The 461,373-nt window shown below is 47.2% G+C and carries 377 protein-coding genes, 2 tRNA genes, 1 other RNA gene and 3 pseudogenes (2 of these 383 only partly in view); 163 read left to right on the top strand and 220 right to left on the bottom strand.

The window, feature by feature from the left end:
- Positions 1-985: the 3' portion of a DUF1593 domain-containing protein gene (locus G8759_RS17345; protein WP_167210107.1), read on the top strand. It extends 521 nt beyond the left edge of the window; only the last 985 of its 1,506 coding nucleotides appear in the window; the start codon falls outside the window, past its left edge; the stop codon is at positions 983-985.
- Positions 986-1,095: 110 nt separating this feature from the next.
- Here the strand turns inward: G8759_RS17345 and G8759_RS17340 are convergent, their stop codons facing one another.
- The 11 genes from G8759_RS17340 to G8759_RS17290 all read right to left on the bottom strand — a co-directional run bounded on the left by G8759_RS17340 (position 1,096) and on the right by G8759_RS17290 (position 21,305).
- Complete coding sequence (locus G8759_RS17340; RefSeq protein WP_167210105.1) at positions 1,096-2,292, bottom strand: glycoside hydrolase family 88 protein; 1,197 nt, start codon at positions 2,290-2,292, stop codon at positions 1,096-1,098.
- 54 nt (positions 2,293-2,346) lie between these two features.
- Positions 2,347-4,281, bottom strand: a complete 1,935-nt coding sequence (locus G8759_RS17335) for a glycoside hydrolase family 97 protein (protein ID WP_167210103.1) — start codon at positions 4,279-4,281, stop codon at positions 2,347-2,349.
- Positions 4,282-4,680: 399 nt separating this feature from the next.
- Complete coding sequence (locus G8759_RS17330) at positions 4,681-5,679, bottom strand: glycoside hydrolase family 43 protein (RefSeq protein WP_167210101.1); 999 nt, start codon at positions 5,677-5,679, stop codon at positions 4,681-4,683.
- Positions 5,680-5,790: 111 nt separating this feature from the next.
- Positions 5,791-7,077, bottom strand: a complete 1,287-nt coding sequence (locus G8759_RS17325; protein WP_167210099.1) for an Hsp70 family protein — start codon at positions 7,075-7,077, stop codon at positions 5,791-5,793.
- Positions 7,078-7,205: 128 nt separating this feature from the next.
- The gene (locus G8759_RS17320) at positions 7,206-8,852 is read right to left on the bottom strand and encodes a hypothetical protein (RefSeq protein ID WP_167210097.1); all 1,647 of its coding nucleotides are present in this window, start codon (positions 8,850-8,852) and stop codon (positions 7,206-7,208) included.
- Between the two features lie 152 nt (positions 8,853-9,004).
- Complete coding sequence (locus tag G8759_RS17315) at positions 9,005-13,276, bottom strand: alginate lyase family protein (protein ID WP_167210095.1); 4,272 nt, start codon at positions 13,274-13,276, stop codon at positions 9,005-9,007.
- A gap of 159 nt (positions 13,277-13,435) precedes the next feature.
- Positions 13,436-15,184 (bottom strand): RagB/SusD family nutrient uptake outer membrane protein, encoded by a 1,749-nt coding sequence (locus G8759_RS17310; RefSeq protein ID WP_167210093.1) that lies wholly within the window; start codon positions 15,182-15,184, stop codon positions 13,436-13,438.
- A gap of 56 nt (positions 15,185-15,240) precedes the next feature.
- Positions 15,241-18,834: a TonB-dependent receptor gene (locus G8759_RS17305; protein ID WP_167210091.1), complete on the bottom strand. Its 3,594-nt coding sequence runs from the start codon at positions 18,832-18,834 to the stop codon at positions 15,241-15,243.
- A gap of 221 nt (positions 18,835-19,055) precedes the next feature.
- Complete coding sequence (locus tag G8759_RS17300; protein ID WP_167210090.1) at positions 19,056-20,177, bottom strand: FecR family protein; 1,122 nt, start codon at positions 20,175-20,177, stop codon at positions 19,056-19,058.
- A 225-nt stretch (positions 20,178-20,402) separates the two neighbouring features.
- A complete protein-coding gene (locus tag G8759_RS17295) occupies positions 20,403-20,996 on the bottom strand; it encodes an RNA polymerase sigma factor (protein WP_167210088.1) in 594 nt (197 codons plus the stop codon).
- A gap of 132 nt (positions 20,997-21,128) precedes the next feature.
- Positions 21,129-21,305 (bottom strand): hypothetical protein, encoded by a 177-nt coding sequence (locus G8759_RS17290; RefSeq protein ID WP_167210086.1) that lies wholly within the window; start codon positions 21,303-21,305, stop codon positions 21,129-21,131.
- 138 nt (positions 21,306-21,443) lie between these two features.
- Between G8759_RS17290 and G8759_RS17285 the strand changes: the two genes are divergently transcribed.
- The gene (locus tag G8759_RS17285; RefSeq protein ID WP_167210084.1) at positions 21,444-22,478 is read left to right on the top strand and encodes a LacI family DNA-binding transcriptional regulator; all 1,035 of its coding nucleotides are present in this window, start codon (positions 21,444-21,446) and stop codon (positions 22,476-22,478) included.
- A 61-nt stretch (positions 22,479-22,539) separates the two neighbouring features.
- Positions 22,540-23,154 (top strand): trimeric intracellular cation channel family protein, encoded by a 615-nt coding sequence (locus tag G8759_RS17280; protein ID WP_167210082.1) that lies wholly within the window; start codon positions 22,540-22,542, stop codon positions 23,152-23,154.
- A gap of 32 nt (positions 23,155-23,186) precedes the next feature.
- Here G8759_RS17280 and G8759_RS17275 read toward each other — a convergent pair whose 3' ends face one another.
- Positions 23,187-23,651, bottom strand: a complete 465-nt coding sequence (locus tag G8759_RS17275; RefSeq protein ID WP_162383953.1) for an Lrp/AsnC family transcriptional regulator — start codon at positions 23,649-23,651, stop codon at positions 23,187-23,189.
- Positions 23,652-23,863: 212 nt separating this feature from the next.
- On the opposite strand from G8759_RS17275, the gene G8759_RS17270 reads away from it, so the two are divergent.
- Complete coding sequence (locus tag G8759_RS17270; RefSeq protein ID WP_167210080.1) at positions 23,864-24,826, top strand: NAD-dependent epimerase/dehydratase family protein; 963 nt, start codon at positions 23,864-23,866, stop codon at positions 24,824-24,826.
- A 5-nt stretch (positions 24,827-24,831) separates the two neighbouring features.
- Positions 24,832-26,043 (top strand): glycine C-acetyltransferase, encoded by a 1,212-nt coding sequence (gene kbl / locus G8759_RS17265; RefSeq protein ID WP_167210078.1) that lies wholly within the window; start codon positions 24,832-24,834, stop codon positions 26,041-26,043.
- Positions 26,044-26,525: 482 nt separating this feature from the next.
- Here the strand turns inward: kbl and G8759_RS17260 are convergent, their stop codons facing one another.
- The 3 genes from G8759_RS17260 to G8759_RS17250 form a co-directional block, all read right to left on the bottom strand.
- Positions 26,526-27,041 (bottom strand): hypothetical protein, encoded by a 516-nt coding sequence (locus tag G8759_RS17260; RefSeq protein WP_167210076.1) that lies wholly within the window; start codon positions 27,039-27,041, stop codon positions 26,526-26,528.
- A gap of 112 nt (positions 27,042-27,153) precedes the next feature.
- A complete protein-coding gene (locus G8759_RS17255; RefSeq protein ID WP_167210074.1) occupies positions 27,154-27,777 on the bottom strand; it encodes a hypothetical protein in 624 nt (207 codons plus the stop codon).
- A gap of 304 nt (positions 27,778-28,081) precedes the next feature.
- Positions 28,082-29,098, bottom strand: coding sequence for a LacI family DNA-binding transcriptional regulator (locus tag G8759_RS17250; protein WP_167210072.1), 1,017 nt, complete (start codon positions 29,096-29,098; stop codon positions 28,082-28,084).
- 247 nt (positions 29,099-29,345) lie between these two features.
- Here G8759_RS17250 and G8759_RS17245 point away from each other — a divergent pair, with 247 nt between their 5' ends.
- The 9 genes from G8759_RS17245 (at position 29,346) to G8759_RS17205 (ending at position 43,918) form a co-directional block, all read left to right on the top strand.
- Complete coding sequence (locus G8759_RS17245; protein WP_167210070.1) at positions 29,346-30,719, top strand: Gfo/Idh/MocA family protein; 1,374 nt, start codon at positions 29,346-29,348, stop codon at positions 30,717-30,719.
- A 153-nt stretch (positions 30,720-30,872) separates the two neighbouring features.
- A complete protein-coding gene (locus tag G8759_RS17240) occupies positions 30,873-33,806 on the top strand; it encodes a SusC/RagA family TonB-linked outer membrane protein (protein ID WP_167210068.1) in 2,934 nt (977 codons plus the stop codon).
- Between the two features lie 13 nt (positions 33,807-33,819).
- Positions 33,820-35,271: a RagB/SusD family nutrient uptake outer membrane protein gene (locus G8759_RS17235; protein WP_167210065.1), complete on the top strand. Its 1,452-nt coding sequence runs from the start codon at positions 33,820-33,822 to the stop codon at positions 35,269-35,271.
- A 62-nt stretch (positions 35,272-35,333) separates the two neighbouring features.
- Positions 35,334-36,641, top strand: coding sequence for a DUF3472 domain-containing protein (locus G8759_RS17230; protein ID WP_167210063.1), 1,308 nt, complete (start codon positions 35,334-35,336; stop codon positions 36,639-36,641).
- A 53-nt stretch (positions 36,642-36,694) separates the two neighbouring features.
- Positions 36,695-37,837, top strand: a complete 1,143-nt coding sequence (locus G8759_RS17225) for a GHMP family kinase ATP-binding protein (RefSeq protein WP_167210061.1) — start codon at positions 36,695-36,697, stop codon at positions 37,835-37,837.
- Between the two features lie 114 nt (positions 37,838-37,951).
- Positions 37,952-39,517, top strand: coding sequence for a sulfatase family protein (locus G8759_RS17220; RefSeq protein ID WP_167210059.1), 1,566 nt, complete (start codon positions 37,952-37,954; stop codon positions 39,515-39,517).
- 120 nt (positions 39,518-39,637) lie between these two features.
- On the top strand, positions 39,638-40,501 hold the full coding sequence (locus G8759_RS17215; RefSeq protein ID WP_167210057.1) for a sugar phosphate isomerase/epimerase family protein: 864 nt from the start codon (positions 39,638-39,640) through the stop codon (positions 40,499-40,501).
- Positions 40,502-40,587: 86 nt separating this feature from the next.
- Complete coding sequence (gene ggt, locus G8759_RS17210) at positions 40,588-42,333, top strand: gamma-glutamyltransferase (protein WP_167210056.1); 1,746 nt, start codon at positions 40,588-40,590, stop codon at positions 42,331-42,333.
- Between the two features lie 157 nt (positions 42,334-42,490).
- Entirely contained in the window at positions 42,491-43,918 is a 1,428-nt protein-coding gene (locus G8759_RS17205; protein WP_167210054.1) for a glycoside hydrolase family 30 protein, read from the top strand.
- A 139-nt stretch (positions 43,919-44,057) separates the two neighbouring features.
- On the opposite strand, the gene trmD is transcribed toward G8759_RS17205, so the two are convergent.
- From trmD to G8759_RS17165, 8 genes are all read right to left on the bottom strand, one after another.
- The gene (gene trmD, locus G8759_RS17200; protein ID WP_167210052.1) at positions 44,058-44,732 is read right to left on the bottom strand and encodes a tRNA (guanosine(37)-N1)-methyltransferase TrmD; all 675 of its coding nucleotides are present in this window, start codon (positions 44,730-44,732) and stop codon (positions 44,058-44,060) included.
- Complete coding sequence (rimM, locus tag G8759_RS17195; RefSeq protein ID WP_167210050.1) at positions 44,722-45,309, bottom strand: ribosome maturation factor RimM; 588 nt, start codon at positions 45,307-45,309, stop codon at positions 44,722-44,724. Before rimM ends, trmD begins: the two co-directional genes overlap by 11 nt.
- A gap of 160 nt (positions 45,310-45,469) precedes the next feature.
- Entirely contained in the window at positions 45,470-46,042 is a 573-nt protein-coding gene (locus G8759_RS17190) for a 30S ribosomal protein S16 (RefSeq protein ID WP_162383937.1), read from the bottom strand.
- A 166-nt stretch (positions 46,043-46,208) separates the two neighbouring features.
- An RNA gene (rnpB, locus tag G8759_RS17185) (RNase P RNA component class A) lies at positions 46,209-46,707 on the bottom strand.
- A gap of 173 nt (positions 46,708-46,880) precedes the next feature.
- Positions 46,881-48,533: a RagB/SusD family nutrient uptake outer membrane protein gene (locus G8759_RS17180; protein WP_167210048.1), complete on the bottom strand. Its 1,653-nt coding sequence runs from the start codon at positions 48,531-48,533 to the stop codon at positions 46,881-46,883.
- Between the two features lie 27 nt (positions 48,534-48,560).
- Positions 48,561-51,752, bottom strand: coding sequence for a SusC/RagA family TonB-linked outer membrane protein (locus tag G8759_RS17175; RefSeq protein ID WP_167210046.1), 3,192 nt, complete (start codon positions 51,750-51,752; stop codon positions 48,561-48,563).
- Positions 51,753-52,838: 1,086 nt separating this feature from the next.
- On the bottom strand, positions 52,839-53,243 hold the full coding sequence (locus G8759_RS17170) for a hypothetical protein (protein WP_167210044.1): 405 nt from the start codon (positions 53,241-53,243) through the stop codon (positions 52,839-52,841).
- 381 nt (positions 53,244-53,624) lie between these two features.
- Positions 53,625-55,856: a TonB-dependent receptor family protein gene (locus G8759_RS17165; protein ID WP_167210042.1), complete on the bottom strand. Its 2,232-nt coding sequence runs from the start codon at positions 55,854-55,856 to the stop codon at positions 53,625-53,627.
- A gap of 242 nt (positions 55,857-56,098) precedes the next feature.
- Between G8759_RS17165 and G8759_RS17160 the strand changes: the two genes are divergently transcribed.
- The gene (locus G8759_RS17160) at positions 56,099-56,962 is read left to right on the top strand and encodes a DUF4349 domain-containing protein (RefSeq protein ID WP_167210040.1); all 864 of its coding nucleotides are present in this window, start codon (positions 56,099-56,101) and stop codon (positions 56,960-56,962) included.
- A 17-nt stretch (positions 56,963-56,979) separates the two neighbouring features.
- Here G8759_RS17160 and G8759_RS17155 read toward each other — a convergent pair whose 3' ends face one another.
- The 6 genes from G8759_RS17155 to G8759_RS17130 form a co-directional block, all read right to left on the bottom strand.
- Entirely contained in the window at positions 56,980-58,326 is a 1,347-nt protein-coding gene (locus tag G8759_RS17155) for a Gfo/Idh/MocA family protein (RefSeq protein WP_167210038.1), read from the bottom strand.
- Positions 58,327-58,452: 126 nt separating this feature from the next.
- Positions 58,453-59,523 (bottom strand): ArsO family NAD(P)H-dependent flavin-containing monooxygenase, encoded by a 1,071-nt coding sequence (locus tag G8759_RS17150; RefSeq protein WP_167210036.1) that lies wholly within the window; start codon positions 59,521-59,523, stop codon positions 58,453-58,455.
- A gap of 86 nt (positions 59,524-59,609) precedes the next feature.
- Complete coding sequence (gene arsN2, locus G8759_RS17145) at positions 59,610-60,059, bottom strand: arsenic resistance N-acetyltransferase ArsN2 (RefSeq protein ID WP_167210034.1); 450 nt, start codon at positions 60,057-60,059, stop codon at positions 59,610-59,612.
- A 5-nt stretch (positions 60,060-60,064) separates the two neighbouring features.
- Positions 60,065-60,529 carry an arsenate reductase ArsC gene (locus G8759_RS17140; RefSeq protein ID WP_167210032.1) on the bottom strand — a complete coding sequence of 155 codons (465 nt, stop codon included), beginning with the start codon at positions 60,527-60,529 and terminating at the stop codon, positions 60,065-60,067.
- A gap of 17 nt (positions 60,530-60,546) precedes the next feature.
- Positions 60,547-61,470: an arsenite methyltransferase gene (locus G8759_RS17135; RefSeq protein WP_167210030.1), complete on the bottom strand. Its 924-nt coding sequence runs from the start codon at positions 61,468-61,470 to the stop codon at positions 60,547-60,549.
- Positions 61,471-61,525: 55 nt separating this feature from the next.
- Positions 61,526-61,858: an ArsR/SmtB family transcription factor gene (locus G8759_RS17130; protein ID WP_167210028.1), complete on the bottom strand. Its 333-nt coding sequence runs from the start codon at positions 61,856-61,858 to the stop codon at positions 61,526-61,528.
- A gap of 856 nt (positions 61,859-62,714) precedes the next feature.
- Here G8759_RS17130 and G8759_RS17125 point away from each other — a divergent pair.
- Positions 62,715-62,984: a hypothetical protein gene (locus G8759_RS17125; RefSeq protein WP_167210026.1), complete on the top strand. Its 270-nt coding sequence runs from the start codon at positions 62,715-62,717 to the stop codon at positions 62,982-62,984.
- 92 nt (positions 62,985-63,076) lie between these two features.
- Here G8759_RS17125 and G8759_RS17120 read toward each other — a convergent pair whose 3' ends face one another.
- The gene (locus G8759_RS17120; protein ID WP_167210024.1) at positions 63,077-63,976 is read right to left on the bottom strand and encodes a peptidoglycan-binding domain-containing protein; all 900 of its coding nucleotides are present in this window, start codon (positions 63,974-63,976) and stop codon (positions 63,077-63,079) included.
- Positions 63,977-64,478: 502 nt separating this feature from the next.
- Between G8759_RS17120 and G8759_RS17115 the strand changes: the two genes are divergently transcribed.
- From G8759_RS17115 to G8759_RS17105, 3 genes are all read left to right on the top strand, one after another.
- Positions 64,479-64,551: transfer RNA gene (locus G8759_RS17115), tRNA-Lys, on the top strand.
- A 761-nt stretch (positions 64,552-65,312) separates the two neighbouring features.
- Complete coding sequence (locus tag G8759_RS17110) at positions 65,313-66,380, top strand: T9SS type A sorting domain-containing protein (RefSeq protein ID WP_167210022.1); 1,068 nt, start codon at positions 65,313-65,315, stop codon at positions 66,378-66,380.
- Positions 66,381-66,424: 44 nt separating this feature from the next.
- Entirely contained in the window at positions 66,425-68,164 is a 1,740-nt protein-coding gene (locus G8759_RS17105; RefSeq protein WP_232074288.1) for an autotransporter outer membrane beta-barrel domain-containing protein, read from the top strand.
- Between the two features lie 290 nt (positions 68,165-68,454).
- Here the strand turns inward: G8759_RS17105 and G8759_RS17100 are convergent, their stop codons facing one another.
- Positions 68,455-68,829: a nuclear transport factor 2 family protein gene (locus G8759_RS17100; RefSeq protein WP_167210020.1), complete on the bottom strand. Its 375-nt coding sequence runs from the start codon at positions 68,827-68,829 to the stop codon at positions 68,455-68,457.
- A 444-nt stretch (positions 68,830-69,273) separates the two neighbouring features.
- On the opposite strand from G8759_RS17100, the gene G8759_RS17095 reads away from it, so the two are divergent.
- From G8759_RS17095 to G8759_RS17085, 3 genes are all read left to right on the top strand, one after another.
- The gene (locus G8759_RS17095; RefSeq protein WP_167210018.1) at positions 69,274-69,693 is read left to right on the top strand and encodes a DUF3592 domain-containing protein; all 420 of its coding nucleotides are present in this window, start codon (positions 69,274-69,276) and stop codon (positions 69,691-69,693) included.
- Positions 69,694-69,864: 171 nt separating this feature from the next.
- A complete protein-coding gene (locus G8759_RS17090) occupies positions 69,865-70,458 on the top strand; it encodes a hypothetical protein (protein ID WP_167210016.1) in 594 nt (197 codons plus the stop codon).
- A 768-nt stretch (positions 70,459-71,226) separates the two neighbouring features.
- Complete coding sequence (locus G8759_RS17085; RefSeq protein WP_167210014.1) at positions 71,227-74,031, top strand: M14 family metallopeptidase; 2,805 nt, start codon at positions 71,227-71,229, stop codon at positions 74,029-74,031.
- A gap of 303 nt (positions 74,032-74,334) precedes the next feature.
- Here G8759_RS17085 and G8759_RS17080 read toward each other — a convergent pair whose 3' ends face one another.
- Positions 74,335-76,971, bottom strand: a complete 2,637-nt coding sequence (locus G8759_RS17080; RefSeq protein WP_449448591.1) for an ABC transporter permease — start codon at positions 76,969-76,971, stop codon at positions 74,335-74,337.
- Between the two features lie 20 nt (positions 76,972-76,991).
- Positions 76,992-77,330, bottom strand: a complete 339-nt coding sequence (locus tag G8759_RS17075; RefSeq protein ID WP_167210010.1) for a PadR family transcriptional regulator — start codon at positions 77,328-77,330, stop codon at positions 76,992-76,994.
- Positions 77,331-77,872: 542 nt separating this feature from the next.
- Here G8759_RS17075 and G8759_RS17070 point away from each other — a divergent pair.
- Both G8759_RS17070 and G8759_RS17065 read left to right on the top strand, forming a co-directional pair.
- Positions 77,873-78,352 carry a helix-turn-helix domain-containing protein gene (locus G8759_RS17070; RefSeq protein ID WP_167207802.1) on the top strand — a complete coding sequence of 160 codons (480 nt, stop codon included), beginning with the start codon at positions 77,873-77,875 and terminating at the stop codon, positions 78,350-78,352.
- A 20-nt stretch (positions 78,353-78,372) separates the two neighbouring features.
- Positions 78,373-79,014, top strand: a complete 642-nt coding sequence (locus G8759_RS17065) for an IS630 family transposase (RefSeq protein ID WP_232073998.1) — start codon at positions 78,373-78,375, stop codon at positions 79,012-79,014.
- A 117-nt stretch (positions 79,015-79,131) separates the two neighbouring features.
- Here the strand turns inward: G8759_RS17065 and G8759_RS17060 are convergent, their stop codons facing one another.
- The 9 genes from G8759_RS17060 to G8759_RS17020 form a co-directional block, all read right to left on the bottom strand.
- The gene (locus tag G8759_RS17060) at positions 79,132-79,590 is read right to left on the bottom strand and encodes a RagB/SusD family nutrient uptake outer membrane protein (protein WP_167210008.1); all 459 of its coding nucleotides are present in this window, start codon (positions 79,588-79,590) and stop codon (positions 79,132-79,134) included.
- 111 nt (positions 79,591-79,701) lie between these two features.
- A complete protein-coding gene (locus tag G8759_RS17055; protein WP_197933144.1) occupies positions 79,702-80,127 on the bottom strand; it encodes an RNA polymerase sigma factor in 426 nt (141 codons plus the stop codon).
- A gap of 265 nt (positions 80,128-80,392) precedes the next feature.
- Positions 80,393-82,321, bottom strand: coding sequence for a CocE/NonD family hydrolase (locus G8759_RS17050; protein WP_167210006.1), 1,929 nt, complete (start codon positions 82,319-82,321; stop codon positions 80,393-80,395).
- A gap of 28 nt (positions 82,322-82,349) precedes the next feature.
- Positions 82,350-83,279: a ketopantoate reductase family protein gene (locus G8759_RS17045; RefSeq protein WP_167210004.1), complete on the bottom strand. Its 930-nt coding sequence runs from the start codon at positions 83,277-83,279 to the stop codon at positions 82,350-82,352.
- Positions 83,280-83,772: 493 nt separating this feature from the next.
- Complete coding sequence (locus G8759_RS17040; protein ID WP_232074287.1) at positions 83,773-86,433, bottom strand: ABC transporter permease; 2,661 nt, start codon at positions 86,431-86,433, stop codon at positions 83,773-83,775.
- Positions 86,430-86,768, bottom strand: a complete 339-nt coding sequence (locus G8759_RS17035) for a PadR family transcriptional regulator (RefSeq protein ID WP_167210002.1) — start codon at positions 86,766-86,768, stop codon at positions 86,430-86,432. Before G8759_RS17035 ends, G8759_RS17040 begins: the two co-directional genes overlap by 4 nt.
- A 234-nt stretch (positions 86,769-87,002) precedes the next feature.
- Positions 87,003-89,831, bottom strand: a complete 2,829-nt coding sequence (locus G8759_RS17030; RefSeq protein WP_167210000.1) for a PAS domain S-box protein — start codon at positions 89,829-89,831, stop codon at positions 87,003-87,005.
- Positions 89,832-90,155: 324 nt separating this feature from the next.
- On the bottom strand, positions 90,156-90,368 hold the full coding sequence (locus G8759_RS17025) for a hypothetical protein (RefSeq protein WP_167209998.1): 213 nt from the start codon (positions 90,366-90,368) through the stop codon (positions 90,156-90,158).
- A gap of 222 nt (positions 90,369-90,590) precedes the next feature.
- Complete coding sequence (locus tag G8759_RS17020; protein ID WP_167209996.1) at positions 90,591-91,067, bottom strand: cupin domain-containing protein; 477 nt, start codon at positions 91,065-91,067, stop codon at positions 90,591-90,593.
- Positions 91,068-91,335: 268 nt separating this feature from the next.
- Between G8759_RS17020 and G8759_RS17015 the strand changes: the two genes are divergently transcribed.
- Positions 91,336-91,668 (top strand): hypothetical protein, encoded by a 333-nt coding sequence (locus G8759_RS17015; protein ID WP_167209994.1) that lies wholly within the window; start codon positions 91,336-91,338, stop codon positions 91,666-91,668.
- Between the two features lie 1,038 nt (positions 91,669-92,706).
- Here G8759_RS17015 and G8759_RS17010 read toward each other — a convergent pair.
- Positions 92,707-92,907 carry a hypothetical protein gene (locus G8759_RS17010; RefSeq protein ID WP_167209992.1) on the bottom strand — a complete coding sequence of 67 codons (201 nt, stop codon included), beginning with the start codon at positions 92,905-92,907 and terminating at the stop codon, positions 92,707-92,709.
- Between the two features lie 222 nt (positions 92,908-93,129).
- On the opposite strand from G8759_RS17010, the gene G8759_RS17005 reads away from it, so the two are divergent.
- Positions 93,130-93,603: a hypothetical protein gene (locus G8759_RS17005; protein WP_167209990.1), complete on the top strand. Its 474-nt coding sequence runs from the start codon at positions 93,130-93,132 to the stop codon at positions 93,601-93,603.
- 37 nt (positions 93,604-93,640) lie between these two features.
- Positions 93,641-94,357: an outer membrane beta-barrel protein gene (locus tag G8759_RS17000; RefSeq protein WP_167209988.1), complete on the top strand. Its 717-nt coding sequence runs from the start codon at positions 93,641-93,643 to the stop codon at positions 94,355-94,357.
- 68 nt (positions 94,358-94,425) lie between these two features.
- On the opposite strand, the gene G8759_RS16995 is transcribed toward G8759_RS17000, so the two are convergent.
- The 22 genes from G8759_RS16995 to G8759_RS16890 form a co-directional block, all read right to left on the bottom strand.
- Positions 94,426-94,752: a hypothetical protein gene (locus G8759_RS16995; RefSeq protein WP_167209986.1), complete on the bottom strand. Its 327-nt coding sequence runs from the start codon at positions 94,750-94,752 to the stop codon at positions 94,426-94,428.
- Between the two features lie 177 nt (positions 94,753-94,929).
- Complete coding sequence (locus tag G8759_RS16990; RefSeq protein WP_167209984.1) at positions 94,930-95,244, bottom strand: hypothetical protein; 315 nt, start codon at positions 95,242-95,244, stop codon at positions 94,930-94,932.
- 94 nt (positions 95,245-95,338) lie between these two features.
- Complete coding sequence (locus tag G8759_RS16985; RefSeq protein WP_232074286.1) at positions 95,339-96,667, bottom strand: vanadium-dependent haloperoxidase; 1,329 nt, start codon at positions 96,665-96,667, stop codon at positions 95,339-95,341.
- Between the two features lie 412 nt (positions 96,668-97,079).
- Positions 97,080-98,306: a HupE/UreJ family protein gene (locus tag G8759_RS16980; RefSeq protein ID WP_232074285.1), complete on the bottom strand. Its 1,227-nt coding sequence runs from the start codon at positions 98,304-98,306 to the stop codon at positions 97,080-97,082.
- Positions 98,307-98,681: 375 nt separating this feature from the next.
- Positions 98,682-99,803, bottom strand: a complete 1,122-nt coding sequence (locus G8759_RS16975) for a DUF3500 domain-containing protein (RefSeq protein ID WP_167209980.1) — start codon at positions 99,801-99,803, stop codon at positions 98,682-98,684.
- A gap of 494 nt (positions 99,804-100,297) precedes the next feature.
- On the bottom strand, positions 100,298-101,749 hold the full coding sequence (locus G8759_RS16970) for a DUF3500 domain-containing protein (RefSeq protein ID WP_167209978.1): 1,452 nt from the start codon (positions 101,747-101,749) through the stop codon (positions 100,298-100,300).
- Between the two features lie 242 nt (positions 101,750-101,991).
- Complete coding sequence (locus G8759_RS16965) at positions 101,992-102,690, bottom strand: LytR/AlgR family response regulator transcription factor (protein ID WP_167209976.1); 699 nt, start codon at positions 102,688-102,690, stop codon at positions 101,992-101,994.
- Complete coding sequence (locus G8759_RS16960) at positions 102,687-103,895, bottom strand: sensor histidine kinase (protein ID WP_167209974.1); 1,209 nt, start codon at positions 103,893-103,895, stop codon at positions 102,687-102,689. The genes G8759_RS16965 and G8759_RS16960 overlap by 4 nt, the downstream gene beginning before the upstream one ends.
- A gap of 175 nt (positions 103,896-104,070) precedes the next feature.
- Positions 104,071-104,565 carry a cupin domain-containing protein gene (locus tag G8759_RS16955; RefSeq protein WP_167209972.1) on the bottom strand — a complete coding sequence of 165 codons (495 nt, stop codon included), beginning with the start codon at positions 104,563-104,565 and terminating at the stop codon, positions 104,071-104,073.
- A 38-nt stretch (positions 104,566-104,603) separates the two neighbouring features.
- On the bottom strand, positions 104,604-105,329 hold the full coding sequence (locus G8759_RS16950) for a carboxymuconolactone decarboxylase family protein (RefSeq protein WP_167209970.1): 726 nt from the start codon (positions 105,327-105,329) through the stop codon (positions 104,604-104,606).
- 35 nt (positions 105,330-105,364) lie between these two features.
- Entirely contained in the window at positions 105,365-105,763 is a 399-nt protein-coding gene (locus G8759_RS16945; RefSeq protein WP_167209968.1) for a putative quinol monooxygenase, read from the bottom strand.
- 63 nt (positions 105,764-105,826) lie between these two features.
- Positions 105,827-106,915, bottom strand: coding sequence for an alpha/beta hydrolase (locus G8759_RS16940; RefSeq protein WP_167209966.1), 1,089 nt, complete (start codon positions 106,913-106,915; stop codon positions 105,827-105,829).
- Positions 106,916-106,966: 51 nt separating this feature from the next.
- Positions 106,967-109,123, bottom strand: a complete 2,157-nt coding sequence (locus G8759_RS16935) for a xanthine dehydrogenase family protein molybdopterin-binding subunit (RefSeq protein ID WP_167209964.1) — start codon at positions 109,121-109,123, stop codon at positions 106,967-106,969.
- A gap of 20 nt (positions 109,124-109,143) precedes the next feature.
- Positions 109,144-109,770, bottom strand: a complete 627-nt coding sequence (locus G8759_RS16930) for a cytochrome c (RefSeq protein WP_167209961.1) — start codon at positions 109,768-109,770, stop codon at positions 109,144-109,146.
- A gap of 62 nt (positions 109,771-109,832) precedes the next feature.
- Positions 109,833-110,312, bottom strand: a complete 480-nt coding sequence (locus tag G8759_RS16925; protein ID WP_317166791.1) for a (2Fe-2S)-binding protein — start codon at positions 110,310-110,312, stop codon at positions 109,833-109,835.
- 331 nt (positions 110,313-110,643) lie between these two features.
- A complete protein-coding gene (locus G8759_RS16920) occupies positions 110,644-111,627 on the bottom strand; it encodes an aldo/keto reductase (protein WP_167209959.1) in 984 nt (327 codons plus the stop codon).
- Between the two features lie 36 nt (positions 111,628-111,663).
- A complete protein-coding gene (locus G8759_RS16915; RefSeq protein ID WP_232074284.1) occupies positions 111,664-112,296 on the bottom strand; it encodes a flavodoxin in 633 nt (210 codons plus the stop codon).
- A gap of 99 nt (positions 112,297-112,395) precedes the next feature.
- Positions 112,396-113,571 carry an aldo/keto reductase gene (locus tag G8759_RS16910; RefSeq protein ID WP_167209957.1) on the bottom strand — a complete coding sequence of 392 codons (1,176 nt, stop codon included), beginning with the start codon at positions 113,569-113,571 and terminating at the stop codon, positions 112,396-112,398.
- 62 nt (positions 113,572-113,633) lie between these two features.
- Positions 113,634-114,104 carry a nuclear transport factor 2 family protein gene (locus tag G8759_RS16905; protein ID WP_167209955.1) on the bottom strand — a complete coding sequence of 157 codons (471 nt, stop codon included), beginning with the start codon at positions 114,102-114,104 and terminating at the stop codon, positions 113,634-113,636.
- A gap of 96 nt (positions 114,105-114,200) precedes the next feature.
- Positions 114,201-114,677 (bottom strand): nuclear transport factor 2 family protein, encoded by a 477-nt coding sequence (locus G8759_RS16900; RefSeq protein WP_167209953.1) that lies wholly within the window; start codon positions 114,675-114,677, stop codon positions 114,201-114,203.
- Between the two features lie 48 nt (positions 114,678-114,725).
- A complete protein-coding gene (locus G8759_RS16895) occupies positions 114,726-115,187 on the bottom strand; it encodes a cupin domain-containing protein (protein WP_167209951.1) in 462 nt (153 codons plus the stop codon).
- Positions 115,188-115,199: 12 nt separating this feature from the next.
- Positions 115,200-116,051 (bottom strand): aldo/keto reductase, encoded by an 852-nt coding sequence (locus G8759_RS16890; RefSeq protein ID WP_167209949.1) that lies wholly within the window; start codon positions 116,049-116,051, stop codon positions 115,200-115,202.
- Between the two features lie 156 nt (positions 116,052-116,207).
- Between G8759_RS16890 and G8759_RS16885 the strand changes: the two genes are divergently transcribed.
- Complete coding sequence (locus tag G8759_RS16885; protein WP_167209947.1) at positions 116,208-117,110, top strand: helix-turn-helix domain-containing protein; 903 nt, start codon at positions 116,208-116,210, stop codon at positions 117,108-117,110.
- 168 nt (positions 117,111-117,278) lie between these two features.
- On the opposite strand, the gene G8759_RS16880 is transcribed toward G8759_RS16885, so the two are convergent.
- From G8759_RS16880 to G8759_RS16860, 5 genes are all read right to left on the bottom strand, one after another.
- Positions 117,279-118,538 carry a PQQ-dependent sugar dehydrogenase gene (locus tag G8759_RS16880; protein ID WP_167209944.1) on the bottom strand — a complete coding sequence of 420 codons (1,260 nt, stop codon included), beginning with the start codon at positions 118,536-118,538 and terminating at the stop codon, positions 117,279-117,281.
- 80 nt (positions 118,539-118,618) lie between these two features.
- Positions 118,619-120,220, bottom strand: a complete 1,602-nt coding sequence (locus G8759_RS16875; protein WP_197933143.1) for a carboxylesterase/lipase family protein — start codon at positions 120,218-120,220, stop codon at positions 118,619-118,621.
- A gap of 92 nt (positions 120,221-120,312) precedes the next feature.
- Positions 120,313-122,565 carry a xanthine dehydrogenase family protein molybdopterin-binding subunit gene (locus G8759_RS16870; RefSeq protein WP_167209940.1) on the bottom strand — a complete coding sequence of 751 codons (2,253 nt, stop codon included), beginning with the start codon at positions 122,563-122,565 and terminating at the stop codon, positions 120,313-120,315.
- A 33-nt stretch (positions 122,566-122,598) separates the two neighbouring features.
- Positions 122,599-123,054 (bottom strand): (2Fe-2S)-binding protein, encoded by a 456-nt coding sequence (locus tag G8759_RS16865; RefSeq protein WP_167209938.1) that lies wholly within the window; start codon positions 123,052-123,054, stop codon positions 122,599-122,601.
- A gap of 58 nt (positions 123,055-123,112) precedes the next feature.
- Positions 123,113-124,246 carry an XdhC family protein gene (locus G8759_RS16860; RefSeq protein WP_167209936.1) on the bottom strand — a complete coding sequence of 378 codons (1,134 nt, stop codon included), beginning with the start codon at positions 124,244-124,246 and terminating at the stop codon, positions 123,113-123,115.
- Positions 124,247-124,602: 356 nt separating this feature from the next.
- On the opposite strand from G8759_RS16860, the gene G8759_RS35920 reads away from it, so the two are divergent.
- Complete coding sequence (locus G8759_RS35920) at positions 124,603-124,776, top strand: hypothetical protein (RefSeq protein ID WP_232074283.1); 174 nt, start codon at positions 124,603-124,605, stop codon at positions 124,774-124,776.
- 127 nt (positions 124,777-124,903) lie between these two features.
- On the opposite strand, the gene G8759_RS16850 is transcribed toward G8759_RS35920, so the two are convergent.
- Positions 124,904-126,553 carry a 2,6-beta-D-fructofuranosidase gene (locus tag G8759_RS16850; protein ID WP_167209934.1) on the bottom strand — a complete coding sequence of 550 codons (1,650 nt, stop codon included), beginning with the start codon at positions 126,551-126,553 and terminating at the stop codon, positions 124,904-124,906.
- A gap of 139 nt (positions 126,554-126,692) precedes the next feature.
- Between G8759_RS16850 and G8759_RS16845 the strand changes: the two genes are divergently transcribed.
- From G8759_RS16845 to G8759_RS16795, 11 genes are all read left to right on the top strand, one after another.
- On the top strand, positions 126,693-127,985 hold the full coding sequence (locus G8759_RS16845) for a glucuronyl esterase domain-containing protein (RefSeq protein ID WP_167209932.1): 1,293 nt from the start codon (positions 126,693-126,695) through the stop codon (positions 127,983-127,985).
- Positions 127,986-128,425: 440 nt separating this feature from the next.
- The gene (mnmA, locus tag G8759_RS16840; RefSeq protein ID WP_167209930.1) at positions 128,426-129,583 is read left to right on the top strand and encodes a tRNA 2-thiouridine(34) synthase MnmA; all 1,158 of its coding nucleotides are present in this window, start codon (positions 128,426-128,428) and stop codon (positions 129,581-129,583) included.
- A gap of 165 nt (positions 129,584-129,748) precedes the next feature.
- Positions 129,749-130,435: a 3-keto-disaccharide hydrolase gene (locus G8759_RS16835; protein WP_167209928.1), complete on the top strand. Its 687-nt coding sequence runs from the start codon at positions 129,749-129,751 to the stop codon at positions 130,433-130,435.
- A gap of 54 nt (positions 130,436-130,489) precedes the next feature.
- Positions 130,490-130,741, top strand: a complete 252-nt coding sequence (locus tag G8759_RS16830) for a hypothetical protein (RefSeq protein WP_167209926.1) — start codon at positions 130,490-130,492, stop codon at positions 130,739-130,741.
- A gap of 42 nt (positions 130,742-130,783) precedes the next feature.
- On the top strand, positions 130,784-131,464 hold the full coding sequence (locus G8759_RS16825) for an HAD family hydrolase (RefSeq protein ID WP_167209924.1): 681 nt from the start codon (positions 130,784-130,786) through the stop codon (positions 131,462-131,464).
- Between the two features lie 53 nt (positions 131,465-131,517).
- Positions 131,518-132,585: an agmatine deiminase family protein gene (locus tag G8759_RS16820; RefSeq protein WP_167209922.1), complete on the top strand. Its 1,068-nt coding sequence runs from the start codon at positions 131,518-131,520 to the stop codon at positions 132,583-132,585.
- Between the two features lie 7 nt (positions 132,586-132,592).
- Entirely contained in the window at positions 132,593-132,931 is a 339-nt protein-coding gene (locus G8759_RS16815) for a n-acetylglutamate synthase (RefSeq protein WP_167209920.1), read from the top strand.
- 42 nt (positions 132,932-132,973) lie between these two features.
- Complete coding sequence (locus G8759_RS16810; RefSeq protein WP_232074282.1) at positions 132,974-133,645, top strand: hypothetical protein; 672 nt, start codon at positions 132,974-132,976, stop codon at positions 133,643-133,645.
- A gap of 137 nt (positions 133,646-133,782) precedes the next feature.
- Positions 133,783-136,146 carry a peptidylprolyl isomerase gene (locus tag G8759_RS16805; RefSeq protein ID WP_167209916.1) on the top strand — a complete coding sequence of 788 codons (2,364 nt, stop codon included), beginning with the start codon at positions 133,783-133,785 and terminating at the stop codon, positions 136,144-136,146.
- A 147-nt stretch (positions 136,147-136,293) separates the two neighbouring features.
- Positions 136,294-137,673, top strand: coding sequence for a peptidylprolyl isomerase (locus G8759_RS16800; protein ID WP_167209914.1), 1,380 nt, complete (start codon positions 136,294-136,296; stop codon positions 137,671-137,673).
- A gap of 104 nt (positions 137,674-137,777) precedes the next feature.
- Positions 137,778-138,740 carry an AAA family ATPase gene (locus G8759_RS16795; RefSeq protein WP_167209911.1) on the top strand — a complete coding sequence of 321 codons (963 nt, stop codon included), beginning with the start codon at positions 137,778-137,780 and terminating at the stop codon, positions 138,738-138,740.
- Positions 138,741-138,807: 67 nt separating this feature from the next.
- Here G8759_RS16795 and G8759_RS16790 read toward each other — a convergent pair whose 3' ends face one another.
- From G8759_RS16790 to G8759_RS16765, 6 genes are all read right to left on the bottom strand, one after another.
- The gene (locus G8759_RS16790; protein WP_167209909.1) at positions 138,808-138,984 is read right to left on the bottom strand and encodes a hypothetical protein; all 177 of its coding nucleotides are present in this window, start codon (positions 138,982-138,984) and stop codon (positions 138,808-138,810) included.
- 59 nt (positions 138,985-139,043) lie between these two features.
- Positions 139,044-140,033: an ABC transporter ATP-binding protein gene (locus tag G8759_RS16785; RefSeq protein ID WP_167209907.1), complete on the bottom strand. Its 990-nt coding sequence runs from the start codon at positions 140,031-140,033 to the stop codon at positions 139,044-139,046.
- 106 nt (positions 140,034-140,139) lie between these two features.
- Entirely contained in the window at positions 140,140-141,765 is a 1,626-nt protein-coding gene (locus G8759_RS16780) for an NADP-dependent glyceraldehyde-3-phosphate dehydrogenase (protein ID WP_167209905.1), read from the bottom strand.
- A 197-nt stretch (positions 141,766-141,962) separates the two neighbouring features.
- Positions 141,963-142,655, bottom strand: coding sequence for a LytR/AlgR family response regulator transcription factor (locus G8759_RS16775; protein WP_167209903.1), 693 nt, complete (start codon positions 142,653-142,655; stop codon positions 141,963-141,965).
- A 9-nt stretch (positions 142,656-142,664) separates the two neighbouring features.
- A complete protein-coding gene (locus G8759_RS16770; protein WP_167209901.1) occupies positions 142,665-145,505 on the bottom strand; it encodes a PAS domain S-box protein in 2,841 nt (946 codons plus the stop codon).
- The gene (locus G8759_RS16765) at positions 145,502-146,041 is read right to left on the bottom strand and encodes a heme NO-binding domain-containing protein (protein ID WP_167209899.1); all 540 of its coding nucleotides are present in this window, start codon (positions 146,039-146,041) and stop codon (positions 145,502-145,504) included. The genes G8759_RS16770 and G8759_RS16765 overlap by 4 nt, the downstream gene beginning before the upstream one ends.
- Positions 146,042-146,283: 242 nt before the next feature.
- Here G8759_RS16765 and G8759_RS16760 point away from each other — a divergent pair, with 242 nt between their 5' ends.
- The gene (locus tag G8759_RS16760; RefSeq protein WP_167209897.1) at positions 146,284-146,847 is read left to right on the top strand and encodes an RNA polymerase sigma factor; all 564 of its coding nucleotides are present in this window, start codon (positions 146,284-146,286) and stop codon (positions 146,845-146,847) included.
- A 63-nt stretch (positions 146,848-146,910) separates the two neighbouring features.
- Here G8759_RS16760 and G8759_RS16755 read toward each other — a convergent pair whose 3' ends face one another.
- From G8759_RS16755 to G8759_RS16710, 10 genes are all read right to left on the bottom strand, one after another.
- Positions 146,911-147,981, bottom strand: a complete 1,071-nt coding sequence (locus G8759_RS16755) for a dipeptidase (RefSeq protein ID WP_167209895.1) — start codon at positions 147,979-147,981, stop codon at positions 146,911-146,913.
- Positions 147,982-148,100: 119 nt separating this feature from the next.
- Positions 148,101-149,216, bottom strand: coding sequence for a D-TA family PLP-dependent enzyme (locus tag G8759_RS16750; protein WP_167209893.1), 1,116 nt, complete (start codon positions 149,214-149,216; stop codon positions 148,101-148,103).
- 3 nt (positions 149,217-149,219) lie between these two features.
- Positions 149,220-149,696: a RidA family protein gene (locus G8759_RS16745; RefSeq protein WP_162386925.1), complete on the bottom strand. Its 477-nt coding sequence runs from the start codon at positions 149,694-149,696 to the stop codon at positions 149,220-149,222.
- Between the two features lie 227 nt (positions 149,697-149,923).
- On the bottom strand, positions 149,924-151,207 hold the full coding sequence (locus G8759_RS16740) for an amidohydrolase/deacetylase family metallohydrolase (protein WP_167209891.1): 1,284 nt from the start codon (positions 151,205-151,207) through the stop codon (positions 149,924-149,926).
- A gap of 49 nt (positions 151,208-151,256) precedes the next feature.
- Complete coding sequence (locus G8759_RS16735; RefSeq protein ID WP_167209889.1) at positions 151,257-152,477, bottom strand: aminotransferase class V-fold PLP-dependent enzyme; 1,221 nt, start codon at positions 152,475-152,477, stop codon at positions 151,257-151,259.
- Between the two features lie 30 nt (positions 152,478-152,507).
- Complete coding sequence (locus G8759_RS16730) at positions 152,508-152,981, bottom strand: RidA family protein (RefSeq protein WP_167209887.1); 474 nt, start codon at positions 152,979-152,981, stop codon at positions 152,508-152,510.
- A 71-nt stretch (positions 152,982-153,052) separates the two neighbouring features.
- The gene (locus G8759_RS16725; RefSeq protein WP_167209885.1) at positions 153,053-154,699 is read right to left on the bottom strand and encodes an alpha-L-fucosidase; all 1,647 of its coding nucleotides are present in this window, start codon (positions 154,697-154,699) and stop codon (positions 153,053-153,055) included.
- 62 nt (positions 154,700-154,761) lie between these two features.
- On the bottom strand, positions 154,762-157,035 hold the full coding sequence (locus G8759_RS16720; RefSeq protein ID WP_167209883.1) for a family 20 glycosylhydrolase: 2,274 nt from the start codon (positions 157,033-157,035) through the stop codon (positions 154,762-154,764).
- 172 nt (positions 157,036-157,207) lie between these two features.
- Complete coding sequence (locus G8759_RS16715; protein WP_167209881.1) at positions 157,208-158,731, bottom strand: SusD/RagB family nutrient-binding outer membrane lipoprotein; 1,524 nt, start codon at positions 158,729-158,731, stop codon at positions 157,208-157,210.
- An 8-nt stretch (positions 158,732-158,739) separates the two neighbouring features.
- Positions 158,740-161,793: a SusC/RagA family TonB-linked outer membrane protein gene (locus tag G8759_RS16710; protein WP_232074281.1), complete on the bottom strand. Its 3,054-nt coding sequence runs from the start codon at positions 161,791-161,793 to the stop codon at positions 158,740-158,742.
- A gap of 394 nt (positions 161,794-162,187) precedes the next feature.
- Between G8759_RS16710 and G8759_RS16705 the strand changes: the two genes are divergently transcribed.
- A complete protein-coding gene (locus G8759_RS16705; protein WP_167209877.1) occupies positions 162,188-162,946 on the top strand; it encodes a DeoR/GlpR family DNA-binding transcription regulator in 759 nt (252 codons plus the stop codon).
- A gap of 168 nt (positions 162,947-163,114) precedes the next feature.
- On the top strand, positions 163,115-163,276 hold the full coding sequence (locus tag G8759_RS16700) for a lmo0937 family membrane protein (RefSeq protein WP_162386934.1): 162 nt from the start codon (positions 163,115-163,117) through the stop codon (positions 163,274-163,276).
- A gap of 121 nt (positions 163,277-163,397) precedes the next feature.
- Here the strand turns inward: G8759_RS16700 and G8759_RS16695 are convergent, their stop codons facing one another.
- On the bottom strand, positions 163,398-163,622 hold the full coding sequence (locus tag G8759_RS16695; protein WP_167209875.1) for a hypothetical protein: 225 nt from the start codon (positions 163,620-163,622) through the stop codon (positions 163,398-163,400).
- Positions 163,623-164,075: 453 nt separating this feature from the next.
- Between G8759_RS16695 and G8759_RS16690 the strand changes: the two genes are divergently transcribed.
- Complete coding sequence (locus G8759_RS16690; RefSeq protein ID WP_232074280.1) at positions 164,076-164,453, top strand: hypothetical protein; 378 nt, start codon at positions 164,076-164,078, stop codon at positions 164,451-164,453.
- Positions 164,454-164,769: 316 nt separating this feature from the next.
- Here G8759_RS16690 and G8759_RS16685 read toward each other — a convergent pair whose 3' ends face one another.
- The 4 genes from G8759_RS16685 to G8759_RS16670 all read right to left on the bottom strand — a co-directional run bounded on the left by G8759_RS16685 (position 164,770) and on the right by G8759_RS16670 (position 169,750).
- Positions 164,770-166,641, bottom strand: a complete 1,872-nt coding sequence (locus G8759_RS16685; RefSeq protein WP_167209874.1) for an alkaline phosphatase — start codon at positions 166,639-166,641, stop codon at positions 164,770-164,772.
- Between the two features lie 123 nt (positions 166,642-166,764).
- Positions 166,765-167,013 (bottom strand): hypothetical protein, encoded by a 249-nt coding sequence (locus tag G8759_RS16680; protein ID WP_167209871.1) that lies wholly within the window; start codon positions 167,011-167,013, stop codon positions 166,765-166,767.
- 75 nt (positions 167,014-167,088) lie between these two features.
- Positions 167,089-167,364: a hypothetical protein gene (locus G8759_RS16675; RefSeq protein ID WP_167209869.1), complete on the bottom strand. Its 276-nt coding sequence runs from the start codon at positions 167,362-167,364 to the stop codon at positions 167,089-167,091.
- Positions 167,365-168,412: 1,048 nt separating this feature from the next.
- Complete coding sequence (locus G8759_RS16670) at positions 168,413-169,750, bottom strand: DUF4249 domain-containing protein (RefSeq protein WP_167209867.1); 1,338 nt, start codon at positions 169,748-169,750, stop codon at positions 168,413-168,415.
- 414 nt (positions 169,751-170,164) lie between these two features.
- Between G8759_RS16670 and G8759_RS16665 the strand changes: the two genes are divergently transcribed.
- Together G8759_RS16665 and G8759_RS16660 are read left to right on the top strand one after the other, a co-directional pair.
- Positions 170,165-170,926: a DUF5958 family protein gene (locus tag G8759_RS16665; protein ID WP_167209865.1), complete on the top strand. Its 762-nt coding sequence runs from the start codon at positions 170,165-170,167 to the stop codon at positions 170,924-170,926.
- Between the two features lie 405 nt (positions 170,927-171,331).
- The gene (locus G8759_RS16660; protein WP_167209863.1) at positions 171,332-172,330 is read left to right on the top strand and encodes a carboxypeptidase-like regulatory domain-containing protein; all 999 of its coding nucleotides are present in this window, start codon (positions 171,332-171,334) and stop codon (positions 172,328-172,330) included.
- A 40-nt stretch (positions 172,331-172,370) separates the two neighbouring features.
- Here the strand turns inward: G8759_RS16660 and G8759_RS16655 are convergent, their stop codons facing one another.
- The 3 genes from G8759_RS16655 to G8759_RS16645 form a co-directional block, all read right to left on the bottom strand.
- Positions 172,371-174,416, bottom strand: coding sequence for a beta strand repeat-containing protein (locus G8759_RS16655; RefSeq protein ID WP_232074279.1), 2,046 nt, complete (start codon positions 174,414-174,416; stop codon positions 172,371-172,373).
- Between the two features lie 420 nt (positions 174,417-174,836).
- Complete coding sequence (locus tag G8759_RS36425) at positions 174,837-175,010, bottom strand: glutamate-cysteine ligase family protein (RefSeq protein ID WP_394353314.1); 174 nt, start codon at positions 175,008-175,010, stop codon at positions 174,837-174,839.
- 497 nt (positions 175,011-175,507) lie between these two features.
- Positions 175,508-176,113 carry a hypothetical protein gene (locus tag G8759_RS16645; RefSeq protein WP_167209861.1) on the bottom strand — a complete coding sequence of 202 codons (606 nt, stop codon included), beginning with the start codon at positions 176,111-176,113 and terminating at the stop codon, positions 175,508-175,510.
- An 803-nt stretch (positions 176,114-176,916) separates the two neighbouring features.
- Here G8759_RS16645 and G8759_RS16640 point away from each other — a divergent pair.
- The 4 genes from G8759_RS16640 to G8759_RS16625 all read left to right on the top strand — a co-directional run bounded on the left by G8759_RS16640 (position 176,917) and on the right by G8759_RS16625 (position 180,025).
- A complete protein-coding gene (locus tag G8759_RS16640) occupies positions 176,917-177,642 on the top strand; it encodes a DUF4386 family protein (RefSeq protein WP_167209858.1) in 726 nt (241 codons plus the stop codon).
- Positions 177,643-178,680: 1,038 nt separating this feature from the next.
- Positions 178,681-179,094: a response regulator gene (locus G8759_RS16635; protein ID WP_167209856.1), complete on the top strand. Its 414-nt coding sequence runs from the start codon at positions 178,681-178,683 to the stop codon at positions 179,092-179,094.
- Between the two features lie 352 nt (positions 179,095-179,446).
- Positions 179,447-179,725, top strand: a complete 279-nt coding sequence (locus G8759_RS16630; protein ID WP_167209854.1) for a hypothetical protein — start codon at positions 179,447-179,449, stop codon at positions 179,723-179,725.
- Positions 179,726-179,764: 39 nt separating this feature from the next.
- Entirely contained in the window at positions 179,765-180,025 is a 261-nt protein-coding gene (locus tag G8759_RS16625) for a hypothetical protein (RefSeq protein WP_167209852.1), read from the top strand.
- 881 nt (positions 180,026-180,906) lie between these two features.
- On the opposite strand, the gene G8759_RS16620 is transcribed toward G8759_RS16625, so the two are convergent.
- The 3 genes from G8759_RS16620 to G8759_RS16610 all read right to left on the bottom strand — a co-directional run bounded on the left by G8759_RS16620 (position 180,907) and on the right by G8759_RS16610 (position 185,267).
- Positions 180,907-183,528 carry a cation-translocating P-type ATPase gene (locus G8759_RS16620; protein WP_167209850.1) on the bottom strand — a complete coding sequence of 874 codons (2,622 nt, stop codon included), beginning with the start codon at positions 183,526-183,528 and terminating at the stop codon, positions 180,907-180,909.
- A gap of 306 nt (positions 183,529-183,834) precedes the next feature.
- Positions 183,835-183,918, bottom strand: a tRNA-Leu gene (locus G8759_RS16615).
- 110 nt (positions 183,919-184,028) lie between these two features.
- Positions 184,029-185,267, bottom strand: coding sequence for an ABC transporter permease (locus G8759_RS16610; protein ID WP_167209848.1), 1,239 nt, complete (start codon positions 185,265-185,267; stop codon positions 184,029-184,031).
- Positions 185,268-185,421: 154 nt separating this feature from the next.
- Between G8759_RS16610 and G8759_RS16605 the strand changes: the two genes are divergently transcribed.
- A complete protein-coding gene (locus tag G8759_RS16605; RefSeq protein ID WP_162385044.1) occupies positions 185,422-186,684 on the top strand; it encodes an asparagine synthetase B in 1,263 nt (420 codons plus the stop codon).
- A gap of 39 nt (positions 186,685-186,723) precedes the next feature.
- Here G8759_RS16605 and G8759_RS16600 read toward each other — a convergent pair whose 3' ends face one another.
- Entirely contained in the window at positions 186,724-187,782 is a 1,059-nt protein-coding gene (locus tag G8759_RS16600; RefSeq protein WP_167209846.1) for a DNA/RNA non-specific endonuclease, read from the bottom strand.
- Between the two features lie 123 nt (positions 187,783-187,905).
- Between G8759_RS16600 and G8759_RS16595 the strand changes: the two genes are divergently transcribed.
- Positions 187,906-189,129, top strand: coding sequence for a BaiN/RdsA family NAD(P)/FAD-dependent oxidoreductase (locus G8759_RS16595; protein ID WP_167219033.1), 1,224 nt, complete (start codon positions 187,906-187,908; stop codon positions 189,127-189,129).
- A 104-nt stretch (positions 189,130-189,233) separates the two neighbouring features.
- A complete protein-coding gene (locus tag G8759_RS16590; protein ID WP_232074278.1) occupies positions 189,234-189,668 on the top strand; it encodes a hypothetical protein in 435 nt (144 codons plus the stop codon).
- A 90-nt stretch (positions 189,669-189,758) separates the two neighbouring features.
- On the opposite strand, the gene G8759_RS16585 is transcribed toward G8759_RS16590, so the two are convergent.
- Positions 189,759-190,907 carry an acetamidase/formamidase family protein gene (locus G8759_RS16585; protein ID WP_167209844.1) on the bottom strand — a complete coding sequence of 383 codons (1,149 nt, stop codon included), beginning with the start codon at positions 190,905-190,907 and terminating at the stop codon, positions 189,759-189,761.
- A gap of 165 nt (positions 190,908-191,072) precedes the next feature.
- Here G8759_RS16585 and G8759_RS16580 point away from each other — a divergent pair, with 165 nt between their 5' ends.
- Complete coding sequence (locus G8759_RS16580; RefSeq protein WP_232074277.1) at positions 191,073-192,542, top strand: MFS transporter; 1,470 nt, start codon at positions 191,073-191,075, stop codon at positions 192,540-192,542.
- A gap of 43 nt (positions 192,543-192,585) precedes the next feature.
- On the opposite strand, the gene G8759_RS16575 is transcribed toward G8759_RS16580, so the two are convergent.
- Positions 192,586-192,996 carry a Dabb family protein gene (locus G8759_RS16575; RefSeq protein WP_167209841.1) on the bottom strand — a complete coding sequence of 137 codons (411 nt, stop codon included), beginning with the start codon at positions 192,994-192,996 and terminating at the stop codon, positions 192,586-192,588.
- A gap of 280 nt (positions 192,997-193,276) precedes the next feature.
- On the opposite strand from G8759_RS16575, the gene G8759_RS16570 reads away from it, so the two are divergent.
- Positions 193,277-194,107 (top strand): GntR family transcriptional regulator, encoded by an 831-nt coding sequence (locus tag G8759_RS16570; protein WP_232074276.1) that lies wholly within the window; start codon positions 193,277-193,279, stop codon positions 194,105-194,107.
- On the opposite strand, the gene G8759_RS16565 is transcribed toward G8759_RS16570, so the two are convergent.
- The 8 genes from G8759_RS16565 to G8759_RS16530 form a co-directional block, all read right to left on the bottom strand.
- Positions 194,097-194,804 (bottom strand): SGNH/GDSL hydrolase family protein, encoded by a 708-nt coding sequence (locus G8759_RS16565; RefSeq protein WP_167209839.1) that lies wholly within the window; start codon positions 194,802-194,804, stop codon positions 194,097-194,099. The genes G8759_RS16570 and G8759_RS16565 overlap by 11 nt on opposite strands.
- Positions 194,805-194,838: 34 nt before the next feature.
- The gene (locus G8759_RS16560) at positions 194,839-195,792 is read right to left on the bottom strand and encodes an alpha/beta hydrolase (RefSeq protein WP_167209837.1); all 954 of its coding nucleotides are present in this window, start codon (positions 195,790-195,792) and stop codon (positions 194,839-194,841) included.
- A gap of 7 nt (positions 195,793-195,799) precedes the next feature.
- Positions 195,800-198,553: a glycosyl hydrolase gene (locus G8759_RS16555; RefSeq protein WP_167209835.1), complete on the bottom strand. Its 2,754-nt coding sequence runs from the start codon at positions 198,551-198,553 to the stop codon at positions 195,800-195,802.
- Between the two features lie 29 nt (positions 198,554-198,582).
- Positions 198,583-201,132 (bottom strand): hypothetical protein, encoded by a 2,550-nt coding sequence (locus G8759_RS16550; RefSeq protein ID WP_167209833.1) that lies wholly within the window; start codon positions 201,130-201,132, stop codon positions 198,583-198,585.
- A 120-nt stretch (positions 201,133-201,252) separates the two neighbouring features.
- Complete coding sequence (locus tag G8759_RS16545) at positions 201,253-202,689, bottom strand: RagB/SusD family nutrient uptake outer membrane protein (RefSeq protein ID WP_167209831.1); 1,437 nt, start codon at positions 202,687-202,689, stop codon at positions 201,253-201,255.
- Between the two features lie 32 nt (positions 202,690-202,721).
- Positions 202,722-205,937, bottom strand: coding sequence for a SusC/RagA family TonB-linked outer membrane protein (locus G8759_RS16540; RefSeq protein ID WP_167209829.1), 3,216 nt, complete (start codon positions 205,935-205,937; stop codon positions 202,722-202,724).
- Positions 205,938-205,973: 36 nt separating this feature from the next.
- A complete protein-coding gene (locus G8759_RS16535; protein WP_167209827.1) occupies positions 205,974-207,470 on the bottom strand; it encodes an L-fucose/L-arabinose isomerase family protein in 1,497 nt (498 codons plus the stop codon).
- 98 nt (positions 207,471-207,568) lie between these two features.
- On the bottom strand, positions 207,569-208,831 hold the full coding sequence (locus G8759_RS16530; RefSeq protein WP_167209825.1) for an MFS transporter: 1,263 nt from the start codon (positions 208,829-208,831) through the stop codon (positions 207,569-207,571).
- A gap of 516 nt (positions 208,832-209,347) precedes the next feature.
- Between G8759_RS16530 and G8759_RS16525 the strand changes: the two genes are divergently transcribed.
- On the top strand, positions 209,348-209,503 hold the full coding sequence (locus G8759_RS16525; protein WP_167209822.1) for a hypothetical protein: 156 nt from the start codon (positions 209,348-209,350) through the stop codon (positions 209,501-209,503).
- 67 nt (positions 209,504-209,570) lie between these two features.
- Here the strand turns inward: G8759_RS16525 and G8759_RS16520 are convergent, their stop codons facing one another.
- From G8759_RS16520 to G8759_RS16490, 7 genes are all read right to left on the bottom strand, one after another.
- A complete protein-coding gene (locus G8759_RS16520; RefSeq protein ID WP_162385056.1) occupies positions 209,571-209,912 on the bottom strand; it encodes a hypothetical protein in 342 nt (113 codons plus the stop codon).
- Between the two features lie 113 nt (positions 209,913-210,025).
- Positions 210,026-211,033: a glycosyltransferase gene (locus G8759_RS16515; RefSeq protein ID WP_167209820.1), complete on the bottom strand. Its 1,008-nt coding sequence runs from the start codon at positions 211,031-211,033 to the stop codon at positions 210,026-210,028.
- A 73-nt stretch (positions 211,034-211,106) separates the two neighbouring features.
- Complete coding sequence (gene hemL, locus G8759_RS16510) at positions 211,107-212,396, bottom strand: glutamate-1-semialdehyde 2,1-aminomutase (protein WP_167209818.1); 1,290 nt, start codon at positions 212,394-212,396, stop codon at positions 211,107-211,109.
- Positions 212,397-212,467: 71 nt separating this feature from the next.
- On the bottom strand, positions 212,468-214,249 hold the full coding sequence (locus G8759_RS16505; RefSeq protein WP_167209816.1) for an ABC transporter substrate-binding protein: 1,782 nt from the start codon (positions 214,247-214,249) through the stop codon (positions 212,468-212,470).
- 131 nt (positions 214,250-214,380) lie between these two features.
- Positions 214,381-216,249 carry a membrane protein insertase YidC gene (yidC, locus tag G8759_RS16500; protein WP_167209814.1) on the bottom strand — a complete coding sequence of 623 codons (1,869 nt, stop codon included), beginning with the start codon at positions 216,247-216,249 and terminating at the stop codon, positions 214,381-214,383.
- 119 nt (positions 216,250-216,368) lie between these two features.
- Positions 216,369-218,045, bottom strand: coding sequence for a CTP synthase (locus G8759_RS16495; RefSeq protein ID WP_167209812.1), 1,677 nt, complete (start codon positions 218,043-218,045; stop codon positions 216,369-216,371).
- Positions 218,046-218,513: 468 nt separating this feature from the next.
- On the bottom strand, positions 218,514-219,461 hold the full coding sequence (locus G8759_RS16490) for a pyridoxal-phosphate dependent enzyme (RefSeq protein ID WP_167209810.1): 948 nt from the start codon (positions 219,459-219,461) through the stop codon (positions 218,514-218,516).
- Between the two features lie 171 nt (positions 219,462-219,632).
- On the opposite strand from G8759_RS16490, the gene G8759_RS16485 reads away from it, so the two are divergent.
- The 7 genes from G8759_RS16485 to G8759_RS16455 all read left to right on the top strand — a co-directional run bounded on the left by G8759_RS16485 (position 219,633) and on the right by G8759_RS16455 (position 227,078).
- Positions 219,633-220,559: a sugar phosphate isomerase/epimerase family protein gene (locus G8759_RS16485; RefSeq protein WP_167209808.1), complete on the top strand. Its 927-nt coding sequence runs from the start codon at positions 219,633-219,635 to the stop codon at positions 220,557-220,559.
- A gap of 71 nt (positions 220,560-220,630) precedes the next feature.
- Positions 220,631-221,770 carry an amidohydrolase gene (locus G8759_RS16480; RefSeq protein ID WP_167209806.1) on the top strand — a complete coding sequence of 380 codons (1,140 nt, stop codon included), beginning with the start codon at positions 220,631-220,633 and terminating at the stop codon, positions 221,768-221,770.
- A 54-nt stretch (positions 221,771-221,824) separates the two neighbouring features.
- Entirely contained in the window at positions 221,825-223,426 is a 1,602-nt protein-coding gene (locus tag G8759_RS16475; protein WP_167209804.1) for an aldehyde dehydrogenase (NADP(+)), read from the top strand.
- 143 nt (positions 223,427-223,569) lie between these two features.
- Positions 223,570-224,073, top strand: a complete 504-nt coding sequence (locus G8759_RS16470; RefSeq protein ID WP_167209802.1) for a hypothetical protein — start codon at positions 223,570-223,572, stop codon at positions 224,071-224,073.
- Positions 224,074-224,165: 92 nt separating this feature from the next.
- The gene (locus G8759_RS16465) at positions 224,166-224,864 is read left to right on the top strand and encodes a hypothetical protein (RefSeq protein WP_167209800.1); all 699 of its coding nucleotides are present in this window, start codon (positions 224,166-224,168) and stop codon (positions 224,862-224,864) included.
- Positions 224,851-226,485, top strand: a complete 1,635-nt coding sequence (locus G8759_RS16460) for a S8 family serine peptidase (protein ID WP_167209798.1) — start codon at positions 224,851-224,853, stop codon at positions 226,483-226,485. The genes G8759_RS16465 and G8759_RS16460 overlap by 14 nt, the downstream gene beginning before the upstream one ends.
- Before the next feature lie 80 nt (positions 226,486-226,565).
- Positions 226,566-227,078, top strand: coding sequence for an O-acetyl-ADP-ribose deacetylase (locus G8759_RS16455; RefSeq protein ID WP_167219027.1), 513 nt, complete (start codon positions 226,566-226,568; stop codon positions 227,076-227,078).
- Positions 227,079-227,117: 39 nt separating this feature from the next.
- Here G8759_RS16455 and G8759_RS16450 read toward each other — a convergent pair whose 3' ends face one another.
- The 3 genes from G8759_RS16450 to G8759_RS16440 all read right to left on the bottom strand — a co-directional run bounded on the left by G8759_RS16450 (position 227,118) and on the right by G8759_RS16440 (position 228,811).
- Positions 227,118-227,513, bottom strand: coding sequence for a hypothetical protein (locus tag G8759_RS16450; RefSeq protein WP_167209796.1), 396 nt, complete (start codon positions 227,511-227,513; stop codon positions 227,118-227,120).
- A 303-nt stretch (positions 227,514-227,816) separates the two neighbouring features.
- A complete protein-coding gene (locus tag G8759_RS16445; RefSeq protein WP_167209794.1) occupies positions 227,817-228,200 on the bottom strand; it encodes a hypothetical protein in 384 nt (127 codons plus the stop codon).
- A 71-nt stretch (positions 228,201-228,271) separates the two neighbouring features.
- Entirely contained in the window at positions 228,272-228,811 is a 540-nt protein-coding gene (locus G8759_RS16440; RefSeq protein ID WP_167209792.1) for an NUDIX hydrolase, read from the bottom strand.
- 66 nt (positions 228,812-228,877) lie between these two features.
- On the opposite strand from G8759_RS16440, the gene G8759_RS16435 reads away from it, so the two are divergent.
- Positions 228,878-229,780 carry a DUF2911 domain-containing protein gene (locus G8759_RS16435; RefSeq protein ID WP_167209790.1) on the top strand — a complete coding sequence of 301 codons (903 nt, stop codon included), beginning with the start codon at positions 228,878-228,880 and terminating at the stop codon, positions 229,778-229,780.
- A 49-nt stretch (positions 229,781-229,829) separates the two neighbouring features.
- Here G8759_RS16435 and G8759_RS16430 read toward each other — a convergent pair whose 3' ends face one another.
- Entirely contained in the window at positions 229,830-231,521 is a 1,692-nt protein-coding gene (locus G8759_RS16430; protein WP_167209788.1) for a sodium:solute symporter, read from the bottom strand.
- Positions 231,518-231,643, bottom strand: coding sequence for a hypothetical protein (locus G8759_RS36185; RefSeq protein WP_262889760.1), 126 nt, complete (start codon positions 231,641-231,643; stop codon positions 231,518-231,520). The genes G8759_RS16430 and G8759_RS36185 overlap by 4 nt, the downstream gene beginning before the upstream one ends.
- 111 nt (positions 231,644-231,754) lie before the next feature.
- On the opposite strand from G8759_RS36185, the gene G8759_RS16425 reads away from it, so the two are divergent.
- From G8759_RS16425 to G8759_RS16415, 3 genes are all read left to right on the top strand, one after another.
- Positions 231,755-232,543 carry a glucose 1-dehydrogenase gene (locus G8759_RS16425; protein ID WP_167209786.1) on the top strand — a complete coding sequence of 263 codons (789 nt, stop codon included), beginning with the start codon at positions 231,755-231,757 and terminating at the stop codon, positions 232,541-232,543.
- Positions 232,544-232,583: 40 nt separating this feature from the next.
- Positions 232,584-233,099, top strand: a complete 516-nt coding sequence (locus G8759_RS16420) for a DinB family protein (RefSeq protein ID WP_167209784.1) — start codon at positions 232,584-232,586, stop codon at positions 233,097-233,099.
- Between the two features lie 108 nt (positions 233,100-233,207).
- Positions 233,208-233,396 carry a hypothetical protein gene (locus tag G8759_RS16415; RefSeq protein ID WP_167209782.1) on the top strand — a complete coding sequence of 63 codons (189 nt, stop codon included), beginning with the start codon at positions 233,208-233,210 and terminating at the stop codon, positions 233,394-233,396.
- A gap of 67 nt (positions 233,397-233,463) precedes the next feature.
- On the opposite strand, the gene G8759_RS16410 is transcribed toward G8759_RS16415, so the two are convergent.
- From G8759_RS16410 to tilS, 3 genes are all read right to left on the bottom strand, one after another.
- Positions 233,464-234,192 (bottom strand): SDR family NAD(P)-dependent oxidoreductase, encoded by a 729-nt coding sequence (locus G8759_RS16410; RefSeq protein ID WP_167209780.1) that lies wholly within the window; start codon positions 234,190-234,192, stop codon positions 233,464-233,466.
- A gap of 129 nt (positions 234,193-234,321) precedes the next feature.
- Complete coding sequence (locus tag G8759_RS16405) at positions 234,322-236,607, bottom strand: carboxypeptidase regulatory-like domain-containing protein (protein ID WP_167209778.1); 2,286 nt, start codon at positions 236,605-236,607, stop codon at positions 234,322-234,324.
- A gap of 157 nt (positions 236,608-236,764) precedes the next feature.
- Positions 236,765-238,135, bottom strand: coding sequence for a tRNA lysidine(34) synthetase TilS (tilS, locus tag G8759_RS16400; RefSeq protein WP_167209776.1), 1,371 nt, complete (start codon positions 238,133-238,135; stop codon positions 236,765-236,767).
- Between the two features lie 32 nt (positions 238,136-238,167).
- Between tilS and G8759_RS16395 the strand changes: the two genes are divergently transcribed.
- The 10 genes from G8759_RS16395 (at position 238,168) to G8759_RS16350 (ending at position 247,806) form a co-directional block, all read left to right on the top strand.
- Positions 238,168-239,949 (top strand): OstA-like protein, encoded by a 1,782-nt coding sequence (locus G8759_RS16395; RefSeq protein ID WP_167209774.1) that lies wholly within the window; start codon positions 238,168-238,170, stop codon positions 239,947-239,949.
- A gap of 95 nt (positions 239,950-240,044) precedes the next feature.
- On the top strand, positions 240,045-240,701 hold the full coding sequence (locus G8759_RS16390; RefSeq protein WP_167209771.1) for a T9SS type A sorting domain-containing protein: 657 nt from the start codon (positions 240,045-240,047) through the stop codon (positions 240,699-240,701).
- A gap of 124 nt (positions 240,702-240,825) precedes the next feature.
- Positions 240,826-241,716 (top strand): outer membrane protein assembly factor BamD, encoded by an 891-nt coding sequence (locus G8759_RS16385; RefSeq protein ID WP_167209769.1) that lies wholly within the window; start codon positions 240,826-240,828, stop codon positions 241,714-241,716.
- 90 nt (positions 241,717-241,806) lie between these two features.
- Positions 241,807-242,121, top strand: coding sequence for a DNA-directed RNA polymerase subunit omega (locus G8759_RS16380; protein ID WP_162385084.1), 315 nt, complete (start codon positions 241,807-241,809; stop codon positions 242,119-242,121).
- Positions 242,122-242,231: 110 nt separating this feature from the next.
- Complete coding sequence (coaBC, locus tag G8759_RS16375) at positions 242,232-243,470, top strand: bifunctional phosphopantothenoylcysteine decarboxylase/phosphopantothenate--cysteine ligase CoaBC (RefSeq protein WP_167209767.1); 1,239 nt, start codon at positions 242,232-242,234, stop codon at positions 243,468-243,470.
- Entirely contained in the window at positions 243,467-244,381 is a 915-nt protein-coding gene (porD, locus tag G8759_RS16370) for a type IX secretion system protein PorD (protein WP_167209765.1), read from the top strand. The genes coaBC and porD overlap by 4 nt, the downstream gene beginning before the upstream one ends.
- A gap of 120 nt (positions 244,382-244,501) precedes the next feature.
- Positions 244,502-246,175 (top strand): DNA repair protein RecN, encoded by a 1,674-nt coding sequence (gene recN, locus G8759_RS16365; RefSeq protein ID WP_167209763.1) that lies wholly within the window; start codon positions 244,502-244,504, stop codon positions 246,173-246,175.
- A gap of 92 nt (positions 246,176-246,267) precedes the next feature.
- Positions 246,268-246,726 (top strand): viral A-type inclusion protein, encoded by a 459-nt coding sequence (locus tag G8759_RS16360; protein ID WP_167209761.1) that lies wholly within the window; start codon positions 246,268-246,270, stop codon positions 246,724-246,726.
- On the top strand, positions 246,665-247,360 hold the full coding sequence (locus G8759_RS16355) for an SCO family protein (RefSeq protein ID WP_167209759.1): 696 nt from the start codon (positions 246,665-246,667) through the stop codon (positions 247,358-247,360). Before G8759_RS16360 ends, G8759_RS16355 begins: the two co-directional genes overlap by 62 nt.
- Positions 247,357-247,806, top strand: coding sequence for a c-type cytochrome (locus G8759_RS16350; protein ID WP_167209757.1), 450 nt, complete (start codon positions 247,357-247,359; stop codon positions 247,804-247,806). The genes G8759_RS16355 and G8759_RS16350 overlap by 4 nt, the downstream gene beginning before the upstream one ends.
- A gap of 98 nt (positions 247,807-247,904) precedes the next feature.
- Here the strand turns inward: G8759_RS16350 and G8759_RS16345 are convergent, their stop codons facing one another.
- The 5 genes from G8759_RS16345 to G8759_RS16325 form a co-directional block, all read right to left on the bottom strand.
- Complete coding sequence (locus tag G8759_RS16345; protein WP_167209755.1) at positions 247,905-248,768, bottom strand: SDR family oxidoreductase; 864 nt, start codon at positions 248,766-248,768, stop codon at positions 247,905-247,907.
- 132 nt (positions 248,769-248,900) lie between these two features.
- Positions 248,901-249,479, bottom strand: a complete 579-nt coding sequence (locus tag G8759_RS16340) for a Crp/Fnr family transcriptional regulator (protein ID WP_167209753.1) — start codon at positions 249,477-249,479, stop codon at positions 248,901-248,903.
- A gap of 23 nt (positions 249,480-249,502) precedes the next feature.
- A complete protein-coding gene (gene lptC, locus G8759_RS16335; RefSeq protein WP_167209751.1) occupies positions 249,503-250,123 on the bottom strand; it encodes an LPS export ABC transporter periplasmic protein LptC in 621 nt (206 codons plus the stop codon).
- Positions 250,124-250,135: 12 nt separating this feature from the next.
- Complete coding sequence (locus G8759_RS16330; protein ID WP_232074275.1) at positions 250,136-251,452, bottom strand: hypothetical protein; 1,317 nt, start codon at positions 251,450-251,452, stop codon at positions 250,136-250,138.
- Positions 251,409-252,179, bottom strand: a complete 771-nt coding sequence (locus G8759_RS16325) for a type III pantothenate kinase (protein ID WP_167209749.1) — start codon at positions 252,177-252,179, stop codon at positions 251,409-251,411. The genes G8759_RS16330 and G8759_RS16325 overlap by 44 nt, the downstream gene beginning before the upstream one ends.
- A gap of 612 nt (positions 252,180-252,791) precedes the next feature.
- Between G8759_RS16325 and rho the strand changes: the two genes are divergently transcribed.
- From rho to G8759_RS16310, 3 genes are all read left to right on the top strand, one after another.
- Entirely contained in the window at positions 252,792-255,035 is a 2,244-nt protein-coding gene (gene rho, locus G8759_RS16320) for a transcription termination factor Rho (RefSeq protein WP_167209747.1), read from the top strand.
- 140 nt (positions 255,036-255,175) lie between these two features.
- Complete coding sequence (locus G8759_RS16315; protein ID WP_167209745.1) at positions 255,176-256,069, top strand: sterol desaturase family protein; 894 nt, start codon at positions 255,176-255,178, stop codon at positions 256,067-256,069.
- Between the two features lie 72 nt (positions 256,070-256,141).
- On the top strand, positions 256,142-256,843 hold the full coding sequence (locus tag G8759_RS16310; protein ID WP_167209743.1) for a hypothetical protein: 702 nt from the start codon (positions 256,142-256,144) through the stop codon (positions 256,841-256,843).
- 98 nt (positions 256,844-256,941) lie between these two features.
- On the opposite strand, the gene G8759_RS16305 is transcribed toward G8759_RS16310, so the two are convergent.
- Positions 256,942-257,253 (bottom strand): GNAT family N-acetyltransferase, encoded by a 312-nt coding sequence (locus G8759_RS16305; protein WP_167209741.1) that lies wholly within the window; start codon positions 257,251-257,253, stop codon positions 256,942-256,944.
- An 84-nt stretch (positions 257,254-257,337) separates the two neighbouring features.
- Here G8759_RS16305 and G8759_RS16300 point away from each other — a divergent pair, with 84 nt between their 5' ends.
- The 5 genes from G8759_RS16300 to G8759_RS16280 all read left to right on the top strand — a co-directional run bounded on the left by G8759_RS16300 (position 257,338) and on the right by G8759_RS16280 (position 261,136).
- Complete coding sequence (locus G8759_RS16300; protein ID WP_167209739.1) at positions 257,338-258,633, top strand: WD40/YVTN/BNR-like repeat-containing protein; 1,296 nt, start codon at positions 257,338-257,340, stop codon at positions 258,631-258,633.
- 44 nt (positions 258,634-258,677) lie between these two features.
- Positions 258,678-259,643: a helix-turn-helix transcriptional regulator gene (locus tag G8759_RS16295; protein WP_167209738.1), complete on the top strand. Its 966-nt coding sequence runs from the start codon at positions 258,678-258,680 to the stop codon at positions 259,641-259,643.
- Between the two features lie 209 nt (positions 259,644-259,852).
- The gene (locus G8759_RS16290; protein WP_167209736.1) at positions 259,853-260,305 is read left to right on the top strand and encodes a GyrI-like domain-containing protein; all 453 of its coding nucleotides are present in this window, start codon (positions 259,853-259,855) and stop codon (positions 260,303-260,305) included.
- A gap of 23 nt (positions 260,306-260,328) precedes the next feature.
- The gene (locus G8759_RS16285) at positions 260,329-260,721 is read left to right on the top strand and encodes a DUF3224 domain-containing protein (protein WP_167209734.1); all 393 of its coding nucleotides are present in this window, start codon (positions 260,329-260,331) and stop codon (positions 260,719-260,721) included.
- A 31-nt stretch (positions 260,722-260,752) separates the two neighbouring features.
- Positions 260,753-261,136 carry a VOC family protein gene (locus tag G8759_RS16280; protein WP_167209732.1) on the top strand — a complete coding sequence of 128 codons (384 nt, stop codon included), beginning with the start codon at positions 260,753-260,755 and terminating at the stop codon, positions 261,134-261,136.
- Between the two features lie 44 nt (positions 261,137-261,180).
- Here G8759_RS16280 and G8759_RS16275 read toward each other — a convergent pair whose 3' ends face one another.
- A complete protein-coding gene (locus tag G8759_RS16275; RefSeq protein WP_167209730.1) occupies positions 261,181-262,389 on the bottom strand; it encodes an acyl-CoA dehydrogenase family protein in 1,209 nt (402 codons plus the stop codon).
- A 225-nt stretch (positions 262,390-262,614) separates the two neighbouring features.
- Here G8759_RS16275 and G8759_RS16270 point away from each other — a divergent pair, with 225 nt between their 5' ends.
- The 4 genes from G8759_RS16270 (at position 262,615) to G8759_RS16255 (ending at position 269,847) form a co-directional block, all read left to right on the top strand.
- Positions 262,615-264,207 carry an NAD(P)/FAD-dependent oxidoreductase gene (locus G8759_RS16270; protein ID WP_167209728.1) on the top strand — a complete coding sequence of 531 codons (1,593 nt, stop codon included), beginning with the start codon at positions 262,615-262,617 and terminating at the stop codon, positions 264,205-264,207.
- Positions 264,208-264,281: 74 nt separating this feature from the next.
- Positions 264,282-264,911, top strand: a complete 630-nt coding sequence (locus tag G8759_RS16265) for an NUDIX hydrolase (RefSeq protein WP_167209725.1) — start codon at positions 264,282-264,284, stop codon at positions 264,909-264,911.
- Positions 264,912-265,458: 547 nt separating this feature from the next.
- Complete coding sequence (locus tag G8759_RS16260; RefSeq protein ID WP_167209723.1) at positions 265,459-266,610, top strand: efflux RND transporter periplasmic adaptor subunit; 1,152 nt, start codon at positions 265,459-265,461, stop codon at positions 266,608-266,610.
- 105 nt (positions 266,611-266,715) lie between these two features.
- Positions 266,716-269,847 (top strand): efflux RND transporter permease subunit, encoded by a 3,132-nt coding sequence (locus G8759_RS16255; protein WP_167209721.1) that lies wholly within the window; start codon positions 266,716-266,718, stop codon positions 269,845-269,847.
- Positions 269,848-269,929: 82 nt separating this feature from the next.
- Here the strand turns inward: G8759_RS16255 and G8759_RS16250 are convergent, their stop codons facing one another.
- The gene (locus G8759_RS16250) at positions 269,930-270,682 is read right to left on the bottom strand and encodes an SGNH/GDSL hydrolase family protein (RefSeq protein WP_167209719.1); all 753 of its coding nucleotides are present in this window, start codon (positions 270,680-270,682) and stop codon (positions 269,930-269,932) included.
- Between the two features lie 172 nt (positions 270,683-270,854).
- On the opposite strand from G8759_RS16250, the gene G8759_RS16245 reads away from it, so the two are divergent.
- Both G8759_RS16245 and G8759_RS16240 read left to right on the top strand, forming a co-directional pair.
- Positions 270,855-271,463: an RNA polymerase sigma factor gene (locus G8759_RS16245; protein ID WP_167209717.1), complete on the top strand. Its 609-nt coding sequence runs from the start codon at positions 270,855-270,857 to the stop codon at positions 271,461-271,463.
- Complete coding sequence (locus G8759_RS16240; protein ID WP_167209715.1) at positions 271,453-273,117, top strand: hypothetical protein; 1,665 nt, start codon at positions 271,453-271,455, stop codon at positions 273,115-273,117. The genes G8759_RS16245 and G8759_RS16240 overlap by 11 nt, the downstream gene beginning before the upstream one ends.
- A gap of 194 nt (positions 273,118-273,311) precedes the next feature.
- Here the strand turns inward: G8759_RS16240 and G8759_RS16235 are convergent, their stop codons facing one another.
- From G8759_RS16235 to G8759_RS16225, 3 genes are all read right to left on the bottom strand, one after another.
- Positions 273,312-274,628 (bottom strand): PQQ-dependent sugar dehydrogenase, encoded by a 1,317-nt coding sequence (locus G8759_RS16235; RefSeq protein WP_167209713.1) that lies wholly within the window; start codon positions 274,626-274,628, stop codon positions 273,312-273,314.
- Positions 274,629-274,716: 88 nt separating this feature from the next.
- On the bottom strand, positions 274,717-275,097 hold the full coding sequence (locus tag G8759_RS16230; protein ID WP_167209711.1) for a DUF3471 domain-containing protein: 381 nt from the start codon (positions 275,095-275,097) through the stop codon (positions 274,717-274,719).
- Positions 275,098-275,141: 44 nt separating this feature from the next.
- Positions 275,142-275,573: a GNAT family N-acetyltransferase gene (locus tag G8759_RS16225; RefSeq protein ID WP_167209709.1), complete on the bottom strand. Its 432-nt coding sequence runs from the start codon at positions 275,571-275,573 to the stop codon at positions 275,142-275,144.
- 267 nt (positions 275,574-275,840) lie between these two features.
- Here G8759_RS16225 and G8759_RS16220 point away from each other — a divergent pair, with 267 nt between their 5' ends.
- Together G8759_RS16220 and G8759_RS36420 are read left to right on the top strand one after the other, a co-directional pair.
- Positions 275,841-276,758 carry a TolB family protein gene (locus tag G8759_RS16220; protein ID WP_167209707.1) on the top strand — a complete coding sequence of 306 codons (918 nt, stop codon included), beginning with the start codon at positions 275,841-275,843 and terminating at the stop codon, positions 276,756-276,758.
- Between the two features lie 166 nt (positions 276,759-276,924).
- Positions 276,925-277,332: pseudogene (locus G8759_RS36420) on the top strand (DUF6855 family protein).
- 195 nt (positions 277,333-277,527) lie between these two features.
- Here G8759_RS36420 and G8759_RS16210 read toward each other — a convergent pair.
- The 3 genes from G8759_RS16210 to G8759_RS16200 all read right to left on the bottom strand — a co-directional run bounded on the left by G8759_RS16210 (position 277,528) and on the right by G8759_RS16200 (position 280,767).
- Entirely contained in the window at positions 277,528-278,862 is a 1,335-nt protein-coding gene (locus G8759_RS16210) for an ammonium transporter (RefSeq protein WP_162385116.1), read from the bottom strand.
- Between the two features lie 65 nt (positions 278,863-278,927).
- The gene (locus G8759_RS16205) at positions 278,928-280,085 is read right to left on the bottom strand and encodes a porin (RefSeq protein WP_167209704.1); all 1,158 of its coding nucleotides are present in this window, start codon (positions 280,083-280,085) and stop codon (positions 278,928-278,930) included.
- A 331-nt stretch (positions 280,086-280,416) separates the two neighbouring features.
- Positions 280,417-280,767, bottom strand: coding sequence for a 4Fe-4S dicluster domain-containing protein (locus G8759_RS16200; RefSeq protein WP_162385118.1), 351 nt, complete (start codon positions 280,765-280,767; stop codon positions 280,417-280,419).
- A 134-nt stretch (positions 280,768-280,901) separates the two neighbouring features.
- Between G8759_RS16200 and G8759_RS16195 the strand changes: the two genes are divergently transcribed.
- On the top strand, positions 280,902-281,939 hold the full coding sequence (locus tag G8759_RS16195) for an aldehyde dehydrogenase family protein (RefSeq protein ID WP_167209703.1): 1,038 nt from the start codon (positions 280,902-280,904) through the stop codon (positions 281,937-281,939).
- A 113-nt stretch (positions 281,940-282,052) separates the two neighbouring features.
- Here G8759_RS16195 and G8759_RS16190 read toward each other — a convergent pair whose 3' ends face one another.
- The 8 genes from G8759_RS16190 to G8759_RS16155 form a co-directional block, all read right to left on the bottom strand.
- On the bottom strand, positions 282,053-282,388 hold the full coding sequence (locus G8759_RS16190; protein WP_167209701.1) for an HNH endonuclease: 336 nt from the start codon (positions 282,386-282,388) through the stop codon (positions 282,053-282,055).
- A gap of 43 nt (positions 282,389-282,431) precedes the next feature.
- The gene (locus G8759_RS16185; protein ID WP_167209698.1) at positions 282,432-284,147 is read right to left on the bottom strand and encodes a hypothetical protein; all 1,716 of its coding nucleotides are present in this window, start codon (positions 284,145-284,147) and stop codon (positions 282,432-282,434) included.
- 304 nt (positions 284,148-284,451) lie between these two features.
- Positions 284,452-286,560 (bottom strand): ATP-dependent DNA helicase RecG, encoded by a 2,109-nt coding sequence (recG, locus tag G8759_RS16180; RefSeq protein WP_167209697.1) that lies wholly within the window; start codon positions 286,558-286,560, stop codon positions 284,452-284,454.
- Between the two features lie 171 nt (positions 286,561-286,731).
- A complete protein-coding gene (locus G8759_RS16175) occupies positions 286,732-288,156 on the bottom strand; it encodes a DUF5723 family protein (RefSeq protein ID WP_167209694.1) in 1,425 nt (474 codons plus the stop codon).
- Between the two features lie 179 nt (positions 288,157-288,335).
- Positions 288,336-288,938, bottom strand: coding sequence for a NifU family protein (locus tag G8759_RS16170; protein WP_167209692.1), 603 nt, complete (start codon positions 288,936-288,938; stop codon positions 288,336-288,338).
- A 152-nt stretch (positions 288,939-289,090) separates the two neighbouring features.
- On the bottom strand, positions 289,091-289,405 hold the full coding sequence (rpmA, locus tag G8759_RS16165) for a 50S ribosomal protein L27 (RefSeq protein ID WP_162385125.1): 315 nt from the start codon (positions 289,403-289,405) through the stop codon (positions 289,091-289,093).
- 94 nt (positions 289,406-289,499) lie between these two features.
- Positions 289,500-289,817 carry a 50S ribosomal protein L21 gene (gene rplU / locus G8759_RS16160; protein ID WP_162385126.1) on the bottom strand — a complete coding sequence of 106 codons (318 nt, stop codon included), beginning with the start codon at positions 289,815-289,817 and terminating at the stop codon, positions 289,500-289,502.
- A 202-nt stretch (positions 289,818-290,019) separates the two neighbouring features.
- A complete protein-coding gene (locus G8759_RS16155) occupies positions 290,020-290,469 on the bottom strand; it encodes a PaaI family thioesterase (RefSeq protein ID WP_162385127.1) in 450 nt (149 codons plus the stop codon).
- 130 nt (positions 290,470-290,599) lie between these two features.
- On the opposite strand from G8759_RS16155, the gene G8759_RS16150 reads away from it, so the two are divergent.
- From G8759_RS16150 to G8759_RS16120, 7 genes are all read left to right on the top strand, one after another.
- Positions 290,600-291,361 carry a phosphosulfolactate synthase gene (locus G8759_RS16150; protein WP_167209690.1) on the top strand — a complete coding sequence of 254 codons (762 nt, stop codon included), beginning with the start codon at positions 290,600-290,602 and terminating at the stop codon, positions 291,359-291,361.
- Positions 291,362-291,470: 109 nt separating this feature from the next.
- Positions 291,471-292,124 (top strand): DedA family protein, encoded by a 654-nt coding sequence (locus G8759_RS16145; RefSeq protein ID WP_162385129.1) that lies wholly within the window; start codon positions 291,471-291,473, stop codon positions 292,122-292,124.
- Between the two features lie 138 nt (positions 292,125-292,262).
- On the top strand, positions 292,263-293,012 hold the full coding sequence (locus tag G8759_RS16140; RefSeq protein WP_167209688.1) for a shikimate dehydrogenase family protein: 750 nt from the start codon (positions 292,263-292,265) through the stop codon (positions 293,010-293,012).
- A 66-nt stretch (positions 293,013-293,078) separates the two neighbouring features.
- Positions 293,079-293,363, top strand: coding sequence for a putative quinol monooxygenase (locus G8759_RS16135; protein ID WP_167209686.1), 285 nt, complete (start codon positions 293,079-293,081; stop codon positions 293,361-293,363).
- 55 nt (positions 293,364-293,418) lie between these two features.
- Complete coding sequence (gene nagA / locus G8759_RS16130) at positions 293,419-294,600, top strand: N-acetylglucosamine-6-phosphate deacetylase (protein ID WP_167209684.1); 1,182 nt, start codon at positions 293,419-293,421, stop codon at positions 294,598-294,600.
- Positions 294,601-294,974: 374 nt separating this feature from the next.
- The gene (locus tag G8759_RS16125) at positions 294,975-297,929 is read left to right on the top strand and encodes a TonB-dependent receptor (RefSeq protein ID WP_167209682.1); all 2,955 of its coding nucleotides are present in this window, start codon (positions 294,975-294,977) and stop codon (positions 297,927-297,929) included.
- Positions 297,930-297,943: 14 nt separating this feature from the next.
- Positions 297,944-298,453 carry a hypothetical protein gene (locus G8759_RS16120; RefSeq protein WP_167209680.1) on the top strand — a complete coding sequence of 170 codons (510 nt, stop codon included), beginning with the start codon at positions 297,944-297,946 and terminating at the stop codon, positions 298,451-298,453.
- A 361-nt stretch (positions 298,454-298,814) separates the two neighbouring features.
- On the opposite strand, the gene ribD is transcribed toward G8759_RS16120, so the two are convergent.
- The gene (gene ribD / locus G8759_RS16115; RefSeq protein ID WP_167209678.1) at positions 298,815-299,834 is read right to left on the bottom strand and encodes a bifunctional diaminohydroxyphosphoribosylaminopyrimidine deaminase/5-amino-6-(5-phosphoribosylamino)uracil reductase RibD; all 1,020 of its coding nucleotides are present in this window, start codon (positions 299,832-299,834) and stop codon (positions 298,815-298,817) included.
- Between the two features lie 116 nt (positions 299,835-299,950).
- Between ribD and prmC the strand changes: the two genes are divergently transcribed.
- Both prmC and G8759_RS16105 read left to right on the top strand, forming a co-directional pair.
- Positions 299,951-300,799 carry a peptide chain release factor N(5)-glutamine methyltransferase gene (gene prmC / locus G8759_RS16110; protein WP_167209676.1) on the top strand — a complete coding sequence of 283 codons (849 nt, stop codon included), beginning with the start codon at positions 299,951-299,953 and terminating at the stop codon, positions 300,797-300,799.
- A gap of 107 nt (positions 300,800-300,906) precedes the next feature.
- Positions 300,907-301,881: an AAA family ATPase gene (locus G8759_RS16105; protein WP_167209674.1), complete on the top strand. Its 975-nt coding sequence runs from the start codon at positions 300,907-300,909 to the stop codon at positions 301,879-301,881.
- 63 nt (positions 301,882-301,944) lie between these two features.
- Here G8759_RS16105 and G8759_RS16100 read toward each other — a convergent pair whose 3' ends face one another.
- Positions 301,945-304,827: a glycoside hydrolase family 9 protein gene (locus tag G8759_RS16100; protein WP_167209672.1), complete on the bottom strand. Its 2,883-nt coding sequence runs from the start codon at positions 304,825-304,827 to the stop codon at positions 301,945-301,947.
- 398 nt (positions 304,828-305,225) lie between these two features.
- Between G8759_RS16100 and G8759_RS16095 the strand changes: the two genes are divergently transcribed.
- From G8759_RS16095 to G8759_RS16085, 3 genes are all read left to right on the top strand, one after another.
- Positions 305,226-306,101 carry an alpha/beta hydrolase gene (locus G8759_RS16095; RefSeq protein ID WP_167219023.1) on the top strand — a complete coding sequence of 292 codons (876 nt, stop codon included), beginning with the start codon at positions 305,226-305,228 and terminating at the stop codon, positions 306,099-306,101.
- 220 nt (positions 306,102-306,321) lie between these two features.
- On the top strand, positions 306,322-307,209 hold the full coding sequence (locus G8759_RS16090; RefSeq protein ID WP_167209670.1) for a cation diffusion facilitator family transporter: 888 nt from the start codon (positions 306,322-306,324) through the stop codon (positions 307,207-307,209).
- A 177-nt stretch (positions 307,210-307,386) separates the two neighbouring features.
- Positions 307,387-309,492 carry a TonB-dependent receptor gene (locus tag G8759_RS16085; RefSeq protein WP_167209668.1) on the top strand — a complete coding sequence of 702 codons (2,106 nt, stop codon included), beginning with the start codon at positions 307,387-307,389 and terminating at the stop codon, positions 309,490-309,492.
- An 8-nt stretch (positions 309,493-309,500) separates the two neighbouring features.
- Here the strand turns inward: G8759_RS16085 and G8759_RS16080 are convergent, their stop codons facing one another.
- The 3 genes from G8759_RS16080 to G8759_RS16070 form a co-directional block, all read right to left on the bottom strand.
- Positions 309,501-312,446 carry a hypothetical protein gene (locus tag G8759_RS16080; RefSeq protein ID WP_167209666.1) on the bottom strand — a complete coding sequence of 982 codons (2,946 nt, stop codon included), beginning with the start codon at positions 312,444-312,446 and terminating at the stop codon, positions 309,501-309,503.
- 119 nt (positions 312,447-312,565) lie between these two features.
- Positions 312,566-313,231 (bottom strand): outer membrane beta-barrel protein, encoded by a 666-nt coding sequence (locus G8759_RS16075; protein WP_167209664.1) that lies wholly within the window; start codon positions 313,229-313,231, stop codon positions 312,566-312,568.
- 174 nt (positions 313,232-313,405) lie between these two features.
- On the bottom strand, positions 313,406-314,836 hold the full coding sequence (locus G8759_RS16070; protein ID WP_167209662.1) for an aldehyde dehydrogenase family protein: 1,431 nt from the start codon (positions 314,834-314,836) through the stop codon (positions 313,406-313,408).
- A gap of 132 nt (positions 314,837-314,968) precedes the next feature.
- Between G8759_RS16070 and G8759_RS16065 the strand changes: the two genes are divergently transcribed.
- The 6 genes from G8759_RS16065 to G8759_RS16040 all read left to right on the top strand — a co-directional run bounded on the left by G8759_RS16065 (position 314,969) and on the right by G8759_RS16040 (position 323,257).
- Positions 314,969-316,174 (top strand): helix-turn-helix domain-containing protein, encoded by a 1,206-nt coding sequence (locus G8759_RS16065; RefSeq protein ID WP_167209660.1) that lies wholly within the window; start codon positions 314,969-314,971, stop codon positions 316,172-316,174.
- Between the two features lie 351 nt (positions 316,175-316,525).
- Positions 316,526-317,287: a tRNA pseudouridine(38-40) synthase TruA gene (gene truA / locus G8759_RS16060; RefSeq protein ID WP_167209658.1), complete on the top strand. Its 762-nt coding sequence runs from the start codon at positions 316,526-316,528 to the stop codon at positions 317,285-317,287.
- Between the two features lie 149 nt (positions 317,288-317,436).
- Positions 317,437-318,003 (top strand): nucleotidyltransferase family protein, encoded by a 567-nt coding sequence (locus G8759_RS16055; RefSeq protein ID WP_232074310.1) that lies wholly within the window; start codon positions 317,437-317,439, stop codon positions 318,001-318,003.
- Between the two features lie 107 nt (positions 318,004-318,110).
- Positions 318,111-320,447: a glycoside hydrolase family 65 protein gene (locus tag G8759_RS16050; protein ID WP_167209653.1), complete on the top strand. Its 2,337-nt coding sequence runs from the start codon at positions 318,111-318,113 to the stop codon at positions 320,445-320,447.
- A gap of 169 nt (positions 320,448-320,616) precedes the next feature.
- Positions 320,617-322,584, top strand: coding sequence for a tetratricopeptide repeat-containing sensor histidine kinase (locus G8759_RS16045; RefSeq protein WP_167209651.1), 1,968 nt, complete (start codon positions 320,617-320,619; stop codon positions 322,582-322,584).
- Between the two features lie 37 nt (positions 322,585-322,621).
- The gene (locus G8759_RS16040; RefSeq protein ID WP_167209649.1) at positions 322,622-323,257 is read left to right on the top strand and encodes a response regulator; all 636 of its coding nucleotides are present in this window, start codon (positions 322,622-322,624) and stop codon (positions 323,255-323,257) included.
- Between the two features lie 31 nt (positions 323,258-323,288).
- On the opposite strand, the gene G8759_RS16035 is transcribed toward G8759_RS16040, so the two are convergent.
- Positions 323,289-323,672, bottom strand: coding sequence for a hypothetical protein (locus G8759_RS16035; protein ID WP_167209647.1), 384 nt, complete (start codon positions 323,670-323,672; stop codon positions 323,289-323,291).
- A gap of 324 nt (positions 323,673-323,996) precedes the next feature.
- On the opposite strand from G8759_RS16035, the pseudogene G8759_RS16030 reads away from it, so the two are divergent.
- Both G8759_RS16030 and G8759_RS16025 read left to right on the top strand, forming a co-directional pair.
- Positions 323,997-325,264: pseudogene (locus tag G8759_RS16030) on the top strand (spinster family MFS transporter).
- An 88-nt stretch (positions 325,265-325,352) separates the two neighbouring features.
- Entirely contained in the window at positions 325,353-326,657 is a 1,305-nt protein-coding gene (locus G8759_RS16025; RefSeq protein ID WP_167209645.1) for a serine hydrolase domain-containing protein, read from the top strand.
- 20 nt (positions 326,658-326,677) lie between these two features.
- Here the strand turns inward: G8759_RS16025 and G8759_RS16020 are convergent, their stop codons facing one another.
- The 3 genes from G8759_RS16020 to lgt all read right to left on the bottom strand — a co-directional run bounded on the left by G8759_RS16020 (position 326,678) and on the right by lgt (position 330,683).
- Positions 326,678-327,748 carry an acyltransferase family protein gene (locus tag G8759_RS16020; protein WP_167209643.1) on the bottom strand — a complete coding sequence of 357 codons (1,071 nt, stop codon included), beginning with the start codon at positions 327,746-327,748 and terminating at the stop codon, positions 326,678-326,680.
- Between the two features lie 154 nt (positions 327,749-327,902).
- Complete coding sequence (locus tag G8759_RS16015; protein ID WP_167209641.1) at positions 327,903-329,354, bottom strand: glycoside hydrolase family 140 protein; 1,452 nt, start codon at positions 329,352-329,354, stop codon at positions 327,903-327,905.
- Positions 329,355-329,660: 306 nt separating this feature from the next.
- Complete coding sequence (lgt, locus tag G8759_RS16010) at positions 329,661-330,683, bottom strand: prolipoprotein diacylglyceryl transferase (protein WP_167209640.1); 1,023 nt, start codon at positions 330,681-330,683, stop codon at positions 329,661-329,663.
- A 266-nt stretch (positions 330,684-330,949) separates the two neighbouring features.
- On the opposite strand from lgt, the gene G8759_RS16005 reads away from it, so the two are divergent.
- Entirely contained in the window at positions 330,950-331,597 is a 648-nt protein-coding gene (locus G8759_RS16005) for a class I SAM-dependent methyltransferase (RefSeq protein WP_167209638.1), read from the top strand.
- A 245-nt stretch (positions 331,598-331,842) separates the two neighbouring features.
- Here the strand turns inward: G8759_RS16005 and G8759_RS16000 are convergent, their stop codons facing one another.
- The 5 genes from G8759_RS16000 to G8759_RS15980 form a co-directional block, all read right to left on the bottom strand.
- Positions 331,843-333,951: a M56 family metallopeptidase gene (locus tag G8759_RS16000; RefSeq protein WP_167209636.1), complete on the bottom strand. Its 2,109-nt coding sequence runs from the start codon at positions 333,949-333,951 to the stop codon at positions 331,843-331,845.
- 11 nt (positions 333,952-333,962) lie between these two features.
- On the bottom strand, positions 333,963-334,358 hold the full coding sequence (locus G8759_RS15995) for a BlaI/MecI/CopY family transcriptional regulator (protein WP_167209634.1): 396 nt from the start codon (positions 334,356-334,358) through the stop codon (positions 333,963-333,965).
- Between the two features lie 308 nt (positions 334,359-334,666).
- Positions 334,667-335,407, bottom strand: a complete 741-nt coding sequence (locus G8759_RS15990; protein ID WP_167209632.1) for a hypothetical protein — start codon at positions 335,405-335,407, stop codon at positions 334,667-334,669.
- 33 nt (positions 335,408-335,440) lie between these two features.
- On the bottom strand, positions 335,441-336,535 hold the full coding sequence (locus G8759_RS15985; RefSeq protein WP_167209630.1) for an AMP-binding protein: 1,095 nt from the start codon (positions 336,533-336,535) through the stop codon (positions 335,441-335,443).
- A 66-nt stretch (positions 336,536-336,601) separates the two neighbouring features.
- On the bottom strand, positions 336,602-337,051 hold the full coding sequence (locus G8759_RS15980) for a QcrA and Rieske domain-containing protein (protein WP_162385168.1): 450 nt from the start codon (positions 337,049-337,051) through the stop codon (positions 336,602-336,604).
- A 113-nt stretch (positions 337,052-337,164) separates the two neighbouring features.
- On the opposite strand from G8759_RS15980, the gene G8759_RS15975 reads away from it, so the two are divergent.
- Both G8759_RS15975 and menB read left to right on the top strand, forming a co-directional pair.
- Complete coding sequence (locus tag G8759_RS15975; RefSeq protein WP_167209628.1) at positions 337,165-337,623, top strand: DUF2452 domain-containing protein; 459 nt, start codon at positions 337,165-337,167, stop codon at positions 337,621-337,623.
- An 80-nt stretch (positions 337,624-337,703) separates the two neighbouring features.
- Positions 337,704-338,528, top strand: coding sequence for a 1,4-dihydroxy-2-naphthoyl-CoA synthase (menB, locus tag G8759_RS15970; RefSeq protein WP_167209626.1), 825 nt, complete (start codon positions 337,704-337,706; stop codon positions 338,526-338,528).
- 181 nt (positions 338,529-338,709) lie between these two features.
- On the opposite strand, the gene G8759_RS15965 is transcribed toward menB, so the two are convergent.
- The gene (locus G8759_RS15965; RefSeq protein ID WP_167209624.1) at positions 338,710-339,519 is read right to left on the bottom strand and encodes a hypothetical protein; all 810 of its coding nucleotides are present in this window, start codon (positions 339,517-339,519) and stop codon (positions 338,710-338,712) included.
- Positions 339,520-339,826: 307 nt separating this feature from the next.
- On the opposite strand from G8759_RS15965, the gene bla reads away from it, so the two are divergent.
- A complete protein-coding gene (bla, locus tag G8759_RS15960) occupies positions 339,827-340,741 on the top strand; it encodes a class A beta-lactamase (RefSeq protein WP_167209622.1) in 915 nt (304 codons plus the stop codon).
- A 135-nt stretch (positions 340,742-340,876) separates the two neighbouring features.
- Complete coding sequence (locus tag G8759_RS15955) at positions 340,877-342,319, top strand: purple acid phosphatase family protein (RefSeq protein WP_167209620.1); 1,443 nt, start codon at positions 340,877-340,879, stop codon at positions 342,317-342,319.
- A gap of 45 nt (positions 342,320-342,364) precedes the next feature.
- On the opposite strand, the gene G8759_RS15950 is transcribed toward G8759_RS15955, so the two are convergent.
- From G8759_RS15950 to G8759_RS15915, 8 genes are all read right to left on the bottom strand, one after another.
- Complete coding sequence (locus G8759_RS15950; RefSeq protein WP_167209618.1) at positions 342,365-343,435, bottom strand: hypothetical protein; 1,071 nt, start codon at positions 343,433-343,435, stop codon at positions 342,365-342,367.
- Between the two features lie 6 nt (positions 343,436-343,441).
- The gene (locus tag G8759_RS15945) at positions 343,442-344,077 is read right to left on the bottom strand and encodes an ABC transporter ATP-binding protein (RefSeq protein ID WP_167209616.1); all 636 of its coding nucleotides are present in this window, start codon (positions 344,075-344,077) and stop codon (positions 343,442-343,444) included.
- Between the two features lie 98 nt (positions 344,078-344,175).
- A complete protein-coding gene (locus tag G8759_RS15940) occupies positions 344,176-345,492 on the bottom strand; it encodes an ABC transporter permease (RefSeq protein WP_167209614.1) in 1,317 nt (438 codons plus the stop codon).
- 90 nt (positions 345,493-345,582) lie between these two features.
- A complete protein-coding gene (locus tag G8759_RS15935; protein WP_167209612.1) occupies positions 345,583-346,494 on the bottom strand; it encodes an ABC transporter ATP-binding protein in 912 nt (303 codons plus the stop codon).
- A 169-nt stretch (positions 346,495-346,663) separates the two neighbouring features.
- Positions 346,664-347,101, bottom strand: coding sequence for a chromate transporter (locus G8759_RS15930; protein WP_167209610.1), 438 nt, complete (start codon positions 347,099-347,101; stop codon positions 346,664-346,666).
- A 129-nt stretch (positions 347,102-347,230) separates the two neighbouring features.
- Positions 347,231-347,650: an RDD family protein gene (locus G8759_RS15925; RefSeq protein ID WP_167209608.1), complete on the bottom strand. Its 420-nt coding sequence runs from the start codon at positions 347,648-347,650 to the stop codon at positions 347,231-347,233.
- A gap of 100 nt (positions 347,651-347,750) precedes the next feature.
- A complete protein-coding gene (locus G8759_RS15920; RefSeq protein ID WP_167209606.1) occupies positions 347,751-348,995 on the bottom strand; it encodes a dicarboxylate/amino acid:cation symporter in 1,245 nt (414 codons plus the stop codon).
- A gap of 205 nt (positions 348,996-349,200) precedes the next feature.
- On the bottom strand, positions 349,201-349,638 hold the full coding sequence (locus G8759_RS15915; protein ID WP_167209604.1) for an SRPBCC family protein: 438 nt from the start codon (positions 349,636-349,638) through the stop codon (positions 349,201-349,203).
- 141 nt (positions 349,639-349,779) lie between these two features.
- On the opposite strand from G8759_RS15915, the gene G8759_RS15910 reads away from it, so the two are divergent.
- Positions 349,780-353,787, top strand: a complete 4,008-nt coding sequence (locus G8759_RS15910) for a hybrid sensor histidine kinase/response regulator transcription factor (protein WP_167209602.1) — start codon at positions 349,780-349,782, stop codon at positions 353,785-353,787.
- 230 nt (positions 353,788-354,017) lie between these two features.
- Positions 354,018-354,416: a LytR/AlgR family response regulator transcription factor gene (locus G8759_RS15905; protein WP_162385183.1), complete on the top strand. Its 399-nt coding sequence runs from the start codon at positions 354,018-354,020 to the stop codon at positions 354,414-354,416.
- Between the two features lie 128 nt (positions 354,417-354,544).
- Here the strand turns inward: G8759_RS15905 and G8759_RS15900 are convergent, their stop codons facing one another.
- On the bottom strand, positions 354,545-356,041 hold the full coding sequence (locus tag G8759_RS15900; RefSeq protein ID WP_197933142.1) for a glycine--tRNA ligase: 1,497 nt from the start codon (positions 356,039-356,041) through the stop codon (positions 354,545-354,547).
- Positions 356,042-356,112: 71 nt separating this feature from the next.
- Here G8759_RS15900 and G8759_RS15895 point away from each other — a divergent pair, with 71 nt between their 5' ends.
- From G8759_RS15895 to G8759_RS15880, 4 genes are all read left to right on the top strand, one after another.
- A complete protein-coding gene (locus G8759_RS15895; RefSeq protein ID WP_167209600.1) occupies positions 356,113-356,595 on the top strand; it encodes a methylated-DNA--[protein]-cysteine S-methyltransferase in 483 nt (160 codons plus the stop codon).
- A 39-nt stretch (positions 356,596-356,634) separates the two neighbouring features.
- Positions 356,635-357,639 (top strand): MBL fold metallo-hydrolase, encoded by a 1,005-nt coding sequence (locus tag G8759_RS15890; protein WP_232074272.1) that lies wholly within the window; start codon positions 356,635-356,637, stop codon positions 357,637-357,639.
- Between the two features lie 138 nt (positions 357,640-357,777).
- Positions 357,778-358,266, top strand: coding sequence for a lipocalin family protein (locus tag G8759_RS15885; RefSeq protein ID WP_167209595.1), 489 nt, complete (start codon positions 357,778-357,780; stop codon positions 358,264-358,266).
- 89 nt (positions 358,267-358,355) lie between these two features.
- Entirely contained in the window at positions 358,356-359,570 is a 1,215-nt protein-coding gene (locus tag G8759_RS15880; RefSeq protein WP_167209594.1) for a pyridoxal phosphate-dependent aminotransferase, read from the top strand.
- 58 nt (positions 359,571-359,628) lie between these two features.
- On the opposite strand, the gene rpiB is transcribed toward G8759_RS15880, so the two are convergent.
- Positions 359,629-360,063: a ribose 5-phosphate isomerase B gene (gene rpiB, locus G8759_RS15875; RefSeq protein WP_162385188.1), complete on the bottom strand. Its 435-nt coding sequence runs from the start codon at positions 360,061-360,063 to the stop codon at positions 359,629-359,631.
- A gap of 265 nt (positions 360,064-360,328) precedes the next feature.
- Between rpiB and G8759_RS15870 the strand changes: the two genes are divergently transcribed.
- Entirely contained in the window at positions 360,329-361,129 is an 801-nt protein-coding gene (locus tag G8759_RS15870; RefSeq protein ID WP_162385189.1) for an LOG family protein, read from the top strand.
- A 58-nt stretch (positions 361,130-361,187) separates the two neighbouring features.
- Here G8759_RS15870 and G8759_RS15865 read toward each other — a convergent pair whose 3' ends face one another.
- Positions 361,188-362,177, bottom strand: coding sequence for a helix-hairpin-helix domain-containing protein (locus tag G8759_RS15865; RefSeq protein ID WP_167209592.1), 990 nt, complete (start codon positions 362,175-362,177; stop codon positions 361,188-361,190).
- Positions 362,178-362,260: 83 nt separating this feature from the next.
- On the bottom strand, positions 362,261-363,526 hold the full coding sequence (locus G8759_RS15860) for a PQQ-dependent sugar dehydrogenase (protein ID WP_167209590.1): 1,266 nt from the start codon (positions 363,524-363,526) through the stop codon (positions 362,261-362,263).
- Between the two features lie 243 nt (positions 363,527-363,769).
- On the opposite strand from G8759_RS15860, the gene G8759_RS15855 reads away from it, so the two are divergent.
- From G8759_RS15855 to G8759_RS15840, 4 genes are all read left to right on the top strand, one after another.
- On the top strand, positions 363,770-364,615 hold the full coding sequence (locus tag G8759_RS15855; RefSeq protein WP_167209588.1) for a serine O-acetyltransferase: 846 nt from the start codon (positions 363,770-363,772) through the stop codon (positions 364,613-364,615).
- Positions 364,616-364,740: 125 nt separating this feature from the next.
- Complete coding sequence (cysK, locus tag G8759_RS15850; protein WP_167209586.1) at positions 364,741-365,649, top strand: cysteine synthase A; 909 nt, start codon at positions 364,741-364,743, stop codon at positions 365,647-365,649.
- Positions 365,650-365,757: 108 nt separating this feature from the next.
- A complete protein-coding gene (locus G8759_RS15845; RefSeq protein WP_167209584.1) occupies positions 365,758-366,627 on the top strand; it encodes a YitT family protein in 870 nt (289 codons plus the stop codon).
- A 210-nt stretch (positions 366,628-366,837) separates the two neighbouring features.
- Positions 366,838-369,270, top strand: coding sequence for a TonB-dependent receptor (locus G8759_RS15840; RefSeq protein ID WP_167209582.1), 2,433 nt, complete (start codon positions 366,838-366,840; stop codon positions 369,268-369,270).
- Positions 369,271-369,399: 129 nt separating this feature from the next.
- Here G8759_RS15840 and G8759_RS15835 read toward each other — a convergent pair whose 3' ends face one another.
- From G8759_RS15835 to G8759_RS15820, 4 genes are all read right to left on the bottom strand, one after another.
- A complete protein-coding gene (locus G8759_RS15835) occupies positions 369,400-370,260 on the bottom strand; it encodes an SDR family oxidoreductase (protein ID WP_167209581.1) in 861 nt (286 codons plus the stop codon).
- 26 nt (positions 370,261-370,286) lie between these two features.
- Positions 370,287-370,880 carry a TetR/AcrR family transcriptional regulator gene (locus G8759_RS15830; RefSeq protein ID WP_167209579.1) on the bottom strand — a complete coding sequence of 198 codons (594 nt, stop codon included), beginning with the start codon at positions 370,878-370,880 and terminating at the stop codon, positions 370,287-370,289.
- A gap of 224 nt (positions 370,881-371,104) precedes the next feature.
- Positions 371,105-371,875, bottom strand: coding sequence for a class I SAM-dependent methyltransferase (locus tag G8759_RS15825; protein WP_167209577.1), 771 nt, complete (start codon positions 371,873-371,875; stop codon positions 371,105-371,107).
- 72 nt (positions 371,876-371,947) lie between these two features.
- On the bottom strand, positions 371,948-372,415 hold the full coding sequence (locus G8759_RS15820) for a redoxin domain-containing protein (RefSeq protein WP_167209575.1): 468 nt from the start codon (positions 372,413-372,415) through the stop codon (positions 371,948-371,950).
- 258 nt (positions 372,416-372,673) lie between these two features.
- Between G8759_RS15820 and G8759_RS15815 the strand changes: the two genes are divergently transcribed.
- Complete coding sequence (locus tag G8759_RS15815) at positions 372,674-373,594, top strand: ROK family protein (RefSeq protein WP_167209573.1); 921 nt, start codon at positions 372,674-372,676, stop codon at positions 373,592-373,594.
- A 67-nt stretch (positions 373,595-373,661) separates the two neighbouring features.
- Here the strand turns inward: G8759_RS15815 and G8759_RS15810 are convergent, their stop codons facing one another.
- From G8759_RS15810 to G8759_RS15795, 4 genes are all read right to left on the bottom strand, one after another.
- Entirely contained in the window at positions 373,662-376,328 is a 2,667-nt protein-coding gene (locus tag G8759_RS15810) for a TonB-dependent receptor domain-containing protein (protein WP_167209571.1), read from the bottom strand.
- 148 nt (positions 376,329-376,476) lie between these two features.
- On the bottom strand, positions 376,477-377,220 hold the full coding sequence (locus G8759_RS15805) for an SOS response-associated peptidase (RefSeq protein ID WP_167209569.1): 744 nt from the start codon (positions 377,218-377,220) through the stop codon (positions 376,477-376,479).
- A 99-nt stretch (positions 377,221-377,319) separates the two neighbouring features.
- A complete protein-coding gene (locus G8759_RS15800; protein WP_167209567.1) occupies positions 377,320-377,931 on the bottom strand; it encodes a hypothetical protein in 612 nt (203 codons plus the stop codon).
- A 12-nt stretch (positions 377,932-377,943) separates the two neighbouring features.
- A complete protein-coding gene (locus G8759_RS15795; RefSeq protein WP_167209565.1) occupies positions 377,944-378,435 on the bottom strand; it encodes an RNA polymerase sigma factor in 492 nt (163 codons plus the stop codon).
- Between the two features lie 112 nt (positions 378,436-378,547).
- Here G8759_RS15795 and G8759_RS15790 point away from each other — a divergent pair, with 112 nt between their 5' ends.
- From G8759_RS15790 to G8759_RS15765, 6 genes are all read left to right on the top strand, one after another.
- Positions 378,548-379,183, top strand: a complete 636-nt coding sequence (locus tag G8759_RS15790) for a pyridoxamine 5'-phosphate oxidase family protein (RefSeq protein ID WP_167209563.1) — start codon at positions 378,548-378,550, stop codon at positions 379,181-379,183.
- 250 nt (positions 379,184-379,433) lie between these two features.
- A complete protein-coding gene (locus G8759_RS15785; RefSeq protein ID WP_167209561.1) occupies positions 379,434-379,934 on the top strand; it encodes a DUF4385 domain-containing protein in 501 nt (166 codons plus the stop codon).
- A 163-nt stretch (positions 379,935-380,097) separates the two neighbouring features.
- The gene (locus tag G8759_RS15780; RefSeq protein WP_167209559.1) at positions 380,098-380,808 is read left to right on the top strand and encodes an RNA ligase family protein; all 711 of its coding nucleotides are present in this window, start codon (positions 380,098-380,100) and stop codon (positions 380,806-380,808) included.
- Positions 380,809-380,810: 2 nt separating this feature from the next.
- Positions 380,811-381,938, top strand: a complete 1,128-nt coding sequence (locus G8759_RS15775) for an AAA family ATPase (RefSeq protein ID WP_167209557.1) — start codon at positions 380,811-380,813, stop codon at positions 381,936-381,938.
- Between the two features lie 129 nt (positions 381,939-382,067).
- Positions 382,068-382,946, top strand: a complete 879-nt coding sequence (locus G8759_RS15770; RefSeq protein WP_167209555.1) for a bifunctional 5,10-methylenetetrahydrofolate dehydrogenase/5,10-methenyltetrahydrofolate cyclohydrolase — start codon at positions 382,068-382,070, stop codon at positions 382,944-382,946.
- A 156-nt stretch (positions 382,947-383,102) separates the two neighbouring features.
- A complete protein-coding gene (locus G8759_RS15765; RefSeq protein WP_167209553.1) occupies positions 383,103-386,054 on the top strand; it encodes a glycosyltransferase family 117 protein in 2,952 nt (983 codons plus the stop codon).
- A 184-nt stretch (positions 386,055-386,238) separates the two neighbouring features.
- On the opposite strand, the gene G8759_RS15760 is transcribed toward G8759_RS15765, so the two are convergent.
- On the bottom strand, positions 386,239-387,837 hold the full coding sequence (locus G8759_RS15760) for a Na+/H+ antiporter (RefSeq protein WP_167209551.1): 1,599 nt from the start codon (positions 387,835-387,837) through the stop codon (positions 386,239-386,241).
- A gap of 253 nt (positions 387,838-388,090) precedes the next feature.
- On the opposite strand from G8759_RS15760, the gene G8759_RS15750 reads away from it, so the two are divergent.
- The 6 genes from G8759_RS15750 (at position 388,091) to G8759_RS15725 (ending at position 397,623) form a co-directional block, all read left to right on the top strand.
- Positions 388,091-389,122, top strand: coding sequence for a lipid A deacylase LpxR family protein (locus G8759_RS15750; protein ID WP_167209549.1), 1,032 nt, complete (start codon positions 388,091-388,093; stop codon positions 389,120-389,122).
- A gap of 42 nt (positions 389,123-389,164) precedes the next feature.
- The gene (locus tag G8759_RS15745; RefSeq protein ID WP_167209547.1) at positions 389,165-390,484 is read left to right on the top strand and encodes an adenylate/guanylate cyclase domain-containing protein; all 1,320 of its coding nucleotides are present in this window, start codon (positions 389,165-389,167) and stop codon (positions 390,482-390,484) included.
- Positions 390,485-390,534: 50 nt separating this feature from the next.
- Entirely contained in the window at positions 390,535-392,607 is a 2,073-nt protein-coding gene (gene ppk1, locus G8759_RS15740) for a polyphosphate kinase 1 (RefSeq protein WP_167209545.1), read from the top strand.
- Between the two features lie 130 nt (positions 392,608-392,737).
- On the top strand, positions 392,738-394,744 hold the full coding sequence (locus G8759_RS15735) for an SUMF1/EgtB/PvdO family nonheme iron enzyme (protein ID WP_232074271.1): 2,007 nt from the start codon (positions 392,738-392,740) through the stop codon (positions 394,742-394,744).
- 432 nt (positions 394,745-395,176) lie between these two features.
- Entirely contained in the window at positions 395,177-396,913 is a 1,737-nt protein-coding gene (locus G8759_RS15730; RefSeq protein WP_167209543.1) for an LIC_10190 family membrane protein, read from the top strand.
- On the top strand, positions 396,910-397,623 hold the full coding sequence (locus G8759_RS15725; protein ID WP_167209541.1) for a glycosyltransferase family 2 protein: 714 nt from the start codon (positions 396,910-396,912) through the stop codon (positions 397,621-397,623). The genes G8759_RS15730 and G8759_RS15725 overlap by 4 nt, the downstream gene beginning before the upstream one ends.
- Before the next feature lie 102 nt (positions 397,624-397,725).
- Here G8759_RS15725 and G8759_RS15720 read toward each other — a convergent pair whose 3' ends face one another.
- Positions 397,726-399,006 carry a mandelate racemase/muconate lactonizing enzyme family protein gene (locus tag G8759_RS15720; RefSeq protein WP_232074270.1) on the bottom strand — a complete coding sequence of 427 codons (1,281 nt, stop codon included), beginning with the start codon at positions 399,004-399,006 and terminating at the stop codon, positions 397,726-397,728.
- 168 nt (positions 399,007-399,174) lie between these two features.
- Here G8759_RS15720 and G8759_RS15715 point away from each other — a divergent pair, with 168 nt between their 5' ends.
- A complete protein-coding gene (locus tag G8759_RS15715) occupies positions 399,175-399,366 on the top strand; it encodes a hypothetical protein (protein WP_167209539.1) in 192 nt (63 codons plus the stop codon).
- A gap of 12 nt (positions 399,367-399,378) precedes the next feature.
- Positions 399,379-400,869 carry a glycosyltransferase family protein gene (locus G8759_RS15710; RefSeq protein ID WP_167209537.1) on the top strand — a complete coding sequence of 497 codons (1,491 nt, stop codon included), beginning with the start codon at positions 399,379-399,381 and terminating at the stop codon, positions 400,867-400,869.
- A gap of 112 nt (positions 400,870-400,981) precedes the next feature.
- On the opposite strand, the gene G8759_RS15705 is transcribed toward G8759_RS15710, so the two are convergent.
- Both G8759_RS15705 and G8759_RS15700 read right to left on the bottom strand, forming a co-directional pair.
- Positions 400,982-401,812 carry an SDR family oxidoreductase gene (locus tag G8759_RS15705; RefSeq protein WP_167209535.1) on the bottom strand — a complete coding sequence of 277 codons (831 nt, stop codon included), beginning with the start codon at positions 401,810-401,812 and terminating at the stop codon, positions 400,982-400,984.
- 156 nt (positions 401,813-401,968) lie between these two features.
- A complete protein-coding gene (locus tag G8759_RS15700; protein WP_167209533.1) occupies positions 401,969-402,976 on the bottom strand; it encodes an AraC family transcriptional regulator in 1,008 nt (335 codons plus the stop codon).
- A gap of 96 nt (positions 402,977-403,072) precedes the next feature.
- Here G8759_RS15700 and G8759_RS15695 point away from each other — a divergent pair, with 96 nt between their 5' ends.
- The 4 genes from G8759_RS15695 (at position 403,073) to G8759_RS15680 (ending at position 409,899) form a co-directional block, all read left to right on the top strand.
- The gene (locus tag G8759_RS15695; RefSeq protein WP_232074269.1) at positions 403,073-405,529 is read left to right on the top strand and encodes a TonB-dependent receptor; all 2,457 of its coding nucleotides are present in this window, start codon (positions 403,073-403,075) and stop codon (positions 405,527-405,529) included.
- Positions 405,530-405,674: 145 nt separating this feature from the next.
- Entirely contained in the window at positions 405,675-407,153 is a 1,479-nt protein-coding gene (locus G8759_RS15690) for an ankyrin repeat domain-containing protein (RefSeq protein ID WP_167209531.1), read from the top strand.
- A gap of 4 nt (positions 407,154-407,157) precedes the next feature.
- Positions 407,158-407,661, top strand: a complete 504-nt coding sequence (locus tag G8759_RS15685) for a DUF2271 domain-containing protein (protein WP_167209529.1) — start codon at positions 407,158-407,160, stop codon at positions 407,659-407,661.
- A gap of 42 nt (positions 407,662-407,703) precedes the next feature.
- Positions 407,704-409,899, top strand: a complete 2,196-nt coding sequence (locus G8759_RS15680) for a PepSY domain-containing protein (protein ID WP_167209527.1) — start codon at positions 407,704-407,706, stop codon at positions 409,897-409,899.
- Positions 409,900-409,957: 58 nt separating this feature from the next.
- Here the strand turns inward: G8759_RS15680 and G8759_RS15675 are convergent, their stop codons facing one another.
- Both G8759_RS15675 and G8759_RS15670 read right to left on the bottom strand, forming a co-directional pair.
- Positions 409,958-410,944, bottom strand: a complete 987-nt coding sequence (locus G8759_RS15675; RefSeq protein WP_167209525.1) for an FAD:protein FMN transferase — start codon at positions 410,942-410,944, stop codon at positions 409,958-409,960.
- 203 nt (positions 410,945-411,147) lie between these two features.
- On the bottom strand, positions 411,148-411,654 hold the full coding sequence (locus G8759_RS15670) for a hypothetical protein (protein ID WP_167209523.1): 507 nt from the start codon (positions 411,652-411,654) through the stop codon (positions 411,148-411,150).
- A gap of 739 nt (positions 411,655-412,393) precedes the next feature.
- Between G8759_RS15670 and G8759_RS15665 the strand changes: the two genes are divergently transcribed.
- Complete coding sequence (locus G8759_RS15665; RefSeq protein ID WP_232074268.1) at positions 412,394-413,404, top strand: DUF3500 domain-containing protein; 1,011 nt, start codon at positions 412,394-412,396, stop codon at positions 413,402-413,404.
- 138 nt (positions 413,405-413,542) lie between these two features.
- Here the strand turns inward: G8759_RS15665 and G8759_RS15660 are convergent, their stop codons facing one another.
- Positions 413,543-413,962 carry a cupin domain-containing protein gene (locus tag G8759_RS15660; RefSeq protein WP_167209521.1) on the bottom strand — a complete coding sequence of 140 codons (420 nt, stop codon included), beginning with the start codon at positions 413,960-413,962 and terminating at the stop codon, positions 413,543-413,545.
- A 204-nt stretch (positions 413,963-414,166) separates the two neighbouring features.
- On the opposite strand from G8759_RS15660, the gene G8759_RS15655 reads away from it, so the two are divergent.
- On the top strand, positions 414,167-414,595 hold the full coding sequence (locus G8759_RS15655) for a hypothetical protein (protein ID WP_167209519.1): 429 nt from the start codon (positions 414,167-414,169) through the stop codon (positions 414,593-414,595).
- An 87-nt stretch (positions 414,596-414,682) separates the two neighbouring features.
- On the opposite strand, the gene G8759_RS15650 is transcribed toward G8759_RS15655, so the two are convergent.
- The 3 genes from G8759_RS15650 to G8759_RS15640 form a co-directional block, all read right to left on the bottom strand.
- Positions 414,683-416,341: a carboxylesterase/lipase family protein gene (locus G8759_RS15650; RefSeq protein WP_167209517.1), complete on the bottom strand. Its 1,659-nt coding sequence runs from the start codon at positions 416,339-416,341 to the stop codon at positions 414,683-414,685.
- A 174-nt stretch (positions 416,342-416,515) separates the two neighbouring features.
- The gene (locus G8759_RS15645) at positions 416,516-417,412 is read right to left on the bottom strand and encodes a helix-turn-helix domain-containing protein (protein ID WP_167209515.1); all 897 of its coding nucleotides are present in this window, start codon (positions 417,410-417,412) and stop codon (positions 416,516-416,518) included.
- A gap of 228 nt (positions 417,413-417,640) precedes the next feature.
- Positions 417,641-417,847, bottom strand: a complete 207-nt coding sequence (locus tag G8759_RS15640) for a hypothetical protein (protein WP_167209513.1) — start codon at positions 417,845-417,847, stop codon at positions 417,641-417,643.
- Positions 417,848-417,926: 79 nt separating this feature from the next.
- Here G8759_RS15640 and G8759_RS15635 point away from each other — a divergent pair, with 79 nt between their 5' ends.
- From G8759_RS15635 to G8759_RS15620, 4 genes are all read left to right on the top strand, one after another.
- A complete protein-coding gene (locus G8759_RS15635; protein ID WP_167209511.1) occupies positions 417,927-418,283 on the top strand; it encodes a DUF3244 domain-containing protein in 357 nt (118 codons plus the stop codon).
- A gap of 192 nt (positions 418,284-418,475) precedes the next feature.
- Positions 418,476-419,585, top strand: coding sequence for a sensor histidine kinase (locus G8759_RS15630; protein ID WP_167209509.1), 1,110 nt, complete (start codon positions 418,476-418,478; stop codon positions 419,583-419,585).
- On the top strand, positions 419,582-420,340 hold the full coding sequence (locus tag G8759_RS15625; RefSeq protein WP_167209506.1) for a LytR/AlgR family response regulator transcription factor: 759 nt from the start codon (positions 419,582-419,584) through the stop codon (positions 420,338-420,340). Before G8759_RS15630 ends, G8759_RS15625 begins: the two co-directional genes overlap by 4 nt.
- Positions 420,341-420,394: 54 nt before the next feature.
- The gene (locus tag G8759_RS15620) at positions 420,395-420,688 is read left to right on the top strand and encodes a Dabb family protein (protein WP_167209505.1); all 294 of its coding nucleotides are present in this window, start codon (positions 420,395-420,397) and stop codon (positions 420,686-420,688) included.
- A 249-nt stretch (positions 420,689-420,937) separates the two neighbouring features.
- On the opposite strand, the gene G8759_RS15615 is transcribed toward G8759_RS15620, so the two are convergent.
- From G8759_RS15615 to G8759_RS15605, 3 genes are all read right to left on the bottom strand, one after another.
- Entirely contained in the window at positions 420,938-421,351 is a 414-nt protein-coding gene (locus G8759_RS15615; protein WP_167209503.1) for a hypothetical protein, read from the bottom strand.
- Between the two features lie 57 nt (positions 421,352-421,408).
- The gene (locus G8759_RS15610; RefSeq protein WP_167209501.1) at positions 421,409-424,732 is read right to left on the bottom strand and encodes a glycosyl hydrolase; all 3,324 of its coding nucleotides are present in this window, start codon (positions 424,730-424,732) and stop codon (positions 421,409-421,411) included.
- A gap of 88 nt (positions 424,733-424,820) precedes the next feature.
- Positions 424,821-428,270 (bottom strand): ThuA domain-containing protein, encoded by a 3,450-nt coding sequence (locus G8759_RS15605; RefSeq protein WP_167209499.1) that lies wholly within the window; start codon positions 428,268-428,270, stop codon positions 424,821-424,823.
- A gap of 406 nt (positions 428,271-428,676) precedes the next feature.
- Between G8759_RS15605 and G8759_RS15600 the strand changes: the two genes are divergently transcribed.
- From G8759_RS15600 to G8759_RS15565, 8 genes are all read left to right on the top strand, one after another.
- Positions 428,677-429,402, top strand: coding sequence for an NUDIX hydrolase (locus tag G8759_RS15600; protein ID WP_167209497.1), 726 nt, complete (start codon positions 428,677-428,679; stop codon positions 429,400-429,402).
- A gap of 273 nt (positions 429,403-429,675) precedes the next feature.
- Positions 429,676-430,974: an MFS transporter gene (locus G8759_RS15595; RefSeq protein WP_167209495.1), complete on the top strand. Its 1,299-nt coding sequence runs from the start codon at positions 429,676-429,678 to the stop codon at positions 430,972-430,974.
- Between the two features lie 642 nt (positions 430,975-431,616).
- The gene (locus G8759_RS15590) at positions 431,617-431,823 is read left to right on the top strand and encodes a hypothetical protein (RefSeq protein ID WP_167209493.1); all 207 of its coding nucleotides are present in this window, start codon (positions 431,617-431,619) and stop codon (positions 431,821-431,823) included.
- A gap of 155 nt (positions 431,824-431,978) precedes the next feature.
- Positions 431,979-432,338, top strand: a complete 360-nt coding sequence (locus tag G8759_RS15585; protein ID WP_167209491.1) for a LytR/AlgR family response regulator transcription factor — start codon at positions 431,979-431,981, stop codon at positions 432,336-432,338.
- Between the two features lie 89 nt (positions 432,339-432,427).
- A complete protein-coding gene (locus tag G8759_RS15580) occupies positions 432,428-432,922 on the top strand; it encodes a hypothetical protein (RefSeq protein ID WP_167209489.1) in 495 nt (164 codons plus the stop codon).
- 112 nt (positions 432,923-433,034) lie between these two features.
- Positions 433,035-433,895, top strand: coding sequence for an outer membrane beta-barrel protein (locus tag G8759_RS15575; protein WP_167209487.1), 861 nt, complete (start codon positions 433,035-433,037; stop codon positions 433,893-433,895).
- Between the two features lie 816 nt (positions 433,896-434,711).
- On the top strand, positions 434,712-435,032 hold the full coding sequence (locus G8759_RS15570) for a hypothetical protein (RefSeq protein ID WP_167209485.1): 321 nt from the start codon (positions 434,712-434,714) through the stop codon (positions 435,030-435,032).
- A gap of 626 nt (positions 435,033-435,658) precedes the next feature.
- Positions 435,659-436,036, top strand: coding sequence for a hypothetical protein (locus tag G8759_RS15565; RefSeq protein ID WP_232074267.1), 378 nt, complete (start codon positions 435,659-435,661; stop codon positions 436,034-436,036).
- 271 nt (positions 436,037-436,307) lie between these two features.
- On the opposite strand, the gene G8759_RS15560 is transcribed toward G8759_RS15565, so the two are convergent.
- The 26 genes and pseudogenes from G8759_RS15560 to G8759_RS15435 form a co-directional block, all read right to left on the bottom strand.
- On the bottom strand, positions 436,308-438,023 hold the full coding sequence (locus G8759_RS15560; protein WP_167209483.1) for an ABC transporter ATP-binding protein: 1,716 nt from the start codon (positions 438,021-438,023) through the stop codon (positions 436,308-436,310).
- Between the two features lie 10 nt (positions 438,024-438,033).
- Positions 438,034-439,260 (bottom strand): nucleotidyltransferase domain-containing protein, encoded by a 1,227-nt coding sequence (locus G8759_RS15555; RefSeq protein ID WP_167209481.1) that lies wholly within the window; start codon positions 439,258-439,260, stop codon positions 438,034-438,036.
- Positions 439,261-439,345: 85 nt separating this feature from the next.
- The gene (locus G8759_RS15550; protein ID WP_167209479.1) at positions 439,346-439,612 is read right to left on the bottom strand and encodes a PqqD family protein; all 267 of its coding nucleotides are present in this window, start codon (positions 439,610-439,612) and stop codon (positions 439,346-439,348) included.
- A 93-nt stretch (positions 439,613-439,705) separates the two neighbouring features.
- Positions 439,706-440,278, bottom strand: coding sequence for a hypothetical protein (locus tag G8759_RS15545; protein WP_167209477.1), 573 nt, complete (start codon positions 440,276-440,278; stop codon positions 439,706-439,708).
- Positions 440,279-440,303: 25 nt separating this feature from the next.
- The gene (locus G8759_RS15540; RefSeq protein ID WP_167209475.1) at positions 440,304-442,124 is read right to left on the bottom strand and encodes an asparagine synthase-related protein; all 1,821 of its coding nucleotides are present in this window, start codon (positions 442,122-442,124) and stop codon (positions 440,304-440,306) included.
- A 15-nt stretch (positions 442,125-442,139) separates the two neighbouring features.
- The gene (locus tag G8759_RS15535) at positions 442,140-442,292 is read right to left on the bottom strand and encodes a hypothetical protein (protein ID WP_167209473.1); all 153 of its coding nucleotides are present in this window, start codon (positions 442,290-442,292) and stop codon (positions 442,140-442,142) included.
- 42 nt (positions 442,293-442,334) lie between these two features.
- Positions 442,335-442,748, bottom strand: a complete 414-nt coding sequence (locus tag G8759_RS15530) for a lasso peptide biosynthesis B2 protein (RefSeq protein ID WP_167209471.1) — start codon at positions 442,746-442,748, stop codon at positions 442,335-442,337.
- 3 nt (positions 442,749-442,751) lie between these two features.
- Complete coding sequence (locus G8759_RS15525; RefSeq protein WP_167209469.1) at positions 442,752-443,531, bottom strand: phosphoenolpyruvate carboxykinase (ATP); 780 nt, start codon at positions 443,529-443,531, stop codon at positions 442,752-442,754.
- A 371-nt stretch (positions 443,532-443,902) separates the two neighbouring features.
- Complete coding sequence (locus tag G8759_RS15520; protein ID WP_167209467.1) at positions 443,903-444,490, bottom strand: hypothetical protein; 588 nt, start codon at positions 444,488-444,490, stop codon at positions 443,903-443,905.
- A gap of 40 nt (positions 444,491-444,530) precedes the next feature.
- A complete protein-coding gene (locus G8759_RS15515; RefSeq protein ID WP_167209465.1) occupies positions 444,531-446,009 on the bottom strand; it encodes a capsule assembly Wzi family protein in 1,479 nt (492 codons plus the stop codon).
- A gap of 64 nt (positions 446,010-446,073) precedes the next feature.
- Positions 446,074-446,580 carry a transcription termination/antitermination protein NusG gene (nusG, locus tag G8759_RS15510; protein WP_167209463.1) on the bottom strand — a complete coding sequence of 169 codons (507 nt, stop codon included), beginning with the start codon at positions 446,578-446,580 and terminating at the stop codon, positions 446,074-446,076.
- 207 nt (positions 446,581-446,787) lie between these two features.
- The gene (wecB, locus tag G8759_RS15505; protein ID WP_197933141.1) at positions 446,788-447,984 is read right to left on the bottom strand and encodes a non-hydrolyzing UDP-N-acetylglucosamine 2-epimerase; all 1,197 of its coding nucleotides are present in this window, start codon (positions 447,982-447,984) and stop codon (positions 446,788-446,790) included.
- A gap of 19 nt (positions 447,985-448,003) precedes the next feature.
- Entirely contained in the window at positions 448,004-448,756 is a 753-nt protein-coding gene (locus G8759_RS15500) for a hypothetical protein (protein ID WP_167209461.1), read from the bottom strand.
- A 49-nt stretch (positions 448,757-448,805) separates the two neighbouring features.
- Complete coding sequence (locus tag G8759_RS15495; protein WP_167209459.1) at positions 448,806-449,885, bottom strand: DUF354 domain-containing protein; 1,080 nt, start codon at positions 449,883-449,885, stop codon at positions 448,806-448,808.
- Positions 449,882-451,051 carry a DegT/DnrJ/EryC1/StrS family aminotransferase gene (locus G8759_RS15490; RefSeq protein WP_167209456.1) on the bottom strand — a complete coding sequence of 390 codons (1,170 nt, stop codon included), beginning with the start codon at positions 451,049-451,051 and terminating at the stop codon, positions 449,882-449,884. The genes G8759_RS15495 and G8759_RS15490 overlap by 4 nt, the downstream gene beginning before the upstream one ends.
- Positions 451,048-452,064 (bottom strand): lipid II:glycine glycyltransferase FemX, encoded by a 1,017-nt coding sequence (locus G8759_RS15485; RefSeq protein WP_167209454.1) that lies wholly within the window; start codon positions 452,062-452,064, stop codon positions 451,048-451,050. Before G8759_RS15485 ends, G8759_RS15490 begins: the two co-directional genes overlap by 4 nt.
- A gap of 18 nt (positions 452,065-452,082) precedes the next feature.
- The gene (locus G8759_RS15480) at positions 452,083-453,234 is read right to left on the bottom strand and encodes an N-acetyl sugar amidotransferase (protein ID WP_167209452.1); all 1,152 of its coding nucleotides are present in this window, start codon (positions 453,232-453,234) and stop codon (positions 452,083-452,085) included.
- A pseudogene (locus G8759_RS15475) lies at positions 453,231-453,997 on the bottom strand (AglZ/HisF2 family acetamidino modification protein). The gene G8759_RS15480 and the pseudogene G8759_RS15475 overlap by 4 nt, the downstream one beginning before the upstream one ends.
- A 3-nt stretch (positions 453,998-454,000) precedes the next feature.
- Positions 454,001-454,627 (bottom strand): imidazole glycerol phosphate synthase subunit HisH, encoded by a 627-nt coding sequence (hisH, locus tag G8759_RS15470; RefSeq protein WP_167209450.1) that lies wholly within the window; start codon positions 454,625-454,627, stop codon positions 454,001-454,003.
- The gene (locus tag G8759_RS15465) at positions 454,624-455,562 is read right to left on the bottom strand and encodes a glycosyltransferase (RefSeq protein ID WP_167209448.1); all 939 of its coding nucleotides are present in this window, start codon (positions 455,560-455,562) and stop codon (positions 454,624-454,626) included. Before G8759_RS15465 ends, hisH begins: the two co-directional genes overlap by 4 nt.
- A gap of 7 nt (positions 455,563-455,569) precedes the next feature.
- A complete protein-coding gene (locus G8759_RS15460) occupies positions 455,570-456,889 on the bottom strand; it encodes an ArnT family glycosyltransferase (protein ID WP_167209446.1) in 1,320 nt (439 codons plus the stop codon).
- 116 nt (positions 456,890-457,005) lie between these two features.
- Entirely contained in the window at positions 457,006-457,677 is a 672-nt protein-coding gene (locus G8759_RS15455; protein ID WP_232074266.1) for a glycosyltransferase family 32 protein, read from the bottom strand.
- A 99-nt stretch (positions 457,678-457,776) separates the two neighbouring features.
- Positions 457,777-458,937, bottom strand: coding sequence for a non-hydrolyzing UDP-N-acetylglucosamine 2-epimerase (wecB, locus tag G8759_RS15450; protein WP_167209442.1), 1,161 nt, complete (start codon positions 458,935-458,937; stop codon positions 457,777-457,779).
- Between the two features lie 7 nt (positions 458,938-458,944).
- Complete coding sequence (locus G8759_RS15445) at positions 458,945-459,916, bottom strand: glycosyltransferase family 2 protein (RefSeq protein ID WP_167209440.1); 972 nt, start codon at positions 459,914-459,916, stop codon at positions 458,945-458,947.
- A gap of 6 nt (positions 459,917-459,922) precedes the next feature.
- A complete protein-coding gene (locus tag G8759_RS15440) occupies positions 459,923-460,801 on the bottom strand; it encodes an FkbM family methyltransferase (RefSeq protein WP_167209438.1) in 879 nt (292 codons plus the stop codon).
- Positions 460,798-461,373, bottom strand: the 3' portion of a protein-coding gene (locus G8759_RS15435; RefSeq protein ID WP_167209435.1) for a glycosyltransferase. 474 nt of this gene lie beyond the right edge of the window; only the last 576 of its 1,050 coding nucleotides appear in the window; its start codon lies beyond the right edge, outside the window; its stop codon occupies positions 460,798-460,800. The genes G8759_RS15440 and G8759_RS15435 overlap by 4 nt, the downstream gene beginning before the upstream one ends.

Raw genomic sequence — 461,373 nt, 5'->3', positions numbered from 1 at the left:
AAACACCGTTGCCCGAGCCCTGAAATCCATCGAAGATCAATACAGGAATACTCCCAGCTGGCCCACGATTGCCAAAAAGGTATCCGATAAAGCCATCATTTACGCGGTACTTGATCAGGATGCGACCTACCAGAAATATGTCGCTCCCAACTGGCCGCACATCAAAGTATTATACAACTCCGATCAGTTCTGGAGCTTTGCCTACTTATGGCCTAGGGTTGTTCCTTCTGAACTACAACCCTATCTGGGAGGCAAATGGTTTTTTGAGCACATCAAGTCAGGGCATGGCCCACTCCTGTCTTCGTATTACCTGTGGGGTGACGGCCAGAAGCTCCCCGGCGACCCGGAGCATACACATGGGGATATGGAAGAGGCTAAAAAATACAACCGGAGTCAGTATGATTTCATTTCGGAGGGTGATTCCCCGGCTTATTTCTACCTGATCGATGTGGGTCTACGGAGTATGGAAGCTATTTCCTACGGCGGATGGGGTGGGCGGATGGTGCAATCAAAAACGAATCCCTATCGCTGGGAAGATGGCAAACAGGTGACCGATTATGACCCGTACACAAAGAAAAACGAAACGGCCTATCCCCAAACCCGCTGGATTCCCGCGCTTCAGAACGATTTTGCCGCCCGTGCCGACTGGTGCGTTAAACCCTATAAAGAAGCCAACCACCCGCCTACGGTCAAGCTCAATCATGCCCGCAATTTAACCGTAAAACCCGGTCAGCTCATAACACTTAGCGGTTCAGGAACCGATCCAGACAACGACAAGGTCAACTACCGGTGGTGGCAGTACGAAGAAGCAGGCACCTACGCTGGCCAAATTTCGATTAAACACGCCGATCAGCCAAAAGCATCCATTACCATCCCAAAGGATGCTGAAGCCGGAAAAACGATTCACCTGATTCTGGAAGTCAGCGATCAGGGAACGCCCTCGCTGACCCGTTACCAACGTGTTATTGCTACGGTGGCCAATTAAGTTTTTCGTTTTTTAAAACTCTATACTACCCAAAGACGAGCGGCAAGTTTACATACGAACATGTCTCACCGCTCGTCTTTGGGTAGACATACTATCAATATTATTGGCGACTACAGCCGTTTACCTTCCTGTAATCGCTTCAGTCTCAACAAAGCTTCAATGTAGTAGTAATCAGCATAATTGATCGACACATCGACCTCGGAGTTGTTGGGTTTATGACCCGTTGAATGCAAAAGAAAGGCGTTGTTTACCTCATGACTCTGGTAAGAGGCCGACGACAGAGACGTTAGCATAGCCTCGGCTTCGGTTCGGTATTTGGTTTGGAGGGATTTATCCTTCGTTAAGGTGGAAAGTTCGAGAAGCGCCGACGAAACCACTGCCGCAGCCGAGGCATCCCTGGGCGCATTCGAAATATCAATAGCGTTGAAATCCCAGTACGGAATATGATCGGCGGGCAGGTTTTTGATGAACACATCGGCCGTTTTCTGAGCCGTTTCGAGAAACTCTTTTTTACCTGATTCACGATACGACATTGTAAACCCATAAATGGCCCAGGCCTGCCCCCGCGCCCACATTGACGCATCAGAATAGCCCTGATGCGTTACGCCTTTGATTTTCCGTCCGGTTTCCCGGTCATATACTACCACATGATAGGAGGTCCAGTCGGGCCGGAAATGGTTTTTCATAGTCGTCATGGCATGACTGACGGCGATGTCATACAGCTTTTTGCTGCCACCATTTTTCGACGCCCAGAACAACAGTTCGAGATTGATCATGTTGTCCATGATCGTGTTATGCTGCGGCCACTCCATATTAGGCACAGGTCGTGGCCACGACAAAATCGTGCCGACGTTTGGATTAAAGAGCGTAGCCAGCGAATCGGCCGCCCGGAGCAGCGTTTCCTTGTAGGCCTGATTTTGGGTCAGGCGGTAACCGTTGCCGTAGCTGCAATAGAACTGAAAACCCAGATCATGATCGAGAACGGGTTTGTCGAGCACCAAAGCCAGCGATTCGGTAAAGGCTTCTGCTTTTGCTTTGAGAGTCGGATCTTTGGTGTATTCGTAACTGTACCAAAGCGTACCCGGCCAGAAACCGCTCGTCCAGTCGGTTACCGAAACCGTATTCCAGTTTTTCTGTCCGGCTGGTATCCGACGGGGTTCTTTTGTATAATCGGTCTGTTGAGGCAGCGCTTTTTTTAACTGAGAAACACAGTAATCAAGCTGATTGCCGACATCCAGGCTTGATTTCTGGGCCAGAGCCTGACTTGAAATCAGCAGTATAACGCAATAAACTGGTATGTATCGCATGAATATCGATTGTCTTTGTTGAGATTCAGAGGATGGGTACCTACGCAATGGATTTTAGAGATCTGGTGTCAGCCAAACCGCCTGACCGCCTTTCGGGAGCAACGTCATATCCAGTGATTGCCCGGCTTTTACTTTTTTGACCGATACACGCACCTGAGTTTTGGTTTGAACAGTCGGGTCGTCCGAATAAATATGGGCGGTGTATGTCTTGCCTTTGGGTAGAAAATCGAGCGGCAATTTCAGGCTGCGACCATCGTTATTGCTGATCGTGCCCACAAACCAGTCGTTATTGCTTCGCCGGGCAATCGTTACGTATTCACCAATAGCATCGTGAATCACTTTCGTTTCATCCCAAACAGTCGGGACTTTCTCGAAGAACTCTATTTCGGGTTCACCACCGTATTGAGCGGGTTTGTCGTACCAGAAAACGGATTGCAGCGGGCTATATGAAATGACATTCATGGCTAACTGATGAGCATGAGTATTTTTCAGCCGTTTATCGTAATAGCAGACTGTATAATCGCCAGCTCCGGCCAGATATCGGGTGAAGGGCAAAACGGTATTGTGCGTAGCATCCGGAAACTCTTCATTACCACGAATACCTTCCTGCGTCATCACGTTCGGATAGGTTCGGCTGGTTCCGGTCGGGCGGTATTCATCGTGAATATTTACCATCAGGCCGTTTTCCATTGCCTTGCGTTTCGCTTCAGTAAGCCAGGTTGTCCAGCGGTGTGATCCGACCTGCACAAACCCAAACTTTACACCTTTTATGCCCCACTTTTTATAGAGTGGAAAGATCTCGTCCATCTGTTTGTACAACGCCTGCAGGTTGACGTACAGGATTACCCCAACTCCTTTTTGCCTCCCATACTCAATAATTTTCTGAAGGTCCATTTTGGCCACCACTTTTGTCGCATCAGAATTAAAGCTGAAAGCCGGGCCGTACCATTTCCAGTCGAACAGAATGTATTGAAGGTGGTGAGCCGCGGCAAAATCGATGCAGGCATTGGCCCCTTCATCGGTAAGTGTCACCTCGCGCATGACCTTTCCCGGCTTTATCCAGTCGGTGTTCCGGAGAATTGTCGGCGGATTCAGATTCAGCAGAATGTCATTATTTTCGAGGAGTTGACCGGGGTGTTCGGCTACCATGATGACACGCCAGGGTGTTCCTACATCCGACATCAAATCGGCACTTTCATACAGTGCAGTCACCAGCGTATTCGGTTTGTCAGGCAGCAACTTATACTTTGTCAGTGCATAATCGGTCAGGTCCGCTTCAGCCAGACTAACGTACAACTTATCGGGCAACTGGAGCGTCAATGGGCGCTCGGCCATATCCGGCCAGTCGCGTAGGGGTCGTAATGAATACGGACCCTGCGCCCAGCCCGTAAACCAGGCTTTTGTATCGGCAGGGAGCGTGAATTCTGTATTTTCGGCCATTACCCGATGGTATAGCCCTTGTGGGTGCTCCGGGAAAAAATATCGGATGGCGATGCCTTCGTTGTAGGCCCGGATAAAGATGCTCAGGCGATAGTTCGGGTTATCATCTTTCTGAAGCAGAATTTCGATCTGATTGTACTGGTCACGAATCAGGCTGCGTTCGCCATAAACAGGTTTCCAGGTCGTGTCGCGTTGCGTATTGATGACGTTTTTTATGGACAGGTTGTCGCACCAGCCAGCACCCGCCGATCCAACCGTGCTGGACACTTTCTGAGCCATAGCCTGCTCGAAAATATGGTTGTCGATCTGAATACCCAGCCCCGATTCGAGAATAACGGGCTTCTTCTGAAAATTGACCCGATACATCAGCTGCCGTCGGGCCGAGTTCGGTTTGCCGGGGCTGGTTTCCTTCTGCGCGAACACGACCTCCAGCTTACCATCCGGCGAATGAAGATGCGTTTCCGATGGAAGATTCACCGGTGTCTGGCCAAAAACGGATCGGGCCAGTAAAATCCCGGCAAGCAGGGAATAAGAAATCAAATTGGGCATTATAGGGTAGTCTTCTGCCTGCGTCAGATGCAAAACCAGGCTTAATTCATATGTGATTGAGTTGCTACCCACTAATCAGCTTCCATTCTTGGATTCGCTGATGGTTTGAGCAACTCATCTGACTGTAAATAGTCATTCAGCTTTTCTCAATACCCCTTTGAGAAACTTTATTATTTACAGATAAGTCATACGGCCAGATTTCGGACATCACCTTTATCAGGAAATGGTCAACATGAATCCATATTGAAGATGACAGCTGACGAATGGCCCATCGTCAGGACGTAAACCCATTGAAAGGGATGGAGTGATGACCTGGTGCTCGGCCAACTTAAACCACTGTGATTTTTGAAACCTTAGAGGTTTGTAAGTAAAATCATGAGAGTCAATTAATACTCGTTCTTAAGGAATATAGGGCTTACCGACAACCAACTTATCGCCCGAAAAGTCTACTTCAAATAAATGAGGAACCCGGACATTACGGCCGTTGCTGGATTTATGACTATGAAGTGACATCAACCACTTGCCATCCAGCGTAGAAAACAGCATACCGTGACCGTAATTAGGCGGGGTTATAGGCTCTTTCTCCTGCATCCAGGGTCCATCCAGCGTACCACTTTCCGAATAGGCAACACCTTGGGTATACACATCGTATATCCAGCTGGTCCAGATCATGCCCAGCCTTCCGGTTCCTGTTCGGAATAAATAAGGACCATCCGTTACTTTGTTTGGGCCAATCTTATCATTCGATTTTTCGCGGCTCCAGGGGCTATCGCTTGCCCGAAAAAGCAATTTTCCCTCGCCGATCGAACCGCTCAAATCGGGCTTCAGTTCTATTTTTTCAATGGTTCCATTCAGGTTTTGCAGCCATTCATAACAATAAACCATATAAGGCTTACCATCTTTATCCACCCAAAATGTGCCATCTAAGGTAGGTTTGTCAGCGGGCAGGTAGACCGGGTCTTTCATGGGGACATAGGGCCCCTCGGCTTTATCGCTCACTAAAACATGTGAGGCACGGCGTTCGATGACATTCCCGGCAACCGTATCAATTTTCACCTCCCGGTTGGTGAAGGTGGCAAAATAGTAGTATTTATCTTTGTAGTGGTGCAATTCTGCCGCCCAGATCATCGGGCTCTTTCCCATCCAGGATTCCGGGTCGGTCTTCGCTATAATGACAGGGCCTGTCCATTTTTTCAAGTCTTTGCTTTTCCACAACATGCCCCCGGTGCCGGTCATGTAGTACGTTGCGGTGTTTTTATCAGCCAGAATAAACGGGTCGCTCAGGCGAATAGAATCCAGGGGTACATCCTGCCTAAATATTGGCGTTCGGTTTTGCGAGAAAACCGGGATCAGATTAACGGTAATCAATGCGACTATGAATAACGCCTTTTTAACCATTGTCCTGCTGCGATAAACTAATTTTGCGAAAACGTCAATTCCAGGCACTCTTTTTATGGTATTTCTTCCCGCTAAGCTACTATTTTTCTGATGAATCAGTGGCGTTTTTCTCTACGGGGCAATCAACGTCTGTTTAGGGCTTTTACCAAATTTATGCTGGCTATCGTAAGCCAAACCAAGACCAACGCTGGAGAGCTTGTTTTCATCAGCGATTTCCGCCTTTGGAAAGAGTCGCTTGAATTCGGCCTGTATGGAGTGAACTTCAGTAGAGCCGCCAGTAAGAATAACCAGGTCAATGTCTTCGTTTCTGACGCCGGCCTCCCGGAGGCACTGGGTAGCTGAGGCCGCTATCTTCTCTACTTCATCCTGAATCGCTGCTTCAAAGAGGGCGCGTTTGATCGTTATGAAAAAATCGTCCTCGATAAAATCAAACGCGGCCCGGTGCTCATTCTGAGACGACAGCGCAATTTTTGCCCCCTCGGCAGCGGCCAGAAGTGTATGACCGGTTTCGTCTTCAAGAACCTTTAGTAGCCGTCTATACCGCTTTTTATCATGCGACTGATGCAGAAACTGCCGGGTTTGCATGATAACTTTGGGCGTATATAGAAAATTAACTTTACTCCATTCGGCCAGATCATGAAATGGTTTTAACGGAACTTCCAGCTGTTTATCACCGTATCGGCTGCGGTAACCCAGTTCGGGCATAATGGCCGCCAGACTTAACTCTTTATCAAAATCATTACCTCCAACCCGAATCCCCGTATTAGCCAGAATATCGGATGATCGATCCGGTTTGTGAATCGCCTTATTCGACAGCCTGATCACCGTAAAATCGGATGTACCTCCACCCAGATCAGCGACAATCGCCAGTTTTTCGCCGTTTAGCTTTGCTTCGTGCGCAAAGGCCGCGGCAATGGGTTCGAACTGAAAATCAATGTATTTAAACCCGATTCGCTCAGCAATCGCCTTCAGTTCGGCCTGTGCCTGAGCATCAGCCATCGGGTCATTGTCAACAAAATGAACAGGGCGTCCCATAACCACATGTTCGATTTCCTGACCGGCAACGGCATCCGCTTTCGCTTTAACATGCCTTAAAAAAGAGGTGATGATGGTGGCAAAATTCATGGAAGAGCCGTTAACAATGGTTCCATGTTTCATCAGGGAAGTACCCAGAACCCGCTTCAGACTTCGCATAAAACGTCCGGGTTTCCGATCGAAGAACAGATTAACGGCCGTTCTTCCGAAGAAGGGCTTGTTATCGATGCTCTGGAAGAAAATAGCGCTGGGAATGGTTACCGACCCTTGCTCAACCGGTACGAGGCTAATTTCGCCATTATTATCGATGGCTACACTCGTATTTGATGTGCCAAAATCTATTCCGCAGGAAATCGTTGTCATTCCGGTCTGTCTCAAGGTTTAGCGTGCCGTTCCTGTTGTGTGAGCAGGAACTTTAGCCTGCACGGCTTATCGCTAGATAAAAGGGGGGCAAATTTACATTAAAAAGTCGTTTCGCTTCCATCATTTTCTTATCTGGTAATATAAAAATGCTGTTCAACCGGGGCAGCCGATTGTACGTTAGTCCCTACGCTTGTTCCATATTGCCAGGCGACAACCGTTACTTTCAGGGGCATTTTACTGCGGGGAGGAATTTTGGTAAAGACCAGATGATTTCCCTCAATATAAGCCGGCCCTTCCTTCACATAGTACGATACAGGCATTTGAGCATCTGATACGGCATTCAGTGTCAATGATTTTACTCCTGCCTGTTGATCCGGTATCTGCAAAAAACGAATTGTCTGCGCTTTCCCTCCTTTATTCACCAATGGGAACCGGAGGTCGGCCTGTTGTACGATACTCTTGTACCTTTTATCCCCCTTGTTGGAAGCCAGTAGCCAGATGTCATTGGAACGTTTGGGATTATTGAACCCCATCCGATTAAAGCTGAGCTGAAAGGTGGTGTCGTTCAGCTTCTTCACGGGCCCACAAATGCGATCTATCGAAATCCTTGTACTGGCATGGTTCGTTAGTTGGCGCACCCGCGAACTATCGGTAAACGCACTTGTCAGATGGAATGTAATGCCATCTGCATCGGGCAAAAATTGGAGCTGATAATTGCCATGACTTTTCTTCGGCTCTAAAAACTGGCCGTTTTGCCGAAAACCCACGTACTGAGGCTTTTTGCTCCTTGCCTGTCGGTAGATTGCTTCGGTGGCTTCGGCCATCTCTTTATCGAAGCACCAGGATGCAGCCTGTTTATTGCCTTTGTAAGCCAGATAGGGCGCGGGGCTGGCCATCGGTAAACTGTCTTTTCGCCACCTGTCCATTAGCCAGCCGTGTTCGGGATTAATGGGGGTTAAAACCACACTATCTTTTACGCTGCTTTTATCAGGCAATCGGTAGGCAGCGGCTTTCTCGATATATAGTGCCAGAAAGTTTACCAGCTCATCGGAGTAGTCGAAATGTCCCCTACCCGCATCGGCCAGCAAGCTAAACGGCGTTTGCGGATGTTTGGCCACATAGGCAAAAGCCGGACTTAGTCGATCCTCCCACCACTCATATTCGCCCATCACCATCAGCCCAGGCACACCTACGATGCTTCGGTAGCCGCGCGACTGAATCGCAGAATCTGCCCCGTTCCAGTCAGGATTAGGTTGCCCACTGCCGGTAAGTTTGGTCAGGGGTGCATCACCATGTATGGAAATAGCTGCGAGCGTACGACCGGGATTCCAGGCCGCAAAATTCCACGGATAGCTGGCTAATGCTGAATGACCGATAGGAACAACTGGGGCAAACTTCAGTTCACGATACCCGGAAACCGTGGCCAGTTGGTCCATCATGTTCTGAAATTGCCCGCCGGCTCCGTTCGTAAAATCAAAAACGAAATTAAAGCCGGGCGTTACCCAAACCTCGGCAAAATCTAATTTGGTTAGTTTTCTGCGAAAATCAGGATGTTCTAAAATCCCCTCTTCCAGCATATTATGCTGACCGACCACTACCCCCCGAACGTACCTACAGTCTTCAGGTATCCACAAAAAAGCCTGTGGATGATCGTTAGTCTCTGCGGAAATAACTGAATTTACCGGGGTTGACCATTGCCACACCTGAGCTTGGGCAGGAATTATATAGCCGAGACAGGCCCACAAAAACCATATAGACGCTTTATCTATTCGCATGCGATTAGATTCCTAAAACTGACGATTCAATCTAAAAATTACCTTCTTGACCAGACTTTTCCGTATATGATGAGTCAAAAAGTGAGAGCAGCCCATCCCGAAGGCATAGGACTGCTCCTGATAACCAGTCATTCGGAGGGTCTTAGTAATCGTTATGGCTTGACTAATTTTACCACTGCGCTTTTTGTTGTCGTACTGACCCGAAGTAAATAAACACTTGTCTTTCGATTTAGCGTTATGACCTGACGCTGTATGTCGGTAGCCTGCTCAATGTGTTGTTCCAGTAACTGATTTCCAGCCAGATCGGTCAATAGTATGTTTACGGATTGACCCGAAGCGCCACGAATCTCGACCTCTGCCCGCTCCGTTGCAATCGGATTGCCCAATATGGTTACGATCAATGGCGTTTGGCTTTCCGTAGCGCCAATTCGGCTACCAACCGGACAAACAGCGCGAATGTTCCAGTCCAGGGTTACTTCCTGACCGCTCTGACGGGCTCGTAGCGTCAGTATGGGTGCATCGGCGGCCGTGCGCATTTCCTGATCGACAAACTGATTCGGATTCGTTGTCCAGCCCGTAATACCCGGCACCGCATAGTACTCGATCAGTGAGCCATCGCCACCGCTGGTTCTGAACGTAAACGCTCCGGTCTGACAACTATAATCGGGTGCCAGCAAAGTCAGTAGCCCACTAGCCGCATCCCTGACGGTAAGTTGAAAACTACTCGACACATGCAGCCCACCCGGATCGGTAGCCGTAACGATGACGGTCGCTACACCCGTTGAAGAAGTTATACCAATAATGACTCCATTCGACAAGGTTAGCCCTGATGGTAAACCGGTTGCCGACAAACTCAACACATCGCCATCTGGATCATTAAAGGTATTGACCGGCAGACTGTAACTAAAGGGTTGATTTACGAGTGCAGATTGGTTGGTGAGCGCGTTAATCAAACTCGGCGACTGATTGGCTGGCAGGTTCGGTCCAAGTGGACAAACGGCACGGATATTCCAGTCCAGAGTCACTTCTTCCGAACCACTTTGACGAGCGCGCAACGTGATGACGGGAGCATCGGCGGCCGTACGTAAGCCCTCATCAACAAATTGATTCGGGTTGGGCGTCCAGCCCGTTATGCCGGGTGCCGCGTAGTATTCGATGGGTGAGCCATTGCCTCCGCTCGTTCTGAATGTAAAGGCCCCGGTCTGGCAGTTGTAAGTCGGTGTTAATAAAGCTAAAGGCCCTCCCGTAGGTGATTGACTTACGATCAGTGCAATATCATTGCCTGTACCACCCTGATACGTAATCTGGAATTTAGCCGTTCCTGCATCGATTGTACTCCCTTCGGCCAAACCATTGAACGTGCCCGTTACGGGTGATCCACTGGTGTTGTCAACAATAACGTAACTTGTGCCTGCCGAAAGAGCAGCTCCGTTGCCTAAATCGATGATTGTCAAGGCAGCATTGTTGATCGTTACACCGTTCGCAACCAGCTTATCGAAGGCAGCCTGATTGCTATTGAACTCAAGGTTGTACGTAGCATCGGCGTTTACCAGAAGTGCTCCTGTGGTTGTAAACGTACCCACTGAATTTCCGGGTGAAATAAAAGCCCCTGCTCCCGAACCGGTTCCGACGCTGACAGAAGCGGTATTGGTCCCTGTTCCTGCCAGTGTTCCTCCGTTAACCCGGATTGGACTCACCAGGGAACCATTGATCACCAGCGACCCACTTGTTACGGTGGTAGCACCCTGGTATTCGTTCGACCCGTTCAGAATAAGCTTTCCATTATTGACCGTTAAGGCCGAGTAGAAGGGCGTTCCCGCAATTATTGTCGTTCCATTTTTTATGGAACCGGTGATGGTTTGCGTACCCGAACCTGTTTTTTCAAAGTTCACCCGGCCTTTATCGACGGCATCGGCCGTCGGGCCCGACCCAATTGTTCCTTCAAATGTACCGTCCTGATTATCAGCACCGATCACTAATGTTGAAGTTCCGTTGGTCAGGGCATTGCGGGCAATAATATAGGCAGCATCCGTACCATCGAGTGCTCCGATGGTTTGCTTGCTGGTGTATAAATTAGCGCCATTGAATACCAGAACTGCCGTAGCGTCGGTACCCATTGTCAGGCGCCGTGGAGGTAGCAGAACATTATCCGCGTCGGTCGTACTATTCGTGGTGTTGTGTAGCTCGATCGTACCCTGCGCCAGGTTAATTCCACCCTGCAAACCACTCCAGTCCATAGCCGCCTGAATCCGTAAGCCCGCATACGAGCCACTGCTACCATAGATGGGCGTGAGGATTTTCAATCCCTGCGTTCCGGCAATTTTCAGGGGTATCCTCGAGTTGTTGATGGCATTACCCAGAAAGAGCTTCCGGCTACCGCTGTTGATCATGTTGATTGTCGGCATACCCGAAAGTGCCTGAAACGTTAATGTACCGCCATTCTGTCCACTGGCCAGGTGCAGTTCCGAGGTTCCATTCGCAGCGTACGTCAATGTGCCGACGGTAATGTTCCCGTCCAGCGTGACGCCCCCGATGTTGGAAAAACTGGTAGCTCCGAATGTCGCATTGGCTTGAACGCCCCCCGGAACGATCGAATTGCTCCAGTTGGTCACCGTCGACCATTTCAGAAAACGAAGCCCGGTTCCATTGGTTATAGTCGACGTGGCTACAATAGCCGATCCGCCCGGTCGTTGCGACAACTGGATTTTATTAGCAGTAACCGCCACTACGTTATAAGCCGTATTCGCGATGAAACCGCCCGGAACGGTACCTGTCAGCCGTACCAGATCACCCACCACGAAGGTCTGCCCTGGCCAGGTCAAATCGGCACTGCCACTGGTTGATGAGATGGTGCTGGTTGTGATACCCGTTGTGTTGGTCCAGGTTCCGTCCGTAACACCCGGAATTGGATTTACGGTCAGCGTTTGATACACTATCGGGGCCAGATTATACTGACTATCACCCATCTGTTGTGCAATGATGGTTGTTGTTCCGGGCTTCGAGACATGGATCGTTCCATCGGCATTGACTGAAGCGATTCCCGGATTCGAACTGGAATACACGACGGTCAATCCGGAGCTGGCCGTTGCACCCGGACTGAAATCCGGAGCGCCGAATTCCTTGTTTGCCATAGCGGGGAACGCAATGGTCTGGTTATTGGGTTTGATTGGTTCATCGAGCGAAAATGCCAGGGTTCCATACCCCAGCTGGTCGTAGCCACCACTATTGGGACCAAAATTACCCCCTCCACCCTCAGGCCGTACGATCTGCGCAAAGCGAGCGGTGTAGGGTGCCGATAACCCTTTCCGGTTAACGTAATGATTATAAACCAGCTCCCAAACCGGACGGATATTCCCTCGTCCATCTTCTGATACAATCGGCTGCACAACCCCAATACAATTGCTGTAGGTAGTGTACGGAACCTCATACCCGAGGTTGTATTTGGCGATGTATTCAAAGCCTTTCAAGAGCCGGTTATCGTCATACCCATATAAATCTTCGCCCTGATTCCAGGCCATTTCGCAGAAAGAACCGGCCAGTGCCACACCAAGCACGGTATGACCCTGATCGCGACCGCTCTCCTGCCACTGGCCCAGATTACCATAAACATACGGAACTACGTTTTTGATGGAGCCCATACCGGCCCCATTTTTAAAATAATCAACTGCTTCGTTGTAGATGTCTCTCCTGTCGCAAAGTACACCGATACTGAGCATGGAGGCCATGTTGCATAAATCCCAGTTTGCCCAGTAATTGCTGATGCAGGCCCCATTGTGATTGACCAGAAAGTCGTGGTTCATTGCGTAAAATACAGTCAGCATCCAGTTCTGATACCGGGCGAAGTCGGCGGGAGCCCAGCCGCTGTAGGTTCGCATAATTTCGGCCGCATTCGCCAGTTGATACCCCTGTATACCCGCCAGCAGAAATTTATCCGATGTACCGCTGATGGTTGTTAAGGCAGCCGACCAGGCGTTCATGATCGCAATTGATTTCTCGGCATAGGCATTGTCACCCGTGATTTGCCAGCGTAAAGCCGTAGCGTAAGCCGACGCAGCATCCCGAAAAAGCGACGCGTAGTTCTCGGTGTTCGTGCCATCAAAACCACGATAAATGATTGTAGGTACCGGATTGGTAAAGGCCCGACCGAGCGACGAGTGTGAGTTAGCCACCAAAATGTCCCAGCTCGATTTCCAGGGCTGTGCATTGGCCGCAATTTTAACTTTCATCCGATCCAGGTCGGCCTGTTTATGAAGTAAGCCCGGATGCACAAATGGCTGAGCCAGAACTGACGCGGCCGATGTCCAGAAAAACAGCAGAAAATGCAGTAGTGTCTTTACAAATGAAGCGACTTTAGTGCTTTGGGGGCATGAGTGCCCCAAACCCATAGCCCATAAATAGAGTAGGTTGAGTTCTTTTTTTTGCATGTAACGTAAAGTTTAACGACTTAGGAATAGAAAGAATGAAAGGGAAGGTGAACAGGTGTGGTCCGAAAAAAGCAAAGGCGTAGCGGGCGGTGATCCGGAAGTCATATTTCCGGATCACCTCGCATACAGGAATCACTAAAAAAAATTATTGGGATAGAATTACCAGCCCGGATTTTGTTCGAGCTTGGGGTTCAGCTGGATCTGCTGGGAAGGAATAGGTAGCAGATAGTTTTTCTCACTGAAGGAGCGGCTGCCATCCACGATCAGGTTTCCTTCCGCATCTTTCGCCGTAGCGGCCTGTGAAGGCCAAAGTGTCTGAAATTCAGTACCCGTCCACTTAACGCCGACCAGTGGTTTGGTGAGAACTTCAACGGCATTGTGCCAACGCTTCAGATCATCGAGCCGGAAGCCTTCCTGATACAGTTCAATGGTCCGTTCCCGCCGAATTTCCGTCCGCATGTCCAACCCATTGGTCGTGACAAACTGGTTGCTCAATTTTGGCATTGCTTTGTTAACCCGATTCCGGACCAGATTTAACGACTTGTCCAGATCAGCATCGCTAATGGTTCCATTCCGTTCAAACACGGCCTCAGCGTAGTTCAGCAAAACTTCGGCATACCGAATTACCGGATAATCATAGGCTTCCTGATTATCAGGAACCTGACGCTCCGCTACCCATTTCTGGCTGTAGTATCCCGATGTTCCGTTGGCATAGGGCTTAAAGGGCGATCCATCGGCATTGGCTCTGTCGGCCGGGCCGCCCGTCCAGTCGATGCGCCAGTTGGCATTGGGCGACCAGTAATAACCACCCGCAATTTTCATGTTATACCGCATCCGGTTATCGCGATTCTCGAACTCGGATGTCATCGTGGCGTACCCTTTAAACAAGGGTGACTTTTCGATCGGCAAACCATCTTTACTTAGGTACAGGTTTACAAAATTCCGGGTCAGATTGATGGGTGTTGACCGGCTCACATTGTTGTTGATCATCCGTACCGTCTGGTCGTAGCGGTTGGCCAGAATGTACTCATTATTGGCTGATTTCTGAATGCTGGCCGGATTCGACTTCTGATTTTCCAGAATGAATAGGTATTTCTGAGCCGAATCACCCAGGGCAGCCGGGGCAAATAGCTGATATTGACCACCCGTAATCACCGCGCCACTCGCGCTAATAGCTATGTCCAGAAGAGCATTAGCCCGTGCACCCGAGCGAAATTTCTGCCAGGTGCCTTCATAGAGAGCAACCCGTCCCAGAAATGACTGGGCAACCTCTTTATTGATCCGCCCCAGTTCAGCAGCAGTCTGAGCAGTTTTTATGGGTAGATCGGCAATAGCTTCATTGAGGTCTTTGATGATAAAATCAACGACTTCATCACGAGTATTCCGGGGCGCCTGCAACTCGGGCGAATCTGGGGCCAGCAACTTATTGATGATCGGAACACCCCCGTAAACCTGCAACAGATCGAAATAAATATACGCCCGAAAGAACTTCGCTTCGGCAACGTATTTGCTGATCTCAGCCGGTGTTGGGTAGGTTGGTGCTTTACTCAACAGGTAGTTAATGTTCCGGATGCGTGTGTAACCGATACTATACGGACTATCCGTCGTTGGTACGGTATTTAGTCCCCGGCTGAAAATATTCTGAGAGGCCAGTATATCTGCTTTATAATCCGTATGGTAATTCTGGTTCGAGGTATTGGGCGGAGTATCGTAAACGACATCCGCAAAGGTGCGCATGTACGGATAGAAGGCATTGGCAGCCAGTAGAAAATCATTCGGCGATGTCCAGTAGGCGGCATCAGAAAGCTGGTCCAGCGGATCCAGATCAAGTGCTTTATTACAACTGGTTTGTGTGAGGGAAAGCGCCCCCGCCAGCAATAGCGTATATGAGAATCGAAACGGTTTCATGTCTTTTCTATGGTTAAGGTCTATCAGAAGTTTTAAAATCCAGGTAGACCTCCTGATTAAAAGGTGACGTTTACGCCGACTGTATGTAAACGATAGAAGGGATACCGATCAACGGCCGTAACCCGGTTAGGATCGGCAATTCGACCCGCAGCTCGGGGTGCTTCGGGGTCCCAGCCATCCTTGATCTTGCTGATTTCCCACAGATCGCTACCCGAGTAGTAGATACGGAACCGGTCAATTTTCAACTTTTGAGTCAGGGATTGTGGAAGTGTATAGCCTACGACCAGATTCTTTAACCGTACATACGCCCCATTTTGTACTGACCAGTCCGAAGCCTGGTAGTTGTAGGTATTGTAGGTTGTACCGTTCTGACCAGCCGACAGATTCGGGTAATAGGCATCCGTATTGGTTGGCGTCCAGGTTTTGCCTACCCAGAAATCGGTTTGCCCCTGGAATATGGAGCCGAACGGAACGCGCCAGTTTCCTTCCCGGAAAATTGTTCGCTGACCAACGCCCTGAAACACCGCTGAGAAATCGAAACCGTTCCAGTCTGCACCCAGATTCAACGCGAAGCTATAGCGTGGATCGTCGCGGCCCAGGTATTTCAAATCACCCGGTGTTGTCAGTTTCCCATCCCCATTCAGGTCTCTGAACATGTTATCACCCAATCGAACGCCTGGTAGTGTGGCCGTTGTTACAGGCATGCTGATGTTATTCCCGGCGGCCAAAGGGCGATAAGCCGCCAGTTGCTCCGCCGTTTGAATACGACCGGCATACTCCAGGCCAAAGTAGGAGTTGAGTGGGTAGCCTTCAACTGGGCCATTCAGACCTGGGTTGAGCACATTGGCACCACCATAGCTAATCAGTTTGTTCTGGTTATCGGTCAGCGAACCACCAATGCGGTAGTTTACATTTCCAATTTTATCCCGCCACTGAATCGACGTTTCCCAACCCCAGGCTTTCAGGTGACCAATGTTAGCAGCTGGAGCCGTTGCGCCAATAACGGCCGGATAGGTTTGGCCCAGCAGCATGTTGCGGTTATGCTTCACGAAGTAATCGAAACTCCCCGATAAACGCCGTTGCAGTACTGAATAATCGACGCCGAAGTTGGTGGTTTCTATCTTTTCCCAGGTACGGTTCAGGCTCACCAAACTAGCAGTTGGAGCCACATAGACGACCGGACTGGTGCCAATAATCGGGAATCCGCTATTGTTTGGCCCGGCGGTGGCACTCACGTTCAAGAGTTGAATGTAATCGTACAGGCCAATACCATTCTGGTTACCAACGGTGCCGTACGATCCCCGCAATTTCAGTTCATCCAGCCAGGTCAAGCCTTTCATAAAGTCTTCCTGTGAGATGCGCCACCCGCCCGATATACCATAAAATGCCTTCCAGCGGTTGGCCGCACTAAACTTGGAGGAACCGTCGTAACGAGCGTTGACCTCAACCAGATATTTTTGCTTGAATGCATAATTGAAGCGACCAAAATAAGACCCGATTGCGTAGTGGTTCTGGCTCTCGGTTACACTCTTGGTCGTGTTATCGCCAATACCCAGATTCAGCGAAGGCACATTATCGTTGGCAACGTAATTCGTTCGGGCCGTATAGGCATTGGCCTCGTCGCGTTCGTAGTTCGTACCCACCGTAACCCCTACATCGTGCGTACTGTTGACGGTTTTAAAATATTCCAGATACGCATTCAGGTTAGTATAGGCATCTTTAACCAGTCGACGCGAATAATAGGTGTTTGGCTGCGTGGGGTTACTGGCAGCCTGAATGGTGCCGAGGTAGTTATACCAGGGAATCGATTTCGCCTGCTCTTTGATATCGGTCGATGTCCAGTTATAGCCCGCCGTTCCCACTAAGCGCAGGTTCTTGCCTAGTTCGTAGGTCAACTTGAAATTAGTGAATACCCGTGTGTTATATTCTTTATTCTCACCACCCAATTCGGCCTGCCAGTTCGGGCTGTATTGCGTTCCCCAGGCATAGGGTTTGCCATCCACCGTCGAAACTGGAAAACCGGGCTGCTGATATTGCCCTAGTACACTACTCAGCAGCGTCGGCTGAACAATGTCATTTTTCTCCAGTGAGATATTCGATTCTAATTTCAACCGGCTCGTGAACTGGTAATCGTGGGTCAGGCGAATGTTGTAGCGGCTGTTCGAGTTCTGGCCCCATTGCAGAAGGCTTCCATCGCGCAAATAACCCAACGAAACCCGATAGCCCGATTTTTCGCCCCGGCCCGATACGCTCAGATTATGCTGCGTAGACGTGGCTTTACCCCATAATACATCTACCCAGTTGGTGTTGAAAAACGTTAAATCCTTCACATCGCCAAAGCCCGGATTCAACGGGTGTGATGCGGCACTGACCGGTTGTCCATTATTGGTTGTGAAGTCGATAAAACCAGATGCTGGCGGATTGACCTCCAGTTGCCCAAGCCGATACCAGAGAAATGAGGTCGGTGGAACACCATAAAAATCGTTCGTCGTGGCATCGAGCAAACCCTGTCCAAATTGATTCACATTGATCAGGTGCGGTTGCAGCCCAAGTGTTTTCTGGGAAACAGACCCATCGTACTGGATCTGCACCTTGCCCGATTTTGCCCGTTTTGTCGTAACCAATACGACACCACCGGCCGCCCGGGCACCGTAGATAGCTGCCGAAGCATCTTTCAGTACCGATATGTTTTCAATATCGTTGGGATTGATGGAGTTCAATGCACTCTGGTTAACCAGTGGAACTCCATCGACAATGATCAGCGGTTCGGCACCATTGCTCGATGAAGCGCCCCGAACCTGAAAGTTCCAGTTTGCCCGGCCGGGAGCCGATGAGGTGCGGGTAACGACAACACCCGGAATCTGCCCCTGGAGGGCCGACAAGGGGTTGTCGACAACTCCTCTATCCTGAAAAACTTTCGAATCGATAGTAGCCACGGAACCCGTTAAGGTAGCCCGTTTCTGTGTACCATAACCAACCACGACAACTTCGTCCAGGCCCCGTGATTCGGCCTTTAGCTGAATATTCAGCGCTGTCTGATTGCCCAGAACCACTTCCTGACGCTCATAACCCACAAACGAGAATACCAGGATTGCTTTTTCGGGTACGGTGAGTGAATATTTCCCGTTTGCGTCGGTTGTTGTGCCTCGCGTGGTGCCTTTTACCGCGATGGTTACCCCGGGTAAGGGAGCGTCTTTTTCGTCAGAAACGGTGCCCGTTACGGTTTGATCGGTCGGAGCAATCTGAGCTTCTTTCGCTGTCAGTGGCAGCGTCCGTTGACCGTTATTGTCTGCATTTCGCAGGATGATCTGAGAGCCGACAACTTCATAAGTCACATGAAGCGGTGTCAGCAATGTATTTAGCACGTCGGCAAGGGGCTGGCTCTGGACCGATAGGTTCACTTTTCGGTCTGAGCGGATAAGTTGTGGACTGTATATAAAGCGCACAGAAGCCAGCTTACCAATTTTTTTGATGGCTTGCTCGACCTGCTGATTTTCGATAGTGACTGAAATGGGTCGGTTTAGTACTTCCTGCCCCTTTCCGTCGAAGGCCAGCACCAGGCTGGAACACCAAGCCAGGATGAAGACCTGATAAAACGCAGTTCGCATGATTTTTCCGAAAATCACCCGTGGTTTTGTAGTGGTTATCATAGAATTAAGAAAAGATACTCATTAAAAGTTTGGCACAAAAAATCCCCTTACCCAGTTTTGAACTGGATCCTGAAAAATGCCGTAATCTGGATGATGAGAAATAAGTTAGTAGGTCCGCTTTGGCATCACCTGCCATGCGAATGAGGTAAGGCTACAATTGCTTCTGTTCGACGAACTGATCGGGTTTGTTCATACTGGTGTTTGGCTGGTTTATTGGGTATTTATCTCTGTTCGTTAACCTGGCGGCAACCTTTACTATAAATGACAATCTGCGCATCGATCACTTCATATCTTGATTCGGTGGCCCGGCAAATCAGATCCAGTTTCTCGAAAAGCGATTCTTGCCCAAATTCGGCAGTCAATTCGCAACCGACCAGCAAATCAGCATCGTAGTTAATCATAATTCCGTAGGCCGCTTCGAGACTTTTAAACACCTTTATTACGGGCGTATGATCGAAAACAACGGTTTGCGGCTGCGCTGTTGACGCCACAATGGGCACAGGTGCAGCTACTAAAGATCGCGTTAGTTGTTTCTCTTCCGGATTAAAGGTTACCTGCTGATTGGGCGTTAGAATAAACGCGGGTTGTACTTTATCGGACTCCCCGGGCTTTCCAGCGACTGGCGTCGTAAAAACAGACACCTTACCCGTCCGAACAATTACCTTAGCTTCTTTGTCGCCTTCGTAAGCCCGTACGGTGAAGCTAGTCCCCAGGACTTTCGTCGTTAGCTGATTCGTATAAACCAGAAAAGGCTGTTTAGGACGACGAACAACATCAAAAAAAGCTTCTCCAACCAAAAACACCTCCCGTTGACGGGCCGTAAAAGCGATAGGGAAGCTAATTCGGCTCCCGTTACGTAGCGTTACCCGACTTCCATCCGGCAATCTAACCAGCCGACTGGCTCCGGTCTCATTGGTAACTTCCCTTAACGATTCAGTCTGTTGTTCAGCATTTTGATGAAAAACGGCTAAAGGCGTACTAGCCGTTTGTCGGCTAACAAAAAACCAGCTTCCCAGGCCAATAACAAGTAAAGCAGCGGCTACCTGCAGCCAACCACCGAACCATCGCCGATCCGTTTGTTCGTCCTGATCGGGCGACTGCTGCCGGGTCGTCTGCAGTCGATTTAATTCAGTATCCAGTTCCTCATCAGTCAATTCATCGTGCGACTGGTGCATTTGAATCACGAACTGCCGGGCAGCCAGCACCAGATCGAGTTTATCGGGATTCGCCTGTAGCCAGTTGTTCCAGAATTCCCGTTCAGTGGGCGAATCGGTCAATGCCCACTCCCGAAACCGGGCATCCAGCACAAAGTCGTCAAACGTATAGTCGGTATAATCAGGCATGCTCTGGGTCTGACAGTTTCCTCCTTTTTATAATGAAATAGACCACTATACTAAAGCGATACCCTTTCCGAATGAAATTTTTTGTGAATTAGTTGGGAAATACCACTGATCAATGAATTTGACAAGAGCTGGATAGGTTTTTCCTGAAAAGAACTAGCCCTGATAAGCCCTTTGCTGTTAGCAAAGGGCTTATCAGGGCTAGAAATTAACTCGCTTGATTAAGGATCAGGAAAAAATACGGGCGGGCAGGTAATTGCGCAGTTGCGTCATGGCACGGTACAGAAAATTGGCGACTGTTTGTTTTTCAACATCCATTACCTGCGCGATATCGTCGTTTGAAAGTCCTTCGTAAAATTTCAGAAAAACGACCTCCTGCTGCCGTTTAGGCAATTGCCCAACAGCTTGCCGTAAGCTCTGTTCCGTTTCGGTCATCGCTTCCTCGGCAATCCATTCGGCTTCGGCGGTCATACCGTCGGTAATCACGGTTTCAGGCTCGATGCCTTCTTCAGTAGCTGCACGCCATCCCTGCTCACGACGTAGCTTACGGATCAGATTGTTTCGCAGCGCTTTGATTAGGTATATCGTCACATAAGGCGTTTCGACAACGGCTTTGCGTCGATTCCATAGTTCCATGAATAAATCCTGAAGGCAATCCTTGATTAGATCCCGATCTTTAGTGAAACGGGTGGCATAATTGAACAATACCCGATAGCGGGCACGGGCCAATTGGTCAAACGCTTTTTCATCACCGGCCTTGAAGCGAACCCAGAGTTGTGCCATCAGCACTTCATCAGCAGGAATCATCGTGGACGTAGCCATACCAGTAAGTTACAAAAAGAGTAAAACGTATTTGTGTTATCTCGACACATTTAAACTGACTCAGAAATATTTCAGGCACTATCTGTCTTTAACATCAGTAGTACCCCAGTAAACGTCCTCTGTAAAGTACAATTACACCAGCCAGCCTATATAATTTATTAATGGCTTTTCTGTATCCGCTTCAGAAGCGTTTACTGGGTATTTTACACTAATATACAGGGTTAATACAAAAACAAGAGAGGTTGTCCGTGCAATTAATTGCTTTTTTCGTGCAAGCGTTACCGCAAACGCTTGCGGTAACGCTTGCATAGAAGTATTGACTCTTAAAAACAGTAAATATTTTTATTTATAATTGACAATCGATTTTATCCAGCTTTAGGGAGTAGTTGATAGCATCTCTATTGCTTTCCTTTAAAAGTTATATTTCTACGAATTGATCCCAGTGTTGTGAAAAATACACCCGTAACAATAAAAGACATTGCCCGTTCGCTCAATATTTCAATTTCGACCGTTTCACGTGCCTTACGTGGAATGCCCGAAATTCATCCCGATACCCGAAGTGCCGTTGTACGCCTTGCCGAAGAACTGGATTACCAGCCGAATCAGCTAGCGAAGAATCTGGCCAAAAGCCGCACCCGAACCATCGGTGTCATCGTGCCGAACCTGAGTTATTATTATTTTTCAGCGATGCTAAATAGCATTGAAGAATCGGCCCTTCAGGCGGGCTATAGCGTGTTAGTGTGTCAGACAAACGAGTCCTATCTGCGGGAAATCACCAATATTCAGAACCTGATGCGGAGTCAGGTAGAAGGTTTTATTATTTCACTCTCGCGGGATACCGACAATTATGAGCATGTCGAACGCCTGGCCCGTAAGAACATTCCGCTGGTGTTATTTGACCGTTATGCCGAAAGCATCGATGTTTCTAAAGTCATTGTTGATAATAAGGCAGCTGCCTTTAAAGCTACCGAACATTTAATTGAAAATGGCTGTCAGCGAATCGGCTTTCTGGCCGGTCCTTCACAACTACTGCTCAGCAACCAACGTGTAGCCGGTTACCGGGAAGCCCTGGCCAAACATGGCCTCAGCGTTGGCGATCAGTATGTGGTTCATTGCGATTATACACAGGAAAACACCATCATGCAAACGCTGACGCTGATGAGTCTCCCCCAACCTCCAGACGGTGTGGTTATGATCAGCGACCGGGTTGCTTATCCGGCTATGTATGCCATGAATCAAAAAGGGTTGCGTATTCCTCAGGATGTAGCGGTGGTGAGTTTCAACAATGAGCCGGTCTCTGCATTTTTTTCACCAGCCCTGAGCAGTGTCAGTCAGCCCATACAGGATATGGGCGCTGAAACGGTACGGCTATTACTGAAACAACTGGACGCTACCGAAGAAACTGTCGTGCCCAGAGAAACGAAAGTGATGGAAACCCAGTTGATTGTCCGGGCATCGTCACTTCGGGCAGCGGTTCGATAAGGACCGCTTGTGTACCTTTGGGAAATCTCCCAATAACAAGTTTAAATTGATTGCTTTTTCAATGACCATCTGGTACCTGACCGATTTAGTAGGCACAAGCGTATTTGCGATCTCCGGTGCCCTGTCGGCTTTGAGCAAAAAAATGTACCACGACCTTTTCGGTATATTTTTCATTGGATTTCTAACGGCCATTGGGGGTGGCACGCTGCGAGACATCATCATGGGAGCTCACCCCATTGCCTGGATACGCGACCCAAACTACCTGATTGTCATTATCATAAGCGTTATCATTGCGGTATTATGCCGGCGGTGGTGGTTGGGAACGCTTCGACGACCCCTCTTAATTTTCGATACCATCGGCATTGGCATCTATACCATTCTGGGTATGCAAAAAGCCCTGAATGCGGGCGTAAATAACTGGGCAGCCATGCTGCTGGGTGTAATATCTGCCCTTTTCGGGGGAGTGATCCGGGACACACTGGTCAATGACTTACCGCTGATTTTTGATCGGCAGCTCTACGCAACGGCCTGTCTGGCGGGCGCAGTCCTGTACCAGATTGGCTGGTCACTAAACCTCGACCCCAACCTGAACTTTATCGTTTCGGCGGGCGTCATCACGCTGGTTCGTCTGACTGCCATCCGCAAAGGCTGGGCCCTGCCACGCATTAACAATTGATGGTACTTTCCAGTTTTGGGGAAACAGCGTCACTACGGAATGTAATAACCCAGATTATGCTTGATTTCCTTTAGAACAAACGTACTGTTGAGTACGCCAATGTTCTCAATCTGAGAAAGTTTGTATTTCACAAAATCATGGTATTCATTGAGGCTACCGACATGAATTTTAAGCAGAAAATCCACCTGTCCGGCCATGTGATAGCATTCCTGTACTTCCTCCAGCTTCTGTATTTCTTCTTCAAACTTATCAATAAACGCTTTGTCGTGGTAGCGCATTGATACCTGGCAAAACGTTGTAATGGGTTGACCGAGCAGACTCTTGTTCAACACCGCAACGTATTGCTTGATGAAGCCAAGTTCTTCCAGACGTTTGATTCGTTCATAAACCGGCGACAGCGTCAGCCCTGATTGAGCGGCCAGTTCCTTCGTCGTTAACTTCGCATCCTGCTGAAGCAATCGTAACAGCTTCTTATCGATTTCGTCGATCAATTCCATGCCGAAAATTTTTCTCCAAGCCTTTCCGGCTCAAATCGTATTTAGAAATTTTATCTTCAAATAAGGTTTGATAGAACAATATTCACTGTTTGATAATCTATTGATCTATTTATTATCTGCAAACTTAACTTTGTGCCAGAAATAATCAATACTGAAATCATTGATTAATTGAACTTCATTTCATCTGTTTCCAAAGTTTCTATTGACAGACAATGAAACGAGAAACCATTTTAGTTATCGGTGCAAACGGGCAGATTGGAACAGCCCTGCTCCCGCAATTACAAAACCGATTCGGTGTCAACAATGTCATTGCCGCCGACCTGCGAAAACCACAATCTGACCAGGGGATTTTTGAATTGCTGGATGCCACTAAACCCGATGCGCTAACCGAGGTTGTTCGTCGGCATCGGGTTACGCAGATCTACCATCTGGCCGCTGTACTGTCGGCAAAGGGTGAAAGCGACCCGCTCTGGGCCTGGAATCTGAATATGCAAACCGTGTTGAATGTATTGGAAGTTGCTCGGCTGCATAAAATCAGAAAACTGTTCATACCCAGCTCGATTGCCGCTTTTGGCGAACACGCACCCAAGTATGAAACGCCCCAAACGGCCTTTCTGGACCCGGCAACTGTTTACGGAATTAGTAAAGTTGCCGCTGAAAACTGGTCACTTTATTACCATAAACGGTATGGACTGGATGTTCGATCCATCCGCTATCCGGGTGTGATCAGCTACCAGTCTATGCCCGGTGGAGGCACTACAGATTATGCGGTAGCGATTTTTCATGAGGCTGTTCAGGGGCATGATTTTGAGTGCTTTCTGGCAGAAGACACCTTGCTGCCAATGATTTACATGGATGATGCCCTGCGCGCTACACTTGAATTGATGGACGCTCCGGAATCGAAGATCAGTGTCCGGACATCCTACAATCTGGCGGGTATGAGTTTTACGCCCGCTGAACTAACAGCAGCTATTCAGGGATATTTTCCGAATTTTGTAACGCAATACAAACCGGATTTCCGGCAGGCCATTGCTGAATCCTGGCCAAAAACCATCGATGATTCAGTGGCCCGGCATGATTGGGGTTGGAAACCCGCCTTCGATCTGGCCCGAATGACGCAGGAAATGATTGCTAACCTGACAACGGTTTACCGGCCGCTTGTCACAGTCCAATAAACACCATGTACGGAACGATCAAAGAACAACTTCAGCAAGAACTAAACGCGATTAAAGAAGCCGGTCTCTATAAGTCCGAACGTATCATTGTATCGCCCCAATCGGCCGTTATTGCCATTCACGACGGTCGGGAGGTATTGAACTTCTGTGCCAATAATTACCTGGGCCTATCCTCGCACCCGGATGTAGTAGCGGCTGCTCATAACACGCTGGACAGTCACGGATTCGGTATGTCGTCGGTGCGGTTCATCTGCGGAACGCAGGATATTCATAAAGAACTGGAACGCCGAACCGCTGATTTTGTTGGGGCTGAAGACTGCATTCTGTATGCTGCTGCCTTCGATGCAAACGGTGGCGTTTTCGAGCCGTTGCTGGGCGAGGAAGACGCGATCATTTCGGATGAACTCAACCACGCGTCCATCATTGACGGCATTCGGTTGTGTAAAGCGAAGCGATTCCGCTACAAACACAACGACATGGCCGACCTGGAAACCCAGTTGAAGGCCGCTTCATCATCACGCCGGACGCTGATCGTTACGGATGGGGTTTTCTCCATGGACGGCACCATCGCGCAACTGGATAAAATCTGCGATCTGGCCGATCAATATGGTGCGATGGTCATGGTTGACGAATGCCATGCCAGCGGTTTTATGGGCAAAACTGGCCGTGGTACACCGGAGTACCGGAATGTGCTGGGCCGTATCGACATTATTACCGGCACCTACGGCAAAGCACTTGGTGGCGCATCGGGTGGGTTCACGGCGGCTCGCAAAGAGATTGTTGAGTTGCTGCGCCAGCGGTCGCGTCCGTACCTGTTTTCGAATACGTTGGCCCCGTCCATTGTTGGCGCATCGCTCAAAGTGCTGGATATACTGGAAGGTTCTACCGCACTTCGTGACAAGTTAGAAAACAACACCCGTTATTTCCGGGAAGCCATGACCGCTGCTGGATTTGACATTCTGCCCGGCGAACATCCCATTGTCCCAATCATGCTCTACGATGCTCCACTGGCGCAGGAGTTTGCCGCCCGACTCCTTCAGGAAGGCATTTACGTCATTGGCTTCTTCTATCCGGTTGTACCAAACGGGAAAGCCCGGATTCGGGTACAGATTTCGGCGGGTCACGAGCCAGCGCATCTGCAACAGGCCGTGGCAGCGTTTACCAAAGTAGGTCAGGAACTGGGCGTTATTCCAGCCGAGCAACCAGAACTAGGTTAATGAAACGCTAGTGAAAGCCCCGATTGCATTAACCGTTATGCTGTCTGTAAACTCTTCACTGTTAGCAGCGTGAGTTTTTCAATTTTGAATCGCTAATATTCGGTAATATACATAGCCGCCTTAAGGGTAGAGATATGGAAATAAATTGAAAAGTTGGCGTATTTTGAAAAAAACATAAAAAGAAGCAAGCCATAACCGACTTGCTTCTTTTTTATGATAGACCGTTTTTTATTAATTTTTTTATTGGCATTTTTCGATTCTAATCACGTTAAGTTTAGGTTCAAGGGGCAAATTTTCAGAGTTTGTGATGCCGATTCGAAGCCTAACAAGTGCGATTCACTTCTCTTACAGTAAATCATCCAATGAGTCGTTATTTAGAGTTGACCTCACCCAATTTCAGTAACAGGCTTGCTGATAGCTGCAATAGACTTGGGGTTTGAAGAGAAACCTAAAGCCTTACAATAGCGCCGTAGTCTCCTCTTTCATAAGTCTTTACTTCTCAGTACAATATTCCATGGTATAAAATTAATTGATGAATATTGATCAGGATTTTTGAAATTCACTCTAGTTTTTTTGATTATCTTTTCTATATTTTCAATCTCAGCTATTGTTAATGGAGAATCATTCGGCAGAAAAAAAACAGGCTCTTCTATTTTTCCCTGATTATTAATTTCAAAGCTTACTAATATATTTTTTCCTGATTTGAACAGTGACTTCTGTTTACTACTTAAAGCTGTCCTTAAATTATCCATTATATCCGTATAAACCTTTTCAGCATCTATACCAGATGTTGAAACCTTTTCAATATTATAATTAGGAGTTGTTCTTGTTAACTTGTTTTTCTGATTTTTAACAATAATGTCCGTTCCACTGATCGACACCGAATATGATTCTATCGAGCCTTTAAGTACACGTTTATCAAAATTACCCTGGCCAGACACACGTAAGGCTGTGGACCAAAGAATTAGTAACAGAATGAAAGTCATTCTCTTTTTCATAAACTAGTTTGTTTTAATGTGTACACATTGACCCTAGAATAGCATTCATTAATGCATCAGGTTTCATGCCAGGCACACTAGGTGTATTATATTCAGGGTAAGGTTGTTTAAATTATTCCAAGAAAAAATTGTATTTATCCATGTTAATAACGGATGGGTATTTAGTAAAACTATCTGTTAACTCTTTAATCCATTGAACATAACTATCATACCAATTATTAGAGAAAGTAACTCCAGTAAAGCTTCCACCGCTCCCACTTATAACACTGAGTAGGTCTTTGTAGAGTTTGGCCTCAAATTCAATATTAGATTTACCAGTATTAGCATATTGAGATGTCTTATTTTCATAAAAGGAATTCTGATATCCGTGAAAAAGCTCCTCTCTTAAGAAATCAGGCTGGTCAATATTGGCTGCCGATTGAAATGTTAGATTATTGTTAAAGGGATTATAATTAGCAGGATATGAGACACTTGGATCAATTCTAAAATTAAACATTTGACCTTTTGCTACCATTATTTTGTAAATAGCAGTGTTGAGACAAGGTCCAACAAAATCATTGAGTGCTTCTTCCAATTGACGTTCCTGAGTTGGAGTAAGGGTACTGGTACTTTTAATAGCCGTCAGTAAATTATACCTTGGTAGAATGGATTGATCTGCTATATATATACCATAATAACTCCCTCCTGGACCTGCATCACCTGAATAACTACAAACATTCCTATTTTCAGTATACATAAAACTCCAGTAGCAAGCATCAAATGAGCAAGATACAGACCACCAATCTATCTGAACTTCTCTACAATCTACATCATCACTTACACGTAAACTTCCCTTTTTCTTAGAGTGGCTTAGCTCATGCTAAGTCACAAATTGCAATTAAGTATCCAAAAAAAAATAATTTATATATAATAATACAGGATTCGGGCAAGTTTCCAGACGAAACAGCTAACATAATTTCGTCGGTCAGCCAATTGAGTTGGTTTGAGGGTTTTGAAGGCTGTCTTGACGATTTACAAGGGAAATTGAAACCACGGCACAACTACCCCTTTCGAATGATCAACTCCGGTTCCAGCATAACCCGCTGAAAGCCATTGTCAGGATCGTCTGTTTTAGGATCAGTGATGGACAGCAGAATTTCAGCCGCTTTCAATCCGATCTGATAGGGGTGCTGCTCAACGGAGGCCAATGGCGGATGCTCCAGATAGGTATTGAGAGGTAGGTTGGCAAAACTGACGAACGAAATATCTTCATTGATGCGCAGCCCCTGCCTACGGCAAATCTGCATCGCATCCAGGGCTACATAATCGTTAAAGGCCAGCACCGCATCGGGCCGATTCGCCGACAGCAGCAATTGGGTCATTTTTTCCGTAATATCTTCCGTGGTCAGATCGACCCGTTTGATCAGCGCATTTTCGACTGGCAACTGCTCTTCAACCAACGCCTTGATGTAGCCTCGATACCGGTCTTCACTGGCCACCAGGGGGTGAGGCCCATTCAGTAGCGCAATCCGGCGAAACCCACGATTCGCTAACCATTTAGTGGCGTCATAAGCCCCTTTCTCAATATCACAGCCTACCTGATGAGCCTCAATTTTTGGTGGAATCCGGTCGAATAAAACCACGGGAATACCCCGGTCGATCAGATCCTGAACGTGCTGAAATTGCTGTGACTCTTTCGCGACCGACAGCATGATTCCATCGACCCGGTTCGACGCCAGCACCGCCAGAATCTGTTTTTCCCGCTCGAACAGATCGTGCGATTGATAGAGTGCAACGGTATACTGGTGGCTAAACGCCAGTTCTTCAACACCATTGACTACTTCCGAGAAAAAATTCTCCCTGATTTCGGGCAGCACCATCGCAAATACACCCGTCTTTCCACTTCGCAGGTTACGGGCCGTCGTACTCGGAAAATACTTCAACTCGCCAGCCAAAGCACGAACAGCCTCGCGGGTTGGCTGGCTAATACGCGGATTATCCTGCAAAGCCCGCGAAACAGTAGACGGTGAGATACGTAACCGACGGGCAATTTCCTTGATTGTAATTGTTTCTTTCATCAGTTGGATTAATCGCTTCTACAAAATAGCTATTTATCCAGTGGAATCGGAAATTTCTTCTGTTTTTGACAAACGTTTGCACAAGGTAGGGCAATCGTTTGCGCACTGGTCCAGCCCATTCTTGTCGCCATCATGGAGACGATCCCTGTTTACTATGGCGTTTTGAAGGACTAATTTTCCTAAACCGTTCGGCACTACAGAAAGCCCTAAATGGCCTCTTGTCCTTTTCATTAAACCTTTGTCAACAATGACAACTACGCGTCGTTCTTTTCTGCGGACTGCTGCCCTGAGTAGCGCTGCCGTTCCCCTTATTCCATCATTATTTACATCAGCATCGGCCAATAATCAGCCACCTGCTTTATCAAAAGTACGACTGGGGTTCATCGGTGTTGGTGCTCGCGGGCGAAGCCATATCCAGCAGGCTTTATTCCGCGACGATGTGGAGATTACGGCTATTTGCGACACTGACCCGAAGTCTATTGCGAAAGCCAATGCCATGATCGAAAAAGCGGGTCGTAAAACACCACCCGCCTACACAACCGGCGACGACGCGTTCCTGCAGATGCTCAAACGCGACGACATCGATGGAGTGGTGATTGCTACACCCTGGGAATGGCATACGCCAATGGCTGTTGCAACCATGAAAGCGGGCAAATACGCCGGTCTGGAAGTATCGGCTACGGTTACCTTGAAAGAATCCTGGGATCTGGTTAATGCCTATGAAAAGACCGGCTCTCACTGTATGCTGCTCGAAAACGTGTGCTACCGACGCGACGTAATGGCCATTCTGAACATGGTTCGTCAGGGTATGTTCGGCGAAATGACCTACGCCCACTGTGGTTATGAACATGATCTGCGAAATATTAAATTCAACGATGGTCAGTCGATCGGGGGCGTTGGTGCTGAATTCGGCGCAAAAGGGTTCTCGGAAGCTCACTGGCGCACCCAGCATTCCGTTGATCGGAATGGCGACCTCTATCCTACTCACGGTCTCGGACCAGTGGCTCACTGGCTCAATATTAACCGGGGAAATCGGTTTACACACCTGACCTCAACGGCCACAAAATCAAGGGGGCTACACAAATACGTGGTCGATAAAGGGGGACCGGATCATCCGAACACAAAGGTGAATTTCAAGCTGGGCGATGTAGTTACGACGGTGGTCGAGTGTGCCAATGGAGAGAATATTGTCATCATTCACGATACGAACTCTCCCCGCCCCTATTCGCTGGGTTTCCGGGCCCAGGGCACGCAGGGGATCTGGATGGACGATGGCGATACGATTTATCTCGAAGGAGTTAGTCCTAAACCGCACCAGTGGGAGTCATTCAACACTTATCAGGAAAAATACGACCATCCTCTGTGGAAACAGCACGCCCAAACGGCTCAGAATTCCGGGCATGGCGGCATCGATTTCTTTGTGTTGCGTGGATTTATCGAATCCATTAAAAATCAGGTTGCTCCGCCCATCGATGTCTATGACGCTGCGGCCTGGAGTGCCATCAGCCCCCTGTCCGAACAAAGTATTGCGGGAGGCAGCAAACCCATGGAAATCCCAGATTTCACCCGGGGTAAGTGGAAAACCAACAAGCCTATTTTCGGCCTGAATGAGATCTATTAAGTCGGCATTAAGCTAATCGGATTCGTGTCGGGTTTGACTGAGCAATGGCGCCCCAGAGCCCGACATCATCTATCTCTCGCGGCATAAGACCGTGAACACTACCACATTAACCCCTCGTCCTCTTACCTATCTCATTTCTTTAAACATTCTACCATGAGCAATCTTTTCGTTAAAGCGTTGCTACTGACGCTATGCCTAAGCATCAGCGGATTTGCGCAGCAAGTGACGTTTACTGGCCTGGTTCGCGACGATACCGGTCAGCCATTACCGGGTGCGACCATCGTGGTTCGTGGCACAACCCAGGGCACAACCACCAATGCCCAGGGTACATTCTCAGTTCGCGCTACAGCAACCGATGTACTGGAAATCAGTTCGATTGGTTTTCAGGGAACAACCCTGACCGTTGGCAATCGCACCAATACCGAGATTTCGCTCAAAAAAGCCGACACCATGCTCGATGAAGTCGTCGTGCTGGGCTACACCTCCACCCGACAGAAAACACTGACGGGTGCAGCTCAGGCCGTATCCGCAAAGGAGTTGAAAGACGTGACGGCCAACAACGTCGGTCAGTTGTTACAGGGGAAAGCAGCCGGTGTATTCGTTGGCAATAGCTCCGGCGATCCACGGACTCCGCCCAAAATCCTGATTCGGGGTGTGGGCACACTCACGGCCAGTTCCAATCCGCTTTATGTAGTGGATGGCGTTATCGGAGGCATTCCAAACCCCAGCGATATTGAATCGATAACGGTGCTGAAAGATGCATCGGCAACCGCGCTTTACGGAGCACGGGCGTCAAACGGAGTTATCGTTGTTACGACACGCCGGGGGACTTCTGGTAAAACGCAGGTTACGGCTCGATTAAACAAAGGGGTCGGGTATCTGAGTCTGGGCAACTTTCGATTGCTCGACGGTCAACAGTTGTATTCTCTCCAGAAACAGGTATTTCAGCGCGACAGGCCAACAGCCAATATCAATGATTACCTGCCTGCACCGGAAAAGAACGCTAATACCAACTGGTTCGATAAAGCCTTCAGACCCGCCAGCAACACACTGGCCGAGCTAAGTGCAGCGGGAGGCAGCGACAAATCCCGTTTTTTCCTGAGCGGCAACTATTATCAGGAAGACGGTATTTTGAAAGAAACCGGACTGGATCGTTTTGGATTACGACTCAATTTCAGCCATAACGTGAGTGAAAAGTTTCGCGTTAGCCTGAACACCGCCGGAACCTACACGCGTGGATACGATAACAGCGGTGGCTCGCTCTATGGTGCTTACACGTACCTGCCCTACGACGACCCTTACCTGAATGGCCAGCCTTATAATCCGGTAACGGGGGCTAAAACATGGTATGGTCGTGATAACGCCAACTTCATCTACAATCAGCAATACGGCACCTTCAAAGAGAACACACTTTCGGGCGATCTGCTCCTGAAAGCGGAATACGACCTGCTTCCCTGGCTCACACTGACTACGACCAACCGGGCGCAGACTTCTATTTATGCCACAGAAACCAGTCAGGATTTGCGGGGTAACAGTGCTGCCGATGTGTTCGGGCGGCTGACCAATTACACCGACCGCAGCAACACCCTGCTCACGTCCAATCTGCTTCGTTTCCGGCACAGTTTCGGAGGTGGTCATAGCCTCGACGGTTTGGCTGGCTATGAGTACCAGACATACTACTATCAGTCGCTGGGTGCTACTGGCAAGGGAATTTTTTCGGGACTCAATATTCTGGACGCAACCTCGCAGGCCGAGAGCATCAACGGCACCAAAACAGATAATGCCTTTTCGTCCTATCTGTTTCAGGCAAATTACGGCTATAACGAGAAATACCTCGTAACGACTTCGTTCCGTCGCGATGGCTCCTCGAAATTCGGGAGCAACCACAAATACGGCAACTTTTACGCCGTTGGTCTGACCTGGGTGGCTTCCAACGAAGCATTTCTGCGGAGCAATCCTACATTGAATAACCTGAAATTCCGGCTGAGCTACGGCACCACCGGTAACGCCGACGGCATCAGTGATTATGCGTCACAGGGCTTATATAACCTCACGGGTCAGTATGCCGGAGTTCCATCTGCCTATCCAACCCGCATCGAAAATCCGAATCTATCCTGGGAAGTATCGAACAACACGAATTTAGGAATTGACGCTACGTTATGGAATCGTCTGTCCGTCTCAGTCGATCTGTATAACCGCCTGACAGACAACCTGCTCTTCAATCGTCCTTTACAGGCTACAAGCGGCTATGCGTCCATTACAGAGAACGTTGGAGCCGTATTGAACCGGGGCCTTGAGGTCGTTTTATCCGCCGATATCCTTCAGAACACAGCCCTGAAATGGCGGGCCGAACTCAACGCTGGCATGAACCGCAACCGGGTTACCGCCCTCTATGGCGATCGTACTTTTGTTGCGAACAACATGCGCCCTTTCGCCATCGACCAGCCACTGAACAGTTGGTACATGCGTCGGTGGGCGGGCGTCGATCCGCAGACTGGCTCGCCACTTTGGGAAAAGGTGAATGCTGACGGCACATCGACGACAACGGGTAATTACAACGAAGCGACAATTCAGTTTATCGGCAGCAATGCCAATCCGAAACTGTTCGGCGGTATCCGTCAGGTCCTGAGCTGGAAAGGTCTTGAGCTGAATGCGTTCTTCACTTACTCGACGGGAGCGACACTGTATAACGGCGACCGCAACCTGTTCGATAATGACGGCGCGTATGACCGCTATAACCTGATGGCTTTGCAGAAAGGCTGGAGCCGCTGGGAAAAACAAGGCGATATTGCCACACACCCGAAGTACATGATTGGCGGCAACAACAATGCCCAGCGTCCTTCGTCGCGTTTTCTCGAAAATGGCAATTATCTCCGCTTACGCAACGTCAGCCTGAGCTATGAGCTACCGACGGCTTTGGTGAAAAAGGCCAGTCTTACCGGCGTCAGACTGACGGCATCGGGCGATAACCTGTTCACGATCACGAATTTTTCGGGCATTGACCCCGACGTAACAGAAACGGGCGAAGTCGGTACGAAATACCCCTTCAGCAAAAAGTTTGTTTTTGGCGTTCAACTCAGCTTCTAATCTTTCTCTGAATATGACACCTATTTTTTCACGTTTTATACTGCTGGGAAGTGTGCTGTTGGCCTCCGCCTGTAGTATCGACAAAACAGCCTACAACGGTCTTTCCGAAGAAGTTATTCTGCAAAACGCTCAGGGGCTACGGGCCGCTACAGACGGCAATTACACCTTTCTGAAAGATTCCGACTACACTCGTAACCTGTTCATTATGAACGAGTATCCGGGCGACAACCTGACACTAAGCGGCACCACGACCGACCCACTCTTTTTGACCTATACATACCGCCATACGTCAGATCAGGGCAATTCACTCCAGATTTACAGGAAAGGATATCAGGTTATTGTGGGTTGCAACAAAGTAATTGGTGCCATTAAAGAAGGCACGTCGAAAGAGCTTGATCAGCTTTTAGGCGAGAACCTGTTCCTGCGGGCTATGGTCCATTTCGATCTGGTTCGGCTGTTTGGTCGCCCTTATAACCAGAGCCCGGAAACAAATCCTGGCATTATTATCAAAACCGATACCAAAGCCGACGACGATGCCAGTCGGGCAACGGTGAAAGATGTGTACACCTTTGTCATCAATGATCTGACCAAAGCGGCCAAACTTATGACGAGTGTGCGAACGAACAGTTACGCCAGTGCAGCTGCGGCCTACGCTTTACTGTCGCGGGTATCGCTGTACATGAATGATCATGCAAATGCTATCAGCTACGCAAACTTGGTGATTGCTGATGGTCGGTTTACGCTATCAACCCCAACGCAGGTACCGGATTTCTATTCAGTTGAGAATGAGCAGAACCGGGAAATTATCCTGGCGATCAAGCATACCCTGAAAGATGACCGGGGCTTTAGCGCGATTGGCTCCATGTATTATACGTCGCCGGGTGGTGTAGGCTGGGGTGAAGTATATGCGTCTCAGGCCTACCAGGATCTGGTCAATAAGTATCCGAATGATCAACGCCGGGTTTTTCTGGTTCGTAAGCTGACGGCACAGGGACAGCAGGAAAAACGGAACGGAATCGATAAAGTGTACATTACCAAATTTTCGAATCAGGGTGGCATTCCTACGCTGAGTTCGCCTGTCCTGCTTCGCCTGTCGGAAATGTACCTGAATCGTGCCGAAGCCTATGCCAAAACGGGTGAACTGGCAAAAGCCATCGAAGACGTAAACCTTATTCGCAAACGGGCCGGATTGAGTGGAACCGACCTCTACTCGGCTACGGATCTGAAAGGACTTCCGACCGTACTGGACGTGGTGTTGCAGGAGCGACGGCTGGAACTGGCGTTTGAAGGCCACCGCCCCTACGATTTGTACCGCAACAACCTGAGTCTGACTCGAAACTACCCCGGCTACCACAATACCCAGACCGGCCAGCAAACCGTTGCTCCCGACGACAAACAACTTGTCCATCTGATTCCGGAAGCAGAGATTACCCTGAACCGCAATCTGAAGCAAAATCCATTATAAGTTTGCCGCAACCAGCCATATGCTGGTTGCGGCAATTTACCTTATCTAAATCTGGACCATCCATGCAAACAGGTATCGTCACGTTTCTATATGCTTTCGCGGTGTCGGTAGCCTGCGCATCCAACGAACCGGATACAGCGGCAAAATCGTCGGCTTTGCCAAATCTGTCCGACACGACACTATCCATTCCACTTGCCGGAAATGGATTCATTACACATACTGTTTCGGGTGGATCTGAGGTAATAACAGCTCAGGGTCTGACCAATTGGCGTAATTCGGAAAGTAAGGCCAGCGTTTATTTCCGACTGGATAAAGCTGAAAAAATTGCCGTTTCCCTACGGGCGAAAGCGCCATCGGGAACGAGCACGATCAGGGTTTCGGTCAATGGCAAACCATTCTCGGTCAGTCTGACAGCGTCTGACTTCCAAACGATACCCGTCGGATCGATCGCGATTCCTGCTGCCGGATACGTCAAAGTCGATTTGCAGGGCGCCCATAAATCCGGCGATTCATTTGGTGAGATTTCTGACCTGATCATCACCGGACCTGCGGCCAATTCCACGATCGTTTTCGCTAATGATCCGGCAAATTATTATTGGTCACGACGAGGGCCTTCCGTTCATCTCAAATATGCCCCTCCGGCTGCTACTGATGTGGAGTGGTTTTATAACGAAATAACGGTTCCAACTGGCGAAGACAACATAGGCTCGTATTACATGGCCAATGGTTTTTCGGGTGGCTACTTTGGTATTCAGGTAAATAGCGCAACGGAACGACGCGTCCTTTTTTCGATTTGGGACCCTTCAGCAGGCAAGACTACACTCGTCCGGAAAGGGCCCAACGTCACCGACAATGGATTCGACGGTGAAGGAACTGGCGGGCAGAGCTATCTGAAATACAACTGGAAAGCCGGAACTACCTACAGGTTTTTGACTCATGGCGTACCGGATGGGTCAGGAAACACCCTGTTCTCATCCTGGTTCTTCGCTCCGGAAGTCGGGAACTGGCAGTTTATTGCGACCTGGAAAAAGCCCAATACAACCACCTACCTAACCGGCCTTTACTCCTTTCTGGAAAACTTCATCGATAAGGTTGGGTATACCGGGCGCAAAGCTTTTTATACGAATCAATGGATCAGGAGTACGACTGGCAACTGGATCGAACTGGCATCGGCTACGTTTACGGGGGATGCAACGGCCAAAAACAGGCAGCGACTGGACTACGCGGGTGGGGTCGAAAACGGCCAATTCTTCCTGCAGAATGGAGGTTTCTTCGCCAATCCTGTTCCATTGAACAAATCCCTCAGCCGTCTATCAACGGGTCTGCCCCCTGCGGTCGATTTAAACTCACTGCCCAACATACATCCCTAAACGCTTCATTTGCTTCGTTTTAGTTGATCAGAATACGCTTAGCTTTCCTGTGAATGAATAAACTATCCATTTATGCCTCAACGCCTGGTCGAATCTGCCTATATGGTGAACACCAGGATTATTTGGGACTGCCCGTCATTGCCAGCGCTATTTCGTGCCGAATTTACCTAACCGGCGAGCGCATCGACCAGCCAATTGTCCGACTACGTTTACCCGACATTGGCGGTCAGGAACAAATTAACCTAACCGATCTACCTCTGACTTATCGGCACGATCGAGATTATTTCCGTAGTGCTATTAACGTGTTGCATCGAGCCGGGTTTCAATTTAGTCAGGGAATAGACGGTGAAGTCAGTGGGCAGATTCCGATTAACGCGGGTACTTCAAGCTCGTCGGCCCTGCTGGTTACCTGGCTAAATGTGCTGAGCCAACTGGCCGATAACCCCCAGATGCTTCTTCCCAAACGACTTGCAGAGCTTGCCTATATGGCCGAAGTTCTTGAATTCGGCGAACCGGGAGGTATGATGGACCACTATTCTACGGCACTCGGCGGTATAATTTACCTGGAATCGAAACCGTTTATCCGACTAAAAACCTACCGTGCTGCTTTAGGAACGTTCGTTCTGGGCGATTCGGGAGAGCCGAAAGATACCATCGGCATTCTGGGACGGGTGAAACACGGTATGTTGCGGATTGTAAAGCAATTAACGGTTCTGAATCCAGCTTTTTCATTACATACGACCAATATCGATGAAGTAAAAAAGTACCGAAATTTTCTAACAAAAGACGATTATATACTTCTGAAAGGAACACTCTCGAATCGTGATATTCTTCAGGAAGCCCTGGCCCTGATTCAGTCGTCCGACCAGTCGGTCGCACCGCTCAATGATATTCGGCTTGGGCAGTTACTCACTGCCCACCATGCCAATCTTCGCGATGCGCAGCGAATTTCGACCCCCAAGATTGACCGGATGCTCGATGCTGCACTGACTGCGGGAGCGCTGGGCGGAAAGATTAACGGCTCGGGCGGGGGCGGGTGTATGTTCGCCTATGCGCCCGATAATGCCGAACACGTAGCTGAAGCGATCGAACGGGAGGGCGGACGAGCCTACATTGTCAATGTAGATGAAGGAACTACTCAACTACAGCAACCAGCACCAGTGAGAGCGTCCGGCAGTCGGTTATCAACGAAGTAACAATTTTTGCAGATGTGTATAGGTAATTAAATTATCTGGGTAGCTTTGCTATAAGTAATAGCTTACCCCGATCCTTTAATTACCTTTTATTATCTCTGATTAAGCTCTAATTCGATGAATAACATTGCTGTGTTGCTACGCACAATTACGTTAATTGCCTTGACTCTAGCCAGCGCGGCAGTAATCGCTCAGATTACCAAAGCGGATGAACACCAGACAGCCCAACGGCCAAATGTTGTCCTGATCTATGCCGACGACCTTGGTTATGGCGACCTAAGCTGTTATGGATCGACCAAAGTCAAAACACCAAACATAGACCGGCTGGCCAGTCAGGGATTGCGCTTTAAGAATGCCTATGCAACCTCGGCCACCTGTACTCCCTCGCGCTATTCGCTCATGACGGGTGAATACGCTTGGCGTCAAAAAGGTACGGGCATTGCACCGGGCAATGCCTCACTAATTATCAAACCGGGGCGTAGTACATTGCCCGGCGTCTTCAAAGCTGCTGGCTATCAAACTGCATCCGTGGGTAAATGGCATCTGGGCCTGGGTGGCCCCGAAGGACCGGACTGGAATGGTGACCTTAAACCCGGCCCCGTGGAACTGGGATTTACCCGCTCGTACATCATGGCCGCTACCGGCGATCGGGTGCCATGCGTGTACGTGGAAAATCACCGGGTAGTGAACCTTGATCCAAAAGACCCGATTCAAGTCGATTACAAACAAAAGATCGGCGATGAGCCAACGGGCCGCGAAAACCCCGACAAGCTAAAGATGAAACCCTCGCATGGCCATGATATGACCATCGTCAATGGCATTAGCCGCATTGGCTACATGACGGGTGGCAAATCGGCTCTCTGGAAAGATGAAGACATGGCCGATGTATTCACCAAACAGGCCGTTCAGTTTATTGAGTCCAGTCAAAAAAATCGAGCGTCGGCCCAGCCATTCTTTCTTTACTTCGCAACCCACGATATTCATGTTCCACGCGTTCCGCACCCTCGGTTCGTTGGTAAAAGCGGACTTGGAGCCCGCGGAGATGCTCTCCTCGAATTCGATTGGGAAGTGGGTGAAATCCTGAAAACGCTCGATCGCTTACAACTGACAAACAACACGCTGGTGCTGCTTTCGAGCGACAATGGTCCGGTTGTTGACGATGGCTATCAGGATCAGGCCGTACAAAAACTGAGTGGGCACCGGCCCGCCGGACCGTTGCGGGGCGGAAAATACAGCGCCTTTGAGGCCGGAACCAGAGTACCGTTGCTCGTGCGCTGGCCGGGCACGGTAAAACCCGGCCAATCAGACGCTCCCATTAGCCAGATTGATTTTCTGGCTGATTTTGCCGCTCTTTTAGGACAGCCATACAATCACACGGACGCGCCGGACACAGAAAATCAACTCAATGCACTACTTGGTCGCGATCCGGCTGGCCGTGCCGAGATTGTTGAACATGCCGGAACGTTGTCCATTGTTCAGGGAACATGGAAATACATCGACCCCAGCGACGGTCCAGCCTTTGAAAAATTCACCTCAACCGAACTGGGAAATAACCCAAAGCCGCAACTGTATAATCTGGCAAACGATCTGGGCGAAAAACGAAATGTTGCCAGTCAATATCCTGAACGGGTTCAGCAACTAAAACAACGACTACAGGAAATCCGACAGAAAGCCATGCAATAATCGTAGCTGATTCGTAGCTGGATTATGGCTTAGCGTTGTTTTTAGGATATACTGTGAAGGTAAAAAACAGTAGTAGTGCTGGCAATTAGGCTTTATCTACTATTCTTAAAACCTTACGTTATGTTCAAATCTGCTTATCCCCTGGGCGTATTGCTTGGGTTATCGCTTTCCGTAACCGGCGTTTCTGCCCAATCACGTAAACCGCTGTATACCTTTCCCTTAGGCGTCGAAGCCTATACCTACCGGGCCTATTTCCCCAAAGATGTTGTGGCCACACTGGACACGATCAAGGCTTTGGGCTTTACAGAAATGGAGGGTGGCACACCAAAGGGTGTAACAACCGAAGAGTACCGAAAAATGCTGGATAAGCGGGGCATAAAGATGGTTGCTACTGGAGCCGGGTACGAGCAAATTGTGAAAGAGCCTGAAAGCATCGTCAAAAGCGCTAAAATTCTAGGTGCTTCCTACGTCATGGTCGCCTGGATACCGCACGAAAAGAGCAACTTCACTATTGAGAACGCAAAGAAAGCCGTCGAGGATTTCAACCGGGTGGGTAAAATCCTGAAAGACAACGGCCTGACGTTTTGCTACCACAACCACGGCTACGAATTCGGGCCGTATCAGAATGGAACCCTTTTCGACTATATTGTTCAAAACACGAACCCGCAGTACGTATCCTTTGAACTGGATATTCTATGGGCCCAGCACGGTGGTGCCGACCCGGTCGCGCTATTGAACAAATATGGAAGTCGCTGGAAACTCATGCACCTCAAAGACCTTAAAAAGGGTATCAAAGGTGACCTCAGCGGTGGCACTCCGCCCGAAAATGACGTTGTTCTGGGCAAGGGTCAGGTAGATATGCCGGGCGTATTGAAGGCTGGCAAAAAAGTAGGTATCAAGCATTATTTTATTGAGGATGAAAGCAATCACGAAGATGTTCAGGTTCGCCAGAGCATTGCATATCTGAAAAATTTAAAAGAGTAGTGGATTTTTTTTAATTCCTCAGCATAACAACAACTTCCCGAAAGCATGACGCTTTCGGGAAGTTGATTTTTACCCCATTCAGACAAATGCAAATCCGCCTGGCTGGTCACCTGTCCATCTTACTATTTCTATTTGGCTACCCACTCATCGGGCAGCCTGTAATCGGCAAAGGTGATCGTATAACCGGATCAAACATTGCCACCCGAAGCCCGGTACTTGGAAAACATGGCATGGTTGCAACGAGTCATCCACTCGCCACACAGATCGGCCTGGATGTGCTTAAACAGGGCGGAACTGCAGTTGATGCGGCCATCGCGGCCAATGCGGCACTGGGTGTTATTGAACCCAATAATGGTGGTATCGGTGGCGACCTGTTCGCGATTGTCTGGTCGGCTAAAGACCGCAAATTGTATGGACTCAATGCCAGCGGCCGTTCGCCAAAAGGTTTATCCTATGAAGCCCTAAAGACGGTTCTGGGCCAACGGGCGCAGATTCCACTGTACGGTCCACTTTCCGTTTCGGTGCCCGGAGCCGTAGACGGCTGGTTTCAGTTGCATAAGCGCTTTGGCAAATTACCCGTTTCAAAGTTGCTTGCGCCCAGCATTCGCTACGCGCGCGAAGGCGTTCCGGTTCCGCAGGTGATTGCCTACTCCTGGCAGGTTGCCGCCCGGCGGTTGGCGGACAATCGGGCCGACATTACTGAATTCGATAACTTTCGCAAAACGTTTCTTATTGATGGAAAGGCTCCAATAGAAGGGCAGGTATTTCTGAATCCGGATCTGGCTAGTACGTACGAAAAAATTGCCAGCGGTGGCCGGGATGCATTCTATAAAGGGACCGTTGCCGAAACGATCGACCGGTATTCCCGAAAGGCGGGCTTATATCTACGGAAAGACGATCTGGCCAGTCACCAGAGTACCTGGGTCGATCCGGTTTCTGTCAACTATCGGGGCTTTACGGTTCACGAACTTCCGCCTAATGGCCAGGGAATAGCTGTATTGCAAATGCTTACTATTCTGGAAGGCTTTGACTTGAAAAGCCTCGGGCACAATAGCGCCGATTATCTGCATTTGCTGGTGGAAGCCAAGAAATTAGCCTTCGAAGATCGGGCTCGATACTATGCCGATCCGGATTTTGCCAAAGTCCCTGTCGATGCTTTACTGAGCAAAGACTATGCCGCCCGTCGTCGCAAGCTGATCGACCCCAGAAAAGCCGCCGAACGCATCGATGCAAGCGACCCTGCCCTCCGCGCTGGTGATACGGTATACCTGACCGTAGCCGACGACGATGGGAATATGGTATCGCTGATTCAGAGCAACATGCTCGAATTTGGTAGCGGTATGGTTCCTGATGGCCTCGGTTTTGTTTTTCATAACCGGGGAACCAGCTTTACTATGCAACCCGGCCACGCCAACGTTTATGCGCCCGGCAAACGACCTTTCAATACCATCATTCCGGGCTTTGTCACAAAAAATGGCGAACCCTACCTCAGCTTTGGTGTCATGGGTGGAGCCATGCAACCGCAGGGTCATTTGCAGATTTTGTGCAACATGATCGACTTTGGTATGAACGTACAGGAAGCGGGCGATGCGGCTCGATTTAGCCATTCGGGCAGTAGTGAACCCATTGGAACAGTTATGAAAGATGGCGGTCGGCTGGCATTAGAGAGTGGTATTTCCAACGAGGTACGTACCGAGCTGGAACGCCGTGGGCATCATCTGGCCGAAACTGACTTCTTTGGGGGTTATCAGGCTATTCTGTGGGATGCTAAAAACCAGATTTACTGGGGTGCCAGCGAAATGCGTAAAGATGGTCAGGCCGCAGGTTATTAATAAAGTGACACGATCGCTTCCTATTTATCTGTAAACCGGCAGAAATTCACTGCGTGACGTTTTAGCAATTGAAAATAGATTACCCACAAAATAGATTGGGCAATCGCTATGAGGCAGTTTCTTAGCTTAGTCCATTTCTTAAAGCAATCATCCGTTTATGGACATTCCATTTAAAAAGCAAACGGCGGCTCTCTGTCTGCTTACCATCATAGTCTTTAATCCTGGTTTTCAGCACAATGCATTAAGTCAGAGTTTACCCAAAAACGTCGAATTCTGGCTAACCAACCCCGACAGATCCGCGCTATTTGCGAAGCAGCCAGGCACACTCTCATTCCGCACAACCACCGATGCGAATCCAACCATCGATATCGACGCAACAAAAACGTTTCAATCGATCGAAGGCTTCGGCTACACGTTGACGGGCGGCAGCGCCATGCTCATCAACCGGATGGACGCGAAAGCGAAAGCAGCTTTATTGAAGGAGTTGTTCTCGACAGAAGGTAAAAACATTGGCGTAAGTTATCTGCGGCTAAGTATTGGTGCATCGGATTTAGATGACCGGGTTTTCTCGTACGACGACCTTCCGGATGGTCAGACCGATGTCAGGCTTGAAAAATTCTCGCTGACCCACGACCGTATTCACCTGATTCCGGTGTTGAAACAGATTCTGGCTATTAATCCTAACCTGAAAATTCTGGGCTCACCCTGGTCTCCGCCAACCTGGATGAAGACGAATAACAACTCGAAAGGTGGTAGTCTGAAGCTCGATTATTACGACACCTATGCTCAGTATTTCGTGAAATACATTCAGGGTATGAAAGCCGAAGGTATCCGGATTGATGCCATTACCATCCAGAATGAGCCGCTGCATCCGGGCAACAACCCGAGCCTGCTGATGCTACCCACCGAGCAGGCTACGTTTATCAAGAAGAGCTTAGGGCCTGCCTTCAAAAAAGCGGGCATCGAAACCAAAATTTTCCTCTACGATCACAACGCAGACCGGCCCGACTTCCCGATTTCGATCCTGAATGATCCGGAAGCAAAAAAGTACGTCGACGGATCAGCGTTTCACCTGTATGCCGGGCCCATTGAAGCACTCACGAAGGTTCATGATGCCCATCCGGATAAGAATCTGTACTTCACAGAACAGTGGATTGGTGCACCGGGTAATCTGAAGGGCGATCTGGCCTGGCACGTGAAGACACTGATTATTGGCGCAACCCGAAACTGGAGCCGGACGGTGCTGGAATGGAACCTGGCCGCAGACCCGAAGCAGCAACCCCACACCATTGGCGGGTGTACAGAGTGCCTGGGGGCAATTACGATAGCTGGCAATATCATTACCCGCAATCCGGCTTATTACAATGTAGCCGTCGCATCAAAATTCGTACGTCCGGGTTCGATCAGGATTCAGTCCAATACGTTAGAAACGCTCCCGAATGTGGCCTTTAAAACCCCGGATGGCCAAAAAGTGGTGATTGTATTGAATACGAAAGATGTAGTACAGCCCTTCAATATCCGCGAAAACGGCAAACAGGTCAGTACATCGCTGCCAGCGGGTTCCGTTGGAACGTACGTTTGGTGATCTGGAATGGCTGTTGTTGGCTTATTTCGACCCTATCAACTCACCTATTCCAGCCGCCCCGATGCTGATTTTAGAATATAAATAACCCCAAATCAACCATTCCAATTATTTTTCTATCGTTTAGTTTAGGTGGACCCTCCTACTCCAGCAAATCGGGTCGCCGTATTCGCGTCCGTTCCAACGCCTGTTCATACCGCCACTCGTCAATTTTGGCTTCGTGGCCCGATAACAGAATATCAGGTACGCGATGACCTTCAAACTCGGCCGGACGGGTGTAGACTGGAGGGGCCAGTAAATTGTCCTGAAAGGAGTCCGTTAAAGCCGATGTTTCATCATTGAGAACACCCGGCAATAACCGGATAATAGCGTCGGAAAGCACAGCCGCGGCCAGTTCGCCACCCGACAGCACATAATCGCCGATGCTGATTTCTTTCGTTATAAATAGCTCACGAACGCGCTCATCGACCCCTTTGTAATGTCCGCAGAGGATAATTAAATTCTGACGTAACGAAAGCGAATTAGCCGTTTGCTGATTCAGTCGTTCCCCATCAGGTGTCATGTAAATAAGTTCGTCGTAGGTACGTTCGGCCTGCAAAGACCGGATACAGCGGGCAATCGGCTCGATCTGCATCACCATACCGGCTCCTCCGCCAAAGGCATAATCGTCTACCCGCCGATGTTTATCGGCTGTAAAGTCACGCAGATCATGCACGGCAATCTCCACATAACCACCCTGTTGCGCCCGCTGCAGAATTGAATGCGCAAAAAAACTGTCCAGTAATCGGGGCAGACAGGTAATAATATCAATCCTCATCGGTATCGTCTTCGTTGCCATTCACTTCCGGCTTTTCTTTGCTGTCCTCTTCCATATAGATTGCCAGCAAACCATCTGGAAGCGACACATTCAGCTTCTGATTAGCCCGGTCTACCGTTTTCACAATATCGCTATTGATGGGAATCAGGACCTCCTTACCGAGATAATCCATGGCGATCAGATCCTGAGCATTCATGGCATACACACCACGAACTGTGCCCAAAGGTCCTTCCTGCGCATCGACAACCTGATAGCCGACAATCTCATGGAAATAGAATCGGGTTTCGTCAGTAATCGGTTCCAGCTCATCGAGCGGTAAATAAGCACCGCAATTAATCAGCCGTTCGGCCTGCTCGATGGTATCTACGTCCTCGAAGGCAATAATTGCCCGACTACCTTTCACGATAGCAATGGATTCGATGAAATACGGAATCAAGTCGCCTTTCACCTCCAACAGTACCGATTCCAGATCGGCATACTCACTGGCGTTATCAACGTCTAAATAAAGAACCAGTTCACCACTTACGCCATGCGTCTTGGTGATATGGCCTACCTGATAGCAATCGTCCTTAGTCATAGGGGAAGCAGCTGAGAAGCCGCATTTTCTGGCAAAAGTACGGCTTCTGGTCGGAACGCCGACTGGTTGCCTTACTCATAAAAAGAGCCTGCTCACAAACGAACAGGCTCTTTACTAATACATTTTCCGGCTTTCCGGTATAACCGGACCGGTCGAAAAACTATTCCGCAGCAGGAGCGTCTGCAACGGGAGTTTCTTCTGGTGCAGCAGCTTCGGTAGCTGGAGCCTCTTCAACGGCTGCTTCTACAGCAGGAGCTTCGGCAACAGGTTCTTCCACTTTGTTTTTCTTAGCGATCGCTTCAGCACGCGCTTCGTTTACCTTACGCTCAGCTTCCAGACGCGCGGCACGAGCCTGCTCTTTGGTTTGCGTTTTGGTATCGGCTGAACCTGCCTTACGATTCTCTTTATCATCTTTCCAGGTTGTGAATTTCTCATCAGCCTGTTCCTGCGTGATAGCGCCTTTGTTAACGCCTACCTGCAGGTGTTTGCGATACATGATGCCTTCATGCGACAATACCGAACGGGCGGTATCGGTCGGTTGAGCACCAACTAAGAGCCAATGTACGGCCCGCTCCGACTTCAATACAACCGTCGAAGGGTCTGTGTTGGGGTTATACGAACCGATTTTCTCAATGAACCGGCCATCACGGGGCGAAGTTGATTCAGCCACGACGATGTCGTATATCGCCATTCTTTTGCGTCCACGACGCGATAAACGGATTTTAACAGCCATTTGTGCTTGTTGGTTTTGATGGGAGACGCATCTCCCCTGTAAAACGTGGCCGCAAAGGTAAGGAAAGTTTTTGAAAAAATAATGCGAACTTCCTGTCTGTAAGTGAGAATATAGAAAATTCTAGTTCTCTTTCCTACCGACAGGAGGACCGCATAACAAAAAACCTGATTGACACGAGCCTATAAGCCGGGTTCTGTCCTCCGGGGTTAACCGAATGGCTTATCATTTATCTAGGATGGTCGTCACCGGCCACCTCATTCGACCTACCCGCGTCGGCATCTGGACTATTCCCGGCTGGGATTACTCCAGAACGGGGACGAGCAGCCCCACATCCGACGCTTATTTGGTCTTTCAGCCCCTAAGGTTTATCCTGCCCCGCCGGTCGCCCGCCGGGCGGTAGGCTCTTACCCCACCTTTTCACCCTTACCAGTTCTTCAATGAGCGAATGAGCGAATTTTTGCCTGAGTGAACCGGCTTGCGCCAGCTATTCACTCAATCACTCATTATCCCATTCGCTCATTGAAAAATCGGCGGTATATTTTCTGTGACACTGGCTGTCGAACGGCCGTTCCCAGCCGTCCTCCTTCCCGTTAGGAAGTAGGGTGCTCTGCGCTGCCCGGACTTTCCTCGCCTGATTGCTCAGACGCGATAAGCCAGCTCATATCGTTCAGGTATCACAAAGGTACACCCATCGTGTCGGTTTCTCAAGCTGTCGTTCGTTGTTTACGGTTATTCACCCGATACGCTCAAAACCAAAAACTCCCGGTTCGCAGCAGAATGCTACTGATACCGGGAGTTTTCATAGCGAATCAACGAAACATCGTTGACAGCAATCCGATTAATTGGTTTTGGGATTTTTTGTCGGTGCGCTTCCGCTGGTGGGTGGATTATACACAATTTCGTTATCCGGAACGTCCCAGTAATCCAGATAGCCGTAGGTGATGGTTGCGTTTGTACTAACAACCCCGGTGCGGCTAAGCGCAACAGCTCCTTTTCGGCCTGTTTCAAGTAATCCCCAACGACGGGCATCGTAGAATGAAAGGGCACGGAACAGTAAACCGATGCGTCGTTCGCGACGTAGTTCTTCTTTAGCCGCATCCAGCGTCAGGTTTTTTCCGGCAACGGTAGCCAGACCGGCTCCCTGTGCCTTGCGAACCTCATCGATCAGGGCAAGACCTTCTTCTATCTTACCTGTATTGATCAACGCTTCTGATCTCATCAGCTGGTTTTCTTCGTACGAACTTGCCAGATATAATTCATAACCGCCTGCATTCGTGTTCGAGTACGAAATAACGGAGGCCGATCCTTCTGAACCAGACGCTCCCCGGTTGATCAGGTTCCAGCGGGTAAAGAACGCATTACCCCGTGAAGTTTCCCCGATGTAGGCCGAGCTTCTTTGCTGGAAATTATTAGACAGGCGAAGGTCACCCGTTTTAAAATCCTGAATCAACCGTTCAGAGATTTTATAGGTGTTGTTAGCGCCCGTTGTTTTCCCGGAAACAGTACCAGCCGTTGGTGACAGAAAGTCACCGGCGGCATTGGAACGTCCCGTAAAGACAAAATCAGATGCCTGCACACCATTCGTAGTCAGCGTCAGAATTTCGGCCCATTGCGCAGCTGTCATGGCGTTAACCCGCGTATTTACCAGAATATTCCGGGCTTTCATGGTATTGATATTGCGCACCCACATGGCTGGCGTCAAGATTCCTCCTTTACCAACCCGGTTAAAGCTAGGAATTAAACCCGTCATCGTAGCTGTGTAATCGGCACTGGCCGTTAAGCCAGTCAGAATAGTAGCCGCTGCATCGAAGTTTTTATTGGCTTCGGCAATCATGGCTTCTTTGGCCACATAATTACCATTTGTACCATTCAGGGCTTCACCATTTGCCTTATCGTTAATAATCCCGGCATAATAGATGGAACCGATCCGGGAATACGCATACCCTTTCCACCAGTAGGCCCAGGCTTTCAGAATGCCTTTTTTCGTATCCGCTTCGCCCGAAAACGTAGTCGCATCAATGTTGGCTAACAATGTATTAGCCGCATTGTTCATGTTATACATATAGGCCCACTCGTAGTAGATCGAGTTCTGAAAACCTGTCGAGTTGACGTTGGCTGTTATCCGGATAAAATCGATCTGCTTGCTGGGCGAGTTCGGATTCAGCAAAATCGTACCGTCATCGAGTGTAATCTGGTTTGGCGCACCAATCTGGTTAATAAAGACGTTAGCAATGTCGGTCCCGATGACGTCGCCCATCAACTCATGATTGCCAATGGCTCCCGACCAGAAATAGCCTGGCACGCCATCGTAATATTTTACGTCTTTAAAACCGGTCACGTAAAACCCTTCGCCGAAGGAAATCAGACCAGTCTCGGTTTTTAAGGCCGGTGACGAAGGCTGGTTGGGGTTTTTAACATCCAGCTGTTCTTTACAAGCTGCCATAAACCCGGAGAAAGCCAGTGTTAAGGCAAGTATCTTTAACTTATTCATAAGATCAGTTTTTTGAGATGGGGTTCCTTAAAATCCGAAGTTCAGCGAAGCCTGATACGACTTAAAGTTTGGCATCGTGCTGTGGTCAGTTCCTCTGTCCCAGGCAGAGTTCGACGTTCCTGAGCTGATTTCCGGATCAAATCCCGTGTACTTGGTAAGCGTCCAGAGATTACGCCCTGACAGAACAAGCTGAAGACGTTTAACGGCCGGAATGTTAAATACTTTAGCCAAATCAACACCCACCGAAATGTTTCTCAGACGCAGGAATGACGCATCTTCATAGAAATAATCTTTGGTACCATTGGCTGTACGCTGTGCATAAACACCCCGATAGAATGCCGTCCAGGCACCGGTTTGCCCATCAATGGTAAAGGGGTTTGCGTAATCGGAATGAATACCATCGCGGTACATCCATTCTTTCGTCTGATTGTACAGGTGGCTACCGTTTACCCAATCAAGCTGAACACCAAATGTGAGGAAGTTTTTGAAGGTCAGATCATTGATAAACGACATGTTGAATTTCGGGTTTGGATCACCGAAACTGTATTTATCCGCCGTGAAATAAGGCTGTTTAGTTGCTTTATTGACAACAAATCCATTACTGGCAACCGTATAAGCTTCCTGTTCGGCCTGTGGAATAAAGAAGTTACCGTTGGGGTCTTTTGCATCGACAGCACCTATGGTTTTGTAGCCATACAACTGCCCGATTTTCTCACCTGCTTTCAGAACATAGTTGGTGCTACCCGCATTCGATGTAACAATAATCGGAGCATCTCCACGAACGGCAATTATTTTGGAGGATTGTTTACCGAAATTGATCGTCGTATTCCATTTCAGATTAGAGCTGTGGTAAACGGTAGAATTTAACGACATCTGAAGCCCATTCGAACCTAAGGTAAAGGCATTATCGGTCAGTTTTCCGAGCCCGACAGAAGGAGCCACGTCAACCTGGTAGATGGCATCTTTTGTTTTCCGATCCCAGTAGGTAGCTGAAAGCGCAATGGCATTTAACCAGCTGCTGCCCTTAAATAAGCTAAACACCATGTCGGTTCCAATTTCCAGCTCTTCCGACACCTCCACGCCCAATGCCGGGTTACTTTGCTGATTGGCGTAATAAAATGCCGTTGTGTTCCCTACCGTTGTTGGCGTAATGGTTACGTACCGGTCGAAAGGCTGAGGCTGGATACCCGCCTGGCCATAGGCTGCCCGCAGCTTCAATTCTGGCAGGAAGCTGTTTACAGAACTATTCTGCCAGAACTTCAGCGCCGATAAGCGCAGGTAAGCATCGCCCCGTGGGAAGGTAAACGGCTTGGAGCCCTGACCAAAGGCCGATGAATAATCGCTTCGAAAACCACCTGAAATCCCGGCAAACTCACCATATTCGAACCGCTGATTCAACAAATAACCATAGGTAATAAATGGCTCTGAATAATCGCGATAGACCCGCCACGATGTAGTGTTGGCGGCATTATAGGGCGAATAAGCAGCCGGTAAACCAATGGCCGCACTGGTATATTCTTTTACCTGACTATTACGCCAGTCGAACAATGCCTGTGTGGTTGATTTGATCGGTACATTCAGGTGAAAATCTTCTTTAAAATCAAAAGAAGCCGTAGCCGTAGCCAGGAAGTTCTGGAACACTTTACTGTTCACATACTTTGTGAGGTCACCCGTATTCGTGGTGTTGTAGTTCGAAATATAGTTGGTCGATCCCTGCGTTAACCAATATTTGTTATTGGCATTATTGGCCTGGTTCATGTATTCCAGATCACGGTTCTGAGTCTGGAAATTCAACCCGTACTTCAGGTCTAAATCAACGTACTTCGGAAACTTATAATTCAGGTTCAGATTCTGAATGATGTCAACCTTATTGTCATTGTTGCGGGTATAAGCCTGCCGATACGATGGGTTCGACGCGTTGATACCAATCGTCTGGTTCATGTTAAGCGGAATAGAACCATCTGTGGTTGTCAGATCAAAATCAGCCAGTGGATACGCATTCAACAAATTATACAGAATGGTGCGGTCAGCTGACTTTAAGGTGCTCTTCGTATAGGCTAACTGCGTGATCGAACGAAGGGTAAGCCCTTTGGCCAGTTGCACCCCAATGTTGGCCGATAAGTTGCTCCGATCCCAGTATCCGTTGTTGAGAATGTTACTTTCCTGATGGCTATTGGAAGCCGATAGACCAAAATCGGCTTTCTGACTTCCTCCCGAAATGGAAACGCTGTTATTAATCGTTTGCGCCGGTTTGAAGAAATAATCAAAGTGATCGTGGTATTGCAGATTCGCGTTGTAAGGCTTGCTGTTCGTAATGGTCGGATCAGTCGAATTATATTGTACGTTTTCGGAATAAATACCATTTACCGCATCATATACGATGGGTTTACCCGACGATCCGATAATGTTATTGCTGGCATCGGTAGCAAAAGCATGGAGTTTTGCTTTGCTTAAACCGCCCACGTTCAAATATGTATTCTCGGCAATGCTGGACGAGAAATCGATATTCAATACGCCGTTTTTACCTTTTTTGGTAAACAACTGAATAACGCCGTTTGCGCCCTGCGCACCATAGATGGTAGCAGCTGCTGCCCCCTGTACTACTTCAACCCGCTCGATTGAGTTCAAATCAATCGTTTGCAGGCTGGTTGCTCCCATCTGGATACCATCAATCAGAATCATGGGTTGAGTTCCCCGGTTGATGGTGTTGATTCCACGTAACAGAATATTCACGTCAGCGCCTGGTGTACCGCTCCGGCTGGTGATCTGAGCACCCGGAATTTTACCGATAAGAGCCTGATCGACAGACGCTGAAGGTGTTTGTGGTAAATCTTTTCCACTAACGGATTCAACCGATATGGCAATTTTACGTTTGTCGGTAGCAACCCCGACCCCTGTTACGACAATTTCGGCAAGTTGTTTGGTATCCGTTGCTAATTTAACATCAATGACTGAGTTCGCTCCTATCTCAACTTCTTTGGACGCCATGCCAATGAAGGAGAACACCAAAGCCCCTTTTGCAGGGGCAGCTATCGAGTAAGTACCATTGCCATCCGTGACAGCTCCAACCGTGGTGCCTTTAACAACCACCGACACACCGGGAAGCGTTGTTCCATCTTCAGCTGAAGAGACCTTTCCCGTAATTTTCCGTTCCTGCGCCCAACAAAAAGCCCAGGTTGAGCACACCAGCAGGAGGCTCAACAGTAAATTTCTTCTCATAAATTGATTAGAGTAGATTAGGTTATAATACTTGTAGTAAGTATCCTGCAAAAGTAGGTGAGCATTTTTTTAATCCAAAGGCAATTATAAAAAAAATTATAATTTCATATAAAAGTAGATCAGTATTGAGGTAAAATTAATAATTCAATTTTAGTCTATTTTTTAATATAATATCACATTTTATCAAAGTAATGCAAAATTATATACGGATTAAGATTAACTTTACAATGTATACATATATAATTATTTAGAATACATATTAAGTTCCACATAGAGTAAAAGTACAATTTCAAACATAATACAAATTAAGATAATTAGCCCATCAATTAAGTATTTTTACTTATATATCCAGCATTTTACAGACATAACCAAAGATTAAATTGTATTTTAATTATAGTTAAATATTAAATTCTATAAAGCTTTCTTTTCACACGTTTTATAGTTCCCCATTGGCCACAAATCCATATGAAATCAAGCAAGCAGATTCCCACTAATAAAAAAGAGAGTAACTGTAACTTATTCTCTGGATAAGCTCTGTTCGCTCTTTAAAAATCTTTGCGGGCCAGCAATCCTATACCCTCTGCGGTCGGATAGCCTAAGTGCAATTGAGTTGGTTGTTGAACCCATTGCTTTGGATACCTCTTTATCTGAGGAGTAAATCAGATTATAGGTATGAGATTGGCACTAATAGAGCTTAAAGTTTAGCTATCCATACAGTAGCTAGTCGCCATTTACCGGGATGAAAGGGTGCTTCAGGAGTTATTTTCGCCTGTTCGTGTAGCAATTGCAGAAGCTGTAAGAACAACTCAACTAGGCGTTTTCAGTCTGTACATGGCAAATTGTTCTGGACAACACCCAGAAAATCTAGCACGACCAGGCGGGAAGTTATGTTCACGCAATAGGGATCACCTACCTACACTACTTTAATTAAAGCATGAGCAGCATTGCTAATGAACGAAATTCATTAGTTGGCAAGAACTAAAATGATGGAGAATCGTACATATCGCTGGTTACAGCGAATATGTGCTACTTTCATGGTACTGATTGTCAGGCATAAAGCCTGTTCAATCAGTACTATGTGGCTTTTCAGGAGGCATTTAATGTACTTTGGCAAAGCACTTGCTGGATTCGGCGAGCCTGTTCCTGTAGGCGTAGTGTATGGGCCTGAAGACACTCGATGGTTGCCTGTTCGGATAGTTGATTCTGCTCCGACGATTTATCCATAACGCTTATCAACTGGCTGATTTCCTGAATCATCGCACAATTAACCCGTTCAAGTTCACAAAGTGGGTGTTGACCATAGAAGTTAACATTGGCATGTATCAATTTGTGGGCTACCTGTTTGTGCGCGGCAATTGTTTGACTCAATGTTTCATACCAGGTATGAAGATCGATGACAGCCTGGTGCCAGTTTTCAATTACAACCGGTAAGTCAGCAGAGCTTGAAGGGACATACTCATCGGTCTTATTACTTGATGTTATTCTAATCATTCCGTAAAATCCTGTAGGCAAAGCGCCTGTATTTTTGACCTGAATAGTTAAACAAAGTCACAAGTATGTAACTGAAACCAGCACATCTAGAAACCCGACGTCGCCCCTGATCTTTTGTAGTTGCTGTGCTGACAAACTAGCCATACTCAAGGCAATCTCCTGCCTCAAGTAAACAACTTGTAAGCTGGAATTCCATACGATCGAACAGACGACATTTACTATAGATTTTATACAATAATCAGGCCGTTTTTTAGGGGAATTCCCAAAAAACGGCCTGATTCCAGGAAAAATGGTGCTATTGTCTATTAAGAACAGTATAGGCTATTAATAAGTGAGGTAAGAATGCAAACTCGACATTTACGATTTTCCGAATGTGCATCATCAAAAAGTCAGCCCAACTGTTAGTACTGCACTACTTCCATCGGAAGGCCAGACACCCGGCCCTGGGTAAAATGTCGGACGTTTGGTAAAATATTGTCGGTTGAGCAGGTTATTGACACTCCCCCTCAGGGTTAATTGGCGACCAATGTGCCAGGTTCCATTGAGGTCCCATAGGCTATAGGCAGGAACGGGCCCAATGGCCCCATTAGCCGACGCTACGGTTGTGTTCAGTGGATCGGAGAATGTTTGGCTCACGTAACTGTATTGAAGTGTCAGGCTGGCGGTTCCAAATCGGGCCGTCAATCCATTTCGGGTTGTCCAGCGGGGAGCCGATTCAACCTGATTGCCCTTCACTGACCGATTTTCGCTACCAGTCGATACCTGACCATTGATATAGCGGGCATGGTTAAACGCGGTGGATGAAAATCCACTGATCAGGACTTTATCGGTACGAATCAACTGGGATTCAAACAAAGCCTCGATACCCGTACTGCGACTGTCGCCAATGTTTGTCCGAAAAATATAGCTCGTTCCGTCCGGATTTGTCAGTAGCAAAGTACCCAGCCGATTACGGTACAAAAGATCAAAAATTGTCAGATTTATATGTACGCCCTGCCAGCGACCCTCAATGCCTAGCTCGGCGTTATATCCATAAGCATCTTTCAGATTTTTATCGATCTGTTCATAGGTTGAGGCCGGAATAATATCCTTGAAAACAACAGGGCGGTAAGCCTGCGACCAGCCCCCGTAAAGTTTCACTTCATCCGTAAGTTTATAGTTCGCATTAACACCCAACAAGGCAAACTGGTGGCTAATGTTTGTTGGGAGATTAGCGGGGTCATAATACGTAATAGTTCCACGCATTTCAGTCGTTCCATTTTCAATCCGAAAGCCGGGCGAAATGGTCAGACGATCGGTCAGATTGAGGTTGTTTTCGGCAAAAAAAGCAATGTTTTTCGTTCGATAATGCAGGTCTCGCTTAAAGGGGGCACTCAAAGAGAGATCAAAATCACTACCCGTCGAGCCTACGCCAAGCTGCTGCCGATGCAGGTCTGTTCGCATTAACTGGATACCAGCGGCCAAAGCGCCCCCAGCAGAACCTAATTTGTATTGATGTAGTATCCGGGCTTCGGTTGTGTAACTATTGAAGTGGTCGACATCCACCTGCCGGGGCCGATATTGGCCGGTCATTCGATTAATGGTGTCGGGTATTGTTGCAAAGGCGTCAATCTGAACACTATTTCGAGCGCCTAATACGGCCGACGTTGTCCAGAGCAAACTGGTCCGATCTGAGATTTGCCAGGCCAGTTTCAGCGATGGAACATAAATGTCCGGATTGAAATAGTTTCGGCTCCGGGTCGACTGGCGCGGGTCCTGTGCAAACAGGACGTCGGTGAGCGGACCGGGAATCTGGTAGGTATACGTCGAGCGGCCCAGTTCTGCAGTTAGCTCCAGGCGCTTCGTTGCCTGAAAATGCAGTCGCCCGAACTGAGCTTCGGCATCCGATTTACTATTTTCCCGATATCCATTCGAATGCCGTCGGTAATAATAGGCATAGTATGTCCACTTGCCAACTCGACCACCAATGGCATTATAGGTGCTTAACAGGCCGTATGTCCCAACAGAATTGAGCGTCTGAAAACTGAATCGACGCAAAGTATCGGCCCCTTTGGTTACGTAATTAAGCATACCGCCAAATTGCGCACCGTATTGTAGCGAACCCATCCCACGTACAAATTCAATCCGATCAATACTTTCCATCGGGGGCGAGTAATGGCTTGCCGGATACCCATACATATCGGAATTGGTAATGATGCCATTCTGGCGAATATTATTTTCCCACGATCGGTGTGGGTCCAGACCGCGTGTGGCAATATTTATCTGGTTACCCGTGCCGTCCATATCGTAAATGAACACACCGGGAATTCGGGCAAACACCTGTCGCGGATTCTTTTCGGCGACATTGACGTCAATGTCAGACAGCCGAATTACCTCACTGCGTTTACCGCCCATCAGGTAGGTACCGTGCACGTCGGGTAATGATTCAACAACGGTCGAGCGTACACCTTTAACCGTAATTTGATTGAGCGTATGCGTTCGTATCGAGTCGCTATCTGTCTTTTGCTGACCAATAGCCACAGGCGCATACTGCCCGAGCACAAGGTAAAGCAGGAAACCGGTTACCGATCGTCTGGGGTGTTTTTTTGTATAGGGGAAGGAACGTTGTGGCATGTGCAGATAATTTACACAATCATGACTGTTTCGAGCAAAAAAACACCTAGCCAAGTTGCCATCTAAAATACAGTTTATCGAACACGGCTCATGCGCCTATAGCCAGAAGATTATTTTCATTTTTAAAATCCCGATTTCGACAGCAAAAGCACTAACAATGAGAGCCATAAGCTCTATTTTTTGTGCAACTTTAAAACTTGGATAGACGTGTGGAAATTGACCCCATTGTGCACCTAAGCGATATGAACAATTATTTTATTCTGATAGCCATTTTCGCGGTCACAGCCTGCCAGTCGAAGCAGCAGGAAGCCATCTCTGAAGCGTCAATGCCGCAACCTATGGCCACGATGAAAGCACCCGCTCCCGAGCAGGATGATTCCTCAACCGCTGAGGAGCTAACGCCTGAATTACCGGTACCAGCGGGTCAACCATCGGCAACGACTAACCGGAAAATTATTCGCAATGCACAGGTGCGCATTCGGGTCAGTGATTTCAACACTTCGGGAAAAGCCATTGAGAAGGCCGTTAATCAGTCTGGTGGTCAGATTGCCAATTCGAACGAAACCAAGTCTGATAACAGCATCGAAAATGCCCTGACCATTCGAATTCCAGCCGCTCGATTAGACGCATTTCTTTCGCAGGTACTAAAAGAATCCATTTTTACGGATACAAAAACGATAACAGCCCAGGATGTTACCCGTCGTTACGTAGACACCGAAGCGCGAATCCGGAGTAAAAAAGCGGTTGAAGAAACCTACCTGAAGCTTCTCAAACAGGCCCGGAGCGTTGAGGATGTATTAAAAGTAGAAGAACAGTTAGGCCAGATTCGCGAAGAGCGTGAAGTGCAGGAGGCCGAATTGCGTCAGCTCAAAGACGAAGTCGCACTGAGCACAGTCAATCTAACCTACTATCAGCAAACTGAAGTTGCCCTACGACCGGAAGAACCGATTTATGCCCAAATCTGGCACAATTTTACCGATGGCTTCCGGTTGATGGGCGATGTACTGGTTGGCCTGTTTTATTTTCTACCCATTGGCCTGGTTGGCTTCGGGGCTAGCTGGTTCATTCTGCGTTGGCGGAAGCAACGCAGGAAGGCGGTAAAATAAATAGCCCCAATCGGGCATCAAACGACGGGTAACTTCCAGCCGTTATGGTAATGTGCCGACAATAGGGCATTAGCCTGCGGGTCATTCTTAAATCCTTTTGCTGTAGCGTCCCAATACACCTTACGGCCAGTCTTGTATGCAATGTTACCCATATGGGCGTTAATGGCAGCAATGCTACCGGTTTCAATGCCGCATTTAAGAATCCCGGCGTTGTTGGTCTTAATGGCCTGCACAAAGTTTTTCGTATGCTCGTTCAGGTAATCACCATTTCGGGCCTGGTCTGGAATATCTTCCACCTTATACACCTTGACATTATTTTTTGTCTGCGTTTCAGGCAGCAGCGACCAGCCATCCCGATTTAGCACAAGCGTTGCATTGTTACCAATAAAGGCAATGCCCTCCGTTCGTCCATAATTACCCCCATCGATGCCCGTGGCATGCTCCCAGAGCATATTGAAGCCGTCATATTCATAAACAGCCTGCAAGGTATCGGGTGTTTCAGAAGCATCGTCGGGATAGGCTAGCTTGCCGCCCGATGCCATTACGGATTTAGGCGCTTTCGCATTCATGGCATACAGGGCAATATCAATTTCATGAACGCCCCAATCGGTCATCAATCCACCGGCATAATCCCAGAACCAGCGAAAATTGAAATGGAAGCGATTGGGGTTAAAAGGTCGCTTAGGGGCCGGTCCAAGCCACATATCATAGTCCACACCTGCCGGTGGGGCACTGTCGGGGCGGACAGGAACCGGATTCATCCAGCCCTGGTAAGCCCAAACTTTCACCAGGCGGATATTGCCTAATTTACCGGACCGAATGTAGTCAATTGCTTTTTCGTAATGGGAACCGCTCCGTTGCCATTGCCCAACCTGAACGATTTTATTGTATTTCCGGGCAGCCGCCAGCATCAGATTACACTCTTCGATGCTATTGGCTAAGGGTTTTTCAACGTAGACATGTTTGCCTGCCGAGACCGCATCAATCATGGCCATGCAATGCCAATGATCGGGCGTTCCAATAATAACGGCATCAATGTCTTTGTTCTCCAGCAGTTTCCGATAGTCCTTGAACAATTGTGGGCGATTCTGCTGCATTTTTTGGACATCGGCCGCCCGTTTATCCAGAACACTCTGGTCAACATCGGCTAAGGCGACACATTCCACGTCACTCATCAGCAGGTGTGAGCGAAGGTCTGACCAACCCATGCCATTACAGCCAATTAGCCCAAGCTGAAGTTTATCATTCGGGGAAGTTTTTTTGCGCTGACTGGCTATAGCTTCCAGTGTGGGTAGACTAATCAGCCCTGCTCCGGTAGCAGTTAGAGCCGAATTTCGCAAAAAATGTCTGCGCGTAATTTCCATGGATTGTCAGATTTAAACATGCCAGAAACGGTTGCCATACACAAAAGCATAGCGCGCCCTTTACCTAATCAATTGTGATGAATTTGTTAAGAACATGACCGTTCCGATTCCAGTCTTCTCTATGGTTCAAGGTCTATTTACTCGTTTTGAACCTGCCTGCAAATAGCCAATGATTTCCTGTGCGGTTTGGCGGGCAGATCGATTGACGCCAATCAAGGTTGCCGACGCGAAGCCAGTCCAACTTCCGTATCCGACCATCCACAAACCAGGTTGTTTCACCGATCGGGTGCCTTCTACCTCTACCCGACCGTCATGAGTGATCAGCCCAAGCCCGTCCAAAAATTGCAAAGCAGGGCGAAAACCAGTACACCAGATAATTGCATCGACCGACTCCTGGCTCCCATCCGGCCAGATAACGCCGTCCTGATTAAATGCCGAAAACGGTCGCACGGCGCGAAGAGCATCACGGTTACGGGCTTCTTTAACACTATCGACCATAACAATATCGGCGAGGCTACCCTTTGGTCTGGTATCTCCTGCATTGAACCGTTGCGTTGCCGCTATGAACAAGAACCGCCCATCCACCTCATCCGGCAAAAACGATGGTTCTTGTAAAGTGACCCAGGTTGTGTTGGCTACTTTCGATACTTCAGCAACAATCTGAGCGCCTGAATTTCCCCCACCAACTACTAACACCCGTTTTCCAGTAAATTCATCAGGTGATGTATACTTGGCAGAATGAAGCTGTCGACCCTTGTAATCGTTTATCCCGGTATAGGGTGGAATAAACGGATGCCCCCAGCTACCTGTAGCGCACACCAATGCACGACAACGATAATTTCCCCGGCTGGTTTGGAGGTTGACTATCGTTCCTTCCCATTTAACCAATTGAACCTGAACGGGTCGTTGAACTGTAAAGCCATATCGTTTCTCATAATTGGTCAGATACGCGACAACTTCCTGGCGAGTTGGATAAAGGGCATGAGTACGGGGCATGAGCCAACCGGGCAGCGAGCTGGCTTCGGCCGGAGAAAAAAGTTTCAACGATTGCCATCCATGCTGCCAGGCTCCGCCAGGCGATGGCTGATCATCCAGTAGAATAACATCCAGGGAACTACGATGTAAATGATAGGCAGTTGCCAGCCCTGACTGTCCGCCACCGATTATGATCACATCGTGTACAGTCGGCTCATTCATGATAACCCATTGATTGGCATATAACCCGTTGGCAGTGCGTCATCGTGCCTGTTGGTAAAATGGTAGATAGGCTATTTGAAACGCAATCATACCAAATCCGGGGTTAGCACCCGTTTCATAACAATTGCCGAAGACGGACATAAATCGCTGAATTGCTTTGTCTGCTGGATTGACACTGGTACATCCTGACGAATGACGACCTCAAAGCCGTATCGTTCAAAATAACGATCTGCCGTTGTTGTGATTAGATACACCTCACGTAGGCCAACGGCTCTGGCGTTTTCCAGTATGCACCCTACTAATTGCGTACCAACCTGTATGCCCTGAAACGCAGGATCGACGACTACCGATCGTAGCAGGCCCACTTCATTCAACCGTTCTAAACCAGCAACTCCAATTGGCATTCTGGCTGCTCTGGCAATCACGAAATCAGTCAGATCGGCTGGCAGATCGTCGGTTAATAAATGCCCTTTGTCTAACAAAGCAATGACAGCGAGTTTGTCGTCAGGCAGGGCTTTTTCGATGTGAAAGCTCATAGACATTAATGAGTTGAGGCTGGCTTATTGACAGCTATGTGGTTCGAAATAAATTCCTGACTGTAGTTTTTGATCATATCACGCACTTCACGGAATGCCGTTAGCTTAGCCTCTGCATCGGCATTTTGTCCTTTCATATGGCTTGGTTCAGGGAAACTCTGGTGAAACCGTTGTCCGACTGCCGGGAAAAATGGGCACTGTTCGCGGGCTTTATCACAAACAGTCAGTACGAAATCGAACGGTATATGCCTATAGTCATCTACAGGGTTTGACGTATAATGCGCTATGTCAATCCCATCTTCGGCTAAAACCTGTATGGCCAATGGGTTCACGCCTTTGGGTTTAATGCCAGCACTGTAAACTTCTACCGGTTCTGTCGGTTTCAACCTATCGGCAAAATAGTGCAGATACGCCTGGGCTATCTGCGATCGGGCAGAATTTCCCGAACATAATACCAAGATTCGTTTCATGGTAAATCCTGTTTATGTTAATTACAGCATTCGGGGCCGCAACACGATGCCCCTTCTGGATTACCTAATTCGACTAATTTAGATTCAATAGGTTCTGGCTTTTGCGCAAACACCGTAACACTATAAATGCCTCGGGCTGAATTGCCACTGTCTGGCTGACGATAGTCGGCAATTTCATTGTTTGAAAGATAGTTTTTCAATACCTCATCGGGCAGTGCGATTTCGCGCTCTTTTTGCACAATGACATTCGTGAATCCGGCTTGAGCGACAAGTTGTAAATACGCATCCTTTTGGCTAGCCCCGGATACGCATCCGACGTAAAGCGCTGCATCACGCTTTAAATTTTCTGGTAACTCCCCTTTCAGAACGATATCTGAGATACTAAAATGTCCACCCGGCTTAAGGATGCGAAATGTTTCAGAGAATGCTTTCTGCTTATCGGGAACAAGATTCATGACACAATTACTCACAACAACATCCGCCAGATTCTCGGGCAGGGGCATATCTTCAATGTCGCCATAAACAAATTCGACATTCGTAAAACCCAGGGTTTTGGCGTTTATACGCGCCCGGTCAATCATGGCCGGGGTCATATCCAGACCGATAACCCGACCGGTTGCCCCAGTTTCAGCACGAGCAACAAAACAATCATTGCCCGCGCCCGATCCTAAATCAACAACAACATCGCCCGGTTTGATCTGGGCAAATTGCGTCGGCAGACCACAACCTAACCCTAAATCGGCCTCAGCGACGTAGCCGTTCAACTCACCGTAGCCAACTGTCATATCGATTGAAACACTGCCACTGATTTCCGGGCCACAGCAGGATGTGGGGCCGGGTTGGTTGCTTCCGCAACATCCAATAGCTTCAGCTGGGGTGCTTTCGGCGATGGCTGCGTATTTCTGACGGACTACATCTTTGATTTGCTCTGCAGTTTCCATAATCTAATTTATTGTAATATTACGATTGATTTTCACAAAAAAAACTGCTGAACACTTAACAGCAGGATGCCGATTCGGGAATGAATGCATCCAGTATGATGCCAAACGTTTGCTGGGCCTCTTGCCACACAGTTGGGTTTATGCAATAGCAAACGCGGGGCGGGTTAATCTCACCCTGGATGATACCAATTCGTTTCAATTCCTTCAAATGCTGCGAAACGGTTGCTTGTGCTAATTCAAGTTCGTCTACCAAATCACCACATACGCAGGCTTTCCTGGCGATCAGCATTTGCAGGATAGCTACCCGTGCCGGATGCGCAAAGGCCTTTGCCAGATCGGCCATACGGTTTTGTTCAGCGGTAAAGATCTCCGTTTTTGTCAGTCCCATGCTGCAAAAGTAAGGCATCACTAATCAATTGCAATATTACGATGGATAAATTTTTAAAAAATTACGAATTGGCTCTTTTCGTTGCTATTGTTTTAGGTTTTTGCGTGATCTCGGGACACAGTTTTTTTCTAAATGTGGTAATACATTAGTTACAAGCTAACTCAATACTGAAAGTACCCGATGCATATAACCAATCGTTTATGCAAGCCACATGAATAGCCTGGATTATTTCATGTGACGAATTTAGCTTTCTCAGCGTCTTAATAATCGTACACTCAAGCCGAGTAGTTGTTAGAAAAAACCTCTATCTGGAAATTGGGTTTTACTTGATTTTTTCAAGACGCCCCCTGGGCAAAAGCAAAATGGGTGAGAACAACATGTGGGACAGCATATCGACGGGAAGTTACTCGATTGACTGCATACTTTGTGAGGAAACAATTGTAGTGCCACAAAAATGGGCAGTAAACATGTCCCCAATTTGTCATAAGTGTAGAGCAGCGTTGAAAAACTATGTATTCAGGAATCGACCAGGTACTAGCCTGAATCTACCAGTGTCATTACCAAACCCGTCATAACAACCGTCAATAATAATATTTACGAGCAGGCATGGCTAGCATTCTTTTGTTGGCACGGCTGGATTTTCTCTCAACTTGTTATTGGGTACCGGCATTCAATCGGCAAATTTTTCTAACTAAATCAAATAGAGATACTTGAGATGCATTCTGTTCCTATGCAGTTGTGGTTGATCGCTGGCTTTCGTATCTGATTTAAGAGCAATAAAACAATGTTAAATTAATAAAGTTCCCTAAATTTATCAGAAAAGTGCTATATTGCGCTAAAACCAACTATTGATTATATGAAATTGACATTGGTAGAAAAGATTTCAGAAGAGTTTCTGAACTTCGTAAAAGCTAGCAATATCGAAAAGAGTCCTGACTTTTCAATTGTTGAAGCCGTAGCACAAGATGAAGTACTTACTGTTGAACAACGAGACCCTCTCGTCAATGTTGGCAAACGTGCTCTGAATCGGAACTTCTTTCGAGTTAAGATTGAGGGGAGCGCCCTGGGATTTTTCACCTACGGGCAGTTGCATGAAAAGTTTTATGGTGCCTGCATTCAGTATTAATTAATCGGTCGCAATTGCACCGAGAATAAGGCTCTTCCGTAAATGGAAGAGCCTTATTTGCTTTCTAGACTTCAACTATACTAAAACGTTTTTTAAAGACCTCTGGCACCCGGACCCAACCCAAAACGAGGGACCGGATCGCGCTTAAGATCGATATGGGCCGCAAAGCCAGCATAAGAACTGGGGTTATGCAATGACAGGTCGGCAGGTTGGGCATTATATGCAGGTTCAAATTCAGAAATGTGCGTGTCCTTTCGACCGGAATCCCGATCAAAAACGTGCACTCCTTCGTGGATCAGAACAGCTGCACGCGAGTTATTTCCGATAAATGCCCCAAAATTAGAATTTACGTTGGTAAAAGCCGGACCAAACGTGATCGGGCCATTGACGGGTGCTTCTGCCGCCGTAAAAATTCCATTGACAGGGGCACCTGTACGAAAACGGGTAGCGCTGTCTTTATATAGTCCAAGCAACTGTGTATAACGCTCAATGATAGTTGCCAGATCCGTATCCTTTACGGGCCTGCTGGCACCAATCGTGGATGCACTCGCCGAGAGCCTGAAATGGGTTATAAGCGCATCCACTGTTAGCACGTCCATCGCAGTTCCGTTTTGACGGCTTGTCTGGAAAAAAGTCAGTGCCTGGAGAGCCGCCTTTACTTTTTTAATTGCGAGCTGTGTGTCGCCCTGCGCCAGGCCCTGTCCCAGTTGCCCGTTTTGCAATAGAATATCAATTATGCCAAGCGTCTGTCGGGCAGCAATGCCTTCATCACGATCCATATTAAAGCGTGTCTCAACGCCACGAAGTGCTTTAGCCGTTTGCTCCCCGAAGATGCCATCAATTTTAATGGTGGCAAGTCCCGTATTGACAAGTGCTGTTTGTAATAGAGCGACGGCAAATTTGTCAGGCTCAAACAGTCGCATGGATTTTTTATTGTCAGCAGCTTGCTGTAAACGAACATTTGCGCTCCAAAAAGGTGATTGTAGGGCCATTTTCTTTGTTGTTTATCGGTAGAATGCTTTGTTATTGGTCTCAGGGTTATGCTGGTTCGGTTATATCGAATCGGTACGAAATCCATAACCTAACCGATCATCGTCATAATGAAGGTATACAACGGAAACTCGCTACTAGAGAAGGATTTAGTAATCGGCTGTTATTGGCTGTGACCGGTCGTTCTGGGCTCGCCATTGTGTTTACAGCCAGTAGCTTTTAGCGACTAAATGGTTTTTACTGTCGACAAACTTGCCTGATTATGAGCGTATAGCAAACCTTGCCGCATAACAAGCAAACATAAACGGGTGTTGAATTAACTGAACTATCATTGGGTCGGCAATTACAAAGTGTATCAATCTAAGCCATGTTTTTGCCTTTGCCGGAAATTTCCAGAAAAACAGTAGAAGCAACTGCTTTAAAGACTTTTCATCCTTTTTGAGTTTTTTTCAGGAATGGCACCTATTTAACCGATTAGCAGTTAAATAATCCACAATCAATGACGACTCCGTAGCTCAGTTGGTAGAGCAATTGACTCTTAATCAATGGGTCGACAGTTCGAACCTGTCCGGGGTCACCTAGTAATTAGCCACTTACAGTATAAAAACTATGAGTGGCTTTTTATTTACATACCATTTTCCTACGAATGGTTTGTTTTCGTTATCAATCCTCTAAGATATAGAGCCAACCATTTCGCTCTCTTTATCTGCGATTTTGACGATTTCGACTTATTCAGTATTTGATCAGTATAAATCGCTATTCGTACCCGATCTGCTAAACGCCAACTCGTAACGACAATTTAGCACTAAGTAACCCCAGCGGTTTTAGGTTAAACTCCCTGACAACACCAATTTTGATATTGACTTTATCGACCAACCGATGAAGCCATCTATGTCCGAGCATTGATCAGGACAGTACAGCCCAGGAAAATAAGACCACCTATTATTGACCAATAAACTACAGAAGATTCTTCAGTTCAACCGCAAAACTGGCTTCGGTTGGATTATTACTGTCGCAGCTTAGTTGTTCAGAAAAACGAATTTTAAGTCTTATCCGGCACCTGGTGCAAAGGCTGGAAGGCAATAATGGTCATTGTTTACTTCACCTCTGTCAAAGGAATATAAATTAATAATGGCATTCTTGTCGTATGTGGACCTTACTGGTAAAGCCATCAGGTTGATATTTATCAATAAATAGTATAGTACTGCTATACGCTTAATAATAATATTTTGAAATAGCTAAAAAAAATACAAAACTTAGATTTAATAGAAATATTTCAGCAAACCATAAAAGCAAGCTTGGTCCTGGAATAATAATATAGACTCAACCAAAATCATTATGAAAACAATTCTACGCCATGCCGTATTACTCCTGCTGATTAATCAACTTATAAATGTAGCTTGGACTTACGCTCAAACTATATCATTGATTCCAGAAGTTGAACAGGGCCACAACTATACGGGTTTTATGGATGCCCGTCAATATGCTTCAACATATCAGCCCGTTATATTTAAAGGCTCATTATATAGCATGTATACTGATCCAGCCAATAGAGGCCGATTAGCTAAATTCAATGGTACAAGCGTCACCCTACTTCCAAATCCAGATGATGGTTATGGATTTACAGGAAATCAAATCGTTTTTAACGATGCAATCTATTGCCAATACAGAGATGCTAATTACGTTTTTCGACTAGCCAGATTTGATGGCAATAACTTTTCCTTATTACCCAATCCTGATAATGGATGGGGACATGATGGGTTTCTTGCTATACTAGATAATACTCTCTACAGTCGTTATCTGGATGCAAACTCTAATTGTCGATTAGCCAAAATAAGTACGACAAATAGTACAGCTACATTTGCCATTGTTGGAGTATCAGGTATTAGTTGTATGCCTCAATCAGATGGAAAAAATGCAATCACGTTCACTCCTCAATATACAGGATTGACTGGGCAATCTGTCACCTTCTCCGTAACGAACGAACTTCCACCTACTACAGCTCCTGGCCCCTATACGCTTAATTTATATTCTGACAATCCGGCTGTTACCTTAAAAGCAAGGCAGGAAGGGACAACAGAAGAAGCTAGTTATGTCTTTAACTGGAAGCTTGCCTGTGGTAGCTTACGTCAAGCTGCTACAGAAACGCTAACAGTTATTAATATTAAAGCCATACCTAATCCTGTTTCCGGTCAGACGGTAGATATTGAAGTCCAGGGGGCCGGTGGTCAACTAATCATCTACCAGGTAGTCAGTGAGCGAGGGTATCCGATTAGCCAACTGAGAGTTGAGAAAGCCGAAGCAAATGAACGACAAACACTCAGGCTAGGCAATACTCCAGGCACCTATATTGTAAAAGTAAGTACCTTGACTCAAGTTAAAGCGCTTACGGTTATTAAGCAGTAACACGCCATCTCCATACATTCTACCTTATTTATCGATACTGATTTATGCGTCTAATAATTTACGTCAGCTTACTCCTTGGTTTATCTTGTACACTTCTAGCTCAGACCAACTATGTTGCCAATACACCAAACTCCACTACCCCTGCCAATAATAATACGCTCGTTGGTCCACAAGCGGGCAACACTACGATGACGGGTATTGAAAATGCTTTTTTGGGCTTTCAGGCAGGACAAAATAACACGACCGGCGTCAGTAATACATTTGTAGGGGCCTATGCGGGTTCAGCCAATTTGACAGGCACGAACAACGCCTTTTTAGGCTACAAAGCAGGATTCAACAATACATATGGACGATACAATATCTTTATGGGCTCTGGTGCCGGCTTTAATAATACATCTGGTACATACAATACCTTTATGGGTTATTTAACAGGCTCCCAGAACACTACGGGTAATGATAATGTCTTTATTGGCTTTCAGACAGGCTCCCTGAACTATACAGGTAGTGATAATATCTTCATAGGTTATCAGGCAGGTTTCTATAATAACGGCAATGGAAATGCCTTCATTGGCTACAAGACAGGCCTCAATAATATAAGCGGTAGTCAGAATGCCTTTATTGGTTATCAGGCAGGACAGAATAATTCAACTGGTGGCAACAATTCCTTTATTGGTTTTAATGCAGGTTTCAACAATACGACAGGGGCTGATAATGCTTTTATAGGTACCTATGCAGGGCTTTCCAACACTACAGGTAACGACAATGCTTTTATTGGACATGCCACTGGCACCTATAACACGACTGGTACGGGTAATGCCTTTTTAGGCACTTACGCTGGTTACGCCAATACTACAGGGATAGGCAATGCCTATGTTGGTATCCGGTCAGGTCAGAATACTACAACAGGTAATGGCAACACGTTCCTGGGCGGAGCGGCTGGCTTTGGAAATACGACGGGAGAACAGAATACATATATTGGTCAAAATGCAGGTTTTACTGGTAATTCTACTGGATCGCAAAATGTCTTTATTGGCGTTAATGCGGGGGTAGATATTCCTTCAACCGTCGTCAATAACGCTGTTGCTATTGGCACTAATGCTATAGTTACTCAAAGTAATTCAGTAGTACTTGGTGGTACAGGTGTCAATTCTGTACATGTGGGAATTGGCAATAGATCACCTTCGGCAAAACTTCATATTACCACAGGCATAGCCAACACATCAGGTATTCGACTAGAGAATCTCACAAGAAGCTCGCCAGCCAGTGTATTAAATGCGCGAAAATTTCTAACAGTCGATCCGGATGGAAATGTAATTATGGGCAGTATTAGCGACAACGCTCAAGAGCCCATGGGGGCTTCGCTCTGGCAACTTAGGGGGACTTTTCTACAAAGCACACAGGGTGAAGCTGTTATTATTGGACAGCGTGTTAACAAGGCTCCATCTGGCTATAAACTTTACGTTGAGGAGGGTATTTTAACAGAGAAGGTAAAAGTAGCAATAAAAACTTCCTCTGACTGGTCAGATAAAGTTTTTGAAAAAGGCTATAAACTCAAGAGCCTTCATGAAGTGGAACAGTATATTCAAAAAACAGGCCATCTGCCGGGTATTCCTTCTGCACAAGAGGTAGTTAAGCAGGGTATCAATTTAGGCCAAATGGATGCTAAACTGTTAGAGAAGATTGAAGAAATTACTCTTTATCTACTTGATGTCAAAAAAGAAGTCGATTCACTTCGTGAAGAAAATAAACTACTTCGGCAAGAGCTAAAAAATTATAAAAGGTAAAAAAATTGTCAATTTATGTCTGTCTGATTTTACACCACTATTAAATGTTGTTATGGCAGCGACAATGATTAAGTAGATTTTATAATCATCGTCATTTACCTATGGGCAGTCCCGTCATGTATAGACAAGCCTATAAACTCAATAGTCTTTCAAGCCCACCAGATGCCGCAGCCAGAGTCTGGCTAGTACGAAATTAACCGCTACTGTTTCTCAATAGAAGACAACTTATTGCCTTTCAAATGCTGCGAGCAGGATTAGCACACGTTCTTGTAAACCGGTGCTAAAGCAGTTCAACGAGTAGGATCATCAATATAGAGGTATAATGCTTTAATGAGCCCATTCTCAATAAGGGCAATATCCATTCCGCTGGCAGCAGGTTTCGTATTGGGAGCACCAAGTGTCCAGGCGGCATGGCTAACGCCGTGGTTGGTTACTACTGGTTTTAACAGTGTAAAGACGAATTCAGGGGGCCATTGCTCCTGCAGTTTCTTGATGAGTGAATCAATCGCCTGATGGCCTGTAATGCCTGGGCCATTATCCGCATCATAAAAAACTATATCGGCGGCATAAATCCGTGCCATTTCCTCTAATCGCTGCTCCTGGTCGCGTTCACTCCAAACCTTTAGAAGACTATCTTCCAACACTTGCGCTGCACTAGTGCTCATATATATTAGCTTTTGTTCAAGACATAAACCTACCAGAGTAGTGGGAGAAAACAAAAATAGCCGCCAGATCTACCTATTTTCCTTCAACTCAAGGATGGTGCCTTTTAGCTCATAGCTGTCTATCAATCGTAGTTTACTGCGTCGGTAAAGGTATTTACCGCTGGGATAGTTTTTGTTGGCTGAGTCGAGAAAGCCTTTTTATAAACGACTGGATACTTGACATTTAACAGTAGCAATCAACGGATCAAAACCCGACCGTTCAATCAGTTCATGACTGGTTAAAACAGGTACAGCCAGTAAATTGCCATCTGCTGATTGATAAAACAGTAGTAAACGTTTCGCCATTGAGCTTCAGCCATAGTTGATGCGATGGTAGAAGTTTATAGTATAATTTCTTTATCCTACCAACAAAAAGCTATCTGGCAAATTTTAATAATCCTATAAATGGGCTACTTCATTACGTTCCTGATTGGCGTTTTGCTGCTTTTAGGTTCCTTGTATTTGTTTTCTACCTCCATTAATTTTATTAAATCAGGTACCCGTACGCTGGCTACGGTTGAAAAACTTGTCCAGGAAAGTGGCAAAAAAGGCAAATCCACCTACCGGCCTATTTTTCAATTTACGACAATTACCGGTCAGGAGATCCATTATTCATACAAGATAGCAAGCGCTCCACCCGATTGGGCAGTAGGCGAGAAAGCTACGCTCGTTTATAAACTGGATGACCCTGAAAATCCAATGGTACTTACTTATTTTGGCGCTTTTGGATGGGCTGTCATTTTACTGGCAATTGCCACCGTCCTGCTCATTATTGGAGGAGGCTACTATCTCTTCGGCTATTACGCAAGACAATTTTTATTGTAACTACCTGCATAGCTCACCAATTGACACCTCCTGCTCAACAGGAAGCACCACTTGCTAAACACTGGACAGCCTCCGTTCAGGATTGCTTTTATTCGTATCTCTAAATCAGTGAGGCCTATTATCCACATTAAGTAGCTTATTGTAAGTTCAACCAACTACTGCAATGAAAGTATGGAATCGGTAAGTATCCATCTCTTTGACGGAATCGACAAGAATTTCGCCAAACTCTACAACCTGGATGATGGTCGCAAGGTCAACTACATGACCACCTACAAAAATCTCATTCCCTTTGGCATGCCAGCAGGTGATGTGGTTCGCTGGATCAAACAGCAGATTGGCTCCAATAAGATCCATATTCTGCGCATCGTGGCTCATGGCGACAGCGGAGCCTTCTTTCTGGGAAAGGTTTATAATGTGGACAACATCTACGAATGGTGGACACTGCGCGGATGCTTTGATTCGGCAGCCCGCGTGGAATTGCACTCCTGTGCCATCGCCAGTGAAACCGCGTTGCATACCAATATGCTTCAGCCCGGAGCGACTATCAAGCGGGGACGCTATTCAGGTAATACAGAGGGGAATGGCGTCAAATTCATGCGGTATCTGGCCTCGGCGGTGAATGCCAAAGTAATTGCTCCGATCGACGATCATCTGGTAGGCAGCAACAAATGGTCACTGTATTCCGCTGCGATGTCGAATTCAGTAACCGTCTATCCAAATGGCACGATCGAAACCCAGGCCCTGAACCCGATGGTTGCCGATTAGTAGGCTGAGCTATAAAATTCACACCAGGAATTCCTGTTCTTTCTCAATACGGTTTTCCACAACTGGAACCTGTGAAGGGCTACAAAGTGGTAGCCTGTACAAACCGCTTTTCCCGACACGTTTACATCATATTGGTGCCCGTTTTGATGTAAACGTGTCGGGAAAAGGCACCAATGCATTACTCAAGCTTTTGTCAGGATTAGTGATGACCTTGCCCGGCTGTTGTTGCCTCATCAACTGGCGGGCGGGCCAGATGGAGGAACAGTTTTTAAAAGGCAGTAAAATGCGAAAAGAAAAAATTATTGTGAGAGATTGCTTCCGGCCGATGCGAATTTTGCTAACCTATCAGGATGAAGGGTAAGTTGTAAAAATAAGCAGGCCCAGGCAAAAAATAGAGTTACGATACTTCAGGTAATTAATGAGTACCTAGTTTGATAAGGGATTACTGATAAATTCGGCTAAGCCTACTTTGTGTTGCTTCTGTCCCGGCTTTGATCAGGATATATGCGTTCTGTTTTAGTAGACTGAGTACACTTAAAACAGGTACCAGTTTAGGTATAGCTATGTGTTTTAGGGTAATGGCTGCAATAGGGGCAGTATTTAAAAAAACTGATTCGAATATTGGGAGCGAGTGTCAAAATTTAAAATAGATCAGATTTATTATCCTGTTTTTAATGTAAAATATAATATTTTATATCGTTAAAATTCGATTTCATAAAATAAAGATATATTTGCGAACTACCCCTTGCTTCCAAATAGTTACTTCCAATGACCAGACAGCTACTGTTGTTCATTCTCGTTCTCCTGATTCACCGACTGGAAGGATACACCCAAACGGTACCATCACCCAAGGAGCATTTTGGTTTTGCGATTGGTGACGATTATCAGCTCTCAAATTATACGCAAACCGAAGCCTATTTTAAAAAGCTGGCAACCTCTGACCGGACGAAATTGGTCGACATTGGGTTAACGGCCGAAGGTCGGCATCAATACATGCTGATCGTAACGTCTCCCGAGAATCAGAAAAAGCTGGCTCACTACAAGGAAATTTCTCAGAAGCTGGCTCGGGCCGAAACACTGACCGATGAGCTGGCTCATGTCCTGGCCAGCGAAGGAAAGGCGGTTGTCTGGATCGATGGCGGACTCCATTCGACCGAAACCGTTGGAACCATGCAACTGATTGAAACGGCCTGGCAGTTGGTGAGTCGCCAGGATCCCGAAACGCTTCGTATTCTTGATCAGGTTATCGTTCTGCTTACCCATGCCAATCCCGATGGACATGAGCTTGTTGGCAACTGGTACATGCGCGAACCAGTGCCCCAAAAACGCACTCAGGATCACTTACCAAGGCTTTACCAGAAATACATCGGGCACGATAATAACCGTGATTTCTTCATGCTCAATATGAAGGAAACCCAGAATATGGGCCAGCAACTGTTTATTGAGTGGTTCCCGCAAATCATTTACAATCATCACCAGCGAGGACCAGCGGGCTCGGTACTGGCGGGACCTCCCCTACGCGATCCGTTCAATTTTGTGCTCGATCCGTCGATCGTAACGGGTATGGATGCCCTGGGTTCGGCCATGATTAATCGATTGAATACTGAAAACAAACCGGGCTATACGCGACTAACCGGAACGCCCTACTCAAACTGGTTTAATGGTGGGCTGCGTTCGATCAATCTTTTCCATAATATGATTGGGCTCTTAACCGAAATTATTGGCAATCCAACCCCCGAAACAATACCACTTGTTCCCGAACGGTTGCTACCCAATGGCAACACGCCCTTTCCGGTTACCCCTCAGAAGTGGCATTTTAAGCAATCGATCGATTATTCGGTATCGCTGAATTATGCCGTGCTGGATTATGCCGCACGCCAGCGCGATCTATTGCTCTACAACATTTACCGGATGGGGAAAAACTCCATTGAAAGGGGTAGCCAGGATTACTGGACCCTCTACCCGAAACGGGTCAATGCGATCACTCAGGCCTACCAGACTGATCAGAAAAAAACGGCCGCTGGTTCATTGTCAAACACGACTCCCGATCAATTTGGATTACTACCACGCGGTAGCGGGTTGCCCGTCAAATATTATGATACAATCATGAAAGCGCCAGCCTTGCGCGACCCGCGTGGATTTATTATTCCGGCCGATCAGGCTGATTTCGCAACGGCCGTTCGATTCATCAACGCGCTGGTCAGAAGCGGTATTCAGATTCAGCAGGCAACGGCAGACTTTACCGTTGCGGGCAAAAAATACCCGGCCCATTCGTATATCGTTAAAACGGATCAGGCCTTTCGTCCACACGTACTCGACATGTTTGAACCACAGGACTATCCCAACGATTTTCAGTATCCGGGTGGCCCTCCGGTACGGCCCTACGATGTAGCGGGCTGGACACCGGCTTATCTGATGAATGTGAGGTTCGACCGAATTCTGGTTGGTTTCGACGGCCCTTTTAAAAAGTTGCCCTATGGCGAATTGCAATCGGCCGAGGGGCGATTGTCGGGCAATGCCAGTGCTGGTTATGTGCTGACCGCGCAATCAAACCATTCATTCATAGCGGTCAATGATTTGCTGGCCGCCGGTATTGAGGTTTATCGTTTACCCAATGGCTCCGATAACCATGAGACGGCAGGATCGTTTTTTGTTCCAGCTTCGCCCAAAGCCAAGAGTTTATTGGCCAAAGTGGTTACTGATTTTGGGCTGGATGTATCGGGGCTGACCAAACGTCCGGCCAGTCAGATGATCAAAATGGCACCGATGCGCATTGCTTTGTGGGATACCTATGGTGGATCGATGCCTTCGGGTTGGGTACGCTGGCTGATGGAACAGTACCATTTCCCGATGAAGGTAATTTATCCGGGTGATATCGATGCCGGTGATCTTAAAAAGAAGTTCGATGCGATCATTTTTGTGACCCAGGCTATACCCCCAGCTGGCCGATCGACCGAAGGGACAGTCAGGAGAGAGCCGCAGGCCGAAGAAATACCCATTGAGTATCGATCCTGGCTGGGGCGTATTACGGCAGAGAAGTCTATTCCGCAATTGAAAGCCTTTCTGGAAGCTGGTGGTACGATCGTGACAATTGGCACCAGTACTAATCTGGCCTATCATCTGAAGCTGCCCATCAAAAATGCACTGGTTGAAATGACGACTGCGGGACAGGAAAAAACATTACCCGTCGAAAAATTCTATGTACCCGGTAGCGTATTACGGGTTACGTTAGATTCGACGCAACATGCTACCTGGGGTATGCCAATGCTAACTGATGTATATTTTGAACATAGCCCAGTATTTAAAGTAGCTCCTGAAGCAATTGCCAAAGGTATCGTCACACCATTGGCTTGGTTTGCAACGGATAAATCCCTGCGGAGTGGCTGGGCCTGGGGGCAGTCTTATTTGCAGGACGGGGTAGCTGCATTTATGGCCCCGATCGGTGCTGGCAAATTATATGCATTTGGCCCGGAAATAACGTTCCGGGGGCAGGCACACGGTACTTTCAAACTACTTTTCAATCAACTTTATACGCTGGGGTCGGCTACAGCTACTGGCCCATCAGGTGATTAATTGTGGGACAGGCACGCCAACAAGCAGATTAATACCCATTGGGCACTAATTCAGTAATCCCTAACATTACGGACTACGTTGGTCATTTCTCTTGCTTGGAAGTCTTTCGATCCTCCCAGAATGACGAAAGAATCTTGTCTTACTGTAGACAAAAGCCTTAACCCATTGGCTTTACGAGTGAACCTATTGTCTTAATTTACGTCAAAGAGTCGCTTCTGAAACGGCACTCTTATTTGCAAGATTACTTCATCAAAAGCAGCGCAGATCATAGGGTGCTTTTGATGAAGTAATCTTTGGAAGCATCTATTCACTTCGCAGGCTCTTGACCGGGTTCAGCATGGCTGCTTTAATAGCCTGATAACTGACCGTCAGCAATGTAACGGCCAGTGCCCCTAACCCGGCTACGACAAAAATCCACCACGACAGTTCGGTACGATATTGGTAATTCTGGAGCCAGTCCGACAGCACATAGTACGAAATGGGTGCCGCCAGACAGAAAGCCACCAGAATCAACAGCACAAATTCTTTCGACAGCAACCCCCAAACGTTGAACACCGATGCGCCGAGCACTTTCCGAATGCCGATTTCCTTGGTTCGTTGCTCAGCCATAAAGGACGCTAAGCCAAACAGTCCCAGGCAACTTATCAGAATGGCCAGCATGGCAAAACCACCCGCCAATCGACCGATACGTTCTTCGTTGCCGAATTTCCGGGCATACTGGTCGTCGACAAATTTGTAGTCGAAAGGTGCGTCGGGGCTGTAGCTTTTAAACACCTGCTCTATTTTTGCCAGCGCTTCATGGGCCGATAATTTCGGGGCTAAGCGTAGGTTAATTGTATTGACATTACGGTAATTAACTACAAAAAAAGACGGGTTGACGGGCGCAAACGGGTTTTCTTTCACCATGTCTTTGACGACACCAACCACTGTATATTCCTTACCACTTTGCCGAATAATTTTACCTATTGGACGTTGGAAGCCCATTAGTTTTATGGCCGCTTCATTTAAGATCATCGACGAACTATCTGTCGTAAAATCACGGGAGAAATCCCTGCCTTCTTTCACCTGCCAGCCGATCGTTTTGCCATAGTCATGCGTTACATAATTCGACATCACCAGTGGCTTACTGTCGGCCTTTTTGCCCTTCCACGAAATATCGGTTGTGCCTCCAGACTGCGTTGTTATCGTACCCGACGATTCTGACATACCTGCCACGGCTCCTGTATTAATCAAATCAGTACGCAGAGTCATGTAATGCCCGAACAGTTCAGGCACATTCATCCCGATTTCAATCAACCCATTGCGGCTATAACCCATCGGGCGATCTTTAGCGTGTTCAATCTGCCGAAATACGATAATGGTGCCGATGATGAGGGTAACTGAAACCGTAAATTGAAAACCGACCAGCACTCGCCGGGGAACCGTAGCCGAACGACTGGTTCGCATGAGGCCCTTCAATACTTTGATGGGCTGGAAGGAGGATAAGTACACTGCCGGATAACTACCCGCAATCAACCCCGTTAGCAGGCTGAAGCTTAGTCCAGCGATCCAGAACAGCGGATTTGTCCACAGAATGACCATCTTTTTCTCAGCCACCTGATTGAAATACGGCAACGTAAGCTGTAGGAACAGAAGGGATAGACTAAAAGCCAGCATCGCCATGAGCAGCGATTCGCTGAAAAACTGCGCAATCAGTTGACTCCGTAACGATCCTATCGCCTTGCGAATGCCAACTTCCTTGGCGCGTTTCTCGCTTCGGGCGGTGCTCAGATTCATGAAATTGATGCATGCCAGCAACAGTACAATAACACCAATACTGCCAAATAGCCAGACAAACGTAATGATTCCTCCCGTATTGACTCCGTCCTTAAAATCGGAATATAGGTGCCATTTCGTCATCGGGTGCAGGAAAAATTCGGGTTTGTAGCCCGGTGGATCATCCCGCTTCATTCGGATATCCTTGATCTTGTCCGATACTTGGCCGAAATCGGCCCCTGGTTTGAGCTGGGCATAAATCTGGTACGAATTGGAGTCCCATTGATCCCGATCGCGTTTGCCACCTTCATCGTTAGCCGCAAAGAATTTCCAGGGAACCAGAAACGTCACGTCGTTGAACGTATTATTGGCCGGAAAATCTTCGTAAACGCCCGTTACCTTCACCGATTGTTTATTATCCAGTTTGATCAGCTTATTGAGCGGGTTTTCGGTTCCAAACATGGCATTGGCAAGTGATTCAGACAGGAGAATCGAGTTGACATCATTGCTCCCAAACCGTGTACCGGACAGGATGTTCAGCGACAGCATATTGATAAAATCAGGCTCGACATAATTGCCTGTTTTCATTAGTTTTTTCTCGCCAGCAGCCAGAACAACATAGCGTGTTACTGACAAACCAACCGATTCGAAATCCGGGTATTTGCTCCGTAGCTCCTGTGCCAGTGGAATCGGCATCACGTCGTAGGACGATTTCTCAACGTCGAACTTTACAAACTGCCAGAGTTTGGCCAGTCGGTCGTAGTTTTTAAACTGCTTGTTGTACGAGAGTTCGTCATAGATCCAGAGGCCAATGAGCATAGACACGGTCATACCAGTGGCCAGTCCGAAAATGTTAATGAACGAATAAACCCGGTTCTTGGACAGGTTACGAAAGGCGATTTTGAGGTAGTTGCGGATCATAGCAGGATGGAGTGATGCGAGTTGAGGATACGGGGCCGGGTTGCCGGTGCGGTAGTGCGGTTTAGAAAAGAAGGGATTTAGGTAATGCAGGACGGCCCAGCCATACTCTCGTCGGGCTTGCCTGAGTCCTACCTGAGCGACACGCTTGTAAAAAATTTCCTGCAAGTCCCCCTGCACATCTTCCAGCAGATAAGACGAAACGAACCATTCCAGGAGTCGATCGGCCCAGCGGGGCGGGTCAGTCTGTTCTCTATTCATTGCCATCGGTTGATGTCGGATCTGGTTTAGCCACTAATGAGTTGAAGTTTGCCATCGGGAATAGCCTGCCAGAGTTGTTGACGCATGGCCTGAATCTCCAGCAGGGCTTTACTGCCCAGGGCCGTTAAAGCAAAGAACCGCTTTCGCCTTCCTCCCCGCTCGGCGGTGGCACCACCCAGCTGCGAGGATAGATAGCCTTTTTCTTCGAGTCGGTACAGGGTTGCATGAACCGCACTGATGGTGATGCTCCGACCTGTCTGCTGTTGAAGTTGCTCCCAGATAATGACCCCGTAGGCTTCTCCCCGACAAGCGGCCAGAACAAGTAAAACAACCTCTTCAAACTCTCCCAGAAAGGTTCTTTTCATGGAATTAGATGTTATTTGGTTTGTTATAATAAAGCAAAACAAATCTAATGCCAACTAACTGAATATGGTTATCAGGACCATTTGAGGCCCATTTGAACTAAAAACCCTACCGTTAACTCGTCCAGAAACGGACAAAACCTGTACCATTATGGACAGTACCATCCACTTCTGAATTCGTTTTTTACTTCTCAGGCTGTTGCTGTTCTGTCTGCGAAATCTGATCAATCTGCGCTTCCATGTGGGTAATACAACCGGATTCTTGTTTCGTGTAACGGCATGCTTTCAGGGCCGTGCTCCCACCCCTGGAGCTAAAAAATTATCTTGATCCTTCGCATCGTCTACGAAATTGATACAACGAAATAAGCCCGAACCTATGCAGATCCGGGCTTATTCAATCGTCGTTTCAGAAACCTAATTCATACTAGTACTCGGCCAATTTAAATCGATAAGGTTTTTGAAACCTTATAGGTTTGTCATTAACCCCATTCATGACTAGTACTCTTCCAATTTAATGGTTAGATAAAAATAGCTACCTTTCCGACATGGGCCAAATCGCTAAACCGTTTGTGCTGTCGGAAGCCGATCTCACAACGCTTGACCAACTCGTTCGTAAAGGGAAAGACGCTGCCCGTAAGTTGACCCGAGCCAGAGCCTTGCAGTTTTCCCATCAGGGGCAACACCCACTACAGATTAGCCAATCGTTGGGTATCAGTCTGGCCACGGTCTTCAACTTGCGTAAACGCTTTCAGCAAGAGGGTTTGCAAAGAGCCATTGGTGAGAAAGCCCGACCCGGCCAACCCCGCAAAGTGACCCCCCAAGTGGAGGCTCATATCACTCAAATCGCCTGTAGTGAGGCTCCTGATGGGCGTACTCGCTGGACAGCAAGTCTGATTAATGAACGCTTAGTCAAACTCGAGATCCACATTGATGACGAGTCGGTACGTTTAGCCCTAAAAAAAGTAAGCTCAAGCCATGGCTCAAAAAGCAATGCCGGGCCGCCGGGCGGTGCATCGGGCAAGTAGATGGTGAATACTTGGCCAAAATGGAGAACGTTTTGGCCGTTTATAACCAGCTAACTCCACCAGGCCGAGCGCGGTTATGCTTTGATGAACGACCGTGTCAATTATTGGATGAGGTGATAGCAGCCCGACCCATTCAGCCGGGAAAATCCGCTAAAGAGGATAATGAGTATGTCAGAAAAGGAACGTGTGTGGTATTATTAGCTTATGATACGGACACAGGTCAACGCTACACTCAAGTGCGCAAGCAGCGCACAAAGGCCGATTATGCAGAGTTCATGCATCAGATAGTGACAACTTACTATGCTGATGTTGAATACATTGATTTGGTGCAGGACAATTTGAATACCCATAAATATGGTTCCTTTTATGAGCATTTACCGCTAGCCCAAGCCCGATTATTGAGTCGCAAATTGGTGTTTCATTATACCCCTAAGCATGGCTCTTGGCTGAACGCAGCGGAGATCGAATTTTCGGCATTGGCCCGCCAGTGCTTGAATCGGCGCATTGGCAGTCTGGAGGAATTGGAGCGGCAGGTCAGCTTTTGGGTCAGTGAGCGCAATCAACGTGCCGTTAAGGTGCATTGGAGTTTTACCCCAGCTACGGCTGAGGATAAACTCAATCGGTGGTATGAGCAAGTCAATCCAGCTAATAAGGTAGATTGATGTAAGGATTAAATTGGATGAGTACTAGTATGTATAAACTAGAAATTGGAAGAGCGCTAGGTTCAAACTAAAATTACGACGCTAGTTGCCTAATCAGTAACCAGGGTTTTGTTTGAGCTATGTAGAGACATTCAACACGATCTGACCAATTGAAAAAAAAGCCGTATGATCATCTGCATCGGGATGTTTATCCCACCAGGTGCCTTTATTGAACACACCCCAGTGAATCAGGTCAGTGCGTCTGCGGCCTTCTACCAGAAATTCATGCCCCCATTCATTCAGCATCTCCTGATCCGTTAACTGACTTGCACCGAGTTTATATAAACTCGGCGAACCTGCCGGATAATTTCGAGTTCGTACTGTGTTGAGCAGTACCGAGGCAGCTTTGTTACCAGCTCGGCATTTGCATTTTGCAAGTCTGATTTCTGCATAGGCCGACGAAATTTTATTGAGGTCGCTACGCGGATAATACGGATATATTACAGGAAAAATCCCCGAGTTATGATCCGCATGGTTCATATCCGATTCCTTGTACCTTATTTTTACTGGTTTCGCACCCAGAAATATACCTACCATATCCCGTAAGTACAGTGCTTAAGAGCCTTTGTTGCATCTGGCGGTTTCTGCCTTCCTGCTGGAATGGGAATAAGGCAAATAGCTGTGTATTGACTGAGCAAATTCTTCCAGTCATTCAATTACATTAGGATATGTCCAAAGGTCTTCGAAATCAGCTTCCGCCAACGATTGATAAGGTCGTTCTTTTCGGACGAGTAAGTGTAGAATTCGGGTTTTAAGTGCCTTTAACAGATAATAGCGAACGTTGTCAGGGGTTGAAAGCCGTGTTCGCTTGACCCAGATTTCAGTAAAGACATCATGAACGCAGTCCAGAACAAATGCTTCAGAAGCGGCTACCAGACTCATTCCATAGCGATACATGGCTCGAACGTGCAATTGGTAAAGTTGCGTGTAGGCCTCCTCGTCTCCTGTCTGAAAGGCCTGCAAAAGTTGTTTTTCATCCACTTGTTGAGTTCCTCGTTTGCCTTCGCTTAAGTCATCGCTATGTCTGGCAATCTTATTCAGCGAACCTGTTGTTCCACAGAATGATCCGGTCAAATGAATGGCTACTTTAGACGTATTTTCGACTAAAACCTATCCGATAAGCTATCACAACACAGCGCATCTAAAAGGGCAACAAATGTAGTGGTATTCTAGCAGACAGAGAATAGTTATAGAATCCCTAAACCGACCTCAATCAATCTCACTTGAGAATAAAGCGTAAAATTTTCATAGCCGGTTTTTTGAGGGGTGCCACGGTTTCAAACCGTGGCACCCTTCTGAGCGAAACGCCTGTCATTATGTATGTATAACCAGATACCATTTATTTCAATATGGGCAATTCAATGACTGAGTTATCATATACACGGTGAATCGCTTTACTAAAATCGTCTTTCTTCGCCTTATAAATATTCTCGACGTACTTCTGCGGGTTTCGATCAATCAGCGGAAACCAGCTACTCTGAACCTGAATCATCAATCGATGCCCTTTTTTGAAGGTGTGCAGTATATCCTGTAGCTGGAAATTGACGTCGGTTATTTCACCTGCTTTAAAGGGTTCCGGCTTTTCAAACGAATGCCGAAATCGGCCACGCATAACCTCCGATCGAACCAGTTGCTGATAATTTCCAAGTGTTTTAGCTGGATTGGCCAGATAAGGGTGTCCCGGCTCATTGGGCGGATACACATCGATTAGCTTTACTATCCAATCGGCATCAGTGCCCGACGTGCTAACTTTTAACTTTGCATTAATTACACCACCCAGTGTCAGATCCTCAGTCAACACCTCCGTCTGATAAGTCAGGACGTCAGCGCGCTGGCTGGCGAACCGCTGGTCGGCCGACATATATGTGTTCAGAGGTGTAAAATCATCTAAAGTCGTTTTCTCTTCTGAAAATGGAACCGGGTTCATCGGGTCACTGACGAACTCTATATATTTATTCCCGCTACCGCCCTTCGCAGCCAGTTTATGTTCAGTAGTTAAGTAAATCGGCCTGGTTTGCATCGAAGCGGCAGGCCATTGGTCAAAGGTTCGCCATTCTTTTTTACCTGTGTCGAATAAATAGGCTTCGGGTAAGCCCGTTTTGCCATCACCAGGCCCCTTCAGAAAATGATTAAAGAATCTGGCTTCGATATTCCGCTGGTAAAAAGTGGCGATACTATCTCCAAAATAAATATCCCCGTGCAGGCTATGGCCTGTCTCATTCGACCAGTCGCGATGGCCGAATGGGCCCATCACCAGGGTATTATAGACGCCCGGATTATTTTTTTCGACGGTTTTGTAGATGTTAAGCGGACCGTATAAATCCTCGGCATCGAACCAGCCTCCTACGGACATCAGGGCCGGTTTAATGTTTTTGAGGTGCGGAATAATGCTGCGTTTCTGCCAGAATTCGTCGTAGTTTGGATGCTCAACGGTTTCCTTCCAGAAGAAATTAGTTTTGTAGTATTGATTGGCATTGGTTAACGGCCCCAACTCATAATGCCACCGAAAGCTGTCCTGAGTGCCAGCATCGATGAACTGATCGGCAAACCAGGCTTTAGTGGTCGGTTGTGGACGACGTACACCAAATAGTGGGTAGGCAAACAGTGCCATCTGGACAAAGGCTCCATTGTGATGAAAATCTTCAAAGAAAAGGTCAGAGACAGGCGCCTGCGGTGAAGAGGCTTTCAAGGCCGGGTGAGCCGCTACGGCTCCGGCAATCGTGTAAAAGCCAGGATAACTGATTCCCCATTGCCCAACCCGGCTATTGTTGTTCGGAATAGTCTTCAGGAGCCAGTCAATGGTATCGAAGGTATCCGAACTTTCATCAATGGCCGGAGCCAGTTGCCGAACAGGTGTCTTAATTTTTGGTGAATTTCCAGCCGAAACGAATGGTTTTCGATCGCTCGTAACCGGTGTCATATTCGTAAAATTTCCTTCTGATGCCCAGCGCCCACGCACATCCTGATAGACGAAAATATACTTCTCACGCATCAACTGTGCTGAAGGCCCTACCTGGTCAGGGTACACATCGGCCCCATAGGGAGCCACGCCGTAGCAGGTACGGAATAAGAGTATCGGATATTTTTGGGCTGGAGAAGCATCCTTGGGAATGTAAACGGCGGTATGCAGTCTCACCCCATCGCGCATTGGAATTTTATATTCCACCTTCCGGTACGAATTGCGAACGAACTGGCCTGATTGAGCAAAGAGAGCCGACTGGAAAAGGACACTCAGCAAGACCCCTACGATACAAACGATTTTAAGCATATTAGGTATAAGCGATCACGATCTCGAACTACCCTCTTTGTGCGCTGAGTCTGGCTTTAAGCCTCGTTAATTCTCCCAGGAGTCGGGTTTCGCCGACCGTTGTTTCCGGGGAAAGCTGTTCGGCGATGCGAACAATCTCAAAATTCAGAGTTTCAATCTCCGTTTCCCGTTTATTATTTATGTCGACCAATGTTGAGATGAACTGACCGTCAGAGAACTTACTGATAGTGATCAGTTTATCCTGGACGGCTTTAGCTGAAAGTTCTACACCGGCTGCTGCTGCAACCTGAACACATTCTTTAATGATCCGTTTTGCCAGAGCAAGTACGTCGGCCTCCCGGTGAAATACACCATTATCAATGTCCAGCAAGGGGCAAATGGAATTGAAAACGCTATTGATTATTGCCTTTTCCCAGATTACCGGCTGGATGTCAGGCTCAGCTTTAAAGGGAAATAAGGGACTATTTATTTTTCCGACAATCGCATTCAGATCTGCCTCAGTGCCATTAATCGGGCCAATGGGAGAAATGGTTACAGGCTTGTAGCGAATGCTGGTTTCTGATAGAAGCTGGCTGGTGGTAAAGAGCACACACCGGTAAAGATGGGGGAAACCTGCCTTTATAAATGGTCGTTCAACACCCAACCCGTTCTGCAACAGAACAAGGGGAGAACAGCCAATTTTATCGATCAGCTTCACCGCCAGGCCTGCATTCCCGAACGACTTGCTGGTGAGCAGGATAATGCCTGTCAACGTGGGATAATTGCTCAGGGAACCACATTCAATCGCTGCATTAAGCTGCGAACCATCACTGAGCTGGAGTGTCAGTATTTGCATAAATGCCGTTCCATCGTCCGCACGGCCATTGATAAGTACCACTTTTTTTTGGGCGTGATGAAGGCAAACGGCCAGTGCCTTACCGATTGCGCCCGAACCAACGATATAGATGATGTCACTCATATTGGTTGAAATAGATCAGATATGATAATCAATCCCGACGATTGGAAACCCAAATGCTTAATAATTGCGAACAAAAGGAAATCCTGGGATATAATAAGCAATAACTAGGGTCAAATCATGCAGCGATATAATTCCTCAACGAAAGGCTGTGGATATGTACTGTGAAACATGGGATGTCCCTCAACGAATGGGACAAAGATGGGCAAGGCGTTGGGAGGAAAACAGATGCAGTTTTTATAAATTCGGGCAGACCAGATTTAAGTTGATCTCATCATGAATCTGAAAGTCGAGCCCACCCCTACGCTTGTTACCGGCCCACACAGCTCCTTCCACACCAATACCACCAATCGTCTTAATGCCCGAACAAATGAGACTACGATAGATGCAGGTACTTGTCTATAAAAATCTGGGAATTGACCGACAGCTGAAGCTGTCGGTCAATTCCCAGTCAAGCAACGTATACCCAAAGCACAATTAACCAAAGCCTTCCAGTTTATTCGCTTTTGAGACTCCTGACTGGGTTCAATAAAGCGGCTTTGATGGCCTGGTAACTAATTGTCAGTAAGGTGATTGCCAAAGCTAGAATCAGCACGACTATAAATACGCCAACCCCAATCGTTATTTTATAGGTATAGCTTTCCAGCCATTGTTTCATGGCATACCAGGCAATCGGCGAAGCGATCAAACAGGAAAGAATTACTAACTGAACAAAGTCTTTGGAGAGTAACCCCCAAAGATTGGTTACGCTGGCTCCCAGTACTTTGCGGATCCCAATTTCTTTCGTGCGCTGCTCGGCCATGAACGAAGCCAGACCAAATAAACCCAAACAGGAAATGAAGATAGCCAGCAACGAAACAATGGCCGACAGGTTGCCAATAAGTTCTTCGTAATTGAATTTCTTTTCGTACTCCATATCGGCAAACTTATAATCGAACGGAAAGCCCGGATTGTATTTATCAAAAATGGGCGTTATTCGTTTAATCGCTTCCGAAGGGGCTACGTTTGGGTTTATTCGTACCGAAATTGTACCCACCCAATCTTTTTCAAAAATAACGGTCAATGGTGAGACAGCCCGATAGGGCGATTCCATCATAATATCGGGCAAAACACCAACGACTATTCGGTCACTACCATTCCATTTTACAAGTTCGCCTACGGGATGTTTCAATCCCATTCGTTTTACGGCCGCTTCATTCAGAAGTACCCCTACTGAATCGGTACTAAAGTCTCGGGAAAAATCTCGTCCTTCCTTAAGTTTAATGCCTATTGTTTTGGTGTAGTCATAACTTGTGGCAATCGTTTTGAACCCTACTGATTTATCGTTGGGCATTGAACCTTTCCATTCCCATCCATTATTGCTACTCCATATCTGAGTCGGTGGCGAATTGGTTTTACAAATAGATGATACCATTCCCGAAGCCAGCAATTCGGCCCGAAGTGGTTCGAAATGATCAATTAAATCGTTGGAGGAATTTACTGAAATGAGTCCTTTATTATTAAAGCCCACTGGCCGATTTTTGCCGTGCTGGATCTGCTGATAAATGATAATGGTACCAATCATCAGCACAATCGAAAAGGTAAATTGTACGACGACCAGAATTTTTCGGGGCAACGACGCATTTTTCCCGACATGGACACCCCCTTTAAGAATCTTGACGGGATTGAATGACGACAGGTAAAGCGCGGGATAACTCCCTGCCAACAGCCCCGTAAATAGAGTAAAAATCAACAGGATTCCCCAGAAAAGCGGATTCCCAATCTGAAGAACCAGTTGTTTTTCGGTAAGCGTATTGAAGTAGGGCAGAACAATAAATACCAGGCCTAAAGCCAATACCAAAGCCATCAGGGCAATCAAAAGTGATTCGCTCAAAAACTGACAAATAAGCTGCTCCCGGCCTGATCCAATAGCTTTTCGAACGCCCACTTCTTTGGCTCGTTTTTCGGAACGGGCCGTGCTGAGGTTCATAAAGTTGATACAGGCAATCACTAAAATAAATAAACCAAAAATGCCAAACAGACGCACGTATTTGATAAAGCCACCCGTATTTTTACCCTCAGAAAATTCCGAATATAGCCGCCATTTTGCCATGGGATAAATAAATACTTCGGGCTTCGTACTCTTTTGGGTAACCTCGTCATTTATAAGATGTTTTAATACGATGTCCTTGATTTTGGCATTCGTTTTTTCGGGGGTTATACCATCCCTGAGCTGGGCAAATACCTGGTATGAATTATCAGCCCAGTTGGCTTCTGCCCTTTTTATATAGTCGGTCCGTTGGGCAGCCTGCAAATGCCAGGGCACCAGATAATCAAACTGTAATCCAGCATTTTTGGGTTGTTTGGCTACGACGGCAGTTACTTTTAAATCGACCGTGTTATCCATTCGCACGGTTTTTCCGATGGGATCCTGATCACCAAAAAGAGCCTGGGCAGTTTCGTCTGTAAGTACAATCGAATACGGCTCTTTCAGTGGGTTTTTATCCCCATTTAATACCTGTAACGAAAACATATCGATAGCATCCTGACCAATGTAGTGTCCATCTTTCAGGAATTTCTGATTGCCCACTACCAACGAACGGTTGGATCCCCAATCGCACATGGCCGTTGCTTTAAAGTCGGGGTACTTGGCTTTTAATTCGGCGCCCAATGGAAATGGTATCGCATCCTGAGTCCCTCTACGACCATCGAAGGTTTGGTTCATTTTGACCTGGTAGAGGGTATCATAATTTTTGTGGTGCTTATTGGCCGATACTTCATCATTGATCCAGAGGCCAATCAGCATCGCCACCGCCATGCCAACGGCCAATCCGCCGATGTTAATGGCCGAATAGGACTTATTTTTGACCAGATTACGAAAAGCGATGGTTAAATACGAGCGGATCATATCAGGATGGAGAAAAGGTTTAGGAACGTCCGTGAATTTCGAGTAACGGGGTTTGAATTGGGGAGTTGGTTCCCCTCGCCAGAGCCGGGGATGCAGCAGCAGTAGTAAATCCACTATGTACAGGAGCCGGGCTTTGGCATAACCGTATCGCTGACCTCGCTTGTGGAACAGCTCATCCATATCCCCCTGAATCTCTTCCCGTAGATGAGGGGCCGTGATTCGTTCCAACAGGCTTTGCGCCCAGCGGGGGGCTTTGGGTTTCCGATTCATGCTACACCTCCTCCAAACGCTGCTTTCGGAATATCGGCCCATAGGTCGTTTCGGATTCTTCGTGCTTCCTGCAACACCTGCTCACCGGCAGCGGTTACCGTAAATAGTCGTTTACGCCGACCTCCCCGTTCGGCAGTAGACTCACCGAATCGAGAGTTTACGAGTCCTTTTTCTTCGAGTCGTTGCATGGTGCGATGAACGGCCCCTAAACTCATGGGACGCTCTAGTCGCTGCCCGAGTTCTTCAACGACTGCTACACTGTAAGCGTCATCGTAGAGAAGGGCGATGGTCAGGAGTACCAACTCCTCAAATTCTCCTAACTGTGTGCCTTTCATGCCTAAGCGGTAAAAGTTTTGGCTTGTGCTTAGCTGCCAGATGTATGATACTCTTTTGCATAGCAAATAAGTCGCCAACTTAGCAAAAAGCCATTTAGAGCGTGCAGTGAGGCTTTTTGCAGTGTGAGACAATCCGATCAATGTCCGTTAATGGACATTTCCTGTACGATTCAGGACAGCGTTATGAAGAGCTTTGATTTGGTTAGGAAAGTTGTCCAATTTCGATCAGCAGCGTTATTGAGTTAAGACGGGTAAATAGACGCTAAAGGTAGCTCCCTGACCGGGCAGACTCCTGGCCGTGATCATTCCGCCATGATTAGTAACCACTTTTTGGCAAATCGCAAGGCCTACACCTGTTCCAGCAAACTCATCCTTGCCATGTAGCCGCTGAAATACCTGAAAGATGCGGTCCAGGTATTTTTCATCAAACCCAATTCCATTATCAATCACGTCAATACATTGGTAAAAGGCAGCAGGTCTGGCTGGCTTTGGTAAGCCTTCCAGTTCCGTAGTCGGTACCCGGTGTGCCCGTACCAGAATCCGGGGAGGCTGCTGCGTTCCCGATCCATCGGTACGACTAAACTTGAGCGCATTACTCAGTAGGTTCTGAAACAATTGCTCCAGTTGCGTTGCATCGCCATGCACTATTGGTAACTCACTCACAACCAGTTCCGCGTTGGTTTCTCCGATGGCTATTGCCAGGTTATCCAATACAACAGCAATAACCTCGTTCAGAGCCACCGAATCGGTGGGGGCCGGACTGGTCGAAATCCGGGAAAAAGCCAGCAGGTCTTTGATGAGTCGAGACATCCGTCTGGCCGCTAACTGCATCCGCTCCAGATGAGTCCGTCCCTCCCCAAGGGATTCACCATACCGGTTGATTAACAGATCACCAAACTGTTGAACCTTACGCAATGGCTCCTGTAGGTCGTGAGAAGCAATGTAGGCAAACTGTTCCAGGTTCTGATTAGAACGGGTGAGGAGGAGATTTGCTTCTTCAAGTCGTTGATTAGCCAACATCACTTCTTCGCTGGCAGCCGTTAGTTCTTCGTTATTGGCCGCCAGTTCTTCATTGATGGCTTCCAATTCTTCAGTACGCTGTTGCACCTGCTGCTCGAGAGCAAGTTGTAAATGCCGCTGCGTGGTCACATCCTGTACTGTACCACTAATTCGATAGGCCACGCCCTCTTCATTGAAGTAGGCTTTGCCCTGAGCCCGAAGGATACGTTCCTGGCCTGTGTGTGCAGCTTCTACTGTATATTCGATATCATAGACACCCGTTGAGCCCGGCACAATCGCCCGCGCAATCGATTCCTGGATCAGGGGCAAGTCTATTTTCCGGATGGCCGCAACCGATTGTTCCTGGGTGATGGGTCCAGCAGCATCCAGACCGTACCAACTCCTAAGCCGGGGAGAATAATCGATCTGGCCCGTAAACAGATTGATTTCCCAGGTGCCTAACTGGGCCAGCTCGATAGCCCCCTGAAGGGCTGTTTCAGCTTCTTCCACTTTCTGGCGCGCTACTACCTGCCCCGTTACATCGGAGGCCGTGACGATAACACCGTATACATTCCCGGCAGTATTATGTAAGGCTTTGTAGATACAATCGTAGTACGCCCAATCCACTTTTTCTGAGTGCATTACCTGTATTTTCACTTCGGGTTGGTAATACGTTTCTCCCAAAGTAAACACCTGTTCAAGCGGCTGTGCGAGGGGCGTTTCCATCAATTCGGGTATAGCCTCCCGAAAGGTTTTTCCAATGATGGTTGCATCTCGTCCCAGCAAAGTCAGCATCTTTTCGTTAACCGTGCGGATGATCATCTCCGGCCCCACAAAAACTACCTTGGCCACTGGTGAATGGTGAAACACATTCCGGGAGAACAGCTCACTTTCTTCCAGTGTCCGTTGGGCCAGCATTTCCGGTCGCCTGTCCCGCATCACAGCGCCCACTGCCACGGGCTGTCCACTATAGGGATCATCAATGCGAATCGTGTTATTAAAAACAGGAAAGATTTCGCCCGTCTTCAGGTGGCGCACCAGCATCTCTCCGGACCAGCTTCCGGTATTCATCACGGAGGGAAGTACCTCTTTTTCAACTAAATCAAAATGTTCCGGTGCATGCAGTTGAGCAATCGGAGTTTGCTGAACCTGTTGAACATTCTCGAAGCCCAGCATGGCTATTCCTGCTTTATTGATATAAGAGTTTTTGCCATCCAGTTCCAGAATAGACATTAACTCAATACTATTATCGACCAGGGTAAGCAGTTTTCGTTCCATTTCCTGGGCAGCCAGTTCGGGTCGTAAGTCCCTCATGGTGAAGCCTCTTCCCAGGGGTTTTCCGGAATAAGGATCATCGATCCGGATACCACTTGCCTGACAGGGAATTGGCTCGCCAGTTTTAAAATGCTTTAGCTCCACTCGTCCTGTCCAGTGACCCTGACTAAGTAGGATTGGAAGGGCTACCTCCTGAATCAGACGGTAGTTTTCCGGAGAATAGAAATCTTCAACAAATTTCCCAGCTTGAAGGTAGTCTTTATCCAGTCCCACCAGTACTCGGCCTGCTTCATTGATATAGGTAAGCCGTCCCTCTAAATCGGCGATGGCCATAAAACTGAGGCCATTATCGACCAGTGCCAGCAATTCCTGCTGTTCATTGCGCAAAACTACTTCCCTGGTAATTTCCTCGATGATCGAAAACAGGCTCTGAGTTTCGTCATTGAGTAGGGTTGTGTGGAGCTTAAGCCAGATCGGTTGGCCATTTTTATGAATGCAGCGAACCTGGGCATCTAGTGAATCCTGCTCTCCTCTTACTACCTTATTGAGCTGGTTTTCAAGGAGGTTTAATTCATCGGGATGCATCACCAGCCCAAAAGGATTCGTAATCGATTCATCGGGCGAGTAACCCGTTAGTTGCTCAAAGGCGTAATTGACGTGGATCACCATACCAGTTAGCCGGGTAATTACCAGGCCTACCGATGCCCTTCTAAAGGCGGTAGCAAGGTGTCTTTCTACCGGCCGAAGCGTTTGCTTCCTGCCTCGTGATGAGGTAGTCTGTTTCTTCACTAGGTTCTACTTGTTGGTAACATCTTTTTAATGTGATAAAAAGCAAAACGAACCGCTGGTATAACCTGCCAGGTAGCTAAATAACCGAGTAAGTCGGTGTTGGTAAACGATGAACTCCATTTCGTTTCCGTATCGCCAAATCATTAGGTTGCTATCACTGGTGAGCGAAAACAATTGCCGGTAAAACCATCATTTCCTTATCTCCTTTCCAGGAAAAGAGATTATAGTAGTCCTGCGTAGCCCCATAGGTAAAGCATGCTCCCAGATTCTGCGGGCAAGTAAAATGAGTTCATCTCGTGACTGAAAGCCAGTATTACCCAGTTCTCAATCTTCGTTGGGCTGGAAGTGATGAACAGCCGTACCTGTTACAAGCCCTATTCCCTCTTTTACCTGCTCAGGCGTTTGCTTAACCCGGTATGAGTCGTCGGTCAAAAAAATCTGAGAGCCCGATCTATAGGGAATAATAGCGGTGATTGCGGCCACATTAATAACTACGGCAATATCCTGAATAGTAATAAACTCAATAAAGTGTGTCATAACTCTGATTAGGGTAGCAATAAAGGTAACAAAAAACGCCCACTCTCAAATTGAGTCAGGCGTTTGATAGTCTATATCGCTTCATTTGTAATGACACCATTAAGCTAATTCAGCCGGAAACACAGGCAATAAATACTCGATGAAAAAGCCAGACCTCGTTTGAAGCCTGGCTTTTTCACCACCTGAATGACCCAATTCCATCAATAATAGACCATGATCTGTTTACGCAAACCGTGCTCCATATCGCTCTGTTAAGCGCGATACCAATAAAGCAAGCACATCGGCCGGAGGTGGACCCTTAGGAGCCTCCAGGGTTGTGGGGGCATGCTCAATTGGTTGACTGAACTCCACAAAATAGTTTGCAAAATCGCCTGGCGTTATCAGAGTCAGCATACGTGCCTGTTCGGTCTGAAGAGTAAACAGGTGTTCAATGTTGCGGGGCGCAAACACCGCATGACCAACCTCACCATCGATTACCTGATCACCAATCTCGAACCGAATGGCGCCCTCGAGAATGTAAAATGTTTCATCTTCGCGGGTGTGCAGATGACGGGGCGGTTCAGCTCCTTTTGGCAACGTAATGTCAATGATTGAAAAACTACCGCCGGTCTGCTCTGGTGAGATAAGTACTCGAAAAAAGCCACCATTGTAGGCACGCAGGTCATTCGCCTGGGTAAAGGAAGGTTGTTCAGTTAGCATTTGTTTAGTAAAAAAAGATTCTTTGTGTTGGTAATTAGTTTACTGAAACAAAGTTGGGCAAGAAGCGCAGCGAACTCAACGGTGACCTAAGTGAACTAACGGTATAGGAACTCTAATTGCGTTTTTTGCCGGTTGAACTGATTTGAGGTCTGTTACCGGTTTATCTGTATTCCAGTCCCTCTCCTATTGATCTCCCTCTACGATTTCTCAACATTTAACGGCCTGATCCGTTAGCTAGTTGAGTAACCGTGATTAACTACCAGCCAGAATGAGCAAAGACTCGGAAAAATTGAAAGTAATCTTTTATGAAGCTGCCTCAGAGGGCAAACAAAGCGGTATTATCGCGGATGGGTATTTCGGCTTTGTGCCAACTTTTAAAGAAGGGGATGCGATCAATATTACTATTGCTCAACGCAAGTCGGGTCAGGCAGCCGTTCGTAATCCGATTGGCCATAAAACGCATCGCGTACTGGCCACCGATTGGGTTGTCATGATTGATGAGCTATCTAAAGAAGCACTGGCAACGCTTATCGTTTCAGTATCGAAGATCGACGTGACGCCATCGTCAACACCACTGGCAGATAACCCGACCCAGAATTAAGCTCCAGGTAAATCGCCATCTGACTGATGAATAGTGCTAAACAAAAACGCCCGGCTTCAACCTGAACCGGGCGTTCTGCATCTATCCACATCGCTGACAGCTAGGTGCTGTCAGGTTACTTAAACTTTAAACCGCTTATAGTACTACAAAAGGGCTGAAACGTACCAGTAAGTTAGCGATAGATTTTAAAATTAATTCAGACAGGCCCTCCCAGGTCCCTCCCTGTACAGTAGACTCCACAGATTTTTTTGAGCATTGGAAGGCCATACTGCCGATATCAATAAAAAAACGCCCAGTCTCAAGATGAACCGGGCGTTCGATGTTCTACATCATTTCTTTGTAACGACACCAGTAAAAGTAACTCAGCTAGCAACACAACTCATTAATTTTCAATGAAAAATCCTGACTTCGGGCTGAATCAATCCGGTAAGTCAGATGAAGAATTATAAGTGTAGTCCATTATACTGACCTTCATTTCCCAACGTGACGTTTACTTCCAATACCGAATTGTAACTGCTGGTCTGGTTTTATGCACTCACTATACCGGGAAATCAATTTCGCATCGGCAGACTAAGGGTTTAAAGCCTGCTTCACCTCTTCTGACTAACCTGTTTATGTTTAACAGGACAATAGATAGGAATACAGGGCTCCTGCTCTGGCCAATGGCTGAGCAGGACTTATTCGCTTTCTTTCCAACAGTTAGCAGTCAATCAATTCAGAATACTTCGAATAAGTTAAATCCATAGTTCCAGTTCCACTGATGGCCGAAGGAGGATTTTACTACTACTCTCAGTTTTTATTGATACTCTCCCAGCCGTATTATGAACCCGAATCATGATAATCGTCAGTATTACTGGGTCATTTATATTCTCCTGTTTATTTTTTTCTTGCTTTCAGTGCTGTTTGTAACGCTACGAATGGTTACCAGGTTCTGGTTGTACTGTCAATAATATAATCTTTAACGAATGGTTAGCTCACAAAAAAAGTACCGCAGAGCATACGGTACTTCCTAAATAAAAAAAACTATTCGCTCTATAGCTAACTATTCCTGAGTTGGTAAAGATCAAGCTGTAAACGCGTAACTTGCCTGCGACAATAAACCAGTTGATCGGTTGGCGCATGAGTTTCCCGCAAATAGTCCTGTAGTTGAAGCCATTCGTCCAGATGCCGCTCAGTAAGTGCCAATGGGGTTAAGTCAGGCTCCTTTTGGAGCAGGGTTCCAGCAGATTGATTATCCATGGTAGTAGATCATAATAAGTAAACAATGGAGGAGCAGATATCAGGCTAATGTTTGTCTTGTTTTATTCAATTTATTCCCCCAATGATCCTATAACTATCTTTTGAGAATTTGTTCTTATTTATAATTAAGGAAGCCATCGTTACTAATCAACTGGCCACTTCTGGTTCTGACCTTGATTTCAATATTTCTAAAATGAGTACCAACTAGTCTTCTACTATCGCATGAAGTACCTTTCACTTATCATTTGTTCTGTTATCCTGTTTGCCTGTGCGCCATCTAAAAAGAAGGTTTGCGAAAAGATTGACGACGGTATTCGTACTTACCTGGAAAAGGTTGCTTCGAAGCAAAACAAGGAACTAACGATCAATCAATTAACGACTATTGATTTTGAGATGGTCGGCGCAGGTCGACTGGATACACTTATCCAGCAAAACTATAGCCATAAAATATCCCGCTTTTTAACGCTTCAAAAGACTGCTACCAATCAGGCAAATAGTAAAGCTTACCTGGACTCAGTTAATTACTACGCCAAACTCGATTCGCTCACTTCGCTGCAAATCACCACCAGATGGCGTGACCCCAAAGTTTATTACTATTCCAAAACCATAGTAAACATGACGACTGGCGATCAGAAGCTAGTCGATACGATGCGGTATGCACTTGACAAATCCTTTAAGTTAATGCCTTTGCTCTGAAGAAAGCATGCTGTGATTGGACCCTAAATTAAGTCAGATGAAAAAGCTGGTGGTGCTGCTCCTTATAACAATTCAGACAACCAATCTTTCTGTTGGACAATCGACCGAATCGATCCTGGCCTTAAACTCGGGTTTGTTTTCGTTTCACGGAGTCTCGGCAGAAAAAAACTCTCAAATTAACCTGGCTTCCAATGGTTCAACGGGTTATACCAATAATCCTTTTGGCGCTAAAAATGGGCTTTCATACGGCTTATCCTATCAGATCCAGCATATCACCAGAGGCAATTTCATGACGGGTATTAGCATAGGCTACGAAAACCTGAGAAGTAAGTTGACAATTGACCGTGTTAATGGCTATGATAACACAGGCACATTTCAGGAAGTAGTCGCAGGACAAACCTACTTATCGAACAACCTCATTAATGCGTTCCCGTTTTTGGGTTATCGACTCAAACGCAATCAATTTTCAATTGACCTGATCGGTGGCCTTGATATTGGCTACCTGTTAAGTTCCAGAGAAAAGGGTGAAGCGACAGGAATCAATGGTAAAACATACAGTACTTCTCTGGATCGTACAGGCCTAAAAACAGATCTCAGACCCAGGGTCCAGGTGTCCGGATTTTACGGCAGAATAGGAGTCTATGCCGGTTATGCTTATGGACTAAGAAACTACCGTAGCGGTTGGGTAGGCGGTCGAAATGAATGCAACGCTGAGCTAATCAGATTTGGGATACTCTACAAATTGAAAGGGTGATATTTTCCGTCAATTAATGGTTTCTTATACGGTCTGAACCAGTTGATTGGTCGTAACCGGGCTTTGGGTTACCGGTGAATACCCAATATGCGGAGTAACCATCGTCTAAGGTTGTTCGTTGGCCCGCCGGATTCTTCGAACTGGATCGGAACAACAGATGATTCACCTGCCAGTTGCCTTTTGATGGATTCAATAACCGCATCGGCTGGCTTTTTGGATTGAATCAAACGAACCGCTTCGATGGGAATGATAATTTGCCTGTTGCCCGTTTTGGTTTTTACCCAAACCGAATAGTTTACATCGTCTTTGAGGGCATGTTCCAGATATTGGACAGCACCACCCATTCCCAGCAAGAGTTCGATTGGCTCTTTCTCAGCTTTGTAGCGTGCATTCATCGTCATCGTTTTTTTATACATTCCCGGTATAGCTTCTACCAGAAGTGCCTTGTTCTAATGACGCATGAGCAAATGAAAAGCTGCACGACTACCCCTATATCATCTGGGTTAGTTAATAATTTGGGATAAAATGCCTGGCTACTGTCAAATTTCAGCTCACAATGGTTTCCTTCCGGCCTACAGCAGCCTTATTACCCGTAGGTCACGATCTATTTTGAAATACCCGCGATCCAGAAAACCAATAATCGCGTTTAATTTGGCTTCAAATGGCGTATGCCCATAGGAAACCTTACCAACTCCTACAATATGGACATTAGTCTGGCCAGCCTTACCCCTTGCTTCTGTTAGCAGCACTTCGGGTTTGTAAGGGCAGGCAACATAGGTATCGCAAAGCGTTGCGTATTCGGCAAGAATGTTATTACAGTCCGTTTCGGACAAAAAATCGATACCGTGGCGGGGGAGCTGGTTCTGATACTCCTGTATTTGATTCATGGCTGCAATCTACCAATTTCGATTATAGCATGTTCACCAAAACGATCGAACTGATGGCAATTCGGCAAAGTTTTGGCTATAGGAGTCGAATTCCTTATGACCGCTTAAATTTTAGTTTTTGAGCCACGTTCTGGGCAATAAGCTTGCCTTGGACCCGACTTACATCACAGGATTTTCGGTAATGAATTCCACCGTAAACCCGTGAGTTACCAGCCTCAATAGCCGCTTCATCAAAGGAGTTATACGTACGGGGACTGAATCCCAGTGAATTGTAGGAATTATCGGTAAATTTATAATTGGACCCGAACAGAAGTGTGAGCGTCTGGGCTGCTGCCGATGAAATTAAGGCATGGCCCGAGGGGTATTCAGGATGAGGTGGTGTTACGATCAGTGCATTCCAGTTGGGTTTGTTCATCACTGTACGAATGTATGTAACGGGCCGCATTCCATTGTACTGATACTTTCCTTTAAAGATCGTAATACCAGCCAATGAGGTAGCTATCCCAATCTGAGCGAAAGCCTGGGCTGCAACATCTAATCCTGGCTTTTGGCTAGTCAGTACCTGATTGAGTATGGACATCCAATGGCCGCCACCAAAGCTTTTCCCATCGGGATCATCGGCCCAAAATAAGGCTATCGTTTTCTGTTCAGGGGTAAGATTCTGCGAAATATCGTACACTTCTTTGACCTGGGCATAGTACTCCGAAGCGGGTTCTTCCGAATAAGCAATCGGAGCTTCCAGCGGTGCCTCGCCAGTACTTCGAATCATTGGTCGGCATTTACCCCAATTGGGCAGAGCAGCTCCCACAAAGGCCGGAGGAGTAGACACCCACACCCCTTTGCCGACTGGTAGCGTGTAGGCAGTATTGTTATCGTGCCCATCTGTTTTTGACCAATCAAACACCGCAGTCGCTATTTTTTTACCAAATTCTGCCGAACGGGTCAGTTCATCGAGTGGCCTGTCTTTCTGATAAATGGCCGTGTTAGCTGCTTCCAGAGAATCGATGGAGGCTTTATTCGCGGGAGAGGTAGATGGGTAAAAATAGCGGGTCATGGCCGCTAAGGCGGCATTGGCACTGGCAGGCCAATAATAACTCATTGTGGTGTTAACCGTAGGTAAGGCCGGTAAACCATTTAGCTGCGGAGCAAGGGACTGATAAGCCGATAAACCCGGCACGACGGATTCGTAGAGAGCAACACCGATGTAGGCAAACCGCCTGACTGTAAATGGTGGAGGAGCCGGTGTTGTTCGGGTGACTTTAAGCTGCATGGTTACCCAGCTGGTGACCACATCGGAGGAATAAGAGGCTGCATCAGGCCCTTTGGACCGTTGAGGATCTGGATAGGTAGCAGCCAGTAAGAAGCATAGCAATAGCCCGATGATAGGCGAAAGCATTCGTCGACGGATTGTAGATTGATTCATGAGGAAGTTGCGTTTACTAATTCACTCAGAATAGACCGGCTTTAGAGTCGATGGCTTGACTAGTTGAATTCGAGAGCCCAGTTAATCAGGAAGATACACGAAGGTTGATGGCTATCAGACAAGCTTTGAGTTAACGGACGGGCAGTCCTAGCGAGCGGCCGTTTTTTCTAGATTAAACATACATTTAGGCGAGAAATCCAGAATGAATCGAGTTGAAAAAACCCAGCAACAACCAACCTTTCAAATTGAACCTATTTAACCTAAATAATAGTACTGACAAAAGACGCCATACTGACGGCTTTTTAATTAAAACCCTGCTTTTTGACTCGTTCAGAAAAGGGAAACCAAATCGCCGTATGTTAACAATCGGTCTCCTGAGGGTTTAATCTGAACTCCGTCAAGGGTGTTTCGATCATTCAGCATACCCGGCGGGCAATTTCTTTGATCGCCAGGTTAGGTAAAGAGCCAGCAAGGCTAATACAATAAGGCCGTAGGGTGCGTATCCGACGACTATTTCAATTCCCCGCGTCAGACCATTGCTCTGGCCTGTTACACGCTCGACAAGCCAGGCGAGTGCGGCAATACAAGCCAGGAAAGCCCCCATCAGCCGGATGATTGTGTATGCCATTGTCCGGCTCAACAGCATTAGCCAGGGAATAACCAGTACGATAATCAATAGCTGCATCAGCTCGATACCCAGATTGAAACCCAGAATGCTCAGCGACATTGGGCCAGCATCAAGTTGAAGGTTCACCAGCGTACTGGCAAAAGCCAGCCCGTGAATAAGCCCGAAACCAGCTGCGACCCAGGCTTCGCGGCCCGGAAAAATCGGCCGTACGGCGTGGATCGCCGACACTAGAATCGATACGGCAATCAGAATTTCGATCGGTTGCGATGGTAACCGGACCCATCCCAGCGAACCCAGCAGCAACGTTATAGAATGCCCCACGGTAAAGGCGGTAACAATCAACAGCAGCCGCTTCAGGCTGTATCGAATTCCCCCAAATCGTCCCCAACGCTGCCCAACCACCCGCAGGGGAGCGGGCAACAATAACACGAACAGAAACAGCAAATGGTCGGTGCCTTCAGCAATATGCTGGGTTCCCAGCTTTATCATCGCGACAAAGCCCGCCCACCTACTACCCGACGCAATGTTGACCGGCAAAGGCAGAATCCGGTTATTGACGATATCCAGACTGATCGTACCAACCTGCACCGGTTCAGCTTCAGCCAGTTGTCCACGTTCCCAGTCCTGTCGTACCGACACCAGAATTTTATGGGTCATAACCTGATGCAACACTACATCGTAGTAGAACATAAACTGCCGAACGTCTTCTCCAGCCGGGGGAATCATCTGCACCTGAGCCGTCAGTTCGCGGTACACGCCGTTAATTGGATTCCGTGATTCGTGAACGGTCAACTCGCCGACCGATACGTTCCAAAAACGTCCGCTGGGACTTTTTGGGCGGATATGCGTTTTCAGGTACGCCCGCAGTTGCGGTCCCAGCCGCGCCACCAGCCCCGCCGACGAATCGTTGACGGCATGCCCCCAGGCCGATTGCAGTTCAACCAGAGGAATTTGCAGTTCTGCATCGATACGATTGGCGTGGATGTTGAGCAGAACCACGGAGTTCGGCATGGGATGCGCGAAAGCCGTCTCAGGATGTTCTATCACCAATCCGAGTATAGTGAAAAACAACAGCCATCCGGAGAAACGGCTGTTGATCAGGCATAGCTGGTCCTTTAGAAAAGACGTTAGCATCATTTTATTTATCGTGGCTGCTCTATTATTTCGTACCGTCGTAGTCGGCCGGTCAAGCCATAGGAGTGTATATGCGGGTGCCCTGACTACCTGTATCTCCTTGATCTGAATACTTGATCCATATGTTCGGCCTATCAATACGAATGTAAACAATCTGTGCCGTTACATTCCTACTATCGGAGTAAACAATGAAGGGATCAGCCCGTTCCGGATTATAGGTAGCTTTTACGGTATTTGCCTCCGGGCCAGACGCTAATTACCGCCATAGTCACTGGTATGATCGCGCCAGACGGAATGGGAATGGGGTGTATTCCTGATGATGACTCCGCCCTGATACGAAAATTCGATCCACACACTCGGTCCGTCAATGCGCACATAATCACCCTGAGAACTCATAGCAGTAGTCCCTGAAAACGCTACATACGTATTTGCTAACTCCGAGGTGTATTTGGTTAGAATGGTGGCTGCCAGACTGGCATCCAGATCGTTCACGTAGAGCTTGATGGCATTTAGTACCAGCGCCTGCTTATCCGAACTTAAAGTGCCTACCTGTAAGCCCACCTTTGTCGTCGGAAACTTACCGTCCTGACCTGGTCCCAGTACCAGGTCATTATAGGAGCCTGATAGTTTGGCCGTTGTCTGCTCAGTGGTGCTCAGACCCGTCAGCAAGGCGGCAAAGGCTACCCGCTCCTGCTCAAATGCCTGATATGTACGGTTGGCTGCCGTCACAGCTGCCTGTGGCTCCGTGCCCCGAAAAGCGGGGGTGACGCCCGTGTTCGCTCCTCCGTTAAACGTGAAGGGCTGGGTATAGTGATGGCCGGTGAACAAAATTGCCCACAGGCTGCTGGTGCTGGGTGTACCTAAAAACGAAATGTAATAGTTACTGGCCCCGTAGTCAGCTCCTCCGCCGATGGTGTTGAGGTAATCATCGGCCACCAGGTTACCGATCAGTTCATCATAGCCTTCATTAGCTGCATTGAGTGACAGTACTGCCACCATCAGATTACGGAAGGCGGACAACTGCGTATCGCTGAGCGAACCTAATTTGATGCCTAATCGAGAGGACATCCCGGCCGGTAGGTTCGACCATTTCTGAGCGTTTGTTTTGGAATACGTCAGTTGGGTAGCAGCCAGTTGGGTACTGCTTAGGGTAGCTTTGAATGCCTCGGCCAGACAAACGATCTGAGCAACTCCCGTCGATCCACAGGTCGTCGTTGTGGCGGTGGCTGACAGCGTGGTCGTGATCGAGCTGGAGCTGCTTGTCGTTGATCCTGTTGAACTGGTCGCATCAACTTCCGTTGATTTACAGGATTCGAAGAGATTGCTGAAACCCAGTAGGAACAGCAGGAAAATAGTTACATTATTTCGTTTCATGATGTATGTTGAATAGATTCAACTCTGCGCCTGATTGCTTCTTTAATGAGTACTTATAACTAGTTATCGATGTTGCACAGCCGATGTGCTGCTGGGGTAAAGAGTCGAAATGTTGTGGCGAATGAGCTGTTTATGAACTGCCTGGCTCCTGGATAGGGGTCCTTTACAACGCACGAAATCTCTTATAGCACAAAGATCGACTGTAAAATACAGGCGTAGGGAAAAGAGTGGTTAACCCGTAAAGTTTGGGGGTAATCGTCCTGAATTTGTGGTGAATCCAAAAAATTCCGGGGTAAAATTAAGTCATTGACTTTTCCCGTAATCGATCGTCAATACTTCAGGTTTTCGCCCGGCACTGTGCCACGATTCAATTGATCGGTTTGGAGAAACGTGGCCCATCATCGGGCGAAAATCCTACCCTAGGTTACAAAAAAAACGCAGCAGCCTCCGAACCGGACGACCGCTGCACTCGAATTTCCAGTTACCAACCAGTCTTAGTTGCCGCCATAGTCACTGGTGTGATCGCGCCAGACGGAGTGAGAATGGGGCGTGTTTTTGATGATGACTCCGCCCTGATACGAAAATTCAATCCATACGCTCGGTCCATCGATACGCACATAATCATTTTGGGAACCCACAGCGGTAGTTCCCGAATACGCAATGTAGGTGTTGGCCAACTCCGACGTATATTTAGCTAGAATGGTGGCCGCTGTGGTTGCATCCAGATCGTTTACGTAAAGTTTGATGGCATTTAGTACCAGCGCCTGCTTATCCGAACTTAAAGTGCCTACCTGTAAGCCCACCTTTGTCGTCGGAAACTTACTATCCTGACCCGGCCCCAGCACTAAGTCGGAGAACGTACCCGACAACTTGGCTGTCGTTTGTTCAGCGGTACTCAAGCCCGTTAGCATAGCTGCAAAGGCCACCCGCTCCTGTTCAAAAGCTTGGTAGGTCCGGTTAGCTGCGGTCACGGCCGCCTGGGGCTCGACACCCCGGAAGGCAGGTGTCACCCCGGTGATGGCCCCGGCATTGAAGGTGTACGGCTGGGTGTAATGGTGACCCGTAAACAGAATCGACCATAAACCAGTCGTGCTGGGCGTACCCAGAATGGAGAGATAATAGTTGCCAGCCCCGTAGTCAGAACCTCCGCCGATGGTGTTGAGGTAATCATCAGCCACCAGGTTACCGATCAGTTCATCGTAGCCTTCATTCGTGACATTCTGAGCCAGAACTGCTACCAACAGGTTGCGAAAAGCGGCAAGTTGTGTTGCGTTGAGTGCCCCTAGATTGATACCGATTCGGGCAGAAAGACCTGCTGGCAGATTGGACCATTTTTGGGCGTTGGCCTTTGAGTAGGTTAGTTGAGTGGTGGCTAACTGGGTACTGCTTAGCGTAGCCTTGAAGGCTTCGGTCAGGCAGACGATCTGAGCTACACCCGTAGATGTACAGGTAGTCGATGTCGCCGTTGTTGATAGAGCAGTGGTGATGGTACTGGAGTTGGTCGTTGTCGTGGTACCAGAACTGGTTCCGCTCACTGTTAGAGCCAGACTGCAACTCTGCCCGCCAAAACTGAGTGCGAACGTAGCCGTACCACTTCCCGATGGCGTACCGCTGATCGCGTAGGACAGGTTACCGGCTCCGCTGGCCAGGGTTCCCGCCTGCAGAGTAGCATTCAGACCGGTTACGCCCGTTGATGCAACGGCGCTACCTGCGGAATAGGTGATTCCATTACCCCCTGTATAAGGAACCGTAGCCGTTCCGGTAAAAGTCGTGCCACTAACGGCAGAAGCCGAGAACGTGGCAGAACCGCAGCTCAAGGCACTGACAGTCGCTGAAGTAGGCGTAACGGAACTTGAGTTGTCAGGCGTATTACAGGACTCTATCGTAACTAAACTACTGCTAATCAGCAAGCTTAGGACGACAATATTCAAGAGATTCCTTTTCATAATATATATGTAGTCTATTCACTCAGGTAAACCGGGTTTAAATTATTTTACACGGTAGCCTGCCTGCATGTTTCACTAAAGTCTGGTCTTAGGGGTAAAGAGGCTGTTAATAGGGGTGAATGGGTATTTTTGTTATTGAACGGACTGAATTACTGGGGTATGTTGCTGGACTTTTGTGGAGAGCAGTACCAAGGTTACTGATGCTACACCTGTTAACTGTGGCACGGCTCTCCACAGAAGTCCTATTTCATAAACAGGCTAAAAAAATCTTTTTCATAGCTACTCCCGATGGGAATTTCCTCTTCACCTATCAAAATCATACGCCCACGAATCGACAGAACTTTGTCGACCGCGACGATGAAGGAGCGGTGAACGCGAATAAATTTAGTAGCAGGCAGCTTATCCAGCATGGCTTTCATCGTAAGCCGTAAGACCAGCGGGGGCGAATCAAGTAAATGAACCTTTAGGTAGTTATCCAGCCCCTCGATAAAAATAATCTCGGAAACAGTAACCTTTACCAGTCCGTAATCAGCCCGAAAGAATAGCTGTTTGGGTTCAGTTTCTTCCTGTAAATCCGTTTGTTGGAGAACCCGCCACCGCGCATGGGCTCGCTGCATCGCTTTGCTGAACCGGTCGAAAGTGTAGGGTTTCAACAGGTAATCCACGGCCTCCACATCATAGCTCTCCAGTGCATACTCGCTATAGGCCGTCGTAAAAACAACGAGTGTTTGCTGGGTGATGGATTTAAAAAAGGCTAATCCTGACTCCTTCGGCATATTGATGTCTAATAAGATCAAATCGACCGGATTCGTTTCCAGATACAGGCGTGCTTCACCGGTTCGGGTGAACGTTTTGACCAGATCTATATAATCAATTCGGCTGCAAAAAGCCTCAATGACATCCAGAGCAGGGCGTTCGTCGTCGAGAGCAATGGCTTTCATTCGGATAATGTCAGGCTTAGTTGGACGTGGAAATCGGTCGGCGTATTGTCAATGATTAACTCATGGGCATCCGGATACAGAAGCCGTAACCGCTCTCTGGTGTTTTGTAAGCCCACGCCTGTCGAATTTTCGAATGAGTTGACCTGAACCTTTTTATTGGCCACATTCAGGCTCAGACTGGTTTTCTCTATCCGTAAATAAATGTCTATTTTCGAATCTTCATCCGGGCTCACGCCGTATTTAAATGCATTTTCAATGTAGGAAAACAGCAGTAACGGGGCAATTTTCAATTGCTTCCCGTCGCCTTCCAACTGATAGTTAACCTGAACCGAATCGCGTAGCCGAGCTTTCTGGAGATCGATGTAATTGGCAATGTAGTTGATCTCTTTAGCCAGATCCACTTTATCCAGATGGGCATCGCGAATGATATAGCGCATGAACTCCGAGAGTTTAACAATGGTATCGGCCGTACGCTCATCCTGTCGGATAGCTAGTGCATAAATACTGTTGAGCGTATTGAATAGAAAATGAGGCTGAATCTGTGCTTTCAGCTGGCGAAGCTCTGCCTGTAGCTGATCGTTTTCAACCTGATGAAGTCGACTGGCTGTCTGAACAGAGATGGAGATGAGTGTACTAACACTCCCCAACAAAAAGAAGATAGCCAGTTTCACCGGAAGGAGCAGCGTAAACGGGTGGCCATGCCCATCATCGGGCGAACGGCCCGATGATGGATGTGGAGGGCCATCCGGTTGATGCGGCCCACGATGATGATCTAATGAGTTAAACGGGGGTATACGATCATCGGAGTGCGACCTGAACGGTGGACCGGAGCGCCTATCAAACATCATTTCCTCCACAAAGATCTGTCGAGCCCAGGCCTGTGGCGTATTTTCCGTTGGTGATTTAAAGAAAACCCACTGCTCAATACGATACGGGAAATAGACTGCCGCTACCAGGCAGCTAATTGCTATTAGCGCGTATTTTCGGTATTGTTTAGTCAGAAACCAACGGGGAACAAATACAGTATGGTTCAAATAAGAAAACAGAATAAACAGAATATAGGCGAGTCCATTCTGCACCAGATGCTCATGCGGCCGTAATGGATCCAGGCTTAGGCCGTTGTAGACGAAATAAAAAAGTGGCAGAATTACCAGAGCAATTCCGATCAATATGTGGGTGCTATAGGCTCTTAACCAGGTTATCATTCAATTCGTCAACTAGATAGCAAATGTATACGAATCGATGGGAGCCTGGGAATAATTGTGGCTAATGGGACAAAAACTGGGGTTAATATGGCTATGGAACAGCAAATTATGGAAAGACTTCACCGGCGGGGTAGAGTGGGACCAGAAGATCAGTAAGGAAGTTTTGCAAAAAGTATTACTTCTTTACGTTGTTATACTCAGCATCGGTGACTGGCTGCATCCAGGTCACTCGCCCTTTGGCGGTGTTGGGCGTGATGGCGACCTGCATAAATCCGACAGTTGGCGAAGCGCCATGCCAGTGCGGTATATTAGGAGGACATTTCACGGCATCACCTTTCCTAAGGATCTGGATAGGTTTTCCTCGCTCCTGGTAGTAGCCTATGCCGCCCATCGCCAACAGTACCTGTCCGCCCGCGTGGCTATGCCAATAGGAGCGGGCGCCCGGCTCAAAGGTCACATAGCCCACCGGAATGTTGAAAGCGCTGTCGGGCTCAATCAATTGCTGCACCCAGACGGTTCCGGTAAAATTAGTATTTGGAGCCTGCTGCCCTTTCGGGAAAATAGCCCCCGTATCCGTCACGCTTTCCGTTCGGGTTTGGGCCTTTGCATCAAAACTGGCTAAACTGATCAGTAGGGCAATAAGGGTCGATCCTATCGTGTTGTTTTTCATCGGGTTGGCTACTAAATACGTCCTGTTCTCTTTTTCCCTTACCGTCTTGACGTTACGACCTGCGTCAAAACAGCCCGGCCCGCTTCAGCCTCCGCTTTGCCGACGGCAGTCTCGATCAGGCCAAGTGCCTGTTTCAATTGTGGTTCGGTCAGACCCACGTGTAAACAGATGCCCAGGTGTGATTGCAGCATCGGCTCGACACCCCCAATGGTGGTCAGCACCGAGATGGTGGTTAGTTCCCGGTCGGCATAACGGAGTACATCCCGCTCGAACAGATCAGCAAACAGATGCTCTTTCAAAAAAACCTCGATCTCCGGACTAAAAGCAGCGTACCCTCGCTTTGGCCCTGATTCAGGCTGTCCGGTCAGTTGTTCAAGAACTTTTTTACCGCGATCATATTTAGGTTCACGACTGGTAATCGGTGTTGCTTCCTTGCCAATCTTATCGGCAATACCATTTTTCTTCCGTTCGTCCAGCACCGTCATCAGCGTCTGTAGTCCCCGGATACTTCTGGGAAATCCGCAATAGGCATACAAGTGCACCAGTACTTCCTTGATTTCATTGACAGTCAAGCCCGCATCCAGGCCGGTGTTCAGTGCCGATTGTAGTTTTTGAAGGTCTCCCTTTGCGGTGAGGGCTGAAATGGCGACAATGCTTTGCTGCACTGGTGGTAAAGTGGTTGATTGATTCATCAGATTTTGCGCGCTGAGCGGGTTTGAAGCGATGAACCAGCCGACGATCATACTACAGAAAGTGATATGCATGTGTTTGGTGGAGAGTAGTGTCAAGGTGATTCGCGTTACTTTATCTTCATTCCGGGAATTAAAGGAACCGTCTCGACTAGTTCGAGGGACTTGACCATTGACTGGGTGGCTGTTTTGTATTTCAGGAAATGCGGGGTTTTTACATGCGCCATGTACGCAGCCGTATCTGCATAGATTTCCAGAATAGTGATGTGGGTAGGGTTATCCTTCTCCGCAACAGCATACAGGGTCAATACGCCGGCTTCGAGACGCACCGACGCTTCTATTTCCTCCTTCAATGCAGTTTTATACGTGTTTAACTGTGCAGAATCAATGACGAGTTTTGCCAGCCTTACCAGTTGTTTTTTCTCCTGTGCCAATGCGTTATTGCCGACAATAAAGGGTAAAATAACCGTGAAGAGAATCAAGTTTACTGCGCTCTTATATATCTTCATGAGATTCGGTTTCGGTTAAAGGCGGTCTAAAAAATAGCGTTCGACTGTCGCTATGTTGAATGGTCAATCCAGCTTTTTATCTTTTAGAAAGTTGACCATCAGGTCTGCAATCTGGAGATTATTGAGGTCGGAAAACGGAAAGTGAGTATTGCCGAAAACGCCGATTTCAGGCAGGTGAACCACTTTTGCATTGCCGCCATGTTTGTTGACTGTCGCGGCCCATAGGTTTGCCATCTCAAGCCCCGCACGCCAATGATCGCTATTCCACACCTTCGTTGGTTCCCTGGCTATGTTATCGCCATAATAGACGATAATCGGAATCCGGGTGAGCTTTTTGAAATCCGATAAGGGTATCTCGACGCCTTTCAGTTCACCAAAAAGGCTTGCTGATTGGATAGGTTTGGGCAATTCGCCCGTTGGAAAAACGAAACTGCTGAAGGGTTCGTAAGCGACAACAGCCTTAACATTTTCATTTTTTATGGCGGTAAACCAGCCCGGACCTCCTCCCTGCGAATGAGTGATCAAAATTCCGGCTCCGATTCGATCAAATAATTGCGAGCAGGCACTGGATACAACATTCGCGTCAAAATTGCCCGTGTTGGGCGTCATTTGTCTAAAAAACTGTTCCAGGGAAGCAGAATCCCTCGGAAACTGACTATTCGCAAAATAATCCGGATAATTACCAATCCTGAATTGCGTAAACCAGAACTGTTCATCGGGCGTGGGGGTGATCGTTGCAGCAACCGTACTTTTTCCGGCTTCGCCACGCCTTGGCTGGTCCAGTAAATAAACCGCATAACCCCGTCGAAGGAAGATCGTCTGAAATCCCTCCCGTCCATCGGGGGTCGTTTCCCACGTTTTTTTGGATTCCGCAGCCCCATGCAGAAAAACCAGCGGAAACTTACGGGCTTTGGGCGGAATCTGATAAAATACATACCCATGATCGCCATGTAAGGTCTGCCCCTGGGGTTTTAACGCAGTAGACAGATCAAATTTTCCCGGTTCGGACAGCGTTGTTCCGCCAACCATGAAACTACCCTGTTCGTATATTTTCAATAAACCTGATTTCCGGTTTACAGGCTTAGTCGCACAAGCCGAAACCATCAGCATGACCCCGACTAACAGCAGAATCGCGGCTTTTTTTTGTTTCATGGAGCTGGGTCATTCAGCGAATCAATCAACATACAACGCATGGTCTTCCCTCTAAACCGTTGCCAGACTAAAGGGTAACTTACGGATACGCTTGCCGGTGAGGTCGAATATGGCATTGGCCAGGGCCGGGGCGAAGGCAGGCAAACCAGGTTCGCCGACACCACCCGCCGGTTCGTCGTTGTCCATGACATACACATCAATGGGGGGAATATCTGTGATGCGGGGAAGCTGATAGGAGTAAAAATTCCTGTCAACAGGCACGCCGTCTTTGAACGTCACCTGGTGCTGCGTAGCGGCACCCAGCGCCATAACAATTGACCCTTCCACCTGCGCTTTGATCGTATCGGGATTGACGTACCAGCCACAATCCATGACAGCCCATACATGGTCGATTTTGAGTTTACCATCCTGACCTTTTGATACTTTTACGACATGCCCTACGGTACTGGCAAAACATTCAGTAATGGCCATACCGTACCCCTCGCCCGGTTTGCGGGTCTTCCAGCCCGATACCTCGGCCAGTTTGTCGAGTTGTCGGTGCAGCCGCTCATCGGGCAGGTGCTCCCGACGGAAGGCCATCGGGTCTTTCCCGGCTTCATGCGCCAGTTCGTCCATAAAACTCTCGTAGGCAAAGCCATTGGTGGAGGCATACACCGACCGCCACCACATCGTCGGAATGGGCGTTTCGAAGGGAACATCCGCAATACTCAGGTTTTTAATACCCTCAGCATAGGGTTTCAGGAAACCTTCCGACGTGCTCCGGTTGGCTTTATCTTTCGGGCCTCCACGCCAGTGGTCATTGTTTTGCCCGGCCATGCGCAACTTGAAGGCGCTGATTTTTCCATTATCGACCACGCCCTCGCAACGATACGAAATACCGGGGCGATAGGGGCCTTGTGTCGCATCATCCTCTCGGGTCCAGACTACCTGTACGGGCGCTTTTATTTCCTTCGAGATCACGGCAGCCTCATGCGGGTAATCCATAAACGCCTTCCGGCCGAATCCGCCCCCCAGAAACGTCATGTGGACGATCACTTTTTCGCGATCCAGCCCCATTTCTTTGCTGATCGCATCCTGCACCCACTCCGGAGCCTGAATAGGTCCCCAGATCTCGAGTTTATCGTCCTGGTAATGGGCAACGCAATTCAATGGTTCCATGCAGGCGTGATACTGGTAGGGTGTCTCATAGACAACATCGAGCTTTTTCGTTGCCTGAGCTAGAATTGCGGACGCATCGCCCTGCTGCTTGAACGAGAGTCCCTCCTGTGTTTGAAGTGCTTCCTGCTGACGTTTGATTATCTCTTCGGTGTTCAGGTGCTCAAATCCGCTATCGTCCCAGTCTACTTTCAGGGCTTTCTTACCCTGCAAAGCGGCCCAGGTCGATGTAGCTACCACTGCAACGCCCTCCCGGTATGTATTGAAAACCAGCATTTTGGTCTTAAACACGTGTTTGACGCCGGGAATTTTCCGGGCGGCCGTGTCGTCGAAGCTCTTCACTTTACCCCGCAGACGGGGGTTGCGCTCCACGGCTGCATAGAGCATCCCCGGAATTTCTTTATCAAGCCCAAATGTAGCACTGCCATTGGTTTTCAGTTTGGTATCCTGCCGAAGCAGGGGCTTGCCAATGAGTTTATAGTCCGATCGTTTTTTCAGTACTACGTTCTTTGGCGTCTCCAGCTTCATGGCATCAGCTACCAGTTCTCCGTAGTGGAATCGCTTATTGGTTGGCTGGTGAATTACCAGCCCTGATTCGGCACGACAGTCCGATGCGGGTACACTCCATTTGGTTGCCGCTGCCTGGATCAGCATCTGGCGGGCGGTGGCGCCCAGCGTCAATAAGTTTTTGTACGAACCCCGAACCGTCGAGCTGCCCCCGGTGACCTGATTGCCGTATTTTTTGTTGTCACCTTTGGCAAAAACGATGTTCACCTTGTCCAGGTCAACTTCGAGTTCTTCAGCGACCATCTGGGGAATAGCCTGATAAACACCCTGCCCCATTTCGGCCCGGTGCGAGAAAATAGTCACCTTACCCGATGGTTCGATGTGGACCCAGGCATTCATTTCAATACCAAAATCGTCGGCTTCAGCCGCTTTTATGATTTCAGCTTCCTCCGCATTCGAGGGAATATAAACTCCCAGCGAAAGTGCCAGGCCGGTCAGGCTCGATGCTTTGAGGAAATTTCGTCTGGATACGGTTTGTGTGTCCATAGTATTGTTGCTGAAGGCGTTTAAGGTTTAGGAGCATAAGCCCCTGTTTTGAGCCAGGTCGTCCAGGCTTTTTTAAAATCAGCGTGGCTCAATGGAGGAAGCGTACGGCCTTCGCCGGGATTCCAGCCAGCCAGTACCAGCCCATCGTCGGCGTGTTCCAGCAGTTTTTCCATGTTCTTACCCCCATTTAGTTTGGGGTCAACTAACTGTTTAGCCAGTTGCTGGGGTGTTCGGCCCTGAAAAACCATCCGCATCGTTGCAGGAGGCAGGTGCCAGTCTGGATTACCTGGTGGAGTGTGCAATCCAGGCGTGTTGGTCGGCTGATGGCAGTTGGCACATTTCATAGCGTAGATGCCTTTGCCGTCGGTACCTCGCCGTGGGGCCATCGTGTGCAGATGATTGTCATCGCCCTGCAAGGGTATGTCACCCGCCGGATGGCAGTTCATACAGCGCGGGCTCATCAGTACTTTATAGACACTGGCAAAGGCTTTGACCGAGGTCACGCTATCTTTTTTAATGGGTGCAGCCACTGCTTTCGTACGCATCAGGGTTGTACTGACCTGGTCGTTGCTACGGGTGAACGTAGTGGCCATAATTGCCGTCACTGTCAGCAATATGGCCAGGATATAGACTGTTTTTAAAGACATAGACGAATAGCTTTCATTTCCAGATGCATTCAGAAGAGCTTATGACCGTACGACTGGTTGGCTTATTCGTTTTTACCAACCTTCTGTTCGGCTCCGGCGGCCAGGTGAATCGCCTTACGGATGCGGGGATACGTACCACACCGGCAAATATTACCCGCCATGGCAGCATCAATATCCTGATCGGTCGGATTAGGATTCTCCCTCAGCAAAACCGCTGCCGACATAATCTGCCCGGAATGACAATAACCGCACTGAGGCACGTCAATTTGCTGCCAGGCCTGTTGAATGGGGTGATCATTGTTTTGAGACAGCCCTTCAATAGTAACCACCTTTTGGCCAGCAGCCCGGCTTACTTTGGTGACACATGAGCGCACGGCATCGCCGTTCAGATGGACTGTGCAGGCACCACACTGGGCCACGCCACAGCCGTACTTAGTGCCTTTCAGACCGACCACGTCCCGGATGGCCCACAGCAGGGGCATCTGCGGATCGACATCAATCGATTGTTCTTTACCGTTGATTGTCAGCTTAATGATTGCCATAGTGTTATGAGTTGTAAAGCCATCCAGTTGGCCATTGTTATCGTAACAACAGCTTATACTTACGGTATGTTTTTCCGTACTGCCTGACAAAGGTCGTGTGGTTTAGTCTTTGGGCTTGTATATAGATTACGGTATTCTGTACCAAAATCACTGATCTGGCAGGTGTAGGCAGCTGTTTAATCAAGGATATTGTACAGTTGAAAGCCGACAGCTATCCTGGGTTAGTACTACTGATGTTGGTTTATCCGGGGCGATGGGGTTCCCAAGATTGAATCGCGTCCTGTATTCAGCCTTCTGCATCAGTCCCCAATCCAAAGCTGTTTAATTACATTTAATTGCCTACCCTTTTTTGCAGATTTGCCGGATAGCGATCGCCCTGTACCGGAATCCTGGAAAAGGCAGAGTCTATCTGGCTAATGTCATTCGCGGAAAGTGCAATAGTTGCTGCTCCACTATTTTCTTCCAGACGGTGCAGTTTGGTTGTACCGGGAATCGGCACGATCCAGGGTTTCTGGGCCAGCAACCAGGCCAGAGCAATCTGAGCCGGTGTGGCCTCTTTTTGCCTGGCAATGTCACCTAATAAATCAACTAATTTCTGATTGGCTTTTCGGTTTTCTTCGGAGAAGCGGGGGACCACATTGCGAAAATCGGTCTTGTCAAACTGTGTGTTTTCGTCAATTTTCCCGGTAAGAAACCCTTTTCCCAGCGGACTGAAGGGAACAAAACCAATACCTAGCTCTTCTAAAGTCGGTAGTATCTCCTTTTCCGGCTCCCGCCACCAGAGCGAATACTCGCTTTGCAAAGCAGTTACCGGCTGCACAGCATGGGCCTTCCGAATCGATTGTACACCTGCTTCGGAAAGTCCGAAGTGGTTAACCTTTCCTTCCTGGATCAATTCTTTAACCGTTCCTGCCACCTCCTCCATTGGCACATGGGGGTCAACCCGGTGCTGATAAAATAAATCGATATGGTCGGTTCGTAATCGCTTCAGCGCTTCTTCGGCCACCTGTCGGATGCGTTCGGGGCGGCTGTCCTGCCCTTTGGTAGAATCACCGTTCTGAAACCCGAATTTGGTGGCAATCACCACTTTGTCCCGAAATGGCTGTAAGGCATCACCCAACAGCTCTTCGTTGACAAATGGGCCATAGGCCTCCGCTGTATCGAAGAAGGTAACGCCTTTCTCGAAAGCGGCACGAATTAATTTTATGGCATTCTGCCTATCGGTTGCCGGTCCATAGCCATAGCTCAAGCCCATACAGCCTAAGCCGAGTGCGGACACTTGCAGATCGCTCTTTCCTAATGTTCTCGTTTCCATTGCTGTATCTAGCCTAGTTTTTATAAAAGCGAGACCTTATTTCAGTACATTTATCGTCCGCAACCATTTTACCACGTTCGCTTCAGCTTCTTTTGCCTTGCCTCCTTCGATAACCAGCAGTTGCCCATCCCGTTCCGAGCCGCCCCGCATCGTAAACCCTTCCACTACGTTGCTGTTGGGACATAGTTCCTTTACGGTCTGGAACGTACTGCCAATCCCATAGCCGCCATTGGTATTGAACGGAATGACCGTTTTACCTTTTAGATCATACTGATGCAAAAAGCTTTTCATGGGCGGGGGTAGTTGCATACCCCAGGTAGGAAAGCCAACGAACACGACGTCGTATTGCTGAATGGTGTCAATTTTTGTTTTTAACGGGGGTAGGAAACCTGTTTCGTTTTCCTTCACTACCTGTTCTACTGTAGCCCGGTAGTTTTCGGGATAAGGCTTTTCTAACTCAAGGGCTACTAATTTTCCGCCTACATTCCTGTGAATGATTTCCGCTATGGCTCTGGTGTTATTTGTTCGTGATAAATACACAATCAATACCTTGTTTGGCTCTATGGAAGCCACATCCGTAACCTGAACATTCTCTGTTTGAGAAGAACAAGCTGCGATTAACAGAAGAAATGCCAACAGGCCCTGCATTAACATTGTGGTCTTTCTCATTACGTTCCGATTTCAACTGACGAGGACCTCAAACGCGTGATTCGGTTTAAGGTTTTCAGGCCTGGATGAAGACAATCCTGATGAATAAAGCGGATATGTTTACCTCTTCAGGGGTGCTTCAACATTGGAAAAAGCCAGGACAAATGATGGCAAACGTTCTCCCTTAAACTCGACCTTGGCCAATTCTGTATCGAATTGCTTAAGTTCATCAGCCGTAAACTGTACATCAACTGCACCCATGTTCTCCAGCATGTGTCCCATCTGGGTTGTTCCAGGGATAGGCACGATCCAAGGTTTCTTCGCTAGTAGCCAGGCCAGCGATACCTGCGCGGGTGTGGCTTTTTTCTTTGTCGCCCAGCTTTTTACCAAATCCAGGAGTGCCAGGTTGTGTGGTAGATTCTCGGGGGAGAACCTGGACTCACCCCCGCGAATGTCGCCGGGAGCGAACCGTGTACTGGCGTCAATCGCTCCGGTCAGAAAACCCACACCCAGCGGGCTCCAGCAAACGAAGCCGATGCCGAGTTCCTGGCAGAGCGGAAGGATAACCTCTTCCGGGCCACGCCAGATGAGCGAATATTCGTTCTGAATAGCCGTAACCGGATGAATGGCATGGGCTCGTCTGACGGTTTGCGGGCCAGGTTCGGAAAGGCCGTAATGCAAGACTTTCCCCTGCTTAATAAGATCTTTGATTGCCCCTGCAACATCTTCGATCGGAACCGCCGGATCGACCCGATGTTGATACAATAAATCTATCCGGTCGGTGCGCAGGCGTTTCAGCATGCCTTCCACGACCTCCTTGATGTGTTCTGGACGGCTATTCAAACCAGGTAGCCGTTGACCCGTTTTTTGGTCGATGTTCCAGCCAAACTTGGTTTCAATTACCACTTTGTTTCGAATCCCTACCAACGCTTCACCGAGAATGCGTTCCACCTCAAAAGGACCATAGGCTTCGGCGGCATCAAATAAAGTAACACCCCGGTCGAAAGCAGTCCGAATGATGCTATGCATTTCGGACCGGGAGGGGATCGTCGTTTGATAGGTACGACTCATATTCTGCACCCCAAGGCCAATACTGGAAACTTCCAGTGTACCTAGTTTTCGACGTCCCGGTTTGGCATTTGGGGAAAGCGAAGCCTGCTGTCTCGATGAGGTGGAAGCCGTATGTGCTTTAGCATCTGGTCCTAACAAGGCACCGCTTACCAGCGCCAATCCGGTTTTCAAGACATTGCGACGGTTCAACTCGGTGTTGGCTTGTTGGTTAGTTGTCGATTTCATGGGTAATTGGGGCTAAATCGTTCCGATTTTATCGTCAGGATGGCAGAAAACCAGATACCTGGTTAATGCTTAATAACATGGGTGTCCCGGACACTGCTAAAGGTCAAGGCTAACATTTTCCAGACATTGACTTGTTTTTTATAGACCTCAGTCACTGTAAACTCAACCTTTGCCTCACTACCCCGAACCGTTGACTCCAGTGTGATGCGGCTCCAGATGATGGCGGTGTTGTCAAACAGCTCTACAGCTACATCGTGGACATCCGCTTTTCTATACCAAATGCTTCCTGTTTTAATAATCTCGAGTTCTTCGTCCTTTTTCCAGGTGCCACTCATATGGACAAATTTTGACTTATCGTCGAAAAGCTGAGCCAGTTTCTCCACATTCTTATCGGCCATCCACTGCCATTTTTGTTTGGAGAGGTCAATAATTTCCTGCTCGGCCTTTGTTGGGGTGGCTGTCGTTGATGTCTGGGCGAAGGATGCCTGTATGCCAATCAACAGAAAACACAGGCCAAGAATTGATACTTTCATAGTGCAAATGATATTAAGGATTAATTAACTATCTGTATATGAAAAATTTCTGTACTCTCGATGATTCCTGGCTGAGCGCGAATGACGGCTAAGCGACTAGTTTTTAACAGGCCTCATCAGTCTGGAGAACGAGAGTTGACCCAGTATCCATTTTCCGTTTTCTTTCACAAAGACCTCCGTCACCATAAATGGATTGGTCACCTCGTTTCCGCCCACTACGGCCACCAGATCAAGGTCACTTAACAGAATGGCCGTATTGCCAATCATATGTAAGGTCGTTGCATAGACACTCGCTTTTTTGTACCAGATATTTCCACTCTTAATGACCTCCAGCTCCCGACTTTTGCCCCAGCTGCCACCCATGTGGACAAACATCGATTTTTCATCAAATAAGGTAGCTAGCCTGTCCACATTCTTGTCAGACATCCACTGCCATTTATCCTTCGAGAGATTAATAATTTCCTGCTCGGTAGCAGAGGGATTGGGTGACGAAGGATTCGTCTGGGCTGTTTGGGCGTGTGAAAACTGCATAATGGCTATGCATAGGAATAAGCTTAAAAGGACTTTTTTCATGATGTTAAACGTTAAATGGTTTATCGGTTTCACACGGCTAGGAACGGGTTACTTTTTCGTACCATATTCTTCATCAGTCACTCGTTGCAACCAGATGGTTTTTCCTTTGGCCGGACTAGTGGCCAGGTATGTAACACCACTGGTCGGGGTTGCTCCGTGCCAATGCTCCACACCCGGCTGGCATTTAACGACCTCCCCTTTACGAATGGTTTTTCGTGGCTTACCCCGCTCCTGATAGTAGCCTTCCCCGTCGGTAAAAAGAAGAATTTGTCCGCCCGGATGGGAATGCCAGTCAAGTCGGGCACCAGGGGCGAAAACGGCCTGTGCAATGCTGAATGCGAAGGTGCTGTCCGGGCCGCTAACCTCACTTAGCCAGACATCACCCACATGGGTTTTGGTGGTCGCAAGTTCCCCTTTGGGGAAGAGTGGAGCGTTTTGTGCCAGAGCCTGAAAAGTAAGAGTAACTATGGCTACAAGCAGGATAAGTTTACTAATACGTCTACTATTCATGGTTATGGTATTTTATTGATTTAGTTTACGCTCTCCCAGCCATTTGACCATAGCCGGATCACGATGGTCAAAGAACAGACTGGCCTTTGTATCCAGGGTTTTAATGGCTTCCATGTCTGAAGAGCTTAAGTCAAAATCGAGGCTGTTAAAGTTTTCTTCCATGCGCTCTTTGTGAACAGACTTGGGAATAACCACAATCCCCCGTTGGGTCAGCCAGCGCAGGACAACCTGAGCAATCGACTTGTTATACTTCGCCCCAATGGAACGTAATAAATCATTCTGAAACAGATCGTTTTTCCCTTCCGCAAACGGCCCCCAGGATTCGATCTGAACGTTGTTGTCGAGCAAAAACTGCTGGGTCTGAATTTGCTGGTGAAACGGATGGGTTTCGATCTGATTGATGGCCGGAACGATTTCGTTGTGAACAATCAGGTCAATCAGCCGGTCAGGCTGGAAATTACTGACGCCGATGGCCCGAACTTTACCTACTTTGTATAGCTCCTGCATGGCTCGCCATTCCCCATACACATCCCCCATGGGTTGGTGAATCAGGTACAGATCCAGATAATCCAGTTGCAGCTTTTTCAAGGAATTCCCAAAGGCTTTTTTGGTCCCTTCGTAGCCATCGGTCTGTATCCAGAGCTTGGTTGTAATGAATAAGTCTTCCCGAGGCACTCCGCTTTTTTTGATGGCCTTCCCCACCGCTTCTTCATTGCCGTATGAAGCCGCCGTATCAATTAACCGATAACCGGTGGCCATGGCATCCAATACACTGCGTTCACATTCGGCTGGATCGGGCACCTGGAATACCCCGAAGCCGAGGATGGGCATTTCTACCCCATTGTTCAAAACCACTTGTTTCATAGGTATTTTACGTTGACAGGACAAAGGTCTTCTCATTTCTTCGCCCGAATGGTATACAGATTACGGATAGTACAACCATTATTACTGATTCGTGTTTACGCATCAGGAAGGCTGGCAGGAAAGCGGTAATTTTGACTTGGTTATAACGGTACTACTATGGATACCCTAAGACGATTTGAGACAATAAGCGACTACAATGCCTTCAATAATAATGAAACCCTGCACCCGCTGGTAAGTGTTGTCGATCTTTCCAAGGCAGATCCAAGACAAGGGTCCCGCATGTATTTTGGCTTCTACACTATATTCTTAAAAGACGTCAAATGCGGTGATTTGGTATATGGCCTGCATACCTATGATTACCAGGAGGGTACGCTGGTTTTTCTGGCACCGGGTCAGGTGGCAGGGATAAATAGCAACGGGGAGACGTATCAGCCCAAAGGCTATGCGCTGGTTTTTCACCCGGATTTAATTCATGGTACTTCGCTGGGGCGTCACATACAGGAATTTAGCTTCTTTGGTTACCAATCGAATGAAGCCCTGCACTTGTCCAAACGTGAACGAGGTATTGTGATGGATTGCTTTTCTAAAATTGACTATGAATTAGAACATGCCATCGATACGCACAGTAAGAAGCTGATTGTGAACAACATTGAACTTTTCCTGAACTATTGTGTCCGTTTTTATGACCGCCAGTTTATTACCCGGGATACTGTCCATAAAGGGATACTGGAACGGTTCGAGCATTTGCTGAATGAGTATTATCAGGCTGATAAACCACAACTTATTGGTTTGCCTTCCGTGGCTTACTGCGCCAGTGAATTGAATTTGTCGGCAAACTATTTTGGTGACCTGATCAAAAAAGAAACGGGTAAAACCGCGCAGGAATACATTCAGACAAAGGTGATCGAGGTGGCCAAAGAACGGATATTCGATCAAAGCAAATCCGTTAGTCAACTAGCCTATGAATTAGGTTTTAAATATCCCCAGCATTTCATGCGCTTATTTAAACAACGGGTTGGCCAATCGCCCAATGAATACCGGACGCTACATAACAATTAATAGCCTGCATTTTTCTACTTTATTCTTGTCTTGATGCCTAGGCAATCAGGCAAATATGTGGCAGACTACAATTATATTGAAGATTAACCAGAAGCGGTCCCCTGGAGCAGACACGTTTGCTCTACGGGGCCGCTTCTGGTTACGGTGTCGATGGATTACCGTTGCCGTTCATCGTTTATCGATTCGATACAGTCTTCCGCCGTCAGTAATGGCATATAAGGCTCCGTCTGGCCCCTGGGTTATATCCCGAAACCGTTGACCCTCACTCGCCAGCAGTCGTTCTTCACCAACCACCCGATTATTTTCGATCACCAGTCGGACAATGTGCATCCCACTCAATGCCCCAATAAACAGGTTATTTTGCCACTCCGGAATCCGATTACCGCTGTAGAAAGTCATGCCACTGGGTGAGACAACCGGGTCCCAATAGTAAACCGGCTGCTCCATGCCATCTCGTTGCTGAATGCCTTCCCCAAGGCGCTGGCCGCTATAATCGATCCCGTACGTAATGACAGGCCATCCATAATTCGCTCCAGGCCGGATGCGGTTGATTTCGTCTCCTCCTCGGGGCCCCAGTTCTCCTTCCCACAAATCACCCGTTACCGGATGGATGCTTAATCCGTGCTGATTTCGGTGGCCGATGGAATACAATTCGGGTCGAACGTCTGCCTGCCCAGCGAACGGATTACCCGGAGCGGGGCCGCCGTCAGTTGTGATCCGGATAAGTTTACCGATGGCGGAGTTTAAAGCTTGAGCCTGTACCCGGATGCCCGGATCGGAACGATCGCCACTACTTACCAGTAGGTTTCCAGTCCGGTCAAAAATAACCCGGCTGCCGTATTGATTAGTGCCTGCATATGCTGGCGTGGCCCGGTAGATAACCGTTACGCCCTCCAGACTTGTTTCATTCGCTGAAAGCCTACCCTTGGCAACGGCCAGAAGATTACCAGCAGTTGCCCGTTCCGAAAAGCTCCAGTAAATCATTCGATTGGTCGTAAAGGCTGGATCGATACACAAGCCTAGTAAACCACCCTGGCCACTGCTATTGACCGCCGGTATACCGCTTAGTGGAGCACTCACTTGCCCGCCAGTCGTTACAAGTCGCATCGTACCCGCTTTTTCGGTAATGAGAAATCGCCCATCCGGAAGGCAGGCAATGCCCCATGGACTCGTCAGGGCTGTAGTCAGCACGTTGCTTTCGAAGGGGGTGGTAGTACGGACACCCGTCACTCGGGTTTGTCCCGAAAAAGCGGGACTATAGGTTGAATTGGGTCGATTCGTTTCGACCGGTGACGTACTGGTTGTCGTTGTTCCGGAAGTTGGCGGAGTTGTTCCTGTAGAAGGCGTGGCTGGTGTATCGCTATCCGTTTTGCAGGAAGACACTGCAATTAAGATACCGGCGGCAATAAACAACAGTTGGTTTTTCATAGTCGTTGCGTTGAGTAGTAAGGTCGATAGGTAGAGAAAGCCGGATTAACTCTTCCAGCTCTCTCTAAGCTGTGTTTCTTCTAATTTGACTTCGTCGCCGTGGCGGCTTTCTCCATCACGTCCAGCCTTGCTTTTCGTTGATCGGTCGTACTAGCTGCCGATCCATCGGGTCGAAACTCAAAAACATCATTCTTTTTTAGATCATAAACGGGCCATTTGGCCAGTCCATTGCCATTGGGATCACCCGTTTTAGCGAAGTTGGCCCAGTACGTATTCATCATCTGAGCAACCGCTTTGCTTTTGGGGCTAACGGTGACGCCATTTCGGTCTCTCAGGTTGTCGAACGCATAAACAATTTCAGACGCGTGGGCTGCGCCATACCGCATTCGTTCCTGCATGGAAGGGTCGACGTAGGAGAAAAGATAAAGGTATGCCGGTGCACCTTTGGCGACAAAAGCCCTTGCGGTGAATCGGGCCGGCTCCGCCCAAACCTTGTCGGTGTTGACCAGTGTAAGCATCCGGGCGAATTCAGTGTTACCATCTGGGTCGTAGGCTGCGGTAAATTCATTCTTCAGGGGACCGAACATAGCGACCAATTCTTCCTTCGATCTGGCATTGACAAAGCCGGCCTGTACTTCGGCGCTATTCGACCCGATTAGTAAGGGTACCTTCGGCTGCCTTCCAGCCTTAAAAGCACTCTCGGCAGTTTCCACAACGAACTTGCCATCGAAAATCGGACCTGAATAGGTTTGCGGTCCACCCTGCCCCGCGGTTTCCTGACCGCCATCTACAATCTCGGCAGCACTGAGCGCACGGAGCTTAGCCAGCGCAGCCGCATCGGTGCCTTCGATGCCATACCGCTTAGCGAAGTTCACCCCGATCGTTTCAGCCGATACCGGATAATTCACATCCGCATTTTCTTTATTGATTGGGCGCCCTGTCAGCACGCCGTCACGAGCGCCACCCGATTCACTGATCGCCTTCTGAAAAAGGTCTTTTGCCGCCGGTATGGAGAGAAGAGAAAGTACCGAGACTCCGCCTGCGGACTCACCGAAAATAGTAACGTTTGCTGGATTTCCGCCAAAGGCGGCAATGTTCCTCTTCACCCACTGAAGGGCAGCAATCTGATCCATGTAAGCATAACTACCCTTGGGTTCTTCCGGATGCTCGCGACTTAGCGCAGGAAACGCGAAGAAGCCCAATCGGCCCAGTCGGTAGTTGATTGTGACCAGAATAACGCCTTGCCGGGCAAACTGAGACCCTGTAAAATCCGGCTGAGAACCGCTACCGAATACGAACGCACCTCCGTGAATCCACACCATAACCGGAAGCTTTGATTTCTCGGTAGCATTGGCGGGTTTCCACACATTAAGAAAAAGACAGTCTTCGGATGAGTTGGGCGACAGGGCTGCCGCACCAGCAGAAAATCCTCTTTGAGGAGCATCTGCTCCAAATTTGCTGGCATCGCGCTCGCCCTCCCAGTCAGGAACAGGCTGGGGTGGCCGCCAGCGATTGGCACCGACCGGGGCTGCTGCATACGGAATGCCTTTGAAGCTGGAAATATCCCCCTCGGTCACGCCACGTACGATTCCGGAGGCCGTACGGACCGTTGGCATTGATTGTTGCGCCTGCAAGGCGTGGGTAATCAGGAGGGCAACCCCTACCAATATTATTTTTCTCACGATGCTTTGGTCCAGGGTGATACTTGATTCATTGCGTCGACGCATCCAAGCGGCTATAGTGCCTTGGATGCGTCGACGTGCATTATTGCAGCTTAAATCCGCTTGTCCAGCGTGGGCTTAAAGGGCTGATTATATTGCCGTTTGCCGGTATTTTTATACAACGCATTGGCTACGGCTCCAAATACCGGCGGAAAGGGGGGCTCACCTAACCCGGTCGGGTCGAGGTCATTTTCAACAAAGTGAACCTCAATCAGTTTTGGCGCTTCGTTATGCCGGATGATGCGGTAATTGTTGAAGTTACTTTGCTCGGCAGCCCCATTTTTATGCGTAAGAGCACCATAAAAAGCATTGCCGATCCCGTCGACCACTGCTCCCTGCACCATATTGGTTGCCGCATCGGGGTTTATTACGATACCGCAGTCCATGGCACTGAATACTCGCTCCACGTAGGGCTGACCCTCTCGGGTCACCATATCGACTACGTGGGCCGCATAGGAGTTATGACAGAAATAAGCAGCTACACCACGATGGTACTTCTCATTACCGGGCTTATTCCAGCCCGACTTATCCCGTACCAATGTCAACACGCCCGCATACCGGTCGGCGTCGTACTCATTATTTTTGCCAACCGGATTTTCCTTGGCCCGTTTTAGAAGCTCCAGTCTAAACTCGATGGGGTCTTTACCCATAGCCTCAGCTACTTCATCCAGGAAGGATTGTTCGGCGGCTGCGTTAAAGTTGGAACGTGGGGCCCGGAACGCACCAATGGTAATATTGGAAGGTATCTCCCAGCCTTCAGCCAGGTAATTATCTACGGCACCAGCCGGAAAACGATTGGCATGAATCGCATGTTCGGGTATGCCACCCCCTTTCACATGAAAGGCAATCAGGTTTTTATTGGCGTCTAAAGCCGCACGATACGTTGCCGTGTACATCGGGCGATAAATCCCGTAGGTCATGTCATCTTCGCGGGTGTAGATGAGTTTGATCGGTGCTTTGGCTTTTTTGGAGATCAGAGCCGCTTCGGTGAGATAATGGCCATACGCCCGGCGACCAAAGCCTCCACCCATCCGAGTCATCTGAATCTCAATCTTGTCGGCGGGAAGATTTAAAATTTTCGACAGTGTCGGTTCGATCCAACCAGGTGCCTGCAACGGGCCTACCAGCACTGCCTTTTCTTCCGTCACATGGGCGAAGAAATTCATCGGTTCCATGCAGTTATGGGCCAGAAACGGAGCATTATAGGTGCGTTCGATTACCTGAGCCGCATTCTTGAAAGCCGTTTCGGGGTCGCCGTCTTTTCTCAATTGCTGAGCTGGTTTTTTGGCATACTCCTGCATTTTTTCCAGCTGGGCAGTGGTGCTTTCAAGCCCTCCCGGAACTACAACCTCTCGTTTGCCGCCCCTACCCATCATGGTATCTTTGGTATCCCCGATCGGCTCCCACTGGGCGAGTAACTTTTTGCGGGCATTCATAACTTCCCAGGTCGATTTGCCAACGATGACCAGCAAATCATTGAACGTCCGGGTATCGAAACCACCTTGCTCGAAACCGTCTTCATACAATTTCAGATTAAAAACCTCCTTAATGCCCGGCATTTTGAGGGTTTGCGACGCATCGAACGATTTCAGCTTCATACCGAAGGCTGGCGGATGCTGAATCATGGCAATGAGCATACCGTCAGCCCGATAATCCAGCCCAAATAGCGGTTTTCCGGTTACGACCTTGAAGCCCTCTACATTTTTCTTGGATTTTCTGACGATGCTAAAATCCTTCGGGGCTTTTAGTTTCATGCCTTTCGGCACCGCCAGGGTAGCGGCTTTACTGGCCATTTCACCATAGTTCGCCGACTTCCCGCTCGAATGATGCAATACGCCCGCTTTGGTCGTTACTTCTTCTATCGGCACATTCCAGGTTTGAGCGGCTGCCTGACACAACATCTGTCGGGCAGCGGCCCCGGCTTCCCGGAGCGGTTTCCAGTACATCCGGACTGAATTACTGCCGCCCGTAAACTGTGGCCCTAATTTCGTGCTGTCGTGCGGCCCCATCTCAACGACAACGTTTTTCCAGTCTACGTCTAATTCCTCGGCAACGATCATGGGCAACGAAGTCATCACGTTCTGGCCAAATTCGGGATTTGGGCACATGAGTTTAACTACATTGTCAGCTGTTATCTGAATGTAGCCGTTGAGCTGGGCCCATTGCTCGGGCACATTCAGGGTCTGCAGTTTATCAGCGGCTTTCGCGCTTGATAACCAGCTAATGCTGAGCATCATACCCCCACCTGACAGCAAGGAAGCCTTTAGGAAGGAGCGTCGGTTATATGTCGATTTAGTAGTAGTCATGGTCAAGGTTTTGTTAACGGGTTGACGGCTGTCTTACTTTTTGGCCGCTGATTTGATGGCTTCTTTAATGCGCAGGTACGTTCCACACCGGCAGATGTTCCCGCTCATGGCGGCATCGATATCAGCATCGCCGGGATTCGGATTGGACTTCAGCAGGGAAGCCGCACTCATGATTTGCCCCGCCTGGCAGTAGCCACACTGCGCCACATCGTGTTCCAGCCATGCCTTCTGAACGGGATGGTCGCCTTTGACCGACAAGCCTTCAATGGTGGTGATGGCCTCCTTGCCGACGGCCGAAACCGGCAGTTGGCAAGAGCGAACTGCCGTTCCACTCAAATGGACGGTGCAGGCTCCGCACTGAGCGATACCACAGCCGTATTTGGTGCCGGGCAAGTCCAGATGATCACGTAATACCCAAAGCATGGGCGTCGATGGGTCGACGTTTACCTGCCTGATTTTTCCGTTAATTTTTAGATTATATGTGGCCACAGTGATAGGGTTTAATCGTTATAGTAAGCGTTTGAATCACAAGATAATAGATCTCATATTAAACAAAAACAGCGTTCTGTTCAGTGGTTATCCGATCATGGATGGGGCCAGATCTGTCGGTCAGAAAACCTCCGCTCCGCTGACTGAAAAAGGCTTTGATTTCACTCAGAATGGAAAGCGCGATCTCATCGGGGGTTTCTGCGCCAAGATCCAGACCAATCGGAGAATGAACCCGTTTCAGGCTCGATGCGTCAAACGAGCATCCCGTTCGCTCCCACTGGTTCTTCATTTTTTCGTAACGTTTACGTGGACCCAGCATGCCAATATAGGGCACCTCAGTTTTCAAAAGCCTGGTCAACACAGCCAGGTCGTAGGTGTAGTTGTGCGACATCAGCACAGCGGCTGTCTGATCCGTGAAGGCAAGTTTGTCCGTCACGGCATCAGCATCGGCGTAGAGCAAACAGGTCGCTTCCGGAAAGCGTTTGGGAGCTAAGTGTGCAATACAGTCTTCGGTTACCGTGACCCGCCAGCCGATTTCGGTGGCCAGCCTTGTGAGTGGGATCGTATCGTAGCCTGCTCCGAAAATCACTAGCTCGATACCGGGATCCAGACGTTCGATAAAGACTTCAACAATACCACCGGGTATCGGAATAATGGAAGTCAGGGGTTTGCCGACCTGCATAACCAGTTCCATATCCTGCCGAAGCCAGTTTGGAACCGCATCCGTGGGGTGCTCTGTGAGCACAAATCGACTCCCCTCCCGTAAGCCCGTACCGGGTGTTCTCCGGCAAATTGTGGCAATGACACGACGGTCACGACGCTGACTGAATTCGCTTAACAAAGCTATGGGATTGGTTGGATCGGTGGGGTCAATAGGCTCCAAAAACACGTCGATGATGCCGTTACAGCCCAGTCCTACGCCCAGACTGTTGGCGTCGTCATCCATCGTATCGTAGCGCACGACCATTGGTTTACCATCGAGCATAACCTGTCGGGCTTTGCGCAGGGCGTCTCCTTCCAGACAACCGCCACTGATAGCCCCTTCCCAGCGGCCATCGTCACTGACCAGCATCCGGGCTCCTGGCCGTCGGTAAGCTGACCCTTCTACGTACACCACCGTTGCCAGCGCCACCTTACGCTGAAAATGGTCAATTTGCTCATAAACAGTCAGAATACGATTGATTTCTTTCATGTCTTGCGCACTCGATGGGATTATAGCCAGAAACTCGTCCGAATAGACTCAAGCAGTCCATCATCCACTTGTTTAATCAGGATGGCATCCTGACAAAGGTCTCGATTAAACGGCTAGTGGGTGGTATACAGATTACGGATGTTACTACCATTTTTACTGATTTAGTAGGGAGTAACTTTGGCTACCGTTCGGTAAAGTCTACCTTTAGGGAGAATAAATTAACTGCATTATTTGACGATACTATGTCGATTTAGCGGTTTAGCCATTAACGTTTTCGGTCAACTCAACCACTGTCTTTCACAGGTAGTAGCGCCACGAGTTTCCTAAGTAAATCAACCATATGTACCCTATTGACCATGGTAGTCGTCGAGAACAACCATCGGCTGGGATTACAAGGCTTTCTTTACCTGAACGAACTCGCGGGAACTGACTTTGCCGGATCGGGCAGGATGGGCATGATAGCTATTAAAGCGGGCATGAAATGGGTTCACAAAAACAATGCTCAGGTTGGGGAGATCCGAAGAATGTAATGATTTGGACCAGTCTTGTCTCAGAGAGCCGTACCATGGTTTTTAACCGTGGCACGGCTCTCTGAGACAAGACTGGTCGTAAACTTCATTGACATTACCTGACAGGAAGCTAGCTCAGCACAAGGCACTATTTCCAGATCGATTTGGCCGTATATAGCTTAAGGTCCTTGATCTCGATACGATTACCCCAAAACTGAAGGGCATCTTTAGCTGTCGAAACCGGTTTTCTTTCGATCGAGTACGAATAGGCCCCGTTATCGATGAATACCTCTATAGAGGTCCGGTCCACATAGATATCGGCCGTCAGTTCCATGCTGGTCATGTCTTCCGGCGAATAGAAAATACCATTGACCAGATTAGCATTCAGATCGTAGTCCAGCACCCGCTGGCCCAATAGAGAAAAGCCCGCACTGGTTGCATGCGACAGTTTTATGGTTGTCTTTACTCTGAACCGGTCAAACGGCTGAAACGATTTCAGCTTCTCGTTCGCTTCGGCAGCACTCAGTGACGTCCATTGCTGAACTGGTTCAAATAGTTGCTCGGTTTCCCGAACCGGTACACTACCCAATCGCAGGCCATTTTTGGTCGTACGAAGCTTTAGCTCGGTTGGCAGCAACATCATGTTGTTAAAGGGCATTCCGGGTTGCTGAACGCGGCCCCAGCCAATTTGAATGCGTCGGGGATCGTTTTCCGGCATATTGGCAAAGGTCTGGGCCGCATAGATAGTGCCGGACGTATAGGAGTGTTTGCCGGATTCGGGCGTGAAGGTTTTCCCATCGAATGAGCCGATCATATACGTGGTTGAAGCGCCATACATGACCCATTTTGTCTTACTTTTATCACCATCGATGGGCAATTCGAATAAGTCCGGGCATTCCCAAAAACCCGTCACATGGCTTTCATACGCCCATTCCCGGAGGTTTTTTGAGGTATAGACCGAATGGCCGTCCCGCTCGTTTAGCACCATCACCCAATGATTGCCGGGTTTATACCAGAACACGCGCGGGTCGCGGGTATCCTTGCTGTTCCATTTAGCTTTCGAATCGATCAGCGGGTTCCTTGCATATTTTGTCCAGGTACGGCCTTTATCCAAACTATAGGCCATACACTGAATTTGTTTTTCCGGATTATCAACGGTAAAAAAAGCGACCATTGCCGGTATCGTTCCCTGATTAAAGCCAGCCGTATTGGCATAATCGATCACGGTTGACCCTGAAAACATCGTTCCCAGGCTATCGGGTACCAGAGCGGTTGGCAATTCCTTCCAATGGATCATATCCGTACTGACGGCATGCCCCCAGGACATGTTCTCCCACTCCCGTTCGTACGGATTATGCTGGTAAAAAAGATGGTACTCTCCCTCGTAGAAGATCATGCCGTTCGGATCGTTGATCCAGCCCCGGCGGGTAGAAAAGTGGTATTGCGGACGATTCTTTTCTTGATAGAGCGAATCCTGACCGGCAATTTGATCGTCCTGATAAATTTTACTCAATCCCTCCGGCGTGCCCTTGTAGCCGATGGTAATGGTTTTACCCTGTAGAGCAGCCATGTCACAAAACACCCAATAGTCGGGTTTACTACCAGCCAGCCTTATTTTGAATGAGCGTTCCAGCTTATCACCTACCCTAAAGTGCATGGTTTCCCTGCTTTGCTTTTGCGAAACGGGCAGGTTCAGGTATCGCTTGGTGATCTTGATGGATCGCTCCTGCGCCTGAAGTGAACCACTACCACACAAGAGCAACAGGTATAGCATTATGTATTTAAAAGCTGGTTTCATCTGAGTAGAGTCAATACAGGCTGAAGTATGAATTGGGGCATTTATACTTTTAAGAGCAAGCCGTTCACTAATTCGTTCGGCACTTACGCAGCCGTCACTGCCCTGGTCCATTCGTAGTACAAACGTCTCCCTTGAACCGATGAAAAGATTCCTGCTCTCAGGCCTCTTGATGGCGCTTTCCCTTCAGGGAACCGCTCAGCAACAACCCGCCAATCGGCCAACGTTGGTGGCCGGAATTCCCGTTAATTATCAGGAAGACTCGGTGGGTTCTTACGTACTCCCTGATTTACTGAAGTGCGCTGACGGTCAACCAGTAACCAATGCCAGGACCTGGACACAAAAACGTCGCCCTGAACTGCTTAAACTCATTGAAGAAATTCAGTTTGGGAAAATGCCCCCTCGCCCAACGGAAATGAGCTTTAGGGTCTTTGATCAGGGAACACCTGCTTTTCAGGGAAAGGCGATTCGTAAACAGGTAACGGTGTATTTTACCCGCGATACATCCGACTATAAGATGAATCTAGTCATCTATCTGCCGAAGGCCATCAAACAACCCGCTCCTTTATTAATGAATATTTCTTTCTCGGCTTACAACCAGATCATTGACGATCCGGGGTTACTGGTTGGTTCGATCTGGAACCGGGAAGGCAAAAAAGTTAGATCCGACAAACCCAGCAACTTTGGCAAAATGAATGTTGATCAATTTTTAGAGGCTGGAATTGGCTTTGTTACGGTTTATTACGGGGATATCGAGCCGGATTTTAAGGAGGGAATTCGCTATGGTATTCGGGGAAAGTATATAAAATCTGGTCAAACCGAACCAGCTCCAACTGAATGGGGAGCCATTTCGGCCTGGGCCTGGGGACTTAGTCGGGCTATGGATTACTTCGAAACCGATAAGCAGATTGATTCGAAACGAATTGCTCTCCAGGGTGCTTCCCGTTTAGGTAAAGCGGTTCTTTGGGCAGGCATCCACGATACCCGATTCAAGCTGGTCATTGCCAGTATTTCGGGCGAAGGGGGAGCGGCCCTGAGTCGACGTAATTTTGGTGAAACGATCAAGCATATTACCGATTCCACCCGGTACCAGTATCAGTTTGCTACCAACTATCATACGTATGGAGACAAGGTAACTAGTTTACCGATCGATGGCCACACGTTAGTGGCTTTGATGGCTCCCCGGCCTTTACTTCTCCAGACGGGCAGCACTGATTACTGGTCAGATCCCAGGGGTGAGTTTTTGTCGGCGGTGGCAGCGGCCCCGGTCTATAAACTATTCGGAGAAAGCGGTCCGCAACCCACAGACACACCCTCAGCCAACGATACGTCTTTGCTGTTGAATCACCTTGGTTACTTTATGCACGAAGGTGGTCATACGGTTTTGCCCACCGATTGGCCTCATCTGATTGCCTACATGAAAAAATACCTTTGATTTCGTAAGAAGTTTTCGGGCGTTTATCCTATGATTGAGTGGGACAGCAGGTAATATAGATCGAACTCAACCCTACCCCTCTTATTGTGTCTCCGAGCTGTTAACACTACTATTCTGCGAATAGTATCGGTTTCTAGCCGCCATTAACACGGCCCTTTGGAAATCCGATGAGACAGCTAAGGTCGGACGGCATAAGGGAGTGGACATTTATCTTTCTTATTCGGTTTTTCCAAAAGCCCGTATTGGTTGATGTGGCCTTAAAATTGTCGGTACTGCCTGAATGGATTTTCTTCAAATAGTGTTAGACTGTATCTTTGCGGGCTTTTAATCTGTGTTCATACGAGTCAATTCCCTGACTAAAATACTGATTACCAGCAGCATCACTAAAGAAGATCGTACTAATTTACAAATCGCAGGACTTTGAATCCTGGCAGATCATTATGAGCAAACACGGACGCATTTTAGTCGCCATGAGTGGCGGCATTGACTCCTCACTGGCAGCGGTTATGCTGCATGAAGAAGGCTATGAAGTAATCGGCATGACCATGAAAACATGGGATTATGCCTCGTCGGGCGGCACAAAGAAAGAAACCGGCTGTTGCAGCCTCGACAGCATCAACGACGCCCGCAATATTGCCGTCAGTCTGGGATTCCCACACTATATTCTGGACATTCGCGAAGAATTTGGTGATTATGTGATCGACCACTTTACGGGCGAATACCTTGAAGGACGAACTCCTAACCCCTGCGTTTTGTGTAACACCCACATTAAGTGGGATGCGCTGCTTCGCCGGGCTGATCGGCTTGACTGTGAATCCATTGCTACTGGCCACTATGCCCACATTCGGGAAGAAAATGGCCGGCACATTATTTCAAAAGGTGTTGATACCCTTAAAGATCAATCCTATGTGCTCTGGGGTGTATCGCAGGAAAGTCTGAGCCGGACAAAGTTGCCGCTTGGCCACCTTCGGAAATCAGAAATCCGCGAAATGGCTAAAGAACGGGGCTTTATTGAACTTGTCACAAAGTCAGAATCCTATGAAATCTGTTTCGTACCCGATAATGACTACCGTGGTTTTCTGAAACGGCGAGTGCCTGGTCTGGAAACAGAGGTAGCTGGCGGCAATTTCGTGCTGGAAGGTACCGGCAAAGTGTTAGGCAAACATCAGGGTTATCCATTTTATACCATTGGCCAACGGAAAGGTCTGGGCATGGCATTTGGTCAACCCATGTTCGTAACTGAAATCAGGAAAGAAACGAACGAGGTGGTTTTAGGCGTAGATAAAGATTTGTATCGTGATGGAATGCTTGTCAGCAAACTGAATCTCCAGAAATACGATCATATTGCTGGTCCGCTCGAAACGGTCACCAAAGTACGGTACAAAGATGCGGGTACGCCAGCCACTATTTCGCAACTTTCCGACGATAAAATCGAAGTGCTTTTCCATGAAGGGGTCTCAGCAATTGCGCCCGGTCAGGCCGCTGTTTTTTACGAAGGCGACGATGTCATTGGTGGTGGCTGGATTATGAAAAGCTTCCGCCAGAGCGATGCTTCGCAGAGTCAGCATCAAACAGGCGATCAGGTAGCTTTAGTTTAAGCCTGAATCGATGCAGGGTGCAATGGAATTGATCGACTCTTCTCGATCTGATTATCACTCACGGGTAAAGACCCATCGTATGTCTAGAAATTAATTCTCTGCATACGATGGGCCTTTGTCGTTAAACGGCTTTCTTTGTAACTAGACTGCAACAACTTAACCTCCATGAAGAAGTGCTTGCTATTAACGGGCTGGCTGGTAGCCTTAACTATTCAGCTTTTTGCCCAAACACCTCCTACCGGCCACCCAAATACAAACGGAGCTGGCTGGAAACCACTCTTTGAGCGCGATCTTTCTGACGCTGGCTATCCTAAAGGTGTCTGGAGTTTTGAGGAAGGTGTATTGACCGCTACTGCTGATAAATCAATCTGGACGGCCAAGCCCTATAATGACTTTATACTTGATTTATTTTTTCAAACGGCCGATGGAACCAACAGTGGCGTTGTGGTGCATTGCAGCGACACCACCAACTGGATTCCGAACTCGGTCGAAATTCAGATTGCCGACGATCATGCCAAGAAATGGTCAGAATCGCCCACGAACTGGCAATGCGGGGCTTTCTTCGGCCATCAGGGCCCTACCAAAAGTGTAGTTAAAAAGCCCGGCGAATGGAATCGCTATACGGTGACTTGCCAGGGCAAAATGATTTACATCGTCCTCAATAATCAACTTGTAAATACGATTGATCTGACAAAATTCACCTCGACCAAGAAAAATCCTGATGGTTCTGATGTTCCGGCCTGGCTCAATAAACCCGCAGCAGACCTTCCTTTACATGGGTTCATTGGTTTACAGGGCAAACATGCAGGAGCCCCTATTTACTTCCGAAACTTAAAAATCAAGGAATTGTAGGTGTCTGCTCCGCTAAAGGTACTTTTTTGGTGCGGCAGTTGTTAATCAGGTACCATGCAACATGAACCCCAAACCCGGCACAGCCGCGCCCTTCCCGAACTCCGATTCTCGCTTAACCTCCTGTATGTTGGCCGGCTTTTGGTTGGCCTGAAGTCAGCCGATGAGGTCGAAGACCTGTTTGATAACCGCATCGAGACAGTAACTGATGAATTGGTAGCCACGGAATTACTTCACGAAGCCGCAGTTCTGGCGGGTGATATTTTGCCGGTAAACCCCTCAACACAAGCCATGGACGATGCAGCGTAAGCAACAATCTGCTTTCTTTGTACCTCCATCCATTTTTTTCCCATGCCCGACGTTCCGTTTGCCGCCCTCTTCGATATGGACGGCGTTATAGTTGATAATACTGACTTTCATATCAATGCCTGGCTCCAGTTTGCGCAACAAAAAGGCATCCCATTAACTCGAGATCAATACATTGACCATATCAACGGCCGCGTATCGGCTGATGCTATGGCCTATGTGTTCCAGCGTCCTATCCAGCCCGGCGAACTGATCGTTCTTACTGAAGAAAAAGAAGCCATTTATCGGGAGCTCTATCGGCCTCATCTCCAGCCAGCACCAGGCCTGATCTCGCTTTTAGAGGCTCTGAAAGCCCGGAATGTTCCGACAGCCATTGGCACGTCGGCACCGATGAGCAATGTGCACTTTACACTTGACGGCCTGTTGCTCCGGCCTTATTTCGACACCGTCGTCGATGCAAGTATGGTTAAACATGGCAAACCCGATCCTGAAATTTATCTGAAAGCAGCCGAACGTGTAGGCGTCGAACCCACACGATGTGTGGTTTTCGAAGATGCGTTTGCGGGTATTCAGGCAGGACTACGGGCGGGTATGGCTGTTATCGCCGTTGCGACTACACTGACCCGAGATGAACTAGCCAGTTCGGGAGCCTCGCTGATTGTGGATGATTTTATTGGGCTAACTGTAGACGCTATCCGCGAAGTGGTCAATAAAACGGTTCATTGACCCACCCGTATTTCGTACCTTTGCCGGATCAATTTGTTGTAGTACCAACGTTCATGTCTTTGACCTCTTCATCCGAAACGTCCCTGATTCCTGCCCGTGAGGGCTTTTTCTTTCCGGCCGAGTGGCATCCCCACGTAGCAACCTGGTTGAGCTGGCCACATACCGAAGCGTCGTGGACCAACGAGCGCCAGGAACTGATGTTTCCAGCTTATATCGATTTCATTAAGGCCATTTCTGACAGCGAACAGGTCTGCATCAATGCCCACAACGACATTGTGATTCAGGCGGCCAAACTTCGTCTGCTGGCGGCTGGCGTAAACATGGATCGGATTACCCTTCTACCCCACCCGACCAATGATTCGTGGTGCCGTGATCATGGCCCAGCGTTTCTGATCAATCCGACGAATAAACAGCGGATGATCGTGAATTGGGGCTATAATGCGTGGGGAGGCAAGTATCCACCCTATGACCGCGATGATCTGATTCCGGTAGAAATTGCCCATTATCGTGGTCTGGACTATGTAACTCCGGGCATCATTATGGAGGGCGGTTCGGTTGAGTTCAACGGGGCTGGAACCGTACTGACGAGTCGGGCCTGCCTGCTCAACCAAAATCGCAACAGCCAGCTGACGCAGGCTCAAATTGAGCAATATCTGTGTGATTTCTACGGCGTTCAGCAAGTACTTTGGGTAGAAGAGGGTATCGTTGGCGACGATACCGACGGCCATATTGATGATACGGTCCGTTTCGTGAACGAGGACACGGTACTGGCAGCCTATGAGTCGAATCAAAACGACGACAATTACCCATTTCTTCAGGAAATCCATCAGGAACTGAAGCAGATGCGGTTACTGAATGGAAAGCAATTGACCATTGTCGAACTGCCTATGCCCGATCCGGTCGTGAGCGACGGGCTGCGGCTACCGGCTTCCTATGCCAACTTTCTGATAACCAACAAATCAGTTATTGTTCCAACGTTCCGCTGCCATAAAGATCAGCCAGCATTAGACATTATCGGCCAGTGTTTTCCCGGCCGCCAGGTAATTGGCATCGACTCGACCGATATTGTCTGGGGGCTGGGCAGTTTTCATTGTCTGAGCCAACAGGAACCTAGTGTCTGACGAATCTATGTACGATAACAAAACGTTTCGATCCGTTGCCAACACCGATAACGGCGAAGTCAGTGGTGAAACCGTGTTCCATTACCACCAGCAGGGCCCGCTCGTTTGGGCAGATTATGGAGGTGGAGCCATTGTGAAAGGGTTCCTGATCGCTACTGTTCAGGAGGATCAGAGTCTGGATATGCGCTATCAGCACGTCAATACGCAGGGTGAACTGATGACAGGTCGGTGTCGATCAACGCCCGAAACGCTGCCCGATGGCCGCATCCGGCTGCATGAACGCTGGCAATGGACCAGTGGTGACGAATCGTCGGGCGAGTCTATCGTCGACGAAATTCCCTCCTGAGCAACTTAATTTATGCGAATCTGTTCACTCATTATCTCGTTCATGCTTTCACTTGTTATAAGTGGATGTTCCAGGCAAACCGCGCTTACCGCTGAGTTAACGCCACATTTGCTGAAAGCAGTAAATCTGGAAGAAACCGTTAGTCGTCGTGATGAATTGATGATGGCCTATTCCATGACGAGTTTTGACGCCAAAAACAAACCCGTATCGGTTGTCAATGGCGGTTGGGGTGTAGAACCGATGCAGCAAGGTCAACAGCTCGACCTGCGGGCAGCCGGTTCTGCCAAAGCCTTGCCCATTAGTCTGGAACTGCCTCACAACGGTCGTATAGTTGCGTCTTTGGTGCTGATTGAAGTGGACGATTACAACCGGGCAAAGCAAATGCTGGACCGGGTTCGCCAGGTGCATAACATCGTGTCAGGGCCAGCAGCACTGGTCATCACAGCCACGGAAGTTTTGACCCCACTGAAATACATAGCGGCTGGTCTGGTCGCGTCGGGCATCAGCCTGAAACTCGTTGATCAGCTTGACGACGACGATCTGCTCGGACAAAGCAGCGTTGAGATTCACGAAGCCGAGTTACGACAAAAAAAGCAACGGATTGTGCATGTACCCACCGTGTTTACCGGTCAAAACCTACGCGACGCCTTTGAGTATCATCTCGACTACGATATTGTCCTTAAAACCGTGAAAATCCAGCCCAATCGCCAATAAGCATTCGCCTGTAGCGTTGCTAAAGAAGAACGAATGTTTTTACCATTAACTTGGTTTTTAGTCTACTGAAGCCTGCGACCAGTACTACCGATAGTAGCAGATAGTAACCCCATATATCAATTTTCTATTCCGACGCTATGCGCCAATTCACAGGCGGTATCTTGCTGGCACTTGCCATAACGGCTTGCAAAACAACCGCACCAGTGGTTCAGCAAACGCCCCCACAGCCGATTATTCTGACGCTGGGGAACAAAGCCTTCACCACGGACGATTTCTTTCAGTCGTTTACAAAAAATCAGTTCTCGTCCGATTCTGCCCAACGAACCGACGTTAAGAATTACTTCGACCTGTACACCAATCTGAAACTTAAAGTACTGGCTGCTGAGACAGAAGGACGCGACACTACCGAAGCTTTTCGGGAGGAAATGAACACCTATCGAAAGCAACTGGCCCAGTCATATCTGACCGATAAAGTGCTGGTCGAATCCCTGTCGGCCGAAGCCTACCAGCGGATGCAGGAGGAAATTAATGCATCGCATATTCTGGTTTCGGTTGTAGAAGATGCCGCTCCGGCCGATACGCTTGCGGCCTACCAAAAGGCTTTGTCTATTCGCAAACAGGCGCTGGCCGGTACTGATTTCGCTTCACTGGCCCGCACTAATTCACAGGATAGCCAAACAGCGCCCAATGGTGGAAATCTGGGCTACCTTACAGCCTTTTCGCTGGTTTACCCATTAGAATCTGTTGCCTATACGACGCCCGTTGGCCAGGTTTCGATGCCCGTTCGGTCACGAGCAGGCTATCACCTGATCAAGGTCAACAACCGCCGGCCGAGCCGTGGGAAACTACGGGTCGCTCATATCCTGGTTCGTCTGAGCCCCAGTGCAGACGAAACGGGCCAGAAAGCCGCCCAGGATCGTATCGATGCGGCCTATACCCGCCTGCAAAAAGGAGAAGCCTTTGAAACCGTTTGTCAGGAAGTATCTGACGATGTTACCTCCCGAACGAACGGCGGATTGCTACCAATCTTTGGCGTCGATAAGCAAGTCCCCGCTTTTGAAGAAGCGGCTTTTGGCTTAACCAAACCGGGTGAACTTTCGAAACCTATCCGTACTAACTACGGCTGGCACATCATTAAGCTCGTTGAACGTAAAGGGCTGGAGCCTTATGCAGATCTGGCCCCTTCGCTACGTCAGCGCGTGATGACCGATACCCGCGCGGATGTATTGCGGCAGGCTACTGTACAACGGTTAAAGAAAGAGTACGCGATCCAGGAGGATAAAGTGGTGGTTGAAACCGCATTAGCCAAAGCCGATAGTAATCTTTTGCGCGGGCAATGGCGCTATACCGAACCACTTGATCCCGCCTTGCAGAATAAACCCCTTTTTACGATCTCCGGAAAGCCCGTTACAGCTAACCAGTTTTTCGCGTATGTGCGTCAGAAACAGCTCCCTCAGCGCAATCCGGCTTTAGCCAATACGAATCCCGTCACGCCTTCTGCGGGCTCACCTGCGGTTTCGATGCGCCGATTACTCGACCGGTTTGAAGGCGATCAGTTAATTGCTACTGAAGAAGCGAATCTGGACAAAAAATCGTCTGAATTTCGTTCGCTGCTCAATGAGATTCGGGATGGTGTCCTGCTCTCGCAGGTAATGGAGCAAAACGTTTGGGAACGCTCGATGACGGACTCAACCGGGCAACGACAGTATTTTGATCAAAACAAAGATAAATACCGTTTCCCAGAACGGGCTGTCGCAACGATCATTGTGGCTCAGAACGACGATTTGCTGAAACAAGCCCGCGAAATGCTGGCCGTAAAACCGCCCTATCAACTCAAACGGTCGGCGGCCGATCTGCTGTATGATCGTAACCAAACGGCTCTGACTGCCCCGCAGCGGGAAAATATGTATGACGTGTTGGTGACTCTTGCCCGTAATCCCGACTATGTCGTTGAAGTATCGGGGGCTCATGATGCGGCAGAACGCGATTCTGTTTCGGCGGGTCGGATTCGAGCTGTTGTCAGTTATTTACAGAAGAGCGGGATTTCGCTGAATCGCATCGCGGAGAAGGATTATCAGGGAGCTCCACCCCGCCGAACAACCGATGCGACAAAAGACACAGGGGTTCAGCGCCGAATTTCGTTTCAGTATTTTTCGAATGCCAAGACCGATATTGCGAAAGTTCTGAACAGCAACTATCAGCTTACCTCGGGCAATCCAGCCCTAACGGTTACCGAAGGCATTTTTGCGGAAGGGAACAATCAATTTCTGGACAGTATCGATCAATGGAAAGAAGGAACGACAACATTTAATCGGGATGGGAAATCTGTTTCGATAACGATCAGCCGCATTGAACAGGCGCGGGGTAAAACGTTTGCCGAGGCCAGGGGTGCGGTCATTAACGATTATCAGACGGTACTCGAACAACAATGGATTGCTCAGCTTCGGCAAAAGTATCCCGTGAAAGTTAATGAAGACGAAATCCGGAAATTAGCGAAGTAAACGATAAAAGAACAGTGGTTAAATTTCTATGAGTAGAAACGGAAAGTCCAGTGTCCAACATCCGAAATCTAACCACTTAAAGCAAGTTTCCCTCTTAAATTTCCTTAAAACTCAGAGCTATTTAGGTTCTGTGCGTATATTTAGATCATGAAAAAAGTAATCTGTAGTGCTTTCATCGTTTTGATGGGCTGGTTTCTGACCGCACCGGTCTTTGGCCAGGGTCAGGGTGTAAGCCTGAATAAGATCATTGCAAAGGTCGATAACTACTACGTTCTGCGGTCTGATCTTGAAGAATCTTACCAATCTTATGTTGGCCAGAATCAAACCCCTCCCCAGAAATGCCAGTTACTGGAAAGTCTGGTTATTAACAAAATGATGCTGGCGAAAGCGGAGATTGACTCCGTTGTTGTCGATGATAAGATCGTAGACAGTGAACTCGACCAGCGGATGCAATACATGGTCCAGCAGTTTGGTTCCGAGAAAAACATCATTGAAGCCTACGGTAAAAGCCTGGAGATGCTCAAGAGTGAGCTTCGCCAGCAGGTGAAAGACCAGAAGATTGTTCAGAAAATGCAGCAGAAGATCACGACCGACATGAAGGTAACCCCTCGTGATGTTCGTAAATTCTTTGATGCTATCCCGAGAGACAGTCTGCCTTATATGCCTGCTGACGTTGAAGTCGGGCAAATTGTCCGGTTTGCGAAACCGACCAAAGAGCAAAAAGAAGTGCTTCGCCAGAAATTGCTGGATCTCAAAAAGCGTGTTCAGGCGGGTGAAGACTTTGCCAAATTAGCCAAAGAAAATTCAGAAGATGTTGGTTCTGCCCAGAATGGTGGTGACCTCGGCTTTGCCAAGCGGGGAGCGATGGTAGCCCCGTTTGAAGGAGCGGCTCTGAAGCTAAAACCGAACGACATTTCGGATGTTGTTGAATCTGATTTTGGCCTTCACCTCATTCAGTTACTGGAAACCCGCGGTGCAGAATACCACGCCCGGCACATCCTGATCCGGCCCGATTATAATCGGCTGGATTTAACAGGCCCAACCCATTATCTGGATAGTTTACGGACACTTATCGTTGCCGATTCGATAAAATTTGATAAGGCCGCCCACGACTTTTCAGAAGATAAAAGCACAGCCGACGCTGGTGGCCTTATTCGCGATGCACAATCGGGAAGCAGTCGTCTGGCTATGGATGGCACAATGGAATATGCGATGTTCCAGATGCTCGATACGATGAAAGTGGGTAGTATTTCGGCTCCGCTGCCTTACCGTACTGAAGACGGTAAAAGTGCGGTACGGATCTTGTATTTCAAGAGTAAAGTAGCGCCCCACACGGCCGATTTCAAGATTGATTTTGAAAAACTCCAGAACATTGTGTTAACCAACAAAAAGAACCGCGCTATTGATGAGTGGTTCCGAAAGTCGGTTGCTGATGTTTATATCACCGTCGATCCTGAATTTCAAAGCTGTCGCATCTTTGGTACTACCCAAAACAGTGCGGCCGCCCTCGGTCAGGGCGGAAATTAGTGATGAGACGGTTTGCCGATGTGGATGACTGGTGACCTTCATCACACATCCTAATCGGCAAACCGTCTCATCATTTAGTATTCATCATTAACCCCTTTTCACCTGTGCCTTACTCATCGGATGTTGCGGCTGCAGAAGCCCTTACTACCTCTTACAAAAAACTAAAATCTGAAATTTCCAAGGTTGTTATTGGTCAGGATGATACCGTAAGACTGCTGTTGACGGCTATTTTCTGTCAGGGGCATTGCCTCTTGGTAGGTGTGCCGGGGTTGGCTAAAACGCTGCTTATTCAGACCATTGCCGGCGCCCTTGACCTGGAGTTTAATCGAATCCAGTTTACGCCTGACCTGATGCCATCGGATATTCTGGGCTCCGAAACACTCGATCAGGAACGAAATTTCAAATTCATTAAAGGGCCTGTTTTCGCTAATATCATTCTAGCCGATGAGATCAACCGGACACCTCCTAAAACGCAATCAGCTTTGCTGGAAGCGATGCAGGAATATGCAGTTACCATTGCTGGTCAGAAGTATAACTTAGGCCGTCCGTTCTTTGTGCTGGCCACGCAGAACCCTATCGAGCAGGAAGGAACCTATCCCCTACCTGAAGCTCAGCTCGACCGGTTCATGTTTAACATATACCTCGATTATCCGTCTTATCAATCGGAGCTGGACATTGTAAAAAGCACCACGAGCGATCAGCGTTACGAAGTACAGCAAGTTATTACAGGGGAAGAAATCCGGGAGTTCCAGCACCTGGTGCGCCGGGTACCCGTTGTCGATAACGTTGTTGAATACGCAGTTAAACTCGTTCACAAAACCCGCCCAAATACCGAATTAGCCGCTTCGGATGCGAATCAATATCTGGAATGGGGTGCTGGGCCACGGGCGTCGCAGGCGTTGATTCTGGCAGCCAAATGCAATGCACTGCTGACCGGCAAATATTCGCCCGATATCGAGGATGTACGTGCCGTTGCTTTACCGATTCTTCGTCATCGCGTAGTGCGTAACTTTAAAGCAGAAGCTGAGGGGATATCCGTTGAGCAGTTGATCAAACGTATGCTCTAAGCTAAGCAACAGGCCTACATAAGCAAAAAGCCGATCTATGTCTGATAGATCGGCTTTTTGCTTATAATTAATTCTCTTCTACATTTAATTTACCCAGGTAATCCTCTTTTTTTCCTGTCGAGTTGTCGTCTACGCCCGAAGCATCGACGTCGTTGTGGTTTTCGCTCACTAAAAAGTTTTTATCTGGCCTGGATGACGTGTCTATGTCTCTATCTTTTTTCTCTTCCTTCTGTGGCTGTTCCATAACGTTTTGTTCGTTTGTTTACACCTACAACGCAAAAAAACGATCTGGGTTAGTAAAAGTTAGCGTTGGAGTTTCCAGATAGATTCGCCAGCTATTTTGACTCCTATAAGCTGGCCAACCTGTAGGTCATCGCGGGTGGATAGCATACGCAGGCAAACATAACGCGACAGTTCTACGTCTATTTCGTAATGGCTACCCTTAAAAAATAAGGCTCGAATTGTCCCTTGCAGGCCCGTATCATCCAGTTGAATCTGCTCCGGACGCAGGCACAATAAGGCTTCGGGATTATCGACTCCGGACAAGCCTAGTGTGGGCAGGTGCTTTGCTTTCAAAATATTGACTGGCCCCGTCATTCGGGCGGCATATGCTGTTGCTGGTCGCCGGTAAACCTCTTTCGGCGATCCGAATTGAACCAAACGGCCATCGCGCAGAATTCCTAACGAATTGGCAGTTGATAGTGCATCGCTGGTATCGTGGGTAACCAAAAGACAGGCTGTGTTTTCATGCCGAACCAGGTCAACTAGCAGATCGCGAAAGATGAGTCGGTTGGGTAAATCAAGATGGCTGAACGGTTCATCAAGAAGCAATATGGCGGGCTTATCAGCAATCGCGCGGGCAATGGCCGTACGCTGTTTTTCGCCACCTGAAACCTGGCGCGGTAAACGATCCTGTACTTCCGTCAACCGGCAGAGCTTCAACAGTTCATCGACCCGAAATTCACGGTAACTTTTCTCAAAAAAGCGCAGTGCATAGGTAATATTTTCGCGAACCGAAACATTCGGCATGAGTTGATATTCCTGATGAACAAGCCGGATATCTGCATGACCAGGAACCAGTACCTCCGATGGCCCCGGCACCCGTTCACCATTGAGCCGGACTTCGCCCTCGTCGGCATCTGTCAGGCCAGCTAACATACTCAATAAGGTACTTTTTCCGGAACCGCTGGCCCCAACAAGTGCCATAACATTTCCCGGTTCAAGCTTCAGTGATACGCCATGAACAGCTGCTATCGGGCCAAATAATTTGGTGAGTTTATGTGCTTCGAGCAATCGTAGGTAAACGTTTTATAAGCTGGCAATAACCAAAAAACAAACGACCGGGCCAAATGACCCAGTCGTTTTTCAACCGAAAATGGCCTGTGGTTTCAAACAAATTCTAAAAGATAAAATTTGTTGACAGAAATTTCGACTTATGCTCACTAATAATATCATTCAGTATCTCTTTATTGGAAACCGTATCTTTGGTTGCGACCACCGTTCGGATAGAAAACGATCGTAAGGCATCCTCAACAGACAGCGTTCCTTCGGCCGAATCTTTGCGCCCTGTAAATGGAAATGTATCCGGCCCGCGCTGGCATTGAGCATTAATATTGACACGGCTTACCTGGTTAACAAGCGGGTCGATCAGCTCAGCAATCTGATCGGTGTCGGTTCCAAAAACACTCACCTGCTGGCCATAGTCGGCAGTAATGATGTAGTTGATGGGCTCCTCAATCGAATCGAACGGTATTACGGGAACAACGGGGCCAAACTGTTCTTCACGATACAGTTTCATTCCTTCCAGAACAGGGTAAACAACGGCGGGCTTGAACAGCGATCCGGCAACCTGTCCACCACCTTCATTTATGACTGAAGCCCCTCCGGCTTGCGCTTCACGAATACACTCAGCCAGATAATCAGGTTTGCTGGGTTCAGGCAAAGGCGTTATTTGAGCACCAACATCCCACGGCATTCCTGGTTTCAACTTACTCACTTCCGGTCCGAAGCGACGCAGAAACTCGTCGGCAACTGAACGGTGTACCCAGATGATTTTAATGGCTGTGCACCGCTGACCATTAAACGAAAGCGATCCAAGCAGACATTCTTTTACGGCCACATCCAGATCGGCATCGGGCAGAATAATTGCCGCATTTTTAGCATCCAGACTCATTACCGACCGGAGTCGGTTGAGCTTCGGATGGAACCGCTGTAGTTCATCGGCTACACGGCTAGAGCCAATCAGCGTCAGCACATTTATCTTACCCGACTTCATAACGGGCGGAATCACATTGGCTCCACGACCATAGAGCGAGTTAACTACACCTTTGGGAAAGCTCGTACGGAAAGCTTCCAGTAACGGATAGTGCAGCAGGGAACCGTGTTTAGGCGTCTTAAACAGAATGGTGTTCCCCATCAGAATGCTTGGAATGAGCGTTGTATACGTCTCATTAAGCGGGTAATTAAACGGCCCCATGGCCAACACGACACCAAGCGGAGACCGCCGGATTTGCCCAATAATTCCTTCTTCAATGCGAAATCGGGAGCTTGCGCGATCGATATTTTTGAGTGCATCGATGGTATCGTAGATGTATTTGACCGTCCGATCAAATTCCTTAGTCGAGTCGGCCAAATTCTTGCCAATCTCCCACATCATCAAATTAATCACCAGCTGCCGCTTTTCCAGCATTTTGCCGATGAAGGTTTCCATGCACCGAACACGTCCCTCGATGGACATGGTTGGCCACTCTCCCCTACCGTTGTCATAGGCATTGACAGCCGATTCTAAAGCTTCGAGCGCTTCCTTGTCGGTCGTGACCGGGAAACTACCAACAAGCACACGTTGTAGGGTACCCCCTTCGGCGGGTATACAGATGGGCGAGTAAACCTCCGAAACGGGACCACTCCAGTGGCGCATTTCTCCATTAATCAGGTATTCGCGCTGGTGAATCGGTTCAATACGGTAGTCGGCCGGAATGGCCGACTCATTCGACGGAAAAAGACTGGCTAGCTGAGAATCATTCATAAAAATAGATTGAAAGGAGAACGGCGGCAAACGTCGCTATTCGCGGAATGAATTCCAACCCGGTAGCCAATAAAATAAGCAGTGAATATATTTCTGAGTCGATAGTAGAGCTAAAAACGATCCTGATTTTGTGATCAATTCGGGTGTACAGAAAATTTCCCTAACTCCCAGATTACCCGTTTATTCTGGCAGTATGTTCATAACAGATTAAGTCGATTCATCAATTCTGATTTATTGGCACGACTGATCGGAATCACTTTATTGCTGATTACCAGTGTATTTTCTTCAATATCAACGATCTTATCCAGATGAACGATAAAGGAGCGGTGTACGCGAAGAAACTGGCTGCCTAGTTTTTCTTCCAGGTACTTCATTGTCGTATAAACAATATGCGTCTGTGTAGGAGTAAAAATTTTTACATAGTCACCTGTGTTTTCGATGTAAGAGATTGTATCAAACGGCAGTCGAATATATCGTCCCTCAGACTTAATGTATATCTCCTGTCGCCCAATGGCTGAATTTGGTTTAGTGCGACTATTGAGTTCCAATACTTTCTCAACGGCTATATTGAAACGGGGGAGCGTAATTGGTTTTTTAAGGTAGTCGGTCACCTGGTATTGAAAGGCGTCGAAAGCGTATTCGGTTTTACTGGTCGTTAAAACCACAAACGGGATCGACGGCAGCTTTTCCAGCATCTCAAAACCGGTTAAGCCTGGCAATTCAATATCCAGCCAAATCAAATCGACCATTTGTTCAGCCAGAAAATCCAATGCTGTGGTGGCGCTGTCAAAAGCACCCAAAACTTCTAATGAACCGTGTTGTTCACAAAGTCGTTGCAACGACTTGCGCGACATCAGTTCATCTTCAACAATAATACAGGTCAAAACCATAGTCTATAACTAAGATAGCTTTTGTGCTTCTTCTTTCAAAACAGGAATCATTTCATTAGTTTTTACAACAATATCGTTACAATATATTTGCAATATTGCATTTTCAGATCCTTGCTTTATTATCTTTTCCAATTGAACCATTTTTTCTTCAAGTATCGACAAACCGACCATGCCAAAGGTCGGTTTTAGTTTGTGGACTTTTCGTGATAATTGAGTACGGTTCTGCTCCAGGCACAATGTTGGTAGTTCATTGATTTCAGGGACTATATCTGTCAGAAAGGTGGAGAACATTTCGGCTGCGTAGGCGGTGTCTGTTCCGTATAAAAGCGTTAAACGCTCCCGATCGATTATATTTTCGGCATCGGCCTGAAGCTCGGCGGGCGCAAACCGCTGTAGTAAATCACGAAGCTGTGCAGGCTCAAAAGGTTTGGTCAGGAAATCATTCATACCTGCCTCCAGAGCTATATTTTTATGATCGAGCATGGCCGATGCGGTTAAAGCGATAATTGGTATATGCTGATTGGGATTATGCGTACTTCTGATGGCAACCGTTGCTTCATAACCATTCATAATGGGCATCTGAATATCCATCAGAATAATATCAAATCGCTGTTTTTTAGCTTCTTCAACGGCTTGTTTACCATCCAGTGCCAGCGTATAGGGCATATTCCATTTTGTAAGCAGGCTGCTTATGTATTTCTGATTCATGAGGTTATCCTCAACAACCAGAATATGGCATACCTTTAATTCATCACCCATCGAGACATCTCCGATTGCGGGCAGTCCGGGTTCAGCCAATGCATCGCCTTTGCGAAATGGGAGCATAAATGTAAACTGGCTTCCTTCTCCCTCCCGGCTTTTCACCGAAATAGTACCACCCTGAATTTCAACCAGTTCCTTCGTTATGGCAAGCCCCAGTCCGGTTCCTTTGTGCTTATGCCCCTGTGGATTTACCTGCTTGAATTTCTGGAACACTACCTCCAGCTTTTCCTCCGGAATACCTATACCAGTATCAGCGACCGTAAATTCGATCCAGTAAGTTGATTCATCCTGCTTTCTGATCCGTGCTGTAATCTGGATACTTCCTTCTTCGGTAAATTTTTCAGCGTTTCCAACCAGATTCATCAATATCTGGTTCAACATGACATCATCCCCAATAAAATTATCAGTGATTCGCGCATCGAGCATCACGTCAATATCGATCGGGCGGCCCTGAATTTTCATTTCGAACACTTTCTGAACAGCTCTGAGCAGGCCCCCCAGATCAAATGGTCGGGCATATACCTCAATGCGACCGGCTTCTATTTTGGTCATATCCAGCAAATCGGAGATTAGGCTATGCAAAAAATCAGCAGACGTTTTCAGAATATCAATGTACTCTCGCTGTTGACGGCTTGGCTGTGTATCAAATAACAGGTGTGACATCCCAATGATGGCATTGAGGGGTGTTCTGATCTCGTGGCTCATGTTGGCCAGAAACTGCTTTTCGGCCTGCCGGGCATCGTCGGCAATTTGCTTGGCCTTCGCCAGTTCCTCTTCAAGCTGCTTACGTTCGGTCAGATCATAGTGAATCCCCATCGAACCAACGATCGTGCCCTCCTCATCCAGAATGGGAACACCACTAACCAGCACCCAGATCCGACTACCATCCTGTTTCACAAGCTGTAATTCATAGGAACCTGCATTTCCCTGCTGCCGCTCGCGTTGCTGTTGGCTGATTACCGTAGTAAATTCAGGAGCAACTAGAAACTTATCGGCTTTTTTACCAATCAGTTCGTTCTCGGTATAGCCGATCATCTTACAGAACCGCTCGTAGGATCGAATAATCGTCTGCTCATTGTCGACCTCCAGCAACCCGAGTTCCATATTATTCATAATACCCCGGTACTTTTCTTCACTTCGGCGAATACGTTCACGCGCCAGGTATTTTTCGGTGACATCACTATATTTCCACAGGTGCCCCATAAATTCCTCACCGAAATAAATAGGCACATAATCCCGCTCCAGAATACGGCCATTCACCATCCTGATTTCCTCACCGGCCGTTGCCTGTCGATTCTGAACCAGTTGTTCGATCTGCCGAACAAACCCATCCGGATCTACCATCAAATATTTGAATTGCTCGGCCGATTGGGAGTAATCGAGCCCGATCAATTGTTGCGGACTTTCTTTAACCTCAAAAATGTCGCAAAACAACTGATTGACCAGAATGACACGTCGTTGTTCATCTTTAACGAGCACCCCCGATTGCAGGCTGGTTATCAGCGTCGAGAGCCGGGTTTGAGTGGTTTGTAATTCTATTTCTGCCTGTTTACGATCGGACACATCGCGTGCTACAGCCACGAGTTCGCTGATTTCGTCGTTGTTATTAATCGATCGAACTGTTTGGCCGATCCAGACAATATGCCCATCTTTGGCAACCACCGGAAACTCCGTATAGGTACTATCCAGCCGCTCAAGCAGCATCGTTTGATAAAACTCGACGAGTTGCTTTCGATAGCCAGGCGCTACAAAATCAGTAAAATGCTTACCGACAAACTCCTGTTCGGTATAGCCCAGCAGCTTTTCAACGACAGAGCTGACAAAGGTAAAAACACCATCGGGCCCAATCTTATAAATGATATCCTGAACGGACTCGATGAGCTGACGATAGCGCTGTTCACTCTCACGAAGTTCAGCCAGTTTATCCCGAATTTGTTGTTCAAGATTTTCATTTAAGTGCTTAAGCTGTTCATTAGCATCGTAAAGCTCAAGCGCTTTTTTTTCTAAAATAACTTCAGCCTGAGTTCGGGCAGCTTTCTCGCGTTCAAAACGCCTTTTAAATAAATCGGCATCACCTGTTTGTGTCATTCCTTCACAATATCAAAAAGTACATGACTACCGTCGTCTGTGAGATTCGTTTTCGTGATGGTTGCCTTTTCGCCAAAATAAGTTAAACAGCCGTCGATCAGTCCATACGCAAAATCCGACAGTTTTCGCTCAGACTCATAGTACATTCGCAAATGATTCTCGGTTGGTTGTTCGACCGTAAAATGAGGCAATTCAGCGTCTGGATATATTTTTTTTACTTCCACATGAATATAATGCTGAATGGAGTTAAGAAGGCTAAACGCCGAATCGGATCGATCGACGAAAGGCCGGTAACTTTTTGTGAAGGTTATAAACATGTACCGACCATAAGATTGGAGTAATTCAGGTACTGGAATGTGCGTGTGTTCGCTCAGTTTACTAACTAATGTGACCATTTCGAGGTGATCGTAAGTACCGATAGCCGTATAGGTTCCACCCGAAGGAAGGTCACTCTCTGTCAGCAATTGATCTACTAATTTATAGTCGAACTTCTCCTCAATCATCTCTAAAAACTCGGTAAATACAATTCCTTTCATTGAAATTATCAATTATATATATTGTAATATGAAATAAAATTTTGGTAACAAATATACTATTATTCGTATAAAAAGAATGGCTAATAGAAACTGTAAATCTCAATTTTTACCAAAAAACGGGTGAAACTTACAGTTCATCGAAATATGGTGCATAAAGACAGATAACAGGGACAACTTTACATCGTCAGCAGACAAAAAGTGACATAAATCTCTGTTTCTATTCTTCACACTTGTACAGTATCATGAACCTTAAACTGAATGATGAAGAGGTAATCCGGCAATACCTTACCTCAAGCCCTAATGATTGCTTTGAAACCCTCTACAATCGTTACGTCAATAAAGTCTACAATCGGTGTTATTCATTAACCAAAGACTCCGAGAAAGCACAGGATTTTACCCACGATATTTTCATCAAGATGTTTTCGCACCTTGATCGTTTTGAAGAACGGTCAACGTTTTCGACCTGGCTCTACTCGATCTCCTATAACTATTGTATGGATCAGCTCCGATTGGGCAATCGGTTAACCATGACAGCGCTGGAGGTGGAAGATGAAGAGTCTGATACTCATGCAATCAGTACTGACGAACCTGTTGATCTGGAATACAGTATGCAACAGCTCTCGCGGGCTATGAAATCACTCTCAGAGGAAGAAGCGATGATTTTGCGATTGAAATATCAGGACGATATGGATATACGGCAAATTGCCAACCTGCTTCAATTGAAGGATAGTGCCGTGAAAATGCGGCTGAAACGCTCACGGGATAAAGTCAGGCAATTATGTGGAGCAACCATATTTGCCGATTAATAAAGCGTAGAGACGCAGTACCGCATAGTGGATCGTTTACGTTCACTTGCGTCTCTACATAAATCAACGCCATGCTTTCCTCAGAAAACGTAGCCAGTTACCATGCATAACTTTTGCCACGTCTTCTTCCGTATAGCCACGCTGACGTAATAAATCAGGGATTTTCTGAAGATCGGCTATGGTTTCCAAATCGTAGGGGCATTGTTCTTTCCCGAATGCACCATCCAGATCAGAACCGATACCGATGTGATTGGCATTACCTGCAATCTGACAAATATGATCGAGATGGTCGATCATAACGGCTAATTTACAATTCATACCTTCGGGTGTCGATTGGCCCCGTACCCAGTTGGGCACCATCATCCAGGCATCCAGCGCCCCGCCAATGACCGCATCGCGCACGATGAGTTCCCGAATTTGTTCGTCGCTGAACTGACGATTATGGTTGACCAGAGCGCGGCAGTTGTTATGACTGGCCCAAATCGGCCCATTGAAATAATCCAGTGCCTCCCAGAAACTATCGTCGCACAAATGGGTCGCGTCCAGAATGATATTAAAGCGTTCCATCTCACTGAGCAGTGCCTGTCCGGCGGCCCCCATGAAACCCGATGCATCAGTACCCTGCGCATAGCGACCGGGACCATAGTGCGCTGGCCCGATGGCCCGCAACCCATACGCATAGGCCCGCTCAACGTAGGCTGGCGTAACGATCGAATCGGCACCCTCCAGACTCAGAATGTAACCAACTGGTTTCTGGTCATTCGGTGTACCGTCATTCCAAAGGGTCAGGTGATTTTCCAGGCTCGTCAGATCGCGGATTTGAACCATTTCGCCCGCTTCTTCCATCGTTTTATACCAGATCTGCTGGCCTTGCGTCTGTGCCCAGGCCTGCTCCGGTGATTGCCAGCCCGGCAAAGGATTGCCGGGTGCAACGAAGCGGGCAATCTGTGTTGCCACCACCAGACCAATATTGCCACGACGAAGGTCGGGGAGCGAAACCGTCGCCTTCGCCCGGTCAGGCTTATCGGTCATACCCTGTTCGCGTTCGCGCAATCGCCCGACTGGCTGGCGGAGGTCTCGATTCCACTCCATCGCGTTCATACTCAGGTCAAGGTGGGCATCAATTGTAAACATTATATGGAGGAAGAAATGGGTTGATCGTATTCGATTTGCCTATCCTGCGACTCCGTAATGCACTGGTATACAATCCAATGTAAAGGCCACAAAAACGACAAAGCGTATACTGAAAAATACTATACTGAAATCATTCGATCTCTGGCAATGGTCAGCCATTCGTTTGTAACGGTTCCGTTTTCGATGGCATAAGCTCGCTCGTAAAGCGCAACCGTTGGGCATATATGATTGGGTAATCCATACAACACGTCACCGATCTGATAAGCATGATCCGGGCCCGCTTCAACAACCAGGTGTTCTTCGCTCTGGCCAATTGCTTTCAATTCGGGTGCGTTCAGAAACGTGACGCGTTGCGTTAGATCGCCCTCTGCTGCAACTGATTTGTGGCCTATATCCAGGCAAACTTTAGTGGCGTCGGGCAATGAAATTACCCGTGCCACAACGAGCGCGGCCGTCAGAAACGGTTGTTCAGGTAAGCCGGTCTGGTAGCCTTTATCCCAGTAAATGAAGGTTCCGGGGCTACAGTCAACACCCGGTCTTTTGGCATGAATCGGGAAAGTCGGGCTTCCGCCAATTACAATAGTGGGTTGTGGAAAACCACGAGCTGTCAGCGCATCACTTAGTTGTTGTACGGGGGCAAAAGCGGCATCGCAATCGGCGGTACGAACGGCGAAATCCGGGTTACGAAGGTGGCCATCATACGCATGCAAGCCGACAGGCTGAACGCCTTCCAACTGGTCGAGTTCGGCATAGAGCGTAAGTACCTCGTCAGTTGGTGCGATACCTGTCCGGTTCATGCCCACGTTCAGGTCGATATAAACCGGCACGATCAACCCGGCCGATACGGCCAGTTCTGAAAGCAGACGACCCGTTATCAGATTATCGACCAGACAGGCAAACTGAATCGTTGGATAGTCTTTCATCAACACCAGCAGCCGATGCATTTTAGCACCATTGGGTTGATAGGCCAAGAGAATATCCGGAGCCCCGCACAACGCCAGCATTTCGGCTTCGGCAATCGTCGCACACTTGAACTTGCGGATACCCGCTTCCAGCATCAGTCGGGTGGCTTCGCGCGATTTGTGCGTCTTTACGTGTGGGCGCAGCCGGTTAATGTCGTCAATAGACTTGATCAGCAACGCAATATTCTGTTGCACCCGGTCGGGGTACAGCACCAATGCAGGCGTATCGAGATGCGAAACATCGTCAATCCAGTACCAAGGGGTTTGTTGCATTGATCAGGCCAGTTCAAATAATGCCTCAACTTCAACCGGAATATTGTCGGGAAGTGACCCCATACCCACGGCCGATCGAACGCCAATTCCATTTTCGGTTCCCCATACTTCGGCAAACAATTCGCTACAGCCATTGATGACGTACGGATGACGCTCAAATTCGGCTACACAGTTGACCATACCCAACACTTTAATGACGCGCTTCACCCGATCGAGACTACCTAAGTGGGTTTTAATTGTCGATAAGATGGCTAATCCTACCTGCCGGGCGGCTAATTTTCCCTGCTCAATATCCAGATCAGCACCAATACGGCCAATAATAAGGCTTTTATCGTCCCGAACCGGACCGTGGCCCGAGATATACAGGTATTTCCCGTCAATGAGATACGGTTTATAAACGCCCAACGGCTGAGGAGCGGGGGGCAACGAGAGACCGGTTTGCGCAAAGGCTATTTCAGGGGTCAATACGTCAGCTTGCATAATGAATCGAACGAATGTTAAACGAAATGATTGAGGAGAAAATCCCCCCTTCAGAGAGACAACGGTCAGGACCGGTTTGTATCGTCCAAATTTAAATTAAAATATTCCTTACTTACGCTATTCCACCCAGCGAACATGAAGCTTCAAAGAACCCTGCATTTTAAATTATTGATTTTAAATCAGTTAATCCGTTGGTTTCTCCAGGCGACTTTATTCAGGAATGGCACTTACGAGCGTGGCTTTTGCGTAACAACAACCGGACTGGCAATACCATCAAGATCATAAACAATTTTACCCTTTCGAATGGTCATTTCGCATTCCAGCTTTTGCTTACCTTCAATCTTGTGGCCCGTGTAGTCAAAGAAACCGAAATAACCCGTATCGCGCACCTCGAATTTTCCGCCACGAATGTTTAGAATGGCAACATCAGCGACCGAACCGACCGATAAATGACCTAACTCAGGGCGTCGGATGACCTGAGCAGGGTTCCAGGTACTCGCTTTGATGACAGCCGGCAAATCCATTCCCATAGCCATAAATTTCGACATCACATTCAGCATGTCTTTCATGGCATTGTTCATGCTTCCGTTATGAATATCCGTACTGATCGTGTTTGGATAAAAGCCACTTTTCAGGGCTGGAATAGCCTGTGAAAACGCGAAACTAAGGCCTCCATAACCTACATCGAAGCGGATTCCTTTCTTCTTTGCATCCCAGACGAATGGTTTGATTTTGTTGGTTGTCACATCCAGAATTGGCTCACGTGACTTTAATTGCCCAAAACAGTGCGTGTAAATGTCGCCCGGTCGAAGGTATTTCAGAAACAGGTCTTCAAGTGACAGTGTGGGCGTACTGCCCCCAAAATCAATCATAACCGGCAGATTAGCCAGTTTCCCGGCTTCGACAGTGCGTTCAGTTGGTGTCCAGTTATAGCCGTTATAGTGCGCCAACTTCACACCGACTATCCAGTCGGGATACTGCTTCGCCATAGCCGCTGTCTGGCTGGCATCCATATCCTCGATATTCTGTTCGAATTTGCCGCCCCGCATACCACTCCCAACGATATTGAGCATGGCCAGCACCCGCGTTTGCGAACGGTCGATCGTTTGTTTCTTGAACGTTTCGAAATCGCGCCAGCCAGCACTACCCGCATCGACAATGGTTGTCACTCCGTTGCGAAACGTGAACCCATCGGGGGGCAGCGCGTTGGGTCCATTGCTGTATGCCTGGTCCAGATTGGTCCCAAAAAAAACGTGGGTATGTATATCGATCAGTCCCGGCGTAACATACAATCCCCTGGCATCGACAACCTGATCAGCCCCTTTGGTGTCCAGGTTTTTACCAATCTGGCTGATTTTACCATCCAGTATGGCAATGTCCAGCACCTCATTAAGGTTGTTCTTAGGGTCAATAACATGCCCCCCCTTGATCACAATACTGGTCGTTTGGGCATAAGCCAGCCTGCCCAACGAGCTGATGATCACAAAAAGTAAAAACTGTATTTTCCTCACTACCAAATCATTGCGGATTGGAATATCTATTTTCTGATACGGATACTGGTTAAGCAGCTTTAGAAAGCTCTTCCTTTATCCGCCTGGCTACGATTTTTTCCTGACCGGGTTTCATCATCCAGACAGTTACCCCTATGTTGCTGGGTCCGCCACCGCCAACTTCGATCGATGGATCACCTTTCCGCAGGGCTTCCTGAAGATCTTTACCCGTGATATGCAGTTTACCGGGGTCCCAGGAAATCCGTAGCGTCGGGGTGTGGTTGCCGAGTGGGGGCACGTGTACCTCGACCTGAACACCATTGACCGTTTTGACCGTATTTTCAATGTGAGCGGTACTTTCTTCCCAGGCTTTCCAAACCTTGTCGTGGTCTTCGTTGATAAATTTTTCGAGGGCAATATACATCCCCAGAATCTCCTCTTTATTCACTTTCATTCCCCGGCCGATGTTAAAACCACGGGGTGGCATGTGGAGACGAGCCGCCGAAATGATATCTTTTTTACCCATCAGAATACCGGCACTTTGTGGCCCTCTCATGGCTTTGCCGCCCGATATTACCACAAAGCTGAAGCCCATATCGTTGAAGCGCCATAGGTTTTCAACGGGCGGCACATCAGCGGCAATGTCAATGGATGTTGGAATGTTATGCTTCCTGCCCAGCGCTACCCATTCTTCGTGCATGATCTTGCCTTTGTCGGCTTCGATGTGTAGAAAGTGCATCAGCGCCGTTTTTTCATTAATGGCCTTTTCAACGTCTTCCGCAGTTTCTACCACTACTATTTTGCAACCTGTATTTATCAGCGCGTGGTTATATACGATATCATGGGCTTTCTGGCAGATGACTTCGGTTTTCATACCGGTTCCTTCCAGATGGGGTAATTTCTCAACTTTTTTCTGGTCCATACCGGTCAGAATACCAGCCAGTCCAAGGGTCATTCCTGCGAAAGCACCTGACGTTACAACAGCCGCTTCAGCATGTACCATCTGCGCGATTTTGGCACCTACTTTATCCTGAATCTCATCGAGAAGGCAAAATTCTTTAGCTCCGCCGTTAATGGCATCCAGCACTTCGTCGTGCATAAGCGAGCCGGTCATATAGGTGAGGGTACCGGCCGCATTGATAAAGGTTCGCACCCCCAGTTCCTTAAACAGGTCGCGTTTGGGAGTGGCTGGTGTAGTTTCTGGCGACTGTAACGGAAAACCGCCGACAGCCAATCCGCTCACGAGCGGAACGCTCGACAAACGCTTGATGAGTTTTCGTCTGCTTAACATTTGAGTAGAAAAGTATGAGGAAGAATGATTTTAGATATAGGCAATGCAATCCATTTCAACCAGTGAATCGCCCGGAACACCGCCATAAACGGCTACCGTTGTACGCACAGGTGGCTTGCTGCCAAAACGACCTTTGTAGACTTCATTCATCCCTTTGTAATCGTTCAGATCATGCAGAAACACGCTCACTTTCAGCACTTTTTCCATGGAGGAACCTGCCTTGATCAACTCTTTTTCCAACTCTTTGAGAACTTCATCGGTGTGGACTTTAATATCTCCTTCTTTGTGATAGCCTTTACCAGCCACAAATACCAGATTACCAAGCTTGGTTGAACCCGAAAACAGCGGAACATCGTCCTGAGTCACCACGTTGAAGACTTCTTTAGTAGCCGTTAACTCCGCGGAGATCTGTTCGGTGGAGGCTTTGGTCGTTACACTTAGTCCGGCAACACCGGCAACGGAAGCGAAAAGACGTTTTAAAATGGATCTGCGTTGTGCTTTCATGAGCGGATCTGGAGCGTTTATATTATGATTTACTGTGGTTCTGCGGGTGGCAAATTGGCTACCACTGGCTTTCAATCCAGTCGCAACTTGCTAATTTTCTGCGTATTACCTTCAATCTTCAGACCATCCTGGTACAGGATGGACCGGTACTCGATTTCGTCGTACGTTTTGATGTTACTACTTACGATTTCAAGCGTCTTCTCACAGGGTTGCAGGATTGGATACACATCGGTTTCCGTCCATTTCTGATTAAATTCCTCATTCAGCGAGCTTTGAACAGGCCGATACTCGAATCCTATCCTGTATCTTTTTCCGTTTCCCAGCGTGCTTACTTCTGCTGTTAGTCTCAGATTACCATCCGGCGTTTTTTCTGCTTTAACCGTTTTAAAATGAGCGGGCTCAATAGCAGCCTCGATGTTCTTCAATTTTACGACGATGGGGTTCGGCCATTTGTGATTGTTATAAATTCGCTGGGCCCGAACGACCGAAATCCGGAGTCCTTCGGGCGTTTGCTCGAAGCGAGCCTTGCCATCATTTGTGGACTGGTATTCAACAACATTACCCGTTTGCCCCAACACGCTTATTTCCGTTGACGGGGTTGCTTTCAATGATTTGAGCAGGAATGTCCGGCGTTCACCACGAGGCCAGTCGGGCATATTAGTGAGGTAAGCATACACCGTATTTTCGTCCTTCTGTTTTGTCAACCAGATATCGCCTTCATTCCGGACAATCCAGGGCCGCACGTTATGGACAGCCTCCTGGTTGATAAAATGCCAGGCTCCAATTTCCATCAGCCGCCCCTGTTGGCCTTCGTTCAGATCCCCCCACTGCGTAGGCCCAATGTTGAGCAGGTACGATCCGCCCTTGGCCCTTGATTCGATCAGAATGTTGATCAGTTCGGTTCCGGATTTATAATGATCGTTGGTGGGTTTGTAGCTCCAGTCCGTTCCCATGGTCATGCAGCTTTCCCAGGCAGTCGTTAGTGTTTCACCGGGGAGGTATTGCTCAGGCGTTTCGAGTACTCCACGAGTGATCAGGCAGTTGGGCTGGTATTTCCAGACGACAGCTTTCACTTCTTCCCGCAATACGTCGCTATCGATAAAGAACAGATCAACTGGCCCATAGTTGGTCATTAGCTCCTGACACTGAGCCTCCACGAACTGTTTATATTTAGTCTGAAAGGGTCTGGCTTTTTCCCAGTGATCGTCGCGGGTGATGTCTTTCATGCCATTGCGATATGCAAATGAGAAATCTTCCGGTGAGTAATAAAACCCAACAGCCAGTCCCCACTTTCGGCAGGCATCGACATACTGGCGAACAATGTCTTTTTTGTAGGGCGTGTTCATCACCCCAAAATCAGTGGTTTTGGTATCCCACATACAGAACCCAGCATGGTGCTTCGTCGTGAACATGATGTATTTCATGCCCGCGTTTTTGGCCAGTATTACCAGCCGTTCCGGGTCCCAATCCTTTGGATTGAAGGTTTTGGGTAATTCGTTGATGTATCGGTCTATGTACTCGGGCGACGCCCCGACCAGCGAATGACTAATGACAATTCCCAGCTGCGTATCGACGTTCCAGTGAATGAACATACCGAAACCCGCATCTTTCAGCCATTCTTGCCGTTGTGGTTTATTATGATTCGCTCCGATCTGGGCAATTAAATTGCTTGCACTGAGCGTAAGAACGAGAAAGGCAATGAATCTTAAAATTCTCATAACTACTTGAACTATAACCAATTGATTATTTAGTTCTGTTTAACTAAACGATCATTAAACACTTACTCAACCCGGAATTCATCGAGCAGTAGCCAGGCCTTCCCTCCTGCGCCGTATTCTCCGGCAGGAATTACCCCTTTGTTTGTAGCGCGTATTCGCACATAACGCGCCTGAATCGGTGGAAACGTACCCAGTACCGGATTGATACCATTGATTGGAAATTGCGTGTGTCGATATACGTCACGAAATGTCTCTCCATCTTCCGATACCGAGAACTGAAGCGTATCGGGTGCCCACATCCGTTGCCAGTGGTAATTCAGGATGTGTGTGCTTATGCTGGATATGGACTGAACCCGTTGTAAATCAATATGTATAGCAGCGTCTTTACCCTGAAACCCAATCCATTCACCGGAGTTGTAACGACTCGTACCGGAAACCCCGTTGACCGCCACAAACGGGCTGGAAGGCCGATAACCGCCCATTGGTTCAGTTATAAACGTGATGGGTTTGCCGGTCGCTTTGTTGATCGTCAGCGTTTTTTGAAACGCCCGGCCTACCTGCCGATTACCCTGAAATACAGCCGCTTTTACATCGCTGGTCTGCTTAATTGAAAGTGGTTGGGTATAGGCTGGACTCGTCGGAACCGGAGCCGATCCATTGGTCGTGTATCGAATAATCGAGCCGGGCAATGTAGTCGAAAGAGTCAGCTGAACGGTGCCATTTGAGTCAACTGTCACGGTGTCGGTAAGCTCGTCGAAGCGATTGGTGTAGTGGACATTCAGGCGTTTCAGCATGGGTTCCTGTAGCCGTAGTCGCCGTAAAAAATCGGGGTAGTTCCTACGCTGCCGTTGGCTCCAGCCGATTTCAGCGACGGCAATAGCCCGCGGAAAAATCATGTATTCAGCCTGATCCGGACTCGTCAGATATTCACTCCAGGCTGTGCCCTGAACGCCTTTCAGGTAAACGGCTTCGTCGGCACGGAGATCGGCAGGAACAGGCTCATACCCGTAGACCTTGCTTAAGGGAGTATAGCCAGCAGCAGCCAGCGGTTCTTCCGGATAGAGCGATTGGTAGTAGTCGAAATACACATGACTTTCGGGCGTCATAATAGCATTGTGCTTTTGCCGAATAGCCTCAATACCACCCTCGATCCCACGCCAGCTCATAACTGTTGCTCCCGGAGATAGTCCCCCTTCCAGAATTTCGTCCCAGCCAATCACCTGCCTGCCTTTTTTAGTCAGATGCTGTTCGATCCGTCGAATAAAATAACTCTGTAGTTCGTCTTCGTCTTTCAGGTGTTCTTTCTGGATACGAGCCTGGCATTTTGAGCAGGTCTTCCAGCGGGTTTTGGGGCATTCGTCGCCACCAATGTGGATATACGTTGATGGAAACAGGCTAACAACTTCGTCAAGTACGTTTTCCAGAAATGTAAACGTACTATCATTCCCGGCGCAGAATACCTCATCGAATACCCCCCAGAACGTAGCAGCCTGATAAGGACCACCCGCCTGGCCATCGGGCTTGAGACAGCCTAGTTTTGGGTAGGCGCTTAACGCTGCCATCGCATGGCCCGGCATTTCAATTTCAGGAATGACCGTAACATGGCGTTGGGTCGCATACCGAACAATGTCTTTGACTTCGGCCTGGGTGTAATAACCACCATAACGCTTCCCATCGAAACGATGTGGCAATTCTTTTTTGTGGCCGATGAGCGTTTCGGTCCGGTAAGCGGCTTTCTGCTGCAATTCCGGGTATCGTTTGATCTCGATCCGCCAGCCCTGATCGTCAGTCAGGTGCCAGTGAAACGTATTGAATTTATACAACGCCAGCAGGTCGATGTATTTCTTAATAAACGCAATTGGAAACAGATGACGACTGACATCGAGGTGCATACCCCGATACGAAAATCGGGGGTAATCACTGATGTCGCAAGCGGCAAGTGTTGCAGATTTTGATTGAGAAAAAAGTTGGGTCAGGGATTGTAAACCGTAAAATAAGCCTGCTTCATCGTGGCCGGTCAAGCTAATTCCCTGGGGCCGGATTTGCAGCCTATAGCCTTCTGACTGTGTCACCTGAAGGCTATCGACCCGCAGGTCAAGGCTACGTTCTGACTTTTTAATAGCCAGCGATAAACCCGTACAGGACCGAATCTGCGCCTGAGTGATGGCTACTGTCTCTTTCGAAACGCCTGAACCAGGCGAAATCCCTACAGTTTTCGTCAGTATGAATTCACCTGATTTCCGACTATAGCTTACCGGCTCAGGGATCAGTCCACTCTGGGCGAGCAGATTCCCTGCATTGAGCAGAATGATTACTATCGTTAATGAAACGCGCATTTATACTTCGTTCATTTTACATTTGAGAAATTGGCTGGACTCAAGACGGTCCAGCCAATATTATACATGAGAAAAGGGATTATGATTTTGTGGGTCATCCATTTGCTCACTACTACACCAAATAATTGTCATTAACTATCTAGACTTACGACCAGAACGGTGCAAAAACAAACTACTGTTTATCCAGCCAGATTGGGGTAAGGAAATTGTTTTCTCCCTGCCGGGAAACGGCACTGTTGTAGTTCTCTTTGTTCAGGTTCTCTTCGGTAGCCGGATAAAGCATCCGACGAAAGATTTTCCCGCCCGTTATATTCCCGACATAATTGTTAGGAATCAATGCCGGATAACCCGTACGGCGCCAGTTCAGAAACACTTCCTGCGAGTTAGGAAAAATCGACACCCAGAACTGCGTATAGATCTGCTCCAGCTGTTTTGCCATCGTAGCACTGGTTATCAACACATTAGCCGCAGCATAGGTATCAATACTGGCCTGAGGAATTACCCCATCAGCCCCATACAACGCCCATTGCCGCATGGCAGCCTTTATGGCCTGATCGTACAATGTTGCCGCCGATTTCGCCGAATACCAACCCCGAACCGCAGCTTCTGCCAGGTAGAAGTTAACCTCTGCATTGCTCAGAATCAGCATGGGTGAATTCAACTTCAGAATCGTATTCTGGTTCGGTTCTGAGTAGGTAACAAAATCGGCGGGTTTGGTATTGGGTATGTTGGCAGGCATTCCTTTCTGAATGCTCACATCGGTGCTGGGCTTACCATTCACGTAAACAACCGACAAAACAGGGAGCCTTGGATCGTTTGTCTTTTTGAGGTAATTGATAAACGTGTCGTAGTATTTACCCCCTTCCGGATTGCTTACACCATCGGCTTTCAGGTAATCGCTGTTCAGCATCCAGTAGGCCAGCGGGTTCTGGTTAATGATCTGACCGGAGGAAAGATAGGTGATCCTGGCCATGTCGGCATCGTCGGTGATCAGGCTTCCCGCAATGGCTTTTTTCACCCATGTTTCAGCCAGCGCCATATCGGGTTTCGTCATGCGCATACCCATACGCAGCATGAGTGAATAGGCAAACTTTTTCCATTTCGTCGTGTCGCCACCGTAGACCAGATCAGCCGCACCAAAACTCGATTTCGTTGGGTCGAATAAGGCAATGGCTTTCTCCAGTTCGCTCAGCATATCGGCGTAAATATCCTTCTGCGCGTCGTAGGTTGGTTTGAATATACTTTTCGTGTAGCCCAAAGCAGCCTGCGAATACGGAATGTCACCGTATAAATCCGTAATCTTGGAAAAGCTGTAAACACGCCATATTTTAGCAATAGCCAGCTTGTTCACCTGCGCCGGATCTTTTTCCAGTCCCCGAATTACCTCCCCTATTTCATTGATTTCGTTCGGGTACGCATTAGTAAAAACCGTATAGGGCGCGGTTCCCTGATTGAAAATGTATTTTGACCCCCAACTGGCAACATCATTGTAGCTGGTTGTGTATTGCATGGTTCCCTGCAAGCCCGTAATGACGTTCCCAACGGCGTCGTACTGTGCTTTGGTGAATACAAAATCCGGGCTTACGGTACTGGATGCGTCGGGGTTAATGTTGAGCTCTTCCAGCCCTTTGTCGCAACTTTGCAGGGTGCAGAGTGCCACCAGGCAATAGGTGAATTTATAGAGTCGATTTTTCATTGGTGTCATTAGAATTTTACGATGAGGTTCACGCCATAGCTACGGGTGCGCGGTAATCCTAAGGATTCAAAGCCCTGGTTCGAGCTGTTGGTGAAACTCTGCTCCGGATCGAAGTTGTCAGTCTGTTTGTAGAGGGTCAACAGGTTGCGGGCCACGAACGAAACACTAGCCGATTGTAGCCGTACAAACTTTAGTGTGCTGACCGGGATGTTGTAGCTAAAAATCACCTGACGAAGCTTCACAAAGCTGCCATCATGTAGAAAGAGGTCCGTGTAGTTTTTATCGTTGTCGTAATAGGTACGCAGGTTTTCTTTGGCAACTTTGTTTGTATACACATCACCCTTGGCTGTCACACCCGTTACGGTCAGTCCGTTTTCGCGGCCGTCCAGCGTCCGTTTCAATTTACCCATCCGGTTGGCATACACCTCCATTACTGAGAATACCTTGTTGCCAAATTTGCCGTCGAGCAGAATATTCAGCGAGAAATTCTTGTAGCGAAACTCATTCGTCAGACCCATTGTCAGCGGGGGGACACCTTTTCCCAGCTCCTGAAGGGCCGATTTTTGAGCAAAACCCGTTGTCGGGTCGTACACGATGTTGCCATTCGCATCACGAACGCGGGTGGTTCCAACGATTGTGCCATAAGAACGCCCTTCGATGGAATTAATGTAAGCCCAGTTCCCAACCGAAGTGGCCATCTGCATCGAACTGATGCCATCGGCCAGTTTAATGACTTTGCTATCGTTATACGCCACGTTGTAGCTCAGGTTCCAGCCGAAATTCGACGTCCGGATCGGATTGACCGTAACCAGCGCTTCGATACCCCGGTTGTTCAGTTTTCCAACGTTCAGGTACACGGAGTTGTAGCCTGAAGTTGGCGACGTACTGGTTTGAACGATATCGTTCGTGGTAGCCCGATTATAGTAAGTCAGATCGAGGCCCAGCCGTTTATTTAAAAACTGCAAGTCGACGCCCACTTCAAACGTGGTCGAGGTCAATGGTTTCAGGTCTGAATTCGTGAGCCCTCCATTAACAACCGTATTAGTGGTTACATTCTGAAGTGGCTGCCCTGAACTCGGCACCATGGAATACGTCAGGTTGACCACATACGGATCGGGGGTAGCACCACCCACCTGCGCCCAGGAAGCCCGTACTTTAGCATAATCGATCAGTCGGGGCAATTGAATTGCCTGCGACAGCACAAAACTTCCACCAACGGATGGGTAGAAAATCGTGTTATTTTTCGGGCTCAGCGTCGAGAACCAGTCCTGCCGCCCGGTCATGGTCAGGAAAGCCACACCTTTATAGTCGAGGTCGACCGATCCAAAAACCGAGTTGGTGCGGGTATGCTGATTGAGCGGAACGGTACTGGTCGTTGCCAGGTTGGTTGAGCTGTAGAAATAGGGAATCGTAAAGGTCGAACCGAACAAATTCAACTGGTTATAATTGAAACTCCGCTGGTTCATACCGGCCAGTGCCGACAGGCCGAAATGCCCGAATGTTGTATTGTAATTAGCCGTGAGCATCGTGTTGGTTTCGCTCACGTCGGTTTTTAACTGATTATACTGCCCGTTCGGGATATAGCGGGTTCCGGTTGGCAGGACGTAGGTATAATTGTAGTTGTAAAAATCACGGCTAACGGTCCCTTTCACTGACAGATTTTTCAGGATTTTGTAGGTCAATCCTAACTGGCCGATGAAGCGATTTTTGGTATCGTCCTGCTTATATTTATTGACAACAAAATAACTGTTAGAGGCAATGTCGGCATCATTCCAGGCTATTTCATTACCACTAGCGTCATAACCTGGGCTTAACCACCGAATATCGGATGTATTCCCGATCATGTAGGGCGTCCAGTTTGGATTACCCAGTGCATCGCCAGCACCCGTTTTATTATGGCCTGTTTCAAGGGTGTATTGAGCCAACGCTTCAAGGGCTATTTTTTCGCCAAACGCACCATTTATATTCAGGTTGCCGGTTTTACGGTTATACGTATTGGTTGGTAGAATCCCTTTCGCATCCAGATCGGCAACCGAAAAACGGTAATTCACTTTCTCATTACCACCCGTAAATGCCAGCGTATTGGTAAACGTTTTACCGGTCTGGTAGAAATTTTTGATGTTATTTTTCTGTGCTGAATACGGATGGGTCAATCCGTCGGCCGCTACGAAATCCGACCCATCGATTTTAGCACCCCAGGACCGCCGTCCCCAGGCAATACCCTGTGCCTGTGTGGTCGGTTTAGCTGCACCATCGCCCTGGCCATACTCATACTGCCAGTCGGGAAAAACGGCGGCATTTTCCATCGTAAACGTCGAATTATACTCTACGCCGATACCCCGCTGCGCTTTCCCTTTTTTCGTCGTAATCAAAATGACCCCGTTTGCTGCTCTGGAGCCATATAAAGCAGCAGCCGTGCCGCCTTTCAATACGCTGATCGACTCAATATCATCGGGGTTAATCCCGGCGATTCCATCGCCCCGGTCCACGTTCCCCTGGCCACCGTTAGGTGTTGCGCTACCACCCGGTACGGTGTTATCGATGGGCATACCGTTAATCACATACAGCGGTTGGTTATCACCTGTCAGGGAGCCATTTCCCCGAATGATAATCCGGCTTGATCCACCTGGCCCCGTTGATAAACCGGTTGCATTGACGCCCGCAATTTTGCCTGAAAGCGCATTGGCAACATTGTTTTCCCGAGCCTGGGTAAACTCCGCACCTTTTACTTCCGTAACCGAATACCCAAGCGCTTTTTTGTCTTTGGCTATCCCGAGCGCCGTTACAACGACTTCACCGAGTTGTGTGGCGTCTTCCTTCAGGCTAACATTAATTGTCGAACGTCCTGCCGCACTAACCTCCTGTGCAACAAATCCAATGTACGAGAAAATGACCGTTGCCTGTGGGCTCGATAAATTGATGGAGTAGTTGCCATCGCTGTCGGTCACAGTGCCTTTGGTCGATCCTTTTTCAACTATTGTAACGCCCGGTAATGATGCGCCATCACCGGCATTCGTCACTTTACCGGAAATCGTCTGTGCTAAGGTTGGCGCACTTAGCATGAGAAGTACCGTTAAGAGCTTGCTCAAACGAGCAAGCCTGGGTAGTAACTTACATTTCATAGAGATGCCACATTAATGGTTGACTAGATAGGTTAATACTGACGGAAGCAACTGCCGCTTGCAAATTTTGCGATATTAATCTGCAATTTTTGCGCAATATAGAGATCCAAAGCTAGTAGATGCAAACAATATTTTATTTTTTTGCATCAAATCAACCAATTCTATGCAAATGATACGATTTACTTATGTTTTATAGATGAATTTTGAAATATTTACGAAGTTCATAGCAAAAACTGCGGTAATGTGTCAGGCTTTTTGTTAGGATATAGTACGGATGGGTAAGATTTAGCCCTATTTTTGCTTTTACGTCGAATAACTGATCTCCGATCACTCTATGTCAATTGCTTTTTTAAAGGACGAGCGTAAAGAATTGATTATAAAGCAGGTAAGTCTTCATACTCGCATGAGTCTGACTGATCTGGCCGCTACACTTAACGTTTCAGAAGATACCGTTCGGCGCGACATTAACGATTTGTCAGATGAAGGGAAGCTGATAAAAATTCGCGGAGGAGCCATGTCGAAGGCATACCACCACTCCTCGCAATTGCAGGAAACGTATGCACATCAAAGCAAAATAACGATTGCCGAGAAAGCCCTGACTCTGCTGCACGATGGCATGTTGATTCTGATGGGTGGCGGAACTACCATCCGGGAGTTTATCAAAATGATTCCAGCCGATTTAAAAGCGACGTTCATAACGGTCAATCCGCTGACGGCTGTTGAACTGCTCGATAAACCGAATCTGGAAATCATTATGATTGGTGGTCAAATCTCCCGCTACAGTCAGATGAGTGTTGGCGGTGAAGTCTATCAGCGATTGTCCGAATTGAAGGTAGACCTGTGTATTATGGGTACAAATGCCATCGACCCGAAAGAAGGTCTTACTGACTCGGACTGGGAAACAGTGCAGGCAAAAAAAGCCATGATCCGGGCTGCAGAGAAAGTGGCTGTACTGGCTATTTCCGAGAAAATGAATAGCGTAATGCGTATGAAAGTAGCTGACCTTGGCCAGATTGATTATCTGGTCACAGAGCTCTCTGCAGATTCAGCCCAACTTGCCCCCTACCGGGCCGGAAAAATCAACGTACTGTAAATCAGGCAAATGCAAATAAATTGCGAGAATAATTTAATCGCATGTTCGTTAACACATGACTATATGCACAGATAGTTGTACCATTCGCTCAGGTTTTTAGCCATTTGCCTAACGAGAAAGTTTTAGTTTCAATATCACATTGATACTCAACTTAAGCTTCTTTACGTCATGGGCAATTTACTGTACACCATCGCTGTCATTTTAATCATAATCTGGCTGCTGGGCTTTTTAGGGTTTAATAGCTTCGGCATGGGCGGCCTGATTCACGTGTTACTGGTTATCGCCATCATTGCCGTTGTGCTCCGACTGATTCAGGGTCGAAGCGTTTGATAGATCCCGAATAGAATCCTGTAAAAAAAGCCAGCTTCTGACAGAAGCTGGCTTTTTTTACAGGATTCTATTCAAACTTTTTGTTTAGGGATAAGTCATTCCTGAAATGGCTTGTCGTTTCTTAATCGGCTTTCTCAATCGCCAGCCGTACTAATCTTCCAGCCTCATTCCAGTATAAAGCAACATGCCCATCAGCCCGCTCTGCCAGAAGCTTGTACCCACGTTCATTGGCATATTGCCGGCAAGCCGACAGCATATCTAACCCATTTGCGAAAGGAACTACCGTTCGCTTATCTCCCATTGGTACATCTTTAGACCAACTCATTGAGATTACCTGATACTTCATAACGGTTTCTGATTAATTACTGTCTGCTCAACTAATGATTACAAGTCCAGTATTCTACTTGTGTCATCTATTTATGTGTTGACCTTATTAAATGTGAAAGGGTTGTAGTTAACTAATTTTTTTTCGTTCGGTCAACGATCCAGTAGATACACAGATCGATTGACCTCAGTCAGGCAAATTGGTTTAATCCATAAAACAGTTGACGTAGCCTTATCGACACTCTGTTCCTTATTTTCTACATCTCACCAGTTGCAGTTTATCCCTCGGTTTATTCCTGATCTACTTTTGTCCGCAAGTGAACAATAGTTGTCCAGTTGCGGACAGTACCAGGTGCAGAAGCAAAGTACAACTAATTGATAATCAGCAATTATCTCATATTGGCACAACCTTTGGCTTATCTATAGTGAACAGATAAACAACTCAATCCCACAAACACTAAACAACAATACAACCATGTTACTACCATTAATGAACAAATTGGTCGCTTCAATTCTGATGAGCACTGCCACCCTTGCAAACCCTACTACGCCAAAGACGCTCTCTTTCGATGCAAGTGCCTATGTGACGATCAACAACCAGATCCGCGTAGCGGTCGTCAAGACGGCTGAAGTACCCGTTGTTATCCTGCTTCGTAGTTCTGACCATCGGATTGTTTTCCGTCAGAGCATCGACAAGAAAGCCGAAAAATATGCGGTGAAGTTGAATGTTGATGAGCTTGTCGATGGCAAGTATGAGCTGGAAGTAGCCTCAAAAGAAGGCAGCATCCGGAAGCAATTGAATCTGTCTTCTCAGCCCGTGCAACAAGCCAGTCGGGTTGTGGCCATGCAATAAGCTAGTCACAAAAGTCCCACCAATACATTACCCGAAAGCCCGGCACAAGCCGGGCTTTGGTGTTTAGTCATCTATGGTCTGTCAGGATCAGTTTTGATTCTACAGTTCTGTACAGAACATTTGACGGGTTAGCATACACCATCGGTTTCCTGTACTTACTGTTGGGTGATTAAATTTGTACAGTTGATTAGATGGCTACCCGTTTGTTTGGACTATGTTTTTCGGGTATAGACGTTGAGGTCAGGTACTTCAACCTGACCTCTGGGATCTATCCTATTGCATCTGGTATGAACAACAGGTTTCTCAAAACGTTCAGTCAGTGGGTGACCTTGTTCGTTAGTTTTTGCGGCTGGGAATGATAGCGCGCTAGAATAGACATGATCTTATGGTGAATCTGAGTATTCTCATAAACGCCCCGGAAGTCGAGCGAATGAGGGCCGTAAGCAAACACAGGCACCATAATTCCCGAGTGATCATTGGTACTGAAATGACCATCCACATAGCCGCGCTTTAGGTCGCCATCGAGCAAACTCAATCCACCCGTTTCATGATCAGCGGTGATGATTATGAGTGTTTCGCCATTGGAGTCAGCAAAACGCATGGCTTCCCCAATGGTCCGATCGAAATCCAGCATTTCCTGAACGACATAACCCATTTCATTGGCATGACCACCGTAGTCGATCTGAGCGCCTTCAGCCATTATAAAAAAGCCATTCTTATTTTCTTTTAACTCCGTAAGCGTTTTTTGAAGGCTTTTGACCAGAAAATCCTGCCGACCTTGTTTTATCGGAACGACCGCCTGATCGTCGAGCAGCACGAAGGGCTGCTTGAGTCCTTCCAATTGGCTAAAGCTCGTTCCTATCTGATACCCACGCTGGCGAAGTGTATCCAATACTTTTTCTTCCTGAAAATACCGATAGCTACCCCCAATCAGAATTTGTACGGGCTCCCTCAAAAAATCGCCCGCAATTTCCCGTTCGAAGGCGCGGTCTGGCTGGTGCGCATAAAAAACCGCTGGAGTCGCGTCGGTAATCGGACCAGCAGAAACAAGGCCACTGACCATGTCCCATTTTTTTATGAGAGCCGGAATGGCAGGCCACTGCTTGCCCGTCGAATCGACTCCAATAGCCCGGTTGTTGGTTTTCTGGCCGGTTGCCATGGCCGTTCCTCCGGCGGCCGAATCGGTAATATACGTGTCGGCGGCACTCGTTTTAGAGAAACCAATATTGAGCAGCTTTGCCAGATTGAGTTCTCCCCGGTTAGCCGTGAGTCCGGCATAGATCTGGGCAAGCCCCATTCCATCACCAATCAGCAGAATAACGTTTTTGACACGACTACGGCTATCATTGTTGCGGTAACGAGGCTGATAAATCGGATATGGTGTTGGATTCTGATATTCGGCGGTTTGGCGTAAACTCAGAAAATGGCCAAGCGGAGCGATCTGATCGGTATTGATAAAGTCAACGCCCAGATTCATCAGCGTTTTCCAGGTGTTAATGTTATCGGGCGTAGCCCAGAATCGAATCTTCTTCCCCTGACGATGAACCTGTTGAATTAATTGCTGAATCCTGGTTCGTTCTTTTTTGACAATAAGTCCTTTTCCATTCCAGCGGCTGTATTGGGTAAAGCTCTGGCTAATTAATCCAATGTGGCCTGCCTGTTCATGCGTATAATCGACCTCAGGTCGACCATCGAAAAGAATCCAGTCAGGGTATTGCTTAAATTGATCAGGAGCAGGCACATTGCCACTGACAACGACCCGCACCGGGCCACCCGTACCAAAAACGTCCGGATAAGCACTTAGCGCCTGTACCAATAGAGGTAAGGACAGTCGAGCTGGTGTTTTCAGGTCGATCAACCATTGAAGGCCATACGTAGCTCCCGGATAAATTTGCCCGTTACCAGACCGGACTTTTTCTACAATTGGCCTGATATACAAAGCCTCCAATGTTCGGCTAGGGGTTATATCGGCCGAATCATGGGCCACGTAGAGTTGCCCGTCCCGCCGGTAGATATCCGCTTCAATCGACCCGAATTTCTGGTCGTAGGCCTGCCAGAACGGAATCGTCTGTTCATAGTCGTTATGAGAGTGGGCCTGGGCAGGTGTATAGCGACTAGCTGACTGGGCTCTGCCGTTGAAAACGACGAGACTCCAGAACAGCATCGCCAAAAAAAGCGGTCTTTTCATTGGTGATTAGCATACCGTCCTATTGATAAGGCAGTAACGTTCAGGACACTTTCGGTTTATTGAAGTATGGATAAACTTTTTCCGGCATGATTGGCGGCAAACAGTGCCGTAAGTGTTTTATAGCTAAGCCATTACATTAGCATCGGTCTCGCTCAGTTTCGCCTGTACTGCTCTGGCAAACGAAACTTTGTCCGATTTTCGGTATTGCTCCGGAGTCAAAGCACCTGAATCCGGCGTAAAATCGTCGGCTATGTGAAGGCAGGCTGCCCAAACTTCCGGATTCGTAAGAATTTTGTACTGGCGAATGGGTGTATCGGCCCCAAACCAAAGCCCGATAATATTACTGATAGTTACTTTCATTCGATGAGCCATCGGCACTTGTATTTATTGAAAAAGGTGAAGACGTGATTTGCAATTAGTCACACTTGACCAGCATTAATTGTACGCCTAGCCGTCGCTGGGCTGCATAAGTCCCGCGAATGGAGAAATTGCGGTCAAATATTCACGGGCAATCTTACGGATAGAATCCAAAGCAATTCCGTCAATGAACTGGCCCGCATGGTCATAAAGGGTAGCCTTGTCGGTCAGACCGTCATAAATGCCCTGTGGCATCAGTTCATGGTCTTCATAACCCCAAAACAAAAAATCCAGTGCGTCCACTAAGCTCTCAAACTCAAGGCTACGGACGGTTTGCAGTTGATTGAAAACAGCGATAAAGCGCATAGTAAATCATTATGTCGTTTACGCAACAAAGGTAGCTGGCTCCCAATAAGGCTACGTTAAGCCTATATTATAAAATGGAAATTTCGTCTGAACCGCCCGATTTAGATGCCGACAGATCAACTTGTAGCCTCACTTTATTCGGAAGTAAATATGTAGAACACCATCATTTTCATAACAATTTCATAACCAGTTCTGGGGTGACAGCCAGGAATTTGATTAGTCAAATCAGGGTAATTACTGCTGGCTATGATTTCCCATTGGATTAACGAGCTAATGTACCTGTTGGCGGGTAACAGCCGCTACGTTCATTACACCCGGCTCAGGAAGCTTGTCTTTATCGGCATTCTTTTCTTCTTTTTGGTCATCTCCATCCTGTTGTTCTTTTTCGTGTAGGCTCCCTGGAACATACAGCCAGACTTACAAAAATGTTGGTAATTGCGTATATGACTTGGATACATGGAGTCATGCTTATGTACCCGGATCATTTAAGTGTAAATCCATTCGCTCAACGTGGGTAGACATCCACAACGGATGTCGATGTCTGCTGTTCCACGACTAAATCGATAAACTTAACTGTCGCTGAAAAATGAAGCCATTATTTCCGGGCTTAATAGCATCTAAACGATGGCACTATACGCTATAGTCGGGTAAGCACGTTTTTGCTCCAATGACTTTCAATTAGTAGTTTACCAGAGAATTGGCATTATATTCACTACCTGTTATCTCAGTTTTCTGCTATGACAATTATTATTATCTGTGTCGGAATCGTAGATGCTTTAGTCGGCGCTTTTCTCTTTAGAAACATACTCAGTTCCGATAAATTAGATCATCCGGCCCGGTTTGGCAATTTATTAACTTCCTGTTTAATGCTAAGCAGCGGTATACTTCTACTTTCATTGATGTTTTGGGGCACCAGTTTTTAGGGAATCACCCGCACTCCTTTGGGTTGATCATACCAATCGATTTCCCTTTCGGATCATCCTACCAATTCATCGCGGTTTGTACCTTTCAACTATAGATCTACAAGTATTGCCCCTTAAAACAGGATTTAGTCTTTCCAGCCTTCTGGCTTAAACGGTGTTTGCCGATCACTTTGCAGGCACGGTGCCAGCGGAGGCCGGTCAGTGTTTGGCCATAAGCGAACCTTGGCTTTTTGCCGTTCGCCCAGATACGGTGGAGAAGGCTCTAAAGTAGGCTGACGTGCATTTAGTGCATAGAATAACCCATCGCTGACTGATCCGTAAGAGCCATTGCCTCGCAGCGTATCAACTGGCCCAGTCGCTCCATAAGATACACCCTTCGTATCTTTACGATCCAGCCAATAGTGAACCAGCGAAATGGCTGACGCGGAAAAGTAGCCCACTGCCCGAATTTGAGGATGATCTACCTGATACACGTTACCCCCTAAAGCCGAAGGTGGCGTATCGGCCAACCCGCCTGTATGCTGGGTCTGCTCCTGAAAAAGCTTATAATATCGGTAAGCATCAGCGGTCAGGGATGACTGGCGTACATCGACCAGGCCAGGGCCCGTATCATAAAAGGGAATCTGAGCCACACGTTGCTGGATGATAGGCCTGCCATTGGTGAACTGATCGTCAAACACCACAATATCATACCCATAAATCAACTGCCAACATGGCGTCTGGCAGCCATAATCATAAATCCAGTCCTCCTTTGGAACTTCAGGCGCTTCTTCCCCTGCCTTACCCGCCGGGGGAGTAAAACAATCTTCATACAGTTCTGTGCCTGTTACAAAGTAATCACGTGCTCTGTAAACAGTTGGTAGCACCTTGTATTTTGAGTAAACACCCTGCCGACAGCTATGGCACCAGTATTGGCGCTCCCAGAGTTTCCATTCCCAGCGGTAATAATTTCGCTCGCTGCCAGGATCCTGGCTGTCAATAAAGATGTCATGTGCTGCCGTATAGCCGTTTAGTTGCTGTACGGATAAGCTGGCAGGATTAAAGCGAGCAGTTATTCTGTCAATCGGTGCGACGGATGGCATTACCTGTTGGGTGGATACATAGCGGGTTCCGTTGGGGAGGGTAAAGCGAAGTTGATAGGCATGGCCCACCTGTCCTCTAAAATCGCCAGGCAGTTGATAGCTTCCGTCCAGAGTCTCATGACAGCTAATGAGCTGCGCAGAATCGACCATAATGTCCACAGATGCTTTCGTAACGGGCACTGTCATGAACTGTCCGGTTAGTCGATCCGCCTGTGCCTGGCTAAGCTTAATAATCTGGGGTTCCGCCAGGTCAGTCAGCGTACCCTCTACTAGAAGGATAGTCTTTGACGTAGACAAGGTCGTTTCCTCTGGATCAATACAAGCGATGGGTAAGATGAATACCAGCAAACTCATGAACACATAGGATGCAACTGAGCGCATAACTGGGATTTAGGTAAATGATAGACTGTTGATAAAATCAACTGAAGGCTCTATTCTACTATTTTAGATATCTTTTCAACGAGTGGATACCAATTACCAAGACACTACTCATCACAAAGCGATCCTATCAAATTGCCGTTATGGGTATGAACTTTGACTTGCCGACCCAGCCCGAATCTTATTCGGCCATTGGATTGACCCTTAGCCCTAACTATACGGATTCCGGTGATTTTAAAGCCTTTATGTCAGGATTTTCGCAAAACCCCGTGCCACGGTTATTCTAGAGCGTCAGGGTTAACCGTGGCACGTCGTTTGCAAAAGTCCTGCAAGTAGAGAAAGAGTAAGTTCACCCACGACAAGGCTTTCAATAGAAGACCTGTATTGACCTGGCGATTTCACCTAACCCTACCTGGCATGAGCTTTGAGGAAGAAATAACCCTCTACCAATTCGGGCAAGGGCTTCACTTGGAACTTGATCTGCTGGATCACTTTAGCCAACTCGATGAGTTCAAAAAAAGCCAACGAGTCGTGGAGCTTTTTGACATGGTACGCCAATTAAAGCCTGAAGATACCGAACTGGAGCAGGTCATGGCAGCTAACTCCTCACCGGCTCCCATTCCTCCCTATTTAGTCTTCAAGGGCCATCAGCTCCAGCGAAATTCATCCATAAGTATGGCACGCACTGAGCTTGCCCGATCGTATCAGATACTGTTACGTCTCTTTAAGAAAGCCTATCAGCGGCAATTGGAAGCCGAAAAGCCAACTCCAGCCAACTGGATGTTTTGGGACTTGTCAAACCCTGAAGTTGTGGCGAGTATAGTCACTTTACACCAACAGTTAGTCGAAGAGGTCTATGCCAGTGCTGGCTACCGAAGCGAATTTGCCAGCCTCGCCAAGCTGTATTATACCCGAAAAAGTACCTGGCTGACCAATCAGGAAGAACCCACTCCCGAGCCTCAGACCCACTTTTCGTTTCTGACCTATGAGGAGGTAGTAGACCGATCAATTCCTATGATTGGTGAACCGCAACTTCGTGGCATCTCGCTTCTTTGTAATTCGTTAAACAAAGCCCTGGCCAAACAGTATGGATTGACGGCTGAACAGGCAACACGCTTAATCTGGGATGTGGTGGAGAGGCACATGCGCGAGCAGTACAATACCGGGCTTATTGACTAAACCGTTCTGTTTTCATTCATTTTGGGTAGGATCGCAAGCATTGTAAATAAGAAACTAGCCAACGTATACTGTGTACGTTTGGTATTGACTTACTGACAAAGACCTGCCAAAGCATTTGTGCTCCGTAGCTGGCTATGTATGAGTTTGTTCAATTCTGGCGCGTCGCTGGCTGGTCCGCTTGAACGTTTAACCAAGTTAGCTAGGCTAACCATTCCAATACAATTTTGAGATGATCCAGGTTTGACGGTTAGTTTTGTTGCTTCCAGTATGGCTATTGGGTTGAAAATTTCATCCATACGAATCGTTCGTTCAACGTGCGTTTCACTCAATTGAACTTCGTCTCTTTTGCCTATTGAGCAGAGGGCTAATAGATTTAGTCACGTTTTTTAACAACTCTGCTTGGTGATGAAGTTTAAATTTCTCTTGGTGAGTATTTTTTTTGTGGCCTTCGGCTGCAAAGAGTCCGTATCGACGGATGCGGGACAATCAGAACAATGGGGACAGCAACCTGAGCTTCCAGTAGTCAATGGCGAAGCCAGATTCACCCTGGAGGCTCAGGATAATTTTGTCAATGTGATGGGGAATACTCTTCCCAGAATGCCTATTTTCCCCACATTACAACCGAAGGCTGGACGTGTTCGAGGGTATGTTGCCGATCTAAGTGGGAAACCGCTTCGGGGTGCTACAATTGGCGTTCGATCAACTGCGACCGGTGGCTATTATTCGGGTGTTTCCGCCCAGACAGACGCTAAGGGCTATTATGAGCTGACGGTTCCCTGGGGAGCGGCCGATTTTTATGCGGCTGGCTACACAATTGATTACGGCCAGGGCCGGGTGACGATGAGCCTGTATTCTATCGATGGTAAACTGGAAAGCTTTCCCTCCAAAGATGGGCTGGTTAAAAACTTCGTTCTGTTATCGTATGGAGTCCTGAATAAAGACATGGCAGGTCAGAAACCGAATGACCCAACCAATTATGCAGGTGGATCGTTTTATATTACATACAATGTGGCTGACCCATCCTCAGTTTATAATCCATCGACCTATATTCCTGACAATGCCGAAATTCAGGTAACTCTCGTCCCGGATGGGGTTGGTTTGTATCGTGAGAAAAAGACATTTGTCATTACCAAAAAAGCCAGCCAACTGAATTATAACTTTCTGGTGATGAATGTGCCGGTAGGCAGCTATACCCTTAAAGCCAACTTGAAAAACGGTCCTCAGCTTCGCCTGGAAGCAGTTGGTCGCTATGCAAGTGTATCCCCTTATTTTGGCTTAAAACCGAGTTCGGCAGTAGGATCGGCCCAACTTTTCTTTACACCAGACTCACAGTTGAGCAATTCTCTGACGCTACCAAATCGAGGCAATTGGGGTTCTCTTCAAATCAAAGTAGAACTTCCTTAATAATTGGAAAACGTTTGGAATGTTGTCATGAAAAATGAGTTTATTTTTTATTTAGTATCTGATTCAGAAGTTGCTCCAACTCGGCTTGCTTTTGCTTAACGACCTGCAACTCTTCAGCCTGTTGTTTGTTGGCCTTTTCCAGTTGAATACTGTATAATGTTAATTCCTCAATCTTGGCTAATAACTTAGCGTCGGTCTGATGCAGATCGTTGCCCTGCTCTACCATTTCGCTAGCGGATAAGATACCGGGTAAGTGTTTATACTGACTGATATAACACTCTACTTCCGATAAGGGAATAAGTTGGTAGGTTGGCGTGAAGACATAATCGCTCCAGTCGGTGGTATTCCTGACGGCAACCTTTACTTTCTCGGTAAGAATCCCTTTGCTCACAAACAGATTGTAGTCCAATGGGGTCTTGTTGACACCCTGGCCAATAATAATCGCTTCGCCCTGGGTTGATTGTAAGAACGAACCATTTCGTTGCCAGAGGGCCTCTTCAGCCTCCTGGCGAGCGCCGGATGCATAGGTGGCTAAGATCACATCCCCATTACTGTTGACAGTCAGAAATTTACTAGCATTAGTGCCGGCAGCATTGGCGGAAGTCAACGGGAGCCGAATGCCAGCCGTATTTGCAATACCACCTACGATGTGAAGCTTGTTAGCTGGTGCTGTCGTACCGATACCAACATTAGCCTGATCGCCTAATATAACACTGTTGCTTTGCGTAACTTTAGTGTTAGTACCAATAGCCGTCGCATTGGAAAGACCGATAGCTCCCGCATCAGCCCGGAATCCCAGGAACGTATTATTGATACCGCCATTGTTGCCACGGCCGGATTCGCCCCCAACACTAACATTATTGTCGCCATTGACACCCCTCCCATTGCCCGCATTAGTGCCTAGATACACATTATAGCCTCCTGATGTGTTATTACCTCCTGCGTTATCACCCACAAAGAAGTTGGCCGAACCGGTGGTGTTGGCAGCACCCGCATTGACACCCATCATCAGATTTGAACTGCCCGTGGTATTGCTTTGGCCAGCCTGCACGCCCACAAAGGTATTGCTTTGGCCCGTAGTAGTTGTTTTACCCGCCGAAGCGCCTACAAATGTGTTTATTCCTGCCGTTGCATTGACACCGGCCTGGACACCAATAAACGTGTTCTGACTTGCGGTCAAACTGCTGGCCCCGGCTGAGGAACCAATATAAACATTGTTCTGACCAGTCGAGTTGGAATAGCCCGCCGTGTTACCCACAAATGTATTGTCATTGCCATTGGTATTGTTGTAGCCAGCCATATTACCCGTAAACACATTGTTGATGCCTGCCTTATTACCAATTCCTGCATAAGCGCCCAGGAACGTGTTTGCCGTACCGGTTAAATTGCTGTAGCCGCTCAGGTTACCCACAAACAGATTCGACGAACCGGTTGTATTGTAATACCCTGACTGAGCGCCCACAAATGTATTGTCAACACCAGTGGTATTCTTAAAGCCAGCCTTGGAACCAATCATCACCTGGGAGGATACCGTATTATTTAAACCCGCCGAATCGCCGATCATGACGTTATGCTGACCGGACTGATTCTGGAAACCGGCCCGAACGCCAATCAGTACATTGCTATTAGCCGTTGTGGAATTGCCTCCCGCCAGCCAACCGACATAGACATTGTAAAGACCCGTAGTGTGATTAACACCAGCAGCAATACCTAAAAATGTGTTGTGCCAACCATAGGTGTTAAATCGCCCGGCCTGAAAGCCCACAAACGTATTATAGCCACCCAATTTATTGTACTGCCCGGCCTGATAGCCTAGAAAAACATTACCCGTTGCTTCAGTGCTGCTTTGCCCGGCCTGGTAGCCTAAATAGGCATTAGCTACTCCCTGAGTGGCAGCCTGGCCTGCTTTGTTACCAAGGATGAGATTACCAAATCCAGTCATGGTTGCATTCCCTGCGGCTGGGCCAAGAATCGTATTGTCATAACCTGGAATAGTCGAGTTAGGCGTAGTAACCACATAGTTCGACTGGGCCCATAGCTCGCAGGGAAAAACCAGGAACAGCGAAAAAATAAAGCTTATGCGCATATGTATGGCTGATTAGAATTAACCTTAGCCTGGTTCGTTGTGGCCAGAGTCAAAACTAGCAGCCGTTAGTCCGGGAGTCAATCGGATAAATGTATGATATGGGAAGATAAAAGACTCTGATCTACCCATTTAGAGTTTTTTTTATTAGAAGATGGCATACATTCTCTCCAATAATCGACACTATCCATAGAATACATTCAAATAATGGAGAAACTAGTCTAACGATGTTAACTAGAAAAACTATGCAACTATTTTTCCTGTGCCCAATTTTTGCTCTCACTTCTTCAGAAACTAATTGATCTTCACATGAAACTTGTGGACCTTTTGAGGCTGGACTTTCTATATATTCTTCAGGGGTATTCACCTAAAACCAATCAGTAGATCATAATCTACCAGCAAATGAAGTGTCTACGGTTTCAGCTACCTTACGCAGTCTGCCCACGTGTTAAAAACCTGGGGTATACCCGCTGTAGGCCAGTGCCCCCAGAGTTCCGTGCGAAAGCTGGCGTAACTAGTATCCGTACCCAGCCAAAAAGGGGAGTTACTGGCTAAAGCCAGCCAAAGAAGCGATCGATTCATCACCTCAAAGACCATCTCACGATCAGGAATGCCAATTTGAACATGACAGTCTAAAATGAGCTGTTCTCTGGTCAGTTGCTAGAAATCGGTTTATAGCGTTGTTTGGGTGTCAGTTGTTGATCCTGCCAGTATGAGAATGGCTGGGTACTTACTGCCACGATGCGGCTATTGGCGCTTCGGGCGGCCGCAATGACATGCCACCGCAAATGCTGCAGTTCAGTACGTACCTACTTGATCGTTGAGCAAATCGAGGTGCCAGTTTAAATCTGGGACAGGTAAAGTTCCTTAGTCACCTGATCGCCTAGGATTAACTGGGCTTTCCGAAGAATCGATTGAGCTCTTGAGCGGAGCTGACGAGTTTAGGGATCAAAAATCTGATATTTTGCTTCAACGCCCATGGTAAAGGCTTCACTGGACAGGGTCATAGCTATAGGTTTTAGGAATAAAAATTTCTTTATTATCGGCTGCTTACACACCAACTAGCCAGGCCGCGCCCCTTTTTAAATATACTTCTATTTGCGGAAAGTTGTAACAGCTTCCTGATAGATACGTACACCCGGTATCTCCCGTACGCCATGGGCAATATCGGCTTTGATAGCTGCTTCGTCCAGAGTCCAGTAGCCATTGGGTATCTGATTGTGATCGACAATCTCATAAGTCCACTTCATCTGTACACCCTTAGGCTTATCAATGATGGCGACTTCTGGCGTCAACCAATTGGTCTGCCCCGACTCCGAGTGAACTACCTGTTGAGCCGCCTGAGCCTGTTGGTGCTCCCGTATTCGTAACATCTCCCGGTTGTAGTGCTCGACGGCATCTTTCAGGGGTTGCATAGCCGCCAGTATGGGAGCGGTCATCTGCTTTTCGATTTCCATCCAGTCGTGTTTCTGCTTGTCAAGTTCACGGGTAATCTTAAGCCGTTCTGCGGTTACCAGCTTAATGAGATCATGACCTTGAGCGACGTGCTTGACAAGTGCTTCCTGTTGTTCGGCAGAACCGCAGACGGCAGGCTGCCGATGCAAAAAAGCGACGTAGTCGGCCAGGGTATTTTGAAGCAATTGCCGACCACCTTCATCAGTCAGCGAGAGTGCCGTATTGGGTTTGATTTGGATATCCATACCCCTACAAGCAATTTAGTGGAACAAATGTTAGCTACGTCATTACTACAGGTCGGTTTTATTTAAGGAAACTGTCAACCTGACACCAGGTAAGCTTTAATTCATTGAGGATAGTTGAACCTCTTTTGTGGGTTTTATAGACTCGGCGACTGCACATTCAATCAATTTAAGGATTGTCAATTCTCGCTTTGTATCCTTGATGCCAATGGCATGAGAAAACCCAGCTTTGAACGCTGATCTGGTGGAGGATTCAATAAGGCAAAAAGAGTTCAGTAAAAGCTAATAGTAGAAGGGTTGCTACAGTCGAAAACGAAAGAGTCGCTATTTTGGGCCGAGCAGCAGGGGTATGACTCAATCACTTAAATGGGTTTACTGATCTTGTCTGGGAAGTAGATAGAGGGGAAGAGGGGAATAAATCCATAGTAGAAACCAGCCTCTCAGTCACGGAACTCCGACTAGTCGATTGTTAGGGGTAGTTTGAGCGTGCGAGCTCAGCATCGTTATTAACTGCAAGCCATTGATTATTGATATAAGTGGCATGATTACCGGTCAATCCTATTGGAAAAGGCAAGGGTGTGATCGGTCAAACCAACTACAAGTGGATGTGACCTGATAACCGGCAGGAATGAGGGAAAAAACTTGGCTCCTGGCCAGACCAAAAGTAGCACTACGCTTCAGCATTCCTTTTTTCCGTCCCATGGCCTTCTATATTTTCATCATCCTTTCCTTGCCCCAACTTTGGCATCGGAAAAACGACTGATGAGTCATCAACAAGTTTGGAACCGTAAACAATATATAGAACCATGAACGCTTCATCGATGTACCAAAAACAAGTGGCTGTGCTAACGATCATGTCGGGCCTGTTGGCCATGGCCTGCTTAATCCTGCTGGGAATTGCACTTGCCGATAATCCCGACGCCTACGACGACCCGATGCAACTACTGAGAATGACCAACCTGAACGTACCGTTGGTTCGTTGGTCTATGCTCACCGATTTATTGGGCTATTATCTGCTGCTGTTGCCCTGCATTTATTTTCTCCGCCCCTACCTGCGCGAACAAACCCCCTGGGCTGATCTGATTACGTATTGCGGCTCAGCCTATGTTATGGTTGGTGCTATAGGAGCGGTGGTGATGGCCGAAGTCGTATGTCCGTTACTTAGGCAATACGCCACTGCTTCAACCACGCAGCAGGCGCACCTCCAGATTACCTTCCAAACCCTGAACAGGATCGTCTATAATGGGTTGTGGAATCTGCTGGAAACCCTGCTGGCGGGCGTGTGGTGGACCATGACGGGTGCTGTGTTGCGGACGTGGCATAAATATATCGGCTGGGTTACGATGATACTTGGCCTTTTCACCAGTTTCGACGCGCTAGGCAATCTTTTAGGCAGGCCTCTGCTTGCAGCCATCGGCCTGAATGTATATCTTATTCTGGCCCCCGTTTGGGCCATCTGGCTAGGGGTTCTGTTCTGGAAAAGGACCCGACTTATTCCTACATCCAGCCAATCGAAACTGGCTGTTGTCTGATAAAAGGATTGTCAAATGGGCAGTTAGGGTATATCTTCGTTGGTCCTAATCCTCTCTGCCTCTGATGAAACAGTGGTTTATGCTGAAACGCGACGTTTGGCTGGGCACTTACCGACTTTAATGAGGCTGGTAGCTTTCAGGAAGAAACGGAATTAGTCATGAGCTTTCAAAGCCCAAACGCTTCCACTCAATTTATCACTACCCAGACCATAACCATTCCGTCAACCGCTTTACTAAATCAGCGGCTACGAATATGGGTTGTGTTTGACCTGGGCTCCTTTCCTCCCACAGCGTGTTATTTACCCGGTGATCCGGTAATAGGGGCTGGGGGAAGTGGAAGACTATGGCCTTGAGATCGTCCCCCTCAGCTGCCAAACTATTCAACCGGGGTTATGGTCAGATGCGTCAATATAGCCATGTGCCATGTAACCACTTTGACTGATATTTTCCAACTTGGCCATTTGATCACGATTTTAGAGAACTATGAAGCGAATGCGATAAAACTTGTATATGGAACATCCACCCGTTTGCACAATCAACCCGGATCTCGACTAGAGGTAAGTAAATAGCGAAAACCCAATGACAGGCAGTGCAAGATCATGTTGAGTAATCAATCGATTAAAGGAAGTCTTGACTAATACTATTCGAAGGGCTTGTCGATTATAGAACAACAAAAATCGTTTTTTACTGTCGCAGATTAATCAAGATGAATTTGCCGTTCGCCTACTGGATGTCCAGAAAGGCTGAGCATATAAATTATTGTTCGTCTTCATCACCGTTAACAATTAAAACAGTTAGTGTTTTCAGGAGAGAGCATAGTATGAAATAGTGCGTTACGGAATAGGGCAATGGTATTGATCTAGCCATAAACCTATCATTCATTCTTTATCTCATGGGTTAGTACTTATTTAGCCCCATCATAATTGATAAAAAACTAATCGTTGCAAAAGCAGTTAGTAACTCATTGTCTAACTACTTAGTTTACAAAGTTGGCCCCAGAAGTAGGTTATGCATTTATAGAGTTCTACTCAACTATCCATGAAGTACACTATTCTAGTAGTCGATGATGACGACGATGATTTCCTCATGTTATCCAGCCTGATCAATCAGTGCCAACAAGATGTCTCCCTGCTCTATGTCCAGAATGGACTGGAAGCCACCCAAAAGCTGATCGAGGGTCTACAGCCTAACCTGATTCTGGTTGATGTGCAGATGCCCCTGATGGACGGCTATGAGTTAGTGCAGTGGCTCATGAACTCCGAAGCCTGGCGTCATATACCCGTCGTGATCTGGACAGGTGAAATCTCGGATAGGGAAGTGACCCGTTATTACCGGGCCGGGGCCAATGCGTTAATGTTAAAGCGCGACGCGTTACAGGATGTGGAAGCATTCTGTAAGTATTGGTTAAAGCTGGTTCAGCTACCTCAACTCGTTTGGCAGGAGCCAGGATGACCCCTCGCGTTGATCTCGCTCATCCTTTGGCTTGTGATTTCCAGTTAGTGGAGTAGTTCACCCAGCTCTGGCCAGTCACTTCTGCACAAAGAAGTCTTTTGATACTCTACACATTAGTGGTCGACGAGCTGGTAGCTATGACAACTACGGGCCGACATACGCTTGCAGGTCAATACCACTCTGGAACATCAGCAAGTGAAGACTTCTAAAGCCATTGTTCCATAAATTAGGGGCAGTGAGACGCCTGGCTCCAAGCTTGAGCCGGACCTTTGGTATTTAAATAATAGAGCGTGACGAACGTATATTCAGATTGGCACGTTCCTATAAGATTACCAGCAAAACAAATAACTACATGAATATCAAAGAGATCAATCAACTCGAAAAAGGCAATAAGGTCAAACACTCGCTTTACGGCACATGTACTGTTGATGGCGTGATCAGGGGATATGGCCCGTTGTTGCTTGCCGACACGATCGCTGGGCGTATTTTGCTTAGTAAGGATTCCAGAACACCCACTGGAACATCAGTAGTTGAGCCTTTGTTTCATTTATTAACCCGAATGACGCTGCCTACTTCGGTCAGTCAATCCGATAATCCCAATCCATTAACGGGAACATTACCCAGATTCTAATGCTGGATCAGGAAGCAGCCAAAGCTCATTTTGACTACCATGACACAAGCGCAATATGACTGGCTCGTTATTGACAGCAAAGTCAAACATAGCTGCCTACTCTTTACCGATGCATCAATTCCTTTGCATCAAATTGGCTTATTCATTCCCAGTCGTGCCTTTACCCTAAAGCAACTGAAAGTCTATCTGATGGGCTTCGGGCTGATCGAGGCAGATATTGTGCTGATACCAATCCATAAACACCCCAGAAATGCTCCCTTTGGCGGCTATGTGGTCATGATTCCACTGCCCAAGCTTTAATTAAACAACGGATTTGTTTTCCAATCGTATGTGGTTGCCGATTAAACCCGTGGGATAGTGACTGCCTAGTCGAGTATACCTTTAACAAACAAGTGTTAGGCGAAAAAGCGGAGGAGAAATGGGTTGTTTATTGGAGAATTACCAGGTGAAGTCCCTTGAATAGGGAGTAAATAGTATAGAAAATAGATCCAGATCAGAACCTATATGTATAAAATTAATGAAATTGGATCACCAAAGTTACCCTTTTGGCTATCAATTCTACCAATTAGCCAGTGCACCTATGGACGAAGATACGGGTATCAGGGTAAGGTAATAGGTAGCTTTTCAATCTGTTTGCGGCTGTTTGCCGTTGATTTATTATAAAGTGTAAATCGAAATACAGTCAGTAAAAAGTGGTGGAACAGAACTGCAATTCTGCAATGTAAGCACTGACAATTGCCTGGTTTTTACCGATCAACTGCACGAACTTCCCCGTCAAAAAAGTTTCTACCCGATCAGGATATTCATCGAAGCCAGAAGGATTGCAAGTAAAGTAAATTAAGCATTGGTCATTCGATGTATTTGGAATTATCAACTTTCTCACCTTTAAACAAGTCATCAGGATGGCTCAGGTATTCCCATTTTATTGCCTTCAAGAGTTAGTCTATTAAACGAATGACTTTGATTTGGATTATGAAGCCCTGAAGGGTACTGAATGGAATACTGATCCGACAGGGTGAAATTAGTGGGTTTCATCGAGATTATAGGGGGATTGGCCCAATCTGGCAACCGGTCAGACTGATTGAATGCAAACAGGTATTCTTAGGACAATGTAGTAACTAGTCGGTTGGGAGATGAACAGAGCGTACGCAACTGATTCCGCATTTGATGGAATACGAACATTAGTAAGGATATGCACTGGGTTTACCTGAGTCATCCAACTCGCCGATTGAAGTGGTAGTCTGACGTTTAATTAGTTTATGGAGTTCTACTGCCCAGAATGTAAGACTTGAAACGGCTAGCGTTATTCCTAATTCAGAGGCCGATAAAGGCTGGGTGCTGAAGAGGTTATTGAAAAAAGGCATGTAGATGATAAGTAATTGAAGGACTATCGATACTCCAATGGCCCCAAGCATGGGTTTGTTAGAAAATAGCCCAAGGCTAAAAACCGACGTTTGACGCGAACGGATCGCCAGAGCGTTACCCAATTGACTGAAACAGAGCACTGTAAAGGTCATCGTTTGCCAATGTCCAATACCCGCGTAGATCGACCAGGCTTCAATGCCGATGGTAGTAGCCCCAATCAGTAAACCGACCCAAAGGATGAACCAGGCTAGTCCATCGGCAAAAATGGTTTGTCTGGGATCGATGGGTGGTCGTTTCATACTATTCCTTTCAGAGGGTTCGTAGGCCAGGGCCAAACCGGGAAGACCGTCGGTTAGCAGATTGATCCACAGAATATGAATAGCTAGTAGCGGGATGGGTAAACCGAAAAAAGGCGCTAAAAAGATCGCCCAGATTTCGCCCGCATTGCCGGACATGATATACCTGATAAATTTCAGGATGTTATCAAAGATGCGTCGCCCGTGTTTCACCGCTTTGATAATGGTCGCGAAGTTGTCGTCCAACAGAATCATGTGCGCGGCTTCTTTGGCTACTTCCGTGCCCGTGATGCCCATCGCGATACCAATATCTGCGTTTTTAAGGGCAGGCGCGTCATTTACACCATCGCCGGTCATGGCCACAAACTGATGCCGGGCTTGTAACGCGCTAATGATCCGTAGCTTCTGTTCAGGATCGACCCGCGCATATACCCGCACCTTCTCCACAATGGCGTCGAATGCTGACTCATCCAACTTAGACAGTTCCGGCCCGGTCAGCACCAAATCATCAATTGACGAAATAATACCCAGTGTTTGGGCGATGGACTTGGCCGTTAGTTTATGATCGCCGGTGATCATCACAGGAATAATGCCGGCAGCTTTGCATTCCGCCACAGCTTGCCGTGCTTCGTCGCGGGGCGGGTCGATGAGTCCGGCAAACCCAATAAACAGCAAGCCTGATTCTATCGTCGCGGGCGTTATCGTCTGGGGTAGTTCGGGTAGCCATTTACCCGCATAGCCCAACATACGATAGCCTTGTTCAGCCATCGAGTCGACGCGCTGTCGTAAATCGGGAATGCTGGATTGCTGGCTGGCATCGAGTTGATCAAACAATACCCCAACCGCTCCTTTGGTTAAACAAAGGACACCGTTCGGGGTTTGATGTAACGTCGTCATGCACTTTCGTTGTGAGTCGAAAGGGAGTTCGGCAATGCGTGGAAATTGAGTTTCGAGTGTAACCCGCTCGTATTCCTGACTAGAAGCATACTGAACTAGCGCTACTTCCGTAGAGTCACCAAGCCAGTTATCATCTTTATCGGTTACGACATCATTGTTGAGGGCCATTGCAACTAGTAGTGCGTTGCTCGTTTCTAAAACAGGTAAGGCAAACATCGGCGATTCGTATATTTCCTGCACCCTCATTTTGTTGAGTGTCAGGGTACCCGTTTTGTCGGTGCAGACATAAGTGACCGATCCCAGCGTTTCCACCGCTGGTAGTTTACGAATCAGCGCATGGCTTTTTACCAATCGTTTTGCGCCCAGCGCCAGTGCAATGGTTACCACTGCCGGAAGTGCCTCAGGAATGGCGGCAACGGCCAGCGAAATGGAAACCAGCAACAAATTCAGAATTGGCTCGCCCCGCAACCAGCCAACACCAAAAAAAATAACACAGAGTACCAAAACCGCTACCGACAAGCCCTTGCCAAATACGGCCAGTCGTTTCTGAAGGGGCGTTATGGTTTCTTCTGTTTGAATCAGGGTGGCAATCCGACCTAGTTCGGTGTTCATGCCAGTAGCAACGACATAGGCGGATGCTCGCCCATTGGTTACAAATGTCCCTTTATAGCCCATGTTCAGACGGTCTCCGAGCGGATAATCCCCTTCGGGTAGCGTGTCCGCTGTTTTCTCAACATTAGTTGATTCCCCCGTCAATGACGATTCATCGACTTTAAGTGAGTGAGTTTCGATAAACCGAACATCGGCAGGTATAATATTCCCTGCTTCCAGCAACGTAACATCACCGGGCACCAGTTCGGACGTTTCCACCCTGGTGGTTCGATTATTCCGTAACACCTGTGCCTGGTGAGTGGCCATTTTTTTGAGGGCATCCATGGCCTTGTCAGCCCGATACTCCTGAATAAATCCGATAATGGCGTTGAGGATAATAATGGTAAGAATAACGTACGTGGATTTTAATTCGCCCACCAGGCCCGAAATTAGGGCAGCTGCGATGAGCACCAGAATCATCACATCCGTCAATTGATGCAGCAGAATCTGCCAGACCGTTTTCTTTTTGGCGTCCTCAATCTGATTTTTGCCGTATTCCGTCAACCGCTGTCTGGCCGTTTCGAGAGTAAGTCCCGTCGGTGAGGTCTTCAGTGAGCGGGCTACCTCGGAAACCGGTACTACGTAGTAATCCATAAACGAATCGGTCAGTAAATAGGAAATTGGTATTCAGTAAGTCCGTTTGAAATTATGGAAAGCCGAAGACAATGTTATCATCGCGGGCGGGCGTAGTATTCTGAGGAACAGAACCGATGGCGATTTACACTCGTATTGTTCTATCACAATACATAGACAAAAATAAAAGCCGTAAAGCCATTCCAGCACTTAGCCAGTACCTTCCTATTTGTCTCACGTGCCATTCAGGTTTTTTTGATTCCGTATACCAACTAAAACAGCAAACGCCTAACAAACTGACTTACAGTTAATTAGGCGTTCTGATAGTACCGGGAGCCGGACTCGAACCGGCATGTCCTTGCAGACAATGGTGTTTGAGACCATCGCGTCTACCGATTCCGCCATCCCGGCGACAGAATCGTCTCCGTTTCCAGAGATGCGTTTGTCAAACGTGGGTGCAAAAGTAAGGAGAAAGCTGTAACGGCAAAAGGGTGCTACGAATATTTTTCATTTATTAGCACTTATTCATACCGAAGCGCTTCAATAGGGTCGAGTTTCGATGCCCGTACGGCCGGATAAATACCGGCAAACAGGCCTACCGTTACACAGACTAGTATGCCAAGGGCCATCCATGCCCACGGAACCACGAAACTACCTTCGCCCCCGCTAATGAGCATGGCAATCAGATTGCCAATACCAAGTCCCAAAACAATACCACCCAGACCGCCAAGAATACAGATAACAATGGCTTCAATCAGGAATTGCTCACGAATGCGTTTCGGAGTAGCGCCGAGTGATTTCCGGATACCAATTTCCCGAGTACGTTCGGTAACAGATACGAGCATAATATTGAGCAGGGCAATAGAAGCTCCGAGTAAGGTTATGAACCCAATCCCGAATCCTCCCATGCGAAGATACCCGGTGATGTTTTCGGTTTCTTTAGCTAGATCATCGGCGCGCTCTACCTCAAACGAATCCTGTTGTCCTAACTGGTCTCGCCGAATTTGACGCATCACGCCACGGGCTTCGCCAACGGCTTCGTCCTGATCCGCAACCGTAGGTACAGAGGCTGTAATGTTAAACGTTTGTCGTTGGGTACCGGCCATCGCTCGGGCATTATCTAATGGAATAAGCACAATGCGGTCTTCATCTCCACCCGTAAGACCGCCTTTTTTGGCCAGCACGCCCACAACTTTATACTGGTTACCAGCTACCCGAATGACCTGATTGACTGGATCTAGTTTTTTCTCAAATAAGGTATTGGCTACTTCGCTTCCTAAAATGGCCACATTAAGCGCATAAGTAAGGTCGTTTTCTGTAAAATTTCGACCACTCTGTAGCGTGAATCCTTTTACCGGAATATATGCGCCATCTCCTCCTATTACCTGTACATTCGGATTTGTTTTTTTCGAGCCAAACTTAGCCTGAGCGGCCCCGGCTGCTACCGTTGAGAGGGCAATGGTTGCCCCATACGGGAATCGTTGTTTAAATTGAACAGCATCATGATAATCAATCGGTTCATCCTGTTTCTGGACTCTCCCACCCCGCCGAAATGCATCCTGACGAGCAACAATACTAAATGTGTTGGCACCCAGACCCGCAAAACTACTGGCTACGGAATTCTGTATTCCATCAATAGCCGTCAGAATACCAACCAGCGATGTAATTCCGATGGCGATAATGAGCGAGGTCAGTATGGTACGAAGCCGATTGCCCGCAATCGAACGCAGCCCTTCGCGAATATTTTCGATAAAATTCATTTGCCGATGAGGGAATGGACGAACAGGTGACTGAGCAATTGGCAGACTATAAGTTTAATGTCCCAATCGTTCATTCACAATTAATTTTCTGCACAAAATTTGCTTATCTTTCGTTATCACAAAACTACCATTAGCATTCTTAACGGGGAAACCAATGAAACGGCTGCTGTTACCGCTTATCCTAATTTTGATACTGACGGGTCATGTATGGGCCTCTAAGATCCTGATTCCAATGGATGACTCCCAGAAGAATCACCTTAAAGCGTATGGCATTGCGTATTGGGTGCTAAAAACGCACGATACCGAAATAGACTGGCTGCTCAACTACCGTGGTGGTTCGTTCCTGATGCCCCAAAGCCAGGCCTTTATCAACGAAATGGTGATTAGGGGCGTTAGCTATGAAGTTATTTCTGATGCTCAATCTGCCCAGATTCTGTCAGAAATTGCTGCGGCCGATGCCAATATGGACGCGGTAAAGTTGCAAAAACCGCCCAAAGTAGCGGTCTATTCCCCAAAAACGAAACAACCCTGGGATGATGCCGTAACGATGGTCATGACCTACGCCGAGATTCCCTATGACATTGTTTTTGATGAGGAAGTAATGAATGGCAAATTACCTGAATATGACTGGCTGCACCTGCACCACGAAGATTTTACGGGGCAATACGGCAAATTTTTCCACTTCAAGGATCAACCCTGGTACATTGCTCAAAAGCAGGAAGCCGAAAGCATCTCACGTAAGTTTGGTTTTACAAAAGTACCCCAGCTAAAGCGGGCCGTTACCCAGAAAATTCGCGATTTTGTGCTTGGTGGAGGCTACCTTTTCGCCATGTGTAACGCTACCGATACGTATGATATAGCGCTGGCGTCTCAAAATACAGACATTGTCGATGCATTCTACGACGGCGATCCAGCAGACCCCAATGCAAATAGCAAACTGGATTATAGTCAGACATTTGCCTTCCGGAACTTCCAGGTGTATACCAATCCATACCTGATCGAGTTCTCGAATATTGATAACCAGCCCGAAGAACGGGGTCTGAGCGAACACAATGATTATTTCACGCTGTTTCAGTTCTCAGCGAAGTACGACCCTATTCCAACGATGCTTACTCAGAACCATCTGAACGTCATTAAAGGGTTTATGGGACAAACAACGGCATTCAAGAAAAATTTGATCAAGCCTGAAGTGGTCATCATGGCCGAAAATCGCTCGGCGGGCGAGGCTCGATACATCCATAGCCCCTACGGTCGCGGGTTCTTTACCTTCTACGGCGGTCATGACCCGGAAGACTATCGGCACGAAATCGGGGAAGAGCCAACAGATCTCAATTTACATCCCAATTCGGCGGGTTATCGGCTGATTTTGAATAATATTCTCTTCCCGGCAGCGAAAAAGAAGAAGCAAAAAACCTAGCAATTAAGCAAAAAGGCGAGCCGTTGCTCGCCTTTTTGCTTAATTGCTAAACCATTCTTCCACCATTTCTGATCGGCCCTTACTTTCCAGTTTTCGCTCCAGGTCATCCGGGATTTTAGGAAAGAAATCAAGGCCCGTCAATTGCTCAATCTGGTCTACCGGAACTACAAACTGCTTTAATGAACTATTGGAGGACTCATTATCGAGCAAAAACCCAATCATGCGAATGTCTGGCTTGTTGCAGTATAAAATAACCTTGTAAAATTTCTGGGGAACGCTTACTTCATTCGCTTTTCCGATTGTCGGCAAACCGGGCTTGAGTACTGGACCGGTCACTACATAAAGCCCATTGTCGCGCCGGGCCCATATTCGGATCAGATTTTCAAGATCACTCCAGATGCCCCGGTTAAACTCGGGAGCCTGGGGTGTGATGTTGCTCATAAAGAATGTTTCGCGCATCATTCGCTGTGAAAACTTAAAATCAGCAGCTGGGGCCAAATGCCCCCGATCATAACCGGAACGCGTATAGTCGGATGGCAGAGCGGTTCCATTCCTGACTTCAGGATCAGGTCTGAACTGCTCATTTTTACGATCGGCATCACCGGTTGTTTCATAGTCCAGCAACGGATAGGCTACCCATTCCGGATCTTTGTATTCGTCGCGATAGCTTAACGTGTAACCCTCATGCCGGATCAGTTCAGCATCCGACGATTTAGAAACAGGCAGTAAAAAATCGACCTGCTTTTCGAAATCGAAGCGCACGGTTTTAGACGCCCGATTCGTTTCGGACGAGCTACTATTGTTGTTATCACTCGCTTCACTTTCAGTCGATGAAGGCGATTGGTCATCCGTGGCAACGTCCGGGTTAGGTTCCGGAGCTTTATAAGGATTAGACCCTTCTTTTTCCGAATGCGAGCGTCCCAGGCCAATAATTTCCCGGACATCATTCCAGAATGCAACAACGGGTTTTGTTTTACCACCATAGTGAAGAAACAAACCGATCAGGAAAAACACGAATAGAAGCCCAAGGGTATTGCCCCGTAGTCGAAATCCCTGTCGTGAATAGTTTTTAGTATTAAATCGAGGCTTGAAAAACATAACTGTAAAACTACTGAGTTTGACTATAACCCGGTTGTCAGTCGGCAAGAATTAGTCAGGTGCATATGGGTTAGTGGTTTCGTTTTGCCGGCGAACCACAAATTGCAAACTGCTGTTACAAAAATTATGTCGTTAGCCATTACCGTTATTGGCGGAGGTGCAGCCGGTTTCTTTGGGGCCATTACCGCCCTCGAAACGTTTCCGGGAGCCACCGTCACCATTCTGGAAAAGACCCGCACTGTTTTGAATAAAGTCCGCATTTCGGGTGGCGGACGTTGCAATGTTACGCATGCCTGCTTTGACAATCGGCAATTAGTGAAACACTATCCTCGTGGCGAAAAGGCCTTGCGATCACTGCTCAATCAATTCGATGCCGCCGACACCGTACGCTGGTTCGAGCGGAATGGTGTTCGCCTAAAAACCGAGGCTGACGGGCGTATGTTTCCTGAAACAAACACCTCCGAAACAATCATCGACTGCCTGCTCCATGTGGCGCAAAACCTGGGCATTCGGATTCGTACAAGTTGTGGGGTAAGCTCTTTACGGAAACACGAATCAGGCTGGCAAATCCAGTTACTCACCGGCGAAACCTTCTACGCCGACCGTGTACTTGTGGCAACAGGCGGCTATCCACAACGAACGGCTTATGACTGGTTCCCCCAACAAACTGAAGACTTAATAACACCTGTACCATCGCTGTTTACATTCAATGTACCAACTAGTTACCTTTTGCCATTGGCAGGCATAGCCGTACACGATGCGGGGGTTTATGTGATTGGCACGAAGCAGCAACAACGTGGCCCTCTATTATTGACTCACTGGGGATTCAGTGGCCCGGCCGTACTTCGGCTTTCAGCCTGGGCAGCCCGCGATTTGGCAGCAGTCGACTACCGGTTCACCCTGCGAATAAACTGGGTTCCAACGCTCACAGAAAACGATTTGCGGACTGCCTTACAGAATTTCAGACAGCAGAACGGCCGAAAACAGGTTAGCTCACAAAATCCGTTTGGATTACCATCACGGCTGTGGCTGGCTCTAGCCACCGAATCTGGAATCCAGGAAAGCCAGCGATGGGCCGACCTCCCCGCCAAATTATTTAACCGCCTGACCGAACGGCTAACCAATAGTCAGTTTCAGGTAGTTGGTAAAAGTACCTTTAAAGAGGAGTTCGTCACCTGTGGGGGCGTTCCACTCGGAAGTCTGAATCCACAAACGCTTGAAAGTAAGGCTCAATCAGGGCTGTTTTTCGCGGGCGAGGTCCTCGATGTAGATGGCATTACGGGCGGGTTCAATTTCCAGAATGCCTGGACAACCGGCTATATTGTGGGAAAACATATTGGTTTATAGGTATCCTTCGTTCAAAACTCCTTGGTTTGGTTTTATTCTTACCCGAATGATACCGTTGCCTGCAATTCTCAAACTGTTCATGCTGTCAGGTAGTTATAGCCGGTATGATAACAAGATCCACTCAACGGCTTCACTTTTTGCAAAGCACTGCCAAACAGTTTTGCCAAATCGTACCGAAATTTCTGCTTATAGGGCTTCTGGTTGGGTTTACTTCCTGTAGCACGACTAAAACCGCTGGTACCAGCCAGCGAATTCGGTTACAGGTGGGCGAAATCAAGGAAGTTTCGCTGGCCAACCGTGGCGACAGTTCTCTGCAGTTAATTGGTACGTCCGATAATCAGGAAGTAGTCGAAGTATCGCGGCCCGAGCTGGCTCCTGCCGTTGATACCCTCCAACGAAATCAGTCAAAGCCCACTATTTTTCAACTGAAAGGCGTCACCGTCGGCACCGCAAATGTTGTATTTTCTGAAAAGCAAGCCAGCGACACGGGTAATGGACAGGTGAAGAAAACATACGTGGTTCAGGTTGTGAGTAAATAAATTGAGGGTTGTAGAGGTGTACCACGGTTATTGGTAGCAAGATTAGAAACAGTGGCACACCTCTACAACCCTGAGCGAAAGTCAATTAAACTACTGCCAGTAGGCGAATTTCTTATTCGTAAAAATCGATTTGGGAATCATGGCATGGACGCCCAGCGTTTGATCGACCACCTGACTTACTTCGAAATCAACGGCGGTGCTGGCAATCGATAACGCTTCGTTGAACGTAAAGCCAAGTTCATCCCGAATAAATGCACAGGCTTCTGAAAGCGCATTTTTCATGGCTTTATTCAAATCTTTATCCAGCCCGACGGCAATGAAATGCGTTGGCGTTTCGGCGCGGGGCAGTTTCAGGGTTTTTCCTTTGTGAACAATAAATTTAACCGTTAGCGTGATTGCCGTCTCAATGGCAACGCCACTCACTTCGCCATTCCCCTGCGCTCCGTGGCCATCGCCCGTGGTAAACAAACCACCCGGAACTGATACAGGCAAATGTAATGTCGTTCCTTTAGTCAGGTGCTTGATATCCAGATTGCCGCCAAAAAATCCGGGCGGAATTGAGCTAACGCGGCCCGTTTCCGACGGTGGCGACAAGGCCATAACACCCATAAACGGCTTCAGTGGGATTTCAACGCCCTCTTTTAACAACGCAACTTTTCGTTTGGCATCATAGCGGTAAACGAACGTCTCACGGGTTTTAACCTCATCTGGAATGCCACCTCCGCCCGGCCAGACACTGTTAACGCCAAAACCAGCCGGAAAGGTCAGGTCAAGAATTCGAATTTCAAGGCTGTCGCCGGGCTGGGTTCCTTCGATATAGACCGGACCAGTCAGCATATGCCCCCGAATACCAGATGGTTCGGGTTTCACATTTTTCATGATCGCAATGACTTCCTGCGCGTGTGCATCGACAGGCAACTGATTTTTGGCATAAAATTCTTCCGGATTGGTGCGGCTAACACCCGACGGATTCACGGTCTGAATTTCAACCACATCCCCATCTTTCACTTTATAAACAGGCGGCACATCGGCCCCAAAATAGCCGTAAACCATATTTTCCGGCACCGATCGAACCACGTGATCGGGCTTGAGTAACATAGACTCAAGAGGTGGCATAGCTGGTTCCGCGTCATGACCAGCTATCAGGTTGGATACGTCTGTGGTGATGCCACCCAACGACAGGGCCGCCAAGCCGTTTCGGGTTGTTTTGTGTAGAAATTTACGTCTGGATGTTTTCATCGGGTTGTATTGTTGATTGAAGTCTATGATTAAGAGCCCCTCAAGATAAACGATCAACGGCGAAGTAGTAGCTTCGCCCTCGATTTATGGTCAATTTTAGTTGAGTCTGACCCAAACAACCAGTCTATTCCACCAGTTAAACCCTAAAAGGAACTTCGATTGCCCGTGACCTCTCCCTCTTCTGCCGTCGACTCATCGGCTCCAACCAAATGGATCATTCTGGGCACAGTTATGTTCGGAACGTTCATGTCGACGCTCGACAGTAGCATTGTTAATATTGCACTACCAACAATTCGCCGTGAATTAGCCGCTGGCGACAGCGTTGAATGGGTTGTTCTTTGTTACCTGCTAACCACAACCAGTACGTTGCTTATCATGGGCAAATTGTCGGACTGGGTTGGTCGACGACAGCTATACATCACCGGTTTCAGTGTTTTTGTATTAGGCTCGTTGTTCTGCGGACTTGCCTGGAGCCTCTGGTCGCTGGTTGCTTTTCGGGTGCTACAGGGGATAGGTGCCTCTATGATTTACGCTATTGGGCCAGCCATTATCAGCGATGCTTTCGCCCCGCGCGAGCGTGGTCAGGCTCTGGGGTTAATGGGCTCGGTTGTGGCTGCGGGTTCCAGTGCCGGACCCGTAATTGGCGGGTTATTACTTGGCAAATTTGGCTGGTCGAGTATTTTTTTCGTGAATGTTCCGATTGGTTTACTAGCCATCTGGCGTGCCTGGACAATACTCCCAAAAAGCCCAAAAGTTACCGGACAACGGTTTGATCTGGTTGGCGCTGGCCTTTTTCTAGTGGGTGTTACGACGCTACTGACCGGGCTGGATTTTGGCCCTGAGCCACACTATGGCTGGAATGATCCACTTGTCATCGCATTACTGTCAATCGGGGCAGTTCTGATCCTGTTTTTTCTGCTCTGGGAAATGCGGGTTAGCGAACCCATGTTACGGCTCGGTCTATTCCGAATCAAACCCTTTACGGCCGCCATACTGGCCGCCTTTTGTGGGTTTGTAGCATCTGGAGCCAACCTGTTTGTTATACCCTTCTTTTTGCAGCAATTGCTTGGACTAAATCCCGAACGGGCAGGGCTGGTACTGCTGGCCGGGCCTTTAACACTCAGCATTATTGCCCCGCTGGGTGGCTATTTATCGAGTAGAGTCAGCACCCGCTGGTTATCGAGTACGGGCTTGCTGATTACAGCCTGTGGCTATTTCGCCTTTTCGTTTCTGGACACGAGCTGGGACTGGACAGACGTGGTTTGGCGAAGTTCACTGGTTAGTTTAGGCTTTGGTCTGTTCCAATCGCCAAACAGCAGTAGCGCCCTCAATGCCGCACCGCTGACACAGCGGGGAATTGCCAGCAGTATGATTGCCTTTATGCGCAATCTAGGGTTTGTAGTCGGTATTGCACTGGCTGCGGCTGTTTGGTATAGCCTCCGGAATCGATACGGCGTAGCCCATTCTGTTTCACCGGAAAGCGCCGTTGCTCAACTCCTTGGGATGCATTACGTCTACCTCACCATGACAGGCCTGGTATTGATGGGTGCACTTATCTCCTTTACACGCGGAACTACGCCACTGCCATCCCCGTCAATCGATTCGGGCAATACGGTGCCGGGGGCAACTGCTTAGGAACCGGACGACCTCGAAACGAGGGATCGTCCGGTATGACTTTCTATCGCTTCGGGCCAATCGAATCGTAGATGACAACTTTTTCCCACAGCGATGAATAATTTTTCCGAAAATCATCGTGAATCGGGTGTTTTTGGTAACTCTCCTCATCGGCAGGGCTATCGAAAAAACAGAGCCAGGAATAGGCGTACTTCCGCTCAATAACATCGCGGGTTGTGCCGGCCGGAGTACCAATATGCACCAGTTTGATGGTAGGACATTTTGCCAGTTTATTCAACCCTTCCAGCAGTTTAGCCTTGTCGGCTGCGCTATCTGGCTTTTTCAGGTAGAAAAGCACATGGTGAACAAACAGTTCTTTGGGGGCCATTTCAGCCATACTCGTTGCGGGAATAGCAGCACTTAAGCCTGCCGCGACACTACTTTTAACGAATGTTCTGCGTGATTGCTCGTTCATAAACGCTTCCGGTTGGTCATCAAAACGGTATTTGTCCGCTTATAGAAGCAAAAATGAGCAACAGATTGTCAGCAAGCAACTGTGAGTGTTTTCTAATTCGTAAAAGTTGCCAATAACCAGTTTATTCCCAGAGTAAACAACAAGAATCTTCCCCGGCTTACCAGAAGCCATAAATGTTACCGGGTTTAATCATAAGAAGGAACATTGTATATTTACAAACTGACCAACGTGCGAATGCCCTCTTCTGTTTGATCAACAGAACAATACTCAACTCAAGCATTTGCAGTTCATTGACCGGTCTATTGAATTGATGGAAAAAAAACGGGCAACTGCTCTACTGGCAACCGATAAAGCGAAATTCATCGCGCTTAGCGAGATCATTATTGAAAAGATAAAAACTGGTGAGTTAAAGCCAGGCGATCAGATTCCGTCTGAAAATGAGCTCATTAAAACCTTTAAAATAAGCAATACAACGGCCCGAAAAACGCTGCTTGCCATCGAATCCAAAGGCTGGGCCCGACGAATAAAGGGCAAGGGAACGTATGTGCTCAATCGGACGGAAGACCATCATTTATTACGCACGCTCGGTTCCATCTATGCCACCCGGCGCGGTTTTCACGACAGCCTGATTGCCGAAGGGTTCACGCCAAAGAATATAGTGCTGGAGAAAACAGTGTTGCAGGATGGGATTTCATCGGAGATAAATGGGCGGCATTTTATCATTGATGGGCCTGTTCTAAAACTGCATCAACTTCGCTATGCCGATGAGTTGCTCATCAAAGATGAAGTCAAATACATTTCGCTGACTCTTTGCCCAAAGATCAATAAAATACCAACGGAGGTCTCTTATTTTAAAGTTTACGAAAACAATTATCACCTGAAAATCAACGAGGTTCAACAAACGTTAGGTGTGAAAATTCTGGAACCCAACACAACTAATTTTGAGTTGAGTAAACCAACACCCGTTTTTGTACTGGATAGTGCCGTTATCTGCACCGGCGACAAAGTTGTTGAAATCGAACAATCGTATTACCATGGCGATAAATACAAATTTGCCGTTATCGCAAGCCCTGAATACGATTATCGCCCTGCCAATCCGGTCACTTCGTAAACCACTTCATCAATTCTGTCGCAATAATTTCGTGCCCTTCCCGGTTCGGGTGATTGACGTGCGACATGTAGTTGATCAGGTCGCCACGAGCAGCAATTCGCTTAAATTGCGCATACGGATCGGCCAGGCCTGTGTGGTATTTTTCAGCTAGTTGTTTAATCTGTTGAACGTGCGGCTCCAGCGGGTTTGCCCGATCCAAAATGTTTAGTCGCCGGTCGGGAGAAGGTGTTAACAGGACGACTTTTATGTTTCGGGCGAGCGCAGTCTCAATCATTTGCACCCAGGCTTCTTTTACCTTACCGATCTCGGCAAATCGGTCATTCAGGGCGTAATCAATAAACAAAACATCGGGCTTATGAACAAGTACGTCCTGTTCAAATCGGGTTTGCCCTTTTATGGAATTCTCGCCACCAATGGCGGTAACAATCACATTGATAACGGCATACGGATATTGATCCTTCAGCTTTTTAAGCAACAGATTCGGATAGGATTCCAGCGTATGAACTTCGTGATCGTGCCAGAAACCTGCCGGTACCGAATGCCCATGGAACACCAGATTGATTGTCCGGTTCTTGGGCCAAACCGCGTTCAGTTCCTTTTTGACATCCGCTAAATACGTGGTCGAGTCGGCCTGTTGAGCCATCAAATGAACCGATAAACCTAGCAGAGAGATCAGTAGAAAAAGTTTTCTTAACATTGTCGTGACAAGTTTTAGAGCCGTAGCGGCTGTATCATTTCCGTTCAGTCAACAGGTATTTCTCAAACCAGTCGGCCAGTACGCCTAAATCCGACTCCCAGGTCTCATCCCAACCATGAGCACCACCCTGATGAATAATCAATTGAGCCGGAACGCCTGTTTTTTTTAGCTGGGCAACAAACCGTTCTGACTGCTCTAGAGGAATGATGGGGTCTATAGTCCCGTGCAGAATTAGGGTCGGTGGATCATCGTTAGAAATCTGATGATAAGGTGACAGTTTCTGCATTATAACCAATTTTTCGTCCCTCGATTTTCCTTCTACACCAAACTGTGGCCAGTATCGTCGCACCGTGTCGCATTCGACAAACAAGCGTCCTGGGTTTCCAAAATTAACCAAATCGGCGGGTGGGAAGAAACACGCAACGGCTTGCACTCGGCTGGAAACTCCATCGACCGGATCGACGGCCGCTGAAGCATCCTTCTGCATGGAATCAGGCAGCGAAGGCCGCCCTACGCCAGTACCGATAGACAGAGAAATATGGCCGCCAGAACTCATGCCTGACATACCCAGCCGATTTGGGTTAACGCCATATTCGGCAGCATGAAACCGAATAAAACGTACTGCCCGTTGTACATCCTGAATGACTTCGTTTACCTGAAATTTCGGGGCCGATCCGTGAATGACCAGAAATACCGTTTGACCCCGATCCGTAAAATAATGGAAGTGCTTACGGCGCTTTTCAATCATGCTGATGTCGGAATGCCAGCCTCCACTTAGTACGAAGATGACACCAATTCCATTCGGTTTGGCGGGTTTCAGAATATCCATTGTAAGCGCAGTACCGAACTTATGGCCATATATGACGTCCTGAATTCGGGTGGGTTCTTGGGTAATTATCTTACCCGACTGCCCCCATGAAACCTCTGAAGCAATCGTATTGATGAACCCAAACAAGGTCAACAGAAGGTACCAAACCTGCTTTTTCATTCCCTTTTTAACGAATGGTTTTTACGGTATGAATCATAACCGGCCCTAACAGACCTGACTTGATCAGGGGTAATTTATCCCAGGGAACCAGATTCTTGTTAGCTTTGGTGATGTTCGTTTTGGTGTATTTTTCACCATTTATAGCATCGCCCGTTAACCGGTTCGACCAGGTATTGGCGACATCGATACGCAGTGAGTTTGGACCAGCCTTAATTGCATCGGTAATATCGACGCGGTAGGGCGGTGTCCAGACGATGCCCAGGGGCTTATTGTTCAACCATACCTCTCCTACTTTCGTCAGGTCACCTAAGTCGAGATAGACCCGCTGCCTGGTCGTGGCCGCAACGGACTTATAATCAAATGTTTTCTGATAAGTAGCGATGCCTGAAAAGTAGCGAATGCCTTTTTGATCCGATTCCGTCCAGGAAATTAATTCGGGAAACGTAGCCGATTCGGGTGCGCCCCAGCCTTTGGGGAAGGTTAGTTTCCAGGGGCCATCCAGTACCATAGCAGGTTTCGCTGCGTTCAGATTGTCAAAATCAGCATTGGCAACATTAGGGCCAGAAGCTGCCGATGGTTTACTAAATACGATAAAATAGGCTCCAAAAGGTGGAAGGGAAACCGGCACGTTGATTCGGTCATTTTCCTGCTTATAATCAGCAACAGGCACAACCGATCCAGAAATAGGGTCCCAGATTTCGGGCATTTTCGCTTGTTGCCTGAACTGACAATCCGTTGATACCCATCGATTGGTGGTGTTGCGAATCAGGTAAAAATCCAGTTCATCGCGTCGATAGTGAATATAATCCAGTGGCGTATAGCGTTGATCGGCTTTCTGGCCAGCATAGCTAAAATCAGGTGGAATATGGAGTGCCGCTAAGGCTGGCATCGCCGATTTTCGTTCGACTAGTGTGGCTCCCTGTTCGCTCAGTTTTTTGAGTTTTGCCCGCGCTTCCGCAGGTATGCGCCCCTCATTTCCAATGCTCAGGACCTTGTAACGCCCAACACCCGGCAACACCCAGCTGCCTTTTTCGACGGTCAGATCCCGCAACAAAACTTCGGTATTGATCACCTCATAATCATAACCTGCCCCGACCGAAAACCGTGTATTCTTGGGTGGAATCAAATTCGGCACATTATCGCCGTAATAATGAAGCACATCAGCCACAAAATCAGCCTGTTGAAGAATGAATGAGATACGGCCCAGGTAATCATTGAATGGCTTTACTTTCGGCCACCAGGTGTTTCGATCATTGTAATGTGTGCCGGCAAAATAAGCAATTCCAGGATGACCCATCTCTTTTGGGTTGTGTGGAAATCCGTGAATGACCAGACGGTTCATGCCTTCGCAGAAAGCCCGGTCGGCCAGCGGTTTCAGATCCGATGGTCCCTCCTGCCAATCCCAGTAACTGGTAAATGATTCTTCTTCGACAATGCCGCGCTTGTAGATGTGCGACGCGGCCGCAATTTCTTTCACCAGATAAAGCATATCGACCAGGCTATCCTTGTCGTTTTCCATGAAAAAAGTCCGGTTGTACCAGTACTCTCCGCGGGGCACGTCCAGCGCCCCCAGTGCCTTCAGCGTTTCGACCGGAATGTGGTGCAAATGGCCCGGCCCGCCCGATTCTGAAATGATTTGCAAACCGTAGCTGTTGCAAATTTCCTTCGCTTTCCGGTAATGGTTTTTGATCATCAACTCCGACAGGGTTTTGTCGAAATCGAACTGGAAGTTTTTAGCAACTTCCTGCTGGTATTGCTCAGGATTATAAATAGCGGGCAAAAACTTGTAAAGGTCGTAGCCGTGCAGTTTTTTGAACGCTGCCGGTAAGGTTGGAGTCCACGTAAATTCTTTGGCCTCGTAGCTCGCCAGGTACAGATTTTTGAGCGCACTCTTCCGAAAATCGCCGATGAGTGGTTTTAATCGGTCGATGAAATACATGACGTGCATTCGCGTAGCCGTCGAATCAAAATGGTCGATGATCGGGCCAACGGAATTGGGAGTTGGCCGGATCAATTGTTCCCCCGAATTGGAACAGATATACCGATAAACATCCCACTCACCTGCTGGCGCTTTCCAGCTTAGTTCTTCTTTCTTAGGATCGAAAAAGGCCGAGATATTGATAATTTTTGTTGTGTCGAGTTGCGCGTGCTGCCCTGCCGGAAGGGCAATAACGGCGACTTCTTCGTGATAGGCGGGTTTGCCATCTGGTCCGTACGCAATTGGCCTTGGTTTACCCTGCTTGTCGGGCGGAATGGCTGGAAACGGTAACCGAACGGCCGACTGGCTCGAACTGCTGACCGTCGTTTTGGAGAAGTAAAGCGTTTTGGCTGCGTGCTGGGGCTTCACCCAGGTTCCACCCGCATTCCAGCTGCTGGCCAAATTCAGGCCTACCTCCAGTCCCAATTTACCCGCTTCCCGAATGGCCATGTGAATCGTTTTTACGGAAGCATCGCTCATAAAAGCCGGTCCTGCCGGGATGATCTGATTCGGATCGCTGGCGGGTGGTAATCCGATTTCAAAAATATCGACTCCACCTAATCCGGCCTTTTTGATGGATGTCAATTCTTCCTTCAATCGAAGCGTATCGACATAGCCATTCAACCACCACCAGTACACTTTTGGTCGGGAATGAATGGGTGGATTTTTGAATCCTTCCCGTAAACTTGTGTAGGTGACTATATCGACTTGAGGCCTTATGCTATGAAACGAAACCATAGCCACAAGTAGCCCAAATCCCAGCAGGTAGGAACTACGTTTCATAAGAAAGGAGGTTGGGTATTAAAAGTTTATCACCAGAACGCGACCAAATCGCCTGTTACATTTTCTACTACGTAATGCTTGCCGTACTTTTTGTCACCGGGCTTGAAAGCCGTCTGTCCTTTTTTCCACGGATAGCTCGTGTTTGTGTAAACATGCAGGCCCTCATCCGTAATGCCTTCATCCGGGTAAATACGGACGGTTGCATTTTTCAGACCCATCAGGCGAATACAGCGTTTCATATGCTTCACTCCCGATGTCATTTCCTGACACGACACGATTCCGTCAGCCTGATCAACAAACAGACGGCTTTCCCGATGCCAGGCTTTCGGCATGGAATAAACCGAATAGCCATTCGCCAGCTCCGTTTCGTAGCCCGTCAGAATGGGCGCTCCCTGCGGCAGCTTGAACCGATGGGTGATGGTTGTGTTTGGGCAGTACCCCGAAAAGAAAAAGCCATTACTACCTCTGGAAATGGTCAATACGGGGTTTTTAACCGATGGGTTTCGCTTATCGATCCGGTAATCCAGTCCAAATTGATTCAGCACGTATCGCATCAAAAGCGGACCGGTAAACAATTGCTCCGGGTCGTCGGGGGTCAGCAGTTTTCCACCCGTAAACTTGCTCGAATTGGTGCCACGCACGTAAGCCACCTTGCCACCCTTCCATTCCGGCTTTTCGCGTACCCAAACCACGTCGCGTTCGTTCGCAGCCTGCGTCATTTTTGCCAGTATTTTGGTGCCAGCATCACCCTTATTCTTTACCTGCGTAGCAACACCCCCACCCGAAAAAAGTGCATTGTGGACAATCTTGCTCGGATATTTTTTCGTCAGTTCGTCGATCGTTATAGTCGAATTTACCTGAAACTCGCCGTTGAGGGCAGTGGTATTCTGAAGGTTTAGGAGACTCAGAAAAGCAGGTCCGGCATGGTCGGCAGGGCCATAAATGAGTAATTTGCCGCCATTCTGCACAAAATCAATCAACGTTTTTTCGAGCGAAGAACCGGCTTCCGGCACAATGGAAACCAGAATCGACTCACTGAAATAAGCCGGTTTTGTCGCTAACACTTTCTGAAGCGAACCGGTCGATGTAATTGTGTTTAACGGAAAACCATTGTTAATGGCCTGCCGGATAAGCCAGTCGCCGTAATAAATTTCCGGTAGTCGGTCGGGCTGTTTGTAGGCCCAGCTATGGTATTCATCGAACGGATAAACCCAAACCAGTGGGCCCGGCGCGGTCGGCGAATCGTATCGCGCTTTCAAAATATGGGGCGTCACTTCATCGGGCACCTGAGCGGGCATCTCCCCATACGAATTATCGGCCGTCAGGAAATTCAGGTGCGTAGGCAGACGGATCTCGCCTTTCGCATTGATGCGCGCCACGGACATGGGCAGGTAAATATCGTGCGGCTCCTGGCCGTAACGATCCAGCCACGGGCTATTGACCCACCAGGGATCGTGCGTATAGTAGCGAAACAAATAGCGCTCGTCGGGCAACTCGGCCATTCGCGACATGTAGCCCACCATTTCCAGCCCAAAATCACCATCCAGGGCCGCCCAGGGCGAATTAGGTGGAGGAAGCATGTTGTAATGGCCGCCGTAAATCTGCTTTAGATCAACGCCATCGCGGGCTAAATCGGCCCCCGTCGATAAGTTGGTGCCTCGGGTTTGAATCTGAAACTCAGGACACTCTTTGCGAAACAGGTTCCAGAATCCCGCAATCAATTCTTTCGTATTCGCCAGTTTTTCCGGCGCAAACGCCTTCCCATTGAAGATAGCACCCGTCGATGACCAGCCTTCGACACCGAACCCAAAGCCATTGCTGAGCCAGATGAAGTCGTACCCCAGATCGGTCAGGAAATGTTGGCTCTGCCGGCCCAGAAACGTACCAAAAGGCGTATTGGCCGGAATTCCCTTTGGAAAGCCAGCATAGGCATCGGCATCGGCGTTCAGGGTCGAATAACAACTGACCATGGTCTTGTGCCCCATGGCGTTGCCACCCAGAATTTCAGGGTGTTTTTTGTACTTAAATTCTGACTTGGCAAACTCCGGCCCCGGATCAAATGTAGCGCCAATTCGAACAGGTTTGCCGGTAATTCGCTGACCCGTTTCTTTCAGCGTTTGAATTATGAACTTCAAATCCCCGTACGTAAACGCAGGCGGGTTTTCCATGTACACATAGGCCCGTTCGTGAAGCGACAATTCTTTCGGTCCCGAACCGACTTCGTGCTCGGTGTTGGGGTTACCGATATAGCGCGCCCATTCGAGCGGCTGATCCAGTTTGCCTTTGTAATCCAGAATCTCCGATCCATCCGATGTCCAGAGCATCACCGAAACCGTGTCGGTATGGCGCAACAAGGCCGACCATTGCGTAAAAAGCTCGGCAGCAACCTGCTGAATATAAGCCTTGTCGTTCTTCTTAAATGGTTTGAGCGACGCTTCCAGCGTGATGTTGTTGAATGACTTTCCGCGTAGCGTCGAGTTGTCCAGATTTGGCGTATCGGTTATGGACATTTCCGAATACGTAAAACCAAAAATGGCTACGGTGAGCAGGCAGAGTAAGAGTAAGGCTTGGGAACGCATGAGTTAAAGGTATGGGTTGAATTCTGTCATGCTGATGAAGGTCGCATCTTTATGTTAAGTTGCACCCTTCATCAGCATGACAAAAAAATAGACAAATGGAATTCCACCAATGTTGTGCGATCAATAGCCCGGATTCTGCTTCAGTTTGGGATTCAGGTCGATTTCGGCTTGCGGAATAGGAAATAAAACTTCAAAATCCTGAACCGAAAAGTTAAGTTTCTGACTGACATAATGGGCATTCAGGACTGTCTGCGCCCGCCCGGTCCGGACCAGATCGAACCACCGATGACCTTCATACAGGAATTCTACCCGCCGTTCGCGTTCAAGCGCCAGTCGTAAATCAGCCTGCGAAAGACCAGCCAGAACGGGTAGCTTGACACGCTGCCGAACCTGATTGATGTACGGGAGCGCATCCGTTGTTTTGCCCTGTTCATTCAGCACTTCAGCATACATCAGCAATACATCGGCATAGCGAAGTATCGTGAATGAAACACTCCCATCGCCCGGATCAACGGCTTTGAAATCCACAAATTTCAATCCATAACGACTGTATGATTTCTTGCCCCCGATCAACAGAACCGAATCGTTGACCGATATGGCCTTACGGGCGTCGCTGTTTTCATAGGCTTTGATCAAGTCCAGCGTTGGCACGATACGGCCCGACCCCTGTGCATTTCCCGGAAAGATAGCCATACTCGTAATGGCGGGTGTGAACAACGACGAATAGTTATTGCCCAGTGTTTGGCCCGACAGGTAATCAACTTCCAGAAGCGTTTCCGGCAGATTGACATTACCGTTGGTCGACAGTGACTTATAATCGGCAACCAGCGAATACTGCTTTGAATCGATCACTTCTTTCAGTTTGGTAGCTGCCAGATCGTAACTCAGTTGAGTCAGGTATACTTTGCCCAGCAGGGCTTTCACCGTCATTTGCGAAGCCCTGGTTTTGTCGGCATTCAGCGTGGCGGGCAAAAGCGTTTCGGCACTGGTCAAATCGGCCAGTATCAATTTGTAAACCTCTTCTTTGGGCTTCAGCGTTAAATCGGCGGCTGCTACCTGTGCCGGGCTGCTGAACGTTTGCGTCGTGATAGGCACATTGCCAAACAAACGAACCAGATAAAAATAGCTGAACGCCCGCAGAAACTGCGCTTCGCCTTTAATCCGATTCTTGGCAGTCTGATCGAAATTGACTGCATCGATCCGGTTCAGTAGGTTGGTCGACTGCGAAATTGTATACAGGCATGTATTCCAGATCGATCGAACAAAAGCATTGGTTGCCGTAACCCCATTCTGGTCCAGTTGCATCTCATCGGCGGATGGCGATGACCACTGAATTTCAGTGTTATCGGTCGACAATTCGCCAATATACTGAATCGCACTGCCTCTGTATAGCTCTCGTGAGGTACTGTAAACCCCAACCAGCGCCGTCTCAAAATCATTCTGATTCTGGTAGAAACTCTGATCACTAATCTGGTATGCTGGCTTCAGGTTCAGAAAATCCTGGCAAGATGATAAAGTGGCCGTCAGAAACAATATGGCCAGTATTCGCTTTTTCATGGCAGTAAAAGGAGTATTAATCAATGGAGTGATTAAAAAGTTACGCGCAGGCCAACGGTATATGTCCGTGGGTTCGGATACGAGAAAAAGTCGACGCCACTCTTGGCCAGGTTATCGCCCCCGGTGCTGCCTTCCGGATCATAACCCGGATAGTTCGTGAAGGTGTACAGGTTCGTCACATCGGCATAGACGGATAGGGCCTGGAGTTTCAATTTACTAATGACCGTGGATGGGAACGTGTAGGAAAGATTAACATCCCGAATGCGGGTGAACGAACCGTCGAACAGGTATTTGGTCGTTCCGGCGCTAAAGCCAAAGGCATAATCGTTCCGAATTGCCCGGCTGTACAAGCCAGCACCCGGATTTTCCGGTGACTTCCAGCGATCTGCCATCGACGCTAGCTGATTCTGAACCCCGGCTCCATTCAAAGACACCTCGCCACCCTGGAAATAAATCTGATTGCCATAAGTACCGTTCAGGCTAATGCTCAACGCGAAATTCTTGAAACTGAAGCGATTACCGAGACCCCAGGTAAATTTGGGCCAGGGATTACCGACAATCGTCCTATCCGACGTATTGATCGTACCGTTGCCATCCGCATCCTGGTATTTGTAATCGCCCGGCTGCACTCTGGGATTCTGGGTTGGGTTTTTGCTGATTTCCTCCGGTGTCTGGAAAACGCCCAGAATGTTGAGGAGACGGAAACTGGAAATCGGGTAGCCAACCTGCGCAACCTGATAATCGGAGGTGACGATCCGGGCCGCTTCGGAGTTGAGTGCCAGCACTTTATTGCGGTTCCAGCTGATGTTGAAATCGGTATTCCACTGAAATGGACCTTTGCCGATGTTCTGCGAATTAACCGTTAATTCGATCCCCTTATTTTCGACCTCGCCAATGTTCTGAACTGACGTGCTAAAGCCGGAAGCGGATGGTAAGGTTACGTTCAGCAGCAGGTTCTTCTTGTACGCCTGATAGGCATCGACCGTAAACGACAATCTGTTCTGAAACAGCGACAAATCCAGACCGACGTTCGATTGTACAGATTGCTCCCAGGTCAGTTCGTCATTCGCTAAACTGTTCGGCACTACGCCCGATACAATCTGCCCGTTCGATACGGTGCGTGCGACGCCCAGCAATCCCTGAGTGGCATAATTTGGGATCAGGTTATTACCCGAAACCCCAAAACTGGCCCTGAGTTTCAGATCACTGATAAAGCTGGCCGATTTCATAAATGGCTCATCTGACAAACGGTAAGCCGCTGAAATCGACGGGAACGTGCCCCAGCGATTTTTTGCGCCGAACCGTGAGCTGCCATCCTGTCGAATGGTAGCGGTCAGTAAGTACTTTCCGGCATAGGTGTAATTGACCCGGGCCAGCCACGACATGATCGCCCATTCGCTGATGTAATTCGTTCCCGTCGAGACGGTACCGGCGGCCAGATAAGGGACATAATCCGTCGAGAAACCGGTGGCTCCAGCCTGCAAAATTTCATCCGAATTTTTCTGGATGGTATAGCCTACCAAGGCATCGATGTCGTGTTTTCCTCCAAACTTATGCCGATAATTCAGGGTATTTTCGTTCAGCCAGTTCAGGCTTTTCACTTCGGTTGAACCCGCCGTAGCCGCTCCCGTCCGACTGGTTGCCAGCCCCACCTTCGACGATTTCCATAAACGTGTCACATTGTTGGAATAATTCACGCCAACCGATGTTTTCAGTATGAGTCCCGGTGCCAGTTCGAATTGCAGGTAATTATTGGTGAACACATTGGTGTTGTTACGTTTATCCGAAAATTCAGCGGCAATTACCACCGGATTTTCGACCGGAATACCCGTTGGGCTAGAAAACTCAGAATAGGGCGTTCCATCGGCATTATATACCGGAATGGTCGGATCGCTCGCCAGTGCAGCCGAAATCAATCCCCGGAATTGCAGGTGACCTTCAGCGCGCGCAAAATCGCCATACGAGTGTGCGCCGGAAAATGAAGCACCAATTTTCAGGCGTTGAGTAAGTTGGGCATCGATGTTGGTACGCAGGGTAAATTTGCTGAAGTCAGAGCCGATGATGATTCCTTTCTGGTTGAAATAGCCGCCTGACACGTAATAACTGACATCCTTACTGGTTCCACTGGCTGAGAGCTGGTAATTCTGAACCATCCCTTTTCGGAAAATGACGTCCTGCCAGTCCGTTCCATAGCCTTCGTCGGCAAACTGACCCGGATTCCGAAATTCAGGTTTGACCTGGGTTGCGGTGCTGCGCACATTGTTCGGATCAGATGCTTTCCCGCCTGCAAACACCCAGGCGTTGTCGCGTCCTTCGGCGACGAATTCAGCATATTGGCGGGGTGTTAACAGCTTCATCTTTCTGGCCAATTCCTGAACTCCGGTCGAATGTTCGAAGCTGATGGTAGGTTTGCCTAATTTGCCCCGTTTGGTGGTAATGATAATCACCCCGTTGGAACCACGTGAGCCATAAATAGCCGTTGCCGATGCATCCTTTAACACCTGAATCGACTCAATATCAGCAGGATTAATGATGCTGAGGGGGTTGATGCGGTTCGTTGAACTACTATTGGCAATGCCACTGGCCGTATAGGAGTTCGAACTGAACGTACTCAAATCGGAACCTCCTCCCCCCGTGCCAATGGCATATCCGTCCACCACATACAGGGGTGAATTCCCACCCGTAATGGAGCTGATCCCCCGAACAATCACGTTGACATTTCCCCCCGGCGCACCCGAAGTTTGCGTGATTTGCACACCGGCCACTTTTCCCTGCATCATCTGATCGACGCTTGTGGCTGAGGGTACCGGCACCAGGTCTTTACTGGTAAGGTTGACGATAGAGCCCGTAAGATCTTTTTTGCGCTGTGTTCCGTAGCCAACCACAACCACATCCTGCAATTGCTGCTGATCGGTTTTCAGTGCGACATTAATGGTTGAACGCGGTTGTCCATTGCCATTCGTAACGGCAATTTCCTGAGGAGCATAACCAATAAAGCTGATAACCAGCGTTGCATTGGCCGAAACATTGAGTTTAAAACTGCCATTCGTATCGGTCGTCGTTCCGTTTGTGGTCCCTTTTTCCGTGATGGTTGCGCCAACCAATGCTTCACCGTCTTCGTCGGCCGTGATTTTACCGCTTACCAACCCTTTGGTTGATTGAGCAGATACAACCTGTACGACGGCTAAAACACTCAACATGCTCCCAATCACCAGGAGCCGTAGCCGATGGAATAAAAAATGGTTCATAAGTTAGAGATTAAGGATTTAAGTAGTCAGGCAATCTTATCCGTCAATGATGACGGATTCGACTTTCAGGTAATCGGCAATCTTTTGAATCGTTTCGGCATGGTGGCCGACACCCAGGGCAAAATGGTGCGTTGGGCCTTCTTTGATCCATCGTTTGAGGAACGTGCGGACATCCGGTTTGAAAAAACCCCGCGTGTTGGTATTACCGGTCGGTGGTATTGGACCCGCGATGGATTCGCCTTCAGCAATGATGAATTTCATTTTGCCCTCATAGGTTGAGTTGATGCTCAGCATCGTAATGGGTCCTTCTTTGATCTTGAATTCGACACCGGCGCCGAAACCTGGCTTACCGTGGTATTTTTTCAGGCTCCGCAACACAGGCTGGCCTTCGGCAATGGCAATATTGTGGGGGCCATCATGACCAACCAATACAAAATCTTCCTTGAAATCGACGGGATGAAATTCGGCGAAGCTGCCCCCAATGCCCAGCCGCTCCATGATAAGCATCGCTATACAGGTTTTCAAATCCGATTCGCCACACATGGGAAAGCCAGCACCCTGGAGTAGTGAATTGCCGACGATCAGATTCGACATAACGACCCGTGTATCGCTACCTTCCGGCCCATCGTAGTAATAGGCTAACCCATCGAGCTTTTTAGCTTTAATGAATTTTTCCAATGCTACAGCCGCCTGCGCAGCTATGTGTAGATCAGAATCCCTTAGCTTTTCGGAAATTGGGTCAGAGACAGGATCAGGCGTATCAAAAAAAGCCAGAATTCGCTCTTTCACCGCATCTATTTCTGCGTCGGTGGCCTGATGGTACTGCGTAACAATTTCATGAGCCTCGCACTGAACAATGTGTGCGCCAAAATGAGCCGTCAGCATAGTTGAATCAGAGTGCATATCGAGCATGGCTTCAATTGGATGACCGATATGCCCGATTTTGGCCGTTTTCAAATCATGTAGAACTGCCGCGATTCGGCAATATTCCTCGAGTTCACGATCAACGGCGGGGTCGTCATACAAAGTCCCAATTATCATCTGCGGCACTTTTTTACCCATCCGAACGGCTACCCCGGCAAACTCAGGCAAGGCACAGATATCATCGTTATACAATTGCAGATACGTAGAAGCATGGCTGTAATCCATCGCTTTATCGGGCTGAAGGGCAACCAGTACAATCGGTGTTTCGATGCTTTTGATGATTACGCCAAACGTGCTCGACGTGGCATAGGTAAGCATATCACAGAAAATCAGATCCAGATTTGCCGCATTGAGTTTTGGAACAAGCTCATAGGCTTTCGTTACGTCGTCGACCAGTCCAAAATCGATGATTTCGACCGAGTTCATTGATTCTATTTTCTCAATAAAAACAGCCTGTTTTTTCAACAGATCGTCTAATAATCCGTCAAACTGGCTCCAATACTTAAAATAACCTACCCCAAACACACCAATTCGGGGACGTGTCTTTTTTCGTTTTACGATACCGGCTTCATGAACTGGCGCAACACTGTTCAGTATGTGATTCTCCATAACACTCAGTTTGTGTCTTTATTAAATTCAGTTAGTGCACTAAGTTAAAAATAAACAAGTTCCCCTCTAACGTTTGCCATTTGTTGAAAAAAATGTGTTTATCGAACAGATGCGGGAATATCCTCTAGTAATCCCTCCTGTTTATCACCCAAATAGAGGCTTTTGATACTGGGTATCAGCACAATCAATAAAATGAAAGCCAATGGATAAAGTAATCCCGATGCGATCCAAAGTGGACGATAGGAATATTTCTGAATTATGGCTCCCATGAGCGGATTAAGCAGCAAACCCGAAACAGCACCCGCCGTGCCTGACAACCCTACAACCGTTGAGGTAGCTTTCTGACCAAACATATCCGAGATGGACGTGATGTAATTCGTAATCCAGAAACCGTGCGCAAACATAAACACCGACATCAGGGCAACCGCCACTTCAACCGATGACACCCACTCAATAGCCGGTGCTGCGAGGGTAAGCAAGGCAGCAATACCCATGACGGTTTTTCGGGCTTTATTCACCGAAAAATTACGGGCGATGAGCTGCCCCGAAAACCAGCCACCCAGTACATTGGCAATGCCCAATGCCAGAAAGGGTATCCAGAACAATTTCCCAATCTCTTCAAAAGACACATTCCGCACCGAACTAAGATATTTCGGAATCCAGAACATCATAAAATAAAAGACGGGATCGAGCAGGAAACGAATAAGGATGAAAACCCAGGTTGGCCTTTTTTTCAACAACGTCAGAAACGGTACTTTATCCATTTGCGCCGGTACGCTTTCTGTGCCGGAAGCCATATTTTCTTTCTTCCAGGGGATTAATAACCAGGCTATTACCCAGGCTATTCCTATCAGGCCAGGAATAAGAAACCCACCCCGCCAGCCATAATGCTCCGATAACCAGATGGTTAGTGGAGGTGCAACCACCGCGCCTATGGCTGATCCACCAATAGCAATTCCATTGGCCAATGCGCGCTCTTTTTTATCAAACCACCGATAAACTGTCCAGGCCGCTCCCGGGAAACAACCTCCTTCGCCCACACCCAGAAAAAACCGAAAGGCTACCAGTTGAGAAAAACTGTTTATGACGGCATGCAGGCTGTTGGCAATTGACCAAATTCCTACTGAAAGCGCTAATCCCGTTTTGCCACCCACCCGGTCAATGAGCCAACCACCCAGCGTAAACATGATTGCATAGCTAATCAGGAAGCTGGTGTTGATCATGCCGTATTGAACATCTGTAATCTGAAACTCCTGTTGAATCTTGATGATAGCAATCGACAGTACCTGTCGATCCAGAAAACTTAGACCGGTTGCAATAAAAAGGAGGCAGACAATCAGCCAGCGGATGTTTTTTCGCATAATACTTAACGCACTAAGTTAATGCTCACAAAGATATAAGTTCAGAAATGTGAAAATCAATAGTTATGGTATTTTTTTTCAATCAAATAGAAATAATTCCTTGATCGTAGACAATATACAGCCAAGTTAAACGCACCAGCAATGGCTATTCCCATAGCAAAAGTGATTCGTTACCGATTATTAATAATCGTTATTAATAATCTGACAGTGAAAGGAGTGTCAACAACCCTAAAATGCTGAACAGTAGTCAAGCCCCCCTGATAGTAGAACCAGATTAAGTTGATTGTAAAATTGGTGGTATGCCAATTGCGCTGCGACTGGCGTTCCTGAAGAAAATCCAATCAGAATTCGGCTCTGCTCATTTGTCAACCATACAACTTTGGCAATTTGATAAGCCCCCGGAGTCTCTAAAGTGGGATAATGGCCAAAAAATCCGATAATCCTGTATATTCTGACTAAAAAAGCTGTACTTTTGCACTTCAAAATTCGAACCGACAAGTAAACTAAGATATAGTCATGGGAGTAACTGAATTAAAGCGTAAGGGCCGCCGGAACCGCGCTATCGCGAATAACAAGACGAATGCTATCAAACAACTGCTGCGCAAGCCGATCATCAAAAATGTTGACGTTGAAGCGATCAAGGCATCATTCGCTGAGAAGAAAGCAGCATAATCTGGCCAAATAAGGTATACCTGTTTATCAGATTAACTTGTTATCAAGTACATAAAAAAACCTCGCTTTAACTCGGCGAGGTTTTCCGTTTTGGTCGGGATCGCTCCCATTCGCGGTCTCGTTTTTTGAGTTCCCGGCGCACAAACCGGCGATAATCCAGCTGAGCTCGATAACGAACAGCCTGCCCAAACAACAATAGCCCTCCGTTCATCAGAATCAGGCTGTAGGCTCCCCACAAGAACCATTGCTGAAAGGTAGCGCCATTGTGTTTAGCGTCGGCCGCTATCGTGAACACGCACAGGCCAGCGCTAAAGAGCAACAAACCCAGTGGAGCTACAATTAGCCCCTTGGTACGTGTGCTCATTCGTTTAACCAATTTTTGACCGGGTGGTTTTGCAAGCTTGGTCATAGTGGATACAGGAGTCAATACGTTATAAATATAACGTAAAGCAATAACCTTTCGTTAAGCGTAGATTAACATTTGTAGCCTGCAAAGTAATAAGTATTTCGATAAATCGGTCTTTATGATGGGTACTCAATGGTCGCTCCGGTTTCTTTAAAGCCTTTAGGCTCCCAAAATCGTCTCCATCCTTCGCTGATGAACCCTATACCATAACCCGTTAGCTGTACAAATGCCGCTTCTACGCTTAAAAAGCCCACTTTTACGCTTTTCTCTTTCCGCGTGGCATCAATCAAAATAAGGAAAGCAATTAGAAGCAATACACCGACGGCCAGCCCAAACAGAATTGGGCTAATGATCGCCCAAACAGGAATCGAAAAAACAAATAAGGTAAACATCGCCGGAATGGCGTGAACGAGTTTCAGCTCTTTTGGGTAGTATCGCGAGATGTTGATGCGCGCGCGGCCAAAAAAACGCAGCTGTCGAAAAAACTGCCCAAAATTCGTACGGCGTTTGTGATAGATGAAAGCCTCCGGAATTAGTCCGGTCTTAAAGCCACGCTCAATAATTCGGATAGCAAACTCAATGTCCTCGCCCATTCGGCTTAGTTTATAACCACCGATCGTTTCCCAGACTTTTCTCGACAACCCCATGTTGAAACTTCGGGGATGAAAAGTGCCCCCCAGATTCTTCTTACTACCGCGAATGCCACCCGTTGTAAAAGGCGACGTCATGGAATAGCTTATCGCTTTCTGAATGGGGGTAAAATCGGGATGAGCCGCATCCGGACCACCATACGCATCGAGCCAGCCAGACTCAAGACGCTGGTTTACGACCGCAAAATAGTGAGAAGGAATCAGCGCATCCGAGTCAAAAATGACGAAATAATCACCCTTGGCGCGTTCAAAACCGTAATTTCTGGTAAAGCCCTGCCCCGTATTCTCTTTAAAAAAGTAGCGAATGTCGAGTTGATTGGCAAAGGCATTCACAACCCCATCCGCTTTATCTCTGGAGCCATCTTCAACAACGATAACCTCAAAATTTGTATAGGTCTGTTTCGTCAGACTAAACAACAGTTCACGCAGTTCGTCGGGACGATTGAAAACCGGAATAATGATGGAGAACCGCATGGGTAGAATGATGAATGCTGACAGCTAACCGATGATTGATTTTATTCATCGCTCAGCTGTCAGCTGTACACCGTTAATCGTTCAGTGCCTCATGTAAACTCTCTTCGTTTGCCTGAATGATCTGTGCGACCAAATCATCGGTAAGCGCAACGGATAGGAACAGACTTTCAAACTGCGAAGGAGCCAGATATACTCCCCGCTTCAGCATGGCATGGAAATACCGGCCGAACAGTGGTAAATCACACGTTTTTGCCTCCGTAAAATTCGATACAGCATGGTCAGTCATGAACAGGGTAAACATCGACCCAATGTGGTTGATCGTATAATTCAGGCCAGCTTTCTGCAATCCTGACCGAAACCCATCTACCAGTGCCGAACCAATTTCTTCCAGCCGGCTATACACCTCCGGATGATCGTTCAGGTGATGGAGCATGGCCAGTCCTGCCGACATGGCAATGGGGTTTCCTGAAAGCGTTCCTGCCTGGTAAACGGGCCCTACAGGAGACACTATATTCATAATTTCGGCACGGCCACCATAGGCTCCTACGGGCATACCTCCCCCAATGATTTTACCCATCGTTGTCAGATCAGGCGTTATGCCAAAGCGTTCCTGCGCACCGCCTTTAGCCAGCCGGAAGCCGGTCATTACTTCATCAAAAATCAACAATGCTCCGTGTTGATCGCACAGTGAGCGAACGCCTTCCAGAAAACCAGGTTCTGGCAATACGCAGCCCATGTTACCAACAACGGGCTCCAGAATAATAGCGGCAACCTGGTTATGATTATTGTCCAGTAATTTTTCTACAGCCGCCAAATCGTTAAATGGCGCAGTGAGTGTATCAGCCGCAGTGGCTTTCGTTACGCCGGGGCTATCGGGAATGCCCATTGTCATGGCTCCGCTTCCAGCAGCAATCAGGAACGAATCACCATGCCCGTGATAGCAGCCTTCAAATTTGATGATCTTGTCGCGCCCGGTAAAGCCACGCGCAACCCGGATTGCCGCCATGGTGGCTTCCGTACCCGAATTAACCATACGCACTTTCTCGACGGAGGGGACCATGCTGGTAATCAGCTCAGCCATTTCGACCTCTTTGCGCGTAGGTGCGCCAAACGAGAATGAATGCTGAATGGCATCCCGAACGGCTTTTTCCACGGGTTCAAACGCGTGGCCCAGAATCATTGGGCCCCATGAGTTGATCAGCTCGATGTACTGTCGTCCGTCTTCGTCGTAGAGATAAGGCCCTTTAGCCGATTTGATAAAGATGGGCGAGCCTCCGACTGCCCGAAATGCCCGAACGGGTGAGTTGACCCCGCCCGGTATCAGCGTTTTCGCCTTTTCAAATAATTCTTCGCTTGTTGTCATAAGTAAAAGAGTGAATGAGAGAATTGATGAAAGAGCGAAATCAAATTGATGGGAAATGCACGTTCATTTAGCTACTCTTTCACTTTTATAAAACGCCCATCGGCATATTTCACGATAGGAACGATCTGGTTTTCATTGGCTTGAGTGTAATCAAATCCAGACAGTAAATAGTCGTCGGTATCAGAACGCAGGGTGTTTCGATTGCGAAGCTGCGGTCCGTTTTTCGCCAGCTGACGACCAAAGAACAACATCATGTCATAACCCTCACTGGCAAACACAGATGGAATGGTGTTCCGTTTTGCCAGGTATTCCTCCTGAAATTCGGTAACCGGCTCACGTGCAGAGTCGATAAAATCAGGATAAAGCAGGTATAAATCCCGGCGGGTAAATGTGGAGGCAGAGGTTTTATAGAAATCAAAAGCCGAAGCCGTGGCAATCAGTGGTCCACTTACTTTACGGCGGCTTAAGGCATCGATAAGGCGGGCACCATCCTCTTCATTGTTACTGGCTAAAAATACATGACCCAATGAAACAGGGGTAACGGTGCTCAGGGAACGCGACGGCGTTGCTGTACCCGTAAGTTGCATGGCCTCGGCCATTGTCTGTGCTGAGCCGCTTAATTTCCGAAAATCAACAATTTGATAATTCTGCCGTTTCATTTCATTTTGGTAGGCAAGTGCCAGCAATGAATCCCGTCGTGAGGAACCGAAATAAATAGCGGCCCGACGCAAACCATTTAGCGTTCGTACCTGATCGGCAACCTTAAGTGCCTGCTGATTCAGTGAAGGCTGCGCCAAAAAAGACATAGGCTGATTAGCCACCAGCTCGCTGCTCGTTGCAATCGGGTTTAGCAACAATATATTATTCTGATTGGCATAAGCCGATACAATGCGGTTTGGCTCCACATAGAGAGGCCCAATGATCATGTCAGTTTGCGCAAACGCCGGGCTATTGACCAGTTCAAGCGCTTTGTTGGCATCGTTGTCCAGATCATAGGCGAACAGATTCACGGTAATGCCTTCATCCTGCAACCTGGCTTTTGCCATCCTGATCCCGTCATAGAGATCGTATACATATTGATTCGAACGCTGACGTTTATCGGGATTGAATTCATCGACCCGAAATGGGAACATGACCGCTACATTGTAGTACCCTTTCGAGCGGGTGTTTCGGGCGGGTGTTACTGCCGACGTTGAGTTGGTAGTCGTCGTTGCCACTGGTGTCGTACTAGTCGATCGGGAAACCACTGTTCCGGGAACACCAAAGCGGTTTGTCAATCGATCCGACAACTCCAGATCATCTTTATCCGTAGCCGTTCGCTGTATAAAATCAATTAATGTCAGGCCAACGACCCGATCGTCCGGAAACTCCTTATTCAACTGTTTCAGGCGATTCAGATCAGTAATCCGGGCAATAAACGCCTGTTCGAGTTTGGACACATCATTACGCAAAGCGGGGCTCTTAATTTCCTGGATGGCTTCCAATGCATCTTCAAACTGCCCTGTTTCCATACAAATTGCGGCAAACAGATAGTTGGCGTCGTCTAATTTATGCCAATTCGGATACCGGGTCATCAACTGCTTGATCATCAACCGGGCCTGGTTGAAATTCTTTTGCCGGAATGCCGCAACAGCATAGTAGTAATGTGCATAAGGCGCTAATGGATCCTCCCGCAGAATAATTGCATTCAGGTCCGTTTTAGCTCGCTCATAGTTGCCGGTCTGTACTAACTGAACAGCAGCTTTATAGCGTTTCAACGCATCGGGAGAAACCTGAGCCAAAGCTACCTGTTTGTTCAGAAGCCAAAGCAGACTAACTGCCGCCAATATAAGCCAACTTAACCTACCATTCATGTTGTTTATCAGGGTTAATGCACAAAAGCAACGCGTGGGCGTTGCTTTTGTTGGGTATTCAGTATACACTTTTCAATTAGCTCGTTAATGGGCAGCGTGCTCAATGCCAAAAACTGCGAATAGCGTAAACCTTATTTCTTCTGTTTTGCTTTCCGTTGTGCTTCTTCAGCCTGTTTGCGGGCCTCTTCGGCTGATGCAAGTTGCTTTTGCAGAAGGGCCTGGAAGCCGCCTGGTTTTTTGCCCTGCCCAGCTGCATTTTTCCGGCGGTTCTCGTCCAGCACTGCTTTAATTTTATCCTCATCCACAAACCGGCGAATGAGTTGTTGCTGTGTAATCGTAACTACGTTCGACACAAAATAATAGAACGTCAGACCGGCCGGATACGAGTTCAGCACAAACATAAACATCAACGGGAAGATATAACTCAACGCTTTCATGTTTACCGGGCCCGGCTGGGTTGGCGTCGTCTGGTTGTTGTAATAGGCGTAGGCGATCGACGAAGCTGTCATCAGCACGGTAAACAGACTGAGGTGGCCACCAATAAATGGAATTGTCGGGAAGGTAATGAACGCATCGTAAGTCGACAGGTCACTGGCCCAAAGAAAGGGTTTCTGGCGCAGCTCGATCAGGTTCGGGAAGAGCATGAACAGAGCGAATAAAATCGGCATCGTGGCCAGTACTGGAATACAGCCATTCAGTGGACTTACTCCCACTTCCTGATACAATTTCATCTGCTCCGACTGTTGCTTGGCCATATCGTCGCCAACGCGCTCCTTGATCTCGTTGATTTCCGGACCCAGAACCCGCATTTTTGCCATACTGACATACGACTTGTAAGTCAGTGGAGTCAACACCAGCTTCACAAACACGACCAGCGCAATAATCAGCAGGCCATAATTCGAGATAAATTTCTCCAGTAAGTTAAAGACCGGAACAAAGAAGTATTTGTTGATTGGCTTCAGAATCGAATAACCCAGATAGACGTTCTGATCGAACTCAGGAGCTACATTGCCTAACAGCTGAAAATCGTTAGGGCCATAGTAAAACTTGTACTGCCCTTTCCCAGCCTTCACATCGGCCATTGGCAGCATGACATTAGCCACTGCCGTTTTTACAACACTGCTATCGGCCGGGTCGACCAGGGCTTTGAAATCAGCTTTAGGCATCGGGCTGTTCTTGGCCACAAAACCCGCCAGAAAGTACTTGTGTTTGATAGTAAACCACTGAACGGGTTCTTCCACTGTAACTTCCTGATTACTTTCTCCCTCTGTCAGCTTCTCGAAATTTTCATCAGCGGTGAGGTAATCGATCGTAGCCGCACGACGGTTGTTCGACAAATCGTTTTCGTACTGACGCATCTTGTCCTCCCAAAAGAACCGGATATTATCGTTCGTAACCGTATTGGCCAGACCATTCAGTTTCAGATCATAATCCAGTACATACCCTTCAGCCGGCACGGTATAGACCTGCTCTACCGATTGCCCAGGTGCTACTTCAGCCCGAAAGACGATTTGTTGCGGTTGTCCGCTAACAGTACCACTTTGCGCTGTCGTCTGGAAATAAAGCTTATGAACATCTACTTTACCCCGATTTGTTGGTAGTTCCAGGAGCGTTTTGCTGCTCTCATCGTCGACCAGAACCAGCGGCTTCTGTTCGTACGTCTTGTAATTTTTAAGGATAACCTCTTTGACCCGTCCGCCCTGCGTAGTGAAGGTTACTTTAATGTCTTTATTTTCAACGACAATATCGCGGGTTTCGCCAGTGGCTACTGTGGCAAAGTCGCCAAATTGAGCCTTGGCAGCGGCCGAATCGAGGGTTTGTTCTGCCGGGCCACGTTCGGCTTTGTTGTTAGTAGTAGCGACGCCCGATCCAGTGGTTGGTTTTGTTGTCTGCGTTTTTTGGGCAGCCTGCTTCTCGGGCGCGGGTTTCGGTACCAGAAGCTGATAACCGACCAGCATCGCCAGAATCAGGACAATGCCAATAATTTGATTACGATCCATTTTCTAAGTTTTCAGTTTTCAGTCTTCAGTTTTTAGTTAAAAAGTCAGGAAAGCCAGACTGAAAACTGAAAACTAAAGACTGAAAACTATTTTCGGCAAAATTACGCCAATCTGCCGGGTTAATCAACCACCTCAGCGGTTTCTACAGGAGCGGGCGTCAGGCGTTTCTGCTGGTTGTATGTCAGGGCGGCCTTTACAAACTGGACAAACAGCGGATGTGGATTCATGACCGTGCTTTTTAGCTCCGGATGGAATTGTACGCCCACAAACCAGGGATGACTATTTAGTTCAACAATTTCGACCAATCCAGTATCAGGGTTGATGCCTGTTGGCCGAAGCCCCGCCTTCTCGAATCGATCCAGGTAGTCGTTGTTGAACTCATAGCGATGGCGGTGACGTTCGCTGATCTGCGTTTTTCCATAAATCTGGTGAGCCAGCGAATCGCGCTTCAGTTTGCAGGTATACGCACCCAAACGCATCGTCCCCCCTTTGTCGGTGATGGTTTTCTGCTCTTCCATCATGCTGATAACCGGGTGTTTCGTATGCGGTTCCATTTCGGTCGAATGCGCATCTTCGATACCCATTACATTACGGGCATACTCAATGACAGCCATCTGCATTCCCAGGCAAATACCAAGGAATGGAATATTATTCTCCCGAACAAACCGTACGGCGTTGATTTTACCGTCGATACCCCGCTCACCAAAACCAGGGGCAACCAGTACGCCGTCTAAATGGCGCAGTGTCTCAGCACAATGATGTTCATCGACCAGCGTCTCTGACTGAATCCACTCCAGTTGAACCTTACACTCATTCGACGCCCCGGCATGAATAAACGATTCGGCAATTGATTTGTAGGCATCATGCAATTCTACATATTTCCCAACCAGACCAATCTTAATGATATCCCCCGGATTTTTAAGCCGACCCAGAAAAGCCTTCCAGGCATCCAGATCAGCGTCTTTGTCGTTATATAGATCAAGCATATACAACGCACGCTGATCAAGCCGTTCCTTTTGCATCAGCAGCGGCACATCGTAGATCGTTTCGGCATCAATAGCTTCAATGACTGAGCTAACCTGCACATTACAGAATTGCGCAATTTTCCGGCGAATATCCTGGGGAAGTGGGTGTTCGGTACGGCAGGCAATGATGTCGGGCTGAACCCCGTTTTCGAGCAGCATCCGGACGGAGTGCTGAGTTGGCTTGGTTTTCAGTTCGCCTGCCGATTGCAGATAAGGCACCAGCGTCAGGTGAATAACGAGTGTATCTTTTTCGCCCAGTTCGAACTTCAACTGCCGGACAGCTTCCACAAACGGCAACGATTCGATGTCGCCCACACAACCCCCAATTTCAGTTATTACGATGTCGTACTCACCGGTTTCGCCCAATAATTTAATGTTGCGCTTGATTTCGTCGGTGATGTGCGGCACCACCTGAACCGTTTTCCCCAGGAAATCACCCCGCCGTTCACGGGTGATCACGTTGTTGTAGATCCGCCCGGTGGTGATGTTATTTGCCTGCGATGTTGGGCGGTTTAGAAACCGCTCGTAGTGCCCGAGGTCAAGGTCTGTTTCAGCCCCGTCATCGGTTACGTAGCATTCGCCGTGTTCGTATGGATTCAGCGTGCCGGGGTCGATATTGATGTAAGGATCGAATTTCTGGATCGTTACCGTAAGCCCCCGTGATTGAAGAAGTTTGGCCAGTGAAGAGGCAATGATGCCTTTGCCAAGTGATGAAGTTACCCCGCCCGTAACAAAAATATATTTCGCGGATTTTGGTCCCGTAGCCGCCATGATTGAAACCTGTTTAGGTCGTTACGGGATGTAAAGGTACGAGAAAAAAGGTGGAATGGCAGAAAAGAAATCAGGAAAAAGTTAACTACTTGTGGCAGGTCGGTAGCATAGGCACTGATTCTGCGTTGGTTAGCCTGAATTTTATTTACTGGCCCTAAACATAGCCACTCCACCGGACAGGGAGCCTTTCCAACAGCCAGGTAATTTGGCTATAGTACCTTAAAACAATAGACCATACCTCCGTTTTTTTCCGCTCTCTTACTTTTTATTTGCCACAGCGCCGAAAACCAGATCAACAGCTGGCCAAACCAAACCGGTACAGTTGTGTGTGGACTCGTCGTAAACTAGAAATGGTAACAACACTTTTCTGACTAGTTGGCCGAACAGAATTTACGTTGATTGACGCTATACTTTTCGCCAAATCAGAACGGCTGTCAATCAAAACCACTAATGACAGTTCCATACTTCTTAAAAAGGCAGCTTACCCAAATCGACATTTCCACCGGTTAAAATGATGCCAATTTTTTGACCAGCGAACTGATCCTTGTGTTTAAGCACGGCTGCAAGTGGTACCGCACACGACGGTTCAATTACAATTTTCATTCGTTCCCACACCAGGCGCATAGCCGCAATAATCTCGGCATCAGATACCGTCAGGATTTTGGTGACATGATCACGAATAATCTCCAGCGTTCGCTCACTAAGCGTCGTCATCAATCCATCAGCAATGGTGTTAATATAGGGCGCTTTTTCGACGCGGCCAGACTGGAACGATAGCACGGCATCGGCTGCTCCCTCAGGTTCACCGGCAATAACGCGGGTTGTCGGCGACATAAAATGAGTAGCCAGCGACGTACCACTGAGTAACCCTCCCCCGCCAACCGGAGCCAGAATGGTGTCAAATGTTTTTTCTAAGCCAAAATCCTCAAGTAGCTCTTTAGTCGCCGTGGCCTGTCCTGCTATTACGCGGTCGTCGTCGAAGGGGTGTACCAGTACGGCTCCGGTTCGCTCCATAACCTCACGAACCCCGGCTTCGCGGGCATCGAGCGTAGGTTCGCACTCGATAATTTCAGCACCATACCCCCTAACAGCCTCTTTTTTGACCTGTGGGGCCGTGCGTGGCATCACGATATAAGCCGGTAGGCCCACCTGCCGGGCGGCAAACGCAACTGCTTGAGCATGATTGCCGGATGAGTGCGTTGTAATGGCCGCACCTTCTTTATTTTCAGCTACCTGTAAGACGGCGTTCAACCCACCCCGCGCTTTAAAGGCACCTATTTTCTGAAAATTTTCACACTTAAAAAACAGCTCGGCTCCAGCCCGGTCGTTTATCGTATGGTTCGTTAAAACAGCAGTACGATGAATATAGGGCCGGATTCGGTCGTGAGCTTCACGAATGGTATCGAAAGAAATCATTGGTTAATACAGTAGTCGAATGTTGCAAATTACAAAGAAAACAACCCTTGTGAAGGTAGCTATGCGGATAAGTCTACTTTTCCTCTATTCTGTGCCGCCATCTCGCTTGGTTTTTTGGCGGGGATAGCTGTCTTTTGTTCACGAAAACTCATTTACCAAACCCGTTCCGTTATGAACACGAATCGTCGTTCGTTCTTAAAGCAGGCTGCCAGATCACTGGCGGCTTTGACTATTACGCCCGCTGCCTTTGCCGAAATCAACAGAAAAAAGATGTTTTTTGACATCTCGCTGGCCGAGTGGTCACTCCATAAAGCCCTGTTCGCTAAAAAGATCACGAACCTGGATTTTCCGGGAATTGCCCGCAAGGAGTTTGACATTAGCATTGTTGAGTATGTAAACCAGTTTTTTAAGGATAAAGCACAGGATAAAACTTACCTGAACGACCTGCTGACCCGCTGCAAAGACAATGGTATTTCCAATCACCTCATCATGATTGACGGTGAAGGAAACCTGGGAGCTACCGATGCGGCTGAACGGACCAAAGCGGTCGAAAATCATCACCGATGGGTGGAGTGTGCCAAGTATCTGGGCTGTAAAACCATTCGGGTCAATGCAGCGGGAAATGGCACTGCCGAGGAGGTTTCCAAAGCGGCTGTCGAAGGGCTTGGCAAACTGGGTGAGTTTGCCAAAACAATGAACATCAATGTCATTGTCGAAAATCACGGGGGTTATTCTTCGAATGGCAAATGGCTCTCGGGCGTGATGAAGCAGGTGAACATGAAAAATGTAGGAACACTGCCTGATTTTGGCAATTTCTGTCTCAAACGGGGCGAAAATCATACCTGCTCGGAAGAATACGATCGCTATCAGGGTACGCAGGAACTACTCCCATTCGCTAAAGGTGTTTCGGCAAAAACCTATACATTCGATGATAACGGCAACTGCGTAGAAACCGATTACAACCGGATCATGAAAATCGTAAAAGATAGCGGTTTTAAAGGCATCGCCGGTATTGAGTATGAAGGCGACAAAGTGGACGAATACGAAGGAATTCGTAAAACGAAAGCCCTTCTGGAGCGCGTTGGCGCAATGGTTTAGCCCTAGAATCTGTTCCTGTAGCTCTGGCATTTCTGTCGGAGCTACATTCATTTTCCGATCTTCCATTGCCTATGCCAGTTGATAACCCCGATATTTTTGTTGATTTCAGACGGGAGCTTCATCGTTTTCCCGAAATCTCCTGCCAGGAGTTTGGCACACAGGAACGAATTGCGGCTTTTGTCAGCCGGTTTACCCCTGTTAACCTAACGAAAGTAGGGAACACTGGCCTGCTTCTTCAATACGGAGAAGAACAGAATGGCCCGGTAACCCTGATCAGAGCCGATATTGACGCCTTGCCAATTCGGGAGGTTAACGATTTCAGTTATAAATCGCAGTATGAAGGTGTTTCGCATAAATGCGGTCACGACGGTCATACGGCCATTTTAGCCCGTCTGGCTTCTCATTTAGCGGATAAATCCATACAGAAAGGCCGGGTATATCTTCTCTTTCAACCTGCCGAAGAGAACGGGAAAGGGGCCGAAGCCGTATTGAATGATCCCAATTTCGCAGGTATTCGTCCTGACCGAGTTTATGCTTTGCACAATTTACCGGGTTACCAGCAAGGGGTAATTGTCTGTAAACCGGGCGATTTTACACCGGCCGTCAAAAGCCTGATCGTGACATTTAAGGGGAAAGTCTCTCATTCGGCCGAACCCGAAAAAGGGATAAATCCTGCCTATCTAATGGCATATTTTACGCTGACAAGCAAAGAGCTGGAAAACATTGACCCAAACTCTGATGACTTCGCTCTCTTAACGCCCATTTACGCGACACTTGGCGAAAAATCCTACGGCATCTCGGCTGGATACGGGGAAGTTCATTTAACGCTCAGAACCCGGAACAATGAGCGAATGGAGGCTTTAACCAATCAGTTATTAACTACTTTATCGAACCTTTGCGAAGGCACTGGCATTACTATTGAAACGGCCTATACGGAAGCGTTTTTTGCCAATCAAAACCATCCTGATGCCTTTGAGCAGGTAAAAAACAGCGCCCTTAAACTGGGCTACGCATTTATCGAAAAACAGGAGCCGTTCAAATGGGGTGAAGATTTTGGCCTGTTTACCCAGAAATATAAGGGAGCGATGTTTGGCATCGGTGCGGGCGAAAACACACCCGCTTTACACAATGACGATTATGATTTCAATGACAACCTGATTGAACCAGCCGCACGATTATTTTTAGCGATTATCGAAAGCCATCACTCGTGATTACGAACCAAGTCTAGCGCTTAGAAGCTACTTTTGACCAACTTACTCCGAACAATGTCAACATTTCAATATCATCCTACGGCTAATTTTATTGGCCATGAAGCCGTTGCCGGTGAAGGCGACTTATTCAAAGCCTTTGCTCCCTCCACTCACGAGCAGTTAGCCGATGAATTCACGAACGTTTCCAGCGAACAGGCCAATCATGCCGTTGAGAAAGCAGCCTCGGCATTTGCTGTTTATAGACAACTCCATCCAAACAAACGTGCCGATTTTCTGGAGGCAATAGCCACAGAACTAGAAGCACTGGGCGAAATACTGATTGAGCGTGCCGTCCTGGAAAGCGGTTTACCAACGGGTCGGTTAACGGGCGAGCGGGGTCGAACTACCGGTCAGCTCCGGATGTTTGCCAAACTCATTCGCGAAGGCTCCTGGGTGGATGCCCGCATTAACCCGGCCCTCCCCGACCGCCAGCCACTTCCCCGCCCCGATTTACGCCGAATGCTAATTCCGCTGGGGCCAGTTGTGGTCTTTGGAGCCAGCAATTTTCCTCTGGCGTTTTCGGTAGCAGGTGGCGATACAGCTTCAGCACTAGCTTCGGGTTGTCCGGTTATTTTCAAAGCCCATCCGTCGCACCCCGGAACCTCTTCGCTGGTTGGTCAGGCCATTACCACGGCTGCTGAGAAATCGGGAATGCCCGACGGTGTTTTTTCGCTCCTGCATGCCGATAATGAAGTTGCTCAACAGTTAGTAGCCCATCCGGCAGTTAAAGCGGTTGGCTTTACCGGCTCTCGGGGAGGAGGTCTGGCGTTGCAGCGAATAGCGCAGGAGCGGGCTGAACCAATACCCGTTTATGCGGAAATGAGTGCCGTCAATCCAGTTGTCGTTTTGCCCGGAGCTATTCAGGAAAATGCAGTGAAAGTCGCCGAAGGGCTGGCCGCATCGGTAACGCTTGGGGTTGGTCAGTTCTGCACGAATCCCGGCCTGGTATTCCTGCTCGATTCTCCCCAGTCAGCCGTTTTTCTGGATACAGTCGCCGAAAAAATACGGTCATCGGCACCCGCAACGATGTTGAATTCGGGTATCTGTCACAATTATCAGAAAGGGGTACAACACAACCGAATCATACCCGGAGTGCATGTTCTGGCTGAATCAGAAACGGCTTCAGAAGATAGCCGTACCGAAGGTCGACCTGCAGTGTTATCGACAACGGCACCGATTTTTCTGTGCAGCCCAACATTGAGCGACGAAATTTTTGGGCCTACTTCGCTTATTGTCACTTGCCAAACCGAAGCGGAACTGGCCGAATGCCTGCAAACGCTCGAAGGTCAGCTAACGGCAACACTTTATGCTACGGCCGATGAGCTTGCCCAATCGGCAGTCGACTGGATTTCTCTGTTACAGGCCAAAGCCGGACGGGTGCTTTTTGGTGGCTTTCCGACGGGGGTAGAAGTTAGCGAGGCCATGACCCACGGCGGCCCCTTCCCGGCAACGACCGATGGTGGTCGCAGCACATCGGTTGGAACAGCCGCGATTTTACGGTTCGTACGCCCGTTCACGTACCAAAGCTTTCCAGATGCGTTGTTACCACTGGCCTTACAGAACGCTAATCCACTCGGCATCTGGCGAAATATAGACGGCGAATTCACAAAGTCATAAATTAGCGGAAAGGGTGAAATAATGGATAATGAACGATGAATATCTGGATCTCAATTTTCAGGTAGTCCCACTGATTTGATTAACGGTTATAGGTTGTTCGTTATCCATAATTTCTTGTACATTGTCCCATTACGTTACTCACCATGACACTCCGAGACGTTTTTGAGGCCATTTCGGGCCAACCAACGTTCCTTTTTTTGCTTCTGATGGCGGTGCCCGCTATCACTTTTCTGGTCAATGTTTGGTCGGGCGAAACAGCGGAAGAAATCTGGAAATGGCGCTACGTCTATGCCGTACTGGTATATCTAGCCTGTATTCCGGGAATTTTCGCGCTAACGCTCAACATTTATTTATTTTTGTTTGAACGCCAAAGCATTTGGGAGATGCATCTGGCCATTCAGGCATTGCCGATTCTGACAATGGGGATTACCCTCCTACTCATTCGGCGTAAAATTCCTTTCAATTACATTCCGGCATTTGGCAAGCTCTCCAGTATCCTGACGCTCATTGCTGCCGTTATGGGCATTCTGTGGGTCATCGATCGCACCCGTATTTATGCCGTTACGTATGTTCCGTTTACCTATGTGGTACTTGGTTTCATCGCCCTGCTTCTTATCATCCGTTTTGCCTGGAGCCGCATCTTCTGAGTCGTGCTGACTTGCAACTGCTCTTTTTGCTGGCCTCTTGTCCACTTCGTATCTACGTATTACCTTCGAAGATCTATTTCTTTGTTGACTTTATGCACCTACGTAGTTACAGCAGCATTCTTGCGATTGCCTTTCTTTTTCTGATCAATGGTTGCCAGTCGTCTAAACTAGAACCTGTTTCGGCGGGTTACGATTACTTTCCGCTTGAAACGGGTCAGTTTACCATTTACGACATAACTGAACAAAACTATTCACTGAATGCAGCCCCTGTTCAGCGGACATACCAGCTCAAAGAAGTTGTTGGCGACTCCTATTTAGACGTAACGGGAAATAAGGCCTTTCGACTCATACGCTATCGTCGATCAACCGCCAATAAGCCCTGGCAGGCCGATTCGGTCTGGTCGGCCCGATTAGTCAATAATGAAGCCATCCGTACTGAAAATGGTCTGGATTTTGTTAAATTACTATTTCCAGTCAGCGACCAGTTGACATGGGATGGAAATCGCCTTAATTCGGCTGAAAATGATGATTATCAGTTACGCAATAGCAGGCAACCATATCGCGTTTCCGATAAACAGTATGATGAAACCGTAACGGTAATTGCTCAAAACGATTCAACGCTTGTATCGCAGGATAAACGGCTAGACGTTTATGCGCGACAGGTGGGCTTGATTTATAAAGAACGCACCCAACTACAATTCTGCTCATCGAGTCCTGGCTGTATAGGGAAATATCAGATTGACTATGGAATCCGACAAATTTACCGCATCCAACAGTATGGCAAAGAATAGAGCAAGCATGTTGCTGCTGCTGATTATCATAGTCCAGTTCAACAGCTTTGGCCAGACAACAAGGAAATACCTGGTTCTGTTGCGCGATAAGGCCAACTCGCCTTACAGCGTTAATAAGCCAGACCAGTTTCTGTCGCAACGGTCCATCCTTCGCAGGCAAAAACAGAATATTTCGATTCTGGAACGCGATCTGCCGGTCAATCCGACTTACATAACCCAACTTCAGCAAACTGGTGCTAAAATCTGGTTTCCCTCGCGCTGGCTCAATGCCGTTCTCGTCGAAGCAAACGATGCAACAATTGCCACTATTCAGAAATTATCGTTTGTGAAAGGGCTGGAATTTGGCCGTTCACTGACCAATGCCCGCGTTGGGGCCGAAACATCGGTGAGCACAACAAATCAATTCTCCAAATTTGGCGAAGTTCAGCCGTTGAATTATGGTAGTTCACAGGCCCAGATCGAGCAGCTTGGTGCCGACAAGATGCACCAGCAGGGCTATCATGGCGAAGGTATGCTGATTGGTGTATTGGACGCTGGTTTTCAGAATGCGAACCGATTGGCTTTTCTAAAACCTTTGTTCGATGAAAAGCGGGTGCTGGCGACCTACGATTTTGTCAGAAAAGAAACCAGCGTGTATGAAGACGATTCGCATGGTCTTTCCTGTCTGTCTGCCATTGCTGCTACTGCCGATGGCCAACTTTACGGAACGGCCTATAAAGCGTCCTTTATCTTATTACGCACCGAAGATGCTAATTCCGAAAGCCGCATTGAAGAGGCTAACTGGCTGTTCGGCGCAGAGTATGCCGATAGTGCCGGAGTCGATGTAATTAGTTCATCATTAGGATACAGTGAGTTCGACGATGTATCGACCAGCTATACCTATCAGAATATGGATGGCAAAACGGCACTCTCTACCCGTGCGGCTGAAATTGCCGCGGCAACAGGAATGGTTGTTGTGGTGGCAGCTGGTAATGAAGGGGGTAACTCCTGGCATTATCTGACAGCGCCTTCGGATGCGGTTTCGGTTCTGGCCATTGGCGCGGTCACTCAAACCGGGCAGCGGGCATCCTTTAGCTCGTTTGGTCCGTCTGCCGACGGTCGTGTAAAGCCGGATTTAGCCGCCCGAGGTCAGGGCACCATCGTCGGTTATCCCAGCGGGACTGTTGCATCGGGCAACGGCACTTCGTTTGCGACACCACTCATAGCTGGTTTAGCAGCCTCCTTCTGGCAGTCGCATCCACGCCTGACTGCGTCACAGGTAACCGCAAGCTTGCGTCGTTCTGGCAGCCAATACACAACTCCTGACGATATGCTGGGGTATGGTATTCCGAATTTCGAACGAGCCTCGACAATCGCTGAGGTATATGGTCAATTACTGGTTTACCCAAATCCGTTTAGTGAAGTTGAACCATTAGCTGTTCAATGGGGTGAAATTGAGGCCAATGTGCCGCTCAATGCTACGCTTATTGACCTGACAGGTCGTATCATCTGGCAAAATAGCTTTACCACAAGTGGTCTAGCCGCTTTTGTTCTGCCAAACTTAAACTTATCGGCTGGGTTATATTTCATGACCCTCGTTTCGGGCGATAAGAAACGAACAATGAAGGTCATAAAACAGTAGATCGTTTTGCGGTATATGGTTTTGCCATCGGAGCCGATACGATGACTGTACGTCCAAAACCGTATACCATAAATCAGACAATGGCAACAATCCGGATTATTCAGGGCGACATCACCAAACAGGCAGTTGATGCAATTGTGAACGCAGCCAACGAAAGTTTACTGGGAGGTGGAGGGGTTGATGGCGCCATTCATCGCGCGGCTGGCCCGGAGTTACTGGCCGAATGTCGCACTCTTCATGGCTGCAAAACGGGCGACGCCAAGATGACCAAAGGCTATCGATTGCTAGCCAGCTACGTTATTCATACGGTTGGGCCAGTCTGGCGGGGAGGCACACACGGCGAACCCGACCTACTGGCAAGCTGCTATCGTCGTTCACTCGAAATTGCGACAGAAAACGGCCTGGTTAGTATTGCTTTCCCTAATATCAGCACCGGAATCTTTGGCTACCCTAAAGATGACGCAGCCGATATAGCTATAACATCGGTTCGCCAGTTTCTGAAACAGCCAACGAATCTCCAGAACATTGTTTTTGTCTGCTTTGATGAAGACAATTTTTCACTATATAACAAGCGTCTGTCTGCTACCAACTAAAAGAAGCGTGGGCTGCTACCTGCCCACGCTTCTTTTAGTTTAGTCATTCCCGATAACAGAGGTACTATCGGTCTTGCGTTTACGTTGCCTAACAAGTCCTTCCGAATTAGCTGGCTCACCTACGCGCTGAATTTTATAATTACGCTCAGCCAGAGTCACCGAAGGCGTATGATCAACAGTAATTCCTCCCACTGGCTCTGCGTTTGGTAACCCCTTTTTATAATCAGCTAATCGAACGTCACCCGGTGCCGGTTGTTGAACTGCAACGCCCGTTTTTTCTTCCCAACGACGGGCTGTAGCTGCTTTATTCGGGTGCTTATAATTGTGGGTAGAATACGTCGGATCGTTGCGTAGCTTTCGATCATTTTGCGCGTGTGTTTGTCCGGCTAAAGCCAGCAAACCCAAACCCGTTAATAATATGAATTCAATTTTCATAGCTCTTTCTGTGGTTTTGTTGTACAGCAAAACTATTCCTTTTCCAATACTATCAAAACAATAAAAATCACTACTATATTTATAGTTTTTGATATTTATTGTCCTGATTCTTTAAATTTTGCTTTATTCCATACACTTTTCATGCATTTTTAACAAAAACCATTAATAATTTTCCATTTTGTCAATTATACTTATCCCGAGCCAATTGGTAATTTTTTCGTATAAATTCTACTTATAATTCAATAGAAATCCTCAAGACCAATATGTAAGGGTAGCCTTGAGGATATAACCTGATTTAAAAAGTTAAGCGACTTTGGCAGTCGATCGGCGTATTGCATTCCCTACTCTATGTGCGGTCGCTTGTGAATGCACCGAATGCTGGGTCTTATAATTCCAGTCCCCTGTGTTTCCTTCTGACTTGTAGTCGACGGTTATGCTTCCGCTGGCATAATTGGCGTGTATCTGTGGTTTATAGTCCGCCAGTATTCGGTCAGTACTCGAAGCTGCTGGCACATTTGCACCGATCGTAGCTTCTACCCGCTGAGCCTCTATCGCTTTATTGGCCTGCTTATAATTGCGCGTAGAATAAGTCAGATCGTTATATAGCTCAGCCCGGTTTTGCGAAAAAGCTGGCGATACCCAAAGCAGCCCAAAAACTCCCCAAAGTGTTATTCCTACAGTTTTCATAGCTATTCTCATTTTTAGTCATCGAAGTGCCATTTACAACCATAAGAACAAGCAGCAATGAGTATCCATTATTAATTATCGGTTAATTTTCTTACCATTCTAAGCACTGATTCTGAATCAGTTAACCCCTTCACTTCAGTTACCGTGAGCCATTGAACGGCATTGATCTCATCGGTTAGCACGAATGGTTCTGTAGGGTCGGCTTCGAGCAAAAATCGGATGTCATAATGAAGATGTTCCGGCACATCGCCACGAGCCGGAATAACGTGAACATCAACATCGAATACGTCGGGATTAACAAATTGTAATGTTTTTAGCCCGGTCTCTTCTTCTGCCTCTCGAAATGCAACACCTGCGATATCAGGATTTCCATCGGCATGGCCACCCGGCTGAAACCAGCGATCAAGCTTTTTATGATGAATCAAAACGGTTTTCTGACGATCAGGGCTAACAATCCAGGCTGATCCGGTTACGTGCCCGATAAGGAGTGAGCGCTCAAAACAGGCAGGATTTGCTTCAACAAATGCAATGGTCTCCTGAGTCATAGCTTGCTCGGCAGGGTCGGTAGGCTTATGCTGTCGTAGTAACGTAAGTAGGGGATAACGGTGCATTAGTTGGTTTTTGTGCGTAAAAAGCTGCAATTTGGACCCGATTTTTGAAATACTCTATAGACTATCATGCGCAAACTTTCAGTTACAGCCGCTACACTTTGCTTAGTAGCACAATTAGCCACCGCCCAGATTAAATTGCCATCACCCAGCCCAGGAGCTACGATAAGCCAAACCATTGGTACTACCGACATTACCATCAACTATTCGCGCCCAAGCCTGAAAGGTCGCTCACCCTTTACGGATGCCTACGTACCAACGGGTAAAGTCTGGAGAACAGGCGCTAACGGGGCAACTGCGTTCACAACGTCGACGGATGTAATGATTAATGGAAAAACCCTGCCCGCCGGAACCTATGCGATCATGTCCATTCCCGAAAAAAGTGACTGGACATTAATTTTTAACAGTAACAAAGCGGTTACCGAGCAAACTTACAAACCTGAGGAAGACGTATTACGTGTTCAGCTCAAACCAACGGCGAGTAGTGAGAAAATTGAAACCTTTACCATTGGTTTCAGCGATCTGACCGACAGCACTGCCAAACTGAATATCCTGTGGGCCGATGTGAAAGCAAGCGCCGAACTGAGAGTTGATGTCAATACCAATTCAGCCGCAAATGTCGATAAGGCAGTCGCCGAAAAACCCGATGATGCAGGTGTGTTGCAGGCTGCCGCCAGCTACAATCTTTCGAAAGGCCGTAACCTGGATCAGGCATTAAGTTGGATCGACAAGTCAATAACGCTGAAAGAAACGTACCGTAATCTGTACGTTAAGTCTCAAATTCTGGCCAAGATGGGCAAATACACCGATGCGCTGCCCCTGGCTCAGAAAGCCCTGTCGTTAGGACAGTCGTCAAATGATGCAGCCTTCTCATTCTTTAAAGATGGCATTGAGAAAAGCATTACAGAGTATACTGGCAAACTGCCTGCTATGCCAGCAGTAAAAGGTGTTAAAGGAAAGAAAAAGGCGTAAGTAACATAAACCAAAACGGCCCGTTCACCGGGCCGTTTTGGTTTATCGATCAGGATCGTTGGAATCGTTGGAATCGTTGCAATGTCCACGCAAAAATTACTACCAGCAGGCATCCGATTACATTTAGCCACAGGAACGCCGTAAGGTTCAGATACCAGCTAAGGGCAACAAATAACTCGGCAACTATGGCGGCCCAAAAAGTAGCCCGACCACCGACCGATTTTACGTAGAATGCCACAACGAATACGCCCAGAATAACGCCGTAAAACAAGGAACCCAGGATATTAACGGCTTCGATCATACTGCCGAGCCGGTTGGCAAACTGCGCCACGATAATACAAAATACGCCCCATCCAATTGTTGCCCAACGCGAAACGTTCAGATAGTGCGCATCATCACCTTCGCTCCTGATCAATCGTTTATACACATCGACAACGGTAGTCGATGCCAGAGAGCTATACGCTGCCGCAATTGATCCCATCGATGCACTAAAGATGACGGCAATGAGCAGACCTATTAGTCCATGCGGCAGATAATCCAGCACAAATCGTAAAAACACATAGTTGCCATCGTTCGTATCGGCCGCCGGATTATTCTTCTCGATCAGTTTAATAACGTCGGCTTTAACGGTTTTTAACGCCTGGTCGGTTTCGTGAAGGCTGGCAACCGCAGCATCCTGAGCATCCTCGTTTTTGGTTTGCACCGCAACCTGCATGTCGGCAACGATACGCTGACGCTGCGCAGTCAGGTTTTGATGCTTTATTTCCGCAATCTGATAATCGCGGGCATACGGGCTTTCTTTAAGCCGATCGGTTTCCTGCTTATTGAAGAATGTGGGCGATGGATTGTATTGATAAAAAACGAAAACCAGAACGCCCACCAACAGAATCAGAAATTGCATCGGCACTTTCAGCAGTCCGTTCATGAGCAAACCAAGACGGCTCTGACTAATCGTCTCACCGGTCAGGTAGCGTCCCACCTGCGATTGGTCGGTGCCAAAGTAGGACAATTGCAAAAAGAATCCGCCAATCAGCCCGGACCATAGATTGTAACGACTATCGGGATCAAACTTCAAATCGATTAAATTCATACGCCCGGCCTTACCCGCTACGTGCAGCGCATCGACGAAACCTACCCCATCGGGCAGTAGCTTAACGGTCAGATAACCAGCCAGCGCCATGGCAAAGGTGACTATAGCCATTTGCTGAAGGTGTGTATAAGAAATTGCTTTTGTCCCTCCAGAAACGGTGTAAATCAGGACAATACCGCCCATGATCAGATTTGTCCAGTAAATATTCCAGCCCAGAATGGTTGAGAGGATAATTGCTGGTGCGTAAATCGAAAGGCCGGTCGAAAGCCCCCGCTGGAGTAAAAATAAACCCGCCGTTAGCGTACGGACGCGGGTATCAAAGCGGTTCTCCAGAAATTCGTACGCGGTAAAAACTTTTAGTTTGTGAAAAATGGGAACGAACGTTATCGACAAAACGACCATTGCCAGCGGAAGGCCAAAATAAAACTGCACGAATCGCATGCCATCGCTGAACCCCTGTCCTGGTGCCGACAGAAAGGTAATGGCACTAGCCTGCGTAGCCATCACCGATAGTCCGACATGATACCAGGGCAGGGACTGACCGGCCAGCAAATAATCGTCCATGCTCTGGCTATTTCGGCTCCGAACTACCCCATACACAATGACCCCCAACAACGTCAGAATTAAAACACTCCAATCCAGCGTACTCATGAAAGCCAGCGCATTAAAACGTAAAACAATACGATTTCAACGGCCAGGCTGCCAATAACGATCGTGTAAAGCTGGGTCCAGGAACGAGCAAATGGAGGAAGACCAGACGGTTTTTCAGACATAAAAGGTGGGTTGATGAATGATAACGGCGAAATTAGTGTAAATCTGTCTTTCGCTTTTGAAATACCTGATGAATGGCATAGTTTGCAAACATATCTGACAACAAAGCCCACATGGAACCCCAAGCTGCTGTAACTATTGAAAAATCCCTCTTCGATCTCACAGGCAAAGTAGCCGTCATTACCGGAGCCAGCAAAGGCATCGGTGAGGATATTGCTCGGTTGTATGCCCGCTTCGGTGCCAAAGTCGTTGTGAGTAGCCGAAAACAGGCTGTTTTGGATGAGTTAGCCAACGATATAAAGGCACAGGGTGGCGAAGCTACTGGTATTGCGGCTCACGTTGGCGATATGGATCAACTCAAACAACTGGTTGACAATACGATAGCGACTTATGGTGGCATTGATATACTGGTCAATAATGCTGCGTCTAACCCAGTTTTTGGCCCCGCACTGGAATGCGATGGTTTAGCGTTCGATAAAATCATGCAAGCCAATGTAAAAGCTCCATTTGAATTAAGTAAACTATGTTATGCGAGTATGAAAGCGCGTGGGGGTGGCAGCATCATCATGATGAGTAGTATCGCCGGTCACACGCCCGATCCTGGATTAGGTATTTACAGTGTCAGCAAAGCCTCCCTAAATATGCTAACTAAGGTTCTGGCTAAGGAATGGGGGCCTGATGGTATTCGGGTTAATGCCATTTGCCCCGGTTTGATCAAAACTAAATTTAGCCAGGCTCTCTGGCAGAATGAGCAAATTCTGGACCACTTTACGAAGCGAATTCCCATAGCCCGCATGGGTACAACCGACGAGATCAGCCCACTGGCACTATTTCTGGCTTCTGATGCTTCTTCTTACAGCACCGGAAGCCTGTTTTATGCCGACGGCGGAACGGTGATCTAACGTGGCTCTACACAAGCCATAAACGACAAACTCATTACTTATGATACCCTCTCCAGATCCCCGCGAAGTCTGGCTGCGCGGCCCCCTGCCTGCTATTCCTTCCCTCCTGCAACCCGTAGCACATGCATTATTGCAAGCCCGTGAGGAAGTGGATGCCCTCATGCGCGACTTTCCAGACGCGCTGCTATGGGAACGTCCTGCCAATATTGCTTCGGTCGGTTTTCACTTACAGCACCTGACTGGCGTATTGGACCGACTCTTCACCTACGCACGCGGTGAATCGCTTTCATCTGCCCAACTGACTGCTCTTTCGCTGGAAGGGAAATCGGTCGGGCAGTCGCCTACTGTTTCTGAATTGGTTAACAGCTTCAATGAGCAGGTTGATGTAGCACTTGCTCAGTTGCGCAGGACCGATGAACAAACGTTAACGAAAATCCGTGGCGTTGGCCGGGCACAGATTCCATCAACAGTAATGGGGCTGTTTGTGCATGCAGCCGAACACACCATGCGGCATATTGGCCAGTTATCTGTAACGGCCCGAATTTTGTCCATTTAATAATCTTTTAAGTCCTACTTCATTGGCTTTTAATAATAACCATCGACCTTTCGGCCGAGAAGCTCGCTCCTATGGCAGGCTGGTCACATTAAACCTGATCTCAATACTATGAAAAAGTCAATTCTGGTAGCTGCCTGTGTAGTAGCTGCTCTCTGCGGAAATGTTGCCATTGCAACTACACCATCACAAGACAAACCCGTTAGCAAAACCACAACAACGGTGAAGAAAACGACGCCTGTCAAGGCAACGACCACATCCAAAACGGTGCACAAAAAACACGTCAAGAAGTCAGAATAATCGCTTCATGAATCAGAAAAGGGATGCCTCTGCATCCCTTTTCTGATTCATGCCAATTGGCATTAGCTTATAATATTGTCAATCGGCCACCGTCGGCAACGAGCGTCGTTCCGTTGATAAACCGTGCTTCATCAGAAGCCAGGTAACAGATGGCTGATGCAATGTCGGCGGGTTTTCCAATCACTCCTTCAATTTTCTCCTTCCCACTCTTTACATTCGGATTATCCCACAGCATGGGCGTATCGACCGCTCCGGGTGCAACACAATTAATACGCACTTTGGCAATGTCATATTCCAGCGAAACTCCGCGTGTGAAAGCTTCCATCCCTCCCTTACTAGCAGCATATGGAATTACATTGGCCGTTGTCTGGTGCGCATGAACCGAGCTAACATTAACGATGGCACCGCCGTTCATGTGGGGAATACAGTGCTTACAGAATAAAAAAACGGCCCGTAGATTAACCGCTAACACCTGATCCCAGTCTTCAACCGATAAATCGACAATGGGGGTGAAGGTCATCATGGCTGCATCATTGACAAGAATATCAACTTTACCCCAAGCCAAGACTGCCTGATTTACAGCAGCTTCAATAGCCTTTGCATCGGCCAGATCAACCTCGGCAAACTGTGCATCGCCACCTTTATTCCTGATAAAATTGACAACTTCCTGCCCCCGATCCCCATCACGTCCGACAATCAAGACCTTACCACCTTCTTCCCCCATTCGTTCGGCCGTGGCCCGGCCAATGCCCGATGTAGCACCGGTAACAATGCACACTTTATCCGTAAATCGCATAAATCAGGTTGTTTCCCTTTTTTAACTGTCGCCAGAACTTAACTGTTCCTTAAATCGATATTGATAGCAAAAAAGCGCAGGCCAATTGACCTGCGCTTTTTTGCTATTCCACTATTTATCCAACTTTGTTTATTGTACGGCCAGAATTTTGAATTCAGTTCGACGATTCTGCTGGTGTTCATCTTCAGAACAATTCACTCCGTCTACGCAGCCGTTTATTATTTCGCTTTCGCCATAACCCCGAGCCACTAACCGTTTTGGTTCAATTCCGCGCTGTACTAAATAGTCGAGTGCAGCACGTGCGCGGTTTTCCGAAAGCCTGACATTATAGGTATCCGGAGCGCGGGAGTCAGTATGTGAGCGCAATTCGATCTGCATTTGCGGATACTCTTTGAGTATCGCCAGCACGTGATCAAGCTCTTTGGCAGCGTCGGCCCGGATGAAGAATTTGTTCAGGTCATAGTAGATGTTCTTCAACTGATAAACATCACCTACGCCATAGAGACCCAGGGAGTCGGTTACTACCTTACTTTTTTTCTTAACCTTACTATACTGGGTTTTCTTGGTTGCATACCGATCTTTTTGAGCAGTGAGTGTGTAAGGTGCGCCCGGCTTCATGTTAAACTCATATCCACCATCAGGCCCCGTTGTCACGGTTTGTTCCGATTTATCTTTCTCATTCCGAAGGGTCACTTTTACGCCGGTAGCTGGTTTCTGGTTCACTTCAGTTTTTACAACACCTCTCACCAATGTATTTTCTGTGCGTTCGAGGTAAATCGACACGCTCAACACCGGTTTAGCCGATTGAGTCAATGTCGAGAATCGAACACTATTCAAGGCAAATCCTTCCTTTACAGCCCGGAATTCATATTCGGTGTTGGCTTCCACACATATTTCAGCACGCCCGTCAACATTTGTTATACGCAAATCCTGGTTGGCTCCGTTTCGCATAATTCGGACATCGGCACTCTCGATTGGTGTACCGCTTTTGGCATCGTACACCAAAATATTGAGCTGCTTACACGTCCGGCGAAATGAATAAATATCGTCGTCACTAACACCTTTCTTACGGTTGCTGCTAAAAAAGCCAGATGTACGGTATTTATCGGTTATGAATCCGAAGTCATCTTTTTCAGAGTTGATAGGTGCCCCTGCGTTCTGTACACCTTTGTAGGCTATGCCATCTTTAAGCTCAGCATAAAACACATCCAGCCCTCCAAGCCCTTCGTGACCATCCGATGAGAAATACAGATTTCCATTTTCGTCGGCAAATGGGAACATCTCGTTACCTTCCGTATTGATCTCTTTCCCTAAATTAACCGGTGTTCCCCACTGGCCTTTGGTATATTCAACTACATACAAGTCAGTCCCACCATATCCGCCGGGCATATCCGATACGAAGTACATTTTAGAGTCATCGGGCGCAAACGCAGGATGACCTACCGAGTATTCATTGCTGTTGAATGGCACTTCCTTGATCTCGACCCACTTCCCGCCCTTATTCACGGAAGAATACAATTTCAGTTTTTTTACACCATCAGAGCTTTTCCCTGCTTTCCCTTTACTGGTATTGTTTCGGGTGAAAACAATGGTGTTCTGATCTCGTGTAAATGTCATCGGTCCCTCATGGTATTTGGTATTGAGGGTTCGGCTGAATATTTCTGCTTTGGTCAGGGGTTGAGACGCATCGGCAGCTTCTTCTGCGGTCACTCCTTTAGCATCGGTTCCTCCACCTACAATGGCCGTACTCGGACCCCGTTTCAGCTCTGAACCCGGAACCCGTAACTGGTTTGTATCCGGGTGGAAATACATATCAAGAAACGGGGTCTGATTCCAGTTAAACACTCGTTTTACGACACCCGATTCGTCGCGGGCCGATACGAATACAATACCTCCTTTATAATACATTGGGCTGAAATCAGCCTGACGGGAGTTAATGGGCAGACTATAAAGTCGATACGAAGACGAATCCTGATAGAAGCGGCTTATATCCATGTAGGACACCGTATAGCGACGTCCACGCAAATCCTGACCCTGTTTTTCGCCGTATTGGCTATACATTTTCTGCGACTCCCGATACTTACCATTTTGCGCCAGCGACTGCGCATAGTATAGATAAATTTCACTGTCCAGATCGGTATACTGCTTTACTAATTCAGAGTAAACGCGTTCTGCATTGCGGGTGTCCTGTAGCTTACGATAGCTATAGCCGAGTTTGGTCAAAGCCTCGCGCGTTTCGGCAGGTTCCTTCTTTTTATCGGCTCGCAAAAATTCTTCATACGCCCGCACAGCGCTGACGTAACTAAGGTTATCAAACTGTTTGTTAGCCGCTCGTAACCGTGCATTTTGCGCCCGGACGGTAAGGCTTCCAAGAGCCATTCCAGCAATGAGCAAAATCAGTATAAATCGGTTCATGGGAGTCAATATGTTAAAATACTATGGGCTTACGGCAATCGTATCAAATAAAGTGCCAGTTTTTTAAATTTAATAGATCCATGCCCCTACTTATTACATAAATCGTTTTTTTTAACCTTAAAAGTACAATTTATTAGAGTCAAATTCGCGAACTGAGTCACTTATTTTGCCAAATAAATCGGGCTATTTGCTTTGTTTTAGCCGTTATCCGATAGCGATGATCAATCCGACGACCAGCTACCCATACAATTTGATCAGCTGACAGCAACACAATTGCCTGTTCTCGTTCAGACCTAGTTAGCTTGAGATCATTGAGCAGATCACTTACTAATTTATGGCCGTTCAGCCCTAACGGATGAAAACGGTCGCCCTGATGCCAGGTCCGAATGGTGAGCGGAAACGAAATCAGGTCGGCATCCAGGCAGGCTATTTTAGGATCAGTAGGCAATCGAAACGCAGTAGTTTTTTCAATTATATCTACTGTCAGCATAAATTGTCCGGCTATATATAAGGGAGAACCCGGCCATTCAGACAAGATAACTTTTTGTGCAAAAGCACTTGTCAGTTCCTCCACTAGTAAGCCAATACGCCCATCGGCCAGCCGGTCATGAACGATCCGGTGTGTCGGCGACGCAAACACCTGGCCAACAGGTCGGTTCAAGGATTCGATCATTTGCGAAACCTGATCCACCAAAAATCCGTAGGGTTTCAACCATTCTGCCAACCGAAACGCCAGCTCAGTTTGATCGATGAGTTTATTAGCTGGCAGGAATAGCTGATGGCCAATGGGTTCGGCAATCGTCGCCCATGACCGATCGAGTTCAGTACGGACAAGCGCTTCGGCAGCCCGAAGTCGCTCAATGGTTCGCGGCAATGTATGCCATAATCCGGGATTCAATTCAGCTAATACGGGTACAACATGATGCCGTATCCGATTTCTAGCGTATTTGTCATCATTATTTGATCGATCTTCCCGATACAAAATGCCATGTTCACGGGCGTAATCGGCCAGTTGTTCGCGCGTGGCAAACAGCAGAGGTCGAATAATAACATCAGTAGCAGAACGCTCCTGCCGGGCCGCAATGCCATGCAAACCAGCCAGGCCCGTGCCACGCGTCAGGTTCAGCAAAAGCGTTTCAAGCACGTCATTTTTATGGTGAGCAGTAACTGTACCGGCATACCCATGCTGCTCGTTCAGTTCAGCAAACCAGCTGTAACGCAGGTCGCGGGCAGCCATCTGAATCGAAATTCCGCGTTCGGCAGCGACCGCAACGGTGTCGAAGTAGATGAGGTGAAACGGAACCTCATACGCTTTAGCCTTGTTTTGCACAAAAACAGCATCGCCATCTGATTCGTCACCCCGCATGCCAAAGTTGACATGAGCAATGGCAAACGATTGGCCCGTCCGGTGAAATAATTCTGCCAGCACCATTGAATCCAGTCCGCCACTCACAGCCAACAACAAGCGATCGGTAGGACCGAACAATCGATTCTCGTTAATAAATCCTAAAAGTTCTCGCTCTAACATGCGGTTCTGGCACTAAGCCGTAGTTTTGCCCTATGTTTCGTCTAATTGTACGCCTATTTGCTGCTTTTCTTTTCTTCGCTTCACTGTTCGTGTCGGCTCCTGCTCTGGCGCAGGTCGGCGGCTCCCCGGTAGCTGATAAAGTCGAGCTATTACATGCAGATAGTCTGGTTGGGGTAAATACTCCTGGTCAGGTTGTTCGAAAGATTTACAATAACGTTCGCTTTCGTCAGAAAGGGGTGTTGATGTATTGTGACCTCGCCATTCAAAATGCAACAACCAATGTTATTGAAGCCTATGGTAATGTCCGGTTGATTCAGGGCGACACCATCAGCGTTCGGGGGGATACCATGTTCTATTACGGCAACACCCGCCAGGCAAATGTGCGTGGACGCGTTATCATGCGCGACCGAAAGATGACGCTGACTACCAGCCATCTCGACTACGATATGCTCTCGGGTATTGCACATTATCCTGCACCAGGCCGTATTGTTGACAAAGAGAACGTATTGACCAGTCGTGAAGGATACTATGATACGCGTAGTAAATTGTTCACGTTCCGCCAGAACGTTCGTTTAGTCAATCCCAAAGGTACGCTTACTGCCGATTCGCTGCTCTATAATTCGCTGACACGCATTGCTACATTTCAGGGTCCAACCCGTATCGTCAATAAAGATGGGGTTCTGACGGCGGTGGCCGGCCAATACAACACTACTACTGGCATTTCAAACTTCCAGCAACGAGCTACGGTCGAAACGCCTAAGTACCGAATCACAGGCGACTCGCTGTATTACGATAATATTTCGGAACTGGGTATTGCAAAAGGAAACGTCATAATGGTAGCCAAAGACCGTAAAGCCGTCATTCTTGGCGAGCATGTACGCTACAATGGGAAAGCAGGAATTTCGCGGGTAACGGGCCACCCCGTTGCCAAAAGCCTCGCCAGCGAAACGACAAACGATACGCTGTTTCTGCGGGCAGATACCTTATTTTCTTTCGACGATAAGGTGACAAATACTCGCCGTTTACTGGCCCACAAAAACGTTTTTATTTTTAAATCTGACCTTCAAAGCAAGTGCGATTCCCTGATTTATAATACGGCGGATTCGACCATTTATTTTTATAAAAATCCAATTGTCTGGAGCCAGAATAAATACCAGATGGAGGCTGATTCGATTCGGGCGCTGCTGAAAAATAATCATATCAATACGATGTTTCTGCGGGGCAAATCCTTTGTGATTTCGCTCGATACGCTCATGAATTTTAATCAGATAAAGGGTCGAACCATTACGGCTTATTTTGCCACTAAAATAACGCCGGTAACGACTGCATCCAAGCCCGTTGAACCCTCTCGTCTATCAGCGGCTGCAACGAATACCCCCTCCCGTAGCGTATTGACTAAAACATCATCACCTGCTTCCGAAACTGTTACTTATCAGGAGCAAACCGCCTTGGATCGGGTCATTGTGGAAGGGAATGGGCAGAGTATTTACTATGCTGTCGATGACAACAATAAGATGATTGGTCTTAACCATGTGGAGTGTAGTCGAATGAATATTGAATTCGCGGAAAACAAGGTTGGCCGCATTCGTTTTTATGGTCGTCCAGACGCTCAGCTTGTCCCTCCAAAAGAGATCACCGAAGAGAATAAAGAACTCGATGGTTTCAGCTGGCGGGAGGCCGAAAAACCAACCAAAGGTCAGGTGTTATGGCTCGAAATTCCACCGGCTTCGAAGCCAGGGACTAAAAAACCATTAAAAATTAGAAGCACAACTAAACCTTTAGCTAAAAAACTCGTTCCAAAGGGTATAAAATAACTCTTTTAACAATTTTTTAGATAGTACCCCGTTGACTTTGTCTTTTAACATGAATAGGTTTGCGGTGAGTACAAGTGTACATGAAGTAGTATCGTATGAAACAAATTATACTTATTGGTTTTCTGACCGCCTTTCTGACGGCCACAACTCCGCTCCGGGCGCAGATCGCCCCGCGCGATTCCGACTCCCGAAAGGGTAGCCGGTTGGAGTTGGGAAGGACCGTTGGAAGTCGGAAGCCGACCACACCAGCACTAACGGGCAAGCGATTTTCGCTGGCTCCCTCAACGACAGCGGTAAACCTTGATCGGGCTGCCGCGATTCGTAAAAATGCTCCGATTAATGAATATTATCGGTCCTTACTTGTAGCGCGCCCAGCCACGAAATCAACGACTCGTCCAGCATCCGCTGAGAGTGCTCCAGCCACCACTGCTGAAGCACGGATTGGGGCCGAACAGGAACTCCGGGCCGACGATCGGATGTATAGCAATGACCGCATCACGGTATCTAATATTTATCCTAATCCAGCCAGTGAATCGGCTCAGATAGATTACCAGATTACAGGACAGGTCAATGAAGCAAAATTGATTTTATTAAATGTGCTGGGCTCACCCGTCGCGGAGTATGAGATGCAACAGAATGACCGTAAGGTTCATGTGGCTACCCGTGAACTTGCCACCGGCTATTATTTCTACCAGTTATCAGTAGATGGCAAGAAAGTAGCAACGAAGAAATTACTTGTACGCCATCAGTAGACTGACCAATTGGGTTGTTAAAAATTCGTAAAGAGCAGTCAAAACAGGGCTATTTGCCGTACTATAGGGGCTACATCGTCGTTAAGTCGGTGTAGCCCGTTTTTTTTAGTATATTTGCGTCCTTATGCAACAACGTCATATCATTAAAGGTCTGCTGGGAATCTTGGTAGTGTTTTTTCTCGGGTCATGCAGTCCGTTCTCAAAATTGCAAAAGAGCGGTAGTGACGATGAAAAGTATAAAGCAGCCGTTCAGTATTATAAAAAAGAAGACTGGTATCGTGCCGGTCTACTCTTTGAAGAACTAATTCCGGTGCTAAAAGGTAGTACTGAGTCGGAAATGGCCCAGTTTTATCATTCCTACACTCAATTCCACCAGCAGCAATACCTGCTTAGTGCCACGCTATTCAAAAAATTCTACGAGACGTTTGCCCGTAGTGAGTATGCGCAGGAAGCTATGTATATGTATGCTTATTCGCTCTATAAAGATACGCCCCAGTTTAACCTCGATCAGTCAAATACACTGACAGCGACTTCGGCTCTTCAGGATTTCATTAATACCTATCCAGATAGCAAGTACCGCGACGAGTGTACAAAAATCATTCTTGAGCTGCGCGGGAAACTGGAGCGGAAAGCCTATGAAAAAGCCAAGCTGTATTACAAAACCAGTGGCTTTAACATTGCATCCTACAAGTCATCGGTTATTGCCATCAATAATTTCCAGCGGGAGTTTCCAGACTCTGAATTCAACGAAGAACTGGCATTTTTAAAAGTAGATGCCGAGTATAGTCTGGCCAATAATAGTCTTGAAACGAAGCAAAAGGAACGCTATCAGGAAGCAATTGGTTACTATCAGGCATTCCTTGACAAGTATCCGAACAGCAAGTTTATTAAACAGGCCGAACGCATGTACGAATCCAGTCAGAAAGAAATTGAACGATTGGAAAAATTAGAGCAGGAACGCGAAAAGCTTAAGAATCCGAATAACCGCCCGGCTAAAGTAACGGCAGCAAATTAATCCAGTTGCAGTCTACAGTGACTAGTTATCAGCACTCGTGCTGATAATTATATACCTGTTGGCTGTTAACTGCTAACTGTTAACTGAATTATGGCAACAAATCAATCTATTATTACCCGCGACAACGACAAAATTGCAGCACACACGGGCAATTTATACGAATCGGTATCGATTATCTCAAAACGTGCCCGTCAGATTGCCTCGAAAAACAAGGAGGAACTGAGCAATAAACTGTCGGAATTCGTATCAGCGGTAGATAACCTCGAAGAGGTATTTGAAAACCGCGAACAAATCGAAATTTCAAAATTCTACGAGCGGATGCCGAAACCAACCTCGACCGCTACGGATGAATTTCTGGAGAGCAAAGTCTACTGGCGTTATAACGACGAAGAAGCACAGCAATAATTGACAACTCCTGCTGATTTTCTCATAACCGCACGGTATGTTTGCCGTGCGGTTTTTTGGTTTATGATTTAGTAGCCATAAGAACTCCGCTAATTCAAGACTTCTAGCTTGTGAACGGAAAACGAATCCTTTTAGGGATAACGGGCAGTATATCAGCTTATAAATCAGCTCTACTCGTTCGTTTATTAGTCAAAGCTGGTGCCGATGTTCAGGTAGTAATGACCCAATCAGCTCAGGAATTTATTACTCCCCTTACTCTGGCAACCCTATCGAAGCGACCCGTACTGTCGACCTTTGTGAATGATGCTAGTGGGAGCTGGAACAATCATGTGGAGCTTGGTTTGTGGGCCGATGCGCTCGTGATCGCTCCAGCCTCAGCTCATACGCTGGCCCGTTGCGCGCATGGCCTCACCGACGATCTACTCTCGGCTGTCTATTTGTCGGCAAAGTGCCCGGTATTTTTCGCTCCTGCCATGGATTTAGACATGTACCGACATCCAACGACTGTCGAAAACATCCACCGGCTCGAATCGTTCGGAAATCATATCATCCATGCAGAACACGGAGAATTAGCCAGCGGTTTAATTGGCGAGGGTCGTCTGGCGGAGCCTGAAACCATAGTCGAATTCCTGAATACGTTCTGGTTTCAGAATCAGGGAGTACGGAGCGATCAGCAGGATAGGCAGGCTTTAGGCCCCCTGCAAAACAAGCAGGTCCTTGTAACAGCCGGGCCAACCCAGGAAGCAATCGATCCGGTTCGATTTATAAGCAATCATTCAACGGGCAAAATGGGTTATGCCATTGCCCGCGCTTTTGCCCAGGCGGGTGCTGATGTGACGCTGGTGAGTGGGCCAACGGTTCTGCCACTGCCCCACCCATCGATCCGGCGTATCGATGTCCGATCAGCTCAGGACATGTTTGAGGCTTCACAGCTAGCTTTTGCCAGTTCCGATATAGCCGTATGGAGTGCGGCCGTTGCCGATTATACACCTGTGCATGTGGCTGATCAGAAGATCAAGAAAAAAGAACAACAATTTTCGCTTGAACTGACCAAAACTACCGACATTGCAGCCACACTGGGTAGTCAGAAAAGGCCGGGCCAATTGCTGATGGGCTTTGCGCTGGAAACGAATGATGAACGTGAAAATGCCGTAAAAAAACTGCGGTCCAAACAATTGGACTGGATTGTGCTGAACTCCTTACGAGATCAGGGAGCAGGCTTCGGACACGATACCAATAAAATTACCGTTATTGACAAAGACGAACAAACCCACGAATTTGCGCTAAAAACCAAAGATGAAGTAGCGCAGGATCTGGTAAATCTGATCGCACAAAAGCTGTCGGCATGAAACAACTAATCATAGCACTAAGTCTGTTTTGCGGTGTGTTCTCAGCACAGGCGCAGGAACTAAACTGTCAGGTAACCATTAATTCCGACCAGTTATTTGCTCAGCAGAAAACCGACTTTTCCTACGTCAGTCAACTGAAAGGAATTATCACTGAATTCATGAACAACCGGCGCTGGAGTAATGACCAGTTTACGGTCTCTGAGCGCATTAACTGCTCCATCAATATCAACCTGATCAAGTCGTTGACACAGGGCGTATTTGAAGCAACAGCACAAATTGTGGTTACACGCCCGGTTTATGGGTCAAATTACGAGACAACAACGTTTAGCTACGTCGATCGGTCGTTTAATTTCGTCTACCTTCCTACAACACCTGTCTATTATCGGGAAAACCAGTTTTCTGATGATTTAACCTCATTACTGGCTTTTTACGCTAATGTTATTCTGGCCGTAGATTATGATACATTCAGCAAACGGGGTGGCAATCCATTCATTCAGCGGGCTTTCACGATTATGAACCTCGCACAACAAGGGTCACCCAACGGAGCCTGGCAAACGGGGGGCGACCGACGCAATCGGTATTGGCTGGTAGAGAATCTGCAAAATCAACAGCTACTTCCTTTTCGGGATGGACTATACACCTATCATCGACTTGGGCTCGATGTGTTTGCCGCCAATCCAGTTCAGGTTCGTAAACAAACGCTCGCCTTGCTAACGACCATTCGAACCATTGGGCTTCAGTTGCCTAATTCTGTTTTGATTAACTCATTCTTCGACGCCAAGTCTCAGGAAATACTAAACATTCTTTATGAAGGTACTCCTGCTGAACGCAAACAGGCTTTTGATTTATTATCGTATCTGGACCCAAGTAAAACCGAAGCTTATCGTAAATTAGTGGCAGCGGGTCAATAACTGGAAGACAGTCTTCAGTAAGCAGTAGATCACAAAAACACTGCTAAATGATACGGCAAACTGCTGTTTATTTTGAACCGCACCACAACCGGCATTGTTAGATAAGTAAGAGCTTAATCTATGCTATCGCATTTACTGATTAAAAATTACGCCCTAATCGATCAACTCGAACTTACCCCTGACCGTGAATTAAATATCATTACGGGCGAAACTGGTGCCGGGAAATCGATTATGCTGGGAGCTATTGGCTTACTGATGGGTAACCGGGCCGACACGCGAGTGCTTTATAACCCTGAACAAAAGTGCGTCATTGAAGGTGTATTTGGTGTTTCCGGGTATTTGATCGAACAAATCTTCGAAGATGAAGAATTGGATTATTCCGACTCCTGCATTGTCCGGCGGGAAATTGGTGTAAGTGGCAAATCAAGGGCTTTTGTTAACGATACACCCGTTAATCTGGAGACACTTCGCCGGGTGACGAGCCAGATGATGGACATTCATTCGCAGCATGATTCAGTCCTGCTTGGTTCCAATGAATACCAGTTAGAAATTGTTGACACCTACGCTCAGGACGACAATCTGCTCCGCCAGTATCGCATAGATTATCAAACGTATCGAACAAATAAAACGACTTACGACCAGCTTCTGTCAGAAGCGTCTGCTATGCGGAAGGAGTTTGATTACAATAATTTTTTGTATGAAGAATTAACGAAGGCCCAGTTGCAGCCCGATGAGCAGGAGTCATTGGAACAGGAGCTGAACATCCTCGAAAACGCGGAAGAAATTAAAGAGCGTCTTCAGTTAGCTTTCGAATATCTGGATAATACGGAGCAATCAGTCATTGACTTTTTAAAAGGTGTAGTCAGTAATTTAACCTACATCAGCAAATTGTCAGATCAGTATGAACAATTGCTGCAACGGGCTCAAAGCAGCCTTATTGAACTACGGGATCTGGCCGATGAAATTAGTACCGAACAGGATCATGTAGATATTGACGATGCCCGTGCTGAAGCCATCCGCGAACGGCTCAATCTGATCTACCAACTCCAGACCAAGCATCAGGCAAAAGATGTTGCCGCCCTCATCACCCTACGAAATGAACTTGCCCAAAAAGTAAGTAAAGTACTTAATTTAGACGATGCCCTTGCCGACGCGAAAGCTCAGTCAGACGCTGCCCGCGAACAGTTACAGCTTAGTGGCCAGGCTTTGTCAGCAGCCCGACAGTTTGTTTTGAGCCCAATTGAAACAGAAATTGGCGGCCTGCTCAAAGAACTCGGGATGCCAAACGCTTCATTAAAAATACAGTCAGATACCGGTAAACCAACGCCAACCGGTATTGATACCATTTCGTTTCTGTTTAGTGCCAATAAAGGCGTTAAACCCCAGCAGTTGAAGAACGTTGCTTCTGGCGGAGAATTTTCGCGATTGATGATGGCGATCAAATACATTCTGGCCAGCAAACGATCGTTGCCGACGATTATCTTCGATGAAATCGACAGTGGTGTTTCAGGTGAAATTGCGATCAAGATGGGTAATATGATGCGTGATATGGCTCATAATCACCAGATTATTGCGATTACACACCTGCATCAAATTGCCGGACAGGGCAACGCTCATTACTTCGTTTACAAAGATCATTCGGCCTCTAAAACCGTCAGCCGTATCAAAAAGCTTACCTTTGACGAACGAGTTAATGAAATTGCCCAGATGATTGGTGGTAATAACCCATCGGCAAGTGCTCTTAAAAACGCCCGCGAAATTTTAAAACAACGTGCTACTGCTGTAGCCAAATAATGGATGAGGTAAACGACAAGGTGTCAGGTTATTTAAACTGAACTACACTTTATCGTTTATCTCATCCCAATTTACCTTCCACCTATTGCTTTATGAGTAAACCTATTCTTACGATTTCCGGAATACTGGTTCTGAGCGGATTGTTCTGGGCATGTGGCAAATCTGGCGAAGAAGCCGTCAAAGAAGCCGAAAATGGCGTCTTTGCCATTCATGACGAAGTGATGCCATTGATCGACGATGTAATGAAATCGCGTAAACAGCTTAAGGCACGCATTGCCGCACTTGACAGTACACAGGCGGCAGGCTCTCCCTCAACTTCGCTACGCATCGACGAGGAGCGCGATCAGGCCCGGCAAATCGTCCAGAAACTGACGCTGGCTGATAGTCTAATGATGAACTGGATGAGCCAATACAACAACGATACACTTGCCAAATTGCCTTCAGAAGATGCACTTCGCTATCTGGAACAGCAAAAAGATCAAATAACCGATGTTAAATCTAAAATCAACAATAGCCTTAAAGAAGCGAGCCAGTTTTTACAGAAACCCTAAAAACGGGTTGGTGCTGTTATGCCTCCTTCTGGTTGGCGCTGGTTGTAATTCAGGCGATGATAAACTTCCCATTCTGGGCCAGCGGGAAGCTGTAACGAAAACAGTCGATGGTAAATCGGTAACTGATTCCGTCTATCACACAATTCCCGATTTCAAATTTGTCAGTCAATACGGCGATACGGTTACGGCCAAAAATTTAGCCGGCAAGATCTACGTGGCTGATTTTTTCTTTACATCCTGCCCTACGATCTGCCCTAAAATGAAGGTTCAGTTGAAGCGGGTTTACGAGCGATTCAAGACAAATCCAGATGTAGCTCTTTTATCGCACACCATCGATCCCGCTCATGATTCCGTACCTGTTTTGAAGGAGTTTGCTGATAACCTCGGTGTATCGGGTCGCCAGTGGCTCTTTGTTACGGGTGATAAGGAAAAAATTTACGATATCGGCCAGACGAGTTATATGGTCACAGCCCAGCAGGATTCATCGGCACCGGGCGGTGTCGTACATAGTGGCGCTTTTATTCTGGTCGATAAGGACAGGCACATTCGGGGTATCTATGATGGAACGACCGAAGCAGGTGTTGATAAGTTAATGAATGATATGGATCGGCTCCTGGCCGAGTATAAGCAATGAAGCGATTTCTTGGTCTTTCCGTTTTAGCCTTCTTACTTGTCGGCAGTCTGTCCTGCCAGAGTGATGAAGAGATTAAACGGGAGCGATACATTACCGAAGGCATTCTGATTTATAAGAATAACTGTGCAAACTGCCACCAAAACAAGGGCGAAGGTGTAGCATCGCTTTACCCACCCCTTGCCGGGTCCGATTATTTGATTAATAAAAGGGATGTATATTGTTTGATTCGGTACGGCCAGCAGGGCCCTATTGTGGTCAACGGGAAGGCCTATAACCGGCCCATGCCCCCACAACCTCAACTCAGTGACCTGGAAGTGGCCGAACTGATAACGTACATTTATAGTGAATGGGGTGGCGAAAAGAAACTGTTTGACGTTAAACAGATATCGCCAATTCTGGAACAGTGCAAAGACCGTCCAGTGCTCAATAACATAGCGCCAAACTAACTGATTTAGAATCAGGGAAGTTTGACGCTATGTTTACTGGCTATCTAAAAAAACATCGTCGTATCAGGCGTTGCCCTGTATTGACAATTGCTCATCACTTACAGCTTGAAACCATAGTTTTTAGCCCATTTGGCTTTAATATCGGCTCTTGCCTGGATAAACTCCCTGTCGGTTCCCTGCGCAACGGCATCCAGCGGAAAACGCAGCGGTCGAGTCCCTTTTTCCATCTCTACCAGTGCTAGTATGCCGTCGGCAATGGTTTGCGGATTCATTTTATACTCTGCCATTTTGCCGAATAATGCACTCCCCATCTGATTGAATGGCTCAGTGGCATTTTCACCATACGTTGCCACAATGTCCCCTAAATCGGCATTCAACCCGGCTTTGGTGCCATTTACCATCTCGGTTGGATACACACCACTTGGTATCGTTACGTTTTCAATGCCATACGGTTTTAGCTCTGACTGTATACCTTCGGCAATCGTTTCAACCGCAAACTTAGAAGCCATATACGGTACCATAAACGGAAGTGCAAATCCACTGGCTCCTGTTGTCAGGTTGATAATCAGTCCGTTTTTTGCGGCACGCATTGCAGGTAAAACCGCTTTGTATGTACGTAAAACACCATAAAAGTTTACGTCAAACATACTTTTGACCTGATCGATCGAATACCCTTCGGTAATGCCAAAACCGCTCACGCCCGCATTGTTGACCAATACATCAATGTGGCCATATTTGGCCAGAGTTTGTTGAATAGCCTGATTTACGGAATCGTCGCTGGTTACGTCCAGCTCAATAACATCTATATTGGGTAGAGTCGATAACTCTTTAGCAACCGCTTCATTTTTACCGGTTGTGCCACGCATGGCAGCGATTACGGTATGCCCGGCTTTTGATAGCGTAATTGCTGTCAATTTACCAAAACCAGTACTTGTGCCTGTTATTAAGATTGTCTTTTTCATTACTCTTTGTGTTAAAATTTCTGACACAAAGGTGCACTGAAACCCCAGCCTGTTTCATTGACTTTTTTATAATAATGGCTTGACAAATATCAAGTCTTCTATATCAATTGATTAATAATGAATAATTTATAATTATTTTCGGGCGGCTTTACTCCTGACCCGGCTCAGCATTTCGGGCGTGAGGCCAAGAAATGAAGCGATCATGTGCTGGGGAACACGATTATAAATGGTCGGATACGTCTTGATAAAGTTAACGTATTTTTCTTCGGCCGTGAAGCTGATATCGGCATGGATTCGATTTTGAGAAGCGACAAAGCTTCTCTCCAGAATCGTGTTCACTAGCTCATTAAAGGCAGGAATTTTATGGCAAAGCATCTCAAAATTCTCCTTCCTGATGAGGAGAATAACGGAATCTTCTAGCGCATCGATTGTTGATTTAGCCGGATTACCGGTAAGTAGCGCTTCGCGATCGCCAGTCCACCAACCTTCAATGGCAAAATTCAGGATATGCTCCTGGCCCTTCCTATCAATCCGATACGTTCGTACACAGCCTTTGCATACAAACGCATTGTTTTGCCATGTATCGCCTTCCTGTAGAAGAAATTGTTTTTTGCGCAGTTTTTTGAGCGTACTTACCGATTGAATCAGGTTAAACTCCTGGTCAGTAAGGGTTGTCTGGCGGCTTATGTATTCTTGAAAAACGTCGAACATAAGCTTGCGCGCTAACAGGTTGATTAAAGGCCTGGACCACCTTCAACATTAAAGACACCAGTCGGTTTTCGGATCGAGTATTGCGAAAAGTCCTGATTGGCATCTAAACCCAAACCATATAACTTTTCGCCGGAAAGCTGGCTGATAATTTCAACACGCTTATCCGTATATACTTTTTTGGTTATAGGATTCCAGTTTAATTCGGGGGTGAGGAGTTTCTCCTGCTTCTGTTTGTTAACAACGACAACATGCCCCATTACCGTATAGAGGTCTTTGGCCTTATCATATCGACCGGAGTCTGATTGTAAGGTAGTTACCTCTTCTCCCTTTGGTCCGTAGAAAACAATGTTTACTGGTTTGGGATACGTACGATTATCATTAACGTAACGGTACTGTTTCGCCGTTGTAAGTTTCACTTTCAGCATAGCTGCTTCGCTATACAGCAACCGAACATCATTGATCTCCTCGATCGGCCCATTATAGGGCTCTACTTTTTTAGCCTGTTTTGGTTCACCACAAGCCAACAATAGAAACGAGGAATAAAGAATGATGACTGATGAATATAAAGCAGTGCACAGTTGCCTACAGCCCTGATGTATTCGACTTCCTTCCTCACTCTTTATTCTACCTTCAGCATTATTCATTCTACATTAACTTTAGTCAATAACTGGCTTACGGAACCAGCGGTCGGTTAATGAGAATCCAAGCGCAATGCGCACATACTGCTCCCGAATCTGAGACGTCGACAAGACACCGCGCTGACCAACTACCAGTGACAGGGTTACGTGGTTGACATAATAAGCACCAACAGGAAGCGACAAGCCTAAACTACCATTGATATCGTTAATCTGAGTTCCTTTCACTTGGTATGGAAGCTTATTATACTGAAAACCAGCCCGATAAGTAATCAGATCTGCGTATTTATTGGAGGTCGGTTTCGGCGTATACTCCAGCCCGGTCGCAACGGTCATCCCATCAACCAGGTCACCCAGCTGATCGTTTATTGTTCGGTATTTCCCCCATTGCTGAAAACCAACATCAACCCCTACCAGCAAGCGGTTAGCCCGTTCGATGCTTACGCCAAAATTCATTTGTTGCGGTAGCGTTGTACGACCGGTAGAATTATTCTGGAGGGTATCCGCTGGACCCAGGTTCAGACCAGCGAGTGTAGTTTGCTGGTAAATTTCCGTTTCACTTCCCTTAACCCGCGTGCTGGGGTCATAGGTTGCACCCAGATTAAGTGTCCAGGTGTCATTTATTTTTGGTCGCCAGGCAGCGCCTAATTTCCACACGATATCGCTGTAGTTAGCACGGCTCAACCGGTTGACCCGCGTGTCCTGCGTTCCAACACCCAACTGGTTGATGATCACCCGTGAGTCCGACGAATTCGTGATATTTCCGAAGATAAAAGAGGCTTCTGCGCCTACAAAAACATTCTTCAACAGCCGATAACCCGTTGCAAAGGATGCTTTATTCAAACCACCACGACCACTATAGTTGTATTCAGCCACCGATTGGCCTAACTGGACAATATTGGCCTGGGTGATGTTATAATTTACGAATGTATATGGCCTCAGATTAAGCGACATACTCCAGCGCGAATTTGCCGGAAACGCCAGGGCCAGATACCCCAGATTGCCTCCAAAATCCCGTTGAACCTGTGTTTCATTACCGATACTCTGGCTAAGCGTCTTTGACTGACCAACCAGGCCTACTTCAAAAACAGTATACGGAGGGCGGCTTCCAAGCAGAGCTGGATTTTGTAGATTTAAATAAAAAGGACTGGCGTTACTGATGCCAATACCACCCATACCAATATTGGTAGCGTTACCAGTTGGGTAGAGTTCTCCAATGCCCAGTGCTGAATAGGGCGAACTACCTAATCCTTGTGCCAGCACGATCGGCGACGTCGCGGCAGTAGCCAGCAAACTAGTAAATAGTACCCGGCTTATCCGCGTGTAAATTCTCAACATTATAGCGTAAAATTCGATTCAATCCCACCAGCACCAATTCCGGCACTGCAAATATCGGCTGTTTCAGACGACTTTCAAAAACAGGAGCATCGCCACCGCAAACGAGTACGGCCAGATCCGGCCAATCGTGTCGATAAGCATCAATGATACCGTTCATTTCGAAAGCCATACCGTTGACTACTCCACTCTGCATGGCATGTCTGGTATTCTTAGCGGTTAAGTCGGGCCATTTTTCGGGCACATCAACCAAGGGTAACCGGGCCGTTTGCTCATGCATGGCCCGAAATCGCATTCGTAATCCCGGCGATATAAGTCCTCCCCGGAAAACGGCCGTATGGTCAACCAAGTCAGCGGTCAGGCAGGTACCGAGATCAAACACCAGACATGCCTGCCCCGGAAACAAGGCAATAGCTCCCACTGCGGCCGCTACACGATCTGTCCCAAGCGTATGTGGCGTATCATAATCCTTTTGTAAGGGTACAGGCGTTTGTCCATCCAATACCCCGATCGAACTGCTCAATCCTGTTAACAGCGAACGGATCTCATCGGCCGACCGGCTCGTCGATGATACCAACACTTGCTCAGGGTGAGGAAATTCAGGCTGGCGTTTACGTAAATCCGTCAGGAAGCTTTCGCTCGACTCATATCGACCTGTATCGGCCAGAAGGGTACCATCAAACCAACCCGTTTTCAGACTTGAATTTCCCCAATCGATTACCAGATTCATCAGCACATTTTAGTTGCAGACCTTTCGCACAACTACCGCACCCGAAAGGTAACGACAGTTTTGGGTGCAAACATTGTCAAATTTTATTGTTTTAAGGAAATTTAAGTAAATCTGATAATTTTGCCTCCAAAGGGACACCTGACGATCTATTTTTTCGGGCGGGTCTTGCCTCGAACCAACCAATATTTAAATATCCTGTTAACTTTAGGAAACATTATTAATATTAACAGCGTTATCTTGACAAAACCGGATTAATACGTTACCTTTGTCTGTATCAAGCCTGCTGGCAGGTAATATTCTTCCCTAGTAGCAACTCATAGCTGCGACGGATTTCCGATTTTCCAACCGTTTTGTTAGCCACCGTGTCTGGCCCCACCAGACTCTCGTGTTTGGATCAAGCAAACTACGTCCTGTTTACTATTTGACCCATTTTCATTGCGTACGTATTCTGAACTTCCCAGGTTAGTTTAGTTTGGCATCGAAGACCGAACTGGTCATCGTATTAGTCGCTAACAGCCGCACAAAAAACTTCCCTCCTGCATACGATCAACCCCATTTTTCACTATTCCCGCAAAAACGGTCATTTAAAGGTTTATAGATAACCTGCACCTTATGTTTAAGAAAGAAGAATTAGATAAGAAGCTTGTTTCAGAGCTTCAGCCCATTGCCGAGCAATTCGGCATCCGTAATATTGCTAAATTCACCAAAGAAAAACTCGTATACGAAATTATAAAACAACAGTCTGAACGCCCTGGACCAGAAGGCGTTGAGGAAGTTGCCCCGGTTGATGAAGCCCCTCGACGCGGTAGACGGACAAAACCTGCGGCTACCCCTGTTGAGGCTGCTCAACCAAGCCAGCCAATAGTTCCTGTAGTTGCCCCCCCCGCAGCTGAAAGCCCCAGTACACGTACCCGTCAGCGTGTTCGACGCGATGCTGATGCCGCCGACATTCCAGCGCCAACACCGGAAGATGGCCTTAAAGAAGTTGTTGAAACGGCAGTAATCGAAACAGCTCCAGGTACATTTCCGACTGATACTCAGCCTTTACCGCAAGCTCAGGAAATTTCGGAACCGACTGAGCCCAAAACACCAGCTGAGCCAAATGAGCGGACAGAAACGCCAGCTCAGCCTACGGTTCGCAACCGGAATGAAAACGGACGCGATCGCTATAATACCTCGTTCCGGCCAACGGAATCCGGTCAGCGAAATGATCGTGGGAATGGTGTAAACGCCCGGCCCGACCTTAATCGGCCACGTAATCCCCGTCCTGATGGATCGCAGCCAACGCAACGTGACACGAGCGGACGACCCCGTATGGATCAAAACCGGGATGGCAATACGCCCGACCGTGGTCCGCGCGATAACAACTCAAACCGTCGTGATTTTAATCAGCGGGATGGAGGAAATTCAGATCGTAATTTCCGGGATCAGCGGCCGCGCACCCAACGGGCAGTAGCCGATGAAACAGCTCTGAATTTCAGCAGCCAGCCCGAGGATGAATTTCTGACCCCAACAGTTATTTCGGATGACAATGCAGCCAACACCGCTGCTCAATCCATTGGTGAGCCAACGCCATCTGTCGACGAAACAGGCGAACAGCCCGCAGAGACTCCGGTTGAAACCCAACAGCCTGGCCAGCCACAAACGCAGCCACAACCTCCAGTTACGCAGGCAGCGCGGGAAGCTCAGGAATACCAGAACCGCATTCGCCGACAGTATAATCAGCACATCCGCGAATTTGATGGTATCATCGATAATGAAGGTGTTCTTGAAATCATGCAGGATGGCGGCTACGGTTTTCTTCGTTCAGCCGATTACAACTACCTGGCCAGTCCTGATGATATTTATGTGTCTCCTTCCCAGATCAAATTATTCGGGCTGAAAACTGGCGACACCGTACGTGGTGCCATCCGCCCACCTAAAGAGGGAGAAAAATATTTTGCCTTGCTTCGCGTTTCGACCGTAAACGGCAAAACAACCGAGGAAATCCGTGACCGGATACCCTTCGAGTATCTGACACCGCTCTTCCCCGAAGAGCAGCTTCACCTCAGCAATCGCCCGGAGAATTATTCTTCACGCGTTCTGGACTTGTTTGCTCCGATCGGCAAAGGCCAGCGTGGTATGATTGTCGCTCAGCCTAAAACGGGTAAAACGGTGTTGCTCAAAGAAATTGCCAATGCCATTACCAAGAACCACCCAGAGGTCTATCTGATTGTATTGTTGATCGATGAACGTCCTGAGGAAGTGACCGACATGGCCCGCAGTGTAAATGCCGAGGTGATTTCATCAACGTTTGATGAACAGGCCGACCGGCATGTAAAAGTATCGAGTATGGTACTTGAAAAAGCCAAGCGCATGGTCGAATGTGGTCATGATGTGGTGATTCTGCTTGATTCGATAACTCGTCTGGCACGGGCTTATAATACGGTTGTTCCTTCGTCAGGTAAAATTCTTTCAGGTGGTGTCGATGCCAACGCACTTCACCGTCCGAAGCGGTTCTTTGGAGCTGCGCGGAACGTGGAAAATGGCGGGTCACTGACAATCATCGCTACTGCCCTTATCGATACTGGCTCGAAAATGGACGAGGTAATTTTCGAAGAATTCAAAGGAACCGGCAATATGGAACTCCAGCTTGACCGCAAACTGGCCAACAAACGGGTTTATCCCGCTGTTGATGTGCTGGCTTCCGGTACACGTCGGGAGGACCTTCTGTTAGATAAAGAAACGCTGCAACGTGTCTGGATTTTACGGAAACACATGGCCGATATGAATCCAATGGAAACGATGGACTTCCTGCTTGATCGCATGCGGGGAACCCGGAATAATGAGGAGTTCCTGATTTCGATGAACCGATAAGGATAATTAACGTAAATACAGAAGCACAAAGCGCACGAAGAGTTATCTCTGTGTTCTTTGTGCTTCTGTATTTACGACAGGCATCGATTAGTTGATAACCGATTGGCTATTCATTAATTTGCATTAAAATCAGAAAAAACATGAAAGACCTGATCCAATATGCAATTCCGGGCTTTGTGCTTCTTTTGCTTGTCGAAGTGATTGTAACGGCTGTTCAGCAGAAGGATTATTACAATGCCAAAGACACGGCCAGTAGTCTGACTATGGGTATTGGCAATGTTGTAATTGGCTTTGTCGGAAAAGCAATTGTATTCGGGGCGTTGTCGCTGGTCTATCAATTTCGGCTATTCACCCTTGACATGACCCAGTGGTGGGCGTGGGTAATTCTATTTTTCGCCGATGATTTCAGCTATTACTGGTTCCACCGAATCAGCCATAGCAGCCGGTATTTCTGGGCATCGCATGTGGTCCATCATTCATCCCTGAAATACAATCTGGGTACAGCATTGCGCCAAACCTGGACGGGCAATATCAGCGGTGCGTTTATTTTCTGGATCTGGTTGCCCCTGGTTGGTTTTTCGCCCGTTGCCGTCATGACCATGCAGTCAATCAGCCTGTTGTATCAGTTCTGGATTCATACCGAACACATTAATCGGTTCCCGGCTCCAATCGAATATATTTTCAATACGCCTTCGCACCACCGGGTGCATCATGGTTCCGATCTGAATTATCTGGATAAAAACCATGCGGGCGTTCTGGTGATCTGGGACCGCCTATTCGGCACCTTCGAGCAGGAGCGTAATCGGCCGACCTATGGCCTCACGAAAAATATTGATTCGCATAACCCCGTCCGGATTGCCTTTCATGAATGGGTTGATATCGGCCGTGATCTGAGAAAAGCAGGCTCTATCAGAAATGCGCTCGGTTATCTATTTGGCCCTCCGGGCTGGAGTCACGATGGCTCTCGAAAAACCACGAAACAATTGCGTGCCGAGCAGCAACGATCCTATCAACTGGATAAAGAAACTGCCTAGGCGATTGCTTACCTTCTGAACGTAAAATCATTATTCTAACCAGAATGCCTTTTTTCAGGTTAGATCAGCGTTATGTTGACCACATTGCTGCTTGCCTGTTTTCTGCTAAAACCATTGCCGGATTCGATCCCATCGATCGATTCAACAACTCGTGTACGCCCAAAACTCAAGGCAGCCTTTAATCTCGATTTCCGAAATTCGTTTTTAAAGCGCCAACCGGTCAACGTATGGGGTATTAATGCCGGGATTACTTATGGTGTCAAACGGCATCAAATTACGTTAGGCTATTACTGGCTTAGTTATGCCACTTACCTCCGTCTGATTGACTGGCGACGTGATGCAGCCCGGCGTATCAATCTTGGTTATTACACCCAGACCGACATGTGGTTTGTGAATCTTCAATACTGGTGGAACATGACCAACAATCGAAAGTGGACCGTGAGCGTCCCCGTCGAAATTGGTGGTGGTGTGGCCTATGCGCTTCCGCTGGATCTACGGAAGGAAACGCAGATTGACCGGACCAAACGGGACTTTTTTGTACCCATTCAGATAGGTACGTATGCGCAATGGAAAGCAACCCGTTGGGTAGGGCTTAGTGGACAGATAGGTTATCGGTATTCACTCTTCCGGAGCGACATTAATCAGAATTTCAACGGTACGTATTACAGCATTGGCGTAACCGTGTTCCCCGCCTTTTTTACGGATGTCTGGAAAGCCGTAACCAAAAAAGCACGCATTTCCCCCATCCATCCACCCCATTACAACCAGAAGTGATTGGCCTTTATTGAATTGTTGCCTAAAACGACGACATAGCCGTGCTGTTTCAGTGACGACAGCAGCATGGCTATGGGCGAAAATCTGGTGGTTTTATCTTAAAAATCGCTTGGTTTGTAGGCCGTCGAAACGACGCGATTCCAGTCAGGATGCCGTTTGAGGTAAACCGTTACGAACGGGCAAAGTGGTACAATTTTCAGGTTATTCTGCTCTATGTAGGTTAACACGGCTTCAACTAAGTGGGAGCCAACGCCTTTGCCTTCCAGACTGGAGTCAACCTGGGTGTGAATGATCGCAAGGGTTTCGTCGTCAACTTTCTGGTAAGCTACAGTAGACAACTTTCCATCAATTTTCATTTCAAAACGGTGACGGTGGCGGTTGTCGCGGACAGGCGCGTCGGTAAGGTCCATATCAGGTTAATTTATTCACAAAACAGTTCTTTATCTATCTACTGGTTAATCGGCCCAATTGTTTAACAACCGACTTTACCAGGCATGGATCTTACCTCACACCATCATTCACTTTTTGAAAAACCGGGCGTTCATTCACTACCACAACTTTATCAGTTAGGGCTTGGCGTCTATCATTCCGATAAATGGCGGGAATTATCGTCCTACCTGCGCTGGGAGCTAAAACATAAGCTGGGATTGTTCCCGGCCAATCAGTATCTCCGGTTTACCGATCATACGCCACTGCTGCTGGATTCAGCGACCGACTGCCCTGAATCTTTTCTGGTTTCGCCATCCGTTACTGTCAACAGAGCGTCATTGGGATGGAGACTGCTTATTGAAACATCCCGAATGTTCCAATGGGGGTGTTTGTTCAGCGATGAGTCTGGGCTATATGTCAGTACTGACAGTGGCCAATCGGCAACGCTTCGCTACCGGTTCATCCATCCAATCCAGTCCGTGTTTGTGTCGAATACGGGTTATGTGTTTGTCTGTAGCAATGGAAAACTGTTTCGTAGTGCCAATCAGGGCAAGTCGTTTACAGAAGTGCTGGCATTAAGTAGCCCTGACAGCTATTTTCTGACAAATAATGGGATGACCGAATTACCCGACGGTCGTTTGCTGATTGGCGAATATGGCGTTGTACGTCACCGTCATTCCTGGCAGAACCTGGCCTATATCTATTATTCGACCGACCGGGGAGCAACCTGGCAAACCAGTGATTTTCTGATTCGTGATGGGGTCAACAAACACGTCCATCTTGTCAAATACAGCTTATATCTCAATAGTCTGTTTCTGACCGACGGGGATAACAAAAAGCAGGTTTGGCTGAACAGAACCCTTACCAAGCTCGATCAACCATCCAATAACCACCACGATGATGGCTGGCATCGGCTGAATCAGACGCACTATCAGCAGGGCGGTTATCTCTCCATGGCCGAGCTTAATGGTACAGTATTTCTCGGTTCCGACTATCTGGGCGGGACTAATTTCATTGTGTCAACCACGGACGGCGAACGGTTTCAGAAGCAGATCGTGCCTGATCCATACCGCAGAAGTCCGGTCATGAACATGCTGACCCGACGTACTAACACCGGCCAAACCGAACTGTGGGCCGTTCTGCACAATAGCATTACCAGCTCCACCCGTTCACTGCTGATGTTTTCGTCCAATGGAGGTCACACCTGGACAAGGGTTATCGACTACGACGGCACCCGGCATGAGATCAAACTGGTCAGTGCCTCTCCGAAGCTTATCGATCAGGTACATTTTGCGATAATCACCAAAGAGGGCAACCAGTTCAAACAAACAGTTTTTAGGGCATCAACCAGGCGATTATAACCGTATGCTTTGTTTTTTAGGCAGAATCTGTGTTTGTTCGCTTCATGAACCGCCTTGACCGTCTAACTGCCATTCTGATTCATCTGCAAACCAAACGGGTTGTCCGTGCACAGGAATTAGCCGACCGATTCGGTATTAGTTTGCGGACCGTATACCGCGATATTCGATCGCTGGAAGAAGCAGGTGTTCCAATCGGGGCCGAAGCGGGTGTGGGTTATTTTCTGACCGATTACCATTTGCCTCCTGTCATGTTCACCAATGCCGAAGCCAGTTCGCTGATTCTGGCAGCAAAGCTGATCGAGAAGTGGACCGACGAATCGGTGCGGACAGAATTTGAGTCTGCTTTGTTCAAGATAAAATCCGTCCTGAAACGTCCCGATCAGGAACATCTGGACGTTCTGGCTCCGAATGTGGATGTATCGAAACCCATGGTGCGCCCAGCCTATGCCGATGGTTTGCTGACAACCATTCAGCAAGCCATTGCTCGACACCATGTTCTTGACCTTCATTATCATTCACTCTACAAAGACACCGAAACCCGACGTGAGGTTGAACCTGTTGGCTTATATCATTACAGCCTGACATGGCATCTTATCGCTTTCTGTCGAAAACGCCAGGATTACCGCGATTTCCGGCTTGATCGTATCCGTTCATTGACCGATACCGGTCAGCGCTTCGCCCGCCATGAACGACTGTCGTTGCAGGAATATATTGAACGGGAACGTACGGGTTCCGACAGGCCACTTATCAACGTTAGCGTTGTTTTCCAAAAATCGGTTATCCGATTTCTGCAACAGGAAAAATATGCCTGGGGTTTTTCCTCAGAAGAAGACCTGGGCGACCGTGTTCGCATGGAGCTCAATACACCCTATCTGGAAGGTCTTGCTCGCTGGCTCCTCTCCTATTCAACCACAGTCAGTATCGAACAACCTGACTCCCTGCTGACTCTGATGCAGACACTCTCCGAAGAAGTTAGAGACTATTATGCCGCACAATCAGTATTGATGTAAGTCAGAATTTCCAAACGGAGAGCCGTGCTAAGGTTTGGGGAGCTTTTTTATTAACCGTGGCACAGCTCTCCGTTTGGAAATTCTGCCAGCTACTGGATTTTCATGCACGGCAATATCCTTTTCTGAGGACTTAAATCCTGCTGACATACTGCTGTCACAGGCGCATGTTTCCTTTGTGATGTTATTAAACCCAAGCATCACGAACACACATGCAAACCAAACAAGCTCCCCCAATGACTGTCCTGTATTATGCCGCTGACACTACCCTGAAAGACCTTGGTCAATTCTGGAATGTGACAGCGCAAGGCATTTACCGGGAAGCCAACCGGCTCGGAATTGACATTACAGGGCCGATCTACTGGGTCTATTATGGGATCGATAGCAACCCTGATACGGTATTCCGTCTGGAGGTTTCCTTACCGGTTAGTGAAGCAGTTGGACAACCAGAAGGTTTTGCCTTCAAAGATTGGGAGCCGTTTACCTGCCTGACCGATTTACACCTTGGCCCCTGGGAAAACCTTCACAATACCTATAGCCGATTGATACCAGCCGTATTTGAACAGGGAAAACAACCAACCCGGATTTTTCGTGAAATGTACCTGAATATGGATTTAAAACACCCTCAAAACAACGTAACGGAAGTACAGATTGGCATTGCATAAGCATCTGATAAACCGACTCAACCATGAAAGCAACCGCACAACGAATTTATAAATCCTGGAAAGAGGATGCGTACGATGAACTCGATGGCGCTCCGAAACTGACACAGTCACGTGTAAGGAATACATTTGTCGGTGATATTGAAGGCGAAAGCTGGGAAGAATACCTGATGATGTACCGCAGCGACGACTCCTGCTCGTTTATTGGTCTGGAACGCATTATCGGCAAACTTGGTGAACGGTCGGGAAGCTTTGTTGTACAGGGGATTGGTACGTATGAAAACGGAATGGCACATGCAAGCCTTACGATCATACCAGGCAGTGGCACGGGTGATCTGATCGGGATTCGCGGACAAGGCGAATACGTTGCCCCAAAAGGACAATACTCGACCGTTACGCTTGACTATGAATTTAATTAAGTGCCCTCTGCTCCACTAAACAACAAATACCATGAAATTGAATGCGGGAATAATCACGGACAAACTTCTCGAAACCAAGCAGTTTTATTGTGACATTCTAAATTTCGGCACCACGTTCGAGAATGAGTTTTATGTGCTTCTCCATACCCCAAATCGGCAAACCGAACTCAGTTTCCTGCTGCCCAATCATCCAACCCAGCATTCGCTGTTTCAGACAGCGTTCGACGGGAAAGGCGTTTATCTAACGATCGAGACGGAAAATGTCGTCGAAGAATATGCCAGAATCCGTTCATTAGGCGTTCCAATTGCCGTTGATCTTCGCGACGAACCCTGGGGTGATCGCCACTTCGCCATCGTTGACCCAAATGGTATCGGTATAGATATGGTCACCTATGCTCCACCAGCCGAAGCCTGAATAAAACCAACGCCTGGCTAATTGGCAGGCGTTGGTCATTTATGTTATTTAAAGGCTGGAATGCCCGTGATTTCGGCACCCAGAATCAGCAAATGAATATCGTGTGTACCCTCATAAGTACTGACTGATTCCAGATTCATCAAATGCCGCATAACCGGATACTCTCCCGAAATACCCATTGCCCCCAGCATCTGGCGGGCTTCACGAGCAACCTGTAAGGCTATTTCGATGTTGTTTCGTTTGGCCAGCGAAATCTGAGCAGTAGTGGCTTTGTCTTCGTTTTTCAACATGCCTAAACGCCAGCAAAGCAATTGCGCCTGCGTGATAGCCGTTAACATTTCGGCTAATTTCTTCTGTACTAACTGGAAACTGGCAATGGGCTTATTGAACTGAATTCGTTCAAGCGCATAACGCCGGGCTACTTCATAACACTCCATAGCAGCTCCCAACGCACCCCATGCAATCCCATATCGAGCCTGATCCAGACACTTTATGGCACTTTTTAAGCCAAATGCTTCTGGCAGCATATTCTCTTTCGGTACGCGCACATCCTGCAACACCAGCTCGCCCGTGCTACTTGCTCTAAGCGACCATTTATTCGTGATTTCATTCGTCGTAAACCCTTCCATGCCTCGCTCTACGATCAGCCCTCTGACCTTACCCTGATCATTTTTGGCCCAGACAATAGCAATGTCGGCAATCGGCGCATTGGTTATCCAAAGCTTCGATCCATTGAGAAGATAATAATCGCTCCGCTCGATGAAGTTCGATACCATACCCCCTGGATCAGATCCGTGGTTGGGCTCGGTCAGGCCAAAACAACCGAGTAGCTCGCCTTTGGCCAGTCCTGGCAGGTATTTCCGCTTTTGTTCCTCCGACCCAAATGTATAGATAGGATACATCACCAGCGAATTCTGAACCGACACGCAGGAGCGCATTCCAGAATCGCCCCGTTCAATCTCCTGAAGCATCAGGCCATACGAAATCTGGTCTAAGCCACCTCCTCCAAATTCCGTTGGAATCGTAGCACCGAATGCGCCAATCTTGCCAAACTTCTGAACAAGCTGCACCGGAAACTCAGCCCGCTGCGCATGTTCTTCCACAATAGGCGTAATCTCGCGTTTCACAAAGTCGCGCACAGCCGAACGAACAAGCTTGTGTTCGGCCATTAGTAGATCGTCAAGACAGTAGAAGTCAGGCGACTCAAACGAGTCTACCTTATTTCGGGGTGGGGTCATGGTTGCGGGTTGCATACTTCAACAACTCAAAAAAGTAGCGCTTGTTGGCAAGATTGCGTTTTTTTGCCAATTTGCTGACGATGAAGGTTAGAAAGAAAAGCAACTTCATTAGCTTAACTTCTAAATCCCACAGAGTAACAAGACGAACCCAAATCCGAGCCTTCCTGTTAAGCAAAAAGCAGCCTGTTTTCATGTATTTTTGTGAACCATCTGTCGGATAAAAACCGGCCCTGTAAATTCATGATTCACCAACTTTCAGTGACCCTGTCGCCCGAACATGCTTACGACGATGCGGCTTTTCGGGAGCATGTTTTCCAATTGCTCAGGCTATCAACGGATAGTCCGGCAGTCGTGCGCAAGCGTCGGCAGTCAATCGATGCACGGGGACGACAAATTAGGGTCCATATCGATACGGAGGTGTTCGTCAATGAAACACCTCCCCCACTTATCCAGTATAAAAAACCGCAAACCAACGTCAGCGATTCGACGTCGGCTCCGCAAGCCATTGTCGTAGGTGCCGGTCCAGCGGGTTTATTTGCGGCCCTTCGCTTGATTGAATTAGGTGTCAAACCCATCGTTCTGGAACGGGGAAGTGATGTTCGTAGCCGCCGACGTGACCTTGCAGCCATCAATAAAGATCATATAGTCAATCCGGAGTCGAATTACTGCTTCGGCGAAGGGGGAGCCGGAACTTACTCCGACGGTAAACTCTATACTCGTTCAACCAAACGGGGCGACGTACGACGGATTCTGGAGATTTTTGTCGCACATGGTGCTACTGATGAGATTCTGGTCGATGCCCATCCGCATATCGGCACCAATAAACTCCCTAATGTGGTAGCCGACCTTCGGCAAAGCATCCTGGACGCGGGTGGTGAAGTGCGGTTCAATACCAAAGTAACCGACCTGATTCTGGAAAACAACGAGCTGAAAGGCGTCGTGACGGCAACTGGTGACGAACTGACCGGGATCGGGGTTATTCTGGCAACGGGCCATTCGGCACGCGATATTTTTTACTTATTGCAAGCGAGAAAAATTCTGATCGAAGCGAAACCATTTGCCATGGGCGTACGCATTGAACATCAGCAGAGTCTGATTGATCAGTTCCAGTATCACCGGCCGAATCGTGGCGATTACTTACCCGCAGCGTCGTATAGTTTGGTGACGCAGACTCGATTTAATGGGGTAGAACGGGGTGTGTTTTCGTTTTGTATGTGTCCCGGAGGCTTTATTGTTCCGGCCGCAACGGCACCGGGCGAGTTGGTGGTCAATGGCATGTCGCCTTCGCGTCGGGATTCGAAATATGCCAATTCAGGCCTGGTCGTGGCGATTACAGACAATGACCTGAAGCCTTATGCCGACGAAGGACCACTCGCTGGGTTAGCTTTGCAACAGGATCTGGAACGCTGGGCTTGCCGTATGGGAGGAAAGAGCAAGGATCAGCCATCTCAAACAGCACCAGCTCAACTCGTAGCTGATTTTGTGGATGGGCGGGTTTCAAGTGAGTTGTTACCGACATCCTATCAACCGGGTTTAGCATCGGTAGATATGGCTGAGGTCCTACCCGATCATATTGTACAGCCATTACGGGAAGGGCTGCGCGATTTTGGCCGGAAGATGCGCGGCTACCTGAGCAACGACGGTCAGGTAATTGGGGTTGAAAGTCGCACTTCGTCGCCCGTTCGGATTCCACGTGATCGCGATACATGCGAGCATGTACAGGTCCGGCGGCTGTTTCCATGTGGCGAAGGAGCTGGCTATGCGGGTGGTATTGTTTCGGCTGCAATGGACGGCGAACGCTGTGCCGAGCAGCTTGTGAGTTTATATAAATGAGTTTTAGGTTTTCGGAAATCGATTTCAGTCAGACAACGAATACGTGATCCAGACGCCAAAAACTAGATACCAATATGATCGACACCTCGTTCCATAACTTTACTGAAGACCTTCGCAAGCGATTGATGAAACCGCTACCCGGCGAAGTAGCCCATCAGAAAATGGCATCGGCGGCCCGCTATCGCTTGGGAATTAAACCCAATGAACGGACGCGACGGAGTGCAGTGTTGATTTGTTTTTACCCGTATCAGGACTCGATCTATCTGCCGTTAATTCTTCGCCCGCAGTATGATGGAGTCCATGCGGGTCAGATGGCTTTTCCGGGCGGGCGAATGGAACGGTTCGACGAAAACTTAACCCGAACGGCTTTACGGGAGGCTCAGGAAGAAGTTGGTATCCGGGTGTCTGATGTGAAAGTGCTGGGTTTATTGACCGAGTTATTTATTCCCCCAAGTAATTTCTATGTTCAGCCAGTTGTCGGTATGCTTCCTTATCGCCCGGATTATTACCCCGATCCCCGCGAAGTGGAAGCTGTTGTAGAAGTTGATCTGGATACCTTACTGGACGAGACTATTGTTGGCGATAGCCAGATCGAGGTGAGAGGGGTTGTTGTCGATGCTCCATTTTACCAGATTAAGGGGCAGCGTGTCTGGGGCGCCACCGCTATGATGATCAGCGAATTGCTGATGATTATGGATTCGTGAGCAATCTTGATCGTACAGGTAGAGATTAGCCGATCCTTGTTCCAGGTTCAAATGCAGACATCGTTCGAGAAATATCGAAAATAACCATTAAAAAGGGTGATCTACGTGGAGCTTCGAGTCATATCAAGCCCAATCAGCCAGGCCATGTTACCTAATTCAAGCAGTTGACTATACGACTCAGTTTGTAAAACAGTTTAACTGAAACAAATTTTCGACTGAGAACATAAGCTACCTATTGGACAGAGTTTTATAAGTAAAACTGCTAAAATGCCCAATAAGCTCTAAAAAATGGCTAAACAATAGTATGCTCATAATCATGGTATACACTCTTTATAGTGCCTGAACACCCTTAGACTATCGTAAGCATTTCTACGGATAAAACACATAATTATTGACTCAGAAATAGATTCAAAATTCTTATAAAAATAGCTCATATACAGGCATCTGGCTGTTGATATAGTCGTCAACATTAATAGCTTTGTAGTTTGTAACAAATACGGCTTCTCTACCGTTAGAAATCAAGTTCCTTATTGCAAAATACTACTCCGTGAAAAGATGGATTGCTATCGGTCTCGTCGTTCTGGTACTCGGCGGGATAATTGTGTACAATAAAGTGTTACATCCGGCTCCTGGAGCCAATTCGGGCGGCCCCGGTGGCGGTGGCGACGCCAAAGGTGGAGCGGGTAAAGGCGGATCAGGTGGTAAAGGCGGAGGGGGCGGTGGCGGAATGGCCAGTGTCAATGGCTTCGTTGTCATTATGAAAAATCTGAAGGAAGATGTCGTTTCCAGCGGATCATTGCTCGCAGCCGAACAGGTTGATATCTATCCTGAAATTTCGGCCCGAATCACCCAGTTAAATATTCAGGAAGGCCAGCCAGTTAAAAAGGGAGATTTGTTAGTTAAACTCTTCGATGCTGATCTACGGGCCCAATTGCTGAAACTTCAGGCTCAGGCCGATAATGCCAAGCGTACGGAAGACCGAAACAAGCAGTTGCTCGAACGGGGCGGTATTAGCCAACAGGAATACGACATTGTGACAACAAACCTGCGGTCGTCTCTGGCTGATATTGAGCTGGTAAAAGCCAATCTGCAACGCACCGAAATCAGAGCCCCCTTTTCGGGTGTTATTGGCTTGCGTAATGTTAGTTCTGGTGCGGTCGTTTCACCAAACACACTGATTGCCAGGCTTCAACAAATCTCATCCCTTAAGCTTGATTTCTCGATTCCTGAAAAATACGGGCAGTCAGTACATGCGGGCAGCACTATTTCGTTTTCAGTAGATGGAAGTAGTCAACCAAGCCAGGGGGTTGTGTATGCTATTGAACCCGGCGTTGAAGAACAGACCCGTAACCTTCGCATTCGGGCAAAGGTCAACAATACATCAGCCCGTTTCCGGCCTGGTACGTTTGCCCGTGTAACACTGACGATTCAGAACGAACGGAGCTTAGTGGTTCCAACGCAGGCCGTCATTCCGCAGACGCGGACGAACCAGGTAATTGTCATTAAAAATGGGAAAGCCCAGTTTAAAGACGTTACAACTGGTATTCGTACCGCTGGAACGATCCAGATTCTGTCGGGAGTGCAGCTAGGTGATACGGTTGCCACGACAGGTTTGTTGTTCCTGAAACAGGATGCTCCCGTTAAAATTGGTCGAGTGGTATCGCTGTTGGGTAATGGCCCCAAAGTTGCCGCCAACTGAAATCAGATGCAGATTTATAGAGCTTTACTGGCATGGAGCATTAATCTCTCTACTCTCCCGGAAAACTCTATATCAGTAAAAACGCTATAACACAACTCAACAACAATGAGTCTCCCCGAATTAAGTCTGAGCCGACCGGTCTTTGCGATGGTGATGTCCATCGTCATTGTGTTGTTCGGGATTATTGGCTTCACCTTTCTTGGTGTACGCGAATACCCGGCAATTGACCCCCCGGTCATTTCGGTGCGAACAAGCTATACAGGCGCTAACCCCGAAATTATTGAGTCGCAGATTACCGAACCTATCGAAAAGTCCTTGAACAGTATCGAAGGTATCCGGACGATCTCATCCAACAGTGCCTTAGGGTCCAGTAATATTACCGTTGAATTCAACCTGGATGCCAATCTGGAACAGGCTGCCAACGACGTACGCGACAAAGTATCTCAGGCACAACGGCAATTACCCCAGGATATTGATGCTCCCCCGGTCGTAACGAAAGCGGATGCCAACTCCGAACCGATTATCTTTTTGAACGTTCAGAGTACAACACGTAGTCCGACACAACTATCGGACTATGCCGAGAATGTGCTTCAGGAGCGGCTACAGACCATTCCGGGCGTTAGTCAGGCTAATATTTTTGGGCTCAAACGCCAGGCCATGCGGCTCTGGATCGACCCAATCAAATTATCGGCCTACCGTTTGACTTCGCAGGATATTCAGAGTGCATTAACGGCGCAAAATGTTGAGTTGCCGGGTGGTAAGGTCTATGGTAATAACACCGAATTAACGGTAAAAGCGGTAGGACGGTTAACAACGGAAGATGACTTTAACAACCTGATTCTTCGGCAAACGAGCAACCAGATCATCCGCTTTAAAGATATTGGCTATGCAACGCTGGGAGCGGAGAACGAAGAAACGGTCTCAAAACAAAACGGAACGGTAGGTGTGATTCTGGCTTTGATTCCACAGCCGGGCGCCAATTACGTCAGCATTGCCGATGAGTTTTACAAACGATTCGATCAGCTAAAAAAAGACTTACCTCCCGATATCATCGTCTTTGTTGGTACGGATCGAAGTATCTTTATTCGACGGGCAATTGAAGAGGTTGGCGAAACGCTGCTCATCTCATTTGTTCTGGTCGTTCTGGTCATCTATCTCTTCTTCCGCGATTGGCTTATTGCGTTCCGGCCGTTAATCGATATTCCCGTATCGTTGATCGGTGCCTTTTTCATCATGTACGTGGCCGATTTCAGTATCAATGTCCTGACCCTCCTGGCCATTGTGTTGGCAACCGGTTTGGTGGTTGATGATGGTATTGTGGTTACGGAAAATATCTTTAAGAAAGTTGAAGAAGGTATGCCCACAGAACAAGCCGCGAAAGAAGGGTCCAACGAGATTTTCTTTGCGGTTGTATCGACTTCCATCACCCTGGCCATTGTATTCTTGCCGATCATCTTCCTGCAGGGGTTCGTGGGCCGACTGTTCCGTGAGTTTGGTATTGTAGTAGCTGGAGCTGTTTTGATCTCGGCTTTTGTCTCCCTGACATTAACGCCGGTTTTGAGTGTAAAACTGACCAGTAAAAATCACGGGCGATCCTGGTTTTATCGAAAAACAGAACCGTTTTTCGTATGGCTCGATGACGCCTATCGCGATTCGCTCAACTCCTTTATGAAGAAGCGTAGGTGGGCTTTTGTGATGATTGTTGTTTGTTTGGGCTCTATTTTTGGATTGGGTTCACTGCTAAAATCAGAGCTGGCCCCACTCGAAGATCGCGGCCGTACACGTATTTCAATTACTTCGCCTGAAGGCACTAGTTTCGAAGCCCAGTCGGTCATTACAGATCGGGTGTTAGACTTTGTACTGGATTCCATTCCAGAAAACAAACTAGCGTTTAGCGTCGTAGCACCAGGAAACTCAGGGTCGGGAGCGGTAAATTCATCGTTCGTGATGGTCAATATGGTTGATGCATCTGAGCGGAAGCGATCTCAGCAGGATATTGTCGATTACCTGACAAAAAACCTCAGAAAGTTCAGTGAGGCCCGCATGTTCCCTACCCAGGACCAAACCATTCAGGTAGGTCGGCAGGGAGGTGGCCTACCGGTACAGTTCGTGATTCAAAACCTGAACTTTGAAAAACTACGTGAGAAATTGCCGTCTTTTCTGGAAGAGGTTCAGAAAGATCCAACATTCCTCAATTCCGATGTCGATCTGAAATTCAACAAACCCGAATTGAACATTACGATCGAGCGCGAGAAAGCAACAAACCTGGGTGTTTCGGTACAGGATGTTGCCCAGACATTGCAGTTAGCGCTTAGTAACCGTCGGTTGGCTTATTTCCTGATGAATGGAAAACAGTATCAGGTTATTGGTCAGGTTGACCGCAGAGATCGCGACGAACCCGTCGATCTGGCTTCGTTTTACGTACGATCCAATCAAGGGCAGTTAATCCAGTTAGACAACCTGGTGAAGTTCCAGGAAGTCAGTAGCCCTCCGCAGGTCTATCACTATAACCGATTTAAGTCGGCAACGGTATCGGCCGGATTGGCTCCGGGCAAAACCATTGGCGACGGAGTTGCCGCCATGCAGGCCATTGCTGCCCGTACATTAGACCAAACGTTCCAGACGTCTCTTTCTGGACCTTCGCGCGATTATGCCGAAAGCTCCTCGAATACGCTGTTCGCTTTTGGGTTGGCGCTGATTCTGATTTACCTGGTACTGGCCGCTCAATTTGACTCGTTCATCGATCCGTTTATCATTATGATGACGGTGCCGCTGGCCCTTGCCGGTGCTGTTTTCTCCCTTTGGATGTTTAACCAAACCCTGAATATTTTCAGCCAGATTGGTGTCATCATGCTTGTGGGACTGGTTACCAAAAACGGGATTCTGATCGTGGAATTCGCCAATGAACAGCGTCTGACGGGTAAAAGTAAATTTGATTCTGCTATCGAATCGGCCGCGTTACGGCTTCGCCCGATTTTAATGACGACCCTTGTAGCTGCATTTGGTGCCTTACCGCTAGCGCTGGCCTTAGGTTCAGCGTCGAAGAGTCGGGTTCCGTTAGGGATCGTAATTGTAGGCGGTCTTATGTTCTCGCTCATTCTGACGCTGTATGTCGTGCCGGTTATTTATACATACATGTCACGCCGGAAAGATGTAGAAAAACCGTCGCAACCTCAACCTGAAGACCATCACAAAGGCGATACGACAAAGCCCGAAAAAGTAGAAATGGGCGTTTAAGTTTGATCCTCAATCAATAAACAAATCCCCGGCAGGCGAACCTGACCGGGGATTTTCTCATAGGTTGGTTAGTAAGATTATGTCAACTCCGCCGGATGGAGTGAATGGCGACAATGGTTGGTGCTGCCAGATAAAAATCAAACAAGGCACGGCCTACCAGTTCATGCCCAATCGCATTCAGATAGCCCGGCTTGTTCGTTTGAAAATACTCTTCGCGCGGTTGAACGACAGCATCGGAATCGAAAACACTGAACGATTGGCGAACCTCCGACCGCATAAACAAGGATTTACCCTGCTGGCGTAACCACTGATAAATCGGCTCACGATGAGGAAACGGACTAAGTACTATCACTTTATGCCGATGGGGTCTCAAAAGGGTTAACAATTTCGTCAATTCATGCCGAACCGTATGCAGGCGAGGAAGCTGGCCAATGGCAACCAGGCCTTTTACCAGCAGGAGTTTCCCCATTTTCGACAGTTGGTTCAATAGTCCCGAGGGCTCGGTTTTCCGTATTGGTTGCAACCAATCGGGCAGAATCACATCACCAGACATATCTGGCAAATTATCGGTGTTACGCACAAGTAAAGCCCCCAAACCAGCCGGATGATCCAGGCAGCCCTGACCTCCCTGTACGACAATCAGATCATATCGTTCGAGGGGTAGTTGTGAGAGTGTTGAATGAACACCGGATAACGTTGAATGTACATAAGCCTCCACCGAAACGGCTCTGCCCGTCTCGCTAATTTGCCGAATAAAATGGCCAACAAAACTAATTTGTCCGGCTGTCAGGCCGTAACCACCAACATGCCGGTCGCCAATTATCAATATCTTCATCGGATGAAGTGGCATCAAATATGCCTTTTCTTGACCATACGCTTGCCAATAAGTAAGTGTGGCAGTTTATTGTAAAAAATTTGATTTTTTTTTTGGGATCGTATGCAACGAACCCTGTACTTCCTGCGTATTAATACGTATGTGCGTATACTCACCCTAATCGGAACGAACGTTGTTTTTCAAAAAATCGTCCTCGTTTGCCGAACATGACCTAATCAGTGTCATTCAGGCTTGCCGTGCCAGCGATCCCCGGGCGCAGCGAACGCTATTTAAGCAGTTTTTTGGGTATGCCAAGAGTATATGTCTACGCTACACCTCTAGCCGCGAAGAGGCTGAAGATGTGCTGAATGAGGGATTTCTAAAGGTTTTTCAGCATTTAGACAGATTCGACGAAACACAGCCATTTAAGGCATGGCTTCGAACGATTCTGGTCAACACGGCTATTAGCCATTATCGGCGTAATCATCAACTGGAACAACACACCAATCTGGAATCAGGCGAACAGGTAGCTCTCGATGAGGATGTTGTTGATCAGATTGCCGCCGAAGAAATTCTTGCCCTGGTCCAGCAGCTAACACCTACCTACCGAACGGTGTTTATGATGCACGTTGTTGATGGTTATAGCCTCCACGAGATTGCAGGCATACTCTCGCACAACGAAGCCACAGTACGTTCTAATTATGCACGCGCTCGCCAGAAACTCCAGCAAATGATCCGGCAGGCATATCCTTTCCACGCTAAGACCAGCCCCTCGGCTCCAATACCATATCATGAAAACTGATCGATTTGCCGATATTATCCGGCGAAAGCTGGATAGCATCCGACCCGAATTCTCCGATCGGGACTGGGCGCGGATGCAGGCAACCCTTAAACAGGCTGGCCCATCGCCCAATGCGCCCACTCCGTCTGCTCATCCCTTTGCTAGTCAGGCAGCCCGATTTGCAGTTGCGGGCGCTATTGGAACAACTATTTTCTTAACCACCACTATCTGGCAACACTATGAATTAAAACATTTACATCAAACTCTTCAGCAAGTAACCCAAAAAGCGAATCGGTTAGAAACAGCCCCACCCGCTGCTGCCAATATAACGCGGCCAGCTACTGAACCGGGAGCAGTTACTGCTGAGTCGAATCAGAATAACCAGAAAAGCTCAACGTCAGTAAATGCTGCACCAGAACGAAACTCGGTTACGCTGAAACGCGACACCGTCTTCATAGACCGGTACGTCACAGTACCCGCTCCAACAACTCGGCTTCGGTCAGTTGAAAGTCCTCAAATCACAAAGCAACCCGAGCGGAATAGTACGGGGGATCAGGTAGCAAAAACTGACTTTTCATCATCAACAGGAGAGGTTGAAAGGACGACCCGAAATCGAACTACAAATCAGCCTGAAAACCGCATTGCAGAACCCATTTCAACTGGTTCCCAGCAACGTGTTGAGGTTTCACGACCGGAGAAACCGGCAGATAATGTAGCAATTGCAGACCGGCCTACAAAAGGTCGGGACCGAGTTTCTGGTAGCTACTCGAACGTAGAGCCGACGAATCAGGCCTCTACCCGAGAAGTTACGAACGGGAATGTTACAACGCCTTTATCTTCAAACAATCAGGCAGGACAAAATCAGCCTGTATCAACAGATATTCCTCCCGTTGCCAGTACAGGAGAAGCAACGCAACCTACGTTTGCTTATGAATCGCTGGCGGCTTTACCGTTGCAGACCAATACGGTTCGCTGGGATGCTCTGTTGGCGCAGCGTGCCCGGCAAATGCGGCCCGCCCGAGCAGCGGTAACGGTTGTCAGTGGTCAACCCACAACTGCTCCTGCCAGCCAGCGGGTCCAATCATTACCGCTTCGGTTGAGAGCCGGTATCGGTACAGATATCAACTCCGAGATGTGGAGTATGGGCATCTATACGGAGTTGCTGGCTTCCAAACACTGGAGTTTAGGCTTAGGATTAAGTCAGGCCACCTTTGCTACAGTTGCCTTTCGTAGTCCTCCAGAATTCGACAAGAATATTCCTCAGGATTTTCGCAAACAGTACGCGCGAGGCCTTGACCCACGGCTCGACATTTTTGGCATTGAGATGTATACGGTTCGTGTTCAGCTTCCAATTAGCCTGGGTTATCGCATTCCGCTCAGTCAATCATTTACATTGCTGCCCACAATTGGTACAGCTTTAAATCTGCAAAGTCAGCAATACATTAGTTTCTATCATCAATTACCCTATTGGAAGGGTTACGAAAAAATTCAGGACAAGAGCATCCGGCCAGTTGACTTGTTCAACAATATGACTTTTGGCGCTAGTCTTGAATGGCAGAATAAGTACTGGGCTATCCAGGCAGGTCCTGTCATTTCAACACCCCTTCAGTCGGACCCAAGTTGTCAGCAGGATGCAACGGTTGGACTAAGAGCAAGGCTATTTTATCAATTCTAAGCAGTTAAGGCCTTATTATTGGCCGGAACTACGCCACTTATATCAGGTTCAACAAAAGAATCAGCGGATAAAAACTCTACCAGAGAGTCTATCCGCTGATTCTTTTTTGAGTTACTATCTCAGGCCTTTGGCTGATAGGTGTGCCACAGTTCAAAAACGTGGCACACCTATTAGCCAAAGGCCTATATTTCTAACTATTTACTAGCCGCTACCCGCCAGATTCGTCCGGCAGCATCATCGGCTACCAGTAATGATCCGTCGGGCAATACCGTTACGCCCACCGGCCGACCATAGACATCTTTATCCGTTCCGTCTGCAATAAAGCCCGTCAGAAAATCTTCAGGTTTGCCGGGTTTCCCATCGGTAAAGGGTACGAATACAACCTTATATCCCGAAAAGGCAGAGCGATTCCAGGAGCCGTGCTGGCCAATAAAAGCACCGTTATGGTACTTGGCTGAAAATGCCTTCTGGTCGTAAAAAGCCAGACCAAGCGAAGCCGTATGTGCACCCAATGGCACATCAGGAACAGTGGCTTTTTTCACCAGATCGGGTCGTTCTCCTTTCCGGCGCGGATCTTCATTTTGGCCATAGTACGAATAAGGCCACCCGTAGAAAGCACCCTCCTTAACACTGGTCAGGTAATCAGGCACAAGGTCATCGCCTAGTTCGTCACGTTCATTAACAGCGGTATACAATATATTTTTCCCTGGCTCCCAGTCCATACCGACCGGATTACGCAAACCGCTGGCATATATCCGTTCGCCGGAACCATCGGGATTGATTTCCAGAATATTAGCACGACGAATCTCATTTTCAGGACCATGCTCACCTACGTTGCTCCCTGATCCGACTGAGACATATATTTTCTTTCCATCGGGACTTGCCAGCAGATTACGTGTCCAGTGATTGTTGTAGCCACCAGCGGGTAAGCTTAGTATCTTCTTGCCCGGTGCGGTCATTTTAGTCTGCCCTGCCTGATATGGATACTGCATTAATCCATCGGTATTGGCTACATAAAAACGGTTGCCTAAAACAAGCATACCAAACGGTTGATTAAGCCCGGCCAGAAAGGTCTCCCGAATCTCGGGCTTGCCATCTTTATTCGAATCGCGCAGGAGTGTAATCCGGTTGGCACTCGCTTCTGTTCGCTCAGATTTGTTCTGTCCAGTCACAACACCCTTTACCGCCTGCTTAACACCTTTTCGTTCGGTATTCGACTCAGCAACGAAAATATCGCCGTCAGGTGCTACGTAAATCCACCTTGGACTAGCCAGGTCACGGGCATACTCAGTTACCGTAAAGCCTGCTGGCGCCTGTGGTGTTTTGCCAGTTGGCCAGCCAACCACATTGCTAAAATGCAGTGCTGATTTTGTTGCGAATGGAGCAGGTAGATCAAGTGTTGTATCGGCGGTGGCTACTTCAGTGCCCGATTGATCGCTCTCTTTTTTTTGGCTACAAGCCGATAAGACGGCCATTGCGGCCGCTGTCAGAATAAGTCCAGTCGTTTTCATCGTTGAGTATTAGTGTGCATATTCCCAAAAAAGACATGATTGTCTCGATTGAAAACATGCTTACTAAACTCATAGGTGAATCTTTTGGTTACGGATTATCTTTTTTTGCTGATAGTTCTGTACCCTGTGTGGCCAAAGTAAGCCCTGTTACTGCTTTTGTTGTTCCATCCCGAACGAACGTAATAATCGACCCGTAAGAGCTTGTGGACTGGTAGGTATCAGGTTTGGCTTGTTTGATCAGCTTGTTTTTGCCATAACTATCGGCTTCCCCAAATAAATCGCCTTTATCGGCAGTAACGGTAAATTTTTGGATTGGACTCCCACTAGTAAGTGTGTACGAACCGGTGTAGACTTTGAGATTGACCGAATCGGCACCCATTTTAGCCGATGTAGCCGGGGCCTGTGCATAAGCCGAGCCAGCTTTGCTTAATACGATGGCTATGAACAGAATAGATACTATTAATTTCATGATTTTAAGGGGTTTAGTTAAAGGAATAAAAATAAACATAATCACTAAAGTGCCAGCGAAAACCGGGCATAAGGAATTGGTCCTTTGTAAAATACCTCACTGACGGCTTCCATATCGAACCGGCGATAAAAATCGGCGGCATCGAGTCGGGCGTCACACCAAAGTGAGGTCGCTCCTAACCCACGGGCTTCCGTAATAACATGGTTCAGTAACTTCGTACCGACGCCCTGGTGCTGATAATCGGGATCAGTCGCAAATTTGCGAAAACGGGCCGTTTGCTCATGTACAAATAATGAAATAACAGCAATCAGTTTATCTTCCCGAAATGCCCCAAAATGATATCCATCCGAATCATTCTCGACCTTTACGTAATCAATTGGTTTGTCGGGCCACAATACACGATGGCGGAGTTGATAGGTCTGTTCTGGCGTGATCGATTGAATCAAAACAGAACCAGAGTGACTGGTATTTGTCATTGTCAAGCGTGATAGTAAACGCAAGCTATCAAAGTTTCAGGAAAGCCAGCATAAAAGGCCAATTCTTCATAAAACCATAATCAGGCAAGCTTATTAATCAGGCCCGAACTACAAGTGAATAATAAATACCTATTAGGGCGGTTTCAGAGAAAAGGCAGTTGGACATTCCGAGTAATTCCTGAAGTACTTTAGATCAAAAGTTATGACAGAACTCAGTAATGGCTTATCTTATGCTGTAATCAAACTAGTCTTCACAACAACCAACTCATGCTGATCAGAAAGACCTTCTACGCAAAGATAATTGGGCCATCATGGTCTTTTTCCCGCTTTATCTTACTGCTTGTCTCCAGTCACCTAGCCCTTGGCCAAGGCCCTCCCAACGCCGACATATTTCTGGTTGACCTTGACCTGAAAAGTCAGCCCGCTCAAGTGGGCAGCCCCACAAATATAACCCAGCGTATAGGCTATGACAATCAGCCCTCTTTTTCGCCGGATGGTGCTGGTTTGCTCTATACCTCGATGCGGGATGATGGGCAAACTGATATTTACCGCTATGATGTTAAGCAAAAGTCAACCACTCAACTGACACGGACACCCGAAAGCGAATATTCACCGACCATCACGCCCGATAAAGCCTATTTTTCGGTTATTCGGGTTGAGAAAGATCAAACACAACGATTGTGGAAATTCCCTGTTTCGGGCAATGGAGAACCAGAACTGGTCTTGAAAAATGTTAAGCCCGTAGGTTACCATTGCTGGCTTTCCAACGACTGGCTGGCCTTATTTATCTTAGGTAAACCGAATTCACTTCAACTGGCTCAGACTTCTACCGGCGATACCGTCCGAATTGAAGGAAATATTGGACGGGCGCTTCAAAACGTACCCGGCAAAAATGCGGTTAGTTTTGTGCATAAACGAACTCCTACTGATTGGGAAATCAAGCAGCTCGATTTGCAGACGCGTCAATCATCATTAATCGTAAAAACGCTGGAGGGTAGTGAAGATTTCGTCTGGACACCTGATGGAACATTACTTATGTGTCGTGGCTCGGTCTTATACCAGTACAAGCCAAGTGTTACTCCAACCTGGACACAACTCGCTGATTTTAGCAACTTTGGAATCAAGCAGCTAAACCGGCTTGCTATCGATCCACAAGGCAAAAAATTAGCGTTGGTTGGTCAATGACCGTTGATAATGCAGGCCTGATTGGCTCTTCTGCAATGAATTATTCCTCTGAGCGAAATTCCTAAATAAAGGATTGCGACAAAGGTTGTTTTTACATAAAAGACAATAAGTAGTCGATTGATCAGCCCTGCTTAACAAAGTACATATCTAATTAAATCTCGTTAAGATGGCTACCGCAACAGGTACAAAGGAAGATCCGTGGAAACTAAAAACTCCTCCCGGCACATCAGATTACCAACTGTACAAAGATGTAAAAGATGGCAACGATGTTTTAGTGTGCACAGTCGGGAAAACAGTTTTGTACTATGATTAACGATGCATCGCTGATTTGCATAACATGCTTAAGCAACACGGCGACTTGATGGAGCTTGGCGCTGCCGACGAACAAAAAGACGCAAAGCAGGGAACCGTTGAGGCATGGGGACGGTCATCAGAAAACCCAGTCGGTGGCTGGTACGGCCTGAAAAAAGGTTTACGGGGCCGATTCGGCATGTATATTCCTCCCCTGCTGGAAGTTTTGGGGCTTGCAGAACTGGAACATAATTCTAAAAACAATCGAATGCGGGCAATTTAACGAGCCAATCACCTAGCATACGAGCCTTTCCAGAAGCAATCATTGCTTTCGTGGAAAGGCTCGTGTGTGTACAAGACTCATCTAAAAGCAGGAAACCGCCCCCAAGCGGGAGCGGCTCCATGAGTACAACAAAACCACAGTAAAGCTGCCGGACATAACGGCCAGACAGGGTGCCTGTGGCTATGTTGTCGTATCTTACGCTTCGATCAGGAATTCGTCGTGCTGGCTTACGTCCAGACCCGACTTCTCGTCCTCTTCAGAAACACGCAAGGGCAGAATCAGATCGGTAACTTTCAGCAGCAGGTATGACATACCGAAAGCAAATATTGATACCAGAACCAGAGCGATCAGGTGTTCGACAAACAGGCCTGTTTCGCCAAAGGCCAGCCCTTCAACCGTTACAGCCGAGTTAACACCTTTACTAGCGAAAATGCCAGTCATAAGCAGACCTACCATTCCACCAACGCCGTGGCAGGGAAATACGTCCAGCGTATCATCAAGCGTCGACTTAGACCGCAGATGGGCTACATAGTTCGAGATAATTGCCGCAACTGTACCGATAAAGATTGAGGTTGGAACCGTTACGAAACCAGCAGCTGGCGTAATAGCCACCAGACCTACAACAGCACCGATACAGAAACCCAGTGCCGATACTTTCTTGCCTTTAGCTGAATCAAACAGAACCCAGGCAAGACCAGCCGCAGCCGCAGCTGTATTCGTTGTTGCGAAAGCCGAAGCAGCCAATGGAGTCGCTCCTACCGCCGAACCAGCGTTAAAACCAAACCAGCCAAACCACAGCAGACCCGTACCCAACAGTACAAATGGAATGTTGGCAGGTGGGAAATAGCTAGCCTCAAGGTGTGACTTACGACGCTTCAGATACAAAGCACCGGCCAACGCTGCCCAACCAGCCGACATGTGAACAACCGTACCACCGGCAAAATCAAGTACACCTCTCTTAAAGAAGAAACCATCTGGATGCCAGGTCATGTGTGCTAATGGCGCATAGACGAACAGGCTAAACAGGATCATGAACAAAACGTATGACCGGAAATTGATCCGCTCAGCCATTGAACCTGTAACCAGAGCAGGCGTAATAACAGCAAACTTCAGTTGGAAGAAGGCAAACACGACCAGCGGAATGGATGCTGCCAGTGACCAGGGCTTTCCGTCCAGAACGCCTTTGAACATGAAGTGATCCATTGGATTGCCAATGAAACCACCAATCGATGAACCGAAAGCCAGGCTAAAGCCAACTACAACCCAGAGGATGCTGATAACACCCATCGCAATGAAGCTTTGCAGCATCGTCGAGATAACGTTTTTGTTATTGACCATCCCGCCATAGAAATACGCCAGACCAGGAGTCATTAACAAGACAAGAGCTGTAGCAACGAGCATCCAGGCCGTATCACCCGAGTTGATGCCTTCCGTCACGATTTGCGTCGGAACACTGTTAAAACCAGGCAGTACACCGAGAATAGCGAAGACTCCCAGCAGAATCAGAGGTACGTAATTGGGCTTTTGCATAATAATTGAGGGGTTTTTGTTGTACTGATTTATGAAATTTGGGTTAAGAAAACGGAGATACAAGCTTAGAATTTGAAGATGGCCGCCATACCGAGCGTCGTTTGCGACTTAGTCAGTGAACCGTCATTCTTTTCGAACTTATTGGCCGAGTAGCTATCAAGCCGGAGTTCAGGCTTGAGCAGAACATGACCATCTGCCGCTGTGATATTACCGGTTATGGTAATTGAGTTCACACTAGCGCCATTACCTGCTGCATCCGTCAAAGCGCGAGCACCATTTTTGTTGTCGAATGTTTCATACCGTAGGCCCAACCCGAATTTATCAGTAAATGCATAGTTTGTATAAACAGCTACACCGCCCCAGCTTTTCGACGTAGATGGACCACCTACTCCCTGATAATCACCTTTCTGGGAGCCAGTAGCAGCATTCAAACCGAGATAGAATTTAGATGTAATCTGATACGTAGTTGTCAGATCGAACAGTGAATAACTTGCGTCATCAGCCTTAACACCGTCTACATCCTTAGAAGCTTCGTTGGAGATAATCCCGTTCAGATAGACATTCCAGCCTGAAACTGGCGAGAAAAAGAACTGCCCGATCAGACCCTTCTTTTTGTTATTGTCAACGAGATTATCAACGTTATTGACAACGCCTAACATTAAATAAGCACGATCGCTGAACGCATATTGCGCTTTTAAGCCAATGTGATAGAAAGGTCCGTTATTGAAGAGGTTAGATAATGAGTAGTTGTAGTTAACTGGAGCATCAATAACTTCATAACCGATGTGAGTACCGAACTGACCGGCTGTAAACGATAGTTTAGGCGTAGCCTTGAAGACAATGTAAGCCTGCTTAATGGCCAGCGCAGTTGATCCTGGAGTTCCGAGAAGACCTACATTATTACCATAGTTTCCCAGATCAGCAAATGTGCCAAACGTCAGGTCCATAACAGCATCAACCTTATCGGCTGTATATGTCGCCTTCGCCTGAATTAAACCTATTCCGAACTGACCCGCCTTTTGATCAAAAGCCCGTGCATTACCAACACCTGAACCATTTAAACCCAGGTTCGACTGACTCTTTGGGTTATTGAAGTTACCCAAATAGTAGGTGTCCATGTAGCCTGAGAAAGTAAATTTTCCAGGAGTAGTACTCGTTGAATCTTGGGCGAAAGCGCCAAACCCGGCAAACAAAGAACTAAGAAGTAAAATTGTTTTTTTCATGCTTTTTCTTTGGTGGAGTAGTGGGTGAAATTGTAGTTTAACCGGGGACAAATTTTATCATATAATTTATTCCACACAAGAGATTTTGTTAAACAATAGAGCGATTTTTCATGTTTTACGCTATTTTGTTTAAATTGTTCTAATATTTACATGTAAAGTACCTAAAATTTGCATTTTTTTTGAAATTTTAATATATTCTGCTTTCATGACTTTTTGCCAAATATTCTTTTAGTGAATTTTTTTAAAATATTCCTATTCTCAGATTGGCTTACGCATAAAAAAGCCTGACTGGATAATCCAGTCAGGCTTTTTTATGCGTAATAGTGTTTTACTATGCCTCAGCGTGAAGCCACGCTTTCTTGGCTAGTAGTGTTTCTTCATCTTCTACATTTTCAGGATCGGGAACACAGCAGTCCACCGGGCAAACAGCCGCACATTGAGGCTCCTCATGAAAGCCCATGCACTCTGTGCATTTATCATTCACGATGTAGTAAAATTCATTAGAAACGGGTGCTTGAGGTGCTTTGCCGCTAACAACCGTACCGTCACCAAAATCAACTTCGGTCAGTTCGGTTCCACCACCCCAGGTCCATTCGACACCACCTTCATAGATGGCTGTATTGGGGCATTCGGGTTCGCAGGCACCACAGTTGATGCACTCGTCAGTGATCATGATTGCCATGAGCAGTACAGATTTATAGACGATAAACTTTTATCTTCCTGAATTGAACAACAAATATAACTATTTAAAGGTTAACGGCAAACTAAAATTTCATTACATTAGTTGATGGTGTATTCCATTTGTTTATTTACTTCATGCTTCAATCAGAACGCCTACAAACGTTCGTGGCTTTAGGCAACTTCTTACGCTCCGCCGAAGCCCTGCCCGAATTAGAGGAAATCGCTCAACGGGCTTATTATAAGAATAACTGGTTTACACCAGCCAATACCTTAAACGCCTTGAGAGCCATTGCCGATGAGTTCCTGACGGCCGATCAATTAAATGCATGGGTTCATACCTACCCACCTGAGCCAAATGCCGTTTCCCGTAGAGTTGGGGTCGTCATGGCAGGAAATATTCCGGCGGTTGGTTTTCATGATTTACTCTGCGTACTGTTGAGTGGTCATGATCTGCTCGCCAAGTTAAGTACGCAAGATTTTGTACTAATCCATTATTTAATACAAAAAATAAAAGAGATCAATCCTGATTTTGCGGGTCATATTGAAGAAGCTGAACGGCTCAATACGGCCGACGCCTACATTGCTACGGGCAGTAACAACACGGCTCGGTATTTCGAATATTACTTTGCTAAAAAGCCGAGCATTATTCGCAAAAATCGCACTTCTGTCGGTTTATTGATGGGCGAAGAAAGTGACGACGAATTCATGAAACTTGGCCATGATATTTCCGACTACTATGGGTTAGGCTGTCGCAATGTATCCACGATTCTGGTGCCGGACGGGTATGATTTTACGCCCCTTCTACGAACGCTTGAGCCTCAGGTTCAGGTGTATCTGAACAACCATAAATACCAGAACAATTACGACTACAACAAGTCTATTTACCTGATCAATGCCGTACCCCATCTCGACAATGGTTACTTGCTGTTGACTGAAAATGATAATCTTGTCTCGCCGATTTCCGTTCTATACTACCAGACTTACCGGACGCTTGATGATGCTACAAACTGGCTCAATGAACGCGCCGACCGAATTCAGGTTGTCGCATCAGCTCAGAACTGGTTTTCTGGTCATGTCGGGTTAGCGACCGTTGCTTTTGGTCAGACACAGCGGCCTGGCCTGAGCGATTATGCCGATGGTATCGATACAATGGCCTTTTTAGCGCAATTATAGGGCATATCGAAGGCTGCATAAAAGTACGAGCTTATCCGTTTGTAGTTGCCTTCAGTGCTAAAATTCGTTCTGGTTCAATCAGCTATTGATTGAACCAGAACAGAAAATTTCCACTAGATATCACTTTCCAGCGTATTGCCTTTCCGGGAGTTACAGTACTGACACATCGGCTGATAATTCGCCAATATGCTTTGCCCTCCTTTGGATCTGGGCAGAATGTGATCGATGGTCATGAGTGTAAAATTAGCTGTGAACAGGTCTACGTGGTGCCCGCCCCCCTGATCAACTGACGCGATCAGGTATACTCCTTCTACTCCGCAGCGAACACAGGAAGTCCCTTTTTTGGCAAATACCTGTAACCGTCGATGATTGAAATACTTCGTGTGCAACTGGTCGAAATCCAGTCGTTTAAGCACCCGATTGCCATTTAGTGTATGCGGTAAAGTCATCGTAAAACTGAAAACTTTTTAATTGTTTACTGTATCGTTTGCCTTAATAGCGCCAACTTTTCAAATCAGCGTTTTTCGGTGCCGATGTTTCGATACGCTTCAAAATCTTGTCGATATACATGGTGTTGTAACGAAGGCGACTGATGTAATTGGGTTGCGTAGGATCACCATTCCAGCAATGTTCTGCCCGATCACCATAAGCCACTTCGCTGCTTGCAGACGGATTCTGAACGCTTTTCAGGAAGTCTTCCATCAGATAGACGGCATTATTGAGGTAGTAGTTATCCATGTCACCGCAGTAAATATGAATTTTTCCAGTGACTTTGGGGCCAAGGATCTTCCAGTCGCGACGAAGGATATGCAATAGATCATAATGCTCACGCCAGTATTCGGCAACTGTCGGATCAATGTCGCCGGTAAGTTTATTCCAGATCCGTTTCGGATATCCATCCGATCCTACTGGCGAATAAACTGCTTCCCAAATATCAAACTGGTCGCCGGAGCGCGAATGCGTACCAAGGGCTAATTCGCGATGATTTGTTTCCTCTACTGTGCATTTTACCTGCCCCAGATAATTACGCTGACCCGGCCGTGGTGTACGTCGAAATGGTCCTTCGGCATAATAGGCATTCTTGTCTTTGTAAAGATTGAAAACAGTATAGGCATCAAAAGCAATCGGGTCAGGACAAGCCGCAAAACAGCCGTTAAACGCATCGGGATAGAAAACCTGCGCTGCCAAAGCCTCCCAGCCACCTGTTGAACCCCCGTATGTAAACCGCGCCCATCCCTGCCCGATACCCCTGAACTGTTTTTCAATTTCGGGCAACAGTTCATACATAATGGCATCACCATAAGGGCCGAGGTTCTCGGAATTTACGGCATAAGAGTCATCATAATAGGGGTTCGCGTGCTGGATCTCAACGATCAGCATTCTTGGAAAATCTTTGCTGGTCCACTTCTTATAAAAATCGTAGGCTTCCTGAGCTACAATTTTCTTATAGCCATACAAATGAAACCGGTCAATATAGTCGGTCGTATCCATATTGGCAGGAGGTGGTGTTTCGCTGAATCCCGAAAAATCATCGGGAAAATGCCCATGAAACAAACAGAGTGGATAATGAGCATCGGGATGTTCATCGAATCCGGCAGGCAGCAGGACGTGTGCACCGAGATACATCGGGCGGCCCCAGAATTCAGTTAGTCGCTTACTCTGAATTCTGATATGCTTGATAAATTTCGTGTCCTTGGGTTCCGCAATCGGCGGATTGACTTGATTGAGTGAGATTGTGACCGCTTGATTTGCTCCGGGCTTTATGCTGATTTTCTGTGGCTTACTAAACAGATTTCCAGGTGCGGTTCGCCAGTTCTGGCCTTCGCCCCTATCCATCGGCAATTTTACGGTATGCCCGTCTTTACGTTTAAACGTTTCGTATTTATGCAAAACAGCCTGAACATAATAGTCACCAGTCGCAATGTCTTTCAGGCTTCGTTTGGGATATCCGAACGCACCCGCATCGACAATAGTAGCCTGACCGGGTTTTAGTCCGTCGACATCCACACCAAAAATCTGGGCTGTTTCAACTGCGTCGCTCACCTGCGAGCGGGGTTCGGTTTTATCGGTTTTAGCCAGAATCAGCAGTACCCGACCATCGAGGGCCGTTTTGCTTTGAGTAGCCGGAAAGGAAACGGAAAAGGTTACCGGTTGGGCATGGGCTATAGTAGAAAGTAGCCCCATTAAAAGGAGTAGTCGATAGTTCATGAAGTAGCTCAGGTTGGTTTACAGTCGGAAGATACTCATTTGACTCATAAACACAATCGGTGCCAGATCAGAGAACCATTTACTTCCTGCCGTTACCTGCTATTCTTTATAAACCCATACCTGAAAAAACCAGTTTCGCCCGCCTTATATGCATCGCCTGATTTAAGAAGCGGAGTGCCCGTTGCCCGATAATGTAGAAAGTGTGACTGTCATTAGAAATGCAACTTCGCTAATACAGCAAATCGTAATCGTTCAGCCAGCAGGTCGGTAGAATCAAACGCTTTATCACACGATAATGGATTGATTAACTGATTCGCCCCCAGTTATTTTCTGTTTGCTTCAGGCCATCGACGTGGTTTCGGATAGGTGCATGCTGGGGTAATACGAGTTCTGGATCTTCGGTCAGAATGGCCTGTGCCGACTCGCGGGCAGCCGTCAGAATGGCTCCATCTTTAGCCAGATCGGCAATCATCAGGTCCATAACGCCACTCTGCTGCGTACCCGTCAGGTCGCCGGGGCCGCGCAGTTGCAAGTCAACGTCGGCAATTTCGAAACCATTATTGGTACGAATCATGGTTTCGAGCCGGGTACGGGTATCACTGCTGAGCTTATAGCCTGTCATCATGACACAATACGACTGATCAGCACCCCGCCCAACACGACCCCTTAGCTGGTGCAGTTGCGACAGACCGAATCGTTCGGCACTTTCAATCACCATGACACTGGCATTTGGCACATTAACGCCCACTTCAATGACTGTTGTGGCCACCAGTATCTGCGTTTCGTGCTTGATAAACCGCTGCATTTCGTCGTCCTTCTCGTAGGGCAACATTTTTCCGTGCAGCATACCAACCTCGTATTTCGGTCGTGGAAAAGCACGCTGCATGCTCTCGAAACCGTCCATAAGATCTTTGTAATCAAGCTTCTCCGACTCTTCGATGAGCGGATAGACCACATACACCTGTCGGCCAAGTTCGATCTGTTGCCGCATAAATCCAAATACTTCGGAGCGGTGTTTATCGAACTTATGAACGGTCTTGATTGGCTTACGGCCCTTGGGTAGTTCATCAATGACCGAAACATCCAGGTTTCCGTAAAGTGTCATGGCCAGCGTACGCGGAATGGGCGTGGCTGTCATAACCAGAATATGCGGGGGTACGGTTTCGTTCTTTCGCCAGAGTTTGGCCCGTTGAGCCACCCCAAACCGGTGTTGTTCATCAATAATACACAGGCCGAGGTTTTTATACTGAACAGCATCTTCGAGCAATGCATGGGTGCCGACCAGAATATGCATTTTGCCCGTCTGCAACTCTTCGTGCAGCACGACACGTCGTTTTTTATTGGTCGAACCAGTCAGAATACCAAGGTTCAGTCCCATCGCATCGGCAAACGGTTTAAGACCGTTATAGTGCTGGTCGGCCAGAATTTCGGTTGGGGCCATCAGGCAGGCCTGGGCCCCGTTGCCAATGGCCAGCAAACAGGCAATGAAGGCCACGATGGTTTTACCGCTGCCCACGTCGCCCTGCAATAGCCGGTTCATCTGCTTCCCGGTCAGAAAATCGCCGTAAATTTCTTTGATAACCCGTTGCTGGGCCCCGGTCAGTTCAAAGGGCAGCAGTTCGTTATAAAAGTGCTTCATCAGCGATGTATCCCGGAAAATCTGTCCCGGAAATTCTTCTTTCTGAATCAGTTTGTTCTTGATTAGCCGAAGCTGATTGTAGAACAATTCTTCAAATTTCAGCCGTCGCTGCGCCTGTTTCAGCCAGCCCTGATTCTGAGGCAGGTGAATATTCCACATCGCATCACGCTTACCAACGAGCCGGTATTGCTGAATCAACGCGTCTGGTAATGTCTCCCGAATATGCGGCCACGCCTGTTCGAGCAGCATCCGCATGACTTTGCCAATGACTTTACTATCAAGATGGCGTTTGCGGAGTTTCTCGGTGAGATTATACACGGGAAAGAATCCTAACTCCTGCTCCGAGGCCGTATTGGTATTTTCCAGTTCAGGATGAACAATGCTGAATTGCCCATTGAAGGACTGTGGCTTCCCGTAGGCAATGTATTCGCCATCACGTCGAAGGGTCTTCTCTATGTAGGTAATTCCCTGAAACCACACCAGACTCATTGAGCCGGTGCCATCCGTAAATGTCCCGACAAGCCGTTTTTTAGGTCCCTCCCCTTCCGTATACCAATCGCGAAGCCGGCCTTTAATCTGGGCAGATGGCATCGAGTCCATCAATTCGCTAATGGTATAATAGCGCGACCGATCGTCGTAACGGAATGGGTAATATTGAATCAGGTCACCATACGTAAACAGATTCAACTCTTTATTGAGAAGTTCCGTACGTTGCGGCCCTAATCCTTTCAGGTAGAGAAGTGGGGTATCGAAAAAAGTAGTTCGTTCGGTCATGTCAGACCTGGCAAAACCCAGTTTACAGACGGTATTTGACCAAAATTAAGCATTTCTGCTCGAAAAAGAATAGGCGGTGCCATTGAGAAATCCCGGTCTTGCAGGAAGCAGGTAAGATCGGTTTAGAAAGAGCAATTGAGCTGCCTGGCCTTTTCTCAATGGATCAACTCGTTACTCGTCATCTGATCGCCCAATACCAAAGGCGAAACCAGCATAAATATCTAAACCGCGCGGCCGGATTCCGCTGCTAACGTTGCCCAGCAGGCCGAGTAGATTATCCGTTCCCAACCAACCCGGCCCAACCCGAACCGAAGCACCCGCCGACAGGCCGTGGTTCAGGTAAACGATCGGCACCGATAAACTCAGCCAGCGTGCATCGTATCGCGGAGTAACCGCCAGGAGCGATGGTTGGTGGGTGGCCAGCGCATCAATAGATCGAAGATCCTGTAAATAGGTCAGGTTTATACCAAATCCGCTGGGCAGCTGGTAATCGCCCGTTATGTTCAGTGAGGTTGGGAGCCCTGTCCGAAAGCTGGTTTTATCGGGACTGCGCCCGGTATTGATTTTCTGCTGAATGACTCGGGCAATATCTTCGATACCGTTCAGATTGTTAAAATCACTTCCCCGAAACCGAACCGGATTCTGGCCGATGTCAGTGTAGTTATAATCTTCGCCGGTATAGGTCAAACCGCCAATATCGGTTACTGCCAGACCTAGTTGTAAAGCAGGGCTATCTACATCATATTGACTCACATACGTCAGGCCAACGTCAACACCAACCCCTTTACCGGGTGCCGACGTGCTAAACAATGTTCGGGGGTTCAGGCTTCGATCCTGTAGAAAACTGGTATAGGCAAGAGTAGCATCCAGTCGGTTGACCTCCAGCAGTGCACTATTCGCATTATTCGGGTCCTGAATAATGCGGTAATCCATTCCCCGGTTAACAAGGTGCTGGGCATTATAACCCAGCAGGAGTTTTGCCGTGGCTCCCAGCAGGAGTTTTTGTCCCTCACCCTCCCAGATTGTTCCGGCATAGGTTAGTCCCAGTTCAACAAATGTATTGGTGTTCGCACTGAATTTATTGTCCCGGTTAGGAATGCTGTAGAGTGCCTTATCGCTTAAACTGGCTCTAAAGGCTGACAGCAAATTTTCTGACGCTCCAACAACCTGCCCTATTGCCCGGAAGCGGGTTGTTACAGCAAAAGCGGCACGATCGCTTGTTTTTATCAGGAAGGCAGGGCCTCGTATTTCCCCTAAAATCGTTCCATTTTTAGGTGTACCATCCAGTATTTCCTGGGTATACGACGCATCGAATCGGACGGAACCATCTGGGTTTTTATATTGAGCAGGTACCGTTCCACTAATTAATCGCAGTAAGGAAAACGGTGCCTGATACCGAACATAATTGTTATTGACATGGGCAACGCCCGTTGCAACGTTCAGGTAGAACTTAGAAGGAGAATCAGCGGCTAAGGCTGGGTTGATATAAAGCCGATTGGTACCGCCGTAGCGACTGGTTGAAATGCCAAGAAGATTTTGTGCAAAACTGGCTGTTGTGGCCAGCAGAAATGATACTACAACAAACGAATACTTCATGCAGTTACGCTTTAAATTGAATGGCAGAGTGTCCTTCAAAGTAAACGTCAATTCGCTAGGTCGGTTTCCCCAATGGCCGTTTATTTTGATTTAGTGGTAAAGAAGCAGGTCGTTCGTAACCGCCGACACCGAATGATGTCAACAATTTCGAACGACCTGCTTCAATTGATTTTATACCTTTACACACCTTCGGCTTCAACGAGTTTCACCTCCGGAACCAGTCGGGTCAGGAGGTTTTCGATCCCTGCCTTGAGGGTTAGTGTCGATGAAGGGCAACCGCTACAGGAGCCCTGCAACAAGACTTTTACGGTGCCAGTTGGTTCATCGAATGAATAGAAGCTGATAGCGCCCCCATCCGACTCAACGGCTGGCTTAATATACTGATCCAGTACGGCTTTGATTTTCTGAACGGTTTCTGAATCCATATCCAGTTTTGCCGAGTTGGTGTCCATGGTCCGTTGTGAAAAAACGGGCTTCTGCTCACCAAAATACTCTTTCAGAAAAAACTTAACTTCAAATATCACTTCGTCCCAGTCCGTTTGATCGTCTTTGGTAACGGTTATGAAATTTCCCGAAATAAACACCCGTTGTACAAACTCAAACCCGAACAGGGCTACTGCCAGCGGTGACGCTTTACCATCAATTAATGCATCGGCAGGCGTGGCATAGTCGAAGGATAACCCGGTAGGAACGAGTTCGAAATTAACGACGAACTTCATGGAGTTCGGATTGGGACTTCCTTCGGTAAAGATGGATACAGGACGGCTTAGCGTAGGATTCATTATTAAAAAGTTTTCAGTGTATACGTTATGACTTTCGGTTGGTAGCGCTGACGGTATAGTAACAGTCATACCGTTTTTTTAGTTTTTGGGCATGAAAAAACCCGTTCAACGTACTGTTAAACGGGTTCATTTTCGTATCGTAAGTGTGTGCCTTACGCTTCTGCTGTTGCTGCGGGAGCTACAGCTACAGGAGCTGTTTCAACTGCCGAAGGACCAGCTGGAATGATGTCTACGTATGAACGGCTGTTACGGCCAGGACGGAATTTTACGACACCATCAACCAGTGCGAATAACGTATAGTCTTTACCCAGACCAACGTTTTTGCCAGGATGATGTTTCGTACCGCGCTGGCGGATAATGATGTTGCCGGCAATAGCCGACTGGCCACCGAACAACTTCACACCCAAGCGTTTGCTGTGCGAATCGCGGCCGTTTTTGGAACTACCTACACCTTTCTTGTGTGCCATTGTCTTTTAGGAATTAGGAGCGAGGTGTTAGGAGTAAGAATAAGATTTGCGTGCGCAATTTCTCTTTTCCAGCTCCTGACCACTAACTACTATTTTAGATTGTTATATCTTCGATTAGAACTTTGGTCAGATATTGACGGTGACCATTTTTCTTTTTGTAGCCTTTACGACGCTTCTTTTTGAAGACGATAACTTTTTCGCCTTTCAGGTGTTCGACGATTTTGGCCGATACTGTCGCTCCAGCGACAGTCGGGGCACCAATGGAGATGCTCCCCTCGTTGTCAACAAGGAGAATTTTCACCTTGTCGGAGGCAAGTGCAGCGTCCACATCGCCCTCTAACCGGTGGGTATAGATGGAGCGACCCTTCTGGATCTTGAATTGCTGCCCTGCGATCTCTACGATTGCGTACATGTTTGTGTATGAAATTGGAAATGAGGTGCAAAAGTAACGTATTCTTTATTGAAACGCAATACGTAGCCACTCATTCGTGCCAGTAAAAATACAGGATTTATAAAAAGTGTCAGGTATCCGCCAATGAAACAAAACGATGTTTGTTAACCATTCGCCCAGTAGACTTGAGGTATTACCATAATCATGAGCTTGCCGCTGCATTCTATATAGGCAGTTTCATCGACGTCTGAATAAGATTAGTAGCACATTTGGCAATAATTTTGCCATCCGCTGCCACAATTCGACCTTCACCGTGAATGATGTTTTTACCTTCACGAATAACCTCTGCAATGGCTGTAATGGACTCGCCCAACCGGGCTGCGTGAAGAAAATCGATGTTCAGGTTTACGGATGTATAAGCGTATTCGCGACCAAGGGTAAAGACGGTAGCGCCAACAAGATCGTCGAGAATGCCAGCAGCAGCCCCACCATGCAATACCCCAGCCGGATTCGTCAATTCTTCACGAATCGTATACTCAACAACTAACCGGCCATAGTCGGCAGCCCGGATTGTTCCTTTAAGCCAGCGACCGAAAGGAGAAATGCTGCCACTCATGTCGTTGCCAATCTGTGAGCGAAAGAAATCAAGGCGGGGGTTTGTCAAATTGTCCATATCCAACAAAAATAGTACGAAACTAAGCTATAGTCGCAACAGACGCTACTATTTATGGACTTTCTTGGGAGGTTATCAGGACTTATACTACTTTTGGGCGATTTTAAACATGCCTATTAGATCATTCGGAATGAATTATACGCTTACGCAGATTCCCGATCGTACCGCTAAGCCGCGCCAAAGCGGACTGACGATGGTAATGGATAAGGGATTAAGCCTGCGCGAAGTTGAGGACTTTTTGTCTACCTCCGCTGGCTACGCAGACATCATCAAACTGGGCTGGGCAACCTCTTTTGTGACCCCCAATCTTAAAGAAAAACTCGACATTTATCGGGAAGCGGGGGTGCCCGTCTATTTTGGCGGAACCCTCTTTGAAGCCTTCATTGTCCGGAATAAGTTCGACGACTACCGAAAGCTTCTGGATAAGTATAGCATGGAATACGCTGAGGTTTCAGACGGTTCTATTGAGATGCCCCAGGATGAAAAATGCGAGTATATTCGAACACTGGCTACGCAGGTTACGGTTTTGTCGGAGGTTGGTTCAAAAGATGAAGCCAAGATCATTCCACCCTATAAGTGGATTCAGTTGATGAAGGCAGAGTTAGAGGCTGGTGCCTGGAAAGTGATCGGTGAAGCCCGCGAAGGAGGCACCGTAGGTTTGTTTCGCTCAAGTGGTGAAGTGCGCCAGGGACTAGTCGAAGAAATTCTGACGCAGGTCCCCTTTGAAAGTATCCTGTGGGAAGCTCCGCAAAAAGAACAGCAGGTTTGGTTTGTTAAACTCCTCGGTGCCAACGTTAATCTTGGTAACATTGCTCCTCACGAAGTTATTCCTCTGGAAACGATTCGATTAGGGTTACGCGGAGATACGTTTACGCAATTTCTTGATAAATAGTTTTACAGTTTTCTGTGTATGGCTTTCCGTGAGCTGACGCATCCCAACTCATTGCATATCCTACTGAAAACTATAAATCGCACCGGCGATCCGGCAAAAACTCCGTTTTATGGATCTTATTAAATCTCTGCTTGATTTTCTGCTCCACCTCGATCGCTACCTTGATGCGTGGGCCAACGATTACGGCGTATTACTCTACGCCATTCTGTTTCTGATCGTTTTCACTGAAACAGGACTGATTGTGATGCCGCTCCTGCCCGGCGATTCATTGCTGTTTGCGGCCGGAGCATTGGCAGCCCGACCTACCAACGAACTGAGTGTCTGGGTCATTATTCCCTTATTGATTACGGCCGCGTTACTGGGCGACAACGTCAATTATTTTGTTGGTAAGTTTCTGGGGAATACGATCAAATCCAGAGAGAGGATTCTGTTTTTCAAGCGTGAATACATCACTGAAACGGAGAAGTTTTACACCAAATACGGTGGACGTACCGTCATCATAGCCCGGTTCATTCCAATTGTCCGGACGATTGCACCGTTCGTAGCTGGTGCTGGCAGTATGAACTACGGAACCTACCTCCGGTTTTGCATCATTGGAGCCGTTTTGTGGGTAACCAGTATTTCATTACTGGGCTATTTCTTTGGCAATTTTCCGATCGTTCAAAAGAATTTTGAGCTGGTTGTGTTCGGTATCGTCGGTTTATCTGTTGTGCCTATCATTTATGGCGCTCTAAAAAAACGATCCAGCACACCCACTGTCTAAATCGTGAATTAAACGGGTTATTGGCTTACTGCGTTATTTCCGTCTGAGGTTGACTGATAATAACGCAGTAAGCCAATAACCCGTTTTACTTTTACTGGACTACCGCTTCTGGTAAATAGTTTGATACCCCACTCATTTATGACTCGCTACGGTCTTATTGGTTTTCCGCTCACCCATTCATTTTCGCAACGCTACTTCACAGAAAAATTCGTCCGTGAAGACATTCCCGATTCCCGATATGATCTGTTTGAGATGTCCGACGTTTCGGTTGCACTTCCCGATCTGCTTCAAACACCGGGTCTACGGGGGTTAAACGTAACGATTCCTCATAAACAGGCCGTACTTCCGTACCTCGATCGATTGGATTCGTCGGCCGAAAAGGTTGGAGCCGTGAATGTGATTAAACTGGAAGCCGATGGCACCAAAACCGGCTTTAACTCCGATTATTACGGTTTCAAACAATCGCTTACCGATTGGCTCGCTTCGCTTGGTCGCACGGCGAACGGTTTGCAGGCACTTGTACTCGGAACGGGGGGAGCCTCAAAGGCTGTAATGGTTGCTCTGGCCGATCTGCATATTCCCTATAAATCGGTATCCCGAAAAAAAACAGCCGATAATCTCACATACGATGAACTTCCGGCCCTGATTGCCGCGTATCGACTCATTATAAACTGTTCGCCCGTTGGGACATACCCAAACATCAACGAAGCGCCTACCCTCCCCTACGACCAGCTTACAGAACAGCATCTGCTCTATGATCTGGTCTATAATCCGGCCGAAACCCAATTCATGAAACTCGGCCTCGAGCGTGGAGCTTCGGTTATGAATGGCTATCAGATGCTGGTTTTACAGGCCGAAAAAGCGTGGGAAATCTGGCAGGAACGGTAAGTTTGTGTGGTAGTATGTATCATACACTATGTCATAAAAAATTTATTCAATAACCTTCATCCTTGTATGCCTCTCGGTGTTTTTGCGATCATTACGGCCCGACCCGGTGCCGAAGCTGAATTACGTAATGGCTTATATAACCTTGTTGTAAAGGTTCGGGAAGAAGACGCCTGTCTGCTCTATGAATTGTTTGAAAGTGCCGAACATCCCGAAAAATTCATTATGCACGAACTCTGGACGGATGAAGCCGGACTTCAGGCTCACGACCAGATGCCGCACATGAAAGCCTTCGGCGAAAAAGCGACGAACTGGCTGGCCGGTCCGGTAGAGTTGATTAAAGTAGAAAAGTGAACGTAATTGTAAAATTCTGCCGGATATTTAAATCCGGCATTTTACTTTCGCGTTTATGCAGGCAATTACATTTCAGAACGCCACTGTTTTTACGGGCGAATCGTTTCTCTCAGGCGCATCTGTCCGCGTCGCGAATGGACATATTCAGGAAGTTTCGGAGTCTCCCAACGGCTCAACAGCTAATGACTCGACTGTCATTGATCTGGAGGGCGATTACCTGATTCCGGGCCTGATTGATTTGCAGCTTTACGGGGGTTCGAATTTATTTTTGAATGATGTGCCAACGCCCGAGACCGTTCGGCATATCTACGAAACCCACCGCCGAAACGGCACTACGACCCTGCTGCCAACGATCCATTCGACCTCGCTCGATGTGATGCAACAATCCATGGCAGCCGTGCAGGTTATTCGGACTGAAGAGCCATATGGCGTGCCTGGTATCCACCTCGAAGGACCGTATTTCAATCCAGTTAAGCGCGGGGCTCACAGTGCCGCTTTTGTCCGCACACCAGCGGAGGGTGAACTGGAGACCTTATTCAGCAAGAATGCCGATGTGATCCAGATACTGACACTGGCTCCTGAAATTCTGACACCTGAACAACTGGCCACTATTCATCGGTTAAAACACCCGAATACGCTTCTCTCGCTGGGACACAGTAATGCGACTTACCAACAGGCTACAAACGCCTTTGACAACGGATTTCCACTGGCCACTCACTTATATAATGCAATGAGGGGTTTTGAAAGCCGTGAGCCGGGTGTCGTTGGGGCTGTAGTTGACCACTCGGCGGTTCGGGCAAGCATCATTGCTGACGGCTACCACTGCGATCCGGTTGCCATCCGAATTGCGTATCGCCTAATGAACAATGGCGGTTCAGAACGCCTTTTCCTGATTTCAGACGCTTTATTTGCCAATCCACCCCGCCCCAATTTCTCATTAGGTGAATTTATTGTTCATTTTGAACCCGACCCAACCGGTCCCGGTCGATACGTAAACAATGAAGGTAAACTGGCAGGCTCGGCTCTTACCCTAATCGACTGTGTTCGAGTGGCTGTTGATCAGGCTGAAATTCCGTTAGTAAATGCGTTACGCATGGCATCGGTCATTCCGGCCGAAGTAATTGGTCTTGTTGATAAACTTGGTAAAATACAAAATGGCTATGTGGCTAATGTAGTCCGTGTGGACAGCACTCTTCACGTAAAAAATGTATGGTCGACAGGTCAGGCAATTGTTTAAAAATACCTATTCTTTACTAGTAAATAGTACTCAGTTAACTATCTTTTGCACTTTGCAAACAATAACATATTTTATTTTTAGTAATACTTTATATACAATAAATTAATTGGCATATTTGATATAAGGCAACACAAAATACATGCCTTTGTGCACAAAAGCAACATCTGATTCTTAACCAATTGATGGTCGAGCGGTGCGTGAACCCAGTCGGTGTCACTCAACTGCTTTCGTATTCTGCATTGTCTTTCTGCCCGTATTTGTAAACCGGAATTCTTCGGTTGTTAGCTACGCTTTTGTCCAGAAATACCCTTTTTCTTACCAAAAGACCTGAAAATGAATTCGCTCTACTTAACTCCAACAATCCATTATCAACCATGAAAAGAAAATTACTGAAGCATGATCTGATACCCGTATTCATCACCATGCTGTTATTGGCTGCGGTATGTCCTATGGACGCTTTAGCCCAGACTAAGAAAATAACGGGTAAAGTATCCACCAGCGTTAATTCCGAAGTAATACAGGGAGTCAATGTACTGGTGAAGGGCAATAGCCGGAAAGGTTCGATCACCGATGCACAGGGCCTGTTTACTCTGGAAGTCACACCGGCTGACATTCTTGTTTTCAGCTTCATCGGTTTTAAATCAAAAGAGATAAAAGTTGGCGATGAGACCACGTTTAATGTTGCCCTGGATGAGGATGCGACTCAATTGACTGAATTGATTGTAACAGGTTCTCGGAACACCGGGCGAACTATTCTGGAAACACCCGTTCCTGTCGATGTCATTTCGATTAAGGATATTATGGGCGAACTTCCTCAAATGGATCTGGCTCAAATGTTGGCCTTTGTAGCACCGAGTTTCAATGCGGTACGGTCGCAGGGTGGCGATCTGAATTCGCACGTCGATCCGGTTCAGTTACGGAATATGGCCCCCAATCAGATACTGGTTCTGATTAACGGAAAGCGACGCCATACATCGGCCCTGCTCATCACTGAAACGGCGGTTGGCAGCCCTTCTACTACAGTTGATTTGATGACCATTCCCGTTTCGGCTATTGATCGGGTGGAAATACTTCGCGATGGTGCTGCCGCCCAGTATGGTTCCGATGCAGTAGCCGGTGTCGTCAATATTATCCTTAAAAAGGGCACCAATAAATTAACGGGTAGCCTTACGGGTGGAGGCTATGCCAATACAGGTGGTCAGGCTGGTGATTTGACCAAGTCTGGTAAACCCGATGGTTTCAATTACCAGTTCGATGCGAACTATGGTTTCAAAATTAACGACAAAGGCTACTTTAACCTTTCAGGTCAGATTACCCAACGCCGACCCACACTTCGCCCCTTCGTAAATGACTGGGGATTTTTTGACAAAACGTATCTTAATAACCTCAGAACCGACAAGAACGGCAATCCCGTAATTACAAATCCTGAATTAATTAATGCGCAGGCGGTCGGCAATACGTCGCAAATTGCTGCACTGACCACAGAAACGGGTTTGATGAGTGCCCGCGGCTTGACGAAAGCTGATTTTGCGGTATACGCCGGTATGCCAGCAATTACGCTTGGAAGCACATTTTATAACGCCGGTTATGAGATAAATCCGAACACAACGATTTACAGTTTTGGCGGTGCCTCTTATAAATACCTGGAAGGCTTCTCGTGCTATTTCCGCCGTCCCGCTCAGACCGACCGGTTCAACTACCTGCTCTATCCAAATGGATTCAGGCCACAGATGACCTCCAATACGTCCGATATTTCGAACACGGTTGGTATTAAAAGCAAGATCGGCGAATTTCTGGTTGACTTCAGCAATACATTCGGAAAAAATACCATGAGGCTTGGCATGGTCAATACCTTCAATGCCTCCCTTGGCTCCAATTCGCCGGTCAACATGAATCTGGGAACCCATCAGTTCACTCAGAACTCGACCAACCTCGACTTATCCCGTTATTTTAAAGGTGTGATGAATGGCCTTAACATCGCCTTTGGTGCAGAAATGCGCGTCGAGAACTATAAAATCCTTAAAGGACAGGAAGAGAGTTATGCGTATGGTAATGCAGGCATACTAACGGTAGCAAAGGACGGACTCCTGGTTGGACCCGATGGCAAACCACTGGAAGATGCCAACAGTGCGCCTATTGTTGATTCCAACGGAAATCCATTGGCCGTAAATGCCGGACAACAGGTAACCGTTAAATCCCTGTCGTCTAACTGTCAGTGTTTTGCTGGCTTTGGCCCCAAAAATGAGCGCAATGAATTCAGGACAACTATGGCGGCCTATCTGGATGCTGAATTGGAACTCACCCGGAAATTTTTACTAGCTGGTGCTTTTCGGCTGGAAAATTACTCCGATTTTGGCGGGGTAACGATCGGAAAACTGGCCGCCCGATATTCACTGACAAAAACGCTTACCATCCGTGGGTCGATTGCAACGGGGTTCCGTGCACCATCGCTACAGGAGCTTAACTATACCCATACAGCTACTGCCTTCGTACCGGATGCCAATGGCATTCCGCAACCTCTGGATGTGACCACTTACCCCACCAACAGCACGGCGGCCCGGGTATTAGGTATCAAAGGCTTAAAACAGGAACAATCCCGAACCTATGGCTTTGGGCTTACCTATCAACCCGTTCAGGGATTTGAGGTAACCCTGGATGCTTACCAGATTGACGTAGACAACCGCATTTTCAGAACCAGTTATTTTAACGCTTCGGAAGTTGGTAATAATTATGGCGAAGTAATTGGCGAAGGTGAAGCTCAATTTTTTGTCAATGGAGCCGATGTACGTTCTAAAGGCATCGAGGCCGTTGGAAATTACACACTTAACCTACAAAAAGGCAAAAGTTTTACGTTCACGCTGGCTACCATTTTCAGTAAAAATACGGTCCTCAATCGGAAAACGCTTAACCTGAATGTAGCCAATCTTACCTCCGATCAGGTCGTAGGAAAATACCTCAGCCGTGATGTAGTAGGGCAATTTGAAACAGGCACACCAAGAACAAAGCTGATCGGTTCGGTTTCTTATCGGGTTAACAAATTCAATACCATGCTGAGAGGTACTTATTATGGATCGGTAACCGAAAGATCCGTCTCTGCTGACGGTGATGGCAATTTTTATGACCAGACATTTTCACCTCAGGCCATTTTTGACCTAAGCGTTGGCTATGATCTGAACCGGAATGTGAAGTTCTCAATTGGAGGCAGCAACATTCTTGATAAATATCCTCAAATACTCCGGTCAGAGAATCAGGGCTTTTACCTGTACTCTAACAATCAGCAAGGTTCCAACGGGGCCTATTATTATGGCCGTGTGATGTTCAACTTCTAATCGCTACCCCAGCTATGAACCGATTTTTCAATATAAGAAACCTTATCCCAGCACTGGGTCTTTTCCTCGCTATAGTTGCTTTCCTTAGTTCGTGTGAACAGCAGCAATATGAACCTAATTTAAGTGTAGCTCTCGGCGGTGGTACCGTAACGACCTATAAGTCATACACATTAGCATCGGCAACCGGAACGACTATTTATGGGCGCGTGGTGTTTTATAAGTACAGCACCTCAGTTACTTTGGTTGAGATGGGGCTTTATAACACCACCACAGGAACGGCCTATTCTTCCTCTATTTTCCAGGGTAAACTTGCTGAAAGCTCGGCAACAATTCTCAAACCGCTTGATGCCATCAGTGGGGCCACCGGGGAGTTTTCTACCAGCAAATACTATGTCATCAATGAAGCTGGTTTCTATGACAAACTAACTACCTACAATGCCAATGTGAAAGTATTGTCGGGCACGAAGTTGGTTGCCAGTGGTAATATCGGGGCAAATGCTACACCCGTTGCCCAATCGAACTAGCGCTTGTTAAAGTAGTCTATGTTAGATAAAATAGCCTTTCCATGTACAAACGCCCCGGCCTTGGCCAGGGCGTTTGTGTTTTCATCGTAGCCAAACGGTCGAACTTACCAGCTCGTTCGCATATTCGTTGTGAAAATTTTGTCATACCTGATCATGCCTTTCGCTCCGAGCTGTGCCATGGTTTGTTTGCGCATGATTAGTAACCACCGTTCGCGGCTGCGGTGTCACGGCTCGGAGCGAAAGGCATACCTGATTTCGTCATGCCTGTGCAAGCGGCTTTTGATGAAGCGGTTAACATGCAGGCAATGGCGGCTATTTTCCAACGCTAGCCACAAAATAGGCTAGATCGGCTGCCCGACGACTACGGACGATATATGCTTAACTCGTCGTCTCCGATTAGGTCTCGCTGAATCAGTTGCCCACGAACAGCTGGTGCCTTTATTCCTTCGCCCAACATGGTTCGGCTCCGAAATACCCGCATCTCATCCCAAAAACCGGCATCCATAAACGATTGCAGTAAGGTCGTACCACCCTCTACCAATACCGACTGAATCCGGCGTTGATGCAGATCCTGCAAAACGTCAATGAGCGAATGAGCGAATGAGTGAATAATCGCAGAATGCTTCGTTGGTACCTGACCTTCAACCTGATGATAGACAATCGTTGGCTGTGTACCATCGAGCAGATACAGATCAGGCGACAATGCCAGGTTCCGGTCCAGCACCAGGCGCGTTGGATTTTTGCCCGGCCACAAACGCGTATTTAGTCGCGGATTATCATTTCGGGCCGTATTGGTTCCAACCAGAATCGCATCTTCTTCCGATCGCCAGCGGTGAACTATCCGATGCGATAAATCACCACTGATTTTAACCGGTCTCCCGCCTGCTGCGGCAATAAAACCGTCTGTCGTTTCAGCCCATTTCAGAATGATATAAGGTCGTTCTCGCTCAAAAAAGGTAAAGAATCGGGCGTTCAATTCACGGCCAAGTTCATTGAGAATACCTGTTTCGACCTCAATGCCAGCCCTTCGTAATTTAGCGAATCCCTGTCCGCCTACTAATGGATTTGGGTCGTCATTGCAGCAGACAACACGTTTTATTCGTCTTTCGATGAGAAAATCGGCACAGGGAGGTTGTTTACCATAGTGCGAACAGGGCTCAAGTGTAACATAAGCTGTACTTTCGGGCAAAAGGTGCTCATCCTCTGGTTTTACGGAACGAATGGCATTCCGTTCGGCATGCGCTTCCCCGTATCGCTGATGCCAGCCCTCACCGATAATTCGACCGTTGTGTTCAATGACACAGCCAACCATTGGATTTGGGCTTACCTGCCCCCGGCCAAGGGTTGCTAATTCGAGGGCACGACGCATGAATTGGATCATAATTTGTAGCTTGTGGCTTACCATTCGTGATTCGACAGAAAAGATCAGAACAAGGAATCACGAACGATAAACCGCAAACTTCTTTAGTTTTACACAAATTTATTAGACTTGATCAAATGGCCACCGCCAAACCACTCTATCAACGTTTAAGCAAGAATATTACAGCTTACCCGCCCGAAGAAGCGCGGGAAATGGCTTTTATGCTGCTCGATCATTACTTCGGCCTGCGTAAGACCGATGTGTTAACCGATAAACCATTACCCCCAAACCGGACAGAACCGGATTGGTTTAAGATCCTGGAACGACTCAACCGACAGGAGCCAATCCAGCATGTGATTGGCACAACGATTTTCTGCGGCCTTGAGTTTGAGGTATCACCCGACGTGCTTATACCAAGACCCGAAACCGAAGACCTCGTTCGGTTGATCATGCACGATTTTTCTGATCGAAATGACGATGTACCCATTGTCGATATTGGTACAGGTAGTGGTTGTATTGCCATTACGCTGGCGCGTTTTTTACCGCAATCGGTCGTAACGGGCTGGGATGTTTCCGATAAAGCACTGACGCTGGCCCGGCATAATGCACAAAATTTAAATGCCGATGTTACGTTTGAGATTCAGGACATTTTGCGCGTAAAAACCGACTTTTCGGGGAAGTTTGATTGCGTTGTCAGCAACCCGCCCTACGTAACCCGCTCAGAAGCAGCCGATATGAACCGGAACGTTCTAGACTATGAACCCGACCTGGCTTTGTTTGTCGAGGATAATGATCCGCTGGTGTTTTACAAAGCGGTTGCTGATTTCTGCGTTCGCCATCTGACGAAAGACGGGGCTTGCTATGTTGAAATCAACGAACGATTTGGCGATGATACCCGGCAGGTATTTGCCGACCGGGGTTTCACAAATATTCAGGTTTACAAAGACATTCACGGCAAGGATCGAAGCATCCGGGCAACGTTTTAGTTTTAGTTGACGAGTTTTCAGTTTTCAGTTTTCGGTTGACTGACGCGATAAATATGAATGTGCCAGTCCACTGAAAACGGAAAACAGAAATCTGAAAACTTAATACAATGCAAGCAACTTCATTCACCTATCATACTAAAATCCGCGAGGTGTTCAGCGAGATGAGCCAGGTCGTGGTTGGGCAGGAACGGCTGCTCAACCGGCTGCTTATCGGGCTGTTTACGGGCGGGCACATTTTACTGGAAGGCGTTCCTGGGCTAGCCAAAACATTGACCATCAACACACTGGCCAAAGTTCTTGAACTGGATTTCCAACGGATTCAATTTACGCCCGATCTGCTTCCTGCCGACCTGATCGGAACGATGATTTTCAACCAGAAAACCGCCGAATTTGAAGTGAAGCAGGGACCAATTTTTGCTAACCTGATTCTGGCCGACGAAGTTAACCGGTCTCCGGCAAAGGTTCAGGCTGCTCTGCTGGAGGCCATGCAGGAAAAGCAGGTTACTATCGGCGAGGAAACGTTTATCCTCGATCGCCCTTTTCTGGTGCTGGCTACGCAAAATCCGGTCGAGCAGGAAGGTACGTATCCGCTTCCCGAAGCGCAGGTCGATCGCTTCATGATGAAAGTATTCGTCGATTATCTGAATAAAGACGAAGAACTGGAAGTGATGCGCCGAATGTCGAATATGAATTTCGACTATGAGGTTCAGCCTGTTCTGGGCAAAGAAGATCTGGCAGCCATCCGCAACGAAATTAACGGTATCACCATCTCCGAAACTCTTGAACGGTATATCATCGAACTGGTATTTGCGACCCGACGACCGATGGATTACAACCTTCGCGACGAAGCCCGCTACATCCAGTTTGGTGTGTCGCCCCGCGCCAGCATCCACCTGAACCTGGCGGCTAAAGCACTCGCTTATTTCGATCGACGCGAATACGTTCTACCCGAAGACATTAAGGAAGTAGCGCCGGATGTGTTCAATCACCGCATTATGCTCAACTATGAGGCCGAAGCCGATGGTGTTTCAACCTTACAGGTGATTGATTCAATACTGAGAAAAGTAGCAATCGGGCGTTAAGATCAGCCACAGACGATCACACTCTGTAGCAACTGTATACTTACTCATGTTGTGTTGAGTTGCTTAGTTCCCCAGTTGCATCTTTCCTCCGCTGGCGTAGGTAATCGTTCCACGTAAGGTCACACTCTTCGCCTGGACGGTTCCAGCGACTGAGATCGTGTTATTTTTCTGAATCACTACCTTATCGGTGGCCGTTGGTATGCGCCCACACGACCATGTAGCGGAATCGTTCCAGTTTCCCGATTTCACGCTGGTTACCACATCGGTATAACATATCGACTGTGATAACAACCGCAGATAAGCCGCCTGTGAATAAATGGCAGGCTCGTTGAGTTCCCAGGAATTTTCAGGATACGACGTATTCCAGGCTTTGTAGGACTTCTGAACAGGCTGATTCTGAGGAGGTGAGATCACGGGGCCACTATAGGCGGCATCGGGCGCGTAGGTTGGATTAGCACCGCCCATCAGATACCCAGGTGGTGGATTAAAATCGAAGGCCGTACCATCGCCAAACCAGCTATGATACATCGTAGGGGCCGAAAATTCCGCTCCAGCCACGCCCATATTGGTCAGGTAACAATAGGCCGTCGGATTTACGCCATGTAAATAATGAACGAAACCCATGCCAGCATCCTGATAATTGGTTTTATTTACACCATCCAGCTTGTAGGTATTCATCGCAAAAAACATGTTGCCCTGATGAGCCTTTGTTTCGTTACTACCCCACGTATAGTTCCGGTCATCCAGAAAAGCTCGATACGCGTCCGTTTGACTTAAATAAGCTGGCAGGTTTTCCGCATTGCCGGTTTTCATACTAGTCGAATAGGTCGTTAAGATTGCGTTTTTGACGCTGGTGGTAGCTCCCGAAACTCTGGCATAATACAACAAGGCATCCTGATAAGTGGCCTCGAATGGGTAGGCATACCCCCACTGAATGAGGTGAATCTGACTGTAATTCGCATCAAAGAAACTTCGGTATGTTGTATTACCCGTCAGCCCATATAGGAAAGCAGCAGCGGCAACCCGTCGCGCCAGTCGGTCGTGTGCATCATTGGTAGCGGCAACACTCTGAAAACCGGTGTTCGAAAAGGCAACATTCGGGTTCGTGTTTGCCCAATTGTAAGCATTGATAGCCGCCGTCTGGAGCGTATCGCCATATCGTTTTTTTGCCGGATCGCTCAGTGATTTAAACTGAATGGCGGCCAGAGCCAATACGGCGGCCCCCGTAGCCGTAGCATCCGTACTGGCTGCGCCGTATCGCCGAAAGTGTGTATCGGCACTGGGTGGTGATACGGCGCTAAAATCCGTTACCGACACTTTATGCAGCAAAGAGCCGTCGGATTGTTGCATTCGTAGCATCCAGTCAAGCTCCCATTTCGCTTCGTCCAGTAAATCAGGTACACCATTCCCCGATTCCGGAATCGCAAAATCGTCAGTCCAGACCACCGGGTTGTCTTCATAAGCAAGCAATAGATCAATCATCGTTCCGTACGTAAACGGGACATATTTGTTATAGTCGCCCGCGTCGAACCAGCCACCGCGCAGGTTTTTGGCCGTTGACACATTGGTATTCGTCACCAGCCGACAATCTGTATCCTGCTGGGCACCCAGAAATGCGGCTCCGTCGGTCCAGGGGGTTTCGGCATAGGGCGTTTGCTTTGCCAACCCACTTCGCTGATAAAAGAAAACCCGCGCAGCATTTTTCAGGACGCTTTTATACACATCATTATTTATCTCGAAGGTGTAAGACCGCTTATTTCGGATCGAATCGTACACAAAATAGCTTCCGGCCTGTTGCACCTGCGAAAAATCGAACCACCATACCTTATCGCCCGATTGAGCATGCGTCGTACCGCTATTCCAGGTAGTTGGCGCCCCCCGCATTACCACTGAATTATCGGCAGCCCGTCGGATTTGATAAAAGGTAGATGGCGTAAACGTTTCGGATGCATTATAACCGATTTGGGGGCTACTGATCACCGCTACTTTCCGGGCCAGAGGCAGGTAGCCAAACTGATCGACCTTCAGGTGATTGTCGAATTCGGGGAAGGTTGTCAGTTGGTAGCCTTTGACAAAATTCCAGATCGTCTGCGGTACGTTAAAAAGGGTACTCCACCCATGCGACGCATCTTTGGTCATCATCAACACTACTTTTTTCCCAGAGCTACAAAAGGTCAGCGAATCGACATTCGGATTCACGGCGCTCGTCGTGTATGTACTGCCATTTCCACAACCCAGATAGGCATAATTCGATAGCGGCCAGACGAACCCCGGAGTCTTTGGATAGGGAATAATGGGCGGATCGACTACGGGGTCACCTTTGCTATGAATATGCATCAGCGGCACTGGTTTATAGTTGGCAGCCGTAAAGTAGGTGGACAAAAAACTGTTTTTACCCCACAAACTGGCAGCAACCGGAGCAAATGCCGCGATTTTGTTCGGCAGTGCCATAGTCAGAAAATAGCACATAAATCCTCCTCCCGAATGGCCCGTCACATAAACCCGGTTTCGGTTGATCCGATACTTCTGGAATAAATAATCGATTAGATCGGAGGTAAACAAAACGTCGTCCGGTGCGTTCGGGTCAGCCGGATTAGGTCCATTAGCATCACCAGCGGCTCCAAAACCGGGGACATTATCAGCATATTTATTGAATTGCAGACTTCCACCAACCGTAACAGCATCGGGATAAACGACAATAAAATTCTGGGCATCGGCAACTGCATCGAAGCCCGCATAGGATTGAAAACTGGCCCCATTTCCACCATCGCCATGATAGGCCAGCACGACAGCCAGATTATCTTTGGGAAGGCCGGAGGGTAGATGAAACCGGAATGTTCGGGTACGCCCTCCTGACTGAAGACTCCCTGAGCCGTTTACGGGAGCCTGTGCCCATGTTGGCATCGAGACAACCAGTATCAATAGTATCAGGTAAATTACTTTCATCGACGAAACCATTACGATTAGTGGGTTTTTCCAAAAATAACTTAGATAAACATAAACTTTGGTAACAATTGAGTCGCCGGACGATTTGGTGCGTATAGGGTAGCTTCCTCAAATTGAACGGCATTTATCGTGGTATCTCCCGCTGAAAAGCATTCCTAGTAAAGCAGTACGGTTAATCAAGCAACGTCTTAGCTGTCAAATTCAATTGTCCTTTCATTTACACACTTATCGTATATATGCCAACCTGATTGCAACTCTTTATGGGAATAATCAAAAAATGATTTAACGTGCTTGGCAACAAAACACCTCTATGTACTTTTGAGCCTGGTGATTTTGTTAGTACGGCCTCGGCTTAGCCAGGATTACCCAAAACCCAACCTTAAAATTCCTTATTTATGATGCGGCTCAACCATTGGCTGCTTTTCTTCGGCCTGTTAGTACAGTCTTTCGGTGGCTTTTGTGCTAAAGTCGATACCCTTGAGGTGCAGAGTGCGAGCATGGGCCGAACGCTACGGGCCGCCGTCGTGCTGCCGGATCGGTATCGAAAAGCAAAGCAGCCTTTTCCAGTGCTCTATCTGCTGCATGGTGGTACGGGAAGTTTCCGCGACTGGCTAACCAAAACGCCCGACAAAACCCTGTTGCAACGCATGGCCGATCAATATAATCTGATTATTGTCACACCCGATGGCGATCCAACCAGCTACTACTTCGATAGCCCATTGGTCAAAACCAGTCAGTTCGAAACCTTTATGTCGAAAGAGCTTATTGATAAGATTGATAACGCGTATCGTACTGTCCGCGATCGGAAAGGACGCCTGATCGCTGGTTTATCAATGGGCGGACACGGCGCCATGTTTATCTCGTGTCGTCATCCGGAGCTATACGCAGCAGCCGGAAGTATGAGCGGAGTGATGAATATTAACACAGCGACCTGGAAAGTACCAGCCGATTTCGCCAAATCACGTGCCGAAAATTTCGCGAAGCTGTTAGGGCCACCCAAGGATGGTGACGCTCCCTATCCTGGCTATACGATGGTAATGCTGGCCGATCAGTTAAAAGCAAACAACTTACCGTTAATTTTCGACATTGGCGTTGATGATTTTCTGATTGAGACAAACCGCGATCTGCATCGTCGATTAGTCGAAAACAAAACCCCGCACGAGTACACCGAGCGGCCCGGCGCCCATACGTGGGATTATTGGGAGAATGCACTCCCCTACCAACTGCTGTTCTTCAGTAAAATCCTGAAAACGAATGCAGTATCCGTCCCCTGACTATTGTTGGTTTATGAGTAGAACCATCAATTGTCCGTTGCCCCAGCAAAGATTTACTGGCTGACTTTCATAAAATTATCAGCCGCAGGCCTGGTTGCGCAGGAGTATAGCCCGGCGTTTTTGTCAGACCGTGTAAGCATTTAATAGGCGAAGAAAAACAATCTTTCTATTGCTGCTCTTGTTGTATACACGTAGGTATTTATCAAACAAACCACATACTATGACTTCATCGACCCTGGAACCTCATAAGGCCAAACGGGGAGAGCAGACCACTTTAGTTGGCATTTTCGTCAATATAGGTCTGGTGCTGGTGAAAGGGATTACCGGTTGGCTCGGACATTCCTATGCGCTGATCGCCGATGCCATGGAATCAGCTACTGACATTTTAACCTCCATACTTGTCTGGGTAGGCTTGCGCACAGCTTCAAAAGCGCCCGACACAAATCATCCATATGGTCATGGAAAAGCAGAGCCGCTGGCAGCGATTATGGTTTCGATCGCGCTGGTAGGAGCAGCTATATTGATTGCCGTTCAAAGCATTCAGCATATACAGGTGCCGCACGAAATACCGGCTCCGTTTACGCTAGTGGTTTTAGCGGTCGTTGTTGTTGTTAAAGAAATACTGTTTCGGCGTATTGCCAAAGTAGGCGATGAGGTAGAAAGTAGCGCGGTGAAAGCTGACGCCTGGCACCACCGTAGCGATGCGATTACGTCATTGACGGCCTTTATTGGGATCAGTATAGCCTTGATTGGTGGACCCGGCTACGAAAGCGCCGATGACTGGGCTGCCCTGCTGGCATCCGGATTCATAATCGTTAATGCCTACCATATCTTCCGCCCTTCATTCGGCGAAATTATGGACGAGACACCCGCAGGTGACTGGCAACAGGAATTAAAGGTCATAGCCATGACAGTTGCGGAGGTAAAAGGGATTGACAAATTCAGGGTACGAAAAACTGGTTTTGAGTATTTTATCGATTTACACGTAACCGTACCGGGGAGTCTTACCGTGAGTCAGGGCCACGCCATAGCTCATGCTGTTAAGGCAGCTATCATGGAAGCCAAACCTGCTGTTTACGACGTACTGGTGCATATCGAACCTGACTAATGCGTCGACAGTCTGAGTACGGGATTGGATGGCTGATTTTAAAGCAACTTTCAGGCAAATTGGCAAGCCAAAGACCGCAATGGAATACCGTATACCAAAAACTCCATTTACATTTGCAGGCAGATCGCTTCTAGTGAGAAGCGATCTGCCCGATCCTCCTTCCTACTACTCAACCCTATGCGACATCGTTACTTTTCGGTTGCCATTTTTTGCGGCCTAAGTGTTCCTGCAATACTCTTTGCGCAAGCTCCTACCTCGAGTTCCCTAGACGACACACTTCAACTGAATGAGGTAGTTGTTCGGGGATACGCCACCAATCGCCGACTTCTGGAAACACCGGCATCCATCGGGCTATTGACGCGTCGGGATTTAAATCAGCGATTTGGAACCCCTACGCTCATTCCGGCCATGAACACCTTACCGGGCGTTCGGGCCGATGAGCGTTCACCGGGCAGCTACCGGCTGGCGATTCGGGGAAGTGCAATCAGGTCGCCATTTGGCGTACGAAATGTTAAAACCTACTGGAACGAATTACCACTTACCGACGCTGGCGGTAACACGCCCCTCAATGCCTTAGACGTTCGGGCATTGGGTCGAATTGAAGTCATCAAAGGGCCGTCGGGAAGTTTGTACGGGGCTGGAACTGGTGGCACCATACTGTTCAGTGGGCTGGCCGTTCCGGCTGGCAAAACGAACGTAGAATTATCGGCCCTCGGCGGAAGTTACGGTTTATATGGCAACGGCATTGCCGTACAAACAGGCAAGAACAACTCGGCAATTGCCCTCAATTACAACCACCTGCAATCGGATGGTTACCGCGATCAAAGTGCGATGGTTCGTGACAATCTGAGCCTGATCGGATCGTTTAGCGTTAGCCCAAAGCGAACCATATCGGTGCTGGGACTCTACTCTGATCTTTATTATCAAACACCCGGTGGCCTTAATCAGGCGCAATACGCGGCCAACCCTCGGGCCTCGCGTCCAGCAACACCGACCCTGCCCAGTAGTGCGGCCCAACATGCGAGTATTTATCAGAAAATAGGTTATCTGGGGCTTTCGCACGAATACCGGTGGAATGACCGGATTCAGAACACAACCGTGATTTACGGTTCCAATACCGACTTCGCTAACCCATTCATTACCAACTTCGAAAAGCGCACCGACCAGGGCATGGGCGGCCGAACGATTACGCAATTTCGGCTACCTAATGGCCCGTTACCAACCACGTTTACAATTGGAGGTGAACTTCTGCGCACCTTTACTGTCGACCGTAACTTCGGCAATCGGGGTGGTATAGCCGATACCATTCAAACCGATGAGGAGCTAACGGCTCGTCAGACAACCATTTTCGCGCAGGCCGAAACTGAACTGCCTGCCCACTTCCGATTAACGGCCGGGCTGAGCCGCAATGACGTTCGTTACGATTTCACCCGTTTCCCTGTCCGGTCGGCAGGGGCTTTACCCGCAACAACCTTAACGCGCAACTTCACACCCGTATGGTTGCCCCGTGTGGCTTTGCTCCGCACGTTTGGCCAAAACCTGGCAGCTTTTGTCAGCATCAGCACGGGCTACTCGGCACCATCGAGTCAGGAAGTTCGCCCTTCGGCGGGTGGCTTCAATGCAACGTTAAATGCTGAACTCGGCACGAATTACGAAGCAGGATTGCGCGGTTCAACCTTTAATAGCCGATTACGGTTCGATATAGCGGTTTACCAGTTCTATCTGCGTCAGACGATCGTCCGGAGATCGGATGCGACCGGAGCAGAATTCTTCGTTAATGCGGGCCGTACCGATCAGCGGGGACTTGAAGCACAGCTTTCCTACGATTTCATTCAGCCTTCTTCTACGTCGCTTTTCTCTCTTCTAAGAATCTGGCACAGTATGACCCTGACCAATTATCGATTCCGGGATTATCAGCAGGGTACAACCGATTTATCGAACAACAGGGTGCCGGGAGTTGCGCCCACGACCTTGGTAACGGGTCTGGATGCCGAGACTAAACTGGGAATTTATGCACACGCTACCTTCCAGTTTCTGGACCAGTTCCCACTGGTCGACGCCAACACGGTCATGTCTGATCCAACCAGACTGTTACAGGCAACCGTTGGTTTCCGGCGGATGCTGGGCCAGCACTGGACTCTGGATGTGTATGCCAGTGGCGATAATCTGCTAAATCAGACGTACTCATTAGGTTATGACCTGAATGCGATTGGCAATCGCTTCTACAACGCTGCGCCAGCCCGTAACGGCATTGGAGGTGTTCGGGTAAGTCTACGGTGGTAAATCAGCAACTAAAATCCGATATCAATGACTAAAGGCTGAATGATCCATTGTTGTGTAGTTGTGTTATATATCGTGCGAAAACCAGCTTCGAACGGAGTCCGCAAACGTAGCGCATTGAAGACAAATGATACATCGATACCGGTTGTGCGGTAGGCATGGCGAACTGTTTCGTAGCCCCGCAAACGACCATAAACATCGCGTACTTCTTCCTGACTCTGTCCTTCAGCAGCATCAAAAAATGCACCGGCTTTGATTCGCTGTACGAAGAGCCACCGCCCAAGCGACCAGTGGGTATCGGCTATTGGAAGACGATATTCGACACTTCCAGCAGTAATCTTGTCGTCACTAACGTACGATTGTCCGCGTGGGTAAAATACGAGTGCATTGAAGCGGTACGTTCCTTTCGACTGCTGCTGATAACCAGCCCGTAGCCGCAGGGAATGGTGTTTCCCAAATCCAGGTAGATACAAATTACCCAGAACACCCCACTGATCGCCAGTCAACCGGCCACCAAAGGGTGTTGTCCGCCAGTTGGCCGAAATGGATTGTCCCCAACGGGGGGCCACATCGCGTTTGCTTTGTCGTAACAGTCTCGAAAAGCTAATTCCATACGTCAGCGCATTGAGCGATCCTGCCGAACCCACATCGGTGATGTACCGAAACGGCAGATCATAGCCGGTTACCTGAAGGTAATTGTAATAGGCCGACAGATTCAGCCCCTGAATGTATTTAGAGTTCGTTAGTTGCAGGGGTAGCCGGAACCCTGCCGTAAGCTGGTTGTATTGCCACTGGTCTGACCGCAGGCTGTCGGCAGGTGCTACCCGATCAATATACAGCGCCGTGTTGCGGTTACCGTGCTGAAAGCTTAAATCGATAATCGGGTAAAGCCCCTGATAGCTGATGTTCGCATAAAAATTCCCGACCTGTTCCGATTGATTGTAGGTATACCCCACTCCTACCTGGGTGGTGCCCAGCAAGTCCTGCGAACTTAACCCTAGCGACAAAGCCTGTCCCGAACTACTGAGCGTTGGCCCCCAGCTGTAGACATTGATCGCATGGGCAAGCCGCCGAAAACGGGTGGGTTGGTACGATGTAGCTGTCGGTATTGAATCGGCCAGAATCCGTCGGGCCAGCGCGGCACCCGGTTCCAATCCGGCCAGTGAGCCAAAAAAACGAACCGGCTGCGTCTGGCCGGGTGCGGTCGGGTTTTCCGAAACGACTTTCCAGCTGGCCGGATTCAGTGACATACTCGCAATTCGGTAGCCAGTTGATGCGAAATCCTCAAAGGCAAGCCTTGTTCCAGATGGCGACACAGCAGCGTGATAGGCCGCTAACGGTCGGGAGGTAACCTGAAACACCTGTTTCGACTGAAACTTTACGGCATAAACGTTATCAATTCCGGAACGTGGGGAATTATAAAATACATAATCGCCCCACGGCTGCGGATTGCTTAGATTTTCGTTCACTCGCGGCAACAGATCGGTTTGTGCATTAGTCTGAGTGTCGATCGTCTGAATCGTTTTTTCGCCATTCTTGAGCGATACAGCAACTAAAGTTCGATTATCGGTCTGCCAACGTGGATGCAGATAAAATTCATTTTCAGGATTTGGCAGTGCTTTCACAACTTTACCGGTCTTTGCATCAAGCACAAGCAGACGGGTTTTGTAGTGTTCGTTGCTTTCAACAACCACTAGTTTTGAATTGTCGGGCGAGAGGGCTACCGCCATAAATCGGGTTCGGTGTGTCAATCGCGTAAGCTTACCAGTCGTCAGGTCGAGTAACCGAATGTTCGAGTAAATACGCTGTCCCCAGCGCGGGTCATAACCAAATTCGATCCAGCACGCTTTGGTTGCCGTTGCCGACAGCATAGCCGGATCGTTCGGAAAGCCTTGTACAAAAACCGTTTTCTCGACTCCACTTTTATCCAGAATGACTAACCGGGGTGTATCGCCCAGGCCGCTTTTTACACAGAGAATCGTAGAGTCAGTCAGAAATTGCGGATACTGGTAATTTGTAAAAACTGGCCGGGACGATTCCTGCTTTTCGGCCTTGACGGCAAACAGAGTGGCGGGTGTTATGGACAATCGGCCCTGTTGTTTCTGCCAGGTTTCGGTCAGATCATCCATAGTTTTCCGGTATAAATCTTCCGTCCGCAAACCCGTTTCATCCTTAATACTAGCTGAAAATGCAAACGGCCACGGAATCCGGTGGTAATTTCGATTCAGTACACGACTCCACGCATCGGGGCCATACGTACGTTTGAGGTACGTCGTCATAAAATAGCCCAATACGTAATGATTAGGCACATTATCCCGATAGGAACCCGTTGCTGCCTTTGGGTAATCAAAGCGTTTTCCGGCCAGCAAATTAGCGCGCATTCCCAGATCGAAATTCGGAATTCGCCCTCGGCCACTCGTACTAAACAGCGTTTCTGTACTGACAGCATCGCCCTCGGTAAACCAGTCGGGCACCGTCAGAAGTGGCAGAAAAAGCCCCGTATTCCCAAACAGGGTATAAAAGAAACGACCATACCCCTGTAATGCCTTGTCGTTCTGCACAACATGCCGGTATTCATGTACAGCCAGCAGATCCAGCCAGTTAAACGTACCCAGCAAGCCAGGGTCCTGGGGCGGCACCGCAAAAAACTCCGACCGGCGTGGAAACAAGGTCACAAAACCATTGCTGTTTGTCGTTTGATTTTGTAGGAGCAATGAAATCCGCCGGGGTTTCTTTTCGAGCGATGCACTGATTGGCTCATACAGACTTTCGAGCCGTTGGGCCGTCCGTTGGGCTGTAGAATCAAGTCCGGTCGGGTAAAGCACCCGGAAGTGGGGCGTTGTCAGGCGATACCAGTGCAGACTGGTTGGGTTCTGATCGAGAATAGGAAGGCTTTGGGCTGTAGCCGTGAGGGCCGCAAGCAGGAGTTGGGTCGTGAGAAAGTATCTTCGTAACATGCCGTATCAATGATACGGAGTTTTAACGAAAAAATGCCCGCGTTACGACGGGAAACTCATTCCTCTCTGTACTTCCAGCTCACCAACGAAAGCCGTTTGTTTTTTTAGCGATTAGCAGTTTAAAAATTTATGCCTGTCAGGAGCGAAATATTTTCGAATTGTAATTGAGGGCCAGATCCAAAAAAACGGGCCGAAAATAGGAGATCGTTTCCATAATGCTCATACCGCACCGTAATTGGAATGCTGATTTTCCCCAGTGTTACATTTGCCCCAATACCAGCAATAGCACTCACTGCTGATTTGGTTGACAAATCGTAATTGAACTCAAAATTAGGATCAACCTGACAAGGACCAGGATCGCATATCGGGTATGTATGAATACGATAATACCCTTTTGTGGCTTGATTATAGCCTACTCCTACCTCCAGAAAAGGGGCTATTTTAGTATTCAGGAAACGATAGCGGTACAATAGTGGTATTTTGATCGTGGATACACCCAGGCTGGGAATGTCCCTATAACTTCTATTTGCGTTTACCTTATCAATACTTGTGTAGGACAGTTGTAAGTGAAAAGATGACCGTTTATTTAGTCGGAGGTTTAGATCCAGACCCAGCAGTAGGCCATAATGGTCAGGAAAAGACTGAACGTTGCTAGTACTCAATTCAGGTCTGGAACGGTTTATACCGCCAAAAACGCCCATCCCCCAACGTACGTTTTTTGACTGAGCAACTAAGTCACTCATTGTCAATACGATGACAATAAAACACAAGTATATTTTTTTCATGTTGGGTATTTTGTAGGCCAATTTGCTGGAGCAATGATGATTAAAGAAATCACGGTAAATTGATGATCCAGTTAAAACCAACGGCCAAATATATCAACTAATATTATAAAATAAGATATATATCTTAAATCACTATTTACATAAATATATATTAATACAATTTATACTCTATACCTATAAATACTTCACAACCAGACTTATCAGTTTTTTCACCCTATCCGTATATGGCGGATATAGAAATTTCATCGTGCCAAAATCCCGTTGCATTACCCCTCTTTGATTCGAAAACTCCTGAAAACTGAAAAATCCATTTGATTTACCCAAACCGCTATTATTGACCCCACCAAAGGGGAGTTCAACATTACCAAACTGAAGCAGCGTATCGTTTATGACCGTATCCCCTGCCGACGTCCGATCCAGAATGTACTGCGTATTTTTCCGATTATGGCTGTGAATGTAAAGCGCCAGCGGCTTTTCTCGTTGGTTAATGATCTGGATGGCCTGGTCGAGCGTTGCATACGAAAGAACGGGCAGTATTGGGCCAAAAATCTCATCCTGCATTATCCGCATATCGTCCCTTACGTTCTCCAGTACCGTTGGTTCCATAAAATGCTGATCGGCGTTCATTTTGCCACCCACCGTTACGGTCGCCCCTTTTTCTACTGCATCGTCAAGCAAGCCACGGAGCCGTTGAAAATGCTTGCTGTTCACAATGCGTGCGTAACTGTCCGACTGTTCAACCGGCTTACCATCAGGGCTATACATACTCGTCAGGGCCTCTCGAAACGCCTGCATAAAAGGCTCCTTAATGGACTCGTGCACCAGTAAATAATCAGGGGCAATGCAGGTTTGCCCATTATTAAGGCACTTGCCCCACGCCAATTGCCCGGCTGCCTGTTTGATTGTGGCCGACTCATCGACAATAGCGGGCGATTTACCACCGAGTTCGAGCGTGACCGATGCCAGATGCTTCGCAGCAGCGGTCATCACGATGCGGCCAACGGCAGGACTTCCCGTAAAAAAAATATGGTTGAAGGGTAATTCCAGTAAGGCCTGGGCTATCGTTTCATTACCCTCAAAAACGGCTACCTCTTTTACCGGAAACAGGTCTGTGATCATTTGTCTAATCAATCCAGCCGTATGAGGAGTTAATTCAGAAGGCTTCAACATGACCACATTCCCGGCGGCAATAGCCGATATCAGCGGCCTGATAGACAACACAAACGGGTAGTTCCAGGGTGCCATTATCAGCACACTACCTTTGGGTTCATGGTGTAGCGAACTCTTCGTGCCAACCAGACTTAAGGGCGTCGGAAGCCGTTGTGGTTTCATCCAATGGGCCAGGTGCCGGATTGTATGCTTGATCTCAGCCTGAAGTGCTAATAACTCACCAATCAATACCTCAGCAGCAGGCTTACGAAAGTCCTCATACATTACCCGTTGAATATCGGCTTCATGATCCTTTACCCACGTCTGTATGCGCCGGATTCGTTCAATACGCTGGTCGACAGTCGTAAGCGCCATCTGGGGGGCGTATTGGCGTTGGGCATCAAAAACCGCCTTCAATTCGTTGCTAAGGTCGGTTTCAGAAAGTAGGGTGTTCATGTCTAATACCAGGCGAATATAATTGAGCCAAAAGAATACTTTAAAAGTACAAATAATTGACCAGAAAGGCTGATGTTGGCATTTATATCGTGAATCGTCTATCTTAGCTAAAACTTTAGCAAACCCGACCGGATGACGCTCGTCAGTGACAACATCCGCTACCTGCGTAAACTCAACGGACTAACGCAGGAGCAATTTTCCAGAAAAATCAACATAAAACGTTCGTTATTAGGTGCGTACGAAGAAGGACGTGCCAACCCGAACCAACAAAATATTCAGGCAATAGCCAAAGCCTTCAATACAACAGTTGAATTACTTACCCGACAGGATCTGCGTAAAATCCGTGAAACGCCGAGTCTTAGCATTCCTCTTGGACAGTCAAACAAACCAGCCGAAGCTCGCCCGAACCGAAGCGATAGCCCACATATTCGCTCCGACGGGCACCTCGATGCTGGCGATGACGATCCGTTCCAGCACCCTGACTTTCCCGATATTTTTTCTCAACCGGCCAGCAAAACGCCCGAACCACAACCGCTCTCAACGGTTCTGAATAAATACTACCGGCCATCGGAAGAACCTCGCCCAGTACCGACTCCGCCGGTCATTACTGCTCCCGTACGACCAACGCAGGAAAAGCCCATTCATGAACGGACACAACCGGTCACGTTTCAGACCGCCCAGGATACACCAGCCCCTTCGCCCATGGATCGGTTATTCGGTCAGCCGGATAACCAGCCGGTAACTCCTCCACCACCCCGACAACCGGAGCAACTGACATTCAATAATGTTTATGAAGGTTCAGGGCGGTACGGCGATTCGGCTTCGGTCCGCTCAGCAGGGGCTGCTCAGGTAATGGCCCCGACAATTTCGATTGTGATGCAATCGCAGTTCGGTGACTATAGCCAGCGGTATCAGCAAACCGAATTTCTGCACCGCTTGCCCGCCATGCACTTACCTACGCTACCCGACGGCCACTACCGTGCTTTTGAAGCTGGCGACGATTTTGTGTTTCCGGGGGCATTGCTGATTGGTCAGTTCGTTCGCAGCTGGTTTGAGATTGCCGATGGAAAAATGTATGTGCTCCTCATTCAGCATCAGCGACCTGAAGGATCAGGCATTGTTTGTCGACGCGTCTACAATCAGGTAAAAATTAAAGGCAGTCTGCTGCTTACTGCCGATAAAGCCGAGATACCCAACCGCGAAGTGGCCCTGAAAGAAGTGATGGAGGTTTGGGAAATACGGGCTTTTGTCAGCCAGCACATACCGCCACCGGCTCCCAGCACCGACCGGTTGAAACAATTGGTCGATGAATTGCGGTTTGAAGTTGATCGCTTATAGTCAACCAATTAGTAGGCCATTGCCTCAGTTGAGCAATATTTTAGCTGATTTGGCAAACGTAACCACCCCGGAAAGAGTTAAATGATAATGAGTTCAATGGGGCTCAGTAAGGTGCTATTCCTGTTGGCGGTAGCTTACGGTTGAAAGGTGTCTTTACTTTCGTTCTTTCCTCTTTTTATCGAGGGCTTTGGTTTGAGGCTTAACAGGCTTTAGACTAGAGCCCTTTTCCTTTAGGCGTTCAATGCCAGGAAAAGGTTCGTATTTTTGTAACCTTATATCTTTCACTCAAAGCCGTGCTATGGTTAGTACACCCACCTCCTACACGAGTCGTGTCTCGGCTAGAACTCTTATATGCGTTATTTTCTTGAATTAGCTTATCGAGGCACCAATTATCATGGCTGGCAACGGCAACCCAACGGCCGCAGTGTACAGGAAGTGCTCGAAAATGCTTTGACCATACTTTTCAGGTTCCCAATTGCCATTGTGGGCAGTGGCCGTACCGACACGGGCGTTCATGCCGGACAACAATTTGCCCATTTTGAAACCGACCAACCGCTCCCCAGAAATCTACTTCGATCAATAAACAGCCTTATTCCTAACGACATAGCCGTTTATGACTGCTTTCCGGTTCGGTCCGATGATCACGCCCGCTATACAGCTACATTTCGGTATTATCAATATCAACTTATTCGCCGGAAAGATCCGTTTCGGGATGGTTTAGCCTATGTTTTTACGCTACCGCTCGATGTCGAGCTTATGAACGAAGCGGCAATCCGACTGCTCCATCATACTGATTTTGAAAGCTTTAGTAAAGTAAAAACTGACGTTAAAACGTTCAATTGTCGAATTGACTTTGCCTACTGGGTTATAGACCAGGCGGGTAATCTAACGTTTCATATCAAGGCCGACCGTTTTCTGCGGGGCATGGTCCGGGCAATTGTTGGTACATTGCTGGATGTGGGTCAGGGGCGGCTTAGCGTCGATGAATTTGACCGCATTATTCTTGCCAGAGATCGCAAAAAGGCTGGGCGAGCCGCCCCCGCCGACGGGCTATCGCTGGTCGAAGTAGGGTATCCAGCGGAGGTGTTTGCCCAAAAAGGCATGGGTAGCTGATCGTGTTGATTGGCGCAATTTCTAACGGTTTATTCTCACTCCACGCTCCTGACTACTCATTACTTTTTCCTACATTCGTCTTTCATCAAAAACAAGTTCTTGCATTGAAAATTGGAACGATCATATTAGCGGCTGGTGCTTCAACACGCATGGGTGGCGAACCGAAGCAATTATTAACCTACAAAGGACAGTCGCTCATTCGTCGGATTACGGATACAGCACTGGCGCTCAAAACGGGTCCGGTTATTGTTGTGCTGGGCGCCAACCGTGAGCGAATCGCGCCAGAGTTGGCAAGCCTTCCCATTACCCTTGTAGACAATGAAGCCTGGCAAACAGGAATGGCCTCATCGCTCAAAATGGGGCTTGCGGCTCTTTATATAACCAATAAAGACATCGATGCGGTCCTGATTCTTCTCACCGATCAGCCGCTCGTATCGGTCGGGTTGCTACAATTTATGCTTGAAACCTACATCAGTGAAAATAAGGGCATTGTGGCCTGTCGTTACGATGATCAGTTGGGTGTCCCGGCCCTCTTCGATCGAAAATATATTGAGCAAATGCTGCAACTGGAAGGTGACAAAGGCGCAAAATGGGTGATCATTAAACACAAACAGGATTGTGCCGAAGTTCCCTTCGAAGCAGGAGCCATTGATCTGGATTCCAAACGCGATGTCGAATTGTTTGCTTTAGCGCAGGCGGGTGTAACTCCGTCGTGAAGATGATGGAAATCCCTATTTTTGCTTCCAGCGAATCGATCTATTTTTAATTAAACAGGTTTCACCGATCTGTCCAAACCCTTCAGGCGACTTTATACCCTATCTGAATGAAAAATTACATTACACAGGACCCCTGGTGCATTATTGAAGAGGGGTTTCACCGTGACTACAACGAGATTTCTGAAAGTGTAATGTCCCTGGGCAATGGCAGGCTTGGGCAGCGGGGCAATTTTGAAGAGAAATTTACCGGCAAAACATTGCAGGGCAATTACGTTGCCGGTGTCTATTATCCTGACAAAACACGCGTCGGCTGGTGGAAGAACGGTTACCCCGAATACTTCGCCAAAGTATTGAATGCAGCCAACTGGATTGGTATCGACATCGATATTGAGTATGAATCGCTCGACCTCAATCACTGCGAAGTTCGTAATTTCCGGCGGGAGCTCAACATGCAGGAAGGATATCTGGAACGCTCGTTTGTAGCGATTCTTAAAAGTGGCAAAGAACTTCAGGTTAATAGCAAGCGGTTCTGTTCGATTGTAGACGACGAAGCCGGGGTTATCCGCTACGCGATCAAACCACTCAATTTCGACGCCAAGATTACCATTACGCCCTATATCGACGGGGCGATTCGCAACCGAGATGCCAATTACGACGAAACATTCTGGGACGAAGTGCGGAAGGAAACTGGCTACGGAGAGGCTTACATTGAACTGCGCACTCGAAAAACCGGCTTTCACGTTGCCACCGGTATGGCTATTGAAATTGAGCAGGACGGTGTTAAAATCGATTATCAATCGCAGCCGATCAAGTACGAAAAGTACGTAGCCAATCGCATGACGCTCGACTGTCGGCAGGGTCAGGAAACGGTCATTTATAAATACGCGGTCAATCTGTCGTCACTCAATTACGATCCGGATACGATTCTTCTGGAAGCCCGTCAGAGCATGCAACGAATTACGCGGAAAGGATTCGACAAGATGCTGTTCGAGCAGATGCAAGCCTGGGCCGATAAATGGAAAATGAACGACATCATCATCGACGGTGATGTTGCCGCCCAGCAAGGCATTCGGTTTAACATTTTCCAGCTTAACCAGACCTATACCGGCGAAGATGAACGATTAAACATCGGACCCAAAGGATTTACGGGCGAAAAATATGGCGGCTCAACCTACTGGGACACTGAGGCATACTGTCTCCCGTTTTACCTCTCCACTGCCGACCAGAAAGTAGCCAAGAACCTGCTGGTTTATCGCTACAAGCAACTGGGGAAAGCCATCGAAAACGGGCAAAAGCTAGGTTTTCGGGCCGGAGCTGCCCTGTACCCGATGGTGACCATGAACGGCGAAGAATGCCATAACGAATGGGAGATTACGTTCGAGGAAATTCATCGCAACGGAGCCATCGCCTACGCTATATACGACTATGTTCGCTATACGGGCGACGAGCACTATCTTGTTGAGTATGGCCTGGAAGTACTGATTGCGATCAGTCGGTTCTGGAGCCAGCGCGTACACTGGTCGCAGGCCAAACAGCAGTACGTGATGCTCGGGGTAACGGGGCCGAATGAGTACGAGAACAACGTCAATAACAACTGGTATACCAACTACATTGCGGCCTGGACACTTCGGTACACCATCGAAGCCATCGAAAAAGTAAAGGTCCTTGATGCTGAAAAATATGGCGATCTGATCGATCGTATTCACTTCCGCGAAGAGAAGGAAATGGCTACCGTTCGGCAGATTATCGAAAAAATATACCTGCCGAAAGACGATGAACGGGGTGTTTTTCTGCAACAGGAAGGCTTTCTGGATAAAGACCTCATGCCGGTCACTGACATTCCAAAAGGGCAGCGTCCGATTAATCAGCACTGGTCATGGGATCGGATTTTACGGTCGTGTTTTATCAAGCAGGCTGATGTGCTACAGGGATTGTACTTCTTTGAAGATGAATTTGATACGGAAACACTCAGGCGAAATTTTGACTTCTATGAACCCATGACGGTTCATGAGTCATCACTATCGCCCTGTGTTCATAGCATTCAGGCTTCGAAGTTGGGCATGCGCGAGAAAGCCTATGAAATGTACCTCCGCACGGCCCGGCTCGATCTGGATGACTACAACAACGACACCGAAGACGGCTGTCACATTACGAGTATGGCCGGAACCTGGCTGGCAGTCGTGAAAGGCTTCGGTGGCCTGCGTGTAGAACAGGAACAAGGAGCCGATTCTCAGCTAGTTTTAAATCCCTATTGCCCTGATCAATGGCAATCGCTGGCGTTCAAGATCAGATTTCGGAGTGCGTTGCTGCAAATCACGACAACGCAGACGGACATAACGGTTAAGAACTTTTCGGCACAGCCGGTTACCCTCAAATTACATGATAAAGCCTTAACAATCAAGGGGCAAAATCAGCAGACAGTGAGCCTGAAAGGAAAGTCCTGAGAATAAGCACTAGCCTGTATAAAAAGAGAAACCCGCCAGATATTGACGGGTTTCTCTTTTTATAAGCGTCGAATTCAATCAAAAAAATACCGATAAAAACACCTGTTTATGAATACACAATCAAATAATTACATTTGTTGAAGCCTCTCTAATCAATGTCAACTAAATTATGCGGGCCCGTTTGATTTATCTGGTTACGGTTTTTTCTACCTGGCAGTTTTTCAGTACAAACGGCCATGCCCAGCCCTTGCCGAATCCAACCGATACCAGCTATGTGATGACTTTGCTGAAAAAAGGGGAAGCTATTGAAACAAAGCAGGCGACCACGGCGCTGGCTCATTATCGGAATGCATATGAGTTCTCAAATAAAATAAACTATACGAAAGGATATTTTGAGAGTGTTCGGCTCATGGCCTATCTGCTGAACAACCTCGGCCGGCACGACGAAGCGAGAAAAATTGCCCAAAATGCGCTACAGAAGGCCAAACAGGATACCTCAAAACGGAACCTTGGCCTGAGTTATTTTGCCTTAGCGAATACCGCTCTGTTTTCGGGACGGTTTGCCGAAGCCATTCCAAATTATCGACAGGCAGCGCATTACATGAGGCTGATCGGCAAATTAAAAAATGTGGCTGTTATCAATCAGAATTTGGGGTATATCTATGAACAACAGCGAATGTATCCGCAAGCGCTGGATCATTATAAACGAGCGCTGGCATTCGACAGTACAGATAAAGGGGACCCTCGTTCGATTGCTTCAGATTATTTCAGCATCGCCAATCTGCTTAGTAAACAGAATAAATTACGAGAGTCGCGCGCCAATTATTTAATGGCCAGGCAATGGATTGATCCTAAAAACGACCTTGATTTTATGATCAACCTCTACAATAACCTCGGCTACCAATATAGTGCCGAAGCGAACTATGATTCGGCTTTATACTATCAGCGTGAAGGGCTTCGAATGAGTCGGCAGCTCGGGAATCCCAGGCATGAGCTTCACTTACTGATGTCGCTGGCGCAAACGAACAATAGAATGAAGCAATTCGTGCGGGCTATACCGTTATTGGATGAATCATTCGCTATTGCAAAGAAGAATCAGGTTGGCTTGGCCGAGTTCGCTAATATTTATCGGGAATATGCCATATCAACCGAAGGGCTTCATGCCTACAAAGCCTGCGCAGAGTGGCTCGATAAGTATGTTGGGGCAAAGGATTCGCTCAACAATCAGGAAACGAAAGAGCTGCTGGCAAGCTATGAACTTCAGCTTAAGCAAGCGGAAGCCCGCCAGAAAATCGCCGAGAAACAGCAACATATCGATCGGCTGGAGCAGCAACACCAGCGTCAGAACTTATGGTTATTAATTGCGGGACTGATCATTTTGGCCGCAATTGGCAGTCTGTTCTTCGCCTATCTTTACGCGAAACAACGCCAACGAACAGCCAACAACGCACTGTTAGCCGCCCAGCGGGAGCACGAACTGGTAGCCATGCAATCGGAAATACAGGGCCAACAGAAAGAACGGCTCCGGATATCAAAAGAAATGCACGATGATCTGGGAGCATCCCTGACGGCCATTGGGTTACTGAGCGAAGTTGTTAAAACCCGAATGGGACCAAACACTACCCCCGAAATAGAGAAAATTTCGAGCATCTCATCCGATATGGTCACCTCCATGAATGAGATTATCTGGTCGCTGAACACCAAAAATGACAGCCTGAACGGACTGATCGCCTATACACGATCCTATACTAGTGAATTCATCGACAATACTTCGCTTAGTCTGAAAACGGATGTCGAAGAATCACCCCTTGAAATTCCGATGCGGGGTGCCGACCGTCGGAATGTATTCCTGACGGTAAAAGAAGCCCTGAACAACGCCGTTAAACATGCGCAGGCTACGCAGGTGAGACTCGTGATCCATCCGCAGTCTGACCAGCTCCTGATCGAAGTATGCGACAATGGGCACGGGTTTGTATCGAATGAAAAGACTAGTTTGCGGAACGGATTAGGCAATATGCAGAACCGCATGGCTGAATCGGGCGGCACCTGCGACATTTCGTCATCACCAGCGGGAACCTGTGTAAAAATCAGTTATCCCTATCCAACCGTTTCAATGAAGAAAATAATGCAGCTGTAGTATAGCGTTAAATGCATAAATCGATGAATATTGCCGGATGAAAACCCCCATTACGGTTGCCATTGTTGAAGATAAAGAGCCTATTCGCCAATCATTAGCCATTCTGATCGACGGAGCCGATGGATTTGTGTGCCAGGCGTCTTTTGAGACGGCCGAAGCAGCCCTCGATTACTTACCCAGCCATTGCGTTGATGTTGTCTTGATGGATATTGATCTTCCTGGCATGAATGGAATCGACTGTGTTCGTCATTTGAAGGCACATTGCGCCAGTACACAGTTTATGATGTGCACGATGTATGACGAGGATGAAACCGTTTTTGAGGCACTAAAAGCGGGCGCTAACTCGTATATTCTGAAGCGGAGCCCACCTCACAAACTGCTCGAAGCCATTACTGAACTCTACGAAGGCGGATCGCCTATGAGCAGCACCATAGCCCGTAAAATCGCCGTCTCGTTCCATGTTGGGCCAGCTGCTCCTAACGAACTGGATGTGTTGACGCCCCGCGAGCGTGAAATCCTGGACCGGCTGGCCAAAGGTCATAGCCACAAGGAAGTAGCAAATGAGCTATTTGTCAGCCCGACTACTGTACGAAAACACATTTTCAACATCTACGAAAAGCTCCAGGTACACTCTAAAGTTGAGGCTATCAACAAATATCTGGGCCGGAAATAAGGACGTAATAACTTCACCGATTATCTTCTGTTCAATCAATCGGTTCGTCGCCCGAAAATAAGGTAAATGATTTGAGTGGTAACGGCTCTCCCACGGGAGAAGCGTCTGGATCATCATCGAAATCCAGCCGAACCGATATCTGTTTCTCGCGACATAGCACTTCATAATACAGCGAGAATTCATCCATCGGGATATTTGTATTTCCATAGAACCCCCCGGTCGATCGCTTCTCCATTGTTCCGGTCGACGCATGCTTTGCTTCTGGCACAAAACTCAGGCTGTAAAACTCGAGCTTCCCCGTATTAGCCTTAAAATGCAGGTGAATAAACCGGTTTCTAAAGGGCGACTGGCTTTGACTATTTCCGTGCGCCAATAAAACAGAATAGGTATCAATTTCAGCGATAAAGGTTGCCATGGTGTTAACGCATTACAGGGTTTACTGGGGTAATATTATCATTCTTTGAGCAGGCTATCAAAATAGCATTAGCTTACGGCAATTAAGCTGGCAATTAATTCCCTTTCACTACTATTGATAAATCGATATATATCCCCGATTAACAAGGCTCTGAATCCATTTCTACCCTTCTCAAGACAGACAAAATCCGTGTCTGTATCGGGACCGTAGTAAAAGGTATGTGATTTGTCCTTCGAAGGATTGTGTAGGTCTATTGAACACATTAGTATTTCCGACGGCTTTAGTTCTTTTTTACCAGCAGGTTACCCTTCATTCAACGCCTATATGCAAACAGGAGAAACCACTAGCAATGAGGTAAGTAGCCTGTACAGGAATTATGTCCTGGCGATGCTGACATTGGTCTACGTCTTCAACTTTGTTGACCGGCAGTTACTTGTTATCCTCCAGGAGTCGATAAAAAAAGAGCTACATCTGTCGGATACCCAGTTAGGGATGCTCTCCGGGTTTACGTTTGCCCTATTTTATGTTACACTGGGTATTCCCATTGCTCGTCTTGCCGACAAAACAAATCGTAGAAATATAGTGGCCGCGTCGCTGGGTATCTGGAGCCTAATGACCGCCAGCTCGGGTCTGGTTCGAAATTACGTACAACTGTTGTTGGCCCGCATTGGCGTGGGGGTTGGGGAAGCAGGGGGAAGCCCTCCAGCCCATGCCATGATCTCCGATTACTTCCCGCGCTTTCGATTTACTCAACTGGCATTTATTTCGGGGTATTGACGGGTTTCTTACTGGGTGGTTACCTGAACCAACAGCTTGGCTGGCGAACAGCTTTTTTTGTAGTGGGTATACCGGGTGTTATTTTTTCATTGCTGTTTTATCTATCGGTGAAAGAGCCCCAACGTGGAGCAACCGATGCGAATGCATCGTCGGCCATGGAGTCGCCTTCGTTGCGCGAGGTGTTAAAGCGATTGTATGCGACCAAAACCTTCGTTTATCTGGCGATGGCCACGGGTCTGCATGTCTTTTGCATTTATGGTCTGCTTAACTGGGCGCCCTCTTTCCTGGCCAGGATTCACAAGATGACGAACTCAGAAATAGGTGCTTTACTCGGCCCTATCTTTGGCATCGGCGGAGCAGTCGGTTCATTTGCGGGTGGGTATCTGACGGATTATTTCGGAAAAAGAGATGAACGATGGTACCTGAAAATTCCGGCGTTTGCGATTATTATCTCTATTCCGTGTGCAGCGGGGGCCCTTTTTCTGGAGAATACAGTATACTCGGTGTTCTGCTTAGGATTAACCGCGTCGCTTCACAGTACCTATTTGGGGCCCTCAATTGCAGTGTCCCATAGTCTTGTTCCAGCATCGATGCGTTCCCTGACATCGGCTATTCTGTTTTTTGTACTCAATTTCATTGGGCTGGGTTTTGGGCCATTGGCGGTTGGCATGATCAGCGATGGGCTCGCTCCTTCTCTGGGCACCGAATCCCTGCGATGGGCCATGTCGATCATCATCGTTATTAGTTTTGGCTCGACCGCACTCTTTTTAGTTTCTGCCAAAAAATTGGCGGTCGATCGACGGTTGGCGAGTTGACTTTTCAATCGATTTTCAGCAACTCTTTCCCTTGACCTACAGGCCCTTTCGTATTTTATTACTTGTTTGTTTTTGACAATCCTCTACAATGAATCGTTACCTAACTGCTCTGTTTACTGTCGTTCCATTTATTGTTTACTCCACCACGGCCCAGGCGCAAGCCAAAATCCTTACAGAAGCGGCACCGGCAGCTGGCGGCTTTTCTGCTGCCCGCCTTGCCCGATTGGATTCTGGTATGAGTAGCTGGGTCAACCAGAAATGGGTGAATGGTTCGGTAGTCCTAATAGCCCGACATGGCAAAATTGTTTTTTACAAAGCGCGTGGATACAATGATCAAACGACGAATGCGCCACTTCTTAAAAACGGAATCTTTCGGGTAGCCTCACAAACAAAGGCACTCACAACGGTGGCCGTTATGATGCTGTGGGAAGAAGGAAAGTTTTCGCTGGATGATCCGGTTTCCAGGTTCATTCCCTCCTTCGCCAATCAAAAAGTGTTGGCTAACTTCCGGGCAAAAGACACCACCTATACGACCGTTCCGGCTAAACGACCTGTCACGATCCGTGATCTGCTGACGCATACATCGGGCCTGGGCTACCCAGCGATCGGGCCACCGGCAGAAAGTGCCATTTATGCAAAAAACGACATGACGGGTGGAGTTGGCATAAAAGGCCAGAAACTTTCCGATGCCATGACCCGCCTGGGTAGTCTGCCACTCTTTTTTCAACCCGGTGAACAATGGAAATATGGGTTAAATATGGATGTATTAGGTTATTTGATTGAGAAATGGTCAGGTAAGACACTCGAGGATTTTTTTCTGAAGCGGATCTGTCATCCACTTGGGATGAACGATACTTATTTTAATGTGCCCCCTGAAAAAGGCTCCCGGCTGGTCAATTTTTTCCAGGGCGATTCGACCGGAAATATCCAAAAGCAAAACTCGGTTTTTGGTGGCGCACTCGACATGAACTACCCACTCCAAAAACATGATTATTTTTCGGGCGGTGGCGGTTTGTCAACCACCATTTACGATTATGCAATTTTCCTGCAAATGTTGTTAAATGGTGGTGAATACAAGGGTGTACGGTTGTTGGCTCGCAATACGGTTCGCCTGATGACCATGAATCAAATTGGCGACCTGAGTCCAAATATTGGTGATCATGCCAGTGATAATAAATTCGGGTTTGGCTTTTTGGTTATTTCAGAAAATGGCAGCCGGTTTACTCCCAGCCAGGCAGGTACTTATTCCTGGGGTGGCGTCTTTTCAACCTCTTATTGGGTTGATCCTAAAGAAGATATGCTCGTCCTGATTTACCGGCAAATGTGGGGGCCGTATGTTACAAATACTGACAAAGCATTTAAACCGTTGGTGTATCAGGCGATCAACGATTGATGTCTTATCACAGGTTTCAGTTATCGGCGTCTGGCTAAATAACGTCGAATGGGCTCATCATAGAGCACCAGTACCAGATAGGCGAATCCAGCCAGAAAAATGACCCCGGTAACCACAATTAGTGACAGATGCAGCGTATCCGGTTTATGACTGGCCAAATAGCTGCCGAAGATCCACATAGCCCCGTAGTGGGTCATATAGAGCGGATAGGAAAGTTTGCCTGAGAACACACACAGTTTTTTAAGTCCAGGCGATAGGCTAGCCCCCGCTCCTGCCGCAATCAGGGCCGGGAAATAGAACAGCACAATGATCGGCTCGACTAACCAGTTCCATCGGGTAAACGGTATGAGAAATGCCAGTATAAGCAGTCCTGCCACACCCATGAAGCCAAGGTTATTCTTTAGGATCCAGTTGGCCCGGTAAATGAATAACCCGGCCAGAAACGAGTACGCTACCCGGGCACAGCCATCCCAGAAGTTAGACCCTGCCCAACCGCCCAACAGATTACCGGCCCGGTAACTAACGAAACAGAGTGCTACTGCTGCCAGCACGATTAATACGGACAGATAGCGACGGCTGATCCGGTATAGTACAAGGGCATAGATAATATTGGCAACGTATTCCCAGAATAATGACCACGCTGGCGCATTAAAACTGAACAGGTTGAAAGCCCGCTCTTTCATGATGGGCAGCGGAATGAGGAATATCGAGCAAACAAAGGTCAGTAACAGGTTTGGCCGACCAATCAAACCGGGCTGAGCCGCAAATGGATCGAACAGAAACGCCAGTAAACCTATTACCGATCCTAAGATGACAAGGGGGTGCAATCGGATCAATCGTAGTCTAAAAAATGCTGCGAATCCCAATCGACGAATTCGGTCGTCATACGCGTAGCCGATGACAAAGCCCGATAAGCAAAAGAAAAAATCGACGGCTAAAAAACCGTGGGCGATGAAATTCCCGCTGGGATCGGTATACACCCACTCCATGAAATGAAAGATTACAATGGCCAGAGCCGCCACTCCGCGCAATCCATCCAGAATAAAAAAGTGGGACTTTGTGCTTGTTGTAGCCGAATTTATTTCTACCATGCGTATACAGTTGCGTCTTTACTTAGGATCAGCGCAAATTTTGTCATATTTTCTGAGTCGGCACGGCGAAATCAATAAACCTGAATGGTAAGCGCCCGTTAAAAAGATCGTAGGTGACTGGTTGTAGTTTAGAGTTGTTAAAATCGAAAATGCATTAAGGTCCTGGATAGGGGTACTTTTGAGCAGTATCATCGATAATCAATACCCAATCCATGGCCGATGCATTAGATTGAGCAGGTGGTGTGAATGTTAGGGCTCCCGTCATTGGACCTTCCTTTCCCTTAAAAATATGGCCAGTTCGGGGATCAAACCACCAGGCTCGCTTTTTATCGCCTGACAAACGCGTTACATCAATCGTTACGGGTTTGCTCGTCGGCAGATACACCATTACGTAGGTACTTGCCGAATCGCGCGTGGCCATCACCAAATCCCGATAATCCGTTCCCTTAGCAGACTGAATCAGCGTCTGATCGGCCAGTCTGGTAAAATAAGGTCGCGAAAGCATCAACTGTTTCAGATACCGCAGTTGTCCGGCAGCTTCGGCATGGAGTGCTCGATTCCACCCAATCAGGGTATCGCCAACCGTGAGGGGCGCATAGCGCGTTGTATCCAGAAACTGCCAGACCTGATGATGACCATACGTGAAACCACACATACTAGCAAAAACACTGCGGTATAACCGGGAACGAATATCATAGGCGTTGAAATATCCTCGTTGGCGCGTCCACTTTCCATCCCAGGGATTAATGGGATGGTCTTCATAACAGGGCTCCATGTCGAGAGTGGGTTTGGGCGGGTTTAGCGCTAAATCCCGCCCAACCCAGTTCCAGGCATCTACATCGCGGGAGCCGTGACCGGATTGAAACGAGTTGAAATCCAGCCAATTCTCCTGATGAAAGTAGCCTGAAGAAGACTTCCCTCCTTTTGGGTGATAGCTCATCAAATGCCGTTTTTGGCCCTCTCCTTCTTTAATCCCTGCTACCATTGCGCGCCATATTGGGCGATCATCAAAGTGAAGATTATCTTTTTCATAGACCGTTGGACAATCGCCCCCGATTATCCAGATAAGATTAGCTTGATTCGCGTAGCGATTGCCAAGAAATTTACCATAAGAACGGGCTTTCTGCTCATTAAAAATAACGCCTTTCGAACTCCAGTGATGCGATACATGGTCTCCCCAAACCGGGTTTATGGCGACATACAAGCCCATGCGGGCCGCGGCCTGAATGACAAAATCGACATGATCCCAATAATCGTATTGAGCGGCCTCTTCCGGGTTATTTCCGGGAGTTAGGGCTAATTGGTCGGGATTGTTATCGACAAACGGGAAATCCCCATACCGATTCGGTTTGTGATTATCTGCTTCATTGGCAAAGGCCAGAGCAACCACCTGAATGACCGTAAAGCCCTGTTGACGTCGCGTGTCCAGGTAGGCTTCCGTATCGCGTCGATCCATTCGGTGAAACAACTCCCAGGCAGTGTCACCCATCCAGAAAAAAGGCTTTCCATCCTTATCCTGAAGATACCGGTGATTGGGATGGACCCGAATCTGTGCCATCGTATTTAACCAACATAAGCAGATAGACAACACAAACAACTGTTTCATAGCCGACTGAATTTATTTCCTCTTTTACGACTCAAGGCACGTATTTTACTAGTGCATCCTCCAATAAAAATGTGCAAAAGGTCCGGGCCTACGCTTCGGTGAAAATGCGAATAGGTGGGTTGCCCCGACGAAGAATTGCAATGTAGCAATTTAGTAATCTCACGGTTTCGCTACGATTGACTGATTAATTAACGGATCTATGACATGCTTCCAACAAAAAACCAAATCCAACTTTACCACATAAAAGTACAATCTTCTGACCCATTATTATTTATCACTATTCATATAATAAGCGTATAATTAACACTATATTATATAGTTTACTTTAGAATCAGGCTGTTTCAGATCTACTATATGATCTTGTAAATGTCTTATATTGCAAGCTTGTTTGTTAACAGTTGGTACGTCGCAGTCATTAGACCAACTTGACTGATGATCTTTGCTCGAATCGGGTAGTGATGATGTATGCTCACAACGGTAACAAAGGCTTGTTGATTGGATTACTAATGCCACTGGAACGAATAGAGTAGGTCTGATAAAATTTCTCAGCAACAGATATAAGCCAACTACAACAGCTGGTATACTCAAAATCTGACCCATATTCAGGCTCATACTGTCTTCAAAAGCAACCTGATTTTCTTTGAAGAATTCCCAGAGGAACCGAAAGCCAAATACCCAAACCAAAGATATACCTAACATCGTACCTGGTGCCGATTGGGTACGGTATGTTCTCCAGTACCAAATTAGCATAACAAACAGCACCAAATAGGATAACGACTCGTAGAGTTGGGCTGGGTGACGGGCCACCTGACTAAACTCTTGATTCTGCAAGAACACGAAAGCCCAGGGCACGTCGGTTGGCTTACCAACTATTTCTGAATTCATCAGATTGCCAAACCTGATGAAAGCTCCGGCAAGGGCAGCTATGATACACACACGGTCAGTGATCCATAAAAACGTTTGACCAGTCGTCTTGCTGGATGCCCGTTGGGTATAGAGCCACAAACCAATACTAATGCCTATTATGCCTCCATGACTGGCAAGACCAGCGAAAGGAGGAGTTATAATCTGTAACGGGTTGTGCAGAAACAGGGAAGGTTCGTAAAAAAGAAAATGACCTAGCCTTGCACCTAAGATGGTTGAAACGACCATCGTTATAAATAGTGGATCCGTATCAGACAGAGGTTTTTTCTCAGTCTTGAAGATGAACGTCATTAGTTGGAGTCCGATCAGAAATCCGGCTGCAAAGCATAAACCATACCACCGAAGAGGCCAGGAGCCGATACGAATGATCTCAGGATCAATGTTCCAAATGATATACTGAAGCATACTCTCGTGTTATATGAGTGGCATTACACAAAGTAATCCCAAGATATAGTTAATTCTGATTTCCCTGTGCCTTCCCAATCAGCGATCGAGCGTTTAAATACATAGAATCTCAAAATATGACCTGCCTACTTTGTTCGTGTAGTCAGAAGGGTATCGCATCAACTAGTATTGATTAGCCCCTACTATCTTTTACTTTAGAAAATAAATTATATGCGACAGCATTTGACGAACAAGTACTGCACCTAAGTGCCTTGTCAAGTTAATCAATGGGAAAAACAACCCGATTTATCTCTACTTTCGATTGGATTGCGCCGGTTTATGATTTACTGGCAAGTGTGGTATTTGGGAGAAAACTTCAACAGGCGCAGGTTGTCTTTTTAACTGATATTCCGCCAAAGGCATCGGTGCTTCTGGCAGGCGGTGGAACTGGCTGGTTGCTCGAACAGCTTTTGATGAAGAGAAATCCGAAACGGGTTCTTTACCTCGAAGCGTCGGTCCGAATGGTAGCCCTGGCCAGTCAGCGAATAATCCAGAAAGCAGTACTGGGTACGGTCGAATATCGGGTAGATACGATCATGCACCTGCCAAACGGCGACCAATTCGACATTGTTATAACGCCTTTCCTGCTCGATCTTTTCCCAGAAGAAACGCTACAATCCTCATTAATACCTCAACTTCGAAATTCGCTTAAACCCAACGGGATCTGGCTTGTTGCAGACTTCATAGGCACTGATGTCTGGTGGCAAAAAACGCTGCTATGGGCTATGATCCGTTTTTTTCGACTGACGGCTGGCATTGAAACAACGCAGCTGGCCGATTGGCAACGGCTTCTTGCGGAGGCCGGTCTATCACTTCAGAAACGGCAGCCTTGCGTAGGCGGCATGGTCTCAACCGAGGTTTGGCACTTAAAATAACGCGCTAGTCTTTCTTTTGCAAGGATTATACTTTTCATGACTCGTGCAACCGATTTTACATCAAAATAAATGGGCCAGCCGGGTAACGTTTAGTCGTTTCCCAGCTGGCACGTTAACCGTTATACTCGTTCGGATCAGGCAGCTACCCAAATTTCATTTCTCTTTGCCATCAACTGGCGTTTTTTCATACACAAAAACACCCGGTTTGTCGTAATGGCATTGTTTATTAGGACATATCATTGAATCTATTTAGCCATTTTGCTAATGCCCGTGCGACCGTTATGATTATAAATTATTTCGAAACCGGCTTCATTTACATACTTTGCTTTCAGCTTCTGGTGTACCGATTCGGGTTGTTTTACTCCGTTCACTTCCAGTTCATCATTCGACAGTCTGAATGACAGATCGCTCTTATCGGTGATAATTCCTTCCCTGATCAGGTCGTCGATGACACCACGGGTTGTTTTTTCAAAATAGATTCTCGCTTCTTCAGCTCTTACTCTTGCGTGTTCGGCCTGTTTTTTGGCAACCTGAGCCATTCCCCGTACTTCTTCTGCCCTGAGCTTTGCCATCAAAGCCAAGCTCCTGTTATCCTCAGCCATCCGTTTTATTTGTTCGGCATGTTCGCGTAACTCAACCAGGTTATGATCAGCGTTTTCGGCATGCAGTTTATCCTGCTGGACTTTGGCTTTTAAAAATGCCTCGTCCCTTAATTTAGCCGTCTGTGCACGTAATTGATCCAGTTCTAGTTGAAGTTCGGCCTTTTTATAGGCCAAATCGGCATCTTTCATGGAGTTCAACTTATCCATGGCTGCCCGAACCTGTTTATCTTCTGTTCGTAGTTCGGCCTGCATTTGCATTAACTCGGCTTTGTGTTTTGCCTCGATTGCCGATAAATGCGCTCTTTCAGCATAGGTCTTTGCTTTCTCAGCCTGTTTTCTGGCCAGCATTGCCTGCCCCCTTGCTTTTTCGGCTTGTTTACGATCACTTTCGGCCATCCGCTGGGCCTCCTTTACATCCTTGATAATCGTATCGAGTTCTGCTTTATAGGTAGCAATCTGTTCGTCCGGAATCTGTTTGCCATCGATTTGCAAGGAGGAGATAACGCCATTTTTCTCAATAAACTGATATTTCTTTCCACCCTTCGTGATGGTATAGGTTCCCGTTCCGACTTTGTCTTTTTCATTATACTCGATGCTCGTCGTTTTGGGCAAGGTGTCTGGTTGCACGGTCATATACGACGGTTTAACCAGTCGGTTACCGGGTAAGATCGTGGCATAATTCTCCCGGATTTTCTGGTGGTAGGACGAGGGGACGAAAGCAACTGTTACAAAAACGGCAATGGCGATACTTGACGTCACAAAAATCTTTTCCATGGCATTTAGTGGTTGGTTATTGTTGTAAACTATTCGTTTGATCCGTTCCAGCAGGTGATTACGTTTCCGGGAAAGCATCATTGCGTATGACTGTCGATTCAGATTGTACTCCTGAAAAGCGACCAATGCGTTAATGAACGAGGTTTTATTGCCACTAATGGCGATCGCCATATCGTCGCAGCAGTGTTCGCGCTCTTCCCGAATCAGCGCCGAAACCCACCATACTGCCGGATTGAAAAAGAAAACACTTTCGGCAAAACTCTGCATCAGGTTGACCAGATAGTCTTTCCGTTTGATGTGAGCTAATTCATGCAGCAGAATGGCTTCAAGCTCATGGACCGGCAATTGGGCCAGTAACCCAATGGGCAGTAAGATGACAGGTTTTAGTAACCCAACTACTGTTGGTACGTTAACCAACTCTGACTCCAGTAACAAAACAGCCTTTTTCACGCCTATTTTTTGAGCCAGTACACAGAGTTTATCGACCCAATGTTCTGTTGGTTTGTGCGTTTTATAATGCCTGATTCGTTGAATATGTCCCAGACTGGCCATGGCCTGCACAAAACGTGCGCTGAAGATGATAAACCAGATTGTTACAATCAACGCAGCGTTTTCAGCCACTGAATCCATTAGCCAGCTAACAGGTGTTCTACTGGCAACCCACTGAAAATCAACAGGCATGTAAGACGAAAAACGGCTGACATTTGCCGGGTTTGATAAATTGGTTAAAGCTGGGTGACTGGTTTCTAATTGACGGAATTGCAGATAGAACGTAAAGCCGCTACCGATAACAAATAGAGAAAATAGTAAGGCAAAAAGCTGATAACGTAAAGTAGAACTGGATTTTCTGGTCAATACAACCACAATTGCCGTTACAGCAGCCAACAGCAGCCCCTGCCACAACGAATGAACTAGCGTACGGCATATAGCCTGAGTCAGGTGTTGCCACCCGGAGAGTGAGGTTTGTAGAGGCTGCATGTAAGAATGAGTTATCGTTGATCCAGATTTTTCAGAAAATCCTTAATTGCCTGTAGCTCTTCGGGTGATGTTTTTTGATTACCCAACAATTGCATCACCAGATTGGAAGCCGAACCGTTATACATCGAATCGACATACCGTTTCAGTAAATAATCTTTCGTTTTCTTCTCTTCGTCCACCGGGCTGTAGACATGCTTCATACTGCTTTCATCCCGTTTCAGTATGCCCTTTTCGGCCATGATCTGCATCAGTTTCAGCGTTGAGGTATACTGTACGGCCCGTTTCTCCTCGTTCAATTTATCATTCACAAACCGAACCGTAGAAGGCCCAAATTGCCAGAGAACCTGAAGGATTTCGAGTTCAGATTTAGTTGGCTCAGCAGGAATATCTCCGTTTGTTTCTTTCATGAATCAAAGGTAGGAAATTTTTCGTACGAAAAAATATTTACCTTATTTTTTTCAACTAATTGCGGTTATGACTTTCGCGGAGGAGCGTGCCACTGCACGGCGGACCGTGGTTATCAACTCGTCATTAGTAAGCGTGGCACGCTCCTCCGCGAAAGTCATAACCGCATGAATAGGGCGACCAATAAAAAAAGCGTCTAGAGAGGTGGCATAGTATCCTACCGCTTTAGACGCTTTCGATTACCTGAAAAGCTGAGGCTTAACGCGCTAAACAGCTATAAATCAGACAACAAACCCTTTACCGAGTAACCTCACAGATTTCTAAACAGCTTCAATAACGCGGGCAATTCACTAACATCATACCACTCCTCTCCTCCCAAATTGAGCCACTGACCGTCACGTTTAGGGCGTTTAAGCTGAGCCTCATCATCTTCATAGTCGTGATTGTAAACCTCAGCCATAATGTGCTGTAAGGCAGACCAGGATTGCGTTTTAGTCGATTCTTTTCGATTCTGGCTTTGTACAACTTTCACTGTACGATCGGCAAAGGAAGCCGTCAGGCGAATTTCCAGCTCACCCTGCTGATTCGCAAAATCCAGGTAGGTAAGTTCAAACGGACGTTCGCGGCCAATGGCTTCATACGATGCCTGAATTAGTTCCTGCACCAGGTATTGCCAGCTATCGGCATTTTTTGGCCTTCCCTGCCTTGCACCCGCATTATCTGTTTCTAGGGTAATATCCCAGTAATCATCATCTTCTCCGAGGGTGTCTTCGTTCGAGGGCACCAGTTGAGTTTTGTTGACCAGATCCGTCATCGTTTGCCACCAGGCTTTCGGCAAGCGGCCCGACCAGGAAAAGTCATCGTCCCGCGTATACCCCTCAGCAATCAGTTCGTCATCGTCAATATCGTCGCGATCGGGATAGGTAATTGACAGATCAATCTGCAACGACTTATCCGCTGCCGCACGAACGGTCAACGTGTAAAAATAAGCGTAGGGCGCGGGCAACGACCGGGCCGTTTGGTAGCGAATTTGAATACTAGTGAAGGACATGCTTTTTTGTGTGCCGGACAACTGGCCCCAAAGTTAAGGGATTCGGGCGATTGTGGCGTTTCGGTCAATTTTACCAGTAGGTGTTTCCGCAAACTGACTAACGGCAATCTGTTCTTTCGGTACTGCATATGGACCCACCTGAAGTCGAACGGCTTCCTGAACGGCTCTGAACTGGTCACTGCTCAGCGATTTTTGTTCAAGAATAACAGCGATCCGCTGACCAAGCCGTTCGTCGGCCAGGCCAGCGACAATCAACCGGGGTATCGCTTCAGCCTGCCCAACACTGGATTGACCAAACAACGCCAGCGTATCCTGCACCACTCGCTCGACCTGTTCTGGCTGAACTTTTACGCCACCCGTGTTCATGATCGTATCTGCCCGGCCCAACAGCCTGAATTGGCTGGGTTCTACTTCACGTAGCAATTCAACAACGTCGTTCGTTTGAATTCGCTCAAAATTGGTGGCAGCCGCCGTAATGTGCAGGCAATCTCGCTCATCGGTTCCTAGTACGACTCCTTCCAGTGCGGTAAAAAGATCACTTTTCATAGGTCCGTTCAGCCGACGCAATGCAACATGTGAGACTGTTTCAGTCATGCCATAGGTCGCAAAAATAGGGGCATCGATTGCCTGTAATGCCCGTTCAAGAATAGGGCTGGTAGCTGCTCCTCCCACCAGAATAGCCTTCATGTCGTTCAGAATCGGCAATTTCCGTTGTGTAGCCTCAATGATCGTTTGCAGTTGTAACGGTACAAGTGCCGTGAAATCAAAATGAGTTTGATCAGGTTCAAAAGCTGCCAATGGGTTACCCGATGGCTCGAGTACCGTCATTATCATTCCCAACTCCAGTCCCCGAACAAGCATCATTACACCTGCTACATAACGAATGTTAAGACAAACCAATGCTTTATCGCCCAGTTGCAGACCAAGCGTCTGGCCTGTCAGGTGTGCACTGGCCCGCATCTGTGCCCGCGTGAGCGTAATTGGCTTAGGCGTACCCGTTGACCCGGACGTATGCAGAGTAAAACTCGTTTGACCACTTAACCACGCCCGGCAAAATTTCAGCGTTTCGGCTTCGTAGGCCGAACCGGGCGTTGGCCAGGAATCAGGAAGTAATGGATTTACTATCATTATCAATTGTCGAGACACAAGGCTTTGCACCTCGACATAATCCGTACTTAATTATCCAATTTTTGATTAGGTGTGAATGCGAAGGTTTCCATTGGCAAGATCGGCAACCTGGTACTGCTTTAAGGGTAGCGTAGCCGGCCCTATTACTACTTTACCCGTAGTATCAAACCGCGACAGGTGAAGCGGGCAATAGAACTGATTTTCAGCCGATTTATAGACTAACTCTGTTCCCTGATGGGTGCATTTAGACGATACAGCGAGGAATTTGCCGTCTTTTGTCTGGGCTACGATCACATTTTTAATAACGACATACCCCCCTTTTACTTTCAGATTTTCATTGACCTTATCATTCAGATTCAGGATCAGATCAACCAGTTGGTCAGGATCAGCCGCCGGTTCACCCGCATCGCCCTTCGAGCAGCCCGCGCTGCAACGCGTTAGCAGGATCACACCAACGCTGGTACCGACTAATCGAAAAAACTCATGTCGGTCCATTGTGGGTAAGGTGTTTTGCATGTTGGTTCGTTGTAATTTTGCGGATACTATCGCTTACGCGATGTAAATATGGTTTTTTTTTGTCATTCAACGACAGCGAACAAAGACGCTCGCCGGGCGGTTACCCAAACAATATGGAAGAAGCAAAAGTAATTGTCAATCCGATCTCTCCAGATAAAGTTGCTGAAGCACCCGGACTTCTGGAGTATGCACACACGGTTGGCGGAGCCATAATCCGCCCCGAAGACAAAGGTAAAATTACAGGCCGAGCCGTAGCGGCCATGCGCGAACAAACTGACATGCAGTTAAGTCAGCTTTACAAGCAGATGCAGCTACTGGCAGAACAGGCCACCGCCATCAGGCATCGCGTTGAAATATCGGAACGGATTTACGCAGCTCAAATGAGCTTCGAACCGGTTGTTGGGCATACCTATCACTTCTATCAACGTAAAAACGGAACCGATCTGTTGTCTATGGTTGGTCCAACCGAATGGGGACGCAAGTTTCCGTTCGAACGCTGCCTGGCCACTGTCCGCATGATGGCGGATCATACGTGGGATGTGCAGTATCATGAGGTCTCATTCGAGGAGTAATCGAGCAAAAGAGCGAAAGAGCGAGTTGAAAGGGCCGCTTTTTCGCTCTTTCACTCGTTTGCTCTTTCACTCGTTTATTTATGCAAAGTAACTACCCCTGGGAACCGATTAAAGAATATCAGGAAATCCTATTCAGCTATTACGATGGCATTGCCAAAATCAGTATCAACCGACCACACAAACGTAATGCGTTTACCCCACTGACCGTCAAAGAGATGTCGGAAGCCATGGAACTGGCTCGCCAGGACGAACGAGTTGGTGTCGTTATCCTGACCGGTGAAGGTGGCGAAGCATTCTGTAGTGGTGGTGATCAATCCATACGTGGTCATGGGGGCTATGTGGGTGAAGATCAGGTTCCCCGTTTGAACGTACTGGATTTACAAATGCAGATTCGTCGGATTCCGAAGCCGGTTGTGGCTATGGTTGCCGGGTATGCCATCGGTGGTGGTCATGTGCTGCACGTTATCTGCGACCTGAGTATTGCTGCCGACAACGCCCGTTTCGGCCAAACCGGCCCTAAAGTGGGTAGTTTCGACGGCGGGTTTGGTGCTTCTTATCTGGCTCGCGTTGTTGGTCAGAAAAAAGCCCGCGAAATCTGGTTTTTATGCGACCAGTACGATGCGCAGGAAGCACTGGACATGGGGCTGGTAAACAAAGTAGTGCCGCTCGATCAACTGGAAGAAACAACAATTGCCTGGTGCCGGAAAATGCTGGAGAAAAGCCCAATTGCTCTCCGAATGCTCAAAGCTTCGTTCAACGCTGAACTCGACGGACAGGCTGGTATTCAGCAATTGGCTGGCGACGCGACACTCTTATATTATCTGTCGGAGGAAGCCAAAGAAGGAAAAGACGCCTTCCTTGAAAAACGGAAACCTGATTTCAGCAAGTTTCCGAAGTTTCCGTAATCAAGTCCGAATGCATTTCCGCTTACTGCACTAGTGTCTTACTTTTTTACGGCAACGAAGCCCGCCAACAGGAACTCAATGTGGCTCCTGTTGGCGGGCTTCGTTCGTTTCGGACTGTTATACGCTCTACATGATCTGATATGACCGCTTAGAAACAGTTCAAATGCGGAGTTAACCAACTTTATTGGTAGACAAATTCCCGAATACTTGACGGCCAGTTGGGATCTATGTCCGAAACGACAAACTCCCGCACAGCGCGGCCTTGCGGATCGAAATCGTACTGATGGGTGAATACTGTAGTCTCCGGCGAGGACGAGTTCGTCGACGTTGACACCATCGTTTGTTTCAGGAGCAAATTCTGGCTTTGCTGCCCCCGAAATGTCAGTGGCGAAGGAATGCCAGGCTTGGTTAGATCATACTCATATTTATTCTTCTGAATCAGCCCAGAGCTATAGACGGTTTCCTTCGCGATAACATTTCCGTTTTTTATAGTGTAGGTATCCCGCTGATTATTTCCCGTATAGCTTATCAGATAACCCTCAGCATCATACACATATTCGTCGGGACCCTGGTTTCCTTTCAGGTATCCTTTTGCGTTCAGCAACAATGTATTCAATAAGTCTTTGCTTTCAGAGTTCTGGTATCGCTGGATAAGGTCAGGTGTATACTGGTACGAAAGTTCCTCCCACCAGCTCGCATTGTTCCGGGCACTCGTTCGTTGCCGAATCAGGCGATCATTGGTATCGTAGCTGTAATCATTCTTAATCCTCCAGGTAAGCAGCAATTTTTTCCCATCGAGCGTCACTGATTTTTCGCCATCAGTACTTATCAAATACTCCGTGATTTGTACGACCCTACCCATTTTCGCTGAAGCAGGAGTCTGTGTTGAGGTAGGCGTAGTAGTCTGTGGGCTGATATTGACCTGAGGAGTCGTGCAGGCCGACAGCAAAGCCAGTGGAAAGAGCAATGAGAAAGTAGTAATTGGTTTCATTCTGTGGAAGATTTTACTTGATGGGTTTGAAAATAATTAACAGAATGTCATATATCAAAACCTGCAATTAAAAACGACGATAAGCAATCAGACAAAAACCTCATAATCAATTATTTGACACCCAGGTAAATTATTTTAAGGCTTAGAAATACATAAACTTCTTCCAAATGCCTACTCCAACCGTCTTCCGCATCGTCGTGCGACAGGATGCTTACCTCTAGAGTTGCTTCGCAACTCTAAAAATCTACTATGGCCACATACACTGTACATTGGGAACATCTAATTTCGCGGAAAACAGCCATTCCTTATGATCAGGCATTTTCTGCTTCCAATTGTTCTACTCTTTTCTAATCCACTATTAGCCCAACAAAAGGTAACTCAGTCATCCAATCGAGGATCAGTGGCCAGTCTTCACAACCAGATTGAGCAAATCGCTGGTGCCGCTCAGGGCCGGGTTGGCGTTGCGGCAATGCTGCTTGAAACCGGCGAATCGGTAGCCCTTTTGGGAGACCAGCGGTTTCCGATGCAAAGTGTTTACAAAATGCCGATAGGCATGGCCGTGTTGCATCTGGTTGATCAGGGTAAGGTAACACTTGATCAGAAGGTACGTGTCGAGACGATTGAGTATGTCTCCAAACGGCAGCACAGCCCAATGCGCGACCAGTTTCCGAAAGGCACCGACATAAGTGTAGCTGAGTTGTTACGCTACTCGGTTTCTGAAAGCGACGGTTCAGCCAGTGACGTTCTCATGCGTCTGGCCGGTGGGCCAAAACCGATCATGGCTTATTTTAAAAGTCTGGGCATTAAAGACATCATTATCGCAAACACGGAGAAAGAAATCGGTGGAGACAATGCGGTGCAATATCGCAACTGGGCAAAACCAACAGAGGTGGTAGCGTTGTTACGTCTTTTTCAGCAAGGGCGCGGATTGTCTAATTCCAGCCGGGCTTTATTGTTACGCCTGATGACGGAAACAGAAACCGGTCTACATCGGCTGAAAGGCCAATTACCAGCCGGTACCGTGGTAGCCCATAAAACCGGAACTTCCTGGACAGTAGACGGCATAACCGCAGCAACCAACGATGTAGGTCTGATTACCCTCCCGACTGGCCAACACATAGCCCTCGCCGTATTTGTTTCGGATTCAAAAGCGGACGAAAAAACGCGTGAGGCAGTGATTGCTCAAATTGCTCTGGCAACCTGGAATTTCTGGAAAAAGTAACGGGCAATGGTCCCGACTATACTCCCTAAACAGGCTTTTGAAAATGGCCCAAACGTATTTGTTTACATAGTGGTAACAGAATTTCCAGACCATCCTGGTAGCTTTGTCATGGAACGTTCTCTCTTTAGACTCGCCATGAAACACTCATTACGAATAACTCAATTAGTCCCGATCTGTACGTTAGTTTGTTGGCTTTTCACTACGGCCAACGCGCAAACCGAAGGTACTTTAGTGCGTGGACCATACCTGCAAAAAGCAACGCCAACCAGTATAACATTCCGGTGGCGCTCTAACCCGGCATCGATCGGTGTTGTCCGATACGGTGCTTCGGCTGGAAAGCTAACCAAAACGACCAGCGAAACAGAGAGTCGCACAGATCACGAAATCACGCTCACCGGCTTAACCCCAAATACGAAATATTATTATTCGGTTGGCACCGCAACTGCCTCATTACAAGGCAGCGATCAGAATTATTTTTATACGTTCCCGACCGAAGGAACGGCCAAGAAAACGCGGATCTGGTCATTGGGTGATTTTGGCAATCACTCGGCGCGGCAATTCAATGTAAAAAATGCTTTTAAAAATTATGTACAGAGCATAGGCGATCCCTACATCGACCTTTGGCTCTGGCTGGGCGACAATGCCTATAACCGGGGGCAGGATTCAGAATATCAGGCCAATGTATTCAGTTCCGATACGGGTTATAGCAACGATCGGTTCATGAAGCAAACGCCTATTTTTGCAACGCCCGGCAACCATGATTACGCCGGTAATAACAACTTGCGGGTTAGCCTTGACATTCCTTATTATCAGGTAGTTTCGCATCCAACCAACGCCGAAGCTGGAGGAGTTCCGTCTAGCTCAGAGTCCTATTACTCCTTTAATTACGGTAACATCCACTTCGTTAGTCTGGACTCTGACCGTTATGACGACAGTACGTTCAAAGCCTCGAATCTGCGATTTGGCGAAGGCAGCCCACAACTTGCGTGGCTCAAACGGGACTTGACAGCCGCCCAAAACAATGCCAATATTACCTGGGTCATTGCCTATTGGCATCATCCGCCTTATACCAAAGGAACGCACGACTCAGACACGGAGAAACAGCTTCGGGATGTTCGCATGAATTTACTGCCCGTTCTGGAGCAGTTTAATGTTGATCTGGTAATGTGTGGCCATAGCCACGTCTATGAACGGTCTGGACTACTCAAGGGGCATTACGGCGATGAACTTACCTTTGATGCCAGTCAGCATAGTACGGCCAGCGCAAAAGCAGATTTAAGTTCGGGCTCAAATACAACAGATAAAAAATCGGTTTTCGTTAAAAACCGTAAAGCTACTACCAATGAAGGAACCATTTATGTGGTGAACGGAGACGGTGGCGCAGGTGGAGGTCACATAAAAACGGGCACTGCCCAGTGGCCTCACAATGCCATGGACATTTCGTACGATGGCACAGGCGGGTCGATGTATATCGAAGTTGATGGCGATAAACTGGTCGCAAAAATGATTGCCGGTGATGGTTCGATTCAGGATCAGTTCACTATCAGTAAAGAAGCAAGCCGTTCACGGCCTAAATAGCCTATCCAGGAGGAGGACCGCACGGACCACTCGTTCCGATCCTCCTTACATAACAGGCCTGGTAAACGATCGATACCAGATTCCGGCAGCGCATGCCCATCCGAGGACTAACCAGGCGCCTACGGGTAAGCCAAACATAATGATCAGTAAGCCACCAATAAATCCGGCAAATATGCCGGACAGCCAGCGTTCGGGCAAAATAGCATGCCCATAAGCGAGACTGTGCAATAGCAGTAACCACCCCCACCCTGCCAGCCAGAGCCACACGACATAATCGAGCCGGACCTCAGCCGGGCAGTTACGTACCAGGATTAATAATTCGGGTAGCCAGATCAGGCCGTAAGTGAGCACGTATCGCCCGAATCGCTGAAGCCAAGATAGCGGTAAATTATTCAGTATCAATAAGTAGCGACGTTCAAAGGCGCTCACCTGCCCTCCTACCTGCGAATGGGCCAGTACGGCCAGCAACAGGCCAATCAGCAATAAACGCTCATCATAGTCGTCGGTGGGATAAAGCCGACAAACACCGGCCAGCAACAAACCCGAAAAGGCTTTCGTCAGTAAAAGAGACAAGGGTTCGTGTTTCAGCCAATAGACTGGGAAAAAGAATTCATACCGTAGTTTCAGGGCCAGTCGAGGCAATCGAATAGCGCTGGGTGTCGGATGACGTAACCGGTAATCAGCCGCCAATGACCCGGCCAGAATCAATCCCAAAATAAAGAGAACAATGGCGCTGAATGAATCCCAACGCTGGTAAGAAACGGCAATTTGAAGCATCCAGCCCGCATATCCAATAATCGGCAACAGCAAACTGGTTTGAATGATTAGCCACATGACCCCTCGTCGGGGTGTGGGTACAAGCCAGAATGTTTGCAAAAAAAGGTGCTCAGGGGCAGTTAGCTGCTCACGGGTAAAGGCTATCGTTTTTAGCAGATACAATCCCCACAATACAAAAATCAGCGCCAGAAAAAACGGAGAACCCAGAGCAGCCGTAATCAGCGCTTTATGTTCAACACTGCTTAAAAACCCAAATGCAAGCAGCAGAATCACCAGAAAAGTACCGGCGTTTTTGGCGTAGAACTGGGCGACAAATATTCGGTTCAGGGTAGTCAGCATTGTCGATCAGGTAGCCGGAACAATAACACCATCGCCCACTTGCCAGACCTTCGAGATCGATAATCCCGTCAGGCTAACGTCCTGATGTGAGGTGAGCAGGAACGAAACGTTTTGACTGGTCGTGAGTTGCCGGATAAAATCAAATAAAGTAGCCGCCGTAGCTACATCGAGAGTCGTCAGTGGTTCGTCCAGTAAAACGAGGGCAGGTTTGCCCAGCAAGGCCAACAGTAACGACAGCTTTTTAAGCATCCCGCTCGAAAAAGTCTCAGTCGTCTGCTTCCAGAATTTGTTTACACCCAGCATTTCGGCCAGCATTTCCACTTGCCCGGCAGGCGACTGCTTTGCCTGTGCAACAAATCCAGCCAGATCACGAGCCGTCAGAAAGTCAGGATACAGTGGTTCGGCTTCGGCATAATTCACCCGCATCCGATACGCTACCGGATCACGACTGATTTCGTACTGGCTATTGAGCGTAATCGTTCCGGAAAAAGGCAATAATCCGGCTACCGTTCGAAAGAATGTGGTTTTGCCCGAACCATTTCCACCCCGGAAATAATGAATACCGGGTGACAGATCTAATTCAGGGACAGTCAGAACAATATGCCCGTTGTAGGCTTTGGTGAGGTTAGAAACGGAAAGCAAAGAAAGGCAGTTTATGGTTCTCGGTATATCGTTTACGGTTTATGGTCTTGAAACGAAGGTCAAAGCTGCTTTTCAAGGCCATAAACCGTAAACCGGTCTTATGCTTTATAAAACACCCACTTCGATAACTCTTTATAGGTCACTTTTTTACCGTACATCAGGATGCCGACCCGATAAATACGGGCAGCCAGCCACGTTGTACCCATAAAACCCAGGATCAATAAAATCATGGACAGAATTAACTCCCAGGCGGGCACTCCAAATGGAATCCGAACCATCATGACAACGGGCGAGGTAAACGGAATAATCGATGTCCAGAAAGCCAGCGCACCATCGGGGTCGCGAATCACAAACTGGGCTACAGCTATGGCCCCAATAATCGGCAGGGTAATGGGAAACATAAACTGCTGGGTTTCGGTCTCGTTGTCGACGGCGGCTCCGACTGCACCAAAAAGGGCACTATAGAGCAGATATCCACCCAGAAAATAGAACAAAAAGCAACCAACGATCAGGGGTATATTGAGGGTTTCAACCGCATGAAATACACTGGTTACGACACTTCCCTTCCCGGCATCAACGGCCGTAGCGGAGGGGGCCATTGCTCCCGATGACTGCATGGCCTGCCGCCCCCGATCGGCTTTGTCGCCCACCAAAGCTCCTCCTACCGTAAAGAGGCCAACGGTTAACAGAATCCAAAGCATAAACTGAGTCAACCCTACCAGGGCGACGCCCAGTATTTTCCCGAGCATTAGCTGAAACGGCTTCACCGATGAGATGATCACTTCGACGATACGGCTGGTTTTCTCTTCCATGACACCGCGCATCACCTGCGTTCCATAAATGAACACCGATATATAGATCATAAAGGCGCAGAAATAGCCAATGATCGTCATGGCGATTGCATTGCTGCTCCGTTCACCACCATCGCTCAAACTGATGGTCTGCGCATCTACGTTTACTTTGGCATCCTGAATCACTTTCTGGGTAATGCCAGCCTGACTCAGTTTGATGTTCTCTATCTCTTTGGATATTGCCCGCTCAATGTTGCTTTGCAATGCCATACTTACGCTTTTCTCTGCAAAAATCTTTACTGTTTTGGGCTCTTCGATCACGTCTTTAGGAATGAAAACCAGCGCGTCATACCCCTGTTTGACAAAGACTTTTTTAGCCGCCCCCAGCGATTGCTTCGGGTACGAATAAACTGTCTCGTCGTCATTTTTGAACTTACCAGCAAATCGGCCGCTCTCATCGACAACGGCAATTTTCTTTTGGTTGATCGAACTGACTGCCGCCCAGCCAATAATGGCATAGAAACCAAAAATCAGCAGTGGCCCCAGAATCGTCATCACCAGAAACGACCGCTTACGAACCCGTGTCAGGTATTCGCGTTTGATAATCAAGTAAATGATATTCATTTTGAGTGATTTAAAGAGTGACTTTTGAATGAGTGAGTGAACGAGTGAACGACATTCGATATGTTATCTGCCCTTCGCTTTTTCGATTTTTCACTCATTTGCTTCGCCTACAGCCTGAATAAAAATGTCGTTCATACTGGGAATATTCTCGCCGAATGATCGAACCGCTACGCGATCGAGCAGGTGGCGAATAAGGTCATTAACGGCCGCATCGGGCGGAATCCGAATGTCAGCGCGAAGAAAGTCACCTTCGACGGGCCAGGTGTGCAGAACGTCAAAAGCGGGAGGCAGATCGCCAAGCGTGCCCTGGTATTCGACGTGGTAGGTATGGGTTTTAAATTGCTCCTTGATCGCTCGCTTTGACCCATCCAGCACCTTATGCGACCGGTTGATTAAGGCAATATTATCGCAGAGTTCTTCAACGGACTCCATGCGGTGGGTGGAGAAAATAATCGTTTTGCCCTTATCCCGTAACTCCAGAATTTCGTCTTTAATCAGATTGGCATTGATCGGATCGAACCCGGAAAATGGTTCATCGAGAATGATCAGGTCGGGTTCGTGCATAACCGTTGCCACAAACTGAACCTTTTGCTGCATCCCTTTGGAGAGGTCCTGTATTTGTTTGTTCCACCAGGTTTTGATATCAAACTTGATGAACCAGATCTTCAGTTTCTCCATGGCTTCCTTCTCGCTGAGCCCTTTGAGCTGAGCCAGATAAAGCAATTGTTCGCCGACCTTCATTTTTTTGTAGAGGCCGCGTTCTTCGGGCAAATAACCAATCCGCCGAATATGATCAGGCTTCAGCCGTTCTCCTCCCAAAATAACTTCGCCGGAGTCGGGGGCTGTAATCTGATTGATAATCCGGATAAGTGATGTTTTGCCTGCACCATTTGGCCCAAGCAGGCCAAAAATACATCCTTGTGGAACGGTCAGACTCACGTCGTCTAAAGCCCGATGTTCGGCATATTGCTTAACAATGTGATGGGTTTCGAGAATATTCATTCAGTTCAGGTTAATCGTTGGTACTTTCTATGAGCTAAACTACGGATATAGAGTATGAAGGGGCAATCAATTTACGGATGAACTGTCTCTCTGGTATACGGGCGGTCATAAAAAAGGTCACGACTGGAAAGCCATGACCCAATAAGTCATTTAAAAGCGTGCGGCAGTATCAATTGTAGTAATCGCGAACCTGAAACAGCAACATCAGGAATAACAGGCCAAAGAGCAGTCCCACCAGATTAAATACGACCACGCTGCTCACAATACCGATTAACTGAGCATAGTAGCTGAATACCCACCCCGACCGTTTCCGATTGAACAGACCCGGTAAGGCCAGTATGCCAAGTACTAAACCCGCCAGCGAAAATATCATGGAAATCGTATAACCCAGGCCAGCACCAAACCCACCTGCATAGGAGACCGGCACTAAAAAGGTACCTAAACCCAGAAAAGCAAGGATGGCGGGTAACGCTAAAACCAATAACACCAGGGTGACAATAGGCCAGTACTTAACAAATCCTTCCCGAAAATTGATCGGGAATTGAAAAGGTGCCTTCGTTGTAAAATAGGGAGCTAGTTCGGCTTCGAGTATGGCAGATTGAGCCATAAGTATTTGAGATAAGGGGGTTATTAACAAACAAATCGCTTCTTTCGGCTAAACATACATCGTTTAGGTTTCTTTGTTACTTCGGCCAGATTCTTCAACTGACCGAAGTACTATAAATCACGCTTGACCTTAAGCCTTTACTACAATAGTTTTAGCCCATTTGTCACCAAACCGTTTGCCTTCATCACCAAATACCATCAGTGCGTCTACCAGATTAAAAAATGGGATCAACAGCGATACCTGCCTGGTGATGGCCGTGCCATAATCACCAACCAGACTGGCGCCTGTATCTTCTTTGATCACCTTAATACCCATTAGTTTTTTGCCAATACTCTGGCCTCCTAAAAAGCCTGCTGTAGCAGGTAACGCGTCTTTTGTGAGCAGGTAGCCAATGGCGATAACATACCCAATCATGGCTAAATTATAGGATACCGTAAAAAACAGCCAGACAGGTATATTCCCGATTATACCGTCAATAAATGCAGCGATGAAACGTTGTAGCGGAGTTGCTTTAACGTAAGTTGTGACGGGGGTGTAAGCAGATTGCACAGTTGTTTTAGGTTTAGAGTGAACTAACTATTTATCACCTCCAACCTACAAAAAGGTGGTATAACCTCAATGCAATATTGTATAAAGTGCAAACTGTTTATTAAGCGGTAATCTCTTCTGACTCAACAGGCTGCGTCCTGAACTCACCCTCCCATTTTGAGATAACACAGGTTGCTACGGCATTTCCGGCTACGCTGGTTGCACTACGTCCCATATCAAGTACCTGATCGATTCCCAGCAGTAGTGCCAGCCCTTCGATGGGAAGATTGAACAACGACATCGTACCGGCAATAACCACCAACGATGCCCTTGGTACTCCGGCAATACCTTTAGAGGTAATCATGAGCGTTAACATCATGGTAATTTGTTGTTCCAGGCTAAGGGGCACGTGATATGCCTGGGCGATGAAGGCCGTAGCAAACGTCATGTACAGCATCGATCCATCGAGATTGAACGAATAGCCCAATGGTAATACGAATGAGATAATCCGCTCAGAACAGCCAAATCGACGCAGGGCTTCAATGGTTTGCGGAAAGGAGGCTTCTGAACTGGCGGTGCTGAATGATAGAATGATAGCCGAACGAACTTCCTTCAGCAGTGCGATGTAGGGAATTCGGACGACCAGGCAAATCACAGCCAATACGACAAAAACGAAGAACGCCAGACCACCGAAAAAGCATAAAATCAGATAGACATAACCCGTCAGGATGCCCAGGCCCTGCTTGGCCACCACAGCCGCAATGGCCCCCAATACGCCAAATGGCGCAAAGGACATCACATAACTTGTGACTTTGAACATAATATGCGACAGGGCGTCGAGGGCTTTAATAATAATTTTCCCCTGTGCTCCTACAGACCCAACCGCAATCCCGAAGAAGATACTAAATACAACGATCTGGAGAATTTCATTGGTGGCCATCGCGTCAATAAAACTGGTCGGAACGATATGCTCGATAAAATTATCGAACGTCAGTTTCTTGACCTCAACACCCGTATCGGTTCCTTTTGCAGGCAAAGGTAAACTCATGACTTCGCCCGGCTTCATGATATTTACAACCAGTAAACCAACTACCAGCGATAAAATCGTAGCAAAATAGAAGTAGGCTAATGTTTTAAGACCAATACGCCCTACGGTACCAAAATCGCCAAGTTTAGCAATCCCAACCACCAGCGTAGCGAACACCAGCGGCCCAATAATCATTTTGATGAGCCGGAGGAAAATCTTTGACAGGATGTTCAGATCAGTTCCCGAAAATCCGGAATCGGTATCTGGGAAAAAATAACCGATCAGGATGCCGAGCACCATGCCCAGAAAAATACGAGTAGTCAGATTGGGAAGTTTCATGCAAACAGGTCAAGTAGCCGTATTGACAAAAGTAGCAGAATCCGGGCACTCGTAAAAGCGTGTAGCCGTAAAGTAACGCCCTTAACGTCCACATTCTAGGCTCTTTCAGTCCCGAAACTACCGGCTAGTAAACTTTTTTTTTGCAAAAGCCAATTTCATGCTGTAATATGCACTTTAACTGGCGAGTCAATTGACACCAAACAGCTTACTTAAATGTTCGTTTATAGATCGGTTTTCGATACGCAAACAGGAGCCATAGTAGCGGATAAATCAAAAGATCAGTCAACCGGTATGGCGTACGAAAAACGATATCATCAATGACAATAGTACCCCCGTCCGAATTGCGTAAAAGTCGATGATGGTGCTGCCAGTAAGCCAGAAAAAAAGGAAGACGCGTCCCCTGATCAACAAAATAGATTTCGTTATCAGTTGTCTGCTGGTCAACAATCAGGCTAATCCAGTCCTGCCTAAAAAGCAGGAAATTAAGCCGCAAATGAACGACGTCTCCTTTCAGACAACCATCAAACCGGATAACATCAACAGGCGGAAATGGTGGACTAAGTCGATCAAACAATGAACTGTTAAATCCCTGCCAAACTTTGGTCAGGGGCTGGTTAACACGGGTTTTTAGCAAGAGATGCATACGCTGAATCCGGTAAGGGAAAACCGAATGGGATCAAAAGTTTACTTTTTAAAAACACTACTCCTAAACCAAATAAGCATAGCTAGTTACGCTAAGTTTGTTTGTATACTCGTTTATTTATCAGGAATAACCCTGGAGTATATGCATAGGCGCGCACAGTGGCTATATACTTTACTTTTTCTTGTTGTTGCTGGCTATTCAGGATGGGCTGAAGTGCCCGGTACCGATTACCTGACTACACAGAATGGTTTGCCACAGGGGGTCATTAAATCGATGTTACAGGATCACCGTGGCTTTATCTGGCTGGCCACCCGCGATGGTCTGTGCCGATATGATGGTGTCCGGTTTAAAACGTATCATCACGACCCGCATAATGCGCAATCGCCGTCTTTCAGCAGTATTTTTGAAATTCGGGAAGATGTACAGGGAACGCTTTGGACACGTACTGAAAATAACAATGTCGATCATTTTAATCCTGTTACTGAGCAAACACAACGAGTTTCAGACTCGCCGGCTTTTCGTAAAATCGTAAACAGGAACCTACTCACCTCAATTTATCCCGATCGACGCGGCAATGTATGGGTAGCAACGCAAACTAATGGCTTTTTTCGACTCAGTTCCACAGGAGCCATTAGCCACCGAAACTGGTCAATAAAAAACGATACCGTTCAACATCGAATTGATGCCTTACTCGTTGATCGTCATGGTTATCTTTGGGTAGCCACCTCCGACGGTCTGTACCGATATGACCCGGCTGCACAACAATTCACAGTTTTCCGTACTGTAAACGGCTTACCCCGTAACGATGTTCGCGGGCTTCGCGAACGCACCAATGGCGAGCTAATCCTGAGTTTTCCGGGTCAAATTGCCGTGTTCAACCCAAACGGTGGCATTACCCGCCGAATAATTCCAATCGTCGATCAACCGCTTGAGCCACCCTTACTTACTGGCGACTACCGAGGGAATGATTATGTCAATCTTTTCCAGTACACAGACCAGGCTGGCTTGATTCCACTCCCAACCTACCCTCAACTGGTGCATAGCCACCCCCAGTCAATGCTGGTCGATCAGTCCAATGTACTCTGGATGGGCACAAATGGAAAAGGCGTTGTCAAATACGATCTTAATAAACGACCATTTCAGGGATGGCCCTACGCCATTAATTTTCAAATCGATTGGATTAACCAGCAGCTAGGCATACCCATTACAACCATTCCGCCAGATGTTAGGCGGCAGGACCCTATTTCGCTCAGGTATCAATTTGACCGACAAAAAAATCTGTGGATCGGGGGTTTAAAAGCTCCTTTATATCGCTACAGTGCAGCCCAGCATCAGTTTGATGCCATTCCGCCAACGGGCATTGCCCCGCGCTGGTTACCGGGTGGATTATTTCGTCTCTCGACATTAACCATTGGACCCGAAGGCGAATTATGGGGACTTCTGGGCTCCGATGCACGGGCAGCGGTACGTTATGATCAGGCTCAGCAATCATTTACAGCTTTTCCATTGCCATTGCCCGTGGGCCATCCCTATGAAATAATGGCGATGACAGTAGACGGTGGCCGTATCTATTTAGCAACCCAAAATCATGGATTACTTCGGGCCGATCTGGCCGATAAGCGACTGATACACTGGCGGGAGAACCCTAACGATCCTAATGCGTTACCAATTAATTCATTACTTAGCCTAGCCCAGGACCCTGCCCATTATAATTTTCTGTGGATCGGAACATATGGTAATGGGCTGTGTCGTTTGGATAAACATACCGGCAAAATTCGCAGCTTTACCGTTCGAAACGGTCTGCCCAATAACGTCGTTTATGGCATTCGTCCTGATGCTGACGGCCATCTCTGGCTTAGCACAAACCGGGGGCTTTGCCGGTTTGATACGCGCACGTTCGAAGTGCGAAACTATACGACCGATGATGGGTTGCCCAGCGACGAATTCAATCGTTTTCATGACATCACTTTATCCGATGGGCGCATCATTTTTGGGGGGAGTAATGGCTATACAGCATTCTATCCGCGTCGAGTCATCGACGATCATTTCAAGCCCGTTGTTGCTCTAACCGCATTGCGTATCAACAACCAGCCGGTCGGTGTAACGGACCCCGAATCACCTCTTTCGCAGGATATTAACGAAACGCGCGAAATCACGCTTAACCATCAGCAAAACTTTTTATCGTTCGATTTTGCGGCTTTACAATTCAACCATAGCGGCAAAAACCAGTATCGATACAAATTGATTGGGCTCGATAATGACTGGATTTATAATGGTAATCAGGCAACGGCTACTTACACAAATCTGCCACCTGCCACGTACACATTCATCGTTAATGCCTCAAACACATCAGGAGTCTGGAGCCCTAATACGCGTCAAATTCGAATAGTAATCAGGCCCGCGCCCTGGGCAACCTGGTGGGCTTATACCGGATACGCCCTATTATTGCTGGGGGCTATCGTCGCTTTCGTGCGGATTCGCATCAATCGGGTTCGTTTGCAAAGTCGCATGGAATTGCGGGAGCAGGAATCCGTACAGTTGAAAAATATTGACGAGATCAAATCCCGATTCTTTGCCAACATTACGCATGAGTTTCGTACGCCATTAACGCTTATTCTGACTCCGCTTGAACAATTATTGAGGGAGGTCAGCGATCCACAGCATAATAACCGCCTGGCCATGGTTCATCGGAATGCCAGTCAATTATTACGGCTCATTAACGAACTGCTTGATCTGGCTAAACTCGAAACGGGTACGCTGACGGTTACGCCAACCCAGGGTGACTTAGCCGAATTTCTGGAGCGTACCATTACCGCATTTGACCCGGAAGCACAGCGAAAAGGCATTAGGTTGCGGGTTCATTATCAGTTAGCGCAACGATTATACTGGTTCGACTCCGACAAGGTCGAAAAGATTCTGAATAACCTTCTGGCCAATGCATTAAAGTTTACCGATAAAAATGGCACCATTGACGTTGATTTTTTCACCTCTGGGGGACCCAATCTCCCGGCATCGGTCGACTCACCAATACCGGGTAGTATGCTCAGATTAATCGTCAAGGATACAGGAATTGGCATTCCGGACCATAAACTTCCCCTCATTTTCAATCGTTTTTATCAGGCTAATCAGACAGATAAGCCAGATTTGATTGGATCAGGTATTGGCCTGGCTTTAGTGAAAGAGTTGGTCGATATAATGCAGGGTACCATTCTGGTAGAGAGCCAGTCTGGAAAAGGATCTGTATTCACGGTCGAGATTCCCTGTCAGCCAGCACATTCCGCAGGAACGTTGACCGACTTATCCATCGACAATCCAGATCTTGTGCTGGAACCGAGCCTGACAGGGCTTTACGACACAAACACGACTTCCGACGATCTGCCCCATCTGTTATTGGTAGAAGATAATGACGAAATAGCTGAATTTGTGACTGATATTCTCCGTGCTGACTGGCATATTCAGCGCGCGAGCAACGGTCAGCAGGGCATTGATGCTGCCCTTGCCGACGGCCCCGATCTGGTCATTAGTGATGTATTGATGCCTGAACTGGATGGCTACGAACTATGTCGGCAATTAAAAAGCAATCCAATTACTAATCATATCCCAATTCTGCTGCTAACCGCTAAATCGTCCATCGAAAGTCGGGTAGAAGGCCTGGCAGCGGGAGCTGATGATTACCTGGCAAAACCATTTCAGATCGATGAACTCCGCTGGCGCGTTAAAAATCGCCTGGAACAACAACGTCGGTTCAGTCAGCACTTCCGAACGAGACTGTTGAGCGAAGGGCATGTTCCCACAGTCAGTTCCGTTCCAGAAGATGAGTTTATGAATAAAGTCTATGCAGTTCTTAACGCCCGGCTTGGCGATTCAACGTTTGGGGTAGAGCCCATGGCCGCAGCCGTCAACATGAGTCGCATGCACCTTAACCGAAAAGTGAAAGCCATGACTGGTCTTTCGCCTAATGAACTGATTCGGGCAGTTCGGTTAAACCGGGCTAGTGAAATGCTTCTAACGAACGTTTCCATTTCAGACGTGGCCTATGCTGTTGGCTTCGATACACCTGCTTACTTCTCAAAAGTATTTAAAGAGCAGCATGGCCTTACGCCTTCAGAATACGTCGAGCAGAATCGACAGAAGTCGCCACAAAGCTAAAGTCGTTTTAAGTCTACCGCTCAATAAAGAAAGGCCCGGATATGAATCCGGGCCTTTCTTTATTGAGCGGGCAGTAACTATTACTCTATAAAAACCAGTCACTTAGCCTATATGTTACAAATTTCATAGTGCTTGTTACGAATGAGCAAGACATTGGTATTCTTCCTTATTATCATTGCATCATCTTCTTTTCAAGCCTAAGGCTAGCACCGTTAAAACACGTAGTAATCATGACCTATGCATCATCTGTCGTATCTTCGGCACGTACTTCACCAGTCGAATGGCCACCGCTAAAATTGTATCTACGTGAGACAGGACGTCAATCTTTTCCCGTTTCTGATCTGGTCTACATGCAGGCGGTTGCCAATTACAGCTGGCTGAACTGGATGGATGGTCGCCGAATGTTGATGCCCCGCACACTGAAATATTATATGCCCAAATTACCAACCGAATGGTTTATCCGGTTACACCGCAACTGTGTGGTTAATCGTCGGTATGTTGAGCGGTTGGAGCGTACCGACACGGGCGGCCTGGTTCACCTGACAACGGGCGATGTATTGCCCGTATCACGTCGGCGGTGGAGTAGCGTTCGGCGTCAGTTAGTTAATAATATGCCACACTTGAATTAGTTAAGCGGTTTTTCGCTTCTTATTACACCCACATTTACCGAAAAAAAGCGAATGACTCAACCCATATTGGCTGAGTCCTTCGCTTTTTCTATTCGCAAACTGGATTCTCAATTTGCATTTCTAACGAATTACATATTCTCCAGTACTCGCTCCATTGAAACCTCCTGCCCTATACGAGCTTTCAGTTCACTGATCGGCACCCGGATTTGTTCGGTCGTATCCCGATAACGGATCGTAACCGTATTATCGTCGAGCGATTGATAATCGACAGCAACACAGAACGGCGTACCAATCAGGTCCTGACGCGTATAGCGCTTACCGATAGCATCGCGTTCTTCATAAACAACCCGAAACTCCGATCGTAAGCTCTTAACAATTTCCTGTGCTTTTTCAGGCAGACCATCTTTACGCACAAGTGGAAACACAGCCACTTTCACAGGTGCCAGGGCGGGGTGCAGTTTCAGATACGTACGCTCTTTTTGGTCCTCCCCTTCGCCGACGGTTTCTTTCGTGAATGCATTACAGAAAACGGCCAGGAATAGCCGATCGGCACCAACCGATGTTTCAACAACGTAGGGAATATAGTTTCCATATGGCTTTCCAGTGGTCGGATCAACATCGTTATCGAAGTACTGCTGCTTTTTACGGCTCAGTTCCTGATGTGCTTTCAGGTCAAAATCAGTTCGGGAGTGAATACCTTCCATTTCGCGGAAACCAAATGGGAACTGATATTCAATATCCACAGCCGCATTGGCATAATGAGCCAGTTTTTCGTGGTTGTGGAATTTGAGTTTTTCAGCCGGAAGTCCAACCGCCTGATGGAACTTCATTCGTGCATCGCGCCAGCGTTCATACCAGTCCATTTCGGTGCCAGGGCGAACGAAAAACTGCATTTCCATCTGCTCAAATTCGCGCATACGGAATGTAAACTGGCGGGCTACGATTTCATTCCGGAAAGCTTTCCCGATCTGCGCAATCCCGAACGGAATTTTCATCCGGCCTGTTTTCTGAACATTCAGGAAATTCACAAAAATACCCTGCGCGGTTTCGGGACGGAGATAAATCAAACTGGCGTCTTCAGCCAGCGAACCGACCTGCGTTGAGAACATCAGGTTGAACTGACGAACCTCAGTCCAGTTGTCAGTACCCGAAACAGGATCTTTAATACCTTCGGCAATAATCAGGCTGCGAAGGCCATCCATATCCTCTGCGCTTTGCAAACGACCAAGTTCGTTGCGTAAGGCCTGACCACGCTCTACATCACCAGCGTTTTCGTACGATTCTGCTTTGAGTTCAATAAGCTGATCAGCCCGATAGCGTTTTTTCGAATCGCGGTTATCGATCATCGGGTCATTGAACGAATCAACGTGGCCCGACGCTTTCCAGGTGAGCGGGTGCATGAAAATCGACGCGTCAATCCCGACAACGTTGTCGTGAAGTTGCGTCATGGCCTTCCACCACAGCGTTTTGAGATTATTTTTCAGTTCGACGCCGTTCTGACCGTAGTCATACACGGCCTGTAGGCCATCGTAGATTTCAGAGGACGGAAATACGAAGCCATATTCTTTGGCGTGGGCGATAATATCCTGTAATGAGGTCGCCGGAGAAACTTTCACTTCTGTCATAGTCAGTTACTGAGACCGCAAAGATAGGGTTTACGCTGAAAATCCCCGAAATTGGCTAACTTTCGATGTAGATGACAACAACCATTTTTGATTCCCCGCTTGGCCTTGTTCGTGTCACTGGCGATGAAGCTGGCGTTTCGGCCATTTCCTGTGTTGATGTTTCACCCGATGAAGCAGTATCGATCAATTTACCCCAGCCTCTTGAACGGGCAGTCACGCAGTTGACCGAATACTTCGCCGGAACGCGCCAAATATTTGATTTTTTAATGAACCCGGCGGGAACGGCTTTTCAGCAAACTGTCTGGAAAGCACTACTCGATGTTCCATTCGGCAACACGCTTTCCTATTTAGCGCTCACCCGACGTATTGGTGATGAGAAGGCCATCAGGGCTGTGGCGGCTGCGAACGGTAAAAATCCGCTTTGGATTGTTGTTCCGTGTCATCGCATTATTGGCTCTGATGGATCGCTGACCGGCTATGCAGGTGGACTCTGGCGAAAAAAATGGCTACTAGAGCATGAACGGGGCGGTTCAGGGCAATTGTCTTTGTTTTAATCAATGATCAAATTGAACCGGATTCTTACCTGCTTGTTGATGCTGACTCTTTCAGCCTGTGCACCCCGTTACAGAGGCCCTGTAACGGACCATTTCGACGGTAAAAAATTTTTTAATCCTGGCATGCCCGAACGGACATCGGGTGGACTCTTAAAATGGCTTCTGCATCGTGACAAGGGCCCGTGGCCAGATCAGCCTGATGCCTTTGTAGGCCCTCGTCCAGCTACCCGAATTGACGGTGATAGTCTGGTCGTTACATTCGTAAATCATTCTACATTCCTGCTCCAGACGAGTGGACTTAACATACTGACAGATCCGGTCTGGTCGAAACGAGTTGGTCCTACATCGTGGCTGGGTGTCAAGCGAAAACGACCTCCAGGATTACGTTTTGAGGACTTACCACCCATTGATGTTGTGTTGTTAAGCCACAATCATTACGACCATCTCGACCTACCGACCCTCAGGAAACTGGTAAAAACGCACAATCCACTTTTTATAACACCACTGGGCGTATCGTATCTACCCAAATCGGTAGACGGTCGCACAACGCGCGAAGTAGACTGGAATGACACCCTGCGTATAAACAGGAAACTGCTCTTAACCTGCACCCAGGCCCAACATTTCAGCAATCGGGGGATGGGCGATCGCGACGAAACACTCTGGTGCGGCTATCTGCTTCATATGGACTTTGGCACGATCTATTTCTGTGGCGACAGTGGCTATGGACCCCATTTCAGCCACATTGCTGAACAGGCCTCCCGCAGTGCAACGGGGTCGATCAAACTAGCACTGTTGCCTATTGGTTCCTATCGGCCCGAATGGTTTATGGCTCCAGTTCACGTATCGCCAGCCGGTGCCGTACAGGCGTTTATCGATACGAAAGCCCAACAGGCTATCGGCATTCATTTTGGCACTTTTCAACAGGGAGACGATGGCTTGTTCGAACCTGTCACAGATTTACGTAAAGCACTGCATGAGAAAAATATTCCGGAAAATCGATTTCTGGTACCTCAGGAAGGGCGGGCTATTACGTTTAAAAAATAGGAATCAAGCCGTAATGATGCGCGGTAAATTTCGAGATAATCGGATTGTTTCTACAATGCATTATGTCATTTTGTGTAATCTTGCCAGAAACATTTTCCAGCGTTCAGTACCGCTTTAACTGACTAAAATCTAGTCTTCGTGAAACAACAAGCCTTACTTATCCTTTTCGCGTTATTTTCCATTGGTTTTATTAGTGCCTGCTCTAAAGAAAGCGAGGTGCCAACCGCTTCGGGCCCAATTGTCGGTCAATGGGATATTAACCGGTATGTTATTTCCAATCTTCCTGCATCCTACTCCACGTTAAACGGAACAATTAACAGTAATCTTGGCACGGATACCTACACATTTCGGGTTGACTCGACCTATTCGGAGGATTATTCCTCTTCCAACGGTACGTCAAAAGGAAATGAAGAAGGGAAATGGTCGTTACGGGACTCGGTATTAACACTCCGCCCTACTATATCGACGGGACAGCCGCCAGCTTCCTATGCCCTGAAGTATTTATCGGCTACCGGTGAACTATCTACAGGTCCGTTTAAATCTTCGGGAAGTGTCCAAAATCCAGATACGCATCTGAACGAGACGGTTACCTATACACTCGAATTCTTTTACCGGAAGCGTTATTGATCGTTGACTTTTTCAAAATCTACCAAACGCCAGTAAGCACTTCCTGAGGTTTTATTGATTTTGGGCAACGAGCCTTGTAGTTTTGCAGGATGGATGAAATATTAAAAAGTGATCGACTTACGCATTTAAAGTACGACATTCGGGGGCCGGTTTATGAGAAATCGCTCGAGCTTGAAAGTCAGGGATATAAAATCATTAGCCTCAATATTGGCAATCCGGCGACATTCGGCTTCGATGCGCCCGACGAGATCGTTCACGACATCATCCTAAATATTCGTAATGCGCAGGGTTATTCTGACTCACGCGGGCTGTTTGCGGCCCGTAAGGCGGTTATGCACCATACCCAGAATATCGGCTTGCCCGGCATTACGATCAATGACATATACATCGGCAATGGTGTCAGTGAGCTGATCATGCTGTCGATGCAGGCTCTACTGAACGAAGGTGATGAGGTATTGATCCCAACGCCCGATTATCCACTCTGGACAGCATCAGTAGCCTTCTGTGGCGGCAAACCCATCCATTATGTTTGTGATGAAGCGGCTGACTGGAACCCCGATCTAATCGATCTGGAAAGTAAAATCACAGACAGAACACGGGCCATCGTTGTTATCAATCCCAACAACCCAACCGGTGCGGTCTACGCTAAATCCGTATTGGAAGGCATCGCCCGTATTGCCGAACGCCATAAACTTATCGTATTCTCCGACGAGATCTACGACCGGATTCTCTACGATGGAACCCTGCATTACCCGATTGCCAAGATGGTTAACGATACGCTCTGCATCACGATGGGTGGTTTATCGAAGAACTACCGGGCAGCTGGTTTCCGGGGTGGCTGGATGATCATGAGTGGCGCTAGGCATCGCGCCAAATCGTATATCGAGGGACTGACCTTATTGGCGAGTATGCGGCTGTGCGCCAATGTTCCGACCCAATACGCCATCCAAACCGCTCTTGGCGGCTATCAGAGTATCAAAGATTTAGTCATTCCAGCCGGTAGGCTCTACAAACAGATTATGCTGGCCTACAACCGCATGACCGCCATTCCGGGCGTGTCGTGCGTGAAACCCAGGGGTGCTTTGTATATTTTCCCAAGGCTTGATCTGAGCCAGTTCAACATCGCCGATGATGAAGAATTCGTCTACGATTTACTGACCGAGCAAAAAGTGCTGGTTGTAGCAGGAACTGGCTTCAATTACCTGGATAAGAACCACTTCCGTATCGTGTGTCTTCCTACAGTTGATGAACTAACCATAGCGTTGGATCGAATTGAAGCGTTTCTTGAAAGCCGCCGAAAATAGATTAATTTTCTTGATAGATGCCAGATCTTAAAAGATCTGGCATCTATCGTGTACCTTTCTAACAGGCAATTTTACCAACCCGTCGCTGGTGACGGCCACCTTCAAATTCGGTGTTCAAAAAAAGTTGTACGGACTGAAGGGCATCAGCCAGTGAAATAAATCGCTCAGGCAGGCACAATACATTAGCGTCATTGTGCTGACGGGTTAGTTCGGCAATAGCCGGTTGCCACACCAGAGCAGCCCGTATGTTCTGGTGCTTATTGGCCGTCATGGCTACCCCCTGGCCACTTCCACAAATCAGAATGCCACACTCGGCCTGACCTGTTTCGACTGCCGATGCGACAGGGTGTGCGAAATCGGCGTAATCAGCAGAATCTCCAGAATACGTTCCGAAATCAGTTACGGTATAGTTCCGATCTTCGAGCCATGTTTTAATAGCTTCCTTGTAGGTAAATCCGGCATGATCGGCGCCGAGTGCAATGCGTTCAGGCATAGTAAATTAGGGTAAGTAGACAAATAGGATATTGGGGCAAACAGGTGCATAGTCAATTATTTAATCACTTATTAAGCCCGATAGCCTATTTATCCGTATGCAAACGAAACGTTTTGGCAAAATTATTCGTTATTTGACTCCGCCCGAATAAAAAATTCGATTGGAATGGCTGCCGACTCGTTTTTTTGATACGTAAAGAGGGCGGATAACTAGTTTATTAACCAAGTGAGTACGTTTCGCGCCCACTGCCTTTTTTTATACATTGATGGAAGAAACAAAAGAAAATGTTCATCGTTCTGAGACACAGAGCACCGAACGCATTACCCAGGATTTACCAAAGCGCGACGAGTTACTCCTTACTCCCGACGAACAACGCATTAAAGAAGCATTTCAGGATCGGAACTGGAACGAAATCAAAGTTGCCGATTCATGGGTAATTTTTAAAGTGATGGCCGAATTTGTTGAAGGATTCGACAAACTCGCTAAAATTGGCCCATGTGTATCTATTTTTGGTTCGGCCCGAACCAAGCCTGATAATCCGTACTATAAAATGACGGAAGAAATTGCGGCAAAGCTGGTCCGTCACGGCTATGGTGTCATCACAGGCGGTGGCCCCGGCATTATGGAAGCGGGTAATAAAGGAGCTTTCGAGGAAGGCGGTAAGTCGGTTGGTCTCAACATTAAACTCCCGTTCGAACAACACAGCAATATCTACATCGATCCCGACAAGAGCATCAATTTTGATTTCTTCTTTGTGAGAAAAGTGATGTTCGTCAAATACGCACAGGGCTTCGTTGTGATGCCCGGCGGCATGGGCACACTCGACGAATTGTTCGAGGCTATGACGCTTATTCAGACTCGGAAAATTGCACGTTTCCCTATTGTTTTGGTTGGCCGGTCGTTCTGGAGTGGTTTGCTCGACTGGATCAATGATGTCATGCTGGGCCAGGAACATAATATCAATCCAGAAGACATGAAACTGGTCAGTCTTGTCGATACGCCTACTGAGGCAGTTAAGGCAATTGACGATTTCTACAGCAAATACCTGCTAAAGCCTAATTTTTGATTCGTGATTGAATTTTGATTGATTCATCGGGAGACGATTTCATTCAAAATTCAATCCGTCAAAACTCCAGATAGGGCCCTATTTTTTCAATTGTTTTCTCGTCCAGTACCCGAATGGGTTTGAGTGCTTCTGCGGACGTGTAGTCGCCGTGTTGTTCGCGATACCGGACAATAATTTCAGCCTGCCTGCGCGACAGAAACGGATGCCGATCCAGTTCTTCAGCGCTGGCCGTATTTATCGGAATCTTACGGGGTGCCGACTGAATCTTACCAAATTTCTGCAATTCTGCCAGTGCGACAGAATCGAGGCCATAAATGTCACGAAACTGATCGGCTGTAATAAACCCACCGAGTGCATCCCGAAATTTCACGATTCGACCAGCCAGTTTAGAGCCGATTCCCTTGAGTGCAACCAGTTGAGTGGTATCGGCGGTATTGATGTCAAAGGGTTGAAGGGTCGGTTTGGCAGGTCTTTCTGCAAAAGCATGTCGGTCACTAGGCTTGAATTTCTCGGTCGAATAGGACTTTTCGAATCCGGTGTGATTATCAGGAGCCAGCCTTCCCGGCGAATGATTGGCCAGCGTTATGTAGGGTTCGAGTTGCTCGTATAGATCGGGAGGGAAGTCATAAATCTGCAGCAAATCTTCTTTTTTACGAAACTGGCCACCTTTGCTCCTGTATTTTTCAATTCGTTCGGCCATCCAGCGGGGCACACCCAACTGCTGCCAATCTGCCACACTGATCGTATTGGGATCGAAAGCGAAAAGCTTAGGTTCACTAAACCGCTCGGCGGTGGTTTTGTCCTTGTCGGACCTGTCGCTAAAGGCCGGTTGCTTCGCTTCCTCCGTTTTCATCAATGCCACCAGGTTGTCGAGCTTGCGCTGATCGGCAGCTGATGTGTCGGTGGGTTTGCGGGTAGCAACGAATCGATATAGAAAAGGAAGTAAAAGGCACAGCAGCGTTAGAAAAATCAGGACTAGAAATCCCCTACTCTCTTTATGCGAAAATCCGAAATAATCCCGGATCAGTACCTGTAAACGATTGAACATGGCGGTGGGTACGAATGGTAGTCAAGTGCACCAATGTACGTAACCAAAACAAGACAATCAACCTACAAAATTACTGCACTAGCTTATTGCTGATGTTCGAGCAGTTTGAGAATTTTCCCGTCGCCCAGATCACACATGTATAATTCATGTTTCTGATCTTCACCAAAGGCCGATATGGAGCCAGCTCTGGAAATAATTTCCTGATTCGATCCTGCCTTATTCCCATCTTGTGTCAGTGCCCAGACACGTCCACTGGCATAATCGGCATAAATGTATTTTCCGCGTAATGACGGGTTTTGTGAGCCTCGATAAACGATTCCACCAGTGATCGATACATTTCCCTGACTATGGCTATATTGCCAAATGGGCTCAATCAGGTTTTTCGGTGATGGATTATTGTCCGAATTATAATCCGCTCGCCCTTCTTTGATTCGCCAGCCGTAATTTCCGCCTTTCTTGACAATATCGATCTCTTCAAGTTCATTCTGGCCAACATCACCCGCCCATAGTTGCCCCTGCTCATCGAAACTTATCCGCCAGGGGTTCCGTAAACCGTACGCAAAAATCTCCTCACGAATGCCCTCGTTGTTCTTGGCAAATGGATTGTCGGCCGGAATGCCGTAGTTTCCTTTTTCGGTGCCGTTTACATCGATTCGTAGTATTTTTCCAAGCCAGCTACTCCGATTCTGACCGTTGTTCTGTGGATCACCCCCGCTTCCGCCATCGCCCGTCGATACGTAAAGATAGCCATCAGGACCAAATAGCACTTTCCCTCCGTTATGGTTAGAATAAGGTTGTCTGAATTTGAAAAGGATAACTTCTGATTTCGGGTCAATCGTTAAGGCATCAACTGACGATGCCTTAAACCGGCTGACAACTGTTTCGCGGGGATTATCTTTCGTATAATTGACAAAGAAGAACCCGTTCTCGTTAAATTTTGGGTGAAAGGCCAGTCCCAGCAGACCCATTTCTCCGCCATAGGACACGTTTTTACGAATGTCAAGATAGGTCTGGGCGGTGGATGAATTTGCGTTATTGTCAAACACTTTAATCCGTCCTGCCTGCTCAACCACAAATACCCGATTAGTCCCATCGTTTGCGTAGGTGTACTCAACCGGCGAATCGAATGTCAATTTGGGGTAAGCATTGATTACCCGAACTGGAGAAACGGATTTTTCTGATTTGAAAACTGCCTGTGCAATGCCTGCTTCCTCTACATTGGCTACAGTTTTTATGTTGGTATTTATATCCGCCTTTTTGTCAGACTGACAAAGCGACCATATAAACCACGAAAAACCGGCCGTAGCAACCAGCGAAATAAGCAATGCGTATATAGCCTTACCAAACATGGCAGTTCTTGTCGACGTGTAAATGAACTACTAATAGAACAAAATCAGAGCCAAACTGGCCAGCCGAACTTTACGGTACGTTATTTGTTGTCATAGTAACAAATTACCTTCGTATATGAACGTAATTTGCCGTTAATAAGCTCCCCCAAGTGTTGTATCATTTCCTCATTACGGGGCAACTATTCTACTTTTTTTAGCTCTTTTATAGCGAACTGACTTGTCTCGACTTTTGCATTGACTCTTATGATTGTCGCTAACTCTTCATTCCTTGACCACCTGCAGGCTCAGCGGACTCAATACCGTTATAAACTTCCCTCCCGGCCAGATGCCGGACGGTTTATTGACCAGCTCATGCGGCTCTTATTTCCAGTAACGCAGGATTGCCAGTCGGCCTCTCAGCATGTTGAGGAAACCTATCAAAAAATTCATCAGCAATTTATTCACCTGCTTCAGCCGTTAGCATCTACCCTACCAGCTAGCCCAGAGATTATTACTGATCAGTTTTTTGAGCAATTACCGGCCATTTATGACAATCTGCTTCTGGATGCCCATGCCATTGTCGACAATGATCCGGCTGCTATTGGAATTGAAGAAGTTGTTGCGGTATATCCGGGTTTTTACGCTATTTCGGTCTATCGGATTGCCCATGAGCTACTTCGCCTGAACGTACCGCTCCTTCCCCGAATGCTGACCGAGTATGCGCATGGCCACACGGGCATCGATATTCATCCGGGTGCGCAAATTGGCCGGTCATTTTTCATCGATCACGGTACGGGGGTCGTTATCGGCGAAACCACCATTATTGGCACCAATGTCAAGGTTTATCAGGGTGTAACGCTGGGTGCAACGCACGTTGCCAAATCAATGGCTCAGAAAAAACGTCACCCGACTATTGAAAATAACGTTGTTATCTATGCCAACGCTACCATTCTGGGTGGTCGTACGGTTGTCGGCCACGATTCAGTAATTGGTGGTAACGTTTGGCTGACCAGCAGTGTAGAGCCTTATTCCTTAGTTTACAATCAACACCAGACCGACGTTCGGCTTAAATCACTTGAGGATGCCGAGCCAATTAATTTTGTCATCTGATTTAGTTATAGAATAAGTAAGCAATAAGGGTAAATAGGTAGTTGGAGCCAGTGATTACACGGTTACTTCAATCGCCCATTTACCCTTATTGACTATTTACCCATTCACCCTAATTACCTAAAGCCATGAAAGCCAATACAATTTTAGAAACCATCGGTCAAACACCCCATGTTCGCCTGAACCGACTTTTTCCTGGTTATGAAGTGTGGATGAAGCTCGAACGGGCCAATCCTGGTGCCAGCATAAAAGACCGGATTGCACTGGCTATGATTGAAGATGCCGAATCCAAAGGCATATTAACGACGGGAAGCACAATAGTTGAACCCACATCAGGTAATACCGGAATAGGTCTGGCGATGGTTGCAGCCGTCAAAGGGTATAAACTAATTCTGGTCATGCCCGAATCGATGAGCATTGAACGGCGAAAGATCATGGCCGCCTATGGGGCTGAATTTGATCTGACTCCCCGCGAACTGGGTATGAAAGGAGCCATTGCCAGAGCCCACGAACTGGTTGAGTCGACACCGAGTGCCTGGATGCCCCAACAATTCGAAAATCCTGCCAATATTGACATTCATAAACGCACAACCGCCCAGGAAATTCTGGCTGATTTCCCCGAAGGTTTCGACGTTCTCATCACAGGCGTTGGTACAGGTGGGCACCTTACGGCTGTATCGGAAGTGCTAAAGGAGAAATTCCCAAATCTGAAAGCCTATGCCGTTGAACCTGAAGCATCGCCCGTCATTAGTGGTGGCGCTCCGGGCCCACACCCCATTCAGGGCATTGGCGCCGGTTTTATTCCCCAGAATCTGCATGTCAATTCCATTGACGGAAGCATTCAGGTTAGCCGTGATGAAGCATTCGCCTGGGCTCAGCGGGCAGCCAAGGAAGAAGCCATTTTCGTTGGTATTTCATCAGGGGCATCGCTGGCAGCCGTATATAAAAAACTCCCTGACATTACTCCAGGAAGTCGAATTCTTACATTCTGTTACGATACAGGTGAACGATATTTGTCAATCGAGGGGTTGTATTAAGTAAGCAGCAATCTGTTGGCAACAGGAAAGAAGTCGCTATTCAGCCTGCTTACTCAACGTATGTTATTGAGTTATTCATTAACTATTTACCACCTTCAGCGTTACTCTATGACTCAACATTCTGCTACATTTCGAATAATAAAAGACACTATTTTCATTACAGCGGGGGTACTGGGTGCTGGTATGGGCATTAAAGGCTTTTTGCTTTCCAGCCATTTTATTGATGGGGGCGTTACAGGCATTTCTATGCTCCTGTCGTCTATATTTAACATTCCACTTCCAATCTGGCTTTTAGTTATAAATTTACCGTTTATCGGCTTAGGTTATCGCCAGTTTGGCCGACAGTTTGCATTTAAAAGCACACTTGGTATTGCCGGTCTATCGCTCAGTCTGGCTATCATTCCCTATCCTGATGTTACCCCCGATTTATTATTAACCTCGGTTTTTGGTGGCTTCTTTATCGGGGCCGGAATTGGTCTGGCTATGCGGGGTGGCGCCGTATTAGACGGAACAGAAATTGCAGCTCTCTTAATTAGCCGAAGCAGTCCAATTCTGAAAGTAAGTGACGTTATCTTGTTGCTGAACGTTGTCATTTTCAGCGCTGCGGCCTTCTTTCTGGGTGTCAGTCCGGCACTTTATTCCATGATCACGTATTTCGCGGCCTCAAAAACAGTAGACTTCATTATTCACGGTATTGAAGAATACACGGCTGTTTTGATTATTTCCAGACATCACGAGCAAATCCGGAATCAGATCATTGATCGGGGCTGGGGCGTCACTGTGCTCAAAGGTCAGGAAGGCTACGGAAAACACGGTAGTCACCACGATATCGAGTCGGTCCTGTACGTTGTGCTCACCCGACTGGAATTGAACAGGCTACGCAGTATGATTATCTCAACCGACCCCAGGGCGTTTATCATTCAACACACTGTCGATGATGTGGCGGGTGGAAAAGTAAAGAGCCTTCCGTTGCATTGACAGCTTATTTTCTTCCGTAGACTTTCGTTTTTCTGCCTTCCATACTGATTAACCTGGCCAGCAATCCTCCCCGCTGGCCAGGTTAACGTACCATAGCATTATCCGCTGATACTCGTTTTTGCCCGCTCGTGGAGAAATCCCGCGCCACGAACTGATTTCTGACTCTTTCCCTTAAAATCGGTTCTCTGGACAGCCTAAACGACATACAGTATGCAGTTCTTTCTACGTACGTACTTTTTATTCTTTATTAGTTTGGGCGGAGGTATTGCCCTTGCTCAGAATGGTCCTAATGTTCTCGGTAGCGTACACGACCCGGCAGGTGCCGTAGTTGAGTTTGCAACCGTAGCCTTGCATCGGGCTACTGACTCGACAGTAATTAAGACCGAGTTCAGCAACGCTTCCGGCGCTTATCAATTCGCGGCTGTTCCGGCAGGGCGTTATTTCGTATCGGCCTCACTGGTCGGATTCAGCCGCTCACAGACTGGTCCTTTTGCTATATCCACGTTTAACGAAACGTTACCCGTCATTCAACTGAAACCCAGTGGTACAACCCAGTTGAAAGAAGTTACCGTTCAGGCTCGCAAACCCCTTTTCGAACGCGAAAACGACCGGATTGTCGTCAATGTCGATGCCAGTCCACTCAGCGCGGGAGCCACTTCCCTTGAAATCCTCAGCCGCTCACCGGGTGTAACTGTCGATCAGAATGATAATCTTGCGCTTCGAGGGAAACAGGGCGTTTTGGTTCTGATTGATGGCAAGCGTGTGCCCATGACTGGAGCCGAGCTAGCTGATATGTTACGCTCGTTACCAGCCAATTCTGTCGAAAAGATTGAATTGATCACTAACCCACCCGCCAAATACGATGCAGCTGGCAGCGCCGGTATCATTGCGATTAAACTGAAGAAAGATGGCCGTCAGGGCACCAATGGTAGCGTGACGGCCAGCTATGGGTATGGCCGTTATGGTAAGCTAGCGAGTGGCCTTACCTTAAACCACCGGCACAAAAAACTAAACATCTTCGGGAGCTATAATTATAATGTTCGCAATGTTTTCACGCAACTGACGCTGCATCGGGACTTTTACCAGAATAATCTATTCACGGGCAGCAGCGATCAGGACAATGCGGGCAAGACACGTTATATCACGAACACCTATCGTGCTGGCTTAGATTATACTCTATCGAAACGAACCCTGCTGGGTGTGGTCGTGAATGGGATGGACATGGATGCCAAAGCCAGCATTCCGAATGTTACAAAAACATTTGGGGCCGAGGGACAACTGCAATCCAGCTATCAGTCAGCAAACAATCGCGGGCTGCGCATGCCGAATGTCGCCACAAACCTGAACCTTAAACACAGTTTTGACTCGACAGGAAAACGGGAGTTGACGGCTGACGTTGATTTCGCTCATTATGAAACACACCGATTACAAAATCTGGCTACCACTTACAGCGTACCGGTCATTGCTCCGACGGTATTAGCCGGTGATCTGAACGGCGGTTTGAATATTACGTCTTTTAAAGCCGACTACGTCCATTCGCTGCCCAATCAGACACGGCTGGAGGGAGGCATTAAAACCAGTTGGGTTAATTCGGACAATGATGTGCTATTTACAAACCTCATCGAAGGCCAGACTATAATCGATACGGGAAAAACCAATCATTTTCGCTACAACGAAAACATCACCGCAGCTTATATTACGATCAATAAGACAATCAAAAAGCTATCGATACAGGCTGGTTTGCGAGGGGAGCAGACCATTGCCAAAGGCGTTCAGGTTATTGGCAATAACGACTTCAAACGAAACTATTTTCAGTTATTTCCCAGCGTATTTCTCAAGCAGTCTTTGTCGAAAACGCATGATCTAAGCGTGTCATTAAGCCGTCGGATCGACCGCCCGACCTATAACCAGCTTAATCCATTTCGTGCCTACATCGATGCAACGACCTACTTCTCCGGGAATCCATCGCTGTTTCCGCAGTTGAGTTACAACGTTGAGCTAACGCATACTTTTAAGCAGAAATTTATCACATCCATTAGTTATAGCCGCACCGATCAGCCTATCATCAGCGTTGTTCAACCTGCTCCTGAAGGCAATCGGCAGGCGGTGTCTACCTTTCAGAACCTGACCCGCTCCGATTATTATGGTCTGACCATGACGATTCCGGTTCAACCGACAAGCTGGTGGTCGATGGATAATAACCTGGTGGCATACTATCAGCGATTTATCGGTGAGCTGGCCGGAACATCGCTGAACGCGGGTTTGCCAGCTTACACGATCAACAGTACAAACACCTTTACACTCGGGCACGGCTGGACCGCCGATCTGACCGGGAATTATCAGTCGCATCAGTTATACGGATTTCTGGATATTCAACCGCTGGGGCAGCTAAATATTGGCCTTCAGAAAAGCATGTGGAATAAGAAAGGAACCCTGAAACTGAACATGACAGACATTTTCTATACCAGCCCATTTCACGCTACCTCTGAGTATGCAAACTATAGGGAACAATTTAACCAGCGGCAGGATACACGGGTAGCCACGGCTTCACTCACCTATCGTTTCGGAAATGACACCCTGACTCCATCACGCCGACGGACAGGAGGTGCTGAAGACGAAAAGCGCCGGGCCGGTGGAGCATAAGACAATTGATTACGCAGCCTTTGAACATTACCTAACAACTACCTGAACGTGCTTCCCGGAAGTTCTAAACTTTCGGGAAGTTTACTTTAACAGTAGGTCGTTACCAGGAATGGTTTGTCATCAGACGAATTACCGCGTTGCAAATTGTTCCATTGTTGTCTCCGGCTTGCTCAGATCGGCCCAGGTTCGTTCGGAGCTAAATGCTTCAGGGTAGTTGTTGAGAGCCTCGGTAATATGCCAGCCATAATCAGCCTGAGCAGAAAAAAGCCGACCAACCTTCATCAGAACAGGTGGTGTTGTTACAATAGTCAGCTTTTCTTTGCGATAGGCATTGACAAAACGTTCAGCCGCTTCGTGTTGCGTAATCGCTTCTGGCCCTTGAATATCATACTCCTGATTCTGATCAGGCTTTACTATTTGTAAGGCTCGAACGACCTGTTTCCCATAGTCATGGGCCGCTATGTACCAGGGTTGAACCTGAGATTGACCCACAAGAAGCACGAAACGATTAATCCGTTGCGTACCGTTGATCGAATCCATGAAGCAGGATGGATAAAAAATACTGTATGGAATACCTGAGTCTTTAATGAGTCGAACTGCCTTCTGCTTTACCTCAAATACCCACCAGCGAAAACCGTTCATGCCCTGATAGCGCATGATAATTGACGAAAGATAAACTATTCGCCTGATACCCGCCTGTTTAGTGGCTTCGATCAAATTAACTAATCCCTCTGCTTCGGTATGAAAATCGGCTTCTTTTTCGCACTGTTTGATGGATAGATTTAGATAGACGATATCTATTCCACGTAGTGCATTGGCAAGGCTATCGATATTCCGCAAATCACCAGCAACAACAGTAACGCCAGGAAATCGCTGCTGTGTTGCAACGACATTGCGGGCTATGAGCCGCACCGAAAACCCAGCGTCAATCAATTCGTGCGTAACGGGTTGACCGAGCATCCCCGTTGCACCAATGATGGCAACATGCATAGCGAAGCCAGATAGAATACCAGTCTTTACCGAAGCCCGCGTACAAACCGGCGCATCGCATCACGATAGACCTGCTCAGACTTATCGAGTGGTTGTTGATCTTTCAGCAACATGGCTAACATAATCATGCCGTGCGAAACAGACCACCATTCAAAGTAGAGTCGCTGAATACTTTCTTTTGCTTTGGGGATGAAAGAAAAAATGATTTCGCTAACGATCGTACTGACATCCTGCATGGCATCCGACTGGCAAACGGGGAGCGTGCAGTAAGCTCCATCCAGATTATACATTACCTGATAAATTTCAGGCTGTTGCCGGGCAAACTCCCACTGAATGAGCGATATCTCATAAAGTCGCTTTTCCGGATCACGATATAGCTTTAAGATGCGTTCATATTCCTGATGCAGGAATCGAAACCCTTCGTTTCTGATTTCATTCAACAACACGTCCTTGCTGTCGAAGTATTCATAAACGATAGGAGCACTGTATTCAATTGCGTCAGCGATTTTACGAATCGAGACAGCTTGCCAGCCTTCCCGGCGGGCGATGGCTTTGGCAGTCCCTAATATCCCTGAGCGGATATTTTCGCGGGACCGTGGCTTACGTTCAATGACTTCCATAGATGATCAGCCTTTATTTAACGGTGGTAAGTTGGCTTAGTTAACGGTGGTAAATTGGGTGAAAACTACGGATTTATGATCGCATAATCTAAGATTAATGTAAAATTTCTAAAAAAAATCAAATATTCTCTTTGGTAACTTTAAAAAGACAGGATTTTACGGCCATTTACTGAAAACCGTCTCTTTACGATGATAACCTATGGCTACAACAAGCTGATAGTCAGCTATAGCCCTCGTTCGGCCACAAGCCACACGCCCGCATCACCGAGGGCGTAAGGATCGCCCTCAACCGTACCATAACAGGCAATAACGGTAAATCCGGCCTCAACAAATAGACGAATTAGTTCAGCCAATGTGTACACGAAATGGTGCGCTATCCGCGTCTGCATTTCGCCACCACGCACATACGTAAGGTGTGAATCGATACGGCTTTCGAGCGGATCATACTGATTCTCGACCAGAAACAGGATTGGCTGTTCTTCTGCTTCGCCAACGGGTTGCCAGTTCCGTTCCTGATAGTCTGGCAGGACTGATTCAGCGATCATTTCTGAATGCGCGAGGAATCGACCACCGGGCTTCAGTAAACCCGCTATTCGAGTCAGGAAAGCCAGCATGTCAGGTCGGGGGAAAAAGCTAAAACTATTCCCTAAACAATAGGCTGCATCAAATGGCTCACTGTGCGCCAGATCAGCAACTGGCATGGCCAGAAAATCGGCCTGTACTGCTTCAAGCGATAATTTTTCACGCTTAGCTGCCAGTTTGAGCTCCTTGATGTATTCTTCCGATATGTCTACACCCATGACGTGAGCACCCATCCGGGCCAACGGCAAGGCATGGCGTCCATAGCCACAAAAAATGTCAAGTACTCGATCATCCGGACCAAAATCCAGTGTTTCAACGAGCAATTCAAGATCTAGTTGAGTCTGTTCTTCGGTTTGAGCCGCTTTCCAGGCTTCCTGTGGTAGTCCGTGGAAAAAAGTATGATACCAGGCCATTTTTTGACGAATGACAGCTGAATGATCAATGGTAGTTCATCCTTGATCATTCAGTTGCCATCATTTATCTGATTAGTTGAGTGAGGAGAGTGTTTGTCGAACGGCCAGAAAATCAGGGACATCACCCGCACTTTCGAGGACTTCGGCATATTGAATAACTCCGTCCTTGTCGACGACAAACGCAGAACGCTTACTGACGCCCTTCAAATTCATGACGAAGGTTTCGTAGTACGTGTTATAAGCTTTGGAAACTTCCTTATTAAAATCCGACAACAGATTAAATGGAAACTTCTGATCTTCTTTAAACTTAGCCAGTGTGAATGGCGAATCGACCGAAATGGCTAAAATTTCGGCGTCCAGATTCGAATAAGTGGCAATGTTATCGCGCATTTCGCACAGTTCAGCGGTGCATACGCTGGTAAACGCCATCGGAAAAAAGAGTACGACTACATTCTTACCTTGAAAACCCGAGAGCGATACTTCTTTCCTTTCGCTGTTGAAAAGTGTGAAATCTGGTGCTTTTTGGCCGGGGATTGGCATAATAGATTTTTGATTTTGAATTTATGATTGTTGATTTGATGTCAAATCCATTTGGGGGGCGAAATTCCGAAAAAGCGAAGGGAAAACAAGCACTAAGCTGTGTTATTTGACCAGGGCTTTTTAGAGAACCATCGGATGGTAGTTCGTTTTAGGCCACCTTTACTCCGCTCCAATCTGTCAGAAAAGAGTATAAACGGTTACCCGAACACTATTGCTTACATATACGCTCGTACGTAAATCAGAAATCTTACTTTCTAAATGCAGAACTACTGGGGCATTGACCTGGGCGGCACCAAAATCGAAGGTGTTATTTTAAGCGCCCCTTCACCCGACGCCGTCATTATTCGCAAACGAATCGACACTGAAGCGCACAAAGGCTATGATCATATCATGGCTCAGATTGTTCGGCTCATCGATATCCTCAAAGCTGAAACAGGCTTAAAACCGGAACGCATTGGTTTCGGAACGCCCGGCACCTTCGACCCGGCCCGGAAAACAATGAAAAACTGCAACACAACTGTGCTGAATGGCCGTCCGATGAAACAGGACCTGACCCGAATTCTCGGCGTTCCGGTTGAGGTGGCCAATGATGCCAATTGCTTTGCACTGGCCGAAGCCACAATGGGTATCGTTCCGGAAATTGTTCCCAACTTCCAGTCGGTATTCGGCGTCATAATGGGCACAGGTGTTGGCGGAGGTGTAGTTGTTCAGGGCCGCGACGGTATACCATTCGTTCTGAACGGTCTACAAGGTATCGGGGGCGAATGGGGCCATAACATACTGGAGGAGAATGGTTATCCCTGTTATTGCGGTAAACGTGGCTGTAATGAACAGGTCATTTCGGGACCGGCACTGCAACGATATTACCAGCAGATCAGCGGGGAGGAACGTACCATGAAAGAAATCATAGAGCGTTACACAGACGGAAATGATCTGTTTGCCAGCCAGACGGTTAACCGATTACTGGAGTATTTTGGCCGTGCGGTTTCCGTGATTGTCAACATCCTGGATCCCGATGCCATTGTGCTGGGCGGTGGCGTCGGCAATGTCGACCTGCTATACACCGAAGGTGTGGAGCGGGCAAAAAAATATGTGTTCAATTCAGGCGAATTGAACACACGTTTTCTAAAACCCAAATTAGGGGATAGTGCTGGCGTTTTTGGAGCGGCACTCCTCTAAGCCAGAAGCAGAGAGCGTGGGACAGAGCGTGAAGTTTCTTTTCACCCTGCCTCACGCCCTCTGCCTTTTATCGTGGTCGTCCACCGCCCCGGTTACCGCCCTGAGCGGGCTGCTGTTGCGGTTGCTGGCCACCATCACCACCTTCACCCGATTTGATGTCGTCATTTTCGACAGATCGGCCTTTCTTGCGCTGTGGCTGATCGAAGCTCAGTTTACCAATTTTATAGCTGAAGTTCACGCGAATACCAGCGTTATACAGGCTCGTCAGGCTGTTCTGAGCGAAAATTGGCGACGATGATTCTGAGCGAACGGTAAATGGGTGATTAAAGAAGTTTTCACCGGCAATACCAAAGCTACCCCGTTTATCTTTCAGGTCTTTTTTCAGGCCAAGGCTATAGAAAGCAAATCCTCCCTGAGAGCCCTGCAACTGAACCTGTTTACCCCGAATAAATCCGAATCCCTGTAGTCCCCAACCATTTTTTAGGGTCAGGCCTGTGAAGAAGCGACCCGTTACAACCCAGCCCGAATTCGTTGCGTTGTAAATAAACGTTGAGCTGTTATTGGTCAGGTAGGAATAATATACATCGACCCCACCACCAATCTGCCATTTTGAGAACAGCGTAGCATTACCAAACACGTTGGCACCGTAAGCCGATTCCTTGCCAATGTTGAGGTAGGTCGTACGAATCACCTGCGACAATGCCGGATTGTTTACCTGCCCTACGCTCGATGTAACCGTATCCCGAACACTCGTTATTGAGTTATTGGTTTGCCGGGCAAACAAGGCCACATTCAGGTAAACGCTTTTGATATATGCGCTGCTGCTCAACTCAAAATTATCGGTCAATTCGGGCGAAAGCAGTGGATTTCCCTGTGTAATGTTCGTTGGGTTCGACGTATTGATGTTTGGGTTCAGGAATTGGATACCTGGCCGTTGCAATCGACGGTTATACGCTACTTTGACCGTTTTACCTCCTTTTAACGACTTCGATATGTTGATACTGGGCACCAGATTGTTATAGCTTGGAATACCCAGATCCTGCCCTGCGACTCCTCCCTGTTCTCCCGGCTGATTCTGGCTGTAATTCGCATTGATTGTCGTGTGTTCGTAACGGGTTCCGGCCTTAATCGTGTACTTGTTTTTGGTCGTCAGTGTATACGACACATAACCAGCCCCAATGCTCTGGTCATAATTCAGCGTATTTCCAGTTCGTGTTGGGTCTGGCAGGAGCGCCCCCGAACCTACACCATAGTTATAACTGAACGCACTTTCTACCTGACGGAAAATACCTTTACCACCAAACTCAATCAGCTGGTTTTTACCAATCGGAGTCTGGTAATCACCCTGAATTGTTGTTTCCTGATTGTAGCTGTTGTTCAGGTTCTGCTGGCGGGCAACAATCGTAGCAAAATCTGAATTGTTCAGGATATCGGCCGTAAAATCATTGTTCCGGTTATTGCGGCTAAACTGCGCGGAAACGCTTAACTCCTGCTGTGGTTTGGCGTAGGTACGAGTGTAATCGATATTCGCATCTACCGTACCCGACAAATCTTTCGTCAATACATTTCGATCGCTAACGCGCGGGAAATAATCGCTTGGCGAGGATGTACGCGTCAGAAAATTGTCCTGATTCTGGTAATTATTCCGGGCGCCATAGCGAAGACTCGCCGTGATCGAACTGTTTTTGCTTATGTCGTAATCCCAACCGAGCGTGTACTGACCGAAAATGCCATGATTGCGCGTATCGGCCGTTTGCTCGGTAGTGGTTGTGCCTTTGCTGCCGAACGTCCGTTGGGTGTTGGCAAATTTCCCAATCACGTTGTAATTCGCCCGCCCGAAACCGCTCAAACTGAATCCCATTTTTCCAGTCCGTAAATTTCCGTTCAGACCCAGGTTGCTACCCCGGTTACCAACACCCGTATCGAGGTTAAGGGTGAAGCCCTGTAATGTCGTTTTCTTGGTAATGATGTTAATGATTCCCGCTGACCCTTCAGCATCGTATTTGGCCGAAGGAGAGGTAATCACCTCCACGGTCTTGATCATGTCGGCCGGGATTTGCTTCAGAGCATCAGCGACGCTGCTGGCCACAATTGTTGAGGGTTTATTATTGATCAGGACCCGAACGTTACTACTACCGCGCAGGCTCACGTTACCGTCTAAATCAACCGATAAAAGCGGCACTTTGCGCATGACGTCCGTCGCATCTCCTCCTTTGGCAGTGATATCCTTATCGGCGTTGTAGACGAGCCGGTCTACTTTTTCTTCAACCAGCGAGGCTTGTCCAACCACTTCTACCTCCTTAAGGGTACGAACATCGGCCCCAAGTTTAACTGTCCCCAGATCAACATCACCTTTCCGATTGAGCTTAACGCTCGAAACCGTTTTGTTCCGATAACCGACAAACGAAATCAGCAGTTGAAATTCACCTTCCGGCAACTTGTTCAACGTAAATTTCCCTTTGTCGTCGGCAACGGTTCCATCGATTGGCTTCTTCGTTTTGGTATCTATTAGAGCAATACTCGCAAATTCAACCGGTTTATTGGTCGTTGAATCCACAACTACGCCCGTTAGTTTGGCATTACCACGGGGCGAGTCGTCGCTGGAAGTACCGGGTATAGCTGCGGGAGGCCGCTGTCCTCCCCCACCTGGAAGCGCTGGAAACTGCGCATGAGCCGCGTTTGTCGCGGCTATAACAGCAATACCCAGCAATAAAGTACGTAATTTCTTTTTCATAGTCAGGTTATACAAAACATACAGAATATTGAGTCCGGGAGAGTTCCCGGAAAAAGACAATTCGAGTCGCAAAAAAACGGCCAAAAAAGTGGTTTAGTCCCAAATACTACATAAGCGGATTGCTATGTATACAAACGGGATCGATTACTTAAGTAAATAATGCAGGCTGATTTTTCAGTTCAGGATACTCCATTGGAACCAGTACCTCAGGCACATCACTCGGCTCCTTGCGCGAGGTGATTCGTTTGCTGATACTATAACTATGCATTTTTTTTGCCGGATACGGTTTCGCCAGCAATGCCAGGGCTTCGTCTTCATTCAGATCTTCGTATAACCAGGCCTTCTCCTCGTCGGGTGTCAATACACACGGCATCCGTTTTTTTGTATTATGGATAGCCGCCAGCAACGGATTAGCTTCCGTAGTCAGCAAGGTATAGGTCGGGACCAACTCCCCTGTTTCGGGGTCCGGCCACTCGTCCCATAAGCCAGCAATCGAGGCTATTTTCTGATCACTTGTGCTGATGTAAAACGGAAACTTCTTACTACCCGACGTATACCATTCATAAAAGCCCGTAACCGGAATCAGGCACCGTTTGCCAGCCTGGGCCGCCCCTCGAAACGACGGTTTTTCGTAGATGGTTTCGGAGCGTGCATTGATGGTTTTCGTACGAATGTCGGAGGCATCGTCACTACTTTTCGTCCAGCGCGGAATGAGGCCCCAATGAATCATCTGAAAGTGCTTCGGATCCTGTTTGGTTATAATTGGCCAGGTTGGAAACTGGTACGCATTGGCATGGTAAATGGGCTGAAATTCAGCAGACTCTGGCAGGGATGCCCCATAGCGGGCTTCGAGTTCGGCGGCTTTGATAGCCAGTGATTTATGAAAACACATTGGTCAGATAAGGTCACCCGCAGGCTTCCTGTTGATGTACTAACTTAACCAGTAAATACCCCATCCGGTTATCTCGTTTACCAGGATTTCAGCGAACGGTCAGCGTAACTCGTCCAGTTCCTTAAGCTGCCCGCGTAACTCGTCAAGATAAGGGTCGGTAAACATCCCTGCCAGCGTTGCCAGCCCAATCGACAGAGCCGTCAGTCCGATAGGCAGCAGTATAATCAGCAGGGTATTCATCCAGCCTTCAGAAAATTTATGAGCAATGGCAGGCAGCATAACCATCGAACCAGACAGCATAGCCAACATCCATACTCGCTTCATAAGTTTCGTATGCTGCGTACGAAATTTGATCAGGTCCTGCAATGCCTGGTATAGATCGTGTGTCAGGAGACGGGTTTTGCGGAGATTGGCCCGATGCTGAAACGACAAATACAAACCGACTATCGCAATAACCAGGTAACAACAGGCGGGAATATAATGAACAGGCTCTGTGTAGTCGAAAGCATTTCCGGCAATTACGGCGGTAAAAAAAAGAATGATCCCAATCAGAATCGCAAAGGCCAGCCGAAGGTCATGAATCATTTTATCGATTGTACTCTTCGAGCGATTTTGCAATACGATTTGCAGAAGTTGCTTGCCAAGCCGCTCCGTTGAATCCAGTTTCTGTTCGTAGGCTTTCCAGGTGATTTTAAATTCATCCAAATCCATTTTCGTGTCCGTTTATTCGTTCGTTAATTCAACAATCTTTTTCAATTTCCCTTTTATACGATTCAGCTTAACGCCCACATTCGATTGAGAAATACCGGTAATTCTGGCGATTTCCTCATACGAATTGTCGTCTAAATACAGAAACACAATAGCCTTTTCGATAAGCGATAACTGGTCAACGGCGCGGTAAAACTGCTGCATTTGCGGATCAGCATCCGGAGAAGCAATATATTGATCCAGATTTAGCAGTTCCTGATCAATAGGTACGGGTGCGATCTGCCGGGATTGCCGACGAAACAGCGAAATGGCCGTATTGAGTGCAACCCTGTACATCCAGGTAGAGGCTTTAGACTCCCCCCGAAAGGCAGGAAACGCCCGCCAGAGTTGGAGCACGATCTCCTGGTATAGATCCTTCCGGTCCTCGTCATCCTTACCGTAGAGTCGGCATACGTTCTGTATGATTCCGGCGTGGGCATTGACCGTCTGTATAAAATCGCTTTCCATCGCGGCTTGGGCTTGTCTTTATGCAGTTAGTCGCTGGCTTGCTTAAAAACTTACACCGCAAACAAAAAAAGTCTACAGCCCGTTAACTCAACGACTGTGATAAGACTATTTTATGTCCGTTTCTGAGCAACCAGGTAATTCAAAAGCCGTTGAGGCAATATCCCCAACTTTGGCCAGCCTTGAGCATGAAAGCTGGCAGCAGCTCGATTCGGCTCCAGAAAGCGAGGATGGTCCTTTTAAAACCATGATTGTTGCCACCTGTACCGATCATAGAGCCGACGCTCGCATGGTTGTATTAAGGCAAGTCGATACTACCCGCAAATACATATGGTTTCATACCGACGCCCGTTCAGAAAAGGTGATGCAACTCGAAGCCTTTCCTACGGCTACGCTACTGTTCTGGGACGAAAAGCAGCAAATACAGCTACGTTTAATTGTTGAAACCCGGCTCCATACTGACGATTATGTTGCCGATGATCAATGGAAAGCGCTCTGGACAGGCAGCCGGAAAGCCTATCTTTCTGAACAAAAACCGGGTAGTGTTCAGCCAGCCCCATATCCCGGTTTCCCTGAACAGTTGGGCGAAACTTTACCAACGGATGCAGAGAGCGAAGCCGGGCGTAAAAACTTCGCCGTGATTGAGTGCCGGGTGTTATCGATGGAATATCTACACCTCAGCCGGAAAGGTCAGACACGGGCACAGTTTCAGTATGAGCCTGAATCTAAAATGGTGTGGCTCGCCCCTTGATGACCTTTTATTAGCGATTGCCAAACCAAGTAGGCACCCGGAATAAAAAGCAGTAAACAGGTCACTCCTTAACAATTACCAGATTGGCAAAACATCGGCTTGTAAAATCGTAAACTGATCGATACGACCCGAACTTTCTGAATAACCTCCATACCATCTTCCTGTTTTGGGTAAAGTTGCAAAAATCACCTGCGATCCTAATCATCTGGTTCCATTTCCAGTTTTACCCCTTAAAGCTACTGCTCGATCCATGCCAACCAACGACCGCGCCTTTCGGTATGACCTCGACTATCGACAGCTAAACCTGCGCGAACAGCCCGAACTGTATCGCGTCGGGAAAGGTGAGATGGGTGTTTTGCTGGTGCAACCCTATAAATCAGAAATTCTTCCCTTCTGGCGTTTTAAAACGCCAGACATTGCTCGTGAATCGTCGGAGAAGATTTTTCAGCTGTTTCAGGACTACAAGCAAAAAGGTGATTTTATCGGAATGGATATGGCCCGTAAATTTCTGCAAATGGGTTATACGCGGGCCAGGCGCTACGCCAATCATCGCACGGGTCAGAAATACGATGGACCTGTTCCCAACGACCAGAAGGGCCGCTCCGGATCGCACGGCCGGGAACAACTCCCGCGCGACGAAGACCCTGTCAAAGCTGAATCGGCCCGAATCTTTTACAGCAAGTACCTGGAAGCAAGGGAAGATCCGGATTACCAGAAACTAAAAAAGGCCTGGCAGGAAAAATACGGATGATTCACTATTCAGATTCCTTGCTTTATCTTTGCAGCGTTTAATTTTTCAGTACCCTTTAAGCCGTTCAATGTCATGTAATCGCGCACAGGTTTCACGAGGTGAATAGCCTTTACCGCCCGGTAAAGTGCCTGTGTTTCTATTGTCTTATCAAAACGCGATTATCATGATTTCCCGAAAATACGGTCGAACGTATCATTATCCGTTTTCGCCCGGCACCACGAGCGACGACCGGATCAATCATCAGTACCAAACAGATCTGTCCCAGATTTCAACCCTCATTCATACCGAGAAACTAGACGGAGAAAATAACTGTCTAAATCGGTATGGCGTGTTTGCGCGCTCACATGCCTCCCCAACCCAAACGCCCTGGACACGCCACCTTCGTGAGCGCTGGGCGATGCATAAACATGACCTTGGCGACCTCGAAGTCTTCGGTGAGAATCTCTACGCTGTCCATTCCATTGCTTACCCAAGACTTGAGTCGCATTTCTATGTTTTCGCTATTCGGGAAAACGACCAGTGGCTTTCGTGGGAAGAAACTCAGTTTTATGCCCAGTTGCTCGACTTCCCGACGGTGCCCGTACTAGCGCATTACGCGCAGCCATTCGATCCTGTTCAGGTCGAAGCTACGGTAAACTACTGGGCATCGCAGCCGGGTACGTTTGGGTCAGTTGATGCCCAATCGGGCCAGGATTGCACGATGGAGGGCGTAGTCAGTCGCAACATCGACGGTTTTGCCGAGTCGGCTCATAGCCACAATGTCTTCAAGTACGTCCGAAAAGGGCACGTCAAAACCGACGAACACTGGACCCGGAACTGGCAACGTGCCCGATTAATCAACGAGCAGTCGAACGGTCTGCCTAACCGCCAGTAGCTATGTGGACACTCACAACCGATAAACAATGGTCTGCCCTGGCTGCCCGTTTTCCGGAGATCAGCGATATGGCAGGTGTCAGGCAAGACCCTCGCCATCACGCCGAGGGCGATGTCGCCATTCATACGCAGATGGTACTGGCGAGCTTAATCGCTCAATCAGACTATCAGGCTCTGGCGGCTGATGATCAGGAGTTACTCTGGACAGCGGCACTCTTGCACGATGTCGAAAAACGATCGACAACGGTCGTGGAGCCAGATGGTAGTATCACGTCGCGGGGGCATGCCCGACGGGGGGAGCGAATAACTCGTAAGTTGCTCTATGTCGGCGAACGCATAGTGGCCTTACCTTTCCCGGAACGCGAGCAGGTTTGTAAGTTAGTTCGGTACCATGGTCTCCCTTTATGGATTTTTGAAAAACCCGATCCGCTGAAAACGTTGTTGCAGGTAAGCCTGGAAGTCGATACGCAGTGGCTAACGATGCTGGCACGGGCTGACGTTCAAGGCCGGATTTGTGCCGATCAGGCTGATTTATTGTACCGGATCGATCTATTCGAGGAGTTTTGCCGGGAAAATAAATGCTGGGGGCAACCGCGCCAGTTCGTGAGCGACACGGCTCGTTTTCACTATTTCAGTCACGATGAGGGTCAGCCCGACTATGAGCCGTTTACTGAATCGGGGTCAGCCGTTGTTTTGTTATCGGGTTTGCCTGGGTCTGGGAAAGATACGTTTATAGCCCGGAATCTGGCCGACTGGCCCGTTGTAAGTCTGGACAATTACCGGCGCAAGCTAAAAATCAGCCCGACCGACCAGCAGGGTACCAGCCGGGTGGTTCAGTTAGCCAAAGAGGATGCCAAGGCCATGTTGCGGAGCCAGACCTCCTTTGTCTGGAACGCCACGAACCTGACACGCCAGCTCCGGCAACAATTGATCGATTTATTCACGACTTATAAAGCCCGTGTTCGATTAGTCTACCTGGAAGCACCCTATCAACAATTAATCCGGCAGAACCGGAACCGCGAATACGCTGTGCCAGAGACTGTTCTGCATCGAATGATTGAACGGTTAGAGGTTCCGGCAATCTGGGAAGCCCATCAGGTAGACTATCTGCCTTCCGAACGAATGCGGTAATCTTCCGGATCTTTACCACATTGAACCTATTACTTTGTGTAGCTTTGTGCCTTCTTTATGAGCGTTGTGTTCTGTTGATTTCTCCTGGACAATGCAAATAACGAAGGCACAAAGAACACTAAGATATCTATGCAACTCCTTGACGGTAAATTCCTTTCAGCACAAATCAAGCAGGAAATCGCGGCTGAAGTCGCACAGATACGCGAGCAGGGCGGTAAAATTCCGCATCTGGTCGCTATTCTGGTAGGAAATAACGGGGCCTCAGAAACCTACGTGGCTTCTAAAATGAAAAACTGCGAAGAAGTAGGCATGAAGTCGACGCTTATTCGCTTCGATCCGTCGGTTTCAGAAGAAGACCTACTGGCCAAAGTACGTGAAGTGAATGACAATTCGGACATGGACGGTCTGATCGTTCAACTTCCCCTACCCGACCATATTAACCCCGACCGCGTGATGGAAACCATCAACCCGGCTAAAGACGTAGACGGTTTCCACCCGATCAACATCGGCCGCATGGCCAAAGGCTTGCCCGCATACATTTCGGCAACTCCACAGGGTGTGCTGGAAATGATCAAGCGATATGACATCAAAACAGCAGGCAAACACTGCGTGGTAGTGGGACGGAGCCAGATTGTGGGCTTACCAATGTCGATTCTGATGCAGCGCAATACGTATCCCGGCAATTGTACGGTTACAATCACTCACAGCCGCACACAGAACCTTGCCGAAATCTGCCGGTCGGCCGATATTTTGGTGGCGGCTCTCGGCAGATCTGAGTTTATAACCGCCGATATGGTTAAGGATGGCGCCGTTGTGATCGATGTTGGTCTGGAGCGTGTACCGGATGCCACCAAGAAAAGTGGATTTGCGCTAAAAGGCGATGTCAAGTTTGATGAAGTCGCCCCAAAAACAAGTTTCATTACACCCGTTCCTGGTGGTGTAGGGCTGATGACCATCTGTTCGCTGATGCAGAACACACTCAAGGCAGCACGGGGTGAAATTTATTAGTAAGTTTAAACCCATATTGGTTCGCCTGTTCTCACAAAAGACAGTTCACTATTTTTTACTTAACAAACTTTAACAACTCGAACTGACCCGGTTGGCCCGCTTTTTTGCGTATTTTTGGCGGCTACACACAAAAGCAGTCAGTTAATCTTTACCTATATGCAGTCTTTCAAACGCCTGAACACCCTCACGGGCTGGCTTGTTTTCGCTGTCGCACTCTTTACGTATGCGAGTACAGTGGAACGCACAGCCAGTTTCTGGGACTGTGGCGAGTTCATTGCGTGTTCGTTTAAACTTCAGGTACCTCACCCGCCGGGTGCGCCATTCTTTCTGTTGCTGGGACGAATTTTCTCCATGCTTTCGTTAGGTAACCTGACCAATGTCGCTTACTGGATCAACATGGCATCGGTACTGGCCAGCGCGTTCACGATCGCGTTCCTGTTCTGGACCATCACCATGCTCGCCCAAAAACTTCTGGACAAGCCAGAGAGTGAGTACTCAACCGCCGACACATTGCTGGTCATTGGTACAAGTGGTGTTGGTGCATTGGCATACACCTTCTCCGATACGTTCTGGTTCTCGGCTGTTGAAGCTGAAGTATATGGCATGTCATCATTCTTTACAGCCATTGTTGTATGGGCCGCTTTCAAGTGGGAGCGCATTGAAGATGAAGCTGCGGCTAACCGCTGGCTGGTTCTCATTGCTTATCTGACCGGCCTGTCGATTGGTGTTCACTTGCTGAATCTGGTAACCCTTCCAGCCCTTGCCCTGATTTATTATTTCAAAAAATACCCCAAACCAACCTTTTGGGGGGGTGCCGCTGCATTTACGGTTGGGTTAATTATTCTGGGTATTATCAACTCGGGTATCATTCCTGGCTTACCTGGAATGGCCTTTGCCGTTGAACGGTTGTTTGTCAACTCGTTCGGTCTGCCTTTCAACTCCGGCATGTTTTTCTTCGTCATTGTTTTCCTCGGAGCGGTGACGTATGGTATAATCTGGTCAGTAAAGCAGAAACGGGCCGTTCTTAATACGTCTTTATTAGCGCTGGCGTTTGTGCTGATCGGTTACGCATCTTATATGCAGGTACTTGTTCGGGCCGATTTCAATCCTCCGATTAACGAAAATGACCCCAGTGACGCCTTAAATTTCCTGTCGTACCTGCGCCGTGAACAATACGGGAGTCGTTCGCTGCTTTACGGGCCGGTCTTTACGGCCCGGCCTATCGACCAGAAACAGGGCGCTCCTATGTGGAAGAAAGAAGGCAATAAATACGTTATCTTCGACCATCAGCCAGAGTACGTCTATGCACCCGGCGATGAAATGCTGTTCCCACGGGTATACAGTAGCCAGCAAAATCACCCTCAGCTCTATCGTCAGATGCTTGGCTTAGCCGAAGGGCAAAAGCCAACCATGGGCGATAACCTGAAATACATGTTCGACTATCAGTTAGGGCACATGTGGTGGCGCTATCTGATGTGGAACTTCGCCGGTCGTGAGAGCGATGAAGAGGGTGCAGGATACCTCCTGCCCTGGTCTTCGGATCAGAATGCGCCCGATTTGCTGAAGACCAACAAAGCGCGCGACAATTTCTACATGCTGCCGTTCATGCTCGGTCTTTTCGGTATTGTGTTCCAGTATTTCCGTCGTCGTCGCGACTTCCTCATTGTTGGCTTGTTGTTTTTGTTTACGGGGATTGCGCTCCAGGTCTTCCTGAACTCGCCCCCATCGGAACCGCGCGAACGTGACTATATTTATGTGGGTTCGTTCTACTTCTTCGCGATCTGGATTGGACTGGGCGTGATGGCCATTGCCGAAGGATTACGAGCCTATCTCAAATCCGATACTGTTCGTAATGGTCTGGTTGTTGGTCTGGCGCTGCTCATGCCCATTATGATGGGAGCCAAAAGCTGGGATAACCACAATCGGAACCACCGTTATCAGTCGGTCGATTTCGCCAAAAACCTGCTGAATTCCTGTGCCCCCAATGCGATTTTGTTTACGGGTGGCGACAACGATACGTTCCCGCTCTGGTACGTGCAGGAGGTAGAAGGTTTCCGACGTGACGTTCGTGTCTGCAACCTGAGCCTGCTTGGTACTGAATGGTATATTCAGCAGATGAAACGGAAGACCTACGAATCGGATGCGCTGCCAATTTCCCTGGAGTTCGACAACTTCAATAAAGGCAAAAATGACATCGTACCGTTCTATGAAGTGCCGGGAGTGAAAAACGGGATCGACCTGAAACAGTATATCAACCTGATCAAAACCAACAGTCCGGCCATTCAGGTGCCCCTGACCAGTGGTGATATGACCAGCGTGCTTCCTTCGTCGGTGCTGTTTCTGCCTATCGACAAGGCGGCACTTGATCAGTCGAACTTTGTTCCGGCAATGTTACGGCCAATGGTGAAAGATACCTTGCAGTGGACAATTGGTAAGAAGGATCTCTACAAGCCGGACCTGATCATGCTCGATATGATTGCAACCAATAACTGGAAGCGTCCGATTTATTTTTCGAGTACACTGGCCAGCGATAACTACCTGAGTCTGAAGAATTATATGCAGCTGGAAGGGTACGCGTATCGGCTTATGCCCGTTGCCGTACCGGGTGCTACCGACGGCTATGTCAACTCCGACATCATGTACAACAACATGCTGAAGAAAACCTTCTGGCGTGAATTCGACAATCCGGATGTTTATTACGATGAAACCTACAAAGGACCGCCGGTAATTTCAGCCCGCATTGCCTTCTTCCGTCTGGCCGATCAGCTAATTCGCGAGGGCAAGAAAGACAAAGCCCGTGAAGTGCTGGATTATTCGCTGAAGGTGATTCCGGACAAGAGCATTCCGTATGACCAGATTTCGTCAAATTACGTACGGTTCCTGTTCACGGTCGGTGACTCGAAAAAGGCGCTCGAAATTGCGGATACAATGGCTTCCCGCGCCGATCAGAATCTGACATACGACAAAACCGGCAATCGGTTCGGCAATCCCGATGCTGACTTGTATGTCTTACAGACGATCGTAGAGGCTTGTAAGGAAGCTAAACAAACAGCCGCAGCCAATAAATACGAAGCTATCTTCCAGAAACACATTAATTCGTTCGGTTGATAGGTAGAATTTGCAATAAAAAGGCCCGATCGCACAGTGCGATCGGGCCTTTTTCTAATACAAAATGGTTGCTCGAAAGCCTGAGCTGGTTTACTGAATCACCGGAGTTGAATCGGTGGAAGTCCCGGTAAAAATCAGCTGTTCAGCCATCCAGTCATCGTATTATCCCGAATGCACAATATGCTTAATGAATGGGATGATTTAGTTTCTCTTCCTCCAGGTCGATACGTGCCTCTTCCTTACGAATTACCTCATCGTCAAACTCTTCTCGCCTGCGAAGCTGGTGTAACACTCTTCTTTTAGCAGAAACTATATCGGTCATCGCCCGGTTGTATTCGTCTATCTTCCCCCCATCGCTTTCCAATGAGTTCAAATGATGTTTCGTTGACTGAAAATCATTTTTCATTCGAGCCTTCAAATTACTAATCAGGTCATTACTACCAATTTCGTTCCCATACTTTTCCTCTAATTCGGCAAGCGCAGTCTGCAGCAATTTTAGCCGGATGGCCGATTCCTGTTCTTCTTCCGGCGCGCGGTTGTCGGGGTCCTTATAATTGATTTTCCGAATAACCCAGGGTAACGTTAATCCCTGAAAAACCAGCGTGACCAGAATTACAACAAACGTGATGAACAGGATCAGATTTCGATGAGGAAATGGCTCTCCATTGTCCAGGGTTAGTGGAATCGATAACGCCGATGCCAGCGATACAACGCCACGCATACCTGCCCAGCCAACAATTATGGGCCCACGCCATCCCGGATTTCGATCGGCAACGGTAATGTATCGTCCAATAAACCAGGTAAATAATGACGAAAACATGACAACGGCCATTCGGGTAACAATGACCACGGCTGTAATCATGATGGCGTATAGAATAGCGTCTTTTTTCGAATAATCGCCCAGCCCACCAATTATGACGGGCAGTTCTAAACCGATCAGGATAAACACTAACCCATTTAAGGCAAAAACCACAGTTGCCCACATACCCGTCCCTTGAATGCGGGCGCTATGGTTGAGAATTTGATGGCTATGGTACGACAGAAACAACCCTCCGCTCACAACGGCCATCACGCCCGAAACCTCAAACTCTTCGGCCGTTAGGTACATGAAATAAGGAGCCATAAAGGTCAATAGTATGCTTACCCGCGTTGTGGTAGGCATCCATCGATGAATGACATAAAAAATTCCTGCAATTGCCAACCCAACCAGTATGCCCATGAGTGTGACAAAAAAGAAGTCGACAGCCGCACTCTTCCAGGCAAAAGACCCGGACAGAACGGCAACCAGTGCAAATCGAAAGACAACTAAACTCGATGCGTCGTTTACCAGGCTCTCACCTTCCAGAATACTGACGGATCGTTTCGAAACTTTAACTCCTTTGAGAACAGAAGTAGCCGCCACTGCATCGGGTGGCGAAATAATACCTCCCAACAAGAATCCAAGCGCCAGTGTAAAACCCGGAATGAAGGCACTTGACATATACGCAACCGCAGAAGCCGTAACGATGACCAACCCAAAAGCCAGTACTACGATGATACGTCTCCACCGCCAGAACTCCTTCCAGGATGTATACCAGGCGGCTTCGTACAATAAAGGCGGCAAAAAAATCAGGAAAATCAGGTCATGATCAATGACAATACGTGGAATCCCTGGAATGAGGCTGACGACTAAACCACTCACGACCAAAAAAATTGGTGCGGAGATTCGTAACCGCTGACCCAACATCACAAACAGGGAAACGGCCAGCATGAGTGACAGGCAAAGCAGTAATGTTTGGTGCATATGGTTCAAAAAGCTATACGACAAAATTAGTACAACCGAATTCCTTTCAAATTGAATTGGCCAAATTGGCTCTTGTCTCATTCTGGCTCTTGCAATCCATCCATCCATTTTAGCCCTGAATCTGTGTATCGATGAAATACCAATACCTGATTACTGAGGATGCACCCATCATAACTTCACTCGGGCATTCGAAGTAGCTGTGTTCAGAAAACAGTTGATTTGTTGAATCAAATACAGCAAATTCGCAGGCTGTTTGAACACCTATATCCCCGACGTGGCATTTAGACTTACCCTGGCCACCAATGCCTTAAATCGCCTGACTTGTTTAATGCTGGGCTTTTTATTGACGTACCCGGCACTGGCGCAACGAAACACCCTTCAACTGATCCGGGTTAGTGAAGACAATGATGGTCTAAACACCCGACGGGAGATTAGTGACCGGCAATATACGAATGGCACTCGGATTGACGTATTTTATACCAAACAGACGAAGCGACGTTTTTTGAGCGCCCTTCTGATTCCGTTAGCGGGTCAGGTCAATAATATGTATAGCATCGGACTCACCCATCTGATGTACACACCAACCGATATCAAAAAAAAGACAATCATAAAGGGCGATCGACCGTACACCGCTACGCTATACGCTACCCACGCCCTCACCTCTTCTGACCCGGAAAACAAACAACGCCTGACAACCGAACTGGGTTTGGGTGTACTGGGAAAGGCTGCTTTGGGCGAAGAACTTCAGCTTTGGATTCACCGGCAGTTGGGTTTTGACAAACCGCAGGGCTGGCAACATCAGCTACCGACCGATGTTGTCATCAATTACCTGATCCAGTATGAGAAGCAGTTGGTGCAACCTTCAGCTAATTTGCAAGTTCTGGGCTTGCTAAGCACAAATCTTGGTACCCTAAGTAACAACTTAAACGCTGGCCTTATCGTCAGAGCTGGCCTGTTCAGCGATTATTTTTCGAACTACGAACGCAAAACCAGTAATCAGCGGTTAAACTCCTACCGCAAATTTCAGCTATTTTTTTTCGTACGACCGACTATTCGCTTTGTGATGAACGATTCGGTTTTACAGGGTGGAATTTTCACCCACAAGCAAGCCGATTATGTACTTAATAGCAACCTTCTGAATCATGCATTCATGCAAGTTGAGTATGGGGGCGTACTGATGCATAATCGATTGGGAATTTCATTCAGCGAAAAGTTGATTACACCCCAGTTTAAAGGCGCTCCATCACAACAGGTTGGGAACATAACTTTATTTGTAGGAATTTGACCCGCTATTAATTTAGGATACAACCATATACCCGTAAAGCTTATGTTCAAGCATCGATACCATCAGCCTACCCTCACTTATTTCCAACAGGAGTTTGAGCAGGAAAGCGTATTGCGTGAACGACAGCGAGCCAGTGTACTGGCTATTTTGTTTGCTTTTGGCTTTGTGCTCTACGGCGTTACTATTCCCTTTGCAAATGTACCCATTGGTGAAGTTACTGGTCATCATATTTCGATACAGCTGGCGACCTATATGGGCGGTATGCTCGTCTATGAGATCATGGTCTGGCAAACGTTGGGGATGCGACGACTTTGGCCAAGACCGGCCGCGGCTTACTTTGCTAAATTCGGGAATGCAACGATCGAAATCACTGTTCTGACTACAGCGATATACTTGGTCAGTAAGTCGTTAGATCACCCGATTCTGATGTTGCTCTCGCCTATTGCCTATCTCTATTTTATCTTTATTACCCTCTCAACACTCCGTCTTAGCTCGACCGTATCGCTTTGGACCGGTGGGCTAGCCGGACTTGAGTTCTATGCACTAAGCCTTTACTTACTGGAACCCGGTTCTGATCAAGTGACAGAGCTGAGCTTTTACCTGACAGAAACCTTTCCTTATGCGCTGAAAACAATCATAATGATATTGACGGGTGCCGGAGCAGCATACGTAGCCCGGCAGATCCGCAAAACGATCCAGCTTTCTATCGAGCGGATGGAAACGGGGGAGCAGATTCGGACACTGTTCGGCCAGCAGGTATCGCCCGAAGTGGTAGAGGCTATTCTGGCCCAAAAAGGCGGGCTGGAAGCCAGTCACCGGAAAGTGGCTGTCCTGTTTTTAGACATCCGCAACTTCACCAATTTTGCTGATACCCACACCCCCGACGAGGTTATTACCTACCAAAGTGCATTTTTTGATGTTGTCGCAACGGTTATCCGGCAAAACGGCGGCATTGTGAATCAGTTTCTGGGAGATGGTTGTATGGCTACATTCGGAGCTCCGTTGGCCGTTAACAATCCTGCCGAACGGGCAGTTGAAGCTGGCCTTGCCATTCTCGATGCCATTGTCGAAGCAAATCAGAATGGTATAATTCCTCAAACCTCGGTCGGAATCGGAATTCAAACGGGGGATGCGGTAGTCGGTAATATCGGGACCGAAAACCGCCAGCAGTACAACATTACGGGTACGGTTGTCATTCAGGCGTCACGCATCGAGCAACTGAACAAAGAATGCAACTCACAACTCCTGGTTAGTCAGGAAGTTATAGATGATCTACCCGCTTGCCCCGACAGTGCGCTCTGTGTTGGTGCTAAACACCTCAAAGGCATAAGTAAAGATATTATGCTCTGGCAATTAGCATAAAGTTAACACAAGGGGTGCCTGACAATCAATTTATCGCTCTAATTTCAGGCATGAAACATACCTTCCCCTATCAACCGCGTGAACTTAGCTGGCTTTCGTTCAATCAGCGTGTTCTAAGTGAAGCGGCCGATCCCACCCTTCCCCTTTACGAGCGCATAAATTTTCTGGCTATTTTCTCATCGAACCTCGATGAATTCTTTCGGGTAAAAGTTGCCGGTCTACAAAATTTATTACTGTTAAAAGCCCGCCAGGTCGAAACGGTCGTAGACGGTGACCCGGCCGAATTATTGCAGCAGATTGCCGGGATTGCTCTGGCTCAGCAACAGGAATGTGGGCGAATTTTTTCGAACCAGATAGTACCCGAACTGGAGGCAAACGGAATCACACTTTACCAGGGTCAGGCTTTATTGGGCGAACACCAGCGCGAAGTTCGACATTACTTCCAGAGTCAGGTTCTTGCCTATCTCAAACCTGTTTACCTGACCAATCCTTCGCATCCTTTTCTGCCCAGCCGACAATTGTATTTTGCCATTCGGTTGCAGGATCGTCAGGCTCCTCAGGCAGGCTACACCTATGCCTATGTCAATATTCCCTCCGACAACTTGTCTCGTTACACGGTGCTGTCGCCCGTGAATGGTCAACAGTTTATCATTACACTCGATGAAATTATTCGACAAAATTTATCCCTGGCATTTAAAGGATACGATGTCATATCGTGCTACAGCATAAAACTCAACCGCGATGAAGATGCCTTGATCGATGATGAGTTTTCAGGCGATCTGATCGAGAAAATCAGACACCAGCTCGAACAGCGCAAAATTGGCCATCCCGTTCGATTCCTTTACGATAGCACGATGGATGCCGACATGCTGGGTATTTTGCGTACTACCTTCGGCCTGCAAACAGCAGAACTGGTAGAAGGAGGTCGTTACCATAACCTCTATGATCTATTCAAATTTCCCAACCCACTGGCCCCGCGCCTGAAAAATCCGTCGGTAAAACCGATGCAGGTTGCTCAACTTGAACTTGCCGAAACCCTTGTGGATGAAATTCATCAGCAGGATTTACTGCTGCATTATCCGTATCAAACGTTTGATTACGTCCTGCGTTTTTTCAACGAAGCGGCCGTCGATCCAAACGTTATCAGTATTCGGGTAACCTTATACAGGCTGGCGAACTCGTCTCTACTGGCAAATTCACTCATCAGTGCGGCCCGAAATGGCAAACGAGTGACCGTGTTTGTAGAGGTAAAAGCCCGGTTCGATGAAGCCAATAACCTGAACTGGGCAAGCCGGATGCAGGAAGCCGGGGTTACCATTATTTACAGTCTACCAGGCCTTAAAGTCCATGCCAAAATTGCCCTGATCACGCGCCGGGGAGCCGATGGAAGAAAACACACCTATAGCTATCTCTCGACCGGTAATTTCAATGAAAATACCGCAACAGTATACACCGATCACGGCCTCTTTACAGCCCATCGCGGCATCGGGCGCGAACTCCGTCAAGTCTTTACGTATCTTAAAAGCCGCAAGCAGCCTAAATCATTCCGTCACCTGCTGGTCGCCCAATTTGGCATGAAAGAGAACTGGCTATCGTTGATCGACCGCGAAATTGAGCACCATCGCGCAGGTAGACCGGCTTATATCTGCCTCAAAATGAACGGACTGGAAGAGAAAAAGACAATCGATAAACTTTACGAGGCCAGCCAGGCGGGTGTTCGTATCGACTTGCTCGTGCGCGGTATCTGTTGCCTGATTCCCGGTAAAGCCGGATTGAGTGAGACGATCCAGGTATTCAGACTAGTCGATAAGTACCTGGAACATGGGCGGGTGCTGCTGTTTACTAACGGGGGCGAAGAAGAAATCTACCTCTCGTCGGCCGACTGGATGAACCGCAATCTTAATCGTCGGATCGAGGTTGGTTTTCCCATCTATGACCCGGCATTACGCAATGAATTGAAGGCATTACTCCAACTGCAACTAAGCGATACGCTTAAACTTCGGAGCGTAGACGCCGATATGGTGAATCAGCCTTTGGCAACTGTTAACGCTACGCCGTTGCGTGCTCAGGAAGCTATTCCAGATTATCTTCGCTCAAAAGAAGCAGGGGACTCACCAGTCTAGTTTTCACTACTCACTCAGGCTAAACTATTTTTCGGTAAACACCTGTTCTTTGTTCATCTGTGAGTAAATTTTCGTTACGTTGATCTCTTTCATTCCAATTTCCTTCCTAAAACCGAAACCTTTACGAACAGTGATCAGACTATTTTTCTTTTTCACGCTACTTTCTCAAATAGCCTTCAGTCAATCGACTAATTCAATAGGAATGCGCCTGGTTCCGATTCAGGCAGGCGTCTTTCATATGGGTTCTGAACGCGATGGAGAAGATGCGGATGAACAACCGGTGCACCGAGTCAGTATTACAATGCCATTTCTGATGGCAGTTACTGAAGTTACGAATGCGCAGTATGAAGCGTTCGATCCGGCTCATAAAACCTTGAGAGGTAAAATGGGATTCTCGAAAGCCGATGACGAAGCCGTTGTATTTGTCACTTATGACGAAGCCCTGGCATTCTGCAGGTGGCTCACCCAGAAAGAGGGTAAACCTTATCGACTTCCCACTGAAGCGGAGTGGGAATATACCTGCCGCGCCGGTACCACCTCGGATTTTTCGACCGGTAGTAAACTTGCGACTGCTTACCACAAGAGCCAGAAAACTGACCGCGATCCGGTAGTTGTTTCGTTGCAGGTAGGGCAGAGTCCGACCAATGCGTTTGGTTTGCACGACATGCACGGTAACGTTGAAGAATGGTGTGCTGACTGGTATGGTCCCTACCGGGCTGGGGAGCAAATCAATCCGACAGGACGAATCAGTGGGCTGTATCGTGTAACGCGTGGAGGTAGTCATGGAACACCCGTCCGTTATCTGCGTTCGTCGAACCGACTGGGTATGCTCCCCAGCGACAAAAGCTGGCTGGTCGGTTTCCGGGTTGTGCAGGCCGAAGCCGTTACCTCTACTCCCCTTCCGGCAGAACCAGCAACAGCGGTTATGCAACAGGTGGCTCAGAAGCCGTTCGTCTGGAAAACTGTTTCCTCGACAAAGCCCATATTTATGGAGCCTATTCGCTACGTCAATAAACCCGTTTGTACAGCCGGTATTCCCTTTTTCTCCCATAACCACTGTCCGGCCATTACCTGGTGCCCGAATGGGGATATGCTAGCAGCCTGGTTTTCTACGAACGAAGAATCAGGCCGGGAGATGACCATTCTTGGGAGTCGGTTACGATCTGGTAAACAGGTTTGGGATGAGCCATCCGAGTTTTTTAAAGTCCCTGACCGCAATATGACCGGCACATCGCTTCTACACGATGGGAAGGGCACAATCTTTCACCTTAACGGAGTTGAAACTGACGGAGACTGGAAAAATCTGGCCATCACCTTCCGGGAAAGCCACGATAATGGGGCTTCCTGGTCAGCTCCCCGACTGGCCGATCCCGAACACACAAAACGAAATCAGGTTATTGCCGGACTACTTCAGACGCGGGAGGGCTGGCTTATCCAGGCGGGTGATGCCGACCCAGGGCCCACCGGTGGAACCGCCATTCACGTTAGTAAAGACCGTGGCCAAACCTGGATCAACCCCTATACCGACCCACAAAAGCCGGAGTATCAGAATGGAGCAACGGGCGGTTTGATTGCGGGTATTCATGCGGGTGTCGTCCAGTTGAAAGACGGTAGCCTATTAGCTCTTGGCCGCAAAGACGATCTGCCCGGTCCCGATTCGAGTGGCCCACGGATGCCGATGAGTGTATCGCACGATATGGGTAAAACATGGACGTACCAGGCTTCTGAATTTCCTCCGGTCTGGAGTGGTCAGCGGCTGGTTCTGTTTCGGCTCAATGAAGGGCCATTGCTGCTAATTTCCTTTACACATCATCCCGATGAAGCGAATGAAGGCAAGAACGGACTGCTTTTTACGGGTGAATCAGGCAAAACAATGAAAGGGTACGGCATGTATGCTGCCTTATCATACGATGAGGGTAAAACCTGGCCGGTGAAGAAACTGCTAACCGATGGAAACTACCGATTCCTGAATGGCGGAGCCTGGACAGGTGCTTTTGATATGGACGCCACCCACGCCGAACCTAAAGGCTACCTGGCGATTACGCAAACACCCGACAACCTGATTCATCTGGTCAGCAGTAGCCAGCACTATCGATTCAATCTGGCCTGGCTGAAACAGTTACCAGTGTATCCTTAAACGACCCGAAGCACATTCTACCATTCTCATAAGTAAGGCTTACCCGTTTCTGAAGCTGTCCTGATTCTTACGGAACATGACTGTTCATTCTATGCGCTGGTTCCGAAAAACCTGTGCTCATGAGCCTACAACGCACCATTGTCCTGCGGATCAGTATCTTTTGTCCCTAAATTGACAGGATCTGTCTCAAATCGAGAAGTTGATTTAGCAGTAAGTCCAATAATTTTATCCCCGAAAGAGAGCATCCTACATACTGATTAGCAACGCGTTGACTAATCAGTATGTAGGATGTCTTTTACGAAAAAGAAGTGCAAAGAATAACTGGTTGAGGTTTGGTTCTAACTCTTCGTCAATCCGCAACCAATACTCCAGTCAGAGTATTGCCACAGCTAGATCGCCACTAATTTATCGCATTACGCTATCCAACATAACATGCTAATACTCTTACTTCTATGGGCTCTACTTTACATACTATTGTTGGTGCTGGGCGAGGTCATTGTGCTTGTCCTGCAACGCCATTGGCCAGGAACGGTTTCCCCAACTGAAACGGTCCTGGTGGGTCTGATTGGTGTAATCAGTGTGTTGCAGTTCGTCTCAATTTTCTTCCCGACTAATTTCTGGTTTGTTGCAGGTCTAGCGTTGCTGGTTATTTTTATAAACTGGCAATTGGCGAATCGTCCGATACGTGGGGCTATGACCAATTTTCACAAACTTGTCCGACAGCCTGTATGTTGGATACTCGTCATAGTTGTACTATTCTATGCCATCGAACGTCCTGCCAATCCCGATAGTGGTACCTATCACCTGCCCACTATCCGGTATGTTGAGCGGTATGCGGCTATTCCAGGACTTGGCAATCTATTCAGTCGTCTGGCTTTTAATTCCAGCTTTTTTGTGATTGGAGCTGCTTTCGGCTTTACAGATCTGGCTAATCAAACGCTGTTCCCGCTCAACGGTTTCCTGCTTCTCCTCTTTGGGGGTTACAGTATCGGGCAACTTCAGCGGCTCAATCTGAGTCCCGTTTTGCGGAATCTTCAACTCAGCATAGTGTGTCTGACCTTATTTTTTTTGATCCGCCAGGTCAATGCACCTGGCACAGACGTATGGGCCACATTGTTAACACTTTTCGTATTTTTAGTATGGCTTGATGACACCAGAAACAGTAATCGATTCCGGGCGTTTTTGCTGGTAGCATTAGTATTCACATGCCTGACCGTGAAACTAGCTACGCTGCCAATCCTGCTACTCCTGCCGTTTGTGGCCTATGAGCACCGGCACTGGCTTAGGTGGAAACATGGAATCTGGGTAATGATACTAGCTTGTTTGCTTATTGGCCCCTGGCTGGCCCGGAACGTTATTCTGTCAGGCTATCTAATCTTCCCATTTACTGAACTTGATCTAGTTTCGGTCGATTGGAAATTGGCTAAAAACGCGGTTCGTTTTGAACAAGATTTCGTTACGTTTTGGGCACGCTTTCACCTTCCCGAAACCAAATTCGATCCAGAAAAACTCACCTGGCCGTTTGCCCGATGGGTATCTTGGTGGTGGACCCACTGGTGGTTCTGGTACAACTGGCCCAACCGGCCTACGTTCATTATGGCCGTAGTGTCGCCCCTGTTGATGGCCTCCCAATACATTTATGGCCACGAGCGTCTGCGGAGGTTGTTGCCAGCTTATATAGTAGCTCTGGCCGGATTTTTATTTTGGTTTTTGAAAGCTCCCGAATTCCGGTTTGGTTATGCCTTTATCTGGATAGCCGCTTTATTACCCATTCATAACCTACACCTACTCCAGCGACCGTTGCCTACACGAATTGCTACGGGATTAGTCGGACTAACGCTGATCGGTTTATTCGTTTTCGCTGCGGTTAGAAGGGGGAATCACAATCTCAATTCACTGGTCGATCTTCTACTCATACCTGCAAAGTTAAGCCACATTAATTCTGAAGCACAAACCACATACTACGACTTTCACAGAACCCGTAGTGGCCTGGCGGTAGTTGTTCCACGCGCGCCATGCGAGGCATGTTTAGACATTGAACAACCCTGCACACCATTCTTTTCAGATGATTTGCAACTGAGGGGAAAGACCATTGCGGAGGGCTTTAGATTAACTCACCCAACCATTGACACATTGGCACATAACTCTATCCAACTACCACCAAAATGATCCTGAGCATTGTTATTCCCGCCTATAACGAAGAACGTACCATTACAGAACTATTGCACAAGGTGGCCGCGTCTCCACTTCCGTTGTCCATCCAGAAAGAGATCATTGTAGTCGATGACTGTTCGACGGATCACACGGGTCTGCTTGTCAGGGCATTCCAGCAGGGCTACCCGGATGTAAGTACACACTATGTTTGTCAACCAACGAATCAGGGGAAAGGGGCGGCTCTGCGCACTGGCATTCAGCTAGCTACCGGCGACTGGCTCATCATTCAGGATGCCGATCTGGAGTATGACCCCAGCGAATATATATTATTGCTTCAGCCCCTGATAGACGGGAAAGCCGATGTTGTTTATGGCACCCGATTTATTGGCAACCACCCACACAGGGTGCTGTATTTCTGGCATTCTGTGGGCAATAAAATTCTGACGCTGGTGTCTAATATATTTACGGACCTGAACCTGACCGATATGGAAACATGCTACAAGGTATTCCGAACAGCATTGATCCAACGAATCGATCTTCGGGAAAAACGATTTGGCTTCGAACCGGAGATCACGGCAAAACTGGCCCGTGTTCCTGGTATTCGCATCTACGAAGTTGGTATCTCTTACTATGGCCGTACGTATTCTGATGGCAAAAAAATTGGCTGGCGAGACGGCTTCAGGGCTATGTATGCTATTTTAAAATACAATCTTTTTGTAGCGTAAAAGGCACAATAATGAGACGACCAGGCCAATAAATTTCACCGAAAAGTGACTATAAAACGGGGTTATAACAGGCTAAAATTCGGTACAAACAAAGCTAATCAGTTACACAATCCGTTCGGCCGATTTCCAGATCTGTTCGTCGTAGTTGATTCCTAATCCTGGTGTATTGGGTATTTGCATGACACCACCCTGCACTCGAATGGCGGGTTCATACCAGGTAGCTGGTTTGCTATTCAGTTCATAGACAAACTCCTGAAGGCCATATAGGTTGGGGCAAATGGCGGCTAAGTGCCAGAATGGAGCAATAAGCGGATCAGATTTAGGCGTATGTGGCGCTATAGTTTTACCGTAGGTTCGGGCAATTTCAGCGACCTGCAACCCTCGTAAAATACCGCCGTTATAATAGATATCAGCCTGTAATAAATCATAGACATCTGTTCGTGCCAATCGCTCAAATCGGTAGAGACTAGTGTCCTGCTCTCCACCCGCCAGCCGGAGTTTTGTGAGTGATTTATTTACACGTCGCAATCCTTCTTCATCTTCAAAATTGCAGGGCTCCTCAAAAATGGCAACTCCATTATCTTCCAGCATATGGCCAATCTCAATACCTTCTTCCGGTGTATATGAACCGTTTGCATCGGCATAGATTGTGATCTTACTCCCTAATTTCTTGCGGACTAAAGGAACGAAAAGTCGCGTTCGGCGGTCATCCTCCGGCGTATTTCTCATGCGTCCACCAACCTTGATTTTTACCCCTTTAGCGCCTGTAGCAGCCAGTTTCTGCGCCAGTCGCTCAACAACATCTGCGGTATCGGTGCCCCGATCAAAATCAGAAATATATACCTCATATTGATTCCGAAGGGGTTTTCCCAGTAACTGATAGACTGGTTTTTTGCTTAGGCGCCCCAACAGATCCCAAACGGCAATTTCGACAGAACCAATGCAGTTCCAGAGCGACATACCGGCATATTTGTAGTTCGAATTGAGACGGTAAGAATCGTCAATTAACTGCGGCAGATCGCGTGCATCTTTCCCCGTAAAGTGCTCAATGACAAGCCCTTTCAATAACGAGGTCAGATTCTGCATCCGTTCGTTGCATTGGGTAATGCCCTTTGTTCCGTCCTGCGCAGTTACCACCACCATCAATTGTCCCTGCGTCTTAAGCAATTCAACGGATCGAATGAGTACAGGATCAGCAATCGCTTTGTGCAGATCAGGCAATTTCCAGGCAGGCAATTCACTGCCAGCTGTTTGATTCTGGTTAAAAACGCTGGGATTAGCGAGCAGACTACTGCTTACAATCGTTTTCTGGAGAAATTGTCGGCGCTGCATTGGAATGGGTAAAGTCAGATAAACAAGCAAAGGCAACGATGAATCGATCATACTGGACAAAAGACATTACGTTTCCTTATTAGCTCTATATTAATCAAATAAGACTCAGCATGCGGTTTGGTGCCTGTTATAGTTTTGTCTAGCTAAGCAAACCTTACAGGATAAGCTCAAAACCCGTACGATAAGTGGTGAAATGATTTTGTATTATGTTTACATCCCATGAAGGTATTTACAAGGGTGTCTGCCGCTTCAATGCCCATTCGAGACCCTAAGGAATTGCCTGAGCAGTCTGACTCAGGTCTATTTTTTCAACGCTACACAACGACGCAACAGCCTTTTCTGGAAGGCTTGTTTGTAAGGCGCTATCGTAACAATCAGAATACAAAAATCAACTTACCCGCACATCAATAAGTGATGTTCAAAATGGAAATAAATTCACGATTCAGGATTGACGATTCACGTTTACGGTGGCTTTTGTTCTTTTCCCTGCTTGTACAAATCATTTTCTCTATTACTCAGGTTGGATTCCTTCATCCTGACCAGCATTTTCAATTAATCGAGTTTTCTTCCTGGCAACTGGGGGAACCTTCCGGTGCTACCAGTGTCTGGGAATTAAAGAGCCATATACGGCCAACCGTACAAGTTTATCTGTTTTCGGGATTTATTATCGCCTGTCGGTTTTTCCATATATATGATGCCTTCGTACAACTGGCAATCCTGCGCCTTATTTTTGGACTGCTGGGTTTTGTCGTATTTAACGCGATTGGCATTTATTATTTTAAGTCCAATAAAAAACTACTATACCTGGTCCTGTTACTTATCAATTTATCCTGGTCACTTCCCTATATCCGTACATTATTTAGTTCTGAAATGGCATCGTCAATTGTATTCTTCGGTGCCATTCTATTGTATGAACTAAAAAAAGAAAAGTTTCTATATGTATTATTAACAGGTTTCCTGTTTAGCCTGGCTTTTTATTTCCGTTTTCAAATAGCATTTGGTATTGTTGGCTTTGGTATATGGTTTCTGTTTATCGACAGAAAATATGTAAATCTGTTGCCTATGGCGATTGGTTTTTCCGCAGGAGTAGCCATTAATATTTTTTTAGATTATCATTTTTATCACCAGTTGGTTTTTACCCCCTTCGATTATTACCGGGTAAATATTATAGACGGTAAAGCAGCTGAATTTGGCACCTCCAGTTTTTTGTGGTATATCTTATTGCTGGCTCTGGTTATTGGCACGCCACCGCTTAGTATTTTTCTTTTTTATTACAGCCTGAAAGGCGCTGGGCAACAATATCGTCAGCCGCTGGTTTTTGCCGTCGCGTTTTTTATTATAGGCCATTGCTTGGTAGCACACAAGGAAGAACGATTTATGTTCCCGATAGTCAATGTGTTACCGGTTATAGCAGGCTGGGGTTTAGAGTCATTTATTACTTATTATCAACGTGCCCGAACAGGGATTCGCAATTTCCTAAAAGGAATTTCATATTTCAGTATTGCACTTAATACACTGGTACTAATTTTATTTTTAATCTTAAATCCGTATTATCAAGCAATAGAATTTACCAGAAAGTTGACAAATACATTTAAGGATTCAGAACCCACTATTTATTGTTTTTCGCGTACGCCATTTGAAACGGAAAGCGGTCTCCCATTAACTTTTTACCGAAAAAATGCGCCGAACATTAAGCTTATCAAATTTAACAATGCTGATTCTGCCCGGTATTTAAAAAATGCCTGGATGGTAACTACATTTAATGATGCAAAAGAAAAGCTGTCACTTTTCGACAGCCTGGGTTTTAAACCGACTCTTTATTCATCTGCAATCCTGTGGAATACGAACGAATATTTACAGTCAAAAAAAATAGGAACAATTAATGAAATATGGGTACTTTATAAAAAAGAATAAGCCAGATCTTTGGCCAAAAGCCGTAACACAGTTATTAAGAGCATCATTAATAATCATCGGCTGCGGTGGCACGGCTTTTAGCCAAAGATCTATAAATAACGACTAGCATACACTATTGGCTTACGGGATCATTGACAAAATAATCACGAATCAACCTCGTATATGCCTCATCGCTGTTTTTTGTTTTGGCATCGATGTAAAATTGGGCATCCTCACCCACTACATAACGCAGTTGTTGTTTTCCATCAGTAGTCGCTTCGTAAATGGTCGCGGCAACCATTTCTGGACTTGCTTTTGGAAGATGTTGGGTCGTTTGCGCGTACCGACCAAAAAACGAAGCCAGCAGAGGATTGTAAACAGGAATCTTATTGTTGATCATAGTCAGCCCATTTCGAAAATTAGTGACGACTCCACCCGGCTCAATGATTTTGACTGTTATCCCCAAAGGAAGCACTTCGTGCGATAAGGCTTCGGAAAAGCCTTCTACGGCAAATTTCGAACTGTTATATAAACTACCAAATGGTAACGCAACGACACCACCAAATGAAGAAATATTGATGATCGTTCCGCTACCCTGAGCCCGCATATAAGGAAGCACAGCCTGAGTAACCTGCATCATTCCGAATACATTTACGGCATACTGCTGCCGAATCTGTTCTTCTGTAGCAGACTCAAAAACACCCATCACGCCATAGCCTGCATTGTTGATGAGTGCGTCAATTGTACCGAACGTATCTGTACCGGCTTTAACCGCTTTTCGAATGGATTCGGTATCCTTAACATCCAGATAATCAACTATCACATTATCCAATTGAGTCAATTCCGTTTCCTTTTCGGGAGCGCGCATGGTTGCGATTACGCTCCATCCGTTTTCGTGAAAAAGTTTAGCGGTTTGTTTGCCAAAACCGGAAGATGTTCCGGTAATTAACACTGTCTTTGCCATTGTTTTACACTTTATTTGTTCAGTGCAAAGGTCAGGCGATAAACAGCATTGGGCTTATACATTTCAACGGATGACTTATACAAAAACAGGCAGTTGCTTATCTCTTCTGATTGCTGAATCCCAGGATGGATTTGACATTGCGACAAACGATTACCTTTAAGATAAGTCACAGCCCGGGTGCGTCCGAATAGCACTGGGCAGCATCCCGAAGTATTTTTTAAAGGCTACCGTAAAATGAGCCGGGTTTTTATAGCCTACCCAGTACGCTATTTCGCTGATCGTTTTTTCACCCTCCAGCAAAAAGCGTCGGGCATCCTCCATCCGCCGTTGGGTAATGTAGCCAAGGATCGTCGTTCCTAGTTGTTCTTTGAATCCTCGCTTCAGGTTAAATTCATTCAGGCCAACGAGTTTAGCCAATTCAATAATCGTGGGCGTATTCGGGTAACAGCTATCCAGCACTTCGCGAGCTTCGTGTATTTTATGGATATCCGCTTTTTTAGAGAGAAGACCAATGGGTTGAGTACTCTGCATTTGCTCCAGTTGAAGCATGAGTAGTTCAGTTATCCTGGACTCCAGAAATAACCGTTTCAGCGAGCCCGTCCGCTGGCTGGCACGCATATCCCGAATGATCCAGTCCATAGCTGACGTAATTGGCAGGTTTTTAGCCGATACATAAGCAGCTTTCTTCTGGTTAATCCTGGTTACCAGGTGCTGATGTAAGTCACTATCAGGCGGTATTAGGCGAAAATAATTTTCTTTGGGAATCACAACTACGCTATAATCCAGTTGTTCAGGAGATGCATAGTAGTCATAAATACTTTCCGACGGAGGAATATAGGCAATATTATGCTGACCAGTTGAGAAGGCCTGGCTCATTGTCTTCCCGCCCGTTAACGCCTTGCTTTCACCCCGCAGCGCAAAATCCAGTTGAATAATATCCCCTTCTACTTCCTTCACCAACTGGATCGATTGCGTGAGCTGGATCTTACAGTGGGCCATAAAGAAATTACCCGTTGTGAGCTGCGTATCGGTAATGCAGCCTATCTGCTCATGCTGAATCCTGACGTGCTTCTCCTTAAAGAGCTCAGTTTGCCCATCATTACCCGTCAATTCTTCCTGACGTAACGGTGTGTCAACGCCCTTAGATTTTATAGTTATTTCCAAAATAGCCCGATTTCGATAGGAATGCTCCCGGTTACGATACCTACCCTACTCATTCAAGCCACAAATTTGCACTAAATTAGAATTAATCTAAATAAAATGAGACATATTTATTCCATTTTCGTTCTGTGTTTAAGTCTGGGAATGCTCACTGTGGTTGAGAGCCTTGCTCAAACGCATGGATCAATTCGTGGTAGTGTAAAAACCAGTGATGGTAATCCAGCTTCCTTCGTTAATGTTAGTCTGAAGGAAATTCGCAAAGGAACGATTACAGCTGAAGACGGCAGCTACCAGTTGAAAGGAATTAGTGCTGGCACCTACACGATGCAGATCACATTCGTGGGCCTGCAAACCCAGGAGAAGACCGTTTCTGTAAAGGCCGGTCAGACCATACAAACGGATTTCTCCCTGATTGAGAGCGCAGCCCAATTGAGCGAAGTTGAAGTCACCGGAAATAACCGAACTGTTACCCTGGGTAAAGCTGCGATTGCCCCATTAGACCTTCCGCAGATGAGCGGTGTGGTCAGTAGTGTGGTTATTGCAAACCAGCAGGCGGCCCGCCTGGGCGATGTCCTGAAAAACGTGAGCGGGGTATCTTTAACTCAGCAGCGGGGCGGTGTGGCCGAAACGTTTTCGGCACGGGGCTATAGCATTGGCATTGCCGGTGCAGGAGGAAGCATTTTTAAAAATGGGGTCATTTCCAATACGATGGGTTTCCCCGAAGCCAGTACTCTGGAATCGGTAGAAGTGTTGAAAGGTAGTTCTGCCTTGCTGTATGGCAATGTTTCAGGTGGTCTGATAATCAACATGGTTACTAAGAAACCAAAATTTGAGCACGGGGGCGAAGTGTCGATGCGAGTGGGTAGTTATGGCCTTTACAAACCCATCGTTGATGTATACGGTCCACTGGCAAAAAACCTGGCCTTTCGGGTGGTCGGCACGTATGAGACCGCCAAAAGTTACCGGGATGACGTGAAAACGAACCGGGTATATGCCAATCCATCCCTGCTCTACAAACTAGGCCAGAAAACCACCATTCTGCTTCAGGGCGATTACCTGAAATCAGATTTGACACCCGATAACGGTATCGGTTCGCTGAACCTCAATCAGGATGCCATCATTCCCGACGTGCCCCGTTCGCGGTTCATCAATACCCCCTGGGCTTATAACAATGTCGATCAGACATCCGGCTCACTGAACATTGATCATGCGTTTTCTAACAACTGGAAATTGACAGCCATTGCTTCGGCTCAGGGAACGAATGTTAGTGCCTATGGGGCAGGTGTACCCAACAATAATGTATCGGCTACCGGCGACTGGACCCGCACGCTCAGCCGAACTATGACCAGCGAAAACAATGCCACCGGGCAGGTTAACCTCAACGGTCGGTTCAATACCGGCGCTATTGGTCACCAACTGCTGGTCGGTAGTGATTTGGTTAGTATTGTGAGCGAGAGCAATTCGTACACGGTTAATTATGGGACGGGCAAAACATCTTACGATAAAATCAACATTCTGAATCCGAGTCTGTACGAAGCCCGCACCGACATTCCCGATGCTACCGCAACTAGCCGGACCACATCGCCCTCAACGCGGCTGGGTTTCTATGCACAGGATTTAATCAGCCTGACCGATAAATTTAAAATTCTGGCTGGTATTCGTTGGTCGCAGCAAAGAACAGTGCAGACTACTATCCTTAATCTGTTGTCCCAGGTTGAAACGCGGGGCACGGCCGAAACCAAAACCGATGCGGCCTTTTCGCCTAAAGTGGCTCTGATGTATCAGCCCACCAAAACCACCTCGTTTTTTGGTAGCTACTCAAACAACTTCACCATCAACTCGGGGGTCGATATTTATGGGCAACTCTTAAAGCCTTCTATTGTCGACCAGTTTGAAGCGGGGGTGAAAAACGAATTGTTTAATGGTCGATTTACGGCCAACCTCGGCTTTTATCACATTGTAAACAGTAATTTTGCCCAGATGGCCCCGCTCAAAGCAGATGGAACCGCTAATGCTGACGCAAACGTGAAGGAGTTTACGGGTCAAACCACCAGCGACGGCCTGGAAATAGATCTGACGGGTAATCTGTCGAAGAATTTCTATTTCATTACCGGATACGGCTATAATTACATGCGGTATACCAAAGCATCACTCGTAAAAGGATCACCCATCGAAGGCGAACGGTTAACCAACAACCCGGCACACACAGCAAATGCTACTATTTTCTACACGTTTGATTTACCACAATTGCGTGGTTTAAAACTGGGTGCGTCGGCTTTTTATACAGGAGCCCGTTATGGCGGCAACAACAATACGTATGGGCAAACCCCGGAATTTAGCCGTCTGATTCCGCTGACCGGCTTCACAACGTTCGACCTGTCGGCAGGCTATACGTACCAGAAAATTTCATTACTGGCCAAAGTGTCGAACATTACCAATACGTTAAATTACCTGATTCACGACCGCTATAGCATTATGCCGATTCCCCCCGGCAGTTTACAGCAACACTGTCCTATCGGTTTAAATAAATCAGTACGGGTCAATTTTAACCTATAAGGTCTTTGGAGACCTTATAGGTTTTTAAATTTAGTAGCCACTAATAAGCCTTATTTAGACTGAATCTTATTAATTTGCACCCCGTTTCGTTTTTCGCCTAGTGCCTAAACACGTTGTATCAGCATTTCAACTCTAGTATATCAGTATGAAAAAAATAATTATCGCCATTCTGGCAGGCATTGCCTTCTCAGCCCAGGCCCAGAAAAACGTTCTGCTGGAACAGTCGTTCTGGCAGGGCAAGCCTGATGTGGCCCAGGTTAAGGCGGAAGTCGAGAAAGGAAACAGCCCGTCGCAATTCAATTCAACTAGTTTTGACCCCGTCGTGATGGCGATCAACGCCCAGGCTCCCAACGAGACGATCAAGTATCTGTTGTCGCAGCCCGGTAATGACGTGAACAAGATTACGCATGATAGCCGCATTTATCTGCACTGGGCCGCCAACCGGGGCAATGTCGACATTATGGAATACCTGATCGCGAAAGGGTCAAAAGCCAACGTAGAAGACAGCCACGGCATGACCGTCCTGAATTTTGCGGCTGGTAGTGGCCAACCGAACACGCAGGTCTATGAATTGTGCCTCCAGAACGGAGCTGATCTAAAAAAGGATCTGAATCACGACGGAGCCAATGCCTTGCTGATTGCGATTGCCAATGACAAGGATCTTAAGCTGACCGATTATTTTGTCTCGAAAGGCCTTGATTTGAAAAGTACCGATGCTGCCGGTAACAACGCGTTTAGTTATGCAGCCAGGGGTGGCAATATCAATATCCTGAAAGCGCTGCTGCAACGAGGAGTTCCTGTCAATGACAATGCCATAATTATGGCCAGCCAGGGTGGACGTCAGGGTGCGAATTCCATCGAAGTGTTTCAGTACCTGGAAAGTCTTAACATCAAACCGACCGCAACCAATAAAGCCGGTGAAAACGTCCTGCACGCACTTGTTCGCAGACCCAAGCAGAATGAAATTATCCAGTATTTTCTGGCGAAAGGCGTCGATGTCAATCAGGCGGATGAAGAAGGTAACACGGCCTTTCTGAACGCTGCCGCAGCCAACCGGGACATTACCGTGCTGGAAATGCTGCAACCGAACGTAAAAAACATCAACCAGACTAACCAGAAGGGTGCAACGGCACTGGCTTTGGCGGTTCGGGGCAATTCACCCGAAGTAGTAGGCTATCTGTTAACTAAAGGAGCCGACGTTAAAGTAACGGATAAAAACGGCGACAATCTGGCCGCTTATCTGGTACAGTCCTATGCTGGTAGCGGACCACGTGCCGATGAATTCGATGCGAAGCTGAAACTGATTCAGGAAAAAGGGCTCGATATGAAGGCTGCCCAGAAGAATGGCAATACGTTGTACCATCTGGCGGTTGCCAAAAACGACCTTTCGCTGGTGAAACGGCTGGAGCCTCTCCAGATCGATGTAAACAGCAAAAACAAGGAAGGTATTACGGCTCTGCATAAGGCGGCTATGGTATCGAAAGATGACGCCATGCTTAAATATCTGCTGTCCATTGGCGCAAAAAAAGACATTCCGACCAACTTTAAAGAAACCGCTTTCGATCTGGCCAGCGAGAATGAATCATTGGCTAAAAACAACGTGTCTGTTAACTTTCTAAAATAAGTGTATGTCTTGTTTGCATAAAATCGGCCTGCTGGTCCTGACCCTGATGGTTGCTGGTTCATCGGCTTCGTTTGCTCAACAGTCGGGTACTACCCAGTACAAGTGTATGATCCAGATGACCAATTACATGGGCGAAAAAGCGTATATCGCCGTTTCGCTCATGAATGGAAAAGGTGTCTACGAGAAAACACTGTATGTACTCGGCTCCGATAAAAAGTGGTATCCTGACGTTAAGGAATGGTATAAGGCCGTGGGCAAAAAAACGACTAATATCAGCGCGATTTCCGGAGCATCGGTGGCTGGCGGAGATCGCAGCGTCATCGTGTTGGAAATCGACAATTCGAAGCTCAATAAAGATTACAAACTGCGGTTCGAAAGTGCCGTGGAGGATAAGGAAGATCACGCGAAAGATCTCGAAATTCCGCTCACGACAGAAGGACTTTCCGCCAAGAGTGAAGGTACAGGTTATATTCGCTACGTACGCTTCAGCCCCAACTCCGGCAACTGAGTTGTGCCAACCACGTTGCCCTAATTAACCGCGGCCGGATTTATGACCATTTCTGTTTGGAGATACAGCCACTTGGTGTTGGCTGTATCTTCTTTTCTTTTGCTGACCCTGGCCTCGATTACGGGAATTATTCTGGCGTTCGAACCCGTATCGCAGAAAATTCAGCCGTATCGTGTCGATAACATTGGCCAACTTACCCTGGCCCAGACGCTGCCAGTTCTAAAAAAAAGCTATACCGAAATCAGTGAACTGAGCGTCGATGCCAACCAGTTTGTGCAGATCAAGGGGAGCGATGCCGATGGAAAAAACCTGACTGCTTACATTGATCCGCAGACGGGCAAAATTCTGGGTATCCCCACGAAACAAAGCGAATTCTTCCAGTGGGTCACCGCCCTCCATCGTTCCCTGTTTCTTCACGAAGCCGGTCGGTTTTTTATCGGACTAACCGCGTTCCTGCTGCTGTTGATTACTGTTTCAGGCACCATGTTGATTATCCAGCGTCAGCGGGGAGTCAAACGATTCTTTACCCGGATCGTCCGGGACAATTTTGCCCAGTATTACCATGTCGTGCTGGGACGGCTGTCGCTGATTCCAATCTTTGTCATTGCGCTTTCGGGGACTTACCTTTCACTGGCCCGGTTCGGTCTGGTTGGTGAGGATAAAGTTTCGCCCAAAATCGATTTCGATGCCATTCAGTCAAAGCCAGAACGAAAACTGGCCGACTTTTTGGTATTTAAAAACACGCGGCTTGCAGACGTACAAACCATTGAATTTCCGTTTTCGGAAGACGTCGAGGACTACTATACGCTAAAACTCAAGGATCGCGAATTGACAGTCAATCAAATTACGGGCGACATCCTGAGAGAAAACCGGTATCCGGCCGCCGTCTTACTGACCAACCTGAGCCTGGATCTGCACACGGGTCGAACAAGCGCAATCTGGGCCATCATTCTGGCCGTGGCTTCGGGGAATATTCTCTTTTTCATCTATTCCGGTTTTGCCATCACCTGGAAACGACGAGCCAACCGCGTCAAAAACAAGTACTCAGCCGATGAGAGCCGGTTCATTATTCTGGTCGGATCTGAGAACGGCAGTACGTTTCGATTTGCGCAGGCGATTCACCAGCAGTTGATCAAACAGAGTGAGAAATCCTTTCTGACCGAGTTTAACAACTACACCGTTTTCCCCAAAGCAGAGTACCTGATCGCCTTGACTGCTACCTATGGACTCGGCGAGGCTCCGACGAATGCCCAAAAATTTGCGGCTCTGGTTGAAAAATACCCGCAGCCGCAGCCTGTTCGTTATTCGGTGCTCGGTTTCGGGTCGCACGCCTATCCCGATTTCTGCCAGTTTGCCTTTGAGGTCAATCAGTTGCTGGCCGGGCAGCCCTGGACTGTTCCGCTGGTCGACATCCATACCGTCAATGATCGGTCGCCGGAAGATTTTGGCTTGTGGGCCGAAGCCTGGTCGCAGCAGGCCGACCGGCCGATGCCAGTTTCGTCTGATCTGTTGACGGGACCAGCAGCCCGTTTTGAGACATTGACCGTGACCGATAACACCCGCACCGCGCAGTCTGACGGAACCTTCCTGATCCGGCTGCGGGCCCGACGTCGGCGGAGTATTACATCGGGCGATTTGCTGGCCATTTACCCGGCCAATGATCACCGCGAACGCCTGTATTCGATTGGCGTCCTGGAAAAAGAGCTTCAGTTGAGTGTCAGGCTGCACCCAGGCGGATTAGGATCTAGCTTTTTACACAAGCTAACGCCCGGCGAAACGATCCGGGCGCGAATCGTCTCTAACGATCATTTTCATTTCCCCAAAAATGCTTCAATCGTCGTGATGATCGCCAATGGCACCGGCATTGCGCCGTTTCTGGGCATGATTAGCCAGAATAAACAGCAGATACCCTGTCATTTGTACTGCGGTTTCCGGCAAAGCGCATCGTTCGACAGCTACCGGAATTTTCTGGATGCAAGCCAGACGGCTCAAAAACTCACGAGCCTGCATGTGGCTTATTCGCGGGAAGGTGACAGGCAGTACGTGAGCAGCCTGATCGCTCACGATGCCGAGTTCATCGCCAATGCACTGATGATGAAAGGAGTCGTGATGATTTGCGGGTCACTGGCGATGCAAAAAGATGTGATTGATCTGCTCGAAACGATCTGCCAGACGAAACTGGGTAAGTCTGTAAGCGTATATCAGTCGCACAGCCAGATATTGATGGACTGCTACTAAGCTTGTTATCGTCACGCCTTGTCGATTTGGTAACGACCTCTGGCCGGGAGTTGTCATTCTACAGACTGTATTTTTTCAGATCCAGGTTGCGGGAGGAAAAAATCTGCCCCTCATCAGTGATCAGGATATAGCTGTATTGCGGGAATTTACTGATGAGTTTCAGCCCGGCTTCTTTGCCCAGCACCATCAGCGAGGTACTAAAGCCATTGGCGGTTTCGGCGCTGGGGCCGAAGACTGTCACGCTACTCACACCGGTAGCCGGATAGCCTGTGCTGGGGTTGATGATGTGCGCGTATCGCTTGCCGTTGAACACCACGAATTTCTCATAATTTCCTGAGGTCACTACGGCGCCCTGCCGTAATGGCACAACAGCGAAAACCGTGTCTTTCCGCAGCGGATTGGTGATTCCGATTGCCCAGTCGCTTCCATCGGGTTGTTTACCCCAGGTGCTCATATCGCCCGAACCGTTAACAATTCCGGCTTTAATCCCTTTAGACAGCATCATATCGCGGCACCGGTCAGCAGCATACCCTTCGCCCAGGGCACCGAAGCCAATCTTCATTCCTTTGCGTTTGAGAAAAATCGTGGAGTGTTCACGATCCAGCTCGATATTCTGGTACCCTACTTTCTCAACCGATTTTTTAATAGCCTCTGGACTGGGCATCTCCGTCATAGAGCCGTCGAATTTCCAGATCCGGTCCATCGCGGCAAAACTGATATCAAAGGCCCCGTTTGTGATTTTGGAGAAATGGAGTGCTCGCTCCGTCAGGGCAAACACTTCCGGATCGACCTTAACCGGACTAATTCCGGCGTTTCTATTGACCAGCGAAATTTGTGAATCAGCTTTCCAGTCAGAAATTAAATTCTCGATCCTCGTCACTTCAGCAATTACCGTATCGATATTACGTTCGGCAGCCAGGGAGTCATTAGCGACAATGGTGATATCGAAGCGACTGCCCATTAATTTGGCCGTTCGTTTTCGCAGCACCTGGGATGTGGCATCGAATCCCGATAAAATCAGGATCAGAAGGAATACTTGTTTCATACCGCAAAAATAGGAAAGCCTGATCAGGCCAACCAATTCAGCCAGAAAGTAGTAAAAGACGGGCGTTCTGTACTAGATCTCAGACTCGTTATAAAGCGTTGGAATACAGCCCTTCTATGAGCGTCTTTGACATTAATCATACAGAAACTATGTAATTCCTACTCCGGCAGTATCAGATTGTGGTGAATGCAGTAATTGGCTCGTTAACGTCTGTTGTTAATTCGGCAAAACAGTCGTTGAAGTTCATAGTCAATTTTACATTCCGGAAGTTCAGGTAGTTGGTTGCGTGACAGGAATGTTATAAACTGTTTTGCCAGGGCTACAATAACCTGTTTATGAGGGTATTTCTGGGTGAATATTGACCAGTACTCACAGTCTACCGATGAGCCTGTTTGTTTGGCCCAGCGAACAAACGTTTCATCCATCAGCAGATCCTCAAACTGATAATCAATTTGCTCTTTCTTTACGGTGTTGAGACTACCTCGATATATGACTGAACTACTCGTAAACTGTTGCGAACGGAGTAGATGGATTCGTTCATTTTCATCAGGTAGCTTTGGCGTTAATGGACCATCTTGTTCATCGATCAGGGCATTCCAAAAAGTCTCGCCCTCCGGTGTCTGTAACCAATCACGTACTATTTGGGTCTGGCCTTGTGAACCAGCCCCCATCCAGAATCGCTCAAGAAACGTAACATAGTCTGTGTTCATGGCGGTGAAATTTAAAGAAGGCGATCATCATTCGCATCGGTTATTACCCTTTAGCACCATATAGTCTCTGTGCTTCGGAAGCCAGAAGTAGGTAATACACCGTGTTAAGACCAAAGACCGCCTACAAATCGATAAGGGCATTTTTGTTAACAGCAAGTCAAATTGATAAGTACAGATGGCTCGTTAAGTATGACTGGATTTGCCCATGCGTGATGAACGCAGCATGCTCAACCGGTTATTTCCTGCTCAGTGACAGCCGTGTAGTCCGGTTTAAGCATATACTATCCGCTCAGGCTGAGGGGTTGATGTAAAAATAGTAACCTGTCAGACAGGCGAAGTAAAGAGGTTTGAAAAGTCTCCGATTTTGTTGGCTATGTATCCGATTACAGAGCAACAACAAAATTGACAAGCACGTATTGATAAGTAGTTTTACCATGCTATATCAAAACATGCGTACCCCTCTTGCAACGATTGTCGTTGTTCTCATAGTCAGTAAAGGTGGGGAAAAGTCTGATTCGGCAACGCAAAATGGGCATTGGGATCGATCTAATTTCAGAGGAGAAAAGTTGAGAACTTTCCTCAACCGGAGCGACAAAAGAATCAGGCGCGTAAAAAATTATCGCTATCGTCAAAAATCAAGGCTGTATCCGTGAAACATCATTCGCTTTTATATAATATTGGATTGGGGCTATTTCCTATCCTATTTATCCTCCAAGATCAATACCAGACTGCTTTGATCGTGCAGGCAGAGACTACTACCTCACCAGCGCATCTGCTTATTGACTGTTCATCGGCGAAGGGGATGGAGCGGGTAGTTTGCCTCGCCGAAGCCTTTAAGGCGACTCTCTCGGCCAGCCAGATCGCTACAGTTCAACGAAGTTACTCGAAAACGGACGCCATGAAATGGTCAAACTTTCCTGAATTTGCGGCTCGGCCCCGACGGGTTGGCATTAGCCTGGGATCACTCAATGCCACCCAACTTAAAGCGGCAAAAAACCTGATGGCAGCCGCAATGGCTCAAAACGTTCCCAACGAGGGCTTCGATGAACTGGAAGGCAATTTAGCGGCTGACGACTATCTGGGCACTACCACTGGCAAAACCGGCACATTCTCTTCTGGCAATTATTTTCTGGCTTTTCTGGGTACGCCCAGCCTGTCCGGCCTGTGGGAATTACAATTTGGCGGTCATCACTACGCCTTTGCGAACACTTACAATGGCGGCAAAGCGATTGGCGTAACGCCCTCCTTCAGGGGTGTAGAACCGATCGCTTCCGTTACAATAAATAGCCACACCTACCAGCCTATAGAGCAGGAGCGGCAGGCATTTGCCGATATGCTGGGAAGCCTGAATAGCAATGAGCAGGCTACGGCCAGATTGTCGGCCACATTCCGGGACGTATTGCTTGGCCCCGGTGCGGATGGGCAGTTCCCTGCTACCAAACAGGGGTTAAAAGTGGGCGAATTGAGCGCGGCTAAGCAGAAACTAGTACTTAATGCAATCAAATTGTATGTCAATGATCTGGACCCAATCACAGCTGCTGCGGTGCTGGCTACCTATACCGACGGACTAGTCGATACCTACATTGCTTATTCAGGCAGCGGTACCATGAATCAGCAAAGCGATTACGTGCGTATTGACGGCCCTCGTGTCTGGATCGAGTATTCGGGGCAACCCAGTCGGGATATTCCCGGCACAGTGCATCCGCACTCGGTCTGGCGCGACCGCACAAGTGATTATGGCGGAAATTAACAGAGCCCTTCCACTCCCCTAATCAGTAGTTTGAGAATTAGTGGCAGGATAAAGCTGACTGATTTTCTAAAAGTAGAGTTCTACGAAAAACAGTATTCATTGCCTACAGAAACGTCACGCAAAACGGGCGACTTTCCCTTATGATTGATAGGAATAATATTCTTCATCCGTTACGGCATGGAGCCAAACGACAGCTCCACCTTTGCTCACATTCGGGTTAATCGCCAGATGGGTAAATCGCCCATCAGGGGTGGCCCCATGCCAATGCACAAGATCAGGAGCAATGTTCACGGCTTCTCCTTCCCGAAGGAGTTGAATCGGTTTTCCTAGTTCCTGGTAATAGCCTGTGCCCGACGTGGCCACTAAAATTTGTCCATTGGGGTGCGTGTGCCAATTATTTCTCGCTCCGGGCTCGAAGGTTACATCACTCACCGTACAATCTGTCTGATCGTTAGGTGGTACAAGCGCCTTTATCCAGGCAATGCCCGTGAAATAATCTGAAGATGCCTGTGTGGCTCCCTCCGGTATCGCTTTCTGGTGCTTTTCGGTCTGGCTCATGTGTTTGTTAGCTACCGTTGATGGTTACAGTTGATTTCATAAGTATTTGCCAGCCATAAGTGTTTTTGGATGGGAAGAAAAAAGCCTCCGTTTGTCCTAAAATTCGGCCATTTATCAAATATAGTTGTATGCAAGCTACAATGTTTTGCATAGTAGCTTGCATACAACTATATTTGATTTTTCACAATAAACACACAACTATCTATGAAAAATCTTATTTTATTCGCGCTTCTCCTAAGTAGTACACTTAGCTTTGGTCAATGTGATAAGGATGTTATGCTCACTTCCTCGAAAACAGACTATCTCGATGGATCAGGAACTGTTCAGCGAACTGAAAATGAACAGAGTACTATTGAAATAAGTAAATCGCAGGTGATTATCACGCCCGGAAATTCCAACCATAAAATGACTGGAAAAGTCGAGTCTGCTACCTGTAACTGGCCTACAGCCTACCAGGAAGGAAAAATGGTTATAAAAGCAGTATTTGACGATCCGTCAGGGGAATCGCGCCATGCCACGCTGACTATAGATGGCAAAGCCGGAATCGTAACATTCCTGATGGAAATAGCCGAAATGCCTGATAAAAAAATTCGGGTCAGCGTAAATAGCTTCAAGGAAAACAAAAAGGAATAACTCTACCGGACTACAAATAGCTCTAGCCAGGTCTACATCTAATTCCTCAAAAGCCTGAAGGAATTAAATGTAGACCAAATTTTTCGATTACACCAACGCTTTGCGGGCCTCCCGGTCTGGATCATTGACCAGCGCAGAGGTATCATCCAGAATCATGGTTTCACCGTTCTGGACTGTATACGGTTTCCAGGTGGGTAAGCCGCCCCCGTTTGGATTTCCAGTTTTCACGAAATTAATAAACGAGCCAGCCATCTTTTCCGATAAGGCTCTGGGGCGCTTCCCCCCGCCCGTATGCGTGAGCATCAGGTCGGTATTGTAAAACCAGAAACAAATATCATCACAGTGGAAAGCTCGCATCCGACCATCGAACAGGGGCGGTTGCCAGCCAAACCAGGCCACATAAACGGGAGCTTTTTGCCCGGTTACTTTTGCATCGGCAGTAGCAATGGCATTCTTTCGGTTAGAAACAACTAAAGCCCAAATCTCGATGGGACGGGCCTTCGGAAAGTTTTTTGCATACGCATCGACAATGTCGCCCGTTTTATCGCCAAAGCGCGGTTTTAGTTTTTCCTTCACTTCGGCCAGCGAAATAGTTTCTAAGCTGGCATCTGTCCTATCTGGGTTTTGCTCATGAAATGTGGAGCAGATCATCAACGGTATATTGGCCGAGAAGTGATTAGGGTCTGTGAAAAAAGTACCCTCATTGAGGTAGGTCCCGTCGGCTACGGGTGCGTATCCTCCTCGCTGAATACCAAGCCGTTTGGCTTCGTCAGCCATTTTTTCGACCGCTTTATTGGCTATATCGATGTATGCCCGCCATGGAATCTGCTGGAGTTTGTCTAGTTCACCCGGCTTTAAACCAGCTTCTTCCATTATTTTAAGCCCCAATTTTTCGGCGTATTCCTTATTTACGCCAGCCAGCGAGCTGCCACTCAGCGCAACCGCCTTATGAAATAACCCTTTAGCAGAGGGCATATTCATCAGGGTGGTTACTTTGGCTCCGCCACCAGACTGACCAATAATGGTTACGTTGGTAGGGTCTCCGCCAAAATTGGCAATATTGTTTTTGACCCATTCAAGGGCCGCCACCATATCCAGATTACCCACATTGCCGGATGCCGCATGACCACCGGCCGCTTTAAGATCGCTGTAACCCAGCGAACCGAGCCGGTGATTGAGCGAACAGAAAACAACATTACCCAGCCGGGCAAGGTTTTCGCCATGATAGCCATCCTGTTCTACGGCGTTCCCATTGACGTAACCGCCCCCGTGTAGCCAGACGACAACCGGACGTTTCTGGGTATCCAGAGCAGGCGTCCACACATTAATTTTTAGGCAGTCTTCTGAAACATCATCATAATTCCAATGGTCAACAAACGATGCATAGGGATTGGCATACCGTTTTTCCATAATCTGGGGAGCGGAATTTCCCCACCAGAGAGCTGGCCGAATATCGGTCCAGGCTGTTGGTTTTTGTGGGGGCATGAACCGATTCTTGCCCGATGTATCCGCCCCGTAGGGTATGCCTAAAAACTGGTGAATCCCCCGTAGAATAAATCCTCTGACTTTTCCATATTCAGTTTTTGCAACCGCAATATTGTCGCCCACAAACAACACCTGCTCGTCGCCTGACGGTCTGGCAATTTTAGGCGGGCGTATACCAGAAGCAGTCGATTCATGAGCCACACCCAAACTGGCCACGCCAACGCCCAGCGACTGTAAAAAATTTCGTCTTGATGGTTTCATCGTTGAATTTTGTTAAAGGGTAAAGGGAAGTAAATAGTTTCTGATAAAGGTTTGTAGCACTCCATGGATGCGCTTACTGTAAAAGGGACGCAATGGGGCATTTTTACTACTCCCGATCTACAGATTTATCGTTGATAGTCAGCAAGTCAACTCTTGGATAAAGTGAGTAGCCCGCTATTGACGAGGCTGATGGCTTTCCCGAAATTCAGTAGGTGATAAGCCCGTATGCTTCCTGAAAAACCGGGCGAAATAGTTGGGGTATTCGAAGTGAAGCAGGTAGGCGATTTCCGAAATGGAATACGTGGTATAGGTCAGGTATTTGCGGGCTTCGTCGAGCAGGTGTTCCTGCACCAGTTGGCTGGCCGACTTGTTGGCAATTACCCGGCAGATACGATTGAGGTGGACCGGCGTGATGGCCAGATCGTCGGCCAGCTGCGCTACACTCTGGGTGGTTCCGACCTGCCTGATCCGCTGCTGAAATTTCCGAAAATATTGGAGCGACAGATTGTTTTCTTGAGACCCTACCTCATCGTTATGCTGCCACAATCGATAGCATACCAGAAACAATTGTTGCAGGCAAATGTGCAACATCAATCGTTTTTCGGGCTGATCATCAAACAACTCGCCATCAATGGCTTCAATCAGTCCGGATACCCGTTTTCCGGAATAAGGATCTTGAAAGGTTCTAATACACTGAAGACTACCGAGCATACTGGCGACTGGGGAGCCGCCAGGAAACAAACTATCTACCAACGCACCGGACAGCGTTAGGATACGCCCCTGCACATCAGAATTATAATTAAAACCGTGCAGGGCAGTGGGTGGTATCAGCAACAGGCATGGACCCGTTAACTGGCGCTTGCGAGTTGCCTCCTGAAACTCGAACTGCCCGGTTTCTATGAAAAATACCTGAAATAAGCGGGCATGGATATGCGGTTGAATAATCCAGTCGAAAGTCCGGCTACGGGTCTCCAGCAATTCGGAGTATAAATACTCGGCATTCGATCGGCGTTCCGATGCTTCATCGCTTGCTTCGCCATAGAGCCCATCATACTGGGTTATTTTCTGCACAGTATATACGTTTACAGGCTTTTGGCTGGAAGAGTTCTATCGCACCGGTGGCATGCTTCCAGCCAAAAGTCAATTTAATAATTTGCCAACTGATAAGCACTGGATCCAGTTTATACGATCTACCCAAAAGTAAAATCTCTCACCAACCAATTGATGGGCACACGTATACTGTCGATGTCAATGGGATGGTGCTATTAGCAGCAACTCGATTTATACCCTAATTTGTTCTCATCCACAATCGCCAATTTGCGTCCGGGGATGTTCGATTTGTTTCCACATTAATTGACGTGTTTCGGAATGAAGCGGAGCACCATGATGCTGTTTACTCGACACATCGACCTGGCTATGTAAGGTTACCATGCAAACGTTCGATGAAGTATTGTTTTCATTCGTCGCCCAAAATCCTTCACTCATCCGGCTTATTCCAAGCTTCATAAGCTTTGATTTTCAGGACTATAATAGCGAGCCTACCTTTGATCTGTCAAACAAACACAAATAAAAAAAACGACAAATCATGAAAAAGATTCTTCTTCTGGTGTTAGGGCTGGTAGCCAGTTCTGCATCGTTCGCTTCCATCAATGAACCCAGCCAACCCATTGCTACGGTTTCGCTGATTGATAATGACAAGGTTAAACTCATCGTTGCCCCCGAAAAGGCAACCGCTACAATCACCTTAAAAGATGCGGTTGGGCATGTGCTCTATTCCAGTAATGTCAATCTAGAAGATGGTATCCAGCAGAAATTCGATATTTCCCATCTTAGTACTGGAGTTTATCAACTTTCCGTTTCCGTCGGCAAAGAGCACACAGTTAAATCCTTTACGGTGGCGGAAGTTCCCAGCCAGCAGGTTGTTACCTTAGAGGGTGAATAACCTCAGAGCTGACACTAACTTCAGTGTTTCGGCTCCTGTGACCAAGCTTTACAGCCCTGGCTGGACATCTTCGTCAAACGATGTCTATTCAGGGCTGAATGGTAATTAGATTAGACTTCCCGGAAACTTCATTCGTTTCATTTTGTGACTTAGTAGCCGATTAGGGCCATTGCCTTTTACCAACAAACGATCATGGCCGAAAAGCTTACTTCCCGACAGAAATGGCAACTGGCCATTCGGTTGCTGCTGCTGTATTCACCCCTTCTGCTGTATGTCAACCTACCCGACTCCGTTCGAAATCCGGCCAGGTTGTTGGAGGTATCGCCGTTTATCGTTGTCTTCATCCTGATTGCTCTTGGCTTATATTTCATCTGGATTACCGCGACCGATTGGATTCAAAACCAATTATTTAACTGGTTCGGGGATGATTTTCTACTGGATTTCAGCTGGCTTTCCCTGGTACTGACCATGCTCATCTCACTGGTGCTGGCCGTGCTTTACACCAAGGTTTTTCAACTCATTTTGATGGCGTTATTTACCCTGTTTATTCATAGTGGCTTCGCACAAGTCCCCAAACCCCATACATTACCCTTCACCCCTGACGTATTTGCCTACTTACAGCGGGTAAACAACGTTTTTAACCTGGTCATTATCCTGTCGGCTTTCTATCTGACGATCATTTCCCGTTCGTATCAGCAACTAAAAAATGTGCAGATCCGGGCCGAACGATCCGAGAAAGAAGCGGCCCTGAGTCAAGTGGAAGCGCTGAAACACCAGCTCAGCCCTCACTTCCTCTTTAATAGTCTGAGTATTCTAACCTCCATGGTGCATGAAGATGCTGACCTCTCGGAGCAATACATCAAACAACTTTCTAAAGTGTACCGCTATATTCTGGAACAGCGTGATCAGGAACTGGTTCCCCTGAAAACCGAACTGGAGTTCATCCATTCATATACCTTTCTACTTCAGATCCGATTCGAAAATAAATTTGATGTCGTTATCGAGATTACGCCATCTCAGCTAAATCAATATCGAATTGCTCCGTTAACTCTCCAGTTGCTGGTCGAGAATGCCGTTAAACACAACCGTATGTCGGTTCAGGAGGTCCTCCGCGTTCGTATATATTGCCAGAACGACGTACTGATCATCGAGAATCCGTGGCAACCCCGCGACCAAACCGAACTGTCTACCGGCGTTGGTCTACGAAATATTATTAACCGCTATGCCCTGCTTACAAAACGGACCATATGGTATGGTAAGCAAGGCGAATCGTTCATTGTCAAAATCCCCCTCCTATCATGAACGTTGTCATCATTGAAGATGAAGATCGGACAGCTCGCCAACTGGAACGATTACTGAAAAAGTATGACCCATCAATACAGGTACTGCTCCAGATACCATCCATCAAAAAGGCCGTCGACTGGTTTAGCCAGCATCCGAAACCCGATCTGGTTTTTATGGATATTCACCTGGAGGACGGACTGGCTTTCAGCATTTTCGACCAGCTTAGTCTGACGCTACCGGTCATTTTCACGACCGCCTACGATGAATATATGCTGAAAGCGTTTAAGGTTAACAGTATCGATTACTTACTTAAACCCGTTGATTATGAGGAGTTAGTAGCTGCTATCGAGAAGTTCAGGATGCTCCGAAGCCAATCGACAATGCCCGATCTGAACGCGCTCCTGGCGTTCATGCAAAAGCCGCAGTCGCTCAACTACAGGGAACGGTTCATGATCACGATCGGCACCAGGGTTCATAGCGTGGAGGTGGCCGATATTGCTTATTTTTACTCGGAGGAGAAAGCGACATTCCTGATCACCAAAGGCGGGCAATTGCTCCCCCTCGAATACAGTCTGGACCAGCTTTCGAGCCTGCTAAACCCAGTCCAGTTTTTTCGCGTCAATCGCCAGTTTATCATCGCCAGAAATGCCATCCAAACCATTCATGCCTATTCAGCGGGAAAACTTAAAGTCGATTTACAGCCCATTCCCCGGCAGGAAGTATTTGTCAGCATGAGTCGGCTGTCGGAGTTTAAAGATTGGTTAGGGCGGTAATGAACTTTTATCAACCCAAGCTTAATCCTCAACCAAATCCTAGTTAGCCACCTTATGATTCAACATAGCGTAATTTTCTCGCTGAAACATGCACCAGGCAGTATGCTGGAACTAGCCTTCTTTGAGGCTGTCCGACAACTGGCAACCATTCCCGGCGTCGGGCAGTTGTCGTGCCTGCGACAGATTAGTGCTAAAAATCAATTCGCGTTCGGGTTGTCGATGGTCTTTGCCAGTCAGGACGAGTATGATCAGTACAATCAGCATCCACTACACCAGGCTTTTGTTGAGCAACACTGGATAAATGAGGTAACCGAGTTTATGGAGATTGATTTTCAACCGATGGATTGAGCTAGTCTAAGCTATTTACAGCTGAATTAATTTGATTCGCCGATTATTTCAGCGGAACTACCTATAGGATAAAAAAATGCCCTGAGGCCGGTTTCTACTTCCCGGCTTCAGGGCATCAACTTAAATTCACAAATTAGTCTCCTTTTTCTTATTATAATTTTCGTAGAGAAGCACTGGCAGCGGTGCCACGGCTATAAGGATCAGCACCAGTAACCGTGGCACCGCTGCCAGTGCTTCTCTACGAAACTGTTATTTAACACGCTGAGCCGTAGCGTCAAACATATTGTAAAGCATTCCTTTTAAATGGTCATCATCCACTTTGGTCAGCTCGATGGGGATCTCGCCAGCCTGTTCCGTATTGAAATAGATCGTCATTTTAGTGGCTTCTTCCAGTATTTTTGTAATCGGAGTAACCTCGGTTCGCTTGCCCGTTGGGTCTTTTAGTTCACCGGTCAGTTTGCCATCTTTTCTAGTAAGTTCAGTCACAAATTTAGCGTCTCCGTTTGGCGTACCCACTACGTTTATCTCCCATTTACCAGCAAAAAAGTCGGACGACGAAGTCGCCGTTGTTGACGTGGCATTTGTCGATGTAGTCGTTTGAGAAAAGCCCTTTACAGAAACAACGAATAGTAAAATGAACAGGAGAATGCTTACTTTTTTCATGAAGGTTATTGGTTAAAGGTGAAATTGAATTGTTCGTTATTTTTGACATGTAAACACTTACCGCTTCCCCTCGGCCGTTGCAGAAGCAGTTGTCGCTTCCAGCAAGCGAACCGGTCCCAGCAGACCCGACGGCAACAGGGGCGCATCAGCTTTGTAGAACGGCAGGGTGGTGAACGTGACTTTGCTGGTCACACCGGGCTGGGCGTCACCAATCAGGCGATTGACCCACAGGTTCGTAACTTTTACCTGTACAGTATTACGACCAGCTTTTAGCGCTTCCGTGATGTCGATGTGGAAGGGCTTCTTCCAGACCGTACCAACGTTTTTACCGTTGACAATTACCTCGGCAATGTTCTTCACCTCGCCCAGATCAAGAATGTACGATGCGTTTTTAGTTACTTTCGGCACATCAAGCGTATTGTCGTAGGCCGCTGTTCCGGAAAAATACTTGACCCCTGGGTCGGCATTTTCGGTCAACGATACCAGCGTGTTAAACGTGGCCTGCTGAGGTGCACCCCGGCCTTCCTGAAAGTTAACTTTCCAGGCACCAGATATGCTGGCAAGGGGTGATTCTGTAACAGCAGGTTTCGTGTAAGAAGTTACCGTCGCCTTGTCGCGGAAGACGATAAAGTAGGCTTCCCACGACTCAAACTTGAGTGGTACAATCGTTCGTCCATCGTTGATCTGATAGGATACCTTTTCGGTTTTACCCGTTTCGGGATACCACAGCTCCGGCACTTTACCCGTTATCCGGAAGCTGATCGTGGCCTCGTTCGGATTCTCGCTACGGTTATCGAGCCAGTAGAGGTCAGCATCGCTAGTTTGACGGTGAATGTACATCACCTTCGATCGGGCACCGGAAATGTCCGCGTCTTTCTGAACGTTCATTTCCTTCAGGACGGTATCCACCGGCTTCGTCGATACATTGGGGTTACCCCAGATCTGGTTCACCAGCGCGGTAAAATCAGTAGGGTTATCGCTCAGGCTTGGGGAACGCTCGGGTTTGATACCAGCCACATGCATACCCGACTTGACCAGTTCGCCCAGTTTTTTCAGTACGGGCAGCGTCATCGTTCGCGCCGAGGAATCCAGAACAAACAGGCGGTACTGCTGGCCGCCAGGAGTACTTATCTTATCCCCATCCATACGCAGTGCATTCGTCAGCACAGACGCATTCGCAAAGTCAAAGGCGTAGCCAGCCGGAATAGCAGGCAACTTTTGGGCAAATGCCTGTGTGATGTTGTTGTTCTCACCGTAGTAATACAGCACATCTACGACGGGTTTGCCCTGCTGTAGCAAATAACAACTCCGACCCAGATAGTCCATCCAGGGTTTCGCCTGCTCAGCCCAGGTTTCCTGCCGGGTAAAATATTGACCAAAAGGCCCGAGCGAAATACCGGGTTTCTTATCATCCAGCGGTTGGTGTACGGACGTGTGTACGACAAATCGGTTTAATCCCGACGCCATTTCCAGATCGGCGGTACGTTTGAGTTTTTCCGGATGCCAGCTAAACGCGTTTTGAATAGAAGTCATCGACTCGGCCGCTACCAGATTCTGCCCGTAGATGTGCGCAACCGAAGCTGCTTCCCGAATGTCGGCTTCGCTACGAACTTCTTCGTCTCCCCCACCGGCCAAACTACCGGGCGTCCACATGGCCGACATCGGAATATCGGCTTTACGCTTCACGTCCATGCCATCGGCTAGGTAAATCCGACCATTTTCATGCGATTCGGTATATCGCTTCATACCGCGTGCGTGCAGCGCATCACCAATCACTTCGTAATGATTTTCGACGATCAGTTCACCAATGGTCTTGCGGAAGTCCCACAGGAACTTCTCACTGGCTTCGGCACTCTTCACCACCCGCCCCGTCAGCACAGGAAGCCAGGGTTTGATGTCGTAGCCACGGCGTTTCAGAAACTCCTCGGGCATCGCCCTGGTCCAGGTCATGTGGCCTGCTTCGTAACTATCCAGAACCATGTATTGCAGCCCCTTCGTCCCCATTTGTCCGCCGGTAGCATCCTTGTACATGTCCAGGTATGTCTCGATGTATTTTTTGACCGCCACCTTGTCGAGCTTATCGACTTCCAGGCCAGTAGCTTCCGGCGAAGCGGGATGGTTTTTCCTGCCTGTGATCGAATAGCCCATTCGCATGACCACCCAGTTCCCGCTCGGGGGTGTCCAGTTCAGTGTGCCGTCAGTGCTCATTTTAGCGGTCAGATCCAGTACATCTTCGGTCGGGATGGCGTCGGCATCCGACTTCACAAGTGAGTGTGTGCTTTCTTTCCACGGACTGAAACCGGCCTTCTCTTCGAACAGGTCTACCCGGTCGGTGTTGTGTAGCACCAGTTCCGCAACCTGTACGCCCTCTGGCTTGCCCGGTGCAGCATTTCCGCCAAACATGGCACCAAAGGGATTGCCCTGTGGCTGTAGTGTTTTGAACGCAAACCGGAAATATTTGGCCGTAGTAGGCACAATACTCATCGTGTTCTGGGGCACCGTACTTCCCTTGATCATCACAACATCCCGGAAGTTGACACCGTCGTCGCTCACTTTCAGGGTACGATTATCGGGGGCACCTCTGAACTCGGCCAATGCACCCCCGCTGCTTGCTCCCACAATGGTGAATGCCTTAACTGTCTGTGGACTATCGAATGCGTATTGAATCCACATATCCTGCCCCACTTCCACCGGTGGCAGCAAACTGCTTTTTGCCAGATCACCGTCGGTCAGATCGCTGAGGTTGAATGTACCTCCACTCGCCGTCACTTTGGGCGTAAACGTGCTTAAGAACTTCTCAGCAGCGGGCAAGCGATAGGCAATAACAACGGCATCGGCATAATAGGTTGGCACGTCGCCAACGGGGCCACCAAGCGTACTGGCACCTACCGGTACATTCTGAAAACTGCCCGTTGTATTTGGTGGCTGGGGTAGTTTACCCGAAAAAGGCTGCCCGCCCGTAACCCGCGTTTCGGCCCAGACGTATTTTTTCATGGCATCGTTGGCAGCTACCCACGGACCACCCGTAACGCTCCACCCTGGTGACCCGGCAATGGCCATTTCGAGCCCAAGTTTTTGAGCCAGATCGGTGGTGTGTTTAAAGGCGTCTTTCCATTCGGGGGTCATGAACACCAGTTTTTTGGGCGTCACGCTGGGTGTAAACAGGCTGGCATCGAAGTTTTGAAAACCACCAATGCCGACGCGGTTCATCCATTCGAGGTCTTTGGTGATGCCGTCTTTGGTGATGTTGCCGTTCATCCAGTGCCACCAAACGCGTGGTTTAGCGGCATTGGGCGGAACCTGAAATCCTTTTTGGAGTGGCGAAGGCTGCGCAAAAGCCAGCGCAGGAAGCATCCAGGCCAATATTATTATTTTTTTCATAGAAAAGAGGTTTAGGAATTAGTTGCCATTTATCAATCGTTAATCACGCTAATTACTAACAACTTAGGACTAATGGCAACTAATTATATCACTGCCCGACGGAACTCAGAACGGCTTCTACGCCCATTACCACCATCAGACTGCCAAGTGGTTCGTTGGGGTTGACAAAGACCAGATAAACATCGTGCAATTTGTTATCAAATGGAGCGGGTAGTTTGACCGGAACGTTTAGTTGGTTCGGTTTAAAGTCCATCTTATCCGACGCTTCCAGGAACGGCGATTCACCGATTAATTTCCCGGTTGGACTATCCAGTCGTAACTCAACCTTACCCCCTTTAGCATTGAGTTGCGGTTTGGGGGCCGTGGCCATGACGTGAAACTCCGTTACCCCACTCAAATCAGCCTGTCTGATTGCCATGTACGCTCCTGATTTGCTTGGAATGGCCAGGTTACTCCCCCCGTACGACATTTTATTTACATTGTCATAAAGATCGAAGCCATGCACATCGACCCTGGCGTTTCTCAAGACAAACGTCTGCTCCGATCTGAGTGAAGGCAATCCTTTGGCCCCTTTGTCTTCGTAGGAAGCCCGTACAATGAAGACACCTTTACCCTTATCACCGGATGGGACGCTGGCGGTGTAGCTCCCCTTCACCGGCAAGGCATTGCTGCTGGCGGCTTCGCTGGATACATTCAAGATATATTTGACCATATCGGCGGCATCGGCAGCTGAAAGCTGTGGGTGAGCCGCCATCGCCGTTTCTCCCCAAACGCCACTACCACCGGCGATTACCTTCTTTGTCAGCCGTTCCAGAGCGGTGTTATCACCCTTGTATTTACTGGCTACGTCCATGTAGGCAGGTCCGATCGATTTTTTAGCCACACTGTGACAGCCCTTGCAATCGCTGGCTTCGATAAGTTTTTTGCCACTCGCCAGGAGAGCCCCGGCATCGGCCGATCGATGGCCCTGCGCGATGGCGATTTTATCAAAACCCTCCGGCATGTAATCAATATTGACAGCCACCCGCTCCGGATCGATACCTTTCCCGAGCGTACCATCTTCCTTATCATTTACCTTTATATCGTATCGGAAGGGTTTATTGGGGGTGAAAAATGACTTATTACCGCCGGGTAGCTGGACACTCAAGACTGGAGCTTCATTGCCCACCGTAATGTCCATCGACTGGGAAACGATACCACCTTTTCCATCATTGACAGTAAGCGTAGCCTTGTAGACCCCTACTGTTGAGAGCGTCAGCGTAGCATCAGGGGCATTAATCAGCTTAGAAAACCCATTTCTTGACGAAATCTTCCAGGCATAGGTCAGTGCATCGCCATCCGCATCGACTGTTCCTTTTGCCGTGAGGCTCAGGTTGAACGGTGCAGAACCGCCCATCTTATTGGCTGCCACCTGAAGCTGCGGTTTGCGGTTCCCCCCGTTATACTCAATGCGAATCAGGCGGGCATCGTCGTTGGCCGTAAACCAGCCGGAGCCATATTCGAGCATATACAAGTCCCCGTTATCGGCAAATTCCATATCCATCGGGTTGCTGAACTTATAACTCGGCATAAACCGCTCCATCGACTGATAATTACCATCCTTGTCCATCGTCACGGCCATAATCCAGCCGCGCATCCAGTCGTAAGTTAGCAGCTTCCCGTTGTAGTAATTCGGGAAAGCGTTGGGGGCATTTATAAAATCCTCCGCATAAAACACTGGTCCTGCCATTGCATTACGACCGCCTGCACCTACCAACGGGAACTCGGGAGAGCCATCATACGGATACCAGATAAAGGCTTTCTGAGCCGGGGGAAGCGTATTCAGCCCTGTATTATTGGGCGATGTATTGGTTGGTGCGTTGGCGTCCCATTTGTCGCCGGATTTTTCGACAACAAAATCATATTTAGTGTATGCCTTGTTGTCGCCCACAAAATGTGGCCAGCCAAAGTTACCGGCTTTCCGCGCCTGTCCAACTTCATCATGGCCAGCAGCACCCCTATTCGGATCTGGTTTGGCGGCATCAGGACCTACCTCTCCCCAATATACGTAACCCGTTTTCTGATCGACTGAGATGCGGAAAGGGTTGCGATGGCCCATGGTGTAAATCTCCGGACGTGTTTGGGCGGTTCCTTTTGGGAAAAGATTACCATCAGGAATGGTGTATGTACCGTCGGGCTGAGGTTTGATACGGATGATTTTACCGCGTAAATCGTTGGTGTTGGCCGACGATTTCTGGGCGTCCCAGGCATTGCGGCCGGGTCGTTCATCACTGGGGCTATACCCATTGGAGCCGTGGGGGTTGGTGTTATCACCCGTCGAGAGGTACAGATTACCAGCTCGATCCCAGGCAATTGAGCCGCCCGTATGGCAGCACTCCTCGCGCTGCGTTGGTATGTCCAGCATCAACTTTCTGGAATTCATTACCAGTTCATCACCCTTTAATTCGAAGCGGGCCAGAACGTTTTTAGACTCAGCCGGATCTGAATAGTACAGATAAATCCAGTGGTTCTGAGCAAAGTTGGGGTCTTTGCTCAAGCCCAGAAGTCCATCTTCACCCATTGACTCTTTACCTTCCTTACTCACATATTTTGTACTAACCGGGATCTTCGCAATAGTTTTCAGCTCCTTCGTTTTGATCGTGTAGAGCCGAACTTCTCCTTTGCGCTCAATGAACAGGATTCGACCGTCACCAAGTACGCTCAGTTCCATCGGTTCATCCAGTTTTTCGGCCAGAACACCTTTGGTAAACCGATTCTCTTCGGGTCGGGCTTTGGCGTAATCCAGCGGCTTCGGTGCGTCCCCTCCCGTTGTATAGTTAATACCAGCCCACAGGTGGTTTAGAAACAAAGGCTCGGTGAAGGTTTCGTCGGTATGACCCATAGCCGTATAAAAGGCCCTGCCACCGTCGTACTCCTGATACCAGCTCATGGGGTGAAAATCAGGATTCTTACCCCCGACATAGCTCTTTTCGTCGATCTTCAGAACGACGTTGATTTTCGGCGAAATATCCTTGAAACTGTAGAATTCGTCATTTCGCTCAAACTCGTCGGGCATACCTTTGGTCGCCCAATGATTTTTGAGGGTAACGATAAACTTCCCTTTCTGCACATTATTGGGCATTGGGTGATCCAGAAAATAGGCGCCCGCCAGTTTCCCATACCATGGCCATTCGTACTCGGTATCTGTAGCCGCATGAATACCCACATAGCCACCACCCGCCTGAATGTAGCGTTCAAAAGCTGCCTGCTGCTCACCGTTGAGCACATCGCCAGTCGTATTCAGGAAAACAACCGTGTTGAAACGCTTTAAGCCTGATTCATTAAACTGAGCCCCGTCTTCGGTAAACTGTACACCAAACCCCTTTTCGGTGGCCATTTTAGCCAGGGCTGTTTTGCCCGCTTCAATTGACTGATGCCGGAATGCGGCCGTTTTACTAAAGACAAGTACGCTACGTTTGGGTTCCTGGGCAAAAATCGACTGTACCAACAGCCATAAGCCCAAAGTCAGCAAACAGATTCTAAAGGAGTTTTGTCGCATCTCGGTTACTGGTTTTCACTTAGTTGGACAAAGATAGAAAAGAATTATTTTTATTGTCTAAATTATAGACAATAAATTTTATCCAATTCTATACATTTGTAGTACCATCCTTAAATGATCGATTGCCACCCTATAATCAAACCCTACATGCCATTAAGAAATCTAAATTCCCTACAGCTGCTGATTTGGCTTACATCCAGCAAGGCTCAATCCATCAGTAACCCTTGCCTCTGCGCGGATTGCCCGGTTTCTTCAACTAGATGACTTTCGAAATACCCTGAACCTCATCAATTCAGGAAAGATTATCTGGGGTTAATGAAAAACAAAACTGGTACTTCGCACCAGTGATACGTCGGGGAGCGTAAGTTTACATCTTAATTTCTTACCAATATCTATCCAGTGCGCCATGCATTCACCGAGTGAACAGAATTATATTCAACAGCTTTCGATTGATTGCATCATTTTTGGCTACCAGGAAAAACAACTTAATGTACTCGTTCCAAAACTTGATTTTCGGGGTGATTTCTGGGCGCTCCCCAGTGGTTTTATTTTTCAGGGAGAAGGTATTGATCAGGCGGCCCGACGCATTTTAGAAGAGCGGACGGGTATCAAAGATATTTATCTGGACCAATTCAGAGTGTTTGGGGATGCTGAGCGGAGCAATAGCTCGTTTCTTGAACGGATAATTAACCTCAATGAAGATAAACTGGGAGACAATCGATTCAACCGAAAAGAACTGGAATGGATCACCCGACGGTTTGTGTCCATCGGCTATTATGCTCTGGTTGATATCAATAAAGTAATTCCTCAGAAAAACGAAATCGATGAGTCAATGGATTGGTATCCGATACGGAACTTACCTACCATGATCATGGATCATAACGAGATGGTGGCCCAGGCTCTCGATACCTTGCGGCTAAATCTTGATCAGAAATTGATTGCCTTTAACCTGCTTCCCGAAACGTTCACCATGAAGGAAGTACAGGAACTCTACGAATCCATTTATGACAAACCTTTTGCCAGAAACAACTTCCAGAAAAAAATTCTGGACTTAAATGTACTGGAACGTCTGGAAAAAAAATTCACTGGCGCTGCCAACAAAGCCCCTTTCCTGTATCGCTTCCAGCGATAGGCCTCTTTCTCACTAATTTTCTCATGATGAACAGCGCCCCATTTTTCAATTCCGAGAATACGTTGCCTGAACTATGAACATGTGGCATTGGTCATTGCATTTCTTTCCTATTTCAGCAATCAATTGATTGACTTATTTTAGAACTTAGCACTTAATAATGTCCCAAATTGGCATATTGCAATAAAATTATTTAAGACATTATCTGTTTTAGCAAAATATTGTATCGCTGTTCAATAGATTTGACGAATTATTTCAATAGACCCTCCATTACTCATGGTTGTTCCAGATGCTTCATCCAAACCGGCTGGCGGTTCCGTACAACCGAACCGCCAACGTGCGGCACCAATTGGTTTATTTAGTTTGCCGGTCATTGTGGCAGCGTTGGGCTACTTCGTCGATATTTACGACCTGCTTCTGTTTGGAATTGTTCGTGTACCGAGTCTGAAAGATCTGGGGCTCGCTCCCGACCAGATTTCAACCATAGGCGGACGCATCATAAACTGGCAAATGGCGGGTTTACTGCTCGGTGGCATCTTATGGGGTGTTCTTGGCGATAAGCGTGGACGGCTGTCGGTGTTATTTGGTAGTATTATTACATACTCTATTGCCAATATTGCCTGTGGATTTGTCAAGCACGTAACCTTCATGGACCCCGTCACCTATTATGCACTGATGCGATTTGTAGCAGGTGTCGGGCTTGCGGGTGAATTGGGTGCCGGGATAACGCTCGTCAGCGAAATTCTACCGAAAGAAAAACGGGCTATAGCCACCTCACTTGTGGCAGGAATTGGTGTTTTGGGAGCTGTAGTAGCCTATTTTACGGTAAAACTGTTCGACTGGGAAACGGCCTTTTTCGTTGGAGGTGGTTTAGGATTTGGTTTGTTATTATTACGAATTGGCGTGATTGAATCAGGTATGTTCACCAGCATAACAGAGCAAAAACACGTTAGCCGGGGTAACTTCTTCGCCTTTTTTACGAATGCGGATCGGCTCAGTCGCTATCTTAAATGCATTGGAATTGGCATTCCAACCTGGTTTATTACTGGCATCCTCGCTTCGTTCAGTAATGAATTTGGAAGAGCATTAGGCATTGCCGAAGAAATTCAGCCAGGTTTAGCCATTACCTGGTTATACATTGGAATGGCCATCGGCGATCTGTCCAACGGTTTCATTAGTCAGTCCCTGAAATCGCGCAAAAAAGCAATTGCCCTTTTTATGGCCATTGCGCTTGTATTCAGCTTGCTTTACTTATACATCGGGATCAAAAGTGCCACTATTTTCTATTGTCTCTGTTTAGGTTTGGGATTTGGTAATGGCTACTGGGCTATGTTCGTGACCATCAGTGCTGAACAATTTGGCACCAATCTCCGCGCTACGGCAGCCACCACAATACCAAATATGGTTCGCGCTTTTCTGATTCCAATGACCTTGAGTTATCAGGCCCTAAAACCTTCGCTAAACATCATTAATGCCGGTGCCATTGTTGGTCTGGTCAGCTTCATAATCGGGTTTTACGCCATTCTGACTATACCTGAAACACATGATAAGGATTTGAATTATTTAGAAGAATGAATCTGCCACACAGATTTAGGCTTTCGCTCAGAAGTACCGTCTTCTATTACAAACTATCTGGCAGGCCTTATACTGTACCGATTCTACCTCAATGGTTAGCCTCAGATCGTTATTTGCATAGCCCATATTGGGTTGCCATTCACACTGCCTCAGTTAGAAATTCATGCAGATTTCACGATGTCGATGTATCAACTTGAAATCTGTATGAATGACGGGACTTCTGGTACTAGCTGAGAACATTAAGGTTTGGCTATTAGTTGTCAACACCACGCTCATAACCGGGACCTCATAAATAGCTGTTATTCGCTTAAACGTATAGTACCAGTCGTTAATTTAGACTAGTTAAACTAGTCACTTGTCCAAGGGTTGTCTCTATAAGCCCCCGAAGCTGTAGAACATATTCCCCATATTAGTAATATTTCTTTTTGCGATACGCACGAAAAGTATAGCTCCCTAGTAAAAATTAACTAATGAGTAATCTTCATTTTTAGGTAAATAACCGGTTTTTTCATGTGTTTGTACATGGAATTTAGTGACTTGGACACACCTGAGTAAAAACCACTGGTCGATATTTTGTATGTAATGAAGCTATCCAGCCTACCTTCTCATTTTACGAGAAAGCACTAATAACCAAAAAATCCTATGCGGCAGGGACTGCTTATTTTCGGAGTGACTGTTTGTTTACTGGCTTGCGTAGCAGGCTATTTTCTCGTACTAGTTGATTGGATTGAGGATTTTAAGACCGGAGTTTACGCGGCAAACCATGCCGAAGCCTTGCTGGAAACAGGCGCCATTTTAGTCTACACATATGCTGGATTTGACTTTTTCAAAAGAAAACTTGCTCATTGATCCACTTCTCAAAGAAATACAATTGACGCAGAGTTGAAAATGGGCTTGTCTCTGATAAGCCTTTTTTTCCTGCCTCAGTCTGTTCAGATGCCTATACACGGCTTTTGTGTCATTGGTAGTTTCTACCTAAACTTTTTTATCAATTACTTTTTTGTATGAGTAAGAGCGCACATCCCAAAAATGAGACAATTAAGATACCTGGAATACAAAAACCGATTCCTGTCTGCTTAATTACTCACTGCAAAGGTTACGGGAACTATACCCGAATCTATTGCCAGGGTGCCAAAAGCCCTATCGTCTCTAGCCAAACACTAAAACTCTTTGAAGATCGGTTGCCCAGCTTTCTGAGAGCCAACAAGTCTACACTAATCAATTACCGCCATATTGTTGGCGTCGACCGACTTGACGGACGATCGATGGAACTGATGCTGGCTAATGATGCTCCCATTCCGGTAGCTCGGCGTAGACTGCAACGCATCCGTGATAAGCTCGCCCTGCTTAAGGTGCAATCCTGAAAGCACTGATCGTTCTAAAAAGAGTGGATGGACACAGCCATCTTCAGCACGAATCGATAAAAAATAAATTAGTCTCACAACCTACGCTAATGAACCATATAGTTTGTTTCCGGACTGGCTACTGGATAGCCCTCCTGATTTGTTCTACTACTATCCCATTGGGGGCACAATATGGGCCTTTTGTCGGAGCCAACACTATTGTACTTTCTACCAGTCTGGCCGATAAGGATGCATATTTAGCTATTACTCAGGTACTGACTGCAGAATCACTCTCCTTTTCAGCCGAAAAAGATGTACTGCGGATTCGATCCCTGCCTAATTCCATATTGACCAGCAAAGGTTTAGTTTTTGAAGGCCAACTATGGGTAAATACCGGAGTCGTAAAACTAATGGGACAACTACTGGAAGGGAGTAATGGTAGCAATGGATCAACGGTTAACATAGCCGTCCCTATCACATATACTAAAGGACGGACTTTCCGCCAACGAATTGGCTTTTCATATATGGATGAACTGGCCAAAAAGTTACAGACTGCTTTAAAAGGTAGTATCGCCTATAAACATCAACCTGCTGGCACCCTCTAGGCTAGCTTTTGCAGGAAGTTGTAGAAAAACCAATGTTAAAAAATCAGTTTACCAGTCTGCTGCTAAAGCATTTATTCTAATTTCATTTTCAACTCAACGTAAAATAAATAACATGAAAACTCAACTCACATTGCTGGCAAGTTGCTTGCTAGGTGCAGGCCTGGTTAATGGCCAGAGCACGACCAATACTACGTCAACAACGACCACATCGACCTACAACGCAGCGCCAGTAACCGATACAACTCGAACAACCGGCACTACTTATTCAGCTTCACCGACCACTATGTCGACCGATAGCACATCGAATATGAATAGAGCGGGATCGAACTCGACCGTTCCGACAACAAACAGTTACAATCAGACCACAACCACAACGACGACCACAACCGCTGCTCCCTACGATCCGGCGAATGCCGTCAGTTCTCAGAAGTCGGATAAAGACAGATGGAAGGCTGGAAAATTTGGAATTTATGCAGGCGTCAATTTATCCCGTTTTGTGCATGAAGTTACGCCAGACAATGCCTACCGTGCTGGCTGGCAGGCTGGTATTTATGGTCGTTCGGGTGGTACCTTCTTTGGGCAACTTGGTCTTGAGTATCGCAATTCGACCACTAATCTGATTCGAACGGGACAGGGCACAACTCCCGGATCAGTTTCTAACGAGGTAAGAGGCCAAATCGATCAACACTTTTTAGCTATTCCGGCCTATGTTGGCGTTCGTATTGGCAGTGCGCTTGGTCTACGGCTACAGATAGGTGCTGAATTTGCCTCGCTGGTAGCAGTTGGCAATAATAATTTCAAATTGGGTGCCGATGATTTAAACCGCACGATTCTAAACGGTCTGGCGGGAGCAGGAATCAACCTAGGGCCCTTAACGCTCGATGCTGTCTATAATCTGGGGCTCCAGAATGTGTTTGATAATGCCGATACCAAACGTCGGATATTTGCATTTAACCTCGGATTCCGTTTCTAATTAATGTTGTTATAGAGGTGTTATTTTTTCTGGGATTGTCTGCTACATTTTTCAAGAAAAGCAGGCAATCCCATTTGTATTTCAAAGCAATTCAACACCACAGTAATTTATCTTATAGTTGCTCCTTATTCTGACACAAAAGATCACTTATTTCTATTCAAAGTCATTTGATCCTGTTCATAAATACATTTCAAAAAATACAATTCGCAATTTTTCTTTAAAATACAGATTTATGCTAAATAAAAATAGTACTTACTTAAAATAAGCCGTCATTACGGCTATCAGTAAAGTATTATACTTTTGTCATTCCATAAAAGGAGTTAATCAACTTAAAATATTCATGAAATCTCTTACATATTAGTAATAATGTTTTATAGCTTGAAAATCTAATAAAGTATCAATAGTAGATTTCTCTTCTTGATTCTAAATAAATTTATCAAATTCGAACTGACTAGCTAGTTAAAAGGGTCTATTTCAGAAGGTCCACTAAATGAATAAGTCCTATTTTTTAGATGAACAAATAAAATAATTATCCTTGATTTAGTTGTTTTACAAAGCATATAAAAAATCTAAAAATTAATTTATAATCCAACTAAATAGCATTTTTATTACAACCGCTTAATCAAATATCACATTTATTTAATTAAACCATAATTACCTCATATTCAGAAATATATCTCAATTTTTTAAGGTTACATTATCCTGACAAATACAAATAGTATCGTCGAATACATAAAACATGAACGAGAGTTGGTCGTTATTATATTGAATCCCGCCCTCACTGAGTAGTGAGGCTTTACTAATTACTTTAACGCTATGAAAAAAATTATTATTGCTGCATCTGTCTGCGCATTGCTGGCAGTAGCAGGACCTGGATACACTCAAGCTGTTCAGGAAGGGAAAGCAGCCAAAAAAGAAATGAAGGCTGAAAAGAAAATAGCGAAAGCTAAAGAACACGAAATGAATGCTAAAACAGGAAAAGGCATCGAAGTAGCAGGTGTTTCTGATCCGAATACAAGAATGGCTAAGGCTGATCGTAAACGAGAGAAAGCCGAGAAAAAAATAATGAAGAGTGATGCGAAAGAGTTAAAAGCTGTTGCTAAGAATAAAAAGAAGAAAGCAGCAGGAGTTGATTAGAAGTTGCTTTAATACCACCATCACTATATAAAATAAATCGTAGTTGAGAAATATTAAAAAAGAAAGCCAAATTGGCTTTCTTTTTTTGCGTTAATATTTAAGCTAATTTAACTCTAACTTCCAAAAAAATTACTTCCTTATGCATTCTATATGTCATAAGCAAGGATTAGCTAAAGCAACTGCGCACATTTCAGATAAATAACATAGCGTCTGTATCATTTATTGATCCGCGTCAAAGTGGGTAGCTACCTAAGAACTGTTCGGATTGAACCACTACCGATAAGAATAAATCCACTCCATTTGATGGCCCTCCATGCCAATACACAGGGCATTCTTCTTATTAGCCAGAAGCCCATCTGATATATCTAAATCAAACGTCACTCATTTACTCCCTTTTTCAGGCACTTGATTCGCCGTTATCGGCACTTCATCGGAAGCTTGTTTCGGGCGGCCTGGCCCTGCTGTAATTTTGTCCACAAGCGAACACGGTCTGTCCGTAACTGGACAGGTCCTTCAGTCGACAAAAATCATAAAGCACTGGTTACCAGTCATAATTTCTGATTGGCACGTACTTTGGCTGATGAAGCTTGAACAGGTAAACAACACTACTAAAAATAACTACAGCCATGTTACTCCCCTTGATGAACAAAATGGTCTCTTCAGTCCTGATGAGTACAGCTACCCTCGCTAACCCGACTACACCAAAGGCACTCCCATTCGACGCCAGTGCGTTTGTGACGATTAACAATCAGATCCGTGTAGCGGTAAGCAAGACTGAGGACGTGCCAGTTGTCATCCTGCTACGAAGCTCAGACAATCAGATCATTTATCAGCAGAGCATCGACAAAAAGGACGCTAACTATGCAGTCAAGCTTAATGTCGACGAGTTGCGTGATGGCAAATATGAGTTGGAAGTAGCTTCTAAAGCAGGCAGTATACGTAAACAATTGACATTATCTACTAAATCTGTAGAGCATACCCGCCGGGCGGTGACCATGCAATAGTCAATTCAATGATATTCTTTAAGGTCTGTGTAACAGCTACAATCGGGTTTAAGATTTTGCGCTTATGCTAATCTTTGCCCTCTGTTACCGACCGAATCCAGTCACATTATTAGGTTAAGAAAACGGGAAATACCGGACCATTTTGAGTCCGGTATTTTTATTGGTTAAGAAAGAACCGGTATACTTAGCAACTTTAGTCAAGTAAAGGAGTGATCTGGCGGGTTGATGAATCCGAAGTGCCCTTAAACTCGGCATGTTAAAAATAAGCAGCTCATTCAGGATACAGAATTGAAGGAACCGCTTCTAAATCAACCGTTTCGTCAGCGCCTTCATGTAAATATTGATTATGAGCGATAATCAATATAGTCATCTTACCCTTTAGGTTGTCTATTGCTTTTTTTATTATTAACTCATTACTGATATCTAACGCATTTGTAGCTTCATCCAGGATTAATATTTTGGGATTCCGCAGTAAGGCTCTTGCTAAAGCAATCCGTTGGCGTTCTCCTCCAGAAAGCCGTATTCCCTGATCACCTACATTCGTATCCAGCCCGTTAGGTAACCTAAATACAAACTCGCCTGCTACTAATTTCAATACTTCCTGTAGCTCTGCTTCATTTGCTTCAGGTTTAACCCACAATAAATTTTCCCGAATGGTTGCATTAAATAAAAAACATTCCTGAGGGATGTACGCTGACATGTTTCGCCAGTCAGTTAGATTAACATCATTTAAATCTTTGTTATCTAGCAGTATTTTACCTGAATGTGGCTTTAACAGGCCAAGGAGTAGTTCCACCAAAGTGGTTTTTCCTCGCCCAGAAGCCCCAAGTATCGATGTGGTTTTATTTACTTCAATTTCGTAACTAAAATTGTTTAGAATAGGCTTTTCTTCGTCATAGCGAAAGCTTATTTCAGAAAATTTTATAAACTTCTTAGGAAACTCATTTACCGGCAATTTATCATCATTTTTCTCCTGGTTTTTCTGAGAATCATGCAGTAAATTTATTACACCCTCATACGATGGTAATGTATTTAACGTATATTGAAGCACTCTGATTAATGAAGATATCGTCGGCAGCAATTTTGAGGCAATGTATATCATCAACAATAAATCTACGACTGGCATATGAACGACTTTAATTGCCAGTATAAGAATGATGCTAACTATTATTGCTGAGCCTACTTCATATAAAATACTAGTTCCTGCGCTTATTTTAGCAAATATATATTCGTCTTTTACGGTTTGTTGCGTAATTTTTCTGAACTCTGTCTCATAGCGGTCCTGGAAAGTATAACTTTTAGCCATTTTGAAACTGTTTATGAATTCAAGAACGGCATTAAATAAACTCTCATGTCGGGTATACATAGCCAGGCCAGACTTGTACGCATTATTATTCAATTTACGTTGAACTAGTAATAATGGTACAATGCACAAACTGGCAATAACTGTCATCTTTATCGATACATATAAAGACGTTGACAGGTAAAAAAAGAATAATGTAAACGTACTAAATGAACTAATCACTAAATTCACAGAATATCCAATATTATTTATTTCGTTGATTATATTATTAAATATGTGTGTATTTTTTGCACTTTTAATAAAGCCCCATTCTGCATTTATAACGGCTGAAAAAAGTTCATTGCGTAGGTTCTGTTTATATTCCTGTACAACCGTTACATCAATTATGTTTTTCATATAACCCAAACATGCATGAATCAACACGAGCAGAACATAAATAATAAGACAAGTATAAATTGTAAAAGAGATACCCAGCATGTCCCATATAATCTTAGTTAGCTTAAATGCTCTACTATTCTGATCCGGATTACCAGTTATACCTGCCAGGTTGAGTAGAGGCAACAACAGAATAAAACTCCCTCCTCTCGTTAATCCTGAAAAAAGAGTAATAACAACTGACGATAGTAATTTAACCTTATTAGATTTAACTAGCGAATAAAGATAGTCTTGGAGTGTTTTTTTCATATCAAAAACATCACTTTACTTTATTAAACAGTGTATATATCCATAGAAAAGGAGCCGCGAAATAATTTAGCAAAAATAAGCTATCACGAAAGGAATAAATAGCCCAGTAAGCTGGATTAATAAAGAAATTACTAAAAGAAGTATATATCGCCTTATAACCATCTAAATAAATGGCCGACCAGTAAAACTTGATAAATTTATGGATTGCTGTTGAAAATGTTTTAAAGGATGATAAAGGACTTAGGTAAACGTCGGAGATATTACTCATTGAAAAAATCGAAACTTTAGAAAGCCTACCAATATTAGTATCTTTTTCTATCGCTTCGAGAATACTGGGATGCAAGTCAATTCCAAAAATAACATAAGCCAAATGACAAGCTTCAAGTACATACCGTTTTTCGCTTTTCCGGCTCAACTGATTGAAGATTTTCGCCAAAAAATCAGCATCTTCTCTCTCTATAATTCGTACTATATCAACAAGCCAGAATAACCTTTTCCATTGGTGCATTCCTCCGTGAATACACAGGTATATAAACATATCGTTTCTGGGCAAGATTGGTATAGTCTGACCACAAGCTTGTATTACTGGCAGCGTATCCCAACTTGATTTCGATTTTATTATAGAATCGCTTCCCGACGCATTCAGTCGCCAGTGTAGTTCAATCTGAACATTGGTTTTTGAGCTGTATAAATTATAGTGATAATAAGTTTTGTCATAAATAGCTTTTTGTTTTGGGCTATTCCATAATCTATTAGATAGATTATAACCTAGATCGAGTAAAATTTCATAAGCTTTCTGAACATCTGTTTCATGAACAAGAATATCTAAATCTTTACACTCTCTTTGTGTATAGTCGTCATAATAAAGATGACCTAATAATGGACCCTTTAAAGCAACCGCCTTTATACGATTAACATTCAGGATTTTCAGAACACGACAAAGTTCTGCCATGTAGGAAAGCATTCTAAGCTTATTTGCCACATACCGTTCTCTCAAGCAATTCTTTATATGTATTGGAAATGAATGATTAGTTTTTAAAGTAGTATAAATAATATTTGTTAAGCGATGGTTTTCAGCAGTCAGCAAAAAAGTATTTTTGTCAAATTGGTCAAAATCACTGGGACGAAAGGTCGAATTCACCTCTAAACATCGTAGCAGAAATTGCGTTTCCGGATTTAACCCAGCTAGAAATTCACGTTTACCCACACCTATACGCATTGCATTTTGAAGCCGCAATTATTCGAAAGCTTAATGGTTTTAATACATTGGTCATCTCTATTTGTAAAGTGGTCCAATATAATTACCTGTGATAGTTGCTTCGTTAATCGATTGATTTAATTAAACCGAGTTCCTGCATTTTAGTAAGATGGTCTTCAACATCGGTACGGCATTCTGATTCATCAACGTCATATTCTTTAAGAAGTAAGTCGCATAAGTCTTCAATCGTAAGAGGACCTTCGAGTAACTCCCAGATTCTCGTAGCTACAGTATTAAGCGAAAAATAGCTACCTTTTTCGATGTCCATCATTACCAATTCATCGTCTATTTGCCCAGAAATAGTTTCATGGTTCCTTATAAATCTTTTCATTCTTTAAATTCTTTATTGTTAACCGTTTATCTACAATTATAGTCAGGAAAAATCCATTGAAGTTAATCTTCGCTTAAAATCGACAAAATGTAATTAAGTCATTTCCATTGAGGTGCTTAATAGTCGTTCAAAGTTTTTAATAGATTTGAAATTTTTTATCAACAACGTTTCGAAAATATTGCATTTTACCCTTAACAATTCAATTGATTTATTCAGGGAATTATTTTCACTGTCTTCGCGTCCGAATTTACCCAGATCTACTAATAGATCTCTAAAACTCATAGTATAGTCTTTACCAAAAATTTGCCGATAAAGTGAATATATTTCTTCTCTAAATTTTGCAGCGTTTTCTATAATTTTTATAGCATTAGTCTGCGTAATTTTATCTTTCGAAAAATCTTTCAATAACTGACAACGGAAAGCCGAACAAATTGATGCTCGTTTCTTATCATATATTGTGCATTTTCCGCAAAAGTAAGAACAAGGTAGTTTAAAAAATTCTCTATCGTCTTCTTTGCTATAGCTCTGCTCAATCTTTTCTGGCAAATCTCCTTGCTCTCCTGCCTGTAAAACCGCAAAGCTAAATAATGTACCATCGCAACAAAAGCCACATTTAACACATAGCTCCTGCTCATTCAAAGGGCTTTCAACGATAAGATCTTTCATGGCTTTTTCATATAATGTTGTTCACTTATTCTTTTATCGATTCCGCATAACTTTTTGAAAGCTCATGAAGGGCTTTTAAAGCCAGTATATCGCCAAATAATTTATTAGAAGACGGATATTTCTCATCTTCTTTGTATCGCTTAATTTCCTTTTCAATCAAGTCAAAATCAACAAAATACAAATTAGGATTTGCTTTAAAATTGGCTATTTCATTTATAAATAGTAATCCTCTTTCTTTCGTCTGACTATTAACCAAAGCAAAAAAAGCCGGATCTTTTTTTCCCAGCCGCCACCTTACTGCTTCAGGCAGCAATCCCTGACTAATTTCACGAAGAATTATCCGCGTATATTTACTATCTTTCACTAGTAGCTTAGAGGGAACTTTAAGTATGTATTCAACAATTCGTTTGTCTAATAAGGGATAGCGATATTGAACGCCTGCTTTGTAACCCGTAATTGCCCAACATTCTGTACGTTCAGGCAGATGATAATTATACAATAGGCCCAATTGATATTTTCTCCGGGAACGATAACAATAGTATCGTTTATATGTCTTTTGATGCAGCTTTTTGTACGGCTTTTTAAAAAGCCACATCGCTTCATCATAACTTTTTTTTACTGAAGATGGTATGTAATTAATTGCAGGAAAAAGCACTCTAAAAATAATATAGTTAATTATTTTTTTTGGACCACTAAGTGGATTTTTTTTAAGAAAATATTTCCATTGTAAACTAAATAAGAGATCGGAATCCACACCCAGACTTCCATAACTTATAAATTCATCTCCTCCATGGCCATTAAACATTAAGTTTGTCTTATGCATTTTAGCCATTTCCAGCACTTTTTCTTCATGAAAATACATGAAGCTGTTCAGGCTATTTTTGGTCAGCTCAACAAAATCATCTACTTCAACGTGAATATGCACAGGTGTAATACCCGCCATTTCACAGGTCTGTTTTACCAAATCTCTTTCATCAAGATCATTTATAGCTGGTATGCTGTTAGCAGGTGACCATGAATAACCATAAAAGGTCGATTGTTTCTCGAACTCTTTACGAGCCAGAACAGCTACTAAACTTGAGTCTAGGCCTCCACTTACATGAGCACCCGCATTAAATCGCTGATCTGCACGAATATGTACGGCATCATTTAATAGCGATTTAAGTTCGGAAAACATCTGTTCCTGAGTCAGTGTTTTATCCGTTTTAATTTGTTCTGGCTCCCAATATTTTTTAGTGGTAACCCCTTCTGTCGTGTATGAAAGAGAATGCCCTGCTTTCAACTTCAATACCTTCTCATTGGGTGTCAGCGTCATATCGACAACCTTATAGTCGGCTATGAAGGGGTCCATATTTATGCGATTACCCTCAGAAAATGTGCGGCATATGCCAATAATATCAGAAGCGAAATAGATCGATTGCCCCGTTATTGTATAGGCAAGGGGGGCAATCCCTAAATGATCCCGAAAAAGGTAGAAAGCATTGTTTGGCGACTCATAAATAACAATGATAAAGTCACCATTGAGGTTATTTACAAAATTGGGCCCTTCCTGTAAATATATTTTCGCGACTAGCGCTGGTTCTGTAAATCGGCTAGGATCTATGTCAAATTGCTGACATAGTTCTACTCGATTGTAAAGACAACCAGCCATTAATACCAACAAATCATGAGTGGTATCAATATACAAGCAGTCTTCAACCGTATAAGGAAGCCTAGGGTCCAAGAAAAAACCGCCCGAAAAATTCCTATAGTTTACGTTGTGATGCTCTCCCTCCGCCCATTCCATCGATTTTTTGAGACGATTGAGATTTTTTCCCTCACTCACTAAAGAACGAGGGGAGAACATACCGTAAAGCATAGTTTACGACGGAATGTCTTTAGTTTGATTAGCCCCTCCTCCGTTACCTACTTCTTTTTCTCCATGCCCTTGAGACGAATAGGTGTCTTTGTTGATGTTCAGAATTTGAACAGTGGGCTTTGCCCAAGCTTTCCTGTTATTTGTCAATGTGTCCATACCGTATGGTTGTGATTTATGTTGCAGATTTAACAAAGTTAATTAAAAATTGTACAATTCATGGAAATTCCCACCTTTTTCTACAATACCGAATTCACCCGTTTTAAGCCAGGCATGTGCCTTTAATTTTTTATTTTCATCAAAAGCTACGCCCAATGAAAGCAGAGAATGAATATGACGGCGTTGTAACATCCATCGAGATGCAATACTCATTACTATACACTGGTTCTTCCAGAAAGATAGCCAGCGAGTACGATGAATTGCTTTTTTTATCTGTTTTAGTTGCTCTATTTCGGGGTTTTCGTAGTTCTGTTTCTTAGTAGACAAGATACGCACACAAAATTTAAATGGCAGGATTAGTAGAAGAATTTTAGCCGCATACACAAAAAATAATGCTTCCAGAAAAATAAGTTTTTCCCTAATCGGTAGATCAATATATTTTTTTAGCGTTTTCATAAACTATTGATCCGCTATTTCCAGAGCATTGAGATTTTGATTTGAAGCTACCGCTAAAATAAGCTTATTAAATTTGAATTGAAGCTGCTCAATAGAAATATCAGTCGGTCGATAGACATTTACAACTGTGACTCCTCGACACACCATAATTAATTGTTTTAAATAGGCGGTTTCACTTTCTTTCATCCCCTGTAGGTATTCCAGGCGATATATTTCATTACGGAGCGCCGTAAATTTTTCAACTCCCTCGACTGGTTGATAGACTATTTCCCGCTGTTTGTGAGTATGAAGAATAAAAATATAAGTTAAAGGAAAAACTTTTCCCTGCGCTGATTCCATCGGGAAATAATATTTACCCTGCTCTGGAAATATTCGTTCTAAACCCTCTTCATTTTGCTCTAGTTGAACTAAGCTGTCACTCCACAGTTTGATTCGGTCCGACACTCCCCATATATGCGGCTTTCCATTTTTTAGTAGGATTGGCGATACGTCGTCAGTCAAGAAACTAGCCCCTTTTAGGCAGAATGAGGTAGTGAGCGATGATTTTCCTACTCCCGACTCACCACAAATCATTATCCCCAAGCCCTGGTACTTAAAACAACTTCCGTGTAATGGCAGCGTTTTACGTTGGTGTAAAATCGCCCCATATACAGATCCATTAAGGTATAGCTCCAGAACAGACTGAGTTACATCTTTATATGGCATTATTTCTATGCGACTCCCGTGACAGGCATAGAACCAAGCTACATTTTCCAGATCAAGTGAAAATTCCTCCTGATTCAAATTGACATAGTTAGTACTGTAACTAATAGTATCTATGCTCTTTTTTGTAGCCGTTATTCGAATGTCAACGTCTTGAATAGGAAATCGTACTGGCATTTTAGCAACTTTTGTATAGTAAGTTTTTGCCTTAAGGTTTAATCAGTTTTTTAATAAACAACTTTAAAAACCTAACAGAATTTGTCCGCAATTATCATCAAATAAGTAACTTATGTAATGCAATTAAACCTTGTAGGTTTTTTTTAACTCCACTTTAAAGCTTTTTATTTTGTAGCAGTAAATTCATGGCCTAAATCCCGCTTAAAAGTAAGAAGCTAATCGCCCTAACATGACTTGGTAAATACTTCACTACACAGGTTGTGTCGTGTGTACTTTCAGAACTGAGCCTCTAAGCCAACATTACCAGTTGACGTAATACCCAGTTTCAGCTTTTCTAGGCGAGACAAATCTCTTATCGGCGATGGTTTCGCGTTATATAGGTTCACCGACGCGGACGTAAGCTCGTTCGAGCGCTCAATCATATAAAAGGCTCCAATGAAAAGTCCTAGTCCAAGCAATGTTTTCGGTAAACTTCGTTTGGTGTATTCAACTTCGACATCGGGTACATTCGGTTGTGTTTTGGTTCCTATTCCTCGGATAAATGCCTTTTGTTGCTCCCCACGTATACCCAGATAACCAATTGCCAGTCCAGATATAATCATAATAGGGCCAATTGGCTTTAGTAGGTTACCCCAACGGTGCTGGGCTAATGCTTTTGGGTTTGATTGATACAGGCTACGTACGGCAGCGTTGGATTGACGTTCGTTATTTTTATAGATAGCTGTTGTTAGCAAACCTCGTTTGGCCACAAGCGAATCTCCGAAACTAGTTATAGTAATAGTTGACTGGGCAACTACCCGACCTTGCTGTACCACCATTGAAATGGTCAAGAACAGCCAAAAAGCAAGTAATAGTGATCTCATGTTCAATAGCAAGGTGTTAATAACGTTCGGTGTGACTCGACTAAAAAGTACGTTTGGCAAAAAAACTGATGCCCAGATTTTGCGTTAAAACACCTGCGTTGTCATATGCCAAAACAGCGGTAAACGTATATTTTCTGATCGGAAAAATAACCTGCTGCTGTGCCGATAGCTGATTGATATCTACTGGAACAATATAGCTCCCTAAATTTTGACTGACTGATAGTCGGGTTAACAGATCGAACTGTTTAACACGGCTTTGGACACTAAGTGCAACTGCTTTTATCCGGTTGTTGACAAGCCTGTTTGGGTTTGGATCCAGATTTTGCGGCAAGCCCGTTGTATAGCGCAAGGGCATAATATATGGCGTGCCAATGGTTTGACCTTTATACACCCACCCATCAATATACCTCCCGTTATTCATATAATCTTCAGCACCCCGCAACTGTTGAATTGTGGACCTGTTCGATAAATAAGGGCCACCCTGATTGGTCGTTTGCAGGTATTCCAGCAAAATTTTCAAAATTCCAGTTTTTGCCTGTTTGCGGGTAAATGATAGTCCATGTAGACCATCCGAGATGTTGTTGAGATAAAATAGGGCACCCGCTTCGTAAATTGACTGCTTGTAGATGAACCATTTATGACGGCTGGTTTCATACTCCAGCGCTAAATCGATAGTACCTAAGTGATTGCCAACCCGATTCCCACCTTCAGCAGATGCGGCATTGTTCTTTATCTCCAGTGTATCCAGGGTATAGAGTGATTTCCCCGTAACAACAAACATATACGTCTCCCAATCGGTACCAAACTTTGTGATTCGAACTCCATTATCAACACGGGGATATAGAACATCGCCCCCCCACTGCACCTGGTGGTTGAATCCACCGTAAAATTTGAATCGCCAGGCAGGTTTGCCTAAGCGAAAATATATACTCTTCTGATGCAGGTAATAATTCTTAACTGAATCGGAGGCCCCTAGCCACCCGTGCGAAAAATTACCTTTAATGGCGATCAACCCATTCTTTAAAATAGGGACATAGTTAGGTATTGATAGCTCAATCTTAGGAACTGGCAGTGCATTGCCCGACCAGATATATGATCCTGTACTTAGTGTAGAATCGACCAATCCAATGATTTCCTTTCTTCTTCCAGCATACAATTCAAGAGCACCATACCGTACTTTTCCGTACAATTCCGATAAAAGAAACTGGTTAACAGTGCCTGCGTTAACAACCGCTCTTATGCCGTAACCATATGAAAATCGCCCCTGTTTTTTGTCCGTTGCACTACGGGGAGCATAGTCTTTCCTGGCTTGTGCTCTTACTGAAAAACCCTGCGATTCTAACGGAACTTCTCCATACTGATTGGATCGAACCCAGAATGGATTACTGGCTGCTGTTGATAAAAACGTTCCGGCCTCTACCTCTATTAAGGGTTTGGGAGAAACTGTCTGTGCACAGGAATGGTGGCAAACATGGAAAAATAAAGCCACGCAGGAAGTTATTTGTACAAGTTTAGACATACTTTTGTACAAGTTTTGGCACACTTTTATACCCGAAAAGAGCAAATGATTAACTTCTCTCTGGCTAAGAGAGTAAGGTGTTGTTTTTTAATTTCTCAACTTTGTTTTTGCTGAGGTCTACGGATACATACATAGACAACGATTCTATTTTTACCAGTATCGTTTTCCCGTGTGTAAAAACAACCTGGCCCTCCCGGCCCATAAAAGCACCCGATAAAATTCTAAGCCGATCAGCTGATGCGAAATCATGAATTTCGAGCGACTCGTGATCAAAGTCATTAAGCATGTCCTTAATCAAATCAATTTCTTTTTGCTTTACCACGGCTGGTTTCTTAAGCCAATACAGATAGCCAACTACTCCAGGAGCCCCATAAACGACCCGGCGGTCGTTTTCATCAAGGTTAACAAAGCAATAGGATTTGAACATGGGCTCCTCAACGATCTTGGTTCGATCAGACCATTTTCTAGTGACTTTCCGGAGCGGGCAATAGACCTCTACACCTCGTTGATGTAGGGATTTGGCTACCAGTTTTTCTGATCTGGATTTTGTATATAGTACAAACCAAGGCATATTGCAATGATTAAATTGAGGTGTGGCGCTAGACATAGCTAAACAAATATACTGATTCATAGGTAAGGAAGAAGAGTTGTACTAAACTAATTTTTTTTATTAATTTACTTATTTACGATTACAATTAAATATAGTGGAGACATACTTAATATAATGTGAACTTGGTGTTTTAATAATTTGCTTACCAGTACACAGTTAGAGGATATTCTATAGTAAAAATTTACTAGACGGTAAGAACTTATTTGTTGTTGGTTTGTTACCGTCCTCACCTAGTAGTATATCTATGATCTGATAAGCTGCCGTTCCATCCCCATACAGAGATATAAACGGAATCACGGGATTTGTCTCAAAGTGAGCATAAGCGCCAAGAATGCGATAAGGGTCGGCATCGCAGAGGATAGCTGCTCCTTCTTTCACAATTTCAATCCACTCAGTTTCAGCACGTAGTATAAGACAAGGTTTCTTAAAGAAATAGGCTTCTTTCTGAACTCCGCCCGAATCTGTTATGATTCGTTGAGCGTTTTTTTCCAGAGTCGTCATTTCCAGAAAAGATACGGGTGGAATCAGTATAATATTCGGATTGGTATGAATAGCCTGATAAAGTTCCGGTTCCAGTAGGGCATTCATTTGTTTGGCTGTTCGTGGATGAAGAGGCAAAACTAATTTTACCGAATAAGTAGCCGTGATAATCTGTAATGCCCTGAAAATGCCATTCAGTCGATTACTGTCATCGGTATTTGCATTTCGATGTATCGTAATCAGTGTATAATCGCCCCCCTGTACGTTTAGTTTTTCCAGAATAGTTGTTCGCTGGGCTGCTAATTCAGAAAAGTATAGACTGTTATCGTACATAATATCACCCACCTGAAATATACCCGGACGGTCTATTGTATACGGGGGCGAGTTCGTTAGCAGGAATCCTTCTTTTTTAAGGTTATCGGTGCCTGCCTGTGTTGGCGTGAACAGATATGTAGAGACGTGGTCGCTTACGATACGATTGATCTCTTCCGGCATTCTTTTGTTATAAGAACGTAAGCCCGCTTCAATATGAACGATAGGTACGTGACGTTTTGAAGCCGCTATAGCCCCTGCCAACGTTGAATTCGTATCCCCAAATATGACTACATAAGTTGGATTCTCTTTTTCGAGAATCTCCTCTACGCCCATTATCATTTTGGCAGTTTGTTGGCCGTGACTACCTGACCCTACCTGAAGATTATAGTCTGGCTGAGGAATTTCCAACTCCTCAAAAAACACGGCCGACATATTCTCGTCGTAATGTTGCCCCGTATGAACCAGCACCTCCGTAATCTGATCAGCAAACTGTTGCCGGATGGCCCGGCTCAGCGCCGATGCCTTTATTATTTGCGGCCTGGCACCAATAATTGTCAATAATTTAATCATCAATCGATTGCGTGGCGGGTTAATCCATATAGAAATACTGCTTAATGACATTTTTCGCCCGCTGCAAAACAAGCTCTCTTACCCAATAGGCAGGATTTGAGTTCCAGCGCTGCGGGTGAAACGTGAACATAATCTGATCTGCTAATTGCTGATTTCGCAACCCGGCAATGATATCACGGGTGCTTTTGTAATTGTATCGATGGACTGAGTTGACTTTATCCCGAACGCTCACATTGTAACCATCCCATCGTCGGCCTGTGTCGGTCAGGTAGGCCACTTTTGAGAAGTCAATATCAAAATAAGGCTCACCTAGAATGCCAAAGTCTCGATATGAATAGGTTTGCCACAGGTCTTTGGAATCGTATTTTGATAGCGGACTTCCATGCATACAAATGGTTGTCACCGGAGCCAGTCGACGCAGGGCTGTCAGATTCTTCTCGAAATCATCGATAGCCATGTCTCGATTTCCCCTACAGGTGGTCAGGCATTCATAATGATACCCAATCTCATGACCCATTCGGGCTATTTCCAGGATAACCGCTTCATCCCAACTCGCGGGAATGGCCCTAAAATAATATACCCCCCTGATACCCAATTCATACTGTATCCGGGCAAAGTTCAGCGAGTTCTGCGGCATTAAATCAACATCGTGTCGCAGAATTACTGTATTGGGAGGCCCTGTCTGTAAAAATGTCTCGAACGTTGAAAAGCGATAGCCAGCATTTCTGATCGCTGCTATTAATTCAATATAGACTTGTAAAGTAAAATCCATATCCGTTTCAGTACAGGTTTTCGGCTCTTACCAGGTAGATTAACAATCCCTACTGAAACGCAATGTCTGGCTTTGAATTGGCAACACTGAGCGGGTAATTTATGACTAAGGCCGTCAGAAAGGAAGTCAGATCCACTTTGTCGGCCAGCATTGCTTTTTGACGTATACGCCACTCCGCTTTTATATCATTATTGAGAACAAGTTCTTTAATCTTATGCATCATAGCCTCAAAATTCTGGGGCAAAAACGAATAGCATAGCTGGTAAGTATGCTCCAATTCATTCGGAATCGAAAGGCGGCCTGCAAACGAATTGAGCTTCACAGCCGGTGTACCCAGTAAGGCAGCTTCAGAAGTCATGGTTTGACTATCACCAATAAACAGGGTTGCATAATATAACAGGGAGTGAATTTTTTCAGGCGATACGGGCAGTTGATACGATTTCAGGGCCGGTTCGATGTCACGTTCTGTAGTGATAAAAATCCGGCCGAAATATTTCAAAAAATTGATAATTTCTATTTTTTGATCAGTCGTTAACCCCTGTGCTCCAGCATCATGATGGGCTTTAAATGCATTAAAACGCAATACAAAAAATGGTTCGCCCGGCTTCAATCCGATCTCACTTAAAACACCCGGATCCGGCACAAAACGATCTGGATGTAAATACGCCAGTTCATGGTAACTCGGATGGAATAGTTGGCGGCTGCCCCTTTTCTCGTGGGCCAATGCATTTGGATTGAGAATAACATCGGCATAGGACGTAAATTTCCCAAAGATGGGGGTAGCCGCTAAATCGTCGTCATCGAGCGCAAACGACTTCATCGGCGTTAACCTCGATACAATGGGCAAAACCATCGAAACACCAATGCCATAATCAACCCGCCGATGAATGACAATGATCAATACCTTAATCAGGTGAAAAAATTCGTAGAGATATTTCTTCAGAATATGGTCTTTCTTACGGCCTGTGTCGATGTAATTGATGTTATACAATTCCAGCAGATTAGTAATCGAGTCAATGTTTTTTGCTGTAACAATCACCTCGTTACCTCTACTCTTCATTTCGGCAATGAAGTGTCTGAACAGGTGTACATGAGCAGGGTGGTTGATATCGATTAATACTTTTTTCATCGGGTTAGATTATTGGACTGCGTAAATTCGTTAAGGCACTGATCAATTTTCTGCAAGTCGCTCGATATCATCCCATAATGGCAGGGAATGGTGAGAATCTCACCAACGATCTGTTCAAAATTTGGGCACTCGCCATGTTGATAGCCAAACTGCATTGCCCACGACTTAGCATGTTGAAAATGCTTTCCAGCCCCTATGCCTTTCTTTCGCAGGAAGTTATAGAGTTCATTTCTGCGATGGCTGAGCAGGACAATGGCAAATGAATTACCTGCATCGTCCACATTGGCAAGCATTTTATAGTGGCTATTTTGCCGATCAATGAGGTAACGAGCATTCTCCCGTTGCTTCATCGACATAATCGCCAGTTCAGTAAACTGTCGCTGCATGGCATAGCCAACGCTCCGATACGGTTGCCTCTCGTGTGTGGGATAATCTGAAATCTGCTGACTCTTGTTGCTCAGAAAATTTTCATTCAACAGGTAGTAAAGCGTGCTTTCTCCCACTCTTGAATGAATCAGTGCGTTGACAAGCTGTCTTCCTGCAAACGTTAACTCCCTTACCAGTCCAGATGATTTTAACTTGCCGAGCATTCCGGCAACTCGCTCAGAAGATTTTCTCCTGTTTATAACTAATAGTCCTCCCCCACCAACCGATGGAAACTTTCCGTTGCCAAATGAAAAAACGGCGGCATCGAAAAAATTACCAGCATGTATACCTTCATACCAACTATGAAACGCATGGGCACAGTCTTCAATAACAGGAAGTTGACCAGTCAATTGTTTTATCTGAGTTATGTTTGCAGGTATACCAAATGTATGCGTAATGATCAGCGCATCTAAGCCCGTAAGTTTCCTTCGCAAATCATCGCAATCGAGACTTAACTGTTCATTGATGTCAATAAATACGGGCCTACAGTTTGCCGCAGCAATTGCTGCCAGCATCGAAGAGCATGTGTAGGGCTGGATGCCAATTTTTGCCCCCGGTTTTAGGTTAAATGCCAGTAAGGCGTATTTGATACCCATTCGTGCACTGTCAACGAAATAAATGGCAGCGCCTGGAAATAAATCGTTCAGATAACTGGTATTCGGTTTTTTGTTGAATAGTAAGCCGGTAATGCCGTCCCAGGTATCCCGCAGCGAGTATGAATAGTTGAAGCGGGGGATCATCGTTTGGCGCGTTGCCACCATTTAAATAATTGCGTCATCAGCCGAAACAGAAAAGGAAAAGGAACGCATTCATATCGACCGAAATTCACCAGAGAACCGCCAAACTTTTTTTTATAGTCCCGTACCCCGTACGGAACATTTGGTTTACCGGCACCCCCAAAATCGAAGCGGGAAAAGCCATTCATTTTAGCCCATTTGAAAACCGCCCAGGGTAGCAAATCATTGGGGTATTTGTTGTAATAACGGCTGTATGCACCCGCGTAGTAGTCGTATAAAGTATCGCCCCAGGCAATGCAAAGCATGCAGCCGATAATCCGACCCTCCCATACTGCCGTAAAAATCCGTAATCCGATTTTCTCCGTCGAGTGCTGCAACATGGCTTTAAAATGACCAAAATCGGGTAGTGGTAACTTTGCCCGATGATACACTTCGGTTAAAATGTCGTAGCAATGTGTCAACGTTTCGAGTGTGGCCACCATTTCAACCCGACACCCTTCTTTTTCGGCTCGCCTGATTTCATTCCGCCTTTTTGAATGGACATCTTTCCAAAGCTCCTCCTCAGTTTGGCTTAAATCCACAAGAATATTCAAATGGGCTTCATAACCGAACCCATTGGCCAGAAATACTGTCCGAGACACAGTCGTATCCCAGATGTTCCGCACCTGCGTATAAATGCTTTTGGGGCTTTTTATCCGGTAAGTGGCTAACAGACCTTCCAGAATCCGCTCATCCTGGTTTCTTACAAGTGGCCCTCCAATGATCAGATTTCGACTCGTCAAAAAGCGTATGAAAGGGAAATTGATCTGTACCTGCTGGCAAGCCAGTAACACACCAACGATACTACCCTCCTGTTTTGCGATTATATAAAATGGGCGAAGTTTTCTCGATGCAAGTGATAGTTTATAAAAAACCGGCGATTGAAAAAAATGGAAGCCTGGGTTAGTATCAATAAACGAATTGATCGTTCGTTCGTCGTCCGGCGTAATCTGCTGCAATAGCGTATACTCGTACATCAACTACTCCTAACGGCCCTACTTTTTTGCGTTCAGGACCTGATTGGCTGTAACCGTCATGGGCGTAAAGGCATATAAACGGCTAATAAGCGGCCTTAATTTACTCGCCAGTTTCACAAGTAACTCATAATTAGACGGATAGTCGAATGTATTTTTACCTGTAGCTGACCAGATTTGCTGAAAATCATAGTCTGATAAAGCTAGTTTTTTCTGTACATAGGAACGTGTTTCAACCAGTTCACGCTCCGATGCAAACGGTTGTTGCAATTGGGCCAACGCTTCATCGCGCGTGATCGCCTGACTCAATACCTGCGCCGATAGATTAATTTTACGTTTGTCGATACCAAACTTACGTGGCAACCAATAAGCCATCGAAAATTTGGTAAACAGATTTTCATGATGATGACCTCCATAATCCTGCCAGTCGTAAAGCCTGATCATTTGTTGTTTGGCATCCTGTTTTTTATAGTCCAGGTAGTAAAAAGGCCGGATGTCTTTGATGCCTTTTATCAACCCGGCATAGACCATTTTGGGCAATGTGAGCATGGGGTAAGTCTTTAGCCGAACACCCGAACCAAACCGTTTGTGAATGAATCGTAGTTGTCGGGCGTCGGCATAGGTCCATTCTTTAGGTTGTTTGCCTTCTGAACGAAAATCATTTCCGCGAAGAATATACCGAATGCCCACAGCCTGAGCCACTTTGTACATGGTTGCTTTGATTGCCAGGTCGGTTGGCGTATCGATCCAGGGCATACCTGCTTTCATATACGACCGGAGTAAATCCTGAACCTCTTCGTAGTTGATGACATAGGTCTCGAGATCGACGCCAAGCGATGTCGTTACTTTATAGATATTCTGAACGGCAATCTGGCTGTTGAAACCATTGTCTAAATTGACAGCCAATGGTCGCAGCCCATACTGAACGGCAATATGCAGCAAATAGGAACTATCGACCCCACCGCTAACGCCCACAACACAGTCATAACGACTGTTTTTGCCCGCTTTTTTCATGGCTAAAACCAGTGCATTCCAATCAGCCAACCCCTTCTCTCCTCTCGGATAGCTGGCCATCATCGTTTCCTGAAGTTTACAGTAATTCGATATGCCGATTTCGTCAAACGAAATCCCCGGAATGCTCTCGTCCCAAACACCTTTCGTACAAACTCTCATGCCTGACTGAACAGATTTACCAACTCGTGATTTTTGGGATAATTTACCAGAACACCTTTTCGGGGGCCGTGATACACAAACAGCGAACCGGCCGCTACTGCCGATGCATGAGCTTCACTGACGGCGGATTTAAAGTCGGGTAACTGCCCGGCTCCACCCGCAGCAACTACCGGGATACTTACAGCTGCCGATAAGGCATTGATCAGGGGCAAATTGTAGCCCTGCATCATGCCGTCATGTTCAATTGAAGTAACTAATAACTCACCGGCTCCATTCGCTTCCATCTGTTGCGCCCAACCAACTGGATCAAGACCGGTAGCCCGGCTTCCTCCAAGCGTATACACTTGCTCTTTACCCCAGAATTTTTTCTTTACATCGATGGAAACGACAATGGTCGAACTACCAAACTCGTCGGAAGCCGCCCGGATAAAAGCAGGATTACTGACGGCAAAGGAATTAATGACTACCTTCTCAGCGCCAGCATTTATACATTCTTTTATCTGTTGAATGGTCTGAATCCCCCCCCGACAGCAAAAGGCATGTTGGCCTCATCGCCAACCTCCCGCACAAACCCCAGATCGATACTACGGCCTTCCTTTGTAGCCAGAATATCCAGCAAGACCAGTTCATCGGCTTTCAGGTCATTAAATAGTTTGACTGCGTTGATCGGATCGCCCAGGTAATTGTAGTCGGCAAATTTGACGGACTTAACCAACCCCTTGTTTTTAAGCAACAGCAGCGGAATGACACGAGGTCTGAACATAGCCTATAGGTCGATAAAATTAGCAATCATCTGTTCGCCCCAGTTGTGGCTTTTTTCGGGGTGAAACTGGGTGCCGTAGATATTCCCTTTCTGAATGACCGACGCGAACGGATAATCGTAAGTAGACATTGCTACAACATCCTCTGCCTGCTTACAAACCATGTGGTATGAATGAACGAAGTAGAACATCGCCTGCGTCGGCATGTTGGCAAACAGGCGGCAGGGTTTCGTTACTTCTGTTGTGTTCCAGCCCATATGGGGAACTTTGTGAGTCAGTTTGTTCTCAACATTGAAACGAACAACGTCGGCATCGAACCAGTTAAGACCCACTGCGTTTCCTTCCTGACTGAAGCGTGCCATCAATTGCATGCCAAGACAGATACCCAGAATAGGCGTCTGTTTTATCAATACCTCCTGATTCAATGTATCCCATATACCCGATTCTTTCAATTTTTTTACCCCATTTGCAAAATGGCCAACGCCGGGCAGAACTAATTTTCCTGCTCCTGAAATGGCACCAGGAGTTGATGATATGCGAACGTTAGCGTTCAATTGTTCAAACTTCTTCTGTACTGACCGCAGGTTGCCCATGCCATAATCAATGATAACAATATCCGTTTTTTTACTCATCTAAGTTGGCGATAAACACTACGTACCTGCCTGGCAATCAGTTGCTTGTCGAATTGCTGTATATGACCTCTCGATACAACTGGGGCGGTATTGGCCAGCACAAGGCGAATTTTTTCAGCTACATCAGCCACATCATACGACGTGATATAACAGCCGGGTATGTCGCCCATTACCAGCCGGACATCGCCGACGTCGGTAGAGACTACCGGGCAATTGCAGGCGAGGGCTTCTTTCACAAACTGCGGTGACCCTTCCGAAAAGGAAGTCATCAGGGCAACATCAACAGCCGAGAGCAACAAAGCCACTACTTTACGGTTATAGTTTTTCAGTTCAAGCAGTTCAATTGTTTCGTCGTGAAGCAGCTGAAGAGCAGCTTTTGCAAGCGGATAGTTTTTAACCGTTATATCGAAACTAGATGAAAATAAAATATAGCGTTTATCCGACGAAAGTCCTAACTGTTCGCGACTATGTTGTTTTGGCCGTGGTCTGAACAAAGCGAAATCGACACCACAGGGGATAACAGACCGTTTGGTTTTTCCAGCATAAATGGCTTTTTCAACCAGCCGGTGACTAATATAGATGGTCCGGCGGCTCAACATTTCTACCAGCAACGACACTCCTCGGAGTAGAGGCACGTTTATGTCTGACCCGTGAAACGTGGTGACCACCGGCACCTGCCGCTGTAAATTTGCCAACAGACCCGACAGGGCTACGTGTGCATGAACGCAATGGTAAGCCTGGCTCTTTAGCTGATCTGACAGGTTTTTCAGGCAGGATAAATACCCGGTTAACCCTTTCCCCCTGATGAAAAAAAAATCGAACTGGAGCGTGTTGTCCAACTGTTTCAACGCTTCCACCTGGTCGTAGATGAAAGCCTGATGCAGCTGAAAATCAAAATTTGGTGCATTACCACTGCACACAATCAGGATTCGCATACCCACACTATGACCGCCCCGCTATTTTGAACCAGTTCCAGCCGATGACGACAAGTACTATAAACACCAGATAAGGAAGGTAATATTTTTTATTATACTGGTTCATCTGCGAAATTCCATAGGCCGAAAAGATTAGTAAGAACGGAATCAATGGCAGGTGAAACCGCTCCGACAATGCAAAGCCGCTGGAAGCCAGTACAAAAATGTAGGAGGCCGTAAAGGCCAGTAGTAATACGTGTTCACTAAGTTTTTTGCGTTTGTAGAGAGCCAACAGCGCCATAAACACAAAGAAAGCATACACATTTCGTGTGAAATAAGCGCCTGCCATCATCATGGCATTCGGCTGATCCGGAATGTTTATAAGAGTAGGAAAAGGGGCCATAATCATAAAGGGAAGAAATACGCTACGGGAGCCATAAACGGCCAGCTTATTAGTCTGACCTTTGTCCCTGTGAATTGCATAGTTCTTCATTTGATTGGCCTGGTTCTTGTTTCTCAGTCTTAGGTACAAATTAACGTTATCGACCAGTGGGGTCGTTGCCAGAAAGAAAATACCACCAATCAACATAACGATAAGCCCTATACGTTTCCCCAAAGCTGAAACACGCTGAGAAGTGAACAATGCCGCCAGCATAATCGAAGAGATCAGACAGACTGCCAAAACCGTTCGAAAAAAGAAAAGTGCAGCCCCGATTAAAGCCAGCCAGACTATGGCAGTAAGGGTCAGTTTACGCGAACGAAGAATTTTATCGGCTAAGTAGATAAAACAGACAACAAGAAAAACCATTTCTGTTTCTTTCAGATGCAAGCCACAGTAATAAATCAAATTAGGAACCAGCATGGTCATAATGCCAGCAATTCGACCAGTAGATTCGCCAAAATTATTTCGGGCGATCTTGTACGTAAATAAGCATATGTAGGTTCCCAGTACAACTTTGATCAGGCGAGGGATCAATATATTGTCGCCGAAAACGGAATAGATCAGGGCTAAATAAACAGGATAACCCATATCGGAGTAGTTCTTACCAATATAAATTCTGTATTGCTCCAACTTTCCATCCTGCGCTAAACCAAGAAGCCACATCGCTTCCCCATGATACCCTTTGGAGTCACCTGCTTCGAACTCGAACGGCATCCCCGACATGGCCGTATAAAAGAAAAAACTAAATAAAACCCAGGCAATTCGAATCCAGAATGAAGTCCAGAACAATTTCTTTTCAAAATGCTTACCAGAGATTTTGTTCCATTGTTTAGTTAGCGTGTTCAGAAAATAGAAGAAACAAATGACTTCCAGAAAGCCAAACAAAATCCACAAAGGGGGGAGCATCCTGCTAAAAAATAATATTGAACAGAGTATGAATACCCCCAAAAAAGCAACAATACTTTTTTGCGTGAAAAATCTGGGTATGTACGATAAAGGCAGGGCAATCATTCTGGGTGGAGTCATTTACGGGACAAAAGAGATCGCTTAAGGTTGACCAGTTTGTCAGTGATAGTTGGGCCAATAATCTTTTGAAAGATATATTTTTTGAGCTTACTCCCTACTGGCTGCCACGACCCTTCAAAATGATGAATGCAATACGTGTTCGGGCTGATTGTAATTATCCCGGATCGCGATTTCGGGCAGAAATAATCTTTAGGGAAAATATGCATACAGCCTTTATAGATCTGGTAGCTATTTTTCAGCATAAAACCATTGGCGGCCATGCTACCCGAAATTATTTCTACGTTGGTCGTCATATCATACGAACCATCAGGGCGTAGAAAGTGCCTGCCTGCATAGTACCGCAGCTGCTCACTGGCCCATTCATTATGCTGTTCGCTCGCCATGATGCCGGTAGGAATCTCATGGTCACTTTCAAAACCGGAGAAGGCGGGCAAATGCAAGAGATCATCCAGGCTTTTCAGCACTTCAACATCGGTATCGAGATAGATACCGCCGAACTGATGAAGCGCGTACAAACGGACGTAATCAGTAACAAATGCGAATTTGCGAGCCTGGTAAGCCTCTTTTACGTATGGCACACTATTGATATCGAACGAATCTTCGTTCCAGAGTCGAAGCTCATAATTGGGCAGAAACTGTTTCCAGGAGCAGATGCATCGGTCTGCCATTGCTGGCATTTTTCCCCTACCGAACCAACAGTAATGAATTACTTTAGGAATCATTTTAGGTTATCGGGCATCTTCTTCCAGAATTTTCCACATAAATAGCTAACTGGACGTCTGAGTCAGGAAATCAACAATTCGTTCCGACGCATGACCGTCGCCATAGGGGTTATGCGCACTCGTCATCTTTCGGTATTCGTTGACATTGTTGAGCAGTTCACGAACGCTGGAAACAATACATTGGGCATTGGCACCGACAAGCCTTACGGTTCCAGCCTCGACAGCCTCCGGTCGCTCGGTTGTGTCGCGCATGACCAGTACTGGTTTTCCCAGTCCAGGAGCCTCTTCCTGAATACCACCACTATCGGTCAACAATAAGTAGGACTCCTTCATCAGATACACAAAAGGTAAGTAGCCCAAAGGCGGTATCAGGAAAATGTTGCGATTAGCCGATTCGCGAAGCAGTTTCCTGACTGGAACCTGAACATTGGGGTTCAAATGAACAGGATAGACAAAGTCAACGGCTGGGTAGGCTTCTGCCAATGTCTTTAGTGCCTGACAAATCTCCACGAAGCCATCGCCAAAGTTCTCCCGGCGGTGTCCCGTAATCAGTATTAATCGTCTGTTTTTCGTCAGTCTGCCAGGGTTGTATCCGGCTTCACTTAGCTGAGCATCCAGATCATGTTTCATCGAAGCGCTACCACTGATCTTTTCAACCGCTAACTGCAAAGCGTCGATTACGGTATTGCCCGTGATCTGAATGCAATTTTCCTTTACTTTTTCCGCCAGTAGGTTTTCCTGAGCCAGTCGTGTTGGTGCGAAATGGAAGGTAGCTAGCTGAGTCGTCAGTCGACGGTTCATTTCTTCAGGCCACGGGCTATATCGGTTGAAGGTCCGTAGGCCAGCTTCAACGTGGCCGATGGCTATTTTTTGATAAAAAGCAGCTAACGAAACCGACAGGGCCGTAACCGTATCGCCGTGAACAAGCACAATATCTGGAGCAGACTGCTGCAACACCTCCCGCATTCCGATCAATATTCGAGAGGTTACATCATACAAATCCTGTTGATGTTGCATGATGTTCAGGTCGTAATCGGTCTTGATGTCGAATAATGTCAATACCTGATCGAGCATTTCGCGGTGCTGCCCCGTAGTGCATACTGAAACGTCGAATCGATCTGAATGCTTTTGGAATGTTTTTACCAAAGGGGCCATTTTTATGGCTTCAGGACGTGTGCCAAAAACAAGCAGTATTTTTTTCTTCAAGGTATTGTTACCGAGCGTGAACGTAGCTATAAAAACGCCGAAGCAACATCTGCTTCAAATAGGAACCGTATTGTTTCGCCCGAAAATAGACGTTGATAATTGGCCGTGGCCATTGATAGACAAATCGATAAAATAGCGGCTGGGCACTCAGATCAACACGGCTCATAATTGCCCGAACCTCTTCCGGATACCAATCATTGAGCCGATAAGCCACTAATGATCTGACGCGCAGGCCATCCAGTAGCGTTTTTAAGTTGGGCTGAGTCTGCTCCTGATCGGCTAAATGACTGATATTAAATGTAACATGCTCTTTTTTGTTCCAGAACTTGTCTGTGCCGAGTGCCCGATTAGTCGTTTCCGCATCCTGATTCGAGTTGGCCAGGAATTTATTGACATAGCCAACTTTGTGGGTTAATGCGATCCGTATCCACAAATCGAGGTCTTCGCCGAATCTAAGGTGTTCATTAAAACCTTTTTCCTGCTCAAAAACCGATTTTTTCACAACGACAAACGAGCAATTCAGCGGAACCCAAAACGTTCGGGCATACACCTTGAAGTAGTTGATATAACCCATTTCGAAACCAGCCTCAACCCCAACCTGAGCAGGCGTATTCACTCCGTTTTTTACGACGAAGTAATTGGAGCCATATAGTCCCGCGTCTGAGAATTGCGTAATCAGGGCATTCATTTCTTCCAGAAAACGCTCGTGCCACCAATCATCGGCATCAAGAAAGGCGATATAATCGAACCGGGCGTGTTTAACCCCCTTATTTCGAGCCCCGGAAACGCCGGTGTTCGATTGATTGATCAGCTTAAGTCGATCGTCGGTAAATCGGGCTAATTTTTCGACACTGCTATCTGTTGATCCATCGTTGACCACGATCAGCTCGAAATCCGAAAACGTTTGGCATAGTACGGATTCGACTGCTTTTTCCACATAGCTGGCTTTATTGTAAAGTGGAATAACTACGGAGAACATTTCCAATCAGTGACTGAGTCTGGCCAGAATTTCGATTACACCCTTTCGCTTTTCTACGGGATAAAAAATGTAGTCATTTAGCTGTAAACTTTCTTTTCGCCACTGGCATATATTGATGCCATCAATTTCGTTGAATGAAATAATCTGGCCGGTCGCTTCATTCTGAACGATCTGAATGATCGAATAATCGTGCTTCTTAAGGGTATCACATACCCGATCTGCTCGTTCCTGAGTAAATGCCAGGACATCATCACTGAAGCTATCCAGGATTTCGCAGAGTATATAGGGTCTATCTCGCCGTATCAGATTCTGCATTCCCAACAGTGTTTCCAATTCACCGCCTTCCACATCGATTTTGACGCAGGTAATTTTTTGATCAAGGTGTAAGCGGTCATGATCTATCGAAAAGATCGATTCGCGCTGTTTGAAAAAAGATGGGCGTAGGGCCGATACAATGGAGCCCGTCGGATCGGCTTCACCGTTTGTCTCCAGATACGTTTCTTTTAATTCATCGGAGAGCGCGAAATTATATATCTGGCAGTCAGCAAAGCCATTAATGCGAATCAGCTTCTTCAGGTAGTAACAGCATGAAATACTTGGTTCAAAACCTACGTAGTGAATCTGGTGTTTAGCCGTTTTAACGGCAATGAGTGTCTGTCCGATGTTGGCCCCAACGTCCACAAAACCTTCGTTGTCAGTGTCAAAAAGCTCGTTGATGATCGAATAAAGCCAATTCGGTTTCAGAAACAGATTCGGATAGCCTAAACTATTTATAACAGGAATAGCTAGTTTATGTCCGCTGAACGAAATGCTCCTGGCCACATTCAGATAGTTCAGCAGGTTCAGCTTTTTGAGTAGCCTGAAATCGACATGCCGGAAGGTCATTTTAGCGTATATGAACTACCCACAACCAAGTTTATTTGTTCCGTTTGGGTTAACAACTTGATCGATTGAATTGGTGATACGTACTCACAGAAATAGTCATAAGCATTTCTTTCAAGATCTGCCCTATAATCAGGATTCCTGATAAGCAATGTGATAGCCTCCCGAATGGCATCTTCCTCCCCCGATACGATATGGATATGTTTACCATGTTCAAGTGGTGACGGTAGTTCATTGCTAAGGGGCGTCGAGATTATGGCTTTCCCGAGCGCTAAATATTCACCTAATTTCCAGCCATGACATAACGCCCAGGCAGGAGTGTTAAAAACCAGTACCGACGCACTTATTTTATTGATATACGTGCTTTTCGGTATCCAGTCCGCATCAATTACCAGCGTTTGAAATTCAGGATTTGTGTTTTTGATCTGACTATAGACAAACCCTCCTTCAAATTGCAAATCAGGTATTGATTTACAGGCTTTCATAAAATTTGCTCTGTATCGATTAACAGTAGCGTCGTTATTTATCCATTCGTCGCTATTCCAGAGTGTATTGAGTGAGTATATGTAATTAGT

Origin of the sequence: Spirosoma aureum, assembly GCF_011604685.1 — a bacterium.
GTDB lineage: Bacteria > Bacteroidota > Bacteroidia > Cytophagales > Spirosomataceae > Spirosoma > Spirosoma aureum.
This window is presented reverse-complemented; position numbering and strand designations above follow the sequence as displayed.

Excerpts from the sequence above, each read along its gene's own strand:
- G8759_RS17025 (WP_167209998.1), bottom strand. The coding sequence starts at position 90,368 with ATGACACACTTTATTGAGTTTATTACTATTCAGGATATTGCCGTAGTT.
- G8759_RS16235 (WP_167209713.1), bottom strand. The coding sequence starts at position 274,628 with ATGAAAACGACTGGACTTATTCTGACAGCGGCCGCAATGGCCGTCTTA.
- G8759_RS16980 (WP_232074285.1), bottom strand. The coding sequence starts at position 98,306 with ATGCCGAACTCCGTGGTTCTGCTCAACATCCACGCCAATCGTATCGAT.
- G8759_RS15690 (WP_167209531.1), top strand. The coding sequence starts at position 405,675 with ATGAAAAAAATAATTATCGCCATTCTGGCAGGCATTGCCTTCTCAGCC.
- G8759_RS16225 (WP_167209709.1), bottom strand. The coding sequence starts at position 275,573 with ATGACAAATACCAGTCACTCTGGTTCTGTTTTGATTCAATCGATCACG.
- G8759_RS16640 (WP_167209858.1), top strand. The coding sequence starts at position 176,917 with ATGAACGCTTCATCGATGTACCAAAAACAAGTGGCTGTGCTAACGATC.
- G8759_RS15895 (WP_167209600.1), top strand. The coding sequence starts at position 356,113 with ATGACAACAACCATTTTTGATTCCCCGCTTGGCCTTGTTCGTGTCACT.
- cysK (WP_167209586.1), top strand. The coding sequence starts at position 364,741 with ATGAAAGCCAATACAATTTTAGAAACCATCGGTCAAACACCCCATGTT.
- G8759_RS16185 (WP_167209698.1), bottom strand. The coding sequence starts at position 284,147 with ATGAACTATCGACTACTCCTTTTAATGGGGCTACTTTCTACTATAGCC.
- G8759_RS17020 (WP_167209996.1), bottom strand. The coding sequence starts at position 91,067 with ATGCTAACTGAACAACCTTCCTTTACCCAGGCGAATGACCTGCGTGCC.
- truA (WP_167209658.1), top strand. The coding sequence starts at position 316,526 with ATGCGTTATTTTCTTGAATTAGCTTATCGAGGCACCAATTATCATGGC.
- G8759_RS16575 (WP_167209841.1), bottom strand. The coding sequence starts at position 192,996 with ATGAACGAGCAATCACGCAGAACATTCGTTAAAAGTAGTGTCGCGGCA.
- G8759_RS16000 (WP_167209636.1), bottom strand. The coding sequence starts at position 333,951 with ATGCAGCCTCTACAAACCTCACTCTCCGGGTGGCAACACCTGACTCAG.
- G8759_RS15515 (WP_167209465.1), bottom strand. The coding sequence starts at position 446,009 with ATGTCTAAACTTGTACAAATAACTTCCTGCGTGGCTTTATTTTTCCAT.
- G8759_RS16295 (WP_167209738.1), top strand. The coding sequence starts at position 258,678 with ATGAACCGCCTTGACCGTCTAACTGCCATTCTGATTCATCTGCAAACC.
- G8759_RS16950 (WP_167209970.1), bottom strand. The coding sequence starts at position 105,329 with ATGCATATCACTTTCTGTAGTATGATCGTCGGCTGGTTCATCGCTTCA.
- G8759_RS15615 (WP_167209503.1), bottom strand. The coding sequence starts at position 421,351 with ATGAAAAAAGTAAGCATTCTCCTGTTCATTTTACTATTCGTTGTTTCT.
- G8759_RS16415 (WP_167209782.1), top strand. The coding sequence starts at position 233,208 with ATGAAAAAGTCAATTCTGGTAGCTGCCTGTGTAGTAGCTGCTCTCTGC.
- G8759_RS17275 (WP_162383953.1), bottom strand. The coding sequence starts at position 23,651 with ATGGAATTGATCGACGAAATCGATAAGAAGCTGTTACGATTGCTTCAG.
- G8759_RS16545 (WP_167209831.1), bottom strand. The coding sequence starts at position 202,689 with ATGAAAAAGCGAATACTGGCCATATTGTTTCTGACGGCCACTTTATCA.
- lgt (WP_167209640.1), bottom strand. The coding sequence starts at position 330,683 with ATGCTTCAGTATATCATTTGGAACATTGATCCTGAGATCATTCGTATC.
- G8759_RS15920 (WP_167209606.1), bottom strand. The coding sequence starts at position 348,995 with ATGAAACTTCCCAATCTGACTACTCGTATTTTTCTGGGCATGGTGCTC.
- G8759_RS15660 (WP_167209521.1), bottom strand. The coding sequence starts at position 413,962 with ATGAGCCAGACCGAAAAGCACCAGAAAGCGATACCGGAGGGAGCCACA.
- G8759_RS16720 (WP_167209883.1), bottom strand. The coding sequence starts at position 157,035 with ATGCGCGTTTCATTAACGATAGTAATCATTCTGCTCAATGCAGGGAAT.
- G8759_RS16920 (WP_167209959.1), bottom strand. The coding sequence starts at position 111,627 with ATGGAAACGAGAACATTAGGAAAGAGCGATCTGCAAGTGTCCGCACTC.
- G8759_RS15785 (WP_167209561.1), top strand. The coding sequence starts at position 379,434 with ATGCCAACCAACGACCGCGCCTTTCGGTATGACCTCGACTATCGACAG.
- G8759_RS16270 (WP_167209728.1), top strand. The coding sequence starts at position 262,615 with ATGATTCACCAACTTTCAGTGACCCTGTCGCCCGAACATGCTTACGAC.
- G8759_RS17155 (WP_167210038.1), bottom strand. The coding sequence starts at position 58,326 with ATGGAAATTACGCGCAGACATTTTTTGCGAAATTCGGCTCTAACTGCT.
- G8759_RS16830 (WP_167209926.1), top strand. The coding sequence starts at position 130,490 with ATGCAACATGAACCCCAAACCCGGCACAGCCGCGCCCTTCCCGAACTC.
- G8759_RS16620 (WP_167209850.1), bottom strand. The coding sequence starts at position 183,528 with ATGGATTACTACGTAGTACCGGTTTCCGAGGTAGCCCGCTCACTGAAG.
- G8759_RS16945 (WP_167209968.1), bottom strand. The coding sequence starts at position 105,763 with ATGAAGATATATAAGAGCGCAGTAAACTTGATTCTCTTCACGGTTATT.
- G8759_RS16285 (WP_167209734.1), top strand. The coding sequence starts at position 260,329 with ATGAAAGCAACCGCACAACGAATTTATAAATCCTGGAAAGAGGATGCG.
- G8759_RS15795 (WP_167209565.1), bottom strand. The coding sequence starts at position 378,435 with ATGGAAAGCGATTTTATACAGACGGTCAATGCCCACGCCGGAATCATA.
- G8759_RS17150 (WP_167210036.1), bottom strand. The coding sequence starts at position 59,523 with ATGAATGAGCCGACTGTACACGATGTGATCATAATCGGTGGCGGACAG.
- G8759_RS17045 (WP_167210004.1), bottom strand. The coding sequence starts at position 83,279 with ATGAGTGACATCATCTATATCGTTGGTTCGGGCGCAATCGGTAAGGCA.
- G8759_RS16635 (WP_167209856.1), top strand. The coding sequence starts at position 178,681 with ATGAAGTACACTATTCTAGTAGTCGATGATGACGACGATGATTTCCTC.
- G8759_RS16930 (WP_167209961.1), bottom strand. The coding sequence starts at position 109,770 with ATGTCTTTAAAAACAGTCTATATCCTGGCCATATTGCTGACAGTGACG.
- porD (WP_167209765.1), top strand. The coding sequence starts at position 243,467 with ATGAAACAACTAATCATAGCACTAAGTCTGTTTTGCGGTGTGTTCTCA.
- G8759_RS17050 (WP_167210006.1), bottom strand. The coding sequence starts at position 82,321 with ATGCTTAAAATCGTTTGTATCGTAGGGGTCTTGCTGAGTGTCCTTTTC.
- G8759_RS17290 (WP_167210086.1), bottom strand. The coding sequence starts at position 21,305 with ATGCAAGCGTTACCGCAAGCGTTTGCGGTAACGCTTGCACGAAAAAAG.
- G8759_RS17095 (WP_167210018.1), top strand. The coding sequence starts at position 69,274 with ATGGGCTACTTCATTACGTTCCTGATTGGCGTTTTGCTGCTTTTAGGT.
- rpiB (WP_162385188.1), bottom strand. The coding sequence starts at position 360,063 with ATGCCTGAACGCATTGCACTCGGCGCCGATCATGCCGGATTTACCTAC.
- G8759_RS17295 (WP_167210088.1), bottom strand. The coding sequence starts at position 20,996 with ATGGCTACGTCCACGATGATTCCTGCTGATGAAGTGCTGATGGCACAA.
- G8759_RS17160 (WP_167210040.1), top strand. The coding sequence starts at position 56,099 with ATGAACAATTATTTTATTCTGATAGCCATTTTCGCGGTCACAGCCTGC.
- G8759_RS16085 (WP_167209668.1), top strand. The coding sequence starts at position 307,387 with ATGCGACATCGTTACTTTTCGGTTGCCATTTTTTGCGGCCTAAGTGTT.
- G8759_RS16395 (WP_167209774.1), top strand. The coding sequence starts at position 238,168 with ATGTTTCGTCTAATTGTACGCCTATTTGCTGCTTTTCTTTTCTTCGCT.
- G8759_RS16870 (WP_167209940.1), bottom strand. The coding sequence starts at position 122,565 with ATGACTACTACTAAATCGACATATAACCGACGCTCCTTCCTAAAGGCT.
- G8759_RS15540 (WP_167209475.1), bottom strand. The coding sequence starts at position 442,124 with ATGTTCTCCCCTCGTTCTTTAGTGAGTGAGGGAAAAAATCTCAATCGT.
- G8759_RS16790 (WP_167209909.1), bottom strand. The coding sequence starts at position 138,984 with ATGGAACAGCCACAGAAGGAAGAGAAAAAAGATAGAGACATAGACACG.
- G8759_RS17225 (WP_167210061.1), top strand. The coding sequence starts at position 36,695 with ATGAATAAACTATCCATTTATGCCTCAACGCCTGGTCGAATCTGCCTA.
- G8759_RS15855 (WP_167209588.1), top strand. The coding sequence starts at position 363,770 with ATGATTGTCGCTAACTCTTCATTCCTTGACCACCTGCAGGCTCAGCGG.
- G8759_RS16600 (WP_167209846.1), bottom strand. The coding sequence starts at position 187,782 with ATGTTTTTCAAGCCTCGATTTAATACTAAAAACTATTCACGACAGGGA.
- G8759_RS16275 (WP_167209730.1), bottom strand. The coding sequence starts at position 262,389 with ATGCAACCCGCAACCATGACCCCACCCCGAAATAAGGTAGACTCGTTT.
- rplU (WP_162385126.1), bottom strand. The coding sequence starts at position 289,817 with ATGTACGCAATCGTAGAGATCGCAGGGCAGCAATTCAAGATCCAGAAG.
- G8759_RS15485 (WP_167209454.1), bottom strand. The coding sequence starts at position 452,064 with ATGTACGAGTATACGCTATTGCAGCAGATTACGCCGGACGACGAACGA.
- G8759_RS16935 (WP_167209964.1), bottom strand. The coding sequence starts at position 109,123 with ATGGACACACAAACCGTATCCAGACGAAATTTCCTCAAAGCATCGAGC.
- G8759_RS16005 (WP_167209638.1), top strand. The coding sequence starts at position 330,950 with ATGGGAAAAACAACCCGATTTATCTCTACTTTCGATTGGATTGCGCCG.
- G8759_RS16530 (WP_167209825.1), bottom strand. The coding sequence starts at position 208,831 with ATGCGAAAAAACATCCGCTGGCTGATTGTCTGCCTCCTTTTTATTGCA.
- G8759_RS16015 (WP_167209641.1), bottom strand. The coding sequence starts at position 329,354 with ATGAAACAGTTGTTTGTGTTGTCTATCTGCTTATGTTGGTTAAATACG.
- G8759_RS15940 (WP_167209614.1), bottom strand. The coding sequence starts at position 345,492 with ATGAATATCATTTACTTGATTATCAAACGCGAATACCTGACACGGGTT.
- G8759_RS16970 (WP_167209978.1), bottom strand. The coding sequence starts at position 101,749 with ATGAAAAGGAATCTCTTGAATATTGTCGTCCTAAGCTTGCTGATTAGC.
- G8759_RS17255 (WP_167210074.1), bottom strand. The coding sequence starts at position 27,777 with ATGTATACTGAAAATAGGAATGTTTGTAGTTATTCAGGTGATGCAGGT.
- G8759_RS15600 (WP_167209497.1), top strand. The coding sequence starts at position 428,677 with ATGCATTCACCGAGTGAACAGAATTATATTCAACAGCTTTCGATTGAT.
- G8759_RS16090 (WP_167209670.1), top strand. The coding sequence starts at position 306,322 with ATGACTTCATCGACCCTGGAACCTCATAAGGCCAAACGGGGAGAGCAG.
- G8759_RS16705 (WP_167209877.1), top strand. The coding sequence starts at position 162,188 with ATGTCAATTGCTTTTTTAAAGGACGAGCGTAAAGAATTGATTATAAAG.
- G8759_RS16340 (WP_167209753.1), bottom strand. The coding sequence starts at position 249,479 with ATGTTCGACGTTTTTCAAGAATACATAAGCCGCCAGACAACCCTTACT.
- G8759_RS15445 (WP_167209440.1), bottom strand. The coding sequence starts at position 459,916 with ATGTTCTCCGTAGTTATTCCACTTTACAATAAAGCCAGCTATGTGGAA.
- G8759_RS15595 (WP_167209495.1), top strand. The coding sequence starts at position 429,676 with ATGGTTGTTCCAGATGCTTCATCCAAACCGGCTGGCGGTTCCGTACAA.
- G8759_RS17120 (WP_167210024.1), bottom strand. The coding sequence starts at position 63,976 with ATGGCCCTACAATCACCTTTTTGGAGCGCAAATGTTCGTTTACAGCAA.
- G8759_RS16125 (WP_167209682.1), top strand. The coding sequence starts at position 294,975 with ATGAAAAGAAAATTACTGAAGCATGATCTGATACCCGTATTCATCACC.
- G8759_RS15480 (WP_167209452.1), bottom strand. The coding sequence starts at position 453,234 with ATGAGAGTTTGTACGAAAGGTGTTTGGGACGAGAGCATTCCGGGGATT.
- G8759_RS15800 (WP_167209567.1), bottom strand. The coding sequence starts at position 377,931 with ATGGATTTGGATGAATTTAAAATCACCTGGAAAGCCTACGAACAGAAA.
- G8759_RS16265 (WP_167209725.1), top strand. The coding sequence starts at position 264,282 with ATGATCGACACCTCGTTCCATAACTTTACTGAAGACCTTCGCAAGCGA.
- G8759_RS15725 (WP_167209541.1), top strand. The coding sequence starts at position 396,910 with ATGATCCTGAGCATTGTTATTCCCGCCTATAACGAAGAACGTACCATT.
- G8759_RS16095 (WP_167219023.1), top strand. The coding sequence starts at position 305,226 with ATGCGGCTCAACCATTGGCTGCTTTTCTTCGGCCTGTTAGTACAGTCT.
- G8759_RS16135 (WP_167209686.1), top strand. The coding sequence starts at position 293,079 with ATGCCTCTCGGTGTTTTTGCGATCATTACGGCCCGACCCGGTGCCGAA.
- G8759_RS17005 (WP_167209990.1), top strand. The coding sequence starts at position 93,130 with ATGAAGTACCTTTCACTTATCATTTGTTCTGTTATCCTGTTTGCCTGT.
- G8759_RS17245 (WP_167210070.1), top strand. The coding sequence starts at position 29,346 with ATGACAACTACGCGTCGTTCTTTTCTGCGGACTGCTGCCCTGAGTAGC.
- G8759_RS15715 (WP_167209539.1), top strand. The coding sequence starts at position 399,175 with ATGAAGGTATTTACAAGGGTGTCTGCCGCTTCAATGCCCATTCGAGAC.
- G8759_RS16995 (WP_167209986.1), bottom strand. The coding sequence starts at position 94,752 with ATGAATGCACGCTACAAAGCTGAGAAAGAGCCAATCGAACTCTTGCTG.
- wecB (WP_197933141.1), bottom strand. The coding sequence starts at position 447,984 with ATGATTAAATTATTGACAATTATTGGTGCCAGGCCGCAAATAATAAAG.
- G8759_RS16960 (WP_167209974.1), bottom strand. The coding sequence starts at position 103,895 with ATGATAACCTGGTTAAGAGCCTATAGCACCCACATATTGATCGGAATT.
- rho (WP_167209747.1), top strand. The coding sequence starts at position 252,792 with ATGTTTAAGAAAGAAGAATTAGATAAGAAGCTTGTTTCAGAGCTTCAG.
- G8759_RS16105 (WP_167209674.1), top strand. The coding sequence starts at position 300,907 with ATGCAAGCAACTTCATTCACCTATCATACTAAAATCCGCGAGGTGTTC.
- G8759_RS17140 (WP_167210032.1), bottom strand. The coding sequence starts at position 60,529 with ATGAAACGAATCTTGGTATTATGTTCGGGAAATTCTGCCCGATCGCAG.
- G8759_RS16425 (WP_167209786.1), top strand. The coding sequence starts at position 231,755 with ATGGAACCCCAAGCTGCTGTAACTATTGAAAAATCCCTCTTCGATCTC.
- G8759_RS16405 (WP_167209778.1), bottom strand. The coding sequence starts at position 236,607 with ATGAACCGATTTATACTGATTTTGCTCATTGCTGGAATGGCTCTTGGA.
- G8759_RS15585 (WP_167209491.1), top strand. The coding sequence starts at position 431,979 with ATGAGTAAGAGCGCACATCCCAAAAATGAGACAATTAAGATACCTGGA.
- trmD (WP_167210052.1), bottom strand. The coding sequence starts at position 44,732 with ATGAGGATTGATATTATTACCTGTCTGCCCCGATTACTGGACAGTTTT.
- G8759_RS16075 (WP_167209664.1), bottom strand. The coding sequence starts at position 313,231 with ATGAAAAAAATATACTTGTGTTTTATTGTCATCGTATTGACAATGAGT.
- G8759_RS16965 (WP_167209976.1), bottom strand. The coding sequence starts at position 102,690 with ATGAAAGCCATTGCTCTCGACGACGAACGCCCTGCTCTGGATGTCATT.
- G8759_RS15630 (WP_167209509.1), top strand. The coding sequence starts at position 418,476 with ATGGCCGAAAAGCTTACTTCCCGACAGAAATGGCAACTGGCCATTCGG.
- G8759_RS15495 (WP_167209459.1), bottom strand. The coding sequence starts at position 449,885 with ATGAAAAAAGTATTAATCGATATCAACCACCCTGCTCATGTACACCTG.
- G8759_RS16150 (WP_167209690.1), top strand. The coding sequence starts at position 290,600 with ATGAATTATACGCTTACGCAGATTCCCGATCGTACCGCTAAGCCGCGC.
- G8759_RS17075 (WP_167210010.1), bottom strand. The coding sequence starts at position 77,330 with ATGAAAAGAACCTTTCTGGGAGAGTTTGAAGAGGTTGTTTTACTTGTT.
- G8759_RS15670 (WP_167209523.1), bottom strand. The coding sequence starts at position 411,654 with ATGAACACAGACTATGTTACGTTTCTTGAGCGATTCTGGATGGGGGCT.
- G8759_RS16800 (WP_167209914.1), top strand. The coding sequence starts at position 136,294 with ATGAAAAAAGTAATCTGTAGTGCTTTCATCGTTTTGATGGGCTGGTTT.
- menB (WP_167209626.1), top strand. The coding sequence starts at position 337,704 with ATGCAAAGTAACTACCCCTGGGAACCGATTAAAGAATATCAGGAAATC.
- G8759_RS16360 (WP_167209761.1), top strand. The coding sequence starts at position 246,268 with ATGAGTAAACCTATTCTTACGATTTCCGGAATACTGGTTCTGAGCGGA.
- G8759_RS15830 (WP_167209579.1), bottom strand. The coding sequence starts at position 370,880 with ATGGAAGTCATTGAACGTAAGCCACGGTCCCGCGAAAATATCCGCTCA.
- G8759_RS16460 (WP_167209798.1), top strand. The coding sequence starts at position 224,851 with ATGGCAAAGAATAGAGCAAGCATGTTGCTGCTGCTGATTATCATAGTC.
- G8759_RS15685 (WP_167209529.1), top strand. The coding sequence starts at position 407,158 with ATGTCTTGTTTGCATAAAATCGGCCTGCTGGTCCTGACCCTGATGGTT.
- nusG (WP_167209463.1), bottom strand. The coding sequence starts at position 446,580 with ATGCCTTGGTTTGTACTATATACAAAATCCAGATCAGAAAAACTGGTA.
- G8759_RS15810 (WP_167209571.1), bottom strand. The coding sequence starts at position 376,328 with ATGAAAAAGAAATTACGTACTTTATTGCTGGGTATTGCTGTTATAGCC.
- G8759_RS15710 (WP_167209537.1), top strand. The coding sequence starts at position 399,379 with ATGGAAATAAATTCACGATTCAGGATTGACGATTCACGTTTACGGTGG.
- G8759_RS15975 (WP_167209628.1), top strand. The coding sequence starts at position 337,165 with ATGGAAGAAGCAAAAGTAATTGTCAATCCGATCTCTCCAGATAAAGTT.
- G8759_RS17065 (WP_232073998.1), top strand. The coding sequence starts at position 78,373 with ATGGAGAACGTTTTGGCCGTTTATAACCAGCTAACTCCACCAGGCCGA.
- G8759_RS15950 (WP_167209618.1), bottom strand. The coding sequence starts at position 343,435 with ATGCTGACTACCCTGAACCGAATATTTGTCGCCCAGTTCTACGCCAAA.
- G8759_RS15840 (WP_167209582.1), top strand. The coding sequence starts at position 366,838 with ATGCAGTTCTTTCTACGTACGTACTTTTTATTCTTTATTAGTTTGGGC.
- G8759_RS16880 (WP_167209944.1), bottom strand. The coding sequence starts at position 118,538 with ATGAAAAACCAACTGTTGTTTATTGCCGCCGGTATCTTAATTGCAGTG.
- G8759_RS15880 (WP_167209594.1), top strand. The coding sequence starts at position 358,356 with ATGGATGAAATATTAAAAAGTGATCGACTTACGCATTTAAAGTACGAC.
- G8759_RS16845 (WP_167209932.1), top strand. The coding sequence starts at position 126,693 with ATGAAAAGATTCCTGCTCTCAGGCCTCTTGATGGCGCTTTCCCTTCAG.
- G8759_RS16940 (WP_167209966.1), bottom strand. The coding sequence starts at position 106,915 with ATGAAACAAAAAAAAGCCGCGATTCTGCTGTTAGTCGGGGTCATGCTG.
- bla (WP_167209622.1), top strand. The coding sequence starts at position 339,827 with ATGATCAGGCATTTTCTGCTTCCAATTGTTCTACTCTTTTCTAATCCA.
- G8759_RS16190 (WP_167209701.1), bottom strand. The coding sequence starts at position 282,388 with ATGACTTTACCGCATACACTAAATGGCAATCGGGTGCTTAAACGACTG.
- G8759_RS16315 (WP_167209745.1), top strand. The coding sequence starts at position 255,176 with ATGAAAGACCTGATCCAATATGCAATTCCGGGCTTTGTGCTTCTTTTG.
- G8759_RS15900 (WP_197933142.1), bottom strand. The coding sequence starts at position 356,041 with ATGACAGAAGTGAAAGTTTCTCCGGCGACCTCATTACAGGATATTATC.
- G8759_RS16440 (WP_167209792.1), bottom strand. The coding sequence starts at position 228,811 with ATGCACCGTTATCCCCTACTTACGTTACTACGACAGCATAAGCCTACC.
- G8759_RS16345 (WP_167209755.1), bottom strand. The coding sequence starts at position 248,768 with ATGAAAAAGACAATCTTAATAACAGGCACAAGTACTGGTTTTGGTAAA.
- G8759_RS15870 (WP_162385189.1), top strand. The coding sequence starts at position 360,329 with ATGGAAGAAACAAAAGAAAATGTTCATCGTTCTGAGACACAGAGCACC.
- G8759_RS15560 (WP_167209483.1), bottom strand. The coding sequence starts at position 438,023 with ATGAAAAAAACACTCCAAGACTATCTTTATTCGCTAGTTAAATCTAAT.
- G8759_RS15780 (WP_167209559.1), top strand. The coding sequence starts at position 380,098 with ATGATTTCCCGAAAATACGGTCGAACGTATCATTATCCGTTTTCGCCC.
- G8759_RS16325 (WP_167209749.1), bottom strand. The coding sequence starts at position 252,179 with ATGAATCTGGTAATCGATTGGGGAAATTCAAGTCTGAAAACGGGTTGG.
- G8759_RS16910 (WP_167209957.1), bottom strand. The coding sequence starts at position 113,571 with ATGAAATCGACAACTAACCAACAAGCCAACACCGAGTTGAACCGTCGC.
- G8759_RS17240 (WP_167210068.1), top strand. The coding sequence starts at position 30,873 with ATGAGCAATCTTTTCGTTAAAGCGTTGCTACTGACGCTATGCCTAAGC.
- G8759_RS16590 (WP_232074278.1), top strand. The coding sequence starts at position 189,234 with ATGATAACAAGATCCACTCAACGGCTTCACTTTTTGCAAAGCACTGCC.
- G8759_RS15760 (WP_167209551.1), bottom strand. The coding sequence starts at position 387,837 with ATGCACCAAACATTACTGCTTTGCCTGTCACTCATGCTGGCCGTTTCC.
- G8759_RS15765 (WP_167209553.1), top strand. The coding sequence starts at position 383,103 with ATGCAGTCTTTCAAACGCCTGAACACCCTCACGGGCTGGCTTGTTTTC.
- G8759_RS16420 (WP_167209784.1), top strand. The coding sequence starts at position 232,584 with ATGATACCCTCTCCAGATCCCCGCGAAGTCTGGCTGCGCGGCCCCCTG.
- G8759_RS16895 (WP_167209951.1), bottom strand. The coding sequence starts at position 115,187 with ATGAATAGTAGACGTATTAGTAAACTTATCCTGCTTGTAGCCATAGTT.
- G8759_RS17125 (WP_167210026.1), top strand. The coding sequence starts at position 62,715 with ATGAAATTGACATTGGTAGAAAAGATTTCAGAAGAGTTTCTGAACTTC.
- G8759_RS16210 (WP_162385116.1), bottom strand. The coding sequence starts at position 278,862 with ATGCAAAAGCCCAATTACGTACCTCTGATTCTGCTGGGAGTCTTCGCT.
- G8759_RS17315 (WP_167210095.1), bottom strand. The coding sequence starts at position 13,276 with ATGCAAAAAAAAGAACTCAACCTACTCTATTTATGGGCTATGGGTTTG.
- G8759_RS17190 (WP_162383937.1), bottom strand. The coding sequence starts at position 46,042 with ATGGCTGTTAAAATCCGTTTATCGCGTCGTGGACGCAAAAGAATGGCG.
- G8759_RS16645 (WP_167209861.1), bottom strand. The coding sequence starts at position 176,113 with ATGGATATCCAAATCAAACCCAATACGGCACTCTCGCTGACTGATGAA.
- G8759_RS16070 (WP_167209662.1), bottom strand. The coding sequence starts at position 314,836 with ATGAACACCCTACTTTCTGAAACCGACCTTAGCAACGAATTGAAGGCG.
- G8759_RS17215 (WP_167210057.1), top strand. The coding sequence starts at position 39,638 with ATGTTCAAATCTGCTTATCCCCTGGGCGTATTGCTTGGGTTATCGCTT.
- mnmA (WP_167209930.1), top strand. The coding sequence starts at position 128,426 with ATGAGCAAACACGGACGCATTTTAGTCGCCATGAGTGGCGGCATTGAC.
- G8759_RS16435 (WP_167209790.1), top strand. The coding sequence starts at position 228,878 with ATGCGCAAACTTTCAGTTACAGCCGCTACACTTTGCTTAGTAGCACAA.
- G8759_RS16555 (WP_167209835.1), bottom strand. The coding sequence starts at position 198,553 with ATGAAACGTAGTTCCTACCTGCTGGGATTTGGGCTACTTGTGGCTATG.
- G8759_RS16480 (WP_167209806.1), top strand. The coding sequence starts at position 220,631 with ATGCCAGTTGATAACCCCGATATTTTTGTTGATTTCAGACGGGAGCTT.
- G8759_RS17300 (WP_167210090.1), bottom strand. The coding sequence starts at position 20,177 with ATGCCTGATTATACCGACTATACGTTTGACGACTTTGTGCTGGATGCC.
- G8759_RS35920 (WP_232074283.1), top strand. The coding sequence starts at position 124,603 with ATGGTAGTCGTCGAGAACAACCATCGGCTGGGATTACAAGGCTTTCTT.
- G8759_RS16515 (WP_167209820.1), bottom strand. The coding sequence starts at position 211,033 with ATGCGGTTCTCCATCATTATTCCGGTTTTCAATCGTCCCGACGAACTG.
- G8759_RS17085 (WP_167210014.1), top strand. The coding sequence starts at position 71,227 with ATGACCAGACAGCTACTGTTGTTCATTCTCGTTCTCCTGATTCACCGA.
- G8759_RS15625 (WP_167209506.1), top strand. The coding sequence starts at position 419,582 with ATGAACGTTGTCATCATTGAAGATGAAGATCGGACAGCTCGCCAACTG.
- G8759_RS15845 (WP_167209584.1), top strand. The coding sequence starts at position 365,758 with ATGACTCAACATTCTGCTACATTTCGAATAATAAAAGACACTATTTTC.
- G8759_RS16195 (WP_167209703.1), top strand. The coding sequence starts at position 280,902 with ATGCTTCAATCAGAACGCCTACAAACGTTCGTGGCTTTAGGCAACTTC.
- G8759_RS16900 (WP_167209953.1), bottom strand. The coding sequence starts at position 114,677 with ATGAAAAAAGTCCTTTTAAGCTTATTCCTATGCATAGCCATTATGCAG.
- G8759_RS16715 (WP_167209881.1), bottom strand. The coding sequence starts at position 158,731 with ATGAAAAATCGACTCTATAAATTCACCTATTGCCTGGTGGCACTCTGC.
- G8759_RS16605 (WP_162385044.1), top strand. The coding sequence starts at position 185,422 with ATGAAACGGCTGCTGTTACCGCTTATCCTAATTTTGATACTGACGGGT.
- G8759_RS16465 (WP_167209800.1), top strand. The coding sequence starts at position 224,166 with ATGCACCTACGTAGTTACAGCAGCATTCTTGCGATTGCCTTTCTTTTT.
- G8759_RS16755 (WP_167209895.1), bottom strand. The coding sequence starts at position 147,981 with ATGTTTACAATTGATGCCCACCTTGACCTGAGTATGAACGCGATGGAG.
- G8759_RS15905 (WP_162385183.1), top strand. The coding sequence starts at position 354,018 with ATGACCTATGCATCATCTGTCGTATCTTCGGCACGTACTTCACCAGTC.
- G8759_RS16805 (WP_167209916.1), top strand. The coding sequence starts at position 133,783 with ATGCGCCAATTCACAGGCGGTATCTTGCTGGCACTTGCCATAACGGCT.
- G8759_RS16815 (WP_167209920.1), top strand. The coding sequence starts at position 132,593 with ATGTACGATAACAAAACGTTTCGATCCGTTGCCAACACCGATAACGGC.
- G8759_RS16330 (WP_232074275.1), bottom strand. The coding sequence starts at position 251,452 with ATGTTGAGAATTTACACGCGGATAAGCCGGGTACTATTTACTAGTTTG.
- G8759_RS15910 (WP_167209602.1), top strand. The coding sequence starts at position 349,780 with ATGCATAGGCGCGCACAGTGGCTATATACTTTACTTTTTCTTGTTGTT.
- G8759_RS15720 (WP_232074270.1), bottom strand. The coding sequence starts at position 399,006 with ATGATCGATTCATCGTTGCCTTTGCTTGTTTATCTGACTTTACCCATT.
- G8759_RS17205 (WP_167210054.1), top strand. The coding sequence starts at position 42,491 with ATGGACATTCCATTTAAAAAGCAAACGGCGGCTCTCTGTCTGCTTACC.
- ggt (WP_167210056.1), top strand. The coding sequence starts at position 40,588 with ATGCAAATCCGCCTGGCTGGTCACCTGTCCATCTTACTATTTCTATTT.
- G8759_RS16765 (WP_167209899.1), bottom strand. The coding sequence starts at position 146,041 with ATGAAAGGAATTGTATTTACCGAGTTTTTAGAGATGATTGAGGAGAAG.
- G8759_RS16850 (WP_167209934.1), bottom strand. The coding sequence starts at position 126,553 with ATGAAACCAGCTTTTAAATACATAATGCTATACCTGTTGCTCTTGTGT.
- G8759_RS16355 (WP_167209759.1), top strand. The coding sequence starts at position 246,665 with ATGTTAAATCTAAAATCAACAATAGCCTTAAAGAAGCGAGCCAGTTTT.
- G8759_RS15965 (WP_167209624.1), bottom strand. The coding sequence starts at position 339,519 with ATGAAACCAATTACTACTTTCTCATTGCTCTTTCCACTGGCTTTGCTG.
- G8759_RS16665 (WP_167209865.1), top strand. The coding sequence starts at position 170,165 with ATGAGCTTTGAGGAAGAAATAACCCTCTACCAATTCGGGCAAGGGCTT.
- G8759_RS17180 (WP_167210048.1), bottom strand. The coding sequence starts at position 48,533 with ATGAATAAGTTAAAGATACTTGCCTTAACACTGGCTTTCTCCGGGTTT.
- G8759_RS15815 (WP_167209573.1), top strand. The coding sequence starts at position 372,674 with ATGCAGAACTACTGGGGCATTGACCTGGGCGGCACCAAAATCGAAGGT.
- G8759_RS16760 (WP_167209897.1), top strand. The coding sequence starts at position 146,284 with ATGAACCTTAAACTGAATGATGAAGAGGTAATCCGGCAATACCTTACC.
- G8759_RS16540 (WP_167209829.1), bottom strand. The coding sequence starts at position 205,937 with ATGAACCATTTTTTATTCCATCGGCTACGGCTCCTGGTGATTGGGAGC.
- G8759_RS16020 (WP_167209643.1), bottom strand. The coding sequence starts at position 327,748 with ATGGTAGAAATAAATTCGGCTACAACAAGCACAAAGTCCCACTTTTTT.
- G8759_RS17305 (WP_167210091.1), bottom strand. The coding sequence starts at position 18,834 with ATGATAACCACTACAAAACCACGGGTGATTTTCGGAAAAATCATGCGA.
- G8759_RS15955 (WP_167209620.1), top strand. The coding sequence starts at position 340,877 with ATGAAACACTCATTACGAATAACTCAATTAGTCCCGATCTGTACGTTA.
- G8759_RS15570 (WP_167209485.1), top strand. The coding sequence starts at position 434,712 with ATGAAAAAAATTATTATTGCTGCATCTGTCTGCGCATTGCTGGCAGTA.
- G8759_RS16695 (WP_167209875.1), bottom strand. The coding sequence starts at position 163,622 with ATGAAGTATCAGGTAATCTCAATGAGTTGGTCTAAAGATGTACCAATG.
- G8759_RS17000 (WP_167209988.1), top strand. The coding sequence starts at position 93,641 with ATGAAAAAGCTGGTGGTGCTGCTCCTTATAACAATTCAGACAACCAAT.
- G8759_RS17060 (WP_167210008.1), bottom strand. The coding sequence starts at position 79,590 with ATGGTAGGTATATTTCTGGGTGCGAAACCAGTAAAAATAAGGTACAAG.
- G8759_RS17220 (WP_167210059.1), top strand. The coding sequence starts at position 37,952 with ATGAATAACATTGCTGTGTTGCTACGCACAATTACGTTAATTGCCTTG.
- G8759_RS16550 (WP_167209833.1), bottom strand. The coding sequence starts at position 201,132 with ATGCGTTCCCAAGCCTTACTCTTACTCTGCCTGCTCACCGTAGCCATT.
- G8759_RS15545 (WP_167209477.1), bottom strand. The coding sequence starts at position 440,278 with ATGAAAGATCTTATCGTTGAAAGCCCTTTGAATGAGCAGGAGCTATGT.
- G8759_RS16050 (WP_167209653.1), top strand. The coding sequence starts at position 318,111 with ATGAAAAATTACATTACACAGGACCCCTGGTGCATTATTGAAGAGGGG.
- G8759_RS17080 (WP_449448591.1), bottom strand. The coding sequence starts at position 76,971 with ATGGCAATGAATAGAGAACAGACTGACCCGCCCCGCTGGGCCGATCGA.
- G8759_RS15860 (WP_167209590.1), bottom strand. The coding sequence starts at position 363,526 with ATGTTTGGTAAGGCTATATACGCATTGCTTATTTCGCTGGTTGCTACG.
- G8759_RS16585 (WP_167209844.1), bottom strand. The coding sequence starts at position 190,907 with ATGAAAACATCCAGACGTAAATTTCTACACAAAACAACCCGAAACGGC.
- G8759_RS16045 (WP_167209651.1), top strand. The coding sequence starts at position 320,617 with ATGCGGGCCCGTTTGATTTATCTGGTTACGGTTTTTTCTACCTGGCAG.
- recG (WP_167209697.1), bottom strand. The coding sequence starts at position 286,560 with ATGACCGAACGAACTACTTTTTTCGATACCCCACTTCTCTACCTGAAA.
- nagA (WP_167209684.1), top strand. The coding sequence starts at position 293,419 with ATGCAGGCAATTACATTTCAGAACGCCACTGTTTTTACGGGCGAATCG.
- G8759_RS16035 (WP_167209647.1), bottom strand. The coding sequence starts at position 323,672 with ATGGCAACCTTTATCGCTGAAATTGATACCTATTCTGTTTTATTGGCG.
- G8759_RS17130 (WP_167210028.1), bottom strand. The coding sequence starts at position 61,858 with ATGGGACTGACAAAAACGGAGATCTTTACCGCTGAACAAAACCGTATG.
- G8759_RS16455 (WP_167219027.1), top strand. The coding sequence starts at position 226,566 with ATGGCAACAATCCGGATTATTCAGGGCGACATCACCAAACAGGCAGTT.
- G8759_RS15590 (WP_167209493.1), top strand. The coding sequence starts at position 431,617 with ATGCGGCAGGGACTGCTTATTTTCGGAGTGACTGTTTGTTTACTGGCT.
- G8759_RS15990 (WP_167209632.1), bottom strand. The coding sequence starts at position 335,407 with ATGTCCTTCACTAGTATTCAAATTCGCTACCAAACGGCCCGGTCGTTG.
- G8759_RS15650 (WP_167209517.1), bottom strand. The coding sequence starts at position 416,341 with ATGAAACCATCAAGACGAAATTTTTTACAGTCGCTGGGCGTTGGCGTG.
- G8759_RS15680 (WP_167209527.1), top strand. The coding sequence starts at position 407,704 with ATGACCATTTCTGTTTGGAGATACAGCCACTTGGTGTTGGCTGTATCT.
- G8759_RS16065 (WP_167209660.1), top strand. The coding sequence starts at position 314,969 with ATGACGCTCGTCAGTGACAACATCCGCTACCTGCGTAAACTCAACGGA.
- G8759_RS16100 (WP_167209672.1), bottom strand. The coding sequence starts at position 304,827 with ATGAAAGTAATTTACCTGATACTATTGATACTGGTTGTCTCGATGCCA.
- G8759_RS17340 (WP_167210105.1), bottom strand. The coding sequence starts at position 2,292 with ATGCGATACATACCAGTTTATTGCGTTATACTGCTGATTTCAAGTCAG.
- G8759_RS15825 (WP_167209577.1), bottom strand. The coding sequence starts at position 371,875 with ATGGCCTGGTATCATACTTTTTTCCACGGACTACCACAGGAAGCCTGG.
- G8759_RS16655 (WP_232074279.1), bottom strand. The coding sequence starts at position 174,416 with ATGCGCATAAGCTTTATTTTTTCGCTGTTCCTGGTTTTTCCCTGCGAG.
- yidC (WP_167209814.1), bottom strand. The coding sequence starts at position 216,249 with ATGGATCGTAATCAAATTATTGGCATTGTCCTGATTCTGGCGATGCTG.
- G8759_RS16390 (WP_167209771.1), top strand. The coding sequence starts at position 240,045 with ATGAAACAAATTATACTTATTGGTTTTCTGACCGCCTTTCTGACGGCC.
- G8759_RS16520 (WP_162385056.1), bottom strand. The coding sequence starts at position 209,912 with ATGACCAAGCTTGCAAAACCACCCGGTCAAAAATTGGTTAAACGAATG.
- G8759_RS17270 (WP_167210080.1), top strand. The coding sequence starts at position 23,864 with ATGAAACGAGAAACCATTTTAGTTATCGGTGCAAACGGGCAGATTGGA.
- G8759_RS16820 (WP_167209922.1), top strand. The coding sequence starts at position 131,518 with ATGTCTTTGACCTCTTCATCCGAAACGTCCCTGATTCCTGCCCGTGAG.
- G8759_RS16250 (WP_167209719.1), bottom strand. The coding sequence starts at position 270,682 with ATGAAGATATTGATAATTGGCGACCGGCATGTTGGTGGTTACGGCCTG.
- G8759_RS16915 (WP_232074284.1), bottom strand. The coding sequence starts at position 112,296 with ATGAGAAAGACCACAATGTTAATGCAGGGCCTGTTGGCATTTCTTCTG.
- G8759_RS16350 (WP_167209757.1), top strand. The coding sequence starts at position 247,357 with ATGAAGCGATTTCTTGGTCTTTCCGTTTTAGCCTTCTTACTTGTCGGC.
- G8759_RS17010 (WP_167209992.1), bottom strand. The coding sequence starts at position 92,907 with ATGGATAATCAATCTGCTGGAACCCTGCTCCAAAAGGAGCCTGACTTA.
- G8759_RS15635 (WP_167209511.1), top strand. The coding sequence starts at position 417,927 with ATGAAAAAGATTCTTCTTCTGGTGTTAGGGCTGGTAGCCAGTTCTGCA.
- G8759_RS15985 (WP_167209630.1), bottom strand. The coding sequence starts at position 336,535 with ATGATAGTAAATCCATTACTTCCTGATTCCTGGCCAACGCCCGGTTCG.
- G8759_RS16505 (WP_167209816.1), bottom strand. The coding sequence starts at position 214,249 with ATGAATGGTAGGTTAAGTTGGCTTATATTGGCGGCAGTTAGTCTGCTT.
- G8759_RS16310 (WP_167209743.1), top strand. The coding sequence starts at position 256,142 with ATGTTGACCACATTGCTGCTTGCCTGTTTTCTGCTAAAACCATTGCCG.
- G8759_RS15605 (WP_167209499.1), bottom strand. The coding sequence starts at position 428,270 with ATGCGACAAAACTCCTTTAGAATCTGTTTGCTGACTTTGGGCTTATGG.
- G8759_RS16300 (WP_167209739.1), top strand. The coding sequence starts at position 257,338 with ATGGATCTTACCTCACACCATCATTCACTTTTTGAAAAACCGGGCGTT.
- G8759_RS16890 (WP_167209949.1), bottom strand. The coding sequence starts at position 116,051 with ATGAAACAAGTGGTTTTGAACAATGGGGTAGAAATGCCCATCCTCGGC.
- G8759_RS36185 (WP_262889760.1), bottom strand. The coding sequence starts at position 231,643 with ATGTCTGAAAAACCGTCTGGTCTTCCTCCATTTGCTCGTTCCTGGACC.
- G8759_RS16170 (WP_167209692.1), bottom strand. The coding sequence starts at position 288,938 with ATGAATCCTACGCTAAGCCGTCCTGTATCCATCTTTACCGAAGGAAGT.
- G8759_RS16775 (WP_167209903.1), bottom strand. The coding sequence starts at position 142,655 with ATGGTTTTGACCTGTATTATTGTTGAAGATGAACTGATGTCGCGCAAG.
- G8759_RS15490 (WP_167209456.1), bottom strand. The coding sequence starts at position 451,051 with ATGATCCCCCGCTTCAACTATTCATACTCGCTGCGGGATACCTGGGAC.
- G8759_RS16735 (WP_167209889.1), bottom strand. The coding sequence starts at position 152,477 with ATGTTAAGCAGACGAAAACTCATCAAGCGTTTGTCGAGCGTTCCGCTC.
- G8759_RS16230 (WP_167209711.1), bottom strand. The coding sequence starts at position 275,097 with ATGAAATTAATAGTATCTATTCTGTTCATAGCCATCGTATTAAGCAAA.
- G8759_RS16565 (WP_167209839.1), bottom strand. The coding sequence starts at position 194,804 with ATGTTAAGAAAACTTTTTCTACTGATCTCTCTGCTAGGTTTATCGGTT.
- G8759_RS16725 (WP_167209885.1), bottom strand. The coding sequence starts at position 154,699 with ATGAGAATTTTAAGATTCATTGCCTTTCTCGTTCTTACGCTCAGTGCA.
- G8759_RS15575 (WP_167209487.1), top strand. The coding sequence starts at position 433,035 with ATGAAAACTCAACTCACATTGCTGGCAAGTTGCTTGCTAGGTGCAGGC.
- lptC (WP_167209751.1), bottom strand. The coding sequence starts at position 250,123 with ATGAATAATGCTGAAGGTAGAATAAAGAGTGAGGAAGGAAGTCGAATA.
- G8759_RS15535 (WP_167209473.1), bottom strand. The coding sequence starts at position 442,292 with ATGGACACATTGACAAATAACAGGAAAGCTTGGGCAAAGCCCACTGTT.
- G8759_RS16825 (WP_167209924.1), top strand. The coding sequence starts at position 130,784 with ATGCCCGACGTTCCGTTTGCCGCCCTCTTCGATATGGACGGCGTTATA.
- G8759_RS16040 (WP_167209649.1), top strand. The coding sequence starts at position 322,622 with ATGAAAACCCCCATTACGGTTGCCATTGTTGAAGATAAAGAGCCTATT.
- G8759_RS16025 (WP_167209645.1), top strand. The coding sequence starts at position 325,353 with ATGAATCGTTACCTAACTGCTCTGTTTACTGTCGTTCCATTTATTGTT.
- G8759_RS16685 (WP_167209874.1), bottom strand. The coding sequence starts at position 166,641 with ATGAAAAGACCGCTTTTTTTGGCGATGCTGTTCTGGAGTCTCGTCGTT.
- G8759_RS16975 (WP_167209980.1), bottom strand. The coding sequence starts at position 99,803 with ATGAAACGAAATAATGTAACTATTTTCCTGCTGTTCCTACTGGGTTTC.
- ppk1 (WP_167209545.1), top strand. The coding sequence starts at position 390,535 with ATGAAACATACCTTCCCCTATCAACCGCGTGAACTTAGCTGGCTTTCG.
- G8759_RS15865 (WP_167209592.1), bottom strand. The coding sequence starts at position 362,177 with ATGTTCAATCGTTTACAGGTACTGATCCGGGATTATTTCGGATTTTCG.
- G8759_RS16385 (WP_167209769.1), top strand. The coding sequence starts at position 240,826 with ATGCAACAACGTCATATCATTAAAGGTCTGCTGGGAATCTTGGTAGTG.
- G8759_RS16835 (WP_167209928.1), top strand. The coding sequence starts at position 129,749 with ATGAAGAAGTGCTTGCTATTAACGGGCTGGCTGGTAGCCTTAACTATT.
- G8759_RS16810 (WP_232074282.1), top strand. The coding sequence starts at position 132,974 with ATGCTTTCACTTGTTATAAGTGGATGTTCCAGGCAAACCGCGCTTACC.
- G8759_RS16450 (WP_167209796.1), bottom strand. The coding sequence starts at position 227,513 with ATGAAAATTGAATTCATATTATTAACGGGTTTGGGTTTGCTGGCTTTA.
- G8759_RS16055 (WP_232074310.1), top strand. The coding sequence starts at position 317,437 with ATGGGTGGCGAACCGAAGCAATTATTAACCTACAAAGGACAGTCGCTC.
- G8759_RS16290 (WP_167209736.1), top strand. The coding sequence starts at position 259,853 with ATGCAAACCAAACAAGCTCCCCCAATGACTGTCCTGTATTATGCCGCT.
- G8759_RS17260 (WP_167210076.1), bottom strand. The coding sequence starts at position 27,041 with ATGAAAAAGAGAATGACTTTCATTCTGTTACTAATTCTTTGGTCCACA.
- G8759_RS16240 (WP_167209715.1), top strand. The coding sequence starts at position 271,453 with ATGAAAACTGATCGATTTGCCGATATTATCCGGCGAAAGCTGGATAGC.
- G8759_RS15655 (WP_167209519.1), top strand. The coding sequence starts at position 414,167 with ATGAAAAATCTTATTTTATTCGCGCTTCTCCTAAGTAGTACACTTAGC.
- G8759_RS15820 (WP_167209575.1), bottom strand. The coding sequence starts at position 372,415 with ATGCCAATCCCCGGCCAAAAAGCACCAGATTTCACACTTTTCAACAGC.
- G8759_RS15790 (WP_167209563.1), top strand. The coding sequence starts at position 378,548 with ATGTCCGTTTCTGAGCAACCAGGTAATTCAAAAGCCGTTGAGGCAATA.
- G8759_RS16925 (WP_317166791.1), bottom strand. The coding sequence starts at position 110,312 with ATGGCAATCATTAAGCTGACAATCAACGGTAAAGAACAATCGATTGAT.
- G8759_RS17230 (WP_167210063.1), top strand. The coding sequence starts at position 35,334 with ATGCAAACAGGTATCGTCACGTTTCTATATGCTTTCGCGGTGTCGGTA.
- G8759_RS16490 (WP_167209810.1), bottom strand. The coding sequence starts at position 219,461 with ATGATTTCTTTCGATACCATTCGTGAAGCTCACGACCGAATCCGGCCC.
- G8759_RS15775 (WP_167209557.1), top strand. The coding sequence starts at position 380,811 with ATGTGGACACTCACAACCGATAAACAATGGTCTGCCCTGGCTGCCCGT.
- G8759_RS16305 (WP_167209741.1), bottom strand. The coding sequence starts at position 257,253 with ATGGACCTTACCGACGCGCCTGTCCGCGACAACCGCCACCGTCACCGT.
- G8759_RS16140 (WP_167209688.1), top strand. The coding sequence starts at position 292,263 with ATGACTCGCTACGGTCTTATTGGTTTTCCGCTCACCCATTCATTTTCG.
- G8759_RS15890 (WP_232074272.1), top strand. The coding sequence starts at position 356,635 with ATGCTGACTCTTTCAGCCTGTGCACCCCGTTACAGAGGCCCTGTAACG.
- G8759_RS15935 (WP_167209612.1), bottom strand. The coding sequence starts at position 346,494 with ATGAATATTCTCGAAACCCATCACATTGTTAAGCAATATGCCGAACAT.
- G8759_RS15980 (WP_162385168.1), bottom strand. The coding sequence starts at position 337,051 with ATGCAAAACACCTTACCCACAATGGACCGACATGAGTTTTTTCGATTA.
- G8759_RS16770 (WP_167209901.1), bottom strand. The coding sequence starts at position 145,505 with ATGACACAAACAGGTGATGCCGATTTATTTAAAAGGCGTTTTGAACGC.
- G8759_RS17335 (WP_167210103.1), bottom strand. The coding sequence starts at position 4,281 with ATGCCCAATTTGATTTCTTATTCCCTGCTTGCCGGGATTTTACTGGCC.
- G8759_RS16905 (WP_167209955.1), bottom strand. The coding sequence starts at position 114,104 with ATGAAAGTATCAATTCTTGGCCTGTGTTTTCTGTTGATTGGCATACAG.
- G8759_RS16255 (WP_167209721.1), top strand. The coding sequence starts at position 266,716 with ATGAGTCTCCCCGAATTAAGTCTGAGCCGACCGGTCTTTGCGATGGTG.
- G8759_RS15805 (WP_167209569.1), bottom strand. The coding sequence starts at position 377,220 with ATGTGTTTTCATAAATCACTGGCTATCAAAGCCGCCGAACTCGAAGCC.
- G8759_RS15440 (WP_167209438.1), bottom strand. The coding sequence starts at position 460,801 with ATGACCTTCCGGCATGTCGATTTCAGGCTACTCAAAAAGCTGAACCTG.
- G8759_RS15580 (WP_167209489.1), top strand. The coding sequence starts at position 432,428 with ATGAACCATATAGTTTGTTTCCGGACTGGCTACTGGATAGCCCTCCTG.
- prmC (WP_167209676.1), top strand. The coding sequence starts at position 299,951 with ATGGCCACCGCCAAACCACTCTATCAACGTTTAAGCAAGAATATTACA.
- ribD (WP_167209678.1), bottom strand. The coding sequence starts at position 299,834 with ATGATCCAATTCATGCGTCGTGCCCTCGAATTAGCAACCCTTGGCCGG.
- G8759_RS17310 (WP_167210093.1), bottom strand. The coding sequence starts at position 15,184 with ATGAAACCGTTTCGATTCTCATATACGCTATTGCTGGCGGGGGCGCTT.
- G8759_RS15610 (WP_167209501.1), bottom strand. The coding sequence starts at position 424,732 with ATGAAAAAAATAATAATATTGGCCTGGATGCTTCCTGCGCTGGCTTTT.
- G8759_RS16535 (WP_167209827.1), bottom strand. The coding sequence starts at position 207,470 with ATGGAGAATCACATACTGAACAGTGTTGCGCCAGTTCATGAAGCCGGT.
- G8759_RS17320 (WP_167210097.1), bottom strand. The coding sequence starts at position 8,852 with ATGCGAATAGATAAAGCGTCTATATGGTTTTTGTGGGCCTGTCTCGGC.
- G8759_RS16145 (WP_162385129.1), top strand. The coding sequence starts at position 291,471 with ATGGATCTTATTAAATCTCTGCTTGATTTTCTGCTCCACCTCGATCGC.
- G8759_RS15530 (WP_167209471.1), bottom strand. The coding sequence starts at position 442,748 with ATGAAAACGCTAAAAAAATATATTGATCTACCGATTAGGGAAAAACTT.
- G8759_RS15460 (WP_167209446.1), bottom strand. The coding sequence starts at position 456,889 with ATGCTCCCCCCTTTGTGGATTTTGTTTGGCTTTCTGGAAGTCATTTGT.
- G8759_RS17090 (WP_167210016.1), top strand. The coding sequence starts at position 69,865 with ATGGAATCGGTAAGTATCCATCTCTTTGACGGAATCGACAAGAATTTC.
- G8759_RS16630 (WP_167209854.1), top strand. The coding sequence starts at position 179,447 with ATGAATATCAAAGAGATCAATCAACTCGAAAAAGGCAATAAGGTCAAA.
- hisH (WP_167209450.1), bottom strand. The coding sequence starts at position 454,627 with ATGAGTAAAAAAACGGATATTGTTATCATTGATTATGGCATGGGCAAC.
- G8759_RS16120 (WP_167209680.1), top strand. The coding sequence starts at position 297,944 with ATGAACCGATTTTTCAATATAAGAAACCTTATCCCAGCACTGGGTCTT.
- G8759_RS17280 (WP_167210082.1), top strand. The coding sequence starts at position 22,540 with ATGACCATCTGGTACCTGACCGATTTAGTAGGCACAAGCGTATTTGCG.
- G8759_RS17235 (WP_167210065.1), top strand. The coding sequence starts at position 33,820 with ATGACACCTATTTTTTCACGTTTTATACTGCTGGGAAGTGTGCTGTTG.
- G8759_RS17070 (WP_167207802.1), top strand. The coding sequence starts at position 77,873 with ATGGGCCAAATCGCTAAACCGTTTGTGCTGTCGGAAGCCGATCTCACA.
- G8759_RS17170 (WP_167210044.1), bottom strand. The coding sequence starts at position 53,243 with ATGATTAGAATAACATCAAGTAATAAGACCGATGAGTATGTCCCTTCA.
- G8759_RS16700 (WP_162386934.1), top strand. The coding sequence starts at position 163,115 with ATGGGCAATTTACTGTACACCATCGCTGTCATTTTAATCATAATCTGG.
- G8759_RS16955 (WP_167209972.1), bottom strand. The coding sequence starts at position 104,565 with ATGAAAAACAACACGATAGGATCGACCCTTATTGCCCTACTGATCAGT.
- G8759_RS17035 (WP_167210002.1), bottom strand. The coding sequence starts at position 86,768 with ATGAAAGGCACACAGTTAGGAGAATTTGAGGAGTTGGTACTCCTGACC.
- recN (WP_167209763.1), top strand. The coding sequence starts at position 244,502 with ATGCTATCGCATTTACTGATTAAAAATTACGCCCTAATCGATCAACTC.
- G8759_RS16680 (WP_167209871.1), bottom strand. The coding sequence starts at position 167,013 with ATGGCTCATCGAATGAAAGTAACTATCAGTAATATTATCGGGCTTTGG.
- G8759_RS16990 (WP_167209984.1), bottom strand. The coding sequence starts at position 95,244 with ATGAATCAAATACAGGAGTATCAGAACCAGCTCCCCCGCCACGGTATC.
- G8759_RS17175 (WP_167210046.1), bottom strand. The coding sequence starts at position 51,752 with ATGAGAAGAAATTTACTGTTGAGCCTCCTGCTGGTGTGCTCAACCTGG.
- kbl (WP_167210078.1), top strand. The coding sequence starts at position 24,832 with ATGTACGGAACGATCAAAGAACAACTTCAGCAAGAACTAAACGCGATT.
- G8759_RS17015 (WP_167209994.1), top strand. The coding sequence starts at position 91,336 with ATGAGCAAAGACTCGGAAAAATTGAAAGTAATCTTTTATGAAGCTGCC.
- G8759_RS17110 (WP_167210022.1), top strand. The coding sequence starts at position 65,313 with ATGAAAACAATTCTACGCCATGCCGTATTACTCCTGCTGATTAATCAA.
- G8759_RS17250 (WP_167210072.1), bottom strand. The coding sequence starts at position 29,098 with ATGAAAGAAACAATTACAATCAAGGAAATTGCCCGTCGGTTACGTATC.
- hemL (WP_167209818.1), bottom strand. The coding sequence starts at position 212,396 with ATGACAACAAGCGAAGAATTATTTGAAAAGGCGAAAACGCTGATACCG.
- G8759_RS15675 (WP_167209525.1), bottom strand. The coding sequence starts at position 410,944 with ATGAAACAAGTATTCCTTCTGATCCTGATTTTATCGGGATTCGATGCC.
- G8759_RS16495 (WP_167209812.1), bottom strand. The coding sequence starts at position 218,045 with ATGGCGGCTACGGGACCAAAATCCGCGAAATATATTTTTGTTACGGGC.
- G8759_RS16610 (WP_167209848.1), bottom strand. The coding sequence starts at position 185,267 with ATGAATTTTATCGAAAATATTCGCGAAGGGCTGCGTTCGATTGCGGGC.
- G8759_RS15930 (WP_167209610.1), bottom strand. The coding sequence starts at position 347,101 with ATGGCTCAATCTGCCATACTCGAAGCCGAACTAGCTCCCTATTTTACA.
- G8759_RS16625 (WP_167209852.1), top strand. The coding sequence starts at position 179,765 with ATGACACAAGCGCAATATGACTGGCTCGTTATTGACAGCAAAGTCAAA.
- G8759_RS16660 (WP_167209863.1), top strand. The coding sequence starts at position 171,332 with ATGAAGTTTAAATTTCTCTTGGTGAGTATTTTTTTTGTGGCCTTCGGC.
- G8759_RS15705 (WP_167209535.1), bottom strand. The coding sequence starts at position 401,812 with ATGGCAAAGACAGTGTTAATTACCGGAACATCTTCCGGTTTTGGCAAA.
- G8759_RS16200 (WP_162385118.1), bottom strand. The coding sequence starts at position 280,767 with ATGGCAATCATGATCACTGACGAGTGCATCAACTGTGGTGCCTGCGAA.
- G8759_RS16710 (WP_232074281.1), bottom strand. The coding sequence starts at position 161,793 with ATGCTAAGTGCGCCAACCTTAGCACAGACGATTTCCGGTAAAGTGACG.
- G8759_RS15730 (WP_167209543.1), top strand. The coding sequence starts at position 395,177 with ATGCTAATACTCTTACTTCTATGGGCTCTACTTTACATACTATTGTTG.
- G8759_RS16525 (WP_167209822.1), top strand. The coding sequence starts at position 209,348 with ATGGGAGTAACTGAATTAAAGCGTAAGGGCCGCCGGAACCGCGCTATC.
- G8759_RS16410 (WP_167209780.1), bottom strand. The coding sequence starts at position 234,192 with ATGCGATTTACGGATAAAGTGTGCATTGTTACCGGTGCTACATCGGGC.
- G8759_RS17165 (WP_167210042.1), bottom strand. The coding sequence starts at position 55,856 with ATGCCACAACGTTCCTTCCCCTATACAAAAAAACACCCCAGACGATCG.
- G8759_RS16745 (WP_162386925.1), bottom strand. The coding sequence starts at position 149,696 with ATGCAAGCTGACGTATTGACCCCTGAAATAGCCTTTGCGCAAACCGGT.
- G8759_RS17325 (WP_167210099.1), bottom strand. The coding sequence starts at position 7,077 with ATGACAACGATTTCCTGCGGAATAGATTTTGGCACATCAAATACGAGT.
- G8759_RS17040 (WP_232074287.1), bottom strand. The coding sequence starts at position 86,433 with ATGAATCGGAAACCCAAAGCCCCCCGCTGGGCGCAAAGCCTGTTGGAA.
- G8759_RS17135 (WP_167210030.1), bottom strand. The coding sequence starts at position 61,470 with ATGGAAACTGCAGAGCAAATCAAAGATGTAGTCCGTCAGAAATACGCA.
- G8759_RS16675 (WP_167209869.1), bottom strand. The coding sequence starts at position 167,364 with ATGCGCTTTATCGCTGTTTTCAATCAACTGCAAACCGTCCGTAGCCTT.
- G8759_RS15640 (WP_167209513.1), bottom strand. The coding sequence starts at position 417,847 with ATGAAGCTTGGAATAAGCCGGATGAGTGAAGGATTTTGGGCGACGAAT.
- G8759_RS16690 (WP_232074280.1), top strand. The coding sequence starts at position 164,076 with ATGTTACTACCATTAATGAACAAATTGGTCGCTTCAATTCTGATGAGC.
- rpmA (WP_162385125.1), bottom strand. The coding sequence starts at position 289,405 with ATGGCACACAAGAAAGGTGTAGGTAGTTCCAAAAACGGCCGCGATTCG.
- G8759_RS16445 (WP_167209794.1), bottom strand. The coding sequence starts at position 228,200 with ATGAAAACTGTAGGAATAACACTTTGGGGAGTTTTTGGGCTGCTTTGG.
- G8759_RS16205 (WP_167209704.1), bottom strand. The coding sequence starts at position 280,085 with ATGAAAAAAACAATTTTACTTCTTAGTTCTTTGTTTGCCGGGTTTGGC.
- G8759_RS16860 (WP_167209936.1), bottom strand. The coding sequence starts at position 124,246 with ATGAAAGAAATCAATCGTATTCTGACTGTTTATGAGCAAATTGACCAT.
- G8759_RS16485 (WP_167209808.1), top strand. The coding sequence starts at position 219,633 with ATGAACACGAATCGTCGTTCGTTCTTAAAGCAGGCTGCCAGATCACTG.
- G8759_RS36425 (WP_394353314.1), bottom strand. The coding sequence starts at position 175,010 with ATGGTCTTTGAGGTGATGAATCGATCGCTTCTTTGGCTGGCTTTAGCC.
- G8759_RS16730 (WP_167209887.1), bottom strand. The coding sequence starts at position 152,981 with ATGAAAGCACAACGCAGATCCATTTTAAAACGTCTTTTCGCTTCCGTT.
- G8759_RS15550 (WP_167209479.1), bottom strand. The coding sequence starts at position 439,612 with ATGAAAAGATTTATAAGGAACCATGAAACTATTTCTGGGCAAATAGAC.
- G8759_RS15620 (WP_167209505.1), top strand. The coding sequence starts at position 420,395 with ATGATTCAACATAGCGTAATTTTCTCGCTGAAACATGCACCAGGCAGT.
- G8759_RS16985 (WP_232074286.1), bottom strand. The coding sequence starts at position 96,667 with ATGAATCAATCTACAATCCGTCGACGAATGCTTTCGCCTATCATCGGG.
- G8759_RS15695 (WP_232074269.1), top strand. The coding sequence starts at position 403,073 with ATGAGACATATTTATTCCATTTTCGTTCTGTGTTTAAGTCTGGGAATG.
- G8759_RS15770 (WP_167209555.1), top strand. The coding sequence starts at position 382,068 with ATGCAACTCCTTGACGGTAAATTCCTTTCAGCACAAATCAAGCAGGAA.
- G8759_RS16780 (WP_167209905.1), bottom strand. The coding sequence starts at position 141,765 with ATGAATGATTCTCAGCTAGCCAGTCTTTTTCCGTCGAATGAGTCGGCC.
- G8759_RS16670 (WP_167209867.1), bottom strand. The coding sequence starts at position 169,750 with ATGCGCTCAGTTGCATCCTATGTGTTCATGAGTTTGCTGGTATTCATC.
- rimM (WP_167210050.1), bottom strand. The coding sequence starts at position 45,309 with ATGACTAAGGACGATTGCTATCAGGTAGGCCATATCACCAAGACGCAT.
- G8759_RS17105 (WP_232074288.1), top strand. The coding sequence starts at position 66,425 with ATGCGTCTAATAATTTACGTCAGCTTACTCCTTGGTTTATCTTGTACA.
- G8759_RS17330 (WP_167210101.1), bottom strand. The coding sequence starts at position 5,679 with ATGGTTAAAAAGGCGTTATTCATAGTCGCATTGATTACCGTTAATCTG.
- G8759_RS15455 (WP_232074266.1), bottom strand. The coding sequence starts at position 457,677 with ATGGCAGACCGATGCATCTGCTCCTGGAAACAGTTTCTGCCCAATTAT.
- G8759_RS16430 (WP_167209788.1), bottom strand. The coding sequence starts at position 231,521 with ATGAGTACGCTGGATTGGAGTGTTTTAATTCTGACGTTGTTGGGGGTC.
- G8759_RS15915 (WP_167209604.1), bottom strand. The coding sequence starts at position 349,638 with ATGCATCTCTTGCTAAAAACCCGTGTTAACCAGCCCCTGACCAAAGTT.
- G8759_RS16475 (WP_167209804.1), top strand. The coding sequence starts at position 221,825 with ATGTCAACATTTCAATATCATCCTACGGCTAATTTTATTGGCCATGAA.
- G8759_RS15995 (WP_167209634.1), bottom strand. The coding sequence starts at position 334,358 with ATGAAAGAAACAAACGGAGATATTCCTGCTGAGCCAACTAAATCTGAA.
- G8759_RS16155 (WP_162385127.1), bottom strand. The coding sequence starts at position 290,469 with ATGGACAATTTGACAAACCCCCGCCTTGATTTCTTTCGCTCACAGATT.
- G8759_RS15745 (WP_167209547.1), top strand. The coding sequence starts at position 389,165 with ATGTTCAAGCATCGATACCATCAGCCTACCCTCACTTATTTCCAACAG.
- arsN2 (WP_167210034.1), bottom strand. The coding sequence starts at position 60,059 with ATGAGCTTTCACATCGAAAAAGCCCTGCCTGACGACAAACTCGCTGTC.
- G8759_RS15465 (WP_167209448.1), bottom strand. The coding sequence starts at position 455,562 with ATGCGAATCCTGATTGTGTGCAGTGGTAATGCACCAAATTTTGATTTT.
- G8759_RS15835 (WP_167209581.1), bottom strand. The coding sequence starts at position 370,260 with ATGCATGTTGCCATCATTGGTGCAACGGGGATGCTCGGTCAACCCGTT.
- G8759_RS16175 (WP_167209694.1), bottom strand. The coding sequence starts at position 288,156 with ATGAAGTATTCGTTTGTTGTAGTATCATTTCTGCTGGCCACAACAGCC.
- G8759_RS16080 (WP_167209666.1), bottom strand. The coding sequence starts at position 312,446 with ATGTTACGAAGATACTTTCTCACGACCCAACTCCTGCTTGCGGCCCTC.
- G8759_RS15520 (WP_167209467.1), bottom strand. The coding sequence starts at position 444,490 with ATGAGATCACTATTACTTGCTTTTTGGCTGTTCTTGACCATTTCAATG.
- G8759_RS16560 (WP_167209837.1), bottom strand. The coding sequence starts at position 195,792 with ATGAAAAAGCAGGTTTGGTACCTTCTGTTGACCTTGTTTGGGTTCATC.
- G8759_RS16280 (WP_167209732.1), top strand. The coding sequence starts at position 260,753 with ATGAAATTGAATGCGGGAATAATCACGGACAAACTTCTCGAAACCAAG.
- G8759_RS16380 (WP_162385084.1), top strand. The coding sequence starts at position 241,807 with ATGGCAACAAATCAATCTATTATTACCCGCGACAACGACAAAATTGCA.
- G8759_RS17100 (WP_167210020.1), bottom strand. The coding sequence starts at position 68,829 with ATGAGCACTAGTGCAGCGCAAGTGTTGGAAGATAGTCTTCTAAAGGTT.
- G8759_RS15500 (WP_167209461.1), bottom strand. The coding sequence starts at position 448,756 with ATGGATTTTACTTTACAAGTCTATATTGAATTAATAGCAGCGATCAGA.
- G8759_RS16750 (WP_167209893.1), bottom strand. The coding sequence starts at position 149,216 with ATGCAACAAACCCCTTGGTACTGGATTGACGATGTTTCGCATCTCGAT.
- tilS (WP_167209776.1), bottom strand. The coding sequence starts at position 238,135 with ATGTTAGAGCGAGAACTTTTAGGATTTATTAACGAGAATCGATTGTTC.
- G8759_RS16885 (WP_167209947.1), top strand. The coding sequence starts at position 116,208 with ATGGATACCCTAAGACGATTTGAGACAATAAGCGACTACAATGCCTTC.
- G8759_RS16220 (WP_167209707.1), top strand. The coding sequence starts at position 275,841 with ATGCTGATCAGAAAGACCTTCTACGCAAAGATAATTGGGCCATCATGG.
- G8759_RS16470 (WP_167209802.1), top strand. The coding sequence starts at position 223,570 with ATGACACTCCGAGACGTTTTTGAGGCCATTTCGGGCCAACCAACGTTC.
- G8759_RS15565 (WP_232074267.1), top strand. The coding sequence starts at position 435,659 with ATGTTACTCCCCTTGATGAACAAAATGGTCTCTTCAGTCCTGATGAGT.